Here is a 452,221-nt window from a genome sequence, read left to right as displayed (position 1 = left end):
TCCGGGCTACCGGCCCTCGGACGGCTGCGAACCCGTAGCCCGGGCAAGGCGCGTTGAGCGCCGCCCCCGGGAGCAGAGCGCAGAGTGGCTGAATTTCCCGGAGGCGATGCTTGCGCATCTGTCCGGGCTACCGATCCGCGGGCGGCTGGGAACCCGTAGCCCCGGTAAGGCGCCAGCCGCCACCGGGGAAATAAGCAGAAGCCCCGCTATGACGCCTGCGGTTTGCCATCCCGGCGGGCGAAGCGATTTTCGACGACCGGCAGGCCCAGCTTCTCACGCAGGGTGCCGGTCGGATAGCGATCCCGCATCGCGCCGCTGCGCTGCAGAATCGGCACCACCTGCTCAACGAAGCGGTCGAAGTCCCCCGGCAGCAGCGGGAACATCAGGTTAAAACCGTCGGCGGCGCCGGCGCGCCAGGTTTCCGTCAGCGCGCTGGCGATCTCCTCGGCGCTGCCGATTAGCAGCCAGCTATCGGAGCTTTGCAACAGCAGCTTGCCCAACGCCAGGATCGTCAACCGCGGATCGTAATCACGAATCAGCCTGAGGGCGGTGCGGATCCCATCAAAGGTCTCTTCCTCCGGCAGCGGCGGCAGCGGTTGGTCGACGGGATAAGCGGATAAATCCATGCGCAGATAGGAAGAGAGCAGGTCGATGGCCATCTGGTCGCTCATTAGCTGCTCGTTAAGCCGCTGGCGTTCCTCCTTTTCCGCGTTTGAGTGCACCACCACCGGTAAAACGCCGGCGATGATTTTGAAATGCGCCGGATCCCGGCCGTGGCTGCGCAAACGCTGGTTCATCTCCTCGCGGTAGGCCAGCCCCTCAGCGATAGATTTGATAAACACAAAATGCATATCTGACCAGGCGGCGGCGAGATTTTTACCCGCCTCAGACGAGCCGGCCTGCACCAGGACCGGATGCCCCTGCGGCGGGCGAGGGACGTTCAGCGGCCCGCGCACGCGGAAGAACTCGCCCGCGAAATCAAGATGATGCACCTTACTGGAATCGGCAAACAGCCCGCTGGCTTTGTCATAGCGCACCGCGCCGTCTTCCCACGAGTCCCACAGCTGAGTGACCACATCAATAAACTCACCGGCGCGCTGGTAGCGGCTGCCGTGCTGCGGCAGGTGGTCAAGGCCGAAGTTGGCCGCTTCCTCCTCCAGCCATGAGGTCACGATATTCCAGCTGGCCCGCCCGTTGCTGAGAAAATCAAGGGAGGCGAAATAGCGGGCGAGATTATAGGGCTCGTTATAAGAGGTGGACGCCGTGCCCATCAGGCCGATATGTTCCGTTACCGCCGCCAGCGCCGAGAGAAGAGTGATGGGCTCAAGCCGGGCGTTGGCGTAATGGGTTAAGCCGCTGGGCACCGTGTCCCAGATAGCGATATGGTCGGCGACAAAAATGGCGTCGAGCGTCGCGGCCTCCGCTTTACGGGCCAGATCGACATAGTACTTGAGGCTGAAAATTTCCTTCTCCGGCGCCTGCGGGTGACGCCAGGAAAAGCGGTAGTCACCCTGGGGATTGAAGAAGAAAAGGTTCAGGATCATAGGATTATTTGGCATTTTCTCGGCTCATTTGGAGGTGATGCCTTCCCTGGCATGGCGGCGATCAGTTGCCGTTGAGGTGCGTTTTGACCCACTGCTCGGCCACCGCTGCCGGATCTTTATGCTGCAGATCGACCTGCTGGTTAAGTTCGATCAGCGCGGCGTTGTTCAGCTTGCCGGAGACCTCATTGAGCACTTCGCTGATTTTCGGCGTCAGGCTGGCTTTGCGCACCAGCGGCACCACGTTCTGGCTTGGCTGTTCATGCTTATCATCCTCCAGGACTACCCAATCCTCTTTTGCGAGGTTGCCCTGAGTGGAGACGACCGTGGCGACGTCGATTTTGCCGGAGTTAAGCGCCAGACGGGTCAGCGGCCCGCCCATATCCAGAGATTTCACCGCCTTAAATTCAAGCCCGTAGACGCGCTTAAGGCCCGGCAGGCCCAGGGCGCGCACCGGGAATTCTGGCGGGCCGCCGATAGTCAGCTGATGGGCCACGGGCTGCAGGTCGGAAAGCTTGCTGAGGTGATATTTTTTTGCCGTTTCCGCGCGCACGGCCCAGGCGGTAATGGACGAGGCCGGGGAGGGAGTGAGCAGCGTAAAGTCCGCCGGCAGCGCTTTGGCTAACTCAGCGCTAACGTCGCTCTGGCTGGTGGCCAGCGTTTTGCCGTCATAATAGTTCAGCAGGGCACCGAGATATTCCGGAACAATATCAATTTCGCCGCTCTGCAGCGCCGGAATAATAATCTCGCGATTGCCGAGATTAAGGCGGGTTTTCACCGCAATATCGTTTTTCTTTAGTGCGCTGGCGTAAATATTGGCAAGGATTGAACTTTCGGTGAAATTCGCTCCGCCAATGGTGACGTCCTGCGCCAGGGCGTTAAAACTTAAGCTTAATAATCCCGCGGTGAATACCGAAAGACGCAAGCGGCGACGATGCGCGGAAATGCCAAATAGCTGCTTCATAATACCTCTTTACCTGCAGGTGGTTTTTTGTTGTTGGGGAATTAATTTATTTGCGCGACCGGCGCCGGGACGATGCGCCGGGAGAGTAATGAAAAAAGCAGTTCGCAGCCGATGGCCAGCAGCGATACCACTAGCGAACCGGCAATAACCTGGGGAATATCGCGCTGGCCAAGTCCGTCGATCAGAAAGCGCCCGAGGCCGCCAAGGCCGGCGTAGGCGGCGACGACGGCGGTCGCGATCAGCTGTACCAGCGCGGTCCGCAGGCCGGCGAGTATCAGCGGCGCGGCGAGCGGTATCCGCAGCTGCCACAGGCTCTGGAGCGGCGTCATGCCCAGCGCTTTTGCCGCATCGCACAGCTGACGGTCGGCATGATAAATGCCAACCCAGGCGTTGGTGAGGATCGGCGGAATCGACATCGCCACCAGCGCTGTAAATACCGGAATATCATTAAAGCCAAACACAATAATGCATAACAGGATTAAACCTAAAGAGGGAATGGCGCGACCAATATTAAACAGATTGATAATCACAAACGCGCCCTTGCGCCAGTAGCCGAGAATAATCCCCAGCGGCAGCGCAATCGCCGAGGCAACGACTATGCTGATCAGCACATAATAAAGATGTTCACGTAGACGAAGTAATATTCCCGCATCGCCTGTCCAGTGCTGCGGTTGTAATAACCAGTGAAACGTTGCTTGCAGGATATCCATTAGCGGGCCCACGGCGTTAGCCAATAGCCGACGCGGGCAATCAGCGAATCCAACAGCAGAGATAACACAACGCTGAGCGCCAGGCTGACCGCGATAGGCGTGACAAAGTTCTGGTTAAACCCGGCTAACAGAAGCTGCCCGAGACCGCCCTGGCCAATTAAGGCGGTGACCGTCACCAGTCCGACCAGCGTCACCGAAGCGATGCGTAACCCGGCGAACAGCGAGGGCAGCAGCAGATGCAGCTCTATATCGACAAAACGAAACCAGCGGGTATAGCCCAGCGCGCGCGCCGACTCCAGCACCGTCGCCGGGAGTTTCTCTATTCCGGCGATAACGTTGCGCAGCAGGATCAGCAGCGAGTAGAGCGTCAGGCCAATAATTGAGGTCATCAGCGACAGTCCGGTAAACGGCAGTAAGAGAATAAACAGCGCCAGAGACGGGATAGTGAACAGGATCCCGCACAGGTAGATCAGCGGCTGGGCGGTCGCGGGCCAGCGCAGCGTCAGGCTAATCAATACGCCGGTGAAGAGGGTGCCGAAAAACAGCGAAACGATCACCAGCTGTACATGCTGCCAGAGCAGTTCACCGATCATGATTTTGTTGTCGAGGATCCACAGCCAGTCAATCATAGCGGCGAAGATCCACGCGGCCTTCCAGCACGTTCTGCAGCAGAGCGTGGGAGATGCTGCCCTGATATTCACCGTCGGCATCGACATGAACCACTACGCCGCCGGGGGCATCCAGCAGCGCGCTGTAGGCAAAGCGCAGCGTGTTGATGGCCGCCAGCGGCGCGTCGACCGGCAGCGTCCGGCGCTTAACCGGATCGAACCAGTTCAGCGGACGCCGTTTTTTGTCCAGCACCAGGCGCAGCGGACTGGCGACCGGCGGATGCGGGCTGGCGATGGGGGAGAGGCTCTCATCAATAAGCGGCACATCATGGCGCGGGAGCTGTCCGACCTGAATTCTCCCCAGCCGTTGCAGATTCGGTTCGGGGCCGATAAAGCGGCGCACAAAGTCGCTGGCCGGATGCGACAAAATATGGTCAGGCGTAGCGAACTGCGCCAGCTCGCCGCCCTCCTGGAAGATAGCGATTCTATCGCCAAGGCGAATAGCTTCATTGATATCATGGGTCACCAGGACGATCGTTTTGCGCAGGCGCTGTTGCAGCAACAGCAGCTCGTCCTGCAGGCGCTCGCGAACGACCGGGTCGATAGCGGCAAAAGGTTCGTCCATCAGGAGAACTGGCGGATCGGCGGCCAGCGCTCTGGCGATCGCCACGCGCCCCTGCTGGCCGCCGGAAAGCTGGTGCGGATAGCGGGGCAGGACGTTGCGGTCGAGAGACATCAAATCCACTAATTCGTCGATGCGCGCCTGGATATGCTTTTTGCTCCAGCCGAGAAGGCGCGGAACCGTGGCTATATTTTGCGCGACCGTACGATGTGGAAAGAGGGCGGCGCTTTGCATGACAAAGCCAATTTGGCGGCGCACCTGAATAATATCGGCAGCGGCAAGCTTAACGCCCTGAACGTATACGTCACCGGCATCAGGAACATCCAGCTGATTAATCATCCGCAGTATGGTTGTTTTTCCGCACCCGCTGGGGCCAACGAAAGTGCACAGTTCGCCGCTATTAATCACCAGACTAAGGCCGCGAATAGCCGCATGCGCGCTGCCGGGGTAGGTCTTGCGAATATTATCGAGTTTAATCATAAAGCCGTTGCGCCCTGAATGTTCTTTCATGAAAAGCATGAATAGAGCACAAGCTACAGAGGCGGTGATTAACGAGCAAATATGATATTTGCATTTGCAATGCCGCGATTCGAATTAAAGCGTCGACGTCAATCAGCGTGCGGGAGAGATTCGGTAAAGGGGCTGGCGAGTGGGGCGAGTTAAAACCCGCAGGGACTTATCGCATCGATCCGCTCTCCGCTAACCGGATGCATGAAATGCAGTTCGCTGGCGTGCAGCATCAGGCGCGGCGCCTGTTCTGTTCCCGGAAGTAGCAGACCGCCGTACAGGTCGCAGCCCAGAATAGGGTGACCAAGCTGCTGGCAGTGAATACGCAGCTGGTGGGTGCGGCCGGTTTCCGGCGTCAGCTGGACCCGCGTCACCGGCACGCTATCTTGATAACGCAGGCGCTCAACCACCCGATAGCCGGAGCGGGCTGGCTTGCCGCGGCGCGGGCAAATCGTCATCAGCGGAAACAGCGCCGGATCTTTGGCTATCGGGGCGTCAATGGTACCTTCATCGTCCGCCAGATGCCCGCACAGCAGCGCGCTGTAGACTTTGCTCACCGCACGCTGGCTGAACTGCTGGCAGAGGGCGGCGTTGATGACCTTGTTGCGCGCAATCACCATCAGCCCGGAGGTGCCGAAATCAAGACGATGCGCCAGAGCGCAGCCGGGAAACTGCTGTACCAGCCGATAATGTACCGAGTCGAGATTGCGCGGATTTTTCCCTGACAGACTGAGCAAGCCTGCGGGTTTATCGATCAGCAGCAGATGCTCATCCTGATAGAGTATGTCGATTTCAGCGTGGCACGGCGGGGCGATAAAGGTATCGATAATCGTAGACATCAGGCTGCGCGAATAAGGAGTGGATGCGGATGATAGCGAATTTTCCGCCGCCAGGCGAATTATGCGCTCACGGCGCTCGTCGACTTAATATGCTGCCAGAAACGCTCGGCGGACTGATTAAGCCGCGCGCCGGAGCGATAGATGTAGGCGCCGATGGGCAGCGACAGGCTCGCATCCATAATCGCCAGGCGGCCTTCTTCAAGCTCGCGCTTGATCGAGTACTGCGGCAGCCAACCCACCCCGTCGCCGTTGAGGATCATGCGTTTTAATAGCTCGCTCATGGAGGATACGAAGGTTAACGAGAAGGTAATCTCCGGCTTGCGGTCGATAACCTGGTTCACCTGGCGACCCATATAGCTGTCGTTGGCGTATTTCATCAGCGGCAGCACCCCGCGGTGCAAATTAAAAAGCGGCCTGCCGTGTTTATCGCAGGGGGAGACGAGATGCAGCGCCGAGTCGAATATTTTGTGATTGATAAACGGATAGTTCATCAGCTCTTCATTATAAAACGACAGGATAAAATCACTCTTGCCTTCTTTCAGATTGAACACGGCGTCGTTGACGTTAATCGATTCAACATGAAAAGTTTTATTCTTTCTGTCGGTATAACCGGCGATAATTTCGGGGAGCAATAAAACGGAAAGCGAAGGCGCCGCGTCGATTCTTATTTTCTGAGTCGTGTTGTTCAGCCCTTTAATTCGGCTGATCTGGAAGTCCATATCGTCGAGCATATTACGCGCATAGCCGATAAAAATCTTTCCGCGGTTGGTGAGCTGGAGCGGGTTCGCCGAGCGGTCGAAGATGCTGAAGCCCAGCGAGGCCTCAAGCGCCTGAATCCGGCGGCTGAACGAGGATTGTGATATATTCCGGCTTTTTGCCGCCAGCGTAAAGCTTCTGGACTCCTCAAGGGCAATCACATCGTAAAGCCATTTTACTTCCAGATTCGCCAGCACAGACTCTTTCCCCACCCCTGCAATAATAGCTATGCAATTTTAGCATAACGCATAGAAACTATGCAATTAACATAATTATCTACAGGTGTTAACATTTTTTGCAGAGTTAGCTTATGACTTATTCGTGTAAGCGATATGTCTAAAGTACAGGCGAAACCCTACACGAGCACGATTTTAAATCGCCGGCTCTGGTCTGCTCATCCTGTTTATTTAATTACCCGATGGTTTTTTATTAAAATAAATCCATCCGTTTCACTGACAGGTTGAAATAGCCTAATAGCATCTTATCCAGCCAATAGTTTGTCAGGAGTGCCATGTCACGTATTGAATCAGTAAAAGACGCTCTTCTTTCGCTCGGTATTCAGGAGAGCAGCGAGCTGTTTTATAACCCCGATTACGACTTGCTGATTGCGCATGAAACCAGCCCGGAATTAACCGGCGCGGCGCGCGGCGTCATGACCGAGTCCGGGGCGGTTGCCGTGGATACCGGGATCTTTACCGGGCGCTCGCCGCGCGACAAATATATCGTCAGGGACGAGCTGACGCGTGACACCGTCTGGTGGGCCGATTCCGGCCTGGGCCGCAACGATAATAAGCCGCTGAGCAGCGAAATCTGGGCTGACCTGAAGGCGCTGGTCGCCGGGCAGCTGAGCGGCAAGAAACTGTATGTTGTTGATGCCTGGTGCGGCGCCAGCCCGGCGACGCGCCTCGGCGTCCGCTTTGTCACCGAGGTGGCCTGGCAGGCGCACTTTGTGAAAAACATGTTTATTGCGCCGAGCGCCGAGGAACTGGCGGAATTTACGCCGGACTTCGTTGTCCTCAACGGCGCGGGCTGCACCAACGATAAATGGCAAGAGCAGAGGCTTAACTCCGAGAACTTTGTCGCGTTTAACCTCAGCGAAAAAATTCAGCTGATCGGCGGCACCTGGTACGGCGGCGAGATGAAGAAAGGCCTCTTCTCGGTGATGAACTATCTGCTCCCGCAGCAGGGAATTGCCTCGATGCACTGCTCGGCGAACCGCGGCGAAGCGGGCGACGTGGCGCTGTTCTTCGGCCTTTCCGGCACCGGTAAGACCACGCTTTCCACCGATCCGCTGCGTCAGCTGATCGGCGATGACGAGCACGGCTGGGATGATGACGGCGTGTTCAACTTCGAAGGCGGCTGCTATGCCAAGACCATTAATCTTGACCCGCAGGCCGAGCCGGAAATCTATCGCGCGATTCGCCGTAACGCGCTGCTGGAAAACGTGGTGGTCAGAGCCGATGGCAGCGTGGATTACGCCGACGGCAGTAAGACTGAAAATACCCGCGTCTCTTATCCGTTATCGCATATTGAAAACATCGTGAAACCGGTGTCGCGCGCGGGCCATCCGTCGAAGGTGATTTTCCTCGCCGCCGATGCGTTTGGCGTGCTGCCGCCGGTATCCCGCCTGACGACCGAGCAGATGCAGTATCACTTCCTGTCCGGTTTCACCTCGAAGCTGGCCGGCACCGAGCGCGGCATTACTCAACCGACGCCGACGTTTTCCGCCTGCTACGGCGCGGCGTTCCTGCTGCTGCACCCGACGCAGTACGCCAGCGTTCTGGCGGCCAAAATGGCGGAGGCCGGCGCCGAGGCCTGGCTGGTTAATACCGGCTGGAACGGCGAAGGCAAGCGCCTTTCGCTGCGCGATACGCGCAATATCATCAGCGCGATTTTAAACGGTACCACCGGCGAGCTGCGTGAAGAAACCGTGCCGGTGTTCGGTCTCGCTATCCCGCAAAGCGTGCCCGGCGTCGACAGCGCGCTGCTTGACCCGCGTAGCGGCTGGCCTTCTGCCGACAAATGGCAGGAGAAGGCCGAGAGCCTGGCGCAGCTGTTTATGGATAACTTTAAGCAATACAGCGATACCGACGCCGGGGCCCGGCTGGCGCTAGCCGGCCCGACGCTGGCCAAATCCGCCGTCACGGCATAAGCTATTTTTTCAGCGACAAGCCCGGGCACCCGCCCGGGTTTTTTTATATCCGCAGCGTTCCTGGGCCAGGAACTTGACTCTGCCTGGTTAGCGATTATAAATAAAGGGATGCGGGGTTAAGTATTGGGGCTAAATAACTTCATGGCACAATTGTCATGAGAATTATCCTGGTAACCCTGCGGCAATGCTCTTCCCGCTACGGGGATATGGATAAATAAAGGAATGACTATGAAACTCTGGAGTAAAACGCTGATCGCTTCTGCCGTATGCTTATTTCTTGCCGGCTGTGATGATTCATCAAAAGTGGATGCCAATCTGGATAAAGCTAAAGACAATGCGCAACAAATTAAAGAGGCGGCGTCCGATAAAGCCGAGGCAATTAAGGATCAAGCCGATAAACACATCGACGCGATAAAAAAACAGGCGGCGGACGAGGCCAACAGCCTCAGCAGCCAGGCCTCCAGCATCAAGGCGGAAGCGGATAAAAAAACGGAAGCTATTGCCCAGCAGGCGCAAGCTCAGGCCGATGCCGTTAAGCAGGATGCCCGACAGAAAAGCGATCAAATTGTCCAGGAAGCGGGAAAAATTAAAGACAACGCGATTGTTGACGCGAATAACCTTGCCAGCGATGCCGCGAATAAAACCAAAGAGATTAAAGAGAGTATCGCTCCCGCGAAAAGCGCTGACGATGCGGCTGCGGCTCCCCAGCAATAACTCTGTCATTATCACCCCCTTTTACGACATTATCTTCAGACCTCAGGTTGGCTGAAGATAATGTTGGTAAAAGAGGCCCGCGAACTATCCCCGGCGCTATCGATGATTCACCCAGACGAGCTTTTCGACCGGGAAACCGAGCTCCCGCGCAATGCCGAGATACTCCTGCCTCACGGATTCCGGGATGGTCGGCGTGCGCGACAGGATCCATAAATAGCCGCGATCGGGGCCGCTGACCAGCGCATATTGATACTGGCTATCCAGCGCAATCACGTTGTAGCCGCCGTAAAACGGGCCAAAAAAGGAGACTTTCAGCGCGGCGGTGGTCGGCGCGCCGGTGAAATACGCTTTACCTTCGCTCTCGCTCCATTTCTGTTTCCGCGGATCGTAACCGCGGTTGAGAACGCTGATACCGCCGTCTTTCCGTTGACCGTAGGTCGCGGTAACCCGCTCCAGACCGCGTTCAAAGCGGTTTTCGAGCCGGGCCACCTCATACCATTTCCCCAGATAACGGCTTGCGTCAAAGTTATTTATCGGCTGGACGCCCTTGGGCGGCGTAGGGGATTTACAGGCGACGAGCGTTAATGCGATAGCAACACCCGTCAGAACAGGCCAAATCTTCATGTGAAGTCCTTTTGTGAACGCGGAGAAAATAAGTATAGCGCAAGCGAGCGGGCCTTTATTCACGCCCCAAGGATGCACATTATATTCAGATAATTCTATAACTTCGAATGTGCTCGCTATTTTCCTCGTCCTGCTTTCGTTAAGGCGATTATCACAAAAAGTTGAATATATTTTAGCGGCCCAGGTGCTAACGTTTGAACGTTATTATTCACAACGGGAAAAGATCGTGAAAAAATTATCCAGTTTGATTCTGTTATCTGCAATCTCTGTCGCTCCAGCCGCGTTTAGCGCCCCCGTCGGGACGCTCAGCGTGCATATCCTCAATCAGCAGACGGGGCTGCCTTCGTCGGGTGTGACCGTTACCCTTGAAAAACAGCAGGCGGATAAATGGACGGCGCTCGCGAGCGGCGTCACGGATAACGATGGGCGTATTAAATCGCTGTATCCAGCAGAAGGGGATATGCAGCCGGGGGTTTATAAAGTGACCTTTAAAACCGGCGATGATTTCAGCAAACAGAAGCTGGCGACGTTTTTCCCGGAGATCCCGGTACTGTTTACCGTGACGCGTACCAATGAAAAGCTGCATATTCCGCTGCTGCTCAGCCAGTACGGCTACTCCACCTACAAAGGCAGCTAAGCGCGACGTCTATCCTGAATAAGCAAAAAGCCTGCGCGTAAGCAGGCTTTTATCAGGCGATGGCCGTGCTTAGTGATTCTGCTGGAGGATCCTTAAAAAATCCTCTTTATTGGCAATCAACGACAGCGCTCTGGCGATGACTTCGTCGCTAAAGATCGACGCCACCTCTCTCAGCACATCAATATGCTCACTCTCTTTGGCGATCACGCCAATGGCAATAAACATGACGTTATTTCTGTCCCAGATCACGCCGTCAGGGAACTGATAAATCTCCACCCCCGTTTTGACAATGATGCTGGTGGCTGATTTAGGCAGATGCGGCAACGTAATGCCGTTACCCAAAAAGGTGGAGACCTGGCGCTCTCTTTCGGCAAGAAACGCCACGCAATCTTCGCTGACGTACCCTCTGGACCTGAAGTCCGCGCCAATCATGGCCAGCACTTCCGCTTTATTTTTCGCCCGGCACGACAGATGGAGATTATCCTGCGTAATAGTATCGATCATAATCCGCTTTCCTTGGTGGCCGTATTGAATCCTGCAGTAGATTTATTTGCCGACAGCTCCTCTTCCAACTGCTCCAGCGATTTATTCGATGTTTCTGGCAGCGCCGTTATCACAAAGACAATCGCCAGGTAGTTGATCGCGGCAAAAATCAGGAATACCGGACCTAAACCGAGCTTGGCCTGCAATAATGGGAACAGATAGCTGACGATGGCGTTCATCACCCACATGAAAAATACCGATATGCCCATCGACAGTCCGCGAAACTTCAGCGGGAAAAGCTCCGCCAGCACCACCCAGGTGATAAAGCCCATGGTTCCCTGCATAACGCCAACGAACATCGCGCCGAGCAGCCAGATTGCCGTTGCTTTGATGTCACCGACCAGCGTGTAGTCTACGCCGGCAATGATAAGGTGCAGGGTGGCCATCAGCGCGAAACCATAAATAATGATGGTTTTACGTTTAAAACGGTCAACGAGGAATAGCACGCCAAAGAGCATGCCGCCGACGGAGAACACGCCATTGAGTACGTTGCAGATGAGGGAGGTTCTTTCTGAGAAGCCGGCGCTGCTGAGGATCTCAGTACCATAGTACATGATGACGTTGACCCCGGTGGTTTGCTGCAGCGCCGCCCAAATCACGCCGACCAGCAGGAGTTTGAAAATCCACGGCGTCTGAAGAATGGTGATAAAGGCGTTCTGGGAATGCAGCTTTTTGTCCGCCTCGGCCTTAATCAAGGTGGTGATATCGTTGAACTCTTTGGTTGCACGTTCAAGCGGGCGGATTTGTTTTAATATTTCCAGCGCTTCTTCATGACGGTTTTTACTGATTAGCCAGCGCGGGCTTTCCGGCGACCGCAGCATACCGATAAACAGGCAGATGGCGGGGATCGTCTGCACCATCAGCATATAGCGCCAGACGTCCGGTAGATGGCCCCAGAGAATGCCAATAATGGCGTTGATAGCAAAGGCGGCGAGCTGCCCGATAACAATGGCGACTTCGTTTAAGCCGGTCAGCTTACCGCGCATTTCGGTGGGCGCCACTTCAGAAATAAAGGTGGGCGCGGTGACCGAGGCTCCGCCGACGGCATAGCCGAGGATGAAACGTGAAATAAGCAGTACGGTAATGTCCGGCGCCAGCGCGGACATTAAGGCGCCGATGAAAAAGATGAAGGATAAAAAGAGCAGGTACTTTCTTCTGCCAAAGAAATCCGCGAATTTTCCGCCGAAAACGCTACCTAGCGCGGCGCCGATCAGCAACACGCTCATGACCAGACCTTCTGTGGTCGGGGTCAAGGCCATATATTGTTTCAGTGAGGAAAATGCGCCATTAATAACGCCGGTGTCATAACCGAATAACAGGCCACCGAATGTCGCTACTAAGGTTATTTGGTGTAGTCGCTTTCTCTGCTGTAGGTTCAGATTCATAATAAGAGACATTTTTATACCTTTTGTTTTGATTAACGGCACGAGATAAAAATGTGTCATCCCATCCCAACCACGCTCTGTCTTTTCGCTTTATGAAGCCTGGCTGACATAAAATGGTTTTTTGCCCTGATTGCTCCTATCCAGCGCGATTGCAGCGCGCTAAATAAAACCGGTCAAAGAGGTTTCTTTTTGATGAATGATGAATCATCGGTATACGCGGGGTTTTGTCCTCCGGGATGGGTGAGGTTCAACATGTCCCGGGCAGCGTTGTGGTATGAACGGATGGTATGGCAAGGACCAACATAAACGGTTCTGATAACTCCTGATCTCACTTCCTTCATTGCATCCTCCGGGGTTTGGATTTCTGCTGCACCATCAAGGTGGTCAGGGTGCGTTTAGTGAGAGGGTATTATTACCGCTGCAACTGAAACAAAAGTGCAAACAGATCACATTTTGAAAGTTTTATTTCGCTTTGTCGTTGTGGCTTATCTGTAACATCTATGTGTCTATAAAGGCTGTTTTTATAATTAACTGATATATAAAGTAATTTTTATGATTGATTACCCCCTTTCACAGCGACATCAGGGAAGTGAATTGTTAAAATTATGATATATATCACATTTGTTAACATGCTCGGTTATGGAATTTAAATTTCATTATTGAGTTTATTTTATTTTTTATTCGAAATTTTAAGGGCGCAGCGGTAAGGGAAAAGTTGAACGGATCGCGCCGTCAGCGCGCTTTTTGACGCCGGTGATGGAGGGTAATGATACTTATGGTCAATACCTGGCGGCGGGCCCTCTCTGAGAAATACCATTGAGAAGCGCCAATTATCATTGTGATACGCACGCTCTCTTTTTGATAATCCTCCCGACGATATCATCCGCTTTTTCTGGTTTAACCTGCCGCTATTTTTAGAGGCGCCTCACATAACTCAGCCTGAAATAACCCTTTATTTATAGGTGGCATAGCCATTGCTTTATTCCGTTATCTTTCTTTGTGAGTGGAGACTGAAAAATATGGATACATTGCTGGTTGGCAGTGAGGTGCCCCGCGTCGATGGGCTCGCCAAGGTGACGGGTAAAGCGGTCTACGGCGATGACATTATTATGAACAATATGCTGTATGGCGTCTGTCGCTACGTGGATATACCTGCCGGGCGCATCGACGCGCTCGACCTGTCGGAGGCGGAAAAAGTGCCCGGCGTCGTGCGTATTGCCACCTGGAACGATATTCCCGGCCAGCGCAAGCTGGGGGCGATCGTTCCCGATCATCCGCCGATTATCGACAAGGAGATCGCCTATCGCGGCGACGTGGTTGCCGTGGTGGCGGCGGAAACCTACGAGGCAGCCTGCATCGCGGTCGATAAAATCAAAATCACCTACACCCCGTGGGAGCCAATTACCTCCCCGGAAGAGGCGATGAAGCCCGGGGCGCGCCTTATTCACAGCGAACTCGATAGCAACATCATTAACCGCCACCATACGGCGAAGGGCGATATCGATGCCGGATTCGCCGCCTCCAGCCATATTTTCGAACGCGAGTATGAGGTGGGTTTCCAGGAGCACGGCTATATTGAGCCGGAATCGATTACCGCCTATCTGGATAATAATGAACAGATCATGACCATCGAGGGGTCGATTCAAAACGCTCACCGCACCCGGGCGGTGATTGCCAAATATCTTGACCTGCCCCAGGCGAAGGTGAACATTAAGCGCTCCGTGCTGGGCGGCTCTTTCGGCGGCAAGGATGACATTATTGATAACGTCTCCTGCCGGGCGGCGCTGCTGGTGCACCTGACCGGGCGGCCGGTAAAGATCTCCTATAACCGCGAACAGTCGATGCGCGAAAGCTACAAGCGCCACCCCTATAAGATGAAATACCGCATTGGCGTGGACGACGATGCGCGTATTCAGGCGATTAAAATTGACATTATCGCCGATGGCGGCAGCTACTGCGGCCAGACGGTGTTTGTCACCTGGCGCAGTTCCGTGCAGGCGGCGGGCCCCTACAATATTCCTAACGTGCGCGTCGATCTGGTGGGCGTTTACACCAACAACAACTACACCTCGGCCTACCGCGGCTACGGCGCGCCGCAGGTCATTTTCGCCAACGAATCGCTGATGGATGACGTGGCGGGCGAACTGGGCCTGTCGCCCGTCGAATTCCGTCTGCGCAACATACTTAAGCAGGGCGACACCAGCATGGCCGGGCAGGTCTTCAGCGAGCATACCGTCTCCGCGCAGGAGGTGCTGGAGAAAACGCTGCTCAAGGCGGAATACGAGGCCAAACGCGAGCACTACAAAAAGCTTAACGCGGAAGGCGGACCGATCCGCTACGGGATTGGCTTCGCGCTGAGCCATCGCGGCTGCTCTCTGGGGGCCGAGGGTCTGGATGCGTCCTCGGCGCTGATTCAGGTGAATGCCGACGCCAGCGTCAACATCTCCACCTCGGTATCGGAGAACGGACAGGGGCTGCAGACCACCATGTCGCTGCTGGCGGCGGAAGCCTTTGGGATTGGGCTCGAGCGGGTGATGTTCAGCGAACCGGCCACGGCGATGATCGCCGACGGCGGCTCAACGGTCGCTTCGCGCGGTACCCTGATGGGCGGACAGGCGATTCTGAGCGCGGCGAACAAAATTAAACAACGCATGGCGGAGGCCGTCAGGGAAACGCTGAAAGCGCAGAGCATCGATGATATCGCCTGGCAAAACGGCAAGGTGTTTAACCGCCGCCGCCCGGAGCTGAGCCTCAGCTTCCAGCAGGTGTGCGATATGACCCGGGCTACCGGGGCCAACCTCTCCGCCTACGGCTGGCACGTGGCGCCGAATATTCACTGGGATGAAGAGAAGGGCTGCGGCAGCCCCTATTTCACCTGGGTGTACGGCTGCCAGCTGGCCGACGTGGCGGTGGATATGCGCACCGGCAAAATCACCGTCAATAACGTCGTCGCCACCCACGATGTCGGTAAAGTCATTAACCCGGTTGGTTTTAGCGGCCAGGTTTACGGCGGCGTGCTGCAGGGGATGATCGGTTACGGCATGCTGGAGGATTTCAACACCGAGCACGGGGTGGTGAAATCGGAAAACTTTGATACCTATCTGCTGCCGACTATCAAGGATATGCCGCACATCGATATCATTGCGGTGGAAAACTACGATAAAGCGGGGCCGATGGGGGCGAAAGTTATCGGCGAACCGGTACTGGAGCTCGGCGCTGCGGCCCTCAACAATGCGGTGAGCTTCGCCATCGGGCGGCCTAACCGGACCCTGCCGCTGACCCTCGAGCAGGTTCGCCTGGGTTACAACCTCAAAAAGCCGGAGCGCCAGAGCGAGCAGATGCTGGAGTCTGGCGATAAGAAACAGGTTCATCGCCTCAATACCCTGTCGCTGAGCGTCCCGCAAACCCTGAAGCAGGCCCTGACGCTGATGGCCGGGAAGGGGGCGATGCCCATCGCCGGCGGTACCGATGTGCTGGTGCAGGCCCGGATGCTGTCCGGCGAGGTGCCGCTTGTCAATATCGCCGGGCTGGCGGAGCTGAAGGAGATCTTTGATGTGGAGGGCGGCGTCTCGATTGGCTCCGGCGTCTGCTTTACCGATCTGGTTAAGCATCCGTTGATTCAGCAGCGCTATCCGCTGCTGGTTACCGCCTGTAAAACCGTCGGCTCCCTGCAACTGCGCAATCGGGCGACTATCGGCGGCAACATCGTCAACGCCGCTCCGTGCGCGGATTCTATGCCGCCGCTGATTATTTACGAGGCGGAGGTGGAGCTGCGCAGCGCGCGTGGGACGCGCCGGATGCCGGTCAGCGAATTTGTCATCGGCGGCTATCGCACCCTTCTTGAGCCCGATGAGCTGGTTATCCGCTTTATCCTGCCGGCGCCGACCCAGCAGCCGCTGATCAATCGCTATCTGCAGCTTGGCCGGCGCAATGCGTTGAACATTACGCGCCAGAGCTTGACCGGGCAGTTCATGGTCGATAAGGGCGTGGTTCGCCTGTGCCGTCTGGTGGATGGCGCGCTGCTGGCCAAACCGCAGCGGCTGCTTGAGGTTGAGCAGGCGCTCATCGGCCGGACGCTGGACGCCGCCACCATTGACTACGCGGCCGGCGTGCTTCACGCCAGGGTAGAGAAAGCCATCGGGGGACGCTGGTCAGCGCCTTATAAGGTCCCGGTATTTATCGATATGTTCCGGCAGATGCTGCAGGAAGTCATGACAGAGCAGAAAAAATAAGGAGCCATGAACATGAATCATATTGAGCTAAAAGTGAATGGCATCCGCATTGCCCGCGATGTGAAAGACAATGTCCGCCTGATCGATTTTCTCCGTGAGGAGCTGAAGCTAACCGGCACCAAAGAGGGCTGCTCGGTGGGGGAGTGCGGCGCCTGCACCGTGATTATGGACGGCAAATCTGTCTGCTCCTGCCTGCTGCTGGCCGCCCAGTGCAACGGGGTGGAGGTCACCACCGTCGAAGCGCTGCACCACGATCCGGTCGGTAAAAAACTGCAGAACGCCTTTATTCGTCACGGCGGCGTTCAGTGCGGCTTCTGCACGCCCGGCGTGTTGATGAGCGCCAAGGCGCTGCTGGATACCAACCCGAACCCCAGCGACGATGAGCTGAAAGAGGCGCTGGAGGGCAATATCTGCCGCTGTACGGGATATCAGCCGATCATCACCTCGATTAAAGCGGTGCTGAAATCCTGATCGCCGCAAGCGCCGCCGTCGCCAGTCGACGGCGGCGCTTTTTCGGCTGCAGGAGGAGGATGACAATGAGCAAAAAAGTCGATAAGCAGTGCATTATGCTGGCCGCCGGGCTCTCAAGCCGGATGGGCAAGTGGAAAATGATGCTGCCGTGGGGCAAAGGAACGATTCTGGATAGCGCCCTGGCCAGCGCCCTGGCGTTCTGCGATCGGGTAGTGCTGGTGACGGGGTTTCGCGGTGATGAACTGGCCGCGTGCTATCAGGATCATCCGGGCGTTGAGGTAGTCTTTAACCCGCAATATCAGGACGGCATGTTCTCTTCTGTGCAGTGCGGGGTCAGCCATATTCGCGACTCCCGGTTCTTTCTGGCGCTGGGTGATATGCCGGAGGTGACGCCGGGCGTCTACCGCCGGCTGTGGGACAACCCCGACGCCGAGAGCTGTCTTATTCCCGCCTACGAGCGCGGTAAAGGCCACCCGGTTCTTCTGCCGCAGCGGGCAATCTCGCTGATTCATCGCGCCCCGCAAGGGGCCACCCTACGAGACGTTATCGGTCAGATGGCGGTGCGCGTTATTCCCGTGGCGAGTCAGGGGATTCACTGGGACGTTGATACTCCGCAGCAGTATCTTGAGGTCGCGCGTCGCTGCCGTAAGGATCAGGCCGCTGTCGGTTAGCGTTGGCGAAGGGAATGAGAAGAGACACTATCGCCCTGGGGTGCGCACCGCGGGGCGATATTTTTTACCCCGCGGCGCTGTCGCGCAGACGGGTTTTCAGCTGGTTGTATTGATCAATAACGTACCGTTCGGCGGCTTGGCGATCGGCAATGCGCTCAACGTTAACCGCGCAGTACTTATACTCCGGGGTTTTAGTTATCGGGCTGAGATTCTCGGTGACCAGCTCGTTGCAGGCGCCGATCCACCACTGGTAGGTCATATAGACCGCCCCTTTATTCGGCCTGTCGCTGACCTTCGCCCGTGAAATCACCTTGCCTTTGCGCGAGTTAACCCACACCAGTTCTTCGTCCTCAATGCCGAGCCGTTTGGCGTCGGCGGTGTTGATCTGGATGTATCCCGGTTCGTCCGCCAGTTTGGCCAGCGCCGCGCAGTTGCCGGTCATCGAGCGGCAGGAGTAGTGGCCCACTTCGCGCACCGTGGAGAGCACCAGCGGATACTCGTCGCTCAGCTTATCGATCGGCGCCTGCCATTCACAGGTGAAGAACTGCGCCAGCCCGTTCGGCGTTGAGAAGCGCTCCGCAAACAGATACGAAGTGCCCTGGTCCGCCTCCGACTCGTCGCGGCACGGCCACTGCACGTAGCCCAGCTCTCCCATCTTCTCGTAGGTCGCGCCGAAAAAGTTGGGGCACAGCTGGCGGAGCTCATCCCAGATCTGCTGCGTGTTGTCGTACTTCATCGGATAACCCATGCGGGTGGCGATCTCGCCGATGATCTGCCAGTCGGTCTTCAGATCCCACTTCGGCTCTACCGCCTTGAAAAAACGCTGGAAGCCGCGGTCCGCAGCGGTATAGACGCCCTCATGCTCGCCCCACGATGTCGAGGGCAGAATCACATCGGCCGCCGCGGCGGTTTTGGTCATGAAAATATCCTGGACGATAACCAGTTCCAAATCCTCGAAGGCCTGACGCACGGCGGAAAGCTCGGCGTCGGTCTGCAGCGGATCTTCCCCCATGATATACGCCGCCCGCACTTCACCGCGCGCCACGCGGTGCGGCAGCTCGCTGATGCGGTAGCCGGGGTTCTCCGGCAGGCTCTCGACGCCCCAGGCGTTGGCGAACTTCTCCCGGTTTTCCGGGAATTTCACATACTGATAGCCCGGAAAGGTGTCCGGCAGCGCGCCCATGTCGCAGGCCCCCTGGACGTTGTTCTGGCCGCGTACCGGGTTAACGCCGACGTGCGGTTTCCCCAGGTTGCCGGTGAGGATCGCGAGGCTAGTCAGGGAGCGCACCGTTTCGACGCCCTGCCAGAACTGGGTCACCCCCATTCCCCATAGAATCATGGCGTTTCCGGCGGTGGCGTACAGCCGCGCGCATTCGCGAATCTGCCTGGCGCTGATGCCGGTGATGGCTTCCACCGATTCCGGCGTATAGCTTTCGACGATGTTGCGATACGCGTCGAAGCCTTCGGAACGCCCGGCGACGAAGGATTTATCGTACAGATCCTCTTCGATAATGACGTGCCCGATGGCGTTGAGCAGCGCAATATTGGAGCCGTTTTTCAGGGCAAGGTGCAGATCGGCAATGCGCGCGGTTTCGATTTTACGCGGATCGCAGACGATAATTTTCGCCCCGTTGCGTTTGGCGTTGAGGATATGATTCGCCACGATAGGGTGCGAATCCGCCGGGTTATAGCCGAAAATAAACACCAGATCGGTATTATCGATCTCGGTGATGGCATTACTCATCGCGCCGTTGCCGACCGACTGGTGCAGACCTGCAACCGAAGGGCCGTGTCAGACGCGAGCGCAGCAGTCGACGTTATTGGTACCAATAACGGCGCGCGCGAATTTTTGCATGATGTAGTTGGTTTCATTGCCGGTGGCGCGCGAAGATCCGGTGGTCTGAATCGCGTCCGGCCCATACTTCTCTTTAATGGCGCTCAGACGGGTGGCGACGTAATCGAGCGCCTCATGCCAGGAGACGGATTCTAGCCTGCCGCCGCGTTGGCGGCGGATCATCGGGGTTTTCAAGCGCGGCGTGAGGATCTGGGTATCGTTAATAAAATCCCAGCCGTAGTAGCCCTTCAGGCACAGCGTACCCTGATTGTTTTTTCCCATCGCGGCGTCGGCGCGGGTAATATTTCCCTCCTCTACCGTGAGCTGCATTTTGCAGCCGGAGGCGCAGTAGGGGCAGACGGTCGTTATTCTCTTCATAGCAAGGGTCCTTAACCTTAGAACAGCAGGGCAAAACTAAAGCGGCCGTTCAGGCCCTGGGCGATCCCCTGCTGCACGACGGGGATCGCCAGCAGCAGCAGGGTTAGCAATGCGAACAGGAGTCTGGTGAGCATCATTACCCCTCCTGGGCTTCTTCCGGCTGTCTCTCCTTTTGAACTTTGCGCAGCAGGAGCCACATTCTGACGGTTCTGACGGCCATGTTGCGCGCCGCCGAGCTTGGCGGGGCCGGATCGGGGACCGGCGTTTCGTGGTTAACGCGCAAAGGTACGCTGCCGTTGAGGGTGAGGTTGGCGACGATAGCCGTCAGGGTACCGATCGTAATCCCGCTGTGCAGAAACAGCTGAACCATCGGCGGAAACTGGGTGAATAAGTTGGGCACCAGCACCGGCATCATGCCGAGGCCGAGCGTTAATGCCACCACCATACCGTTATTATTGTTGCGGTAGTTGACCTGCCCCAGGGTACGAATACCGGACACCGCCACCATACCGAACATGACGATGCCCGCGCCGCCGAGGATCGGTTTCGGTATCAGCACCACCAGCGCCGCCATCCTTGAGAACACGCCCATCAGAATCAGAATGATGCCGGAGACCGACACCACAAAACGGCTGCGCACCCCGGTTAAACCGATCAGGCCGACGTTCTGCGCGAACGCGGCGTAGGGAAACAGATTGAAGAAGCCGCAAATAGTGGTCGCGATACCGCAGGTGTTAAGGCCGTTGCGCAGCATCTTCGCGTCCACCTTTTTCCCGACGATATCCCCGGTCGCCATCATCGAGGACATGGTTTCCACCATTACCACCACCATCACCATCGACAGCAGGGCGACGGGAATAATGTGAAACTCAGGTTTGGCGAAGGGCATCAGGGTCGGTAGATGGAGCCAGGGGGTGGCGTGGACGAGGCTAAAGTCGAGAGGCTTAAAGCAGCTCCAGAGTACGGTGCCGATGATAAGACCGATCAGCACCGACGTGTTTTTCACGACGCCGGAGGCAAAGGTGTAAATATTGAGAATAATCACCAGCGTAATCGCCGCCATCAGCAGCGAGAAGGGGGCGCCAAAGCCGCTCATTTCGCTGCTGCCGCCGCCAATCCATCCGCCTGCGACCGGCATAATTGACATGCCGATAAGCGTGACGATGCTGCCCATCACCACCTTGGGAAAGAAGCGGATGAGCTTACTAATCCACGGCGCGCAGCAGAGGATGAATATACCGGACACGATCACCGCCCCGGAAATACCGCCGATCCCGTACTCCTTACCGATCAGCACCATCGGGATTAGCGCCGCGAAGGTGCAGCCCTGGATAAGCGGCAGCCGACAGCCGAGCCACTTACCGACCCCCAGCGACTGCACGATGGTGGCCGCGCCGCAGATAAACAGGTCGGCGCTGATGAGTAAAATAATGTGTTCCGGCGGGAGCCCTACCGCGTTGCCCACCACCAGCGGAACCGCGACGGCGCCGGCGTACATCACCAGCACGTGCTGTAGCCCATAAAGAATCATTTGCGTAACGGGTAAAACTTCATCGACCGGCGCGGTCGAGCTCCCGTTTCGTGAGGCGGAATTGGCGATATCTTTCATGAAGTTGTTATCTCCTGTACGACTTCACTCTGTATAAGCGAGGACAAAGTTGAAGTTACGATTCGAAGGCCGCTGCCTCCCTGAGCCGATACGTTCATCAGCGTGTTGCGCGCACAATGAGGGATATGCGTAAGCTGTGCCAAAAATAAGCGCTGAGGGAATTGATGGGGAATTGTGTGAAATAACTCACGCGAAAAGGGCGGAATATCTTCCAGTCTGAAATTTCCTGCAAGACGCCCCGCGATAAATAAACGCGCGCTATCACATTGAGATAGGCAGAATCTCATTTTGGTATCGCGATCGATACGGTGAATTATCAACATGATTAAACCCGGGTGAAGGAAAACATCATCGCTCCGCGGCAGGGGATATTTATCGAGTCGCTAAGCGGGAATAAAGCCGTTTTTTTGAGGCTGCTCGCAAAAATGAGCTGCATATTAATCGCTTTTAAAAAAGCGTCTGATTATTGCATTGCTCCCCGGTGAGTCCTGGAATAATAAAGGGAAGCAAATGAATAAATTTATCGTTGCCGATTCTGCAAACTGTATTGGCTGCCACGCCTGTGAAGTGGCCTGCGTCACCTCTCATCGCCAGGACTGCTGGCCCCAGCAGCGCAGCGACTTTCTTCCGCGCATCCGCGTGTTCTTCAACCGCAAGGCCAGCAGCGCGACGACCTGCCGCCACTGCAACGACGCCCCCTGCGTCGGCTCGTGCCCGACTCAGGCGCTGAGCGTGGCTAACGACAGCGTTCAGTTTACCGAGGCGCTGTGCATCGGCTGTAAAAACTGCGTCATCGCCTGTCCTTTTGGCGCCATTGAGATGGTGGCCAACGATGACGACGCGCCGCAGCTGGCGCAGAAGTGCGATCTTTGCCGTCAGCACCCGTCCGGCCAGCAGGCCTGCGTAGCCAGCTGTCCAACCCAGGCGCTGCGCCTGATGGATGAAGCCGCCGTTAACCAGCTGCGCACCGCGCGGCAGATCCGCTCCGCGCTGGAAAGACCGCTGGAGAGCGTTCGCGGTGCGAGACGTAACGCGATACTCAATAAACCTCCGCGCGTTGGGGCGAAAAAAGTGCCCGCCGATGACCGCCTGCGGCATTTCGGCGAAATCTATCAGCCGCTGAGCGAGCGCGATGCGGAATATGAGAGCGAACGCTGCCTCTACTGCGCACAGAAGGCGTGGTGCAACTGGACCTGTCCGCTGCATAACCACATTCCCGATTTCATCCGCCTGGTGAACGAAGGCAAGATTATCGAGGCGGCGGAACTGTGCCATCAAAGCAGTTCCCTGCCGGAGATTTGCGGCCGCGTCTGTCCGCAGGACAGGCTGTGCGAAGGGGCCTGCACCTTAAAGAACGAGGGCGGCTCGGTCGCCATTGGCAATCTTGAGCGCTATATCACCGATACCGCGCTGGCGATGGGCTGGCGACCGACCATCGACAACGTGGCCCCGCGCCCGGAGCGGGTGGCGGTGATTGGCGCCGGGCCCGCCGGACTGGGCTGCGCCGATATTCTGGTGCGCGCGGGCGTGCACGTTGACGTCTTCGATCGCCATCCGGAAATCGGCGGCCTGCTGACCTTCGGTATTCCGCCGTTCAAGCTGGATAAAAACGTGCTTGAGAGGCGGCGCGACGTTTTTAGCGCCATGGGCGTCAATTTTCATCTCAACCAGGAGGTGGGACGCGACGTGGCTTTTGCCGATCTGCTGAAAAACTATGACGCCGTTTTCCTCGGCGTGGGCACCTACGGTCTGATGGCCGCCGGTCTGGAGGGAGAGAACGCCCCCGGCGTGATTCAGGCGCTGCCGTTTCTGATTGCCAGCACCCGCGAGGTGATGGGGCTCGAAGAGAGCGCCGAGTATCCGCTGACCGACATCAAGGGGAAACGCGTGGTGGTGCTTGGCGGAGGCGATACGGCGATGGACTGCCTGCGCACCGCCGTTCGTCGCGGGGCCGAGAGCGTAACCTGCGCCTACCGTCGCGATGAGCTAAGCATGCCCGGGTCGAAAAAAGAGGTGGTGAACGCGCGGGAAGAGGGGGTGAAATTTGAGTTTAACGTGCAGCCGCAGCGCATTCAGCTCAACCGTAAGGGGCAGGTCTGCGCGGTGGAGATGATCCGCACGAAGATGGGCGATCCGGGCCCGGACGGCCGCCGCCGGCCGCAGCCGATCCCGGACTCCGGGTTTGAACTTAAAGCCGATGTGCTCATTATGGCGTTTGGCTTTCAGGCTCACGAGATGCCGTGGCTGCGCGGCCACGGCATTAAGCTGGACCGCTGGGGGCAGATAGTCACCGGCGGCAAAGGGCGCGGAACGACGCAAACCAGCCATGACAAAATCTTTGCCGGCGGCGACGCCGTGACCGGCGCGGACCTGGTGGTCACCGCCATAGTCGCCGGGCGGCAGGCGGCCAGCGAGATGTTGGCGCAATTCACGGCCCGGGAGGAGATATGACCCGTTTTATCGTTGCCAGTTCGCAGGCCTGCATCGGCTGCCGGACCTGTGAGGTAGCCTGTGCGCTGGAACACGTGGCGCCGGGGGCGGAGTTTCACCCCCGCCTGAAGGTGATGCGCCTCGACGATCTTAGCGTACCGGTGATGTGTCATCAGTGCGAGAATGCGCCCTGCGTGGGCGCCTGCCCGACCGGGGCGCTGAGCATGGGGGCGGAGAAGGTGGAAGCCGAAGGCGGGCGCTGCATTGGCTGCCAGAGCTGCGCGATCGCCTGCCCGTTTGGGGCGATTGCCATCGAGGTGGCGGCCGGCCTGACGCCGGTTATCGTTAAGTGCGATCTTTGCGGCGCCCGGGAGCGCGGCCCCGCCTGCGTTGACGTCTGCCCGACGGCGGCGCTGAGTATCATGACCGAAGAGCAGCTCAGCGCGCTGCAAAAGCAGCGCAATATCGCCACCGCCGCGCTGCTGTCGCTGTAAACGTTGCGCCCGGCGGCGCGGAAGCCCCCGGGCAATTTCACACGCCCGCGTTCTGTCAGCAAAAAAAACCGGCTTGCCAGGCCGGTTTAGCGTTTTTACGCGGGCTACGCGGGCTACGCGGGGAGCGCGTCCATTCGCGCCCACATTTTTTTCGCCACTTTCTGCGCTTCGCGGAATATCGGCTCGCAGTCGAAGCTGAACTGGCGATCCTCGTAGATCATCACGCCGTTCACCATGACGCTGCGCACGCTGTTTGACCCCAGGCCGAAGGCGATATGCCCGGCGATGTTTTCCGCGATAAGCGGCGTCGGCGCCATATAGTCGCAAAGGGTGAGGTCCGCTTTATAGCCCGCCTCAAGGCGGCCAAAGCGGGCGTTGAAGTTGCGATTCAACAGTTCATTGCCGTTGCTCAGCGCCTTCGCGAAGCTGTCCGGCCACAGCGGCCCGCCGGCGTCGCGGTGTTTAAAGAAGGCAAACTTCATCTCCTCGAACATATCGGAACCGATGCCGTCGGTACCGAGCGCCAGATTGCGGATCTGCGGCAGGCGGTGGTTGTAGCCGACGTGGTTGTTCATATTGGAGCGCGCGTTGTGCACCAGGAAACCGTCCTGCGCATTGAGCAGCTCCACGTCAGCATCGGAGATGTACAGACCGTGAGCAATCAGCGTTTTACTGTTGATAAGGCCGAACTCCGCCAGCCGCGCCAGCAGATCCTTGCCGTAAAGGTGATGGCTGTGAGAGACATCGTAGCGGTCTTCCGCCGCGTGGATATGCAGGCCGCGGCCGGTGGCTTTTAGCGCTTCGCCCAGCATCGCCAGACCTTCATCCGGCACGGTGAACGGCGCATGGGCGCCGATATGGGCCTCGACCAGATAAGGCTGGTCTCCCTTCTCGCGGGCGGCGTCGATCTCTCTGGCGAAACGAATGTTCTCCTCAACGCTGTCGCGCAGCTCGCGGCTGCCAAAGTTGCGGTCGGTGGTTTCGAAGCAGGTCATCCCGCGCAGCCCGATTTTGAGGAAGGCGTTGCGCAACTGGCTCAGGGAGCCCGTGATATAGTGGGGCGACGCATGGTGATCGATAACCGCCGTGCAGCCGCTACGTACGGCCTCCATAGCGCAGATCAGCCCGCTGTAGTAGAGCGACTCTTCATCCAGCGCCCGGTCAAGGCGCCACCACAGGTTTTTCAGCGTGGAGATAAAGTCCGGACTGGGGGCGATATTGGCCTGAATCCCCCGGGAAAGGCCGGAATAAAAGTGATTGTGCGAGCAGACCATGCCGGGCATCACCAGTTGCCCGCGCATCTCTTTCACCTGCGCCTGCGGATAGCGCTGGCACAGGCCGGGGCCGACAGCGAGAATTTTATCATTCTCAATGGCGATATCGACGTTCTCCCACACTTTCGCCGGATAGATCTGCGCGGCGGTGGCATTTTTCAGGATCAGGATACTCATACTTCAACGCCTCCCAGAAGATAGCTTTGGTGCTGATGAATATGGCTTATGATGCGGCACATGGCATCCAACTGGGCCGGTACCTCGTTAAACTGGCCGCGGTCGTTTATTTCCAGCTGCCACGTCTGGTCGTCCTGACGCACTTTGACGCTGGCGCCCGCGACGAAGAAGCCCGGATTGGTGCTGTTGACAAAATCCTGCTCCAGGCTGAACACGGTGATTTTGTCTTTATACGGTTTTCCCTGCCACGGGCAGAACTGAGCGCAGTTGCCGCATTCGTTGCAATAAGCGTCCAGATGCAGGGTCTGGAAGCGATTCTGGAAGCCCGGGACGGCCACGGAAATATTGGCGCGGTTCGGACAGACGTCGACGCACTTGCTGCACACGTAGTTACACTCCAGGCAGCGGCTGGCTTCCTGCTCGACAAAAGCCTCGCGCTGGTTTTTATCCACCAGGGTGACGGCGATGGCGCCTTTGCGCTGGTACACCTTCGCCGGATCGACATTGTTCCAGACTTTGTTTCCGTAGCGGCTGGCGATATTTTCCCGGGCCAGAATCACGTCCGTGGCCCGTCGCGCGTTGCCGATAGCGGAGACGATAGATGAGGGGCCGCGCTGAACGTCGCCGATCAGGAAGACGTTCGGCTTGCTGGTCTCGCCATCGGCGTTGACCACCGGCCAGCCCTGCGGGTCGAGCGGGATCCCCATTGCCGACAGCGCTTCGCCGTCCTGCTGCTCGCCGATGGCGGTAATCAGGGAGTCGACTTTCAGCGTGCGAAGTTCATCGGTTTCTACCGGACGGCGGCGGCCTTTCTCATCCGGCTCGCCCAGCTTCATGACGCGTACGACGAGCGTTCCGTCGGCGTTAAACTGTTCCGGGTTACATAGCCACTCGAAGCCGACGCCGTCGAGCAGCGCCTCATCGTACTCTTCGCGCCAGGCGGGCATCTCCTGCTGAGAACGGCGATAGACGATGGTCGCGCTCTGCACGCCCGGTACGCGCAGCGCCGCGCGGGCGCAGTCCATCGCGGTATTGCCGGCGCCGACCACGGCCACATGTTTGCCCAGATTCAGCTCGGCGCCGCGGTTAAACTGGCGCAGGAACTGCAGCGACTTATGCACGTTCTGGTTGTCGCCGCCCAGCTTCACGCCGCTGTTTTTATCGGTACCGGTGCCGACCAGCACGTAACGAAAACCTTTCGCCTGCAGCTTTTCCACGCTCAGATGCGGATCGCAACCGTATTCAATTTTGACGCCGTGGGCGACGACAAAATCAATATCGTGCTGGATAAGTTCCCCGGGAATGCGGAACTGCGGAATGATATTCTGTACCACGCCCCCGGCGTTGGCTTCACGTTCAAAAACCGTGACCGGATGCCCGGCGCGGGCGAGGAAGTAGCCGGCGGCGAGACCGGCAGGGCCTGCGCCGATCACCGCTACCGGGTGCCGGGAGCCGGATCCCGCGGGCTTATGCCAGCGGCTACGGTACGCGTCCCAGCCTTTCTCCAGCGCCACTTTTTTCAGTTCGCGGATGTTGAGCGCGCTGTCGTAATCCAGCCGCGTACAGTTGTACTGGCACTGGTGATCGCAGATATGGCCAGTGATGGCCGGTAAAGCGTTGCGCTGATAGATCAGCTCCAGCGCGTCGGCGTAGCGATGCTCGCCCAGCAGGCGGATATACTCCGGAATATCCTGCTTGATGGCGCAGGCCGTCACGCAGGGGGCGACGTAGCAGTCCAGCAGCGGCAGCGGCTCGCCAGTATCAATGCGCTCTTCCGGCTTCCACTGTTTCTGGGTGTAGTCCATGCTCACCGCTTTTTCCGCCAGCGCGTTGAGGCGCTCGACATCGATCTGCGTCATGTTCCAGCCGTCGGCTTTCTCCAGCTCGCGCATGCACTCGCTCAGGCGCAGATATCCTCCCGGCTTCAGCAGGTCGGTGGCCATGGTGATAGGGCGAATACCGGTGTCGAAAATCTCGCGAATGTTGAGCTGGCTGGCGCCGCCGGAGTAGGAGATCGGCAGCTTGCCGTCAAACGCCCGCGAGAGCAGGGCGGCCACGTTGATAGAGAGCGGGAACAGCGCGCGCCCGGACATATACATTTCATCCCCGGGCAGCGCCCCCTTGTTGTTGACGGTGCCGAGGGTGTTGGTCAGCTTGACGCCAAAGCCGAGGCTGCGCTCCTTCGCCAGCGCCATCAGGCGCGTCAGCATCTCCAGCGCCCGGTCGATCTTAAGGTCGTGGTCAAACGACGCTTCGCTAAGGCCGATATAGCCGAAGCCGCAGGCGTCGAGGATCTGGCGCACGCGCGGATAGCCGAGCAGGGTCGGATTGAGCTTCACAAAGGTATTGAGATTTTTCTCGGTCAGCATATAGCGGCAGATGGCTTCGATCTCATCCGGCGGGCAGCCGTGCATCGTCGAGAGGGTGACGCCCTGGACCAGCCTGGCCGGTACGCGCTGCGCCAGGTTGTCCAGCCCGTCTTTGCGCGCGCATGTTGGCAGGCTGTCAATAAAGGGTTTATTTTGCAGCCAGCGGTTCAGCGTGTCGCGGTACTGGGCGAATTTAGGATGCGCGGAGGCGTCCATCATGTTGTCGATAAATTCCTGCATCGGCGGCTGCTTAATACCGTCAAGGTTGTAGCCGACGCTCATATTGAAAATAAACGACTTGCTCTCTTTGTTCGTCGCCAGCGGAAAGACCTGCTCCAGCAGATGCAGGGCGAACCAGGCTTTCAGGTACTCATCCCAGGCTTTTTTCAGGGTAAATTCAGTGGACCATTCGGTATTGAAGCACTCATCTTCCGCATCGATACAGGGCTTTTCCAGCTCCAGGCGGTCAAGGATCTGAACGGTTTTCAGCTCTATAAACCGCCCGCCGGTTAGCCAGGCGGTAATAATGTTCTGCGCCAGCTGGGTGTGCGGCCCGGCAGCCGGGCCGAGAGGCGTGGCGCAGCTTTCGCCGAATACGCCGATCGAACGCTGCGCCTGCGGCGAATAAAACTGCTGTTCAGGAATGCCAAAAATAGATCGCTGACTCTGATACTCATCGAAAATGCGCGTTAATAGCTCCTCAAACGGCACGGGACGCATTATATCTCCCATAACCCACTCCTTAGATATCATTGTAAGATCGACATTGCCGGTGGTCATCATCCCGACGGATAACGGAAGAGGAGCAACAATCACACCAGTTATTCAAACCGCGGCGGCGGAATAATTAATTTGTGAACCAGGTCGAAACTCAACGCCGCGGCGTGAATAATTTCATCGTTGGGGAATGAGAACTCAAATCAATACGTTTTTTGAGCGGGTGAGATTTCTCAAAATCAGATCGCAAATATCAGAATGATAATTTACCCGGGCCGCCCGGCGGCGTTTTCAGCGGGCGGCGGAAATTTGGCTCGGCGGTTGACGGAATAATCGGCGCGATAGCCTAATTTCAACGTCGCCAGGGCTAAAAAAATGACCTGATTCACAATTCGCGATAAAAAACGGCGGGGCAGTATAAATATTGCATAGCCATTATCGGTCGCTGCGACGGTATTTTCAACGGAGGGTGAGCTCTCAAACTGAGAAGCCGGGCAATATCGCAGACAATCCCCAAAACCGTAAAAGAAATTGCCTTTGAGGTTGGTATGAATATTTTCGAAGAAGCAGCACGGCTTGAAGAACAGAACCGCCCCTTTGCCCTCGCGCAGATTGTTGAAAGCCGGGGCTCCACCCCCCGACACGCCGCTCAGATGCTGATCCGAGAGGACGGTTCGATTGTGGGGACCATTGGCGGCGGGATGGTAGAGCGTAAAGTTATCGATGCGGCGCAGGCGGCGCTGCGCGAGCGGGAATCGCGAATGTTTCACGGCCGTATGGCGCGCACCGGCAGCGACGCCGTGGGCTCCGACTGCGGCGGCGCGATGTCGGTATACATCAGCGTTCACGGCCTGCGCCCGCGCCTGCTGCTGGTCGGCGCCGGGCACGTTAACCGCGCGGTTGCCCACGCCGCGGCGCTGCTGGATTTTGATATCTGCGTCGGCGATACCTATGCCGCAAGCCTCTGTCCCGACGCTTTCCCCGCTTCGGCGCGGCTGGCGCACGCCGCCAGCTTCACGGACGTGGTGGAGGCGATGGCGGTACGGCCGCAGGATTTCGTGCTGATTGCCACCAACAACCAGGATTGGGAGGCGCTGGACAGGCTGATAACCCAGCCGGTCGCCTGGCTGGGGCTGCTGGCCAGTCGGCGGAAAGTGCAGGCCTTTGTACGCCAGCTGCGGGAGAACGGCGTGCCGGAGGCGGATATCAGCCGCCTGCGGGCGCCGATTGGCTACGACATCGGCGCCGAGACGCCAAACGAGATCGCCATCAGCGTGCTGGCGGAGATCCTGCAGGTGAAAAACGGCGCGCCGGGGGGGCTGATGAACCAGGTGAAACAGGCGGGCCAGCAGGAATATGCCGTGGAGACGGTGGAAATCTGAGGTCCTGCCAGGGGAAATGTTGCCGGGAGGCGCCCGGCAACGCGTAGCTTACTGGCTAATGATGGTGCCGGTTTTCCCTTCGATACCCTCTTTGGCTTTGCTTAACATGGTGATCAGCGCCTGGCGTCCCGGCCGGGAGCGGGCGAAAGCGGCGGCGGCTTCCACTTTCGGCAGCATCGAGCCTTTGGCAAAGTGTCCCTCTGCGATAAAACGTTCGGCATCGCGCAGGGAGAGGTTATCCAGCCACTGTTCGCCAGGTTTACCGAAGTTGATCGCCACCTTTTCCACGGCGGTGAGAATGATCAGCAGGTCGGCGTCGATCGTCTCCGCCAGCTTCGCGCTGGCCCAGTCCTTGTCGATGACCGCGCTGGCGCCGCGCAGATGGTTACCCTCGCGAATCACTGGAATGCCGCCGCCGCCGACGGTGATCACCACGTGGCAGTCATCCATCAGCGCTTTTACCGTTTGTTTCTCGATAATATCGACCGGCTTAGGCGATGCCACGACGCGACGGTAGCCGCGCCCGGCGTCCTCTTTCATGATGTAGCCGTTTTGGCTCAGCTTTTCGGCCTCTTCTTTGCTGAAGAACGAGCCGATGGGCTTGGTCGGATTAAGAAAAGCTTCATCGTTAGCGTCCACTTCCACCTGGGTTATCAGGGTCGCCACTGGAATATCCAGCTGGCGCGACAGCAGCTCTTCGCGAATCGCGTTCTGCAGGTCGTAGCCGATGTAGCCCTGGCTCAACGCCACGCAGACCGACATCGGCAGCATGGGCGTGTGGGCCTCGGTCTTGGCCGCGGCTTCAAAGGCCTGGTTGATCATGCCCACCTGCGGGCCGTTACCGTGAGTCACCACCACCTGATGACCAAGGGCGATAAGATCGACGATCGTCCGCGCGGTGTGCCGTACGGCCTGCATCTGTCCGGCGAGATCGTCGCCCAGCGCATTCCCGCCGAGAGCGAGAACAATTTTTTTACTCATAGCATCCTCTCATTACGTTTCTGTTCCGCTGACGGCCAGGTGAGCGGTGGAAAAGGGTTGTCGGCGTAAAAAACGGCCCTGCCCGGCGGTGCCGCTAAAGGTGCCGTTATCAAAAATCACCCTGCCGTGGGAGAGCGTCTGGCGAATCGCGCCCTGGCAGATAAAGCCCTCATAGGGTGAATAGTCAGCGTTGTCGTGCAGCATGTCGTGGCGAATGGTGGTGGTGCGTTTGGGGTCGATGATCACCACGTCGCCATCGGCGCCGGGCGCCAGCAAGCCCTTCTGCGGCCACAGGCCAAACAGCTTCGCCGGATTGGCGCTGGTGAGCGCCACAAAGCGCTCGGGGGTGATGCGCCCGGTCATGACCCCATGCGAGAACAGCAGCAGCAGGCGGTTTTCCACTCCCGGCAGACCGTTCGGGCAGCGGCTAAAGTCGCCGCCGGAGATCTGCCTGCGCTGCTGTGCTGAGAACGCGCAGTGGTCGGTGGCGACCGTGTCAATGTCGCCATTGCTGATACCACTCCATAGCGCATCGTTGTTGCTGGCGTTGCGCAGAGGAGGGCTGAGCAGATAGTTAAGTGCGTCTTCGCGCTCGTAGCAGCGCTCGTCCAGCAGCAGATACTGCGGACAGGTCTCCACCCACACCGGCTGGCGGCGTCTTCTGGCCAGGCGTAGATATTCCAGACCCAGGGCGTTGGAAAGATGCACGATATACAGCGGCGCGTTACCCGCCAGCTGCGCAAGGTTGATGGTTCGGGCGATGGCTTCCGCCTCGCACTCCAGCGGGCGGCTCAGGGCGTGATAGCGCGGCGCGGTTTTACCGGCGTTGATAAATTCAGCCCGGCGCTGGGCGATGGCGGCATCGTTTTCGGGATGCACGGTAGTCAGCGCGCCGGCGCGCTGGAGGTGGCGCATCGCCTGCAATATCTCATCATCGTTGAGTTTGTACTGGTAGGTCAGATAGAGCTTAAAGCTGCTGATGCCGCTATCCACCATCATCGGAATCTCGTCGAGAATGCCGTGGTTAACGTGCTGGATAACGCCGTGAAAACTGTAGTCGATAACGGCTTTATAGGCGGCGTAGCCGCGATAGACTTCGAACTGGTGGCGTAGATGACAGCCGACGGGCCCGAAGCCCATATGATCAACAATGGTAGTGGTACCGCCGCAGGCCGCGGCCCGGGTGCCGGTAAAGAAATCATCGCAGCTGCGGGCGAGACCCACGTCAATATTGAAATGGGTATGAACGTCGACGCCGCCGGGCATCACGTAGCAGCCCTCGGCGTCAATCACTTCGCAGGGTTGTTCGGCCTCAATTGAATCGGCAAGGCGCTTGACGAGGCCATCTTCGATAAGCAGGTCCTGCTTCACCTGGCCGTCGGCGTTGACGACGAGGCCATTTTTAATCAGTACGCGCATAGAAACCTCAATATGCCGCCGCAGGACGCGGCGGCAGACAGGACGAACGATTACTCCGTGGCCAGCCAGCTCAGCGGGATGGCGGCATACATCGCGGCGCAGGTCACCAGATGCGATTTCCAGGTTTTCTCATTTGGCGCATGCGCTTCCGGCTCTTTCCCTGGCCCAAAGCCGATAACCGGAATGCCGTGGCGGCCCATAATGGAGACGCCGTTGGTGGAGAAGGTCCACTTATCCACCACCGGCGCTTTGCCGAACAGCCCTTCATAGGCGTTGCTCAGGGCGCGGACGGTGAAGTGGTTCTCTTCCACTTTCCAGGTCGGGAAGTAGCATTCGGTCGGGTAGACCAGGCCGGTCCAGGAGGGACGCTCGTAGTTGTACATCGAGACCACCGCGGCGGCTTTTTTCACCGCCGGCAGCGCGCGGATTTCATCCAGCGCGCCTTCCCAGGTTTCGCCCCAGGTCAGACGGCGGTCGATGGAGACGGCGCAGCTATCCGCCACCGCGCAGCGGCTCGGCGAGGTGAAGAAAATCTCGGAAACGGTCAGGGTGCCTTTGCCGAGGAATTCGTCATAGCCCAGCTTCTGCGAAAGCTGCTCCAGCTCGGTCAGGATCGGCGCCATTTTGAAGATGGCGTTATCGCCGCGCTCCGGGGCGGAGCCGTGGCAGCTGACGCCCTGAACCTCCACGCGGATCTCCATACGCCCGCGCTGCCCGCGGTAAATCTGGCAGTCGGTGGGCTCGGTGCTGACCACAAATTCAGGACGTATGCCGGATTGTTCGATGATGTACTGCCAGCACAGGCCGTCGCAATCCTCTTCCTGAACGGTACCGGTGACCAGCATGGTATACTCATCTTCCAGGCCCAGATCTTTAATAATTTTACCGGCGTATACCATGGAGGCCATTCCGCCCTCCTGGTCAGACGCGCCGCGTCCGCCGATCAGCTCATCGGTTTCCATACCTTCGTACGGGTCGAAGTTCCAGTTTTTGATATTGCCAATACCGACGGTATCAATGTGCGCGTCCATCGCCAGCAGACGCGGGCCGTGGCCGATGTAGCCCAGCACGTTGCCCATCGGATCGATTTCAACTTTATCGAAGCCGACTTTTTCCATCTCTTCTTTAATGCGGTGCACCACGCGCTTCTCATCGCTGCTTTCGCTGGGGATAGCGATCATATCGCGCAGGAAACGGGTCATCTCTTTTTCGTACTGTTTTGATTTTTCCAGGATTGCGTTGAACGGAATTTGCTTAGCCATAACGATGTTCTCCAGTTCTGAATACGAGCTTCCCGCACGGCGGGAGGAATTTTGCCAAGTCGGCTACTGCGCCGCCGGATGCCTGCCTTCCCAGACGACTTCGCGATAGTGCTTAACGTCGGTGTCGCCTTCGGTGCTAATCACCAGCACCACGGAGCGGCTGTCCAGCTTGAGCTTGTGCATCAGCGCGTCGCGCTGCGGATGGAAATGAATCGCCGCCAGCAGGCCGAGACCGACAGCGCCGGATTCGCCGGAAATAATGCGCGGATCCTGGCCCGTCGGGTTTCCCAGCACTCGCATGCCGAGGGCGGCGACGGCGTCCTGGCAGGAGACAAACTGCGTGGCGCAGTTGCGCAGCACTTCCCAGCCCAGCGGGTTGGGCTCACCGCAGGCAAGGCCGGCCATAATGGTCGCCATATCGCCGCTGACGTTGACCATCTGGCCCTTCAGCGCAGAGCGGTAGAGACAGTCGGCCAGCTCCGGCTCGACGATAATGGAATGGAGATGCTTTGCGCCGTAGACGTCGGCAAGATAGCCCAGCACGCCGCCGGCCATCGCGCCCACGCCGCCCTGCAGGAGCACGTGCGTAGGGCGGGCGATACCCATTGAGGAGAGCTGTTCTACCGCTTCATCGGCGAGGGTGGCGTAGCCCTGCATAATCCAGGTCGGAATTTTTGTGTAGCCTTCCCAGGCAGTGTCCTGCACCACCTCCCAGCCGTTATTCTGCGCGGTCTGCATGGTAAAGCGGACGGTGTCGTCGTAGTTCATGTCGGTGACGATGCATTCCGCGCCGAGGCGCAGAATGGCGTCAACCCGCTCCTGCGCGGAGCCTTTCGGCATATAGATGACCGCGTTCTGGCCTAACTGGCGGGCCGCCCACGCCACGCCGCGGCCGTGGTTGCCGTCGGTGGTGGTGGCGAAAGTCATCTTCTCTTTGATGCTGGATTTAAGCGTTTCGAAGGAGAGGTCGTTGATATCTAAATCGTATTTTTCACATAGCAGCCGGGCGATGGCGTAAGAGCCGCCGAGCATTTTGAAGGCGTTGAGGCCAAAGCGCCGGGATTCGTCTTTGACGAGGATTTTTTGCACGCCAAACAGGGCGGAAAGTTCGTTCAGCGCCACCAGCGGCGTGGGCTTATAGCCGGTAATCTTTTGATGAAAGCGGCGAGCCTGCTGCGCCTGCTGGCGTGAAAACAGCGGTGAAGTCTCCGCGTTAAAAAAACGGTTTTCGGCAATATCCATTTTCAATGAGAAAGCAGACATACTCGATCCTTATCCTTTGAAGTTCGACAGTCGTGGGGCTGGCCCGTGGGCCAGCCGGGGGATTATTTGATGCGTTTCTGCGCGTCCTTGAGCAGCTGCTCCAGCACCTTGCCCGGGTTCGCGTATTTGCGGCAGACGATCATCGCGGCGATGATGTACGGCTTCCAGCTTGCCTCTTTGTAGGTCGGGATCCGGTACTTCTCGAAGACCCCTTCGGTGACTTCGCCCGCCTCGCAGGAGACGCCGGTGATATCCGCCGGCAGGCAGTGCATGTACAGCGCTTCGCCGTCGCGGGTATGCTTCATCATCTCTTCCGTACAGTGCCAGTCTTTATGCCCGGCGTTCTGTTCCAGGCAGGCTTTCTCCAGCGCCTTCAGCCCTTCGTGGTCGTTAGCGCGCAGCAGTTCGGTGCGTTTTTCCATCACTTTGTACGGCGCCCAGGATTTCGGATAGACGATATCGGCGTCTTTAAAGGCTTCCTCCATGCTGTTGACCTGGCGGAAGCTGCCGCCGGAGGCCTGTGCGTTGTTTTTCGCCACTTCGATAACGTCCGGGATCAGGTCATAGCCTTCCGGGTGGGCGAGGGTGACCTCCATACCGAAGCGGGTCATCAGGCCGATAATGCCCTGCGGTACCGAAAGCGGTTTCCCGTAACTCGGCGAATAGGCCCAGGTCATGGCGATCTTCTTGCCTTTCAGGTTCTCCAGCGAGCCGAAGTGCTCGCGCAGCCAGGCGAGGTCCGCCATGGACTGCGTTGGGTGGTCGATATCGCACTGTAAATTGATCAGCGCCGGACGCTGCGGCAGCACGCCCTGCTTGTGGCCGTCATCCAGCGCCTCGCCGACTTCGCGCATATAGGCGTTGCCCGCGCCAAGGAACATGTCATCACGGATGCCGATGGCGTCGGCGCAGAAGGAGATCATGTTGGCGGTTTCACGCACCGTTTCGCCGTGGGCAATCTGCGATTTTCCCTCATCCAGATCCTGCTGGGCCAGACCTAACAGGTTGAGCGCGGAAGCATAGGAGAAGCGGGTGCGGGTTGAGTTATCGCGAAACACGGAAATGCCCAGGCCGCTGTTAAACACTTTGGTGGCGATATTTTCAGCGCGCAGCGTTTTCAGCGCGGCGGCGACATCCAGCACCTGTTTCAGCTCATCCGGCGTTTGTTCCCAGGTCAGCAGAAAGTCTTTCTCACTGAGATGCGAGTTAAGTTGATTGATATCCTTAATCAGTTCGTTAACAGTTTTCATGTTTCAATCCTGGTCGTAAATGACGGCTTAATGATTGCTGTGCGGTCGGATATGCAGAGTTGCCGAATTAGCGACTGCCAGCGCTGTATTATCACTAACAATAAGCGTGCCAAATTCTCGAGGAGAGGCGGCGGACAGGATTGAACGGTTAGGATTATGCTAAGTCTGTCACGAATTCAGGATAGTATTTGGCGACGGGGAGAGGGGACGTTTTTACTCCCGCCATAAATTTCAGCGTAATGGGCAATTGCTGGCGTCAGGAATAATAGGATTATCATCTGCGCATCGCACCAATATGATAAAAGTCGCCATAAATTTATCATAATGATAAGAAACTGTGATTCCTATTGCATATTTAAGATAAGGTGCCGAGATTAGCCCTATCTATATCAATGCTCCCTGGCAAAGGGAGTGATATCATCTGCAGAACATAAATAAAGCCACCGCGCTCGACGCTCTTCAGGTGCGCAATAATGAGAAGGCCGATATACATGATACCGTCCAAAACACCCTCCATTTTAATGCAAATTCAGCCTACAATTCAGAAGTTTGCACGGATGCTTTCCAGCGTCCTCCAGCTGGAAGTCGAAATTGTCGATAACGAATTATACCGGGTAGCCGGAACCGGGGCTTATAGTAAGCAGATTGGCTATAAATTAAATTCAAACTCGCGGCTTCTTCGCTACATTATTGAAACACAGACCGAAAAAGTCGTCACTCATTCCCGCTTCGACCCCCTTTGCAAAGGCTGTAACAATAAAGATAAATGTGAAGAGAAAGCCTTTCTTGGCACCCCGGTGATGTATCACGACCGCTGCGTCGGCGTTATTAGCCTTGTCGCGCTGACGCGCGAGCAGCAGGAGCGTATTAATGCGAATATCCAGGAGTTTTCTGATTATGTTCGCCATGTATCAACCATATTCGTTTCCCGATTTTTACAGGAACGAGCGGTCGGCGACAATATCCATAAAATATTTTTAACCATGATTGAAAATATGGATCAGGGCGTGCTGGTGGTGGGTAACGATCAAATAGTCAAATTTGCCAATCAGGCCGCGCTGAAAATAATGAGCGTGACGCAGGGACAGGTTATTGGTAAGGCAATCCAGTTTCAGCCGTTGACCTTCGAAGATAATTTCAAGCACGGACATATGCAGCACATTATCTCCTTTGACGATCGCAAGGAGCTCATTATCGGCCAACTGCACGCGGTGCAGGATCAATGGCTATTTTTAATGGCGTTCCATCAGTCGCACTCGACCGCCGATTTTAGCAGCGGGCAGGAAGGGCCGCAGATTGAGGCGATGGTCGGAGAGTGTCGGCCCATGCGGCAGCTTAAAAAGCTGATCAGCCGCGTGGCGCCGAGCCCTTCCAGCGTGATGATTGCCGGCGAGAGCGGCACCGGCAAGGAGGTTGTGGCCCGCGCAATCCACAAGCTCAGCGACCGCCACGCAAAGCCCTTTATCGCGATTAACTGCGCCGCGATACCCGAGCAGCTGTTAGAAAGCGAACTGTTTGGCTACGTGAAGGGGGCGTTTACTGGCGCATCGGCAAACGGTAAGACTGGCCTGATTCAGGCGGCGAATAGCGGGACGCTGTTTCTTGACGAGATTGGTGATATGCCGCTTACGCTACAGGCCAAGCTGCTGCGGGCCATCGAATCGCGGGAGATTCAGCCGGTGGGTGCCAGCCACCCGGTTCAGGTCGATATTCGTATTATTTCCGCGACCAATCAAAATCTTGAACTGTACATCGCGGAAGGAAAGTTTCGCGAGGACCTCTATTACCGTCTGAACGTGATCCCGCTGCGCCTGCCGCCGCTGCGCGAACGGCAGGAGGATATCGAGCTGCTGATTCACTATTTCCTGCATCTGCATACCGGCCGGCTCAACCTCGTTTACCCCGGCGTGGCGCAGGATGTGATCGATTTCCTTAAACGCTACCGCTGGCCGGGCAATATTCGCGAACTCAGCAACCTGATGGAGTACCTGGTCAACGTGGTGCCGTCGGGAGAAATCATCGATATGTCGTTGCTGCCGCCCAATCTGCTGAGCAGCAGCGAGCTGGCGAGTCAGCCGCCGTCTTCTGCTTCCGCGGCAGCGACCCTCGCCCAGGAGGAGAACGTGACGGCGCTGGAAGAGATGGAGCGGCAGATGATCCGCGATGCGCTCTCGCGCTACAGTAATAAAAAACAGGCGGCGGACGAGCTGGGGATTGGTATCGCCACGCTGTATCGCAAAATAAAGAAATATTCGCTGGCGGCGGGCCAGAACTGACGGCAATGGCGGACAATAAAAAAATCCACGCGAGCGCGTGGATTTTATGGATGATGTTACTGCGAAGAAAAGCTTAGACGTTGAACAGGAAGTTCATCACATCGCCATCTTTCACGATGTAGTCTTTACCTTCGGCGCGCATTTTCCCGGCTTCTTTGGCGCCCTGTTCGCCTTTATAGGTAATAAAGTCTTCATAGGCGATGGTCTGCGCGCGGATAAAGCCTTTTTCAAAGTCGGTGTGGATTTTACCCGCGGCCTGCGGGGCAGTGGCGCCGACCGGGATGGTCCATGCGCGGACTTCCTTCACCCCTGCGGTGAAGTAGGTCTGCAGGTTCAGCAGCTCGTAACCGGCGCGGATAACGCGGTTCAGGCCCGGTTCTTCCAGACCCAGCTCGGCCATAAACTCATCGCGGTCGGCATCGTCCAGCTCGGCGATATCGGACTCAACGGCGGCGCAAACGGCGACGACCACCGAACCTTCGGCGGCGGCGATTTCGCGGACTTTATCGAGATAGGGGTTGTTCTCAAAGCCGTCTTCGTTGACGTTGGCGATATACATGGTCGGCTTCAGGGTCAGGAAGCTCAGGTATTTAATCGCCGCTTTGTCTTCTTCGGTCAGGTTTTTCAGCGCACGCAGCATACCGGCGTTTTCCAGCTGCGGCAGGCATTTTTCCAGCGCCGCCAGCTCGGCTTTCGCGTCTTTATCGCCGCCTTTGGCTTTCTTCTGCACGCGGTGGATAGCGCGCTCGCAGGTATCCAGGTCGGAGAGCGCCAGCTCGGTGTTGATAACCTCGATATCGTCAGCCGGATCCACTTTATTGTTAACGTGGATGATGTTGTCGTTTTCGAAACAGCGCACGACGTGGCCGATAGCTTCGGTTTCGCGGATGTTGGTCAGAAACTGGTTGCCCAGACCTTCACCTTTCGACGCGCCTTTTACCAGGCCCGCGATATCGACGAATTCCATCGTGGTCGGCAGAATACGCTGCGGTTTGACGATTTCAGCCAGTTTGTCCAGACGCGGATCGGGCATCGGCACGACACCGGTGTTCGGCTCAATGGTACAGAAGGGGAAGTTGGCCGCTTCAATACCCGCTTTGGTGAGCGCATTGAACAGGGTGGATTTGCCGACGTTGGGCAAACCGACGATACCGCATTTGAATCCCATGATTTAAATCACCTTAATCTTTGGATAATCAACCTGTTATAGTGAACAGATTGCAGAAAAGTAAATAGCTTCGCCTATTATACACGGTGCGTGACAAAAATTCCGCACGCCGACCGGTTATTGCGCTTTAAAAGCGTGTAAACGGTTGGTCGCTTTGGTCAGGCCATCCTTCAGCCACACCTCGGTGCAGCGTGCCGCTTCGTCAACGGCCTCATCAATCAACTTCTGTTCGCTGGCGGGCGGTTTGCCCAACACAAAACCGACAACTTTATTTTTATCGCCCGGATGGCCGATTCCCACGCGTAAGCGGTGAAAGTTCGGGTTATTGCCCAGCTTGCTGATGATGTCTTTCAGGCCATTATGGCCGCCATGACCGCCGCCCAGCTTGAACTTAGCCACGCCTGGCGGTAAATCGAGCTCATCGTGGGCGACGAGGATTTCGTCCGGGTTAATGCGAAAGAAGGTCGCCATCGCGCCGACGGCTTTGCCGCTCAGGTTCATAAAGGTGGTCGGCACCAGCAGGCGGACATCTTCGCCGGCAAGGTTAATCCGCGAGGTGTAGCCGAAGAATTTACTCTCTTCGCGCAGCGGCGCGCGGTGGCGTTCCGCCAGTAAATCCACGTACCAGGCGCCGGCGTTATGTCGGGTCGCTGCGTATTCAGCGCCGGGGTTCGCCAGGCCGACAATCAATTTTATGCTCACTTTTTTATCCTGCTTGGGTCGTTCTCTGGCGCGTAGTGTACTGTCTGCGCGCGCGGTTGACAAAGTTCTGCCAGCGAAGCGCGGCTGATAGAGGTAATAACGGGTTTAAATAATTAGAATTTGATGTTGTTCAGTGGGTTATTTGTAAACTTTTGTGGGCAAGATGTTCGCTTCTGTGATCCTTCACGCAATCGGTATATTGCTCATTGTCTATACTACACCTATAAGATTTGGGGATATTCCCATGCAACCCAAGGTTCCGGAGGTGACATATGAAACGCAGAAACGCTTCGTTACTCGGTAATGTGCTGATGGGGTTGGGGTTGGTCGTCATGGTTGTCGGCGTTGGTTACTCTATTTTAAACCAGCTTCCGCAGCTTGACCTGCCGCAGTTTTTCGCACACGGCGCGATCCTGAGTATCTTTGTCGGCGCGGTACTGTGGCTGGCTGGCGCTCGCGTCGGCGGTCATGAACAGGTTAGCGACAGATACTGGTGGGTTCGCCACTACGACAAACGCTGCCGCCGCGATCAGCATCGCCACAGTTGAGTGAATTCCATACCACCAGCCGTTGTGAACGGCTGGTGCGTTTTAACGCCGTCCGTTCAGGCTGCCCGCTTGTTGTTGTCTCAAATCCTCCTTATCTCTCTTCATCTTTCATCGGCACAGTCTGCCTAATACAATTCCGGTACTGAGCGCTTGACCCTGACGTAACGTCAGGCTGCAGAGTGGCGCCACTGGCCGATGAAAGGAGCAATCATGTTAATTCAGGTGGGAGAACTGGCGAAACGCGCCGGAATAACCGTCCGTACGCTACATCACTATGAACAAACGGGATTGCTAACGCCTTCGGCCAGAAGCGCGGCGGGTTACCGGTTATATAATCTGGCGGCCGTTAAGCGGCTGCATATGATCAAAGCGCTGGCGCAGGCCGGGCTGGAACTCGCCACTATCAAGGACTATCTCGACCGGGACACTTTCTCGCTGTCCGATCTGCTGGTTAAGCAGATAACCACCCTCGACCGGCAGCTACAAACCCTCTCAACGCTGCGCCAGCGCCTGGCGCTGCTGCGCGAAGAGCTGGACAGCGGAGGCGAACCCGACCTGGAGTCCTGGCTACAAACGCTGGAGTTAATGAAAATGTACGATCGCTGGTTTAGTCAACAGGAGTTACAGGTGCTGCCGTTCGCGGAGCAGGATGAGCAGCGCAATCAGATCTGGCTGGAGCTGGTTAGCGAAGCGCAGCAGCTCATGCGCCAATGCTGTCCGGCAGACGCGCCGCAGTCAATGGCGCTGGCAACCCGCTGGATGGAGCAGCTGGAGCAGGATACCGCCGGAAGGCCTGAGTTTCTGACCCGGCTGAATGACATGCACGCCGCCGAGCCGCAGATGCGCGAGCAAACCGGGGTGACCCCGGAGACGATTGATTTTATTACCCGCGCCTTTGCGGAAAGCAAGCTGGCCATCTGGGCGCGCTATCTGAATGCCGAAGAGCTGGCGTTTACGCGGCAGCACTATTTCGATCGCCTGATGGAGTGGCCGGCGCTGGTGGCCGACCTGCATCGGGCCTGTCGTGAAAAGCGGGACCCGGCATCGGCGGAGGGGCAGCAGCTGGCGCAGCGCTGGCTGGCGCTGTTCCAGTCTTATGCGGGAACGGATCCCCACACGCAGCAGAAGTTTCGTTATGCCATGGCGCGGGAGCCGCATTTGATGAAGGGAACCTGGATGACGGCGGAGGTGCTTGGCTGGCTTCAACAGGCGATTGGCGTGATGATGCGGCAGGCGTCAGGGCCTGCCGCCGGGTAATTAAATATCCGCCAGCGCGGCGTTGCGGTCCGGGTAGAAGCTCAGGCGGCCCGGAATCGGTTTAACGCCTGCCCGCGCCAGGGTGCGCAGCGGCTGAAATTCCAGGTTCGACACGCGCAGCTCACAGCCTTCCGGCAGCTTCTTCACGAAACGCTGGAAGGCATCCAGTCCGCCGGCATCCAGCACCGGCACCGCATCCCATTTCAGCACCACGATACGCTTGCCTGCGACCCGCGTTTCCAGATCGGTAAATAATCCTTCCGCGGCGGCGAAAAACAGCGGACCTATGACGCGCAGCACCAGCACATCATCCGGAACCTCAACGTTGACCGGCGCCAGGCGGGTCATCCGCGCGATCCGGCGCATAAACAACAGGGAGGCCAGCACGATGCCGACGCTAATCGCGATGACCATATCAAACAGTACGGTCAGCGACATGCACATCAGCATAACGATAATGTCGTCTTTTGGCGCATAGCGCAGCAGGTTAACGACCTTGTGCGCTTCGCTCATATTCCATGCCACCATCAGCAGCAGCGCCGCCATGGCGGAAAGCGGCAACCAGGAGAGCAGAGGGGCAAGCACCAGCAGCGCCATGATCACCAGCAGCGCGTGGATCACGGCGGAAACCGGCGAGGTCGCCCCGGCGCGGACGTTGGCCGCCGAGCGGGCGATGGCGGCGGTGGCGGTAATGCCGCCGAAGAACGGCGCCACAATATTGCCGAGCCCCTGGCCAATCAACTCGCTGTTGGCCTTGTGTTTGGTGCCGGTCATGCCGTCCAGCACCACGGCGCACAGCAGGGACTCAATCGCCCCGAGCATGGCCATGGAAAACGCCGCCGGCAGCAGCGCCTGCAGCGAGGACCAGCTGAGGGTGAAGTCTGAACCCGGCATATCCCACGGCAGCACCAGCTGCGGCAGCAGCTGCGGAATACCGTTGCCCTGGCTGCCGTCGGCGAGAATATAGTGGAACTGAGAGCCAATGGTGGCGACGTGCCCGCCAAGCAGGTTGACCACGCCCATCACCGCGCAGCCCGCCAGCAGGGCCGGCAGGTGGCCCGGCAGACGAATCCCCAGACGCGGCCAGATAATCAGCGTGCCCAGCGTGACAACGCCGATGGCGGCATCGCCGGGATTAATGGTCGGCAGCGCCATCGCCAGCGCGCCGACTTTCTGCAGATAATGTTCAGGCACGTGCGCCATCTGCAGACCGAGAAAATCTTTAATTTGCATGGTACCGATGGTGATACCGATCCCGGAGGTGAAGCCGAGGGTGACCGATAGCGGAATATACTCAATCAGGCGGCCAAAGCGCGCCAGGCCGAAAAGAATCAGGAAGATCCCCGACATCAAGGTTGCGACCAGCAGTCCGGCAAGCCCGAACTGCTGCGAGACCGGGTAGAGGATCACCACGAAAGCGGCGGTAGGCCCGGAAACGCTAAAGCGCGAGCCGCCGGTTAACGCAATGACGATCCCCGCCACCGCGGAGGTATAGAGACCGTACTGCGGCGCCACCCCGCTGCCAATAGCCAGCGCCATCGCCAGCGGGATAGCGATAATCCCGACGGTAATCCCGGCAATCACATCACGAGTAAACCGCGAAGCGGTATATTTTTCTTTCCAACAAGCGTCGATGAGGGCGCGGAAAGGCATCACATGTGAGGAAAATAATCTGTTCACAATAATGTTTCATCCATGAGCGCATCATCTGTCAACTAAATGGCAGGTGAAGGAGGCATCGGTCATTTCCACGTCATCCTTCGGGATGCCTCTGTGTTGGCTGCGTTCATTTACCCCGATCCCGTACTGCCTGTACGCTGCCGGAGATTCATTCACTTGCCGCCTTGACGCATGCCGAATGATTTTGTGGAAGAATAAAAGGTTCAGAGACAAAAAAACCCGCCGCAGCGGGTTTTTGTGCCGGGCTCGATTAATGTTCGAACATAGCAGAGATAGATTCTTCGTTGCTGATACGACGAATCGCTTCGGCCAGCATACCAGACAGCGTCAGGGTACGGACTTTTTCCAGCGCTTTGATTTCCGGCGTCAGCGGAATGGTATCGCAGACGACGAATTCGTCAATCACTGAGTTCTTGATGTTCTGGATAGCATTGCCGGAGAAGATCGGGTGCGTTGCGTAAGCGAAGACGCGTTTAGCGCCGCGCTCTTTCAGCGCTTCAGCCGCTTTACACAGGGTGCCGCCGGTATCGATCATATCGTCAACCATCACGCAGTCGCGGCCAGCGACGTCGCCGATGATGTGCATCACCTGGGAAACGTTAGCGCGCGGACGGCGTTTGTCGATGATAGCCATATCGGTATCGTTCAGCAGCTTGGCGATAGCGCGAGCGCGAACCACGCCGCCGATGTCCGGAGAAACCACGATAGGGTTGTCCAGGTTCAGCTGCAGCATGTCTTCCAGCAGGATCGGGCTGCCGAATACGTTATCAACCGGAACGTCAAAGAAGCCCTGAATTTGTTCTGCGTGCAGGTCAACGGTCAGAACGCGGTCGACGCCGACGCTGGACAGGAAGTCAGCAACCACTTTCGCGGTGATAGGCACACGAGCAGAACGAACACGACGGTCCTGGCGAGCATAACCGAAGTAAGGGATAACAGCGGTGATACGACCTGCCGAAGCACGACGCAGAGCATCAACCATAACAACCAGTTCCATCAGGTTGTCGTTGGTGGGAGCACAAGTGGACTGGATGATGAAAATATCACCACCGCGTACGTTTTCATTGATTTGTACGCTGACTTCACCGTCGCTAAAACGACCTACGGCGGCGTCGCCAAGAGAAGTGTACAGGCGGTTGGCAATACGTTGTGCTAGTTCCGGGGTGGCGTTACCAGCAAAAAGCTTCATATCAGGCACGAGAAGAACCTCAGGCATGCGTCCAGTGGTGGATGAAATGGGCCAAAAAACTGTGCGGGTGGGCACGATTTCATCCAGGCGGTGTATTAAAGAGCCCGATGCAACGTCTGGAACAGGGTGACGTTGTCACCGTAACTCAGTTTCCCCGGCGTTTTCGCCAAATTTGCAATAATTTAGCAGAACTTAGCGCAGCGCCTGCTTGAGCGGAGAGATGTTAACACCTCGCGCCACGAAGCCATGCAGCCATGCCGGGGCTTTTTCAAGCACCTGACGAGCGGCGGATTCTGTGTCAAATTCAGCAAATACACATGCACCGGTGCCAGTCAGGCGCGACGGCGCATATTCTAACAGCCAGGAAAGCGCCGCATCAACCTCACGAAAACGTTTTCTTGCGATAACCTCGCAATCATTGCCGAATTTACATTTTAATAACGTATTAATTGACCTGGCCGGGGTATCGCGCGGCAGTTGCGGATCGCGAAAAATGATCGGCGTTGGAATGCTGACCCCCGGATGCGCCACCAGATACCATTTTTCCTCCGGTTCGACCGGGGTCAGAATTTCCCCGATGCCTTCGGCAAAGGCCGCATGGCCGCGAACGAACACCGGCACGTCGGCGCCCAGCTGCAGACCCAAAGCCGCCAGCTCATCTTCCGAGAGATTACAGCCCCATAAATGGTTCAGCGCCACCAGAACGGTCGCGGCGTTGGACGAGCCGCCGCCGAGGCCGCCGCCCATCGGCAGCACTTTGTTGATGCTGATATCGGCGCCGCTGCCCGCAGGAAGCGTCCCGGCCTGCGCTGCGGCCTGCATTAATAGCCTGGCCGCGCGGATGATCAGGTTCTCTTCATCCGGCACGCCGTCAACCGGCGTCAGCAGACGCAGCTGGCCGTCGTCGCGCGGCTCAATCGTCAGCGTGTCGCCATAATCCAGAAACTGAAACAGCGTTTGCAGCGTGTGGTAACCGTCGGCGCGCCGCCCGGTAATGTACAAAAACAGGTTCAGCTTTGCGGGAGAGGGCCAGCGGGTCATCATTTCACAATCCAGTTATCCATTTTCAGCTTGATGCGCTGGCTGCCGTCGTTAAGCTCCATATTGGCCGGCAGCGACGGTTTGGTGTCGGAGGTGTAGCCGCCCCAGGTGACATGCCAGGTCTTGCCGTTTTGCGTGTAGTTCAGTTCGCGCAGGCGGTACTGGTCATCAAGCGAGTAGTCGGTGGCGTCGCCAGGCAGGCCAATAATCCACTGGCGCAGGCTATTGAGCGGAATCGGCATACCGGTCAGACGGCCAATCATCTCTTCGGCATCGGTCGCCGTGTAGGTCTGTCCTTTATTGTCAATCAGCTGCACGTTGCCCGGCTGGGCGGTTAACGACAGCTCGGTGCTGCCGAGCGGGTTAGTCAGCAGCAGGCGATAGCGGTCCTGGCCGGTTTGCTGCCAGAAGAAGCGGGCATACACCTTTTGCTCATCCGAGAGATAAGCGAAAGCGCCGCGCGTCTGGAACTGATTAAGATTGCGGACATCTTGCTGGTGCTGACGCCACTGCGGTGAATCCGGGCTTTTACCCGGCCCTTTCGGAGCATTAATCGCACAGGCGGTCAGAACGAGGCTTGCCAGCGGCAACAGGCGGAACAGTCGATTCATAATGATGACAAATCCTTGATGTCTACAGTGAAATGCGGCAAATGAGAGTAACAGCTGGCCGATTTGTGTAGCGGGTTACAATAATAACCATTAATGCTAGCGTTGCCGGGCGGTAGCGTCTACGTTCAAGTTGTCTGAAATCAAAAAATTACCGTTAATGGCTATTACAGATTAGCTATTACTCCAAAAGGGGAGCCTCTCTTTTATTGATTACGCGCATCCTGTATGATGCCTGCAGACTAACCTTAGCAACGCTGGTACTACTCCCTCACAATGACGCTTTTAGCTCTTGGCATTAACCACAAAACAGCTCCTGTAGCGCTGCGAGAACGCGTAACGTTTTCGCCGGATACGCTCGACCAGGCGCTGGAGAGCTTGCTGGCCCAGCCAATGGTGCAGGGCGGGGTGGTGCTGTCGACCTGTAACCGCACGGAACTCTACCTCAGCGTCGAAGAGCAGGATAACCTTCAGGAAGTTCTTATCCGCTGGCTGTGCGATTACCACGGCTTAAATGAAGACGACCTGCGCAAAAGCCTCTACTGGCATCAGGACAACGATGCGGTCAGCCATCTGATGCGCGTCGCCAGCGGTCTTGATTCGCTGGTGCTGGGCGAGCCGCAGATCCTCGGGCAGGTGAAAAAAGCCTTTGCTGATTCCAGTCGCGGACATCTGAACGTCAGCGAGCTGGAGCGCATGTTCCAGAAGTCGTTCTCGGTGGCCAAACGCGTGCGTACCGAAACCGATATCGGCGCCAGCGCGGTCTCCGTGGCGTTTGCCGCCTGTACTCTGGCGCGACAAATCTTTGAATCGCTCTCCAGCGTTACCGTGCTGCTGGTCGGCGCCGGTGAAACCATTGAGCTGGTGGCCCGCCATCTGCGCGAGCATAAGGTGCGCAAAATGGTGATTGCCAACCGCACCCGCGAGCGCGCTCAGGCGTTGGCCGATGAAGTCGGCGCGGAGGTGATCGCCCTGAGCGACATCGATGAGCGGCTTAAAGAAGCGGATATCATTATTAGTTCTACCGCCAGCCCGCTGCCGATTATTGGTAAAGGGATGGTGGAGCGCGCGCTGAAGGCGCGCCGCAACCAGCCGATGCTGCTGGTCGATATCGCCGTTCCGCGCGATGTCGAACCGGAGGTTGGCAAACTGGCGAACGCCTATCTCTACAGCGTGGACGATCTGCAAAACATCATTCAGCACAACCTGGCGCAGCGTAAAGCCGCGGCGGTGCAGGCGGAAACCATTGTTGAGCAGGAAGCCAGCGAATTTATGGCCTGGCTGCGCGCCCAGAGCGCCAGCGAGACTATCCGCGAATATCGCTCCCAGGCCGATCAGGTCCGCGAGGAGCTGACGGCTAAAGCGCTGGCGGCGCTCAATCAGGGCGGCGATGCGCAGGAAATCATGCAGGATCTGGCGCGCAAGCTGACTAACCGCCTGATCCACTCGCCAACCAAATCTCTTCAGCAGGCCGCCCGTGACGGGGATGATGAACGCCTGCATATTCTGCGCAACAGCCTCGGGCTGGAATAGCGCACCTTTCTCTCTTTTTTTAGGACAGGGTGAATTCACGCCTATGAAGCCTTCTATTGTTGCCAAACTGGAAGCCCTTTACGAACGCCATGAGGAAGTTCAGGCGCTACTCGGCGATGCCGCGACCATCGCCGATCAGGATAAGTTTCGCGCGTTATCCCGCGAATACGCGCAGCTGAGCGACGTCGCCCGCTGCTACACCGACTGGCGCCAGCTGCAGGATGATATCGAAGCCGCGCAGATGATGCTCGATGACCCGGAAATGCGCGAAATGGCGCAGGAAGAGCTGCGCGAAGCGAAAGAGAAGGGCGAACAGATGGAGCAGCAGCTGCAGGTTCTGCTGTTGCCCAAAGACCCGGATGACGAGCGTAACGCGTTTGTTGAAGTTCGCGCCGGCACCGGCGGCGATGAAGCGGCGCTGTTCGCGGGCGATCTGTTCCGTATGTACAGCCGTTACGCGGAATCACGCCGCTGGCGCGTGGAAATCATGAGCGCCAACGAAGGCGAACACGGCGGCTTTAAAGAAGTGATCGCCAAAATCAGCGGCGACGGCGTCTATGGGCGACTGAAGTTCGAATCCGGCGGCCATCGCGTGCAGCGCGTACCGGCCACCGAATCCCAGGGGCGTATCCATACCTCCGCCTGCACCGTGGCGGTGATGCCGGAGCTGCCGGAAGCCGAAATGCCGGATATCAGTCCGAGCGATCTGCGCATCGATACCTTCCGCTCCTCCGGTGCGGGCGGTCAGCACGTCAACACCACCGATTCGGCGATCCGTATTACCCACTTGCCGACCGGTATCGTCGTCGAGTGTCAGGACGAACGCTCCCAGCACAAAAACAAAGCGAAAGCGTTGTCGGTGCTTGGCGCGCGCATCCGCGCCGCGGAAGTGTCCCGGCGCCAGCAGGCGGAAGCCTCCGAGCGCCGTAATCTGCTGGGTAGCGGCGATCGCAGCGATCGCAACCGCACCTATAACTATCCGCAGGGCCGCGTGACCGATCATCGCATCAACCTGACGCTTTATCGTCTGGACGAAGCGATGGAAGGCAAACTGGATATGCTGATTGAGCCGATCGTTCAGGAATATCAGGCCGATCAGCTGGCCGCCCTTTCCGAGCAGGAATGATGACTTTTCAGCAGTGGCTGACCCAGGCTATCGCCCGCCTGAGCCAAAGTGAAAGCCCGCGCCGGGATGCCGAAATCCTGCTGGGCCACGTGACCGGCAGAGCGCGGACCTATATCCTCGCCTTTGGCGAAACGGCGCTGACCGCGGCGCAGGCCGCCGAGCTGGAAACGCTGCTGAGCCGTCGCGCCCGGGGCGAACCGGTGGCTCACCTGGTGGGCCAGCGCGAATTCTGGTCGCTGCCGCTGTTCGTCTCTCCCGCGACGCTGATCCCGCGTCCGGATACCGAGTGCCTGGTTGAACAGGCGCTGGCGCGCTTATCCGATGAGCCGTGTCGCATTCTCGATCTCGGCACCGGCACCGGCGCGATCGCCCTGGCGCTGGCCAGCGAACGCCCGGACTGCCGCGTCACCGCCGTCGATGTGATGCCCGATGCGGTCGCGCTGGCCGCGCGTAACGTTGAGCATCTCGCGATCCCTAACGTCAGCGTACTGCAAAGCGACTGGTTTAGCGCGCTCGCCGGACAGCAGTTCGACATCATCGTCAGCAATCCGCCCTATATCGACGAAACCGACCCGCATCTGGCGCAGGGCGATGTCCGCTTTGAGCCGAAAACGGCGCTGGTCGCCGCCGATGGCGGTCTGGCCGATCTGGCGCATATCATCCGCGAAGGCCGCCGCTATCTGGCTGCCGGCGGCGTGATGTTGCTGGAACACGGCTGGACGCAGGGCCAGGCGGTGCGGGAACTCTTTCGCGAGGCGGGTTATGGCAATATTGCCACCTGCCACGATTATGGAGACAACGAGCGCCTGACGCTCGGGCATTATCAGGGAGAGGTATGAATCTGTTTAACGCGGTACTGTATTTGCATATCGCCTGCGTGGTGGTCTCGGTCAGCCTGTTCGTGCTGCGCTACTGGTGGCGCTGGAGCGGGAACCGCCTGCTCGACCAGCGCTGGGTCCGCATTGCGCCGCACTGTAGCGATACGCTGCTGTTTCTCAGCGGCGCTGGATTAATGGCAATAACGCACTATCTGCCGTTTACCGAAGAGGGTACATGGCTGACTGAGAAGCTGTTTGGCGTTATCATTTATATCGCATTGGGATTTATCGCGCTGGGCCGTCGTCGCTCGCGCAGTCAGCAGAGCCGGTTTGTCGCCTTTCTGCTGGCCCTGGTGGTGTTGTTTATCATTATTCAACTCGCCATCACAAGAATACCGTTATTGGGGTAAGGCATGAGGTCGTTAGCTGATTTCGAATTTAATAAAGCGCCGTTATGTGACGGCATGGTCCTCATTTCTGAATTAATCCGCGACGATTTTCCGACGCACTATGTGCAGGATGAGCTGGAGCGGCTGCTGGCCCTGGCGCAGGAGGAGATTGCCTCTTCCTGGGACCAGGAGCGCCAGATAGAGCGTCTGCTGGAGCTGTTCTATCACGACTGGGGCTTCAGCGATTCGCGCGGCGTTTACCGTCTGTCCGATGTGCTCTGGCTTGATAAGGTTCTCAACAACCGCCAGGGCAGCGCGGTGTCGTTAGGCGCAATCCTGCTGTGGATCGCACAGCGTCTGGCGCTGCCGGTGGTACCGGTTATTTTCCCGACCCAGATGCTGCTGCGCGCCGATCCGCAAGAGAGCGAAGAGATGTGGCTCATTAATCCGTTTAACGGCGAAACGCTGAACGAGCATACGCTGGAAGTGTGGCTGAAGGGCAATATTAGCCCGGTCGCCGAGCTGTTTAACGAAGATCTCGACGAAGCCGACAACGCGGAAGTGATCCGCAAGCTGCTCGACACGCTCAAATCGGCGCTGATGGAAGAGCGGCAGATGGAGCTGGCGTTACGCACCAGCGAGGCGCTGCTGCAGTTCAACCCGGAAGATCCGTACGAAATTCGCGATCGCGGGCTGATATACGCCCAGCTCGATTGCGATCACGTGGCGCTGCAGGACCTCAGTTACTTCGTTGAACAGTGCCCGGAGGATCCCATTAGCGAGATGATCCGCGCGCAGATCAACACCATTTCGCATAAACAAATTACATTGCATTAGTCTGAAACCATTCCGGTTACACCCTGATAAGGCGAACTTATGAAACAAAAAGTGGTTAGCATTGGTGATATCAAAGTAGCAAACGACCTGCCATTCGTGCTGTTTGGTGGCATGAACGTGCTGGAATCCCGCGATCTGGCGATGCGTATCTGCGAACACTACGTGACCGTCACGCAGAAGCTGGGCATTCCTTATGTGTTTAAAGCCTCTTTTGATAAAGCTAACCGTTCTTCCATCCACTCCTATCGCGGGCCGGGGCTGGAAGAAGGGATGAAGATTTTCCAGGAGCTGAAGCAGACGTTCGGCGTGAAAATCATCACCGACGTTCACGAAGCCAGCCAGGCTCAGCCGGTGGCTGACGTGGTTGACGTTATTCAACTGCCAGCGTTCCTCGCCCGCCAAACTGACCTGGTTGAAGCGATGGCGAAAACCGGCGCGGTGATCAACGTGAAAAAACCGCAGTTCGTGAGCCCGGGCCAGATGGGCAATATCGTCGATAAATTCATCGAAGGCGGCAATGACAAAGTCATTCTTTGCGATCGCGGCGCGAACTTCGGCTACGACAACCTGGTGGTCGACATGCTGGGCTTCGGGGTGATGAAAAAAGCCTCCAATAACTCACCGGTTATCTTCGACGTTACCCACGCACTGCAGTGCCGCGACCCGTTTGGCGCCGCGTCCGGCGGACGCCGCGCGCAGGTTGCCGAACTGGCGCGCGCCGGGATGGCGGTAGGCATCGCGGGCCTGTTTATTGAAGCGCACCCGGATCCGGAACATGCGAAATGCGACGGTCCATCCGCGCTGCCGCTGGATAAACTGGAGCCGTTCCTCAAGCAGATGAAAGCCATCGACGATCTGGTTAAAGGCTTCGATGAGCTGGATACCAGCAAGTAATCGCGCCTGAAATGACAAAAGCCTGCCCGTTGCAAAACCGGCAGGCTTTTTTTATCTCCCCGGCAGAGGTAGAGGCCGCCGGGGGAGGCTCAGGCAAAAATGGTCATCAGGTAGGCGGCGAACAGCGCCAGGTGCGCCGCGCCGTTCAGCACGTTGGTGCGTCCGGTAGAGAACGAAATCTGGCACAGCAGCAGGGAGGCAACCATCACCACCATTTCCGGTGCCCCAAGGCCAAAGCGTAGTTCGTTACCGGTGAGGAAGGCGATAAGCGTTACCACCGGCACCGTCAGAGAAATGGTGGCCAGCACGGAGCCGAAGAACAGGTTCATCGCCCGCTGGACCTGATTGTTCAGCACCGCTTTCAGCGCGCCAAGGCCTTCCGGAGAGAGGATCAGCAGCGCGACCAGGAAGCCGGTAAAGGCCACGGGGGCGTTCATGCTGGTCAGCAACGTCTCAAGCGGATTGGCGTTCATTTTGGTTACGGCGATCACCGCAACCAGGTGTACCAGCAGCCAGGCGGTGTGCCACTTGCTGCTATGCGCCGACGGTTTGCCGTGGTGCGGGTCATCGTCGTCGCCGTCATCCTCGTGCTCGTAAACAAACAGGCTCTGGTGCGTTTTCGTTTGAATCAGCAGGAATACGCCGTACATGGCGGCGGAAATCAGCGCAACCAGCAGCGCCTGGCCGGTGGTGAAGTTAGCCCCGGGCAGCGCCATCGGGAAGACCAGGACGATAATCGCCAGCGGAAAAAGGGCGATCAGGTACTGTTTAAGGCCGAACAGATTCATATACTGGGTGGCGAATTTGCGCCCGCCCAGCAGTAAAGAAAAACCCACCAGCCCGCCGGTGACAATCATGATGATTGAATAAAGCGTATCGCGCATTAGGGTCGGCGCGGCATCGCCGGTGGCCATTAATGCGGAAATCAGGCTGACTTCGAGAATAACCACTGAAAGGCTTAAAATTAATGAACCGTAGGGTTCGCCAAGGCGGTGCGCCAGAACATCGGCGTGGCGAACAACGCTGAATGCGCTGCTCAGAATCCCGACCAGCGCCAGGATATTAATGGCAACGACCACTGGCAGTGACTGGCTGCTTCCCCAGAAAAACAGCACCGCCAGCGCCAGAACCGGAAAGGCGAGGGAGGTCTCCTTGTGGCGGGTCTTCACCGCCTCATGTGCATCGGTCATGAATTATCTCCAGGTATGCAGGTGTTATAATTATAGATATTGTAAGTTAATAAAATAACAGACATTGCGGGGACTATTTTGTTTTTTTACTTAAATTTACCACTCTGACTCTGTAAAAGTGGTAGATTGCCATAAACTGCGGTTACTATTTTTTTGTATTTATTATTCAGATAATTACTAAAACATCTTTCTCATTTATCTCTCGCCTTGCCAGCCGGTTGATCCTCTACCAGACTCACTATTCACCCTTAAACCGGAGGTTGCCATGCCCTATAGCAACAAAAGTGAATTGCCCGACAGCGTTCAGCACGTTCTGCCCGCGCATGCTCAGGAGATTTACAAAGAAGCCTTTAACAGCGCCTGGGAACAGTATAAGCATAAAGAAGACCGACGCGACGACGCCAGCCGTGAAGAGACCGCGCACAAAGTCGCCTGGGCGGCGGTGAAAAATGAGTACCAAAAAGGCGATGATGATAAGTGGCATAAGAAGAAGTAATCGCTTTTGCTACGACATGTGCTGCCTGAGCCCTTGCCCGCGGCTCGTTCATTGCTTATTGTCAAATAAAGCTGGATAATAATTCGGCAATACTTCACGGATGGCACCAGATCATCGCCGGGAAGCGGGCAGTGGCGGAGGTAGTAGAAAGTGTTAACGCGTGATTTCTTACTGAATGCGGATTGTAAAACAGCGTTTGGCGCTATTGAGGAATCGCTTCTTTGGTCGGCAGAGCAGCGGGCAGCCTCTTTAGCGGCGACCCTGGCCTGTCGTCCGGACGATGGCTCGGTGTGGATCTTTGGCTACGGTTCGCTGATGTGGAACCCGGCGCTGGAGTATCGTGAATCCTGTACCGGTACCCTACCGGGCTGGCACCGCGCGTTTTGCCTGCGGCTCACCGCCGGGCGAGGTAGCGCAACTCAGCCTGGCCGTATGCTGGCGTTAAAAGAGGGCGGGCGTACCACCGGCGTCGCCTATCGTCTGCCTGATGAAACCCTGGAAGAAGAGCTGACCCTGCTGTGGAAGCGGGAGATGATCACCGGCTGCTACCTGCCGACCTGGTGCAAGCTGGATCTGGACGATGGCCGCACCGTCAACGCATTAGTTTTTATTATGGACCCGCGTCATCCGCTGTTCGAGGCGGACACCAGCGCGCAGGTCATTGCGCCGCTGATAGCGCGCGCCAGCGGGCCGCTTGGCACCAACGCTCAGTATCTGTTCTCGCTCGATCAGGAGCTGCGGAAGCTCGGTATGCACGATGCCTGCCTCGACGATTTAGTCGGCAAGGTGCGTCATCTGCTGGGGGAAAGTAGCCAGCCTGGGCTGGCTTAAGAGTACATCGCCCGGGTTTCCCCGGGCGTTTGCTATCAGGCGGGAACGTAGCTTATTGAATGCTCCAGCGACTGGCTGTGGCTGTCGATAAGAACGTTCCAGGTGCCGCTGTAAGGCACGGTCAGATACGCGCTATCTCTGTCCTGTACGCTCAGAATATCCGCATGACTATCGCCAGGCACTTTGGCGCTCATCAGGTGAATATGGCAGCGTTCGGAACAACGCACCACCAACGTATCACCGCCAAACAACGTTAAACTTGCTTTTACCATTGCCATTTAATCTTAACCCCGTTTCTGTCTACAGCATCCTGCCAGCCCATTAACCCGCGTGATATTGTTCACACTTTGCTCTGTGCATAACACCAAAGGGGAGGGAGGCAGATGCTGATTTTGATCAAAAAAAAGAATAAAGATTAAACAAAAATGACGTTGTTCCTGAAAGCTTTCAGCTGGCATTGTTTTCGGTCACCAAACGCCGCCAGCTTGATATTTAATCCCGTTGAACGGGAGATATTTAGAAGGTCAGAACTTTATCCGCCGCCAGCGTCCACTGCGCCAGCTCGACGAGGGTACCAATCTCCACGCCGTCAATCAGCGGCAGCGCGCCGATCCCCCGGCCATCGGCGCAGGTTTTACACAGCCTCACCGGCACGTTTTGCGCGGTGAGGATCTCCAGCATCTGCTGAATGTTGTAGCCTTCCGCAGGCTTCTGGCCGCGCAGGCCGGCGGTCACCGCATCGGACATTAAAAACAGCTTCAGTTCGAGGTCCGACTGCTGCTCGCACAGGGCGATCGCCAGACGCAGGCTATTAAACAGGGATTCGCTGCCGTAGGCGGCACCGTTCGCGATAATCACAATACGTTGCATAAGGACTCCTTCTATAAGGCACGGTTATTGCTTGGCTGAAGTATAAAGCGTTAAGCCGGGAGAGGGGTATGAATAATATGGCGGGCAATACGCCTGAGGTGGTCGACTGGTTTGCGCGCGCGCGTCGCTTACAGAAGCAGCAGCTGCACCAACTGGCGCAGCAGGGGACGCTGGCAGGCCAGATAAGCGCGTTGGTGCATATGCTGCAGTGCGAGCGCGGCGCGTCAAATATCTGGCTGTGCTCGGGCGGCAGACTGTATGCGGCGGAGTGCCGGGCGGGCGCGGCGCTGGTCGATGAGCAGCTCACGCGGTTTTATGCGGCGCTGGAGCCCGCGCGCGACGCCGCCAGTAGCGCGCTATGCTGGCGCATTGCCTGCGCGGTGTGGTATCTGCCCCAGCTTGCGGCGCTGCGTAAACGCGTGCGCGACCGGGAGATTGCCGCCGAAGAGGCCACCGGGCAGTTTAGCCGCATTATCCGCCACTTGTTGAATATCGTACCGCAGCTCAACGACAGCATCGACGATCCGCAAATCGCCGGCCGCATGGTTGCGCTTTACAGCTTTATGCAGGGAAAAGAGCTGGCCGGACAGGAGCGCGCGCTGGGCGCGCTGGGCTTTGCCCGCGGGCAGTTCAGCGATGAGCTGCGTCAGCAGCTGGTGGACCGCATTGACGGCCAGCAGCCCTGTTTCGACAGTTTTCAGGCCCTGGCCCAACCGCCGCAAACCGCCCTGTTCGCTGAACAGTGCCAGGCCAGCCTGGAGATTGAACAGCTACGACGGGTTGCCTGCACCCGTCAGCCGCCGGCGGACGAGGGAGAAACGGCGCTGCGCTGGTTTTGCGCTCAGACTCAGCGCCTCGAACAGCTGCGCGGCGTGGAAGAACTGCTGATCGTTGATCTGCTTAACGCTGCGGACGCGCTGCTCGAGGGCGAAGAGCCGGAGGCTCAGCTACCGCCCGCTGACTGGCAGGAGGACAGTATAGCCCTGCGGCTGGATAAGCAGCTGTTGCCGCTGGTGCGCCAGCAGGCCCATGAGCTACAGCAGCTCTCCGGCCAGCTTGCGTCATTAAAAGATGCGCTTGAAGAGCGCAAGCTGATTGAAAAGGCCAAAAGCGTGCTGATGACCTACCAGGGAATGCAGGAGGAGCAGGCCTGGCAGGCGCTGCGTAAAATGGCGATGGACAAGAATCAGCGCATGGTTGAGATAGCCCGCGCGCTGCTGACGGTAAAGGCGCTATGGCGCGTAACCCCAAAGGAGTAGATGCACAATCAGCGGGCATTTATTGCCAGCCGACGGTGCATTTTTCGCTTTAAACGCGCCCGGGTAGTGAGCCAAAGCGCGTGAAATGGCCTTCGGCAAAACTGGCATTAGCTTTGCATAAGATAAAATGAGTGAATAAAAGGTTTTGGGCAGCGCGCCAATGGCGGCGCGTATGTCCAGGGATAAAGGCGTCCAGCGGTGCGTAAGCACCGCCGGGCGCTTTTTTTTTGCGCGTTTCTGGAGCGGTTATGGGCGATAAGTTTTCGATTTCACGGCGACGTTTATTACAGACGGGGGCGGCGCTGGGCGGCGCGATGCTGCTCCCCGGCATAATGCAGGCGGCGTGGGCGGCTGGGTCGGATAAACCGGAACAGACCACCGTGCGGGTGGGGTTTATTCCGCTAACCGACTGCGCTCCCTTAGCCATTGCCTCCCTGAAGGGGTTCGATAAAAAGTACGGTATCACCCTCGTGCCGAGCAAAGAGGCCAGCTGGGCCGCGGTGCGCGACAAGCTGGTTGCCGGAGAGCTCGACGCCGCGCACATTTTGTACGGCATGCTCTACGGCCTGGAGCTGGGGATCGCCAGTAAACCGCAGGCGATGGCCAACCTGATGACCCTTAACCGCAACGGCCAGGCGATTACGCTCTCCAGCGAGCTGCAGGAACAGGGCGTCACCGACCTGAGCGGGCTGAAAAAACGGATCGGTCAGCACGCGCCGGGCAGCTACACCTTCGCCCACACCTTTCCCACCGGTACCCACGCGATGTGGCTTTACTACTGGCTGGCGAGCGGCGGAATTAACCCATTCGCCGATATTCGCACCGTCGTCGTGCCGCCGCCGCAGATGGTGATGAACATGCGCATCGGCAACATGAGCGGCTTTTGCGTCGGCGAGCCGTGGAACGCGCGCGCCATTAACGATCGTATCGGCTTCACCGCCGCCACTTCTCAGGATATCTGGCCGGAACACCCGGAAAAAATTCTCGGCACCCGCAGCGAATGGGTTACGCGTCATCCCAACACCGCGCGCGCGCTGGTAGCAGCGCTGATGGAGGCCCAGCGCTGGATTGAAGCCTCCGCCGACAACACCCGCGAAACGGCGCGCCTCCTTGCCAGACGCGCGTGGCTGAACACCAAAGAGCAGTACCTCACCGGGCGCATGCTCGGCGAATACGACAACGGTATCGGCCGCCGCTGGCAGGACGCGCATCCGATGCGCTTCTACGAACAGGGGGAAGTGAGTTTTCCGTGGCTCTCGGACGGCATGTGGTTTTTGACCCAGTTCCGCCGTTGGGGATTGCTGAAGTCGGCGCCGGATTATCTGGCGGTGGCCCAGCGCATTAACCGGATTGACGTCTGGAAAGAGGCCGCCCAGGCGGTCGGCGGCATCAGCGCGCCGACGCAGGCGATGCGCAGCAGTACGCTGATCGATGGCAAGGTCTGGAATGGGGTCGATCCGGAAGGCTACGCCCGCAGTTTCGCGATTCAACGTAAGGGGGCATGAGATGAAACACGCATATAAACCGCAACCGCCGGCCAGCGCCGATAAAGCGCCCGGCGAAATTATTACCCTGCCGCCGCTGCAGGTGCGCAAAACCACGCCTCCGCTCAGCCGCTGGCTGCGCGATGTTACCCAACGTCTTCTGCCGCCGCTGCTCGGGCTGGGATTGCTGCTGCTGGGCTGGCAGCTGGCGGCGATGAACAGCAAAGGTTTCCCGACGCCGCTCTCCACGCTGGATTCGGCGCTGACCCTTTTCGCCGACCCGTTTTATCAGGACGGACCGAACGACATGGGCATCGGCTGGAACGTGCTGGCGTCATTGCAGCGGGTGGCGGTGGGGTTTGGCCTCGCCGCGCTGGCGGGAATTCCGCTCGGCTTCCTGATTGGCCGCTCGCTGTTTTTCGCGCGGATGTTTAACCCGCTGATTGCGCTGCTGCGCCCGGTGAGCCCGCTGGCCTGGCTGCCTATTGGCCTGCTGCTGTTCCAGAAAGCGGAACCGGCCTCCAGCTGGACCATTTTTATCTGCTCGATCTGGCCGATGGTGATTAACACCGCCGAGGGCGTGCGGCGCATTCCTGAGGATTACCTCAACGTCGCCCGGGTGCTGCAGCTTTCCGAATGGACGGTGATGCGCAAGATCCTCTTTCCGGCGGTATTGCCGGCGGTGCTGACCGGGGTTCGTCTCTCCATCGGTATCGCCTGGCTGGTGATTGTCGCCGCCGAAATGCTCACCGGCGGCTTAGGGATCGGCTTCTGGATCTGGAACGAGTGGAACAACCTCAACGTCGAAAACATCATCATCGCCATCGCCATTATCGGCGTGGTCGGTCTGCTGCTGGAACAGGGGCTGATGCTGCTCGCCCGCCGTTTTAGCTGGCAGGAAAAATAAGGAGTCGCAGATGAAACCATTAATTCAGGTCCAGGGCGTCAGCCAGCGTTTTAGCACCGCCAGCGGCGAATTCCTCGCATTGCAGAACGTCTCCTTCGACATCTACGAAGGGGAAACCATCAGCCTGATCGGCCACTCCGGCTGCGGTAAATCAACCCTGCTGAATCTGATAGCCGGGATAGCCCTGCCGACGGAGGGCGGCCTGCTGTGCGACAACCGCGAAATCGCCGGGCCGGGGCCGGAACGCGCGGTGGTGTTTCAGAACCACTCCCTGCTGCCGTGGCTGACCTGCTTTGACAACGTGGCGCTGGCGGTGGACCAGGTCTTTCGTCGCAGCATGAGCAAAGGCGAGCGCAAAGAGTGGATTGAGCACAACCTCGAGCGGGTACAGATGGGCCACGCCCTGCACAAGCGTCCGGGGGAGATCTCCGGTGGGATGAAGCAGCGCGTTGGCATTGCCAGGGCGCTGGCGATGAAACCGAAAGTGCTGCTGCTGGATGAACCCTTTGGCGCCCTTGATGCCCTGACGCGGGCGCATTTACAGGACGCGGTGATGCAGATCCAGCAGTCGCTGAATACCACCATCGTCATGATTACCCATGATGTGGATGAGGCGGTGCTGCTTTCCGACCGGGTGCTGATGATGACCAACGGACCGGCGGCGACGGTCGGGGAGATCCTCGACGTCAATCTGCCGCGACCGCGCAATCGCGTGCAGCTGGCGGACGACAGCCGCTATCACCATCTGCGCCAGCAGATCCTGCACTTCCTCTATGAAAAACAGCCGAAAGCGGCATAGGGGGCGGCGATGACGCGGCAACTGGTGATTATCGGCAACGGTATGGCGGCCACGCGCCTGGCGCAGGCGCTGGTGGAGCGGGATGCGCGGCGGTTTAGCATCACCATTATCGGCGATGAACCGCGCCAGGCCTATAACCGCATTCAGCTTTCGCCGGTGCTTGGCGCGGAGAAAACCGCAGGCGCGACGCGACTGCTGCCCGCAGAGTGGTATTCGCAACATAACGTCACGGTACGCGCCGGTGAAACGGTTACCGCGGTGGATATGGCGGCCCGTACGCTGCAGACCACCGCAGGCGAACTTGGCTGGGATGAACTGGTGTTCGCCACGGGGTCGCTGCCGTTTCTACCGCCGCTGCCGGGCATCACGCTGCCGCACGTTTTTGCTTTCCGCACCCTGGCGGACGTCGAAGGCATTCTGGCCATCGACGGCCCGGCGGTGGTCATCGGCGGCGGCGTACTCGGCGTGGAGGCCGCCGCGGCGCTACGTCGTCATGGTGACAGTGTCACTTTACTGCACCGCGGAAGCTGGCTGATGGAGCAGCAGACTGATGCCTTTGTCGGCGAACAGCTGCAAATGCTGCTCGCCGAGCGCGGGATCGGCTGCGTGATGGAGAGCCGTATCGCCGCCATTGATGAACATCAGGTGCTGCTGGAGGACGGCCGCGCGTTTGCCGCCTCGCGGGTAGTACTGGCGACCGGCGTACAGCCGAACAAACGGCTGGCCGAGCGCAGCGGGCTGGCGTGCGGTCGCGGAATTCTCGTCGACCGCCGGCTGGCAACCGCGCAGCCGGGAGTCAGCGCCCTCGGCGAATGCTGTGAAATCGACGGTCAGACCTGGGGGCTGGTGGCGCCGTGCCTGCGCCAGGCGGAGGTGCTGGCGGACCGCCTGTGCGCTATCCCTGGCGAGGATTTCCGCTGGCAGGATAGCGGCACCCGCCTGAAGGTCACCGACATTGAACTGTTCAGCGCCGGCGAGCTGCGGGCCGATGAGCAGGATGACGTTTATACCAGTTGGGATCCGCTGGACCGCCACTACCGTCGCCTGCTGCTGCGCGACGGTAAGCTGCGCGGCGTACTGCTGCTCGGGGATTGCAGCAGCGCCGCGCCCCTCACCGCTCTGCTGGGGGCGTCAGCGCCCGCGCCGGCAGAGTGGCTTTTCGACCCATCTTCAACGATGCAGCCGCGCGCTGTGGGACAAACTACGATGACAAAACCTGTATTAGTGCTGGTCGGACACGGTATGGTCGGCCACCATTTTCTTGAGCAATGCGTCAGCCGTGACCTTCATCAACAGTATCGGATTGTGGTGTTCTGCGAGGAGCGCTATGCCGCCTATGACCGGGTGCATCTGACGGAATATTTCGCCGGACGCAGCGCGGAATCGCTGTCGCTGGTGGAAGGGGATTTTTTCACTCAGCACGGTATTGAGCTGCGCCTGAGCGAATCGGTCGCCAGCATCGACCGCGAAGCGCGGGTGGTGCGCGATGCCTTCGGTCACGAAACCCACTGGGATAAGCTGGTGCTGGCGACGGGCTCTTACCCGTTTGTTCCGCCGGTGCCGGGCCATAATCTTGAGGGCTGTTTTGTTTACCGTACGCTGGACGACCTCGACCAGATTGCCGCCCGCGCCGCAACCGCCCGACGGGGCGTGGTGATCGGCGGCGGCCTGCTCGGGCTGGAAGCGGCCAACGCGTTGAAGCAGCTTGGGCTGGAAACTCACGTTGTCGAGTTTGCGCCGAACCTGATGGCGGTGCAGCTGGACAACGGCGGCGCGGCGATGCTGCGGGAAAAAATCAGCGAGCTGGGCGTCGGAGTGCACACCAGCAAGGCGACGACGGAAATTGTTCGCAATGAGCAGGGGCTGCAGCTGAACTTCGCCGACGGCAGCTCGCTGGCGACGGATATGCTGGTGTTCTCCGCCGGTATTCGCCCGCAGGACGCGCTGGCGCGCAGCGGCGGACTGAGCGTAGGTGAACGCGGCGGGATCTGCATCGACAACCAGTGCCGTACCTCCGACCCGGACGTGCTGGCGATCGGCGAATGCGCCCTGTGGGAGAATAAAATTTATGGCCTGGTGGCGCCAGGCTATCAGATGGCGCGCGCCGCGGCGGCCACTCTGGCGGGCGAGGCGGGCAGCTTTAGCGGCGCGGATATGAGCACTAAGCTGAAGCTGCTGGGCGTTGATGTCGCCTCGTTCGGCGACGCCCAGGGGCGTACCCCGGGCTGTCAGAGCTATCAGTGGACGCACGGGCCGCAGCAGGTCTACAAAAAAATCGTGGTCAGCGCGGATGGCAAAAACCTGCTCGGCGGGGTGCTGGTCGGGGATGCCGGCGACTACGCCACGCTGCTACAGATGATGCTTAACGGGATGGCTTTACCCAAACACCCGGAAAGCCTGATCCTTCCGGCGCTGGAGGGCAGCGCGCCGAAGGCGCTCGGGGTCGCGGCGCTGCCGGACGGCGCGCAGATTTGCTCCTGTCACAACGTCAGCAAAGGCGATATCTGCCAGGCGGTGAGCGGCGGCGCGGGCGACATGGCGGCGATAAAAAGCCGCACCAAAGCGGCGACCGGCTGCGGCGGCTGTAGCGCGCTGGTGAAACAGGTGATGGAGTACCAGCTTGCCGAGCAGGGCGTCGAAGTTAAAAAGGATATCTGCGAGCACTTTCCGTGGTCGCGCCAGGAGATCTATCACCTGGTTCGCGTCAACCATATCCGCACCTTCGAACAGCTGATTGCCCGTTATGGACAGGGCCACGGCTGCGAGGTCTGTAAACCTCTGGTCGCCTCGGTACTGGCCTCCTGCTGGAATGAATATCTGCTGAAGCCGGCGCATCTGCCGCTTCAGGACACCAACGATCGCTACTTCGCCAATATTCAGAAAGACGGCACCTATTCGGTGGTGCCGCGCATGGCGGCGGGAGAGGTGACGCCGGACGGTCTGATTGCGATCGGCCAGATCGCCAAACGCTATCAACTGTACAGTAAAGTGACCGGCGGCCAGCGTATCGACCTGTTCGGCGCGCGCCTGGAGCAGCTCCCGGCAATCTGGCGCGAGCTGGCCGAGGCGGGATTCGAAACCGGCCACGCCTACGGCAAATCCCTGCGGACGGTGAAATCCTGCGTCGGTTCGACCTGGTGCCGCTACGGCGTCCAGGACTCCACCGGCCTGGCGGTCACCCTCGAACATCGCTACAAGGGGCTGCGCGCGCCGCACAAAATAAAAATGGCCGTCTCCGGCTGTACCCGCGAATGCGCGGAAGCCCAGGGGAAAGATATTGGGGTTATCGCCACGGAGAAGGGGTGGAACCTGTACGTTTGCGGCAACGGCGGCATGAAGCCGCGCCATGCCGACCTGTTCGCCAGCGATCTTGATGAAGCCACGCTTATCCGCAGTATTGACCGGCTGCTGATGTTCTATATTCGTACCGCCGATCGCCTGCAGCGCACCAGTACCTGGATGGATAACCTTGAGGGCGGGGTCGACTATCTGCGCGAGATGATCCTCGAAGACAGCCTCGGCATCGGCGAAGAGCTGGAGCAGGAGATGGCGCGGGTGGTCGAGAGCTACCAGTGCGAATGGCAAACCACCCTTAACGATCCGCAGCGGCTGGCGCTGTTCCGCTCCTACGTGAACAGCGATGAGCCGGACGAAACCGTACAGCGGCAAACCCTGCGCGGCCAGCCGCAGCTGGCCCCCTTCGCGGCGCAGGGCGAACCGGCGCTGCCGTCGCGCCCGTGGCAGGCCATTTGCGATCTCGACGCCATTCCGCAGCAGGCGGGGATTGGCGCGCGGCTCGGCGAGCGGCAGATTGCACTGTTCCGCTTTGGCGACCAGGTGTATGCCCTCGATAACCTCGAACCGGGCAGCGAGGCCAACGTTCTGTCGCGCGGTCTGCTTGGCGATGCGGGCGGCGAACCGATCGTGATTTCGCCTCTGTATAAGCAGCGAATCCGCCTGCGCGATGGCCGCCAGTGCGACGGCGGCGAACAGGCGGTGCGCGCCTGGCCGGTCAAAGTGGAGAACGGCAAGGTGTGGGTTGGCAACCAGCAGCTGCTGGCGCGCGCGGAGGCCTCCTGATGACGGAAACCAGAACCACGTGCCCCTATTGCGGGGTTGGCTGCGGGGTTATCGCCAGTAGGGCGCCTCACGGTCAGGTGAGCGTGCGCGGCGATGAGCAGCACCCGGCAAACTTTGGCCGCCTGTGCGTTAAAGGAGCGGCGCTGGGCGAAACCGTCGGCCTGGAGGGACGAATGTTATTCCCGGAAGTCGACGGCGAACGCGCGACCTGGCCGCAGGCGCTGGCGGCGGCAGGTTCGCGCCTGCGGGAGATTATCGATCGGCACGGGCCGCAGGCGGTGGCGTTTTACGCCTCCGGCCAGCTACTCACCGAGGACTATTATGCGGCGAATAAGCTGATGAAGGGGTTTATCGGCGCGGCGAATATCGATACCAATTCGCGGCTGTGCATGTCTTCAGCGGTCACCGGCTACAAACGGGCGCTGGGCGCGGACGTGGTACCGTGCAGCTATGAGGACGTGGAAAACAGCGATCTGGTGGTGCTGGTCGGGTCGAACGCCGCCTGGGCGCATCCGGTGCTTTATCAGCGGCTGGCGCAGGCGAAGCGCGACAATCCTCAGATGCGGGTAGTGGTCATTGATCCGCGTCGGACCGCCACCTGCGATATCGCCGACCGGCATCTGGCGCTGGCCCCCGGCAGCGACGGCGGGCTGTTTGTCGGCCTGCTGAACGCCATTGCCGCCAGCGGCGCCATCAGCGACGATTTTAACGATGCGCAGCGGGCGCTGACCATCGCCCAGGACTGGGACCTCGACAAAGTGGCGCAGTTCTGCGGCCTGCCGCGCCAGCAGATTGCCGATTTCTACCGCGAATTTATCGCCGCCCCGCGCGCCATCACGCTCTATACCATGGGAATCAACCAATCCGCCAGCGGCAGCGATAAATGCAACGCTATCATCAACGTACACCTGGCCTGCGGTAAATACGGGCGTCCGGGCTGCGGGCCGTTTTCGCTGACCGGTCAACCTAACGCCATGGGCGGGCGCGAGGTGGGCGGCCTGGCGACCATGCTGGCGGCGCATATGAACTTTGAACCCGACGATTTACGGCGCCTGGCGCGATTCTGGGGCAGCGAACGTCTGGCGCAAACGCCGGGGCTGACGGCGGTGGAGCTGTTCGCCGCCATTGGCCGCGGCGAGGTAAAAGCGGTATGGATTATGGGCACCAATCCGGTGGTGTCGCTGCCGGACAGCCACGCGGTAAGCGAAGCGCTGGCGCGGTGTCCGCTGGTCATCATCTCCGATGTCGTCGCTGATACCGATACCGGACGCTTCGCCCATATCCGTTTTCCCGCGCTGGCGTGGGGAGAGAAGAGCGGCACGGTGACCAACTCCGAACGGCGGATCTCCCGCCAGCGCGCTTTCATGCCGCCGCCGGGAGAGGCCAGGGCCGACTGGTGGATCGTCGCCCGCGTGGCCGAGGCGCTGGGCTTCGGCTCCGCCTTTGCCTGGCAGCATCCGCACGAGGTGTTCAGCGAACACGCCGCGCTTTCAGGGTATGAAAACGATGGCCAGCGGGCGTTTGATATCGGCGGACTGGCGGATCTCAGCCGCGAAGCGTGGGATGCGCTGGAACCGGTGCGCTGGCCGGTGAGCCGCAGCGAAGCAGCCTGGAGTGTGCATAAGGGCTGGCATCGCGACGGTAAACTGCGGATGGTGCCGGTCGCGCCGCAACCTACCCGGGCGACCACCGATGCGTTCTATCCGCTGATCCTCAACAGCGGGCGGATCCGCGATCAATGGCACACCATGACCCGCACCGGCGCGGTGCCGCGTCTGATGCAGCATATTAACGAGCCGGTGGTGGAGGTCGCGCCGGCGGACGCGCAGCGTTATCACCTGCTGGAAGGTGAACTGGCGCGGGTCCGCTCACCGAAGGGGGTGATGGTCGCAAAAGTGACGATCGGCGACGGGCAACGGCCCGGGTCGCTGTTTGTGCCGATGCACTGGAATAATCAGTTTGCTCGTCAGGGACGGGTGAACAACCTGCTGGCTGCGGTCACCGACCCGCACTCCGGGCAGCCGGAAAGTAAACAGACGGCGGTGGCGATAGCCACCTGGCTTCCTGCGTGGAAAGGCGAGCTTTTTTCGCGCCAGCCGGTTCCGCTGCCCGCTTCGCTGCACTGGCGGCGGCGGGCGGCGCAGGGCATTATCCATCTTTCGCTGGCGGGGGATACCCGCTCCCGCGACTGGCTGGTGGAGTGGTGCCAGCGGCAGGGATGGCAGATGCAGGTAGCCGAGGGCGGCAAGGTCTGGAACCTGCTGGCGTGGCGGGCGGGAGAGCTGATGCTCGGCTGGTGGAGCGACGCCAGCGAGCCGGCTATCGATGCCGACTGGATTCACGCCGCGTTTCGCGTTCCGCCGCAGAACGCCGCCCGGCGCCACGCGTTATTGAGCGGCAGAAAAGGCGGCGTTGAGATGCCGCGCGGGCGTATTATCTGCAGCTGCTTTAGCGTGGGCGAACGGGCGATAGGCGAAGCCATTGCCGGCGGCTGCCGTACGCCCGGCGCGCTGGGGGGAAAACTGAAATGCGGCACCAACTGCGGCTCCTGCATCCCGGAGCTGAAAGCGCTGCTGGCGGCGAAGCTGGCGCAGGCCTGAGATTCAGCATATTCCTGGAATCGTCCGCAGGGCTGCGGGGGAGCGCAAAAAACGATAAACTCATGTTTTGCCGCCACCACTTCGTGAGTAGACGTAACCGATTTGAGCTCTCTGCCGTTCCGCGTAACCCCGCTTTTACCGCTTCTCCTGCTGCTGACAGGCATGCCCGCCCGCGCGCTGCAGGATAACCAGGCGTTCTCTAAGGGGCCTGAGACCTTACCCGACCTCGGCCTCGCGCCGCAGGTGGATGACGACGCAAAGCACTTTGCCGAGATGGCGAAAAAATTTGGCGAAGCCAGTATGAGCGATAACGGGCTGACAACCAGCGAACAGGCGCGAGTATTTGCCATCGGTAAGCTGGGGAACGAGGTCAGCCACCAGTTGGAGAACTGGCTTTCGCCGTGGGGCAACGCCAACGTCGATCTGCTGGTCGACAAAGAGGGCAATTTTACCGGCAGTAAGGGGAGCTGGTTTGTCCCGTTGCAGGATAACGGCGACTACCTTACCTGGAATCAGTACTCGGTCACCCAGCGTGATACGGGTCTGGTCGGCAATATTGGTCTCGGCCAGCGCTGGCGGATGGGCTCCTGGCTGCTGGGCTACAACTCTTTCTACGATAAAGCCCTGGACGATCGCATGGCGCGCGGCAGCGTCGGGGCCGAAGCCTGGGGCGAGTCGCTGCGCCTGTCGGCGAACTACTACCAGCCGCTCGGCAGCTGGCAGCAGGGGAGTAGCCTGACCCAGCAGCAGCGTATGGCGAGCGGCTACGATGTGACCGCCCAGGCGCGGCTGCCGTTTTATCAGCACATTAATACCAGCGTCAGCGTGGAGCAGTATTTTGGCGATAGCGTCGATCTGTTCCATTCGGGTACCGGCTACCACAACCCGGTCGCGGTGTCGGTGGGGCTGAATTACACTCCCGTTCCGCTGGTGACGGTGACGGCTAAGCATAAGCAGGGCGAGAGCGGCGTCAGCCAAAATGATGTCGGGCTGAAGCTGAACTATCGCTTCGGCGTCCCGCTGAAGCAGCAGCTGGCGGCCGATGAAGTCGCCGTTAGCCGATCGCTTCGCGGCAGCCGCTACGACAGCCCGGAACGGGATAACCTGCCGGTCGTTGAATATCGCCAGCGCAAAACGCTGTCGGTTTATCTGGCGACGCCGCCCTGGGATCTTCAGCCGGGGGAGACGGTGCAGCTGAAACTACAGATTCGTAGCCTGCACGGCATTAAGTCGCTGAGCTGGCAGGGGGATACCCAGGCGCTAAGCCTGACCTCGCCGATTGAGGCCAACAGTACGGACGGCTGGACCGTGATTATGCCGCGCTGGAGCAGCGAAGCCGGGGCGAGCAACCGCTGGCATCTTTCGCTGGTGGTGGAGGATAAAACGGGTCAGCGCGTCTCATCCAATGAGATCGCACTGGCGCTGACGGAGCCGTTGGTACACGTACCGGCCGAGGGCGTTTCGTGGCCGCAACAGCCCTAGAATACGCGTTCCTGATGGACCCAAACCGCCGCTTCCACGCGCGATTTTAGCTTCATTTTCTTGAGCATATGCTTAACGTGCACTTTAACGGTGCTTTCGGTGATATCCAGACGGCGGGCAATCATTTTATTCGGCAGGCCCTGGGCAATCAGCTTGAGAATATCGCGCTCGCGCGGGGTCAGTTGGCTGATGTCGCGGTCCGAGGTGGCGCGATTGGCGCGCAGGCTGGCCGCCAGCACCGGGGTTAACGCTTCGCTGAGCACCATTTCGCCCGCCGCCGCCTGCTGCAGCGCTTTCAGGAGATCTTCCGGTTCCATATCCTTCAGCAGATAGCCGTCGGCGCCGCGTTTCAGGGCGGTCACCACATCTTCTTCATGATTAGAGACGCTAAACACCACCACGCGGCCGGAAAGCGACTTCTCGCGCAGCCTGTCGAGGGTTTCCAGACCGTTCATGCCCGGCATATTGAGATCCAGCAGAATTAAATCCGGATCTAAGGCTTCCGCCATCGCAATACCCTGCTCGCCGTTGCTGGCTTCGCCGATCACCTGGATGTCCGGAGCCATGCTGATCAGCTGTTTGACGCCGGTGCGCAGCATGGGATGGTCGTCGATGAGAAGGATGGTTGCCCGTTCCTGTTGACTCATGGAGTTCTCCTTATTGAATTGAAAACGATTTTTCAGGGATAAAAGTAACCACCACTTCGGTTCCGCCGGTTTCCCGCCGCCGGACCTGGCAGTCCCCGCGCAGGCTTTGCGCGCGATCGCGCATGATAATCAAGCCGTAATGGTTGCTGCGTTCCGCGTGGTCCGGCACGCCGCGGCCGTTATCGGCGACCACCAGGCGGACCTGATTCTCCCGCAGCGTCACGCTGACGCTGACCTCCGTGGCGCTTGCGTGCTTCAGCGCGTTGCTGAGCGCCTCGCGGGCGATTTGCAGCAGATGAATGGCCTGGTGCGACGGCACAAAACGCGGCGGCAGTTGGTAATCCAGGCGCACCGCAAAACCGAAGTGGGCGCTGTATTCCTGGCAGCTGGCCTCCAGCGCCGGGCGCAGCCCCGGTTCGGTGAGCTGTAGCCGGAAGGTCGTCAGCAGTTCGCGCAGCTGGGCCCAGGAGGTATTGAGTTCATTACGAATTTGCCCCAGCAGCTGGCGGCTCGCTGCCGGCAGATCGTCGCCCTGCATCTGCAAGCAGCTGACCTGCATTTTCATACAGGAGAGCGACTGGGCGATGGAGTCGTGGAGTTCGCGGGCGATGGTGGCGCGCTCCTCCATGACGATAAGCTGCTGCTGGCGCTCCTGATGCCGATCGAGGGCGAGGGTGCCGGTGAGTTGTTCAACCAGCGTATCCACCAGCTGCTGCTGATCGTGGCTCAGATGGCGACCGGTGGGCAGGGTGGCCAGCAAAATACCGTACTGATTATGGGCGTCCGACAGCCGCCATTTTAAGGTGGTGCCGGTATCTGGCAGCGGCGGCAGGTCGCGCGGGCAGAGGTAGCAGCCTCTGTCGTCGCACTGAATATCGGAGTGGCAGGAAAACTCCTGATGATTGTCTTCATCTTCGAGGTCGTAAACGCGAACTTCAATATCGCGCAGCAGGGTTAACCCCTGCAACCCGTTCAGAACCGGAGAAATGCGCTCGCAGAGCGGCGCGTTCGAGTGCAGACGGCGGTTGGCCTGCCACAGGAAGGCGAGGATCTCGTTTTTCTGCTCCAGGCCCGCGGTTTTTTCCTGCACCCGGCGTTCCAGCACCGAATAGCTCTCCGCCAGCTCTTCAGACATATTGTTCAGCGCCATGCCGAGCGTCGCCATCTCGTTGCGTCCGCTAATCTGCGCGCGCTGGGTAAAATCGCGTCGGCTCACCGCGCGGGCCATACCCAGCAGCTGTTTCCACGGGCGCAACAGGCGCGCGCGCAGCCAGACGATGGTGAACACCAGCAGCAGCGCCATTCCCACAGCCATGATGCGCTGGATCCAGACAACGTGTTTAATCCGCTCTTCGGTGGTGTGATCGAAGGCGGTAACCAGCTGGTCTATACGGTCGACAAACCCGGCGACATCGGTCGCCACCGAGGCCTGATTTTGCGCTTTGCGCATGCCCGGCGCCAGCTCCAGCTGCCAGTAGTGCTGCAGCGCCTGGAGCTGCCGCTGCTGATCGTCATGGCGCGCGGCGTACTGCAGTTCCGGGCTAAAGACGGTTGCCGTCATTTCATCCAGCAGCTTTTCATCGTTTTCGCCCAGCGGTACTGCCGCCAGCAGGCGATAGCTCTGCATGCGCAGCGAACCGGCTTTATTAATGGCGTGCGCGCTGCCCTGGACGCCGTGCACCAGGCGAGAAGAGATCGCCATTCCGGCGACGCCGATGAGGGTAGCCAGCAGAACGATCAGCGCGAGTTGATTCACCAGCGTCAGCGGCGTAAAAAGACGTTTCAACATGGGGTACGAGGCTCCTGACCGGTAAATTATCCGGGAGTGGCGCTTATTCTCGGCCATCCCCCGGAGTATACCCATACCCCTAAAGGATTACCCCTTAATTGTCAGGGCGGGGTGGGCTGGTGGCAGGTGTTCGGGGAATTCCAGCACTGGCGTGAAAAACCACACTTTTTTCCGCAGAAATAGCTACTCACTTCGGGTGATGCGTTTTTTTTCGCCAAATCGGCGCCCACTTTTCCTTTGATTTATATCAACTTACCGCCGCCTGTAACCCATAAGGTAGCCAGGGTTAATACGAATTATCAGAGGTGTCTATGAGTCACTCTTCAATCCCGGAGAAGACTACCCGCTCAGTCATTAGCGACTGGCGTCCCGAAGATCCTGAATTCTGGCAGCAGCGCGGTCATCGCGTCGCCAGCCGCAATCTGTGGATCTCCGTTCCATGTCTTTTGCTGGCATTCTGCGTCTGGATGTTGTTCAGCGCCGTTGCCGTCAACCTGAATAAAGTCGGCTTTCAGTTTACCACCGACCAGTTGTTTATGCTGACCGCGCTTCCGGCGCTGTCCGGCGCGCTGCTGCGCGTGCCGTACGCGTTTATGGTGCCGCTGTTCGGCGGCCGTCGCTGGACCGCGTTCAGCACCGGGATTATGATCGTCCCCTGCGTCTGGTTAGGCTTCGCGGTGCAGGATACCGCTACGCCCTTCAGCGTTTTCGTGATTATTTCTCTGCTGTGCGGCTTTGCGGGGGCGAACTTTGCTTCCAGTATGGCTAACATCAGCTTCTTCTTTCCGAAACAGAAGCAGGGCGGCGCGCTGGGCATCAACGGCGGCCTCGGGAATATGGGCGTCAGCGTAATGCAGCTGGTTGCCCCTCTGGTGGTATCGCTGTCTATTTTCGCCGTCTTTGGCGGAACCGGCAGCGAGCAGCCGGATGGCTCCATGCTGTATCTGGAAAACGCGGCGTGGATCTGGGTGCCGTTCCTGATTATCTTCACCCTGGCGGCGTGGTTCTTTATGAACGACCTGTCGGCGTCGAAGGCCTCGCTGAGCGAGCAGCTACCGGTACTGAAGCGCGCGCATCTGTGGATTATGGCGCTGCTCTATCTTGCCACCTTCGGATCGTTTATCGGCTTCTCTGCGGGCTTCGCCATGCTGTCGAAGACCCAGTTTCCGGATGTGCAGATTCTGCACTATGCCTTCTTCGGGCCGTTTATCGGCGCCCTGGCGCGCTCAACCGGCGGGGCGATCTCCGACCGCCTCGGCGGGACGCGCGTGACGCTGGTGAACTTCGTGGTGATGGCTATCTTCTGCGGCCTGCTATTCCTGACGCTGCCGACCCACGGCGAGGGCGGTAACTTTATCGCCTTCTTCGCGGTATTTATGGTGCTGTTCCTGACCGCCGGTCTGGGCAGCGCGTCGACCTTCCAGATGATCTCGGTTATTTTCCGCAAAATGACCATGGATCGCGTTAAGGCCCAGGGCGGCAGCGAAGCGCAGGCCATGCGTGAAGCGGCGACCGATACGGCGGCGGCGCTGGGCTTTATTTCGGCGATTGGCGCGATTGGCGGGTTCTTTATTCCCAAGGCGTTTGGTATTTCGCTGGATCTGACCGGTTCGCCGGCCGGCGCCATGAAGGTATTCCTGGTGTTCTATATCGCCTGCGTGGTGATTACCTGGGCGGTCTACGGACGTAAGCAGAAATAATATTTCTTTTTGAATTTCTGCAAAGGGCGCAACGATATTTGCGCCCTTTTTATTGGTTATTACTTAGTTACAACATACTAGTGGTTTTGGGGGATATTAAAAGCCGCCTGAAGTCACAAAAAAAATGACTTCAGGCGCGCCTACCCCTTAATACCGTGGGGAATAACAAACCCCGGGTTTCTGCAGGCTTTTTCATTAAATATCTTTATTTATCAATAAAATAATAAATAGAAATAAATACTACTTTGGTGGTAATTCGCGTTTTACCTCGCTTTTATAAGCCCTATGCTCTTGATCGTTATCAATTCTCGCCCTCTTTCATAGCGTTACCTTCGCTGCAAATCCAGCAATGTCGATTTATCAGAGAGCCGTCAGGCTCCACACAGGAGAAACCCGATGAGTAAATTCCTGGACCGGTTTCGCTACTTCAAACAGAAGGGTGAAACCTTTGCCGATGGGCACGGCCAGCTTCTAAAAACCAACCGGGACTGGGAGGATGGATACCGTCAACGTTGGCAGCACGATAAAGTTGTGCGCTCCACCCACGGCGTCAACTGCACCGGCTCGTGCAGCTGGAAGATTTATGTCAAAAATGGTCTCGTCACCTGGGAAACCCAGCAGACTGACTATCCGCGCACCCGTCCGGATATGCCAAACCACGAGCCGCGAGGCTGCCCGCGCGGCGCCAGCTACTCCTGGTACCTCTACAGCGCCAACCGCCTGAAGTATCCGCTGATGCGCAAACGCCTGATGAAGATGTGGCGTGAAGCGAAGGCGCAGCACAGCGATCCGGTTGACGCATGGGCCTCGATTATTGAAGACGCCGACAAAGCGAAAAGCTTCAAGCAAGCGCGCGGTCGCGGCGGTTTCGTGCGTTCATCCTGGCAAGAGGTGAACGAGTTGATTGCCGCCTCGAACGTCTATACCGTCAAAAACTACGGCCCGGACCGCGTGGCGGGCTTCTCGCCCATTCCGGCGATGTCGATGGTCTCCTATGCCTCCGGCGCGCGCTATCTGTCGCTGATCGGCGGCACCTGCCTGAGCTTCTATGACTGGTACTGCGACCTGCCTCCCGCCTCTCCGCAGACCTGGGGCGAGCAGACCGACGTGCCGGAATCCGCCGACTGGTACAACTCCAGCTATATCATTGCCTGGGGATCTAACGTTCCGCAGACCCGTACCCCGGACGCCCACTTCTTTACCGAAGTGCGCTACAAAGGCACCAAAACCGTTGCTATCACCCCTGACTACGCCGAAATCGCCAAGCTTTGCGATCTGTGGCTGGCGCCGAAGCAGGGTACCGATGCGGCGATGGCGCTGGCGATGGGCCACGTGATGCTGCGCGAGTTCCATCTCGATAAACCGAGCCAGTATTTCACCGATTACGTGCGTCGCTACACCGACATGCCGATGCTGGTGATGCTCGAAGAGCGCGATGGCTATTACGCGGCGGGCCGTATGCTGCGCGCGGCGGATCTGGTCGATGCGCTAGGTCAGGAAACGAATCCGGAATGGAAAACCGTCGCTTTTGATGAGAAGGGCGAAATCACCGTACCGAACGGTTCTATCGGCTTTCGCTGGGGCGATAAAGGCAAATGGAACCTTGAACAGCGCGACGGTAAAACCGGCGAAGATGTCGAACTGCGCCTGAGCCTGCTGGGTAGCCATGACGATATCGCCAACGTCGGCTTCCCCTATTTTGGCGGCGAAGGTACCGAGCACTTTAATAAAGTCGAACTGGAAAACGTGCTGCTGCACAAACTGCCGGTCAAACGCCTGCAGAAAGCCGACGGCTCTGGCGTGCTGGTCGCCACCGTGTACGATCTGACCATGGCCAACTACGGTCTGGATCGCGGTCTGGGCGATGAAAACTGCGCCAGCAGCTATGATGACGTGAAAGCGTATACCCCGGCATGGGCGGAGAAAATCACCGGCGTTTCCCGGGCGCATATTATCCGTACCGCGCGCGAGTTCGCCGATAACGCCGATAAGACCCACGGCCGTTCGATGATCATCGTCGGCGCCGGTCTGAACCACTGGTTCCACCTCGATATGAACTATCGCGGCCTTATCAATATGCTGATCTTCTGCGGCTGCGTCGGGCAGAGCGGCGGCGGCTGGGCGCACTACGTGGGCCAGGAAAAACTGCGTCCGCAGACCGGCTGGCAGCCGCTGGCGTTTGCCCTCGACTGGCAGCGTCCGGCGCGTCATATGAACAGCACGTCGTACTTTTATAACCACTCCAGCCAGTGGCGCTATGAAACCGTCACCGCGCAGGAGCTGCTGTCGCCGTTAGCGGATAAATCCCGCTACAGCGGCCACCTGATTGACTTCAACGTGCGCGCTGAACGTATGGGCTGGCTGCCGTCGGCGCCGCAGCTGGGCACCAACCCGCTGCGCATTGCGCAAGAGGCGAAAAAAGCGGGCATGACGCCGGTCGACTACACCGTCAAATCCCTGAAAGAGGGCTCCATTCGCTTTGCCGCTGAGCAGCCGGAAAACGGTAAGAACCATCCGCGCAACCTGTTCATCTGGCGTTCCAACCTGCTGGGCTCTTCCGGTAAGGGCCACGAGTACATGCTGAAGTATCTGCTGGGTACGGAAAACGGTATTCAGGGCAAAGATCTTGGCAAGCAGGGCGGCGTGAAGCCGGAAGAGGTGGAGTGGAAAGACAACGGTCTCGACGGCAAGCTGGATCTGGTGGTGACGCTGGACTTCCGTTTGTCGAGCACCTGCCTCTACTCTGACATCGTGCTGCCGACCGCCACCTGGTATGAAAAAGACGACATGAATACCTCGGATATGCATCCGTTTATTCATCCGCTGTCTGCCGCCGTCGATCCGGCCTGGGAATCGAAAAGCGATTGGGATATCTACAAGGACATCGCGAAGAAATTCTCTGAAGTCTGCGTAGGACACCTGGGCAAAGAGACCGACGTAGTGACGCTGCCCATCCAGCACGACTCCGCCGCCGAACTGGCGCAGCCGCTGGACGTTAAGGACTGGAAAAAGGGCGAATGCGAGCTGATTCCGGGGAAAACCGCGCCGCATATTCTGACCGTCGAACGCGATTATCCGGCGACATACGAACGCTTCACCTCTATCGGCCCGCTGATGGAGAAAATCGGCAACGGCGGTAAAGGTATCGCCTGGAATACCCAGAGCGAGATGGATCTGCTGCGTAAGCTCAACTACACCAAAGCGGACGGTCCGGCCAAAGGTCAGCCGATGCTTAATACCGCAATTGACGCGGCGGAGATGGTGCTGACCCTGGCGCCGGAAACCAACGGTCACGTGGCGGTGAAAGCCTGGGCGGCGCTCAGCGAGTTTACCGGTCGCGACCATACGCATCTGGCGAAGAATAAAGAGGAAGAGAAAATTCGCTTCCGCGATATTCAGGCCCAGCCGCGCAAAATTATCTCCAGCCCGACCTGGTCAGGGCTTGAAGATGAGCACGTTTCCTATAACGCCGGCTACACCAACGTTCATGAGCTGATCCCGTGGCGCACGCTTTCCGGCCGCCAGCAGCTGTATCAGGATCACCAGTGGATGCGCGACTTCGGCGAAAGCCTGCTGGTCTATCGTCCGCCAATCGACACCCGTTCGGTGAAAGCGGTGATGGGTAAGAAATCCAACGGCAACCCGGAAAAAGCGCTGAACTTCCTGACGCCGCACCAGAAGTGGGGGATCCACTCCACCTACAGCGACAACCTGCTGATGCTGACGCTGTCCCGCGGCGGCCCGATTGTGTGGATGAGCGAGGCGGATGCCAAAGATCTGGGGATTGAGGATAACGACTGGATTGAAGTGTTCAACAGCAACGGCGCGCTGACCGCCCGCGCGGTGGTCAGCCAGCGCGTGCCGGCCGGGATGACCATGATGTATCACGCCCAGGAACGTATCGTAAACCTGCCGGGTTCAGAGGTAACCGAGCAGCGCGGCGGGATTCATAACTCCGTGACCCGTATTACGCCGAAGCCGACCCATATGATCGGCGGCTATGCCCAGTTGGCCTACGGCTTTAACTACTACGGCACGGTAGGGTCTAACCGCGATGAGTTCGTGGTGGTACGTAAGATGAAGAATATTAACTGGTTAGATGGCGAAGGTAACGACCAGGTACAGGAGAGCGTAAAATGAAAATTCGTTCACAAGTCGGCATGGTGCTGAATCTCGATAAGTGCATCGGCTGTCATACCTGCTCGGTCACCTGTAAAAACGTCTGGACCAGCCGCGAGGGGATGGAGTACGCGTGGTTTAACAACGTTGAAAGTAAACCGGGCGTCGGTTTCCCGAACGACTGGGAGAATCAGGAAAAGTGGAAGGGCGGCTGGATCCGTAAGATCAACGGCAAGCTGCAGCCGCGCATGGGCAACCGCGCGATGCTGCTAGGTAAAATCTTTGCTAACCCGCATCTGCCGGGCATCGACGATTACTACGAGCCGTTTGACTACGACTACCAGAACCTACACAACGCGCCGGAGGGCAAACATCAGCCGATCGCCCGTCCGCGCTCGCTGATCACCGGCCAGCGGATGGATAAAATCACCAGCGGCCCGAACTGGGAAGAGATTCTGGGCGGCGAGTTCGAGAAACGCGCCAAAGACCAGAACTTCGAGAACATGCAGAAGGCGATGTACGGTCAGTTCGAAAACACCTTTATGATGTATCTGCCGCGCCTGTGCGAGCACTGCCTGAACCCGGCGTGCGTCGCGACCTGCCCGAGCGGCGCCATCTATAAACGTGAAGAAGACGGCATCGTGCTGATCGACCAGGACAAGTGCCGCGGCTGGCGTATGTGCATCACCGGCTGTCCGTACAAGAAAATCTACTTCAACTGGAAGAGCGGCAAATCCGAGAAGTGCATCTTCTGCTACCCGCGTATCGAATCCGGGATGCCGACCGTCTGCTCGGAAACCTGCGTGGGGCGTATTCGCTACCTCGGCGTGCTGCTGTATGACGCGGACGCCATTGAAAATGCCGCCAGCGCGGAGAATGAGAAAGACCTGTATCAGCGTCAGCTGGACGTGTTCCTCAACCCGAACGACCCGAAAGTGATTGAGCAGGCGCTGAAAGACGGCGTGCCGCAGGGCGTTATCGAGGCCGCCCAGCAGTCGCCGGTCTACAAAATGGCGATGGACTGGAGGCTGGCGCTGCCGCTGCATCCGGAATATCGCACGCTGCCGATGGTCTGGTACGTGCCGCCTCTGTCGCCGATTCAGTCAGCCGCCGATGCGGGTGAACTGGGCAGCAACGGCATTCTGCCAGACGTAGAAAGTCTGCGTATTCCGGTGCAGTATCTGGCCAACCTGCTGACCGCTGGCGATACCCAGCCGGTGCTGCTGGCGCTGAAGCGCATGCTGGCGATGCGTCACTTCAAGCGCGCGGAAACGGTGGACGGCGTCGTGGATACCCGGGCGCTGGAAGAGGTTGGACTGACTGAAGCCCAGGCGCAGGAGATGTATCGCTATCTGGCGATCGCCAACTACGAAGACCGTTTCGTGGTGCCGAGCAGCCACCGCGAGCAGGCCCGCGACGCCTTCCCGGAGAAAAGCGGTTGCGGTTTTACCTTCGGCGACGGCTGCCACGGTTCTGACAGCCAGTTCAATCTGTTCAACAGCCGCCGTATCGATGCTATCGACGTCACCAGCAAAACGGAGCCGCACCCATGATTGAACTTGTCATTGTGTCGCGTCTTCTCGAGTACCCTGACGCTGCCTTATGGCAGCATCAGCAGGAGCTGTTTGACGCTATCGCCGCTTCGGAAAAACTGGCGCCGGAGGATGCCCATAAACTGAGCGTTTTCCTGCGCGACCTGACCGCCCAGGACGTGCTGGACGCGCAGTCTCGCTACAGCGAACTGTTCGATCGCGGCCGTGCGACCTCGCTGCTGCTGTTTGAGCACGTGCACGGCGAATCCCGCGATCGTGGCCAGGCGATGGTAGACCTGATGGCGCAGTACGAGCGCCACGGTCTGCAGCTGGACAGCCGCGAACTGCCGGATCATCTCCCGCTGTATCTGGAGTATCTGGCGCAGCTGCCGGAAGCGGAAGCGCGCGGTGGATTGCAGGATATCGCGCCGATACTCGGCCTGCTTAGCGCTCGCTTACAACAACGCGAAAGCGGCTACGCGGCGCTGTTTGAGCTGCTGCTCAAGCTGGCGAACGCGCAGGTCGATAGCCGGAAAGTGGCGGAAAAAATCGCCGATGAAGCCCGCGACGATACGCCGCAGGCGCTGGACGCCGTCTGGGAAGAAGAACAGGTGAAATTCTTTGCCGATCGGGGCTGCGATGATTCGGAGATCGCCGCTCACCAGCGTCGTTTTGCCGGAGCCGTTGCCCCGCAATATTTGAATATCTCTAACGGAGGACAGCAATAATGCACTTCCTGAATATGTTCTTCTTTGACATTTATCCGTACATCGCCGGGACGGTGTTCCTCGTCGGCAGCTGGCTGCGCTACGACTATGGGCAGTACACCTGGCGCGCGGCCTCCAGCCAGATGCTGGACCGTAAAGGGATGAATCTGGCTTCGAACCTGTTTCATATCGGGATTCTCGGGATCTTTGCCGGCCACTTTCTCGGTATGCTGACGCCGCACTGGATGTACGAATCCTTCCTGCCGATCGACGTGAAGCAGAAGATGGCGATGATTGCGGGCGGCGCCTGCGGCGTGATGACGCTGGTGGGCGGCCTGCTGCTGCTCAAGCGTCGTCTGCTGAGCCCGCGCGTTCGCGCCACCACCACCGGCGCGGATATTCTGATCCTCTCCCTGCTGATGGTGCAGTGCGCGCTGGGCCTGCTGACTATTCCATTCTCCGCTCAGCATATGGACGGTAGCGAAATGATGAAGCTGGTGGGCTGGGCGCAGTCGGTGGTGACCTTCCACGGCGGCGCTTCACAGCATCTGGACGGCGTGGCGTTTATTTTCCGCGTGCACCTGGTCTTGGGGATGACGCTGTTTGTGCTGTTCCCGTTCTCCCGTCTGGTGCATATCTGGAGCGCGCCGGTCGAGTACCTGACGCGCAAATACCAGATTGTTCGCGCCCGTCGCTAATTTGCTGTTTTGATACCAACCCCGCCTTGGCGGGGTTTTTTTCGCCCCAGCCCAAGTTGTTGCCTGCCGCAGCCAACAGGATCAGCGCGCCGCCGAACAACTGGATCAGGTTTAGCGAATGGCCAAATACCCGGTTATCGACAACGATCGCCACGACGGGATAGATAAATGACAGCGAGCCGATAATAGGGGTGGGAAGCTTCTGTATCGCGCTGTACAGCAGTTGATACATTACGCCGGTATGCACGATCCCCAGCGTTAATAGCATCACCCATGGGAAAGGAGGCGTGAGCGACGGCATATGCGCCAGCGGTAAAAGCATTACCACGCCGGTGAGCACCTGAATAAAGGCGATATGCTGCGGCGCGAGGGATTTGAGCTTGCGGGTAATTATTGCCGTGAGCGCGTAGAAGAAGGCCGCGCCCAGCGCGAGGCCGATACCGGCGAGCCAGTCGGCGCCACGAGCGCCGGTTAACTCCGTGGAGAGCAAAATGACCACGCCGCCAAAGGCGAGGAACAGCCACCCCCATTTCACCAGGCTGACGCGCTCACCGAAAAGCATCCCCATCAATACCAGCATAAACGGCTGGGTGTTATACACCACGGTAGAAAGACCAATAGAGATCCGTTCATAGGCGGCGAAGAGCAGGAGCCAGTTCACCACTAAGGCCACGCCGCCGAGAATAGCCAGCAGCAGCGTAATGCGGGTGAGTGGGCTAAACGGTTTTCGACTCATCCGAATAAAAATAAACAGTGCAATAGCCCCGATAAGACAGCGCCAGAATACGACTTCGGTCACCGGCAGGCCGGAAAGTAAAACAAACGCGCCAATCGATCCGGAAATTAACATCGCCAGGCTCATTTGCCAGACGCCTTTATGTAAATCACGCATCATCCACCTCCTGATTAATGACGCTATTGTTGAAAATTGCTGTCGGCTTTTACAGGGGTGATATAAGGTTGAAAACGTAAATGGCTTTTTAAAATTAGGTGAAAATGATGGATAACCTTATTGATGATATCGACCGACAAATTTTAGCCTGTCTGGTGGAGGATGCGCGCGTCTCGCTGAAGGTGCTGAGCGGTCATATTGGCCTGACCTCGCCCAGCACGGCGGAGCGTCTGAAAAGGCTTGAGGAGCGCGGGGTGATTCAGGGTTACGGCGCGCGGGTGAATCTTGCGGCGTTAGGCTATACGCTGCAGGCGCTGGTGCGGGTTCGCCCATTGCCTGGGTTGTTACATAAAGTGGATAAGTACATTCAGGCGATGCCGGAGTGCATTGAAAGCGACAAAGTGACCGGCGAGGATTGCTTTGTCATCAGGCTGGTGGTGCGGTCGATAGAGCAGTTGGATACGCTGCTCGATGGCCTGGCGGAGCATGCCCAGTGCAATACCTCTATCGTGAAGAGTTCGCCGGTCAAGCGCCGGCTGCCGCCGATGTAGCCGTGCGTCGCCGGGTGGCGGCAGAGTCTTACCCGGCCTACGACAAGGCAACGACATAACGGGTGGCAATGTATTTTTCAGGGATAATTAAGCTACAGAAGAAATGATGGTGGTGGGGGAAGGATTACTCGTCGCGCTGCGCCTCGCCCTTCGGGTCGTTGCCTGCGGCAACGCTTTCTCGCTTCGCTCGAATCGAACCTTAGTCGAAGCTTCTCATCCTTCCCACATGGGATGAATACGGGGCGCTGAGCGAAGTGTGAATTTAAAACGATATACAAGTGATGGTGGTGGGGGAAGGATTCGAACCTTCGAAGTCGATGACGGCAGATTTACAGTCTGCTCCCTTTGGCCGCTCGGGAACCCCACCAGGGGTAATTTAAATTTTGAGGTCAAGCTGAGAGATGGTGGTGGGGGAAGGATTCGAACCTTCGAAGTCGATGACGGCAGATTTACAGTCTGCTCCCTTTGGCCGCTCGGGAACCCCACCACGGGGTAATGCTTAATACTGGCCTGCTTCCTTATCGGTAAGCGGGGCGCATCATATCAAATGACGCGCCACTGTAAAGTATTCCTTTGATAAAAATAAACTGGTTGCCTGATTTTTATGCGTAAAGACGCAAAGCTAACCAGCTAATTTCATTATCGATTAAAGAATAATCGTCCGGTTACCGTAAACAAATACCCGCTGAGCAAGAACCTGATACAGCGCGCGGCTCAGAACGTTTTTCTCGACGTCGCGTCCAGCGCGCATCATATCTTCCGCAGTGTAGGTATGATCGACGTGAATGACATCCTGCATAATGATTGGACCTTCATCCAGATTATCGTTCACGTAGTGTGCGGTGGCGCCGATGATCTTCACCCCGCGGTCATAAGCCTGGTGATACGGACGCGCGCCGATAAAAGCAGGCAAGAATGAGTGGTGGATATTAATAATTTTATTCGGGAAGCGAGAGACAAACTCGGGGGTCAATACCCGCATGTATTTCGCCAGCACGACGTAATCTGGTTCAAGCGCGGCGATAGCGTCGCCCATCTTTTTATCATGCTCTTCGCGGGTTAACCCCTCATGGCTCACCAGCTGGAAGGGAATATCAAAGCGTTCTACCAGCGAGCGCAGAGTTTCGTGATTGCCGATGACGGCGGCGATTTCTACGTCCAGCCCGCCATAGTTGGCTTTCATCAGCAGATCGCCGAGGCAGTGCGCTTCTTTGGTGACCAGAATGACGACCCGACGGCGTCCTGCCGGGTTGAGCTCACGAATTGAACCTTCCGGCAGCGCGCTGTCGAGGTCAGCCAGGAGAATGGAATCATTGAAAATACCCTCGAGCTCGGTACGCATAAAGAAGCGGCCGGTCCGGTGGTCAACGAACTCATTGTTCTGCACGATGTTAAGTTCGTGCTTGTAGCAGATATTCGTGATACGCGCGATGAGGCCTTTCTGATCAGGGCAAATGGTGCGTAGTACTTTACGTTGTAGTGAATGCATCGCGGGGAAAATCCTGTAGTGTTTGCTATTCCTGCTGCTGGCTTACTGGCCGCAGCATTTTTTAAATTTTTTACCTGAACCGCAAGGGCAGGGATCGTTACGACCGATTAGCGGTCGCGTGCCGTCAATATAATACCACTGTCCGTTTTCTTTTAAGAATCGGGATCGTTCAATAATGGCCCCGGAGCGGTTATCGTCAGCGTAACGAGCGATAAAGCTGACGAAGCCCTCATCGGGGCTCTTGCCTTTATCGGCGGCAAAGACGGTGAGACCATGCCACTGCGTGCGGGTAAAACCGTTTTCAAGGTCAGCGCGAAACTGCTGCGCCTGGCAGGAGGGATGCCAGGTTTTAATCAGATAGTCGGCGTCTTTCATTACAAACGCGCTATAGCGGGAGCGCATCAGCTGTGACGGATCGGGCGCCAGCTGCGCGCCAGCCAGATAACGCTGACAACATGAGCTATACTCCAGAGCGCTGCCACAGGGGCATAATGGCGACAAAACGGCCTCCATGGGTAAAAGAGAGACGGCGCTATGCCGCCAAAGCGCATTATGTTAACTGAGGTATGGCGATGATGCCATGCCCGGAGTGGAAGGATATGTTTCGGCACTAATGAGAAAGCTTAAAATTGGACTGGCGCTAGGGGCTGGCGCCGCTCGGGGATGGTCGCATATCGGCGTGATTAATGCGTTACGGCGGACGGGTATCGACATTGATGTTATCGCAGGGTGCTCAATTGGCTCACTGGTAGGGGCGGCGTACGCCTGCAACCGACTTCCGGCGCTGGAGAAATGGGTCTGCTCCTTTAGCAACTGGGATGTCCTGAAATTAATGGATCTTTCCTGGCAGCGGGGCGGCCTGCTGCGGGGCGAGCGCGTATTTAGCCAATACCGTAAACTCATGCCCGTCAGCGAGATTGAGCGCTGCGAGCGCCGGTTTGCGGCGGTCACCACGAATTTAAGCACCGGTCGCGAACTGTGGTTTACGGAAGGGGATCTGCATCTGGCGATCCGTGCGTCCTGTAGCATGCCTGGCCTGATGGCGCCGGTGATGCATAATGGCTACTGGCTGGTGGATGGCGCGGTGGTGAATCCGGTGCCGGTATCGCTGGCTCGGGCAATGGGCGCAGATATTGTCATTGCCGTTGATTTGCAGCACGATGCGCATCTGATGCAGCAGGATTTGTTATCCATGGAGGTGCCGCATCCGGAGAGCGAAGAAGATTTCTCGTGGCATTCACGGTTGCGTTCTCGCCTGGCGCGTATGACTTCGCGACGGGTGACGAGAGCGCCAACGGCGATGGAAATCATGTCGACGTCTATTCAGGTTCTGGAGAATCGCCTCAAGAGAAACCGCATGGCGGGCGACCCGCCTGATATTCTGATTCAGCCCTTTTGCCCGCAAATCTCCACGCTTGATTTCCATCGGGCTGGCGAAGCTATCGCCGCCGGGCATCTGGCAGTGGAAAAGAAAATGGATGAACTATTACCTTTAGTGCGTACCTCCGTGTAGCGCATTTGATGCATACTTAAGTAAATTCTGACAGGCGGTAGTGTGAATATCATGCCACTATTAAATTATCGTCAGTCAGGGGAGAGATCATGACGCAGCCATTGGCGGGAAAACAGATTCTGATAGTTGAAGACGAACCCGTTTTCCGCTCTCTTATGCACACTTGGTTGGCTTCACTTGGCGCGACCATCGTCCAGGCGGAAGATGGTGTGGATGCGCTGCAAAAAATGGCCGAGTCCAAACCCGATTTGATGATTTGCGATATTTCAATGCCGCGAATGAACGGTCTGCAGCTGGTAGAGCATGTGCGTAACCAGGGCGAGCAGTTGCCGATTCTGATGATTTCAGCGACGGAAAACATGGCGGACATCGCCAAAGCGTTGTGCCTGGGCGTTCAGGATATTCTGCTCAAACCGGTAAAAGATTTCGATCGCCTGAGAGAAACCGTTTATGCCTGCCTCTATCCCAATATGTTTAATTCACGTGTTGAAGAAGAAGAGCGCCTGTTTGAGGACTGGGATGCGCTGGTTAGCGATCCTACCGCGGCGTCAAGGCTGCTACAGGAGCTCCAGCCGCCGGTGCAACAGGAAATGTCACGTTGCCGGATTCACTATCGGCAGCTTGTCTCCGCCGATAAGCCTGGATTAGTGCTGGATATTGCGCCGCTATCAGAAAACGATCTGGCGTTTTATTGTCTGGATGTCACACGAGCAGGTGATAATGGGGTCCTGGCAGCCTTATTGCTGCGCGCGCTGTTCAATGGGTTGCTGCAGGAACAGCTTGCCCATCAGGGTCAGCGTTTACCAGAGATGGGCAGCCTGTTAAAACAGGTTAACCAATTGCTGCGGCAGGCTAATTTACCGGGGCAATTTCCATTATTGGTAGGGTATTACCACAGTGGCTTGAAAAATTTAATTTTAGTCTCTGCGGGTTTGAATGGCACGCTGAATACGGGGGAGCACCAAATTCAGATTAGTAATGGCGTTCCGTTGGGGACATTAGGTAATGCATATCTTAACCAAATTAGTCAACGCTGTGCATCATGGCAGTGCCAAATTTGGGGGGCTGGCGGGCGTTTACGCCTGATGTTGACTACGGAGTGAACAATTGTACTTATTTTTAGGCTCGCGGGATTACCACGCGATCTTTTGTGGTGGTACTATCGCCGGGTTTAATGCGTAAAATTCCTAATTCGAAGATATCTAATCCTTTTCGGAACAGGTTTGTCTGATCAGGCTGATATACTCGATACCATATTATTAACGAGAAGTTTAAAAAACGAACAGTCCAGGAGATTTCAATGGCTGCGCTTAATTCAAAAGTAAGAAAAGCTGTCATCCCGGTTGCGGGATTAGGCACCAGGATGTTGCCCGCTACTAAGGCTATTCCGAAAGAAATGCTGCCGCTGGTAGATAAGCCATTAATTCAATATGTTGTTAACGAATGTATTGCCGCCGGGATTACTGAAATTGTTCTGGTTACGCACTCTTCGAAAAACTCTATCGAAAACCATTTCGATACCAGTTTTGAACTGGAAGCGATGCTGGAAAAACGCGTAAAACGCCAGCTGCTGGAGGAAGTACAATCTATTTGTCCGCCGCACGTAACTATTATGCAAGTGCGTCAGGGGCTGGCTAAAGGTTTGGGTCACGCTGTGCTTTGCGCGCACCCGGTTGTGGGTGATGAGCCGGTCGCGGTCATTTTACCGGACGTTATTCTTGATGAATATGAATCCGATCTGTCTCGCGACAACCTGGCCGAAATGATGGCTCGTTTTGATGAGACCGGCGCAAGCCAGATCATGGTTGAACCGGTTGCTGACGTCACCGCGTACGGCGTTGTCGATTGCAAAGGCCTGGCCCTGCAGCCGGGTGAGAGCGTGCCGATGGTTGGTGTCGTCGAGAAACCGAAAGCGGACGTGGCGCCATCTAATCTGGCGGTTGTCGGCCGCTACGTGCTGAGCGCGGATATTTGGCCGCTTCTGGCAAAAACGCCTCCGGGAGCCGGGGATGAGATTCAGCTGACCGATGCCATCGATATGCTGATCGAAAAAGAAACGGTAGAAGCCTATCATATGAAAGGCAAGAGCCACGACTGCGGTAATAAACTGGGCTATATGCAGGCTTTTGTTGAATATGGCGTACGCCACAAGTCGCTGGGCGAAGAATTTAAAGCCTGGCTGGAAAAAGCCGTAGCGAAGTAATCGTTCGTGACAGAATGCGAAACCGGGAGCGAAATTCGTTTCCCGGTTTTTTTATGCCCGACCGGGACCGGTCCCGAATAACGGATAAAAAAAATCCCGCCGAAGCGGGATTTTTAAACGGATACGATAGCTTATTACAGCAGGAAATCGTCCAGGGATTTACCTTGCTCATCCATCGCTTTCTTGATCACTGCCGGAGTACGACCCTGACCAGTCCAGGTTTTAGTTTCGCCATTCTCGTCAACGTAGCTGTATTTAGCCGGACGTGCAGCGCGCTTGGTTTTCGTTCCTGCTTTAACTGCAGCCATGGTGCTCAGCAGTTCATTAGGATCAATACCGTCTGCAATCAGCATTTCACGGTATTGCTGCAGTTTACGAGTGCGTTCTTCAATTTCCGCAGCCGCAGCGCTTTCTTCTTCACGACGTTCGTTAACGACAACTTCTAATTTTTCCAGCATTTCTTCGAGCGTTTCAAGGGTGCATTCTCTTGCCTGCGCACGAAGAGTACGGATGTTGTTCAAAATTTTAAGTGCTTCGCTCATTGTAGTAATCTCAAACTTATATTGTGGGGTGGTTTGTTGGACTAATAATAGAGCGATAAATTCAGATGTGCAATAGGGGAGAATGTAAGGAAGTCAAAATAACTTGTTATTTGTCTCGGGAATTAATTCATTTAACTTAAATTTTATGTGCGGGTTCACATCTTTTTTGCTTATAGGATGGCGGAAGGCATTAGCTAAAACCCTGAGATAGTATGCTTTTTCCGACGCGCGGTGGGGAAAATTATACTGTGTATGGATAAATATCTTTGTGGGTATTAGCGCAGCAGCGGCGATGATGTTTAATATAAAACACTTGTCCACAGCGGTTATAGCTATCAGAAAATGCTCGATAAGCACAAAAGGGCAATAGTGACGTCAGCGTGGCCGCTTGGGTCGCACCAATAGCAGGCATTACCATTCAATTAAGAGGCTTAATCTTTCGGGTATCCACACCGTGAACATTACCGTCAATACCCACACGGAGAGGGCTGATAGTAGGTGAATATATGATACAATTTTACGGCGAAAAAACACATTGATTGGGGTTACGCGGCCGATGGCACAACTTTATTTCTACTATTCAGCAATGAATGCAGGCAAGTCTACCGCTCTGTTGCAGTCTTCATACAATTACCAGGAGCGAGGGATGCGCACGCTGGTTTATACCGCGGAGATTGATGACCGCTTTGGTTCGGGGAAAGTGAGTTCAAGGATTGGCCTCTCATCGCCCGCGCGGTTGTATAATACTCAGACGGCGTTATTTGCAGACATTGCGGCAGAACATAAGCGTCAGCCGATTCACTGCGTATTAGTTGATGAGAGCCAGTTCCTGACCCGTGAGCAGGTACGCGACCTGTCTGAGGTGGTGGACCAGCTTGATATTCCGGTGTTGTGTTATGGGTTGCGAACAGATTTTCGCGGCGAACTTTTTACGGGCAGCCAATATTTGCTGGCGTGGTCCGATAAGCTGGTTGAATTAAAAACTATCTGTTTCTGCGGTCGTAAGGCGAGTATGGTTTTGCGCCTCGATCAGGAAGGGCGCCCGTACAATGAAGGGGAACAGGTCGTGATTGGCGGTAATGAACGTTATGTCTCGGTATGCCGTAAGCATTATAAAGAGGCGCTGAGCGAAGGTTCTCTGACCGCTGTACAGAACAAACAGCACATTTGCTAACCCTCCCCGCCAAACCCTCTCAGGCGCTTTTACAGCGCCTTTTTTTCCATCGCTAAGCTTAGCGCCTGGATTATACGTTTCGTCTGTCTGAGGCGATTTGTCGGCTGCTGAACGGCGGATAAAAAAAGCCCCATCAAAAGATGGGGCTTCGCGTCACTGACTTTACAGCTGTTGGATTAAGCGGATTTTTTCGCTTTCTTCTCTGCTTTAGCCGGTGCGGCTTCTTTTTTCTCTTCCACACCGCCTTCAACGTAGTTACGTCCGTAGAAGGTATCCAGCAGAATCTGTTTCAGCTCGGCGATCAGCGGGTAGCGCGGGTTTGCGCCGGTGCACTGGTCGTCAAAAGCGTCTTCAGACAGCTTATCAACGTGGGCCAGGAAGTCAGCTTCCTGCACGCCAGCTTCGCGGATAGACTTAGGAATACCCAGTTCAGCTTTAATTTCGTCCAACCAGCCAAGCAGTTTTTCGATTTTCGCTGCGGTGCGGTCACCCGGAGCAGTCAGACCCAGATGGTCAGCGATTTCAGCGTAGCGACGACGAGCCTGCGGACGGTCGTACTGGCTGAAGGCCGTCTGTTTGGTCGGGTTGTCGTTAGCGTTATAACGAATCACGTTGCTGATCAACAGGGCGTTCGCCAGACCGTGAGGAATGTGGAACTGAGAGCCCAGTTTGTGCGCCATTGAGTGACATACGCCCAGGAAGGCGTTCGCAAACGCGATACCGGCGATGGTCGCAGCACTGTGTACACGCTCACGCGCTACCGGGTTTTTAGACCCTTCATGGTAGGACGCCGGCAGGTTTTCTTTCAGCAGCTTAAGCGCCTGCAGAGCCTGACCGTCAGAGAACTCGGAAGCCAGTACGGAAACGTAAGCTTCCAGGGCATGCGTCACGGCATCCAGACCACCGAAAGCACACAGTGACTTCGGCATTTCCATAACCAGGTTGGCGTCAACAATCGCCATGTCCGGAGTCAGCGCATAGTCTGCCAGCGGATATTTCTGACCGGTTGCGTCATCGGTAACCACGGCGAACGGCGTAACTTCAGAACCGGTGCCGGAAGTCGTGGTGATCGCCACCATCTTCGCTTTGACGCCCATTTTCGGGAACTTGTAGATACGTTTACGGATATCCATAAAGCGCAGCGCCAGTTCTTCGAAGTGGGTTTCCGGATGTTCGTACATGACCCACATAATTTTCGCAGCATCCATCGGGGAGCCGCCGCCCAGCGCGATAATCACGTCTGGTTTGAAGGAGTTGGCCAGCTCAGCGCCTTTACGTACGATGGTCAGGGTCGGGTCAGCTTCAACTTCAAAGAAAACTTCCGTTTCTACGCCAGCGGCTTTCAGCACAGAAGTGATCTGGTCTGCATAGCCGTTGTTGAACAGGAAGCGGTCGGTCACGATCAGCGCGCGTTTGTGACCATCAGTAATCACTTCATCCAGCGCGATTGGCAGTGAGCCACGACGGAAGTAGATAGATTTCGGAAGTTTGTGCCACAACATGTTTTCAGCTCGCTTAGCAACGGTTTTCTTGTTGATCAGGTGCTTAGGACCAACGTTTTCCGAGATGGAGTTACCACCCCATGAACCACAACCCAGAGTCAGGGAAGGTGCGAGTTTGAAGTTATACAGGTCACCGATACCACCCTGAGAAGCCGGGGTGTTGATCAGGATACGCGCGGTTTTCATCAACTGGCCGAAGTAAGCAACGCGTTCTGGCTGGTTGTCCTGGTCGGTATACAGGCAGGAGGTGTGGCCGATGCCGCCCATTGCTACCAGTTTTTCAGCTTTATCAACTGCGTCTTCGAAATTCTTCGCACGATACATCGCCAGCGTCGGAGACAGTTTTTCGTGGGCAAACGGTTCGCTTTCATCAACGTCGGTAACTTCACCAATCAGAATTTTGGTGGAAACAGGGACGGTGAAGCCAGCCAGCTCAGCGATTTTATACGCTGGTTGACCAACGATCGCGGCGTTCAGCGCGCCGTTTTTCAGGATGATGTTCTGCACAGCCTTCAGTTCCTGGCCCTGCAGCAGATAGCCGCCGTGGCTGGAGAAACGTTCGCGAACGGCATCGTATACGGAATCAACAACCACAACGGACTGCTCAGAAGCACAAATAACGCCGTTATCGAAGGTTTTTGACATCAGTACGGAAGCGACAGCACGCTTGATATCAGCCGTTTCGTCGATGACAACCGGGGTGTTACCCGCGCCAACGCCGATGGCAGGTTTACCGGAGCTGTACGCCGCTTTAACCATGCCTGGACCGCCGGTCGCGAGGATCAGGTTGATATCCGGGTGGTGCATCAGCGCGTTCGACAGTTCTACGGAAGGCTGGTCAATCCAACCAATCAGATCTTTCGGCGCACCGGCAGCGATCGCAGCCTGCAGGACGATGTCAGCAGCTTTATTGGTTGCATCTTTAGCACGCGGATGCGGAGAGAAGATGATGGCGTTACGCGTCTTCAGGCTGATCAGAGATTTAAAGATCGCAGTTGAAGTCGGGTTAGTGGTTGGGACGATACCGCAGATAATACCAATCGGTTCAGCGATGGTGATCGTACCGAAGGTGTCATCTTCAGACAGGACACCGCAGGTCTTTTCATCTTTATAGGCGTTATAGATGTATTCAGAAGCAAAGTGGTTTTTGATCACTTTATCTTCGACGATACCCATGCCGGATTCGGCAACGGCCATCTTCGCGAGAGGGATTCGAGCATCAGCAGCGGCCAGAGCGGCGGCGCGGAAGATTTTGTCGACTTGTTCTTGAGTGAAACTGGCATATTCACGCTGGGCTTTTTTTACGCGCTCTACGAGTGCGTTAAGTTCAGCGACATTAGTAACAGCCATAATGCTCTCCTGATAATGTTAAACTTTTTTAGTCAATCAGTAGCTCGATTCGACAGTATAGACATTGTGTTAACGGCTTGCATGTAAATGTTAACGTAAAGAATTTTGTGCTTCTGACTTCACCGATTGACTAAAAAAGCTTTGCTTTATTCTTTCAGGTACCGCTGTTTTGCCTCCTCGCTGGATGTAAACAAGGTTACTCACTTCTGGGTACAATTTATGTGATCTAAATCAATAATCAGCCAAGCTGATACCTTTCAGCAGGTCGTTTTTTGACCTGTTTGATCAAGTGTAATGATTAGGTATGCTAATTAAAGGATTAAATAGCATTGCGGAAACAAATAAGTAACATCCGAGCGTAATTATGAGCTTATGCGTCAGCAGAGATGAATTATGCCATCAAACAGCGTATCTTCTCGCGGATATTTTATGCTGGTAACTATCAACAGCCATTTTTAATGATGCTGCGGAGCGCCCTGTGATTCAGTCGATGTTTGATTTTTCAGCTTACTTTAAATTTTTTATTGGATTATTTGCGCTGGTCAACCCGGTAGGCATTATCCCGGTCTTTATTAGCATGACCAGCTACCAGACGGCTGCGGTGCGTAACAAAACCAACCTGACAGCCAACCTGTCGGTGGCCATTATCCTGCTCACGTCGCTATTTTTAGGTGACGCGATTCTGCAGGTCTTCGGGATTTCCATCGATTCATTCCGTATTGCTGGCGGAATTCTGGTCGTCACCATCGCCATGTCGATGATCAGCGGCAAGCTTGGGGAGGATAAACAGAACAAACAAGAAAAATCAGAAACGGCCATTCGCGAAAGTATCGGCGTTGTTCCGCTGGCGCTGCCTCTGATGGCGGGACCCGGCGCCATCAGCTCAACCATTGTCTGGGGAACCCGCTACCATAGCGTCGCCCATTTTGTCGGATTTTCAGTGGCGATTGCTCTTTTTGCGCTGTGCTGCTGGGGGATTTTCCGTATGGCCCCCTGGCTGGTTCGCCTGCTTGGCCAAACCGGCATTAACGTGATTACCCGTATCATGGGGCTGTTGCTGATGGCGCTTGGGATCGAGTTCATCGTTACCGGGATTAAGGCGCTCTTTCCTGGCCTCGTGAATTAACCAGCGTCCGACTCGCGGGACAATCTGTTCCGCGTTTGCTCATTATCGGCAAAACATATTAAAAAAAGTGATTTTCCGCCCTGCAATACGCTTTTCTAATGCTTTGTCATTACTGTTTATTATCAATAGTTTACCCATTCCCCTCGTCACCATCGCGGCTTTTTACCCACATTAATTACTGTTATTTTCTTCACATCATTCTCTGGTGCTTGCCGTCTGATAATCGAAATGATATTAGTAATTTCCCCTATGAAGCAGATGAATGTGCTAAATAATAAGCGATTGTTAAATTTTCGTACAAAAAAGCAGCTGTTCGGCGCGGGATGACGCATAGCGTGAGGGATTTATCACAATCCTTTGATAGTAATAAGATTAATAAACTTGGCCGTGCGAATAAGGGAATAAAACTCCGCCGTCTGCGGGCCACAAAAGAGAATTCGGTAACATATTTGCAAATTGCATTGGCGGACAATAAAGCGTTTTGGTACTTTCCGGCGTGATCTTTGGCGGAATACCTACGCAAATGAGAATTTTTATTATATAGCCCCTCGGGACTAAAATTGCCTCCGGACAGGGGGGTAAGAATCGACGTCAAGGCTGCCGTTTGAGCGGCCGTAATAAATAAGTCGGTGATAGCAAGCAGTACTCTCTGACAGCAGCATAAACTCCTGCACTGTTCAGAATCCAGAAAAGAGAAAACAGGCTGGTTAAATAACCAGTAATTATAATGATTGGAGTAACAAACACATGACCATCATCACGAAAAAAAGCCTGGTAGCCGCAGGAGTACTCTCTGCGTTAATGACCATCAACGCCGCCGTTGCGGCAGATGTACCGGCAGGGGTACAGCTGGCGGACAAACAAACGCTGGTACGTAACAACGGCTCCGAAGTTCAGTCCCTCGATCCGCATAAAATTGAAGGCGTGCCGGAGTCCAATATTAACCGCGATTTGTTTGAAGGGCTGCTGGTAAGCGACCTCGACGGTCATCCGGTCGCGGGCGTTGCGGAAAAATGGGACAACAAAGATTTTAAAGTCTGGACCTTCCATCTACGTAAAGATGCAAAGTGGTCCGACGGCACGCCGGTTACGGCACAAGATTTCGTTTATAGCTGGCAGCGCCTGGCGGATCCGAAAACCGCTTCTCCTTATGCAAGCTATCTGCAGTATGGTCATTTAGCCAATATTGACGACATTATCGCCGGGAAAAAACCAGCGACCGATCTGGGCGTAAAAGCGCTTGACGATCATACCTTTGAAGTGACCCTTAGCGAACCGGTGCCGTACTTCTACAAACTGCTCGTTCACCCATCCGTTTCGCCGGTACCTAAATCCGCCATTGAGAAATTCGGTGACAAATGGACCCAGCCGGCCAATATCGTCAGCAATGGCGCGTATAAATTAAAAGATTGGGTTGTTAACGAACGCATTGTTCTGGAGCGTAATACCAACTACTGGGATAACGCCAAAACCGTGATTAATCAGGTCACCTTCCTGCCGATTTCTTCAGAAGTCACCGACGTTAACCGCTACCGCAGCGGTGAAATCGATATGACCTATAACAACATGCCGATCGAGCTGTTCCAGAAACTGAAAAAAGAGATCCCGAAGGAAGTTCACGTCGATCCGTATCTGTGTACTTATTATTACGAAATCAATAACCAGAAAGCCCCGTTTACCGACGTTCGCGTGCGTACGGCTCTGAAGATGGCGCTGGATCGCGACATTATTGTCAATAAAGTGAAGAACCAGGGCGACCTGCCAGCCTATAGCTACACGCCGCCTTATACCGATGGCATGAAGCTTATTGAGCCCGAGTGGTTCAAGTGGTCGCAGGAAAAACGTAACGAAGAAGCGAAAAAATTGCTGGCCGAAGCGGGCTATAGCGCTGATAAGCCGCTGACCTTCAATCTGCTGTATAACACTTCCGATTTGCACAAAAAACTGGCTATCGCGGTGGCGTCCATCTGGAAGAAAAACCTCGGCGTAAACGTGAAGCTGGAAAACCAGGAATGGAAAACCTTCCTTGATAACCGCCATCAGGGCACCTTTGATATTGCGCGCGCCGGCTGGTGTGCGGACTATAACGAACCGACCTCCTTCCTCAATACGATGCTGAGCGACAGCTCAAACAACACATCACATTATAAGAGCCCGGCTTTCGACAAGATTATCGCTGAAACGCTGAAAACCAGCGACGAAGGGAAACGCGCGGACCTCTATGCGCAATCTGAGCAGCAGCTGGATAAAGACTCCGTCATCGTACCGGTCTTCTATTATGTCAACGCCCGTTTGGTTAAACCGTGGGTAGGTGGCTATACCGGCAAAGACCCGCTGGATAATACCTATACAAGAAATATGTACATTGTGAAGCACTAATGGCAATACGTGGGGCAGGCGTTAACGCTTGCCTCACGGTGTCTTATTTCATCGCACTATTAAAGGCACAGGCCAGAAGGTACGGGCAATGTTAAAATTCATCTTTCGTCGCTGTCTGGAAGCGATTCCGACGCTATTTATTCTTATTACTATCTCTTTCTTCATGATGCGTCTTGCACCGGGAAGCCCTTTTACCGGTGAACGTACGCTGCCGCCGGAAGTCATGGCGAATATTGAAGCAAAATACCATTTAAACGACCCCATCATGACCCAGTACTTCAATTACCTGAAGCAGCTGGCGCACGGTGATTTCGGTCCTTCCTTTAAATATAAAGATTACTCGGTTAACGATCTGGTCGCTTCCAGCTTCCCGGTGTCAGCCAAATTAGGCTTCGCCGCGTTTTTTCTGGCGGTTGTGCTTGGCGTGAGCGCCGGGGTGATTGCGGCTTTGAAGCAAAATACAAAATGGGATTTTGCCGTGATGGGGGTGGCAATGACCGGGGTGGTGATACCGAGTTTCGTGGTCGCGCCGTTACTGGTCATGATATTTGCTATCACCCTGCACTGGCTGCCGGGCGGCGGATGGAACGGCGGGGCGCTGCAATATATGATTTTGCCGATGGTCGCCCTGTCGTTGGCCTATATCGCCAGCATCGCGCGTATTACCCGTGGCTCTATGATCGAAGTTCTCCACTCTAACTTCATTCGCACCGCCCGGGCAAAAGGCTTACCGATGCGGCGCATTATTCTGCGCCACGCATTAAAGCCCGCGCTGCTGCCGGTGCTCTCCTATATGGGGCCCGCCTTTGTCGGCATTATTACCGGCTCAATGGTTATCGAAACCATTTATGGCCTGCCGGGAATCGGTCAACTGTTCGTCAACGGCGCGCTGAACCGCGACTACTCGCTGGTCCTTAGTCTGACCATTCTGGTGGGCGCATTGACCATTCTGTTTAACGCGATTGTTGACGTGCTGTACGCCGTTATCGATCCGAAGATCCGTTACTAACGCTGGGGTTCGCCATGATGTTAAGTAAGAAAAACAACGAGGCGCTGGAAAACTTCAGTGAAAAGCTGGAAGTCGAGGGACGCAGCCTCTGGCAGGACGCTCGCCGCCGCTTTATGCATAACCGCGCTGCCGTCGCCAGCCTGATTGTGCTGGTGATTATTGCGCTGTTTGTCACCATCGCGCCGATGGTATCGCAGTTTTCCTATTACGATACCGATTGGGGCATGATGTCCAGCGCGCCCGATACGGAGTCCGGGCACTACTTTGGTACCGACTCTTCCGGCCGCGACCTGCTGGTGCGGGTGGCGATTGGCGGGCGTATCTCATTAATGGTCGGCGTAGCCGCTGCGCTGGTGGCGGTGATTCTGGGAACGCTTTACGGGTCGCTTTCCGGCTATCTTGGCGGCAAAGTGGATTCGGTAATGATGCGTCTGCTGGAAATCCTCAACTCCTTCCCGTTTATGTTCTTTGTCATCCTGCTGGTGACCTTTTTTGGTCAGAATATCCTGCTGATTTTCGTTGCCATCGGGATGGTTTCCTGGCTGGATATGGCGCGTATCGTTCGCGGCCAGACCCTGAGCCTGAAGCGTAAAGAGTTTATTGAAGCTGCGCAGGTTGGCGGTGTTTCAACGGGCAATATCGTTATCCGCCATATCGTGCCTAACGTGCTTGGCGTGGTCGTGGTGTATGCCTCACTGCTGGTGCCGAGCATGATTTTGTTCGAATCCTTCCTGAGCTTCCTCGGCCTGGGTACCCAGGAGCCGTTAAGCAGCTGGGGCGCGCTGCTCAGCGATGGCGCCAACTCGATGGAAGTTTCGCCGTGGCTACTGCTGTTTCCTGCCGGTTTCCTGGTGGTAACGCTGTTTTGTTTTAACTTTATCGGCGATGGCCTGCGTGATGCCCTCGACCCGAAAGACCGCTAAGGAGCGCCGACATGAGTACGATGGAAACGGCGAAAGCGCCGCAGGCAGCACAACAATCCGGACTGCTTCTGGATGTGAAAGATCTCCGCGTCACCTTTGGTACTCCCGATGGTGATGTGACCGCGGTCAACGATCTCAATTTTAATCTGCGGGCAGGGGAAACCTTAGGCATCGTGGGCGAGTCTGGTTCCGGTAAGTCGCAGACCGCATTTGCGCTGATGGGCCTGCTGGCGGCGAACGGTCGCATCGGCGGTTCTGCGACCTTTAACGGTAAGCAGATCCTCAACCTTCCGGAGCGTGAGCTGAATAAGCTGCGCGCCGAGCAGATCTCAATGATTTTTCAGGACCCGATGACCTCGCTGAATCCGTATATGCGGGTAGGGGAGCAGCTGATGGAAGTCCTGATGCTGCATAAAGCGTTGAGCAAAGCCGAAGCCTTTGAAGAGTCGGTGAAAATGCTGGACGCGGTCAAAATGCCCGAAGCGCGTAAACGGATGAAAATGTATCCGCACGAATTTTCCGGCGGTATGCGCCAGCGCGTGATGATTGCGATGGCGTTGCTGTGCCGGCCTAAGCTGCTGATTGCCGATGAGCCGACAACGGCGCTGGACGTGACCGTACAGGCGCAAATCATGACGCTGCTTAATGAGCTCAAGCGCGAGTTCAATACGGCGATCATTATGATTACCCACGATCTCGGCGTCGTCGCCGGGATCTGCGATAAGGTGCTGGTAATGTACGCCGGGCGTACGATGGAATATGGTCAAGCGCGCGACGTCTTTTATCAACCATCGCACCCTTATTCTATCGGTCTGCTCAATGCGGTGCCGCGGCTGGATGCGGAAGGCGATGCTCTGTTAACGATTCCGGGCAATCCGCCGAACCTGCTGCGGCTGCCGAAGGGCTGTCCGTTCCAGCCGCGCTGTCCGCATGCGATGGAAATTTGCAATAGCGCTCCGCCTCTGGAGGAGTTTGCACCGGGCCGCCTGCGCGCCTGCTTTCAACCGGTGGGGGATTTGCTATGAACGCCGTAACGGAACAAAGAAAAGTCCTGCTCGAAATCGCCGATCTGAAAGTGCACTTTGATATTAAAGACGGTAAACAGTGGTTCTGGCAGCCGTCGAAAACGCTGAAAGCGGTGGATGGCGTAACGCTGCGTCTGTATGAAGGTGAAACCCTGGGCGTGGTCGGCGAGTCCGGATGCGGAAAATCGACCTTCGCGCGCGCGATCATTGGTCTGGTCAAAGCCACCGACGGTAAAGTCGCCTGGCTAGGTAAAGATTTGCTGGGAATGAAGGCCGACGAATGGCGCGACGTGCGCAGCGATATTCAGATGATCTTTCAGGATCCGCTGGCGTCGCTAAACCCGCGCATGACTATCGGGGAAATTATCGCCGAGCCGCTGCGTACCTATCATCCGAAAATGCCGCGTCAGGAAGTTCGCGATCGCGTTAAGGCGATGATGATGAAAGTGGGGCTGCTGCCGAACCTGATTAACCGCTACCCGCATGAGTTCTCCGGCGGCCAGTGTCAGCGCATCGGTATTGCCCGTGCGCTCATTCTTGAGCCGAAGCTCATTATTTGCGATGAGCCGGTTTCGGCGCTGGATGTGTCGATTCAGGCGCAGGTAGTGAATCTGCTGCAGCAGCTGCAGCGTGAAATGGGACTATCGCTGATTTTTATCGCCCACGATCTGGCGGTGGTGAAGCACATTTCTGACCGCGTACTGGTGATGTATCTCGGGCATGCCGTGGAACTGGGCACCTACGATGAGGTGTACCATAATCCGCTGCATCCTTATACCAAAGCGCTGATGTCGGCGGTGCCGGTGCCGGACCCCGATAAAGAGAAGAATAAAACTATCCAACTGCTGGAGGGGGAATTGCCATCGCCGATTAACCCGCCGTCGGGATGCGTATTTCGCACGCGGTGCCCGATTGCCGGGCCGGAGTGCGCTAAGACGCGACCGGTGCTGGAGGGCAGTTTCCGACACGCGGTTTCCTGCCTGAAGGTAGACCCGTTATAATCTCTGGGGCTGACGTAGGTCAGCCCTTTTTTTAGCGAGGTTAACGTGGCTTTTCATATTCATGCCGCTCGTCTGCGGCTGTATCATTTACTCTTCGATCAAAACCGTCGCTCCGGCCGGCATTTTGAGGGATTCTGCGGCCTCTTTGCGCTGCTTAGCGTGCTGGTGATATTTATCGAGTCCGGATTGGGAACGCAATATCATCTGACGGTAGATGAATGGCATGTCTTTGTCTGGCTTGAGCTTATTGTCACCGCGGTTTTTACCTGCGAGTATATTCTGCGCATTATCAGTTGGCCGAATCCGCTAAAGTATATTTTCAGCTTTTGGGGAATTATTGATCTTGCCACTATCTTACCGCTCTACGTAATGTGGCTATGGCCTGAGATCAGTATTGAGTACGTGTTCGCCTGGCGGGCCATGCGCGCGATTCGCGCGCTGCGTATTCTTAAACTGCTGCGTTTTATGCCGTCGCTGAATATTTTCTGGACCGCCATCGTCAGCGCTCGCCACCAGTTGATCCTGTTCTACTCTTTTATTGCCATCGTGATGGTGATTTTTTGGCGCCCTGATGTATCTGGTTGAGGGGCCGCGATATGGGTTTACTACGCTGAATGCGTCGGTTTACTGGGCGATTGTGACGATAACCACGGTGGGATATGGCGACATCACGCCGCATACGCCGCTCGGGCGAATTCTGGCCTCCATCCTTATCTTAATCGGCTACTCAATTATTGCGATTCCCACCGGCTTAATTACCACCCATATGACCACGACCTTTCAGAATCGCCGTACTCAGCGCATATGTTCGAATTGTCAGCATGCAAATCATGAAAAAGACGCCCGCTACTGCAACGCCTGCGGCAGTAAACTACCCGAATAAATAAAAAAGCCTGCTCTGGTTAAACCCGGCAGGCTTATTCTGTATCGTTATTTACTTAAGAAAGATTTTATTCGCGCCACAGGATATGACAGAGCTTGTGGTCTTTTTCACGGCACAGCAGCACGCGCGCAAAAATATCGTTAATCTCGCCGCCATCTTCATCGGCCAGGCCAATGACCACTTCCGCGAAGAAGTCAGGGTTGAGGTTAAAATCGACGTGCTCTTCCCAGTCAGGCGCCGGGTCAAAGAGCTCAGCGCCGCCGCGTTCTTCAAACTGCAGATTGAACAGAATGACATCCGCCGGGTCGAGGTTGTCGACGGCCAGCTCGAGGAAAATGTCGTAAGCCTGTTCAAGCGTTTCATCTTCGGTCAGGCGATTGTTTAAATCCATATCCATGATTGCTACCCATTAAACATCTGATTGGCACGTTTTACAGCAACGGACTGAAGAAGTAAAACAGTCGCTCGGCGATCCGCTGCCACAGCGGACGTTTTAACCATAGCCTGGCGTCCAGCAGGCGCGAGCGGGAGATATAATCATCCTGCACCGCGGCCAGATCGCTGCCAAATCCGGCATCGTCAATCACCAGCGTAATCTCGAAGTTCAACCACAGGCTGCGCATGTCGAGGTTAACGGTGCCCACCAGGCTGAGCTCGCCGTCAACCAGCACGCTCTTGGTATGCAGCAGGCCGCCTTCAAACTGGTAGATCTTCACCCCGGCAGCCAGCAGTTCGGTAAAGAAGGCGCGGCTGGCCCAGCCCACCAGCAGCGAGTCGTTCTTGCGCGGCAGGATGATGCTGACATCGACGCCGCGCTGGGCGGCGGTGCAGATGGCATGCAGAAGATCGTCACTGGGCACAAAGTAGGGAGTCGTCATGATCAAATGCTCTTTGGCCGCGTAGGCGGCAGTGAGCAGAGCCTGATGGATCAAATCTTCCGGAAAGCCCGGGCCCGAGGCGATAGTGTGAATCGTGTGCCCGCTGGCCTCTTCGAACGGCATAATGTTCGCGTCCGGCGGCGGCGGTAAAATACGTTTACCGGTTTCAATCTCCCAGTCGCAGGAGTAGACAATGCCCATGGCTGTCGCTACAGGCCCTTCCATTCGCGCCATCAGATCGATCCACTGGCCAACGCCGGAGTCCTGCTTAAAGAAACGCGGATCAACCAGATTCATACTGCCAGTATAGGCAATATAGTTATCGATCATGACCATTTTACGGTGCTGACGCAGGTCCATACGGCGCAGGAAGACGCGCATCAGGTTGACCTTCAGCGCTTCGACGACTTCAATGCCGGCATTACGCATCATCGCGGCCCAGGGGCTGCGGAAAAAGGCCACGCTCCCGGCGGAGTCGAGCATCAGCCGGCAATGTACACCGCGTCTGGCCGCCGCCATTAATGATTCGGCGACCTGGTCGGCCATGCCGCCAGGCTGCCAGATATAGAACACCATCTCAATATTGTGCCGGGCGAGCTGGATATCGCGGATGAGCGCTTGCATGACGTCATCGGACTCGGTGAGCAGCTGGAGCTGGTTTCCTTTGACGCCACCAATTCCCTGACGGCGTTCGCAGAGTTTGAACAACGATTCGGCGACCGGGCTATTATCATCGGCAAAGATATGCTTGCAGGCTTTGAGATCTTTTAACCACTTGGCCGTCGAGGGCCACATGGCCCGCGCGCGCTCGGCGCGGCGTTTACCCAGATGCAGTTCGCCAAACGAGAGATAGGCGATAATTCCCACCAGCGGAAGAATATAAATGACAAGCAGCCAGGCCATCGCTGACGGGACCGCGCGTCTTTTCATTAATATCCGTAATGTTACACCGGCGATAAGTAGCCAGTAACCAAGTATAACCAGCCAGTTCACCACCGTGTAAAAGGTTGTCATAGATGAAAAATCCTTTTGAATGACTTGATGCCATGAGTTTACGCATCAACATCCATCTGGCAAATAAAAACGCAGCGAAAGCGTTGGTTAGCCAGATTCATCGGTCTATAATGCAGGCTGTTTTCACTCGTAGAGTAGTTGTAATGAAGCGTAGTAGAACGGAAGTAGGGCGCTGGCGCATGCTTCGGCAGGTGAGCCGCCGTAAAGCACGCTGGCTGGAAGGCCAGTCGCGTCGTAATATGCGCATCCTCGCCATCAGAAAAGAGCTGGTTAAGCGGCAACGACACTCTCTGCTGTTCACCTTCTCTGAGTTTTGAGAGTCGAAACAAAAGGCACCGCTCGCGGTGCCTCTGTTTTTTGCCAACATTTGGTTCTTTAGAATACTTTTTTATACGGTTTTACAGATACTTTCTGATAAACCCCTGCGGCGATATACGGATCGTCATTGGCCCATGATTGCGCCGCTTCCAGTGATTCAAATTCCGCAATCACCGTTGAGCCGGTGAAGCCCGCCGCGCCGGGTTCATTACTGTCGACTGCGGGCATTGGGCCGGCGGTCAGTAAACGACCTTCATCATGTAATAATTGCAAACGCGCCAGGTGGGCGGGACGTACCGACGTCCGTTTTTCCAGAGAGTCGGCGATATCTTCAGCGTAGATAACGTAAAGCACGGCATGGCTCCTTATCAATAAATTGGCGAATCACGTTAAGTGAAACCGTCGTTGACTGCAATGCAAAGATGCTCACGATCCCCAGAATGCCACGTCCCGGCGGCTTTTTGTCATAAATCAGGGCAAATTTTGATACAAGCCAACAACCCTAGTTGAATATGATTGCTATTTGCATTTAAAATCGGGGCATCATTTTTCAACAGAAACGACTATGAGCGCAATGACCTTTGATTTACCTCGCCGCTTTCCGTGGCCCACGCTACTGTCTGTGGTTATCCACGGCGGTGTTGTCGCGGCGCTGCTCTATACTTCGGTACATCAGGTTATTGAACGGCCGTCACCCTCACAGCCCATTGAGATTACTATGGTGGCCCCGGCAGATCTGGAACCGCCTCAGGCGGCTCAGCCGGTCGTTGAACCCATCGTTGAACCGGAACCAGAGCCGGAACCGGAAGTGATTCCTGAACCGCCAAAAGAGGTGCCGGTCGTTATCCATAAACCGAAACCTAAACCGAAGCCAAAGCCTAAACCGAAGCCGGAAAAAAAGGTTGAGCAACCGAAGCGTGATGTCAAACCGGCGGAAACGCGCCCGGCCTCGCCGTTTGAAAATACAAATACGGCGCCAGCGCGCACCGCGCCGAGCACCTCAACCGCGAACGCTAAACCGACCGTCACGGCGCCGACCGGACCGCGGGCGTTAAGCCGTGGAGAACCGAGCTATCCTGCTCGTGCGCAGGCGCTGCGCATTGAAGGGAATGTTCGGGTTAAGTTCGACGTCACGGCGGAAGGGCGCGTGGATAACGTGCAGATCCTCTCTGCCCAGCCGGCCAATATGTTTGAGCGTGAAGTGAAAAACGCTTTACGTAAATGGCGCTATGAACCGGGTAAACCAGGAACCGGCATTACCATGACCATTCAGTTCCGCCTGAAAGGCGTACAAATCAGCTAATCCGCATAAGCAAGGCCCCTTACGGGGCCTTATCCATGAACACGTCATCAAGCGCTTTCTGCGCCGTCACCAGATGTTGTCCGCCAAACAGAATTGCGCGATTCAGCAGCGTATAGAGCTGGTAGATGGGTTGCCGCTCAAGAAACCCGGACGGTAGCGGCGAAACGGATTGATAGCCATCATAGATTTGCGGCGGCTGTTCCGGATGCAGCGGGAGCATCGCCAGATCGCATTCGCGATCGCCCCAGTAGCAAGCGGGGTCGAAAATATAGGGTCCGTTTGGCCCAAGCGCGCAGTTACCGGACCATAAATCACCGTGGAGCAGCGACGGCTGCGGCTGATGATTGCTCAACCGCTGCTGAATAATATCAACAAGGCTATCGATATCGCCAAAATGCAGGCCTTTCTCGGCGGCGAGCTCGAGCTGCCAGCCGATGCGCTGTTCGGCAAAGAACGTGGACCAGCGACGCTGCCAGGCGTTCGGCTGGGGAGTCGTGGAAAGGTCATTGTCAAAATCCAGACCAAACTGCGGCTGATCGCTCCATTGATGCAAATGGGCGATTTGCTGGCCTAACAGGAAAGCGTTGTGCGCATCCAGCGGGCGAGGGGGGAGATATTCCATGACCAGAAAACTATAATCACGATCGCTGCCTACGGCAAAAACCTGCGGTACGTTCACGGTTTTACTTCGCGACAGCAGCTCAAGCTGGTCTGCCTCGGCCGTGAAGATGGGTAAAAGCTCACGTTCGTCGCATTTTACGAAGTAATCGCGTCCGCCAAAGCGTAAATGCCAGGCGGCGTGGATCTCTCCACCGGGTAGTTCGTTTCGCAGTTCGATTTCAGCTGCTTCGGTATGCAAATCGCTTAACAAATTGCTGATAGCTTGCCACATGCCGTCTCTCCCCATGTCTTCCAACATTTCATAAGGTTAGCGCATAACCCCGGCGTAAAATTCGAACTGACGCACAACTGAACGTTTTCCGTTGCGTCAATCGCACTTATTGAGCTTTTATCCACTCGCTGAATGTTGACACGGTGACGTCAACGGCTCTTCCCAGCGCGGTTTCGGCCAAACCCGCGCTTAACGCTTTAACTTCATCGGCATTCTGCATGGAAAGCAGGCCGAAGGTATTGGTGCCGAGCTCGTGGACGTTCCCTTCATCATCGTTTAAGACAAGGGTAAACCCGGCGCGAGTGAGATGATTACTGAGTTCGTTAATTTCCGTTAACGTCTCTTCGTGGAAACGAACCGTGACGACCCAGGCGGTAATTTCGCTACTCATTTTTCACCCCGTTGTTATCCATGGCATTTTTAGCATAGACCATCATGCTGATTTGGCGACTCCCTCCGTTTTGCCAGAGGGAGAGAAGGAGATTATAAACCGCGCAGATAATCGTAGATTTTTTGCGTATTTTCCTGCGAGCAAAGGCGGGTGCCCTGATTGATGGTGGCCGCGCTACCCGCCGCGACGCCAAAGCGAACCATATCTTCAAGCGAGGCATTTTCCGCCAGCCTTAAGGTCATCGCGCCAACCATGCTGTCACCGGCGCCGACGGTACTCTGGCTTTTCATCGGCGGCGGTACGACCTGAACGCTACCATCGGCGTCAACACCAAGCGCTCCCTGTGCTCCCAGGGAGACGACGACGCGCTGGACTTTGCCGGAACGAATTAACTCTTGCGCGGCGAGCCGCACATCATCCGGCTGGCTCAGATCCCGCTGGACCAGCGCGCTCAGCTCTTTCTGGTTCGGTTTAACCAGTTCAATATTGCCGACATCAAGCGCTGCGGCGAGAGCATCGCCGGAACTATCAACAATACAGCGCAATCCATGCCGCTGCGCGTTTTTCACCAGCTGCGTCAGGTTTTCGACGCTGATGCCCGGCGGCAGACTGCCGCTAATTACCAGCAGCGAGCCGGGGGCGATAGTGAGAACTTTTTCCTCAATGAGGCGGAGCTCATCCGCAGTTAATGCGGCGCCAGGCATCACGAAACGATATTGCTCGCCGCTGGCGTTCACATGAACGTGAAGATTCTGCCGCGTCCAGTCGTGAGTCTCTACCGTATCGACGGGAACGTGTTCATCAGTCAGCAGCGCTGTCAGGTGTTCACCCGTTGCGCCGCCGACGGGAAAGATAGCCGTGGCGCTGCCGCCAAGAAAAGTGATGGCTCGCGCCACGTTAATACCGCCGCCTCCGGGTTCAAATACGGGGGCGCTACAGCGTAGCTTGCCTTCCGGGTAAATTTGCGGGGTTTGCGTGGCGCTGTCGAGCGAGGGGGCTAACGTGAGCGTATAGATTTTGGTCATCCGGTTTCCTCCATAATACGAATTTAGCTGCTCTGATTTTAAGCATGGCACTTAAAGGAGGTAAGGGGAAGCGACGACTAGCTTATGCCCCGGTACCCCATTTTATCTTTATGAAATAAAAATTGTTTTGCGAAGCGTCTTATACAAAAAACGAAAGAGTAATTGATTGCTAAGTTAATCGTGCTTTTTTATAATTTACTCCCTTTCTTAGGACCGGCTATTAGCGATCCTCGCGAAAGCTCCCGGGACCCTCCTGGTCTCCTTATAGGTTGTACGGACTTAAAATTAAATGAAGCTTTTGAAGACAGTACCCGCAGCGGTGATGCTGGCGGGAGGGCTCTTTGCGTCTGCGTGCGCAATGGCCGATGATTCCGTTTTTACTGTCATGGATGACCCTTCTTCTGCAAAAAAACCTTTCGAAGGTACTGTTAACGCCGGTTATCTGGCGCAGTCCGGCAATACGAAAAGTTCCTCAATGACCGCCGACTCCACGTTGACCTGGTATGGCGATACCACCGCATGGTCGCTGTGGGGAAATGCCAGCAATACGTCGTCAAACGATCAGCGCTCTTCGGAAAAGTACGCGGTGGGCGGACGTAGCCGTTATAACCTGACCGACCAGAATTATCTTTTTGGTCAGGCGAGCTGGCTGACGGATCGTTACAATGGTTATCAGCAGCGTGATGTGTTCACCGCGGGTTATGGTCGTCAGATCATGAACGGCCCGGTACACAGCCTGCGTTTTGAATTTGGTCCTGGCGTACGCTATGACGAGTATACCGATGGTGATAATGATACTCAGCCGTTGGGCTATGCTTCCGGTACCTACGCCTGGCAGATGACCGATAACGCCAAATTTACCCAAGGCGTCTCGGTATTCGGCGCTGAAGATACGACGCTGAACTCTGAAAGTGCGTTAAACGTTGCGATTAACGCGCACTTTGCCCTCAAAGTAGCCTATAACCTGACGTGGAACTCTGAACCGCCGTCATCGGCGCCGGAACATACCGATCGCCGCACCACGCTATCGCTCGGTTATAAAATGTAATATTTTCAGGCCGGATATTCCGGCCTGATTGTTTTAAATTTAGCAATAAGTGGCATTATTATTTTTGGTCTCTTGTTTTGTTTTTTATAAAAAGAAATGGTCTCCATAATTTCCTCATAATTGCTATTTTGCTGACAAATATGCAGTCAATTTGACACGAAAAGATAAATATTGGGTCGGACAAAAATGTGATCTGGATCTATACTGTTCAACACAGGCGGAGATAACGAATCCGTTCTATTATCTGCAACAAATAAGAGAATGACTATCATGAGAAATAGCAAAATCGCACTCGCGGCCGTGATGCTGTGCACGCTGTCTTTTGGCGCATTTGCCGCCGCTCCCGCACCGCAGCCGGGTAATCACGATCGTACGCCAGTGGGCATTGCCAAAGCGACCGATGTCGAAGCGGGCTCCAACATTGCTCCGGGCTCACAATCAACCGGACAGTCAATGAACGACGCGTTTGATGTTCATAAACTTGTCGCCGGCGAATGGTCCTGATATTTAAACACCATTCATAACTTCTCTTTTATTATTTCGTCAAGCAGTAAACCGGGTAATGCTGTACCGGTTTCGCTTTCAGCGTTTGGTGTTAAATCGTCATAATTTATGTGAAATCATAAATATTCTATATGCGTCATATCGCGCTGTCGTCGTTTCTTCCGATCTATCGCTGAAGCAATTATGCAGCGTTTGTTACGCCGCCCCCTTTTTTTTCCATCAACAATAACCATTTAGTCTTATGTGACTTTTATCACGCACTAATGATGTGTAAACTAACCCTCGGTGTTATCAACAGGCGGCTGCAGGTGGGGACGTGTCGGTGAACGAGCGTGCACATATTTTCGCAGAGTGAAGCGGGAACTGGGTCTGAACTTGTTGATAATTATGATTATATTGTTTTGTATGTGCTCTTTCGTGCGGGGCACCACTGCAAATAAGGACATGAAATGCCTGTAATTACGCTTCCTGATGGCAGCCAACGCCATTTTGATCACGCTGTGAGCCCGATGGACGTCGCTCTGGATATTGGCCCCGGTCTGGCGAAAGCCACTATCGCTGGTCGTGTCAACGGCGAGCTGGTTGACGCCTGTGACTTAATTGAAAACGACGCAACGCTCTCTATCATCACCGCGAAAGATGAAGATGGTCTTGAGATTATTCGTCACTCCTGTGCGCACCTTTTGGGGCATGCGATTAAACAGCTGTGGCCAAATACCAAAATGGCGATCGGCCCGGTTGTCGACAATGGTTTCTACTACGATGTCGATCTGGACCATACCCTGACCCAGGAAGATATCGACGCGCTCGAAAAACGTATGCATGAGCTCGCCGAGAAAAACTACGACGTTATTAAGAAGAAAGTCAGCTGGCACGAAGCGCGTGAAACCTTTGTGAAGCGTGGCGAGAGCTATAAAGTCTCTATTCTTGATGAAAACATTGCTCATGATGACAAGCCTGGCTTGTATCATCACGAAGAATATGTCGACATGTGCCGTGGGCCGCATGTGCCGAATATGCGTTTCTGCCATCACTTCAAACTGATGAAGACCGCTGGCGCCTACTGGCGCGGCGATAGCAACAATAAAATGCTGCAGCGCATCTACGGTACCGCCTGGGCAGATAAAAAAGCGCTGAATGCCTATCTGCAGCGCCTGGAAGAAGCCGCTAAGCGCGATCACCGTAAAATTGGTAAGCAGCTCGACCTGTATCATATGCAGGAAGAGGCGCCGGGTATGGTGTTCTGGCATAATGACGGATGGACTATCTTCCGCGAACTGGAAACTTTTGTGCGTTCTAAGCTGAAAGAGTACCAGTATCAGGAAGTTAAAGGCCCGTTTATGATGGACCGTGTGCTGTGGGAAAAAACCGGCCACTGGGACAACTATAAAGATGCGATGTTTACCACTTCTTCCGAGAACCGTGAATACTGCATCAAGCCGATGAACTGCCCGGGTCACGTGCAGATCTTCAACCAGGGCCTGAAATCCTACCGCGATCTGCCATTACGTATGGCTGAATTCGGTAGCTGCCATCGCAATGAGCCGTCAGGCGCGCTGCATGGCCTGATGCGCGTACGCGGGTTTACTCAGGACGATGCCCATATTTTCTGTACTGAAGATCAGGTTCGTGATGAAGTTAACGCCTGTATTCGTATGGTCTACGATATGTACAGCACCTTCGGCTTCGAGAAAATCGTCGTCAAGCTGTCAACTCGCCCGGAAAAACGCATCGGTAGTGATGAGACATGGGATCGTGCTGAAGCGGATCTGGCGGTGGCGCTGGAAGAGAACAATATCCCGTTTGAATATCAACTGGGTGAAGGCGCCTTCTACGGTCCGAAAATTGAATTTACCCTGTATGACTGCCTCGATCGTGCATGGCAGTGCGGTACTGTACAGCTGGACTTCTCCCTGCCGCAGCGTTTAAGCGCCTCCTATGTTGGCGAAAATAACGAACGACAGGTACCGGTAATGATTCACCGTGCGATTCTTGGTTCGCTGGAGCGCTTTATTGGCATCCTGACCGAAGAGTTTGCCGGCTTCTTCCCAAGCTGGCTTGCGCCAGTGCAGGTTGTGATCATGAATATTACTGATTCTCAGGCTGAATACGTTAACGAATTGACGCGTAAACTACAAAATGCGGGCATTCGCGTAAAAGCAGACTTGAGAAATGAGAAGATAGGCTTTAAAATCCGCGAGCACACTTTACGTCGTGTCCCTTACATGTTGGTCTGTGGCGACAAAGAGGTAGAAGCTGGCAAAGTTGCCGTGCGTACCCGTCGTGGCAAAGACTTGGGCAGCCTGGACGTAAATGAAGTTATCGAGAAGCTGCAACAAGAGATTCGCAGCCGCAGTCTAAAACAACTGGAGGAATAAGGTATTAAAGGCGGAAAACGAGTTCAAACGGCACGTCCGAATCGTATCAATGGCGAGATTCGCGCCCTGGAAGTTCGCTTAACAGGTCTGGAAGGCGAAGCTTTGGGTATTGTGAGTCTGAGAGAAGCTATCGAAAAAGCTGAAGAAGCTGGAGTAGATTTAGTTGAAATCAGCCCTAACGCCGAACCGCCAGTTTGTCGTATCATGGACTACGGCAAGTTCCTTTATGAAAAGAGCAAGTCTTCTAAGGAACAGAAGAAAAAGCAAAAAGTTATTCAGGTCAAGGAAATCAAATTCCGACCTGGCACCGATGATGGCGACTACCAGGTAAAACTCCGCAGCCTGGTTCGCTTTCTGGAAGAGGGTGATAAAGCTAAGATCACGCTGCGTTTCCGCGGCCGTGAGATGGCTCACCAGCAGATCGGGATGGAAGTGCTTACCCGCGTCCGTGACGATCTGAGTGAACTGGCAGTAGTCGAATCCTTCCCAACGAAGATCGAAGGCCGCCAGATGATCATGGTGCTCGCTCCTAAGAAGAAACAGTAAGGCCTTCAAGTAGCAATGTCTGTGGAGCCTTTAGGTTCCGCAGCTGTTGTTCGCCTATGTTTCGTTTATTAACAATGCGAAGTGGAAGTTATTAAAATGCCAAAAATTAAGACCGTACGCGGTGCTGCTAAGCGCTTCAAAAAAACCGGTAAAGGTGGTTTTAAGCACAAGCACGCTAACCTGCGTCACATTCTGACCAAAAAAGCTACTAAGCGTAAACGTCACCTGCGTCCGAAAGCCATGGTTTCCAAAGGCGATCTGGGCCTGGTCATCGCGTGCCTGCCGTACGCATAAGTCGTTAACCCTTTTAACTTTTTAATTAGAATAGATACAGGAGAGCACATATGGCTCGCGTAAAACGTGGTGTAGTTGCCCGTGCACGTCACAAGAAAATTTTGAAACAAGCTAAAGGCTACTACGGTGCGCGTTCTCGCGTATACCGCGTTGCCTTCCAGGCTGTTATCAAAGCTGGTCAGTACGCTTATCGTGACCGTCGTCAGAAAAAGCGTCAGTTCCGTCAACTGTGGATTGCGCGTATCAACGCAGCAGCACGTCAGAACGGTATTTCTTACAGCAAATTCATCAACGGCCTGAAAAAAGCCTCTGTTGAAATCGACCGTAAGATCCTGGCTGACATCGCAGTATTCGACAAATTAGCGTTCACCGCGCTGGTCGAAAAAGCGAAAGCAGCTCTGGCATAAGCCAGTTGAAAGAGGGAGCTAGTCTCCCTCTTTTCGTTTCAAGACTATCAATACATTGACTTTTATCCGCGTAAGCATTTCAATATCGGTCTTACGTTTTTTACCAGACAAGGTAATGCAAGCATGAATGCTGCTATTTTCCGCTTCTTTTTTTACTTTAGCACCTGAACTCAGGAGGCTAGCGCGTGAAAGAAGAAACGGAAAACAGCGCCAAAAAGCCTCCCCCTGTGGAGGCTTTTTTTGTATCTGAACTGGCTCGTTCTATTTCAAGCTCCAGACGCGTGGGTTGACCTGAATCATTCGGTCAACTGAAGGAGTACCTACGGTCTGCGGCTCGAAATAGTGAGAGCAAAATAATAACCATAACCGGTGTCTGCACCGACATAATGAGGAAAACCATGTCACATCTCGCAGAGCTGGTTGCCAGTGCGAAGGCAGCCATTAACGAGGCATCAGATGTTGCTGCGCTGGACAACGTCCGCGTGGAATACCTGGGTAAAAAAGGGCTTCTGACCCTTCAGATGACGACCCTGCGCGAGCTGCCTGCTGAAGAGCGCCCGGCAGCCGGCGCGGTTATCAACGAAGCCAAAGAGCAGGTCCAGCAGGCGCTTAACGCGCGTAAGACCGAGCTCGAAAGCGCAGCGCTTAACGCGCGCCTGGCCTCGGAAACCATTGATGTCTCTCTGCCGGGACGTCGTATTGAGAACGGCGGACTGCACCCGGTTACCCGCACCATCGACCGTATCGAAAGTTTCTTCGGTGAGCTCGGCTTTACCGTCGCGACCGGCCCGGAAATCGAAGATGACTACCACAACTTCGATGCGCTGAATATCCCTGGCCACCATCCGGCACGCGCTGACCACGACACTTTCTGGTTCGATGCGACGCGCCTCCTGCGTACGCAAACTTCAGGTGTGCAGATCCGTACCATGGCTAACCAGCAGCCGCCGATCCGCATTATTGCGCCAGGCCGCGTGTATCGTAACGACTACGATCAGACCCACACCCCAATGTTCCATCAGATGGAAGGCCTGATCGTTGATACCAACATCAGCTTTACCAATCTGAAGGGAACGCTGCACGATTTCCTGCGTAACTTCTTTGAAGAAGATCTGCAGATTCGTTTTCGTCCGTCCTATTTCCCGTTCACCGAGCCCTCTGCGGAAGTTGACGTCATGGGCAAAAACGGCAAATGGCTGGAAGTGCTCGGCTGCGGTATGGTGCATCCAAACGTACTGCGCAACGTGGGTATCGATCCGGAAATCTATTCCGGCTTTGCCTTCGGCATGGGCATGGAGCGTCTGACCATGCTGCGCTACGGCGTGACCGACTTACGCGCGTTCTTCGAAAACGATCTGCGTTTCCTCAAACAGTTTAAATAAGGGCAGGACAGAACAATGAAATTCAGTGAACTGTGGTTACGCGAGTGGGTTAACCCAGCTATCGATAGCGAAGCGCTGTCGGAACAGATAACGATGGCCGGGCTTGAGGTTGACGGCGTTGAGCCGGTCGCGGGCAGCTTCAACGGCGTTGTTGTTGGCGAAGTGGTCGAGTGCGCTCAGCACCCTAATGCCGACAAACTGCGCGTGACAAAAATCAACGTCGGCGGCGAACGTCTGCTGGATATCGTCTGCGGCGCGCCGAACTGCCGTCAGGGCCTGAAGGTTGCCGTGGCGACCATCGGCGCCGTCCTGCCGGGCGATTTTAAAATTAAAGCGGCAAAGCTGCGCGGTGAGCCGTCGGAAGGCATGCTGTGCTCCTTCTCCGAACTGGGTATTTCCGACGATCACAGCGGCATTATTGAACTGCCCGCCGATGCGCCGTTGGGTACCGATATCCGTGAATATCTGAAGCTCGACGATAACACTATCGAAATCAGCGTCACGCCGAACCGTGCCGACTGTCTCGGTATTATCGGCGTGGCCCGTGATGTCGCCGTGCTCAACAAGGCGCCGTTGAATGTCCCGGAAATGCCCCCGGTAGCCGCCACCGTCAATGACGTTCTGCCAATCCAGGTCGATGCGCCGGAAGCGTGTCCGCGCTATCTGGGGCGCGTGGTAAAAGGCATTAATGTCAAAGCGCCGACCCCATTATGGATGAAAGAGAAGCTGCGCCGCTGCGGTATTCGCTCCATCGATGCGGTGGTTGACGTGACCAACTACGTCCTGCTCGAGCTGGGCCAGCCGATGCACGCCTTCGATAAAGACCGCATTGAAGGCGGAATTGTCGTGCGTATGGCGCATGAAGGAGAAACCCTGGTCCTGCTGGACGGCTCCGAGGCTAAGCTGGATACCGATACTCTGGTGATTGCTGACCATCAGAAAGCTCTGGCCATGGGGGGAATTTTCGGCGGCGAGCACTCCGGCGTAAACGATGAAACGCAAAACGTTCTGCTGGAATGCGCGTTCTTTAGCCCGCTGTCCATTACCGGGCGCGCCCGCCGTCATGGCCTGCATACCGATGCTTCCCACCGCTACGAGCGCGGCGTGGACTCCTCGTTGCAGTATCAGGCGATGGAGCGTGCGACCCGCCTGCTGATGGATATTTGCGGCGGCGAAGCTGGCCCGATCATTGACGTCACCAACGAAGCGACCCTGCCGAAGCCTGCGACCATCCAGCTTCGCCGCAGCAAGTTGGATCGTCTGATTGGTCACCACGTTGAGGATGCGCAGGTTAGCGATATTCTGCGTCGTCTGGGCTGTGACGTCACCGAAGGCCAGGACGAGTGGCAAGCCGTCGCGCCGAGCTGGCGTTTCGATATTGCCATCGAAGAGGACCTGGTCGAAGAAGTCGCCCGCGTCTATGGTTATAACAATATTCCTGACGAACCGGTGCAAGCGGGCCTGATCATGGGCACCCACCGCGAAGCGGATCTGTCGCTTAAGCGCGTGAAAACGCTGCTCAACGACAAAGGCTATCAGGAAGTGATTACCTACAGCTTCGTTGATCCGAAAGTACAGCAGTGGATCCACCCCGGCGAAGAAGCGCTGATTCTGCCGAGCCCGATCTCCAGCGAAATGTCGGCGATGCGCCTGTCATTGTGGACCGGCCTGTTAGGGACGGTGGTCTACAACCAGAACCGTCAGCAGAGCCGCGTACGCATCTTTGAGAGCGGTTTACGCTTTGTTCCTGATACTCAGGCTCCGCTGGGCATTCGTCAGGATGTGATGCTGGCCGGCGTGATTTGCGGTAACCGTTATGAAGAACACTGGAACCTGGCAAAAGAAACCGTCGATTTCTATGATTTAAAAGGCGATCTGGAGTCGGTCCTCGACCTCACCGGCAAGCTGTCCGACATCGAATTCCGCATCGAAGCCAATAATGCGCTTCATCCGGGTCAGTCGGCGGCGATTTATCTGAAAGGTGAACGTATTGGTTTTATTGGGGTTGTTCATCCTGAGCTGGAACGTAAGCTGGATCTGAACGGTCGCACGTTGGTCTTTGAACTGGAGTGGAGCAAGCTTGCAGACCGCGTGGTGCCTCAGGCGCGTGAAGTTTCTCGCTTCCCGGCGAACCGTCGCGACATCGCCGTCGTTGTGGCAGAAAACGTTCCCGCTGCCGATGTTTTAGCCGAGTGTAAGAAAGTTGGCGTAAATCAGGTAGTTGGCGTAAACTTATTTGACGTGTACCGCGGCAAGGGCGTAGCAGAGGGTTTCAAGAGCCTCGCTATCAGCCTTATCCTCCAGGATACCAGCCGTACACTCGAAGAAGAGGAGATTGCCGCTACCGTCGCCAAATGTGTAGAGGCATTGAAAGAGCGATTCCAGGCATCATTGAGGGATTGAACCTATGGCGCTTACAAAAGCTGAAATGTCAGAATATCTGTTTGATAAGCTTGGGCTTAGCAAGCGGGATGCCAAAGAGCTGGTAGAGTTATTTTTCGAAGAGGTCCGTCGCGCTCTGGAAAACGGAGAGCAGGTAAAACTCTCCGGGTTCGGCAATTTCGATTTGCGAGATAAGAACCAACGCCCGGGCCGTAACCCGAAAACGGGAGAGGATATCCCTATTACAGCCCGGCGAGTGGTGACTTTCAGACCTGGCCAGAAGCTAAAAAGCCGTGTCGAAAATGCGTCACCCAGAGATAAGTAATCTGAACTAACTAAAAAGGCCGCTATGCGGCCTTTTTTCTTTTCCTGGCCGAATACCGTAAAATCAACCACATCCTTTTTCTCGATTCAGAAATCTATGCTGACCTTTGCTCAAATTCAACGGCGCCGGAACCGGCGCTGGCTTGCGGTATTAACGTTGCTGCTGCTGGTCACGTCGACCATCAGCCTGTGCGCCGGCGATCAGTGGATTGGCCCCGGAGAATGGTTTAGCGCCAAAGGTGAGCTGTTTATCTGGCAGATTCGTCTGCCGCGCACCCTGGCCGTCCTGCTGGTGGGGGCCGCGCTGGCGCTGTCCGGGGCGATTATGCAGGCGCTGTTTGAAAATCCGCTGGCGGAGCCTGGGCTGCTAGGGGTATCAAACGGGGCTGGGGTTGGCCTGATAGCTGCCGTCTTGCTGGGAAAAGGCATGCTTCCAGGCTGGGCGCTCGGGCTATGCGCGATTGCTGGCGCGCTGGTTATTACCTTTATTTTACTGCGTTTTGCCCGGCGGCATCTCTCAACCAGTCGCCTGCTGCTGGCGGGGGTCGCGCTCGGCATCATTTGTAGCGCCCTGATGACCTGGGCGGTCTATTTCTCCACCTCTTTCGATCTCCGCCAACTGATGTACTGGATGATGGGCGGCTTTGGCGGCGTGGACTGGCAGCAGCTGTGGCTGATGCTGGCGCTTCTGCCGGTGCTGGCCTGGGTGTGTCTGCAATCGCAGCCGCTCAATCTGTTAGCGCTGGGGGAGGTTTCCGCACGTCAGCTGGGGTTGCCGCTATGGCTATGGCGTAAAGTGCTGGTGGTCGCTACCGGTTGGCTGGTGGGCGTCAGCGTGGCGCTGGCGGGAGCGATTGGCTTTATCGGTCTGGTTATTCCGCATATTTTGCGGCTATGTGGTTTGAGCGATCACCGCGCGCTGCTTCCGGCCTGTCTGTTAGCGGGAGCCAGCGCTCTGCTGGGGGCGGATATCGTCGCGCGTCTGGCGCTCTCGGCGGCGGAATTGCCGATTGGCGTGGTCACCGCCACCCTGGGTGCGCCGGTGTTCATCTGGTTATTATTAAAATCAGGCCGCCCGCAGTGACGGGCGGCCGTAAGCGGTGGCTAATTACCAGCCCTTAATCGCATCGCCTTTGTAGACTTCCGCTGCCTTGTCGGCAACCGCTTGAGTCTGGAAGGCCTCTTTCAGCTCCTGAACCTTTTTGCTGTCTTTATTCTCTTCGCGTGAAACGATGGCGTTGACGTACGGCGAGTCCGGACCTTCCATAAATAAACCATCGCGGGCGGCCGACAGGCCGGCCTGGGCAGAGAAGTTGGTGTTAATAATCGACAGGGCGACATTCGGGTCGTCAAGGGTACGGGTCAGCTGCGGCGTGTCGACTTCGACGATTTTTAGCTGTTTAGGATTGTCGATAATATCCAGCGTTGTAGGCAGATAGCCTGTCCCTTCTTTTAGCTTGATTAAACCTTGCGCCTGCAGCAGCAGCAGGCTGCGACCCAGGGTTGTGGTTTCGTTAGAAATGGAAATCGTCGCGCCGTCAGGCAGTTCGCTGATATTTTTGATTTTCTTCGAGTAGGCGGCGATCGGGAAAACGAAGGTTTTACCGACAATCGCAAACTTATAGCCGCGCTCTTTTGATTGCGCCTCAAGGTAAGGCAGCGTCTGGAAGGCGTTAGCATCGACGTCTTTATTGTTCAGCGCTTCGTTCGGCAGTACGTAATCATTAAATGAGATAACCTCCACGTCGAGGTTATATTTCTCTTTGGCCACCTGTTCTACGACTTTCCAGATAGCCTCATCCGGCCCGGTATTAATGGCGACTTTGATCTTATTATCTTCATCCGGTGAGCAGGCCGCCAGCAGCGCGACGGAGGCCGCAATTAACACCGTGCTAAACATCTTCTTCATCAATAAAACTCTCTTAAATTAACAATTAACGAAATGCTATTACATCCATTCATCACTGTACACTGAATTGCGTGCTCCCGGTGTTGAGATGAATTCATGTTGTGTGGCCTGTTACATCAAGAGACACTCCCGGGGGATTCAAAGTAGAATGACCCGGTCTGAATCCGCTACAGTAGATAGGGATCACCTGAAGCAGAAACCGGTTTATTCACTGAGGGAAGGCTATGCAACACGATATTCTCAATACTGAAGTCACCACCATCGATGGTGAAACCACAACGCTTGCCCCATGGGCGGGCAAAGTGCTGCTGATCGTTAACGTTGCTTCAAAATGCGGCCTGACGCCGCAGTATGAGCAGCTGGAAGCGCTGCAAAAAGCGTTCGAAAGCGAAGGTTTTAGCGTGCTGGGCTTCCCGTGCAACCAGTTCCTGGGGCAGGAGCCGGGCAGCGAAGAAGAGATTAAAACCTTCTGTAGCACCACCTACGGCGTCACTTTCCCGATGTTCAGCAAAATTGACGTCAACGGCGAGCATCGCGCGCCTCTATATCAGAAGCTGGTTGATGCCGCCCCGCAGGCCGTCGCGCCGGAAGGCAGCGGTTTTTATGAGCGCATGGCCAGTAAAGGCAGGGCGCCGCTGTATGTCGATGATATTCTATGGAACTTTGAAAAATTCCTCATTGGCCGGGACGGACAGGTTATCGGTCGTTTCTCACCGGATATGACGCCGGATGACCCCCAACTGGTGGCCGCCATTAAAGGAGCTTTAGCGAAATAATGCCGTTTTTGATGCAGCTACAGGACGTAGAAGAGGCGGGGCGGCTGGCGCCGTTTTCAGCGGATATCCGGCCGGGAGAGATTATTCATCTGGTGGGGCCAAACGGCGCGGGGAAAAGCACGCTGCTGGCGCGTATGGCGGGACTTTCTACCGGACCGGGGCGGGTCAAACTGAATGAACGCCCTCTGAAGGATTGGCCTGCTCAGGAGCTGGCGCGTCATCGGGCCTATTTAAGCCAACACCAGATGCCGCCTTTCGCGATGCCGGTCTGGCATTATCTGTCGCTGCATCTGCATAACGACGCGCAAAACGCCCTGCTGACGGCTATCGCGGAGAAACTGGGCTTAGGCGATAAGCTTGGGCGCCAGGTGAATCACATCTCTGGTGGGGAGTGGCAGCGCGTGCGGCTGGCGGCGGTAATACTGCAGATTCATCGGCAGGCTAATCCGGTCGGGCAATTGCTCTTGCTGGATGAACCAATGAACAGCCTGGACGTGGCGCAGCAGTCCGCGCTCGATCGCGTATTAAATGAGCTCTGCGCATCCGGGGTTGCTATTGTGATGAGCAGCCACGACCTTAATCATACCCTCCGGCATGCCCATCGCGCCTGGCTTATCTGCCGGGGGAAAACCATCGCCTGCGGTAGTACCGCTGAAGTCCTTAACGAAGAAAACTTAACCGCCGCCTACGCCATGGACTTCCAGAGAGTCGAGGTGGCTGGTCATCTTATGCTCGTTCCGTCACAGTAGCACGCAGTCAGCTTGCCAGCGAATTGATAAACAAGCTAAATTATTCTGCTAACAGGATAAGGAACAGAGGATTCGTCTGAGATGCGTTTCTGGCTCGTTTTGTGTGTTGCGTTATTTCTGGCGGGTTGTAGCAGTCACCGGGCGCCGCCGCCAAATCCACGGCTGGCTGATTCGATTACCGTTGTGGCCAACCTGAATGAGCAGTTAAGGAACTGGCGGGGAGCGCCTTATCGCTACGGCGGCATGTCGCCGCGCGGCGTTGATTGCTCCGGGTTTGTGTTAATGACCTTTCGCGATAAGTTCGCGCTGCAGCTACCGCGTGAGACACGCGAGCAGGCGGAGATCGGCACCAAAATTGATAAGAGCGAACTGCTGCCCGGCGATCTGGTCTTTTTCAAGACCGGCTCCGGAGAGAGCGGTCTGCACGTCGGTATTTACGACACGGACAACCAGTTTATCCACGCCTCCACCAGCCAGGGCGTGACGCGCTCATCGCTGGATAATGTCTACTGGCATAAAAAATTCTGGCAGGCGCGAAGGATCTAACGTCAGCCGCCACCGGGCAATGGCAGAAGCGCGCACAATCCCCGTGCGGCTTATTATGGCAATAACCCCGTACTCGCCCCGTGTTAATAATTTGTTGAAAGCACTACACTGAAGGCAGGAGGAACCATGACCCTGTCTTTTACTACCCACTGGCGTGATGAACTGCCGGATTTTTACACTGCTTTAGCCCCCACGCCGCTGGAGAATGCGCGGCTTGTCTGGCACAACGCGCCGCTGGCGCGATCGCTGGGCGTCGCCGAGTCGTTATTTAGCCCGGAGAAGGGCGCTGGCGTATGGGGCGGCGAAACGCTGCTGCCGGGAATGTCGCCGCTGGCGCAGGTCTACAGCGGCCACCAGTTCGGCTCCTGGGCCGGGCAGCTCGGCGACGGGCGCGGCATTCTGCTCGGCGAACAGCAGCTCGCGGACGGTCGTCGCTTTGACTGGCACCTGAAAGGCGCCGGGCTCACTCCCTATTCACGGATGGGGGACGGACGGGCGGTGCTGCGCTCAACGATCCGCGAGGGGCTGGCCTCGGAAGCAATGCATGCGCTGGGCATTCCCACCACTCGCGCGCTGGCGATAGTGGCCAGCGACACCCCGGTATACCGTGAAACCGTTGAACGCGGGGCGATGCTGATGCGGCTGGCGGAAAGCCACGTACGGTTTGGCCATTTTGAGCACTTCTACTACCGCCGCGAGCCGCTCAAAGTGCAGCAGCTGGCGGATTACGTGATCCGTCACCACTGGCCGCATCTGCAAAATGAAGCGGATAAGTACATTGCCTGGTACAGCGACGTGGTCGCCCGAACGGCTGAAATGATTGCCAGCTGGCAAACGGTCGGCTTTGCGCACGGGGTAATGAATACCGATAACATGTCGATCCTCGGCCTGACGATGGACTACGGTCCATACGGTTTCCTTGACGATTTCCAGCCGGGATTTATCTGTAACCATTCCGATTATCAGGGGCGCTATAGCTTTGATAATCAGCCGGCGGTAGGGCTATGGAATCTGCAACGTCTGGCGCAGACGCTGTCGCCGTTTATCAGCGCGGAGTTATTGAACGGCGCGCTGGATAGTTACCAGCACGCGCTGCTCACGGCATATGGCCGCCGCATGCGCGACAAGCTTGGCCTGTTTACCCAGCAAAAAGGGGATAACGAGCTGCTGGACGGTCTGTTTGCCTTAATGGCGCGCGAAGGCAGCGACTATACGCGGACCTTCCGAATGCTCAGCGCCAGCGAGCAAGAGAGCGCCGCTTCGCCGCTACGCGATGAGTTTATCGACCGCGAGACCTTCGATAGCTGGTTTGCCGATTATCGCGCGCGCCTGCGTGATGAACAGGTTGACGATGCGCAAAGGCAGGCGCGGATGCGCAGCGTGAATCCGGCGCTGGTGCTGCGCAACTGGCTGGCGCAGCGGGCAATTGAACTGGCGGAGCAGGGAGATATGAGCGAGCTGGAACGTCTGCATAATGCGCTATCCCAGCCTTTTATCGACAGGACGGATGATTATGTCAATCGTCCTCCTGACTGGGGAAGGCGTCTTGAGGTGAGCTGTTCCAGCTAGTCGTTATTATCCCTGCCTTAATCGGCGGGGATAATTATTTGGTCAGGATCAGCTTACCTGAATGAGTCTGGCGCAGCAGGTAGCGCTGACCGCCGTGTTCAATCACTACCCGTCCCTCGCTGCCTAATAATGTGCGGCTGCTTATCTCTCTGTCCGTCGGAACAGGGTACGGGGCATTGTCTTTAGTTTTTTCTGCTGTGGCAGTGTTATCCATACGCGTCATAGCACTAAAAATAAAAATCAAGGTAACAATGATAATCATTATCAATAATGTTGTTTTTCACGGCAAGCATTATTTATCGAAATAGCCGATTTAGCCGGTGAACGAGCGGACGAGGGCGGGAAATAACCCCGCCGCGGAGACGGCGGGGAGGGGGAACTACAGGCGAGTGGCGGTTGCGGCGGCTAATTCATCCAGCAGCCGTTCGCTATCGTCCCAGCTCAGGCAGGGATCGGTAATCGACTGCCCCCAGGCCAGCGGCTGGCCTGCGACCACCTTCTGCGTGCCTTCCTGAAGGAAACTCTCGGCCATGATCCCGGCGATAGCGGTCGAGCCGGCGCGGATCTGCTGGCAGATATCGGCGCACACCTCCAGCTGACGGCGGTGCTGTTTCTGGCAATTGCCGTGGCTAAAATCCACCACCAGCTGTTCCGGCAGGTCGAACTCAGCCAGCGCTTGACCGGCTGCGGCGATATCGGCAGCGTGGTAATTTGGTTTTTTGCCGCCGCGCATAATGATATGGCCGTACGGATTACCGCTGGTCTGATAGATCGTCATTTGCCCCTGCTTATCCGGCGACAGGAACATATGGCTGGCGCGGGAAGCGCGGATAGCGTCTACGGCGATACGGGTATTGCCATCGGTACCGTTCTTAAAGCCTACCGGGCAAGAGAGCGCCGAGGCCATTTCGCGGTGGATTTGGCTCTCGGTCGTACGCGCGCCAATAGCGCCCCAGCTTATCAAGTCGGCAATAAACTGCCCGGTCACCATATCGAGAAACTCGGTGGCGGTCGGTACGCCCAGTTCATTGACCTGCAGCAGCAGGCTACGCGCTAGCTCGAGGCCGTGATTCACCCGATAGCTGCCGTTGAGGTCGGGGTCGGAGATCAGCCCCTTCCAGCCGACCACCGTGCGCGGCTTCTCAAAATAGGTGCGCATCACGATTTCCAGCTGCGGCTGGTAACGTTCGCGCATGCCCTGCAGGCGGCGCGCATACTCCATCGCCGCATCAATGTCGTGGATGGAACACGGACCGATCACCACCAGCAGGCGACGGTCCTCACCGTTGAGGATTCTCTCAATGCGGCGGCGCGAAGCGGAGACGTGAGCTGCTACTTCGGCAGACACAGGATGCCGTTGCGCCAGTTCCGCGGGCGTTACCAGGCTTTCAATGCGCGCGGTACGCAATTCGTCTGTTTTATTCATTGGGGTCTCAAAAATCTGTTTCTTCCGCGGCGAAAATGCCGGGAAGTGATGCGCATCACGATAAACCAATCCCCGCTTATTGCAAGAGCAGGGCATGATCCTGTATAGGCCACGGGTGATAGCATAAACAAATTTTTAATAATGTACTAGTGTGTTAGTACATTTTGCGGCTTAACCCCATAATATCCATGATTTTGGTGGCGATCTCTTCCACGGAATAGTTGGTACTGTTCAGGCAAGGTATCTTGTTTTTGCGGTAAAGCGCTTCGACTTCGGTCACTTCCATCCGGCACTGACGCATAGAAGCATAGCGGCTGTTTTCGCGTCGCTCTTCGCGGATGGCCGCCAGGCGCTCTGGATTGATCGTTAAGCCGAAGAGCTTGTGCTGTAGCGGCTTGAGGGAGGCCGGAAGAATCAGATTGTCCATATCATCGGCGATAAACGGGTAGTTGGCGGCGCGGATACCGTACTGCATCGCCAGGTACAGGCTGGTAGGGGTTTTTCCGCAGCGCGAAACGCCGAGGAGGATCACCTGGGCCTGGTCGAGGTTACGCAGCGAAATGCCGTCATCGTGGGCAAGGGTATAATCGATAGCGGCGATGCGCGCGTCATATTTGTTGAGGTTGCCCGGCGTCAGGCCGTGGGTTCGGTGAGCGATGGGCGTCGGGTCAAGGCGCAATTCCTGCTGCAGGGGGGCCACCAGCGCCTGAACGATATCCTGACAAAAGCCTTCGCTTTGTATGATGATGTCGCGGATTTCCGGCAGCACGATGGAGTAGAACACCAGCGGTCGAATGCCGGTCTGCTGGAAAATGGCGTCAATTTGCTCCTTCACGGCGCGCGCGCGGCTGATATTTTCGACAAACGGCAGGGTTACGCTGCTGGTGGCGACCGGGAATTGCGACATGACCGCATGACCCAGAACTTCCGCCGTAATAGCGGTACCGTCGGAAATATAAAAGACGTGGCGATCTACAGCACTTTCCATTTTGACCATCCGGTATAATGAGTTTAATTGTCTGAAAGCTGATATTAAATTTAAGCATAACGCTCCAGGCTTTGTCTCATATTTAAAAAATGAAACGCTATTTTTATTTTTAATGAAAAGGTGAGTTCATTTTTCGCAACCGCGTATCTTTTGTATCAAATTTCATCAGATTTCTGAAGAATCATTAGCTTAGCTATATCTGGCAAAGAATCCTAAAAACGAAAAAATAATTTGCTTGAACGATTCACCGTTTCTTTCAGCTGGATAAATATGTCAGGATAAATCTCGTAGTCGATCGTGAATTATTTATCACTGGTATTAAATCACAAAAGGATTGTCTCGATGTCCAACAATGGCTCGTCACCGCTGGTGCTTTGGTATAACCAACTCGGCATGAATGATGTAGACAGGGTTGGGGGCAAAAATGCCTCCCTTGGTGAAATGATTACAAATCTGTCGGGTATGGGCGTTTCCGTACCGAACGGGTTTGCCACCACCGCTGATGCCTTTAATCAGTTTTTGGACCAAAGCGGTGTTAACCAGCGCATTTATGAACTGCTGGATGAAACCGACATTGACGACGTTTCCGCATTAGCGAAAGCGGGCGCACAGATCCGTCAGTGGATCATCGATACGCCGTTCCAGAGCGAACTGGAAAATGCGATTCGTGATGCCTATACCCAGCTCTCCGCCGATGACGCTGAGGCCTCTTTTGCCGTGCGCTCCTCGGCGACGGCGGAAGATATGCCGGATGCTTCCTTCGCCGGTCAGCAAGAGACATTCCTTAACGTGCAGGGCTTTGACGCCGTGCTCGTCGCGGTGAAGCACGTGTTTGCTTCGCTGTTTAACGATCGCGCCATTTCCTACCGCGTGCATCAGGGGTACGATCATCGCGGGGTGGCGCTTTCCGCCGGGGTGCAGAGGATGGTCCGTTCCGATCTGGCCTCGTCCGGCGTGATGTTCTCCATCGATACCGAATCCGGTTTTGACCAGGTGGTGTTTATCACCTCCGCCTGGGGACTCGGCGAAATGGTGGTGCAGGGGGCGGTCAACCCCGATGAGTTCTACGTCCATAAACCGACGCTGGAAGCGGGCCGTCCGGCCATCGTCCGCCGCACCATGGGGTCGAAAAAGATCCGCATGGTTTACGCCCCTACCCAGGAGCACGGCAAGCAGGTGCGTATCGAAGACGTGCCGCAGGCGCAGCGCGACGTTTTCTCGTTGACCGATGCGGAAGTGCAGGAGCTGGCGCAGCAGGCGCTACAAATCGAAAAACACTACAACCGCCCAATGGATATCGAGTGGGCGAAGGATGGTCATACCGGTAAGCTATTTATCGTGCAGGCCCGTCCAGAAACCGTCCGTTCGCGCGGCCAGGTCATGGAGCGTTATACCCTCCATGCGCAAGGACAGATTATTTCGGAAGGGCGCGCTATCGGCCATCGCATCGGCGCGGGTCCGGTAAAGGTCATTCACGATATCAGCGAAATGAACCGCATCGAGCCCGGCGACGTGCTGGTGACCGACATGACCGACCCGGACTGGGAACCGATCATGAAAAAAGCGGCGGCGATCGTCACCAACCGCGGCGGGCGTACCTGTCATGCGGCGATTATCGCGCGTGAGCTGGGGATCCCGGCGGTGGTTGGCTGCGGCAACGCCACCGATCGCATCCAGGAAAACCAGAACGTGACCGTCTCCTGCGCGGAAGGTGATACCGGCTACGTGTATGCCGAAATCCTCGACTTCAGCGTGAAGAGCTCCAGCGTTGGCACGATGCCGGATCTGCCGCTGAAGATCATGATGAACGTCGGCAACCCGGACCGCGCCTTTGACTTTGCCTGCCTGCCGAACGAAGGCGTAGGCCTGGCGCGACTGGAGTTCATCATCAACCGTATGATCGGCGTCCACCCGCGCGCGTTGCTGGAGTTTGACGATCAGGAGCCGGGTTTGCAGAACGAAATCCGCGAGCTGATGAAAGGCTACGACTCGCCGAGAGAGTTTTACGTCGGTCGCCTGACGGAAGGGATCTCGACGCTGGGCGCGGCATTCTTCCCGAAACGAGTGATTGTGCGTCTTTCCGACTTTAAATCTAACGAATACGCCAATCTGGTCGGCGGCGAACGTTATGAGCCGGAAGAGGAGAACCCGATGCTGGGCTTCCGCGGGGCCGGCCGCTATGTGTCCGAAAGCTTCCGCGACTGCTTCGCGTTGGAATGTGAAGCGGTTAAACGGGTGCGTAACGACATGGGGCTGACCAACGTCGAAATCATGGTGCCGTTTGTCCGCACCGTCGCGCAGGCAAAAGCGGTAGTTGAAGAGCTGGAACGCCAGGGCCTCAAGCGCGGCGAAAACGGCCTGAAGCTGATTATGATGTGTGAAATCCCATCGAATGCGCTGCTGGCTGAACAGTTCCTCGAATACTTCGACGGCTTCTCTATCGGATCTAACGATATGACGCAGCTGGCGCTGGGCCTGGACCGTGACTCCGGCGTGGTCTCCGAACTGTTCGATGAGCGTAACGATGCGGTGAAAGCGCTGCTGTCGATGGCCATTCGCGCGGCGAAGAAACAGGGCAAATATGTCGGTATCTGCGGGCAGGGTCCGTCCGACCACGAAGATTTTGCCGCCTGGCTGATGGAAGAGGGGATCGATAGCCTGTCTCTGAACCCGGATACGGTCGTGCAAACCTGGCTCGGCCTGGCGGAATTGAATAAGTAAGTTCGCGCCGGATTCTCGCTAAAAAGACCATCCCCGTCAGCAGTGGCGGGGATTTTTTTTGGGGGGGAGCAGAAAACGGACAAAAAAAAGCCCATCGTGGGAGATGGGCAAAGACTACACACAGCAATTCGTTGTTTCACTCAGGGGATTTCCATGCTTATAAATCAATATGTTGATTTATAACCGTGAGCTAATACTAGGCACTGAGGCTTTTTGCGTCGATCGGATTCCTCTCAATAGTTAAATTAAGGTAAAGAATCTGTGCAGCAAATAGGGTTAGCAGGCAGAGGAATGCGGGATGCGGTGAGAGATAGATTAGTATTTCTTAATATTTTAGATTGTCCCGCTCGATGGCTATCACGGGCGCAATGGGGAAAGGCGGGTTTCCCCGCCTTTTCGCTTACTTCTCCTGCGAGGCTCGCGTATTCAGCTCGCTCAGTTCTTCAAGCACCAGATCGGGGTCTTTCGGCGGCGGCGGCGCTTCGTTAACCCACGCATCGTACAGCCGCCAGGAGACCGCCAGCAGTACCGGACCGATAAACAGTCCTATCATGCCGAACGCCACCAGACCGCCGATAACGCCGGAAAGAATCAGAATCATCGGCAGGTCGGCGCCCATGCGAATCAGCAGCGGACGAATAAAGTTATCCATGGTGCCGACGACGCAGCTCCAGACCAGCAGCACGGTGCCCCAGGTGGTATCGCCGCTCCAGTACAGCCAGATAATTGACGGTACCAGGACCAGCAGGGGTCCCAGCTGTACGAGGCAGGTGAAGATCATCACCACGGTGAGCAGCGCGGCGTAGGGCACGCCGCTGACTGCAAGGCCAATACCGCCAAGCACCGCCTGGGCCAGCGCGGTAACGACCACCCCCAGCGCTACGGCGCGAATCGCCTGTCCAGCGAGGATCACCGCCGCGTCGCCGCGTTTGGACGCCAGGCGGGTGGCAAAATGACGGAAGCCATAGGCGACCTGTTCGCCGCGCCAGTACAGCAGGGCGCTGAACAGCAGCATCAGTCCGCAATAGACCAGCAGCTTGCCGATATGCGCCGCCTGGCCGACAAACCACGTGGTGGTGGTGCCAAGATAGGGGCGAATTTTGACCATAATCGCCGTTCCCCCCATCTCCAGTAAGTTATGCCAGCCGGTATACAGCTTATCGCCGATTAGCGGAACGCTATTTAGCCACGCCAGGTCCGGCGGCGTAAAGTTGCCGCTGGTAATCACTTTTATTAATGGCGTGCTGTTATCGACCAGGCTATTGACCAGCAGCGCAATGGGGATAACGAACAGTAAAAAGAGCAGTAGCGTCATCACCAGCACCGCCAGGGCGCGCTTGCCGAACAGCAGGCGCTGCAGGCGCAAAAGTACCGGCCAGGTGGCGATAACCACGGTACCGGCCCAGGCGAATGACAGGATAAAAGGCTGCACGACCCACAGACAGGAAATAATAATCAGGGACAAAAACAGCACCGACAGCAGAACTTGCGGTATGTCCCGGGGCTGATTGGGGTTAATCATAGTGAAGTTTTACCTTTGCAGTCGCGTCAAAAGGCTGACGCAGCGTAATTCCATGTACTGATAATAATATCAATATGTTCGCGCGCCTGATTTTGCCCTTAATTCTGGCGGGCGCATATGAAAAAAATGTGATAAAAAGTTGAGGGCACTACGCAAACGTTTAATCACTTACAACACAACATAGTCAGGCAGGGTCGAGCGTCATGATCCCACAGATTTCTCAAGCGCCAGGTGTCGTTCAACTGGTGCTGAATTTTTTGCAGGTACTGGAGCAACAAGGTTTTACCGGGGATACCGCCACCAGCTATGCCGACAGGCTAACGATGGCGACTGATAACAGTGTATATCAACTGTTGCCGGATGCGATTATATTCCCTCGTTCCACGGCGGACGTGGCTCTGCTGGCCAGGCTGGCGGCGGAAGAACGTTTTAAATCACTGATCTTTACCCCGCGCGGGGGCGGTACCGGCACCAACGGTCAGGCGCTGAACGCCGGGATCATCGTCGATATGTCCCGCTATATGAACCGCATTATAGAAATCAACCCGGAAGAAGGGTGGGTGCGGGTGGAAGCCGGGGTCATTAAAGACCAGCTTAATCAATTCCTTAAGCCATACGGTTACTTTTTCGCGCCGGAGCTGTCGACCAGCAACCGCGCCACGCTTGGCGGGATGATCAACACCGATGCTTCCGGGCAGGGCTCGCTGGTCTACGGCAAAACGTCCGACCACGTGCTGGGGGTGCGCTCGGTGCTGATCGGCGGCGACATTCTTGATACCCAGCCGATTCCGGTAGCGTTGGCGGAAACGCTAAGCGCTCAGCAGTCGGCTATCGGGCGTATTTACCGCACTGTCTATCAGCGCTGCAAAGCGCAGCGCCAGCTGGTTATCGATAAATTTCCCAAACTCAACCGCTTCCTCACGGGCTACGATCTGCGCCACGTCTTTAATGACGAGATGAGCGAATTCGATCTCACCCGCATTCTGACCGGTTCCGAAGGGACGCTGGCGTTTATCACCGAAGCGCGGCTGGATATCACCCGTTTGCCGAAAGTGCGTCGACTGGTCAACGTGAAGTACGACTCCTTTAACTCCGCGCTGCGTAACGCGCCGTTTATGGTTGAAGCCAGGGCGCTCTCGGTCGAAACCGTCGACTCGAAAGTGCTTAATCTGGCGCGCGAAGATATCGTCTGGCATTCGGTCAGCGAGCTCATTACCGACGTGGCGGATAAAGAGATGCTGGGGCTGAATATCGTCGAATTCGCCGGTGACGACGTCGAGCTGATTGATAGCCAGGTGACGGCGCTGTGCCAGCGTCTGGATGAGTTGATATCGCGCAACGAAGCGGGCGTCATCGGCTGGCAGGTTTGTCACGATCTCGACGGCGTGGAGCGCATCTACGCGATGCGTAAAAAAGCGGTCGGCCTGCTGGGTAATGCCAAAGGGGCCGCCAAGCCGATACCGTTCGCCGAAGATACCTGCGTGCCGCCGGAGCATCTGGCCGACTATATTGCGGAATTTCGCGCGCTGCTCGACGGCCACGGGCTGAGCTACGGCATGTTTGGCCATGTGGATGCCGGCGTGCTGCACGTGCGTCCGGCGCTGGATATGTGCGATCCTCAGCAGGAGATGCTGATGAAGCGGATCTCCGATGACGTCGTAGCGTTAACCGCTAAGTATGGCGGCCTGCTGTGGGGGGAACACGGGAAAGGCTTCCGCGCCGAATATAGTCCGGCGTTCTTTGGCGAAGCGTTATTTGGCGAGTTGCGCAAGATTAAAGCCGCCTTTGACCCGGATAACCGCCTTAACCCGGGTAAAATCTGCCCGCCTGAAGGCGTTGACGCGCCGATGATGAAGGTGGATGCGGTTAAGCGCGGCACATTCGATCGGCAGATTCCCATCGCTGTGCGCAGCTCATGGCGCGGGGCGATGGAGTGTAACGGCAACGGCCTGTGCTTCAACTTTGATGCCAAAAGCCCGATGTGTCCGTCGATGAAGGTCAGCAATCACCGTATCCACTCGCCGAAAGGCCGGGCTACGCTGGTGCGCGAATGGCTGCGGCTGCTGGCGGACCGCGGTATCGACCCCAATCAGCTGGAAAAAGACCTGCCGGAAAAGCGCGCCAGCCTGCGTACCCTGGTGGAACGTACCCGCAATAGCTGGCACGCGCGGAAGGGAGAGTACGATTTCTCTCATGAGGTTAAGGAGGCGATGTCCGGCTGTTTGGCCTGTAAAGCCTGCTCGACCCAATGCCCGATTAAAATTGACGTCCCGGAGTTTCGTTCGCGTTTCCTCCAGCTTTACCACAGCCGCTATTTGCGCCCGGTCCGCGACCATCTGGTGGCGACGGTTGAATCCTACGCGCCGCTGATGGCGCATGCGCCGAAGACCTTTAACTTCTTTATTAACCAGCCGTGGATGCGCAAGCTGTCGGAAAAGCATATCGGTATGGTCGATCTCCCGCTGCTCTCCGTGCCGTCGCTGAAGCAGCAGATGGTTGGCCACCGTTCGGCGAATACCACGCTGGAGCAGTTGGAAGAACTGAGCGCAGAGCAGAAAGCGAAAATGGTGCTGGTAGTTCAGGATCCGTTTACCAGCTACTACGATGCGCAGGTGGTCGCCGATTTTGTTCGCCTGGTTGAGAAGGTGGGCTACCAGCCGGTATTGCTGCCGTTTTCGCCAAACGGTAAGGCGCAGCATATTAAGGGCTTCCTGACGCGATTCGCGCGCACCGCGCAGAAAACCGCCGATTTCCTTAACCGGGTGGCCGAGCTCGGCATGCCGATGGTGGGGGTCGATCCGGCGCTGGTGCTCTGCTACCGCGATGAATATAACCAGGTCCTCGGCGACAAGCGCGGCGATTTCCGCGTCATGCTGGTGCACGAGTGGCTGCCTCAGGCGCTGTCGGAAACCGCGGCCCAGGATAAAGGCGGCGAGTCGTGGTATCTGTTTGGCCACTGTACCGAGGTGACGGCGCTTCCCGCGTCCACCCGGCAGTGGGCGGATATCTTCGCCCGCTTTGGCGCGAAGCTGGAAAACGTTAGCGTGGGCTGCTGCGGCATGGCAGGTACCTACGGTCATGAAGTGAAGAACCACGCCAACTCGCTGGCGATCTACGCGCTCTCGTGGCAGCAGGCGATGGAGCGGTTGCCGCGCAATCGCTGCCTGGTCACCGGCTACTCCTGTCGTAGCCAGGTGAAGCGTATTGAAGGCAGCGGCGTACGCCACCCGCTGCAGGCGCTACTGGAGATTATGGGATGATTTGGAAACGTCACAGCACCCTGGAACAGCTGAACGCGATGGGCGAGGGGAACATGGTCGGTCTGCTGGATATCCGCTTCGAGGCGATAACCGACGACGCCATCATTGCCACCATGCCGGTAGATAGCCGCACCCATCAGCCGTTTGGCTTGCTGCACGGCGGCGCGTCGGTGGTTTTAGCGGAAACGTTAGGTTCGGTCGCGGGCTATCTGTGCAGCGAAGGCGAGCAGAAGGTGGTGGGGCTGGAGGTGAACGCCAACCACATTCGTTCGGTGCGCAGCGGCAGGGTTCGCGGCGTGTGCCGGGCGCTGCACGTTGGCGCCCGTCACCAGGTGTGGCAAATCGAAATCTCTGATCAACAGGGGCGCCTTTGCTGTTCGTCACGGCTAACCACCGCCGTGATCTAAGTTAACCAGGGGGGATTCCCCCCCTTACAGCTTTTGTATCCCCGGAACAACTATCATCGAAACGCCCGGGCGTTTTTACTAAGCCTCATTGCGTTGCCACTTCAACTATTCATACGAAAATTCCTGGTATATCTCCGTTCCGCGCAAGTTTAATAGCCCGCGGCGCGATGCCTACGCGTGCTGCTTATTTGACCGCCACGCTCGCAGGGCGTAGACCATTATCTCTCCGGTGGCAAGTATATAAATATCAAATATAAATTTCTCAAACATCACTAATAATTATGCTAATCTTTTATATACCAGAGATTTACAAGTAACGAGAGGATGGAGTTAGCTATGGGTATCATTTCATGGATCATTTTTGGCCTTATTGCCGGTATTTTAGCCAAGTGGATTATGCCGGGGAAAGACGGCGGCGGATTTATCGTTACCGTAATTCTCGGTGTCATCGGTGCAGTTGTCGGGGGTTGGATTAGTACTTTCTTCGGCTTTGGCCGTGTAGATGGTTTTAATTTCGGCAGCTTTGTCGTGGCGGTGATTGGCGCGCTGGTGGTCCTGTTTATCTACAGAAAGATCAGGAGCTAATTCGCGCTCCGTATCAGCTATGCCATAAAGTGAAGAGGCTGCCGCCATTGTCGGCAGCCTTTTTTAATATCCTGCCAATGCCTGTCCGGGCAATATCGCCTCTCTGAATCCTTGACCCAATATGCGCTCACCGGCCCGGTACGACGTCGGCCGGGGCCTGTTCCTTCATCAATATAAAGATCTGTCCGGCGACGGCGAGGCTCACGGATTTTTCGAGGGAAGAGGTTAATCGAGCAAAACGCTAATAATTAACAATACGACCATACACATCGACATGACATCTGTTTCTATTTCCATAATTCAGTACTACACAGGTTCCCGAACGGTCGCCGTTGCGACATTGCGTTAAAAGATGAAGGAAATTTAGCAGCGCATTCTACATGAGCCAGCCAGCAGTGAATAAATCTTTATTTTTGTGAAACGACAATACTTATAATGAAAACGAATAGAATTCGTTTCATGAATGCATTGGGCTGGCGACCGGATTGAGAGAAGAGCGCATGCTCAATCCTGTTAATCAGTACTTAGCAGGAAGCTTGTTGATTTTTATCAGTTTTCCCTCTTCCATTTCGATGAAGCCGCCGGTTTTTAGATCGGCCAGAATGCGCATAACGCCGCTACGGGAAAGCTGGGTTTTCTCCCGGATATAACGTTCAGCCGTCACGCTGTGCCGATAATCCGCTTCTTCCTCCATTAGCCTGAGCAACTGCTGGCGAATCATCTCGTAGGCCGTTGGCGCCCCCTGGGGCATGACGTTGTGATAGAGGCGGTTATAGACAAACATCAGCTGTTTAGAAAGTAATCCCCATAGCGCCTTCTCTTTAATAATTTCCTCGACGCGATCGGTGGTAAGAACGCCAATCAGGCACGGCGTGACGGTTTTAAAATAATCATTGAAGTAAATGTCTGTCAGGTTAGCGAGGCCGAAAATCGCGGGGCTGCGCGAAGTGGAAAGCATCATATCGTCACTTCTGCGGTATAACGCTATTGTCCCTTCAAGAATGAGATAACACATCCCTTGACCCTTCACCTGAAGGTCAAATCGCTCACCACGCCCTGTACTGTACGGAGTGCAGTATGGCTGTAAATGAGAAATAAACTCCTGTGCGTAAGGTGAGCCGCGAAATGCTTGCTTTGCCGATGACATAGTCAGAAATTCCTGAAGAGGATCGGACTTATTATAACCTTACGCTTATCTCTTGCCACCCCCGCAGTTAATTGCACAATCAGTATTTCCGCGGTAGGTGGTGGATGTCGATCAGTACGCCGCGTTCCATCGTTATGTATTTACCCGTTCTTAGCTCCGCCAGAATGCGCATCACGCCGCTGCGGGAAAGATAGGTTCGGCTTTTGATATAGGCCGCCGCGGTGGTATTTTTCCTGATAGCTTCGGGCTCTTGCATTAATTCAACAAGTTGAAAGCGGATGATATCGTAAGCCGACATTTGCGATATCTGGGCGCAATGTTCATAGACCCGTGATGCGGTATAGATCAGCAGCTTTGAAAAATGCTCCCATAGATTTTGCTGCGCCACCACGCGATTAAAACAGTCCAGCGAAACGGCCGCGATTTCCGATGTTTCCAGAACTCTGACATACAGGCGTTCGGAGGAAAACTGGCTACATACGCCGAGAAGAAAGGGCGATGACTCGGAGTTTAAAACAATACCATCGCCACGACGATGCAAAGCAACGCTGCCGTGGATAAGTAAAAAACACTGCCGAACTTCATTATCGTAATAATGGACGATATCGCCTTTTGATACAATTCGCCTCTCGGCATGCGGCAGAATATTATCGATTAACCTTTCAATGTGCTTAAAGGGTTTTATACTCAGAACCTCAGCAGGCTCATTGCAGAGTTCAGGAATAATTCGCGTATTCATAAGATACCTCACTAACTTATGCGATCGTTTTTTGATCGATGTTGGGAATTATCTTAAAAAACATCATTTCAGGGAATGTTTACGTCAGGTCTATTAATAGACCGATCATGAATTTTCTCTTAACTAATTGATTTAATTGTTTTTGTGTTTTGGTCCAAAAATAGACTGGGAGACGTTTGATTAAGGAGTTCCTTAATTTAATTGTTTTATTTTTGTTAACTTTGAGTCTACGGGTAGACCGCGAAATAGATTGTGTGCTGAAAAATAGTTGTATAAATTTTGTCTCGTCGGCAGGGGTAATCCGGTTTGAATAAAGCGTTTCAGTGGTGAGTGATATACCACTGGTTCCCGGCAATATATTAAAGCAATGGCAAGATGCGGACATTAAGTGTTTTGCCTGAATGTCAATAAAGTAAAACAGGATATGGCGTTATGAAAAAGACAATTGTTATTGCTATGCTTGCAGCAGGTTCTGCATTATCTATGAGTCATGCTTTCGCAGCAGCGGGTACCGTTAATTTTAATGGCAATATTTTGGATGCCGCCTGCGACGTCGATGTCGCGTCTAAAAATCAGGTCGTGGTGTTGGGCGATTATTATAAAACTGAATTCCCGGCAGCCGGTTCCAGAACCGCCGCGACGAAATTCGATATTATTTTGAAAAACTGTCCGGCAACTGTTATCAATGCCAAAGTGCGCTTCGATGGAACCCCCGATTTAAGCAATTCCAGCCTGCTGGCAATTGATTCGTCGGTTCCTGGCGCTGCCACCGGCGTCGCAATTAACCTAATGACGGCGGATAAAGCCGACCTGCCTCTGCACGGCAGCAACGGTTATTCTTATACTCTCAGCAGCACCGCTGATAATACGCTGAATTTTTATGCTCAATATCAATCGACTAATGCGGCGGTGGTCGCCGGTCCAGCTAACTCGGTCGCTAACTTCTCCGTAGTTTATAACTAAGTTTTTTGCAGTAATCAGTAGGGGGCCGGCCCGGCCCCTTTGTTTTAAGAGGTATACAATGCGTTTTATCAGAACATTTGGCCTGGCGATGACAATATTAACGCTGATGCAGGCGAGCGCTATCGCCGGAGTTATTATTGGCGGCACGCGGATCATTTTCGATGGTGCGAAAAAAGAAGCCTCCATCAGCGTTAATAATCCTGACCCGACGCCTTATTTAATTCAATCATGGATAGATGAGCGAGACGGGGGGGCTGGTAAAACGCCTTTTATTATTACGCCTCCGCTGTACCGTCTGGATAGCGGACAAAAAAATATTGAACGAATTGTCGCGACAGGTTCACTGCCTCAAACGCAAGAAAGCTTGTTCTGGGTGAATATTAAAGCAATTCCCTCGGCATCAAAGCAGATGAACTCCCTGCAAATTGCCGTGAAAACACGGATCAAACTGATTTACCGACCCGTCACTCTTCGTGGGTCAACGCCGGAAGAACAGGCGAATAAGCTCACCTGGCAAAGAAGCGGCGATGAACTTCAGGTGAATAACCCAACGCCTTACGTCATTAACTTCAATGAAATTAGCGTGGGCGGGAAAGCGCTGGCGCAGGTGTCGTATGTTTTGCCTGCTTCGACAGCCCGGTTCCCATTGCCGGAGGGGGCCGCCGGTAATGCCCTGACATTTAAAATCATTAATGACTATGGTAGCCCCGGAGCATCACATCAAGCCAACTTGTAACCCCTGAACACATGGCCCGTCCTGCGTTAAATAGGTTAATAGTGATGACAATAAAAAATAATAAATTGCGACCTGCGCGTCTGGCGACGCTTATCGCCTTCGCGTTTACCGGTATTTCACAGGAGCTGTATGCCAGTGATTCGTTTAATACGGCGCTGGTAGAACTGGATAACCCCGGGGTGGGCAAAGCGGATTTATCGGCTTTCGAGTCTGGCTCCCAGGCGCCGGGAACATACCACGTGGATATTATTCTTGATGACCAGCTAATGGATACCCGGGATATTCCATTTGCGATGGCAAAGACCGCTGACGGTAGTGAAGCATTACAGCCCTGTTTGAGCATTGAACTCTTAAAACAGTGGGGCGTGAAAACCGATCTTTTTCCCCAGTTGGCGGTAGAAGAAAGTGATTGCGCCAATCTCCAGGCGATTCCGCAGGCCAGCGCCGATTTTCAGTTTGGCGCCCAGCGGCTGGTCATCAGCATTCCCCAGGCGGCGATCGACCTGCCGGCAAGGGGCTATGTGCCGCCGGAAATGTGGGATGAGGGGATTACTGCGGCCATGCTCAATTACAGCCTGAGCGGAGCAAACAATTGGGCGAAAACGGGTCAAGGCGCCAGCAGCGACAGCCAGTATGCGAACCTGCGTCCGGGTATCAATATCGGGCCGTGGCGTTTTCGCAACTACACCACCTGGTCACGGGAATCCTCCGGCCAGGATAAATGGGATACCGTTTATACCTACGCACAGCGCGCCATTATTCCGCTGAAAGGCCAGCTTACCGTCGGGGACAGCTCCGCGCCTGCCGATGTGTTTGACAGTATGCCGTTTCGCGGCGGCCAGCTGGCGTCAGATGACGATATGTTACCGGATTCTCTTAAGGGCTATGCGCCCGTGGTGCGCGGTATTGCTCGAACCAATGCGCAGGTCGTGGTGCGCCAGAACGGCTATCAGATCTACCAAAGCTACGTTGCGCCGGGGGCGTTTGAGATTAGGGATATGTATCCCACCGGCGGCGCGGGCGACCTCGACGTGACGATTAAAGAAGCCGATGGCAGCGAACAGCACTTCACGCTGCCCTACGCCTCGCTGCCGGTATTGCAGCGGGAAGGGCGCTTAAAATACGCCATCACCGGCGGGCAATATCGCTCCTATAACAGCAGCGTGGATAAGACCCCTTTCGGGCAAGCCACCGCAATTTATGGTCTGCAGCACGGCATTACCCTCTATGGCGGCCTGCAAGAGTCAAGCAAATACCAGTCGCTTGCCTTTGGCGTGGGCAAAAATATGGGAGCGTTAGGCGCTATCTCCGCCGACGTTACTCAGAGCTGGTCAACGCCGGATAAAACGGAAAAATCACAGGGCCAATGCTGGCGAGCGCGTTATAGCAAAAACTTCGCCGGGACCGGGACCCACTTTTCCATTGCGGGCTACCGCTATTCGACCAGCGGCTATTACGGGATGCAGGAAGTCCTCGATTCATATGGCGACAGCAGCGCGCTGCAGGAGCGCAGGCGCAACCGCGCGGAGCTGACGATGAGCCAGACGCTGAGTCGTGAGCTGGGGTCGCTTACCCTCAGCGCGGCGCGGGAAGACTACTGGAATTCCGCCAGGTCGATGGCTTCCTGGAGCGTCGGATACAACAACTACTGGCGCAATATTAGCTACGGCCTGACCTGGACATACAGCAGAAATGGCAGCGCTGCGTCATACGACGGCGGGCGCGGGCGAAACAGCGACCATGACCAGCAGCTGGCGTTTAACGTCAGCGTACCGCTGGAGAAATTCCTCCCGCAAACGTGGGCCAGCTATGGCATGAACGCCAGCAAGAATAACGGAACGACGCACAACATCGGCATCAACGGCGTCGCGCTGGAAAACAACTCGCTGAACTGGAACGTACAGCAGGGTTACGGTACGAATGGCGTGGGTTACATCGGCAATATGAACGGTGACTATAAAGCCACGTACGGCGAAGTGACGGCGGGCTATAGCTACGACAGAAATAGCGAGCGGCTTAATTATGGTCTGCAGGGCGGCGTTATCGCCCACGCCGACGGCATCACGCTTTCTCAACCGCTCGGTGAAACCAACGTCTTAATCAAAGCTCCCGGCGCGTACGGCGTGAATATTCGCAATCAACCCGGCGCGCGCACCGACTACCGGGGATATACGGTGGTCAGCAATATTTCCGTCTATCGGAAAAACGACCTGACGCTCGACCCGCAAAGTATGCCTGATGATGTCGAGCTGGAGATCAACACCGATACGGTCACGCCGACGCGAGGCGCGGTGGTGAGGGCCGATTACCTTGCAAAAGTGGGGCGCCGGGTACTCATGACCTTAACGGACAATAACCACTTTGTGCCGTTTGGCGCCGTGGTGACGCTTGCTGATGGTAATCAAAGCAACTTTATCGTCGGCGATCGCGGCCAGGTTTTTTTAAGCGGAATGCCCGAGCAGGGGGCGATAGTCGCAACATGGGGCCGCCAGTCCAGCCAACAGTGCCGTGCTGATTTCAGCCTGCCGAAACAATCAACCTACGCTGGAATAACCGAAGTTAGCGCCAGTTGTCATCAGGAACGTTAAAAATGAGATTGATTTGTTCTGTTATTTTGCTCGGCTTAATGGCCGGATGGAATAGCGCGCGTGCCGGAACCTGCACGACAATTATCCCGCAGCTCTCCACGCTGTCTGTGGGAACCCTTACCGTACAGCGTGATGCGCCGGTCGGAACGGTTATTTTTTCTCGTAACGCGACGATAACCAGCTCTTATTTAACCGGATGCACCAACCCATTAATGCTTGGGTTTAGCATGCGCTACCTTAGCGCGACGCCGAGTAGCTACGGTAATCATGTTTACGCCACCAATGTCGCGGGGATTGGTATTCGCTTCTCTTCCGGGAATTACTTTGAAAACCCGAGTAATACCTTTTCTTATGAAGCGCAGTCCTCCTACGTGGAGTGGTGGGGCGGAAAAATTGAGCTGGTGGTCACAGGCCAGGTGTCGTCGGGCGCATTAACGCCGGGAACGATCGGCGTGGTGACGCTACAGGGCAGCGACGGCGTCTACCGTGACGGCCTGACCACCAAACTCACCGATGGGACCATTAACGCGCTGGCCTGCAATATCACGACGTCTCAACTGACCTTCCCGATTGGCGATATTTCAGCGGCAACGTTCGGCTCGGCCGTCGGCACCACGCCTGCGGGCGCGCAGAATACGCAGAATCTGGGATTAAGCTGCAGCGCCGGAACCAATATTAATGTATCGCTGAGCGGCGTACAGCATCCGGACGTTGCCGATACCAGCGTCATGGCATTAACGGGGCAGGGCAGCGCCGGGACGGCAAAAGGCGTGGGAGTCCAGCTTTTATATAACGGCGCTCCGTTGGCTATCAATAGCCCGCTGTTATTAAAACGCTCTGCGGGCGGCCAGGAAACGCTGCCGTTGACGGCCCGTTATTACCAGACCTTAACGTCCGTTGAGTCAGGCTCGGCAAACGCGACCGCCACGCTGAATTTGACGTACCAGTAACAGGTGAAAAAATGAAAATACTCCACAAAAAAATGCTTCTTCTGGCTTTTCTGTGCTGGAAAGCGTTTTCTGCCGACAGCGTGAGCGTAGGCGTAACGGGAAATATTGTTGCCTCGCCCTGTATATTTAATGGCGGAAATAGCAACCTCAATGTCAATCTTGGCGATATTCAGGCAACAAATATGGTTACGCCAGGGTCATCCTCCGACCCGGTGGCCTTTAATTTGCTGTTTACCAACTGCCCGGCGGGAACGCGCAGCGTAACGACCTCCTTCACCGGAAACCCGGATCCGGTTGCCGGCCCTGACTATTATATGAATAACGGTACCGCAACAAACGTGGCGATCGCGATGAGCGAGGCGGGCAGCGGCGCGCTAAAGGGGACGGGTTCCAGTATTATGCGCAACATCGCGGCAGACAGAACCGCCACCCTGGCCATGCAGGCCTCGGTTAAATCGATGTCAGGGGGCGCGACGCCCGGCAGCGTGAGTGCCGTTGTGGTCATGACGCTACAGTACAATTAAACCGGCAACCGTGTCAGCGCGACGCCGGTTACGTATTTTTTTATGCAATCGTCGTGACGCTGCGTCGTTCTATTCCCGCCGTTAGTCAGGCCTTTTCGGCCTCATAGCCGGTAAAGCTCCCACTTTTCTACCCGTAATAGGCGACGGTCAGTCTGTTGCCTTCCACGGCGGGTTGTATGCAAGGCAAATCATCTATCTCAAAAATAGGTATTTTCGATGCATATTTTAATTTTCCAGCAACTTCTGCCTTCCACCCCATGAAATACATTATTAATCAAAGTATTGAACAATTTATTCCATCTCCGATATCTCTCCTGTCAGGGTCTATGCTTATAAAAAGAGCCTGATGGGGGAATACCCCTTCTTCGGATGGGTTGAAGTGATAATCATTATCACTAACATAGCGGTATGTCCCGATGGCGTCAACCTATGAGGTAGAGCGATGAATTCACATGCAGGAACTTTCAATCCCGAAGATTTTAGCTGGCGTGGGCTGGTCATGACTCCAGCCGCCGCCGCCCATATTCGCGATCTGGTCCGCAAACAGCCTGATATGCAGGGGCTGCGCCTGGGGGTTAAAACCAGCGGCTGCGCCGGTTTTGGCTACGTTCTCGAATTAATCGCTGAACCGGCGAAAGACGACCTGCTCTTTGAGCGCGACGGCGCGAAGCTATGGGCGCCGCTGCAGGCCATGCCGTTTATTGATGGCACCGAACTCGATTACGTTCGCGAAGGCTTAAATCAAATCTTCAAATTCCATAATCCAAAAGCCCAGCACGAATGCGGCTGCGGCGAAAGTTTTGGCGTTCAGGCGGAGTAACTATGTCTCGTAATACTGAAGCAACCGACGATGTCAAAACCTGGAGCGGCGGGCCACTCAACTATAAAGAAGGCTTTTTCACGCAGCTGCAGACCGATGAGCTGGCGAAAGGCATAAACGAAGAGGTGGTTCGGGCGATTTCCGCGCGCCGCAATGAGCCGGAATGGATGCTGGAGTTTCGTCTGAACGCGTTTAAGGCCTGGCAGGCGATGGAAGAGCCGCACTGGCTGAAGGCGCACTACGACAAGCTGAACTATCAGGATTACAGCTATTACTCGGCGCCCTCCTGCGGCAACTGCGATGACGCCTGCGCCTCTGAGCCTGGCGCTTTGCAGCAGACGGGCTCCAGCGCGTTTTTGACCAATGAAGTTGAAGAGGCGTTCAATCTCCTCGGCGTGCCGGTGCGCGAGGGGCGGGAAGTGGCGGTCGACGCCATTTTTGACTCGGTTTCCGTCGCCACCACCTATCGCGAAAAGCTGGCGGAGCAGGGGATTATCTTCTGTTCGTTCGGCGAGGCGATCCACGAGCACCCGGAACTGGTGCAGAAATACCTCGGCACCGTGGTGCCGGGCAACGACAACTTCTTTGCCGCCCTCAACGCGGCGGTGGCCTCCGACGGGACCTTTATCTATGTTCCTAAAGGCGTACGCTGCCCGATGGAGCTGTCGACCTATTTCCGCATCAACGCGGAAAAAACCGGCCAGTTCGAGCGCACCATTCTGGTCGCCGACGAAGGCAGCTATGTAAGCTACATTGAAGGCTGCTCGGCGCCGGTACGCGATAGCTACCAGCTGCACGCGGCGGTGGTTGAAGTGATCATTCATAAGGACGCCGAGGTGAAGTACTCCACGGTGCAAAACTGGTTCCCCGGCGACAACAACACCGGCGGGATCCTTAACTTCGTCACCAAGCGCGCGCTGTGCGAGGGCGAGAACAGCAAAATGTCGTGGACCCAGTCGGAAACCGGCTCGGCGATCACCTGGAAATATCCAAGCTGTATTCTGCGCGGGGATAACTCCATCGGCGAGTTCTTCTCGGTGGCGCTGACCAGCGGCCATCAGCAGGCGGATACGGGGACCAAGATGATCCATATCGGTAAAAACACCCGCTCGACGATTATCTCGAAGGGGATTTCTGCCGGCCACAGCCAGAACAGCTATCGCGGGCTGGTCAAAATCATGCCCACCGCAACCAACGCGCGCAACTTCACCCAGTGTGATTCGATGCTGATTGGTCCGGACAGCGGGGCGCATACCTTCCCTTATGTGGAATGCCGGAACAACAGCGCGCAGCTGGAGCATGAAGCGACCACGTCGCGGATCGGCGAAGATCAGCTGTTTTACTGCCTGCAGCGCGGCATCAGCGAGGATGATGCGATTTCGATGATCGTCAACGGTTTCTGTAAGGACGTTTTCTCAGAGCTGCCGCTGGAGTTTGCCGTAGAAGCGCAGAAATTACTGGCGATTAGTCTTGAACACAGCGTCGGCTGATAACAAAGGAAATAAGATGTTAAGTATTAAAAATTTGCAGGTCGCCGTCGAAGACAAAGAGATCCTGCGCGGACTGAATCTGGACGTTCGCCCCGGCGAAGTGCACGCCATTATGGGGCCGAACGGCTCCGGGAAAAGTACGCTCTCCGCCACCCTGGCCGGACGCGAAGACTATGAAGTGACCGGCGGTAGCGTGGCGTTTAAAGGCAAAGATCTGCTGGAGCTCGCCCCGGAGGATCGCGCCGGCGAAGGCATCTTTATGGCCTTCCAGTATCCGGTGGAAATTCCCGGCGTCAGCAATCAGTTTTTCCTGCAAACCGCGCTCAACGCCGTGCGCCGCTACCGCGGCCAGGAGCAGCTTGACCGCTTTGACTTCCAGGACCTGATGGAAGAGAAAATTAAGCTGCTGAAGATGCCCGAGGATCTGCTGACCCGTTCGGTTAACGTCGGCTTCTCCGGCGGCGAGAAAAAGCGCAACGATATCCTGCAGATGGCGGTACTGGAACCGGAGCTGTGCATCCTCGACGAGTCCGACTCCGGGCTGGATATCGACGCGCTGAAGATTGTCTCTGACGGCGTTAACGCCCTGCGCGACGGCAAGCGCGCGTTTATTATCGTCACCCACTATCAGCGCATTCTCGACTATATCAAGCCGGATTACGTCCACGTGCTGTACCAGGGGCGGATCGTCAAATCCGGCGACTTTACTCTGGTCAAACAACTGGAGGAGCAGGGCTATGGCTGGCTTACCGAACAGCAGTAACGCGCTGCAGCAGTGGCACCATCTGTTTGAGTCGCAAAGCGGGCAGCGCAGCCCGCAGGCGCATCAGCATCTGCAACAGCTGCTGCGGCTGGGCCTGCCGACGCGTAAAAATGAAAACTGGAAATATACGCCGCTGGACGCGTTACTGAATCAGACCTTTGTCGCCGCTCAGCCGCAGGCGCTGACGGCGGCCCAGCGAGACGCGCAGGCGCTAACGGTGGAGGCATGGCGCCTGGTGTTTGTCGACGGTCAGTTTAGCGACAGCCTGAGCGACGATCTGGCCGCCAGCGGCTATGAAGTGCAGGTGGATAACGAGCGTCAGCATCTGCCTGACGCCGTTCAGCCCGAAGTCTTTCTGCATTTGACCGAAAGCCTGGCAACCACCGTCACCCACATCCGGGTCAGGCGCAACCAGCGCCCGCAAAAACCGCTGCTGATTATGCACCTGACGCGCGGGCTGGCGAGCGATGAAATGAATACCGCCCACTATCGCCATCATCTGGAGCTGGAGAGCGGCGCGCAGGCGACCATAATCGAACACTATCTGAGCCTCAACGACCAGCGCCACTTTACCGGCGCAAGGCTGACGATGACCGTGGCGGATAACGCCCACCTGCAGCATATCAAGCTGGCGTTTGAGAATGCGCAAAGCTACCACTTTGCCCACAACGACCTGGCGCTCGGGCGCGACAGCTCCGCCTTCAGCAGCAGTTTTCTCCTCGGGAGCGCGGTGCTCCGCCACCACACCAGCACGCGGCTGAACGGAGAAAACAGCAACCTGCGGATTAACTCGCTGGCGATGCCGGTCAACGGCGAAGTCTGCGACAGCCGCACCTGGCTCGATCATAAAGTCGGATACTGCAACAGCCGCCAGCTGCATAAAACCATCGTCAACGACAAAGGGCGGGCGGTATTTAACGGCCTGATAAACGTCGCGCCGCATGCGATCAAAACCGATGGCCAGATGACCAACAACAACCTGCTGCTTGGCCGCTTATCGGAAGTGGATACCAAACCGCAGCTGGAGATTTACGCTGATGACGTGAAGTGCAGCCACGGCGCGACCATTGGGCGCATCGATGATGAACAGCTGTTTTATCTGCGCTCGCGCGGCATTACGCAGCAGGCGGCGCAGCAGATGATTCTTTACGCCTTTGCCGCCGAGCTCACCGAAGCGATCGATGATGAGGCGCTCAGGCAGCAGATACTGGCGCGTATCGGCCAGCGTCTGCCGGGAGGTAACCTATGACATTTTCTGTGCAACGCGTGCGCGCGGATTTTCCGCTACTCCACCGCGAGGTGAACGGCCAGCCGCTAGCCTATCTCGATAGCGCCGCCAGCGCGCAGAAGCCGGAAGCGGTAATTAACGCCGAGGCGGGATTTTACCGCCACGGCTATGCGGCGGTGCATCGCGGCATTCATACGCTCAGCGCGGAAGCCACGGCGCGCATGGAGCAGGTGCGCCAGCAGGCGGCGACGTTCCTCAACGCCAGCTCGGCGGAAGAGGTAGTGTTTGTTCGCGGCACTACGGAAGGCATTAACCTCGTGGCCAACAGCTGGGGGAACGCCAACGTCGGCGCCGGCGACAATATCATCGTCAGCGCGATGGAACATCACGCTAATATTGTGCCATGGCAGATGCTGTGCGCCAGAGTAGGCGCGCAGCTGAGGGTGATCCCGCTGAATCAGGACGGTACCCTGCAGCTGGATGCGATCCCCGGCCTGTTTGACGATCGCACCCGCCTGCTGGCCATCACCCAGGTGTCTAACGTGCTGGGAACCGAAAACCCGATCGCCGCCCTGGCCGCTTTAGCCCATCAGCATGGCGCGAAGGTGCTGGTGGACGGCGCGCAGGCGGTCATGCACCATCCGGTTGATGTTCAGGCGCTGGACTGCGATTTTTACGCCTTCTCCGCGCACAAGCTGTATGGCCCCACCGGGATCGGCGTACTCTACGTCAAACAGGACATTTTGCAGGCGATGCCGCCGTGGGAAGGGGGCGGATCGATGATCGCCACCGTCAGCCTGACGGAAGGCACCACCTGGGCAAAAGCGCCGTGGCGCTTCGAGGCGGGAACGCCGAATACCGGCGGCATCATTGGACTGGGCGCGGCGCTGGATTACGTCAGCGCGCTGGGGCTGACGCAAATCGCGGAATATGAACAAACCCTGATGCGCTACGCGCTGCAGGCGCTGGAGAGCGTGGCGGATTTAACCCTGTATGGCCCGCCAAATCGCCTGGGAGTGATTGCCTTTAATCTCGGCAAACATCATGCCTACGATGTCGGCAGCTTCCTGGATAACTACGGCATCGCGGTGCGGACCGGGCACCACTGCGCCATGCCGCTCATGGCGTTCTACGGCGTCCCTGCCATGTGCCGGGCATCGCTGGCGATGTACAATACCACGGAAGAGGTGGACCGGCTGGTAGCGGGCCTGCAGCGGATCCACAAATTATTAAGCTAAAGGAAGTGACTATGGCGGCGTTACCGGACAGAGACAAACTGCTGCGCAACTTTAGCCGTTGCGCGAACTGGGAAGAGAAATATCTCTATATTATTGAACTGGGACAGCGCCTGGCGCCGCTGAGCCCGGAGGAACACAGCGCACAGAACATCATTCAGGGCTGCCAGAGTCAGGTGTGGATCGTGATGGCGCAGGAGCTGGGTGGGGCTATTGCGCTTCGCGGCGACAGCGACGCGGCCATCGTGAAAGGACTTATCGCGGTGGTATTTATCCTTTATGACCAGATGACGGCTAAGGATATCACCGCTTTTGACGTGCGCCCGTGGTTTGAAAAAATGGCCTTGACGCAGCATCTTACCCCCTCGCGCTCGCAAGGACTGGAAGCCATGATCCGCGCAATTCGCGCGAAAGCTGCAAATCTTAGCTAGAATAAAACAGTAGATTTCATTCTGTTATGCACGACGGGAGGCTAGCCTCCCGTCGTGCATAACAGGCCTGGCGTTTTATCAGCGAAAGAAGGAATCTCAGTATGAAACGCGCTTCTCTTATCACCCTGGCTCTTCTGAGCGCCCTCAGCGCGTCACACGCAGCCTGGGCCGTTGATTACCCCCTTCCTCCTGCCAATAGTCGTCTGATTGGTGAGAACCAGTTCTGGACGGTACAGGAGGGCGACCGCAACCTGCAGGCGATTGCCCGTCGTTTTGATACGGCGGCGATGCTGATCCTCGAAGCGAACGATACCATTGCGCCGGTGCAGCCTAAACCGGGTACACAGGTGCTGATACCCTCGCAGATGCTGCTACCGGACGTGCCGCGTGAGGGCATCGTCGTCAACCTGGCAGAACTGCGCCTCTACTACTTCCCGCCGGGAATGAATCAGGTGCAGGTTTATCCCCTGGGGATTGGTCAGCAGGGGCTGGAGACGCCGGAGATGACCACCCGTATCGGGCAGAAAATCCCGAACCCCACCTGGACGCCGACGGCGGGCATCCGCGCCCGCTCGCTGGAGAAGGGGATTAAACTGCCGCCGGTGGTGCCCGCAGGGCCGAATAACCCGCTAGGTCGCTATGCGCTGCGTCTGGCGTACGGCAACGGTGAATATCTTATTCATGGCACCAGCGCGCCGGACAGCGTCGGTCTGCGCGTAAGCTCCGGCTGCATGCGCATGAACGCGGCGGACATCCAGGCGTTATTCAATCAGGTGAAAAGCGGCACCCCGGTGCGGATAATCAACCAGCCGGTCAAATTCGCCGTGGAGCCGGACGGTAAGCGCTATGTTGAAGTTCATCGCCCGCTGACGCCGGATGAGAGCAGCAACGCGCAGACCATGGCCTATACGCTTCCGGCGGAGTTTCATCAGTTTGCGGGGGATAAAGCGGTTGATGAGGCGCAGCTTAAACGCGCGCTGACCAGACGAGCAGGCTATCCGGTGGCGATCTCCGCGGGTGAAAGCGCCGCGTCGGGCCTGTCGGTACAGAATACGCCGCTGGATGAAGCGAAAAGCGTGCAGTAGGCGGGGATGCGGAAGACAAAAAAAATGGCGCACAATGTGCGCCATTTTTATTACACAGATACTATTATTTACGGTATTTAGTAGCTGCGTTGTCCAGACGCTGGTTAGCGCGAGCTGCGTCATCTTTAGCAGCCTGAACGTCGGAACGCATTGCGTTCACGTCGTTGCTCAGCTGGTCAACTTTAGCGTTCAGAGTCTGAACGTCAGAAGACAGCTGATCGATTTTAGCATTGCTGGAGCAACCAGCCAGCAGAGTAGAACCCAGGATTACCGCGCCCAGTACCAGTTTAGTACGATTCATTATTAATACCCTCTAGATTGAGTTAATCTCCATGTAGCGTTACAAGTATTACACAAACTTTTTTGTGATGAGAATATTTTTTTACCTGAATACGCTTATTTTTGATCGTTCGCTCAAAGAAGCATCGAAATCATCACGTAACTTTAAAAAGGCGAGTGAAAACAGCGCGCTTCCATCGGATTCATCTTAGATAATCTCGCGTTAAATAGTAAATTCCGATTTGCATTTTTATTAATAGCGGCTAGTGCCGGAATAAAAAAAAGCGCCCCGAGAGGCGCTTTTAAAGGAAATACTAATTAACCTGTAAATTATTACAGCACGTGCACGGAAGCGGTATTGGTGGTTCCGCTCGGGACTAACGCGCCGGAAACCATAACAACCACGTCGCCTTTACGCGCCAGACCGCTCTGCAGCGCCAGTTCTTTACCCTGGATGTAGAACGCATCGGTAGAGGAGATATCTTCAACCAGCTGCGCCACAACGCCTTTGCTCAGCACCAGCTGACGCGCGGTGGTTTCGTTGGTGGTCAGCGCCAGGATAGTGGCATCCGGGAAGTATTTACGTACGGCGCGCGCGGATTTACCGCCCTGGGTTGCCACAACGATCAGCGGCGCTTCCAGTTTTTCAGCCGTTTCTACCGCACCGCGGCACACCGCTTCGGTGATGCGCAGCTTACGGTTGTCGTTGTTGTACTCAAGACGGCTGGTCATGACGCGGTCGGTACGTTCGCAGATGGTCGCCATGATGGTGACCGCTTCCAGCGGGTATTTACCTTTCGCGGATTCGCCGGACAGCATAACTGCGTCGGTGCCGTCGAGGATGGCGTTGGCCACGTCGCCTGCTTCCGCACGGGTCGGACGCGGGTTTTTGATCATGGAATCCAGCATCTGGGTCGCGGTGATAACGACTTTACGCGCGCGGATACATTTCTCGATCATCATCTTCTGCGCGAAGATAACTTCTTCAACCGGGATTTCAACGCCCAGGTCGCCACGGGCTACCATGATGCCGTCAGAGGCTTCGAGGATTTCGTCGAAGTTGTTCAGGCCTTCCTGGTTTTCGATTTTGGAGATGATCTGGATCTTCTCGCCGCCGTGGGCTTTCAGGTGCTCACGGATTTCAACAACGTCAGAACGCTTACGGATAAAGGATGCCGCAACAAAGTCAACGCCCTGTTCGCAACCGAAGATCAGGTCCTGTTTGTCTTTTTCAGCCAGCGCCGGCAGCGCGATAGATACGCCCGGCAGGTTAACGCCTTTGTTCTCGCCGAGGTCGCCGTTGTTCAGCACTTTACAAACAACTTTGTTGCCTTCGATAGCGGTCACTTCCATACCGATCAGACCATCGTCAACCAGTACCGTGTTGCCAACGCTCAGGTCGCTGGTGAAGCCTTCATAGGTCACCGCAACGATTTCGTTATTACCGACAACGGATTTATCGGTGGTGAAGGTGAAGGTCTGGCCCGCTTTCAGGGAGACGTCGTTGCCGCCTTCCAGCTTAATGGTACGGATTTCCGGACCTTTGGTGTCCAGCAGGATTGCCGCTTTCTTACCGGTTTTACTCATCACATTGCGCAGATTCTGGATGCGCTGACCGTGTTCCGCATAGTCACCGTGAGAGAAGTTCAGACGCATAACGTTCATGCCCGCGTCCAGCATTTTGGTCAACATCTCTTCGGATTCGGTTTTCGGACCGATGGTGCAAACAATTTTGGTCTTTTTCATGACAGTTTAATCTTTAAGTTGTGAAGGATAGGGATGGGGAATCTGACTCCGTGGGCGCACTGCCGCAGAGTTAAACCTGTATTACGAAAGTTGCTATGCCACGCTCTAAGGATAGGTGACAACAAAAGAGCGTGCAGAAGAATGTGTGCTGGCGGTTCAGCCCATGAAAAGAGGCAACGTGTTATGCGTTTAGTCATGCAATCCAATGCGCTGAAACCATTCAATAAGAATTTGTTGGGCATTATACGTTGCCCAATCCAAAAAAGAAAATGAAAACCATGTTTCATTTCTATAGTTACATACTTAACAAAATGCAAACTAATCCTATGCTTATGCGCAACACATTTTTTCATCACCTGACAAGATAAAGAGGGTGGAAACGCGGGTTTATTCACAAGTTTGGCCGGGAAAAGCGGTCTCTGAGGCGAAAACGGCGCGCTGGTTTGCTTTAAGCGGGAAATATATCAATAATGATTTGATTGATAATGAAAATTTGAGAGCGGAATACGATGGGAAACACAGCCAAAGATGAGGCGTTGTATCAGGAAATGTGCCGGGTGGTCGGTAAAGTCGTGCTGGAGATGCGCGACCTGGGCCAGGAGCCGAAGCATATCGTTATCGCCGGCGTGGTGCGTACCGCCCTCGCGAACCCAAAGGTCAAACGTTCCGCCCTGACGCAGGAAGCGATGGAGAAGGTGGTCCACGCACTTTCCGGAAGCTAGCCGCCTCAGGGCACTACCCGCGCGCTTCAGGAAATCACGAAGCGGATCACCGCTTTTACCGCTATATCGCAGTGGTGGGCGACCATGGCCTCATCATCGATCGCCGGCATCGGATCGTCCAGGTACAGGCTACTAAAGGTATAAAAGTTCGACACCTGATAGAAGCTAAAGCTGCTGATCAATCGATGCACATCGCGCGCTTCCAGCCCCGCCTGAAACACGCCTTGTCGCTGACCGCGCTGAAGAATATCTTCCAGAATCGACAGGGCGGTGCGGTTTAGCGGTTTCAGCTGGCCCGAGCTTTTCAGCCACTTCCCGCGCTGCATGTTTTCCATACAGATGACCCGCATATAGTCGGCGTGGGTGGCGTGATAGCGCACGCTCCACTTCACCAGCTGCACCAGCGCCTCGACCGGCGGCACGTTTTCCAGCCCAAGCTGCTGCTCGGTTTCGCGGATCCTTGCGTAGACGTGCTGCAGCACGGCCTGATAAAGCTGCTCTTTGGTCTTGAAGTAATAGACCACCATGCGTTTGGTGGTCTGCGCTTCGGTGGCGATTTGCTCCATCCGCGCCCCCGACAGTCCATGCTCGGCGAAAACGGTAATGGCGGCGGCGAAGATCCGCTCTTTCAGAGACTGCGCTTCATCATGAGCAACGACGGACATAACGGCTCCTTTTCTTGAGATGCAAAAAATACACATATTGATCACAATTTAGCAACCAATCATGGCGCGATTGAACCAAATGATACATATTCAGGTCATTACCTCAGCCAATGACCCGAGGACACTATGTTGCGCTCCATCGCCACCGTCTCGATCTCCGGTACCTTACCCGAAAAGCTCCATGCCATCGCGGCGGCAGGCTATCAGGGCGTCGAAATCTTCGAAAACGATCTGCTCTATTATACCGGTACCCCGGCTGATATCCGCCACCTGGCGGCAGATTTAGGGCTAAAAATCACGCTTTTTCAACCGTTTCGTGATTTTGAAGGCGCCAGCCGCAGCCAGTTCGCCGCCAATATGGAACGCGCCAGGCGCAAATTTGCGCTTATGCATGAGTTGGGCTGCGACACTATGCTGCTGTGCAGCAACGTTCAGCCGGACTGTTCCGCCGACGTCGAGCTGCAGATCGCGGATTTGCGCGCCCTGGCTGAACTGGCGGAGCAGGAACAAATCCGCATCGGCTACGAGGCGCTGGCCTGGGGCACCCACGTCAACCGTTGGCATCAGGCCTGGTCACGGGTCAAAAGCGTCAACAGTCCGGCGCTGGGCATTGTGCTCGATAGCTTCCACGTGCTGGCGCGCGGCGACACGCTGCAGCGGCTAGGGGAAGTACCGCCGGAGAAAATCACCTTTGTGCAGATGGCCGATGCGCCGCTGATGAAAATGGATATTCTGGAGTGGAGCCGGCACTTCCGCTGCTTTCCCGCTCAGGGGCAGCTGCCGCTGGTGGATTTTGCCTGCGATCTTACCCGCTGCGGCTATCGCGGTCCCTGGTCGCTGGAAATTTTCAACGACAGCTTCCGGGCGTCGCCCAACGGCGCGACGGCGAAAGATGGCTATCGCTCGCTGCTGTGGCTGGAAGAGCAGGTCCGTCAGCGGCTACCGGAAAGCCGGGCGCCGCTTTTTGCTCCCGTTGAACTGCCCCTCTACGCCGGGCTGGAGTTTATCGAGTTTGCCGCCGCGCCGGCGCAGGCGGGCGAGCTCGGACAAAGGCTGGCGCAGCTCGGCTTTGCCGAGGAGGGGAGCCATCGCTCAAAACGGGTCTCCCTCTGGCGCAACGGCGGGGCGCGGGTGGTAGTCAACGCCCAGCCGCACAGCTGGGCCGACCATTTTCACCAGCGTCACGGGGTTTCCCTCTGCGCCATGGCGCTGCGCGTCAGTCAGAGCGCGGCGATCGTGGAACGCGCCCGCGCATACGGCTACGCCACCTGGCAGGGCGATGCCGGGCCGAATGAAAGCCCGATCCCGGCGGTTTGCGCGCCGGACGGCAGCCTTATTTATCTGATTGAGGTGGGGGATGACATCTATACCCGCGATTTTCATCTGCGCGCGAACCTCACGCCGCGCGACGATTATCAGGGTATCGATCATCTGGCTCTCGGCATGGAAGCGGACAGCCGCGATAACTGGATCATTTTTTTCCGCAGCGTTTTCGGCTTTATCCTCGAGCATGAACAAACGCTACCCGATCCGTACGGGCTGGTGCGCAGCCTGGCGGTACGCAGTCCGCAGGGCGACATTCGCCTCGCGCTCAATATTTCGCAAAGCCGCGCCACGCAAATTGCCCGTTCGGTCGCCTGTTATCAGGGCGCCGGTTTACAGCACGCGGCGTTTGCCTGCCGCGATTTACCCGCCACGCTCGCCAGCCTGCCGCAGATTGCGGTCGAGGCGCTGCCCATCCCGGCGAACTATTATGACGATCTGCTGGCCCGTTTTGGCGAAGACGCTCAGGTTAACCTTTTGAAGAATCATCAGATTCTTTATGACTGCGATGGAGACGGCGGGGAGTTCCTGCATCTTTATACCCGCCCATTTTCTGCCGGACGCTTTTTCTTTGAATTGACCGAGCGGCGCAACGGTTACGCACTTTATGGTGCTGTAAATGCAGCTGTACGCTTGTCAGCAATGCAGTACACCTAGTAATGTAGCAGATGGTTCACAACCCAACGTCGCAAACACAATAACAACATCCGGCTGTACCCTATGACAGGAAACGACTATGAACTCTTATAGCCATAATCAGACGACGGCGGCCTCCGCGTCCGGCGCGCGGCCTTCCCGGCGGCGTATCGGTATCCTTGCGCTGCTGGCGGTCGGCACCATGATCAACTATCTCGACCGCACGGTGCTGGGTATCGCCGCGCCGCAGCTGACCGCAGAGCTGGGGATTGATGCCGCGATGATGGGCATCGTATTCTCCGCCTTCGCCTGGACCTACGCGCTGGCGCAGATCCCCGGCGGCATCTTCCTTGACCGCTTTGGTAATAAAGTCACCTATTTTCTGGCGCTGACCCTGTGGTCGCTATTCACCCTGTTCCACGGCATGGCGGTTGGCCTGAAAAGTCTGCTGCTGTGCCGCTTTGGCCTCGGCGTCAGCGAAGCACCCTGTTTCCCGGTAAACAGCCGGGTAGTGAGCGCCTGGTTTCCGCAGCAGGAGCGCGCCAAGGCGACGGCGGTCTATACCGTCGGCGAATATCTCGGGCTGGCCTGCTTTGCGCCGCTGCTGTTCTGGATAATGGGCAGCTTCGGCTGGCGAGCGCTGTTTATTAGCGTCGGCGCCGCCGGGGTGTTGTTTGCGCTGGTGTGGTGGCGCTGCTACCGCGAGCCGCATGAGGATAAACATCTCAATCAGCTGGAGCGCGAGCACATTATCAACGGTGGCGGAATGTCCACCGGCGCGGAGCAGCATACCGCCTTTAGCTGGCCGCTGGTTCGCCAGCTGCTGGCTAAACGGCAGATTCTCGGCGCCAGCATCGGGCAGTTCGCCGGTAATACGGTGCTGGTCTTCTTCCTCACCTGGTTCCCGACCTATCTGGCCACCGAGCGCCATATGCCGTGGATCAAAGTCGGCTTCTTCGCCATCATGCCGTTTCTCGCGGCGGCGGGCGGCGTCATGTTCGGCGGCTGGGTCTCGGATAAGCTGCTGAAGGCCACCGGCTCGGCAAACCTCGGGCGTAAGCTGCCGATTATCGCCGGTCTGCTGATGGCGAGCACCATTATCGCCGCCAACTGGCTGACCAGCGATCTGGCGGTGATCCTGGTGATGTCGTTCGCCTTCTTTGGTCAGGGGATGGTTGGACTGGGCTGGACGTTAATCTCCGATATCGCGCCGAAGGGCCTTGGCGGACTGACCGGCGGCCTGTTTAACTTCTGCGCTAACCTTGCCGGGATCCTGACGCCGCTGATTATCGGTTTTATCGTTGCGGCCTCCGGCAACTTCTTTTACGCGCTGATTTATATCGGCGGCGCCGCGCTGCTGGGCGTAGCGGCCTATCTGTTTATTCTCGGCGATGTTAAACGTATCGAACTTTCGCAGTAGCGCAGTAGCGCAGTAGCAAAAGGAGCAGCAAATGGTGATTAGTGGAAATACGCGGCTGATAGCGCATCTTGGCTACCCGACCGCGAAGTTTAAAGCGCCGATGATTTACAACCCGTGGCTGGTTCATCAGCAGGTTGACGCCAAAGTGGTGCCGATGGGCGTGAAGCCTGAGGATTATGCCGCCTTTGTGCCGATGCTGTTTAAGATGACCAATATTATTGGCGCGCTGGTCACCATGCCGCACAAAATCGCCACCTGCGGGCTGGTGCAGCGTCTGAGCCCGACGGCGGCGATAGCGGGGGCGTGCAACGCGATTCGTGCCGAAGCCGACGGTACGCTGAGCGGCGATATGTTTGACGGCGAAGGCTTTGTCCTCGGTATTAAACGTAAAGGTTTCCAGACGCGAGGGGCGCGGGCGCTGGTGGTGGGCAGCGGCGGCGTTGGCTCGGCTATTGCCGCTTCGCTGGCGGCGGCGGGCGTCAGCGCGCTGACGTTGTACGACGTCCGTTCGCAGACGGCTGAAGCGCTGGCCGGGCGTCTGCTTCAGCACTATCCTCGGCTGGATATTACGCTGATGCGGCGCGATCCGCAGGGGCACGATCTGGTGGTCAACGCAACGCCGCTGGGGATGAAAGAGGGCGATCCGCTGCCGTTAGATCCGCAGCGCCTGACGCCGGGCACCTTTGTCGGCGAAGTGGTCATGGCCCAGGAGTTCACCCCGTTACTGCAGGCGGCGCGGGCGGCGGGCTGCCCCATACAGCGCGGCACCGACATGCTGTTTGAGATGATCCCCGCTTACCTTCGTTTCTTCAATCTGCCGGTGGCGACGCCGGAACAGCTGCGCGAGCTGGCGGAAATTCGCTACTGAAGCCGGAACTGCGCCAGGCCTGCCGGAGATATCTGCCAGGCCTGGGTTCCTTTCAGAACCAGCCTATCCGTAAAAAACCTCTTCATCGGACATCCGTTCCTCAATCTGACCGGCGACCTTTTGCAACGAGGCGAGGTACTTTTGCGCCGCCTGGTCGATAGTCATGGCCTGGGCCATATACACCAGGTTCAGGCAGCCGATAACCCGCAGCTGGCGGCGAATGGGGACGGCAATGGAGGCGATTTTCTCCTCCTGCTGCCAGCCGCGAAAGTTTTCACCGTAGCCGTTTTGCCGGGTGCGTTCGAGGATGGCGGCCAGCTTCTCCGGCTCGCGCGCCAGCTGATACTCCGCTTCCGGCCGGGCGGCCAGCATCTCAACGATCGGGCTTCGTTCATGCTCCGGGGCGAAGGCCAGCCAGGTTAATCCGGAGGCGGTCAGCAGCAGCGGCAGGCGGCGGCCGACCATCGCCCGGTGGAAGGAGAGGCGGCTGAAGCGGTGGGTGGTTTCGCGCACGACCATCGCATCGACGTCGAGAGTCGTGATATCGGTAGGCCATAAAACCTCCCGCAACAGCTCGCCAAGCAGCGGCGTGGCGAGGGCAGAAATCCAATGTTCGTCACGAAATCCCTCACTTAACTGACGCACTTTAATCGTCAACCGGAAGCTGTCATCGGAGCGGCTGCGGCGCACATATCCCTCATCCTGTAGCGTTTCCAGTAGCCGCCTGACGGTGGTGCGGTGCAGGCCGCTAAACTCGGCCAGGGTGCCAACCGTCGCGCCTCCGTCGAATTTATTTAACAAATTTAATAACAATAAGCCGCGGCTTAAACCGCGTACAGTTTTGTAATCCGCCGACGCATCTTGGTCCATACTGCCTCAATAAACATCAAATTAAACAATGATGTGCACTTGGTGCACGTTAGGTGATGTTTTGATTGTAGCGCAAATCACCGCCCCTATACTGACCTCACTATAAAAATAAATTCACATTTAGTTAACAAATTACCGCGTTGATTTTTCTGCAATGTTGGTAATGCGTCCGAAGCGTGAGGTTTTGAAAATGACAACATCTAATCCTGATATTCAACCGGCCGTACAGCACACCGCCCAGGTTGCGATTGTCGGCGCCGGTCCGGTGGGCCTGGCGATCGCCAACTACCTCGGGCAAATGGGCGTGAGCGTCCTGCTGATTGAGAAGCTCGAGTCGCTGATCGACTATCCCCGCGCCATCGGTATTGACGATGAGTCGCTGCGGGCAATGCAGGCGGTGGGGCTGGTGGACAAGGTGCTGCCGCATACCACGCCGTGGCACGCGATGCGCTTCATGACGCCGAAAGGGCGCTGCTTTGCCGATATTCAACCGATGACCGACGAGTTTGGCTGGTCGCGGCGTAACGCGTTTATTCAGCCGCAGGTTGATGGGGTGCTGTACGCAGGCCTGAGCCGCTTCCCCAACGTGCGTTGCCTGTTTTCCCGTGAAGTGGAGGCTTTTAGCCAGAATGGTGACAACGTCACGTTAAATCTCAAAGGCAGCGCTGGCGAACATGAAACCGTACGCGCCGACTGGCTGGTGGCCTGCGACGGTGGAGCGAGCCTGATTCGCCGCACGCTCAATATCCCCTTCGAAGGGAAAACCGCGCCGAATCAGTGGATTGTTATCGATATCGCCAACGACCCGCTGGCGACACCGCACGTCTATCTGTGCTGCGATCCGGTGCGCCCGTACGTGTCAGCCGCGCTGCCGCACGGGGTACGGCGCTTTGAATTTATGGTGATGCCCGGCGAAACCGAGGCCCAGCTCAGCGAGCCGCACAACATGCGCCAGCTGCTGAGCAAGGTGCTGCCGGACCCGGACAACGTCGAACCGATCCGCCAGCGCGTCTACACCCATAACGCGCGTATCGCCGAACGCTTTCGCGTCGATCGCGTGCTGCTGGCGGGCGACGCCGCGCACATCATGCCGGTCTGGCAGGGGCAGGGCTATAACAGCGGCATGCGCGACGCCTTTAACCTGGCGTGGAAGCTGGCGCTGGTGGTGAACGGCAAAGCTGGCGAAGCGCTGCTCGACAGCTACCAGCAGGAGCGGCGCGATCACGCCAAAGCGATGATCGACCTGTCGGTGACCGCCGGCAACGTGCTGGCGCCGCCGAAACGCTGGCACGGCGCGGTGCGCGACGGCATTTCGTGGCTGCTCAACTATCTGCCGCCGGTCAAACGCTACTTCCTTGAAATGCGCTTCAAGCCGATGCCGCAGTATCGCGAAGGCGCGCTGCTGGTGGAAGGCGAAGGCAAAACGTCCCCGGTAGGCAAAATGTTTATCCAGCCGAAGGTCACGCTGGAGGACGGTCAGGTGACGCTGCTGGATGAGGTGATTGGCGCGAACTTTGCCATCATCGCCTGGGGCTGCAACCCGCTATGGGGGCTTAACGACGAGCAGATAGCTCGCTGGCGCGCCGTCGGCGTGCGGTTTATCCAGGTGGTGCCGGAGGTGCAGATTCATTGCGATCAGGACAACGTACCCGGCGTCATCCGCCTTGGCGATACGCAAAACCGCCTGAAAAGCTGGTTCGCGCAGCACGATACCGCCATCGCCGTGGTGCGTCCGGACCGCTTTGTCGCCACCGTGGCCATCCCGCAAACCCTGAGCAAAAAGCTCGACGCGCTGGCAAGCAAGATGCGGCTGGCGGTCTCCGCGCAGGCGGCAACGACGATTGAACAGGTGGCCTGATATGAACGCGTATCTTCATTGCCTCTCGCATACCCCGCTGGTGGGCTACGTTGACCCGGAACAGGCGGTGCTGGACGAAGTGAACGGCACCATCGCCGACGCGCGGGCGCGCATTGCCGCCTTCGACCCGGAGCTGGTGGTGCTGTTTGCACCCGATCACTACAACGGCTTTTTCTACGATGTGATGCCGCCGTTTTGTTTAGGCATCGGGGCGACCTCTATCGGCGACTTCAGCAGCGCCAGCGGCGTTTTGCCGGTGCCGACGGCGCTGGCGGAGGCCTGCGCCCACGCGGTGATCAAGGACGGTATCGATCTGGCGGTTTCCTACTGCATGCAGGTGGACCACGGCTTTGCGCAGCCGCTGGAGTTCCTGCTCGGCGGGCTCGACAGGCTGCCGGTTCTGCCGGTGTTTATCAACGGCGTCGCCTCGCCGCTGCCGGGCTTTCAGCGCACCCGCATGCTGGGCGAAGCCATCGGCCGCTTTCTGACCACCCTCAATAAGCGGGTATTAATTCTCGGCTCCGGCGGCCTGTCGCATCAGCCGCCGGTACCGGAGCTGGCGAAGGCCGATGCCCCTATGCGCGACCGGCTGCTGGGCAGCGGCAGGCAGCTGCCGCCGGACGAGCGTGAACTGCGCCAGCAGCGGGTGATTAGCGCGGCGAAACGGTTTATCGAGGACCAGCACTCGCTCTATCCGCTCAACCCGGTCTGGGATAACCGCTTTATGAGCCTGCTGGAGCAGGGGCGGCTGACGGAGCTGGACGCCATCAGTAACGAAGAGCTGTCGGCGATGGCCGGGAAATCAACGCACGAAATTAAAACCTGGGTGGCCGCTTTTGCCGCGCTATCCGCATTTGGCCGCTGGCGCTGCGAAGGCCGCTATTACCGACCAATCCCCGAGTGGATTGCCGGGTTTGGCTCGCTGAGCGCCGCCGCGCAGAACTGAATTAACGGGAGAAGATGATGAGCTACCAACCGCAAACCGAAGCCGCCACCAGCCGTTTCCTCAACGTTGAGGAGAACGGAGAGACATTACGCATCCATTTTAACGACTGCGGGCAGGGGGATGAAACCGTGGTCCTGCTGCACGGTTCAGGTCCTGGCGCCACCGGCTGGGCCAACTTTAGCCGCAATATCGACCCGCTGGTGGAGGCGGGCTACCGGGTCATTTTGCTGGACTGCCCCGGCTGGGGAAAAAGCGATTCAATCGTCAATAGCGGCTCGCGTTCCGACCTGAATGCCCGGGTGCTGAAAAGCGTCGTCGACCAGCTGGATATCAGCAAAGTACATCTGCTGGGCAACTCGATGGGCGGCCACAGCGCGGTGGCTTTCACCCTGACCTGGCCGGAGCGCGTCGGCAAACTGGTGCTGATGGGCGGCGGAACCGGCGGCATGAGCCTGTTTACGCCGATGCCGACGGAAGGCATCAAGCTGCTGAACGGCCTGTACCGTGAGCCGACCATCGAAAACCTGAAAAAGATGATGAACATCTTTGTCTTCGATACCCGCGATTTGACCGACGCGCTGTTTGCAGCGCGCCTCAACAATATGCTGTCGCGCCGGGAGCATCTGGATAACTTCGTCAAAAGCCTGGAAGCCAACCCGAAGCAGTTCCCGGATTTTAGCCCGCATCTCGGCGAAATCCGCGCGCAGACCCTGATCGTCTGGGGGCGTAACGATCGCTTTGTACCGATGGACGCCGGGCTGCGCCTGCTGGCGGGCATTAACGGTTCCGAGCTGCATATCTATCGCGACTGCGGCCACTGGGCCCAGTGGGAGCACGCGGAGAGCTTTAACCAGCTGGTGCTCGATTTTCTGGCGCGTCCCTGAGGAATCCTGATGACAACTTTATCTCTTGAACAACTGGCGCAGCGGCTGCGCGATGCCGAAACGCGCGGCCAGGCCATTGAACCGCTGCGCGATACGCTCGGCGTTGACAACGCGGAAGCGGCCTACGCCATCCAGCGGATGAACGTGCAGCACCACGTGGCAAACGGCCGCCGGGTGGTGGGGCGCAAGGTGGGACTGACCCACCCGAAAGTGCAGCAACAGCTGGGCGTTGACCAGCCGGACTTCGGCACCCTGTTTGCCGATATGTGCTACGGCGATAACGCCGAGGTCCCGTTCTCCCGGGTGCTGCAGCCGAAGGTGGAGGCCGAAATCGCCCTGCTGCTGAAGCGCGATCTGCCGCATGCCGATACCACCTTTGATGAGCTGTACGCCGCCATCGACTGGGTACTGCCGGCGCTGGAAGTGGTCGGCAGCCGTATTCGCGACTGGTCGATTGGCTTCGTCGATACGGTCGCCGATAACGCCTCCTGCGGCGTTTACGTGCTGGGCAGCCCGGCGCGGCGCCCGGACGGGCTGGACCTGAAAAACTGCGCGATGCGCATGACCCGTAACGAGGAAGAGGTCTCCAGCGGGCGGGGCAGCGAATGTCTCGGTCATCCGCTGAACGCGGCGGTGTGGCTGGCGCGCAAAATGGCCAGCCTCGGCGAGCCGCTGCGGGCGGGCGATATCGTGCTCACCGGGGCATTAGGCCCGATGGTGGCGATTAACGCCGGCGATCGTTTTGAAGCCCATATCGATGGGTTAGGTTCAGTGGCGGCAACGTTTGTCGCGCAAGAGGAAGGCAGTCATGAGTAAACGTAAAGTCGCCATTATCGGCTCCGGCAATATCGGCACCGATTTAATGATCAAAATTCTGCGCCACGGGCAGCATCTGGAGATGGCGGTAATGGTCGGCATCGACCCGGAATCCGACGGGCTGGCCCGCGCCCGGCGCATGGGCGTCGCCACCACTCACGAAGGCGTGGGCGGCCTGATGCAGATGGCCGAATTCGCCGATATCGATTTTGTTTTTGATGCCACCAGCGCCGGGGCGCATGTGAAAAACGACGCCGCGCTGCGCGAAGCTAAACCGGGGATCCGGGTGATCGACCTGACCCCGGCGGCCATCGGCCCGTACTGTGTGCCGGTGGTCAACCTCGAGGCCAACCTTGCGGAGGGTAACGTCAATATGGTCACCTGCGGCGGCCAGGCGACGATCCCGATGGTGGCGGCGGTCTCCCGGGTGGCAAAAGTGCACTATGCGGAGATCATCGCCTCGATTGCCAGCAAATCCGCCGGGCCGGGGACGCGCGCCAATATAGATGAGTTCACCGAGACCACCTCGCAGGCCATCGAGAAAGTCGGCGGGGCGGCGAAAGGCAAAGCGATTATCGTGCTGAACCCGGCGGAACCGCCGCTGATGATGCGCGATACCGTTTATGTTCTGAGCGAAGCGGCATCACAGCAGGACATTGCCGCTTCGATCGCCGAGATGGCGGCGGCGGTGCAGGCTTATGTGCCGGGGTATCGCCTGAAGCAGCAGGTGCAGTTTGAGGTGATCCCGGAAGATAAACCGGTAAACCTGCCGGGCGTCGGCCGCTTCTCCGGCCTGAAAACGGCGGTTTACCTTGAGGTCGAAGGGGCGGCGCACTATCTGCCAGCCTACGCGGGCAACCTCGATATTATGACGTCGGCGGCGCTGGCGACGGCGGAGAAAATGGCCCAGGCGATGAACGACGCGGCGGGAGAAGCAGCATGAACGGTAAAAAACTCTATATCTCGGACGTGACCCTACGCGACGGAATGCACGCGATTCGCCATCAGTACTCGCTCGACAATGTGCGCCAGATTGCCCGCGCGCTGGACAGCGCGGGCGTTGATTCGATAGAAGTGGCCCACGGCGACGGGCTGCAGGGCTCCAGCTTTAACTACGGCTTCGGCGCGCACAGCGACCTGGAGTGGATTGAAGCGGCGGCGGAGTCGGTCAGCCAGGCGAAAATCGCCACCTTATTGTTGCCCGGCATTGGCACGCTGCACGATCTGAAAAACGCCTATCAGGCCGGGGCGCGGGTGGTGCGGGTGGCGACCCACTGCACCGAGGCGGATGTCTCGGCGCAGCATATCGCCTTCGCCCGCGAGCTGGGCATGGACACCGTCGGCTTTCTGATGATGAGCCATATGACCGCCCCGGAGCAGCTGGCGCAGCAGGCGCTGAAGATGGAGTCCTACGGCGCGACCTGTATCTACGTGGTCGATTCCGGGGGGGCGATGAATATGCGCGATATCCGCGATCGCTTTCGCGCCCTCAAGGCGGTGCTGAAGCCGGAAACCGCCACCGGGATGCACGCGCACCATAATCTGAGCCTCGGCGTCGCCAACTCGATCGCCGCGGTGGAAGAGGGCTGCGACCGTATCGACGCCAGCCTGGCGGGAATGGGGGCCGGGGCGGGCAACGCGCCGCTGGAGGTGTTTATCGCCGCCGCCGACAAGCTCGGCTGGAATCACGGTACCGATCTGTATGCGCTGATGAACGCCGCCGATGAGCTGGTGCGCCCGCTGCAGGATCGCCCGGTGCGGGTTGACCGCGAAACCCTGGCGCTGGGCTACGCCGGGGTTTACTCCAGCTTTCTGCGCCACAGCGAAGCGGCCGCCGGGCGCTACGGCCTGAGCGCGGTGGATATTCTCGTCGAACTCGGCAAGCGGCGGATGGTGGGCGGTCAGGAAGATATGATCGTCGACGTCGCGCTGGATCTGCTTAAGCGTAAAAAATAAAAGCAACGCGCGGCTGGCAACGTATCAGCCGCCATGCACCTGCTCCGCTTGTCCGGATATCGCAAAGGTACCCTATGACCCAAACAACGACTGCAAGCAATTCGCGCCTGATGGTAACCGTCGGGCTCTGTTTTATGGTGGCCCTGATGGAAGGGCTGGATCTGCAGGCGGCGGGGATTGCCGCCGTGGGCATGGCGCAGGCGTTCGCGCTGGATAAAATGCAGATGGGCTGGATTTTCAGCGCCGGGATCCTCGGCCTGCTGCCCGGCGCGCTGGCGGGCGGCATGCTGGCGGATCGCTACGGCCGCAAGCGTATTCTGCTGGGCTCGGTGCTGCTCTTCGGCCTGTTCTCGATCGCCACCGCGCTGGCGTGGAACTATCCGACGCTGCTGCTGGCGCGACTGCTGACCGGCGTCGGGCTGGGCGCGGCGCTGCCGAATCTGATTGCGCTCACCTCCGAGGCCGCTGGTCCACGCTTTCGCGGCAGGGCGGTCAGCCTGATGTACTGCGGCGTGCCCATTGGCGCGGCGCTGGCGGCGGCGCTGGGCTTTTTCGGCCTCGCCGCCGCCTGGCAAACGGTATTCTGGGTCGGCGGTATCGTTCCGCTGCTGCTGGTGCCGTTGCTGCTGCGCTGGCTGCCTGAATCGCCGGTTTTTCAGCGCAGCGCGCAGGGCGTGCCGCTACGCGCGCTTCTCGCGCCGGGCAACGCTACCGCCACGCTGCTGCTGTGGCTGTGCTACTTCTTCACGCTGCTGGTGGTCTATATGCTGATCAACTGGCTGCCGATGCTGTTAGTCGGCCAGGGATTCAGCGCCAGCGAGGCGGCGGGGGTGATGTTTGTCCTGCAGTTTGGCGCCGCCTGCGGCACGCTGCTGCTGGGGGCGCTGATGGATAAACTCAGCCCGCTATGGATGTCGCTGCTGATCTACAGCGGTATGCTGGCGTCGCTGCTGGCGCTGGGCACCGCGACCTCGCTCGCCGCGATGCTCTTTTCCGGCTTCGTCGCCGGGCTGTTTGCCACCGGCGGGCAGAGCGTGCTTTACGCGCTGGCTCCGCTGTTCTATCGCACCGAAATTCGCGCCACCGGCGTGGGGACGGCGGTGGCGATCGGTCGTCTCGGCGCGATGAGCGGCCCGCTGCTGGCGGGCAAAATGCTGGCGTTGGGCACCGGCACGGTTGGCGTGATGGCAGCTTCCGCGCCCGGCATTTTGCTGGCAGGCGTGGCGGTGTTCTGGCTGATGAACCGCCAAAAGCGCGCCGCGCTGGCCTGAGCATTTTCGCTTAGCCGGGGCAATGATGTCCCGGCACTGAATGTTCACCCCGCTGGGGATGGAGGCAAGTTGTAGCCCGGCTACGCGTAGCGCGAGCCGGGGAGCCGCCTTGCGCATCTCTCCACTTTGGCATACGTTAAATCATCATCCACTGATTCTTCCGGGCATCATGTCTTTTACCTCCCGTTTATTAAGCGATATCCCCGGCATCCGCTACGCCTTCCTCGACATGCATGAAACCGCCGCCTTTCCCTATAGCGAAATGGCGCCGGTTAAACTGGTTCACGGCAATATCGTGCATGAGTATCGCGCGCCGCAGGTGGAGCGACCCCACGCCGATGCGATGTTTACCGCCGTCAGCGGGCAGAAGGTGGGCGTGGTGACCGCCGACTGCCTGCCGCTGCTGATGGCGTCGCGCGACGGGCGCTATGTCTGCAGCGTGCACGCAGGCTGGCGCGGCGCGGCCAGCGGGATTATCGAAAATAGCCTTGCGCTGTTTCAGCGTTATCACGTCGACCCGCAAGATCTGGTGGTGGTGAGCGGGCCGCATATTCATGCCTGCTGCTATGAAGTCACCGGCGACTTCTACCCGGCGCTGCTGGCGATGCCCGCCGGCGAACTGGCGAAACGCCATCGGCAACAGCTTTTCCTGCCCCAGCAGGCGGCGTCCGTGGGACAACAGGCGAAAGCGAGCGGTGACGACAATTTTTGGTTCGATCTGCGGGCCTTTGCGCGTCTCCTGCTGCGCGGGGCGGGCGTGCCGGATGAAAATATGGAGTGGCTGGGGAGCTGTACCTACTGTACGCCCCAACTGCTGGGGTCGTTTCGCCGGCGTACGCATTTTCCGGCGCCGAAGTCATTTCAGTATTCATGGATCATGCGCGAGCCTGATGAGACGAAATGATGTTTGATGATGTGTAACATCGGCGGTCGTTGGCTATCAGACCTCCCGGAAACCACCAGCGATAACAAAGCCGATAGCTCCGCCTACTGGGCGTCGTCGCTGAAGCTGCCGGCTGGACAGGCGAAACCTACTATCAGACAAGCAAAGTGGAACAGCATCCGCTGCAAGCGTTCCCGGCGGGTCTCAAACTACGTGCGGGCGACCATCGCGGTTCGGCCTCCCGCTAACGGAATACGGTTTTTGCGCCTACGGCAAAGGTAATGGACGGCGACAAGCGTCAAGAGCGCTGGGGCATTATTGATACCGCCCCGGAAACCTGGCGGTCAGCGATAACGCCGCAACTTGCCCGGGCTAGCGGATCGTAGATGGCGGTGGGCTTGTAGCCCGGGTAGGCGCTTTGCGCCGCCCCCGGGAGTGAGGGTATTTCCCGGTGGCGATGCTGTGTACCTGCCCAGGCGACCGGATCGCAGATGTCGGTGGACCCGTAGCCCCGCTAAGCGCAGCGCGAGCGGGGGAATTTACAACACCGTAAACCCGTGCGTGCCATCGCGCTTGAGCTGTTCAACCAGGCCGAACTCCCAGTCGAGGTAGGCCTGCATTGCCGCGGGGGAGTTATCGGTGCCTTCATACGGGCGTTGATAGCGATCGCTGCGCGGCGTCGCCAGATGCGTCTCGCCGTGCTCCAGCGCCAGCCCGGCGTCAATCCACGCCAGGGTGCCGCCGCTCAGCAGCCGCACCGGTTTACCGGTTAACGCCGCCACCTCAGGCGCCGCGTAGCGGGCCAGCAGGCTGCTGCCGCAGGTGACAACGTAACGTTCGGCGGAAGGGATAACCTCCAGCGCCTGGCGCAGCTGCGAACGTATTAGCCAGTAAGCGCCGGGAATGTGCCGGGCGACATAGTTGGCGCTGGTGGTGAAATCTAGCACTACGGTCCCCGGTTCTCGCAGCTGTTGCGCCAGCTGCGGCGCAGAGATCTCCTCCACCTGCGAACCCGGCGGTACGCGGCCCGCTGGGGTTCCGCGCTCGCTAAAATCTTCCGCGCGCGCATCGCGCAAGACCGCCACCTCCCAGCCCATCTGCGCCAGCCAGGACGCCGTTATCGGCGCGCGAATCTCGTCATCGGCAACCAGCACAATACGCGCCCCGCGCACGCTGGCGAAATGGTCGGTCTCCTGCACCAGCTGCCCGCCGGGCGCGCTGACGCTCTGCGGCAGATGGCCCGCGTCGTACTCTTCCGGACTCCGGACGTCGAACAGATAGGTGGTGCGTGCGGGCTGCCGCAGCCAGCGCTGGAGGGTGGGGCTACCGATAAAGGCGACTCCGGCGCGCTCCGCTACCTGTCTCACCGTCGCCGCGCGTTCGGCTGAGGCGCGAAAATCGGCGTCGTAGCGCCGCTGCTGGCCGCGCTCAAGGTCAAACCCGGCTAAGGTCCAGCCGATGGTGCCATTGCGTAGCGCATAGACCGGATTGGGCAAACCGGCATTGCGCAGCGACTGCGTGCCGATAATGCTGCGCGTGCGCCCGGCGCAGTTGACGATCACCGTCGCCTGCGATGATGGAACCAGCCCCTCAATGCGCAGCGCCAACTCCCCGCCGGGCACGCTGATGCTGCCGGGAATATTCATGGTTTGATACTCATCGAAACGGCGCGCATCGACCACCACCACCTCCTGTGAGCTATCGAGCAGCGCTTTCACTTCCCCGGCGCTCAGCGAAGGGGTATGCCGCTCGCTCTCCACCAGCTCGCCGAACGCTTTGCTCGGCGAATTGACGTCCTGAAACAGTTCCCCGCCGCTGCGCTGCCAGCCCGACAGGCCGCCTTCCAGCAGGGCGACATCTTCGTAGCCCCAGCTCTGCAGGCGTTCAACGGCCCGCTCCGCCAGGCCTTCGCCGCCGTCATAGACGGTAATCGGCGTCGTCAGGCGCGGTACGCGCCGAAAAATGTCCAGCTCCAGCTTGCTGAGCGGCAGATTGGCGGCAAACAGCGGATGGCAGCGGGCAAAGTCGGCCTCTTCGCGAACATCGATCAGCGCCAGCTCCGCGCCGTCAAGCAGCGCCTGGCGCAGCTGCGCGGCCGGACGATAAGAACAGGTGGGCATATTAATTATCCTTTGAGAGATCCCAGATATTGGGTAAGTGGCGGTTGGAGTAACCGGAGACAAAAGGTTTGACGAGGCCTTCCGGGGTATATACCGCGCGCCTGACGCCGCCGATATTGCCGCCGTAAACGTGGATACTGATCGAGACCCGGTCCGTCAGGGCGTTGCTCACCCGGTGAATATCGCCGTCGCGGGAAGAGACTTTTTCCACTTCGCCGGGGGAGAGGCGTTCGGCAACGCCGCTAATCACCGGCAGGCCGCGCTCGTCCAGGCGGTAGCGCTGATTCTCCTCCGCGCCGCGCAGCATGCCGATGGCGCCCCACACCCGATGGTCGTGAATCGGCGTCGATTGCCCCGGTCCCCAGACGAAGCTGACGATGGAGAAACGCTGTCCGGAGTCAACATGCAGCAGGTACTGCTGATAGTGATGGGGATGCGGCAGGGTGTACTCTTCCGGCAGCCAGTCATCTTTTTTCACCAGCGCGGCCAGGCGCAGAGCTACGGCGTCGAGCAGGGCCGTCTCGTCGGCAAACTCGCGATGCAGGGCATCAAGGTCTTGAATAAACTGGCGTAATTTTTCCATTCGCGGTGCGGTCATGGTCGCTTCCTGTTGTCGGGACTGGTCTTTACGCTAGCAAAGGCGTTAATATAATTAAAATGCAATTTCCGCATATATTAATATGCAAAAATCACATTAAGGACGCTATGCGCATTGACGACATCGACGCACTGCTGGCCACCGTGCAGTTTTCCTCGCTTAACCAGGCCGCGGAATATCTTGGTATTACCCAATCGGCGATTACCCGTCGTCTGCAGCGTCTGGAACACACCCTCGACGTGACGCTGCTGGAGCGTCAGACCCGGCCGCTCACCCTGACCGCCGCCGGGCACCGGGTTTACGAGCAGTGTTTGAGCATCAAGCGGGAGACCAAAAAGCTGTACGGCCTGCTCGACCCCGAAGCGGAGCCGCACGGTATTCTGCGTCTCGGCGTGCCGCAGAGCGTGGCGGAAATAGCCCTGCAGCCGGCGCTGACCGCGCTGCGCCAGCAGTTTCCCGCCCTCCAACCTCAGGTAACCTGCGGCTGGAGCGGTCTGCTGCAAAAGCGCCTCGAGAGCGTCGAGCTGGACGGGGTGCTGGCGATGGGGCCTGAGCAGCAACGCTTTGCCGAAGGCTACGGCGGACGGCTGCTGTGCCCGCTGGATATCGTGGTGATAGCGGCAAAAAGCTGGCGCCTGCACGCCGGGGCGCTGCGCGACTGCGCGGAAAAAGGCTGGGTGCTCAATCCCGACGGCTGCGGCCTGCGGGCGGGGCTGATCCGCGAGCTGCAGTCCCAGGGGCTGCGCTTAGCGCTGAATGTCGAGACCGCGGGCGCCCAGCTGCAAATCAGCCTCGTGGCGCAGGGGCTGGGGCTTGGCCTGGTGCCGCGCGCCGCGCTGGCCGCCAGCCCGTGGCGCGATGACGTCGCCGTGCTGACCCTCGCTGACTTCCAGCCCGCGGTGCATCTGTGGTTGGTTCACGCGCAGAATCTGGCTAATCTGAGCCAGCCGCTGACTTTTTTCGCCGGCAAAGTCGTTCAGCAGCTAAACGTATCTGACTGAAACCTAAATACAATTTTTATTAATGCTTATCTCGCATATTAAGATATGACAAAAATGCATTTTGTTCATTAAGGGCCCGTGTATAGGGTAATGAAAACGCGCCGCCGCGGCGGTCCACTCATTATCCTGCTACAAGGAGTTCTGCATGAGCATTCAGTTTCTCGGCATGATCGGCCACCGCCTGTCGTCGGAAACCATCGCCCCGGTCGGCCCGATTTTTGACCGTGATTACATCGTGCGTTTCGCGCAAACCCACGAGGCTGCCGGGTTTGACCGCCTGCTGGTGGGCCACTGGTCCGATCAACCCGACGGCTTTCTGGTGACCGCGCTGGCGGGGCTGTCGACGCAACATATCGGCTTCCTGCTGGCTCATCGTCCCGGTTTTGTCTCGCCGACCCTCGCCGCGCGTAAGTTCGCCACCCTTGAACATCTGCTGGGCGGCCGCCTGGCGGTACATATCATCAGCGGCGGCAATGACGCCGAGCAGCGCCGCGACGGCGATTATCTCGATCACGACCAGCGCTACGCGCGAACCGATGCCTTCCTTGAGACCGTCCGCAAGGTGTGGACCGCCGAACAGCCGGTGGATATCGCCAACGATTTTTATCAGGCTGAACAGGCGTGGTCGGCGATTCGCCCGCTGCAAAAGCCGCATATTCCCCTCTACTTCGGCGGTTCCTCGGAAGCGGCCATCGCCGTGGCCGGTAAACATGCCAACGTTTTCGCCCTGTGGGGGGAGTCGCTGGCGCAAACCGCGGAAACCATCCAGCGCGTGCGGGCCGAGGCGGCGAAACATCAGCGTGAAATCGGCTTTAGCGTCTCGTTCCGGCCGATTATCGCCGCCAGCGAAGCCGAGGCCTGGGAGAAAGCCGAGCATATCCTGCACGTCGCCACCGAGCGGGCGGCGCAGAGCGGGGGCGGTTTCAAAGCCAAGCCCGACAGCGTCGGGGCGCAGCGTCTGCGGGCCACGGCGGCGCAGGGCAAGGTGGTGGATAAACGCCTGTGGACCGGGATCGCGCAGCTGGTGGGCGGCGGCCATAACTCCACCGCGCTGGTGGGCACCCCGGAACAGGTCGCCGACGCGCTGCTCGACTACTACGACCTCGGCGTGCGCAACTTCCTGATCCGTGGGTTCGATCCGCTCAACGATGCTCAGGAGTACGGTAAGGCCCTGCTGCCGATAACCCGCGAAAAAGCCGCCCTGCGCGCCGTCGCGGAGCGCGCATCGTGACCGGGCAAGCCACCGATGACTGGACGCGGCGGCTGACGGAGATCCGCCAGCTGATGGCGAAGCAGGCGGCCAGCCTTGACGCCTGCGGCGACTTTCCCCGCCACAATATCGCGCATCTGCGCCAGCGCGGCTTTTTGAGCCTCGCCGTGCCGCAGCAGTACGGCGGAGCGGGGGCCGGTTTAGCCGAACTTCAGCAGGCGGTCGCCGCCATCGCCTGGGGCGAACCGGCGACCGCGCTCATTGTTTGCATGCAGTATCTGCATCATCTGCGGCTGGCGGAAAACGCTGGCTGGGCCGAGCCGCTGCGTCAGCGGGTTTTTCACGATGCCGTCGAGCGGGGCGGGCTGATCAACAGCCTGCGGGTGGAGCCGGAGCTCGGCTCACCGGCGCGCGGCGGCCTGCCGCAAACCGTGGCGACCCGCCGCACCGGGGGCTGGCAAATTAACGGTCACAAAATCTATACCACCGGCATTGAGGGGCTGAGCTGGCTGGCCGTCTGGGGACGCAGCGACGACGCTCGTCCACTGGTCGGCACCTGGCTGGTTCCAGCCGACAGCGAGGGCGTCAGCGTGGTGAAAAGCTGGGATCACGCTGGAATGCGGGCAACCGGCAGCCACGAAGTGGTGCTCAACAATGTGCGGGTGGCCGATGAGTACGCGGTGGACGTGTGGGCGGCCGATGCGCCTCCCGCGCCGGACGCCGAGCAGTTTCGTCTGTTTGCCAATCGCCATACGGCGCTGCTGGCGGCGATCTACGACAGCGTGGCGCGCGCGGCCCGCGACTGGCTGGTGACGTGGCTGGGTACGCGTATTCCGGGCAGCCTTGGGCAACCGCTTTCCAGCCTGCCGCGGGTGCAGGAAAAAGTTGGTCAGATGGACGGATGGCTGCTGGTCAACCGCAGCCTGCTGGAAAAGGCCGCGCAGCTGGGCTTTTCCGCCATTGAGGCCAATCTGGCGAAAGTGACGATTACCGACAACGCCATTCAGGCGGTAAACCTGGCGCTGGAGCTGACCGGCAACCATGGCCTGAGCCGGCAAAATCCTCTGGAACGCCACTATCGCAACGTCCTGTGCGGGCGGGTACATACCCCGCAGAACGACAGCGCGTGGCTGGCGGCAGGCAAATACGCTTTTCAAAAATAAGGATAATTCATATGCGCAAACTTCATTTTACCCGTGTAGCCGGGGCGCTGATGCTGCTGGTGCTGAGCGGCTATACGGCGGCCCAGGAGCGAATCACCCTGCGAATCGCCGATCAAAAGGGCGGCATGCGCTCGCAGCTGGAGGCCGCCAACGCCCTGCGGGAGCTCCCCTACGAGATTAAATGGGCCGAGTTTCCGGCCGCCGCGCCGCTGGCGGAAGCGCTTAACGCCGGGGCGGTGGATGCGGGGATTATCGGCGATGCGCCGCTACTGTTCGCGCTGGCTAACGGCGCGCCGGTCAAAGCCATCGCCGTCGATAAAAGCAACCCGGCCGGCACCGCGGTGCTGGTCTCGCCCGACAGCGCATTGAAGAGCGCCGCGGATTTAAAAGGCAAACGCATCGCTACCGGTAAAGGATCGATTGGCCACTTTGTGGCGCTGAAAGCGCTGGAGCAGGCGGGAATTTCGCCGAAAGAGGTGCAGTGGGTGTTTCTCGGCCCGGTGGACGCCAAAGTGGCGCTGCTCAACGGTTCGGTGGACGCCTGGGCGACCTGGGAGCCCTATACCACGCAGCTGGTGAAGACCGCGGAAGGAAAGATTCTGGTCAGCGGTAAAGGGCTACTGCCGGGCAACACCTTCCTGGCGGCAACCGATGATGCCCTGAAAGACCCGCAAAAACGCGCGGCGCTGCAGGATTACCTTACCCGCCTGGCCGGCGCCGAGCGCTGGGCCTACGCCAACCTTGATAGCTACGGTAAAACGCTGGGGGAGATTATTCGTTTCCCGGCGGATATCGCCCGCGCGCAGTTTGCCAATCGCCAGTCGCAGTGGCAGCCTCTGGACGCGCAGACGGTCGCTCAGCAGCAGTCGACGGCGAATTTTTACCTCGCCAACGGACTCATCCGCGCAAAGCTGGACGTGACGCCGACCTTTGATAACGGCTTTAGCGTGCCCGCCGCCCAGGCCCATGCGGAGGTGGCGCCATGATGAAAGCCGCTTTTTCCCGACGTCGTTTCTTACGCTTGACCGGCGGTCTCGCGCTGGCGGGAGCATCCCTGCCGCTTTGGGCTCACGATATGGCGGCCATGGCGAGCGGGGATGAACACCCGGCGCTGCGCCTGGCGCAGCCGTATAAAATCAAGCTGGCGATCAACAAAAGCGCGGTGTGCCTGGCGCCGGTTGCCGTCGCCGAGCAGCAGAAGATCTTCAGTAAATACAATCTCGACGTGGAGTTCGTTAACTTCGGCAACTCGACGGACGTGCTGCTGGAGGCGATTGCCACCGGCAAGGCCGACGCCGGCGTCGGGATGGCGCTGCGCTGGCTGAAGGCGCTGGAGCAGGGCTTCGACGTGAAGCTCACCGCCGGAACCCACGGCGGCTGCCTGAATCTGCTGACGGCGAAAAACTCGCCGTTCGGCGGCCTGGAGAGCCTGAAAGGGCAAACCATCGGCGTCACCGATATGGCCGGGCCAGATAAAAACTTCTTCGCCATCTTGCTCAAGCGCCACGGCATCGACCCGATAAGCGATGTGCAGTGGAAAGTCTATCCGGCGGATCTGCTCAGCGTGGCGCTGGATAAACGCGAAATCGCCGCCATCAGCGGCAGCGAGCCCTTTAGCTATCGCCTGCTGGCAACCGGCAAGTATCAGCTTATCGCCAGCAATATGACCGGCGATTACGCCAACCTGAGCTGCTGCGTACTGGGCGTCAGCGGTAGCCTGGCCCGCGATCATAAACCGGCCGCCGCCGCGCTCACTCAGGCGATTCTTGAGGCGCACAGCTATGCCGCCGCGCACCCGGAAAGCGTGGCGCAATCTTTCCTCGCCCATGCGCTGAATACCAATGAGGCGGAGGTCAGCGGCATTCTCCACGGCCAGGGGCACGGCCATCACGCGGTGGGCGAGGCGTTTGTCAAAGAGCTGACCCAGTACGCCGTGGATCTTCAGCGGGTGCAGGTCATTAAGCCGGGCACCGATCCCCATCAGTTTGCGGAGAGCATTTATGTCAACGTTTTCGCCTGAACGGGCGCTAGCGCGTACGACAAGCGGCAGGCCGCTGTGGACGGAAGGCCTGCTTGCCGCCGCGCTATGGCTGCTGGGGGGCCTGTTTACGCTGGCCTGGCCCGATGCCGGGCGGCGCTGGCCGTTTAGCGAAGGGTGGGCGCTGGCGCAGTTCACCCTCGGCGGCGGGCTCTTGCTGCTGGCGCTGAGCTACCGCTACTGGCGGCAGCGCGGGGCTCGCCTGCAGCATGCCGGAAAGTGGCTGGCGCTGCTGCCGGTACTCTTTGCGCTGTGGGAGGGGCTGACGGCAAAGACGGCCTTTCTGCCGGTGCCGTTTTTCGCACCGCCGCAGGCGCTGATTGAGGTACTGTACGATGACTGGCCGCGCCTGCTCGATAGCCTTCTGCATTCGCTGGGGCTGCTCGGGCTCGGGGTGCTTCTGGGCACCAGCTGCGGCTTTATCAGCGGGCTGGCGATCGGCTGGTCCCAGCGGATCGGCTACTGGGTGCATCCGGTGTTGCGTCTGCTGGGGCCGGTGCCGTCCACCGCGCTGCTGCCGCTGTGCCTGTTTATTTTCCCTTCCAGCTTCGGCGCCAGCGTGTTCCTGATCGCGCTCAGCACCTGGTTCCCGGTGACCGTGCTGACCTGGTCCGGAGTGATCGGCATCGATAAGGCATGGTATGACGTCGCGCGGACCCTGGGCGCCAGCCAGCGCTTCCTGATCCTGCGCGTGGCGATCCCCGCCGCGCTGCCGAACGTCTTTGTCGGCCTGTTTATGGGGCTGGGCGCATCGTTTTCGGTGCTGATCGTCGCCGAAATGGTCGGGGTGAAATCGGGTATTGGCTTTTATCTGCAGTGGGCGCAGGGCTGGGCCGCCTACCCCAATATGTACGCGGCGCTGCTGGTGATGGCGCTGCTCTGCTCCGGCCTGATTAGCGGACTGTTTATGGTCCGCGACCGGCTGCTGAGCTGGCAGCGGGGAGGCATGCAATGGTAACCGCGAACGCAAGACCTCAGGCGGCATCGGCCGGAGCGGCGGTGTCGATAAGCCACCTGCATCATGCTTTTAGCCTTGGCAAACAGATGGTGCCGGTGCTGGAGAATATTAGCCTGCAGCTGCGGCCCGGAGAGAGCGTCGCGCTGCTCGGCCCCTCGGGATGCGGTAAATCCACTCTGCTGCGGCTGCTGGCGGGACTGGAGCCGCAGCAGTCCGGGCAAATTCAGATTGATGAGGCGGCGATGGGCGGACCGGGGCCCGAACGGATACTGGTGTTTCAGGATCCGACCCTTTATCCGTGGCTGACGGTGCGGCAAAACGTGCTGCTGGGGCCGCAGGCCCAGGGGAAAAAGGGGCTTGAGCCCAAGGCCGACGCGCTGATTTCACGCATCGGGCTGCAGGGGTTTAGCGAGGCGTGGCCGCGCCAGCTCTCCGGCGGCATGGCGCAGCGTGCGGCGCTGGCGCGCGCGCTGCTGAACGAACCGCGCCTGCTGCTGCTCGATGAGCCGCTGGGCAAGCTGGATTCGCTTACCCGCATCAGCATGCAGCGGGAGCTGATCGCCCTGTGGCAGCAGCAGGGCTATACCAGCCTGCTGGTCACCCACGATATTGAAGAGGCGCTGCTGCTCTGCGAGCGGGTGCTGGTCATGTCGCCGCGTCCGGGGCGGATTATCGCCGAATTTGCGCTTCCGCTGGCGTTTCCCCGCCATCGCGACAATCCGCTGCTGGTGCAGCATCGGCAGGATATTTTGCGCATTCTGGGACAGGAAGAGGATTGGTAAAGCAACGCGCTAACCGGGGGCTGCTGGACGGCCTGCGTTTGACGGAGCGCCGGGATATTCCCGGGGGCGGCGCGGTAGGGCCGCGCCTTGCCCGGGCTACAGGGAGCGCGCTGATTCTTGCCCGGATGACAAGGAGTGAGGGGGCTGTAGCCCGGATAAGGCGCAGCGCGCCGCGATCCGGGACAGGGATAAGGCTTAAAAATCCATCTTCAGCGTAAACTGCACTTCCCGCGGGTCGCCGATCTGGTTACCGAGGTTGTTGGTGCCGATGGAGGAGGTGTAATAGGTCTTATCAAACAGATTCTTCACGTTAACCTGTAGCGTCACCGGATATTGCAGCTTCATCTTATAGGCCGCAAATACATCCGCCACCGCATAGCCCTGCAGATAATAATCCGCGCCGTTGGTACCGGAACGTTTGCTTACCGCGCGACCGCCGCCGCCCACCGTCAGGGTATTGCTGTCGTAGACGTTATGAATGTCGTAGCTCAGGAACACAGAGCCGGTGTGTTTCGGCACGTTCGGCAGCGGTTTGCCCTTGTAATCCGGATCGTCGGTGACTTTCGCATCGGTATAGCCGTAGCTGGCGATGACGCTCAGGTTATCGGTCAACGATCCGGCCACGTCCACTTCGACGCCGCGGGAGCGCACCTTACCGGCGGTTTTCGCTACGGTTTCATCGCCCACCGATTCGGTATAGAGGACGTTGCGCTTATCAATATCAAACAGCGCGATATTGGCGGTAACGCCGTTGAAGAGCTCGAACTTCGCGCCCAGCTCGTAAGAGGTTGACTCTTCCGGCGGCAGATTGCCGATATAGCTGGCGATGGAGGACTGCGGCATAAACGACTGCGCCACGTTACCAAACAGCGAGACGGACGGCGTCAGCTTATACACCAGGCCCGCTTTCGGCGTCCATTTCTGGTCGCTGCTGTCGGTATTGACGTTAAACGGGCGGCCTTTCCCGGCGTACTGGGTGTAATACTGATAGCGCACCCCGGCAATGGCGATCCACTTATCGCTAAGATAGAGCGCGTCCTGGACGTAGCCCGCATAGCTCTCCTGCTGAGTACGCTGATCGCTATCGGATGCCGAAACGCTGGAGCATTTGTCGAGCGTACCGTAGACCGGGTTATAGATATTAAATCCCTTGACGTTCTTACAGCGGATCATATCGGTACGCAGCAGATCGTAGTTCTCATAAGCCAGGCCGGTGAGGATCTCGTTGTAGAAGCCGCCAATGACCACGTTACCCTGTAAATCCGCCCGCGTAGCGTGCATTTTCTGGGTTGAACCGTGGGTGGCGTCGACGCGGCGGGTCAGGTTGCCGGTCGCCGAATCGTAGGCCATTACCCGGGCCTGATCGTCGTTGTAATGATCCTGGCTGTAGCTGTAGTCGAAGCGGGCGGTCCAGGCGTCGCTGAGCCGGTATTCGGCATTCAGCTGCGCGAGGTCGGAATAACCGTCGGTAATATTAAACGGTTCATCAAAACGCGTTTTGCGATCGACATTCACCGCATGACCGGTGTTCAGATCGAAGATGGTGCCGCGATCGAATGGGGTACTGTAGTTACGGTGCGAATAGGAGACGTTCACCGTTGCCCGCTCGCCGAACCAGGTCAGGGAAGGGTTGATAAAGCTGGTCTTCTGTTTGCCGAAATTACGCCAGTAATCTTCATGCTGATATTCGCCAATCACCCGATACGCCAGCGGCGTCCCGTCGATGGGGCCGGTGACGTCGAACTGCCCGCTACCGCCGCCAAAGCTGGTGGAGGTGGCGGAGACGGAGCCGCCGAAGCTGCGCTCCGGGCGTTTGGTGACGACGTTGATTAATCCGCCGGGGTCGAGAATGCCGTACAGCGTTGAGGCCGGGCCTTTGAGCACTTCAACGCGTTCGGTGGCAGCGGTAAAGCTGCGCGGCAGCACGGTGCGCAGGCCGTTGGTCATGATCGAGCCGTCGCGGTTGGCGCCGAAGCCGCGGCGGCTAAAGGCGTCCTGGGTTCCGCCGAGGGTATTGGTTTGTACCACGTTGGCGACGTTATACAGCGCTTCGTCGAGGTTCGTCGCATGCTGATCCTCGAGCACCTGCTCGCTGACGGTGTTGACCACCTGCGGAATATCCAGCATCGGCATGGTGGTCAGCGTGGCGGTCGAGGTATTGACCGGCTGATAACCGTTGGTAGCGCTCTGTCGTGAACCGTCGGCGACGACCGTCATCGTTTCGTCAGTCGTTTTTTTTGTCTGAGTGGTGCTATTTTCCGCGGCCACTAATCCCGGTGAGGTAAAAAAAATCAGTGAAAAAAGCGCACGCCCTTTTAATGCCGAAAAAGGGACATTTAATGGAATCATTTTTGTGTCTCGTGAACGAACCTCGCCTTTGCGCAGAGGTAAAGCCAATAAAATCATTGCCCTGAAAAAGAAAGCTATCTGTTATTAACGCCAGAAGGCGTGCAGATATGTAATTGAGAATCATTCAATCACGAAGGAATGTAGTAGTAAACGTTATGTAAGATAAAAAAGTGCTGGCGTAAATAATCACGCAATCAGCGCTGAATAAGTAGAGTGGATATAAATTAATTTATTGTTTTTATTGGTTATTAATTCATTTTCTGGAGGTGCGGTTGTCGGTAGTAGACCGCCGTTATCGATGCGGTCGCGGGGTATTGACTACTACATTCATCCGCCGCATGATCAAAAGAGAATGAGATTTATTTTTGTTTGAGTGCGGAACGAGCGGGCCTGGCGCCACGCCGTTGCGGCGCGGGAGCGAGTTATGCCACAGCGGGTGTTGCCTGCAGAGCAGGGGATCGTCCTCGATTCCCTGTCGGCCGGATATGGCCAGACGCTAATTGTCGATAATATTCATCTGACCATCCCCCACGGGAAAATGACGGTACTGGCCGGCGCCAACGGCTCGGGGAAATCGACGCTGCTGTCGACCATCGCCCGGATGCTCAAGCCGCTGGGCGGCTGCGTACGTCTGGACGGCGAGGTGATTCATCAGATGCCGACCCGTGAGGTCTCCCGGCGGCTGGGGATTCTGCCGCAATCGCCGCTAACGCCGGAAGGGTTGACGGTGTTTGAACTGGTTTCCCGCGGGCGCTACCCCTGGCAGGGTCTGATGCGTCAATGGTCCGAGGCCGATGAACGGGCGGTCGAAGAGGCGCTAATGCTCACCGGCACCGCCGAATTTGCCCATCTAGCGGTTGATAGCCTCTCCGGCGGCCAGCGTCAGCGCTGCTGGATCGCGATGGCCCTCGCTCAGCAAACGGCGACAATTCTGCTGGATGAACCCACTACCTGGCTCGATCTGCGCTATCAGGTCGACATTCTCGAACTGCTGCAAACCTTAACCCGCGATCACGGCCGCACGGTGGTCACCGTCCTGCACGATCTGAACTTCGCGGTGAACTACGCCGACCTGCTGGTGTTTCTTAAAAAAGGGCAGATCGCCGGGGTGATTAATGAACAGGAGATCTGTACGCCGGAACTGATCAAAACTGTTTTTGACGTGGACGTGCAGATGTCGCTCAACCCGCAGACCGGCAAGCCCTTTTTTATGCCGTTCCGCGCCCGTGAGGAGAAGGCGTTATGAGCGCCTCCGCGCTACTGCTGCCGCGCCGACAATCCCGGCCCCGGCTGGCGCTGGTACTGCTGAGTTTACTGCTGCTGGGCGGCTCGCTGGTACATCTCGGGCTCGGCGCGCGCTGGATTGCGCCGCAAACGGTGCTTCAGGCGCTGTTTCACTACGATCCGCGCAACTTTGACCACCGCATTATCGTTGATTTACGCCTGGTACGTCTCGCGGCGGCGCTGCTCACCGGCGCGGCGCTCGGCGTGGCGGGGCTGCTGCTGCAAACCGTGATCCGCAATCCGCTGGGCGAGCCGCATATTCTCGGCCTTAACGCTGGCGCTTCGCTGGCGGTGGTGGCGACGTCGGCGCTCGGAATCAGCCTCGGCGGCGTGGCGTTAGCCAGACCGCTCACCGCCGCCTGCGGCGCGGCGCTGCTGTTTGGCGGCGTGATGCTGCTGTCGTCATCCGGGCGCGGTGGCGTGACGCCGCTACGCATTACCCTCTGTGGGGTAGCGCTGTCGGCGTTTGCCTCGGCGGTCACGGCGGCGATTCTGATCCTCGATGAACAAACGCTACTGGCGATGCGTACCTGGCTGGCGGGCGATCTTGCCGGACTGAACTGGCAAACGCTGCGCGCGGCGCTGCTCCCGGCGCTGGCGGGAGTGACGGTCGCGCTGGCCATCGCGCCGCGTCTGAACGTGCTGGCGCTGGGCGATAAGGTCGCGCTGGGGCTGGGGGTGAAGATTGTTCAGACCCGCCTGCTGGGGCTGGCCGCCATTGCGCTATTGTGCGGCTCCGCGGTGGCGGTGGCCGGGCCGATCGGCTTTGTCGGGCTGGTGGTCCCCCACGCGGTGCGTCGGCTGATTAGCGAAGATATTCGCCTGGCGCTGCCGCTGGCCGCCCCGGTTGGCGCCCTGGTGCTGCTGCTGGCGGATATCGCCGCGCGTACCCTGGTCGCGCCCCAGGAGCTGGCAACCGGCGCGATGACCGCGCTGGTGGGGGCGCCGGTATTTATTTTTATCGCCGCGAGGTTTTTTAAATGAAAAGCGCCGCCCGTCGCGCCGGTTTTCGGCCGCTTGCCTGCGGTGGCCGGCATTTTTTGCTGCGGCCCGCGGCGTTAAAAATCGCTGCCGGCATGCTGCTCGTTATCCTGCTGCTGGCGCTGTTTGGCCTGACCCGCGGCAGTTTCCCGATGCCTTCCGGTACCCTGTTTCGCGCGCTGCTGGGCGCGGAAAACGTCGCCGAACAGCCGCGTTTTATCCTGTTTGATATCCGCCTGCCGAGGCTGTTGATGGCGCTGCTGTGCGGGGCGATGCTCGGCCTCGCCGGCGCGGCGATGCAGAGCATTACCCGCAACGGTCTGGCGGACCCCGGGCTTATCGGGGTGAAGGAGGGGGCCAGCATTGTGGTTCTGGCGCTGGTGCTGTTCTTTCCGGCAGTGGGCGTCATCTGGCGGCCGCTGGCGGGGATGCTCGGCGGCGTGCTGGTGGCGCTGCTGGTTCTGGCGCTGGCCCGCGACTGTTCGCGCCCGCGCTTTATTCTCATCGGCATCGGCGTCTCCTGGACGCTGGCGGCGGCGGTCGGCATTTTTATGACCACCGCCGACGTGCGCGATGTACAGACGGCGATGATCTGGCTGGCGGGCAGCCTGCACGCGGCGACCTGGCCGCTGTTGGCCGTCGCTTTCTGCTGGGCGCTACCCGGGGCGATGATCCTTTTTTTGACCGCCAGGGCCGCCGATGCGGCGCTGCTCGGCGACCGCACGGCCATCGGCCTCGGGGTACGTCTGCAGCAGCTCACCCTGCTGCGCTTTTTCGCGCCGGTGCTGCTCACCTCCGCCAGCGTCTCCTGCGTCGGTAGCCTTGGCTTCGTTGGCCTGATGGCGCCGCATATGGCGCGTTTTCTGCTGCGCGGCGGCCAGGTGGCGCTGCTCTGCGGCAGCGCGTTGATCGGCGCGCTGCTGGTGTTAGCCACCGATACCATTGGCCGGCTGGCGTTCGCGCCGCTGCAGATCCCTGCGGGGATCGTGATTGCTTTGGTCGGCTGTCCGTTTTTTATCGTTCTGCTCTGGCGTCGCCGTGACGCCCTGTAAATCAAAAAGGATCGCTATGCGTTGGTTCGTTTCTCTGCTGGTGCTGCTGGCGGGCGTCGCCTCGGCCGCCGATACGCAAATCTTCACCGACGACTTAGGTCGCGCGGTGACCGTTCCGCTGCACCCGCAGCGCATTGTGTCGATGCACGATCTGGATATCACCATTCCCCTGATTGAGCTTGGCGTCCCGCCGGTCGCCAGCCACGGGAGGACGCGTCCGGACGGCAGCCACTTTTTACGCTCCAGCGCACAGCTGACCGGGATTGATTTCGATAACAGCGCGATTCAGTTTATCGGCACGGCGGATATCGACCTCGAAGCGGTGGCCGCCGCGAAACCGGACCTGATTATCACCGAGCCGAGCCGCCACGTCTCGGTGGAGCAGCTGGAGAAGATTGCGCCAACGGTCAGCATCGACCATTTGCAGGGCAGCGCGCCGCGCATCTACCGCAAGCTGGCGCAGCTCACCGGTACCCAGCCGCGGCTCTTAATCCTCGAACGCCGCTATCAGGCGCAGATAGCCCAGCTAAAGGCGATGGTGGATACGCAAAACATCGTTGTCTCGGTGATTCAGGCCAACAACGGCAAGGTGACCGTGCATCACTCCTATCATGCGCTGGGCCGCGTGCTGCGCGATGCCGGATTCCGCTTCCCGCCGCTGATTGACAACATCCCCGAGGGCCAGCGCATTGACGTCAGCGCCGAGCAGCTACCGGAGCTGGATGCCGATTTTGTGTTTGCCACCTGGCGCTCCGATACCGGCGGTAAGCCGCAGGATGAGCTGCGGGCGATGGAGGGCGTGATGCCTGGCTGGTGCGACTTTATGCGCGCCTGCCGTACCGGGCGCTATATTCTGCTGCCGCGCGAGGAGGTTATCTCTAACTCCTACGCCGCGCTGTCGCTGATGGTCGCCCAGGTGCAGTCGCACATCGCCGGGCGTCCTCTACCCGAGGGGCTGAAATGAAAATGGCGGTTAAGAGAGAGAAGGGGCGGGTTGACCTGTTCGGCGAACGTTTTCGCGCCCGCGCGCATCAGCTTTCGCCGCGTCTGCTGGCGGTGGCGAGCTATATCAACGATAACCGGGAAGCGGTGCTGGAGCGCACGGCCATGGAAATCGCGAGCGCGACCAACACCTCGGACGCCACGGTGGTACGCGCCATCCAGGCGCTCGGCTTCGCCGGACTGCGGGAACTGAAGCAGACCATGGAACGCTGGTTTGGCCCATCGGCGACCTCGTCGGAAAAGATGATTTCAACGGTGAGCGCGCTCTCCAGCGATGTCCATTCGAGCATTGATTTTGTCCTTGAGGGGCATCAGCGGGCCTGCGAAGTGCTGTCGCGACCTGACAACCGCGCGGCGGTGGCTCAGGCGGTGGCGCTGCTGACCGGCGCGCGCCAGGTGGGCATTTTCGGGATCGGCGCCTCGGGCATACTGGCGGAATATACCGCCAGGCTACTGAGCCGCATCGGCCTGCCTTCGTACGTGATGAACCGCACCGGCTTTAGCCTCGCCGAGCAGTTGATCGGCCTGCAGCGCGGCGATGTGCTGATTATGATGGGGCAAAAGTCGCCGCACCGGGAGGGGATGACTACCCTGCGCGAGGCCCGGCGCCTGGGGATCCCGACGATCTTGCTGACCCAGGCGCTGGACTCCCGCTTTAGCCAGCAGGCGCAGGTGGTGATTGAGGTGCCGCGCGGCGGCGATAACGGGCGGGTGCCGCTGCACGGGACGGTGCTGGTATGCCTGGAGATGATCGTGCTGTCGGTGGCCTCCACCGCGCCGCAGAAGACGGTGAAATCGATGAAGCGGATCAATGAATTGCATCGGGCCATCGGGAAATCCGGCGGTAAACGAAGCTAAACGGCAGATAATTTACTCTCGGCAAGGTTTCCGGTTGCATGCCATGCTGACTCTGTGTATTTTTATGCAAAATTAATGCATAAAACGGAGTTGTCATGGTTAAGAACTGGATGAAAGCATGCTGCCTGGTCGCGGCGATGATCGGCACCGCCCACGCGGCTCAGCAAACATACGTGGTGGGCTCCGGCGGAACCTATCGCCCGTTTGAGTTTGAGAACAGCCAGAAACAGCTGGAAGGTTTTGATATCGATATCATTAAAGCGATCGCCAAAGCGGAAGGCTTTGATATCAAACTGGTCAATACGCCGTGGGAAGGGATCTTCGCCACCCTGAGCACCGGCGATCGCGACATTATTATCTCCGGGATCACCATCACCGATAAGCGTAAGCAGATGGTGGATTTCTCCGCCCCTTATTTCCCGGCCGAGCAGTCCATTGTCGTGCCGGCGGATTCAAAAGTCACCTCCCTTGAGGCGCTGAAAAGTGAGAAAGTCGGGGTGGTGAACTCCAGCACCGGCGATATCGTGGTCTCCGACGTGCTGGGCAAGAACAGCACCTCGATCAAGCGTTTTGATAATACCCCGCTGATGCTGCAGGAGCTGTTTGAAGACGGCGTCAGCGCGGCGGTTGGCGACGTCGGCGTGGTGAAATACTACATCAAGCAGCACCCGGAGAAGCAGTTCAAGCTGGTGCCGGATGCCAAATTTGAGCGCCAGTATTTCGGTATCGCGGTGGCGAAAGGCAACAGCGAGCTGCAGGCGAAAATCAACGCCGGTTTACAGAAAATCATCGCTGACGGCACCTACGCCAAAATCTATAAAACCTGGTTCGACGACAACGTCCCGACGCTGCCAGCGCAATAATTCGCATATTTGTTTTCATCACGGCTATCGACTCTGGCGATAGCCGTATTTTTTAGGGAAGGGTTATGACGGGATTCCGTTGGGAGATCATTGAGGAGTACGGTCCGCTGTTTATGGACGGTGCCCTGATGACCATTAAATGTACCATTATCTGCGTGATCCTTGGCACCCTGTGGGGGCTGACTCTCGGGCTGGGGCGGATGGCGAAAGCTGAGCACGGGGTATGGAAATACGTTCTGCGTTATCTGGTGCAGTTTCCGGTGCGTTTTTACGTCAGCGCGTTTCGCGGCACGCCGCTGTTCGTGCAAATTATGGTGGTGCACTTCGCGCTGGTGCCGCTGTTTATCAACCCGCGCGACGGTCTGCTGGTGACCAGCGGCATGATGAGCGCCGATTTCGCCCGCGAGCTGCGCTCGAACTATGGCGCGTTTCTCTCCTGTATCGTGGCGATTACGCTGAACGCCGGGGCCTACGTCTCCGAAATATTCCGCGCCGGGATCCAGTCGATCGATAAGGGGCAGATGGAAGCCTCCCGGGCGCTGGGAATGCCGTGGTGGAAAACCATGCGTCAGGTGATTTTGCCGCAGGCGTTTCGCCGCATTCTGCCGCCGCTGGGCAACAACGCCATCGCCATCGTCAAGGACTCCTCGCTGGCGTCGGCCATCGGTCTGGCGGACCTGGCCTACGCCGCGCGCACCGTTTCCGGCGCCTACGCCACCTACTGGGAACCCTACCTGACCATCTCCCTGGTTTACTGGGTCATTACTTTCCTGCTGGCGCAGCTGGTTAACCGTCTGGAAAAGAGGTTTGGCAAAAGTGATTCACATTAACAATCTGCACAAGCGCTTCGGCGATAGCCACGTTCTGCGCGGCATCAGCTGCGATATCAAACCGCAGGAAGTGGTCTGTATTATCGGCCCGTCCGGCTCCGGGAAAAGCACCTTCCTGCGCTGCATGAACGCGCTGGAAACCGTCAGCGAAGGCGAGGTGGAGGTGAACGGCTTTGCCGCCCACGATCGCGCGACCGATCTGAATAAGATGCGGGAAAGCGTCGGCATGGTGTTTCAGCGTTTTAATCTGTTCCCGCACAAAACGGTGCTGGAAAACCTGATTATGGCCCCGATGAACCTGCGCGGCATGGCGCGCGCGGAGGCAGTGCGTCTGGCGGAAGAGCTGCTGGCGAAGGTCGGGCTGAGCGACAAGCGCGACGCCTGGCCCTCCAGCCTCTCCGGCGGGCAGCAGCAGCGGGTGGCCATCGCCCGTGCGCTGGCGATGAAGCCGTCGATTATGCTGTTCGATGAGCCCACCTCGGCGCTCGATCCTGAGCTGGTGGGCGACGTGCTGGAGGTGATGAAAAACCTCGCCAGCGAAGGGATGACCATGGTTATCGTGACCCACGAAATGGGCTTTGCCCGCGAAGTGGCCGACCGGGTTATCTTTATCGACCAGGGCATCATTCAGGAAGAGGGCAAACCGGCGCAGATCTTTAGCGCGCCGACTAACCCGCGCACCGCCGCGTTTTTAAGTAAAGTGCTGTAATCGATAACGACCCCGGCGCGCGGCTGCGCCGCCGGGGAGAAGATCTTGCGCGGGCGATGAGGGCGCTTTCGTTTTGTCGAACCGTGACTGCCCTTAAGCGCTACTGCGCCGCCTCGCTAATATCATCCATCTCTTCTTCGCGCTCGCGTTCGTCCGCCAGCAGCGCTTTTTCGCTTTTACCCAGGCACTGGATCAGCAGGAACAGCGCGCCGCTGACAAACAGCGTCATCAGCAGACCATCATAGCCCGCGACGCTGATTAACAATCCGCTGACTACCGGCCCGGCCACGCTGCCCGCGGACCAAAAGAATCCCAGCAGGGCGTTGATCATAATCAGCTTCTGCCCGGAGAAGGTTTTCCCGGCGCGGACCAGCGACAGGGTATAGAGCGCCCCCGCCGCGGCGCCGAGAAGCAGGCAGCCGACAATCAGCTGGATATGCGACGCCAGCAGAAACGGCAGGGCCAACAGGGCGAGGCAGAAGACCACCGCACAGGTCAGATGTACGCGGCGGATGCCGAAGCGGTCGGCAATCCAGCCCAGCGGCGCCTGGAATACGGCGTCGCCGGTCAATACCACCGTCACCAGCAGCACCGCCGTGACTTCACTTAGCCCTTTATCCATACCGTACAACGGCAGCAGCGCCAGAATGCTGGCATCAAAAAAGGCAAAACAGAATACGCCGGAAGCCAGTACCGGCAAAAAAGCGCCGAGGCTGCGCCAGCTGGCGCGTTCCGCCAGCCGTTCGCGGCTGCCGGAGGGCAGATGGCGGAGCATCAGCAGGCAGGCGAGGGTCACCAGCCCGACGAGCAGCAGCGTCCATGATTGATACGCTTCTCCGGCGGAGATCAGCAGCGGCCCCGCCAGCTGACAGCCGGTAAAGGCGGAGGCATAAATGCCGGTCAGGGTTGCCCGGTTTTTCCCCGCCGCGCCGCCGGTGATCCAGCTTTCGCCAATGACGATAATCACCCCCGACGCCAGGCCGGTAACCAGCCGCGGCAGCAGGAGATGAACCATATCAAACGACAGGCAGGAGGCGATGGTTGCCGCAGCCAGCGCCACCAGACTGACGGAGAGCAGAAGCCCCATCTCAAAGCGTCGGCACAGCGCGGGTGAGAGGAAGGAGGAGATCATCATCCCCGCTGGCGGTAGCGCGGCCAGCAGGCCGACGTAAACGGTATCAATCTGCTGCTGCGCCAGCTCCAGACTGATTAAGGGCACCGTGTATCCGGTGATAAATCCCACTAATGAAGCCGCCATGATCATCGCCAGCGTGGGGGCAAGGCGATTCTGCTCTGGGTTGAACATTTTATTTCCGGTTAAGGAGGTATGAAGAGTGAATTATTCGGTAAAACGCCAGTATAGCTGCATAATAATTAATCGCACGCCTTATGTCACCGTTGATATCACTACAAAAAAGGACGGCGCTGGCGAGGGGGCCGCGTAAAGGCGCGCCGGCGCAGGGTTTGGCGGAAGTTGTCAGCGAGCAGGCGAAAGGATATAACCAATAGGCTGGCGGACTACCTGTAGCCCCAATTTATTGAATAACACACTCGTTCAGCGCTGATGCTGTGCAGGAAAGGAGTATGACATGGCAGTATCCTCTTCACTGATCGCCGAGGCCATTCGCTGGCGACGTGATTTTCATGCTTGCCCTGAGCTGGGGTATCAGGAACAGGAAACCTCGCGTCGGGTGGCTGAACTGCTCGCGTCGTTTGGCCTCCAGGTGCATCGCGGGCTGGCGGGTACCGGCGTGGTCGCGACCCTAGAGAACGGCCCCGGTCCGGTGATTGGCCTGCGGGCCGATATGGACGCGCTGCCGATCGCCGAGCAGAGCGATGTCGGCTATAAATCGCGCAATCCTGGCGTGATGCACGCCTGCGGCCATGATGGTCATAGCGCGATGCTGCTGGCGACAGCGGCGCATCTGGCGCAGACCCGCCGCTTTCGCGGTACCGTGCACTTTGTTTTCCAGCCCGCCGAGGAGAACCTGGGCGGCGCGCGGAAAATGGTAGAGGAGGGGCTGTTTGAGCGCTTCCCGATGGATGCCATTTACGCGCTGCACAACTGGCCGGGTATGCCGCTGGGCCAGGTGGCGATCGGCAGCGGGGCGATGATGGCTTCTCTCGACGCGTTTGAAATTACCCTGACCGGCAAAAGCTGCCATGCGGCGATGCCGGAGCGCGGAGCGGACCCGATTGTCGCCGCGGCGCAGCTGATTATGGCGCTGCAAACCATTCCTTCGCGCCGCCTGTCGCCGCAGGAGTCGACGGTGGTGAGCATTACCCAGATTGCCGGCGGAGAGGCGATCAACGTGCTGCCGGATAAAGTGGTGCTGCGCGGGACCTTCCGCTGCCTGGACAACCAGGTGCGCGCGCGGGTCAGGGGGCTGATTGAGAGCTATGTCGCCGCCCAGCCGCAGGTGTCAGAGGTGGAAGGCGCAATCGCCTGGTATCCCGGTTATCCGGTGACCACTAACCATCCGGCCGAAGCGCAAAAGGTGCGCGAGGTAGCGACCGCGCTGCTGGGGGAGTCGGCGGTGAGCTGGAACGGGAATCCCTCCATGGCCTCGGAAGATTTTGCCTGCATGCTGGAGGCTTGTCCTGGCGCCTATTTTTGGATTGGCGCCGATGGCGAGACGGCGTCAAAGCCGTTGCATAACGCCGGCTATGATTTTAACGATGAGCTGCTCCCTCACGGCGTGGCGCTGTGGACGGCGCTGGTGGAGAAACTGCTGGCGTAAGAGGGCGATCCCGGAGGCGGCGCTGCGCACCTATCCGGGCTATCGGTCCGCAGACGGCACTGAACCTGTAGCCCGGGCAAGGCGCGTTGAGCGCCGCCCCCGGGAACAAAAGTGGCTATGCAGGGAGACGCGCGCATCTCCCTGCGTTGTTTTACACGTTCACCGCCGCTTTCAGGCGGGCTTTCATCTCGCTATAGCTTGTCCAGGCATACTGTTCGGCCCAGCGCTGATCCGCGATAGCCTCCACCTTCACCGCGCAGTATTTGGTTTCCGGCGTTTTCGAGATCGGATCGAGATTATCCTGCGTCAGCTCATTACAGGCGCCAACCCACCACTGATAGGTCATGTACACCGCGCCTTCATTAATGCGATCGCTGATGTCGGCGCGGGTAATCACCTTGCCGCGCCGCGAGCTGACCCACACCAGCTGCTGGTCGGCGATCCCGAGGCGCTGCGCGTCGGCGCGGTTGATTTGCACCCGTCCTGGCTCATCGGCAAGCGACTGCAGAGCCGCGCAGTTGCCGGTCATCGAACGACACGAGTAGTGGCCGACTTCGCGCACGGTACACAGCACCAGCGGATACGCTTCATCCGGCGTCTCGGCAGGCGCCCGCCACGGGGCGGCGAACAGCTGACCTTTACCGGTCGGCGTATCGAAGAGGTTATCTTTATACAGCCACGGAGTACCGGGATGATCCAGCGTCGGGCACGGCCACTGGACGTGGTTCATATCGCCCATTTTCTCGTAAGTGACGCCGTAGAACAGCGGGCAGAGTTCGCGCATTTCGTCCCAGATCTGCTGGTTATTATCGTAATGCATCGGATAGCCCATTTCGCTGGCCAGCAGGCTGATGATTTCCCAGTCGCGCTTAACGTTACCGGTGGCGATAATCGCCTGCTCAAAGCGCTGGAAGCCGCGGTCGGCGCAGGTAAAGACGCCGCCGTGTTCCCCCCAGGAGGTGGCGGGCAGCAGCACATCGGCGATTTCGGCGGTTTTGGTCATAAAGATATCCTGCACCACCACAAAATCGAGCGCCTCAATCCCTTTACGCACCAGACCCAAATCGGCTTCGGTTTGTAGCGGATCTTCACCCATGATGTAGTAGGCTTTGATCTCGCCGGTCAGCGCTTTGTGCGGCACTTCTGTGATCCGGGTACCGACCTGGTCGTCCATGCTCGCCGGATCAATCCCCCAGGCGTTGGCGAATTTGGCGCGAACGCCGGCGTCGGTGACGTCCTGGTAGCCGGGGAACATATTCGGCAGGACGCCCATATCACAGGCGCCCTGGACGTTGTTTTGCCCGCGTACCGGCCCCACGCCGACGTTGGCGCGTCCGAGGTTGCCGGTTAACAGCGCGAGGCTCGCCAGCCCTCTGACAACGTCCACCGCCTGGCCGAACTGGGTGACGCCCATGCCCCACATAATGGTGGCGGAAGGCGCGGCGGCAAACATGCGCATCGCCTGGCGAATTTCAGCGGCCGGGACGCCGACGATGCCTTCGACGGCTTCAGGGGAATAGTCTTTCACCATCTCACGATAGGCATCCAGCCCCTCGGTAAAGCGGTCGACGTAGTCGTGGTTATACAGATCTTCTTCCAGCAGGACGTGAGCGAAGGCGTTGACCAGCGCCATGTTGCTGCCGTTATTGAGCTGCAGATGGCGATCGGCGATGCGGGCGGTTTCGATACGACGCGGGTCGCAGACGATGATTTTTGCCCCGTTTTCGCGGGCCTTAATCACCCGGCGGGCGACGATTGGGTGGGAGTCGGCGCAGTTATAGCCAAAGACCAGCAGGCATTTTGAGTTCTCAATATCGCTAATCGAGTTGCTCATCGCGCCGTTGCCGAGCGCCAGCTGCAGGCCGGCGACCGACGGGCCGTGGCAGACGCGGGCGCAGCAGTCGACGTTATTGGTGTTGAGCACCCCGCGGGCGAACTTCTGCATCACGTAGTTGGTTTCATTGCCGGTACCGCGCGATGAACCGGTCGTCATAATGGCGCGCGGGCCATGCTTCTCCTTTATTTCACGCAGTTTTTTCGCCGTATAGCGGATGGCTTCATCCCAGCTTACCGGGGTGAACTTGCCGCCTTTCTGGTAGCGAATCATCGGCTGCTGCAGACGCGGCGTCAGCAACTGGGTGTCGTTGAGAAAATCCCAGCCGTAATAGCCTTTCAGGCACAGCTGATTTTGGTTGGTAACGCCATCAGCGGCTTCGGCTCGGATAATCTTATTGTTTTCGACGACCAGCTTAAGTTTGCAACCGGCCCCGCAATAAGGGCAAACGCTCGTGATTTTTTTCATCAGTAACAGACCTGTTAACAGAGAATAAACAACAATGGACAGGCCGGGCCCGGCCCGCCCTTGTCAGGGCGTCATGCGCCAGCGTACCGGCAGATGACGGGAGCGTTATGCATAGGATGTGCCAAATTTTAACTTATTGAATTCATTTAGAATAATCGGGAGGTGCAGGCGGGGCGGCGGCGATGTCGACACTAATGACGATGACATGACGCCCGCTCGGGCGTCATCAAGGGACAATCAGGCTAGCTTCTGGCGTAGCTGCGCGAGGGTATCGGCGGGTACTCCTACCTCCTCGGCGGCGGCGCAAATCGCCTGCCAGCTTCCGGCGTCCAGCGGAATGCCCTGCGCCAGACGCTGCCGACGGTTCGCCTCTTCCCACTCCCCCGGCGCCAGAATGGGCGCGTCCGGCTCGTGCGGCGACTGTTTACACCAGTCGATAAACGCTTCGGTCTCGCGCTGCATATCAGGCGCATCGAACGCTTCTGGGCTGAGAATAATGGTGGTCATGCAGTTGAAGATGGCGTCCACGCTGCCCTGCAGCGTCTCCTGATGCGAGGTTTTGCCGCCGGATACCGCGCCGCCGATCGCTTCGCACAGCGTCGCCAGCGCGTAGCCTTTATGTTCGGCAAAGGTCAGCAGCGCCCCCAGCGGCGAGGTCTGCATCACCGCCGGGTCGGTGGTGGGGACGCCGCGAGCGTCGATCAGCGACCCTGCCGGTACCGGAACCCCTTTATGCCAGGCAACGCGGGTTTTACCGAAGGCGATGGCGCTGGTGGCGTAATCCAGCAGCAGCGGCGGATGGCCGACGCGCGGGAACACCACGCACAGCGGGTTGGTGCCGAAGCGGCTGTCTTTCCCACGGAACGGGGCGACCATCACGTTGCCAACGACGTTAACGAAATGGATAGAGATCATTCCGGCGGCCGCGCACTGTTCCGCCCAGTAGCCGATGCGGCCAATATGGTGCGCGTTGCGCAGCGCCACGGCGGCCAAACCGTGCTGTTTTGCCTTCTCAATACCGATCTGCATGGCTTCATGGGCCACCACCTGGCCGAATCCGCCGTTGCCGTCCAGCGTGACCACCGCGCCCGCGTCCTTCATCACGCTGGCGTGGCGGTTGAGCTGGAGATAGCCCTGCGCGTGGGAGCGTACGTAGCTTGGGATCATACCGACGCCGTGGGAATCGTGCCCGGCCAGGTTGGCGGCAATAAGGTGGTCGGCGATAAGCGACGCTTCGGTGGGGGAGCTTCCCATATGGGTGAAAAGGGTTTTAACAAATTGATGCAGATCCGTGGCCTGGAAGCGATGTCCTGTTTGCACTGATTCTCTCCTGTGAATGGGTTGCGGATTATTGTTTTAGCGTGTTTGCATTTCCATGCTGCGCTGAGCAACGGCGAAGATCAAGGTTTTGACTTTTGTATTAAAGGCTTTTCGCTGGCGGTTATTGCTGCGGAGAGGATGGAGACAAATCCTTGAAGCTGGTGATATATAAACCACGCCATGGCGGTCAAGCCCCTGTGTTAGCGGCAGAGTGAGACGCGTTATACCTTTCTTTGCAGGTAAAACGGAGCGTCACTTTTATTATTCTAGTTAATCAAAGCCAAAATTCGGCGAGCCATATATGCAAAAAAACTTAATGTTTTCTTAATATTCCCGCCGCAGAGCGTTAATCGCTTTCGCTTTATCCCGCGAATCTTCCTTTAAATTACGCCAGCGTCACAAAAGCCGTAAAAAAACAAAATCCGGCGTTGCAAGGCTCTGGCGTCCCGCTATATGTTAAAATTACGTTTAATAATTGATACCTAAAGGTTGATTTTATGTATATGAAAATTAGTGGGTTAATGATTTCACTGACGGCAATATTCTCCGGTCAGGTTCTTGCCACAGTCCCTGAGGGCTACCCGGCGGATTATCAAAAAGTGGTGGATGCCGGGATTAAAGAAGGCAAAGTGGTTATCTATTCAACGACCGATACCAAGGCCGCAGGCCCGTTAATTAAAGGCTTTGAGGCGCAATATCCCGGCATTAAAGTTGAATATAACGATATGAACAGTACCGAATTGTACAACCGTTATATCAGCGAACAGGCGGCGGGCGGCGGCAGCGGCGATGTGGTCTGGAGCTCTTCCATGGATACGGCGCTGAAGCTTGCCACCGAATACGCCGAAGAGTACGCCTCGCCGGAGCGGGATAAGCTGCCAAAATGGGCGGTCTGGCAACAAAAAGCTTACGGCACGACCTACGAGCCGGTGGTCTTTATCTATAATAAACGGCTGATCCCGCAGGGTGATGTTCCGGACTCGCATACCGCGCTGGCGAAGCTTATCTCCGCTCAGGCCGATAAATTCAAAGGCAAGGTCACCACGTACGATATTGAAAAATCAGGGCTGGGTTTTATGCTGGCGGTGCAGGACAGCAAAGCCGATGCTAACTACTTTAACGATCTGGCGGGCATTGCGAAAGGCGGCCTGACGGTGCAATCATCCACCGGTACGATGATGGAGCGCGTCTCCTCCGGTGAAAACCTGATTGGCTACAATATTCTCGGTTCCTACGCGGAAGCGCGGGCGAAAACCGACCCTTCGCTTGGCATCTCATATCCGAAAGATTACGTGCTGGTGCTCTCCCGGGTCTCCTTTATTACCGCAGAAGCCGAGCATCTTAATGCGGCGAAGCTGTGGTTTGACTACGTGCTGTCGGAAAAGGGGCAAAGCATCCTCGCGAACCAGGCCGATATTCCCTCCCTGCGCAATGATATCGAAGGTAAAAATGATATTGACGGCATGACCAAAATGCTTGGCAGCGCGCTGAAGCCGATTCCGGTCGATGAAACGCTGCTGGCGTATCTTGAGCCGAAGCAACGTCTGGAATTTATCAAACAGTGGCGTACCGCCGCGGCGAAATAACCCCCCGGCGCTGCGCCTCTTTTCCGGATGCGCAGCCCGCTTAATGCCCGCCAGATTTAAAGGGATCGCTTATGAATGTCTTACGTCGAAAATGGCAGGGTTTGCCGCGCGGTATCATCGTCGTGATGACGGCGCTGGCGATTTATGTCCCGCTGTTGTTTATCGTGGTGCAGAGCTTTCTCTCGGCGCCTTTTTTTGCCCGCTCGAAGTCGTTCAGCCTCGAAGCCTTCGCGTTTATCTTTAGCGACCCGGATTTTTATCTGGCGCTAAAATCCGGTTTTATTCTCGCCTTCGGTCTGGTGGCGATCGCCATCCCCCTCGGCGGGATCCTCGCTTTTTTAATGGTGCGCACCGATTTACCCGGGCGGCGGTTTATTGAGCCGCTGATTCTGGTGCCGATTTTCGTTTCGCCGATGGTGCTGGGCTTTGGTTACGTGGTGGCGGCCGGACCGGTAGGTTTCTTTTCGCAATGGGCGGAACAGCTGATCGGTTTCGTACCGTGGAATATTTACTCAATGTTCAGCATCGTGGTGATTGCCGGACTGACGCACGTTCCGCATGCCTATCTCTATATCTCATCCGCCCTGCGCAGCGTCGGGTCGGACGTGGAGGAGGCCGCGCGCACGGTGGGCGCATCGCCGCTGCAGGTGATGACGGCGGTGAGCTTGCCCATGGTGCGACCGTCGATACTCTACGCCTGCGTGCTGCTGTTTTTCCTTGGTCTGGAAGTGTTTGGCCTGATGTTGGTGCTGGGGGACCCGGAGGGCAACATGGTGCTGGCGACCTATCTTTATAAGCTGACCAACAAGCTCGGCACCCCTTCCTATCACCTGATGGCGGCGGTAGCGGTGGTGCTGATCTGCATCACCATTCCGCTGGTAATGCTCCAGCGCCGCCTGATGCGCACTGCCAACCGCTTTGTCACCATGAAGGGGAAAGCGTCCCAGGCCCGCGCGCTGCCGCTGGGGAAATGGCGCTGGGTCGCCGGGATTGTGGTGGTGGCCTGGCTGACGGTCACTATCGGCGTGCCGCTGCTCGGCGTGGCGCTGCGGGCCTTTATTTCAAACTGGGGCGTAGGCGTTTCGCTATGGGATGAGCTCTCGCTGGCGACGTTCCGTAGCATCTGGCAGCAGCCGAACCTGCTGCGCGCCATCGTTAACTCCATGGCGATTGGCGTGTTCGGCGGCGCGCTGGCGGTGGTCTGCTATCTGTTCGTGGGCATCGCCATGCACCGTAAACCGGATAACGTCACGCGCTTTCTTGACTACAGCGTGCTGGTACCGCGCGCCGTGCCGGGGCTGCTGGCCGGGCTGGCGTTTCTGTGGGTGTTTCTGTTTCTGCCGATGTGGCTCGATCAGTCGCTGAAAAACGGCTGGCTCTCGGCGCTGCCGGTGGCGGACTGGCTGCGCGAGCACCTGATCGTTCAGCTGCGCGCGCTGCGTAATACTATTTTTAGCGTCTGGCTGGCTTATACCGTGGTGTGGATGGCCTACGGCCTGCGGCTGATCTCCTCGACGCTGCTGCAGGTGGCGCCGGAGCTGGAAGAGGCCGCGCGCAGTACCGGCGCATCGCGCGGGCAGATTACCCGTCACGTCACGGTGCCGCTGTCGCGCTACGGCTTAATCGGCTCATGGCTGCTGATGTTTCTTATCTTCGAGCGCGAATACTCAACCGGGGTTTATCTGCTTTCGCCCGGAACCGAAACGATCGGTTCGATGCTGGTCTCGCTGTGGGCGGCGGGGGCTATCGATATTGTCGCCGCGCTCTCCTTCATCAATATCCTGCTGGTGGTCGTGGGGCTGGGTATCGCGCTGCGCTTTGGAGTGAAATTACATGATTGAATTATCGGTAGAAAACCTGCATCTGACCTACGGCGATAATCCGGTGCTTAAGGGCGTGTCCATGGAACTGAAGCGGGGAGAGGTGGTGTCGCTGCTAGGGCCATCGGGCAGCGGAAAAACCACGCTGCTGCGGGCGGTCGCCGGGCTGGAGAAGCCGACCGGCGGCATTATCACCATTGGAAAATCCCGCGTCTATGACGGCAACCCGCGTAGCGAAATTCCGGCCGAGGAGCGCAACCTGGGGCTGGTGTTTCAGTCCTACGCGCTGTGGCCGCATAAAACAGTGTTTGAAAACGTCGCTTACCCGCTGAAGCTGCGTAAGGTTGCCGCCGCGGAGATCAAGCAGCGGGTCCAGACCGTACTTGAACAGCTGGGGCTGGGGCATCTTGGCAATCGCCATCCGCATCAGCTCTCCGGAGGACAGCAGCAGCGCGTGGCCATCGGCAGGGCACTGGTTTACAACCCGCCGGTGATCCTGCTGGATGAACCGCTGTCGAATCTGGACGCCAAGCTGCGGGAAGAAGCGCGGGTCTTTTTGCGCGAGCTGATCGTCAAGCTGGGACTGTCGGCGCTGATGGTCACGCACGATCAGAATGAGGCGATGGCGATTTCCGATCGCATTCTGCTGCTTAATAACGGCGTGATCGAGCAGCAGGGCACCCCGCAGGAGATGTACGGCAGCCCGAAAACGCTGTTTGCCGCCGAGTTTATGGGCAGTAATAATCGCCTGCATGGCACCGTCAGCGCGCTGGAGAACGGTCGGGCGCGCATTGAGGGAGCCAGCTGGGCGCTCTGGGGAATGGCGGGGGAAGGGGTCAGCGTGGGGGAAGAGGCGACGGCGGTGATCCGCGTTGAGCGCCTGCGCATCGCTTCGGCGCCTGAAGAGAACATGCTGGCGTTGCCGCTGTTGACCAGCATGTACCTCGGCGACCGCTGGGAGTATCTGTTTCGCACCGAAGGCGATGATTTCGCCATACGCGCCTACGGCAGCGCGCTGCGCGATGCCGAGCGTTGCCATCTGGCGTTGCCCGTCAGCGACCTGTGGATCTTCCCGAAAGGTTGAGATAAAAAAAGCCCCGGCGGTGAAGCCGGGGCAAACCATGTCAGAGCTTATTTATTATTAGTTAAATACCATGCCGCCATCGATCAGCAGCGATTGGCCGGTCATATAGTTGGAGTCTGGACCGGCGAGATAAGAGACGCAGGCCGCGACGTCTTCCGGCTCGGATAGCCGTCCAAGGGTAATGCGTTTGGCGAACTCCTGGGTTCCGTAACCCAGCGGTTTACCCGCCGCTTCGGAAACCTGGCGGTCAATCTCCGCCCACATTGGGGTTTTGACGATCCCCGGGCAGTAGCCGTTAACGGTAATTCCCAGATGCGCCAGATCGCGGGCGGCGGTTTGCGTCAGGCCGCGCACGGCAAACTTACTGGAGCTATAGACCGCCAGCTCCGGGTTACCTACATGGCCCGCCTGGGAGCAGGCGTTGATGATTTTGCCGCCGTGGCCCTCTTGTTTAAACGCCTCGACCGCGGCCTGGATGCCCCAGATAACGCCTTTGACGTTGATATTGTAGACTTTATCGATCACGTCCTCGCGAATCTCCTCGATTGGCGTGGAGGGCGCAACCCCGGCGTTGTTGACGATCACGTCAAAACCGCCGAGGCCCTTGCGCGCCTGTTCGACGGCGGCAAAAACCTGATCGCGTTGAGACACATCCACCTTCACCGCCAGCGCCCGGCCGCCGCTGCGGTTAATTTCATCAGCGACCGCCTGTGCGGTGGCGTCGTTATAATCGGCGATAGCCACGGCAAAACCATCTTTCACCAGGCGAAGGGCGATAGCTTTACCGATACCCTGGCCCGCGCCGGTGACGAGTGCGACTTTTTTCATTGATAGATTCCTTCTGTAGTGACTCAAAGTATTTGACTGAGATGGAGCGGGCCCATCAGCAGCGGGTTATCGCGGTAATCCACGGGGATGGCCACGACGGCGGGGCCGTCAACGTCCATCGCCGCCCGCAGCGTCGGCTCAAGGGCTTCGGCGCTCTCTACCGCAAACCCTTTGGCGCCGAAGGCTTCGGCATAAACTTTAAAATCCACCGGGCCGAACTCAACGCCGGAGAGCCGCTGGTATTTTTTCTCCTCCTGAATCGCCACCATGTTGTAGCCGTTATCGACCCAGATGATATGCAGGACGTTCGCTTTCAGCCGTACGGCGGTCTCCAGCTCCATGCTGGACTGCAGGAAACCGCCGTCGCCGGAAACGGAAACCACTTTGCGCTGCGGATTGACCAGCCAGGCGCCAATCGCCCACGGCAGCGCCACCCCCATGGTCTGTTGACCGTTGGAAATCATCACCTGACGGGCGCGGAAGCTGTAGAGATAGCGGGCGATCCAGATATGAAAGCTCCCCATATCGACGGTCAGGGTGACATCGCTATTGACGATGTCCTGCATGGCGCGAACGATGCGCAGCGGATGCAGGGCGAACTGGTTCAGCTGCGCGCCGCGGCGGTTGAGGAGCTCCCGCTGATGCTGGCGATCGACCAGGATCTCGGCGGCCTGCGGCGACAGCACCAGCTGGTGGTCGATGCGCTGAGACAGTTTGTTCAGGGTGGCGGCGATATTGCCGACCAGCTCGACGTCCGGGGTATAGTTACGCTCTTCGTAAGCGGGCAGCACGTCGATATGCACCAGCGTAGCGTTACCGTTATTCCACATGGCCGGCTCGTACTCCACCGGACTATAGCCGATGCAGATGACCAGGTCGGCGAGATGCAGGAGTCGATCCCCTGCCTGGTTGTTGAACAGCCCAACCCGCCCGGCGAAGCGAGTAAAGTGGTCCTGATTGACCGCGCCGGCGGCCTGATAGGTGCTGGTTACCGGGATATGGCTTTTTTTCAGTAATTCGCGCAGCGCCGCGCTGTTTTCCGTCTGGCTGGCCATCAGGCCGAGCAGAAATATCGGATTTTTCGCGCCGGCAATCATCTTCGCGACTCGCGCAATGGCTTCGTCCGGCGCCGCGCCGGTCTGCGGCGCATCGCCGGCGGGCAGAACCCTGGCGTGGACCGGCCCGTCGACCACGTCCTGCGGCAGGCTGACGAAGGCGCTGCCGGGGCGTCCCTGCTCGGCTGCGCGAAACGCGTTGGAGACAACCTCCGCCAGCGCTTCCGGCGCGGTGACTTCCACCGAGTATTTGGTCACCGGGCTAAACATCGCCACCGTATCCATACTCTGATGCACCTGTTTGGCCTTATCGGCGCGTTTTACCGCGCCGCCCAGCGCCACCACCGGGTCGCCCTCGCTATTGGCCGTTGCCATCCCGGTAATCAGGTTAGAGCAGCCCGGTCCGGACGTGACCAGCGCGACGCCCGCTTTGCCGGTGATGCGGCCAACCGCGGCGGCCATAAAGGCGGCGTTGGCTTCGTGGCGCACCGGGATAATGCGAATGGAGGAGTCGAGCAGCGAATCGAAGACTTTATCGATTTTGGCCCCCGGAATGCCGAACACCTGGCGTACTCCCTGGGCCTCAAGCTGGCTGACGATGAGGTCGGCGCCGTGCGCCCACTGGCGCGGTTGATGTTGATTATCCACGAGAATCTCCTTAGTTTTCGACTGAGCGAATGGCGGCATCAAGATTGTCTGGATGCAGATCCGCCTGCAGGAAGGCGCTATCGGCAGGAAGGTCAATCATCAATTTGTGGATCTCGCCAAAGGTCAGCACGCCGTGGTCGAGCTGATAATCGAGCAGATGGCCGCCGCCCTGGCGGTCATCGGTGATGAAGTGTTCGTGGTAGCCGGCCACGTTAATGCCCTGCATATGCTGCGGCGTTCTGAACCCAACCAGGACCCCCTCGCGCTGGTTGAAGCGAAAAACCGGCTGGTCGTCGAGTACGTCGGTCATCGCCCGGTAGGGCGGCGTCTGGCGCGGTACCGTGCGGGTATGGGCGTGGCGAAAATGGCCGTTAATACGCAGGGCGCAGAACAGATTGTCCGACGGGATTTGCTGGTCGATGATGTTGTGCAGCTGTTCGCGGCTGACCGGTTTATCGAACGTTTTGCGATACTGCGGCTGAAACCAGGTCATCACCGCGAACGGCGTACGCTGTTCCATACGGGCTTTGCGGGCGCTGCCGTCGGCGCGCAGCTGGTAAACTTCGCTGCTAAACGCGATCAGCTCGCCGTCCAGTTCATTAAAGGTCCCGAGGCCGAAATCACCGTGGGTGAGCAAATCGGCGATGGTCGTATTACCTTCATAAACGCCGCTAAGCAGCGCGCTCATCAGAGAGGTCTGGTAGATGACGCTATCGGGATGTTGCGCGGAAAATCCTCGTAGAGTTTCACACAGGCTCTCTTCACAAGAGCATTCAACAGAATGGTTCATTGCCCACTTCCTCGTTCAACGAATATCAGAAAGGTTAAATAAATGTTGACCCGATTCAGCTCACAGTTCCAATATAGAATCTATGATTGTTTGAGACGTTTTCGATATGGAACTTCGTTATCTGCGCTACTTCGTCGCCGTCGCCGAGGCGCGGCACTTCACTAAAGCGGCAAAAGAACTTGGCATCTCCCAGCCCCCGCTAAGCCAGCAAATTCAAAGGCTTGAAAGAGAAATTGGCACACCGCTTTTCCGCCGTTTAACGCGGGGCGTCGAGCTGACGGAAGCGGGGGAGTCGTTCTATGAGGATGCCTGCCAGATTCTGGCGTTAAGCGACGCGGCGCTGGAAAAAACCAAGGGAATTGCCCGCGGGCTGAACGGTCGCCTCTCGCTGGGCATTACCAGCTCCGACGCTTTTCATCCGCAAATCTTTAGCCTGTTACAGCAATTTCAGCAAAGTTACCCGGGGGTGACGTTACATCAGGTCGAGGGCAATATGGCGACGCTGATGGGGGCGCTTGGCGAAGCGGAGCTGGATATTGCTTTTGTGCGCCTGCCCTGTGAGAGCAGTAAAGCGTTCAATCTGCGGATTATCGATCAAGAACCGATGGTGATTGCCCTGGCGCGTTCGCACCCGCTATCGTCCCACCGCGAGCTGACGCTGGAGCAGTTGACGGACGTGGCGCCGATTCTTTTCCCGCGTGAAGTGGCTCCCGGACTCTACGAACTGGTGTATAACAGCTATCTGCGCGCCGGTATTGATATGCAAAGCGCCTATCAGTCATCGCAAATTTCATCGTCATTGAGCATGGTGGAGGCCGGATTCGGCTTTGCGCTGGTGCCGCAGTCGATGACCTGCATCACGCTGCCCAACGTGAGCTATCATCCGCTGATGGGGACGCCGCTGAAAACCGATATCGCTATCGCCTGGCGGCGCTACGAGCGCTCGCGCACGGTGAAGCGTTTTTTGGCCATGTTTTAACCGGCGGGGTGACGACGACAGGAAATATTTAACGCTTTTTAAAACTGTTTAAGAAAGGTAGACGTTGGCGGCGGTTGGGCCTCGCAGTCCGTTGACTCGACGAAATTCGACGCGGATTCCGGGGCTGATTGTGGTTGGTTCGCCGGGCGATAATGCGGAAATATGAACCTGAACATCTTTACGACCATCGGAGGGGATTATCAGGCCTTTGCCTGTTTTATTATCAAACGCTTTGACAATACCTGTCATTTTTTGGAACAAATAAATACCTTTTAAATATGAAAACCGGCACGACTATACCGTAAGCGCGCGGGAAGTCTATTCAAATCAAAATAAAACCCGCGCAGGCGGGCTTTTTTTGCCAAATGAGTTCGGCGCTGGCTGATTATTGCGCAATCACGCGCGGCAATCGGCATCTGGCAAGGGAATAATTATGCAGCGGATCGTGATGAGGACTGAAAGAGTTTATGGCAGTAGGGGCAAATGAGTTGCGCACCTTTTTGGACTCGGCTGAAGCTGTGTTCTGAGTCCTGAGAGCAGTTAGGGCAGGAGCATTTAACGAGATAATTACGGCGAGTTTTAGCGTCTTTGCGTTCTGACATATGATATTTCCTGATTTAAGAGTGTATGACCATACAGCATTTCGCGGCAAATAGCTCTAACTCATTCTGGGCAGCCAGCGGCGCGGGTGACGAGCGGAAGAGCGCGCAAACGCAGGCCTGGCCAGGTGCGCAAGAGAGGAATTTTCCCCTATTTTTTTGTGATTACCATCACCCTCTAAAATTAAATCGTTTTATATCAATGCATTAAAAGATACGAACTTTGGTTGCCAGAGAACGTTTTTCTCCATTTTTCCCTGATTAGAGGGAAAATAGGCAAAATTTTCTTTCCCGCCTGATATATATTTTAACGGTAGTCGGGCAACGCAAATCATGCTGTTAATGATGCGCTAGTCATATTTTTTAGGCTATTAAACGGAGTTTTGGCGGTTGTTTTATTCGCCAGCTGCGCTGACCATGACAATAAGAGCTCATGACATTTTATATCTGATAATAATTTGAGTGTACCCTATGAAAACCAGAACTAAAGATATTGCTACCCTGGCGGTTCATGCTGGAAATCAATCCGATCCGGTAACTCATGCTATATTTACCCCGATCGTCACGGCCAGCTCATTTATTCAACCTAATCTGTATGAAGGTGGCGATTTTTGTTATTCCCGGGTCTCTAATCCAACGCGTAAAGCTTATGAATCGGCTCTCGCCGAACTGGAAGGCGGCATTTACGCCACCGCCACCGCCTCGGGAATGGCGGCGACCAATATCGTTATGGAGCTCTTACCCAAAGACGCCCATATTATCGCGATGAAAGGCGTCTACGGCGGAACCTGGCGGCTGTTTGAAAAATTAAAAACGCATACCACCGGCGTCACGATTTCTTATATCGATCTGAATGATGAGCAAAGCCTGATAAACACTATTCAGGAAAATACGGCGTTAATCTGGATTGAAACGCCGACGAATCCCTTACTGGAACTGGTCGATATTGCGAAGGTTTGTCGTATTGCCAAAGAACGCGCTATTACTACCTGCGTCGATAATACCTTTGCCAGCGCCTGGAACCATAAGCCGCTTGAAATGGGTGCGGATATGGTCATGCTCTCTACCAGTAAATATGTCGGCGGGCATTCAGATTTAATTGGCGGCGCGGTGATCACTAATAATGAAGCGCTGGCGTCCCGTCTTGATTTCATTAAAACCACACTCGGCTCTATTGCTTCGCCATTCGATGCCTATCTTGCCCTGCGCGGCATGAAAACGCTGGATCTGCGCATGGCGCGTCAGTGCGGCAATGCGCTGCGGGTAGCGCAATATCTGGAAAATCATCCGGCGATAGCCAGCGTCTACTACCCGGGCCTGCCGTCGCATCCGCAGCATCAGCTTTGCAGGCAGCAAATGCGTTCGGGCGGCGCGGTGGTGACCGCGACGCTGAAGGGGGATATCCAGAGCCTGAAACGCTTTATTGGCGGTCTGCACTATTTTGTGCTGGCGGAATCGCTGGGCGGAGTGGAGAGCATGATCAACCATTCGGCTTCCATGTCCCACGGGGCGATGTCAAAAGAGGAGCGGGAAGCCATCGGGGTTTACGACACGACGCTGCGTTTCTCCGTCGGCATCGAACATATCGATGATTTGCTGCAAGACCTGGAGAGCGCTTTCGCCGCTATGGACATCACACAGGATAATCATCATGCATGACTACGGTATCTGGACGATTATTACCCCGCTGGTCACGATTATTCTGGCGATCCTGACCCGCCAGGTGATCCTCTCGCTGCTGACCGGTATTTTTGTCGGCTACGCGGTGATTAACCACAGTATTATTCAGGGGATTGGCGGCACCCTGAACGGGATTATCGAAACCTTTGCCTCCGCCGGTAACGCGCGAACGATTGTGTTTATGGTGATGATCGGCGGCATTATGCGGCTGATCGTGGTGACCGGCGGGGTGCGTAAACTGGTGCAGTTTCTCTCGGAAAAAAACGATTTTGTCACCAATAAAAAATCGGTACAGCTGCTGGCGATGCTGGTGACCTCGTTGATTTTTATCGAGAGCTCGATAAACCAGCTGATCGCCGGCGCTTCGACAAAAAACCTGGCCCGGCGCTATAAAGTCTCGCCGGAAAAGATGTCCTATATTATCCAGACCTCCTGCGTATCGGTCTGCTCGTCGGTGATGATCAACGGCTGGGGGGCGGCGATGATGGGCGTTATCGGGGTGCAGATTGCGCAGGGTTACCTGACCGGCGAGCCTTTTGAAGTCCTGGCAAGCTCGATGATCTGGAACACGATGGCCTGGTTTTCATTAGCCTCGGTGCTGTTTTATATTCTCTCCGGCTGCAGCTGGGGGCCGATGAAAAAGGCGGAGCTAAAGTTTGAAACCGCGCTGATGGAAATCGAGCAAGAGCAGGGGGCAGACGAAGCGGACCCGGTTATCGATCACCCGGCCTGTCACTCGCTGCTCAACTTCTTTATTCCGATTCTTTCCACCGTCTTAATGGTTCCGGTGGTGCTATATATCACCGGCGATGGACAGTTCTCCAAAGGCAGCGGTTCGATGTCGGTCTACTCCGGCGTCATGTTTGGTACCGTCGTCTCTTTTATCTGGTTCCGCGCGCGCGGTATTCTGAACGTTGAGAACTTTTTCAAAGAGCTGTATATCGGCTACGCCAGCATGGTGAAAATTAGCTCAATCATGATCCTGGCTTTCCTGATGGGGCATATTTCAGCGGAACTGAATACCGGGCAGTATATCGCTTCCATTACCTCCGGCGTGATCCCCTCCGGATTCTCGATCGGCTTTATCTTTCTGATTGCTGCGGTCATGTCGCTGGCGACGGGCACCTCATGGGGAACCTTCGCCATTATGATCCCGATCGGCGTTCAGCTGGGGGTCTCATTAGGCATCGATCCGCACTTTATGATTGGCGCCGCGATTTCCGGCTCAATTTTTGGCGATATGACGTCCCCGATCTCCAGCGATGCTATCGTCGCCTCGATGGCGACCAACTGCGACCATATTGAGCATATTCGTACCCAAATGCCCTATGCCCTGGTGACGGGGAGCCTGGCGCTCATGGTTTATTTAATCGTCGGTTTTACTCTTTAATTCATAGGGTTAAGAACGGGTTGCGCCTAAAGTTATTGCTCCAAAAAATGCGCCGCGGTAAATAACGCCAGTGTAGAATATTTCACCCCGCGTTATGCTTCGTTCCCGGCGCTTACCGCCTGATAACGCTTGTGCGCCATAATTTCGATGATTTGCCGGTCGGTGTGCTGCATGGCCCGCCCGGCAATGGCGCAAAGATTAGCAATCGAGTTTTCCACATCGCGATCGACGATGCCGTCGTTGCCGGAAACGACGGAGTTATCCAGCGCCAGCAGAATCGCTTTCCAGGCGGAAGAGATGCTGGTGGAGACCTTCATGGCGCAGCTGCCGGAAGCGCCATCGCAAATGATGCCGCTGACGTCGCCGATCATGTTGTTGATCGCCATGGCGATGGTGTCAAAGCTGCCGTTCATTAACCAGATAATCCCCGCCGCCGCGCCCATCCCGGCGGTGGTGGTGGCGCACAGGGCCGACAGGCGCGGGAGTTTACAATGGATATAGATGGCGACCAGGTGCGAGAGCGCCAGCGCGCGGGCCAGCTGCTGCCGGCTGGCGTTAAGACGTTCGGCGGCCACCACCACCGGCATGGTCGCCGTAATGCCCTGGTTGCCGGAACCGGAGTTAGTCATCGCCGGTAGCGATGCGCCGCCCATCCGGGCATCCGACGCGGCGCTGGTGCGGTAGAGGATCTCGGTAAACATATCGTCGGAAACCAGCCCGTTGTCGACCTGGCGCTTCAGAGTCGGGCCGATATGCAAACCCCACTCCTTAACCAGGCCCTTCTTTGACAGGGCGTCGTTCATCGCGCCCGCCTCGAGAATAAACGCGATCTCGTGCGGCGGAACCTCGCAAACGAAATCATAGATATCGCGCAGTGAGCTGCGGGCAACCAGCGTCAGCGGGTCGACGCCACGATCGCTGGCCGCGCTTTCGTGCTTGATAAACAGGGAGTGGCCCATTTTTTCAATGGCCACGACGTTGGTGTGGTCGCCGATGATGGTCACCGTCGCGTGCTCATCCCCCGCGTAGACCTTAGCGCGAACGTACAGAATCTCATCGCAGGGCTCCTGCAGTACCACGCGCACGGCGCCGGCCTCAAGCAGCGCCCTGGCGGCTTCCATTTCCCGCCGGGTGGCTCTCTTCAGCACCTCGAGCTTCGCCTGCGGATCGCCGGCGATGGCGCCGAGGGCCGCGGCGATAGGCAGGCCGGTCATTCCCGTCCCCGGGATAGTCACGCCCATGCCGTTTTTCATTAAATTCGGCGAAACCGCCGCTTCAATACGCACCACCGCGCCGGAGAGCTGCCGCGCGGCCACGGCGCAGGCGAGGGCGACGGAGACCGGTTCGGTACAGCCCAGCGCGGGTTTGACTTCCTGTTTCAGGGCGTGAATAAAGGCGTTCCATTGAGCATGATTTTCCCGGTATGACATGACTGAGCCTCTGGGTCGGTACAGAAAAATGTCCGTCGAGCGAAGGCGTCCTTTCCCGACGTGGATTTACGCCTGTGGGCCGAGGGAGGGCAGTATGGCCGACAGGGACGATAGTCAGAATATTACCGCACCCGGCAGAGAAAAAAGTTGCAGGTTAAATTTGTAAAATGGCGTATCCGGAGAAAAATTTTCTTTGAAAGACGCGCTGAAGACGCTTTTAAGGCCGACGGGGGGCGGCGAGGCGGGCAAAAAAACCGGCAGGATTGCCGGTTTAGCGGTTAGATCTTACAGGCGTCGCCGCAGTCATCATCGGCAACAATGGCCTGCGCTTTTTTATCGGCATCTTCAAGACGTTCAGCGTTGCGCTCTTGCGCTTCTTCCAGTCCGCAAAAGACCAGGTTATCGAGATCAATTTCCATGCGTTACCCACTTAAGTTCAGTTTTGACCGTGAGCAAGTATAGGCAAAACGGCTGGGGGATGCACCCGGCGCGCGCGCCGGCAGCACAGAGCGGTAAGTGCGGGTAGGTTCTGTTAAAGCAGGAAATAGCCGGCAACCTACCAATAATAATAGTTGAAAGACTATTTCAGAATCTGGCGGCGCTTATTTTAGCGCTGAGCAAATTATTTATTAAACGAATCGACAACGACCGGTAAGTTAAACATTGACTTGTATAAACTATGCTAATATTGGCGGGCTTATGGATGTATCTATGGATTATGGTCAATGGCTTCGACAACCGCAGTAGCCGCTATCAAAGAATGGCGGAAAAATAATAAATTTATTTGTCACGTTAAACTCAACTATAAAAAGGCATTGCGTAAATGCCGCGAGATATCGCTAATCGGAGGGAAATATAAGGAATATCAGACATTATGTGAAAACTACGCTTGCGCGAAATTAACCGGCGCAACCGAGGGGCTGGTTAACTTTGAAGATAAACCCTTCAAAGCCTATTTAAATAAAAAAATGTCAAAAAGAGCGAAACTCAATATTGCTCATGGCGCATTGAATTTTATAGAGAAAACCTTCCGTCCCGAGGCGTTGCCGCAGCTGTACGATATGGCGGCGTTCGGTCGTTCATTAATCGCTATTCCGCTGAAAAACGGTACCTGTATTGATGTGAAGCTTCTGGCATCGCCTTTTCAGGAGGAGGGGGAGCTGATGCTGTTAATGTTCCTCGGCGATAGGCGCGTCTACAGTATCTGTTTTTCCTGTACCGCAGATGGTCAGGCGTGGATTGGCGGGATCCAGGGGGGGAAAGACATTGATAATGAAGAAGTGAAGGCGCTGACCAAAGAGCTTTACGGCATCCGCCCTAAAAACTTAATTATCACGCTGCTGTACGGCTTTTTGTCGCATTTCAATATCAAGGAGATCTATGCGATTGACAGCCATTATCATGTTAAAAGTGAGAGAGTAAAAACCAGTTATTCTGAGCTTTGGCTGGAAATTGGCGGCGAGAAGCATCGTCGCGGCTGGTATAAATTACCGCCGAGCGAGATAAAGAAAAGCCTGGAAGAGGTTAAAAGCAAGCACCGCAGCCAGTTTATCAAGCGAGAAGGCTTGAAAGAGCTGGCACAGCTGGATCTTGCCGCCGCGCTACGCGATATTTGCGTCAAGCGTAACGGCTAATTACCCTCGCTGCGTATTTGCCGGCGGGCGGGGGCTGCCCACCGGCAATATCGGGGTAAACCTGCGCTGATGGACAATAATTTCATAACAGGAAAGCTGAGAAACCTTAAAGCAATGGGCATAGTTAAGAGAGATAAGGCCAATTGTAGAGATCTCCTGGGGGCGCAGATAATATGACGATAAAAACGCAGCTGGCTATTCTTGCCAAAAATGAAAGGATCCGTTTCAGCATTACTGACGCGTCCGTCGTTGTTGCGATTTAAAGACATGCTGCCTCTGAATATTGATGCATCCAGTCAGCGAATCGCCATTCGGCGTTTTAAATAACCGTTGCGCCGTACGGCACCGCGAGCCGTTGCTGTTGCGCTGATTCAACAGTCCCCGTTTCCGGAGGCGGGTTTTCACCAGCGCCATCGTTCAGGGTTTCGGTATTCAGCGAGAGATCGTTTTGCGATGGAGGCTGGGTTAGCTGGGTTTTACTCGCTCGCCATCGCAGGCACGGCTGATATCTCCGGCGCCAGGGAGGCTGAACGTCGGGCGCCACGCGGCCCTGCGGCAGTCGTTATAGCCTGGTATCCGCGCAATTTACTTTTATAAATTAAAAAAATTTAAACATTTCATGCGTGATAGTTTTACATTATTTTTACAAATGAATATAATTCCTTACGTTCTTCGCTCTGTCCGGGAGCGTCCAACCAACATGATATGCGGTCTGTGCTCTTATCTATTCGATAAGGCGCTATTTATATTAGATGTTATGGTTTTTTCGACTGAAGTCGTATGGAATGAACTATGGACGAACGACAAGGTAGCGGGAGAGGGGTTTTCTTCACCGTTTACCGATTACTTTTTGTATTACTCAGCTTTGGCATTGGACTCTTTTTCACTCTCTGGGGGGGCAAACTCCTCTCTCTCGGCGGCAGCGCCTGGTACCTGTTAGCCGGTCTCGCTTATCTGCTCATCGCCGTCGGTTATCTCATCCGCAGCCGCTATGTCCTGCCTTTTGCCATTCTGACTTTCCTGTTGACCCTTTGCTGGGCGCTGTATGAAGTGCAGTTCAGCTACTGGGGCCTGATCCCGCGGCTGGTGGTTCCCGCGCTGATGCTGATGCTGGCCCTGTGGCTGGCGGCGACGCTGCCGATGCGGCCTGCGCGGCGGCGCTACGCCAACTGGAGCGCCTCGGCGATTTTCCTCGTGCTGCTGGCGACCCTGGTATCGGCGTTTTACCCGCACGGCGCCATTCATAACGGCGTAGTCAACGCGAGCGGCGACGCAACGCCGACCCTCGCGTCGAAAAGCGATAACTGGGCGTTTTTCGGTCGCGATGCCTCCGGCACCCGTTTTGCGCCGTACGATGAGATTACCCCGCAAAACGTCAAAAATCTGAAAGTCGCCTGGACGTACCACACCGGCCGCCGTCTTACCGGCGCCGGCATTGGCGTCGATGAAAATACCCCGCTACAAATTGGCGACACGCTCTACTCCTGTACGCCGCTGAACGTTGTCACCGCGCTGGATGCGGATACCGGTAAAGCGCGCTGGCGTTTTGACCCGCACGCAGGTACCGCCGAACACGTCACCTGCCGCGGCGTTGGCTATTACGATGTACAAAGCGATGATTCGCTGAGCGCGGAAGAGAAGGCCAGCCCGGCGCTGCTGCAGTGCCCGCAGCGTATTCTGGTGTCGACCGTCGACGCCCGGTTGATCGCCCTGAACGCCAAAACCGGCGAACCGTGCGACGACTTCGGCGATCACGGTAGCGTCGATCTGAAGCAGGGGATGGACAATACCGAAAACAGCAAGCGATACCACCCGACCTCGACGCCGGTGATTATGGGGCATATTGCGGTTCTCGGCGGCTGGGTGCGCGATATCGTGCACGGCGAACCTTCCGGCGTGGTACGGGCGTTTGACGTACGAAACGGAAACGTGGTGTGGGCGTGGGACGTCGGCCAGCCAGAAAACGTTACCGACCCGGTAAAAGGCCGCGTCTACACCCTTGAAACGCCGAACGTCTGGACGGTGCCGGGCTTTGATAAAGAGCTGAACCTGATTTATCTGCCGACCGGTAACGGTCCGCCGGACTACTGGGGCGGCGATCGCAACGCGGCCAAAGAGAAATACGGTTCTTCCGTGGTGGCGGTGGACGCCAGCACCGGCGAGACGAAGTGGGTCTTCCAGACCGTGCATCATGATATCTGGGATTACGACCTGCCGTCGCAGCCGGTGCTGTTCCATATGAAAAATGAGCGGGGCGAAGAGGTTCCGGTCCTGATCCAGACTACCAAAACCGGGCAAATCTACGTGCTTGACCGGCGCACCGGTAAGCCGGTGACCCGGGTAGAAGAACGGCCCGTCGCCCACGACGGCGCGGAAGGCGAACACCTCTCCGCCACCCAGCCGTTCTCCACCGGTATGCCGCAGCTGGGCGTCGAGCCGCTCACCGAGAAATCCATGTGGGGCGTGACGCCGTTCGATCAGCTGATGTGCCGTATCGATTTCAAAGAATCGACGTATCTGGGGATGTACACGCCGCCGTCAGAGAAGCCGTATATCGAATGGCCGAGCCTGCTGGGCGGCATGAACTGGGGCGGCATCACTATCGATGAGCGTACAGGAACGCTGTTCGTCAACGATATGCGTATGCCGCTGAGAATGTCGCTGGTGCGTAAAGAGGACATGGCGAAATATAAAGTCTCCACCGACGAGGTGCCGGGCTTTATGGGGACCGTGCGTCCGCAAATCGCCGGGCCATACGGCGGCGTGCGGATCGATATTTTGCAGTCGGCGCTGGGCGTCCCCTGTAATACCCCGCCGTTTGGCACCATGAGCGCCATCGATCTCAATACCCGTCAGCTGATGTGGCAGGTACCGATGGGATCGGTGGAGGATACCGGGCCGCTGGGGCTGAAAACGCATATGCATATCCCGCTGGGGATGCCGACGCTGGGCGGCCCGACGTCAACCGCATCCGGCCTGGTGTTCTTCGCCGGAACCCAGGATAACTACCTGCGCGCGCTGGATTCCGCCACAGGTAAAGAGCTGTGGCGCGCCCGTCTACCGGTAGGCGCCGTGGCGGCGCCGCTGATCTATAAATCACCGAAAACCGGTAAAGAGTACGTGGTGATCTCCGCCGGGGGCGCCAGCCACTCGCCGGACGTGGGCGATGATATTATCGCCTTCGCGCTGGAGGAGTAATTAACCCCGATTTGCACTTACGAAGCAGCCGCCCCTTGTGGGCGGCTTTTTTATGGTCTGAAGCCTGGCCGACGCTAAACCGCATGGCAGGCGACGCGGTGGCCGTCGGCGACCTCCCTTAATAGCGGGATCTCGCGCCGGCAGCGGTCGCTGGCCTGCGGACAGCGGGAGGAAAAGCGGCAGCCGGCGGGCGGCCTCGACGGATCGGGTATTTCACCTTGCACCACCGCCAGCGGCTCGCTGTCCGGGTCGAGGGTCGGGACCGCTGCCAGCAGCGCCTGCGTATACGGATGCAAAGGTCGGCTGAATAGCGCATCGCGACCGGCGGTCTCCACCAGCTGGCCGAGGTACATCACCGCCACGTCATCGCACAGATGCTCTACCACGCCGAGGTCGTGGGAGATAAACAAAAACGTCACCCCGTGGTCGTCGCGCAGATCGGAAAACAGATTAATAATCTGCGCCTGAATCGATACATCGAGGGCCGAAATGGGCTCATCGGCAATAATAAAATCCGGGTTTAAGATCAGCGCCCGGGCAATGCCGATGCGCTGGCGCTGGCCGCCGGAAAACTCGTGCGGAAAGCGGTGGTAGTGCTGCGGCGCAAGACCGCAGATGCGCATGACGTCAATGGTTTTGTCATACAGCTCCTCCCGGCGACACAGCTTGTGCTCCAGCATCGCTTCACCGATGGCGTCACCGATGCGTATGCGCGGGTTTAACGAACTGTAGGGATCCTGAAACACCAGCTGGATTTTCGGGCGCAGCACGCGCATTACCCGCGGTGACAGTTCCGAAAGCTCCTGACCGCGAAACTTGACGCTACCGGCGGTCTTCTCATACAGCCCCAGCAGCGTACGGCCAACGGTCGTTTTCCCGCTGCCGGATTCGCCCACCAGGCCAAAAATCGTTCCCCGGCGAATCTTAAAGCTCACGCCATCCACCGCCCGCAGTTCGCCGGTCTGTTGACCGAATAGCCCATCGCGCAGCGGGAAGTGCTTTTTCAGCCCATCCACTTCCATTATGTATTCATGACTCATACCACGGACTCCGCGAGTTCACTGTAAAAGCAGGCCGCCTGTTGGGTTTGACCCACCAGCGGCGGAACGCCCTGGCGGCAGCGTACGGTCGCGTTGGCGCAGCGTTCGGCGAAGGCGCACCCGACGGGCAGGGCGGCGAGATCCGGTACCTGACCGGGGATTGAGTAGAGGCGTCGCCGCCGCTCCCCCGGCACAGGGCGCGAGGCAATCAGCCCCTGGGTATAGGGATGCTGGGGGTTGCGCAGAATGTCGGCAGTCGCGCCCTGCTCGACGATCCGCCCGGCGTACATCACCACCACGTGTTCGGCCATCTGCGCGATAACCCCGAGATCGTGAGTAATCAGCATCATCGCCATCCGGTTGGCCCGCGCCTGGTCGCGCAGCAGTCGCAGGATCTGCGCCTGCACGGTGACGTCCAGCGCGGTCGTCGGCTCATCGGCAATCAGCAGCTTCGGCTGGCAGCTCAGCGCCATGGCGATCATCACCCGCTGCAGCATGCCGCCGGAGAGCTGATGCGGATAGCTGGCCATCAGGCTATCCGCGCGCGCCAGTCCGACATCAGCCAGAAGCTGGATAGCGTGCTGCCATGCGAGCTTCGGCGACTCGCCGCGGTGGCGAATAAGCGGCTCGCACAGCTGCTCGCCGACGGTGAGTACCGGATTAAGGGCGCTCATCGGTTCCTGAAAAATCATCGCCAGCTGATTGCCGCGGAGATCGGCCATATGGGCGTTTTTCAGCCGCAGCAGATCCTGACCCGCGAAAAGGATCTCCCCGCCGTCAATGCGCGCCGCCTGCGGCGGCAGCAGGCCCATTAACGACAGGGCGGTGACGCTTTTACCGCAGCCGGATTCGCCAACCACGCCAACGGTCTGCCCGGCGCGGATAGTGAACGACACCTCCTGCACCGCGCGTACCCGGCTTTTGTCGGCGGCAAACGAGACCGAAAGCTGATTAAAGGTAATTAATGCGCGACTCATTTCAGCCTCTGTTTCATTTTGGGATCCATCGCGTCGCGCAGGCCGTCGCCCAGCACGTTGATGGCAATAACGGTGATAAAAATGGCGATCCCTGGCGGCATCCACAGCCAGGGACGGCGCTGAAAGTCGATCAGGCTGTTGGCGGCGTCCATCATATTGCCCCACGATGGCGTCGGCGGCACAACGCCAAGCCCGAGGTAGCTAAGCGCCGACTCGCTGAGGATGGCGTTAGCCACCGCCATGGTCGCCATCACCACCAGAATCGGTACCGTATTCGGCAGCAGATGACCAAACAGGCGGCGTCGCGCCGACAGCCCCAGTATCTGGGTCGCCAGCATAAAGTCGCGCTCGCGCAGGGAGAGGCACTGTCCGCGCACCAGCCGCGCCAGCTTCGGCCACTCCAGCAGGCTCAGCATAATCACCACCATATAGATGCGTGAGTCCGGCGAGAAATCGAGTTCGGAGAGCATCGCGCCCGCGACAATCAGCAGCGGCAGGCCGGGGATGGTCATCACCAGGTCGGCAAAACGCATGATGAGTTTATCGGTCAGGCCGCCGGCGTAGCCCGACAGCGCGCCGAGCAGATAGCCAAGGGCCACCGACAGCAGCATGGTCAGCAGGCCAATAATCAGTGAAATGCGCCCGGCCAGCAGCAGGCGGGTATAGATATCGCGACCGAGAAAGTCGGTGCCCAGCCAGTGCGCCGCGCCGGGCGGCTTGTTGTTCATCAGGGCGTCGGTGGCGTCGTCTTGCCACGGCGACCACAGTGGTCCCAGGACGCACCAGAGGGCCATAACCGTCAGCAGCAGCAGGCACAGCATCGCCAGCCGGTTGCGGCGCAGCGCCCGCCAGGCCTGACGCCAGGGGGATGGGGTCACCTGGGCCAGCGCCGGGATTTCCGCCTTGCGCAGGCGTCGGTTGGAAGAGAACAGAGAGCTAAGCATCATGACCTCACGCGAATGCGCGGGTCGGCCCACGCGTAGAGCACATCGGCAATCAGGTTGCCAAGAATGGTGAGCACCGCCAGAAACAGGGTGAAGCCCATTAATACCGGGTAGTCGCGGGCGGCCAGCGAATCGATGTGAATATGCCCGGCTCCCGGCCAGTTAAACACTTTTTCGGTGATGATCGCCCCGGAGAACAGTCCCGGAAGCTCGAAGCCGAGCAGGGTGATGATCGGCAGCAGGGCGTTACGCAGGGCGTGCTTGAGGATAACCGTGCGTTCACGCAGCCCTTTGGCGCGGGCGGTGCGGATAAAATCCATTTTCACCACCTCGAGCATGCTGGCGCGAAAATAGCGGGTCAGGCTGCCCGCCTGAAGCATCACCAGCGCCAGTACCGGCAGCGCAAGATGGGCGGCGACCTGCAGCACATACTCCCAGCCGCTGTCGTCGCTGCCGGTATTGGTCATGCCGCCCACCGGCAGCCAGTGCAGATCGACGGCGAACCATTTGATCAGCAGCAGGCAGAGGAAAAAGGTCGGGAACGACATGGCGGCGAAAACCGCGACGCTCACCAGATGATCGAACGCAGAATTGGGCTTCAGCGCCGAGATCACGCCCACCGTCAGGCCAATTCCCCAGTAGAACACTAGCGCCACGCTGGCCAGCAGGAAGGAGTTCCAGATGTACTGGTTGAGCAACTGACTGACCGGGATCTGGTACTGCAGCGAGAACCCCAGATCGCCGCGCAGCAGTTGGCCGAGCCAATGGAGATAGCGGGTGAGCAGCGGCTGATCCAGGCCGTAAATGGCTTTCAGTTCGGCGGCGCGAGCGGCGGTAAGGGTGATATTGCCATCGATAAAATCGCCCGGCGTTTTGGCAAACAGCATAAAAATGATAAAGGAGGCCAGCAGCAGCATCGGCAGCGTTTGCAGCAGCCGTCTCAGGATGAAATTTCTCATGACATTCTCACGTCAGCCGCCGGGAGGCCCGGCGGCTCAGGATTACTTAACGATTTTGACATCCGGCAGGCTGCCGGTCAGGCCGTTGTAGATATCCGGTTTGAAGCCGCTAACCCGGGCGCTGCTCGCCGAGAGAATTTCGCGGTAGCCGAGAAGGATCACCGGCGGGTCCTGCGCCAGCACCTGATACAGCTGGTGGTAGATAGGCTTACGTTTTTCCACATCGAGCACCGAGTTGCCTTCGGTTATCAGCTTATCAACCTGCGGATTGTTATAGCCGGACTCTTTCGCTTCCGCGCTGTAAAAATCCCAGACGCCATCGTGCGGGTCGTTAAGGGTGCTGGTGCTGAACGACGCCAGGTCGTAATTACCCGATTTACGCTGCGCCATCAGGGCGTTGAAATCGACCACCTGCGGTTTTAACAGCACGCCAATCTGCTGCCAGTTCTCTTTGGCGATGGGGATTAGCGCATCGTTGAGCACTTTTTTGCTGACCAGCAGGGTTAACTCGAGGCGTTTGCCCTCTTTAACGCGGATACCGTCCGCGCCCGGTTTCCAGCCGGCTTCGTCAAGCAGCTTTTTCGCCTGCGCCGGGTCGTAGTGATACGGGTTAACCCCGTCGGCGTTGTAAGCCCAGGAGATCGGCGCGATAGGCTCAATCGCCACTTTACCGTAGCCCTGGTAGACCACATCGATCAGCTTCTGGCGGTCAAGGCCGTAAATCAGCGCCTGGCGTACCTTGACGTCCTGTAAGGCCGGGCGGCGGACGTTAAATTCCACCTGGCTGTAGTCGCTGGAGCCGTAGAGGTTGATATTGGCAAAGCCGAGCATTTTTAGCTGTTCGATATCGTCAGGACGCGAGGTAAAGGCGTCGTAGTCGGTTTCGCCCGTCTGGAAGAGCTGGAAATTGGTCGACGGGTTGGTCACGCGATAGATAAAGCGCGGAGTCGGCGGGGTTCTGCGATAAAAATGGCTGTTAGCGTGGAAACGAATCTCTTGGCCGGGGATGTATTTGTCGTAAACGTAAGGACCGTTGCCCAGCGGTTTGCCGTGCAGGGTGCGCAGATAATCGAGATTGCCGCGCTGGTAGCCTTTGCCGTAATAGGCTTTGGAGAGGACCGGGCCGCCAATTTTTGCCAGCGTCGTCGCGCCCGGTTGGGTGGTGGTTACCTGGAGCGTTAAGGGGTCAACCACTTTCAGGCCGCTGACGCTATCGGCTTTGCCCGCCTTGTAGTCCGCGCCGCCGGCGATATTGGCGAGCGTAATATCGGTATCGCCATCGTATTTCGGGTCCAGCAGCACGGTGAGGGTAAAGGCGACATCCTCGGCGGTCAGCGGCGAACCGTCGCTAAAGGTCAGATTGGGACGCAGCTTGATGGTGTAGACCTTGTTATCCGGACTGACCGTCCAGCTTTCGGCGAGGCCCGGCACCAGCTTGCCGTGGCTGTCCCAGTCGATCAGGCGCGAGAAAATGACGTTGGTGACGTTCTCATCCCAGCCGTTGACGAAGAAGTAGGGGTTAAAAATACCCTGCGGCTCGGAGATGCCGGCCACGACGGTATCTTTGCGCAGCTTCGCGGCCGCGGGGATCTGGCTGGCATCGCTGGCCGGGGTGATCCCTTCTTTTAAAATGTCGTCGGCGATGGCGACAGAAGAAAATGCCACCGCGCCGCCGAGCAACGCTATCTTCAGAGCAAGCGCGAACCGCGTTTGTTTGGTTTTTAACCCGTGCAGTAGTCTGGACAAAAGTGCTCCCTCATCAATTGATTGCGTAGAGTATTTACAAATCATGACGAAAGATAAGAGGCGCACCGCGCCCTGTCTAACAACGAAAGGCTATGGCTTATAGCAATTTAGCATTAGCCATAATTTGGCATTAATCTGCCATTTTTGTGCTAAGCGCCAGCATTCTCTGCTGCCGTATCGCCGGAAAGGGTTAAGCGGTCCGCCACCCAGCCGGCATGCTGCTGTAAATGAGGATTTGCCAGCGGCTTCGCCAGGCGTATCCGCAGCTGCCCAATCACCCGTCCCTGAATCTGCTCGCAGCTGCCGTATAACAGGCGGGCATCGGCGCCCAGCAGCGCGGCGATGCGCTGTAAATCCGGTTCCTGCCCGCTGCTGCCGTCAAAATGCAGCGTGACCAACTGCTGGTTTTCGCTCAGCGAGAGTCGTTCTTCCGCGCGGTCATGATGGAGCGTGCCGAGCAGGCTTCGCGTGACAGCATGTCCGGGATGACCAAATACTCGCCACACTTCGCCCTGTTCGATAATTTCTCCGTGCTCAAGCACCGCGACCCGGTCGCAGAGGGTGCGAATAACGTCCATCTCATGGGTGATCAGCACGATGGTCAAACCAAGGCGCTGGTTGATCTCTTTAAGCAGTTTCAGCACCGCATGGGTATTTTCCGGGTCGAGGGCCGATGTGGCTTCGTCGCACAGCAGGATCTCCGGCTGCGTGACCAGCGCGCGGGCGATACCGGTACGTTGCTTCTGGCCGCCGGAAAGCTTGGCCGGCCAGCTGTCGCGCAGGGCGCTGAGGCCGACCAGCGCCAGGATCTCATCAACCCGTTTCTGCCTTTCCGCGCGCGGTACGCCGGCCATTTTCAGCGGCAGCTCAACGTTCTGCGCCACCGTTTTGGTCGCCATTAAATTAAAGTGCTGAAAGATCATCGCGACCCGCCGGCGCAGGTCGCGCAGCTGGCTGCGGGAGTAGTGCCGCGTATGTTCGCCGTGAATGGTAATCTCACCGCTGTCGGCGTTTTCCAGACGGTTGAACAGGCGCAGCAGGGTTGATTTTCCGGCGCCGCTGCGGCCAATAATGCCGAAGATTTCTCCCTGAGCTATCTGCAGATTAATATCCCGCAGCGCCTGCACGCCGTTGGGGTAGGCTTTACTTATCTGGCTCAACTGAATATGCGTTGTGGGGTTGGGTTTTTGCGTCACGATGGCGGCTCTGTTAACGAAATTAAGCGGCAGCCCGCAGGCTGCCGATGAACATCCGGCGATTAAAAACCGGGCAGGATTTTGCCTTTATAGCGGGTGAGAATGAAGCTGCGCACGCGGTCTGAGTTCAGGGCTTTCGCCAGCTTCTGAATGCCGGGATCGTTGATGTTGTCGGGACGCGCCACCAGATACTCGACGTACAGATCGCTACCTTTTTCCACCAGCAGCGCCTTATCGGTATCAATTCCAGCCTCCAGCGCATAGTTGGCGAAGATAAATGCCAGATCGACCTGATTCACCGCCCGCGCCAGCATCGCGCCTTCCAGCTCGCGAATTTTAAAACGGTGCGGATTGGCGGTGATATCTTTGGTCGCCGACTGCGGATCGCGCGGATTTTTCAGGGTAATCAACCCGGCATTGCTGAGCATCACCAGCGCGCGCCCGGTATTCACCGGATCGTTCGGGATGGCAACGGTGGCGCCATCCGGTACCTCTTTGATAGTTTTATATTTGCTCGAATAAGCGCCAAACGGTTCAATATGCACGCCGACCACCGGCAGCAGATGGGTGTGGCGGGTCTGGTTGTAGTTATCGAGGAAAGGGCGGTACTGGTAGTAGTTGGCGTCCAGATTTTTCTCCGCCAGCTGCTGGTTGGGCTGGATAAAGTCGTTGAAGACTTTAATTTTCAAATCGACCCCCTGTTTCGCCAGCTCGGGCTTAACGAACTCCAGAATTTCGGCATGGGGGACCGGCGTTGCGCCCACGGTCAGCGTCTCGTTGGCGCTGGCGGATAAAGCGAAGAGGGCCAGGAGCCCGGCTGCGAGTGTTGTTTTTTTCATTGTCTTATTCCTGAAGCTATTGTTATTTGCGGCTCATCGCCTTCACCAGACGATCGCCGCTCATCTGTACTATCTGCACCAGAGCAATCAGCAGCAGAACGGTTATTACCATCACGTCCGTCTGGAAGCGCTGATAGCCAAAGCGGATGGCCAGGTCACCCAGCCCGCCGCCGCCGATGACCCCCGCCATGGAGGTATAATCGACCAGTAAAATCGCCGTCACGGTCACGGCGGCAATAAGCCCGGCGCGCGACTCCGGCAGCAAGGTGTGCCAGATTAGCTGCCAGGTGTTGCCGCCCATCGACCAGCTGGCCTCCACCAGACCGTGCTCCACCTCGCGCAGCGCGGTCTCAACCAGCCGGGCAAAGAAGGGCGCGCAGCCGACAACCAGCGGCGGAATGGTGCCTTCAACGCCCAGCGAGGTGCCGGTAATCAGCGTCGTCACCGGGATCATCACAATCAATAAAATGATGAAGGGCAGCGAGCGCAGAACGTTGACCCCCAGCGACAGCAGGCGATAGAGGCGCGGAGCATGGAGCAGGCGAGGCTGGCCGCTGAGATAGAGCACAATTCCCAGCGGTAGGCCAATCAGCACGGTAAAGCCCAGCGACCAGCCCAGCATGGTCAAGGTATCGAGGCTGGCCTGCGCCACGTCGCCCCAGTCGATAGCAGCGAAAAAAGCCAGCGCGCCGTTCATCTCAGTTCCAGTCATGGCGTTGTGGAGGAATGCCGTTCAGCACCCAGTTGCCCAGCAGCTGATATTTCCAGCGCACCGGATCGTGCAGGGTGTGGACGCGGCCGTTGCGCCAGTGGCGATCGAGATTGAGGGCGATGCTGGTTGAGCGGGTGCCGCTAAGCTCAAACAGGCGGCTGGCGGCTTCCAGCGCCGCTTCGGTGGTAAAGACCTTGGCGCGCGCCACGGCGATAGACGCCTGAGCAACGTTATCCTCGCTCAGTTCGTATTTATAGCGATCGAGCACTTTACCGGCCCGATCCAGCAGCGCATCGGCGGCGGCCAGCCGGCTGTCAAGCTGGCCAATATGGTAGATAGTCAGCGGGTCTTCGCTGGCCCGCTCCACGCCGGCATCGATCCACGGGCGGGCGAACTGGCTGACAAAGTTCACCGTGTCGTTAAGCGCCGCGCGGGCAATTCCCAGGTCGATAGCGGCGGTGGTGAGCTGGGCAAACGGCCCGGCAAGGGTTGGCGTCGCGTAGGATTTCCACGTCGGGAACAGGTGGAAAGGCTCGACGACAAGATTCTCCGCCAGGACCGTTCCGCTGGCGGTGGTGCGCTGGCCGAGGCAGGCCCAGTCGTCGATGACCGTCAGCCCAGCCGATTCGCGCGGCACAAACGCCAGCTGCGCGTTATTCTCTGCATCGAGCGCCAGAATGCCGACCCAGTGGGCGTAGAGCGAACCGGTGCAGTAGCCTTTTCGACCGGTAATGCGCAGACCGCGTTCGCTGGCCTCCAGGCGAGTGCGGATATCGAGTACCGTCTTGCCGCCGGTTTCAGAAAGGGCATTGGCAAAGCGATAGCCTTGCAGCACCTGATCGAAGAAAAATGCCTGCTGCTCTTCGCTTCCCTGGAGGCGGATATCCTCGAGAAGACAGTAATGGTTCTGGGGAATTTGCCCCAGCGACGGGTCAGCGGCGGAAATAATCGCTATCACCTGGGCCAGCGTGGCGGCGGATACCTCGGCACCGCCCCATTGTCGCGGGACGGTGATACCCCACAGGCCGCTGTTGGAATAGGTGTCGATAATTTCCGCCGGTACGATGCCGCTGCGATCGCGTTGTGCAGCGTCGGGCTGCAGCACCGCGGCAATCTCATGGGCGATAGCGATAGCTTCGTCATCGCTGCGAATAACGTGCGCCTTTGGAAGCTCTCGGGTGTAGTGAATGATTGGTTTATCGTCGGACATAGTCACTTCTCATGGTTAAACAAACGGCATATGCTAAAAATAGCTAATTAAATACTTAATAATTCCTGTGGGTTATATGACAGCTAAAGCAAAGGCTATGCCAGAACGTTTTTGAGATTTAAAAGATTAATAATCAATGAGATGGATTTTTTTCTGGGCTTATGCACTGCTGCAATTGCAACCTGAATTCACCAGGGTGTTGGATTTGCAACAGTGTGGAAATCAGAGGGAGCGCATATCGCCCCGGAAGACCGGGGCAGGATGTGGATGAAAGAGGAAGTGATGCCGTGCTGGTGTAACCGGTTTGTCTAGCGCGAATGCCAGAGGATATCCGGTTCGGCAAACCCCTCTTCGACGCGGGCGAAAAAACGACTGGCGTGCAGGCCGTCGACGAAGGCGTGATTGAATCTGCCCGCAACCGGGATAATGCCGTTTTTTCAGCTTGCCCCAGGTGAGGGCGGGCACCGCCGCGCCAATGTAGTACTCGGCGTGAGTCATGGCGCTGAAATGCAGCCACGGCAGGCAGCTGGCGCAGAAGAAGTTCTCGCCGTTGACGATAAGCGGCGCCGGCGCGGTCCGTTTCGCCGCGTCAATCTTCGGCGTAGCGGCAGCGCTAAAGGCGGCAAAATCGGCGGCGTTATCGCACCAGACCTGGCGAAAACCTTCCTGCGCGGTCATTACCGGCGTCATCACCGCCAATTGGTCATATTCGATAATCTCGTCGTCCAGCAGCCGCTGCTTAAGCTGCGGCACGTCGTTTGCCGCGCGCACCAGCCCGTAGAGCGCCAGCTGGAAAAAAGAGACGCTGCGATCTTTCGCGCATTCGTATAGCCGCTGCGCCTCGACGGGAACGCAGAGATTAAAGCTGGGGTTGGCAAAACCGCGATAAAAATCAAAATGATCTTTTCGCGGCCAGCGTTGTTTGTCGATTATGCGATAGTTGGCCACGGGCCTCTCCTGTTGGCTGACTTTCCTTCACTATGCGACGATTTCAATCAGGTTGCCATCGGGGTCTTTGATCACCGCTTCGTAGTAGCCGTCACCGGTGGTTCGCGGCGGGGAAACCAGTATTCCCTGGGCGTCGGCGCGTTTCGCCAGCCTGTCGACATTTTCCGCGCCGCCAACGCTTATCGCCAGATGCACCCAGCCGGTATGGTTATTATCCGCCGTCAGTGCGACCAGTCCCGGCTTGGTCATCAGCTCAATAGCAATGTTGTCGCCAATCTTGACAAAAAAGGACTCAAAACCGGGGTTGGTTTGGCTGCAGTACTTCTCATTGATCTCGCCGTCGAAGAACGACACCCAAAAACGGGCCTGTTGCTCAAGCTGGCGGGTCCATAGGGCGATGTGGGCAATTTTCATAGCAAACCTCTTGATAGGGTGAGTTGACAGTCAGGGCTGTAATGCACGATCATGCACTTTGTTGCTCGATGAAGATTTAATCAGGAGTTATTTGTGCTCGATTATGCTGCTTTCCCCAAACAACGACAAGCGCTTATTTGCCAGATCCTGCAGGAGAACGGCAGAGTGGTTTGCGCCGAGCTTGCCGACCGCCTTAACGTCTCCGAGCATACTATTCGCCGTGATTTACATGAGCTTAGCCGGGAAGGGTACTGTAAAAAGGTTTACGGCGGCGCGGTGATGACCCTGCCGGAGGCGGGTGATTATAGCGAGCGCAAAGAGAAAAATACGGCGACAAAAAGCAGAATCGCGCAGAAGTGCGCAAAGCTGGTGAAACCCGGCGGCTGCATTTTTATCGATACCGGCACCACCAACCTGGCGATGGCGGAAGCGCTGCCGGCGGAGCTGGCGCTAACGGTGGTCACCAATTCTCCCGAGATCGCTGCCGTCCTGCTCAAGAAACCGCTGTACGATGTGGTGATGCTTGGCGGTCAGATCCAGCGGGCCAGCGGCGGCTGCGTGGGCGCCTCTGCCGTGGCGCAGATTCAGGGCATGCTGTTCGATCAGGGCTTTATCGGCGGCTGCGCTATGGCGCCCGAGTCCGGCCTGACGGGCTTCGACTACGCCGATTGCGAATTTAAAAAAGCGGTGATAAAGCAGTGCAGCGAAATCATCGTCGGCCTCACCTCCGATAAGATCCCGGCGGTGGCGCGCTTTGTGGTGGTCGAAAGCAGCGCCATTGACGTGCTGGTGGTCGAGGAGAACATCAGTCGCGAATATCGCGACGCGTTCAGCGAACACGATATCCGTATTTATACCGTTTAGCGCGGAGGCTTACTTCGACAGCGACGTGGCAATCAGGCGCAGGCCGAGGGCGCCCAGCACCGTGGCGGTGACGATATCGATCTTACGCTTCATGCGCAGGTAGACGCCGCGCGGCCTGGCGGAAGAGAGCACCAGGGCCACCAGCGAATACCAGCTGACGTCGATCACAAAGCTCATCAGCGGCACGATATAGTAAAAGGCCAGCGGGATGCGTTCCGGCAGCAGGGCGGTAAAAATAGAGGCGAACACCAGCGCCGTTTTTGGGTTGCTGAGCTGGGTATACAGGCCATCGCGGAAGGTCTTCAGCAGCGAATGTTCCGCCGCCATGCCGCCTGCCGCAAAATCCATCGGCTGCGCCGCGCCGCGGTAGATTTTATACCCCAGCCATAGCAGATAGAGGCCGCCCGCGACCTTCAGGCCAATAAACATTTCCGGCACCGCCGTCAGAACTTTTTGTAACCCCAGCATGGCCATAATCGAAAAGATGGCGGCGCCCGCGCCGGTGCCCAGCGCGGTGACCAGACCGTGCGTTCTTGAGCGCGCAACGGCGTTGCGGGCAACGTAAATAAAGCTCGGACCGGGGCTAATCACGCCCATAATGAGGACGGCGGCAAGGGCCATCAGGCTGGATAAGAACATAAACGCTCCTGGTTGACGTTGAGCGCTAAAGTCGTATCTGGCTCCGGCTCATGATGGATTTCGCTCTCAAAAAATAAACAATCTTTACCCCGCTGTCACCCAACTTTACGGGGGGACGTTTAATCGCCCGTTCGAATAACGATTCCCATTTCGCGCGTCGGTGATAAACTGACTAAATGTGATCTTTGTCATATCGTCATTAAAACAGAGAAAAGAGACACTGCTATGCAACATATCATTGAGGGCTTCCTCAACTTCCAGAAAGAGATCTTCCCGCAACGTAAAGAGCTCTTCCGCAGCCTGGCCTCCAGCCAGAATCCTAAAGCGCTGTTTATCTCTTGTTCAGATAGCCGCCTGGTGCCGGAGCTGGTGACCCAGCAGGAGCCGGGGCAACTGTTTGTGATCCGTAACGCCGGGAATATCGTGCCCTCTTTCGGTCCTGAGCCGGGCGGGGTTTCCGCAACTATCGAGTACGCCGTCGTTGCCCTGGGCGTGACCGATATCGTCATTTGCGGCCACTCCAACTGCGGCGCGATGAAAGCCATCGCCACCTGCCAGTGCCTGGACCCGATGCCTGCCGTCTCCCACTGGCTGCGCTACTCCGACGCGGCGAAAGCGGTCGTGGAGAAGAAAACCTGGGCCAACGAGACCGATAAAGTCAACGCAATGGTGCAGGAAAACGTCATCGCCCAGTTGAACAATATCAAAACCCACCCGTCGGTTGCCGTCGGCCTGCGCGATAGCACGCTGCGTCTGCACGGCTGGTTCTACGATATTGAAAGCGGCGATATTCGCGCGCTGGATAAAAACAGCAAAACCTTCGTGTCGCTGTCGGAAAACCCTGACGTCTATTTCGAATAAACCTCCCGCAGGGCACGGAAGCCCTCGTTCCCGCCTTATCTGCCATACTCATTACTCCTGCGTAGTCTGTTTTTTTTAAGGGGAAGTCATGATCAAGCTGTGCGCGACCTGCGGCACTTCTTACGACGACGGCGACAACACCCTGAGCCGGTGCCGTATCTGTGAGGATGAACGTCAGTACGTCCCGGCCAGCGGCCAGGCATGGATTGAATTAGAGACTCTGGTTCGCACCCATGTGAATAAGTGGCAGCAGCATTGCGGCGAGCTGTTGAGCATCAAGACGGTACCGAAATTTGCCATCGACCAGCGCGCGTTTCTGCTGCTCACCCCGCAGGGGAATATTCTGTGGGACTGCATCGCCAATCTGGACGCGGCGACAAAAACGCTGATAGCCGCGCTGGGCGGGATAAAAGCGATCGCCATTTCTCATCCTCATTACTACACCACGATGCAGACGTGGGCGGAAGCCTTCGATGCGCGAATCTACCTTCATGCCAGCGATCGCGAATGGATTATGCGCGATAGCCCGGCAATCACGCTGTGGGAAGGGGATGCGCTGGAGATCCTCCCTGCGGTGCGGCTGCTGCGGTTGGGCGGGCATTTCGCCGGTGGGACCGTTCTGCACTGGGCAAAAGATGACGGCATCATGCTGGCGGGCGATATTATCCAGGTGACGCCGGGGGCGCACGCCGTTTCGTTTATGTGGAGCTATCCCAATTTGCTGCCGCTGGCGGCAGCCAGCGTTGAGAAGATCGTTGAGCGTCTGGGCGATACGCCCTTTGAGGCGCTGTACGGCGCCTTCGAGGAGCAGAACGTCACGAAAAATGCCCGGCAGATCGTTTTAGATTCAGCGCAGAAGTATCTCGCCTGCCTGAATACGACGGCGCACCGCTGAGGGCGCGCCGCCTGCGGCTTATACCACGCCGTCACCGCCGTCGGAGCACCACACCTGGCCGGAGGTGAAGGAGCAGGCGTCGGAAGCCAGGGTTACGTACAGCGGCGCAATCTCTACCGGTTGGCCGGGGCGGCCCAGCGGCGTATCGGCGCCGAACTGACGAACTTTCTCATCCGGCTGGCCGCCGCTTGACTGCAGCACTGTCCAGTAGGGGCCGGGGGCGACGGCGTTGACCCGAATGCCCTTCGGCCCCAGCTGTTTGGCCAGCGACTTGGTGAACGCCACCAGGCACGCTTTGGTTTGCGCATAGTCCAGCAGGATGGGGCTTGGCTTAAAGGCCTGGACTGATGAAGTATTAATGATCGCGCTGTGTTCTTTAAGGTGACGCAGGGCGGCTTTAGTGATCCAGAAGGCCGCATAAACGTTGGTTTTGAAGGTGGCGTCAAAGTCGGCGGTGGTTAATTCTTCCAGCGATTCGCAATATTGCTGGCGTCCGGCGTTATTGACCAGAATATCCAGCCCGCCGAGTTCGCTGGCGGCCTGTTCGACCAGGGTTTCGCAGAAGGACTCGTCGCGCACATCTCCCGGAATCGCGACGGCCTGACGTCCTTCGGCCTCAATGAGGGCAATCACGGTTTGCGCATCGGATTCCTCTTCCGGCAGATAGTTGATCGCCACATCGGCGCCCTCTCGGGCGAAGGCGATCGCGACCGCACGGCCAATCCCTGAATCGCCGCCGGTAATCAGGGCGCGTTTACCAGCGAGCCGACCGGAACCGACATAGCTCAGTTCGCCGTGGTCCGGCTGCGGCTTCATCTCTTCGGCAAGACCCGGCGGCGATTGCGGCTGGTCAACAAACGGGGGACGGGGATACTTCGCGGTATTATTAGCGTAATCGCTCATACTGACCTCCTCGTGTTAAAAGAGTAAGCGTAGTTGCCTGGTCAGCCTGCCGTGGAATATCGGGGAATATTTGAACGGCTTCGCTTTTATAATTGTTGCGCTTTTATTCATCTCCGAACGGTAATTTACTGATTGCCAGGAAACTTTTTAAAATGTGAAGCGACGGCAGCGTTGGCCATTTTAGGATTATTCTATGATAAGCCTGACGGTATATTTAGCGCAGATATATTGCTCCGCCTCGCTTATATTTACGCGCTTTGAGAAGGCGTCAAAAATATTTCTCGGATGATTCATAACATGTCCGGCTTGTGAAAATGAACAGCAGCAACCAGACTTATTAAGACAAAAGAACAATACGCTGGAGGTAGTGCTGATGAAAAAATTACTGGCTGTTATTTTCTGTTCGCTGATGGCGCAAGGCGTGTATGCCGCAGATGAAGGCGGATTTAAAAAAGATGCCGCACCGCCGCCGCCGCATAAAATTGATGACGGCTATCGCGGGACTGAAGATGGCCGGATCATGACCGTGCGCCAGGCGCTGGATATGCACGACGGGGCAACCATCTCATTACGCGGCAATCTTATCGAGCAGCACGGCGACGATCGCTACAGCTTTCGCGATAAAACCGACACCATTGCGCTGATTATTCCCGCCGCGGTTTTTGATGGCCGCGAAGTGAAACCCGATCAGATGATCAGCATCAACGGCAGCCTCGATAAAAAAATGACGCCGCCGGTGGTGCGGGTGGACCGGATCCAGAAATAATCGCGTAGCCAGGAGAAATGCATGTCCGTAAAAAATCCAGCCGACCCGGATAAGCGGGGCCGTCATCCGTCGAAAGAGGATCCGCGCGAACAGGGTGAAGTGCCAAGAAAAAGAGATGACAGCGAAGATCATAAAAAAGATCCCTGGCACCCGCAGCCCGGAAAGCGCTAGAACGGCCGCCCGCGAGGGCGGCCCGGGTTAAAGATCGATTGGCGACAAGCGGCGGCGGGAGCGGCTCGCCGGCGCGGATATGGCCTTCGCTATCGCCGCGCCGATTTCCGCGCAGGCGGTGATCCCCTGCACAAAAGGCTGGTCGTGCATCAGCCAGGGGATGGCGGCAAAGGCGATGCGTCCGCGCACCTCGGAGGGCTCCAGTAACGTATAATCGTCTCCGACTTCCGGAATATCTTCGCCGGTCGCCAGCAGTTGCTCCCTTAAGTGCGGAAAGGGCAGGTCTTTATTTTTCAGCGCTTTTTGCCCTCTGGCATCAATAAACACATCAAACGTATAGCGATTTTGTTCGCTGGTAATCACCGTTTTTTCCTCCTCAACCGCCATCTCATAGCCATGCCCTAAGGCGAGAATACTGATGACGCCCGCTTCGCGCAGCGCCAGCAGCCGGCGAATAGACTCCGAAGGAATGGCGGCATAGCAGTCGATAAAGACCCGCGCAAGGCCATTTTTGAAACGCTCCCGGTCATGGTCATTAAGATGAGGGACCATCGCCTGCACGGCTTCATGCAGCCGCAGGATCGCGTAGCGCCAGGGAACCGTGTATCGCGCGCGTTTGTTGCGTTCGACTTCCTCAAGGTTTGCCTGCGCCCAGTTGAACGGGTTGTGCTGCTGGCGCTTTGCGAACCACGCCTCGCTAAAGCTGTCGGCATTCAGGCTGTGAAGGGCGATATTTTCGCTCCATAGGGGGTCGGCAAGCGCGATTTCCTGCGCTACCAGCTCAAAGACGCGATCGAGCAGACCGTCGCTGCCCGCGGCGATGGCGTGTTCCATCGCGCTTTCGCTGACGATGTTCAGCGGCTCCCAGGGAATGGGGCAGTAAAAATCCGCTTCCGGCAGAATGCCGGAGCGCGACATCAGCACGATGCTTAGCGCCTCGCTTGCCTCGTCCAGCCTGAAGGCGAGGGCGTCATCGTCGGACCCGATAAACCAGCCGTGCTGGACGGCGACGGCCATCGCGGCGTCAATCCCGCTGAGCGAGGTGCCCATAATCCCCACCCGGCAGGGGGGAATGCTGGCTTCCATAAGGCCAGACCACGGGCTGGGAAACCAGGTGCGGGTCGACTCTTCTTCATCGGGCCAGACGTGGCCGGTGGCAATCACCGCGAGGTCGAAGGCTTCGGCGACCGGCCCATCCTCGACCCACAGTCTGACCCCTTCTGTGGTCGCCTGCAGGTCGCTGACCCGGCAGGACTCATTGACCTGGATGTGAAAGCCCTGTTCCCTGGCCTCGACGACCAGGCCAAGGAACTGGCCGCGAAAGTATTCGCCCAGCAGGATGCGCGGCAAAAACTGGCGATCGTGCAACGCCTCATAATCGACGCCATAGCGCGCAAGGTGCGTCCGGCTCTGGGCCTTCAGCCAGTCGAGATAGGTGCTCTGCAGAGGCGGGATTTCAATACTGGCGATATTGGCCAGCATCATGCGCGAGTTTTCTTCATCGCTATAGGGCATGCCCACGCCCGCTTCCTCAGCCTGTTCGTAAATGGACACGTCCAGCGGTTCACCGCGTTTAAGGAGTGAAAACAGGGTATAAATCCCGGTTGGACCGGCGCCGATAATGGCAATTTTCTTCATATCACTGACCCGCCGTTGTTGTTATCACATTTGTTGTCGGTGGCCTTCCGCCAGTTGAAAAGCTCCACGATAGATCATTTCCGGGTAACGGAAATCTGGCAGGATAATTGTGGTTCAAAATAAGGAAGAGGGCCAATCGCTGGCGCGCCTCTTCCTTGTCATTAGCCGACGAGGCGCGGTTTTCAGAACCAGGTTTCGAGCTGGGCGCCGAAGAATAGCGTACCCGCGCTATGGTATCCGGCGCTGCCGAAGGTGTCCGTTGCGCAGTAGTTATCCAGCGCGTGGTCCCAGCGCATCCAGGTGGCAAAAAAGCGGATTTTCGGGCGCTCAAAGAAATCCGTCATGCTCTGCAGCAATCTTATCGACTTAATGGGCTGGATAATGTTGATAACACATAGCGAATGGGGATTTTTCCCGCCAGGATTCAGAGGGTTGCTCGTCCCAGTGAAACCGGATGGCACCACCGGGTTTTGTATTCACCTGATATATACCCCCTCCGGTTGCAACCATGGAGGCCAAGTGACGAACCATGAATAACAAGCGGGCTGTACCATTTGCTATTAATCCGGGTTTACCGTGACGAACTTGACATATTAAGCGGGCTTGCTATTCCTTAAACTGGCGCCCCGATAATAAGCGCAACGGCGAGGTGAAGAATGGCGAGTGAAAAAGAGAGGTTGCCCGGGATAAAAGAGAGTGAATTTTTTCTTAATTTTGAATGTGCTGCCCGCAAATATGGCCTCGGGATATTATTAGGGATAATTCTGGCGGCACTGTTGGGGATTTTTTCAGGTGGCTATTTCAGTACGGCTGAAAAAACAAACGCGCCGGGTAATTTAACGGTGACCTATGAGCGCTTTGGCCGTTTACAAACCGAGTTCAGGCTAAAAATTACCGCCCGGCCCCGCGTCGCCGATAAATATATTTTCAGCCTCGGCGGTGATTTTACCTCTTCCTTTGAACCAGGCAGCATCTGGCCCCGGCCGGATCGGATGTACAGCCAGAACGATCGGCTGTTTTTGGTATATAACGATTTGAAAAGCATGAATAATTTTTCTATATGGCTTTACGTTACGCCGACCAGTCCGGGAAAATCGAACCACTCTTTACAGCTAAACGGCGAACCCGAAATCCGCTTCTGGCAATTTATTTACCCTTAGGAGGACGCGATGGAGATGGTCTTGCGAGCGTTAGCGATTTATTTAATTTTGCTGGTGGTATTTAAAATCGCCGGCCGCCGGGCGCTATTACAAATGACCAGCTTTGACCTGATTCTGTTGCTTATTATCAGCGAGGCCACCCAGCAGGCGCTGCTGGGAAACGATTTTTCGGTGACCGGTGCGATGCTGACGATAATGACGCTGGTCGTGGTGGATATGCTTTTCGGATTAATGAAAAAATATACGGCGGGCGCGGAATCAGCGCTCGATGGTTGCCCGGTTATATTGGTCGAAAATGGCGTTCCGTTAATCGATAAGCTGAAAAAAGTGGACGTCTCCTGCGATGATATTTTGGTCGCCGCCCGGCAGAATCAGGGGATTACGGAATTAAGTAAAATCAAATATGCCATACTGGAACGGAATGGCCACATTTCTATTATTCCTGCTGAGAGTTAAAAAGGTCTTTTTATGTCAAATAACCCTTATAACCAGGCGAAAACCACCGGCGAGCTGACCAAACAGGTCGCCAGCGCGCTGATTGACCGTCGTTTACGCTTAACCACCGCGGAGTCTTGCACCGGCGGTAGCCTGGCGGCAGCGCTGTGCGCGGAAGCGGATACGGCCGCATTTTACGATATTGGCTTAATCACCTTTAGCGATCGGGCGAAGCAAAAACTTCTCGGCGTCAACGCATCGACGCTGGAAAAATATAGCGCCGTCAGCCGTCAGACCGTTGAAGAGATGTCGACGGGAGCGCTGGCGCGTTCCGGGGCGGATATCAGCATTGCTATTAGCGGATACGCGGGACCTGACGGCGGCGATGACGGGACGCCTGCGGGCACCGTGTGGTTCGCATGGAACTTTCGCGGCGAAATCGACGCGCATAAGACGCTGTTTTCCGGCGAGTGCCAGGACGTGGTGGAAAAAGCCGTGCGCTATTCGCTGGCGATGCTGATGGAAAAGCTGCCCGGCTGGCAGAGCGCATAACACACCCTTATTGCGGAGGTTTGTATGGCAGTCATGGCGATCACTGGCGGTACTGCGGGAGTCGGCAAAGCAACGGCCCTGCGCTTTGCGCAGGCAGGCTATGACGTCGGCATTATTGCCCGCGATGATCACAGCCTGGAAGCGACGAAACGGGAGCTCCTTCGCTATGGCGTTCGGGTTCATACCGTCGAGGCCGATGTGGCTCATGCCGATGCGCTGCTGGCGGCCGCCGGCGAAATTGAAAATCGGCTCGGGGCGATCGACGTGTGGGTCAATAACGCGATGTGCGCGGTGCTGGCACCTTTCCGGGCGATGACGCACGACGAATTTTTGCGGGTCACGGAGGTCACCTATCTGGGCTACGTCAACGGGACTCGCGCCGCGCTGGAGCTTATGACGCCCCGCGATCGCGGGGTGATTATCCAGGTCGGCTCCGCGCTGGCCTATCGCTCAATTCCGCTACAATCCGCCTACTGCGGGGCGAAGGCTGCGATTCGCGGCTTTACCGATGCGGTTCGCACTGAACTAATGCATGAAAATAGCGGCGTGAGCATTGCTATGGTGCAGATGCCGGGGCTGAATACGCCGCAGTTTGAGTGGGCGCGCAATAAGTTCGCCTGGGCGATGCGCCCGGTGCCGCCGGTATTTCAGCCGGAAGTGGCCGCGCAGGCTATTTTCAACGTCGCGCGCAGGCCCGTACGTGAACTTTGGGTGGGGAGCAGCACGATCCAGTCCATTGTGGGGCAATTTCTTTTCCCCGGCTTGCTTGACCGGCTGATGGTCAAAAAAGCATGGGAAGGGCAAATGACACGCCATTTGAACGCTGATGACCGTCAGGACTACCTCGAACAACCGGTCAGGGGATTACATAAAACCCACGGGCGTTTCTCCTCCGAGGCGAAATATCGCGCCACCGCCATTACCTCCGGTGTGCCGGGAAAAACGCTGCTGGGCGGCGCGGCGGTGGCCGGATTGCTCCTGGCAAGATGGTTGACCTCGCGCAAACACCGCTAACGCAGCGCGCTGCTATTGGTCCAGAACCAGCGGTAACCATACGCGCTAATCTCCAGCTCAACGCGCTTACCGGGGATAAGCGCGTCAGCGTAGGTTTTGTCGGCCAGGCAGGGCGTCCAGACCGCCTCGTCGATCCCTTTCGCGGTAAAGCGCAGCGCTTTTTCACTAAAATTAAGAAAGGTGATGACGCTACGCTCATGGTTATCGTAGCAAATCGCCAGAATCGCCTGCCGATCGGTGCTAATGATACGAAAAGGGGCAACGGCGATTTCCGGGAACTCGGAACGCGTATTGGCGATATCCATTATGCGATGCAGGAGGGAATGGCGGTGCAGCAGTGAATCAGCCACGTTGACTTTCTGATAGCGAAACGGCCCCCGGTCAATCATGGGGGCAACAAAGGTATCGGGGTCGGCTGCGGAGAAGCCGCCGCCGGCTGAACCGGCCCACTGCATCGGCGTACGTACCGCGTACCGCTCTTCGAGCGCCAGATCGTCACCCATGCCGATTTCATCGCCATAACGCATAATCGGTACGCCGGGCAGCGAAAACAGCACGGCGTGACAGAACGCCAGCCGCTGCCGATTGCCGTTTAGCATTGGCGCGAGCCGACGGCGAATGCCGCGCTGATAAACGTTCATCTTTTCATCCGGCGCGAAGGCCTCCAGCACGGTCTGCTTGTTCTTGTTGCCGATACCCTCCAGATCCAGCTCATCATGATTACGCAACCAGTTAGCGAAGCAGCAGGCGTCGGGAGGGACGATGGTTTTCTTTATTGCGTTAATCAGCGGGCGCGCGTTCTGGCTGGCGAGACTGACGTAAAAGTATTTGTTCAACCAGAAGTTAAGCACCATGTTAAGCCGGTTATTATCACCGAAATAGTCGCGGTACTGCTCGACGTCAACGTCAACTTCGCCCAGCAGAATGGCCTGCGGGTTATGCCGCTCGACAAGTCGGCGCAGATGTTCCAGGATCCACAGCCCCCGTTTCTCCTCGCCGCGTCCGGCCTGCTTTGTGAGATGCGCAGCGGCATCCAGACGAAAGCCGGAAACCCCCAGCTTCAGCCAAAAGATAATGATATTTTCGACCTCTTTAATAACGGCAGGCGAGGCCAGGTTGAGATCGGGTTCGTGACGATAAAACATATGGCGAAAATATTGCCCGGCTTCTTCATCCCACGTCCAGATGCTCTCCTCGACGCCGGGAAACATCGGCGGCGTATCGTCATCATCGCTATCCGCCCATAGATAATAGTCGCGAAACGGCGAGCTGCGGCTGCGGCGCGCCCGTTGAAACCACGGATGAGCGTCGGAGGTGTGCTGAATCAGCAGTTCAATAATGACCTGCATCCCTAATTCGCGGGCCTGCTCGATAAAGGCGATGATATCCGCCAGTTGACCAAATCGCGGATCGACCTGCAGGTGGTCGCTGACATCGTAACCTTCGTCCAGAAATGGCGTCAGGTAGAAGGGGGTTATCCAGATTACCGTCGCGCCCATTCGGCGAATATAGCGCAGCTTGGCCGTAATCCCGGCGATGTCGCCGCAGCCATCGCTGTTGAAATCATAAAAGAGGGCGGAATCAATCTGGTAGATAATGGCCCGTGTATGCCAGTCAGCCATAGCGTACCTCAGTGATAGCCTTCATTTCCGGAAACTTTGCCGCGGAATACGTAGTAGCTCCATGCGGTGTATACCAAAATCACCGGAATGATGAGCAGGGTGCCTACCAGCATAAAGAGCTGGCTGGCTGGCGGCGCGGAAGCCTCCCACAGCGTGATATGCGGTGGAATGATATTGGGCCACAAACTGATGCCCAGACCGCTGAAGCCGAGAAAAATGAGCCCAAGCGTCAGGAGGAAAGGACGGGCATGGCTGTTGGGGTTAGCGCTCAGGCGCCAGATCCACAGGCTAAAGACGAGAACCAGAATGGGGACCGGCACAAACCAGTAAAAATTGGGCAGGGTAAACCAGCGTTCAGCAACGGAATGCCAGCCCAGCGGCGTCCAGACGCTGACCACGGCGATGACCGCCAGCAGCGCCAGCAGCGTACGGCGGGTCAGCTCGCGCATACGCTGCTGCAGCGCGCCTTCGCTTTTCATAATCAGCCAGGTCGTGCCAAGCAGCGTATAAGCCACCACCAGCCCTAAGCCGCAGAACAGGCTGAAGGGCGTCAACCAGTCCAGCGCGGAGCCGATGAACCTGCGGTCGGCAACGTCAAAGCCGCTGATGACCGCGCCCACGACGATCCCCTGGCTAAAGGTGGCCAACAACGATCCGCCGACAAACGAGTAATCCCAGAACTTTTGGTGGGAGGGGGTGGCCTTAAAACGAAACTCAAAGGCCACGCCGCGAAAGATCAGACCAATTAGCATGGCAGTAAGGGGAATCGTCAGCGCGTCGGCGATCACGGCGTAGGCCAGCGGAAAGGCGCCGAATAGCCCCGCGCCGCCCAGCACCAGCCAGGTCTCATTGCCGTCCCACACCGGGGCGACGCTGTTCATCATCACGTCACGCTCATTGGCGTTGGGGACAAAGCTGAAGACCATACCGATGCCCAGATCGAAGCCGTCCATCACGATATACATCAGGGTGGCAAACACAATGATGACAAACCAGATCACGGGAATATCGATGCCCATTAGCTTTTCTCCTCTTCAGGCACGGCTTCTGCGGCGGAAAGGGGGCGCGCCGGCGTGCCGGAGGTTGACGACGTTAATTCGCTGACGGGCTGCGGCCCTTTTTTAATCAGCCGGATAATATAGTAATAACCGACGCCGAAGACCGAACAGTACACCGCGATAAAGACCAGCAGGCTGACGATCATTTGCGCTGTGCTATGCAGGGAGACCGCGTCCCGGGTGCGTAAAAAACCATAGATAACCCAGGGCTGGCGGCCCGCTTCGGTCGTGATCCAGCCGGCCAACAGCGCCAGCAGCCCCGCTGGACCCATCGCCAGCGCGGACCACTGAAAGGGGCGGGAGTGATAAAGACGCTGCCGATAGCGCAGCCAGAGGCTCCATATGCCAAGGGCTATCATCAACATGCCCATACCCACCATGATGCGAAACGACCAGAAGACGATAAGGGAGTTTGGCCGATCCTCTTTCGGGAAATCTTTCAGGGCAGGGACCTGTTTATTCAGGCTATGGGTGAGGATCAGGCTGCCAAGCGCCGGGATTTCCAGACCGTATTTGGTGCGCTCTTCCGCCATGTCCGGCACGCCAAACAGCAGCAGCGGGGTGGCTTCGCCGGGTTTATTTTCCCAGTGGCCTTCAATGGCGGCGATTTTTGCCGGCTGATGCTGAAGCGTATTAAGGCCGTGCATATCGCCAACCAACGCCTGGATCGGCGCGACCAGCAGAGCCATCCACATCGCCATTGAGAACATTTTGCGTATCGCCGGCGTATCATTGCCGCGAAGAAGATGCCAGGCGGCGGAGGCGCCGACAAACATCGCGCTGCTGAGAAAAGCGGCGATCGCCATGTGCGACAGGCGATACGGGAAAGAGGGGTTGAAGATAATCGCCAGCCAGTCCTGGGGAATAATGTGACCGTTTTCAATGGTAAAACCCTGCGGCGTCTGCATCCAGCTATTGGACGCGAGGATCCAGAAAGTTGACATCAGCGTGCCCAGCGCCACCATGCAGGTGGTGAAAAAATGCAGTCCTGGGGGGACTTTGTTCCAGCCAAAAAGCATGACGCCCAGGAAGCCCGCTTCGAGGAAAAACGCGGTGAGGACTTCGTAAAGCAGCAGGGGACCGGTAATACTCCCGGCAAACTGAGAGAAACCGCTCCAGTTGGTGCCGAACTGATAGGCCATCACCAGGCCTGAAACCACGCCCATGCCGAAATTAACGGCAAAAATTTTCAGCCAGAAATTATACAGCGAGCGCCAGACGTCGTCTTTTGTCCGCAGCCACATCCCCTCCAGCACCACCAGATAGCTGGCAAGCCCAATGGTAATTGCCGGGAAAAGAATATGAAAAGAGACGGTAAATGCGAACTGCAGCCGTGCCAGATTAAACGCGTCGAGTTCAAACATGATCCGGACCCCATCACATAACAACCCCCCGAACCGAGCAGGGGGGAGTGATTAACAACAGGTGCTGATGATTAAGGCTTTTTCTTACCTTCGCCGAGCTCAGCGCCGGTAAGAGGATCGCCCTCGGGGTCGGATTCGGTCCGTTCCGCCATGGCTTTAACCAGAGCCTTCTGCTCGGCTGTTAACCTGACGCTGACGCTCCCGTCTCCGCCGTCTACTGCAGGCTGCGGATCCGCGACATAGTCGAAGTGCCGATCGCTATTCCAGCTACCGCGTATGTCATCGCCCTCCGACATATTGTAGTAGGTGCTGGCGTATTCGGGGAGTGGCGGTAATTTACCGGGCGGATAGTTGTTTCTGATGGACTGAAGCGCTTTTTCAAAAGAGAGCTGGTGGGCGGCTTCCCGGGTCATCAAAAAGGCCAGCGCATCCTTTACTCCGGGGTCATCAGTGACGTTGATCAGGCGCTCATAGATGATTTTGGCTCGCGCCTCCGCCGCCACGTTGGAGCGTAAATCCGCGGTGGGCTCACCAATGGTGTCAATGTAGGCGGCGGTCCAGGGTACTCCGGCGGAGTTGGTCAGCGGCGTACCTCCACCATATAACAAAGAGGTAATATGGCTGTCGTTACCGTTGGCGGTGAGCGAACGGTACAGGTCGGCTTCGTTTTCGGTTCCCTCTGCAAGGGCACCTTTCGCCCCTTTATTGAGCATGCCAACCAGCGAGCCGATAATTTCAAGGTGGCTCAACTCCTCGGTAGCAATGTCCATCAGCATATCTTTACGACCCGGATCGTCATCGCTCAGACCCTGAGTAAAATAGCGGCATGCGGCGGCCAGCTCACCCTGAGGGCCGCCGAATTGTTCCAGAAGGAGGTTCGCCAGTCCCGGATTTGGCTCCGCGACCCTTACGGTATACTGAAGTTGCTTAACGTGTCGGAACATAGGCTCTTATCCTTATTGCTTATTTTTTAGCTTCGACGCCTTCGGCTTCAGATCGCAGAAGGAACTCCTCCGTCGTTTGCGGAATATGCTTCAGCAGCCAGTCGGCCATTGCCCGCTCCTCTGCCAGAATTGATTCGATGGCCGGGATCGATGCGACGTCGCCAGCTTTATTCGCAGCGGCAAGCAGGGAGGTATAACAAGCGATTTCAAACTGCTCAAAGACATAACCGCTAATTGACCCTTTAACAATTTCATCGGAAGGGAACATGCCGCCAATGGATTGTCCGAAGGCGGCCATTTTGCTCATTGAATCCTTCAGTACCGAACGCGATATATTATTACGGTCGAGAATTTCCTCCAGCACGGTAATTTGGCGTTTGGTTTCAGTTACGTGCTGTTCAATTCTGCTGCGCAGGTCCGGGTAGTTATCGATGCGGCCCGCCATGGATTCCAGCATGGATTCTGCTTGCTTTTCCATTGCATGCGCATCGCGTAGCCAGTCGTGATAATGTTCAAGGTGATTCATAATCAACTCCTTAATATCGGATTATTATCTGGCTATTTATTTTGTGCGTCTTTATTAATATTACCGACCGCCAGGTCAGTTAATTTAAGATCGGTTGATTTTTCTTCTTCTAACGTTTCCGCTAAAAGCTTAACCGCTTTTTTATAACCCAGCTGTTGTGCTAAGGTGGCGAGAGTGCCGTAGCTGGCAATTTCATAATGTTCAACCTTTTGCGCAGCGGCAATTAACGCAGCATCCCGCACTTCATTTTTCTCTGTGCTCTCAATCACTTCGTTAGCTTCTTCAATAAGTCCCTCCATCGCCACGCATTTCATACGCTTAATTTTGATGGCAGGTTCTTGCTCGACAATTTGATCGATACGCTCAATCTGCCCCTGGGTCTCTTCAAGGTGGGCCTTGAACGCGGCGCTGAGCTGTTCGCTTGACGCTGCTCTGGCCAATTTAGCCAGTCCGCGGGTTAATTGTTTTTCAGCGCTGTAAGTATCCGATAAAAGATGAATAAATACGTCTTCTATGCTCTTCATATTCATATGGAAATACCTTTTACACAGGAGAATAACTGCGAGTCCGCAGACCCGCAGGATACTCTTTTATTTACAAGAGAACGAGGCGATTAATAATCAGGAATTATCAGATTTACGTCCGCCACCATGACTATTTTGTCCGCCTTTTTTACCGGCTTCAGATGCACGTTGCGGATCGTTTTTAAAGTTCCCACCGCTGTGCTGACCGCCTTTACGTCCAGCTTCAGATGCTTTATCACGGTCTTCAGCGAAATTACCGGAACCACCACGATGTTCTGCCATATTTTCATACCTCTGTTGAGTTTATGTCAGGAAGATACGATTTAGATACGTATCCGTTGTCGTTCAGGAATTAAATTTAGCTGTTATTTCCGAACAGTCAAACCGGTTACCGGTGATATTTTTTTGAAATATTCTGAATTATGCAGCGGTTACCGTTTCGCTTGTTTTTAATGAATATCAGCATAACGGGTTATGATCTAACGAAAGATTTTTATCCGCGAGGGAATATATCCGTGGCCGCTGCGTTAATAAATGCAGGGCAGGCCCGGCGCAGGGCTTTACGTCACTTTACATAACTGCGAAGAATAACTTAGCGGATACTGAACGTTATTAGCAGACGAGTTGAGAAAAATCAGAAAATAATGAATTTACAGAGAAAGGGTGATTTTCGGATATTTCAATGCGGGAGATAAAACAGGCACCAGATCACGAGGCTGTGAAATGGTGCGTCCGAGTGGACTCGAACCACCGACCCCCACCATGTCAAGGTGGTGCTCTAACCAACTGAGCTACGGACGCATTATGGTGCGTTTAATTGGACTCGAACCAACGACCCCCACCATGTCAAGGTGGTGCTCTAACCAACTGAGCTATAAACGCATTATGGTGCGTTCAATTGGACTCGAACCAACGACCCCCACCATGTCAAGGTGGTGCTCTAACCAACTGAGCTATGAACGCAATGTTGCAGCGGCAACGGGGACGCATATTAGCCGGAGGGAGGGGTTGTGGCAAGAGGCAAACGTCACTTTTCTTCCAGTTTTCTCGCGATCGCAGAAGTTTTACCCATATTGCTGATATTTTACTGATGCAAAAGAATATTTCTTCATCAATAAGCGATAACGGCGCTGAATCAGCGCCGTTGGTTTCGCCGCGGGCTAGCGCGCCGCGCGCTGTAAAATGATGCTGGAAGGCTGACGCTGCAGGAAACGCATACGCAGCATCATCATCACGGCGGCGGAGGTGAGACCAATAATAAACCCGCACCAGAAACCGGCGGGGCCCATGCGCGGCACGACCAGATCGGTCAGGGCCAGCAGGTAGCCGCTCGGCAGACCCAATACCCAGTAGGCGGTAAAGGTAATAAAGAAGATGGAACGCGTGTCTTTATAGCCGCGCAGGATCCCGCTGCCGATCACCTGAACGGAGTCGGAAATCTGGTAGATGGCCGCGAGCAGCATTAGCTGGGACGCCAGGGCCACGACCTCGGGATTGTCGTTATACAGCAGGGCGATTTGCTTACGCATCAGAATGGTGAACACCGCTGTGAAAACGGCCATGCACACCCCAACGCCGACGCCGGTTCTGGCCGAGGTCTGCGCCTCCAGCGTTGAACCCTGCCCGAGACGGAAGCCGACGCGAATGGTCACCGCGGCCGCCAGCGAGAGCGGCAGCACGAACATCAGCGAGCTGAAGTTAAGGGCAATCTGATGCCCGGCCACGTCAACGATCCCCAACGGCGAGACCAGCAGCGCGACGACGGCAAACAGCGTGACTTCGAAAAACAGCGCCAGCGCAATCGGCAGGCCCAGCTGTACCAAACGCTGGATGACGGCGAAATCCGGTTTGCTGAAGCGCTCCTGGAGATGAATATCGCGCATTGAACGCGCGCGGCGCACCCAGAACAGCATGCTGAAAAACATCACCCAGTAAACCGATGCCGTCGCCACACCGCAGCCAATCCCGCCGAGTTCCGGCATACCGAAGTGACCGTAGATAAAAATGTAGTTCACCGGAATGTTGACCAGCAGGCCGATAAATCCCATGACCATTCCCGGCTTGGTTTTCGCCAGCCCTTCACACTGGTTACGGGCAACCTGAAAGAACAGATAGCCGGGCGCCCCCCACAGCAGCGCGCGCAGGTAGCCGACCGCTTTGTCAGCCATCGCCGGGTCGATGTTATGCATTGAGCTGATAATGTAACCGGCGTTCCACAGCACGACCATTACCAGGATGGAGACGAAGCCGGCCAGCCAGAATCCCTGGCGCACCTGATGGGCGATACGCTCGCGGCGACCAGAACCATTCAGCTGGGCAATAACGGGCGTCAGGGCCAGCAGCAGGCCGTGGCCAAAGAGGATCGCCGGTAGCCAGATGGAGGTGCCGATGGCAACGGCCGCCATGTCGGTGGCGCTATAGCCGCCCGCCATCACGGTATCGACAAAGCCCATGGCGGTTTGGGCGACCTGGGCAAGAATAACGGGTATAGCCAGTGCTAATAACTGACGCGCTTCAATAAAATACTTCTGCACGTGAACACCTATATATTGTTGTTATTGGGGGACTAAAAAAGCCGCCATCGAGGGCAGCAAGAAGAAAAAGCAGAGGGATTTGCCAGACTATTGTAGCGAGGATTAGCCATTTAGCCAGTGAAAAAATTCCTCTGCACGTTGTGCGCTGGCAACCTGTTTTGCCAGCTGTTATTGTTCGTCATAGCCTAAAACGGTACTGATACCGTCACGAATTTATACAGGAGCAAAATATGTTTACCGGTATTGTGCAGGGGACCGCCAAAGTGGTGGCTATTGATGAAAAACCCAACTTTCGCACCCACGTTGTGGAGCTGCCTGAGCATATGCTCGCGGGGCTCGAAACGGGCGCTTCGGTAGCGCACAACGGCTGCTGCTTGACGGTCACGGATATCAATGGCCCGCGAGTGAGTTTTGATCTGATGAAAGAGACCTTGCGGATAACCAATCTGGGCGCGATCCGCGAGGGCGACAGCGTCAACGTTGAGCGCGCGGCCAAATTCAGCGATGAAATTGGCGGCCACCTGATGTCAGGTCATATTATGACCACCGCGGAGGTGGTGAAAATTCTGACCTCGGAAAATAATCGCCAGATTTGGTTTAAGGTTCAGGACCCGACGTTGATGAAATATATCCTCTATAAAGGATATATCGGCGTAGATGGGATTAGCCTCACCGTCGGTGAAGTGACGCCAACTCGGTTCTGCGTGCATTTAATTCCGGAAACGCTGCAGCGCACCACGCTTGGGGTGAAAAAGCTGGGCGATCGGGTGAATATTGAAATCGATCCGCAGACGCAGGCGGTCATCGATACCGTTGAGCGCGTGCTGGCGGCGAAAGAAGCAGAAGCGGCGCTGAAAACGACGGCCGAATAATAAAATCCCCCCGCCGAAGCGGGGGATATTTTTAGCGGGCCACGCGCAGGCCGTGTTCGGCCCCGCGAGAAAAAACCACCTGCCACAGTTGGATATCGCGCGCGCGGAAAGCGCCGGCACAGGCATTCAGGTAATAGCTGAACATGCGTTTAAAGCGTTCTGAATAGTTGTCGGCAATATCCGGCCAGCTATTAAGAAAGCGTTCATACCAGGCCATAAGCGTCGTGTCGTAGTCGGCGCCGAAATTATGCCAGTCTTCCATAACAAAATGCGATTCGCTGGCTTCGGCAATATGGCGTACCGACGGCAGACAGCCGTTAGGGAAGATATATTTGTTGATCCAGGGATCAACGCTATGGTCGGTTTTTTTCGAGCCGATGGTATGGAGCAGGAAACGACCGTCGGGCTTCAGATTACGATCGACCACATCAAAATAGGTGGCGTAATTTTTAGGCCCGACGTGTTCGAACATGCCGACTGAAACAATACGATCAAAGCTTTCGTGCAGGTCGCGATAGTCCTGGAGGAGGATGGTGACGTCGAGGTCCGCGCAGCGCTCCTGCGCCATTTTCTGCTGCTCTGCAGAGATGGTAACGCCCACCACGCTGACCTGGTAGTTTTTGGCCATGTAGTAAGCCAGCCCGCCCCAGCCGCAGCCGATATCCAGCACCCGCATACCGGGCTCAAGCTCAAGTTTACGGCAGATCAGATCCAGTTTAGCCTGCTGCGCGTCATCGAGAGTTTCCGCGTCTTTCCAGTACGCGCAGGAATACTGCATATAAGGGTCGAGCATGCGGCTGAACAGATCGTTGCCTAAATCATAATGCTCTTTGCCGACAATCCAGGACCGTTTTTTACTTTGCAGATTGAATAAGCGTGCGCTGGCGATACGCAAGGTATCTTTGAAATGATGGGGAAGCTGATTTTCCAGTCCGGCGCGTAAAACTTTATGGAAAAAAATATCCAGCCGTTCACAATCCCACCAGCCGTCCATATAGCTTTCGCCGAGCCCCAGCGACCCCTCCTGCAAAACGCGCTTAAAAAAGAGCGGGTTTTTAATCCGTAGATCGGAGGGCGCAGGACCATTAATTTCGATGCCCGCACGGCCTAATAATTCAGCTGCAATTCGGTACCAATCATCATTTGGTACACTGACTACTTCTTCTATACACGATGAACTCATAGCTTCTCCATCACGCCCAAGTGATCAGAACCTTAAAACAGCGTAGACGCTTTTTTGGCTTTGTGAGAAATCTCACGGTTAATCCGTGAGGCTGCTATCCGACGTAGAACAGAGGAAGGGAGGTAACCCTTGCCGAAAGGCCTTCCATGGTGAAACGGGATGCATCCTGCTCCCGTTAAATCAATTAATCTTTCTATTTATGTGATGCCGGATCCAGTATAGGCCGCTAAAAACACGCTTTCAACAAAAATATCTTAGCAAGCTAATTACTGGATTCTATAACTATCAGTAGAATAGCTTACGCATGTGACGATTCTGTTGCCGGATGCGCGGCTTTATACTGCATGCGGTAGCCTATGCCGGCCAGCACGATGGAAACCAGCATCACGCTGGTGGTCGTTTGCAGCGGCGTGGCAATCAGCGTGGAGACCAGCAGGCTGGTCAGGAAGCAGAGGCCAAGCTGCAGAGTGTTTTGCAGCGCCGCGGCACGGCCGGTCGCCTGCGGGAATGGCTTCAGGGCCTGCGCGACGACGATAGGATAAATACCGCCGTTCACCACCGCCATGGCGCAGAACGGAATCATCAACCCAACAAGCGTCGCGTTCTCCTGCAGGCCAACCAGCCAGGTGGCGGCGACGCTGACGGCGAAAATCGCCAGCAGCCAGGGAAGAATTTGCTGCCCCTGCCATTTTTGTAGCGCCGCGCGGCAACCATAACCGCCCACCAGAAACGCGATAGTCTGCGGAACATAGCTCAGGCCAATAACGGTCGGACCGTAGCCCATGTCATGGAGGATAAACGGCGAGCCCGTGAGCCAGGCGAAAAAGCTGGCGGAACAGGCGGCGTAGATCAGCACGTTACCGCTATATTCCCGCGAGCGCAGCAGGGCGAGGAAGGTGAGCTTCTGCTGGACGCTGACGATCGGTTTATTCGCTGGCTTCAGGCGCAGGGCCGGCAGCATCAGCAGCAGGGTAATGGCGAACAGAACGGCAAAAATGGCCTGCCATTCGAAGTGGACCAGCAGCCAGCTGCCAAGCAGCGGCGCCAGCGCCGGCGACAAACCAACCAGCGGCATAATGGCGGCGAAAATACGGTTGGTTCTTTGCGCAGGGTAATAATCGGTTACCATTGCCTGCCAGGTCACCGCGGCGGCGCAAACCCCCAGAGCCTGGATAAAGCGCAGCGCCAGCATCAGGCCGGCATCGCGCACCCACAGCATCCCCAGGCAGCCGACAGCAAAGATAGCCAGACCGCTCAGCAGCACCGGCTTACGGCCATAGCGATCGGAAATGGGGCCCCAGAAGAGCTGCCCAAGCGCAAAGCCCGCCAGGAACAGGCTCAGGCTGGCGCTGACTGAGGCGGCGGAAGTATTCAGATCCTGTTGCATGGCGGCGAAAGCCGGAAGATACATATCGGTGGCCAGAAAGCCCAGTACGCTGAGGCCAGCCAGCCAGACTAAAAATCCTTTCCCAGGTTGTTGCATAACATTCTCTTTTTATTGTGCAGGTACGATGGCGCAGAGTGTAGGGAGTGCATTAAGGCTTGTGAAACGCTAATATTTGTCAGATGAGTTCAAAAATTTTGCAGGCAGAAAATGTGGTCTGAATACTCGCTTGAAGTTGTCGATGCTGTCGCCCGAAACGGCAGCTTTAGCGCCGCCGCCCAGGAACTGCACCGCGTACCCTCGGCCGTCAGCTATACCGTACGTCAGCTGGAGGAGTGGCTGGCGGTACCGCTGTTCGAACGCCGCCATCGGGATGTGGAATTAACGCCGGCCGGCGTCTGGTTTTTACAGGAAGGGCGATCTGTTATCAAAAAAATGCAGATCACCCGCCAGCAGTGCCAGCAGATCGCCAACGGCTGGCGCGGGCAGCTCTCCATCGCGGTTGATAACATCGTTAAACCCACGCGTATGCGGCAGATGATCGTTGATTTTTATCGCCATTTTGATGACGTCGAGCTGATCGTCTTTCAGGAGGTGTTCAACGGCGTCTGGGATGCGCTCGCCGACGGTCGCGTGGAATTAGCCATCGGCGCGACGCGCTCCATTCCGGTAGGGGGACGCTACGCCTTCCGCGATATGGGGATGCTGAGCTGGGACTGCGTCGTTGCGAGCCACCATCCGCTGGCAAAAATGGCGGGGCCTTTGAGCGATGACGTGTTGCGCAACTGGCCGTCGCTGGTCAGAGAGGATACGTCACGCTCGCTGCCGAAGCGGACCACGTGGCTGCTCGATAACCAGAAGAGGGTAGTCGTGCCGGACTGGGATGCTTCTGAAACCTGCCTCTCCGCCGGACTGTGCGTCGGTATGGTGCCCGGGCATTTAGCGCGTCCGTGGCTGGATAGCGGCGAATGGACGGCGCTGGAGCTGGAGAACCCCTTCCCGGATGCCGCATGCTGCCTGACGTGGCAGCAAAGCGACGCTTCGCCGGCGCTGCTCTGGTTACTGGATTATCTTGGCGATAGCGAAACGCTAAACCGGGAGTGGCTGCGGGCGCCGGAATAACCGACGCCGCAAGCAGGGCTAACGGCGATAATCGACAAACGGACCATCGGCCACGGAACGGCGCTCGACCAGGCGCGGATGGACTTCAATCGACTGCGAGACTTCACGCTTATTGACGATACGGTCCAGCAGCATATTAAAGGCCGCTTCGCCAAGAGAGTCCTTAGGCTGATGAATGGTGGTCAGTGCCGGGCTAAAGTAGCGGGCGTTGCGCACGTTATCATAACCGATCAGCGAAATATCCTGCGGCACGCGCAGGCCCATTTCATCCGCCGCGCAGATGGCGCCCATCGCCATAATATCCCCGCCGCAGAAGATGGCCGTTGGGCGAGGGTGCTGGGCGAGAATTTGCTGCATGGCGCGGTAGCCGGATTCCGGCTCGAAATCACCCTGTACAATCCAGTTTTCCGGGACGTTAATCTGCGCCTCTTCCATCGCTTTCATAAAACCCGCCAGCCGGCCTGCGCCGGTGTTACGCTCCAGCGGGCCGGGGATCACGCCGATGTCGCGATGGCCGCGTTCAACCAGGTATCGTCCGGCGATATAGCCGCCCTCGAAGGCGTTATCGACGACCGAATCGGTAAAGTCGGCTTTTGCCTCGCCCCAGTCCATCACCACCATCGGGATATGGCGATACTCTTCCAGCATGCTTAACACCGATTCCGGATACTCGGAACACATCACCAGCAGGCCGTCGACGCGTTTCTGCGCCATCATTGACAAATAGGCGCGCTGTTTCTCCGGGTCGTTCCACGCGTTGCCGAGGATCAGGGTGTAGCCCTTCTGGAAACAGCTTTTCTCAACGGCTTCGATAATCTCAGCGAAATAGGCCGCTTCGCTGCTGGTCGCCAGCAGACCAATCGACTTGGTGTGATTGACCTTCAGGCTGCGGGCAACGGCGCTGGGGGAGTAATGCAGCTCTTTTATTGCCGCCCATACCGCATTGCGCGTCTCTTCCGCAACAAAACGGGTTTTGTTAATCACATGTGACACTGTTGTAGTGGAAACGTTTGCGCGCTTCGCTACATCTTTAATAGTTGCCATTACTTCTCACTCCAGACCTTGACCTGATCGTCTGTTTATCGGTACGTAAACGTTTGCCTGTACACACCCTGACGCCAAAATTGAGCATGGCATCACGTCGGGAAAACGACACAGAACGACAGGAAGGGGTCAATGGCCGATACGCTTTCAAATTAGCGTGGGATTTTGTCCGATCTTGGGGCAAAGGGGAAGAGCAAAAATGTGCATCACTCTAAATCTCGGAAGATTTTTACGCTATTCTGTGTAAAAATGAGCAAGCTCACTTTTCATGTGGGGATAATCAGGGGGAAAAATTGATGGATACAAATTTAAAGTTTTCGCTGACAACAACGATTATTGTTTTGGGTTTGATTGTTGCCGCAGGTTTGACCGCAGTACTGCACTAGTTCTGCGATAAGGGAGGGGCCGCTCTCCCTTTTACTCCACCTATTATTATCATTTTCGCAAAAATCTTTTGCCATTTCGTTCACTTTTGTTTTTCTGTGATTGATGTCATGCTTTTGACTTCTGATGAGATGCCGTCGCGGAAGGCGGCCTGATGGAGTCCCTGCATGAAAATCAACTTTCCCCTGCTCGCGCTGGCGATCGGTGCCTTTGGCATCGGCACGACCGAGTTCTCCCCGATGGGGCTATTACCGGTTATCGCTAAAGGCGTTGACGTTTCGATTCCGGCGGCGGGAATGCTGATTAGCGCCTATGCCATCGGCGTAATGGTTGGCGCGCCGCTGATGACGCTGCTGCTCTCCCACCGCGCGCGCAGAAACGCGCTGATCTTTCTGATGGCGATTTTTACCCTCGGCAACGTGCTCTCTTCCATTGCGCCGGATTACACCACGCTGCTGCTGTCGCGGATCATTACCAGCCTTAACCATGGCGCTTTCTTTGGCCTGGGCTCGGTGGTGGCGGCAAGCGTGGTGCCAAAACATAAGCAGGCCAGCGCGGTGGCGACGATGTTTATGGGGCTGACGATCGCCAACATCGGCGGCGTACCCGCAGCAACCTGGCTGGGTGAAACCATCGGCTGGCGAATGTCGTTCCTTGCAACGGCGGGGCTGGGCGTGGTGGCGATAATCGGCCTGTGGTTTTCCTTACCGAAGGGCAGCGCCGGCGAGCGCCCAAATGTGAAGCAGGAGCTTTCGGTGCTGATGCGCCCGCAGGTGCTGTCGGCGCTGCTGACTACCGTGCTGGGGGCAGGGGCGATGTTTACGCTCTATACCTATATTTCCCCGGTTCTGCATACCATTACCAACGCCTCTCCGCTGTTTGTCACCGCGATGCTGGTGCTGATCGGCGTGGGCTTTTCGCTGGGCAACTATCTTGGCGGTAAATTTGCTGACCGCTCCGTTTCCGGGACGCTGAAGGGCTTTCTGCTGCTGCTGATGGTTATCATGCTGGCGATCCCGCTGCTGGCGCAATCGCAGGTGGGCGCGGCAATCAGCATGGTGGTCTGGGGCGCGGCGACCTTTGCGGTGGTGCCGCCTTTGCAGATGCGGGTGATGCGCGTGGCCCACGAAGCGCCGGGGCTGTCGTCGTCGGTCAATATCGGGGCTTTCAACCTTGGAAACGCGCTGGGAGCGGCGGCGGGAGGCGCAGTCATTAGCGGCGGCCTCGGCTATGCGTTTGTCCCGGTGATGGGGGCGATTATCGCGGGCGTTGCGCTGCTGTTGGTGCTGTTCAGCGCGCGGGGGCAGCCGGAAGAGGCGTTCGCCAACCGTTAAGATCGCGTGCTGTGAGAGAATAACCGCAGAAGCCGAAAGGCATCTGCGGTTTGCTTTTATGCTGCCAGGTTAGCGGCAACAAACTTCCAGTTTACCAGCGCCCAGAAGTGTTCCAGATAGTTTGGACGGGCGTTACGGTAGTCGATGTAATAAGCGTGTTCCCAGACATCCACGGTCAGCAGCGGAGTCGCGTCGCTGGTCAGCGGCGTACCCGCGTTGCTGGTGGAGACAATGGCCAGGCTACCGTCGGCGTTTTTCACCAGCCAGGTCCAGCCTGCGCCGAAGTTTTTTGCCGCCGCGTCGGTGAATTTGGCTTTGAAATCAGCGAAGCTGCCGAAGGATTTAGCGATAGCGGCCGCCAGTTCGCCTTGCGGCTCACCGCCGGCGTTTGGCGCGAGGCAGTTCCAGTAGAAGGTGTGATTCCAGACCTGCGCGGCGTTGTTGAAGACGCCGCCATCGGAAGAACGCACGATCTCTTCCAGGGTTTTCCCTTCAAACGCGGTGCCTTTGATCAGGTTATTCAGGTTGGTGACGTAGGCCTGGTGGTGTTTACCGTAGTGGTATTCCAGGGTTTCCGCGGAAATGTGCGGCGCCAGGGCGTCTTTTGCATATGGTAATGCAGGTAATTCGAACGACATTGCTACTCTCCTTTTTATAGTTTGTACGCGCAATAACCATGTATTACGCAGGGTAATAGTAGCAAATTAAAAGATGTGGCAAAAGAGAGAGTTACCCTGCCGCCCAAGCGGCAAGGCATATTTAGCGAATGGTTTTCGGCGTCATAACGCGACGCGCGCCGACGTAGTGGCGTACCCAGTAATCGTCGCTTAATGAGGTGATCTGAATATCGCGGCCGGTGCGCGGAGACTGGATAAATTTGCCGTTGCCAACGTAAACGCCGACGTGATCGGCAGTCCCGCGCCCGCGGGTGCGGAAAAAGACGAGATCCCCGCTCTGCAGCTCGCCGCGATCCACCGGACGGGCGTCGCGCAGGTGATACATCTCATTGGCGGTGCGTGGAATATGGATTTTAACCAGATCTTTATAGGCGTAATAGACCAGGCCGCTACAATCAAACCCGGTGCGCGGGGAAGTACCGCCCCAGCGATAGGGCTTACCAATCTGATCCATCAGCTTTGACATCGCGGTGCTTTGCGCTTTTTGTACCCGCGCCTTATGCGCATCGGCGATAGTCAACTGCGGCTCATCGGCGATGGGTTTGCAGCGGGTTTTATAGCCTTTACGCACCACGCATTTTTTCTGCACGCTCGCCGTTGCCATCTTGCTTTCCGCTATTGACCTTGTCGAGCTGGCGCACAGTTTTTTATAGCCTTTGCGCAGGACGCATTTTTTGGTGACGCTGGCGGTCTGGCGTGACGCGGTTGATTTGCTGCGGCTGGCGGTCGACGTTTTCTTGCTGGGGGTTTTGGCGGTGGTTTTACTTTTGGAATTGACTGCTTTTTTCTTACGCTCCGCGGTCGTGCCCTTGGCCGGATGCGCTTTTGGCGTGGCCGAAGCGTGCGTATGCCCGGAAGCATGCGCCAGCGGCGTAAGTGAAATAGATGTGAAAAGTAATGCACAGAGCGAAATCGCGATTTTATTAAGACGCGCCACTGAGCACTCCTCTGATTAAATTACAGACATATACAGATGCCTGACGATGAATGACAAACCGCATCGATTCTAAAGCATAAAATCGTGGAGAGTTACTACTCTTTTGTATCTAAAGTCTCGTTTGGTTAACATTTGCAAAAAAATGCTTCTGTCAGCGCCCCTGACGCATGAAAAACGCGCAACGCGTTGCCGCGTATAGCAATAAAATGATATTTTTGAGGCAACTTTGGCCGACAGAAGATAAAATGTGGCAAGTGAAAAAAATGTTATTATCGGTCCTGCGTTCAGGGCGCTACAATGACAAATTACTGCCGTAGAGAAGTTTGAGGAAGCACGACAATGAGCACGACTTTAGAAAAAATCCAACATCAAATCGCTGAAAACCCGATCCTGCTGTACATGAAAGGATCACCGAAACTGCCAAGCTGCGGTTTCTCCGCGCAGGCCGTTCAGGCGCTCTCCGCCTGTGGCGAACGTTTTGCCTACGTCGATATCCTGCAAAACCCGGACATCCGCGCAGAGCTGCCGAAATACGCTAACTGGCCAACCTTCCCGCAGCTGTGGGTAGACGGCGAACTGGTCGGCGGCTGCGACATCGTGATTGAAATGTATCAGCGCGGCGAACTGCAGCAGCTGATCAAAGAAACGGCCGCTAAGTATAAAACTGACGAGCCGAAAGCGGAGTAATTCTGCTGCTATTAAAAAAGCGACTTCCGATGAAGTCGCTTTTTTTATCGTTTATTCTTCGGCCACCGGTAATGGCCAGCCGCCGAGACGCTTCCAGCGGTTGACGATTTCGCAGAACAGCTGGGCGGTTTGTTCGGTATCGTATAGCGCGGAGTGCGCCTGGGTACCATCAAACGCCATCCCTGCGGCAATACAGGCTTTCGACAGCACCGTTTGCCCCAGCGCCAGGCCGCTCAGGGCCGCGGTATCAAAGGTGACGAACGGGTGGAACGGATTACGTTTCAGCCCTGCGCGCTCTGCCGCCGCCATGGTAAAGCTGTGATCGAACGTGGCGTTATGCGCAACCATGATCGCGCGGCTGCAGTCGCTCTCTTTCATCCCTTTACGGACCATTTTGAAAATCGCGTGCAGCGCATCGTATTCGCTCACCGCGCCGCGTTCGGGGTCGTGGGGGTTAATACCGTTAAAAGCCAGGGCTTCGGGCTGCAGGTTGGCGCCCTCAAAAGGTTCAACATGAAAATGCAGCGTTTCGTCCGGCATCAGCCAGCCTTCTTCATCCATTTTCAACGTAATAGCGGCGATCTCCAGCAGGGCGTCGGTTTTGGCATTAAATCCGGCGGTTTCAACATCGATTACCACAGGATAAAAACCGCGAAAACGGTCGCACAGACCATTAAGTTGAACGTTCTCGGACATCAGATTCTCTTAGCTGGAAAAAAGTAGCGCGCATTATGGCAAATTTTGCCGCGCCTTGCAGCAGGCAGGGGGATAAAACAGCGGGCACCGCGGGTGCCCGAGCAGATTAATTGCCGAGGCCTTTACCGGCGTCTTTCTCTTCGATCAGTTCGATTTTATAACCATCCGGATCTTCGACGAAGGCGATAACGGTGGTACCGCCTTTCACCGGACCGGCTTCACGCGTCACGTTGCCGCCGTTCTGGCGAATACGCTCGCAGGCTTCCGCCGCGTTTTCAACGCTCAGCGCGATATGGCCATAAGCGCTGCCGAGATCGTACTTATCAACGCCCCAGTTGTAGGTCAGCTCAATCACGGCGGTATCGCTCTCTTCGCCGTAACCCACGAATGCCAGCGAGTACTTATACTCCGTGTTTTCGCTGGTGCGCAGCAGTTTCATGCCCAGCACGTTGGTGTAAAACTCAATCGAACGTTGCAGGTCGCCAACGCGCAGCATGGTGTGAAGTAAGCGCATAATGTCCCCTATGCAGTTTATGTTGATACAGCAGAGCGTTGAGTATAGCGGCGATAACCCGCCGCTATCAATGGAGGGATTACAGGGTCGGGTAATCGGTATAGCCTTCCGCGCCGCCGCCGTAGAAGCTTTCCGGACGCTGTGGATTCAGAGCGGCCTTTTTCTGCAGGCGCGCGACCAGATCCGGGTTGGCAATGTAGTCGCGGCCGAAGGCCACGGCATCGATCAGGCCTTTACCGATCAGATCGTTTGCCTTTTCGACCGTGTAGGCGCCAGCGCCGATAATGGCGCCGGGGAAACGGTCGCGCACTTTCTGACGGAACTCATCGCTGTACGGCTGGCCGCCGGCCCAGTCCGGCTCGGACATATGCAGGTAAGCGATGCCGCGTTTGGCCAGTTCTTCGATCAGATAGAGCGCGTCGGCCTCTTCATTCGCACCGTTATCGACATTCTGGAAGCTGCCAATAGGCGAAACGCGAATACCGATACGGTCGGCGCTCCACTCTTTACTTGCCGCATCAACCACTTCCAGCACCAGGCGCGCGCGGTTTTCCACGCTGCCGCCGTACTGGTCAGTACGGTGGTTGGAAGAGGGGGAAAGGAACTGGTGCAGCAGGTAGCCGTGCGCGGAGTGCAGTTCGACAAGATCAAAACCGGCATCGCGGGCGTTGCCTACCGCCTGACGGAAATCATCAACGATCCCCGGGATCTCATCGGTGTTGAGCGCGCGCGGCATCGAGGTGTCGACGCGAATAGCATGGCCGTTTTCATCGCGCAGCGAGGTACGGGTACCCGCGCTAATGGCCGACGGCGCCACCGGGGCGGCGCCGCCAGGCTGGATGCTGCTGTGCGAAATGCGCCCGGTGTGCCACAGCTGAACGGCAATACGCCCGTTTTCTGCGTGTACGCCGGCGGTGATTTTTTTCCACGCGGCAATCTGTTCCGGGCTGTGCAGACCAGGCGCGCCCGCGTAGCCTTTAGCCTGAGCGGAGATCTGGGTGGCTTCGGAAATAATCAGGCCGGAGCTGGCGCGCTGACGGTAGTATTCACCCATTAGCGGGGTGGGGATATCGCCCGGTTCAATGCTGCGCAGACGCGTCAGCGGAGCCATAAATACGCGGTTGGGCGCGGTTACCGCACCTACTTTCAACGGGGTAAACAACTTTGATTCTGACATAATGACTCCTGAGTAGACCGGTCGTCTTGAAACTGATGAAATAAAAACGCCTGTTAAACGCCAGGCGCAGCAATAATATTTTTAGCGTGGGCAAGGGCGCTTTCCAGCGGCGTCGCGCTACGCGTAATCTTGGCCTGCAGATTCGCCCCCAGCCACAGGGAGTAGAGCACCTGGGAAAGGGTGAACGCGTCGTCGTCAAACTCAAGGCTGCCTTCCTGACGGCCTTTCTCCAGCGCATCGCCCAGCAGGATAATGATTTGGCTGGCGCCTTTATCCATCGCGGCGCGCATATCTTCCGACAGATCGCAGACCTCCGCCGACAGCTTCACCGTCAGACAGCCGCTAATAATGCCCTGCTGGCAAAATTGCGTCAGCGTATGCTGATAATAGGCCAAAAGGCGATCGCGGTAGTTTCCCTGACCGTGGTCAAAATGCTCCACCAGGCGCTGAAGGTATCCGGCGTAATGATGCTCGAGCAGCGCAACGCCAAAGGCTTCTTTTGAGCGAAAATAGTGATAGAAAGAGCCTTTCGGCACTTCCGCTGTTTTCAGCAGTTCACTCAGCCCCATGCCGGTAAATCCCCGATGCATGCAGAGCTGCTCGCCGGTGACCAGGATATGTTCGCGGGTGTTGCATTCACTGTGCTTGTTCATAGCGCCCACTGTAATAGACCGATTGGTCTAATGCAAGTCATAATTAAAAATGCCGCCTGGCGCAGAGGGCGATGAACAAAATTTGCGTACGGCGAATGAAACGTCTTCAATAAAGAAAGAGATGAGCGGCAGGAGAGGCGAAGTGGCTGAACAACTGGAGTTCTTCCCGGTGCAAAGTCCGTGCCGGGGGATTTGTCAGTCTGATGAACGTGGCTACTGCCGGGGGTGCATGCGCAGCCGCGACGAGCGTTTCAACTGGCAGAAAATGAACGATGCGCAAAAGCAGGAGGTTCTGCGTCTGTGTCGCCAGCGGCTGCTGCGCAAATTACGCGCGGCTAAGCAGGATAGTGCGGAAGAACCGCAGCAACCCTCACTGTTTTAAGCATAAAATTGCGTATACTCAGGGCACATTTTTGTTGAGGAAGCTGTTATGGTTCAGCGTATTGCTATGGCTCCGCAGGGGCCGGAATTTTCTCGTTTTGTGATGGGCTACTGGCGTTTGATGGACTGGAATATGTCCGCGAAAGCGCTGGTGAGCTTTGTTGAGCAACACCTGGATCTGGGCGTCACCACTATCGATCACGCCGATATTTACGGCGACTATCGCTGTGAGGCGGCATTTGGCGAAGCGCTAAAGCTGGCTCCGCATCTGCGCAGCCGGATGGAAATCGTCACCAAATGCGGGATAGCCACTAAAGCGCGGGCGGAAAACACCATCGGCCACTATATTACCGACCGCGACCATATCGTTCTCAGCGCCGAACAGTCGCTGCGTAATCTGGCAACCGACCATCTTGATCTGCTGCTAATCCATCGTCCGGACCCGCTGATGGATGCGGATGAAGTCGCGGAGGCGTTCCTTGCCCTCCACCATAGCGGCAAAGTTCGCCACTTCGGCGTATCTAACTTTACTCCCGCCCAGTTTACCCTGCTGCAGTCGCGCCTGCCGTTTACGCTCGCGACCAACCAGGTGGAAATTTCCCCGGTCCATCAGCCGCTGCTGCTGGACGGTACGCTGGATCTGCTTCAGCAGCTGCGTATCCGGCCGATGGCCTGGTCCTGCCTCGGCGGCGGACGTTTATTTAACGATGACAGCTTCCAGCCGCTGCGCGATGAGCTGGCGCGCGTTGCTCAGGAGCTAAATGCGGAGAGCATTGAGCAGGTGGTGTACGCCTGGATCCTGCGTCTGCCATCGCAGCCGTTGCCGATCATCGGCTCAGGCAAAATCGAGCGCGTGCGCTCCGCGGTGGTTGCTGAAAAGCTAAACATGAGCCGCCAGCAGTGGTTTCGCATTCGTAAAGCGGCGTTAGGCTACGACGTTCCGTAAACACCGACACCTCAGCAATGGCCTACACTTAGTAGCGATAGAGCCATTAAGGAGGTGTTATGCAACGATGTATTCTCGCCATACTTACCCTGGCCGCGTGCGCAGGCGCGCAGGCGGCCAGTGAAAGCGTCGATATCAATCTTGTTACCAGCCAGAGCGTCGGTCAGGCTATCGGTAGCGTTAAAATCAGCGAAACCGAGAAAGGTCTGGAGTTTACGCCAGACCTGAAGGCGCTGCCTCCCGGCGAGCACGGCTTCCATATCCACGCCAACGGCAGCTGCCAGCCCGCGATTAAAGGGGGCAAAGCCGTCGCCGCTGGCGCAGCCGGCGGGCACTACGATCCGCAAAAAACCGGAAAGCATGAAGGTCCTGACGGCGCCGGGCATCTCGGCGATCTGCCATTCCTGGTGGTCAACAACGACGGTAAAGCCACCCAGCCGGTGGTGGCACCGCGTTTAAAAACGCTGGATGAGGTGAAAGGCAAGGCGCTGATGATTCACGTGGGGGGCGACAATATGTCCGATAGCCCGCAGCCCCTTGGCGGCGGCGGCGAGCGGTTTGCCTGCGGCGTGATTAAGTAGTTCTTTCCGTCAGGGTTCCGGCAATCGGCGCCTGCTCCAGCTGCGACAGCGCGCACCACAGCCGCCAGATAACCGCCGCCAGCTCTTTGGCCGCCGGCTGGTGGTGGTGATTAAGCGCGTCGCAGATGCGCTGCAGCTCCTGGAGCGTAGAGGCGAGCGGGCGCTGCTGTACCCCGCGCTCGCTCATTACATCCCGCAGCAGGCTGATACATAAATCACGCACCTGCGATAGCGGGTCGGAACGGGTTTCCCACTTGCGCAGCTGCCACACCACGTGGGAACAGTTGAGCAACACCACGCCCCAGCGCAGCAGCCAGCGGCGCGCCAGCGCATCCTGGCTATTGCTGAGCTGGCTAATATGGTGGTAAACCAGCGATTCAAATTCGTGCTCGCTGTGCTGCGGGCGGCGGCTGAGCTGGTCAACAAAGTGACGCCGTAACGCACGGATATGGCGGCGGCTTTTACGCGCGTCCGAACCCGGGCTGATAATGGCGAACGCCAGCCAGGCGAGGCCTACGCCAATGATTTTCCCCAGATTATCGTTAAGAAACGACGCGTAGTCGTAGACCGGCGGGTTGGTGACCGAAATAAACGACCCCATAAAGACAATCAGCTGACCCCATAGTCCGGCGAGCTTAGGCATCTGTAGCTTCAGCAGCTGCATGGTCGTCAGCAGCGGAAACAGGAACAACAGAAACTGCCATAAATCGGTGATCTGCACCATCAGGCCAAACTTCACAACAAAGCTAAAGAGCGAAAGCAGGATCAGGGTGCGCATCAACAGCGTTAAGGACTTAAACGGTGAAGGAGAGACCGAATAGAGGACGCAGCAGATAGCCGCCAGGGTCAGGGCAGCGGCGCAGGCCTGCCACTGGGTGCTAATTCCCCATGCGCCGACCATTACCAGCGCGCAGAAAGTGCGAACGCCGTTCCACAAGGCTTCGGCCTGGTCGGTATGGCGGGCCAGCGCTGGCGCGGAAGGCACGTTAAATTCAGTCACCGCGGTGGCGTTTTCGATGCGCGTGAGCCAGCGGCTGCTCACCAGGTAGAGACGACAAAAGTAGCGCAGACGCTTCCAGAAGGCGATATGCCGGTAATCAGCGTCCGCGGGCGGCGCCAGCGGGGCGATGATGCGGGCGACGCTCAAGGCATCGGCGTTTGTATACGCTAATTCGTTAAGCAGTGACTCCAGAATCTCGCGGGTGCGGGCGGGCGCGGTGGGCCAGTTGAGCAGCATCCGCCGCAGGCTCGAAATCACGCTGGTCATTCGCAGCTGCTGATGCAGCAGATAGTTCAGCAGCGGGTTTTGCCGACGAAAGCGATAGTGGCTCCAGAAGGCCTGGATACGCAGCAAATTCATGGTCAGGATTTGCCCAATCACGCTCTCGTGCGCGGTGCGGATCGCATCGGTGGTTTCCGGCACCCACAGCAGGCTGGCGTGTTCCAGCAGGCGCGCGTGCATATTTTTCAGCGCCGTCAGCAGCGTAGCGCCATCGGACGTGCTCGGTAAAATCATCATCATCAGCCCGCCGCACAAAATACCGACGATAACCTCGCAGACGCGCGACTGGGCGATAGTCCACAGTTCGTTGGCGTCAGTGATATTGATAACCGGAAAAGCGATGATCGCGCAGGTATAGCCCGCGAGCTGGAAAGCGTAGGCGACGTTATTGGTGAACATCGCGCAGGCCCAGGTACAGAGGGCTATCCACGCTGAAATGCTGAAGAGAAACAGCCACGGATCGTTGAGCGTGTGCCCGGCCAGCAGCAGCGCCGCGCAGGCGCCGAGCAGGCTGCCGGCAATACGCCCGAAGCTTTTGCTGATCACGCCGCCGACGGTGGGAAAGCTGACCACCGCGGCGGAGGTCATTGCCCAGTAGGGTTCGTCAAGATTCAGCCAGTAGGCGACGCTCAGCGCCAGGCACATGGCAATCCCGTTGCGCAGGGCATAGCGCCACTGCGGACGGCTGGCCTTAATCCACGGGAGCGCGCGCCACGACAGGGCCTGCAGCTTCATTACTGCGCGCCGATGGCAACGGTACAGGTGGTACCGGAGACCAGGGTGGTATCCGGCGGCAGATGGTCAAACTCAATGCGTACCGGGACGCGCTGAGCAAGGCGGACCCAGGGAATATTCGGTTTAATATTCGCCACTAGCCCGCCGCTGCTCTCCACGCTCTGGTCGACTATCGCGCGTCCGATGCTGCCAACGTGACCCTGTAACTTTTGCTTGCTGCTATAAAGAATAATCTGCGCGCTATCGCCGGGACGAATATGACGCAGTTTCGTTTCTTCAAAATAACCCACCACGTAGAAGGAGTGGCTGTCGACGAGGGCGAAAACCGGGTGGCCAACGGCGGCGTAGTCGCCAACGCGGGTCGAGAGATTGGTGACCCAGCCGTCAACCGGCGCTTTGATTTCCGTCTGCGTGAGCTGCCATTGGGCATGATCGAGCGTGGCCTGCGCCACGCCAACCACCGCCTTAGCGGCTTCGAGGTTGGTCGTCGCGGTATTCAGCGCGGTATTGGCGTTTTCTAAATCTTCTGCTGAGATGAAATTCTGGGAAAGATGACGCCGGCGGTTAGCATCGCTGGCGGCTTTTTTCTGTTCCGCCTGCGCGCGGGCGACTTCTGCTTTGGCTTTAGCGAGCTGCGCGCGGGCGTTGAGCAGGGCAATTTTATACGGCGTGTCGTCGATTCTGAACAGCACCTCTCCGGCCTTCACCAGCTGGTTATCGCGCACGTTTAGCTGCAGGATGCTGCCGGAAACCTGCGGCGTAACGCCAACCTGTTCGGCGCGCACCTTGCCGTCGCGGGTCCACGGGGATTGCGTGTAGTAATTCCAGACCAGCCAGGCGGCAATAATGGCCAGCGCGGCGACCAGCAGCGTGGATAAGTATTTTAGTTTCTTCATGGAATGAACATTACCAGATAGTCAGTAAAACCAGCGCCAGACAGACGGAAAGCGCAAAGAAGGAGAGGTCCATTAACAGGGGATGCCAGATCTCGCCTGCGTACATCCAGTCCCGCAGCTGGTGATGGACAATCAGCCAGATAAAAAAGCCCAGCAGAACCGCTTTAAAGACAGGAGGGAAATAGACAGAAGCGCCGAACACCAGGTCCTGGAGCGACAATCCGGCAGTGTTAAGACTCAGTTTCACAAGCAAAAATCCTTTGCCGTTGCAGGAAGAATGTTCAGGTGATGCGATTATTCACATTGTAAATCATTGTTCTGATTCTAGTGAATCAGGTAATTCATTTGTTTTGGTAATTTAAATGCTGCACACTATTCTAAAATCAGTATAATAACTTAGCAAGCTAATTATAAGGAGATGAAATTGGAATCGCCACTTGGTTCTGATCTGGCACGTTTGGTACGCGTCTGGCGCGCGCTAATCGACCATCGCCTGAAACCTCTGGAGTTAACGCAGACGCACTGGGTCACGCTGCATAACATTCACCAGCTGCCGCCTGAACAGTCGCAGATTCAGCTGGCGAAAGCCATTGGTATTGAGCAGCCGTCGCTGGTTCGCACGCTCGACCAGCTGGAGGAGAAAGGGCTTATTTCTCGCCAGACCTGTGCAAACGATCGGCGGGCAAAACGTATCAAGCTTACGGAAAAGGCCGAGCCTCTGATCAATGAAATGGAAGAGGTTATTGGCAAAACGCGTGATGAGATTCTGGCAGGCGTTTCCAGAGAAGAAGTGGAAACGTTGCTTAATTTAATTCGTAAACTTGAACACAACATCCTCGATCTCCAGGCAAAAGATTGACCTTAACGGGGCCTTGAAGAAACTCAAGGCCTCTTTTTTATCTATTCATGCCAGACCACAACGCGGTTACGACCGCTGTTTTTCGCCTCGTACATCGCGGTATCCGCGCGCTTAACGCACTCTTCTGCCGAAACACGCGTATCCTGCGTCGTGAAAACCCCCATGCTGATAGTCATTCTTTCGGGTAATCCTTCCTGCTTCTCGCTGACGGAGAGGCGGATGCGTTCGGCGACAGCCAGCGCTTCCTTTGCGCCGATATTGACCAGCAGCAGGGCAAACTCTTCCCCGCCGATACGCGCGGCGGCGTCGTCCTGGCGCACGTTGTTCTGCAACACGCTGGCAGCAAATTGGATCACCTTATCGCCCTGCACGTGACCGTAGGTGTCGTTGATGCGCTTGAAGCGATCGAGGTCGCAGACGATCACCGATAGCGGTTGTGAAGCGGAAACCTTCGGCAATCGTTGATTCAGGGTGTCATAAAAATAGCTGCGGTTATACAGCCGGGTCAGGGGATCGCGAATCGAGTTCTGGTAAGAGCGGACGTATCTTTCGTTCGATTCGCGATAGAGCATAAAAACATCGCACAGCAGGACTAAAATCAGAAACAGGGTGCTAAGCGTTTCAAAGAATCGCGCCTGGTTCCAGGCGTGACTGCTATCACCTGCCGTTGAGAGTAGAACCATTAACGTAAATATATAGGCGGTACAAAAAAAGGCCCCGCTGTACCAGAATATATTACGCAATTGAGTCAGGCTAATCAGTAAAATCAGCGTTACTGACCATATGATAATTAATAACCAGCCAATACGATTATGCCACAGCGGCGTAAAAGTGTAGGTCAGATTGTCAAGGAATTCAATACTCAACAGCGGGGAGTTGCTGGAATGAATCCACGATAATATAAGCACTGCGGCAATAAAAACAAAGCAACCTGTCAGTACCGTTCGGTGAATTTTACCTGAGCTAAGGGTGATGTTGCGAAAACGGTATAAAACAATCGATGTTATAAATAAAATGGCCATCATCACGTTGCGGAAAAAATAAAAAATCAGCGCGTCATTTTGGTTAATGGCGCGACCCTGTCCGCAAATCAACCAGTCGGGATAGCTGCCTATCGTTCCCAGCATCAGCATGGCCGAGCAGGCAAAGGCGAAGGTAATCGGAACCAGGTACAGCCGTTTTTTATCGCACAGATATTTCATTCCCATAAAACAGGCAATCATAATATGAAAAGTCATCAGCGAAATCGTCAGTACAGGAAAAAGCATGGATGATGTTGTAGGTATACGATCAATTAACGAGTCGCTGAGGTAATTAAGCGTGGTAATCGCAAGGATACACACGGCAGCGTAAAGAAATATCCGTTGGGGTAAGCTTTTTATATTAGCGCGCATAGTCAACATCCCTGAAAAATGCGAGGGTAAACGACGAGGTTGTCGTAAATGATTTAAATAGTACTCATTGAAGATTACTTGATGGCAGCAGGGGGGATATTGCGCGGGCGCAAAGAGTTGAGGTGCGGCAGGAAAATATAAATATATTTATATCGTTTATTTATGTTGGTAAATGATACATCTTTTATATAAATAAGCGGCCCGTCAGGGCCGCAGGGATAAGGTTTAGCGTGGGGATACCGTAACCTGGCTGCCGCTGCCGGCAATGGCCACGCGCTGGCCAACCGAGAACGGCGTGCTGCCTTGCTTCTGCACCACCATGATGGTATTACCGTCATCTTTGCGGATTTCCAGCTCAACGCCCTGGGTTTTGTTCATCGCACCCTGTACGCCCTGACCGGCTACGCCGCCGGCGACAGCGCCTGCCGCCGTTGCCAGTGAGCGGCCCGTGCCGCCGCCAATGGTGTTACCCAGGAAGCCGCCGAGAACCGCGCCGCCGATGGCGCCGATAGCATTGCTGTCATCTCCGCCCTGAATCTGCACCGCGCGGGTATGGACAATAGTGCCGTAGGTCACGCTCTGGACCTGTTTGGCTTCGGATGCGGAGTAAACATCGCCGGACAGACCGCTGCTGCTGACGCAGCCTGCAAGCGTAAAACCAATCATCGAGACAGCCAAAACACGTAAAATCATTTATGAATCTCCTGTTCACCAAGAAGCGTTCTGTTGAACTTCCTTGTAGCCAATTATATGGCATTTAAGCGTCTGCTGGCATAGCAGATGCAGTGACTATACAAAAAATAATAATCAGAGTCGTCTCAACCTAAACTAAACACAAGTTCTTTACCCTACGAACGACAGCGCTGCTTGTATTGTTAAAAAGTATTATAGCAGCATAGCATTGCCCCCTCGTTTATGGTGGAGTGTGGGGATATACGAGAGTCATGGAATGAAGGAAAGCGTATGAAATCAGGCCGCTTTATCGGCGTAATGTCCGGCACCAGCCTTGATGGTGTTGATGTTGTCCTCGCAGCAATTAATGAAAATATGGTCGCCCAGCAGGCCAGCCTGACCTATCCCATCCCCATTGCTATTAAAGAAGACATTCTGGCCATCTGTCAGGGCCAGCAGCTTACGCTATCGCAGCTGGGGCGGCTTGATACGCGTCTGGGACGGCTGTTTGCCGATGCGGTTCAGGCGTTGATGACGCAGGAAAAGTTACAGGCGGCGGACATTATCGCCATCGGCTGCCATGGCCAAACGGTCTGGCATGAGCCTACGGGCGACGCGCCGCATACCCTACAGATTGGCGACAATAACCAGATTGCCGCGCGTACCGGCGTGACGGTCGTCGGCGACTTTCGTCGTCGCGATATGGCGCTCGGCGGGCAGGGCGCGCCGCTGGTTCCGGCGTTCCACCACGCGCTGCTGGCGCATCCGGTAGAGCGTCGAATGGTTCTTAATATTGGCGGTATCGCCAACCTCTCCCTGCTGGCGCCGGGGGTACCGGTGCGCGGCTACGACACCGGGCCTGGCAACATGCTGATGGACGCGTGGATCTGGCGACAGTGTGGTAAACCCTACGATAAAGACGCGCAGTGGGCCAGCGAGGGTAAAGTGGTGCTGCCGCTGCTGCAGGATATGCTAAGCGATCCGTGGTTTGCGCTACCGGCGCCGAAGAGTACCGGTCGCGAATACTTTAACTACGGCTGGCTATCGCAGCATCTGGCGCGTTATCCGGGGCTTCGCGCCCAGGACGTGCAGACCACCCTGGCGGAGCTGACCGCCGTCAGCATCAGTGAACAGGTGCTGCTCAGCGGGGGATGCGAACGTCTGCTGGTCTGCGGCGGCGGCGCGCGTAATCCGCTGCTGATGGCGCGTCTGGCGGCGCTGCTGCCGGGAACGGAAGTGTCGACCACCGATGAGGCGGGGATCAGCGGTGATGATATGGAGGCGCTGGCTTTCGCATGGCTGGCGTGGCGGACGCTTGCCGGATTACCCGGTAATCTCCCTTCGGTAACCGGCGCGTCGCAGGCTTCCGTGCTTGGCGCGATTTTCCCGGCAAATCCGCCGCAAAATCAGAGTTAACTGAAATCCCCCGCGCCGGTTTCTTCGTAGACTGGACAGCGTTGAGGGAGGGCGTTATGCCTTCCCGGACCGGGAAAGTCGAAGGCAAATTAATGAAAAAAATACTTATTCTTGCGGTACCTTTTATGCTCGCGGGCTGTAGCTACTACAATCAGTTTGTCGAGCGGATGAATACGGACACACTGGAGTACCAGTGCGACCAGAAGCCGTTGACCGTCCATCTTAATCATACTCGCCAGCAGGTCAGCTTTATCTACGATAACCAGCAGCTCAACTTGCAGCAGGGGTTATCCGCATCCGGAGCGCGCTATACCGACGGCGTTTACGTCTTCTGGTCGAAGGGTGATAACGCGACGGTCTATAAACGCGACCGTATCGTGCTGGAAAACTGTCAGCTGCAAACCGCCAAACGTTGAGATTTCGGTCATGGGGGCGCACAATGACGCTACCCTTTGATTATTGTCTCAATTGCCATGTCTGATAACGACGAATTGCAGCAAATCGCGCACCTGCGCCGCGAGTACACCCGTGGCGGCCTGCGTCGCCACGACCTTCCCGCCGAACCTCTGGCGCTATTTGAACGCTGGCTGCGTCAGGCCTGCGATGCGAAGCTCGCCGATCCAACGGCGATGGTGGTCGCCACCGTTGATGAAAACGCCCAGCCTTACCAGCGCATCGTTTTGCTTAAGCACTATGATGAAAAAGGCCTGGTGTTTTACACCAACCTTGGCAGCCGCAAAGCCCACCAGATTGAAAAAAATCCCCGCATCAGCCTGCTGTTCCCATGGCATATGCTGGAGCGCCAGGTGATGGTTATCGGCAAAGCAGAACGCCTTTCAACGCTGGAAGTGGTTAAATATTTCCACAGCCGTCCGCGCGATAGCCAGATTGGCGCCTGGGTGTCGCAGCAGTCCAGCCGTATCTCGGCGCGCGGCATCCTTGAGAGTAAGTTCCTCGAGCTTAAGCAAAAGTTCCAGCAGGGCGAAGTTCCTCTGCCGAGCTTCTGGGGCGGATTCCGCGTCAGCATCGAGCAGATGGAGTTCTGGCAGGGCGGCGAGCATCGTCTGCACGATCGTTTTCTCTACCAGCGGCAAAACGGCGGCTGGCAAATCGACCGACTGGCGCCATAAAGCACGCAAAAATGTTGTGTTAAGCGCTGGTGCATCGTGGCCCGGCGCTTTATTCTATACGCTTCATTTTTCAAGCTGCATCTTTGTTAGCCGCGCCTGTCTGGCTCTGTCGCTTACCTGAGTAAGTTCCCTGGGCTTTTACATGCTTGCCGCCGCGATGCAGCTTGAATAATTTTGCGTAGATGTTTTTTTTCGCGTCTGGCGAAAAGTCGTGTACCGACAGAGGTGCAGTCGTTTATAGATGGAGAATTTGATGGCAAGCAGTAACTTGATTAAACAATTGCAGGAGCGGGGGCTGGTAGCCCAGGTGACGGACGAGGAAGCGTTAGCAGAGCGACTGGCGCAAGGCCCGATCGCGCTCTATTGCGGCTTCGACCCTACCGCCGACAGCTTGCACTTGGGGCATCTTGTTCCATTGTTATGCCTGAAACGCTTCCAGCAGGCTGGCCACAAGCCGGTTGCGCTGGTCGGCGGCGCGACGGGGCTGATTGGCGACCCGAGCTTTAAAGCCGCTGAGCGTAAACTGAATACTGAAGATACCGTGCAGGACTGGGTGGATAAAATCCGCAAACAGGTCGCGCCTTTCCTCGACTTTGATTGCGGGGATAACTCGGCCATTGCCGCGAATAACTACGACTGGTTTGGCAGCATGAACGTGCTGACCTTCCTGCGTGATATCGGCAAGCACTTCTCTGTAAACCAGATGATCAACAAAGAAGCGGTGAAGCAGCGTCTCAACCGCGACGACCAGGGCATCTCTTTTACCGAGTTCTCCTACAACCTGCTGCAGGGTTACGACTTTGCCTGCCTGAACAAGCTGCACGGCGTGGCGCTGCAAATCGGCGGTTCTGACCAGTGGGGCAACATTACCTCCGGTATCGACCTGACCCGTCGTTTGCACCAGAACCAGGTCTTTGGCCTGACCGTACCGCTGATCACCAAAGCCGACGGCACCAAATTTGGTAAAACTGAAGGCGGCGCGGTGTGGCTGGATCCGAAGAAAACCAGCCCGTACAAGTTCTACCAGTTCTGGATCAACACCGCGGATGCTGACGTTTATCGCTTCCTGAAGTTCTTCACCTTTATGGACATGGCTGAAATCAACGCCCTGGAAGAAGAAGACAAAAACAGCGGTAAAGCGCCGCGCGCCCAGTATGTGCTGGCCGAGCAGGTGACCCGTCTGGTGCACGGCGAAGAAGGACTGGTGGCGGCAAAACGCATTACCGAGAGCCTGTTCAACGGTAACCTGAGCGATTTGAGCGAAGCCGATTTCGAGCAGTTAGCGCAGGATGGCGTGCCGATGATCGAAATGGAAAAGGGTGCCGATCTGATGCAGGCGCTGGTGGATTCTGAGCTGCAGCCGTCCCGCGGCCAGGCGCGTAAAACCATCGCCTCCAACGCGGTGACCATTAACGGCGAAAAACAGTCCGACCCGGAATATGTGTTTGTCGATGGCGACCGCCTCTTCGGGCGCTACACCTTACTGCGCCGCGGTAAGAAAAATTACTGTCTGGTCTGCTGGAAGTAATTGCGTAAAGGCAGGGGCGTGGGAAACCGCGCCCCTTATTTTTTGCTCTCAGGTAATCAAGATGAAGAATATCCTCGCCATCCAGTCCCACGTTGTGTTTGGCCATGCGGGCAACAGCGCCGCTGAATTTCCGATGCGCCGCCTTGGCGCCAACGTCTGGCCGCTTAACACCGTACAATTCTCCAACCATACCCAATACGGAAAGTGGACCGGCTGCGTCATGCCGCCGGCGCATTTAACGGAGATTGTGCAGGGGATAGCCGATATTAACCAGCTGCAGCGCTGCGACGCGGTATTAAGCGGATACCTGGGGTCGGCGGAGCAGGGCGAACATATTCTTGGCATCGTGCGTCAGGTGAAAAGCGCCAATCCGGCCGCGAAATATTTCTGTGACCCGGTGATGGGGCATCCTGAAAAGGGCTGCATCGTGGCGCCTGGCGTCGCGGAGTTTCACGTGCGCTATGCGCTGCCGGCGAGCGATATTATTGCGCCAAACCTGGTTGAGCTGGAGATCCTCTGCGGGCACCCGGTGGCAAACGTTAACGAAGCGGTTTTGGCCGCCCGCGAGCTGATTGCTCAGGGGCCGGAAGTGGTGCTGGTGAAGCATCTCTCACGCGCCGGGCTGAGCATGGATCGTTTTGAAATGCTGCTGGTCACCGGGCAAGAGGCCTGGCACATCAGCCGTCCGCTGGTGGATTTTGGCATGCGCCAGCCGGTGGGCGTCGGCGATGTCACCAGCGGGCTGCTGCTGGTTAAGCTGCTGCAGGGCGCGAGTTTGCGCGATGCGCTGGAGCACGTCACCGCCGCGGTGTATGAAATCATGCTGGCGACAAAAAATATGCAGGAGTATGAGCTACAGGTTGTGGCGGCTCAGGATCGTATTGCCCAGCCGGAGCACTACTTCAGCGCCACGCAGCTTTAAGAGGCGTGAGAACAACTTGCCCGACCTGCGTCGGGCAAGGATCGGCGTTACTTCAGCCCTTCAGCCTCGAGGGCGGCGGCTACGGCAGGCCGCGCGGCAACGCGCTTCATCCAGACCGCAATATTGCTATAGCCTGCCATATCCAGCTTCACGGCGTACGCCCAGCGCAGCACGGTGAACAGGTAGCCATCGGCGATAGTGAAACGGTGCCCGTTAATCCACTCTTTATCTTCCAGGCATTCGTTAACGTACTGCATTTTTTTGTCCAGCAGCGCGCGAGCGACAGGTTTGTAATCCTCCGGCGTATCAGGACGAAACAGCGGGGTAAAACCTTTATGCAGTTCCGTCGCCACGTAGTTTAGCCACTCCAGCGTCTGATAGCGCGCGATGCTTCCCACCGGTGCCAGCAGCTGGCGATCCGGCACGCGATCGGCGATATATTGCATAATGGCCACACCTTCCGTCAGCAGCACATCATCGTCCAGCAGCAGCGCCGGCACCTGACCTTTCGGGTTTACCAGCAGATAATCATCCCCGTTTTCGAGACGTTTTTTCATCACGTCAACGCCCTGCAGGGTGAAGTCCAGGCCGCTCTCGCGTAGCGCGATATGCGAAGCAAGAGAACAAGCGCCGGATTTGTAGAACAGTTTCATCGGTAACTCCTCGTGGCTGCGGTTTTCTGTATGTTAGTCCGCCCAGGGGCAAAAAAAAACCGCTAACAGCGCGTTAGCGGTTTAAATTTATGGGTTTTCCCGGGGAGCTTAGGCCGTAGCGGTATCGCGGGCTTTTGCCGTTTTATCATCGTCCTGGGTCATGCGGTTCAGCTTAGGCGCCGTCAGCAGCATCAGGATGGCGATAATGCCGGTGGCGACACCAATATGCAGGAATACGCGACCGTAAACTTCCAGCGACATCAGCGGGTCAGTCACGTTATCCGGCACCGCCATCATGTTCGCGACGTAGCCGCCGATCAGGTTGGCGCCAGCGGTAGTCAGGAACCAGCTGCCCATGATGAAGCCCATCAGACGCTGAGGAACCAGTTGCGCAACCATCGCCAGACCCAGGCCAGAGATCATCAGTTCACCGATACTTTGCAGGCCGTAGCTGATAACCAGCCAACTGACGTTCACGATACCCGCGTCGCTGGCAAACTTAGCGCCCAGCGGCAGTACGAGGAAGGCGCCGGAACAGAGGACCATACCAATAGCAAACTTCATCGGCATCGGCAGGGTATCGCCCATTTTGTTGTAGATAGCGGCCAGAATCGGGCTACCGATAATGATCCAGAATGGGTTCAGCGCCTGGTACTGCTCAGGCTCGAAAGCGATGCCAAGCAGAGAGTGTTCAACGTTGCGAATCGCAAAGAAGTTAAGGGAGGTCGGCATCTGGCTGTACAGAACAAAGAAGATAATCGCCTGCAGCATCAGGATGAACGCGACGATCATTTTGCGCCGCGCGGCGCCCTGCATCGCGAAGGCTTCTTTAGCGAAGATAACGATAATACCCAGCGCAACCACGCCCAGCGCCATACGTGCAACACCCTGGTTGTGCAGCAGCCAGGTTGCAATCGCGATGAGAACCACCACGCCAACGATTGTCGCCAGCAGCTTGCCTACCTGCAGCGGGGCGAAGTCAGGCTTCGAGCCGTACTGTTTAACCCAGCGCTGGCAGAAAGTGAAGTTGACAATGGTGATCACCAGGCCGACAAAGCTCAGGGCGAAAGCGACGCTCCAGCCGAACTTCGCCGCCAGCCACGGCGTGGCCAGCATAGAGAAGAAGGAACCGATGTTGATGGACATATAGTACATGGTAAATGCACCGTCCAGACGCGGGTCGTTCTTTTCATAGCAGGTTGAGAGCAGGGAAGAGGGGTTAGCCTTAAACAGGCCGTTACCGACGGCAATCGTCGCCATACCTATATAGACGATGCCCGCATCGTGCCCGGACCACGCTACCAGGCCATAGCCGATGGCCAGAACAATGGCACCGAGCATAATGACGCGCTTGGTGCCCAGCACCTTGTCGCCCAGCCAGCCGCCAATCGCCACCAGGCCGTAGACCAGGGCGCTAAAGGAGGAGAACAGGGTGATAGAATCCGCTTCTGACATACCCAGCTGTTTAACCAGGTAAACGGCCATGATCCCTTGCAGGCCGTAGAAACCAAAACGCTCCCATAGCTCAATCGAGAAGATGAGATAGAACGATCGTGGTTGTTTGAAAGCGTTCAAGCTGACGCTTTCTGTTGGTTTATTGTTTGCAGTCGACACAAATACCTCTTTTTTTACATCCCATATTAACGGGGGGTGCTCGGGGCGCAATCTTCTCAGACCGCCGCCTTTATAGTTATTCTGGAGGGAAAACGGCAGGTAATGTTCACTATCCTGTCCCTTCAGGCAATAGCTTTGCAATAATCTGTTACACATATTTTGTGCGGAATAATACACCGCATACACAAATGTTATTCAGAGTTAAATTTCAAGCTTTGGTGAATGGGAGCGTTTTTATCTGCCGCAATGGAAAATTTTTCGTATAATGGCGATATGTTCTGCTGAGTGCGCTTGCATCCAGTGATATAGCCCATAATCCTAAAAATTGATGGGTTATTGTGTTGGTATTTAAGTTGAGGGTATTTGAATCAGCAGGTTTGGGTACAATTACGTTAACAATTAACCAACAACAAAATGACCAGGTGATCCTGATCACAAATGTATAGAAATTTTGACTCTAAAAAAAATGAATACCCTGGATGATGATTATATAACCGCATAATCACCCGCAGCCGGGGCAAAACCATGGCGTGAATGTCGATAAAGCCGGGGGAGGCAGAGTCATCTCTTTGGGAGGACAATGACTCTGCGCGTCGTCAGGAATAGACCTTCTCTTTATACTCGCAAAGATCTTCTATCAGGCAGGAGCCGCAGCGCGGTTTACGGGCAATACACGTATAACGACCATGCAGGATTAACCAGTGATGGCAGTCGACTTTAAATTCCGCCGGAACCACCTTTAACAGCTTTTCTTCCACCTGTTCCACGTTTTTACCGGGCGCAAATTGTGTTCGATTACAAACGCGGAAGATATGCGTATCGACGGCGATTGTCGGCCAGCCGAAGGCGGTATTCAGCACCACGTTTGCCGTTTTGCGTCCCACGCCGGGAAGCGCCTCAAGGGCCGCCCGATCTTCCGGAACTTCGCCATTGTGCTGTTCAAGCAGGATCCGGCAGGTCTTGATAACGTTTTCGGCTTTACTGTTAAACAGACCGATGGTTTTGATATACGCCTTCACGCCCTCAACGCCCAGCGCCAGCATGGCTGCTGGCGTATTGGCGACCGGATAGAGTTTTGCCGTGGCTTTGTTGACGCTGACGTCGGTGGCCTGCGCCGAGAGCAGAACGGCGATCAGCAGTTCAAACGGCGAGTTAAAATGCAGCTCCGTGGTGGGGTGCGGGTCGTTATCCCTGAGCCTGGTGAGGATCTCCAGGCGTTTACTCTTATTCATCCTATGCTTTTCCCGTCACATCAGACGGCGCAATGAGATCGGCTTGCGCCGCTTTGGCTTTGCGCTGTTTGCTACGTTCATCGATGAGGTATTTTACCGCCAACATCATGCCGAGGCCAATAAATGCGCCCGGTGGCAGCATCGCCAGCAGGAACGGCGTATCGGTATGGAATACTTCAATGCGCAGAACTTTAGCCCAGCCGCCGAGCAGGCTATCGGCACCGTCAAACAGGGTGCCGTTGCCGAGGATTTCGCGCATCGAACCGAGCACAAACATTGCGCATGTCGCCCCCATCCCGATGGAGAATCCATCCAGCGCCGAGAGCGCCGGGCCTTTTTTCGCCGCAAAGGCTTCCGCGCGGCCAACCACGATACAGTTGGTGACGATCAGCGGGATAAAAATCCCCAGAGACTGATAAAGGCCGAACGCGTAGGCGTTAATCAGCATCTGCACGACGCTCACTACCGACGCGATGATCATCACGTAAATCGGGATACGGATTTCCGCCGGCGTCCAGCGACGCAGGCTGGAAATGGTCAGGTTCGTCAGGGTCAAAACCAGCGTCGTCGCCAGCCCAAGACCGAGAGCGTTGGTGGCGGTAGAAGTCACGGCGAGCAGGGGACACATCCCCAGCAGCTGAACCAGCGCGGAGTTGTTTTTCCACAACCCCTGAACAATAACGTCTTTAACTTCGCTCATGGTCTAGTCTCCACAGGGAGTGAATGCGGAAATCTGCGCGGGCAGCGTTTGGGCGTACAGGCCCGCGCGTTTGACGGCGTTGACCACCGCGCGAGGGGTAATGGTGGCCCCGGTAAACTGGTCGAAATCGCCGCCGTCTTTTTTCACGGCCCAGTGGCTGTCGTCTTGCCCATGGATCGTTTTACCGGCAAAGAGGGTGATCCAGTCGGAAATTCGGAGCTCGATTTTGTCGCCCAGGCCCGGCGTCTCATGATGTTCGGTAACGCGGGTACCCAGCACGGTGCCTTTAAAATCGGCGGCTACCAGCAGCTGAATGGCGCCGGAATAGCCGTCCGGCGCGGTAGCTTCCATCACCGCAGCAACCGGCTTCTCGCCGTCCTGCGCGATCCATACCTTGTGCTGGCCCTTGCCCAGCTCCGGCGCGCTAACCTGATAACAGCTTTTCAGCAAATCGTTATTGTAGAGAGCGGCTGGCATCACCTGGTCGAATAGGGCTTTTTGCTGCTGGGCGGCCTGGTCTTCAATGGTACTTTTGGTCAGCTCGTTAATCGCCGCCGTCAGCCCGGTAGAACCTGCGGCGAAGAGTGCCAGCGTGATACCGTGTTTGCGCATGCTTTGTAACATGTTCGGGTCCTCAGCGGTGGCCGTACGCGCGCGGGCGCGTGTAGTAATCGATCAACGGAACGGTGATATTGGCCAGCAGGACGGCAAAGGCCACGCCATCCGGGTAGCCGCCAAAGCTGCGAATCAACCATACCAGTAATCCCGCCAGCGCGCCGAAGATCAGGCGTCCGCGATTGGTGGTGGAGGCGGTCACCGGGTCCGTCAGGATAAAGAAGGCGCCGAGCATGGTGGCGCCGGAAAGCAGATGCATCTGCGGCGAGGCGAGGCTTTCCGGGGAGAACAGCCATCCCAGGGTGGCGCAAACGGCGAGGCTCAGCAGGAAGCTCAGCGGAATATGCCAGCGGATAGCCTTCTGCCACAGCAGGAACAGACCGCCCGCGAGCCAGGCCACGTTCACCCACTGCCAGCCGAGACCGGCGAGCTCGCCGCCGTAGATTGGATACTGCAGGATCTCGCCAACCGGATGGCCGGCGTGAAGCGACGTTTTAAAGGTATCCAGCGGCGTGGCCTGACTGATACCGTCAATGCCAATTCGCAGGCTATTCATGTCCCCACCGGTCGCCGTATGGCCGGTGAAAATCATCCGCAGCGCGTCGCTAAAACCTGGAACATGGGCGGCTATTTCATGGGGCGGAAGCCAGGAGGTCATCTGCACCGGGAAAGAGATCAGTAGCACCACGTAGCCAATCATTGCCGGGTTAAAAGGATTGTGACCCAGTCCACCGTACAGCTGTTTGGCGATAATCACCGCAAACGCAGTGCCCAACACGACCATCCACCACGGGGCGAAAGGCGGGATACTGACGGCCAGCAGCAGGCCGGTGAGCAGCGCTGAGTTATCGGCGAGGATCGCGGGAATATTTTGTTTGCGCAGTCTAAGGATGGCCGCTTCGGCCCCCCACGCTGTGAGGGCGGCAAGGATAATCTGCAACACGGTACCCCAGCCGAAAAACCAGGTCTGCACCACGATGCCGGGTACCGCGGCGAGCAGCACCAGCAGCATAATCCGCGAAGTCTGGCGCTGATTGTGGGTATAAGGGGAACTTGCGATTCTGAAAACCATTTAATCCTCGTTAACTGCCTGCCGGGATGCTTTCCGGGCCTGAACGCGGGCGATTGCTTCAGCGACTGCCGCTTTGCGGGCGTCGTCATTGGCTGCCGACGGGGGAACTGCTTGTTGCTGTTGTTCTGCTTTGCGCGCTTTCGCTCGGGCGATAGCGGCCTCAACGGCGGCCCTGCGCGGATCGGCGGCTGCCGGTTGTTCGGCGGCGGCATCTACCGCGGGAGCCGTCTGCTGTTCGGCTTTGCGCGCTTTCGCTCGGGCGATAGCGGCCTCAACGGCGGCTTTGCGCGGATCGGCGGCTGCCGGTTGTCCGGCGGCGGCATCTACCGCGGGAGCCGTCTGCTGTTCAGCTTTACGCGCTTTCGCTCGGGCGATCGCGGCTTCAACGGCGGCTTTGCGCGGATCGGCGGCGGCATCTACCGCCGGAGCCGTCTGCTGTTCGGCTTTGCGCGCCCGCGCCTCGGCCTTGCGGGCTTCGCGGGCGGCAATGGCTTCGCTGTTATCCGGTTTGACGCCGGAGAGCACGATAATCGGCTGCGCCGCGTCACGCTGTTTTTCACGCACCCGGGCAAGGGCGGCGTTAATGGCGTCCTGATCTTTCGCCGCAGGCTGGACCGCGGCCTGCTTATGACGTTCCAGACGCGCCGCTTTATCGCGCTCCAGGCGAGCCTGACGCGCCTCAAAGCGAATTTTGGCCTCCGCGGCGCGTTTCTCTTCTTGCGCGATCGCGGAGATCTCGGCTTTCTCCTGGCGGAAGTACTGCACCAGCGGAATATTGCTTGGGCAAACCCAGGCGCAGGCGCCGCACTCAATGCAATCTGCGAGATTATGGCTGGTGGCTTTGTCGTGCTGCTGGCCTTTGCTGAACCAATAAAGCTGCTGCGGCAGAAGATCGGCCGGGCAGGCGTCCGCACAGGCGCTGCAGCGGATGCAGCCTTTTTCCTCTTCCGGCTCGCCCATTTCGCTCGCCGACGGCGCCAGCAGGCAGTTGGTAATTTTCACGACCGGCACGTCGAGCCACGGCAGGGTGAATCCCATCAACGGGCCGCCCATAATCACCATCGGGTCAGCGCTCGGGCAGAAACCGGCATCCTTTAGCAAATGGCTGACCGGGGTGCCGAGGCGCGCCCAGACGTTACCCGGACGCGAGACCGCTTCGCCGGTCAGGGTGACGACGCGCTCCGTCAGCGGCTCGCCGTCGATTACCGCGCGTTTCACCGCATAGGCGGTGCCGACGTTCTGCATCAGCACGCCGATGTCAGAGGAGCGTCCGCCGTGAGGCACCTGCTTGCCGGTGAGGATCTGCGTGAGCTGTTTCGCGCCGCCGGAGGGATATTTGGTGGGGATCACTCGCAGGGAAATACCGTGCGTGTCGGCTAATACCGCGCGCAGCATCGAAATCGCCTGCGGTTTATTATCCTCGATGCCGATCAGGACCTGACCCGGCTGCAGAATATGGGCAAGGATACGAATACCCTCAACGATCTGCGCCGCGCAATCCTGCATCAGACGGTCATCGGCGGTGATGTAGGGCTCGCACTCGGCGGCGTTGATAATGAGTGTGTCGATTTTGTCGCCGCCGCCGCGCAGCTTGGCGCCGGTCGGGAAACCCGCGCCGCCCAGTCCGGCCACGCCAAACTGGTGAATACGCTCAATCAGCGCTTCGCGGGATTTATTCTGATAATCGTACCAGCCATCGCGCTCAATCCAGCGGTCTTCGCCATCGGCATCAATAATGACGCTCATTTCCGCCAGCGCGGAAGGGTGGGCGGTAGAGTGGGGGGCGATGGCCGCCACGATCCCGGATGTTGGGGCATGCACCGGCAACATTCGGCCCCAGCCGCGCGTCAACGGCTGGCCGCGCAGGACGCGATCGCCCGGCTGCACGCACAGCTCACCTTCCGCGCCGATATGCTGCTTTAGCGGGATGACGAAACGCTGCGGCAGCGACACCTGACGCAGCGGGGTACCGTTGGACTGGATTTTCATCTCTGGCGGATGGATGCCGCCGTTGAAGTCCCAGACTTTATCTTTGCGAAAAGCGGAAAATAACTTAAACATGTTGTTCCACGGGAATAATGCGTACCGGGATGGTCTGAAGATCCCATTTCCAGGTTTCTGTCGTCGCCGCCACCGGGCGCAGTTCAATACATTGCGTTGGACAAGGCGCGACGCAGAGATTACAGCCGGTACAGAGATCGCTCATCACCGTATGCATGGCGCGGGTGGCGCCGATGATGGCGTCGACCGGGCAGGCCTGGATGCATTTTGTGCAGCCGATGCAGTTCGCTTCGTCGATCGTCGCCAGCATTCGTGCAGGTTCGGCTTCTTGCGCGTCGCCGTCTGTCGGCTGCGGATCGACGTTCAACAGCTCGGCGATTTTAAGCATTACCGCTTCGCCGCCGGGGGCGCAGCAGTTGATTTTCTCACCCTGGGTCCCGACCGCTTCCGCGTAGGGGCGACAGCCGGGGTAGCCGCACTGGCCGCACTGGCTCTGCGGAAGCAGGGCATCTATTTTTTCCACCACCGGGTCATCTTCTACCGCAAAGCGGCGGGAGGCGTACCCCAGAATTAAGCCGAAAATCAGCCCCAGCAGGCTAATGGCGACCACGGCTATCCAGACAGCGTTCATTACAACTTCACCAAACCACTAAAGCCCATAAAGGCAAGAGACATTAAACCTGCGGTGACCAGCGCAATGGCGTTACCGCGAAACGGCGCCGGCACATCCGCGACCACCAGGCGCTCGCGAATAGAAGCGAAAAGCACCATCACCAGCGAAAAACCGACCGCGGCGGCAAAACCGTACAGCGCCGATTGCAGGAAATTATGCCCAAGGTTAATGTTTAGCAGCGCCACGCCGAGCACCGCGCAGTTGGTGGTGATCAGCGGCAGGAAAATTCCCAGCAGGCGATACAGCGCCGGGCTGGTTTTACGCACGACCATCTCGGTAAACTGCACCACCACGGCGATGACCAGGATAAAGGCCAGCGTGCGCAAATAGACCAGATCCAGTGGGATAAGGATCCAGGTATCAATTAGCCAGGCGCAAATAGAGGCCAGCGTCATCACGAAGGTGGTGGCGAGCCCCATCCCCATAGCGGCTTCCAACTTTTTGGAAACCCCCATAAACGGGCACAGTCCTAGAAACTTCACCAGCACGAAGTTGTTAACAAGGACAGTGCCAACAAAGAGCAGTAAATAATCAGCCATCATTCGACCTGAAATAGAAAAAGCCGTCTATTATCGAATAAATCGATACCGGCGACAACAGGTTAACTGTGTGGTTATTACGGATTCACAAAGGTCCGTTTAACCCGAGCAGAACGCCTGAAATAGGGTGCAAGCAGCGCAGCGGCGAGAAGAGGGAAAAGCAGCTGGCGCAGCGCGAGCGCGTCAGAAATCGGGGAAAAGGCAAAGGCTTTCACCGCCAACAGCAGCGTGATCAGCAGCCAGATGATGTAGTGTTTCGGTACCCCTTTCCGCCGCTTAAAAAAGGCGATGGTCAACCACAGCGTGTAGTACCACATGGCGATAGCAAAAGCTAAGGAAGCAATCCACAGGGCGAGATGTTCGGCACTCATATTGCCCAACAATGTATAAGTCTGGGAAGACATCAAAGCCTTAGCAAAAAACAGCAGCGACAATGAGGCGCTAAGCAGGGCCACCAGGAGCCATGCCAGCGGCGCCAAAAGCCATCCGCCAATACGTTCCACAGAGTCAGAGGACATTATTACTCCCAAATTCAACGCCAGTTATCAATAAAAGCAGGGCGGAAGTATAAGCAACTGGCGTGAATGATGACAGTCTTTATTGCACGTAGCGCCACACGGACTTGGGCACTTCGCCGATGTTGAACAATTTGCCGCCGGAAACCAGCTCCGCCCGGCGATGGTCGGCCGCGCGATACATGTTGACGATCTCTTCGTTATCGGTCAGAGAATAGTTAAGGTGATCAAAAAGTTTTTCCAGACTTTCCAGCGAACTGATTTTACGAAATTTTAATAAGTAGTCCTGAACGGTCATTTTGCGTATCCATTTTATAATCGGAATAAATTAAGTTGAATATACCCATATTGAGTAAACCTGTTCTCAACCGGCAGTTCCTTTTTAAGATAAACTGTATGGAGTTATTTCGGTTGTAAATACCTGTGACAAGAACAGACGATGTTTCCGGCCTGGTAAAAAGAAATTTAGGAGTATTCCAGAACTAAATCAGGCGCCGGAAGGCGCCTGGGAGAGAAGATTAACGCTGTTCGCCTCGGCTGGCAATAACGTTTTGATACCAGAAAAAGCTCTTTTTCCGTTTACGCGCCAGATTTTGCTGGTGATCGACATAAACGAACCCGTACTGTTTTTTATAACCGTTCAGCCAGCTCAGCAGATCAATAAAGGACCAGGGGTAGTAACCGCGCACGTCGGCACCCAGCTCCAGCGCTTTTTCCAGCGCCGTGATATGGCTGCTGAGGTAGTCAATTCGCGGGTCGTCGACGATTTCGCCATTGATAATCGGGTCTACCGCCCCCAGCCCGTTTTCGGTGATATAGATCGGAATATCACCGTAGCGCGCTTTAATCATCATGATCCCGTCGGTTAAGCCCTGAGGCCAAATTTCCCAGCCCCATTCGGTATAGGTGCTTTGCGGGTTGCGCACGAAGTAAAAGAGTCCGTCAACTCCCGGCTCGCCGCCGGTCGCGACTTCAGGAGGCTGCGCCGACACGGTTTCACGACGGTAGTAGTTCAGGCCGATAAAATCACAGCGGTTGTCACGCAGCAGCGCATCGTCACCCGGTTCAAAGGCCGGAACGCCCCACAGCGCCTGAGTTTTCTGCAGCAGCTCCGCAGGATAGCCGCCTTTTAATACCGGATCGTAGAGCCAGTGGGTATGGATAGCGTCCGCCATCTCCGTCGCTTGCTTATCTGCTTCGCTGTCGGTTAATGCAGTGTGCGGCTGCAGCACGTTGACAAACCCTATCTCTCCCGCGACGCCCATTTCACGAAACGCTTTAACCGCCAGCGCATGGGCGATAAAGACGTGGTGGCAGGCCTGAATGGCCCGCGCCGGGTCCCGCACCGCAGGGGGATGAATGCCGTTAATATAACCGTGGCCAATAAAAACGATCGTCTCGTTAAAGGTGGCCCACAGTTTGACGCGAGAGCCAAAGCGTTGATAGCAAAGACGCGCGTACTCAGCGAAGGCTTGCGCCGTACTGCGCGCCTCCCAGCCGCCTTCATCCTGTAGCGCCTGGGGGAGATCCCAGTGGTACAGGGTGATCATCGGTTCAATGTTATGCGCCAGCAGCTCGTCAATCAGGTCGCTGTAGAATTGCACCCCTGCTTCATTCACCTCGCCGCGGCCGGTGGGCAACAGGCGGGGCCAGGAAATAGAGAAGCGATAGCTTTGCAAACCCATTTCCGCCATCAGCGCCACGTCTTCGCGAAAACGATGGTAGTGGTCAACGGCGATGTCACCGGTCGTCCCCTGATAGGTAGTGCCAGGAAGATGGGAATAAGTATCCCAGATAGAAGGGCCTTTGCCGTCGGCATCGTGTCCGCCTTCAACCTGCCAGGCTGCGGTAGCGGCGCCCCATAAAAAGTGTTGCGGAAATCCGGACATGAAAAAACTCCTTATCGATTGATAAAGAGAGTGTAATCAATGCGTGTGCAACTATGCAACCGGTTTCAGAAACCGGTTGCATAGTTGCGAAGCGGGTCACTGTTTATTTCGACAGCGGCTTCGTCTGAACAACATCAACGGAAGGCGGGGACTGGTAGTTATCAATATGATGAGCGATAACTAAAAGCAGGGCCGAAACGCCCAAAACAATCCAGCCAATAAGTTCTACAATACGGTTAAAAACGTTTTCCATAACACTACTGCAAATTGTGAAACCAGACTGAAATGGTACTCAACGACTGAAGTAACGCAAGTGTTACATGATCTTAGCGACGCAAATGGCGTAAAGCTGAGCAACGTTGCGGGTTAAAAGAGTGAGCAAGCCGCGGCATCAACGCGGCCACCATCTTCTCGTTAAGAGGGCAGAAAAATGAGTGACGCTATCCGGGTAGGATTAATCGGTTACGGCTATGCGAGCAAAACCTTTCATGCGCCGCTCATCAGCGGTACGCCGGGGATGACGCTGGCGGCGGTGTCGAGCAGCGATGAAAAGAAAGTGCTGACCGACTGGCCTGCGGTGCAGGTGGTGGCCGCGCCGCAAGCGCTCTTTAGCGATCCCAATATCGACCTGGTGGCGATCCCCACCCCAAACGACACCCATTTCCCGCTGGCCAAAGCCGCGCTGGAAGCGGGCAAGCATGTGGTGGTGGATAAACCTTTTACCGTGACGCTAGCGCAGGCGCGCGAGCTTGAAGCGATTGCCAAAAGCGAGGGGCGCTTGCTTTCGGTGTTTCACAACCGCCGCTGGGACAGCGATTTTCTGACGGTGAAATCGTTGATTAATGAAGGGCTGCTGGGAGAAGTGGTCTATTTTGAGTCACATTTCGACCGCTATCGACCGCAGGTGCGGCAACGCTGGCGCGAGCAGGGCGGGCCGGGCAGCGGCATCTGGTACGATCTTGCCCCGCATCTGCTGGACCAGGTGGTAAATCTCTTCGGACTTCCGGTTAGCATGCAGGTCGATCTGGCGCAATTACGTCCGGGCTCGCAGTCCACTGACTATTTTCACGCGGTATTAACCTGGCCGCAGCGCCGGGTGGTATTACACGGAACCCTGGTGGCCGCCGCGGAAACGGCGCGCTTTATCATCCACGGCTCGCGCGGAAGCTACGTGAAATACGGCCTTGATCCGCAGGAAGAACGGCTGAAAAGCGGCGAGCGCCTGCCGCAGGAGGACTGGGGATACGATATGCGCGACGGGCTGCTGACGCGGGCCGAAGGCGAGGAAATAACCGAAGCGTCGTGGCTGACGCTACCGGGCAACTATCCGGCCTATTATGCCGCCATTCGCGATGCGCTTAACGGGGTCGGCGTTAATCCGGTCCCGGCAAGCCAGGCGATTCAGATAATGGAACTGATTGAGCTGGGGCTGGAGTCGGCCAGGCATCGGGCGACGCTGTCTCTGAATTAGATCGCCCTGACGAAACGAGGCGGTAGCAGAACCCCGCGTTGCCGCGGGGGTAAACATCAAGCCTGCTGTACGCGCTGAATCAGCGCCGCTTTCTCCTGGGCGCTTAAAAAGGCGAGCTCCAGACCATTTTTCTGCGCCTGGCGAATTTGCTCCCGGCTTAAGCCGGCAGCCGGGGCGGCGAAGGTGTATTCGTGGATAATATCGACGCCCTGAACGGCGGGGTCGTCGGTGTTGATACAGGCCAGCACGCCGTGTTCGAGGAACGTTTTCAACGGATGCTCGGCCAGGGATGACACGGTACTGGTCTGAATATTGGATGTCAGACAGGACTCAATACCGATTCGCTGCGCGGCGAGATAATCCATTAGCGCCGGATCCTGCACCGCCTTCACGCCGTGGCCGATACGCTCGGCACCCAGTTCGCGAATCGCCTGCCAGATGCTTTCCGGGCCAGCGGCTTCGCCCGCATGAACGGTGATGCGCCAGCCGGCATCGCGCGCGCGGCGGAAGTGATCCATAAACAGGTTTCCCGGGAAGCCCAGCTCATCCCCGGCGAGGTCGAGGGCGGTGATGCCGTCGCGGTGGGCGAGCAGAGCCTCAAGCTCTTCCTCACAGGCCGCCTCGCCGAAGGTGCGGCTCAGGATGCCGATCAGGCGGGCTTCGACGTTAAAGTCGCGGCTGCCTTCTTTCACTCCGGCGATCACCGCCTCGACAACGCCGGCAACGGGCAACTGGTGAGTCATCGCCATATAGCGTGGAGAGAAACGCAGTTCGACGTAGTGCAGGCCGTTGCGCGCGGCATCTTCGAGGTTTTCATAGGCGACGCGGCGGCAGGCCTCCAGCGAGGCCAGCACTTTTACCCCCCAGTCGAGCTTAGCGAGGAAGCTGACCAGGTTGGGCTCATTGCTGGTGACCTGCACATGAGGACGTAAAGTATCGAGGGTGTCTGCCGGGAGTGCGAGATTAAACTGACGGCCAAGATCGAGAATAGTTTGGGCCCGGATATTGCCATCGAGGTGGCGATGGATGTCGGTTAATGGCAAAGTTAAATCAATCATGGTCGCACTCTTTTTTTAGTTAAAGTGCGCGTCATTGTACATCAGAACGATAAATGGTTTAAAGGGGAGAAAAATACCGAACAATCCAGGGGAAAACGTTGAGAGGAGGGAGGATTACCCTGTCAAATAGAGGAATGACCAAATCGCTCATAGCAAAACGCTATTAATCATAGTCAATCAGTATTTAATTTCGCCCGTGAGATTTTCTATAGTCTCTGGCGCTGATTTTCCTGCAATGAATGGCAGGCAATTTTTAAAAGGACCCTGGGAATATGGTTTTCACGTTAAAAAAAATCGCGGTACCGCTGATTGTCGCAAGTTCACTGCTGCTGGCCGCCTGCAAACCTGGCGAGGACCCCAACCACATCAAGGTGGGCATTAGCGCGGGCGTCGATCAGGAAGTGTGGGCGGTGGCGCAAAAAGTGGCGAAAGAGAAATACAACCTCGACGTTGAGGTGGTGACGTTTAATGATTTCGTTCTGCCTAACGAGGCGCTGAATAACGGCGATCTGGATGCCAATGCTTTCCAGCACAGGCCCTATCTGGACAAACAGATTCAGGAGCGCGGCTATAAGCTGGTTCAGGTTGGCACCACTTTCGTTTATCCGATAGCGGCCTATTCAAAGAAAATCACATCGGTCGCTCAGCTGCCCGATGGCGCGCAGGTGGCGGTCCCCAACGATCCAACTAACCTCGGTCGTTCTCTGCTGTTGTTACAAAAACAGGGGCTGATTACGCTGAAGGACGGCGTGGGTCTGCTGCCCACTTCGCTGGATATTATCAACAATCCGAAAAAGCTAAAAATCGTCGAAATTGAAGCGCCGCAGCTGACCCGCGCGCTGGACGACCAGCAGATAACCATGGCGATCATCAATACCACTTTCTCCAGCCAGGTTGGGCTGTCGCCGTCGCGCAACGGCCTGTTTGTGGAAAGCAAAGATTCGCCTTACGTTAATATCTTTGCCAGCCGTATCGAAAACAAAGACAGCGAGAAGGTGAAAAACCTGGTGAAGGCCTACCAGAGCGATGAGGTCGCCGCGGCGGCTGAACGGCTATACAAAGGCGATGCGGTGAAGGGCTGGTAGAGACGCTCGGCCAACTCTGATCGCGTGCAGTCACGATCATTGCAGCCGGTAGCGACCCACTACCGGCTTTTTTCTGGCTACTTTTGAATCAAATAGCGGATGGTTGGCCCATCCTGCTGAATGTCGAGCACGGTGTAGCCGTGGTTTTTGGCATCCAGCGGGATATTGTTAATCGACTGCGGACAGTCGCTGACCACTTCAAGTATCTCGCCTTTCTTCAGCGAAGGCATGGCTTCCAGCGTGGCGATGGCCGGATAGGGGCAGGGTTCGCCAACCATATCGAGGCGATAATCGGGAACGAAAGTTTTCATGCGCTTTCCTTAACGGTCGAGGCGGCGAGAGATTGACGGCGGAAGAAACGTTTTTCCCAGCCGATCACCAGAACCAGCGCGAGCAGCAGCAGGAGATAGGTCGCCAGCAGGCCGCCGAATGGCCCGAAGGTCGCCAGCAGGTTGATTTTATCCCAGCTTGTGGCCAGCGCCGGGGAGAGCCCGTCCCAGTAGTATGCGAGGATCGTTGAACCGATCACGTTGCCCAGCCCGACCCACCAGTAGTGCACCTGACCCTCCACCGCGCGGTACATCCAGCCGGTTTCGCAGCCGCCCGCCAGGACGATGCCAAAGCCAAACAGCAGGCCGCCGATAACCGCGTTAGGGCCCGCCCACATGATTTTCGGCTCCATACCCAGCTGCACGTAGCTGAAGATGCCAATGGCGCTGGCGGCCATACCGAAGATAATCGCCTTCGCCATATTGGTGCGTCCGGTTATCCACATATCGCGAAAGGCGGAGGTAAAGCAGATCTGCGCCCGTTCGATAAGCAGGCCAAACCCCACGCCAAACAGCAGCGCCAGGCCGAGCTTCGGCTGGTTCGCCGCGGTGAGCAGGCCCCAGGCGATCATGGCGAAAAAGACCACCATCCCGAGACGGAACCGGCGCCGCGCCTGGTCAGGTTTTTGCGTCAGCGGCGACGCCTGCGACACTTTCTGCATTTTTACCGGAATACGAAAGATGGGCAGTAAGGTAAAGCGCGCGCCGAACCAGGTGCCGATAGCAGTAGCGATGGCGAAGAACCAGGCGTGCAGAGAAAACTGCGGGATACCGGTAAAGAACGCGGCCAGATTGCAGCCCATCGCCAGGCGCGCACCGAAACCAGCAATAATTCCCCCGGCGACGGCCTGCAGAATGCGGATCCGGCTGCGAGGGAAGCGCAGCTTCACGTTATTCGCCCACAGCGCGGCGGCGAAACAGCCGCCGAACATGCCGATGATCATCATGCCGTCGATACGGGTGAGCGGGGTGCCCTCGAGATGAATGAGTTTATAGTAGCCCCACTCTTCGCTGTGCACGCCGACGAGCTGCAGTAATTGCCCGCCCCAGCGGGTGAATTCGCCGGTGACGGCCCAGAAAGTGCCGGTAATACCGAAGTAGTAGGTTGAGAGAATACCCGCGGCGATAACGGCGGGTACCGGCGACCAGAATTTAATCAGCCACGCCTGTTTGAACTGTTGCCATGTCATGAAGATGCCTCTGAACTCAGAAGGTATATTACCCGTAGCGGGTTAAAGAGCAGCGATAATACGCGGCTTATTCGCTGAAAACGCTCGATGGGATCAAATTGACCGATAAAGAGAATACAAAAGGCCACACCAGAGTGGCCTTTCACGCCCGCCGATCCGCGGTCAGCTCCCGGTGACGGTTTTGGCGATTAGTTAAAGCCCAGGCGAATAAGATTCAACGGGCAATATAATCCCTGATGGCCGTCTATTTCCACGCAATCGGCGCGACGGATCTGCTCCGCCGTTTTACCCTCGGCGTGGATGGCTTTGATGACGCCCGTCGCGCCGCTGTCGGCCACCATAACCATGCTGCCGGTAGAGATAGCGTTACGGTTACGATCGTAGGTGTTCATTTTTTTCCTCCTGATGAATGCTTTGACGGGAATTAAAAACGGCATTTAAATACACCTTTGCGAAACGGTTTTTTTTTGAGTCTCGTCAAAATATTGGCTAATTATGCCCGGAGGATGGATGAGCGAGCGGGGAGTGGGCAATTAAGCGAAGGCAGCGGCGGTAAATAATCCCGCGATGCCGCGCCGCCGTGTGCTAAATAGATCGTGTACTCCGGCGGCGCGGAAAAATAGCGCGGGATGATGATATTTCCGGCTTAATTTTTTAGCCGCGAAAAACCGGCGGCGATATTGACCTCTGAGCTAGCGGACAGGCCGCTAGCGCGTTGGCGATCGGCGCAACGCGGCGATTAACCCCTGTACGCCTTTTTCCAGCTTCTCGCGCGGACAGCCGGCGTTCAGGCGGACAAAGCCTTTACCCGCTTCGCCGTAGGTATCGCCGGGCATAATGGCGATCTTTTGCTCCTCGATGAGCGCTTTTTGCAGGGCGCGATCGTCAATCGCCAGTGGCCGCAGATCAATCCACGCCAGGTAAGTCGCCTGCGGCGGCTGCCAGTTAAGCTCGGGAAACGCCTGGTTCAGCTCATCGGCGATGTAGCGCATATTCTCCTGCAGATAGCCGCGCAGGGCATCCAGCCAGGCCGCCCCCTCGCGATAGGCGGCGATATGCGCCACCAGCGCCGGCACGGAAGGGGAAGAGAGGCCATCGCGACTCTTCAGAGCGTGCAGATAGCTTTCGCGCGCGGCGGCGTCGTCAATCAGCCCGTATGCGCCGGTAAACGCCGGAATGTTGAAGCTTTTTGAACCGGAGGTAAAGAGCGCCCAGGGGCTGCGCGCCACCTCGCACCACGGGATGTGCTGATGCCCATCCCACGCCATATCCATATGGATCTCGTCGCTGATCGCCTTGACGCCGTGTTTTTCGCACAGCCGCGCCATGGTTTCCAGCTCTTCACGGGTCCAGACCTTGCCGGTGGGGTTATGCGGACTGCATAGCAGCAAAACGGTATTGCGCGGCTCGGCCAGCGCCTGCTCCAGCTGCGCCATATCGCAGCGCCACTGGCCGCTGTCGAGGGTGAGCGGGACGGGGGCGACGCGCCGCTGATTGCCTTCGATAGTTTTATAAAAGGCGTCATAGGCCGGAGCGTGGACCACAATGCCGTCTCCCACTGCCGACCACTGGCGAATCATCTCCGCGACCATATAGATAACCGACGGGCCGTACACCAGCGCTTCGCGATCGATTGAGCTATGAAAACGGCTGGCGAACCAGTGGCTCACCGCGCCGAGGAACTCGTCGTTTTTCCAGCGGCTATAGCCAAAAACGCCGTGTGCCAGGCGTTTGCTGACGGCATCAAGAATGCAGGGGGCGGTGGCGAAATCCATATCGGAGATAGTAAACGGCAGCAGGTCGGCTGCGCCAAAGCGGTCGGCGACGTAATCCCACTGGGTACACCAGGTGCCATGACGGTCGACCGGCGTTGAAAAATCAAACATCTGCACTTCCTTCATTATGAACCCCCTCCCGTAGGGAGGGGGCGGAGCTTATGCCTCGACGGTATTCATCAGGACAGCCATTTCATCTTTTACCGACTGCACCTGCGGGCCAATCACCACCTGCAGGTTGTGCTGGTTGAGCTGCACCACGCCGATGGCGCGATTCGCTTTCAGCGCGGCGCTGTCGACTTTGCTCATGTCGTTAACCGACAGACGCAGGCGGGTGATGCAGTTATCGAGCGAAACGATATTTTCGGCGCCGCCGAGCGCGGCCAGAATCGCCGGAACGTTATAGCCTGATTTTCCGGTCACGCCGGTGACGGCCTTTTCGAAAGCGCTATTAGTTTCAATATCGCGTCCCGGGGTTTTCAGGTTAAAACGGGTGATAGCGAAACGGAAGATGCCGTAGTAAACCGCGAACCAGATAGCCGCGACCACCGGCACCAGATACCACTTGGTGGACAGACCGTGCAGAATGCCGAACACCACAAAGTCGATAACGTTGCCGTCGGTGTTGCCGATAGTCACGCCGAGGATAGCCATCATGGTGAAGCCCAGCCCGGTCAGCAGCGCGTGGATAACGTACAGCACCGGTGCGACGAACAGGAACAAGAACTCCAGCGGTTCCGTGGTACCGCCCACCACGCAGGCGATAACGCCGGAAATCAGCAGTCCCTTAATTTTATGCCGGTTTTCCGGACGCGCGCAGTGGTACATCGCCAGCGCCGCGCCCGGCAGGCCGCCGAGAAATGCCGGCATTTTCCCCTGCGAAAGGAAACGGGTCGCGCTTTCGGAGAAGCCGTGGGTGGTCGGACAGCTGAGCTGGGCCTGGAAAATCGTCAGCGCGCCGCTAACGCTATGGCCGCAAACGTCCATGGTGCCGCCCGCCTCGGTAAAGCGGATCAGCGCCACCAAAATATGGTGCAGGCCGAACGGCAGCAGCAGGCGTTCTCCGGTGCCGAAGATCATCGGTCCGAAATCCCCGGCGCTATTGATGACCTGGCCGAGGGCATTAATTCCCATGGCGAAAACAGGCCAGATCAACGGGATCACCAGACCGACCAGGCCGAGAACCACGGTAGTAATAATTGGAACAAAGCGGGTGCCGCCAAAAAAGGCCAGCGCGTCGGGCAGGCGGATATTGTGAAAACGCTCATGCAGCATCCAGACGATGATCCCGGCGATCACCGCGCCAAGGATCCCGGTATCGATAGACTGAATACCGATAATATTCTGAATGTTATTCGCTTTGAGGACGGCGGCATCGGTGGTCGGCAGAATGCCTTTGGCCGTCAGCCAGAAGTTAACCGCCAGATTCATCACGGCGTAGCCGACAAAACCGGCAAACGCGGCGACGCCCTTGTTTTCCCGGGCCAGGCCCAGCGGAATGGCGATACAAAACATCACCGGCAGAAAGCTGAAGGCAAAAGAGCCGACTTTGCCCATCCAGATGAAAACGGCCTGCAGCAGCGGCACGTCCAGCCACGGCAGGAGCGTCAGGACATCATGGCTGCTCAGAGAGCTGCCGATCCCCAGCATGATCCCGCAAAAGGAGAGCAACGCCACGGGTAACATGAAGGTTTTCCCTAACTGCTGGAAAAACTCCCATAAGGTAATTTTGCTTGCTGTTTTCGCCGTCATAACATGAATCCTGGTTCTTAAAGTTAGCGGTAGGATGAAGCGCAACGGAAAGATAAAACGTTTTACCTAATTTTAGTGCGATAAAAATCACATATTCCGGCGATAATAACGTTTATAAAGAGAGTATCTTGATAAAACGTTTTATCGACAGCCAAAGGGAGCCAGCCTGCAGTTATGGCTATCGCGAAAAAAATCACCATTAATGATGTCGCCCAGGCGGCGGGGGTATCGGTCAGTACGGTATCGCTGGTACTGAGCGGCAAGGGGCGTATTTCCTCGGCCACCGGCGAGCGCGTCAATCACGCTATTGAGCAACTGGGCTTCGTGCGTAACCGTCAGGCGGCGTCTCTGCGCGGCGGGCAGAGCGGGGTGATCGGTCTGATCGTCAGCGACCTATCGAAGCCTTTCTACGCCGAGATGACCGCCGGATTGACCGACGCGCTTGAGTCGCAGGGGCGAATGGTGTTCCTCACTCAGGGGGGACACAGCGGTGAAAAAATGCTTCAGCGTTTTGATACCCTGGTGGCGCAAGGGGTCGACGGCGTAGTGATTGCCGGAGCGATCGACCAGGGAGCGGAGCTGCGCGATCGCGCGGCGCAGGCCGGGATGCCGCTGGTGTTTGCTTCCCGCGCCAGCTATCTCGACGATGTTGACCTGATCCGCCCGGATAATATGCAGGCGGCGCAGATTGTCACCGAACACCTGATCCGCCGCGGCCATCAGCGCATTGCCTGGCTGGGAGGGCAGAGCTCGTCCCTGACGCGCGCCGAACGGGTGGGCGGCTACTGCGCCACCTTACTGAAGTATGGCCTGCCGTTTCATAGCGAGTGGGTGCTCGAATGCGAGTCGAGCCAGAAGCAGGCGGCGGAGGCGATGGCGGCGCTGCTGCGGCAAAACCCGACGATTAGCGCCGTGCTGTGCTACAACAGCGTGATCGCCACCGGGGCGTGGTTTGGGCTGATGCGCGCCGGGCGACAGAGCGGCGAAGCTGGCGTCGAAAGCTATTTTGAACAGCGGATAGCGCTGGCGGCATTTGCGGAACTGCCCGAGGATGCGCTGGACGATCTGCCGCTGACCTGGGTGACGACACCCGCCCGGGAGCTGGGGCAAAGCCTGGCGGAGTGCATTTTACGCCGAATGGAAGAGGGCCAGGGCGCGGCGAGAAACCAGATCATTTCTCCGCGACTGATTACCCGAAAATAGCCCCTGGTAAGGGGCTATTTGTCGTTTACTGCTGCGGCGCTGCGGGTTCAGCGACGGCGGGAAGCGCTAAACCGAACATTCCGGCAAACTCATCCAGCGGCATTTTCTGCCCGTTCAGCGTGACCTGGCCGTCAGCGTACTGCAGGCTTGAGGTGATCGCGTTATCTTCCATGGTCGTGATGCGGAACATCTGGCCCATCGCCGCCAGGCCTTTCACCTGCTGATCCGCAAGCTTAGCGGCGTCGGCGGGCTGATAACCTTCCAGCCCGGCAATCTGGGTCATAAACGCCGTCGCCATATCGACCGGGATCACCAGCTTGCCGTCGAGAGATTTAACGCTACGATCCACTTCATCCGCCAGCGTCTGCGGCGGGGTAGTGGTCAACGACGGGTCTTTCAGCAGAATCGACAGGTTAAGGGTGGTTTCGCCTTTCGCATTGCGCCAGCTCAGCGGCGAAATGGTCAGGGACGGGCTGCCTTTCAGCATCATCGGCAGCGCGCTAAAGAAGGTCTGCGTCAGCGCCTGCTGATAGAGCTCAGGATTCTGCGCCAGCTGCGGATCCGCCATCAGCGCCTGCGCTTCGGCGTTGTATTTTTGACTGAACTGATGGAAGGCTGCGCCGTCAATGTTATCCAGTTTCAGGGTCAGCCGGCCGCTACCGATATCCTGATTTTGCAGCTTCAGGCTGTTGACGGTGTAGTCCAGCTGGCTGTTAATGCCTTTACCGTCGGCAGTCAGCGAGGAGTTACCGTCAATTTTCATCCCTTCGAATAGCGCCAGCTCTTTGCCTTCCACGCCAATCGCCAGTTTGTCCAGCGAGATAGCCTGTTTACCGATACGTTCGTTGAAGCTGGCCATTTCGGTGGAGCCATCGGTTTTCAGATTATTAAAGGTGAGCTGAACTTTCTGGTTGTACTCGTTGACGGCGTTAATCTGCCCGCTACCGGCTTCGCCGCTCAGGCTGAGGGTTTTCCCCTCGCGGTCGGCATTCAGCTGGAACTGCCCGCCGCTAAACGTCACTTTCTCATCGCCTTTCGCGTAATCAAGCGGGTTGAGCACGATAGCGGATTGGTTGTCGCCGCTATAAGCGATACGGGTATCAATGGTGAACGGCGTTTCGCCTTTAGCGATGTCGAACAACGCCTTGCTGGCGTCGTTATTGGTCAGCGTGGTTTTGACGGACGCCATCGCCGGAGCGAGGTTAAAGGATTTCAGCGAAGCCAGCGGGAAAGGACCGTGATCGACGACTTCATCAAACACCAGCGATTGCCCGGCGGCGAGCCAGCGGGGCTCTTTGCCGGCAATGGGCTTCAGCACCAGCTGTAAATGGCTGCGGAACAGTCCGCGCTGATAGCCCTGATATGTCAGCTCCACGCCAGCCTGCGGCGCGCTGCTTTGCAGCTGCGCATTAGCCTGCTGCACCATATCGGCAATGCGGCTTTCCAGCTGCTTCCCCGTATACCACGCGCCGCCAGACCAGACGACGCCCAGCGCGATGATAACTCCTGCTGCGACCAGCGATTTTTTCATAGCATTTGTCCATAAATGAAACCAGGCGGATCGGGCCGCCTGGTTGTGTTGTCATGATGGGTGAAAGTCTAGCAACTGTGGCTAAAAAGTTCAGTAACTTACTGGAGCTTATTAAACACGCGCGCGACGCGGCCATAGCCGCTGACCTGCACCGGAGATTCATTACAGCCGATAAACGCGGATTCACCCGGCTTCAGCGTCAGGCTGTGCTTGTCTTTGGTGATGACCGCTTCGCCCTCGACGCAGAACAGGATCGCCGCGCTATCCTGGGCGATGGTTGACGCTTGCGCCGACAGGTCGTGCAGAGAGAAGGCAAAATCATCAACCGGGATCGGGAAGTCCAGCTCCGCGCCGCGGCTGACCGGCTGGGTCAGCAGCTCGCCCGCAGGTTTGGGCGTAAATTTGACGTTCGCCACCAGTTCCGGAATATCGATGTACTTCGGCGTCAGACCCGCGCGGAGCACGTTGTCCGAGTTGGCCATCACCTCCAGCGCCACGCCCCGCAGGTAGGCGTGCGGCGTTTCCGCAAACAGGAACATCGCCTCGCCGGGATTCAGTTTGACCACGTTGAGCAGCAGCGGAGAGAAGAGTCCGCTATCGTCCGGGTAGAACTCGGCGATCAGGCGGATAGTCTGCCAGGGCTCACCCTGCTCGCTGTCCAGCGCCGCCTGCAGCACGCGCAGGGCGTGCGCTTTTTCTTCGCCCTTCATATTCAGCAGGCTGGCAAACAGCTGGCTCAGATGCTCGCCGTTCGGCTGCGCGAGGAATTGCGCAATTGCCGGATGGGCATCGGCGACCGGCTGCAGCAGATTGACGATATCGGAAAACTCACGGAAGGCGTTCATGGCGAGGAACGGCGTTAAGGCGAAAACCAGCTCAGGCTTGTGGTTCGGATCTTTATAGTTACGTTCGGCGGCATCAAGCGGGATCCCGGCGGCGTTCTCTTTGGCAAAACCGATTTCCGAGGCCTGCTTGTTCGGATGCACCTGGATAGAGAGCGGCTGCGCGGCGCACAGGACTTTGAACAGGAACGGCAGTTCGCCGAAACGCCCGGCGACTTTCTCGCCAAGCAGGGTCGCTTTATCGCTGTCGATCGCGTCGCGCAGAGAACGCGGAGTTCCGCTATTGTCCAGAATCTGCGAGCTGCTCTTCGGATGCGCGCCCATCCACAGCTCCGCCATCGGCAGGTTGTTCGGATTAGCAATCCCATAAAGTTCGGTTAAGGCGGTATGGCTTCCCCAGGCGTAGTTTTGCACTGAGTTAATGAGCTTTTGCATTCTCAATCCCTGTTTCCACTTAATAGTCATGGCACTATTAAACCAGCAATCGACCGATAAGCAACCGGCGCGAAGAAAAAGTCGTCCTTGTCTCAGTTTTTGTTAAAAAATTGTGTAAAATCGATCGACTCGCTTTTCCACGGGCAAATGGAGTGTCTGCCTGAAATATAATCAGCTAAGCAGTAAGTGAGAGCACAATGTCGAATAAACCGTTTGTATATCAGGATCCTTTTCCACTGAAAAAGGACGATACCGAGTATTACCTCCTCAGCAGTGATTACGTCTCCGTCGCCGAATTCGCCGGCCAGGAAGTGCTGAAAGTTGAACCTCAGGCGCTAACTTTACTGGCACAACACGCTTTCCACGACGCCTCCTTTATGCTTCGCCCGGCGCATCAGCAGCAGGTCGCCGATATTCTCAACGACCCGGAAGCCAGCGAAAACGATAAGTACGTGGCGCTACAGTTCCTGCGTAACTCGGATATTGCCGCTAAAGGCGTGCTGCCGACCTGCCAGGATACCGGCACGGCGATTATTACCGGCAAGAAAGGCCAGCGCGTGTGGACCGGCGGCGGCGATGAAGCCGCGCTGGCGCAGGGCGTTTATAACACCTATATCCAGGATAACCTGCGCTATTCGCAGAACGCGCCGCTGGATATGTATAAAGAGGTCAACACAGGCACTAACCTGCCTGCGCAAATCGACCTCTACGCTACCGACGGCGAGGAGTACAAATTTCTCTGCATCGCCAAGGGTGGCGGCTCGGCGAATAAAACCTATCTGTACCAGGAAACCAAAGCATTAATTACGCCGGCGAAGCTGAAAAACTACCTCGTCGAGAAGATGCGCACCCTGGGAACCGCCGCCTGCCCGCCGTACCATATTGCGTTCGTCATTGGCGGCACTTCGGCGGAGTCCACCCTGAAAACCGTTAAGCTGGCCTCAACCAAGTATTACGACGGCCTGCCGACCGAAGGCAACGAGCACGGTCAGGCCTTCCGCGATATTCAGCTGGAGCAGGAACTGCTGGCGGAGGCGCAAAACCTCGGTCTTGGGGCGCAGTTCGGCGGCAAATACTTCGCCCACGATATCCGCGTTATCCGCCTGCCGCGCCACGGCGCGTCGTGCCCGGTGGGCATGGGCGTCTCCTGCTCGGCGGATCGTAATATCAAAGCCAAAATCAACCGCGAAGGGATCTGGCTGGAGAAACTGGAGAGCAACCCGGGCAAGTATATTCCCGAACATCTGCGTCAGGCCGGTGAGGGCGAGGCGGTCAAGGTCAACCTCAACCAGCCGATGAGCGATATTCTGGCGCTGCTGTCGCAGTACCCGGTGTCAACGCGTCTATCGCTGAGCGGTACGATTATCGTGGCCCGCGATATTGCTCACGCGAAGCTGAAAGAGCTTATCGATAGCGGTGAAGAACTGCCGCAGTACGTCAAAGATCACCCGATCTACTACGCGGGTCCGGCGAAAACGCCTGACGGTTACGCTTCCGGCTCTCTTGGTCCCACCACCGCTGGCCGTATGGACTCCTACGTCGATTTACTGCAATCCCACGGCGCAAGCATGGTGATGCTGGCCAAAGGCAACCGCAGCCAGCAGGTCACCGACGCCTGCCATAAGCACGGCGGTTTCTACCTCGGCAGCATCGGCGGTCCGGCGGCGGTACTGGCGCAGCAGAGTATCCGTAGCCTGGAGTGCGTGGCGTATCCGGAGCTGGGGATGGAAGCTATCTGGAAAATCGAAGTGGAAAACTTCCCGGCGTTTATCCTCGTGGATGACAAGGGCAACGATTTCTTCCAGCAAATCCAAAGCTCGCAGTGCGCCCGCTGCGTGAAATAATCCCAGCCGCCCTTCGGGGCGGTTTTTTTATGCCGCTTAGCGGCACGAACGACTAAAACAACATATAAATCTGACCCATACTTTACGCTTTAAGCAGGTGAGCTTTGTCGCGATTTCGCACTTTGAATCCAAGGAGACAGTCATGACAACGTATCGCAGTGAAAAAGACTCAATGGGCGCCATCGACGTGCCTGCTGACAAGCTATGGGGCGCGCAAACCCAGCGCTCGCTGGAACATTTCCGCATTTCGACGGAAAAAATGCCGGTCGAGCTTATCCACGCGCTGGCGCTGACCAAGCGCGCGGCGGCGAAGGTGAATAACGATCTCGGCCTGCTGGCCGCGGAGAAAGCGCAGGCGATTATTCAGGCCGCGGATGAAGTGCTGGCAGGCCAACATCCGGACGCCTTTCCGCTGGCTATCTGGCAAACCGGCTCCGGCACGCAAAGCAATATGAATATGAATGAGGTGCTGGCCAACCGCGCGAGTGAGCTGCTGGGCGGGGCGCGCGGGATGGAGCGTAAGGTGCACCCGAACGATGATGTCAACAAGAGCCAGAGCTCTAACGACGTTTTCCCGACGGCGATGCACGTGGCGGCGATAATTGCCCTGCGGGAGAAGCTGATTCCGCAGCTCAACGTGCTAAAGCAGACCCTGAACGATAAAGCCGTTGCCTTCAGCGACATCGTCAAAATCGGCCGCACCCACCTGCAGGACGCCACGCCGCTGACCCTCGGCCAGGAGATCTCCGGCTGGGTAGCGATGCTGGAGCATAATTTAAAACATATCGACCATAGCCTGCCGCATCTGGCGGAGCTGGCGCTGGGCGGGACGGCGGTGGGAACCGGGCTCAACACTCATCCGCAATACGCGGTACGCGTCGCCGCCGAGCTCGCGGCCTTAAGCGGCCAGCCGTTTGTCACCGCGCCGAATAAATTTGAAGCGCTGGCGACCGTGGATGCCCTGGTGCACGCCCACGGGGCGCTGAAAGGCCTGGCCGCCTCGCTGATGAAAATCGCCAACGATGTACGCTGGCTGGCTTCCGGCCCGCGCTGCGGGATTGGCGAAATTGCGATCCCGGAAAATGAACCGGGATCGTCGATTATGCCCGGCAAAGTCAACCCGACCCAGTGCGAAGCCCTGACTATGCTGTGCTGCCAGGTGATGGGTAACGATGTCGCGGTAAATATTGGCGGCGCATCGGGCAACTTTGAGCTCAACGTCTACCGCCCGCTGGTGATCCACAACTTCCTGCAATCGGTGCGGCTGCTGGCGGAGGGGATGGCGAGCTTTAACGAGCACTGCGCGGTGGGGATTGAACCGAATCGTGAACGCATCAGCCAGCTGCTCAATGAGTCGCTGATGCTGGTCACCGCGCTGAACACCCATATTGGCTATGACAAAGCGGCGGAAATTGCCAAAAAAGCGCACAAAGAGGGGTTGACCCTGAAGGCATCCGCGCTGGCCCTCGGCTACCTGACGGAGGACGAGTTTGACCGGTGGGTTCGCCCGCAAGAGATGGTGGGCAGTCTGCCTACTCGTTAGCCAGCCACAGGTGCAGCCGCGGGATCAGAAGCCTGAGCGACTGCGCCTGCGGTTTATAGCGATACTGTACGTTCTCGGCGTCATAGTTCAGTAACTCACCGAGGTCCGGCACGCTGACCCCCTTCGTGCCGGATATCAGCGCAATCATCGGTCCCGGACAGGCGTATTGCACCTGTTTTTGTTCGCCGCTGTACCAGACCCGGGCGATGGGCTGCACTTTCACCGGCCGCTTTATCTTCAGCTTTGCCCGCTGCGGCAGGGCGGCAATATCCTGATACTCTCGCTCCAGCTTGCTTTGCCACTGCTCGCGCGTCCACGGCGGCACCGCTCGCGGCGACTGCAGGCTTTTTTCCAGCTGCATCAGCACCCGATCACGGGTAAGGTTTTTAATCACGTGCTTATTGGCCCAGCCAAAGCGAATGGTGCTCGGATCGAGCAGCGGGGTCAGGGTACGGTAGGCGCTAAGCGTGATAAGCCCCGGCAGGTGGCGATGGACCCACTCAAACCGTGCGGCGGCAGGCAGGCCGGAATCGACGGTAATAATCTTCTCAAAGGTTGCTTTGAGGGCGTTGATATGGGCAATTTTGCCTGCCAGCTCAGCCTGTTGGTTGGCGTCAGTTTGCAGGCAAATCGCGCCGGGCAAGCGCACGGCGGCCTTACTGCTGCGGGTTTCCGACTGCTGCTGGATAAACAGATGGCTGTAGTGCCTGAGCGCCATCTCCAGCGCGGTTTTGCCGGTATGCTGAACCACATTGATGCTGTCGAGCGGCTGGTGTTCCGCATCCTTGCTTACCGGCGGCAGCTCAAAGACGCGGGCGGCCAGCAGGCGGCATTGGCTCAGGGACTGTTTCAGCTCTTGCAGTTCGCGCTCGAGCTGGCGAAAGGTGCCGTTCAGACGTTCAACGAGGTCATAGCTGGCCATATTTTCCACCTTAGTTACAACATGCTTGACGTTTTTTTAACTATAGCAGACCTCAGCATCTGCGCAAAGGCTCATCAGGCGGAGGTAAAACTCGGCAACTGATGATACACCGGCCAGCTAAAGCAAAAACAGGCTCCGCCCAGCGCGCTCTCTTCGCAATGGACTTCCCCGGCCATAGCCTGGGCGATACTGTGAACGATAGCTAAACCGAGGCCACAGCCGCCGGTGGCGCGATCGCGGCTGGGGTCGAGGCGTACGAAAGGCTCGAAAACTCTCTCGCGCTCAGCAGGCGCGATACCGGGACCATCATCTTCGACCCGCAGCGTCGCCCGCGAACCCTGCAGCGTCAGGCCGACCTGAATTCGCCGATTGCTGTAGCGCAGGGCGTTGTTCACCAGATTATCCAGCACCCGTTCCATCAGGCGCATATCCAGCGCGCCGTAATTGCCGGCCAAAATGTCGCCTGGCGCGACTTCGCGCTGGGGATTAACCGTTTGAATATCTTCCACATGATCGCGGATCCACGCCGGGAAATCGGGGGTCGTCAGCTTCAGTTCGTTCTGCGGACGGTCAAGCCGCGCGTAGGTCAGCAGCTCTTCAATCAGCGCTTCCAGCTGGCCGATGTCGCGGTTCAACGCCAGAGATTCGGCTTCGGTGAGGTTCTCGCTCATCTCGAGACGATAGCGCAGACGCACCAGCGGGGTTCGCAGCTCATGGGCGATACCATCGATCAGCTGTTTTTTGCTGGCGATAAGCGCGTTGATATTATCGGCCATCTGATTAAACGCCACGCCCAGCCGTTCGAAGCTGGACATGCTGTCGAAATGAATGCGTTCGCTAAGATGTCCGTCGCCGAAGCGCTGGGCGGCGGTCTCAATACGCAGCATGTCCTGCCAGTGCGGACGCATCCAGATAAATACCGGGAAGGCCAGCGAGATGGCGATAAAAGCCATCAGGGCCAGATCGAGCAGGCGCATCTCGTGCAAAAAATAGAGATAGGGCACCGGGCCGACGGAAAGCACGTAGTGGCTGCGCGGGATGCGCTGGATAAAGGTGTACTGATCGTCGAGAGCGACGATATCCCCGGCGCGCAGATGCTGCATCGAGTTCTCCGACAGCTTGAATTTGCTGATGGGTTCGATATGCAGATCGAAAGAGAGATTGAGATCCAGCTCTTTAAGCGTTTTGCTCCAGTCGCGCGGCGGGATCTCCCGCAGCTCGCTGCGCATCAGATACAGCGAGCTTTTCATTAAATCGTCCAGAGACTGACGCCCGGCGCGTTCGGCGGTGAATTTGTACACCAGGCCAACCATCATAGTCATCACCAGGAAGCAGACGAACAGCAGCAGGTAAAACTGCACAAACAGCTTTTTCATTAAATCTCACTTAAAAAAGGTTAAATGCCTTTCTCATACCCTCAGAGGCATCATGAGGGCATTTTCCCCGGCAGAAACTTCGTGAAAACCCCTTTCTGCATTTTCATCCGCCGCTGGATTCGCTATGAAAGCAGGGTTCGCACCGGCTGACAACATCCGCTCTGCATAAGTTATGCGGCGGGCAGTCGACACACCCGGCAATCTTGATCGCGCACACTCGAGGAGACCATAGCAAGCGAGTGCTGACGCCGTCGCGTAAGCTTGTCAAAAAACCATTATAAGAAAGTGGTTATAGGTGAGGAGGGTTCAACTTGATATAACACCTTTTCTCATCTCTGCTGGAGGTTATATGGCAATTTCGGCTAGAAACCAGCTGGCTGGTACGGTTAGCGCGACTGAACGTGGGGCATTTTGGTCAGCAAGAACCTTGCGTAACCGCCGATGCGTCCGATCATTTGCTTCGAAAACGGCGATGCCCTACAGGGGGTTCCTTTCCGTCGCTGCGTTTCTGGCGCGGGACCATGCTGCAAAATCTGCAGAAACCATTGGCCTGGCATAGAAATAGCCCTGAACCTCATCGCAGCCGAGGCTTCGCAAGATCTCGACCGTTTTGCGATCCTCGACGCCTTCGGCCAGGACGATGTAATCGAGCTGCTTGAGAAGCTTGATAACGTTACGCACAATAATGCGGCTGGCTTTTTCGTCGACAATATGACTCACAATAGACCGGTCGAGTTTGATGATGTCCAGGGGCATTTGCCGCAGGTAATTAATGTTGCTGTATCCCGAACCAAAGTCATCCAGAGAAATTTTAAATCCACGTTTTTTAAGCATGTTCAACCCGTTAAGCGCGGCCGGACTTTCAAGCATCTTCTCGGTTTCCAGACACTCCAATCCCAGCAGCGCCGGCTCAAGAGACGCATTCCGCAGTTTCTGTTCAAGCTCCTCAGCGAAATCGGGCCGAGAAAAGTCACTGGCGGCCAGATTAATTGACACCGGCAGAGTCAGTCCCTGGTCCCGCCACTCGCTCAGCTGCGCGATAGTGCGATCGATAACCCAGGCCGTGAGCTCACGCATCAGGCTGGTCTTTTCGACCAGCGGGATAAATTCGCCGGGCAGGACTTCGCCGTTTGTCGGATGCTTCCATCTGACCAGCGCTTCAGCACCCGTCACGCGCCCGGTCGCCAGCGAGATTTTCGGCTGATAGACCAGATATAAGCCCTGGTTTCCCTGCAGCGTTTGTCTGAGTTCGGTCAGCAGGCTGAAATCCCTCTTTTTGCGGGTATCCAGGGCGTCATTATAGGTGGTAAAACGGAGCCCCTGGCTTATCGCCTCATGCAAAGCGCTCACCGCACGACGCAGAATTTCATTCGGCGTCAGGGTGCTGTCGCACAGCCCGGAGTCACCCATGTGAATATCCAAATCCAGGGGAACTTCAGGGCCAATCCTGGCCTGGGTTCCCTGAAGGTTTTGTGCAATGTTTTCCAGCGACAGAGCCGTTGGCTCAGGCGTTAAAAAAGCAAATCGTCCGACCGCCACGGCGTAAAGCTGGCCCGCGAGAGGCAGACGTGCCTGCAGCTGAGCGGTCATGTCGCGAAGTAAGTTTTCTACGGCAATCATCCCCAATGAGCGGGCCATCTCGTAGGCAAAGGGCATATCAATGCAGTCAATGATGACCAGCCGGAAGGCGCTCACCGCCGACACCTCAATGTCCTTCAGCAGGCGCTGACGATTGGGTAATAGCGTGACGACGTCGGTATAGCCTACCGAGTGCCAGGAGGCTAAGAAGTCCGATACCAGCTCGGCCAGCGTGTTAAAGATAGCGACCTGCTCGTCGGAAAGTTCCCTGGGTTGCGTATCCAGGATACTCAAGGTACCCACGGCCACCCCATCCCGGGTTGTCAGCGGGCATCCCGCATAAAAACGAATGAACGGCGCTTCTCTGACGGCGCGATCGCGCTGAAAAACCGGGTGCTGATGCGTATCACGACAAATGAACGTTTTACCCTGTTTCAAGGTCTGTTCGCAAAATGCGTCGCCCAGGCGGGTTTCCGTGGCGGCGATATTCTGAGCGGATTTGATATATAGCTTTTCATCATCCAGCACCGAGACAAAACTCATCGGCATTTTCAGCAACTGGCAGACCAGATGCGTATACTTCTTTAATGCTTCGTCCCGTCCCTCGTCGGGATTTTTTAACAGGTCAATCGCCGCGCGTCTTTTACTTTCATCGTTGCTGAGATCGCTCAACATTTAAATACCCCCGTACAGTAGATATTTCGGTCATCCCAACCCACTGATGGTGTGAAGCTCTATACTCACGGCGGGTATCGATAGTGGCACAATCGCCATGGTTACCACCACATTAGAATGTTTTGCGCCGATCGGTTCCGGATTCGCCAGTTTTGCATTAAGCGCAACGCTTGTTTTAAGAATAGTTAATCATTAACAGGAGGGTGCAGTGACTGTGGCGACTTAACCCGCACTCACAGCTGACCCGTGAATTAATTGTCCCAGGCGTGGGGGGCGAACAGATAGCCTTTATTGCGTACCGTTTTGATGCGATAGGGCTCGGTCGCATTGTCGAGAAGCTTTTTGCGCAGCCGCGAAATGGCAACGTCGACGCTGCGGTCCATACCATCGTAGCTGACGCCGCGCAGGTTTTTTAATAACGCGTCGCGATCCATAATTTGTCCGGCGTGCGTCGCCAGCTCCCACAGCAGATCGAAATCCGCGGTGGATAACGCGACGCTTTCGCCGCTGAGCATGACCTGGCGATTGACCGGATCGATGCTCAGGGAGCCAAAGGTGATGGCTTTATGCGGGGTGAGGGAGGAGGGGACGCTACCTTCCGGCACGGCGACGTGCTGACGCAAATGCAGGCGCAGGCGGGCTAACAGCACCGCGGGCGGCGTGGTTTTCAGGATATAATCGCTGGCGCCCATTTCGAGAGAGAGAATATGGTTCATATCGCTGTCCAGCGAAGTGAGCAGGACGATGGGGCCCTGCCATTGGCCGCGCAAATCGCGGCACAGCGTCATACCGTCTTTACCCGGCAGCATGATATCCAGCAGCACCAGATCGGGCTTTTCGCGCGCGATAACCTCTTCCGCCCGGTCGCCGCGCGGTTCTACCACCACGTCCATATCGTGTTTGCCAAGGTAGGCGGCAATCAGTGCGCCGACCTCGGCATCGTCCTCAACGAAAACAATTTTATTCATATTGTGTATGCTTGTACTCATCTATCATCGTTTGAATCGCTTTGCCAGAATCGCGGCTGAGACGGCGCATGAGGCATCATAAGGTCAGCAGCCCATTCATCGCTATCGCCATTGTAAACCATTCGGGCATTAATATGAGCTATGTATTGGTGACGAAATTCGCTATGCTTCCCGGACTTGTGGTTCAGAGCTATGCTTTCACGTGACCAGACAATGATTGCGTTAATGACGAAAGTTCTGCGTATTATGGTCATGGGGTGCGGCAGAAGGTGGGCAGCGTCTGTCAGAACAGCCTCTGCCCGTAGAGAAATAGGCTGAGCTTGAGTCAGGGGAGAGCCTTATTCTGGCCTCTTTTGCCTCGCACCGTAGGGGCACAAGGCGAATTTGCAGAGACTTCTTCGATGGCAGATGAGCAACATAGGATTCTCATTGCCCGGACAATCGATATACCGGGCAAACGTTGACCACAGGATTTCCGTATAGGGGAAAGCGTGAATAACCTGTAAATCGCCGGGCTCGCCGTTAATGAGCACTTCATTTTGAGTGATGTTAATAACCGAACCAGTGTTCAAAAAATAATCACCATTATACCATATGATTAATTTGAGATTTTTAGCACTTGCCGCAACTGAAAATCCTGTTCCGGTTACAGGACATACAAGGCTATTTTCAATATTCCACTGCATGCTTAATGCGCTCCAGTAATTTATGAGCATTTTCGCGTTGATGTATATAGTTTGATAAGGTTTAAGGGGCTTTTTATTGTGCCTGAAGCGGGTCCAAACATGGAGGTTCCTTTAGCTGACGCTGACTTAGTTTAATATAGAATAATTGCACTTACATGAGTGTCTAATACTGATATTGATAATAGCAACAAGTAAAAGATTCGAAAAACCGACCGGAGATGAACTAATAAGCTGCATTGTTGGTTGTGAATAGAATAAAATTCCGCGCTGGATATCAAGATTAGATCGAAAGATCGTAAAATCATATAATTACGATCATATCTACTACGCTGCATGTCATTAATGGCAAAGTATGCTTCTTTATGAAATCGGTTTTATTTTGATATAAATCAATATAACGGACTTTATTCTGCTGTTTTTCTAAAAAGTGTCTACGCGCGCTTATTGCTAATGAGTGCAGAAATAATAGATTTAAAGTCATCAGTTATGCTAAAAACCGCCTATATCAATTAACCGTTTTCAGGCTATTTTATCAGTATTGATTTGCATCACTTACTGCGGATTAATGGTGCGAGTAAACCGATGAGATTATTGAGTTAACATCTGCTAAATATCATTCAGGCGTTCATGTTGCGCTTTAAAATATGTGTAAACCCTTAAAGGTGATGTGCAGGAAAAATATACCGTGGTATAACATCAAAAATAACGATATAAAAAATGTTATACGTATAACCAAGTAATTAGAGCATGCAGATGCTTTTCGCAGTAAAAACAAATGCGTTTGTGCAAAAGATGTTCAAAATAGGGTTAATTGATTTCAAATAGCACGGTCTTTGTCAGGGGATATCATCACCTGCCATAACCACCGTTATGGAGTAGTCAAATAGGTCTTTCGCCTGTTCAGTCTGCTCGCCGCTTTTGCGCATTTATAAATTCCCGCGCTTCCGTTATGCTGCGAATACATGTTGTTTAAATGTTAAGGCAAAAGGAATGGGGCTGTTGATAAAAGCGCTGCTCGGGGCACTGGTTGTCGTCCTGATCGGCGTGCTGTCCAAAACGAAAAATTACTATATCGCCGGGTTAATTCCGCTTTTTCCCACTTTCGCCCTGATTGCGCACTACATCGTCGCCAGCGAGCGGGGTATCGAAGCGCTACGCACCACCATCGTCTTTGGGATGTGGTCTATCATTCCGTACTTTATCTACTTGCTTTCGCTATGGTATTTCACCGGCGTTATGCGCCTGCCGTTTGCCCTGGCAGGCGCAGTGGTGTGCTGGAGCTTATGCGCGTGGCTACTCATTATTGGCTGGAGCCGTTTCCACTAGCGCAGATGGCGGCCGCCGTCGACGGCAAATGAGCGCCCGGTCACGTAGCTACTGCTGAACAGGTATTCAGTCAGGTCAATGATCTCTTTTTCGCCTGGGGCGATTTTCATCAGCGATTTATCGAGCGCCTGCCTGCGGTACTCCGCGTCATCCCCTTCATTAAATAAAATCAGCGAGGGGGCGATGGCGTTAACCTTAATTTCCGGCGCCAGCTTGCGGGCGAACGAGCGGCTCATATTATCCAGCGCCGCTTTGCTGGCGGCGTAGGCGATATGTTTGTCGCTGCCGCGCTCCACGACGTAGTCGGTGATATGGATAATATCACTGGCGGCATGACCGTGGCCGCGCAGCAGGCTCTCCAGGGCATGGTTGAGCAGGTAGGGGGCGTTGACGTGAATTTGCATCATGCTGGCGAGCACCGTGGTTAACGGGATCCCGGGCTTTTCCGCCATCCAGCCGCTGGCGTTATGAATGATGGCGCGCAGACCGCCGCTGGCGTGCGCTTCCACCTCTGCGGCGAACGCCAGAATGCTTTCATCCGTGCTGAAATCCGCGTGTAGGCAAACGGCTCCCGCTTCACGCAGCGCGTCGATGGCCGGATACCAGGTGCGATAGCTGATGATAACGGGCTGCTGGCGGGCCACAAAATGGCGGGCCAGGGCGAGGCCGATGCGACGGCCCCCGCCGGTAATCAGGATCGGGCGAGGCTGGATGTCAGCCATGGAGATCTCCTTTGAGTTCAGCGGCAGGGTAACCGCTTACCCTACCAACATCCACGTTGCCGGTACGGCGGCAACCAGCAAAAAACCAATTAATGCCAGGTCACGGCGTTTGAGCGGGCGATCGTGCTGGTGTGTACGACGGGCATACAGGAAAACCAGAAGACCCGGAGCGTAAAGTATCACCGACAACAATAAATGCACAGGGCCGGACGCATATAATAACCATAAGCCATAAATGCAGGCGCCGACACCGACCGCCTTGTGCAGCGGGCGCCGGGCAATCTTCAGCAGAAAGGCGCCGACGAGAAAGTAGGGGACCAGGATCATCTCTGAGGCGATGGTTAGCAGCGTGCTGTAATCTGAGCCGGTAAGCCAAATCAACACCAGCGAAGCCTGTACGCTGATATTGGTGAGCCACAGCGAAGACGACGGCGCGTTGTTTTTATTGGTTCGGGCAAACAGGCGCGGGAATGCTTTATGCGTCGCTGCCAGATAGGGCACCTCCGCCGCCATAATCGTCCAGCTCAGATACGCGCCGCAGACGGAGATAATCAGCCCGGCAGCGATCACAATTTCGCCCCAGGAGCCCATCATGTTGACCATCAGGCCGGCCATTGACGGGTTGCGGATTTCCGCCAGTTCGCTACGCGGCACAACCCCTAACGAGAGAAGCGTCACCAGCAAATAGACCGCCAGCGCGGAGAGTACCGCCAGCAGCGTCGCGCGCCCGACATCCTGTTTATTACGCGCGCGGGCGGAAACCACGACCGCGCCTTCGACGCCGATAAACACCCACAGGGTGATCAGCATGGTGTTTTTCACCTGCTCCCATACCGGTACGCCCAGCGCCAGGCCGCTAAAATCGAGGCGAAATGTCTCCATACGAAACGCCATAGCGGCCAGCGCGATAAACGCCCCGAGAGGCAGCAGCTTGGCCAGCGTCGCGGCCAGGTTGATACCGGCCGCCGTTTGAACGCCGCGCAGAACCAGGAAATGGACAATCCACAGCAGGACCGAGGCGCCGATGATGGATTGCCAGGTATTGCCATCGCCGAACAGGCGCAGTTCGGGCGTATCGGTAAAGAAGCTGAGCGCCGAGAAGACGATAACCAGGTAGGAGACGTTGGCGACAACCGCGCACAGCCAGTAGCCCCAGGCGGAGCAGAAGCCAATCAGCTCGCCGAAACCTTCCCGGGCGTAGGTGAAAATACCGCCGTCGAGGTCGGGGCGAATCCGCGTGAGCAGCAGCATGGCAAAGGCGAGGAACAGGATCCCCACGCCGGTGATGCCCCAGCCGATAAGCAGCGCGGAAGGGCTGGCAACGGCTGCCATGTTCTGCGGCAGACTGAATACACCCGCCCCCAGCATCGAGCTAAGTACCAGCGCGGTCAGGGCGCTAAGGCCCAGTTTCTTTTCCATTGCATTCCCGAGGTGATAATCATCAAGCTAAGAATATTTATTTGGCGAAATCGCATAAAAATGGAGGATTGCGCTAAGGCGCGGGATTTTACGGAGTGTTTTGTATGCATGCAATGGAGAGAAATGAAAAAAAGAAAAAAGGCGACTAATCGCCGCCTTTTTGTTCAGCTCAGCTACCGTTATTTATACAGGTCGGCGCTGATGGTGATGTTGCCGCCTCGTTCCTGCCACTGACGGGTAATGTGGTAGTACTTCGCGCCTTTCTTCGCGGCGCGCTTAGCCGTCTGGTAGGAGATTTCCGTCATGTTACCGTAGTTACCGGTGAACTTGATGCTGTCGTAAGGAACCATCTGCGCGGCGGTGATTTTATTCACTTCCTCGACCCTGGTGCCGTCCGGCAGCGTGACGGTGTAACGCCCGCCTTTAGACGATTGCGTTTCAAAGAAACGGCCTACGCCGGTGCCGGAACCGACCGCTGCGGTCGTTGCCACGCCAGGAATTTCAACTTTCTTAGCAGCTTCTCCGCCTTCGGCCAGCGCTGCGCGACCGGCTTCTGAATCTGCCGGGATCGCATCCGGGCTTTGCAGAACGCGTTTTTTGGCATCCGCTTTGTAGATATAGGCGGTGATGCGCTGGTTGCCGCCCTGGTTGGCATCAACCTGGCGTACGATAAAGAAAGAGGCTGCGCCCTTGGCTTTCGCGGCTTTGGTAATGGCGTCGTTGACTTCCGGCTGGCTGCGGTAGAAGCCCTGTACGGTGACGGTATCAAACGGCTCCAGCTCAACGGCCTGATCCTTCGGTAATTCCATTATGCCGTTGATAATGCGGTTTTTTGGCGCGTCGGCCTGCGGGGCATTTTCTTTATAAAAATCGGCCGTTACGCGCAGGTTGCCGCCGCTGCCAAAATCGGAGGTGTCGACAACATAAAAGGAAGCTGCGCCTTCTTTGTCCGCTTTACGGGAAACTGCCTGCACCGCATCGCCAATGGCGTTAAAACGACCGGTCACCACAACGCGATCGTAGGGCTTCAGCGCTGCCGCCTGCTCCGGAGTCAGCTCGGTCGCTGCATGGGCAGACAACGCGGTGGTAGCCAGAAGAGCAGACGCCAGGAGTGAGTTCTTAAGCTTCATAAAAATAATCCTTTGCCTTGCGCAAACCATGTACGGGTATTGTTGTTGACTGAAAACATTTGATTATTGCATTTATCGTGAGTGACTGTCTGCGTCAATTTTCACTTGCCGCTCTAAACGTATACTGCAGAAATATAACATTTTTCGATATGTTGAAAAAACAGCCGCTTGACCAGCAAAATCGATAATCGATATCACTTTCATAAGTTAACATAATGTTAACACGCTGATCCAGACGGCGATAAATGGTGAATTAACCCTTCTGCCAAGCGGATTATCAGGCGCTGGCATAAAAATAAGGTAAATATTGCTGCCTGACACGGTAAGCCGGGCGTTTTACCAATAAAATCAAAATTTCTGTTTTATTGCTGTAGATCACAATCGGTATTTTCAGTAGGTTATAAAAAGTTTGTTACTGTTTTATTTTTTCAGACATATGTTGGGGGGCGCGTTCATCCGCCTTTGCGACGGTCGCTTGTAAGAAAAGTAAACCATCATCAAAAACCGATGGAAGGGAAAACTATGCGTATTGGTGTACCAAAAGAGAGACTCGCCCAGGAAACCCGGGCCGCCGCCACGCCGAAAACGGTGGAGCAGCTGCTTAAGCTTGGGTTCAGCGTCGCGGTAGAAAGCGGTGCCGGTAAGTTGGCCAGTTTCGACGATGAAGCCTTCGTTCAGGCTGGAGCGGAGATCGTGAGCGGTGATGACGTATGGCAGTCTGACGTCATTCTGAAAGTGAACGCGCCCGATGACGATGAAATCCTGCTGCTTAATCCCGGCACGACGCTTATCAGCTTTATCTGGCCGGCGCAAAACCCGCAGCTGATGGAAAAACTGGCGGCGCGCAACATCAACGTGATGGCGATGGATTCGGTGCCGCGTATTTCGCGCGCGCAGTCGCTGGATGCGTTAAGTTCGATGGCTAACATCGCCGGCTACCGCGCGATCGTGGAAGCCGCCCACGAGTTTGGCCGCTTCTTCACCGGGCAGATCACCGCGGCAGGTAAGGTTCCGCCCGCGAAGGTGATGGTGATCGGCGCCGGGGTTGCTGGTCTGGCGGCCATCGGCGCGGCCAATAGCCTCGGGGCAATCGTCCGCGCGTTTGATACCCGTCCGGAAGTGAAAGAACAGGTGCAGAGTATGGGCGCCGAGTTCCTTGAGCTGGATTTTAAAGAGGAAGCGGGCAGCGGCGACGGCTATGCCAAAGTCATGTCTGAAGCCTTTATTAAAGCCGAGATGGCGCTCTTTGCCGCCCAGGCGAAAGATGTCGACATCATCGTCACCACCGCGCTGATTCCGGGTAAACCGGCGCCGAAGCTGATTACCCGCGAAATGGTCGACTCCATGAAGCCCGGCAGCGTGGTGGTTGATCTGGCGTCGCAAAACGGCGGCAACTGTGAATACACCGTGCCGGGTCAGGTAGTCACCACCGCCAACGGCGTGAAGATTATCGGTTATACCGATCTCCCTGGCCGTCTGCCAACGCAGTCTTCGCAGCTGTACGGTACCAATCTGGTCAACCTGCTCAAGCTGCTGTGCAAAGAGAAAGACGGCAATGTCGTTATCGATTTTGATGATGTCGTTATCCGCGGCGTTACCGTGGTTCGCGAAGGTGAAATCACCTGGCCCGCGCCACCCATTCAGGTATCTGCTCAGCCGCAGGCGGCAGCGAAAAAGGTTGAAGCGCCAAAAGCAGAGGCGAAACCGAGCTCGCCGCTGCGCAAGTATGCGCTGATGGCGCTGGCGATTATTCTGTTTGGCTGGCTGGCCAGCGTGGCGCCAAAAGAGTTCCTCGGCCACTTTACCGTCTTTGCGCTCTCCTGCGTGGTCGGTTACTACGTCGTCTGGAACGTATCCCACGCGCTGCATACGCCGCTGATGTCGGTCACTAACGCCATTTCCGGCATTATTGTGGTCGGGGCATTGTTACAGATAGGCCACGGCGGCTGGGTCAGCTTCCTGAGCTTTATCGCGGTGCTGATCGCCAGCATTAATATTTTTGGTGGTTTCACCGTCACTCAGCGCATGCTGAAAATGTTCCGCAAAGGATAAGGGGTAACAAATGTCTGGTGGATTAGTTACAGCTGCATACATTGTTGCCGCGATTCTATTTATTTTTAGCCTGGCGGGGCTTTCCAAACACGAAACCTCGCAACAGGGCAACTACTACGGTATTGCCGGGATGGCGATTGCCCTGGTGGCGACCATCCTGGGGCCGGACAGCAGCAACGTCGCGTGGATCCTGCTGGCGATGGTTATCGGCGGCGCTATCGGTATTCGTCTGGCGAAGAAAGTTGAAATGACCGAAATGCCGGAGCTGGTGGCGATTCTGCACAGCTTCGTGGGCCTGGCGGCGGTGCTGGTAGGCTTTAACAGCTATCTGCAGCATGAAACAGGGATGGAACAGATTCTGGTCAATATTCATCTGACCGAAGTGTTCCTCGGCATCTTCATCGGTGCGGTGACCTTCACCGGCTCCGTCGTGGCGTTTGGCAAACTGTGCGGCAAGATGTCTTCAAAACCGCTGATGCTGCCGAACCGTCATAAGCTGAACCTGGCGGCGCTGGTGGTTTCTTTCCTGCTGCTGATCGTTTTCGTACGTACCGACAGCATCGGCATGCAGGTACTGTGCCTGCTGGTGATGACCGTTATTGCCCTGGCGTTTGGCTGGCACCTGGTGGCCTCCATCGGCGGCGCGGATATGCCGGTCGTGGTGTCAATGCTGAACTCCTACTCCGGTTGGGCGGCGGCAGCAGCGGGCTTTATGCTCAGCAACGACCTGCTTATCGTAACTGGCGCGCTGGTAGGTTCTTCCGGTGCGATTCTGTCGTACATCATGTGTAAGGCGATGAACCGTTCGTTCTTCAGCGTGATTGCCGGTGGCTTTGGTTCTGACGGCACGGCCTCCACGGCGGATGAAGAAGTGGGCGAGCACCGTGAAATCAGCGCCGAAGAAACCGCAGAGATGCTGAAAGGTTCGCAGTCGGTGATCATCACCCCGGGCTACGGCATGGCGGTGGCGCAGGCCCAGTATCCGGTCGCGGAAATCACCGAGCGACTGCGCGCGCGCGGAATCAAAGTACGTTTCGGTATTCACCCGGTTGCCGGGCGTCTGCCGGGCCATATGAACGTACTGCTGGCGGAAGCGAAAGTCCCGTATGACATCGTGCTGGAGATGGATGAGATCAACGATGATTTCTCCGATACCGACACCGTGCTGGTGATCGGCGCTAACGACACCGTTAACCCGGCCGCGCAGGACGATCCGGGCAGCCCGATCGCCGGTATGCCGGTGCTGGAAGTGTGGAAAGCGCAGAATGTGATTGTATTTAAGCGTTCGATGAACACTGGCTACGCCGGCGTACAGAACCCGCTGTTCTTTAAAGAGAACACCCACATGCTGTTTGGCGATGCCAAAGCCAGCGTCGATGCGATTCTGAAAGCACTGTAGAGCCTGGTCTTTTAAAACCTGTGCTTCTTAAGCCGTCTCCTGTGAGACGGCTTTTTTATATAGGTTATCAAGTGATTATTTGCTCATAAAACAATCAGGTGAGAGTGTTATAATAGGCCTGTTTTTCACTCAAACTGAGGATATTATGGATACCGAGTTAACCCCCACGCAACTGGCCATCGAATTTCTGCGCCGTGACCCCGCTGCTTTAACCCCCGCGCAGTATCTGAAAAAGCTGAAACTACTGGAACTTGAGTTTGCTGACTTAATGGCGCTTTCGTCCATGGAGCTGAAAGAAGAGATCGATCACGCCTGGCGTTTAGGTATCCACTAACGTTTTCGTTACCGATAAAGCGATAGAAGATAAGGGCCGGGCGGCCCTTTATTTTGTTTATAAAATGCAAAAAAATCCCCCGCGCGGGCGGGGGATGAAGTTTTTTACTCTTACTGAAGGCGAGTGACTAATCGTCTTCTTCGTCGTCCAGCTCAACCGGCGTCTGGTATTGATCCGGCTTCAGCGCCAGCAGGTCGCAGCGCAGGTGGTCAATCACCTGCTCGGCGGTATTGCCGAGGAAGGCCGCCGATAGGCCGGTACGACCCACGGTGCCCAGCACCACGATGCCCGCCTGCAGATGTTCAGACAGATCGGGGATCACCTCTTCAGGAAGACCTTTTTCAACGTGGGTGCGGCCTTCATCGATGCCGAATTTCTGCCGCAGCGCTTTCATGGCCAGCAAATGCTGACCGCGAATGGCGTCGTTATAAACGCTGGGGTCAAAATCAGGGAGCTCAATCGCGATATTGATGGGCGTGACGGGATAGGCGCCCACCAGATGGACCTCGGTATGGTTAACCTGTTCCGCCAGCTCAATCGCTTCGCGTACCAGCTTTTCATTGAGCGCGTTGTGGTAGTTCTCTTCGCTGGCGAGATTGACCGCCACCAGCGCTTTACCCCCTTCCGGCCACGGCTGATCTTTGACCATCCATACCGGGCACGGGCATTTGCGCAGCAGGTGCCAGTCCGTTGGGGTGAAAATCACCGCTTCCAGCTTGTCGTGCTGGTGCGCCATTTTCAGCACTAAATCATGCTTGTCGCTAATGATTTCCTGGATAATGGCTTCGAAGGGACGATTGTGCCACACCACTTTGATATCAATGGGCACGCCGGATTCTATATAAAATTTTGCCTGCTCGCGGATCCAGGCGGTACGCTGGCCGATGACGCCCTGGCGCATGGCCGTGCGTTCGTCAGGAGACAGCAGGGTGGTCATTTCATAAGAAAAATCATAGATCGGCAAAAAGGCTTTGATGCGTCCACCAATCCGTTGGTGCAGATACACCGCGCGCCGCAATGCAGGCTGGTCGTCCTGATTGGGGTCGATTACTACCAGCATGTTCTGATACTTCGCCATACAGGGTCTCCTTACAACTGTAACTACAGTTTGTCCTTAAAAAGATAACCTATATGGATGAAATGAAACAGGGGAGGAGCCTGGCCAGATCAACAAATTAGAAAAAAATTCGCGATCCGGCCGGATACAGAGGGACTATCAGGCGACGTTGCGGGCCTGGCCAGCAAGCTGCGCCAGCAGGTCGCTGTTTTCAATGGTGATATATTTACCTTTAACCGCCAGCATACCGCTTTTCTGGAAACGCCCCAGCAGGCGGCTGATGGTTTCCACCGTCAGGCCCAGATAGTTGCCGATATCGCCACGGGTCATGGTGAGGCGGAACTCACGCGGAGAGAAGCCGCGCTGCGCAAAACGGCGGGACAGGTTGTAGATAAAGGCCGCCAGGCGCTCCTCTGCGTTCTTTTTGGAAAGCAGCAGGATCATATCCTGATCGCCTTTAATCTCGCCGCTCATCAGACGCATCATCTGCTGACGCAGATTCGGCATCTTACCGGAGAGATCGTCCAACGTTTCAAAAGGAATCTCGCAGACCATTGAGGTTTCCAGCGCCTGGGCAAAGCTTGGGTGGTGGCCGGTGCCGATGGCGTCAAAGCCGACCAGATCGCCCGCCAGATGAAAACCGGTGATTTGCTCATCGCCCTGTTCGGTGATGGTGTAGCTTTTAATGGTGCCAGAACGAATTGCATACAGCGATTTCAGCTCATCACCGGCTTTGAACAAGGTTTGTCCTTTCTGGATAGGCTTTTTCCGCTCGATAATGTTATCAAGCTGATCAAGCTCATGCTCGTTCAGAGTAAAAGGGATGCAAAGCTGGCTAATGCTGCAATCCTGGCAATGGATTGCACAACCGCCAGACTGAATGCGTCGTATAATTCGCTTTTCCGGGATCATAAGTCTGCTCAGGCTTTAATTGATATTGGTCAATTTTAACATCTTTTTGGTGAGCAGGTAAGTCTCGAACCCCTGAAACACGTAATATTAAAAGGGTAAATCAGTTACCTGATTTATCCAATTGATTATAATAGGTTTATCTGGCGAGAAATGATTGTAAAATTACCGGAAGATTCCAAAAAAGGCACTTACAGTCAAAGGAGCAGATAGCCTTCGTGGCGCAACAGCCACTCTTTACGCTGCACGCCGCCGGCATAACCGGTCATGGTACCGTTACGCCCGATCACGCGATGGCAGGGCACCACAATACTGACCGGATTTGAGCCGTTAGCGGCACCCACGGCGCGCGCGGCGCCCGGACGCCCCAGCGTCTCCGCGAGCTGACCGTAGTGCATGACCTGGCCGCAGGGGATGGTGCGCAGCGCTTGCCAGACCTGCCGCTGAAACGGCGTGCCGCCGGTGGCGGTCGGTAAGGTGTCGATAATGGCGAGATCCCCGGCGAAGTAATCGCTGAGCTTACTGCTCAGCCCTCCCGGGTTACTGGAATCAACGCGTTCGTAGCCTTCACTCCAATAATGGATATCCAGCAGTTGCTCCATGCGGTCGCGGTGCTGATCCCACTCAACGGCCCGCAGGTTGAACTGCTCATCACAAATTACCCACAGCGGCCCCAGCGGGGTGTCAATTTTATCCTGCAACAGCGTCAGCATCGGTAATCCTTCATCGCGGTTATATTGGCAGGGCATCACCATACCACGACGCGAGGTTAGCAAACTATACCCCGAAAAGGTCAACAAACCGGGCCAGCATGGACTATTAATTATGGAGTGGGGTAGCGATGTTTATTTTTGTATTCACTCGCAGGCGCGGCGGCAAAGCGATTTTGCTACCTTCAACCGGCGGCGAATTCAGCGGTAAGCATCCGACGCCGCAGATAAACAGACTGGCTTTTCTTGAGTCAATGATTTCCCGGCGTTGCTGTGCGGGTTCTTACCAACAAAGGTGGTGATATGCAATATATGATGACTGGCGTTGTAATCGTGATTATCAGCGGCTTAGTGATTCATCTGGTCTCTTTGGCGATTGAAGGGTTGTATAAAAAGATCAGTAACCGAACGACATGGCGTTAACGGTTTCATGGCCTTCCCTGGCCGGTGGCGACATTATGGTAATCGTGGATAAATACCCGGCCCGATAGGCAGCCCCACCAGATACCAGCCCACCAGCAACAGTAGCCAGACGGCCAGGAATATTAACGGATAAGGCAAGACCAGCGAGTAGTAGGTTCCCAGTTTAGCCTCGGGCCGGTAGCGCTGTAAGAAGCCGAGAAACAGCGGCACAAACGGCGATACCGGCGCCAGCGGCAGCACCGATGAATCGGCGATACGGAACAGAATCTGCGCAAATGCCGGGTGAAAGCCCAGCAGCATAAACATCGGCACGAAAATCGGCGCCAGAATCGACCAGATTGCCGAGCCGCTGGCGATAAACATGCACAAAAAGGCGGATAGCAGCGCGAGGCCGACAAACGCCGGTACGCCGTTCATTCCCGCGCTCTCCAGCAGATCCGTCAAGCCGACGGCCATAAATTTCCCCATGTTGCTCCAGTTAAACATGGCGACGAACTGGGCCAGCGGGAAGACCATCACGATAAAGCCTGCCATCTCCTTCATCGGCTCAATCATCAGCTGCGGCAGATCGGCCTGACGGCGAATTTTGCCGGTGGCAATGCCGTAAGCCAGTGAAACGACAAAGAAGAAAAAGATAATGAGCGGGACGATCCCTTTTATAAACGGCGAAGGCATCACGGTATGCTTGATGGGATCGCGCAGGATACCGTTTTCCGGTATGACCATCAGCGCGATAACCGCCACGAATAACAGCGCGGCCACACCGGCCACGCGCAGGCCGAAGCGCTGTTCAGCCGTCAACGTCTGCAGCGTTTCATCGCTGCCGCCTTGCCACTGACCTAATCGCGGTTCCACCAGTTTATCGGTAATCAATCCGCCAACCAGCGTGAGAACGATCACCGAGGTTGCCATAAAATACCAGTTATCAATCACGCTGACGTGGAGCGAGGCGTCAAGGGTTTTGGCTGCTTCGGTGCTGATGCCGGAGAGCAGGACATCGGTGGTGACGATGAGCAGATTGGCCGTGAAGCCGCAGCCGACGCCGGCGATGGCCGCCAGCAGCCCGGCAACCGGGTGGCGGCCGACGGCGAGAAACATCAGGGCGCCCAGCGGCGGCATAATCACCAGCGCGGCATCGGAGGAGATGTGGCTGAAGAAGGCGATAAACAGCACCATATAGCTGGCGTAACGGGCGCTAACGTGCGATGACATTTTCACCATCAGCGAAGGCAGCAGGCCCACGCGTTCCGCAAATCCGGCCCCCAGCACCAGCGCCAGAATGGCCCCCAGCGGCGCGAAACCGCTGAAGTTCTTAATGACGTTCGGCAAAAACCAGTGCAACCCTTCGACGCTAAGCAAATTTTTCACCACCACTCGCGAGCCGTCGGTGGGGTTCTGTACGCCAACGTTCAGCGCCGACAGGATGGCGGTGGCGACCATCAACGCCACAATCAGGTAGATAAACAGTAAAAACGGATGCGGGACCTTGTTACCTATTTTTTCAACCCAGCCATAGAGCTTACCGCTGGGGGAAGGCGAGGGTATGGATGACATACTCATGGGCGTTCCTCAGTTGTCGTTGTTGTGTTGGTTGTCTCTTGACCCCAGGGCGTGTCAGCCATTTTTTTTTGGCGATGACCGCGTTGCTGTACTCCGTCCAAAGGGCTTTTATTATTTTAAAATCGAAGGCTTGACGTCCTGCGGGATGGGGCACCGGTAGGGCCTTTCGGCTAAGACCTGCGCCAGTTCCCGCCGGCTGACTGTCAGTAACGGTCTGTCGCTGAACAAACGAATGGCCGTTGCCGCCAGTATTTTCCCGGCCAGAAGCATCCCTTTGTGAGCGATGGAGGTTCTGCCCTGGCTCACCAGTTGCCAGCTATGCAGCGGCGTCCCGACGGCAAAGCAGGGGCTGAAGCATTGGGCTACGGGAGCTTTCCAGCTTACGTCGCCGACGTCGGTAGAGCCCGCAAGGATGTTATCGGTAGCCGACCAGGGCGCCACTTCATCGATCAGGATCGTCTCGCGGTGGCGGCGGGCGAACGCTTTCCCTTCTTCGTCACCGGTGCCGGCAATGTTTTTCAGGCTGTTATTGATATCGTTCGCGCTCAGGGTGGCGCGAATTTCGGCGGCGAAAGCCCGCTCTTCCTCGCTCCAGTGCGGCGTGCCGTAATGGCATACCGCCTGATACATCGCCGCTTCCAGCGTGCGGTTGGGGAGATAGCTGGAACAGGCCTTTTCGAAGCGGCAGCTAACGCTGGTCTCGGTCATCAACGCGGCGCCCTGGGCGATTTTTTCGATCCGGGCGAAGATTTGCTGGGCGTCGGCCATTTCCGGGGCGCGAATGAGATACAGCACTTCCGCCTGCGCCTGGACAACGTTAGGAGAGACGCCGCCGGTATCGGTGATGGCGTAGTGCACCCGCGCCTTTTCGATAATATGTTCGTTAAGGAAGTTGCTGCCGGTGGTCATCAGCGTCACGGCATCCAGCGCGCTGCGGCCCAAATGCGGCGAGTTCGCCGCGTGCGCCGCGGTGCCGGTAAACCGCCATGCCGCCTGAATGTTGGCAAGGGTGCTGGTGCTGAACATCCCGGCCCAGGCTTCCGGGTGCCAGGTCAGGGCGGCATCGACGTCGTCGAATAATCCCTCGCGAACCATAAAGGTCTTGCCGGAGCCGCCTTCCTCACCGGGACAACCGTAGAAGCGCAGGGTGCCGGTGCCGCCGTGCTGCTGCAGCCAGTTCCTGGCGGCGACCGCGGCGGCGAACGCCGCCGTACCGAGCAGATTATGCCCGCACCCGTGGCCGTTTTCCCCCGGCGTTGGAGACGCGGGCGCTGCGCAGTGAGCCTGCTGGCTGAGCCCCGCCAGGGCGTCAAATTCGCCGAGCAGGGCAATCACCGGCTGGCCTGCGCCGAAGCTGGCGATAAAGGCGTTGGGGATCCCGCCGGCATTGCGGGTCAATTGAAAACCTTCCGCTTCCAGCGCATCGGCCAAACGCGCGGCGGACCAGAACTCCTGGAAGCGGGTTTCCGGATGATCCCAGATATCATCGGCAATGGCGCAAAAATCGTTGCGCCGCCCCTCAATAACGTCATCGACAAATTGATAAACCTGTTCCATTACACACCTCGCTGCCAGGGAAAGTTCAGGGCGATGCGCGCTAACGTGGCGACGGCCTGGGTCATCACGCTTTCGTCGAAATCGAATTTTTCGTTGTGGTGGCCGGCGCTCAGTTCGGTGCCGAAAATCATGTATGAAGCGAGACCGCCGCGTTCCTGGACCCGGGCCATCATCAGGGTGGCATCCTCGGAGCCCGCCGGGGCAGCGATACGATCGACGGCCTGTTTAACGCCTGGGACCTGGGCCGTCTGCTGGCGCAGATAGTCCACCCACGCCGGCGACGGGGCGCTGGAGGTGGCTGCGCCCATCAGGTGCAGCTGGTAGCTGGCTTCATACATCGTCGCCGCGCCGGCGATCGCCTGTTTGGCCCGCTCAAAGACGTACTGGTTAATAGCGTCGGTTTCGCCCCGGGTTTCGACTTTTAATAGCGCGGAGGAGGGAACCACGTTACGCCCGGTACCGGCCTGCATGACGCCGACGTTAACCCTTGACACCCCGGCGCTGTGCGGCGCGATGGCATGCAGGGCAAGGGCGGCCTGGGCCGCTGCCAGCAGCGCATTACGTCCATCTTCAGGTTTACCGCCAGCGTGGGCGGCGACGCCGCTGAACTGCACATCGAATTTGGTGGTGGCCATAAAGTTATCGCCACCGCAAACGACGGTGCCGGCAGGGACGCCGGTACCGATATGAATGGCGGTGAAGTAGTCCACGTCATCAAGTACGCCCGCAGCCACCATGGCGCGCGCGCCGCGGGTACCTTCTTCAGCCGGCTGGAAAATCAGCTTGATCGTCCCGTTGAGCTGCACGGCATATTCCTTGAGCACGTGCGCCAGCCCCAGGCCGATTGCGGTATGACCGTCGTGGCCGCAGGCATGCATCATGCCTTCGTTGCAGGAGGCAAAACGATCGCGATGCGGACGGTGGCTATCGTCATGCTGCTCGTTGAGATCGAGCGCATCCATATCGACGCGAAACGCCAGCGTCGGCCCCGCCCGCCCGGTGTCGAGCGTCGCCACTACCCCGGCGAAGCCCCCTTCAAACGCCGGCAGCCAGCGCTCCGGCGCACCCTGCGCGCGGGCGCGCTGGAACGCCTGCGCCAGGGTCTCTTCATCAGGCAGGCCCATACGGCTATCGGCATCGATAACGTCGCGACCCAGCGCCAGTTGATAACCCAGATCGTCAAGTATCTCCGCCACTTTGCTGGCGGTGCGGAACTCCAGCCAGCCGGATTCCGCATGCAGGTGAAAATCGCGACGCCATTCGGTCATTTTTGGCGCCAGCTGGTTGATGAAATCATAAAGTTGCGGCATAACCTTTCCTGTCATAATCAAAAACTGTGATGGTGTTCACGAAGTGATAGCTTTTGCTTATCACTGCCGTATTTCATGCGCTCTCATCCTTAACCTGCCACAGCACGATCGATTACAGTAGATGTCATTTTCTTCTGTCTGATAAACACTGGTTATCACTTGCGATATGTCATTTCAGATCAAATTTCATCACATTCGCGCCTTCGTTGAGGTTGCGCGTGAAGGGAGCATTCGTGGCGCCAGCCGGGCGTTGGCGATTTCGCAGCCGGCGTTGACCAAAGCGATCAAAGAGCTGGAAGAGGGCCTCTCCGCGCAGCTGTTTGTGCGCCGTAGCCAGGGGGTGGCGCTGACTGAAAACGGCGAAAGCTTTTATCAACATGCGAGCCTGATCCTCGAAGAGCTGCGGGCGGCGCAGGATGAATTGCTGCAGCGTCAGGGCGAGCAGGCGGGGCAGATTAATATCGGTCTTGGCGCCAGCGTAGCGCGCTCGCTGATGCCGTCGGTCATTTGCCGCTTTCACCAGCAGCATCCGCTGGTGAAGGTGCGGATTATGGAAGGACAACTGCTGGCGATGATTAATGAACTGCGCCAGGGTGAGCTGGATTTCACCATCAATACTTACTATCCCGGCCCGTACGATCATGAATTCAGTTTTGAAAAGCTATTTGAGAAACCCTTCGCGGTATTCGCCCGCGCCGGTCACCCGGCGGCAAAAGCCACTTCACTGACGGCATTGCTCGATCGCCACTGGACGATGCCGACGCCGCGCGGCAGCTACTTCAAACAGCTGCAGGAGATGTTTAACCAGGCCGGACTGGCGCCAAAGGTGGATATCGTTTGCGAGACCTTCTCTTCGTGTATTAGCCTGGTGGTGAAAAGTGATTTTCTCAGCATTTTGCCGGTCGAACTTGGCAATGACCCGATGATGGCGGATAAGCTGGTGATGATCCCCATTCGCGAAGCGTTACCCAAAGCCACCTATTATCTGATTCAGCGCCGCGATACGCGGCAGACGCCCTTAACGGCGTCATTAATCACGCTGTTTCGTCGTCAAAGCCGTCAACTGTTTCCCTGATCGCGTCGACGCCCGATTTACCGGCGGAGGGTGTTAAACGCGTTGAGGGGTAAGCGCGAGGCGGCTATAGTAACTTCCCGGTTGTAGCTGGAGGAGCGCGCATGAACCTTGACGACAAATCCCTATTTCTTGGCGCCATGGAGGACGTTCAGCCTCTGAAACGTCATAACGACGTTCACTGGCATCCCGAGCGCAAGACCCGCGCCGTGCAGCGGGTTGACACCCTGCAGCTTGATAACTTCCTGACCACCGGCTATCTCGATATCGTGCCGCTGGCAACCGCCCTGGAATTCAAGCGCGAAGGCCTGCAAAGCGGCGTGCTGGAGAAACTCCGGCGCGGCAAGTACGGCCAGCAGGCAAGCCTCAATCTGCTGCGCCAGCCGGTCGAAAAGTGCCGACAAATGCTGTTTGCTTTTGTGGTTCAGGCGCGAAAGGAGGGGCTGCGCAATGTGCTGATCGTTCATGGCAAAGGGCGCGACGATAACGCCCACGCCAATATTATTCGCAGCTACCTGGCGCGCTGGCTGGTGGAACTCCCGGAAGTCCAGGCGTTCTGCGCAGCGTTACCGCACCACGGCGGCAGCGGCGCCTGCTACGTGGCGCTGCGTAAATCGGCGGAGGCTAAGCAGGAAAACTGGGAGCGCCACGCTAAACATAGCCGCTAGCGCATCAGCAGCGTCAGTTCCCGGGCTGCTTTTTGTAGCTCGGGTAACACCCGCGCCAGCATCTCTTGCGCGGAAACCTGTCCGGCATGCACGCCGACGTTAAGCGCCGCCTGAATCTGCCCCTGGGGATTAAACAGCGGCACCGCCAGCGAGCGCAGCCCCATCTCCAGCTCCTGATCGTTAAGCGCGTACCCCTGCTGATGGACGCGTTTAAGCTCGGCGCGCAGCTTCGCGACGGAATCGACGGTTTGCGGGGTATAGCGAATCATGGTGACCCGGCCCAGCATATCGTTCAGCTTCTCCTCCGGCTGATAGCTCAGCAGTACGCGCCCCATCGAGGTCGCCCAGGCGGGCAGACGGCTGCCGATATCGAGATCGATGGTCATAATGCGCGAGCTGGATGCGCGAGCGATATAAAGAATATCGTCGCCGTCGAGAGTGGCGATTGAGCAAGACTCATTGAGCATTTCGCTTAAATGCTTCAGCACCGGCTGCGCCGAGCGCGCCAGCGGCGTGGAGGCCAGCCACGCGTGGCCCAGCGCCAGAATTTTCGGCCGCAGCTGGAAATTTTTACCATCTTCGGCGTACACAAAGCCCAGTTTGCTCAGCGTATACAGGCAGCGGCGCACCGCCGCGCGCGGAATGCCGGTCTTTTGGCTGATTTGCGAAATAGAGAGCAGCGGGCGCTGCGGCGTAAACGCCTGGATCACCTCCAGCCCGCGCGCCAGCGAAGCCATAAAGTTCGGATCGCCCTTAAACGGATCGCTATCGCCCGTCAGTAAATCGTCTGGATGTTTCTCCATGCTCTTCTCCATATTTGCCGCCGATCACATTCTTTCGCTAAACATACATGATGTTCGATTATCGCACCATATTTCGATTATCGCCCTTGACCGACATCGTTAAGCGGGTCACATTTTGTGCGAACAACGAATAAAAGTGCGATTACCGCACATACAGGAGCGACCTGATGATTGATAAAAGCGTGTCGACGCTACGTGATGCCATCGCTGGGATCCACGACGGAGCGACCATAATGATTGGCGGTTTTGGCCCCGCCGGGCAGCCGACGTACCTGATAGATGCCCTGATAGAACAGGGGGCCCGCGATTTAACCATTATCAACAATAATGCGGGCAACGGCGAAGTTGGCCTGGCGGCGCTGCTGAAGGCCGGGCGGGTGCGCAAAATGATCTGCTCGTTCCCGCGTCAGGTCGACTCGCAGATTTTCGACGATCTCTATCGCCGCGGCAAAGTCGAGCTGGAGCTGGTTCCGCAGGGGAACCTCGCCGCGCGTATTCAGGCGGCAGGGGCTGGCCTCGGCGCGGTTTTCACTCCAACCGGCTACGGTACGCCGCTGGCGGAAGGGAAAGAGACTCGCGAGATCGACGGGCATCACTATGTGCTCGAATATCCTATCAAGGCCGACTTTGCGTTGATCAAAGCCCATCAAGGCGACCGCTGGGGAAACCTGGTATACCGCAAGGCGGCGCGCAACTTCGGCCCGATTATGGCGACCGCCGCGAAAACCACTATCGTGGAAGTCTCGCAGCTGGTGCCCCTCGGTAGCCTTGACCCAGAGAGCATCATTACCCCGGGCATTTTTGTTCAGCGCGTCTTCTCCCTGGAAAACCTGATTGCCGCTAAAAGCGCCTGAGGACCCCATTATGCAAAAACTGACTCGCGATGATATGGCCCAGCGCGTGGCTCGCGATATACCTGAAGGCGCTTACGTCAATCTGAGGATCGGCTTGCCTACCCGCATTGCTAACTATCTTCCCGCTGATAAAGAAATCTTTCTGCACAGCGAAAATGGCCTGCTGGGGATGGGGCCGAAACCGCTGCCGGGGGAAGAGGACCCGGAGCTGATTAACGCCGGAAAAGAGTATGTGACTTTGCTTGAGGGGGGCTGCTATTTCCACCACGGCGACTCCTTCGCCATGATGCGCGGCGGCCATCTCGATATCTGCGTGCTCGGCGCCTATCAGGTTTCCGCCAGCGGCGATCTGGCGAACTGGAGCACCGGCGCGCCCGACGCGATTCCGGCGGTTGGCGGGGCGATGGATCTGGCCATTGGCGCTCGTCAGGTCTTCGTGATGATGGATCACCTGACCCGCGACGGGGAATGCAAGCTGGTAGAGCACTGCACCTATCCGCTGACCGGCGTTGGCTGCGTCAGCCGGATTTACACCGACCTGGCGGTTATCGATATCAGCGAAAGCGGCCCGGTGGTGCGGGAAATCTTCAACGGCCTCTCTTTTGAGGAACTGCAGCGCATCACTCCGGTGGCGCTGACTTTTGCACAACTGGCGGAAAGCGCGTAAGGAACCTATGATGAATCAGGCATTTATCTGTGATGCGGTGCGCACGCCGTTCGGCCGCTTTGGCGGTACCCTGGCCACCCTGCGCGCCGACGATCTGGCGGCGCTGCCGCTGAAAGCGCTGCTGGAACGCAACCCGGGACTCGATCCGGCGCGTATTGATGATGTGATTTACGGCTGCGCCAACCAGGCGGGGGAAGATAACCGCAACGTCGCGCGTATGGCGCTGCTGCTGGCCGGACTGCCGGAAAGCGTACCGGGCAGTACCGTTAACCGCCTGTGCGGTTCCAGCCTTGATGCGATCGGCATCGCAGCGCGCGCGATTAAAAGCGGCGAAACTCAACTGATGATCGCCGGCGGCGTGGAGAGCATGTCGCGGGCGCCATTTGTGATGGGCAAGGCCGAAAGCGCCTTTAGCCGCACGATGCGGATGGAAGATACCACCATCGGCTGGCGCTTCATTAACCCGCAGATGAAAGCGCTGTACGGCGTGGATTCGATGCCGGAAACGGCGGAAAACGTGGCGGACGATTTCGCCATTTCGCGGGCGGATCAGGATGCGTTTGCGCTGCGTAGCCAGCTGCGTACGGCGGCGGCGCAGGAGGCGGGGCGTTTTGCCGACGAGCTGATCGCCGTCTCGGTGCCGCAGCGCAAGGGCGAACCGCTGCTCTTTAGCCGCGATGAGCATCCGCGCACCACCACGGCGGAAGCGCTGGCCAGGCTTCGCGGCGTGGTTCGCCCCGACGGTACGGTGACGGCGGGTAACGCCTCCGGGGTTAACGACGGCGCCTGTGCGCTGCTGCTCGCCAGCGAGCAGGCGCTGGCCGCCAATGATTTACAGCCGCTGGCGCGCGTAGTGGGCGTCGCGACGGCAGGCGTTGCGCCGCGAATTATGGGATTTGGCCCGGCGCCGGCGGTACGTAAGGTGCTGGCGCAAACCGGGCTAACGCTTGGGCAGATGGACGTCATTGAACTGAATGAAGCCTTTGCCGCTCAGGCGCTGGCGGTGACGCGCGATCTGGGCCTGCCCGACGATGCGGCGTACGTCAACCCTAACGGCGGCGCGATTGCCCTCGGGCATCCGCTGGGGGCTTCCGGCGGTCGTCTGGCAATGACCGCAGCGTATCAGCTGCGCCGTACCGGCGGGCGCTATGCGCTGTGCACCATGTGTATCGGCGTCGGTCAGGGGATCGCGCTGATTATTGAACGCGTTTAAGGAGCCACAATGAGTTTGTTGACCCCGATGATGCGCACCAGTCCGCTGACCGCCTGGTTCAGCGACGCGCAGCGGGTGCAGGGGATGCTGGATTTTGAAGCCGCGCTGGCGCGCGCCCAGGTCGAATGCGGCCTGGTGCCGCAGGCGGCCCTGACCCCGATTCTTGAGACTTGCCGGCACGAAAACATCGATTTTGCCGCGCTGGGGCAGGCCGCCGCCAGCGCGGGAAATCTGGCGATCCCGCTGGTCAAACAGCTGACCGCGCGGGTCAGGGAACGGGATGAAGCGGCGGCGCGCTACCTTCACTGGGGGGCGACCAGCCAGGACGCTATCGATACCGGCTTTATCCTGCAGCTGCGCGGGGCGCTGGCGGAAACGGAGTCCCTGCTGCAGCGTCTGCTCGACGCGTTGGCCAGCCAGGCACAGCGATATCAGGATACGGTGATGCCGGGCCGGACCTGGATGCAGCACGCGCTACCGGTGACCTTTGGCCTTAAGCTTGCCGGGACGCTGGATGCGCTGCTGCGCTGGCAGACTCGCCTGCGGGAGATGCGCTCGCGGGTGCTGGCCCTGCAGTTTGGCGGCGCAGCGGGTACCCTGGACTCCCTTAAAACCCAGGCGCCGCAGGTCGCCATCGCGCTGGCGAAAACCCTCGACCTGCAGCTGCCGGACACACCCTGGCACAGTCAGCGTGACCGGCTGCTGGAGGTGGGAGCGTGGTACGCGGGGGTCTGCGGCACGCTGGGTAAATTCGCCAATGATTTTTCGCTGCTGATGCAAAGCGAAGTGGCGGAAGTGGCGGAGCCGGTCGCTGAAGGGCGCGGCGGGTCGTCCACCATGCCGCACAAACGCAATCCCATCGCCTGCGCCGCTATTTTGACCGCCGCCCAGCGTACGCCGGGGCTGGTGGCGACGCTATATACCGGGCAGATCCAGCAGCATGAGCGGGCGCTGGGCGGCTGGCAGGCGGAGTGGGAAACGCTGCCGGAGCTGATGACCCTCGTCGGCGGCGCGCTGGCGCAGAGCGAAGCGCTGGTGCGCGATATGCAGGTCTTCCCGCCTAAAATGCGCGCCGACCTTGAGATCACCCATGGCCTGATTATGGCGGAGGCCGTGACCCTGGCGCTGGCGGAGTTTATCGGCAAAGCCGATGCTCATCATCGCATTGAGGCGCTGTGTCGTCAGGCGCTGGATACGTCATGTTCGCTGCAGAGCGTACTGGAAAACGATCCGCAGGTCAGTGAACATCTCTCCGCCGACCGCTTAACCCAACTGCTGGATCCGACGACGGCGACCGGCAGCGCGGCACTCTTCGTGCGCCAGGTTGTGGCGCGCTATAAGGAACAACTTCATGAATGTTGATTATCAGATTGATGGGCCGCAAGACGCGCCGGTCATCGTGCTCTCCAACTCGCTGGGCACCACCCGGGCGATGTGGCAGCCGCAGCTTGAGGCGTTGACGCAGCATTTTCGCGTGCTGCGCTACGATACCCACGGTCATGGCGCCACGCGTAAAAACGGTAAAGTGACGCTGGCGCAGCTCGGCGAAGATGTGGTTGCGCTACTCGATCATCTTAATATTGCCAAAGCCTGGTTTTGCGGAATTTCTATGGGCGGTCTGACCGGTCTGTGGCTGGGACGCTTTGCTCCGGAACGTTTTTACGGGCTGGTCGTCGCCAACACCGCCGCGCGTATTGGCGACCAGGCAAGCTGGCTGTCGCGCGCCCGCGCGGTGCGTCAGGAAGGTATGGATGTTGTCGCCGCAGGCGCGGCGGATCGCTGGTTTACCCACGCGTTTCGTCAGAAGACGCCGGAAGTGGTGGCCGCGCTCTGTCACCAGTTGACCCATATCGATGCGGAAGGCTATGCGGCCTGCTGTGAAGCGCTGGCCGCCGCCGATCTGCGCGCAGAAGTCGCGCAGATCCCGATTCCGGTGCTGATTGTCGCCGGGGAAAGTGACCCTGTCACAACGGTGGCGGATGCCGATTTTCTGCATCAGCAGATCCCGGTCTCTGAAGTGGTTGTACTGGCGGCATCGCATCTATCGAATATCGAAGCGCCGAAAGCGTTTAGCTCGGCGCTGCTGGGTTTTGTTCAGGGGGAAAAGCATGGACGATAAGCAGCGTTATCAGCGGGGAATGGAGGTACGGCGCAAGGTGCTCGGCGATGCCCATGTCGATAAGACGCTGCAAAAGCTGACGCCGCTGAATGAAGAGTTCCAGGATTTCATTACCCGCTACGCCTGGGGAGAGACCTGGACCCGGCCGGGGCTCGATCACCATACTCGCAGCATGATCACCATCGCCATGCTGATCGCCCTGAACCGCGAAGCTGAGCTAAAAATGCACCTGCGCGCGGCGTTTAACAACGGCGTCACCCGCGATGAGCTAAAAGAGCTGATTATGCACTCCGCGCTCTACTGCGGCCTGCCCGCCGCCAACGCCACGATGCACCTGGCGCAGCAGGTATTTGATGAGATGGATGCTGTTTAGCCGCCACCCGGCAGGTTTGTCGCTCATCTCAGGCCGTCATGCGACGGCCTTCGACAGTGACCCGCCGCCAGGGGCGGTTAATATCACCCTCTTTGCTGTGAACAGCCCGCGCACTGCTTATTCTGGATCTGTTGGAAGAAGTCATTGCCTTTGTCATCCACGAGGATAAACGCCGGGAAGTTTTCCACTTCGATTTTCCAGATGGCTTCCATCCCCAGTTCAGGATAGGCCACGCACTCCAGGCTCTTGATGCTCTGCTGCGCCAGCACCGCCGCCGGGCCGCCGATGCTGCCGAGGTAAAAACCGCCGTGCTTATGGCAGGCGTCGGTGACCTGCTGGCTGCGGTTGCCTTTGGCCAGCATCACCATGCTTGCGCCGTGGGATTGCAGCAAATCGACGTAAGAGTCCATGCGGCCAGCGGTGGTGGGGCCAAGGGAGCCGGACGCATAGCCTTCCGGGGTTTTCGCCGGACCCGCGTAGTAGATCGGGTGATCTTTGACGTACTGCGGCAGTTCCTCACCGTTATCGATAAGTTCCTTCAGCTTCGCATGGGCGATATCGCGGGCCACAATAATGGTGCCGTTGAGGGTCAGACGCGTCGAGACCGGGTGGGCGGAAAGCTGGGCCAGAATCTCGCTCATCGGCTGATTAAGATTGATGCTGACGACCCTGCCTTCACCCTGCTGGCGCAGGTGTTCAGGGATATACTGTCCCGGGTTGCTCTCCAGTTTCTCAATCCAGATACCGTGGCGGTTGATTTTGGCTTTGATATTGCGATCCGCCGAGCAGGAGACGCCCATGCCCACCGGGCACGACGCGCCGTGGCGCGGCAGGCGGATGACGCGGATATCGTGCGCGAAGTATTTGCCGCCGAACTGCGCCCCAAGACCGAGGTTTTGCGCCTCCGCCAGCAGTTCCTGCTCCAGCTGAATATCGCGGAAGGCCTGACCGTGCTCGTTACCTTCGGTCGGCAGTTCGTCGTAATAGTGGGTAGAGGCCAGCTTAACCGTTTTCAGGGTGGACTCCGCCGAAGTGCCGCCAATGACGAACGCGATATGGTACGGCGGGCAGGCGGCGGTTCCCAGGGTGCGCATCTTCTCGACGAGGTAGTTTTTCAGCTTCGCCGGCGTAATTAATGCTTTGGTTTCCTGGTACAGATAGGTTTTATTCGCCGAGCCGCCGCCCTTGGCGATGCAGAGGAATTTGTACTCCTCGCCGTCGGTAGCGTAGAGGTCGATTTGCGCAGGCAGGTTAGTGCCGGTGTTGACCTCTTTATACATATCCAGCGGCGCATTCTGCGAATAGCGCAGGTTGTCCTCGGTATAGGTGTTATAGACGCCGCGGGCGAGGGCCGCTTCATCGCCGCCGCCGGTCCACACGCGCTGGCCTTTCTTGCCCATAATAATCGCCGTGCCGGTATCCTGGCAGGTGGGCAGCACGCCTTTGGCGGCGATGTCAGAATTGCGCAGGAACTGCAGCGCCACATACTTATCGTTATCGCTGGCTTCAGGGTCGAGAAGGATCTGCGCGACCTGTTTCTGGTGGGACACGCGCAGCATAAACGCCGCATCGTGGAAAGCCTGCTGCGCCAGCAGGGTAAGGGCCTGAGGGTCTACTTTGAGGATCTCCTGGCCTTCGAATTCGGCGATGGAGACGTGCTCTTTGCTTAGCAGATAGTATTCAGTCTTATCTTTTGCCAGCGGAAACGCTTCCTGATAGACAAACGGTTTAGTCGACATTGCTTTGCTCCCTAAGAGTAAAACCGCCGGGGTTCAGCCCGACGGTTATGAATCAGAACATCATGGACATCCACGGATAGCCAATCAGCAGCAGGGCGGCCAGGAAGATGGCGCCGAAAATCGTGCCGAGACGCCAGTAGTCTTTGGTCGGCAGATAGCCGCTGCCGTAGTAAATTGGGCTGGGGCCGGTGCCGTAAGGGGTGATGATCCCCATCACGCCGAGCGAAGTCACCATCAGCAGCACGAAGACCTGCATATTCATCCCCGGAATGGTGGAGGCGATAGTCAGCATCGCCGGCAGCAGTGCGGTGGTGTGCGCGGTGGTGCTGGCAAACAGATAGTGCAGCAGGTAGAACGCCAGCAGCAGGACGACGGTCGCGACGCCCGGGGAGATACCGCTCATCAGCGCGCCGCCCTCTTTACCCAGCCAGGCGATAAAACCGGTGGAGGAGAGGCCGTCGGCCAGCGCCACCAGAGTGGCGAACCAGGCAAAGGTATTCCACGCCGCTTTGTTGCTGGTGATATCGTTCCACGAGAGCACGCCGGTCCACAGCATCAGCACGATAACCAGCAGGGCGGCCAGCGCTGGTTCAATCCATTCGGCGGCGAAGATCCACATCATCAGCGCGAAGCAGACGAAGACCAGCAGCAGGATTTCATTGCGCGACAGGCGGCCCAGTTTTTCCAGCTCGCGGGCGGCCCACAGCGGCACTTCATCGTTGACCTTTACTTCCGGCGGGTAGAACCAGTAGGCCAGCAGCGGCATCGTCAGAATCAGCAGGATACCCAGCGGCAGGAAGGCGATAAACCAGGTGCCCCAGGAGATATTAATGCCGACGATGCTTTTCACCAGCGCCAGCGCCAGCAGGTTCGGCGCGAGCGCAGAGAGAAACATCGAACTGGTGATACAGGCGGCGGTGATCGCCACCCACATCAGGTAGGAGCCGATGCGGCGCGCGCTTGGGTCGTTAGGTTTAGAGCCGTACAGCGGCGGCAGGTTAGCGATAATCGGGTAGATGGTCCCGCCGCTGCGCGCGGTATTGGACGGCGTGAACGGCGCCAGCAGCAGGTCGGCGAAGGTAATGGCGTAGCCCAGCGTCAGGCTGCGGCGGCCGAGATATTTCACCAGAATCAGCGCCAGACGGCGGCCAAACTGGGTTTTATCGTAGCCGGCGGCAAACATGAAAGCACCGAAGATAAGCCATACGGTGGAGTTACCGAAACCGCTCACCGCCCATTTGAAGGAGGCGCCGGCAAGCTTAAAGTTCGGCGCGGCCAGCTGTTCAGGGCTAAAGAGTAGCCATTGGCTGCACAGGGCGATGACCACGACGCCGGTAATACCAATCACCGCGCCGGGCAGCGGTTCGAAGATCAGACCGACGATCACGCCGACGAAAATGGCAAAGTAGTGCCAGGCGTAAGGGGGGAGCCCTTCAGGCACCGGGACGAATAAGAGTAAAACGGCAACGATAATGGGCATCGCCATCATCAGCAGACGTTTATAAGCAGCATTTTTTGCTGCACCGGCAGGCGGTATGGTTGTCTGTTTCTCTTTCATAATGAGTATCTGCAAGTAGTTAAAAATAAGTTTTTGTCACCGGCTAACCGTCCGATTTCTTTAGTTTCGAAAGTTTCTTTAATTATTAATTGTCGGTTGTGGTTATTGCGCTGACCGTTATTTAACGCAGTTTACTGAGCGCTAAATTAAAATATTTGGTTATTTATATATTGCGCTTTCATGCGCCGTTGCAATTGATTGAGATCAAGAAAAGCGGGTTGTCAGACACTTTTTTATTATTGCGGATAACCCTGTTTAGTGAGGTGTTAATTTGTGGGGAATATGACTAAATGTTAAATTTTAATTGATTTGCATAATGAGTTTTAATTTTATCTATTTGAATTGTAATATTTTTATTTTCTTTTGCTTGAGCTGGATGTGTTAACAATGGTTTCCGATTTGTTATCGTTTATCTCTGTTGTGTGAATAAAATATTTTTAATTAATAATACAAAGGAGGTAGTGATGTTATTGCTGGTATTAAATAGTTTTTTAACTAACGTAATTACTTTAGTAACTAAAAATAGCGTTATATTATTGGCATGACTTAAGGGATTACTAAATACAAGTATAAATAATTCCGTCACCCAATTCTGAATTTTCAATATTTAAAATCTGGAGCGTCATGATGACCAGTAACCAACGAATTTTACACCCTTTTACTTTACCGAACGGCACCGAGCTAAAAAACCGCCTGTTGATGGCGCCGATGACCACCTGCACCGGTTATTTTGACGGTACCGTGACCAGTGAACTGGTGGAGTACTACCGCGCTCGCGCCGGCAGCATCGGCGCCATTATCGTTGAATGCTGCTTTATCGATGATTACGGTCTGGCGTTCCCCGGCGCTATCGGTATCGATAATGATGAGAAAGTGGCCGGTCTGGCGAAAATCGCCGCGGCGATCAAGGCCGAAGGCTCAAAAGCGATTCTGCAGATCTACCACGGCGGCCGGATGGTCGACCCGCAGCTTATCGGCGGACGCCAGCCGGTCGCTCCGAGCGCAATCGCCGCGCCGCGCGATGGCGCAGCCACGCCGCGTGCTCTGAGCGGGGAAGAAGTTGAAGGTATGATCGCGAAGTTTGGCGAAGGCGTACGCCGCGCCATTCAGGCCGGTTTTGACGGCGTCGAAATTCACGGCGCGAACACCTATCTGATCCAGCAGTTTTATTCACCAAACTCTAACCAGCGCGACGACGAGTGGGGCGGCAGCCGCGATAATCGCGCCAGGTTCCCGCTGGCGGTGCTCGACATCACCCACAAAATGGCCCGCCAGTACGCCGACGACGCCTTTATTATCGGCTACCGTTTCTCCCCGGAAGAGATGGAAGTCCCCGGCATCCGTTTTGCTGACACCATGTACCTGCTGGAAAAACTGGCCGCCCGCGGCGTGGGCTATCTCCACTTCTCGGTTGGCGCCACGCTGCGCCCCTCTATCGTGGATACCAGCGATCCCACGCCGCTGATTGAAAAATACTGCGCCATGCGCTCTGAAACCCTGGCGCAAGTGCCGGTGATGGGCGTGGGCGGCGTGGTTAACGCGGCCGATGCCGGGCAGGGGCTGGATCACGGCTACGACCTGATGGCGGTGGGCCGCGCCTGTATCGCGTATCCTGACTGGACCGCGCGCATTGCCGCCGGCGAAGAGCTGGAACTATTTATTGACAGCACCCAGCGCGAAGCGCTGAACATTCCGGAACCGCTGTGGCGCTTCTCGCTGGTGGAGGCGATGATCCGCGATATGAGCATGGGCGACGCCAAATTCAAACCGGGGATGTTCGTCGAAACCGTTCAGGACGACGCCAACGAACTGGTGATCAACGTCAGCCTGGAAAACGACCGCATCGCCGATATCGCCCTGGCGGCGAGCCCGGTACAGACCGTCGAGTTCACCACCAGCTTTGAAGAGATCCGCGAGCGGATCCTCAGCGCCAACACCCCGCACGTGGATGCGATTTCCGGCGCGACCAGCCAGAGCGAAGCGGTGAAAAAGGCGGTTTCCAAAGCGATGCTGAAGTCCAGTAAAGCGCTGGCCGCCGAAGAGGGCGCGGGCGATGCGGCGCCGAAAAGCTACGATGTGGTGGTGGTCGGCAGCGGCGGAGCCGGTCTGGCGGCGGCGATCCAGGCGCACGATGAAGGCGCGAGCGTTCTGATCGTTGAAAAAATGCCGACCATCGGCGGCAACACCATCAAAGCCTCTGCCGGGATGAATGCCGCAGAAACCCGCTTCCAGCGCGTAAAAGGCATCGAGGACAGCAAAGAGCTGTTCTACCAGGAAACGCTGAAAGGCGGCAAAAACAAAAACGATCCGCAGCTGCTGCGCCGCTTCGTGGAGAATGCGCCGGAAGCCATTGAGTGGCTGGCGCGTCGCGGCATTATGCTTAACGATATCACCACCACCGGCGGGATGAGCATCGACCGTACCCACCGTCCGCGCGACGGGTCGGCGGTCGGCGGCTACCTGATCAGCGGCCTGGTGCGTAATATCACCAAACGCGGTATCGATGTCCTGCTGGATACGTCGGTGGAAGAGATCCTGATGAGCGGCGATGAGGTCAGCGGCGTGCGCCTGCTCACCGATGAAAACGAATCGGTTGTGGTACAGACGAAGAGCATTGTGGTGGCCACCGGCGGCTTCAGCGCCAACAGCGCGATGGTGGTGAAATACCGCCCGGATCTGGCGGGTTTTGTGACCACCAACCATAAAGGGGCCACCGGCGGCGGTATCGCGCTGCTTGAACGCATCGGCGCGGGCACCGTGGATATGGGCGAAATCCAGATCCACCCGACCGTCGAGCAGCAAACCTCGTATCTGATTTCCGAATCGATTCGCGGCGGCGGGGCGATTCTGGTGAACCCGCAGGGCAACCGCTTCTTCAACGAAATGGAGACCCGCGATAAGGTCTCCGCCGCGATTATCGCGCTGCCTGAACACTTCGCGTATATCGTCTTTGACGAGCACGTGCGGGCGAAAAACAAAGCCGCCGACGAGTACATCGCCAAAGGTTTCGTCACCAGCGCCAGCTCGCCGCGCCAGCTGGCGGAGAAACTGGGGATGGATTACCATGCTTTCCTCAATACGCTGGAGCGCTACAACGGCTTCGTTGAAAAACAGCATGACGATGACTTTGGCCGTACCACCGCGCTGCGCGCGCCGATCAATGAAGGCCCTTACCATGCGATTCGTATCGCCCCGGGGGTTCACCACACGATGGGCGGCGTGACCGTTAACACCGATACCGCGGTGCTAAACGCCGGTCATCAGGTGATTGCGGGCGCTTTTGCCGCGGGCGAAGTGGTGGGCGGCATTCACGGCGGTAACCGCATCGGCGGCAACGCGGTGGCCGATATCATTATCTTCGGGACCCTCGCGGGCCATCAGGCGGCGAAACGCGCCAGAAGTTAAGCGTCAGCGACCCCCGCCGGGCTGGCAAATTGACGGCCCGGCTTCTTATCTCTCTGAGGAGGGCGATATGTCCGACAACCGCGTCTACAGCTACTCCGCCGTACTGATGGGGTCGCCCATTCTCCTCAAGCTCTACGTTCACGATGAACCGCTCGCCTCCCGCGTCTTTCAGCTGATTAAAGGCTATGAAGATCTTTTCACCGTTAACCGCGCGCAGTCCCAGGTGATGGATATCAACCATGCCGCCGGGCGGCATCCGGTGACGGTGAGCCGCCCGGTGTATGCGCTGATTAAATGCGCCAAAGCCGCTAGCATGGTACGGGACAGCGCCTTTAACCTGGCGATCGGTCCGCTGGTGAAGCTGTGGCGCATCGGCTTCCAGGGGCAGAGCGTGCCCGCCGCACAGGACATTGCCGCTCGCCTGACGTTAACGCGTCCGCAGGATATAATCCTCGATGACGCCGCCGGCAGCGTCTATCTTGCCCGCGCGGGAATGGAGATTGACCTGGGGGCCATCGCGAAAGGCTATATCGCCGACCGGGTGCGCGATTATTTGCGGCAACAGGGCGTGAGCGCCGCGCTGATTAATCTCGGCGGCAACGTCCACACGCTGGGCGAATGGTCTATCGGGTTGAAAAAACCGTACTCGGCGGCGGATGCGCTGATTGGCAGCATTGCGGTGGCGGGGCAATCGGTGGTGACCTCGGGCATTTACGAACGCTACTTTGAGCAGGACGGCAAACGCTGGCACCATATTCTCGACCCGCGCAGCGGCTACCCGCTGGATAACGAGCTGGAAAGCGTAACGATTATTTCCGCCGACTCGCTGGACGGCGATATCTGGACCACCCTGATCTACGGCCTCGGCGTAGAGAAGGGATGCGCGGCGCTGCGCCAGCGCGAGGATATCGAAGCGATTTTCGTCACCAAAAACCGCGACGTTATCCTCTCTTCACAGCGCCATTTCCGCTTTCAACTGCTGGATGACGGCTACCGGCTTACTGGCTGTACTGCTTAAGCAGGCCGTACTGCTCGGCTATCAGGTGGTAGCGATACACCGGGCGTCCGGTGGCGCCATAGTGAATGCTGGTATAAAGAATGTTAATTTGCGCCAGCCAAATCAGGTATTTACGGCATGATACCCGGGATATATTTACCGCTGCCGCCAGCTCGTCGGTGGAGAACTCCACATCCGGATGGGCATCAATCCACTGACAGAGGGTACGCAGCGTCTGCGGCGTCAGGCCTTTTGGTAACTTGCGCGAATCGGCGGCTTCCGGCACGCCGCCGTGGAGCAGCCGGTCGACGTCCGCTTGTTCATAATAGGGTTGACCGGTCATCAACTTGCGTTTTTCGCGCCAGGCGGTCAGCGCCTCTTCAAAACGCGGAAACTGGAAGGGTTTGATCAGATAGTCCACCACGCCGTAGCGCATGGAAGCCTGAACCGTCGCGGCGTCGGCGGCAGAGGTAATCATTATCACGTCGATAGCCCGCCCGGAAGCGCGAATGGCGGGCAGCAGATCGAGACCGCTATCCTGCTGCATGTAGACATCCAGCAGCACCAGATCGATCTCCAGATCCTTGTCGTTAACCATCTCCCTGGCTTTACTCAGCGTCGACGCCGTGCCGCTGCAGCGGAAGCCGCTGACTCGCCCCACGTACAGGCGGTTCAGTTCGGCAACCATGGCATCATCGTCAACAATTAATACATTTATCACGCACTTTTCCTTTTACTGTCCCACGGGAGATGAACGAAAAATTGGGTAAACACGCCGGGTTCGGATTCTACGGCCAGCGATCCGCCGAGTTCGCGAAGCTGCTGGCTGGCGAGAAACAGCCCGACGCCGCGGTTTTCGCCTTTAGTCGAGAAGCCCTTATTAAAAATATCATCGATAAAGGCTTCCGGGATACCGGGACCATCATCGCTGACTTCGCCGCTTAGCCAGCCGTTCTGATAGTGCAGCAGCAGGCTGACCTCGCCTTCGGCCTGCCCGCTCATGGCATCCAGCGCGTTCTCGATTAAATTGCCCAGCACCGTCACCAGCACGGTGATCTGTTTTTCATTCGGGCAGTCGGGCACCAGGCTCTCTTCGGCGAGGGTGAGGGTAAAACCCCGCTCCTTAGCGCGCTGAATTTTGCCGATCAAAAAGCCGGCCACCACCGGTGATTTAATCCGGTGCTGGATTTCGCCGATATCCGCCTGATAGGTGTGGGCGGTCTGCAGCACGTACTCCTCCAGCTTGTCGTAGCTTTTCATATTCAACAGGCCGAGAATCACGTGCAGCTTATTCATAAATTCATGCGACGTGGTGCGCAGGGCATCGACATAGTTCACCATCCCGTCGAGCCGCTGCAGCAGCTGGCTAACTTCGGTTTTGTCACGAAAGGTGCTGATCGCGCCGACCACGTCATCCTCGTCGCGAACGGGAACCGTGTTGCTGATCAGCAGCAGACCGTTGCACCCCAGCTCGCGATCGTAAATCGGCTCGCCGGTTTGCAGAACCTCCTGCAAATCCGCCAGCAGCGGCGTTTGCGCGATGTCGCTATCGGGGCCGCTGAACAGGATATCGCGCGCGGCGGGGTTAATCAGCGTCACCTGGCCGTCGGCGTCCACTGCCACCACGCCCTCTTTTAAAGAGTGCAGCATCGCCTGGCGCTGCTGGAACTGCGTTGAGATCTCCTGCGGCTCGAGGCCCAGCAGAACACGCTTCAGGCCGCGGACCAGGCTCCAGGTGCCGACGGCGCACACAACCGCGCTGAACAGCACGGTCAGGATCACGTCCCAGCGGCTGGCGGCGATCTGCGTATCCACTTTGCTCAGCGAAATGCCAATCGCCACCACGCCGATTTGCCGGCGGCTGTCGTCAAACACCGGGGTGAAGACCCGCAGCGCCGGAGCTAGCACGCCGTGGTTGACGGCGACGTTCTCCTTGCCCGCCAGCGTGGGCCGGATGTCCTCGCCGATAAAGGGTTTGCCGATAATCTGGCTATTGGGATGCGAGTAGCGAATACCGTCCATATTGGTGACGACGGCAAACAGCAGGCCATTGCGTCTGGCGACGGCCAGCGCCAGCGGCTGGATAATACCGCTCTCCGGCGGCAGCGTCAGGCCGCGCTTGACTTCCGGGGCGTCGGCCAGCGTCCGCGCCACCGCCAGCGCCGTATCTTTGACGCCGTCGCGGGTTGCGCCGCTAATCTGCATAAACCACAGGGCATAGACCAGAATCAGTACTGAACCGATGACGCTGCCGATCATTAAGGTCACGGCGGTGCTCAGCTTCATACTCATTGCGCGTTTACGCGCGGGCGATGCCGGCTGCGCGAATTCATTCATACCCACCCCAGGACAAAACGTTTAGACAGGTATTATCGCTGAACCAGCACCTTTCATAAAGCCGTGTAATAAAAGCAAAATCAGCCTGACCGCCAAGCAGGCGGTCGCTATCTGCCGCCGACGGCCAGCAGATAGTCGATAAACGTCCGCAGCGGCGATGCCATTTGCCTACGGCTGGGGTAGTAAACGTAAAAACCGGGGAAAGCCGGGGTCCACTCTTTTAATCGCTGAACCAGCTGGCCCGTCGCCAGCCAGGGATCAACCTGATGGGCAAACTGATACGCAACGCCTGCGCCTGCGAGCGCCAATGGCGTCAGCATGGCCGGCTCATCGACCACGATGGGGCCTTTGACCGCAATCTCGCAGCTTTCGCCGTCGCGCTGAAACTCCCAGCGATACACGCTGGCGTCGCTTGGCCTTCGATAGGTCAGGCAGGGATGCTGCAGCAAATCCTGCGGTTTATGAAGCTGCGGCGCCTGCGCCAGGTAGCGCGGCGAGGCGACGACTTTCATTTCGAGGTCACCGCTCAGCCTGACGGCAACCATATCCTGATGGAGCTTTTCACCGAGACGAATTCCGGCATCGAAACCTGCCGAAACGATATCGACCAAAGCGTCATCAGTGACGATATCCAGCTCAATTTTGGGGTAGCGCTGCATAAAGCCGCCCAGTACCGGCGCCAGATAATGAATCGCGGCGATGCGCGAAACATTGAGGCGCAGGCGGCCCGCAGGCGCGCTGGCCGTCTGGGCATCGGTCACCGCGTCCTGGAAAGCCGCCAGCGCAGGGGCCAGCCGCTGCATCATGCGTTTACCGGCCTCGCTCGGCGCGACGCTGCGCGTGGTTCGGTGTAATAAACGTACGCCGATGCGCTCCTCAAGTCGGCGGACGGTTGCGCTTAAGGTGGAGGTCGTAACGCCGAGGTGCGCCGCCGCCCGGGTAAAGCTGCCTTGCTCAACGACCATCGCGAAGGCTTTTAATTCCGCAAAATCACTTCCCCGCATTATGGCGATTTCCCCAAACAGTCTTGTTGATAATAGGCATATTATCAAATAGTCCCTCGCTGGTTACCATCCTGATGAATATCATTTAACGGACAGGGGAAACGACGATGGCGAGATTTAGCGCAAAAAGAGTTCTTATCACCGGCGCGACCAGCGGGATCGGGCTTGCCGGAGCACAGCGTATCGATCGCGAAGGCGGTTGGGTGATTGCTACCGGGCGCGATCCCCGGCGGCTGGCGCTGCTACGCCGACAGCTCTCGGATCGGGCCAGGGTCATCGACAACGATGCCAGCGATCCCCTGACCGGCGCGGCGCTGGCCAAGGAAATTCACGCCTCCGGCGGGCTTGATGGTCTGTGGCTCAATGCTGGATATGCCGCCGTTGGGGAGCTATCGCAGATTGATGCCGCGGCCTTTGATCACATGATGGCGACCAACGTGCGCGGGCCGGTTCTTCAGATGGCGGCGCTCGCCGGGAAGCTTAATCCGGGGGCCTCGGTGGTGGTGACGGCATCCACTTCCGCTTATGAGGGGGCCGCGGCGGCGAGCCTCTATTCGGCGACAAAAGGGGCGCTGATTTCATTAACCCGCTGCTGGGCATCGGCGTTAGGGGAAAAAAATATCCGCGTCAACGCCCTGGTTCCCGGTCCGATTGATACCGATTTTCGTCATTTTATGCGCGATGAGGCGCGCCGCGAGTTTGAAGCCTCGGTGGTCAGTCGCCTGGCGCTTCACCGTCAGGGGACGGCGGCTGAAGCGGCTGAAGTGGCGCTGTTTCTGCTTTCCGACGCGGCGTCATTCGTCAGCGGAGGCCAGTACGCCGTTGATGGCGGGCTGACCCTGCGCTAATTCATCCTTGACGTCTTAGCTTAACCTCGTCGCGCCTGTGGTTGGATAACGACCAATCGGCAGCTGAATGGCTTCAGGGAGGCGAAAACTGTGACTCCGGTGGCGGTAAAGCGCGTCGCTTAAGCTTTACACTGCCATTAATAGCCATGGTCAATGAAAGGGTTTGCCTCAGGCCTGCGCTTTCGTCCCAGAAGGTTCTTTCGCGTTTAAATGGAGGTTTTTATGAGCAGTAAGCCAACCGCTTCAATGATGGAACGACGCCACCCTGAAACCACCCATATTGATAGTCTTGCCACCCTCGATATGCTGACGCTGCTGCACAAGGATGATAAGCGGATTGCCGATGCCATTGAGGCCTGTTTGCCGGCGATCGCGCGCCTGATTGATAACGCGACGGCGACGCTCAGCCGAGGAGGGCGGCTGGTGATTGTGGGGGCCGGGGCATCGGGCCATGCCGCCGTGCAGGCGGTGAGTGAATTTACCCCGGAGGGAAAACATTCGCTGGTCGGGCTGATTGCCGGCGGGCCGACCGCCGCCCGCCAGGAGCGGGACGCCGCGGCGAATAACTACAACCTTGGGGCTTTTGAACTTCAGGCGCTGCAGTTCAGCAACCAGGATATGCTGCTGGCGCTGACGGTCAGCGGTAAAACGCCATGGGTCTGGGGCGCGATGCGCCACGCCTGGTCGCTGGGCGCGCCGATTGCGGTTGTGACGCAGCAGGCCGCGAGCGAAGCCGCGCAGCTGGCGGATATCATCATCGCCCCGCAAACCGGGCCGGAGGCGGTGGCGGGCTTTGGTAATCCGAAAGCGCAAATCGCGCAGCGGCAGATCCTTAACATGCTGACCACCGGGCTGGCGATTCGCGCGGGACGGGTATATCAAAATCTGCGGGTCGATCTGCAGGCCAGTACCCCGCACGAGGCCGAGCGGCAGATAGCCATCGTGATGGCGGCGACGGCGTGCTCGCGCAGCGAGGCCAAAGCCGCGCTGGCCAGCTGCAATCAGCACTGCCGGACGGCGATATTCATGTTACTCAGCGGGCTGGATGCCTGGCAGGCGCGCGAGCTGCTGGCAGAGCATAACGACCATCTGCGGATTGCGCTGCGCGCGGCGCAGACGGTCGCCTGAATGAACGCACCCGGCGCGTATTCGCGCCGGGTGATAATTTAATTCGCCTATAGCGCTGGCGTTATTCCCCACCTTTTATCCTTTTATTTTTTTTATTCCTGCGCGGGTAAATCGCTATTGCTTTCCCTATTCTCCATGTCGGCGTTGTTTTTACTTTTTTAAGTTAAAAAACCAGGTTAATGGTAATTAGCTATGTGTGCGAAAGTGTAAATGATATTTTAAAATAAAGTAAAAGTGCGTTAATATGTCCGCTCTTATTACACTTGTGCTATGTGATATTTCTATTATGCCTGCAATTAAAAATACGATTATATCTATGACCGCATTAGCGATGTTCGTCAGTACGGCGACTTTCGCAAATGACGATACCTCGAAAAAAACCGATTTCCTGCTGATTGGCGGCGGCATTATGAGCGCGTCGCTGGGGACCTGGCTGCATGAACTCCAGCCGGACTGGAAGCAGGTCATGGTTGAGAAGCTGGATGGCGTCGCGCTGGAGTCCTCTAACGGCTGGAACAACGCCGGTACCGGACACTCGGCGAATATGGAGCTGAACTATACGCCGGAACGCCCGGACGGCACCATCGACGTCAGCAAAGCGCTGGATATTAACGAACAGTTTATGATCTCCCGCCAGTTCTGGACGGCGCAGGTCAAACGCGGCATTTTGCACGATCCGCACTCCTTTATTAACTCCACCCCGCACATGAGTTTCGTCTGGGGAGATAACGTCGATTATCTGCAAAAACGCTACGCTGCGCTGCAGCAGACTACGTTATTCCAGGGGATGAAATTCTCTACCGACCACGCGCAAATAAAAGAGTGGGCGCCGCTGGTGATGGAAGGGCGCGATCCGCAGCAGCGCGTTGCGGCGACCTGGACCCCGGTGGGTACCGACGTTAACTATGGGGAAATAACCCGCCAGCTGATCGGTAGCCTGAAGAAAAATAACAACTTCACGCTGCAAACTTCTTCAGAAGTCACCGATTTTAAACGCAACGCCGATAATTCCTGGCACGTCACGATTAAAAACGTGAATAGCGGCGAGGAGCAGGCGATCGATGCGAAATATGTATTTATCGGCGCCGGCGGCGGCGCGCTGAAATTACTGCAAAAAACAGGTATTCCGGAAGCGGATAATTACGCCGGCTTCCCGGTAGGCGGTTCCTTCCTGATGACCGAAAACCCGGCGGTGACCAAAGCGCACCAGCAAAAAGTTTACGGTCAGGCCTCGGTGGGCGCGCCGCCGATGTCGGTTCCGCACCTTGATGCCCGTTTCCTCGACGGCAAGCGCGTGGTGCTGTTTGGGCCATTCGCCACTTTCTCGACCAAATTCCTGAAAAACGGTTCGTTCCTCGACCTGCTGAGCACCACCACCACCGATAACGTGCTGCCGATGACCCACGTGGGTCTGGACAACTTCGATCTGGTGAAATACCTCATCAGCCAGGTGATGCTGAGCGACGACGATCGTTTTGCGGCGCTGAAAGAGTATTACCCAAGCGCGCGTAAAGAGGACTGGAAGCTGATTCAGGCCGGTCAGCGCGTACAGATCATCAAAAAAGACGCAGAGAAGGGCGGCGTGCTGAAGCTGGGCACCGAAGTGGTGGTCGACGAGCAGAAAACCATCTCCGCGCTGCTGGGCGCTTCGCCGGGGGCTTCTACCGCCGCGCCGATTACCCTGAACGTGATTAAGCAGATGTTCCCTGAGCAGTTTAATTCGGCGGAATGGCAGCGCCGTATTCACGATATCGTACCGAGCTACGGTCAGAAGCTGAACGGCAACGTCGCGCTGACCCAGCAGGTTTGGGATGACACCGCGGCTGCGCTGCAGCTGACCAAACCGCCGGTAATTGAGATGAACGCCACCGCGCCGGTGATGACCGCCAAACCGGCAGAGCCGAAGGCGGAAACGTCGCCGCAGCACGATATGGCGCTGTAAGCCCGCGCCGTTGACATTGCCCGGTGGCGGCTGATGCCTCACCGGGCCCACGGGCCTCCCTTCGCCGTCCCGGCGAAAACGATACATTGTCATTATCCCTCTCCTCGCGCTGATATCCCCCTTCCGGCTAATCCTTCATTCGTTAATTGCGGTTATACTGTCTTGAAATTACGAAAGAAAATGCAGGTGAAGACCGAAATGCGGAGCGCAGGGCAATGAAAGACGACATTAATCAGGACATCACCTTCCGCAAGCTGTCGGTATTTATGATGTTTATGGCTAAGGGCAATATCGCCAGAACCGCTGAAGCTATGCAGCTGAGCGGCGTTAGCGTTCACCGGGCGCTGCATACCCTGGAAGAGGGCGTCGGCTGTCCGCTGTTTATTCATAAAGGGCGCAATCTGCTGCCGCTGCCGGCGGCGTGGACGCTGCTGGAGTACTGCCAGGATGTGATGAGCCTGATGACCCGCGGGCTGGAGGCGACGCGCAAAGTAGCCGGCGTCGGGCAGGGGCGGCTGCGGATCGGTACGCTGTACTCGCTGACCCTTGAAACCGTGCCGCGCATTATTATGGGCATGAAGCTGCGTCGTCCGGAACTGGAGCTGGATCTCACCATGGGCTCCAATCAGATGCTGCTGGATATGCTCGAAGATGACGCGCTCGATGCGATCCTGATCGCCACCAATGAAGGTGAATTCAATAATTCGGCGTTTGATGTGGTCCCGCTGTTTGAGGATGATATCTTCCTCGCCGCTCCGGCGACGGAGCAGCTCGATACCACCGCCCCCGCCGAGCTACGCGATTACGCCAGGCGTAAGTTCGTTTCGCTGGCGGAAGGTTTCGCCACCTATGCCGGATTTCAGGACGCTTTTCAGGTGGCCGGATTTGAGCCTGAAATCGTCACCCGAGTGAATGATATCTTTTCGATGATTAGCCTGGTGCAGGCGGGGGTAGGCTTTGCCCTGCTGCCGGGCCGCATGAAAAAGGTCTATGAAAACGATGTTCAGCTGCTGAAGCTGGCGGAGCCGTATCAGATGCGCCAGCTGATCTCCATTGTCTACTCGCACCATCGCGAGCGCGACGCCGACCTGCTGGCGCTGGCGGCTGAAGGGCGGATGTACGCCCGCAGCCTCAGCCGTTAAGCCGGTTCGCAAGGTGACGGGCGACGTCGATACCGCTGCGCTCCAGCGAAATGCACTCTCCCTGCCAGCCCGCCTGGCGGGTGAGGCAGGTCAGCACGCCGCCGGGGGGCATCTCGATCGCCAGCCGCGCGTCCCGTTCATCGGCGGCGATCGTGGCCTCCTGCCAGCGCACGGTTCGCGCCATATTCAGCGCCAGATCGTCGGCTATTCGCAACGGGTCCCATAACACGCGCGCCGTGGAGCCGCTCAGATACGCGCAGCGCGGTCGTTGCAGCGTGACGTCAGAGAAGGCTTTTGCCAGCTTAGCCGCCGGTTCATTCAGCAGCGCGCAGTGGGAAGGGACGCTAACCGCCAGCCGCTGAGCTTTACTGGCCCCAGCCGCCAGCGCCAGCTGGGCCACGCGCGCCATCTCGTCGTCGCGTCCGGCAATCACAATCTGCGTTTCAGCGTTAAGGTTGGCGATATAGAGGTCGCTGTCGGCAATCAGCTGTTCCACGCGGTCGAGCGTCAGGCCCATAATGGCGGTGAGCCCGTAGCCGTGGGGATAAGCCTGCTCCATTAAATCGCCGCGTAGCGCCACCAGCCGCAGGGCGTCGCTAAACGCCAGCGCATCGGCAATCACCGCCGCCGGGAAAGCCCCAATCGACAGGCCGCTGACCATGTCCGGATTCACTCCGTGACGCCGCAGTTCTCGCGCCCAGGCGACGCCTGCGATCAGCAGGCACAGCTGCACCGCGCGCGTGTGTTTTAACGCGGCGGCGCTATCTAAATGGTCTACTTCTTCGCCGAGCACGGTCCGCGCTTCGGCGAGAATATTCTGGCGGTCGGGAAGGTCGGCCAGCATATCCGGCCGCTGGTTTCCCTGACCGGGAAAGGTAAAGAGAATTTTCATGCTTCCTCCCTGTTCCACGGCGACGCGGTCAGGCGCGCGCCGCGGGACGTTTTCAGCAGGACGCGGTCATCGCGCAGCCACTCATTTAGCGCAAACGCCCCGACGGGCGTTTCGACCTGGGTATCCGCCCGGCACGGCAGCTGCGCGACGCGGGACTGCCAGGCGAGCAGCGCCTCGCGGGGAAGCGGCAGCGGCGCGCGGATCAGCAGATCGAGATCGCTGGCGGCGTGCAGCACGGGAATTTCGGTGGTCAGCGCGTAGCCGGTACCGCCGGTAATGCCCCAGCGCCACGGCCAGGGATGTAAGGTCAGTGATATCGCCGCCTGAACCGGCGGCTGAGAGACAAACGGCGAGCGCAGGAGCAGCTGGCGGTCGGCGAGGGCTTCCGGGCTGACGGTACGGACGATATTTTCCCTCAGTACCCAGCCTGCGGCCCGCTGCTCGCGTTTCATACCCCGTACGCCCACCGGAACGCGGGCGTCGGCGTCAACGTCGCGTCGTACCACCACCGGCAGGCTAATACGCCAGTGCTGTGCGACCCAGGGCTCCTCAATCGCCTCCAGCGCGGCGGCATTATTCAACCAGATTAAATCGTGAGGACGCGGCGTTAATGACATCGTTAGATCCCTGACGTTAAAGTGATAAACAGCGGCAGCGACAGGATACACAGAACCGAGCTTAACAGCAGCACCGCTTCCGCATCCGGCGACTGCACGCCAAAGCGGTTGCCGAAGACCACGCCGAAGAAACCGGCCGCGAGGGCAATCATCAGAATCGCGGTAATGGCGATTGAACCGTGCAGCCCCAGCAGCATCACCAGACCCCAGGCGATAAACGGCTGCACCAGCAGTTTAACCACGGTAGAGGTGGCAATCAGCGTATTGAGCTGCAGCTTGCGCGCTGACAGGATTACCCCGGTGAGGAACAGCGCCGCGGCGGTCGCCGCCAGGCCCAGCGGCTTGATAGCGGCCAGCAGCAGATCCGGCATTTTGATACCGATCGCCGAGAGCACAACCCCCAGCAGCGGACCCCAGACAATCGGTTTTTTCACCGAACGCCACATCAGTACCGGCAGCATCGCCAGCGTCGAACCGCTGTTCTCTCCGGCGGCGAGCGCTTTTTCACGCTCCAGAATCAGCAGGCAGAACGGCGTCATCAGTACCGAGCCGCAGGCGATGGAAACGGCCACGGAGAGGGAGGTTGACGCGCCTTCGCCGAGCACGCTGCCCAGAATCGGCAGGCCAAGGGCGGCGTAGTTCGGCAGCGCGACGGTCAGGGTTAGCACGGCGGCATCCTGCGGCGAGCGCTTGAAGACGCGGGTGGCGAGGAAGTAGATGGCCGCATAGGTAATCCACATCGCTCCGGTGAGCACCAGCACCAGCGGCGATTGCGCGACAATACCGCTCCACGGCGTTTGCACCGTGGCGCTAAACAGCGTCGCGGGCAGGGCGAAATCCATTACGAAAATGTTGAGTAACGAGACGTTTTTGTTGTCGACCATTTTGGCCTTACCGGCCCAGAAGCCCAGCAGCATAATGACAAAAATCGGCGCGAGGGCATGAATAATCACATAAGTCATAAATCACCTGTTAATAAAATAGAGTACTGGCGCGATTGTTATAATTTCTAAAAGCGGTCTCTTCCTGAGGCACGCTATCGGTGCCTCAGGCGGCCGCTTCCGGCAGGTTTTCTTCTACTTAGGGACTGACTACCAGCTGGCGCGCATGCGATCGCGCACCTGTTGGGAACTACGGCGGTTCGCCGCGCCAAGGCGGCACTTCAGCGAGGCATCCCGGCGGGCGTCAGCGATGGCGTCGCGCAAGGTGTCGGTGACCAGCGTCAGATCGCGGGCGTCCGGCGCGTCAGGATTGCTGATATCCAGCAGGGCGGAGAGCAGGCCGAGCGTCGCGTAGTTGCTGACGTCATAGGCCATCGGCGGAATGGTGGCCGCCAGTTTCTCCAGCGCCTCAACGCTACGTAGCGTGATACGCGCGGCGGATTCTTTGCCCATGGCGTGCACCAGTACGCCGGCGTCGTTAAAGGCGATCAGGCGATTGGCCTGGTAGCCGTGGGCCAGAAACGCCCCGGACATCGCTTTGCCGACAATCAGGCCAATCACCGGATGCCCGGCAAGACGCGCCTTCGCATACGCGCCCGCCGCGCTGGCCAGCGCCTGATGAATACCAAAGGCTTCTTCACGACGGCCGTAGGCCTGGCTGGGTACATCAATGACCGCAATAATCGGGCGCTTTACCGTTTTATCCGCATCGGCGTCGATGGTTTCGTTGACCACTTTCGCCAGCGTCCAGCCTTCAAGCAGGCCGACTTCGCCGTTGGCGGCGCGCGGGTAATGGTTGTTAGCATCCGGCACCACGGCGATAAAGCGCGCGGTTTCCCCGTTAAAATCGGCGTCGGCAACCTGCACCGAGGGGCACAGACCGGTCATTAGTGGGGCGTTCGGCGCCAGCTGGTTTAGCCATAGAGCGGCGCGATGAGTGAACTGGCTCATTATTTCTCCTCCCGGGCGAATAGCCGTTTGATCTGCGCGGTGTCCGCCTGCTGGCGGGTATCGAAGTGGGTCAAACGGGTCAGGAAATCCTCATATTTGTCGCTGCGATGCCGGGCGGGAACGCCTTTGGCTATCGCCTCGTTCATTGCGGCTTTCACCGCGTTAACGCCGTCGCCGACCAGGGCATCCACCAGGCCGCTGGCGTAGCGAATTTCGCCGCCGGTCATGCTCCAGATAAACGGACGGTCGCGGGAGTCGTACTCTTCAATCCCCGCCTCCTGTTCGATAACCTGCGGTCCGTTGAGCCCCAATCGCGCTTCGCGGGTGACAATCAGGTAACTGCACAGCGCCGCGGCGATGGACATCCCGCCGAAGCAGCCAACGGTACCGGCGACAATGCCGACCACCGGGGTATAACGGCGCAGGTCGACAATCGCGGCATGAATATCGGCGATGGCGGCAAGCCCCAGGTTGGCCTCCTGCAGGCGCACGCCGCCGGTTTCCAGGCACAGCACCGCCTGGGTAGGAATACCGTTGCGGTTATCTTCCGCCGCCAGCTCAAGGGCGGCGGCCATTTTCGCGCCGGAGACTTCGCCCATGCTGCCGCCCTGGAAGGTGCCTTCGATGGCGATAACCACCGCCGGCTGGCCGTTAATGGTGCCTTTCGCAACCACCATGCCGTCGTCAGACTGCGGGACGATGCCCTGCGCGCCCAGCCACGGCGACATGATGCCTTCGAACGGGTCCAGCAGTTCGCGATAGCTGCCGTCATCCAGCAGGAAACGGGCGCGTTCGCGGGCGCGGAGTTCAATAAAGCTGCGATCGTTACGCATGAGCCACCTCCTCAAATACCTGTTCAATGCGGATCCGCGCGACGCCGGGGGTGGCGCCAAAGTCGTGGATCACCAGATCTCCGCCGGGCAGACCGTTAATCAGGCTCAGCCGTTCGAACAGCGCGCTCCAGCGCGCCTGGCTGTTGTCCACGGAGGTGGTGATCTCCACATTGAGCGTATTGCTCTGCCCGGCGGTATAGAGCACTTCCATATCGCCGGAGCCTACTACGCCTGCCAGCGCTTTGCCGCTGAGGGCGCGGTTGGCAGGGAATGACAATTTAATCTGTTCCATAACATCCTCTGAATGCGTTAAGCGGAAACCCGGTCGAGAAACAGGGTGGCGGCAAGCAGGTCCGCCGCGCCACCCGGCGAGGCGTTCTGCGCCAGCATCTGCGCATCAAGGCGCGCCAGCGCGGCCCGACCCTGAGCGGTCGCGCATCCTCCGGCGGCCAGCACCTCGCCTGCGCCTTGCTGCATTGCCTCAAGACCCGCCATTCCGGCGCGGGAGAGCACGCAGGTATCGCTAAGCGAGGTCATAATCGCCATCAGCGCGTCAAGACGGGCCTGCTCCTCTCTGGCCCCCTCGGCCCGGCTGCGCAAGAGCTGCGGCAGCGCCAGGGTGGTGATGTGCGGAAAAGCGCGCTGCGCTTCTTCCCGCGCGCCCGGAACCTGCCAGCGGCGGCTGGCGCGCAGGCCTTTACTAAAGGTCTTCGGCGCGCCGGCGTCCGGCAGACGGGCGAGGGCGGCGGCGGTTTCCGTAATCTTCTGTGCATGACTTTCTCCCCCTAGCATCGCCGTCGCGCTCACCAGCAGGCCCAGCGCCCAGATAGCGCCGCGGTGGGTATTGACCCCCGAGGTCGCCTGCATCATCTGCGCTTCGCCTTCGCGGCCCAGACGGCCGACGGTTTCGCGCAGGGCGATGTCCGCTGGCCGCCGCCAGCTCTGCTGTGCCAGCGCATGAAACGTTGGCTGCAGGCTACGGGCGGAGCGCTCCATCAGCGCCAGGTTCAGGTCCTGATGCGCGCCGTTGCCGCGACTGTCGACCAGACCCGGTTTGGGGCTGAGTCGCGCTTCGTCAACCAGGCAGGCGCTGGCGGTCTGGGCCAGCCAGCGGGCGCGGGTTTCGGCAATTTGGGGAGAGAGTTTTTTCATTACCAGCTCCGGAATTTTGCCGGTGGGTTGTAAAGCCCGTCGGACCACTCAACCAGGTCGGCTACGCTGCCGGCGGCGAGCAGGGAGCGGGTGGCGTCGCTGCGGCGGATACCGATATCTTCCGGATAGACGACTTTGCCGCTTTGGCGCAGTTCGGCCACGCGTTTGGCGTCCACGCCGAGGCCGATGTCGGTGATCCCCGCTACCGCTGCGACCATTGCCCGGCGCTCTTCGAGACTTTCCGCGCGGTAGAGGTAAGCGATACCTTCTTCGGTCAGCACGTGGGTGACGTCATCGCCGTAAATCATTACCGGCGCCAGCGGCATGCCGGAGGTTTTGGCCACCTCTACGGCGTCGAGTTTTTCCACGAAGGTCGGTTTCACGCCCGCCTGGAAGGTTTCCACCATTTGCACGACCAGCTTTTTACCGCGCTGCATCGGGTCCGGTTCGGTAATCATGTTGAGCCATGCCGGGGTGGCGTGGCGGCGACCGTGCGGGTCGTGGCCCATATTCGGCGCGCCGCCGAAGCCGGAAAGACGACCACGGGTGACGGTAGAGGAGTTGGCATAGCCATCCACCTGGAGGGTTGAGCCGATAAACATATCCACCGCATACTGCCCCGCCAGCTGGCAGAACGCGCGGTTGGAACGCATGGAGCCGTCGGCGCCGGTAAAGAAGATATCCGGGCGCGCGCGAATGTACTCTTCCATCCCCAGTTCGCCGCCGAAGCAGTGCACGCTCTCGACCCAACCGCTTTCAATGGCCGGAATAAGGGTCGGATGCGGGTTCAGCGTCCAGTGTTTACAGATCTTACCTTTCAGGCCGAGCTGTTCGCCGTAGGTCGGTAGCAGCAGTTCGATGGCGGCGGTGTTAAAGCCGATCCCGTGGTTGAGGGATTGCACCTGATGCTCGGCGTAGATGCCTTTAATCGCCATCATCGCCATCAGGATATGTTCCTGCTTAATCAGGCGCGGGTCGCGGGTAAACAGCGGCTCGATAAAAAACGGTTTATCGGCGACAACGATATAGTCGATCCACGAACCGGGGATATCCACGCGCGGCAGATCGCACTCGTCATCAACCAGTTCGTTGACCTGCGCAATGACGATGCCGTCGTGGAACGCGGCGGCTTCCACCAGCGCCGGAGTGTCTTCGGTGCTCGGCCCGGTGTAGAGGTTGCCCTTGCGGTCGGCTTTATAACCGGCGATCAGCGCGACGTTCGGCGACAGGTCGACGTACAGACGAGAGTAAAGCTCGATATAGGTGTGAATCGCGCCGATTTCCAGCAGGCCATCTTCCAGCAGCTGCGAAATGCGCAGACTTTGGGTGCCGGAGAAGGAGAAATCGAGCTTGCGGGCGATGCCTTTTTCGAAAAGGTCCAGGTGCTCGCTGCGCCCGACGCTCGGCATAATCATATGCAGGTCGTGAATTTTTTGCGGGTTAACCTCCGCCAGCATCCGTGAGAGGAAATCTGCCTGTTTCTGGTTGTTGCCTTCCAGTACCACCCGGTCGCCGGGGGCCAGCAGATGTTCCAGTACGGCAACCAGCTGGTCAGTGGGGATCACTTTGCCCGAGATTTTCGCCTCGGCCAGTCGCCGCTGTTTTTCCGTACGGCGACGGTTCCAGACTCGCCCCGTCGTTTGTTCGGCATTCATTATTAACCTCCTGATTCGACAAATCGTTTTGATTGCCCTGGTGTGGGAGTAAGTGTGCGTCCCGAGGTGGCGGGCATCAATTAAGGCCGATGGCGAATCGTTAGCGTAAGAGTAATGATTGGCGGGGCAGAGATGTGATGACGATCAATAATGATTGCGAATGATTGGTCTACGAGTGGGGGACGTACCGGGTTGAGGCATTGACGCGGCTTCCCGGCTCGCACTGCGTTTAGCCGGGCTACAGGTTAAAGGTCGTCTGCGGGCCGAGAGCCCGGACAGATGCGTAGCATCGCCTCCGGGAAATTCAGCCACTTCGCGCTTTGCTCCCGGGGGCGGCGCAAAGCGCCTGCCCGGGCTACAGGTTAAAGGTCGTCTGCGGGCCGGTAGCCCGGACAGATGCGCCAGCATCGCCTCCGGGGGAACTGCGAGCAATCTCGTTAGTTTTTACTTAAATCACTCAGCAGGAAGGCGATGCTTTGCCCGGCCACCGTCTGTTCGAGGGCGATTTTGACAATAATCGTCAGCGGTACCGAGAGCAGCATCCCCACCGGCCCCAGCAGCCAGCCCCAGAAAATTAATGACAGGAAGACCACCAGCGTCGATAGCCCCAGCCCGCGGCCCATAATGCGCGGTTCAAGGATATTGCCGAACACCAGGTTGATCGCCAGATAGCCCGCCAGCACCACCAGCGCCTCATACAGACCGCCAAATACCAGCACCTGCAAAATCGGCGGGATGGCCGCGAGAACCGAACCGATATTGGGAATGTAGTTGAGCGCAAAAGCCAGCAGTCCCCACATAAAGGCAAAGCGGACGTCCAGCAGCACCAGCATTCCCCAGACCACCAGCCCGGTCACCAGGCTGATGGCGGTTTTGAGCACCAGATAGTGAGAGACGCTATCCAGCGCGCGCTGAATCGCGCCCATTCCCTCCACCGGCCGCGACATCAGCTGCTGCAGCTTCGCGGGAAGCTGCGGTACTTCCAGTAGCATAAACACCACCGTCAGCAGCAGCAGGAAGATAGAGGACATCGCGTTGGAAAGCTGGGTAAGCAGCCCGGTTACCAGGGTCATCACCGCGTTGGGGTCTATATATTTATTCAGCTCCACCACCGACACAGTAAAGCCGAAGCGCTGCAGCCACGGCGCGACGGTCTGCATCGGTTCATAGAGATAGTTGCGATACTGCGGCAGGGTGCGCGCAAGCTCGTTAAGCGAGGTGCCGAGCGAGGCCAGCAGCACCACGGCCAGCAGGACAATCACCCCGACCAGGAGCGAAATCGCCAGTACCCGCGGCACCCGGCAGCGCACCATCAGCTGAACCAGCGGGTTAATCACCACCGCCAGAAAGATCGCCAGCACAAAAGGCACGATAATATCCGCCGCGAAGCGGATGCCTGTAAGGATGATAACCAGCATGCCGAGCATGATGACTATTTTTAAGCCGTTAAGCGTGATGATGGGTTTGGCCATACCGCTCCCTGCGCGAGAAAAAATGGGGTCTAATAGGAGTCATTGTAGACGTTGGCAAAGTCGGCGTCTCAACGCGTCGCCTCAGTTAAAATGAAAAAAACCGACCCATTAATAAATAATGACTGGAACGATATCATAATGGCGTTTGCTATCGGAAAAAACTAATCCAAATCAAATAGCAGAGGTAAAGAACTGCAAAGTCTTTGAGTTAAATGTAGTGTTATGGTACAAATCTGCGTGTGTATAACTACAGAGGACAATTTTCATCCGCAAATGATGAGAAGCAATACCGCGGATAATTGTAATTTTATGGACAATCAGTTCAGGATGTATATTTCGCTTCACCCTGCAGTCTCCCACTCCAACTCCCGCTTCCTCGGCGAGCAGCACTGGCGCTCGGCGCTTTAGTCTTCTTCTCTCTGCCTGAGCTGGCGCGCTGCGCACGGCTAAAATAACGTCAGAATTTTTCCGGTTTACTTCGCTGTAAGCCGTAATGGATTATATTCTCAAGCAGGAGAAGGGATCATGTTTTATTGGATTTTATTAGCTTTAGCAATCGTTGCTGAAATTACCGGCACTTTGTCGATGAAATGGGCAAGCGTAAGCGGCGGCCACACTGGTTTTATTTTAATGCTGGTGATGATTGCGCTTTCCTATATTTTCCTGGCTTTCGCCGTGAAAAAAATCGCCCTCGGCGTGGCCTATGCCCTATGGGAAGGGATCGGCATTTTACTGATCACGATTTTCAGCGTTCTGCTGTTTGATGAAACGCTGTCGACGATAAAAATTGCCGGTCTGGTCACCCTGGTCGCCGGGATTGTATTGATTAAATCGGGAACGCAGAAAACGGTGAAACCGGGCAAGGAGAAAACTCATGCAACAGTTTGAGTGGGTCCATGCCGCCTGGCTGGCGCTGGCTATCGCGCTGGAAATTATGGCCAACGTTTTTCTTAAGTTTTCCGACGGTTTTCGACGTAAGTTCTATGGCCTTATGTCGCTGGCGGCGGTTCTTGGCGCCTTCAGCGCGCTTTCGCAGGCGGTCAAAGGGATTGACCTGTCGGTGGCCTATGCGCTGTGGGGCGGTTTCGGCATCGCGGCGACCATTGCCGCCGGCTGGGTGCTGTTTGGCCAGCGTCTGAATCATAAAGGCTGGGCCGGCCTGCTCCTGCTGGTGGTCGGCATGGTGTTAATTAAACTCGCCTGATATGATGCCGCCTGTGGATGCGGGCGGCAAATTCTGCTCTCTGTATTACTCTTAAAAAAGAGCCAGTTCGGCGTATTTCGCTACCGGCCGACATGAGGGCAGAACATGATCCATTTGCCAGGCTGGCGCAATATTCCCTCCGCCAGAACGCTTTCCATCATGATTGTCCTCGCCGGGATTGGCTTAATCGTGTCCATTATTTCGCTCCTCTACCTCAGCCAGCACCTGATCGGCCTGAAAGCAAACGAAATTGATAAGCATCGTTCCGTGTTATCGGTGGATGGCGCGGTGCAAACCTCGGTGAATCGCGTGCTGTCGCTGGTAATGGATAACGCTATCTGGGACGATGCGGTGCATCAGACCTATACCGACCGGCTCGATCCGCAATGGCTCTATAACTCCTGGGGTTCCGGCTTTAAGATCAATAACCTTTATGACGGCACTTTCGTGCTCGACCAGCACTATCGCGTGCTGTGGGGATCGTTTCGCAGTGAGAGCTTTACCGAACAGGATACCCAATTTCTCGGCAACGGTTTTCATTCGCTCATCTCGCAGCATGCCGCCGCCCTGCGCAGCGGCAAAAGCGCTTATGCCGGCATCACCCGAACCCGCGCCGGTATCGCCTTTATTGCCATTGGCCTGATTCGCCCGACGACAGGACGGCTGCAGGTTTATGATGATACGCGTCGCTATCTGGTGATCACCCGTCATATTAACCCGCAAATGCTTGAGCGGCTGGGCGATACGTTTCAGATCCGCAACCTCCACGTCACGCCAGGCGGTGGCGAATACAGTATCCCGCTCCGCACCCAGTCCGGGGAAATCGTTGGCTATCTGAGCTGGCAGCCGGGACTTCCCGGCGCTGAAGCCGCGCGGGCGGCATCAAACAATATTCGGCTGATCGCCGTCGTGGCAGCGGGGCTGATCCTGCTGTTTATTCTCTTCAGCTGCCTCGGGCTTTACAAGCTGGCGCGCGGCGAAAAGCTGGCGCGCAATATTGCCATGACCGACTGGCTGAGCCGCTTGCCAAACCGGCGGGCGCTGATCGAACGTCTTAATCAGGTATGCGAAAACGCGCAGTACCAGACGCAAAGCGTGGTGTTTATCGATCTCGACGGCTTTAAGGATGTTAACGATAACTACGGCCACGATGTAGGCGATGCGTTGATTATTCATATTGCTAAAGAGCTTCGGCAGCGCGTGCCTCCCGAAGGGATGCTGGCGCGAATGGGCGGCGACGAGTTTGCGATGACCGTAAGCGGCGAACAGGCGGTAAATCAGGCGTTGGCCTTTGCCTGGGCGGTGCTGGAACTGTTAAAAGCCCCCGTTATCCTCAACGAACGAAAAATTTATATCAGCGCCAGCATCGGCATCGCCAGCGGCGTCCCGGCGAGCTGTTCCAGCACCGAGCTTTTTCGCCGCGCCGATATTGCCATGTACCACTCGAAAAAAACCGGTAAAGGGCGCACCACCTGGTATGACGAAGCGCTCAGCGACGCGCGGCAGTATCAGCTGAATATCGAAAACGGCATCCGCCAGGGGCTGGAGAACGAAGAGTTTGATGTCTGGTACCAGCCGATCGTCAACGCCGATACGCTGGTTATGGAGGGCGTGGAAGCGCTGCTGCGCTGGCCGCGACGTCCGCAGGGGGCGCTGCCGCCGGACACGTTTATCGGTATTGCCGAAAGTAGCGGTTTGATCTACGCGCTTGGTCAGTTTGTTCTGCAACGCGCCTGTAGCGAGCTGCAGCCTTTAGACGATTTGCTGCTGTCGGTGAATATCTCTCCGGCGCAGTTCCGCGACCCGGAGTTTGAGTCGCGGGTGGTGCAGGTGCTGGGCCGCTGCCATTTCCCGGCCCGTCGGTTACAGCTTGAGGTTACGGAGAGCTACGTTCTGGAGAATCCCGAGCGTGCGCGGGCGGCGATTGAAAATTTAAGGTCGCTGGGGATCGCTGTGGCGCTCGATGATTTTGGCACCGGCTACTCCAGCATCGGCTATTTACGCAGCTTTAGCTTCGACAGTCTCAAAATCGATAAATCACTGGCCGGGCTGGTGGATGTGGATACCCAGGCGGCGGAGCTGGTGCGCGGTACCGTGCGCATTGCCGGGGCGTTGGGGATTACGGTTGTGGCGGAAGGCGTTGAAAATCAGCAACAGCTGGCGCTGCTGCGACGGGCGGGATGCGACAAATTGCAGGGCTTCTTCTTCAGCGAGCCGATGCCCGTCGCATCGTTATTGCAGCTGCGCCAGCAGCAAGGCTGACCGCTTACTGGGCGGCCAGCGCCTCAAGCTTATCGCGAAAGCCGGTCACCGAGATGGCGCGGTTGTCCGCCCGCCAGCGATCTTTTGCCCCCGGCGCCGAACTCTGTACCGCGATCACCTGCCAGCCGTCGTCGGTTTTCAGCAGCAGCGGCGAGCCGCTATCGCCGGGTAGCGTATCGCATTGATGGGAGAGCACCGATGTTTGCGCCCAGCCGGTGACCACGCAATCTTCGTGGGTGTAGAGATTATCCAGATGATCTTCCGGATAGCCTGACTGAGTCACTTTTCGTTCTGCGGTCTTGAGCGCCGCGGTCAGATCGGCTTTGCTGCCGCTAAAAATCGGCACCGGCGTAATACCGGAAGGGGCGTAGCGCAGCACGATCAGGCCAAAATCCCACGGCGCCGCGGCGCTGGGAACTATCCAGCCATCGCCGTCGGCCTTAAGCCGTTTGCCCAGCGAAGGGTCCACGCGGCCTTCAATACCGTGAATTTCGTACACCCAGCCACCTTTGCGCGAGATAAAGCGCAGCGCGACGGGTTTATCCGGCTTGCCTTTGGGCGGCGTCAGCAGGCAGTGACCGGCGGTGAGCGCCAGGTTGGGGGCGATCAGCGTCGCGGTACAGAGATTACCGCTGGCGGTTTCCAGTTGCCCAATCGCATCCCAGGGATCGTCCGTGGGGTTGCTGACCGGTTTTCGGTCGTCATGACCAAAAAACAGCGTCTTAATATCTTTTGCACTCATGCCATCATCATCGGCCTGGACCAGCGCTGGAAACAGGGAAATGGAACACAGTAATAACAGGACGTCTCTACGCATATCACTCTCTGGGGAGATAATTATGTCTATTGAAAGTAGCAGCAGATTTAAGTTTATGAAAGTTAAGAATAATTTTAATTAAGCCAGACGGCGGGCGGAATCAGCTAAAATCGCCAGTCGCTTACGGATGAATGGTGTGAATTCAATATGTTAACACCATTTTCCTGCGGCGTTATTTCCGCAGAAAAGGGCAACGGAAGCAACAGAAATCGTGTATCCGAACGTACAACCAGCGGGTAGCGATAAAATGATTCCCGCTTCAGCTTTTTCTCAAGTCCCTAATGACTAAACAGCGCCAATATTGCGGGAAAAAAGAGATTTCTTTGCAGGATAAGCGCACTTCTTTACCTGTTTATCAATTACTTTCAAAGCGAAACATTTTCTCACCGTAAACGTTGTTATTGCTACCACCTTGTTGAGCAAACAGAGATGTTATCCCGGCGATGATATCTGCAATATCAAACACCCGATATACGGGAGGATTTATGTCTAAGCAAGGTATTCGCGCATTAGTTTACGTTTCGCTGGTGTCAGCAATGATTTGGGGCGCCACGGGCTATCTGCTGGTGACGGCGGTTCACGTACTGTAATCCGGGGCCGCGCCCTGGCGGATAACGTCAGCGGAGAGCGGACCGGGAATATGCTGGTTTAAAAAACGCTGCAATAGGGCGATCGGCTGCGGGCTGAGCGTATTTTTCGGCCAGACAAAATAGTAGCCTTCGCCGGTGGCTATCGTGGTAGAGAAGGGCAAGGCCAGCAGTCCCGCGCGGATCGCGGGCAGATTAGGCAATCCCAAAGATATTCTCTTTTTTGCCGTTTTTTTCCGCAGTTTATTCATCTCACCAACAGTTTCGGCTGCAGTCTGGGGGTATTGACGGCGGTGTGGGTGCCGATCGATCTGAGCGTGCTTTCGCTTTTCATTCTGGCGGTTCGTCGTTGGTTAACGGCGCGTTGCGCCAAACGCTTGACGAGGGTCTCGGCGCTTTTTCTGCTGCTTCTGGCGATCTATGGGTTGGGATATAACGTGTGGCAGCTACATCTTTAGTAAAGGAAAAAACGGCTGGCGACCAGCGCGCAGATAATCAGCAGGATCAGGATGAGCTCAAAACGATAGCGCCGCAGCATGGTGCTCTCCAGAAAAAAACGGCGCTGAAGACAGCGCCGATATCATATCACACAACTTAACCCGGGAGATTAAGCAGCCGGTTGTGCAGCTGGTTTAGCGGTATGATGTTTAGTGGTTTTGTGGTGTTTTTTAGCTGCCTGCGCTTTCTGAGCTACAGGTTTAGCAGCGGCTTTTTTGTGTTTCTTAGCGGCCTGGGCTTTCTGGGCGGCAGCCGGTTTAGCTTCCGCTTTTTTGTGCTTTTTAGCGGCCTGGGCTTTCTGGGTTACAGCTGGTTTAGCTGCGGCTTTTTTGTGCTTTTTAGCCGCCTGCGCTTTCTGCTCAGCAGCCGGTTTGGCAGCGGCGGTATGGTGTTTTTTATGGTGGGTCGCTTTAGCGGTGGTGCTGTGAGTTGCAGCAGCCGGCGCCGGAGTTGTGGTGGTGGCAGCATCGGCAGCGAAAGCAACAGAAGACAGACCCATAGCAGCGGCAACGACCAGAGCTAATACTTTTTTCATTCTGATATCCTCGGAAAGGTTTCTTGTTTCAACCCCACTGCGGGGCCGTTGAAAGAACTATATGCTTGTCTTATCGAGGTTTCCGTGAGTGTTTGGTATCGGCGTGTAACCGTATGTACAACGTGCTGCGGCCAAGGTGGAACACGGCGTCGGGAGCGGGGCCCGACGCCGGTGATTTACAGATAACGCGAGGTAAGGTGCTGGCGGAAATAGGCGCTGTTAAGGTCTTCTCCGGTAGCATGCTGAATCAGCTGCGAGGTGGTAAAACGGCTACCGTGCTGCCAGATATTTTGCCGCAGCCAGTCAAACAGGGCGCTGAAGTTACCGTTGGCGATATCGCTTTCCAGCTGCGGTAGCGCCCGTCTGGCGGAAGCCATCAGCTGAGCGGCGTACATCGCGCCAAGCGTATAGGAAGGGAAATAGCCAAAACCGCCGTCGGTCCAGTGGATATCCTGCATACAGCCGTCGCGGTAGTTGCCGGTGGTGGAAAGTCCCAGCCAGTGCTGCATTTTTTCGTCCCACAGTGCCGGAATATCATCGACCTCGATGTCGCCATCAATCAGCGCGCGTTCAATTTCATAGCGCAGAATGACGTGTGCCGGATAGCTCACCTCATCCGCGTCGACGCGGATAAAGCCCGGCTTGACGCGCTGATTCCAGGCGATGAAGTTTTCGCGGCTAAAGGCCGGCTGTTCGCCAAAGTACTGGCGTACCGTTGGCAGCAGGCGCTGCAGAAAGGCGTCGCTGCGGCCAAGCTGCATCTCGAAAAACAGGCTTTGCGACTCATGGATCGCCGTAGAACGGGCGAGGGCAATGGGCTGATCGAGCCAGTTACGCGGCAGATTTTGTTCATAGCGCGCGTGGCCGGTTTCGTGAATCACGCCAAACAGCGCGCTGAGCAGGTCGTTTTCGTTGTAGCGCGTGGTGATACGCACATCCTCGGGGACGCCGCCGCAGAACGGGTGGGCGCTGATATCCAGGCGTCCGCCGTCAAAATCAAATCCCAGCACGCGCATCGCTTCCAGTCCCAGCTCGCGCTGGTCGGTAATCGGAAACGGCCCCTGAGGTTCGATGAGCGGCGTCTGTGCCTGCTTCTCAACCGCTTTTTCCAGCAGCGAAGGAAGCCAGGATTTCAGGTCCGCGAACAGCACGTCCAGACGGGCGCTGGTCATATCCGGTTCAAAAATATCCAGCAGAGCGTCATAGCGGGAGCCGCCTTTCGCCGCCGCGCGAATCTGCGCCTCCTCGCGGCTCAGTTTGACGACTTCACGCAGGTTCTCGGCAAAACCCTGCCAGTCGTTCGCCGGACGCTGGCTGCGCCAGGCGTGCTCGCAGCGGCTACCCGCCAGCGATTTCGCTTCCACCAGGCTTTCCGGCAGCAGCGCCGCCTGTTGGTACTGGCGAGTCATTTCGCGCAGGTTTGCCTGTTCCACATCATTTAGCTCTTCCTGAAGCGCGTTCTGTAGCCATTCACCCACTTTCTTGTCGGTGAGGATCTGATGCTGCAAAACGCCGAGCTCGGCGAGCGCTGCGCCGCGGGCCGCGCTGCCGCCGGGCGGCATCATGGCGAACATATCCCAGCCGGCGATGGCCGAGAGATGCGAGAAGCGGGAGAGTCGCTGAAAGGTGCGGGTAAGCTGATGATAATTTTTGTTTTCGGTCATGTTTACACTCTGACGGTGGCAAGTGAACAAAAGAGGTTTTCGTTGGCCTCTACACTATCGTGATACGCCGATGGGGTCGAGGGATGCGGGGCGTTCCGCCACAAATCTCCTGAGGCAATCGGACATCGCCGCCCGCATCGGCTCGCCGGCCATTAGCATAATGTAGGGATTAATCGATTGCGTATTTTATGTTTGGCTCGAAATAATCCGGATGTGCGTAAAGTAACAGACGCTTTCTCTGAACCGCGGCTAAACTTAATGCAGGCACAGCCCGCCTATGCGAGGTGAATTATGAATCCGTTTACCTGGCTGTTTATTGCTCTGCTTTCTATCGATGCCGTTAGAGAGGTGTTAGGAATGTCGTCGGTACTGGGGATGTGGTGAATAGCGTGGCCCGCGACAGGCCACGTTAACCCGCGTTATTTCAGCCGTTTATGCAAACACGCGCCGGTGAGCAGCGCCGCCAGCAGCATCAGCGCGATAAACCCGCCGACGCCGTTCCAACCGTAGTGATGCCAGAACACGCCGCCTAACGTCCCCGCCATGCTGGAACCCAGATAGTAGCTAAACAAATAGAGCGATGACGCCTGACCGCGGGCGCGACGGGCGCGCGGGCCGATCCAACTGCTGGCTACCGAGTGTGCCGCGAAGAAGCCCGCGGAGAACAGCAGCATGCCGATAAAAATTAGCCATAGCGACGAGAACAGGGTCAGCAGCAGGCCGCCGAGCATTACCGCCGTGGAGAACAGCAGTACCGGGCCGCGACCGTAGCGAACGGTCATCGCCCCGGCTTTCGGCGAACTCCAGGTTCCGGTCAAATAGGCCACCGACAGCAGGCCAACCACCGCCTGGCTGAGCGACCACGGTGAGAGCATCAGACGATAGCCGATATAGTTAAACAGCGTTACGAATGCCCCCATTAATAAGAAACCTTCAAGAAACAGCAGCGGCAGTCCGCGATCGCGCCAGTGCAGGCGGAAGTTGATCAGCAGCGATTTTGGCCGCAGCGACGTTGGACGGAAGTGGCGCGACGCCGGCAGGATGCGCCAGAACATCAGCGCGGCTGCGAGGGCGAAGCCGCTAATGACCGCCAGCGCGATACGCCAGCCGAAGAAATCGGTGAATACCCCGGTCAGCAGACGGCCGCTCATGCCGCCAATCGAGTTTCCGCTGATATACAGCCCCATTGAGAACGCCACGACGCTGGGGTGGATCTCTTCGCTCAGATAGGTCATGCCGACCGCCGCCACGCCGCTCAACGACAGGCCGATCAGGGCGCGCATAATCAGGATCCCATGCCAGCTGGACATCATCGTCGACAGCAGGGAGCAGCAGGAAGCCAGCACCAGCGCGGTCACCATCACCTGTTTGCGGCCGATGGCGTCGGATAGCGGACCGGTAAACAGCAGGCCGACCGCCAGCATCGCCGTGGAAATCGACAGCGAGATACTGCTGCTGGCCGGCGAGACGCCGAATTCGCTGGAGAGCACCGGCAGAATCGGCTGAACACAATAGAGCAGCGCAAAGGTCGCCAGTCCGGCGGAAAAGAGGGCGAGGGTGACGCGAATAAATTGCGGGGTACCGCGTTTGATAAACTGGTTTGGCTGAGGAGCGATAATGTCGCTGACGTCGTTTGCCGGGACGGTGTCAGCGGTAGTTGTACGACTCACGGAAAAATCCTTGGTGATAAACAGAGAGTTGAGCGACCGCAATGGCCACTTATTCAGAGTAGGAAAATGTAAATATTCTGTCTAATATATTAATAATCTCAAATAAGACGTTTTAGATATGAATATTGAACTACGTCATCTGCGCTATTTTATTGCCGTGGCGGAAGAGCTCCATTTTGGCCACGCGGCGGCGCGGTTAAATATCTCTCAGCCGCCGCTTAGCCAGCAGATTCAAATCCTTGAGCAGCAAATTGGCGCACGTCTGTTTGCCCGGACGAACCGCAGCGTCAGCCTGACGGAAGCCGGGAGGCAGTTTCTCGCCGATAGCCGGCAGATCCTCTCCCAGGTGGACGATGCCGCCGCGCGGGCAGCCCGTCTTCATCACGGCGAAACCGGCGAACTGCGCATTGGTTTTACCTCCTCGGCCCCCTTTATTAAGGCGGTATCGGACACGCTATCGACCTTCCGACGCCGCTATCCCGATGTGCATATTCAGACGCGGGAAACCAACACGCGCGAGCAGATTGTGCCGCTGAACGAGGGGGCGCTGGATCTGGGGCTGATGCGTAATACCCAACTGCCGGAAACCCTGGTCTGGGAAAGAGTGCTGCGCGAACCGCTGCTGGCGATGGTGCCGCGCGATCATCCGCTGGCGAGCCAGCCGCGCGTCAGCCTGCGGGAACTGGCGCGGGAGCCGTTTGTGTTTTTCGATCCCCATGTCGGTACCGGGCTGTATGACGATATTCTCGGCCTGCTGCGCCGCTACGATCTGACGCCAACGATCGCCCAGGAAGTGGGGGAAGCGATGACGATTATCGGCCTGGTTGCCGCCGGGCTTGGGGTGTCGATTTTGCCGGCGTCGTTCAGACGGGTTCAGCTATCGGAAATGTGCTGGCTGCCCATCGAAGAGCAGGATGCGGTATCGGAAATGTGGCTGGTGTGGTCGAAACATCGTGAACAGGGGCAGGCGGCCCGGCGTTTTCGCGAATCGCTGCTTGCCAGCGCCACGTGAGTTATTTAGGACAAATAACGGCTAAAAATGTGCGGTAAATCACAAGGCTAAGCAAAAATTTGACGATTACCGTTGAAGTGCTTCACCATAGCCGTCAGTTTATTTCGAAGCGCGAAAATAAAGGGAGTCAACGGTGGTAGCGGACAGTCAGCCAGGCCATATCGATCAAATTAAGCAGACCAACGCGGGCGCGGTTTATCGCCTCATTGATCAGCTTGGCCCGGTGTCGCGCATCGACCTCTCGCGCTTCGCGCAGCTGGCGCCTGCCAGCATCACCAAGATCGTCCGTGAAATGCTGGAAGCGCATCTGGTCCAGGAGACGGAAATCCAGGAGCCGGGTAGCCGGGGAAGGCCTGCCGTTGGCCTAATGGTGGAAACAGAAGCCTGGCACTATCTCTCTATCCGCATCAGCCGCGGCGAGCTCCACCTCGCGCTGCGGGATTTAAGCAGCGCGCTGGTGGTGGAAGAGCAGCTTGAACTGGCGTTACAGCACGTTCAGCCTTTTGCGACCCGGCTACTCGATCATGTTGACCAGTTCTTTATTCGTCACCAAAAGAAGCTGGAGCGATTAACCGCCATCGCCGTCACCATGCCGGGGATCATCGACACCGAGCACGGTATCATCCACCGGATGCCTTTTTATGAAGACGTTAAGGATATGCCGCTGGGCGAGATCTTAGCCAACCATACCGGCGTATCGGTCTATATTCAGCACGATATCAGCGCCTGGACCATGGCCGAATCGCTGTTTGGCGCCTCGAGAGGCGCGCGGGATGTCATTCAGGTGGTGATAGACCATAACGTCGGCGCGGGGGTGATCACCGACGGCCGTCTATTGCACGCGGGCAGCAGTAGCCTGGTCGAGATCGGCCACACCCAGGTCGACCCGTATGGGAAACGCTGCTATTGCGGCAACCATGGCTGTCTGGAAACGATCGCCAGCGTGGAGAGCGTGCTGGAGCTGGCGCAGATCCGCATGGCGAAGTCGATGAGCTCGATGCTGCACCAGCAGCCGCTGAGCGTTGAATGGCTATGTCAGGCCGCGCTGCAGGGGGATTTGCTGGCGCGGGACATTATCAGCGGCGTCGGGAACCACGTCGGGCGGATTCTGGCGATTATGGTTAACCTTTTTAACCCGCAAAAAATTCTTATCGGCTCCCCCTTCAACCTGGCCGCGGATATTCTGTTTCCGGCAATATCTGATTGTATTCGACAACAATCGTTACCAGCCTATAGCCGACATATTGCCGTGGAAAGCACCCAGTTTTCTAACCGGGGAACGATGGCTGGCGCGGCCCTGGTTAAGGATGCCCTCTATAACGGATCGTTGCTGATACGACTGTTACAGGGTTAACATTTTTTCATATTCACACCAAAAATTGCGCTATCTCAAGCTGGCTTCCGGCGGCATCGCGTAGACTTTTTCCACAGTTGATTATTTCTCTCCCGTATATTTCATCAACATAACTGTGGGGTTAGTGATGTTTAAGCGTTTCTTCATAACAGGTACTGACACTGCCGTCGGCAAGACGGTGGTTTCCCGTGCGCTGTTGCAGGCACTGGCTGCCTGCGGCAAAAGCGTCGCCGGATACAAGCCTGTGGCGAAGGGCAGTAAAGAGACGCCGGACGGACTGCGGAACAAAGATGCGCTGGTCTTACAGAGCGTGTCATCGCTGGTGTTACCGTATGAAGCTGTCAATCCCATCGCGTTAAGCGAAGATGAAAGCAGCGTGGCGCACAGTTGTCCGATCAACTACGGCCTGCTGTCGGATGGCCTCCAGCGGCTCAGCGGCCAGGTTGAGCATGTAGTGGTTGAAGGTACCGGCGGCTGGCGCAGCCTGATGAACGACCTGCGTCCGCTTTCGGAATGGGTAGTGCAGGAACAGCTGCCGGTGCTCATGGTGGTGGGGATTCAGGAAGGCTGTATCAACCACGCCCTGCTGACCGCGCAGGCGATTGCTAACGACGGCCTGCCGCTTATCGGCTGGGTGGCCAACCGCATTAATCCGGGCCTGGCGCATTATGCTGAAATCATCGACGTGCTGAGCAAAAAGCTGCCGGCCCCGCTTATCGGTGAACTGCCTTACTTGCCGCGCGCGGAACAGCGCGAACTAAGCCAGTATATCGACTTATCGATGCTCGGCGAGATGATGGCGGTAGATAGAATCTCGGCGTAGCGTCCGCGATAGCACCGATGCCAGCACGCTGGCAATCAGTAAACCGGGCAGTAAAACGTACTGTCCGGTCATTTCACAAATCATCAGCGTTGACATAATCGGCGCATGGGTGGTGGCCGCCAGAAACGCCGCCATACCGGTTAAGCCAATCACTATTGCGATCGCCTGGCCATCAGGCAGCCACAGCCCGGTCAGGCTGGCGAACAGCATACCGATCCCCAGCCCAATAAATAGCGTTGGCGTAAATACGCCGCCCGGCGCCCCGGAGCCGCTGCTGGCGAGTACCGCAAGCAGCTTGCAGACAAACACCGTAAGTATTGCGCTGAACAGCGGCGGTGACAGGAGATAGCTCTGGACAACGCTATAGCCATTCCCCCAGACGGCTGGCGCGATCAGCGACAGCAGACCGACAATGAGACCGCCGAGCGCCAGCTGCCAGGGGGGCGACAGGCGCAGCCGGACAAAGCAGCCATGGCTATAGCCCATCAGCCAGATAAACAGCGGCCCGCAAAGCCCGGCCAGCAGAGCCGTCGCCAGCATCAGCGCATAGTGCGTCGCGCGCAGGGTTTCGTGCAATTCAACGTGATACAGCGGGGCCGAACCGCCGTTCAGCAGATTGGTCAGCAGCAGGGCGACCACCGCGGCAATCACGACCGGGCCTAGCGACGCCAGCATCAGGGTGCCGAATAAGATCTCGGCGATAAACAGGCTTCCGGCCAGCGGAGCGTGGTAGGCGCTGGCCATCCCGGCGGCGGCGCCGCAGGCTACCCACAGCTTCCACTCGTCTTTGGGCGTAAAGCAGCGGGCGAACAGCGACGCGGCCAGCGCGGCCAGCAGGATCATCGCTCCCTCGCGGCCTATGGCGCTGCCGGTGGTCACCACCAGCAGGGAAGCCAGCGATTTTACCAGGCTGGCGGGCGTATCAAACACGCCGTCGCCGGTCTCGAGGGCTTCCATATAGTCGGTTGGCGCATGGGGTCGTGCACTGGTGCGCCGCTGCCAGAGCCAGAGCAGGGCGCCAGCCGCAAAACCGCCGAGCGCGGGCGTCAATAACCGACGCCATCCGGCCATCGACTCGGCGGCGTTGACCAGGCTTCCGCTGTCATTGCTCAGAAACAGGCTTTCCAGACCGGCCATCGCGTGGCGAAACAGGGCAACCGCGAGCGCGGCGAAGACGCCGACCAGCATGGCAATCAGCAGGCGGCGAAACATAACCTGAATATCAGGATAAGCGTGAAGACGATGCATCAGCGAATACGATTAGCGGGGGACATGGCTTATTTTTACCGGGTATAAGCATAGACGCAAAAGCGATAAGTGCGAAAACGGCAGGAAGTGACGTTGTCACCGATAGGCTATGCCCGCCGGGCGGGCATAGCGTCAGGGGTTAACGGTAGAGCGGTTTATCGGCGACCGCGCAGGGGAGCTGCGCCTGCCAGCGCGCCAGCGTCTCTTGCGCCAGCTGGCCCAGAGCCTGATAAAAAGGATTTTCCGCCCCGGCGATAAACACGCTCAGAAAGCGCCCCGACCACGGGAGAAGATGCCAGGCCAGCAGCTGGTTAAATGCCTCATCCTGAGCGGATTCACAAAGCCAGGCCGCCAGCAGAAGCAGCGTCCCGAAGTGGTCTTCCGGCTCGGCTCGGCGCTCAGACAGGCTGATGCCGGTTGCCCGCATCCACTCGCGCAGCGCCAGCGTCGAGTCGCCGAACAGCACGCTTTCTTTGTCCAGCCAGACGGAGCCCCACGGCGGCGCGGGCAGCGCCCACGGGCCGATAAACAGCCGCTGCCAGGCTTCCGCCAGCGGTTCATCGCTTGCGATAGCGAACTGTGCCGCCAGGCCGTCCGCGACCGGCCAGGGCCACTGACTCTGCCAGCTGCCGTCGCGCAGGGCCGCGATTAGCGGAGCCACCTGCTCGCTATCCGGAGCAAAAGAAAACAGCGCGCCCAGCGTACGGGCGCTGAGTGCGACGGCGTCGCGGTCTTGCGCTTGCATCATACCTATTCCTTAACAGCAGAGGGTGCCGCGGCACCCGTTGATTAACCAGCAATCGCCGTACCGACGGTCATATGTAGGCCATAAAACAGGCCGCGACCGATAAACTCGCCGAGTAATACCAGGATCAGTCCGAGCAGCAGGCTGGCGATGCGCGGGTTTTTCTTTCTTGCCAGCGGGCAGATCCAGCAGCCAAGGCCCAGCGTCAAAAATACTAAACGCAGGATTTGTAGCCAGCCGTAGTTTGGCAGCAGGGCGCTGGCCTGCTGCACGGAGCTGCGGATCTCCGCCAGTTCGCTGTTCTGCAAAATGACCACCGCCAGGCTTGCCAGCAGCGCAAGGACGCTCATCGACGCGAAGACGGTGCCGTTAAAAGGCACGTTGGCTACCCGCAGCAGCAGGGCGGCGAAAAGCGGCCCGCACAGCACCATCGTCAGAAAGAAGGCGGCGGTGGTGTAGGCATTATACCAGGTCGGCACGGTATCAATTTGATAGACCAGGGTCATCTCAAGGACGAACAGGCAGCCGAGCAGCATGGTGAGCAGGAGCCAGGCTTTGGCCAGCATATTCGGCATTTTGCCGAGTATCGTCAGCAGCCACCAGAAACCCCCCACGGCGAAAAACAGCGCGCCGCTGGCAATTTCGTTACTTAACGCCGATGCGCCTACCCGGTTAAGCGAGTTAAACGCCCGCAGCGGCGAGCCGAGGTGGATGATTGACGCCAGAAAGCCAATCCCCATCACCAGCCAGATAAAAAACATGCCGCGCACCAGGCGCTGGCGGGCTTCGGAGTTGTTATTCAGCGAAAGCCAGCCCAGCCCGCTGACGATAATCGCCCCTGCAACGCTTTGCCCCAGCACCGTAAACAGCACCAGCGGCCATTCATGCCATCCATTTCCCACGTTACACCTCCTTCGGGTTGGCCAGATAGCCGGTGGTATCACCCGTCGGACGGCTGTTGGCGTTAGGTTTAATCACAATGCTCGGTTTAGTGAAGTGCGCGGACGGCAGCGGCGCGACGGCGGCAAGCTGGCCGTGCTTTTCGCGCAGCTCTTCGATGGGGCCAAAGTCGAGCGCCCGCAGCGGACAGGATTCGACGCAAATCGGTTTTTTACCGTCAGCAACCCGGTCGTAGCAGCCGTCGCATTTGGTCATGTGGCCTTTCGCCGCGTTGTACTGCGGCGCGCCGTACGGGCAGGCCATATGGCAGTAGCGACAGCCGATGCATACCTCTTCGTTCACCACCACAAAGCCATCATCGCGCTTATGCATGGCGCCGCTGGGGCACACTTTAGTACAGGCCGGGTCTTCGCAGTGGTTGCAGGCAATGGAAAGGTAATAGGCGAAAACGTTTTGATTCCACACGCCGTTATCTTCCTGCCAGTCGCCGCCCGCATATTCGTAAATGCGGTGAAAGCTGACGTCAGGCGTTAAGTTTTTATAATCCTTACAGGCCAGCTCGCAGGTCTTACAGCCGGTGCAGCGGGCGGAATCGATAAAAAATCCATACTGAGCGCTCATGGTTTACTCCTTAAACCTTCTCGATTTCGACCAGATTGGTGTGCTGGGGATTGCCTTTCGCCAGCGGCGAAGGACGATGCGTCGTGAGAGTATTGATACAGGAGCCGCGATCGATGCGATCGCCGTTCATATTGGCGTCATGCCAGGCGCCCTGGCCCATCGCCGATACGCCGGGCATGATGCGCGGGGTCACCTTAGCCGGAATGCGCAGTTCGCCGCGGGCGTTGAATACGCGCACCATATCGCCATTTTTAATCCCGCGCTTCTCGGCATCCAGCGGGTTAAGCCATACCTCCTGGCGGCAGGCGGCCTGTAACACATCGATGTTGCCGTAGCTGGAGTGGGTGCGCGCCTTATAGTGGAAGCCGAACATTTGCAGCGGGAATTTCTCGCGCAGCGGGTCGTCCCAGCCTTCGAAAGTCGACGCGTATACCGGTAATGGACTGATGGTTTCGTCCTTTTCCAACTGCCATTTGCCGGCGATATCCGCCAGACGGCTGGAGTAGATCTCGATTTTACCCGATGGGGTTTTTAGCGGGTTGGCGACAGGGTCTTTGCGGAAGTCGCGATAGGCGACAAAGTGGCCGTTGGGGTCTTTACGCTTATAAATCCCCATCTTTTTCAGTTCGTCGTAGCTCGGTAGCGCCGGGTCTTTCGCCAGCATTTTCGCGTACAGATGCTGCAGCCACTGCTCCTGGGTACGGCCTTCGGTAAACTTCTGGTGGATATCATCGCCAAGGCGCTTTGCGACTTCGCTGAGGATCCAATAGATCGGCTTGCGCTCAAATTTAGCGGAGGTGACCGGCTGAATAAAGATGAGATAGCCCATATTGCCGGCGTAGTCGTTGGGAATAATATCTTCCTGCTCGACGGTCATCAGGTCCGGCAGCAGAATATCGGCGTATTTGGCCGATGAGGTCATAAAGTTGTCGATAACCACGATCGTTTCGCACTTGCTTTCATCCTGCAGGATATCGTGGGTTTTATTGATATCAGAGTGCTGGTTGATGATGGTGTTGCCGGCGTAGTTCCAGATGAATTTAATCGGCACGTCCAGCTTCTCTTTGCCGCGCACGCCGTCGCGGGTCGCGGTCATTTCTGCGCCGCGATCGATGGCATCGGTCCAACTGAAGCAGGAGATCTGCGTTTTCACCGGGTTTTCCGGCAGCGGCATGCGTTCGATGGTAATGGTGTAAGTTGACTCGCGCGCGCCGCTGTTGCCGCCGTTAATCCCCACGTTACCGGTCAAAATAGGCAGCATGGCGATCGCCCGGGAGGTCAGTTCGCCATTAGCCTGACGCTGCGGTCCCCACCCCTGGCAGATGTAGGCCGGTTTTGCGGCGCCAATTTCGCGCGCAAGCTTAATGATGCGATCCGCCGGAATGCCGGTGATGCGTGACGCCCACTGGGGCGTTTTGGCGGTAGCATCGTCGCCCTGGCCGAGAATATACGCTTTGTAGTGTCCGTTGGCCGGGGCCCCTTCCGGCAGCGTTTTCTCGTCGTAGCCGACGCAGTAGGTATCAAGGAACGGCTGGTCGACCAGGTTTTCGTCGATCAAAACCCAGGCGATACCGGCCACCAGCGCCGCATCCGTACCCGGGCGAATCGGGATCCATTCGTCCTCGCGCCCGGCGGCGGTGTCGGTATAGCGCGGATCGATAACGATCATCCGAGCATTAGAGCGCTCGCGCGCCTGTTCGAGATAGTAGGTGATCCCGCCGCCGCTCATGCGCGTTTCCGCCGGGTTATTGCCGAACATCACCACCAGTTTGCTGTTTTCAATATCGGAGGTGCTGTTGCCGTCATTGCTGCCGTAGGTATAGGGCATCGCGCAGGAAATCTGCGCCGTACTATAGGTACCGTAGTGGCTTAAAAAACCGCCGTAGCAGTTCATCAGACGCGCCACCAGCGAGGCGTAAGGGGAGGAGCGGGTGATATTGCCGCCGACAATCCCGGAAGAGTAGTTAATGTAGACCGCTTCGTTGCCGTATTTTGCCACCACGTTTTTCAGGCTGGCGGCGATGGCGTCCAGCGCCTCGTCCCAGCTGATACGTTCGAACTTGCCTTCCCCGCGTTTGCCGACGCGTTTCATCGGGTAGTTGAGGCGGTCGGGGTGGTTAATACGACGACGAATAGAACGCCCGCGCAGGCAGGCGCGCACCTGGTGATCGCCATAGCTGTCCGTGCCGGTATTGTCGGTTTCGACCCAGACCACTTCGTCATCGCGAACGTGTGAACGCAGCGCGCAGCGGCTGCCGCAGTTGACCGAACAGGCGCCCCAGACGATCCGTTCCTCGCCGTGGGTCGCTTCTTGTACAGCGGCGGCGGCGCGGCGCAGGCTGAAAGGCAGGGATAAACCGCCGGCCGCGAGAGCCAGCGAGCCGAGGGCGGATGATTTAATTAGCGTTCGACGGCTAAGGCCGCCGGTATGTTCCTGGTTAGACATAGCTCACTCCATGATTTTGTTATAATGGCGTAATGCCAACGCCTGCGTAAGGTCGGCGTGGAGAGTGAGGGATCATACTTAAAATGGAGTAGAGAGATCTTATCCCTGGTCAACCGAGGGATAAGACTTCTCCAGTCATGCGGCGAGGTTACTGCGCGCCGCTGTCGCGGGTGTAGATGATTTTAAAGGTATCGTTGGCGCAGTGGCCGACAACCTGCGCGCCGGGCTGATCGGGCTGGTCGTTCGGGACAATGGTCAGGCTGAAGCCCGATTCCGGGACGCCGTTGTTGATGATTTTCTGCTGAATATCGCTTTTTACCCGCTCGCAGGAATCCGGCGCCGCGAAAGCAGCTGTCGAACCCAGTAGCAGAGCCGTACATAGCCAGGGTGATAGTTTCATCATAAACTCCTTATTAACGTTATCCAAAGTTAAGCATAGCAGAAGTGGTGTAAACAATTGTATTTGCTAATATGATTGCACTATGCACAAAAGGAATCGCGCGTGAAAAAACGGTTTTTGCTGCTGTTGGCAGTTGGGGCGCTTAGCGCCTGTGATGAAAAGGGCGCGCCGCAGGCCTTCACCCCGGAAATGGCCAGCTTTTCTAACGAATTTGAGTTCGATCCGCTGCGCGGGCCGGTAAAAGCGTTTAGCCAGACGCTGTATGACGAACATGACCAGGTGGTGAAGTGGGTCAAAGGGCGTTTGTCCAGTGAAGGGTGCTTCGACCTGCTGGCGTTTGAGGATCTGGAGAACAAAACCGGCGCGGCGCTGGTGCTGGACGCGAACTACTACCTGGATGCGCAAAGCCACGAAAAGCGCCTGCGTGTGCAGGGCAAATGCCAGCTGGCGGAAATGCCCTCGGCGGGCGTGTCGTGGGAAACCGATGAGCACGGGTTCGTCGTCACCGCTCGCGGTAAAGAAAGCACCGCGACATACCGCTACGACAGAGAAGGCTACCCGCTGGGCAAAACGACGACCGCCAAAGGGGAACGCTTTACGGTGGCCTCAACGCCATCATCCGATCCGCGCAAAAAAATGGACTACACCGCAGTGAGCACCTTCAATGACCGCACGCTGGGCAACGTCAGCCAGACCTGCGATTACGACCGCCACGACAACCCGGTAAGCTGTGAGCTTCAGGTGGTTGACGATAGCGTGCAGCCTTCGCTAACCCGGCACTACACCATCAAAAGCACCATTGAATATTATTGAGCCGTAGGTTTCAGCAGCGTCTGTCCCGGCGTTTTATGCTCGGCCAGGTATTGGTGCTGAAACAGGCACATACGGATGGTATTGCGGTATTCGCCGTTAATAAAGAATTCATGAATCAGCTCGCCTTCTACCATAAAGCCGAGCTTGCGGTAGATGTGGATCGCTTTTTCATTTTCTTTATCGACGATGAGGTACAGCTTATACAGGTTGAGCACCATAAAACCGTAGTCCATCGCCAGCTTTGCGGCGCGGGTGGCCAGGCCTTTTCCCTGATAATCAGGCGAGATAATAATCTGAAACTCGGCGCGGCGGTGCACATGGTTGATTTCAACCAGTTCCACCAGTCCGGCCTTTTCACCAGCGCATTCAATGACAAAGCGGCGTTCGCTCTGATCGTGAATGTGTTTGTCGTACAGGTCGGACAGTTCGACAAAGGCTTCATAGGGTTCTTCAAACCAGTAACGCATAACGCTGGCATTGTTGTCGAGCTGGTGGACAAAGCGTAGGTCTTCGCGCTCGAGCGGACGGAGTTTGACGTGAGATGCGTCAGTCATGGAAATACCTGTGAGTGATTGCGGAGCTTTATAGGTTGTGGCGCCCGCGGGCGCCATACATTACGGGGTAATGGTGCGTCCGGTGCGGCGGTCAAGGCAGCGCAGGGTGTTAGGTTCCCAGTAGGCGTTGACGTTCGCGCTCTTCTGGCAGTTATCCTGGGCGTCAAAAGCCACGTCGGCTTTATCCCACTCTTTTTCAGCGCGGGTGTTGACCTTCTGGCGTAAAGAGCGGGTGTCGTTCCACTGCTCTTTTTCCATTGCGGCCTGCTGGCGGCTCTGGGCGCTGTCGCCGGACTCAATCACCAGCTTGTCGGTTTTGGCAAATGACGAGGCGGTAAAGACCATCGCGCTCAGCGCCAGCAGAGCGGTCAGGCACCAGCGTTTATTCAGTGTTGTGTTCATCACGATTTCCTTTAAGTGATTCCCTCGGACTAAGTTTACTACATCTCCTTTCGACGGCATACCCGACAAAACGGAGTAAACGACGGCCATTATTGCGTAGAATGCGTTAACGCTTGCTCAACTCACGACGCTTTATATGTTAAAAACGACGCTGCTTTTCTTTGCCACCGCGCTGTGCGAAATCATTGGCTGCTATCTTCCCTGGCTATGGTTAAAACGCGGGGCCACGCCGTTGCTATTGATTCCGGCCGCCGCTGCGCTGGCGCTTTTGTCTGGCTACTGAGCCTGCACCCGGAGGCAAGCGGACGGGTGTATGCCGCTTACGGTGGGGTATATGTCTGCACCGCGCTGCTGTGGCTGCGCTTTATCGATGGCGTCAAACTCAGCCACTATGATTGGGCCGGCGCGCTGGTTGCGCTGTGCGGCATGCTGATTATTGTAGCCGGCTGGGGACGCGCATAGACCTTTTTTACTGCATGGCGTCGGGATAGGCGGCGCCAGCACACCCCTGTGCGGTAAGGCATTCGCGTTCACGTTCTCTGTTTATTCCTCCTTTCTGTCCGGCGCGATAGTGTGATCTGTCGCGTCTTTTTCGATCGTTATACTTGTATGGTAGTAGGTCTGATGGTTTAATTTTACCCACTAACCGCATAGAAGTAAGGAATGAGAAATGAAGATCGTTGCCGCTGAAGTTTTCGTCACCTGTCCGGGGCGCAACTTCGTCACCCTTAAAGTCACCACCGATGACGGTATTGTCGGTCTGGGTGACGCGACGCTAAATGGTCGCGAGCTGTCCGTCGCATCCTATCTGCGGGATCACCTCTGTCCGCAACTGATTGGTCGCGATGCGCATCGCATTGAGGATATCTGGCAGTTTTTCTACAAGGGCGCCTACTGGCGTCGTGGTCCGGTTACGATGTCGGCGATTTCCGCCATCGATATGGCGCTCTGGGATATTAAGGCGAAAGCCGCAGGCATGCCGCTATACCAACTGCTGGGCGGGGCTTCGCGGGAAGGGGTGATGGTTTACTGCCACACCACGGGTCACTCCATCGATGAAGTCCTGGACGACTACGCTCGTCATAAAGAGATGGGGTTTAAAGCGATTCGCGTGCAGTGCGGCGTGCCGGGGATGAAGACCACCTACGGGATGGCGAAAGGTAAGGGCCAGGCCTACGAACCGGCAACCAAAGGTCAATGGCCGGAAGAGCAGCTGTGGTCTACCGAGAAGTATCTCGATTTTACGCCACAGCTGTTTGCCGCCGTACGCGAAAAATTTGGCTTTAACGAGCATCTGCTGCATGACATGCATCACCGCCTGACGCCGATTGAAGCGGCGCGTTTTGGCAAGAGTATCGAAGATTACCGCCTGTTCTGGATGGAGGATCCGACCCCGGCGGAGAATCAGGAGTGCTTCCGGTTAATTCGCCAGCATACCGTCACGCCGATTGCCGTCGGCGAAGTCTTCAACAGCATTTGGGACTGTAAACAGCTGATTGAAGAGCAGCTGATCGACTATATCCGCACCACCATTACCCACGCGGGCGGGATTACGGGGATGCGTCGGATCGCCGATTTTGCCTCGCTTTATCAGGTACGCACCGGCTCGCACGGGCCGTCCGATCTGTCTCCAGTCTGCATGGCGGCCGCGCTGCATTTCGACCTGTGGGTGCCGAATTTTGGCGTCCAGGAATATATGGGCTATTCCGAACAGATGCTGGAAGTCTTCCCGCACAGCTGGACGTTTGATAACGGCTATATGCATCCGGGGGAAAAGCCGGGGCTGGGCATCGAGTTTGATGAAAAACTGGCCGCGAAATATCCCTATGAACCGGCTTATCTGCCGGTCGCGCGTCTGGAAGACGGTACGCTGTGGAACTGGTAAAAAAGGAAGCCAAAATGAAAAGTATTGTGATTCGTCAGCCCAATGAACTGGTGATTGAAGAGCGGCCGATCCCGCAGCCTGCCGCGGGCGAAGTGCGGGTAAAAATTAAGCTGGCGGGAATATGCGGTTCCGATAGCCATATTTATCGCGGGCACAATCCGTTTGCCAAATACCCGCGCGTCATTGGCCATGAATTTTTTGGCGTCATTGACGCCATCGGTGAAGGGGTGACCGACAAAGCCGTCGGCCAGCGGGTTAGCGTTGATCCGGTCATTAGCTGCGGTCATTGCTACCCTTGCTCGGTGGGCAAGCCGAACGTCTGTACCTCGCTGGTGGTGCTCGGTGTGCATCGCGACGGCGGCTTCAGCGAGTACGCGGTGGTGCCGGCGAAAAATGCCTGGCAGGTTCCGGACAACGTTTCGGACAGCCACGCGGTGATGATTGAGCCCTTTACCATCGCGGCTAACGTGACCGGGCACGTTTCGCCTACCGACCAGGATATCGCGCTGGTCTACGGCGCCGGGCCGATGGGCCTGACGACGATTCAGGTGCTGAAGCGGGTGTATCGCGTTAAGCAGGTTATCGTTGTCGATCGCATTGATGAACGCCTGCAGATGGCGCAGCGTAACGGCGCGGACTGGGTGATTAACAACAGCGATGAGCCTCTGGCGGAAACGCTGAAGGCGAAGGGGATACTGCCGACGCTGATTATCGATGCCGCCTGTCATCCCGCAATTCTCCAGGAGGCGGTCAACCTGGCCTCCCCGGCAGCGAGAATTGTATTGATGGGATTCTCCACGGAACCTTCCCAGGTTGCGCAGCAGGGGATTACCGGGAAAGAGCTTTCTATTTTCTCCTCGCGTCTTAACGCCAATAAATTCCCGGTCGTCATCAAGTGGCTGGAACAAGGTTTAATTAATCCGGAGGAGTTGATTACTCACCAATTTGCGTATCAACAGGTTATCGATGCGCTGGAGCTTTTTGAAAATGACAGGAAACGGTGCTGTAAGGTTTTATTAACCTTCAGCTAATAACAACAGGTGCGGACTCTGTATTCTACAATTAGAGATAATCATTATGACTACCGTAAAAAATGAGAGAACCACTTCCGATCTCATTCGTGCAGCCGTATCTGGTTGGTTAGGCACTGCACTGGAGTTTATGGATTTCCAGGTTTATAGATTACAACGATATGAATTTAAATAACTTTATCCAGTTTTGAAAATATCATGGGGCATCAGTGGGGCAAATGAGCTCAGTTTCGAGTTCAGTATTGCGATCTGTGCGTCATTACTTTCATTCATCCATTTACCGTAAACCTGAAAAAGCATCTGAGCATCAGCATGGCCCATTTGGGATGCGATAAAAGACGGGTTCGCCCCAGCGGTCAGGGACCAGCATGCATATGTATGCCTTGTCTGATAAGATTTCCGGTGCCGGATTCCAGCTCTCTTAATCGCGGTATCCCAGGTCTGTCTTATCGAGTCGACAGTGAAGTGTTCACCATGCCGTAATGTCCTGGCTGTAACGCTGGGCAGAAAAACAAAGGTGCATTTTTGCGTGTCAGTACGGCCATACTCACGCAGTTTCACTTTTACTGAATGCTCCCTTCCAAGCCTTGTTAATTCTGCCTGGCTTCTTAGCGCCTGAATCGCCGGTTCAATTAAGTGGATTACCCGGTTTGTTCCCGCCTGGGTTTTCGGCACGGTAAACTCGCCTTTGGCAAAATTCCTCCTGATCATCATCGTACCGGCTTTCAGGTCTATATCCTCCCATGACAGCCCGCAAAGCTCACCCGGGCGGATGCCTGTATAAACAGCTACTGACATCATGTTTTTCGTCTGCGTGTGCCGGCAAGCATCAATAAGCCGAAGAAACTCTTCTCTTGATAGCGGGTCCGGTTTTACTCGTTCCTCGCGAAGAGGCGATATACCTTTAAAGGGGTTTTCTTCGATATAGCCATTTTCCAGCCCAAACTGAAAAATGGCGAACAGGTTCGTCATGTAGTTGTTGACTGTTACCGCCGATCGTCCTGGTTCTTTAACCTCATACTGTGGCCGTGGTAAATGATGCCCGGTCAGGAGTTCTTTGCGGATTTCCAGCAATTTCTCTTTGTTGACTGCTGATGCCAGTATGTTGTTTCCAGCCACTGCCAGGACGTTTTTAATGATTGTCCGATAGGTATTAATGGAGGTGCCAGCAACCTCCGTTTCTTTCAGCGCCAGGAAGCGATCGGCCAGCTCTTTCAGAGTGAGATTCTGGGTAGCCTCCCCGAACTTGGAGAGATTTAATGAGTCCGGGAACTGCTCAGCGTAATTAAAATTACCGGTTTTAATTGCATAGCAGATAGATGTTCTCAGCTCTCCAGCTGTTTTTCTGTTTTTGGGGGTGTCAGGCACCCCCAGACTTTCACGCACTCTGAACCCCTTGTAGATAAACCAGATCCGCAGCGTTCCGCCATGGTTCTCCACTCCTGTTGGGTATTTCATAACGATTCCTCGTTGGCTAATGGTCAGAGTATTTAATCAGTTTTCTTTCGGTTTCGCAGAAGTCTTCCGGCTTGGTTTTGCTGGTCGTTGGCTGGCGATCCAGCGATCAATGGCCTTTATGTTGTAGAAGCAGGGGCTGTTATCAAATGGCTCCCCGTCAGCGGAAACATGCTTGTATTCGCGCCCCTCCAGAAAACTCTTCTTCCTGGCATTTTTTAAAGTGCCTTCTTTCAACCCCTTCAGTGCCATTATTTGCTCTTCCGAAACCCACTCGCCGGGGTCTGCGATGATGTAAGTTTTATTCATTGCTTGGTTCATAATCACACTCCCGGTTACGCCACCCGCTGGGCGCGCAGTTTCTTAATGTGCTCGCTCTGTTCCAGTTCGGCGCGTATCTGGTGCGCCTCTTCGCGAGAGAGCGGTTCAAAGTCATTCTGAAATCTGTCCATGCTTGCCGTGTTGATCCGACCATGGCACCAGTAGCGAATCGTCTTATCATCACTGCTATGAATCAGCACTGGCCATCCGTGGCAGTCGGCGTAAATCTGGCCGCGCTGTATCAGCTTGAACACACATCACCTCCGATGTTTTCCTCGAACTTCACTCTCTATGGTCATATCCAGCCGGCGCTCTGCCAGCTCGTTGGCCTGATCGATGAGTTCTGCGCTCATGCTGCACCACCTTGAACGCGCTTGAACTCGATAACCCAAACCCAGGGGTTGGCTTGCCAGTTTTCGGCGCCATAGATGGATTCCCACAGGCTTCTGAATGAGGACCGATACAGTTGATTCATTTCTACGTAGTGGGGCATGTCCTCGGTCCAAAATTGGAAAAACTCATCAATTGCCGCGTAATTCCTTGCGACTACTGTCTGGTCCCATACCTCGGTATGAACGCCCTCGCTTTGTGCGTCCTCTTCGCTGATAGCGTTCAGTCTCTCGACCCGTACGTCGGTGATTTCCAGCAGAATGCGGCAGGCCCAGCGCGGCATGTGAATAGATGGTCGCCAGCTGCAATGCAGTTCATCATCTGCATCGTAAAACTCTGGCGCTGGCACTCCATCAGCCTTGTAAACGCAGAATTCGGGCTTCTCAAACGGAGTGGGGTCTTTGCAATAGCTATCCATTAGGTCGTAGTCGAACAGCGGCCCCTGAAACGTCTCGCGTACCCAGATACGGTCGCCGACGGCGCCGAACGGGCATGGGTGCCAGAAGTCGCAAGCATGCTCTGCATCTTCGCTCCACGGCCATTTGCTACCGTCTTCGCGCTCACCAATTTCAGTGAACCGAGTCTGTTTCCATTTGATAGGCCGCCGGGTCTGCGTCTTCCGGCCGTCGAGCAGCGCCCGCACCATTTCCCCGTTAAAAATCATTCCATGTTCTTTCATGATTCCACTCCGTAGCGGCCTTGCATGCGGCCAATAACACTGACAAATTTGACTAAGCTGACGCCCATCGGCTTAACCTTCTCGTAGTGCTTGCGAAGGATGGGGGGGCATACAGCGTTCCACTTCGGTTTAGGCTTTACGCTCATCGCTTTGGTTATCTCTTCTGCGCAGCGACGAGCCTGGGCGCGGAGAGCATTTTCTTTTTCTTCAGGCGTCATGCAGCCTCCGTCTTCACAACGTCGATGGCGCAGCCAGGGATCAGCTCAACGGAAGCGGTGGCGCATTGGTTTCCCCAATGGCTCCAGCCTGGCGCTGCGCTGCGACTGAACAGCTCAATCCGCGGCACGTCGCCGTAGAGCAGTTCCAGGCGGTGCCGAACTTCCCACGGTTTCTCGCTGTGCGCTCCGAGCGGGCTGTAGACCACCTGCTTAATGCCGGCGTGCTTGCGCTCCAGCCCGGCGCCGCGGGTGGCGATCAGTACGTCTTCAGTATTGGCGCGGGTGTGGTTGCCACCGTTCATGCGTGTCTCGGCATTCAGCAGGTCGAGGAAGTCGTAAAAGTCGGCGACCTCTCCCTCTGCCAGAGCCTTGGTAATGCGCAGCTCGGCCAATTGATTCAGCTTCACCCAGGTGAAGCCCTTCATCGTGCGCACCGTAAAACCCCAGGCTTCGGCTAACTCGATCGCCTCCTGGTTGTGGGTGCCCGTGTACCACATTGCCAGCACCGCGTTTTCGGCAGCCAGTTCCCACACAGGCAGACGCTTCAGGTCGATGAGTCGCATCGTCGAGTAGTGGTCCACTGCGGCGCCGTTGCTGATTGTGTTCCCATAAGCCCATGGCGGATCGGCGTAAATCAGAGAGTATTTTCTGCTCATGCTTCACCGCCAGAATTTGGCTTCCATGTAAACTCAGGAGCGATAATCACATCCATGCAGGTTCCGCTATCGTTGTATTGTTCGAGCATTTCAAGAGTGTCAGCGTCAGTCTGGGTATCCCCGTAACTACCAACAATGCAGAGCAATTCAACAGGCGCCCCGAGGTTTTGCAGGGCAATAGTTAACTGCTTTGCTAATGCCATTTTCATCGCTTCGTTACTCATGCCACCACCTTCTTGCTGTTCATCAGCTCAGCCAGACGCTGAGCCTTTAATGGGTTTTTGATAACGTCGCCGCTTGGGGCGATCCATCCCCGGCGATTGATGGAATAGGGCAGAGTGGCACTGCCAACGGTGATACCGTCGTGGTGATGTTTCATTCTTCCCCCCGTGGGATTCGATAAATTTCCCCACCAATTAGCCCGTCACCCCATTTCTCTACAGAGAGGTAGGGGATCACCTGCTCAAGTTCAGGCGCTGAAATGAACACCTCGCGCATCTCAAGAGCCGGCGCCCATCCTTCGTAATAAGGATCGTGATAGTTGAGAGTTATTCCGGCTGTATGACCAAGAGCACCCTTTGCTGTCTGCCAGCGGTGAAACGCTGTGATGTTGTTACGCGCGTCCTTGCGCAGGATGGACAGGATTGATTCAGCTGTTACTTTCATGGCTGCCACCTGCACTTTCAGAGCTTCCTAACGCCTGCTTTATCTCCCTGCGCCGGATGCCAGTTACCTCATGGCATTTGCTTTGATGTTCGGAAAATCCGTCCAGAGCGAACCATGCTTCGCTGTATTTTTGAGTTATGACTTCCGGGTTGTTTTCACTCTCGATTTCCCGGCAGAACTCCGCGAGAATATCGTCAGCTTCCTCCATGGTTATCGACGGTTTTACTGGCTGAAACTGTTCGCTGTTTGTTTCTACCGCTGGCTTATACTGTTCACTGCTTGAAACCGCCGATGGAAGAGCCCATGCAGGCAGAGCAGGCGGCTTCCAGTAAAAAGCGCTTAACTCTTTAGTTCGTGCGTAAGTAAAACCTTCTGCTTTTTCGCCTGATATGGTTGCGAATCCTACGTCCAGATCGTAGAGATACCTGCCTATTCCCCACTGAACAGCAGCGCGCTTCATAGCGCTTGAGCGTCCGCCTTTTACAGCCTCAACCTGCGTGTTTTCGGATGCGTCCCACTTGGTGATCCACTCCCCATCGACCTTTATGGAAATTCCGCATTCGACGCCGCCATTGTTTGGGATATCGCGGTACTCATTACGCCAGCCAGCCTTTCCGCAAACCTCATCAAGGCGTTTCATGATTGCCCGGTTTGTGACATAGGCCAGGACCTTTGCCCAAATTGACGATCCGCTTTTCCCTGCCTGCTGAATACGCCACTCGATATCCTTATGCGGGAATGGGGCGTCAAGTAGCTCAAGATTCATTGAAAATTCCCCGCGAATTCATCCCAGCTGATAACCGGGTTCTGCCGTTCCGCAGAAAGGTTTACTGGTTCGTCATCGTCGAAATCACGTTCGCCGATCGCATCGCTCATCAGCTGAATGAATTCGTCGTCATTCCATTTTTCCGCCGCGCTCATGCTGCTTTCTCCCGATGAGTAATGACGTAGCCATGCTCCGCCAGACATTCGATCACCACGTCCCAATCCAGTTGCATGAGGACTTCACGACTGTTAACCGTCCCCGACAACACCACGTCTTCCAGCTCGACGGTTAACGTGTTATGCGGGCCTACAGATGTGCGCATGTCTGTGCATTCACATTTGATGTTCATAAGCACCTCAGTAACTGATACCGGTATGAGGAATGCGGCCGTCTTTAACCGCGGTGAGCACCTCGATAGCCTGATCCCGGGTAAGGCTGGTATTGGCCATCAGAGCTTTAACAACCTCTACACCTACGGCCTTGCGGTGCTTAACGTCGGCTTCGCGGCGTGCCTGCTCATCGGCTTTACGTTTCTCTTCAGCCAGACGGGCCTGTTCACGCTGCTCTGCCTCTCGGCGGATGCGGTCGGCTTCTTCCTGAGCCTTGCGGCGCTCAGCATCGATAGCGGCCTGTTTGTCAGCCTCTGCTTTCTGCTCAGCTGCAATTCGGTCTCGCTCTGCCCGTTGCTGCGCTTCAATGCGCTCACGCTCTGCGCGCTCTTTGGCTGCTCTTTCCTCAGCCTCGCGGCGCGCTGATGCTTCCATTTCCGCGCGGTGTTTCTCCTCCGCTTCACGTTTGGCTTTCTCTTCCGCCTGACGCTTAATCTCTTCTTCGCGGGCAATGCGCTGGCGTTCGGCTTCGGCTGCTTTATCTGCGCGTTCGCGGTCAATATCTTTATCCATCAGCAGGGCCATTTCGTGGTCCGCTTCGAACTTGGCCGCCAACTCCTGATCAAACTTGATGTTCATTTCCAGCGCTTCGGCGTGCATCGCGTTCATGGCTTCTTCGGCCTTAATGCGTTCCTGCTCGGCTTCCCATTCGGTCAGTGGCCGGCGCACTTCATCTTTCAGCGCATCGAGACGTTCGCGGACAACGCGGCGGCTTTCGTCAATCTGCTTTGGCAGAGCCTTCAGCTCAGCGACAAGGTCTTTACCTGCGTTGTCGATGTAAGTTTTAGAGCGCGCAACCTTGTGAGCCATGGATGCGATAGCGTCGCGGCCTTTTTTGGTGGTCACGTCAGGCACCAGACTGCGAGCCTCTTTTTCGATTAGTTCGATAAGTGGGTCGAGCTGGTCGTTATTGGTGAAAACCGCCATCGCGTTCTTTTTCTCGATGACGACTAAATCCGTTATTTCGCTCATGGTTTCCCCTGAAATTTGGTTGTAAGAATCCTCGGCGCGATGAAAGCCGCCTGATAGCTCAGTTAAATTCGTGCGCTGATATGCGCGGTTAATGCGTCCCGGCTGGTACCAGGTTCGGCTCGATATTGCGTGATGCGTATGGCCGGCGAATGTGGCGCAGATTGCCCTGCGGTTCATGCCAGTAGCTTCCGTCGCGATAGTCGAAGCTGACCAGCCAGGCGGCGCCGGTGCGGCGATTGCGCATCATCACGGCGCGTCCGTTGTTAGGAATTGAGTTAGCCATTGAACACCCCCGTAACGTGCAGAATTTTGATAATCGCCGCCGCCCAGATAACGCCGCAGACCAGCAGGCAGTAAATCAGTGAACGAATGCCTTGTTTGCTCATTTTCCACCCCAGCATGCGAAGCTAAAAAAAAGGACTGCAACCAAAAACGGAACGACCTTTAACCAAAAATTACGCCATGCAGGCTTGTCTTCTTCGCGGATCATCTCTTCACCTTTGCCTTATCGCGGCTAACGGGACGTTTTGACTTCACCCCGGCGTTGCCGGTGTTGTTTGGATGAGTTAATTTAAAACCATAGTTGTTTTGCAGTCAACAACAATAGTTGTTTAAATGGCTGGAATGGTTTTATTTGGTTGTTTTTATTGGTTATTTATTTTTGTAAAGCGTGCTGGTAAGCTCAAAAAAACGCCAAAGAGGGTAGCGCCATGTCGAATGAGGATGAGTTTTTCGCAGAGATGCACCCGCAGATTGCGCAGATTATCGGGATAGCGGTTATGCAACTGCTGGTTGAGAAGCGCGAGCCCTCAAGAGAGGCGCTGATAGAGATGATTCAGGTGTTGTGGCAGGGAGACCAGGCAGATCTGGCTGTGGAGCTGGCACTGGATGTGCTGATGCTGCGGAAAGAGTAGGGTAATATATTCAAAAAAAGCAGGAGGCCGCATGAGACCGCCAATCACAAAGGAAGAAGTCGAGTTACTGATGCAGGATATGGAGATGCTTGCAGAGCATAAGTTGGTAGGAATGGAGGCGTTCGAGGCGCTGAGATTGCTGGAGATGCGCAGACAGACCGGAAAGCTGGAGGCTATAAAGCGCTTGATATCTTTTGGGAAGGAGTAGCCTAAAAAAATCCCCTCTTTCGGGAGGGGGGATAAGAAGGTGGAAATCTATCTATGTTTAGAGCCACCATCATAGATCAAAGCTAATAAAAAGTAACCCGGCGCGGAGGCCGGGCTACTTATGCTGATTTGGCGATGCTTTCTGTTGGTTTTGGGGTGCGGGTTGTTGATTTTGTTGCTGCGCTGGCATCTGAATAATCAAGGGTGAGGGATTATCATCAGGCTTAGCTGGGGAGTCCTTAAATGAGGAGATAATCCCAGGCAAGGCGACAATCACAGCGATAATTACGCTAAAAATTGCCAGTCGCGTAGATATACCTGACTGGATTCCGCTAATGGCTGTGTTCAGGCCAGTTATCTGGCCCTGGATGCCATCAAACTTACCAGTTATTGCTTTCATTTCTCCATCTACACTATCCATTTTACCGTCAATTTTTGAAGAGATAGAGTTAATTGCGGAGGAGAGATTTGCGAACTGGACATTGGTGTTTTCTCTGGCCAAGGCCATGTCTGCTCGAATTGAAGAGGCTATTGATTCCATTTCCGCTTTATTGGCGGACAGCCTTGCTTCAAGTTCTTCTCTGCTAATCCTATCCACTTCTCGCTCCGGAGTATGCGACGTTATGAAGTGATCTTGCACCTTCTCTGAGGAATTATCAAATTCAGCATCGAAATCCGAGCCACCAATAACTTTCAGCCTCCTTAGGCTATTTGGTCTCGCGCTTTGATTCTCTTGATTTTTTGATTCTTTATCGTCACTCATAATTTATCAACAGTGAAAAATGACTCGTTTTTATGGAGCACGGTTTTTGTCGAATCGTTGGCGTGTAAGACGCCAGTCACACTATACAGCCCCTTACCAGGGAGGCGCATTTCGTTTAGAGTAATGACAACCTGTCCACTGGCACCCGTCACCATGTTGCTGTCTTTAGTATCAATGTTAACAGAAACAGATTCCTGAGTGCCGTCAGGAAGTTGAAACTCCTGCCCCTCTTTAATAAATAAATGAGCTGGTATAACAAACAGTCCGAGTTGATAGCGAGTATTTGGCTTCAAACCTACCATTCCCACCCGGAAATTTATCGAAAACTGAGTGGGGAAGTTCACGCACTCAAAATTAAGCTTTGGCTGTGTCTGGTCCTCACTATCTGAAAAAGGAGTTATAAACGATATTCTTTCTAGGTTAACTTGCATAATTCCTCCGGCCTAGCTACCCATGCTTCCTGTACGTCTGCAACACGCCGACGATCAACAAACACGTTTTCATTCACCAGGCGTCACATAGCCACCAAAGACAAACCAGGCCATAAATGCTACTGCGACGATGAATACGACCACAGGGAAAACTATCCCGATTTTCATAATCAATCCCTCATTTACCCATGCTTCCTGTACGTCTGCGGCATGCTGCCGATCACCTTGCCGAACACGAACACCCGGTTCATCTCGTCTTTTTCGATCGGGTCCCAGGCTGCATAGCTCTTGTTATCTGAGATAACCAGCAGCTTGTCCTTCATCTTCTGCAGGCGCTTGACGTGAGCAGTGTCGTCGTACAGGAAGGCGTATATCCCGTCGCCGTCGAAGCTCTTAACGCTGATGTCGACGAACAGCAGATCACCCGGCTCAATCGTCCCAGACATGCTGTCGCCCCGGACGTTGATGATCCGGATGTTCTCAGCCTTGCGCCCATCGAACATGTGGCGCGCTTCCGCTGGCGCATATTCAACGGAGTGGAGAATCTCCACGAACTCCTGATTCACAATGCCCGGGCCAGCACTGACGGCCAGATCCAAAATGTCGACCCTGAACACATCATGATTCATATGTGATGGCTTCTTATCATCTTCACCATCATCTCTCATGGCGCCAGTTCCCGAAGAAAGCCACTCAGGCCTCACCCTTAAAGCCTTGGCTATATCGAGCAATTTTGTGGTCTGAGCAGCCCTTCCAGTTTCAATCTTCTGGATCGCAGCCTGACTAACCCCAACAGCATCTCCCAGAGTCTTCTGGGTCATGTCGGCAGCCTTTCTGGCTTCTCTTAATCGTTCTGCAAGTGTCGTTTTCATCTTCTCAATTTACAACCATGGTTTTATAGCGGCAAGCGAAAATGGTTGTTGACTAAATACAACTAAGGTTTTATTCTTTGTTTGTATTTACTACGGAGGTTGTCATGAACCCAACCATTAAAACCGCAATTAATATTGTCGGCTCTCAGAAAAAGCTTGGTGAAGCCTGCGATGTTTCTCAGCAGGCGGTTTACAAGTGGCTCCACAACAAGGCAAAGGTTTCGCCTGAACATGTAAACAGCATCGTAAATGCAACTAATGGGGAGGTTCAGGCGCATCAAATTAGACCAGACCTTCCAAAGCTGTTCCCTTCTCCGAAGGGCGTTCCGGCCGCCTAACCAGCGGCCCTTCAAACACCACCAGAGGAAGTATCACAAATGGAGAGTTCAACGACACGCAACAAAGTGGAGGCTCGCAGGATAGAAAGCTGGTTACACAGCCAGATAGCTGAACTGGGAACCACAACTATCGCCAAAGTGGCCGGAGTGAATAAGTCGACGGTGAGTCGCTGGCGGGAAAGCCTACTGCCGAACATGTCGCTGCTGCTGGCCATCCTGATTTCTAACAGGCCGGGAGAGAAAGGTGATTTTGAAGCATGAGTGGGAACAGAAAGGCGAAAGCCGCAGTGCGGTAACACTAACGGCTTTCAGGTGCAAAAACGAAGAGGTAATTGCGAGGTAATTATGCCTGGTAAATCTGTAAGAGTAAACAATCCGGAGGTAGCACGTGAGCATGTCACTTATGGCGAAAGCAATGGGGGTCAAAGTGGGAAACTCACTGCGTAAGCTCGTTCTTATCAAGCTGGCCGACAACGCCAATGACAAGGGCGAATGCTGGCCTTCTTATCAACACATTGCCGATCAGTGCGAATGCAGCAAATCCGCTGTTCGCAACCATATTGATGCGCTTGAGGATATGGGGCTGCTCAAGCGTGAAAATCGCGTTGGGGTCAACAACGGGAAAGGTAATACATCCAACGTGTATTATCTGAACCTTGATGCCACCCCTATGCCACCAAAAAGCACAGGGGTATGCCATGAAATAGCACCCCCTATGCCATCTGATGGCACACCCCCTATGCCACCAGATGGCACCAGAACCAGTCACTCTTTTGAACCAGTCACTGAACCAGACTCTCTCTCTGCGCGAGGGCAGTTTATCAGCGAGGCTGCAAAGCGACGGATCGGGATTTCACCCAACGGGGAGATACCTTTCCCTCCTGCCTTCAAGCCATCGGCAGATCACATTGCGATTGCCTCGGGGAAAGGGATCAACATTGAAACCGAGTTGCTGAACTTTCGTGATTATCACCAGGCACGCGGCACAAAGCTGATCGACTGGAACTCGGCATTCCGGGTATGGCTCAGGAACGCGAGAGTTAATCCGCTTTCCGGGCGCCAGAGAAGCGAACCTGATTCCCCACACTGGAACAGCCCTGAAGGCTGGAAGGACTTCATATGACCGCACAGCTTATGACCGCGATCAGCAATCGCGATGGTGATGCGCTGGCCAGAATGGCTGCAGGGCGTACGGAGCCACAGCGGCTTCTCGATTTCGAAGCTGAAAGGCTGGTTGACTCTCTGTTCCGTCAGCTGAAGCAGATCTTCCCGGCATCTACCCAGACTAACCTGCGGACCGACGCCGAAGAGAAGACAGCGAAGCGCCAGTGGATTGCCGCTTTTGCCGAAAACGGAATCCGCACCCGCGAACAGCTATCCGCCGGCGTGCGCCATGCGAGAGCCAGTGAGTCGCCGTTCTGGCCATCGCCGGGGCAGTTCATCAAGTGGTGCAAGGACAGCGGCACTGTGCTCGGCGTGACTCTTGTCGACGTGATGAACGAGTTCCACCGCTACAGCCGTGAGAAGGGGCTGCATACCGGCGGTGCTGAGCGCTTCCCGTGGTCTCACCCTGTTATGTACTGAACCGCCCCGGTTTTTTTGGAGAGTGTTTAGTCCGGAAGCTCAGGCTGCCAGATCATTATTTGTACTGGTAGCATAATAAGCTTTTTCGGCTTCTACCGGCGGTATGTGTCCTAGCCGTTCCAGTAACCTTCGATTGTTGAACCAGTCCACCCACGCCAGTGTCGCAAGCTCCACTTCCGTGTGGTTTTTCCAGCTTTTACGGTGGATCACTTCCGCTTTGTAAAGGCCATTGATACTCTCGGCCAGGGCATTATCGTAAGAGTCGCCTGTACTGCCTGTCGACGCCAACAGCTCCGCCTCCTGCAGCCGCTGGGTGTACGCCAGTGACACGTATTGGGAGCCCTTGTCCGAGTGATGGATTGTACCTGAGGGGCGACGTGCCCACAGAGCTTGTTCCAGAGCATCCAGCACGAACCTTGCTTCCATCGACGATGAGACCCGCCAGCCAACGATCGTGCCTGCGAACACATCGATGATGAACGCCACATAGGCGAAGCCATGCCAGGTGCTAACGTACGTAAAATCTGCACACCAAAGCTGATTGGGACGTTCTGCCACAAACTGGCGGTTTACCAGATCCGCTGCTGCCGCTGTTTTACGACCGATCGTGGTCTTGATGACTTTGCCACGGAGTACGCCCCGAAGACCTATTATTTTCATCAGGCGTTCAACAGTACACCGGGCGACGCTAAAGCCCTCGCGGAGCAACTGACGCCAGACTTTTCGTGCCCCATAGACACTGTAATTTTCTCCGTAAACGCGTTTTATCTCCTGGATGATTTGAGCATCGCACTTTTCTCGTTGGCTACATTTCTCAGGATGTAGCTGGCGTTGCTGATGCCAGTAATATGTCGACGGGGCAATATCCAGTTCGCGACATACCGGCCCGACCCCGTGTGTACCACTCAGACGCTGCATAAGTGGCATTATTTTTTCCAGTGGCGGTCGAGCTCCGCCTGAGCAAAATAAGCTGAGGCCTGGCGCAATATATCATTGCTGCGGCGTAGCTCCCGATTTTCACGCTCCAGTTCTTTTAAACGCTGGCGCTCATTGGTGCTCAGTCCACCATCATCAGTGCTGACGGGGCTGACACCACCACGGACATCATTTTTATGCTGACGCAACCAGACTCGTAGGGTGTCGTAATGGCACCCGATTTTTGACGATATGGCACGAATGGCATCCGGCTCAGAGTCATACTCATCACGGTGTTCCAACAACATTCTGACAGCGCGCTCACGCAGTTCAGGGGGATAGCGTTTGGCGGATTGTGATTTCATTTTGGGTCTCCTTTCACTGAGAGTTTAGTCTCCAAGAAACCCGGTACGGTTCAGTACTGGGTTGTTACCGATACCCGGCGAGCAATGTACCAGCGCCAGCTCAGCGAGGCAGAAACCGAGAAATATGCCGCTAAAAAACTGGAAGACTGGGCGCTGAAAGTCGCCGCCGGAGAAAAAATACCGTCGCCGGTACTGGCTCTGGAGAACAACCAGGAAGTGATCCCCACAAATCACGCCAGCAGGCAGCAGGGTTTTCACCCGGAAGGTAAAAGCTTCGGCTGCATGCCTGGCGCTGCATCACTCGGCGCGCTAACCCCGGCTCAGTGGCTGCGGGACGAATACCTGATTGGCAAAGAAAAAGGGCTGATTCAATGAAACGTATATCCGGTACTCAAATCGTCATCAATTTTATCGGCAGCAATCCTGGTTGCACTTTTTCAGAGATACGCACCGGAACAGGCTTGCATTCTTCTGTCGTGAACTCTGCCATTTGGGCAACGTTTAACGATGGCCGGGTTTTGCGAGCAGGTGAGCGCAAAGGCTATCGCTACACCCTTGCTGAGCAGACAACCGTAACCGAAAGCACGTCGGCTGATTTTCAGTTTAGCAATCATCATTGCGGCGCCAACAAGCTGACCAACCTTTTTAACCAGTGCCTGGCGGGAGTAAGAAAATGAACATCTCAACAGTAAACGAGCTCATTCAGTCGCTGGAGAGTGCGGGCGAGCTGTCAATCAAAGAGCAGAAGTATCTGGACATTATGCGCTGGGCGGTGGGTGTTGCTGGCGAGCGTGATGCGGCGCTTAATGCAGAGCGTGTATGGGAAAAGACCATGATGGAAGCTTGCGGCGAGGATGGCCCTGCGTCGGTAGCCAGCGAAATTCGAGCGCTGCAGGTTCTCCGGGATACGAGAATTCAGGCGCTTAATTCTCAGGTTGAGCAGCTGGCTGCGGAGAATGCACGATATTCGATGTCTGCAGGTCATGCCGACCAGAGGATGGCTGAATCTCGCGCTGTGCGCTCTGCTCTCGGCTTTAAGCCAGATGCAGACGATGTTTCCCCATCCGATCTGGTGGAGGCAATAAACCAAATCGTGGCGGAGTTATGCGTCATTCGTACTGCTCACCCTCAACCTCTTGGACCAGCAATGGACGCTGCGATCGATGCATTTAATGCGGAGGAAATGCCAGAGACTGGGATGCTAAACTCTTACTTCATCCTCCGTGAAAGCATCCGCATCAAAACCCCCTCCACCGATCGCATCGTAGCCGGGATTAAGGCTGATGGGGTGAAGGAGTTTTCCGCGCATCTTGTGTCAATGGAATGTCATCTAGAGGCCGAGTGGGCGAAGTCTTTCGTTTTGGAGGTGTTAAATGTCAAAGGTCGCTGATTTTGTGAAACGCATGGAGAAGCAAGGTCGCCAGTTTGAAGTTAACGGTAACTTTGTTGTTATCTCGCCGACCAATGGACTTGCAATGTCCGACCTGATGGAGATGCAAAACCTAAATAAAAAAGGCGAACTTGCGGATTATATTTCCAAGCAGCTGCGCGAGGGGGCCAAATGAGCATCATCGACGATTCACATCTGACCGATGAGGTTGTTAACAGCGCCTTTGAAGGCACAAACTTCGGGCGGGATGATTTCCGTACCATCCTGGCTGAGACAGTGCTTAAGCGTGCCTCAGGCTATCACTCTGGCTGGACGGCGACAACCATCTGCACTCGCCTCAAGCTGCTGGGCAAGCAGGAGCGGCCAACAAAGTTAGGCCTGACGTTCGCCTTTCACCACTACTACCGCCAGAGCGTCCGCGATGCGCTGATGCCAAAGCAGGAGCCTTCAGCATGAACAAATTTACAGCATTGCCAGTCGAGCGCGACCAATACGGTTACTGGACTCATCAGCTATACGATGAATTTTGCGATGGCCGGGAGTTTATTTCATCTGATGAGTTCAATACCTGGCTTGATAAAAACGGACTCGCATGGAAGGTGGTTTACCGTGATGAAGATGACGTAGACCCGAATATCGATGGTTACGACATCTCTCAATGGCAACCGGAACCGCCTGCCGGTGAGGGCTGGTTTGTAGGCTCCATTCACGACACTGAAGATGGTGCGGTATGCATCTGGTTGCGTAGCGCTGAAGGCGGTGCCGAATGACTGATATCACCGAACTGGCGCAGAGAGTCGAACGCATAATTTCAGATATGAGACTGAAACACGGCGATAAAGATACGTATGCGCCAGTCATGAAATGGGATGAATTCCTCGCGCTGGTAGAGGCGCTGGAGAAGGCGCAGACAAAATCGGTTGAGCAGGGGCGTACTTCCTGTGAGTTGTTCGACGAGGTTACTACTCTGCGCCAGCGCATCGCCGAGCTGGAGCAGCAAAACAGTATCGCGAATGAAAAGGTTACTGAGCTGTCTCGCCTGGTACAGCACAATATTTCGCGGGCCGAGGACGCTGAACGCAGAGCGGAGAGGATTTCAAAATCATCGTCACTTTCACATCCCGGATTGCTTCATGCAACCAACGAGCTTGTGCTCATATTTAGCCACGCCTTAGCGGACAAGCTGTATGCAGCCCAGGAAAAATATAATCATGGGACAAGCTGGCGTAATAACGACTGGCAAGAAGCCTGTCAGCGAGATTTCCAGAAACATATAGCCAAAGGAGACCCCAGGGATGTAGCGGCATATTGCGCCTTCATGTGGTGGCACGGCTGGAGCACTAAGCCTGCTGAAGGCCTGGAATCCCGCACCGTCACCGTGAAGCTGCCGGACTACCGGAACACTTACAAAGGCCCCTTCGCTGATGAAGTTGAGCATCAAGTGCGCTTGGCGCTTGAGTTGTTCTCGTCTGCCGCTGGCATCAAGGTTGAGGTTGAGTGATGGCGCTGACCAAAAAACAGCGCGCAGAGCTACGCATGAAGTTTGGCGGGCGTTGCGCTTACTGCGGCTGTGAGCTTGGCGATAAATGGCACGCTGACCACGTCGAGGCGGTGCGAAGAAATATCAGTAACGGCTACGCAATGGACAGACCAGAAAACGATACGGTCAACAATATGGTTCCGGCATGCATCCCCTGCAACCTGTTCAAAATGTGCAGCACCGTTGAGGATTTTCGCAATCGCATTGCAACTCAGGTTGATGTGACTCGCAGGGCATCAAGAAGCTACCGCACAGCTGAATCATTCGGCCTGGTTCAACCAACTAACGCGCCGGTAGTGTTCTGGTTTGAAAAATATCAGGCAGAAGGAGTCAACAAATGACCAAATCGACCATAACCAGAGAGCAGGTTATCGCACTCATTGCAGGGCACTCTTACGATAGCGCGTTAGTTGATGCTTTTGAACATCTGCTGGCCGCAATGGACAGCGAGCTGGTGGCGTACATGTACGATGGTGAAGATGGAAGGGAGTACAACGGGCATAACGAATTTTCCGGTGGCGGGAAAGGTATCCCGCTCTATCTCCACGCGCAGCCAGAGCCGGTAGTGCCGGAGGAAATGAACTTTTCCGCCGCCTGCAACTTTGTGCAAATTAACGGGATGGCGAAGGAGGACCGAGTAACTCTCGCAATGAGAGTATGGAACGCCTGCCGCGCCGCCATGCTGCAGGGTGCCGAAAATGCCGAGTCGCGCTGCGGCAACTCTCCGGTAATTCCAGAGGGGTACGTGATGGTGCCGAAGGAGCCTACAAAAGAGATGATTGATGCCGGGTGGCTGCACTTCATGGGCACCAAGAACCCCTCATCAAAAGGCACGTACAAAGCCATGCTCGCAGCCGCCCCGCAGGAGGTGAAAGGTGAATAAGGCCGAATTGATTCAGAAGATATCGGCGCTCGCCACTGAATGCCACACGTTGGCCTGTGAGCTTGATATTGGTGTTGAGCGAACCGAAATGTTCGAAATCTACGGCGTGCTGCACAACCTCGGTCGCCGCGGGTACGCCAGCCAGGTCGGGCAGCGAATGAATCCTCTGCTCACATCCTGCGATGACGACGACGATGATGATTGGGACGAGGATGACGACTGATGCCTAAATCCCCCGCAGAACGCAAATCCTCCAGTTAAAATCAAACCCCTCTCCGGAGGGGTTTTTCTCGTATATGCTCATTTTGCTTTTATCCCCGGGAAGGGCGATAATTACCTGGTCAGTCTGGACAACTGACAACTTTACCCCGGCGCCAAGTGGGGACACATGGCGCACAAAACCTTAAAGCAATTCCTGTCACCGATGGCACACGCCACTGGCGATTTTCTGCATTCAGCGTTTGACCTCTTTGGAGGTGAAGCGTGAACATCCCTCAATGCGGCATTAAGCTGCACAGCGGCAATTTCAACGCTATAGGCCAGATTCTTCAGGAGCATCTCTCTGAAGGCAAATGTCTGCGTCTGCAGGTCAAAGAGTGGCGCGAAAAACGCAGCCTGAGCCAGAACGCACTCAGTCACATGTGGTACACGGAAATCAGCGAATATCTGATTAACTCCGGACGTACCGACGCAACTCCTGAGTGGGTTAAGCGGAACCTAAAAAAGACCTACCTCGGCTGCGAAGAGGTGACATACACCGACTTCATCACCGGTGAGAAAACCACAACGTGGGAACCCCGGCACACCTCCGATCTTGATACCGGAGAGATGCATATCTTCCTGTGCAAGGTCGAAGCATGGTGCGCTCAGTTTGGCCTGGCGCTGACTATCCCAAGCGGTTGCGAGTACCAGCAGCTGCGCGATAAGCAGGAGGCCTGATGCCCACTCCTCTTTCCCGCATCATCAGCAATGAAATATTCCGCGTTCCGGCGCGCCGCAAACGTAAGCCATCGGTTAAACCGTCTGATATCCCGACACTGAAAGACTATACCGCCCGTCTGGTCGATAAGAAGTGGCTACGCCTGAGGGCAAGGAGGCCACATGCGTAAACCAGCTCGTCGTAAATGCGCCCACTGCCGCGAATGGTTCCATCCTACCCGGGAAGGGCAGGTGGTATGCAGTTTTGAATGCGCCAGCGCGATCGGCAAAAAACAGACAGCAAAAGCCCGGGAAGCGGCGAAAGCCAGGGCTGTGAAGCGCCTGCGCGAATCCGAGAAAGAGGGGCGCCAGCGTCGCCGAGCTAAGCGTGAGTCATTCAAGACAAAGGCCCAGTGGGATAAAGAGGCTCAGTCTGCCTTTAACCGGTACATTCGCATTCGTGACGAAGGTAAGTCCTGCGTCAGCTGCGGAAGCCCGCTTATCGGCAAGAGCAACTACCTGACCGGCAGCGCTATTGACGCCAGTCATTACCGTTCCCGGGGCGCAGCGTCGCACCTGAAATTCAACGTCTTCAACGTCCACTCCGCCTGCACCCGCTGCAACCGGCAGTTAAGCGGAAATGCCGTTGAATACCGCATTCACCTGATTGAGCGCATTGGCCTGGATCGCGTAGAGCGCCTTGAGGCTGATAACGAGCCGCGCCGGTTCGATATTCCCTACCTGCAGCGCATCAAATCCATATTCACCCGCAGAGCCCGCGCGTTGGAGAAGCGCCGCGCCCGCCATCAGGAGGCCGCATGAGCCGTGACGTTATCGAACGCATCCGCGACCGCTGGCAAAAGCTCCGCCTCTGCCGGCACCGCGGCACCGTACTGGTTGACTACCGCATACTGAGAAATTTCGTTCGCATCTATCAGACCCCGGGAGAGACAGCATGACAGCTCAATACTTGGAATTTGTTCGCCAGCAGCTGATAGTGGCCACCGCCGATCTGAGCGGCGCGACGAAAGGGCAACTGGTAGCCTTTGCAGAAAACGCGCAATTCACCGCTACGGCGCGCAGCCGGGGAAGGAAGAAAGTTTATAGCGAGGTCAAACAACGCATGGTTAATCCGGATGGGCCGCCGATGAGCGGCAATCAGTCACGCGCTAAGGGTTCATCGATCGCTCTCGTTCTGCCCGTTGAGTATTCGACGGCAAGCTGGCGCCGGGCTCTGCTGTCGCTGGAAGAGCATCAGAAAGCGTGGCTGCTCTGGAACTACAGCGACAATATCCGCTGGGAGCACCAGGAGACGATCACTCGTTGGGCGTGGGAGCAATTCAGCCAGCAGTTGGCCGGCGTGCGCATTGCAAAGAAAACAGTTGATCGCCTGCGGCAGCTTATCTGGCTGGCAGCGCAGGACGTCAAAGCCGAACTGGCAGGCCGGGAGACTTATGAATACCAAAAGCTTGCTTCCCTGGTCGGCGTGACCCCGAAGAACTGGTCAGAAACGTTTACGGAGCGGTGGGAGGAGATGAAAACCACCTTGCGGCGCCTTGATAGCGATGCCCTGTTGCAGGTTACGCGATCACGTTCACAACAAAAGGCGACAAATTTAGATGTAAGTCTTGCAAAACTGGATTGAAACGCATATATTTCATGTAAATCTGATATCGTCGCCATAGCTTCGATTGTCGACACACAAAGAATTCAAGCCCGAGGTTAACGCCTTGGGCTTTTTGCTTTCCGGCGACACGACAGGGGTATTCGCGAGATGCATTGCATCAGTACCCCTGTCACATCGTCGTAGAGCATTGAAACGAGTTTCATCAGATGTTAAATTTTTGGTGTGGTGAATCCCCCTATGCGGAGGGGCATTGCCAGTCTGATATGTTTTTTTGCGCATTGCGAGTCGTCTGTGGACTGGCGGCGACTTACCGGGAGGCACCCGGCACCACACCTAATAAAAAATGATGATAGCTGTAAGGCCCACTTCGGTGGGCTTTTTCTTTGGGCAAAAAAAAGCCCGCATGGTTTCATGCAGGCAAGGCAGTTACATTTAGATTTTGTCCCGGTATATGTTTTTTTGTCCGGAAGTCGAAAGATACTGTCTCGAATACATTTTGTAAATAACGGATTCAAATCACAAGGCCATGCATTTGCATGGCTTTTTTATTATCAGGTCCCGCAGGAATCATCATCGACATGCTTCGTTGTTAAATCCAGCCTGACGGGCCTGACCCTTTTCAAACACACAGCTTCCCGATCTTTAATCGGAGGCGGTAACTATGGCTAAACGTATGCAAGACAAAGAGAGCATTGCCGGGATGTCCTGGCTGGTTCTGCTGATGATTGCTTGCTGGGGTGGACTTGTCCGCTACCTGATAGATGTGAAGCAGAGCAAGGCAACATGGAGCTTGATCAATGCTCTTGCCCAAATGGTGGTTTCAGGGTTTACCGGCGTTATTGCTGGTCTGGTGAGCATTGAAAGCGGATTGAGCATTTACATGATACTGGCCACTTCCGGAATTAGCGGGGCAATGGGTTCTGTTGCTTTGACCTATTTCTGGGAGCGCATTACCGGAGTTAAGGCGCCATGACAGCAGATCAGATTATTGAGGGCATCCTCGGTAAAGAAGGGGGTTACGTAAATAACCCGAATGATAAAGGCGGCCCAACGCGCTGGGGTATCACGCAGACTACCGCCCGCGCATATGGCTATAGCGGCGATATGAAGGCGTTACCACGGGATACAGCCAAAGCAATTTATCTGTCGCAATACTGGACAGAACCGAAGTTTGACTGCATCGCCGAGTTGTCGCCAGCCATTGCGCAGGAGTTATGTGATACAGGCGTGAACATGGGGCCGCGTGTCGCCAGTACATTCCTGCAGCGCTGGTTAACGGCGTTGAATATGCAGGGCAAGCTATATCCGGATCTGAAGACGGACGGCGCGATCGGCAATATCACCATCGCCGCCCTGAAAAGTTACCTGGCAGTTCGCGGCAAAGATGGCGAAACCACATTACTGAAAGCGCTGAATTGCAGCCAGGGTGCTCGCTATCTGGAGCTAGCCGAAGCGAGGCCAGCAAACGAGGCGTTCCTGTACGGCTGGGTTAAAGAGCGGGTGAGCCTATGAAGATGATTATTTTCGCTCTGCTGGCGCTGGTGGCCTTGCTCGTTCTGTTGTTACTGCGCAAATATACCCGGCTGGAGTTCGTTGGGCATGCCCCATTGCTGCTTAAAACATGGTCTGTCCGCCTGGGCGCTGCCGGCGCGTTGGTCGGTGTATGGGCTCAATCATTCCCGGATGCTGCTCTTCATGCCTGGGCAATGCTGCCGCCGGATATCAAAGGTATTCTGCCGCCCAACGTTGTGGCGATGATTAGCCCCGCACTGGTAGTTCTCGCCATCCTTTCTCAGTACGTCAGACAGCCAAAGCTGAAAGAAAAAGCCGATGAGCAGCAGGAGCCGCAATGAGCCTTGAATTTATCAGTGGACTGGTGGTCGTCCTGCTTGGCTTAATCGCTGGCGCATTCGGCATTGGCCATGCACGTGGAACCAGTAAAGCAGAGTCCAAAGCCAATCAGCAGCGTATCGAAGCGAACACCGCCGCCAGCGTTGCCGCAGCAGAACGGAAAGAGAAAGCCACCAGAGAGGCCAGCAATGTACAGCAGACTGTTAGCCATATGCCTGATGACGATGTTGATCGCGAGCTGCGCGAACAATTTACCCGCCCCGGTGGTAGTTGATACCGCGTGCAGCTGGGTGCGGATCATCTACCTGACTGACCACGATATAGACGTGATGGATAAACAGACGAAGCGCGACATTCTGGCGCACAACAAATCAGTGCAGGCGAACTGTCTGACGAAACCTACTAATAATAGGTAAATTCATGCTTGCTGATTGGCGGTTAACACGCTAGTTGTTCGTGATAAAATTCCTGGGGTGATGTTTTCTTAAAGGAATTCGTGATATGGACGTGCTAATTGACAGTGCCCTCGAAGGCTATTTTTTTCTCTTACTCGATATGTGGCCAGTTTTGATTGTTGCTTTCGCAGGGTTGGCCATCTCATTTTATGGCGTTTTAATGCGTAGAACTGCGGTCACCTTCATTCTACTTGCAGCGATAATAGGAACTGCAGGTTCGATTTATGCTTAATTCAGACTGCAGACAATATGCACCAAGTCAACTGCCAGAAAGGTAAGTGACATTAGTCAAAGTTAAATGAGATTCGTCTTAATTGCCTTAGTGCCTGGGCGTAGATTGAAGATGCTGCAATCAGCAGCATCACTCTGGGATATAACAATGGGACAGTATTATTACGTTAATAAAAATGCGCAGTTTAATGGCGATCACGAAGTACATGTGAGTTCATGCACTCGGTTGCCAGAAGAGAAAAACAGGCTGTATCTGGGGATTTTTGAAACTTGCTCTCCGGCAGTGAGAGAAGCCAAGAAAACCTACTCGCAATCAAATGGCTGTTATTACTGCTGTTATGCGTGTCATACGTCCTGACAACTAGCATGAATCAAACCAAGGTCGCCAGTGGCGGCCTTTTTTATTACCAGAAGCAGGAGAAGAAGCATGTTAACAGTAAAAGTGATGTCGCCTGGTGGCGGTGAAGAAATTCATTGTGGACTGAGCGTTGGCTTCAACCCCAACCAGCAGAGTATTGCCGTATCGGGAATGGACCAGAACGTATTCCTGAAGCAGGGAGAAGTGGCCTACGTGATGAACGCAAACGGCAAGACCATTTCACGTTACGAACACCTGGAACGACAGTAGGCATTACAGAAGCTCTTCAGCGAAGGGCTTCGATAATGCTTACCCGACAAGAAGCATAGATCTGGTGTCGACCAAAGAGGTGATCCACATCTTGACGGCTCGCAAAGACGAGAAGTGACTGAGCAACTCTGAGAAGAAGTGGCAATGTCGCGTTTATAAACTTCTGCAAATGGTGCCGGTAAAGTGCCATTGACAGAGTTTTATGTAAGTTTCATGAGTTACCGGTTAAACAATTCCCCGGTAAGTATCCGAACAACCCAGAGGAATGTTCTGTATGGCTGAAGTTGAAGACCGCCGACCATTCCCTCCCGTCAACTTCATTGGCGAAAACTGGCTACCGTATACGCGGATTATCCCGGCTACTGAAATCGGAGAGTGGGTAAATCAGCACATACTCTCTGATGAAGGCCGGCTCCATAATCCTGACCACGAACACCTCGCTAATGCACTCGCTGACGCTGATATCTCGTTTATGTGGGCGTCAGGTGCATTCACCAAAAGTGGCCGCATTGTGCTTGGTCAGTGTGAGCAGGTAATGATGCGCGCCGGCGGCTGGCAGAAGTCTCGCATGGAACAGCAGATGCATGAATGGTTCGCCCGCATACCGAAGTTCATCATAACCCTGGCTGCCGACTACTGCGAGCAATGCAACGACGTCGAATTCTGCGCACTGGTTGAGCATGAGCTTTACCACATCGCACAGGCAACCGATGACTTTGGCGCGCCGAAGTTCAACAAAGAGACCGGGATGCCGGTTCTGAAGCTTCGCGGCCATGACGTCGAAGAGTTCGTTGGTGTGGTCCGGCGTTACGGCGCCAGCAAAGACGTGCAGGAAATGGTAGATGCGGCGAACAGGCCAGCGGAGGTTGCTCATATCGATGTTGCCAGGGCTTGCGGGACGTGCATGCTGAAACTGGCTTAATAATTGGACTGTACTGGACGGATGGTGAAACATGGCTGCACTAAAACCAGAAGTGAAAGCCTACATCATTCAGATGCTTGCGTGCTATGACACACCCTCACAGGTGGTCGATGCTGTCCAGAAAGACTTTGGTATCGCCATCACCCGGCAGCAGGTCGAAACTCACGACCCGACAAAGGTCAGCGGTAAGACTCTCGCCAAAAAATGGGTCGACATGTTCAACGCCACCCGCGACCGCTTCCTCAATGAAATTTCCGACATCCCAATCGCCAATAAGGCCTACCGTTTGCGCGTCCTGCAGCGAATGTCGACGAATGCCGAGAACATGAAGAACATCGGCATGACCGCGCAGCTGCTGGAGCAGGCGGCGAAAGAGGTCGGCGAAGCATATACCAACAGGCAGAAAGTGGAGCACACCGGCGCAAATGGTGGCCCGATAGAATCGACCACCCTGACGAAGGACGAATACAAGAAAGCTCGACAGGAGATGCTGGAGGATGACGACTGTTGAGCAGCGGAACTTTGCCCGCAAGATAGAGTGTGAAGAGGACGGGCTCTACTACTCCCGCTATTTCTTTAAGCAGCGTACCGGCGGCAAGATGATCATCGCGCCGCACCACCTGGCGATACAGCGCGCGCTCGACCAGGTTATTAGTGGCGAGATTACGCGGCTGGTTATCAACGTTCCGCCAGGCTACACCAAGACGGAGCTGGCAACCATCAACATGATGGGCCGGGGGTTAGCGCTGAATAAGCGCGCCCGTTTCATGCACCTGTCCTACTCGCACAATCTGGCACTTCTGAACTCGTCAACTGCTCGCGGTATGATTAAGTCAAAGCTCTATCAGGCAATGTGGCCGATGGAGTTGCGCGACGATGCCGACAGTAAGGCGATGTGGTGGAACGAGCACGGCGGCGGAGTTTATGCGTCGTCTGCCGCAGGGCAGGTTACAGGATTTCGAGCCGGACATATGGAGCCGGGATGGCAGGGCGCGCTGATCATTGATGACCCCGTTAAACCTGACGATGCTTATTCAGATATCGTTCGTAACGGAGTCAACAACCGCTTTAACGAGACAATCAAATCACGACTGGCGATCGAAACTACGCCGATAATCGTGATTATGCAGCGTATCCACTACCACGATCTGAGCGGCTATCTGTTGCGTGGAGGGAGTGGCGAAAAATGGCATCACCTGAATCTGCCGGTGATTATCGACAATAGCCAGCCATACGCTGCACAGTACCCAGAAAACACCCACGCTATACCGATTGACCACGGGCTGCCCGATGGCTGGCTATGGCCGTTTAAGCATAACGAATCGCACCGCGTATCTCTGTTCTCTCACAGACGCACTGCCGAAGCGCAGTATATGCAGAAGCCACGCAGGTTTAATGCTGAAGGAGCCCTGTGGACAGAGGTGATGATCAGCGCGGCTCGCGATCTGCAAATTCATCACGATAAGGTTCGAACAGTTGTCGCCATTGACCCACAGGCAACTAATAGCGACGAAAGCGATGAAACTGGGATTGTTGTTGCCAGTTCATATGGTGCCGGTGACAAAAAACAGTTCTCTGTGGATGGAGATTACAGCGGCAAATATTCACCTGCTGGGTGGGCCAAGAAAGCCATATCGGCTTATGAGCAGCACGAAGCTGACGCGATAGTCATTGAAACGAACCAGGGCGGCGATATGGCGGAGGAGACGCTCCGCAACGCCGGGTTTAAAGGTCGCATCATCCGTGTCCATGCCAGTAAAGGGAAATATGCTCGAGCTGAACCAATCTCTGCGCTATACGAACAGGGGCGCGTGGCAAATCACGGCAATCTCTACGTGTTGGAGAACCAGTTGATGGAATACATCCCCGCCACCGCGAAGAAATCACCTGACCGCCTCGACGCGATGGTTTACGCACTGACTGAACTGAATGGATCGCAGCCTATGGGGATGATGATTCCGAAACGTCTTCGCTAACCAACGGACAAACCATGACTGACAAATTAACTCTCGCCGTCAACCATGCGTTGAACGATGCGCTGATGGCGCGTGCCCGTATGGGGATGCTGAACCCCACGATGGGGCTTGATAATAAACGCGGCTCTGCGTGGTGTGAATATGGCTTTCCCGAGCAGATCACTTACGACAATCTCTATTCCCTGTACCGGCGCGGTGGTATCGCTCATGGTGCGGTAGAAAAGCTCGTCGGTAAATGCTGGCAGACTAACCCGGAAATTATCGAGGGCGACGACGCCGACGAAACCGAAGATGAAACCGCATGGGAAAGGAAGGCGAAACAGGTATTCACTAACCGGTTCTGGCGCTCGTTTGCTGAGGCAGATCGCCGCCGTTTGGTAGGCAAGTATGCCGGCATTCTGCTGCACGTTCGCGACAACCAGGACTGGAATCTACCGGTAACAAGAGGGCGCGGGCTTGAGAAAATAACCGTTGCCTGGGCTGGCTCTCTCACCGTGGGCGAATGGGATACCGGCCTTAATTCGAAGACCTACGGTCTGCCCAAGATGTGGCAGTACACGGAAAGGCTGCCTAACGGTGCGAGCCGCCGCGTCAATATCCACCCTGACAGGGTATTCATCCTTGGTGACTATACCGATGATGCGATCGGCTTCCTTGAGCCATCCTATAACGCCTTTGTCAGCCTGGAAAAAGTTGAAGGTGGTTCTGGTGAGTCGTTCCTGAAGAACGCAGCGCGCCAGTTAGCGCTCAGCTTCGATAAAGACATCGACTTTGGCAGCCTCGCGTCGATGTACAACGTCAGCGTTGACGAATTGCAGGACAGGTTTAACGAAGCCGCGCGCGAGATGAACCGTGGGAATGACGTGCTGCTTTCCCTGCAAGGAGCGAGCGTAACATCTCTGGTGTCGCCGGTTTCCGATCCGTCACCAACCTATGACGTTAACCTGCAAACGGCCGCCGCCGGGGTAGATATCCCGACGCGAATTCTTGTTGGCAACCAGCAGGCAGAACGGTCGAGCACTGAAGACCAGAAATATTTCAATTCTCGCTGCCAGGCGCGCCGGGTAGATCTCTCATTCGAGATAGAGGACTTCTGCGACAAGCTTATTGACCTGAAGATAATCGACTCTGTGAGCCAGAAAGCTGTTATTTGGGATGATCTAAACGAGCAGAGCGGTGCTGAAAAACTCGCTAACGCCAAAGTAATGGGCGAGGTTAACCAGACCATGCAGGGTAGTGGCGAAAATCCTGCGTTTACCCGCGAAGAGATTCGCACGGCCGCCGGTTACGAAAATGACGACGAAGAGCCGTTAGGAGAAGAGGATGGTAGCGAAGAAGACGAAGCCGCCGATTCTACCGCGTAACTATCAGGACCCGACCGGAGCCGATGCGCTGGAACGCCGGGCAATTAAAGACTTCGCCAGGCGGATGAATAAGATTGGCAAAGCGTACAAATCAGCACTCGACAAAATACCTTCCTCCCTCGCAATAAACGCCAGGTACGAATACCAGCTAAACCCAACATTACTCTCCATCATCCTGAATGATGCCAGTTATCTGGTAGATCAGGTGCTGCTGGATGGTAATGAGTACGACCTGTGGTTTTACGAGTATGTCGATTTGGCGTCAGAGAAAGGTACAGGACAGTCATTCTACAACCTTAGCCAGCAGTCGCCGGTGTATGCCGCCGGGCGTGAATCACTGGCCTCCATCCTCGCAAGTGACCCATACCAGCAGCGCATGGCTCTGGTACATGCGCGTGTGTTTGAGGAAATGAAAGGCTTGAGTGCAGAAGTGAAGCGCGATATGGCGCGAGTGCTGACCGATGGTGTTGGCCGTGGGCTTAACCCGAGAGAGGTGGCTCGGAACCTGACCGAGCAGGTGGGCATAGAGAAAAGGCGGGCCAACCGCATAGCGCGCACAGAAGTCACCACGGCGCTACGGCGGGCCAAATGGGACGAGGACGACGAAGCTCAGCAACTCTACGGCCTGAAAACCCGACTGCTTCACATTTCTGCGCTGTCTCCGACAACTCGCCGGAATCATGCCGCTCGGCATGCTCATCTCTACACAAATGAAGAGGTTCGAGAATGGTACGCGAAGGATGCGAATTCCATAAATTGCAAGTGCAGCCAACAGTCTGTGCTCGTTGATGACAGCGGTAACCCGGTGTATCCGGACGTCATCACCAAACTTAAACAGGAATATAAAACGATGCAGGCGCGCGGTTATGCCTGGTCTAAGGGGTAACTCATGCCTATTCAGGTAAACATCACTACCCGGGTGAACAGCCAGTCGATCCGTCGAGAAACCTACAACGGTCGCGACCACCTGGTGCTTCCCAGCTACACGCTGCCAGCCAACGTTGTTATGAATGGTGGGCTCTATTCCGCTTCAGAAATTGATGCTCACTATAAGGGGCTTGAAGGCACCCTGGCACCGCTCGGTCATCCGCAGGTTAACGGCCAGTTTGTATCCGCTTTCTCCCCTGAGGGGATTAATGCCGGTCACATCGGGGCGTGGAACCGCAACGTTAAGAAGTCCGGTAATCGCATCTACCTGGAAAAGTGGGTTGATGTCGCCCGCGCTGAGGAATCAGAGGGTGGGCGTGAATTGCTTGAACGAGTCGAAGCCATTGAGCGCGGCGAAGACGTCCCACCCATTCACACCAGTGTGGCGGCATTCCTCGATCAACTTGAACCAAATGAACAGCAGCGCGCTACCGGAGCCGAGTGGGTAGCGAAGATCCACAGCATGGACCATGACGCGATTCTCCTACACGAGGTAGGGGCCGCCACCCCTGAGCAGGGTGTTGGCCTGATGGTTAACGCTGACATGGCGCAGCCGCTGAAAGCAAACTCTGGTGCGCTGGTAGGTGAATCTTACCGGGAGCGCGAGCAGCGCCTTGATCGGGCAGCCAAAGCCAAGTTTGCGCCGGGATCAGATGAATACGCATGGATTGCAGACTTCACTGATTCTCAGGCGGTGGTTATCCGCAACGGCGGCAAGGCTGAGGTTTACGGCTATTCCACTGAGGGTGGGAAAATCACCTTTGACGACACAGGAACTGCAGTGCAGCGGCAGGAGTCGTGGGTCGCCGTCGTTGCTAACAAGTTCAAATCATTATTTACACCGCAGGAACAGCCTGCAACAAACCACCAAACGGAGGGCGACATGCCTTTAACCAAAGAAGAACTGGAACAAATCGGCAGCATGATTGGCCAGGCTGTTGCGACCAATACCGAAAAGGCGCTGAAGCCTCTGACGGATAAAGTTGACGCGCTGCAGGTCAACCAGGACAAACTCTCGGAAGCTCTGACCGCCAACTCCCGCGCTGAAGAGAAAACCAAGCGTGATGCAGTGGCGAAGGTTCACGGTGAGATCGTTGCGAATGCGCTGACAGGTGAAGCGCTTGAAGCGATGTACAAATCGCTGGGTGAAGCTGCAGTTCTCGGTACTAACGCAGGTCAGCAGCATAAAACAACCGGCGCGCCGACCGCTGAAGAACATTTCAAATAAGGAGCCGCAATAATGGCACGTTATCGTCGCATTAATATCGACGGTCAGTCTCTGTACAAGACCGAAACCCGAACTACTGCCGCTGCGTTGCTTCCTGGTACCGCCGCAACCATTAACTCATCTGGAAAGTTTGCGCAGGCCACCGCGCTAACCGGCCGCCTGTACATCATTGATGTCGGTTACCACCAGGGCCTGAACATCACTGAAGCAATCCCGTCCGGGGACTCCGCAGTAGGCAACTACGTAGAAGAAGGCCGCGAACTTGCTCTGCGCTGCTTGCCGGGTGCGTATAAGAAAGATAGCCCGATCAAGCTCGGCACCGCTGGTCAATTCACCCTTGCGACATCTGACACTGACTCGGTGATCGGCTATAGCCAGGACGAATACACCATCGCTGCAAGTACCACCGATTACATCCGCGTGCGTATGCGCGTTGGTACCGTTGCCGCTGGCGCATAACAAAAGGATAACCAGATATGTATTTCTCCAAAGAGACGCTGGCGACTAACTCCCGCCTTGTTGGTCACTGGAACGAGCTGTGGGCTAACCGCAATATGTGGAACCTGCAGAACGATTCCATTATTGCGGCTAACCGCGCGATTATGACGCCGGAAATGTTGGCCTGTAACGCAGTAGGCGGGTTTACTCGCGACTTCTGGGCTGAGATTGACCGTCAAGTGCTGCAGCTGCGCGATCAGGAAGTAGGGATTGAAATCGTTAACGACCTGATCGGTGTGCAGACTGTCCTTTCTGTCGGCAAAACTGCGAAACTGTATAACGTTGTCGGCGATATCGCTGATGATGTTTCTGTCAGCATTGACGGCCAGGCGCCGTTCTCCTTCGACCACACTGAATACGCCAGCGATGGTGACCCGATCCCGGTATTCACCGCGGGTTACGGCGTTAACTGGCGCCATGCAGCTGGCATGAACTCGGTCGGCATTGACCTGGTTCTGGATTCGCAGATGGCGAAGATGCGCAAATTCAACCAGAAGCGCGTTAACTACTACCTGAACGGAGACGCCAACATTCAGGTGCAGTCCTACCCGGCGCAAGGTATCAAGAACCACCGCAACACCAAAAAGCTTAACCTGGGCTCTGGTGCGGGCGGCGCAAACCTTGACCTGACCACCGCAACCATGACTCAGTTGTTTGAGTTCTTCGGTAAAGGTGCGTTCGGCACTCTGGCCCGCGCTAACAAAGTTGCAGCGTACGACGTGATGTGGGTATCCCCGGAAATCTGGGCGAACCTCGCGCAGCCGTATGTCGTCAACGGTGTAGTCAGCGGAACCGTCCTGCAGGCTGTCCTGCCGTTCGCGCCGGTTCGTGAAGTCCGTCCTACCTTCGCCCTCAGCGGAAACGAGTTCATCGCATATGTGCGCCGTCAGGACGTCATTTCCCCGCTGGTTGGCATGGCCGTTGGCGTTGTTCCGCTGCCTCGTCCACTGCCGAACGTTAACTACAACTTCCAGATTATGTCTGCTGAAGGGCTGCAAATCACCGCAGACGAGCAGGGCCTGTCTGGCGTTGTCTACGGCGCTAACCTGGCGTAAGGGGATGGCATGGCTAAGTACCAGGTCATTAAGCCGTGGCATGGCGTAAGCGCTGGTCAGGTGGTTGAAATGGAGTGGTTGCACCCTTCATTAAAGCCACACGTAATGCTGATTAGTGAAGGGGATTTAACCCCCGCGACGCCAGAGGCCAAAACAAGCCGGAAGCGTAAAGCAGAAAGCGAAGAAGAATAGCCGCGAAAGCGGTTTTTTTACGCCCTGTGAAAACGGGGCTTAATTCTCACGGAGTCGATAATGGTCACTCTCGAACAGGCTAAGGAATCCCTCAGCGGGCAGGGCATCGAGATCCCCGACTTTGTCCTGCAGGCGTTCATTGACCAGGCAAACAGCATTCAGGAATGTCTCGATGCGCATTATCCAACATCAACTGCGTTGCTCATTCAGCTTTACTTGCTGGCTCTAATGGGGCTAGGGAGTGGAGATAAGTACATTTCCAGCCAGACAGCGCCCAGCGGAGCGTCTCGCTCTTTCCGGTACCAGTCATTTTCAGACCGATGGAAGGCCTCTGTAAACCTCCTTCGCGGCCTGGATAAATACGGATGCGCTGCCGGCTTGATTCCTGCCGACCCTACGGCGACGCCTGCTTTTGCGGGGATTTGGATCGGCAAAGGCGGCTGCATGTGCGGGAGTAAGTGATGGTGTGGATTTCAGTTCAGCAACGGCTGCCGCGGAGGTTCTCCCGGGTGTGGGTGATGACCGACACGGGCGAGCAAACGACGGCGTACGTGAAAAGCGACGGGGAGTGGTTCATTAACTGCGCCCGCATACGGGCCACAGGCGCCGCTGTGCTGCGATGGAGGGAATAGCTTTGAGCTCAGTTGCGAATTGGAGTTACACCGCGACAGCGACAATCTGGCGGCGCATACGCGATGCTGACGGTAGCGATGCCGACGGCGGAGGTCAGCCGTACGGGTGGGAAGCGCCGATCGCTATCCTCTGCGACTACCAGGGCGGCCTCTCTGCAAAAATCGGTGACATTGGCCAGGAAATCGTGGTTAAAAACACGATATGGAGCGAGTACGCAACGGCGCGGGAGGGAGACTATATCCTTATTGGCGCGTCTGCAGTTGCAGCGCCACCGGATGAGGCTGACGAAATACGCCAGATTGTCCGGTTCGCCGATACGTTCGAACGGGTCGCTGATGACTACGCAATCATTACACAGGTGTGATTATGGGCGCTAAAGTACGCGGCATCCGACAGGCTAAGGCCAATCTCGACCGCATCATTAAGGACGTGCAGGGGCGTAAAGTAGTGCGCGCGTTGCAGTCGGCGATGCTCATCGGTAGCGCACAAGCGGCGCTCTACACCCCGATCGACACGTCGACGCTTATCAATAGCCAGTTCCGGGAAATCACCGCGAACGGCGTGCGGGTTACCGGGCGCGTTGGCTACACGGCGTCTTATGCGGTGTTTGTTCACGACCCTGAAGTGAAGCAAAACTTCCGGCGCGCGACTGCGCAGAAAGAGTTCTTAACGAAGGGCTTCGAGGACACCCGCAGCCAGATTGATGCGGCGGTTAAAAAGGAGCTTTCGCTATGACACCTCCCATGTACATGCGCCTTAAAGACCTGTTTCTGGCTGAAGGCCTGACGGCGGACTTTAAGGTGCAATGGCGGCAATGGCGCGATACCGGGAAGGCAGCCGATCAGTTCATCGTGTTCCGGCCTTCCGGCGGCACCGACATCATCTACGACCTCGGCGGCGACTGGTATGTGATGGTCGACGTTGTTTCCTCGAAAACTAATCCAGATGCTGCTGACGCCGCGGTGAATGCCATCGTTGAATACGTCAGTGCGCAATCTGGTGCTGATGACTGCGTCGGCGCGTTGCGGCTTGTCGGCAATGTCCCGGCGGCTATACCAACCGAAGAGGGCAGGCTAGTTACCAGGCTGCTCATCTCCTGCACATACGGCGAATAATCGCCAGAATCCCCCATCAGGCTGCCATATGGCGGCCTTTTTTAATTGAGAGGCATACATGCAAGGCTGCGCTAATGATACCGGCAAGCTGATTGGGAAGGCGGCCGTGCTCCGCATGGCTATGGGCTGTGCGGATACGGTCCCTGCGCTTTCTGAATGGAAACGCCTGGGGGCGTTAACCACGAAAGGTTTCGACTACTCCATGAATACCGTCACCTCTGAGGCTGACGATACGAAAGGATTGGTTGAGAACCTGGTCAACAACATGGATCTCACCATCTCCGGGGAAGGTGAGTTCCGCAAAAAAGATAAAACGACTGAAATCGGCGCCATCGCTATCTCGAAATATATTTTCGATGAAGTGCAGGCTGGCCGCCAGCCGACGATCTGGGTTCGCTTCGACTTTACTGGCGAAGACGCCGGCACCTACATCATGGGGTATTTCAGCACCACTTCATGGTCTGGTGACTTCGGTACTTCCGACATCTCGACCTTCTCCGGTGAGTGGAAAGTTGCCGACGCGGACACCGTCGTATTTGAAGTCGCTCCGCCGGCGCTGGCATTCACCACGAACCTGACGGCGACTAAATCCATTGCTACTGGCTCCGCTCTTAACATGCAGGTGGTCGTTGAAGGCGGCACGTCTCCATACACCTACGTGTGGAAAAAAGACGGTTCCGTCGTCAGCGGTCAAACCACGGCTACGTTTAACAAAGCGAGCGCCGTATCTGGTGACGCCGGGGTTTATACCTGTGAGGTCACCGATTCCTCAGCGACACCGGTCAAAATCACCTCGGTGGCGTGCACGGTCACGATCAGCTAACCACGTCGTGAATAGTACAAAGGGCGTTCTGCGCCCTTGATACTGTTTATGGAGCGACTATGACCCCGATTAAAGAATTAGGCGAATGCGTTATCGGTACCGGTGATCGGGAATTCTTTTTCCGGCCGTCGTTTCGCAACATGGCACGCATTGGAGAGCCGGAGGAGATTGTTCAGGCGTTCTATGACCTGTGCAATGATGAGGCGACGCCATTCGTGCGGCGCGTATCTGAGGCCTATATCCGCGATGAGTACAGCCGAATTCCTGATTGCGTCCTGCGGTTTATGCAAAGCGGGCTCCTGTCACGCAAAGCGATCATGGCTGCTCACACGGTACTGACAGCATGTTGTGACGATGATATCGGCGATTTGGTTGGATGGATGAAGCCGGGGAAATCACGCAAGCGTGGCTTTGTCTGGCGCCCGGGCAGCATGCCGCCGGAGAATATGGTCATCGTCGCGCAAAACCTGATGGTGCACGGCATCGTCGGCAAAGCGAAGGTGCGCAAGCTGCAGCGTTACGAAACGAACGAGACAACCGCAGAATTCCGCGCAGCCGACTACATCATGGCGGCCCGTAACCATTTCGGCATAAGCCGGGAAGAGGCTGAGAACCTCACGATGACAGAGTTCGCAATGATGATTAACGCCAAATACCCAAATCAGAACGGCTTCACGCGCGAAGAGTACGACACGGTCATGGACGAAGACGAGCGCCGCTGGCAGACGATGATGGAAAGACAGGCAAATAAGCAATCAAGGAATTAGCAATTCGTGCTATTGAAAAATTTTTTTTCACTCATCCAGGTTCACCATAGTTAATCACATCTCATCATAGTTAATGATAGATAACTTAGCGTAAATGGATGAAATTTATGACCTATTTACATGAGCGACGGCAGGCGCTTTAATGGCTCCAGCAGCCGCTCTTTAACAATTAGTTGGGGATTTTACTTTTCGTGATCCAGGTATCCCATACGCCTACCAAGTATTGCTGCAAGTCTTCTTGCGTGCTCTTCACCTTCGCGCAGGATTTCTGCTGTGAACGGATCTTTTTTCGCAAGAGCGTTTAAGAATATCTCTTTTTCTTCAGGCGTAGAGGTTGCATTAAAAGCAGCCTGAGTTGAGTCGAAGTCAACCAGATCGCTTTCAGAAATAGCCTTATCGGTATCAAGCGCTTCTTGAAGTATCTGAACGATCTCTGAGTTCATTGACCTGCCGTTAGCCTTAGCGCGTTCAGCTATTGCTTCACGCATTCCTGAGGGCAGCCTTACGTTAAACCTGTCCATTTCTTGGCTAGGGAATCTGCTCATAAGTCCTCAAATTTGCAATTTTGACGACAAACAATAGCACCAACTTGACATTGTTTTAAATGGTGCTAAATTGGTTGTAGAACCAAGTTGACACCATAGAAGGAGATAGTAGATGCAAGACGTACTCTATACCGGCCGTAAAAATGATAGCTTCCAGCTACGCCTGCCTGAGCGAATGAAGGAGGATATCCGGCGCTTAGCTGAGATGGACGGGATTTCGATTAATTCGGCGATTGTGCAGCGCTTAGCAAAAAGCCTGCGTGAGGAGCGCGTGAATGGTCAGTAAAAACAGCGAAGCCCGGAAGTGCGCTAACACTAACCGGGCTTCTATCGAAAATAACCGCGAAGGAAATATCGACATGAACAGTGTACAGAACAAAGAGCTAAGTTTCCACAATGTCACATTGGTGCCAGCTCCTGTTTCGGATGGTATTTGGCTGACATCGACAGATATCGCGAAAGCGCTCGGATATGCATCGCCAAAGAGTGTAACGAACATTTATTCCCGAAATTCAGATGAGTTCACAAGCAGCATGTCAATGGTCATCAAAATGATGACCAACGGAATAAACAATAACTTACGTGAAAAATCGGTCCGTGTGTTCTCTCTACGTGGTTGCCATCTAATCGCGATGTTTGCCACTACCGATAAGGCGAAAGAGTTCCGCCGCTGGGTGCTGGATGTTCTGGATCGGGAAGTGGCGCATTCGCCGATTGCGAAGCAGTTTACTGACGATGAACTTTCATCCCTTGCCTGGCTGTGGCGAGCGAGTGACATCATGCTGACAGCCTGTGAGAGCGTTACTCCATTACTTAAGGTAGCCGAGCATCGACAGGCCGGGCACTTTCACACGATCGGCCAGGAGTTGCCACGGACAATCAACAAGGCCAAGGAGATCATTAAGCGCGAGACAGCGCATATCGAATTTCACCCATGGAAGGATGATAACTGGAGCAGGGTATTGCCTCACCTGCGTCGGGAAATGTTGCAATGATGCACAAAGAAAAGCCGGTAGTTACGAGCTACCGGCTATCCATAAATCTGTCATAAGGGTCCAACCAATGACTTCATTTAATTTAGCAGTTCATGAACCAAATGTCGATCCCCAGCCGTTGCCGGTGATTGAATGGAAGGGTTTGCGTGTTGTTACGACTGAAACGCTGGCCGCAGGTTATGGTTCGGATGAGGCTAACATTAGAAAAAACCTTTCGCGCAACGCCAGCCGCTTCATTGAGGGCATTCACATCTTCACCATCAAAGGCCAAGAGTTGAAGGATTTGCGAGTGACTAATAGTCACGCACAAATTTCGAGCAAAGCCCGCTCTGTTGTTTTATGGACCGAGAAGGGCGCCGCCCGCATGTCTAAGATTGTCGATACCGATGAAGCTTGGTCATTCTTCGAGCGATTGGAGGATTCATATTTCAGACCAGGCCAATCTTTTGGCGTCCCATTGACCTACGAAGCAGCTCTCGAAGATCTTCTGTTGAAGGTGAAAGAGAATCGCATTATTGCTGAGCAGCGTGATAGAGCTGTAAAGGAAAAGCTATGGATTTCAGAGAAAAGGGAAGCTACCGCGATGGCTACAGCGTCTGCGGAAAAGCGCAAAGCTAACGCACTAGCAGCGAAACTTGGCGAGTGTAAAAAGCATGCGACTATCAAGGCTGTGCAGCGCGCTACAGGAAAGCCTTTTAGCCACTGGCCTATGAAAAAATGGTGCGCCGCAAATGGAATGGTACCGAAGGACGTTCCAGATGAAACGTATGGCACCGTTAAGTCTTGGCCGGCAGAAGCCTGGAAAGCGGTGAATGATGTTGACCTTCGCAAACTGTTTTAACCCGAAGCATTAATTAGTGCTTTGGCTTCCAAACCCGCTTAACTGCGGGTTTTGTCGTTACCGCTAGATGGTGAAAAAATGAATAATAAAATAAACGGCATTGTGGATGTAGGTGAAAAACAAGAGAGTTCAACCCCAGGCGAGCCCGCGGAGCTTGGTGGTATAGGGGCCGATATTAAATCCATGGAAAATAGGATTGTTGACAAAATGGACGAAAATCAGAAGTGGCTGGTTGGCCTTTTGGTATCGGCAATACTGGTGCCTTTGTTCATCGCGTTGGTTACTAAGTAGCGCTGCGGCGGGTTTTGTCGTATCGCTTCCCCTCTGCTACGATTGCCGCATCATTTACTGATGGGGATAGGGATATGAGCGAACAAGAACAGTTACAGCGCCTGGGTGAAGAAATCGCCAGGGCATATTTACGGCACCTAAAAGAAACAACCGGCGGCGACACGGTGACTTATGACGGAGTTACCAAGACCGTTGTTTTTGAAAATCTGGTCTTCGGGTTGGTTGGGGTGGCTCATACCAATGCGAGAAAGCATCCTGATGATCCTGTTTTGAAGGACCCGCACAAGCATTTATCACAGATGATTAACCTCTTCTCGCGCCCATACACGCTAACCGATTTCGGTCTGCGCGTTATAGAAATGATGAATGAGAAGTCTATTCATAAAGAGCGCGGGGTAGCGATGTGAGGCGGCTAATCATTATCGGGCTACTTTTCTTGTCACACTTTTGTTATGCAAAATCTGATACTCAGATCATTAATGATGCAAAAGAGGCAGTAAGAAAAGAGCTATCTCAGAAGTATAAGCCGGGAGACTGCGAAAGATGGCGATTACTTGAGGCTAGCGGTAAAGCCAGAAGTGGATCTGCTGTCATTATTTGTGACAGTAATTTCAACCCATTGTTAGGACTGGATTTCTCAGAGATAAAGGTTTTCAGGAATGAAAACTCAAACGCTGTCTGTGGTATTGTCTCGGGACATACCGATATAAGTAAAATTGGAGGTCGGTTCGTTTATACAGATGGTGATGCAGGGCATGTTTTCATTAAGAAATCAAAAGAGCCTGCTTTCTTATCTGATAAGAGCGAGAGCGGTCGCAATATGTTGAAGTTACTGGATCAACAATTAAAAATTGAGTCCAGAAGCTGCGGCTAATGCAGAGTACGTAATTGGCAAATAATTACGAAACTTTCGTAGACAACACAAACCTCGCTCCGGCGGGGTTTTTTATTGCCCGGAGAAAGGTATGGCTGAAGGTGAAAATCTTGGCGGAGTATACATTGAGATTGAGGCCGATGTTGCAAAATTGCTTACTGGTCAGCAGCAGGCGAATAAAGCCCTAGATAACATTGGCGATAATGCACAAAAAACATCAGGGCAATTCAAAAAGCTTGATACGCAACTTAATGCTACCTCGAAAGTGATGTCTTCAGGGTTGAAGGGAGGCGTTCAGCAGGCAGGTTATCAGATCCAGGACTTCATCGTTCAGGTCCAAGGTGGTCAATCTGCATTGGTAGCATTTAGTCAGCAAGGGTCGCAGCTGGCTGGGGCATTCGGGCCGGGTGGTGCTATCGTCGGGGCGCTAATCGCGCTTGGAACTGTTGTTGCAGGGACTTTAATTTCTTCTCTTAATGGTGGCAAAAGTGCAATGGATGCGCTTAAAGATGCCGCCGAGAGGATGAATGATGTTATCTCTATTTCTACTCAGGGTATCGCTGCACTTTCAGACAAATACGCAAACCTTGCTAGAGTGAATGCTACCGCTGCAACATTACTCAGAAATCAGGCTGCGATTGAATACAATCAGGCAATTTCAAAGATACCTAAAGCCATCGGTGATGCCGCTGACTCCTTCCTTTCATTTGGCGATAAAGCTATTTCAGCTTTTGGTGGTGGTTATGCATCAATTGACGGATTCAACGATCGGCTTAAGTCGCTAAATATCACGACAGATGATTACAAATCTGCGATGAATCAGGCGTATGGCGCGGGACAGGCGTTCTCGGCAACAGCCAATAGCATCGGCAATACTGTCGGTGCCGTAGCCTCTAGATTGGGTATTTCTGAAGAGGCGGCGTTTGGTCTTACTAAGCAACTCGCCGATCTAAGCGATAACCCATCACCTCAGGCTCTGCAGACTTTAGCGTTAAGAATTGGCGATATGATTTCGTCATCAAAAAACGCCAAGCCGGAGTTAGTAGAGCTTTACAACAAGATAGTAGACCTTTCCACCGGAGCATCTCAGGCGGCCTTTAACTTTGAAATGTTGAAGAAGTCCACTGATAACCTAACCGCCGGGCAAAAAAGCTTAATTCAGCAGTCCGAGAGGAATCTGGCGCTCTCTAAACTACAAGGTGCCGCAAGGGCAAAATTAGCGGCTCAATATGCAGCTGAGGACGCGGGATTCTCGAAAGACGATCCGCACACCAAGCGAATGATGGATGATGCTGCCGCGACTTACACCAATCTCGATTCGCATAAGAAGCTGACAGCGGAGCAGAAGAAAGGTGAGAGTCAGGCAGAGAGAAATGCAAAAGTTGTTGAAGAGTACAGCCAGAAAGCGAAATTGGCCGCCGATTCGACAAGCGAACTCTCGCGCGAACAGGCAATACTGGCAGCAAAACAGAAGTTAACGAACGCCACACCACAACAGGTTGCTCAAGTTGAACGTGATGCGGCGGCTGCATGGGATACGGCGAACGCCCTTAAAGCCCAGGCCGCTGCACAAAAGCTCCTCCCTGAAACAAGAGAGAACGCCTCTTATCAGCAGGATATGAAGGATCTTAAAACTGCTCTTGATGGGAAAAGGATAACCCAGCAGCAATATGACCAAACCAGTGAGCAGTTAGAGGCTCAGCACCAGGCCAACCTTGCCAAAATACGCTCGCAGAAGGTGGTTAACCCAACCCAGCAGGCACTTGCCGAAGTTGACCCGGTGCAGCAGTTGGCCAACCAGCACGCGCAGGAGCTGGCGCTGATTCAGCAGTTTGAGCAGCAGGGCGTTTTGGCCCATCAGAACGCGCTGGCCCTCAAAAACGCAGCCGACACGCAGTACGAGCAGCAGAGGACCGCAGCTCAATGGGAAATCCTCAGCCAGCAAAGCCTCGGCTATAACATGCTGACGAGTGCGGTGGATGCCTTTAGCGGGAATGCATCAAACGCCATTACTGGGCTACTAACCGGCACAATGTCAGCACAGGAGGCTATGAGTTCCCTCAGCAACACCATTCTGAACAGTGTGATTAACAGCATCGTCCAGGTAGGTGTGGAGATGCTGAAAAACTTTATCATCGGGCAGACAATCGGGGCTGCATCCACTGCAAATGGGTTGATACAGGCAGCGCTGCTGACAAACGCATGGACTCCAGCAGCTTACGCTGCATCAGTGGCAACTGGCGGAGCTGCTGCCAAGGTCGGTGCTGTTGCCTATGGTTCTGGGCTGGCAACATCAATGGCTCTGGGTAACGTTGCTGGCGGCCGTAAGAACGGAGGTCCGGTTACTGCAGGAAATGTTTACCCAGTAGGTGAGGGAGATTTACCTGAGTTCATGCAGACCCGTAAGGGATTATTCATGATACCTGGCGATAACGGCACTGTGTTTAGCAACAAAGACGTTACTGGCGGTATGCCACGTATCAAGAAGCCCTCGACGGGTAGTGAATATCAAAGCCAGAGCAGCGGCAGCAGCGATTCAACAGGTTCGCAATCGTCGAAGCCAATAGAAATCAACTTCCAGTTCTATGACCAGACGACAGGCGGGCAGCATTCATTTGAGGCGCAGGCTATGCAGGAAGGTAATGTGGTGACGGTTGATGCGTTCTTAAATGATCTTGACCGTGGCGGCCCGATGACATCTGGCATCAAAGACAGGTTCGGGCTTTCTGTAAAAGCTAACGGCGCTTACTAAACCAAACCCGCTCCGGCGGGTTTTTTAATGGAGTAGATAAATGGAAGATAAAAAATTGCTGGCATCCATATCGGTCGACACCAGCGAGGCTCAATCGCAACTTGATAGCCTAATCTCCTTACTTGAGCTTAAATTTGGTTCCCTTCAGTCTGTCCCTGAGCGTATCTACGAGGAAATCCTTGCCGTGGCGAAAGACATCGTTTTTGCTGATAGCCCTTCCGCAGGATGCACAGGACTCGACATTGTCTATGGTGTGCGGTTCGGCGCTAAATATGAATTGCTCACTGCCGCAATCAGGGCAGGAGAGTTTGACTCTGAATTTCTCTGACATATACCCCATCCTTTCTCTGTGTGAAAAACACACAGTAACAGTGGTACACATTTAGCAACATCCTGATATTCGATCAGTGCCGCAGCCGCGGCTTTTTTTATGCCCGGAGGAAACGTGGCAACAGTTTCATACCCGGATATGCTGCCGCTTCCTCAGCGCGCAGATCAGAACATGACGCAGGATACAGCCTGGCAGACGACGCAGACGGCAGTCGGTCCATTGATAATCACCCCGATCACCACGGACCTTAAGGCGACATGGTCGCTGCAGTGGAAATTCACGCTGCAGCAGGCCGAGCGATTTAAGTCGTGGCTCCGCTCACCGACGTACTGCGACCGTGGCCGTAACTGGTTCCAGATGCGGATTGATCTCGGCGATACGCAGGGCGTGCAGCTGCAGACGCTGCATTTCATCAGCATGCCGGTACAGACCAGCAAGAACGGCAATATCGTCACCTGGACCGCCAGCGTCATCTGTAACGGTATCGAGGACATCACCGAGGACTACGACGACTGGATCGTCGAGGCGCCAGAGAACTACGGCTACTGGCTGGATTACCTGGTTACTGCTGTTATGCCGAGGGCTGATTAATGCCGACTTTACGAGAGTGGAAAGAGCGCAGGCCGGCGAGCGATATCAAACAGACGGTGGAATTTTACCATCCGGCCTTTGGTTATTACCGGGTAGTCAATAACCTGTTCAGGCAGGCGACGTTTGGCGGAAACTCGTTCGAGCCAGCGCGATTCAGCGTGACCGAGCCGGCGCAGGACGGAACGGCGGTCATATCCATGACGATCACTTTTGTCGCCGCGACTGAGCATGTCCGGCAGACACTGAAAAGCTGGCGCGGGGCGGCGCGCATGACGCCGATAAAGTGCCTGTATCAGCAGTGGAATGCGATCGGTGACGCATCATCGCTGAAAGACTGGACGCTTTACGTGAACGACATTTCCGCCGACGCCAGTAACGTCACCGTGACCGCCGGAAAGACCAATCCGCTGACGCTGGCCAACTCCATAATCTACACCACGAAAGACTATCCAGGGCTGATCACCGTATGACGCAAGATGAATTTATCGGGCTTGTTAACGGCAAGCCCTGGGCTAACCGCGCCAGCAGTTTTGAGCAGATGGACTGCTGGGGCCTAGTGGTTCTCTATTACCGCCATGTGCTTGGCCTGGAGTTACATCACATCGCTGGTTACGAATCGGGCGCGGATTTCATCACCTGCTACGAACAGGAGCACGCCCACTGGCGGATTGTGCCGGTGGCGGCCACCGGATGCATCGCCGTTTTTTACCGCGGCGACGTGCCGGCGCATATCGGTGTGATGACCAGTCCGGTTAAGTGCCTGCATGCCCGCGGCGAATTCGGCTTCGTACGCTGCGACAGCCCGCTGGCATTACTGAAGGTTTACAGCAAAGTGGAGTACATGGTGCATGGTTCGATATGAATTGCAGCGACTGCCCGGCGCGCCGCTGCAGCGGGGAACGGTAGATGCCGGCACCACTCTGATGAGCCTCCTGGATTCTCTTCAGTTGCACCGAGATGTGGTCGTTAAACTGAATGGCCGCGCGCTGCCGGACGACTACGATATCAGTCGGCCACTGAGTGCTGGTGACGTCGTGGCGGTGTTCGACCAGCCGGAGGGCGGAGTCGGAAAACTGGTCACCACAATATTGCGTCCGGTATCAAAAATTCTGTCCGGTGCGCTGAAGGTATTCGGCCTGTCAAACAAACCCAGCGCTTCGGTATCGGTGGCTACAGGCGAATCCCCTAACAACGACTTAACCGGCCAGACGAACCGCGCGCGGCTCTACAAGGGGCGCCCAAACATTTACGGCCAGTGCCGCGTGTTTCCCGATTTGATTCAGGAAGCGCTGTTTGAGTTCGTCGACAATAACAAGCAGCTTACAGAATGGTTTGAGGTTGGTTACGGGCGGTACACCATTTCCTCGATCCGCTACTCAGAATCGAATCTCGGCAGCCTGGCGGGAGCGAGTTCTGCGATTTATAACCCGGGTGATGTGATCGGCACGATTGAAGTCGGCTATCAATTCGATGACGTCGATAACGAGACAGTCCCCGGCCTGAACGAAAGCCAGGACTTCCCGGCCCAGACCGCCACCACGACGGCGCCGACATCGGTGGCAATCGAGAGTAATCAGTTAAAGGCTGTCGTGCTGTCGAACGATGACAACTTTGCCTACTTCGCTGCGCTGGCGGTACCGCATCCTGTGTCATTCGTCATCAACGCCACCTGGAACGACGGTGGCACAAGCGTCACACGGAACGTCACCGGCGCCGGGAATATCATCTCCTCTGAGAGCTTTATTGGCGACGACACGCTTTCGTACACGACGTTTTATATCGGCGAACTCTCGGGAGAAATTACGTCTCTGCCGGGCAATGCAGTCATCAACCCGACGCTGTTCACGCTGAATGACCAGACCCCGCTGGTTATCGGGCCTTCAGTGTCGCCGATCGTCTCGACGCAGGTCTGGGTGCATGTGCTGGTTCAACTCGGCGCGACCGCCGGCACAACGCAGTACAGGATTAAGTTCTGGCAGGTCGATGACGATAACAATCAGGTGCCGGGCACATCCGAGCAACACGATTATTTCTTCGATAACGATTTCCAGGTGACGACCCGATATTTCCGGACAACGCATAAATTCACTCCGGCTGCCGGGGCGGGGCGTTATGCGGTGACAATCGAGCGACTCGACAACAGCAACGATGCCAACGTCGTGACGCTGATGGCGATCCACGCGGTGAACGTGCGGGAAAACGTCGTTTATCCGGAAGACACGATTGCCCGCATCACGATAAAGGGGCCGAACGACAGCAACTCAAACCGCGAGCAGAAGTACAACATGCTGGCGCAGCGGCATACCATTAGCTACGACCGGACGACCGGCGCGGTCGATTACACGCTGCGGCCGAGTCGTTCGTTTGCCGACGCTATCCTGCATGAGTGGGTGGTTGTCGGTAAGCAGGACGTAACAAGCCTGGATGTAGTCGCACTCTACGCAATCGCTGATTCTCTCTCAGAGGCTCAGCTTGGGTATTTCGATTACACCTTCTCGGATGAGAAACAGCCGTTGGGTGAGCGCATAGCGACGATCGCCAATGTGGCCCGCGTTGATGGCAATAATATTGGCGATGTGCTGACGTTCTGGCGCGATGAGAAAGTGACAAATCCGGATGCGGTTTTTGCGCGCTCAAACATGTTCTGGGACGAGTACAAAGTCGCCTGGCAAATGTCTCTCCCCGGCGGTTATGACGGCGTAGCGCTGGATTACGTTGACCCATTGACGAACAAGAAAGCGTACATCTACCTGCAGATCGACAGCAGCGGCATCACCGAGGTAGAGGATGCCACGGTTAACGCGATGCAGATCAGTCTGGATGGTTGCCGCAATCCTGCTCAAGCGACTGACCGGGCCTGGCTTGAGGCGAGAAAAATCCTCTACTCACGCCTGACCATGACGGTGAAAGTGCTGGAGGAAACGCAGGTAGTGCGAGGTACGGTGGTTCAGTGTCCGGACCTGTACGACAACGCGCAGCAGACCGGCTACATCACAGGTCGTACTGGCGATGTGTTCTCGACGTCAGAGCGTATCGATTTTTCTCTCGGCGATATGTGGGCGGTGATGACCGATAGTCTGGGAAATTATCGCGGCCGCTGGCGAGCCTATCCGGTAAGCGGCAAGGCCAAGGCATTTCAGGCTGCAGCCGATACCTTCGATTTGAACATATATGACCGCAGTACGGTGCAAAACCCCAGCCGGTATTTCATCGCTACCGACTCGGAACTGAACTCCACAATATGGCGCGTTGATAGTGCTAAACCCAACGGTGACGATACTCAAACACTTTCCCTGACTGAGTATTCCGACTCGATTTATCCGTAACACGCAGCAGTAATCACCAACCTTAGCGCACACCATCAGATTCAATTCTGAGGGCTTCGTGCGCCTTTTATAGGGCGACATGCACAATGGCAGAAGTACCGTTACCAACTCCAACCGACAACCAGGTGCCCAGTACGGATATCCGGGACGCAGTTTATGCCGGCGCCATGCTGGATAAGGTTGTCACCAGTACAGAGCAGAAATATATAGATCGCCTCGGCGGTGAACATTACACCGTCGACGGTATTAAGGCGGAAGGGGATAAAGTCGTTGAAGAAACTCGGCAGAACCTAATCCCCCTCAGTCGCCAGTACATGACGTTAGCGGCGGCGCAAGCAGATATCGCTAATATTCCTGATGGGACGACCACGTATTACCGCAGCCCAGATGACAGCGCGCTTGCTATTGAGGTAATGAATACAGGCGGCACACTAACAGCCACCGGCAGGAAGATGCCATCGCAAGAATCTGTTGATGTTATTGATGAGAAGATAGATGAAACTAACGCCAGAACTGGAGGCTTACAGACTCAGAAAGAGTCTGTTTATCCACTTGAGGTAGTCGATAAAGTAGGAAAGACGCCTTTATTTGTTGATAATGATGGGGCTGTTAATGCTCCTGGAGGTATCGTCACAAAATCACTGTCTGGCGTATCTTCCATTTCAGTAGATAGCATGTCATCAGATAGTATCAGCGCTGGTTCAGTAACCCCCGATAAGTTGATAGCTCATTCAGATAACGGTTATGCATTCCCGGTTGTCGATCAGCAGGGGCGAGTTCTATGGTACTGGTCTCACGAAAATGGTCGACCTGTTTACCTTGGCGAGCCATTACATAACCACCGAGGTCCACTTAATGGAGATATTTTTGCTATAGGCGATTCAATAACGGCGTATGGGGTTTCCTGGTCGGGAGCAAATGCCAGTGGTACGTCCTATGCGCCATGTTTAAACGATCAGTCATGGCATGAATGGGCTTCATTATTTACTAACGGTAAGATAATGCTGACTGGTGTTTCAGCAACAGGAGGCTACACAGTAACCCAGGTTAAAAATACTCATCTTCCCAACGCTATTGCCGCGAATCCGACATTCTGCGTAGTCATGTGTGGGCGTAACGACATAGTGCAGGGGATTAATCTGGATACTGTAACTATCCCTGCATTCAAAAGTATTTTTCTGCAATTGCGTCAGGCCGGGATTATTCCGGTTATTTGTACGATGTCAGCTCAGGGAAATAGCAATAACAATACACAGCGCGTTGCGGAACACAAACTAAATGCCTGGTTGCGAGCATATGCAAACAAATATTCTACGCCACTTGTAGACCTCCATCGTTATACCGTCGACCCATTGACCGGTGACTGGCTCTCTGGTTATAACCAGGATTTTTCACACCCTAACGGTGCTGGGGCTAAAGCGATGGGCCAAGCGCTGGCTGACGCACTGTCGGACTGGATTGCGCCAGTATGGCCACCAAGAGCTGATGAGCAGTTAGCGGCAGGGTTAACGCAAAACCTCATTACCAACGCCCTGTTTCTGACTAATGACGGAACAAACCCTTCAGACTGGACAATCACCACAGCCGGAACTGCAACGATAACGACAGATTCAGCAGTTAAGGGGAGCGTCTGGAACCTTGCCAGCCAGGAGGCATATCTCACGGTAAGTGCCACTGCTGGGCAGAAAATGCTATTTGGCTTTTTTGTCAAAACTGGTAGTCAGTTTGACTGCTATGTCCTTTCTGGAAGTTCATCATCAACAACTAATCTCGCAGGAATCAGGAACTGGAAGACGAATATAACTGAGTTTTCTTATTTTAGTTACGAATTTACTGTTCCATCCGGGGTGACGCAACTGACGGTAAAAATTAAAGCGGCAGCAGCACCTTGCTCAGTTGCTCAAATTGCACTCATAAAATTGACGGAGATATAAGATGCGCATTATCCTGGATACGATTATTGACAACGACGAACTCCCTTTTATCGAGCCAGCAATGCAGCTCATAAGGCCATCATCACTGGCTGTTTTTGATATGCAGTCATTGAGAGATATTAGCGGTAAATCATCGCTCGAATTTTCTGGCACCTTCAATAGCCAGGGTGCGGCTGTTGATGCTTCAACATTTCTTAATACGAATGTCGCTGAAGTGGACGACATGACACTGATTTATTGCTGGAATCTGTCTGTAGTGGGAACAAATCAATTGGGGCTGGGTAACAGAACGCCCGCTTCAGTCCCGTTTAGCGGCATATCTCTTTCAAAGCAGGATGCTACGACAGCCCTTTACGTATCCACCGGACTGTCTTCACCAGCAAGTGTGACTGTTGGCGGCAACTTTCTTGGTGCCTGGACTGTTCAGGCAATTACGGTATCCGCCAGCCAGGCGCAGAGGATCACTAAAAGTGGAACTGTTACCCAGTCCGCCATTACATCCCGCGCAAAATCATCCATTCCATTGTATATAAATGGCATTCCTGCTGACATCAGTTCCCCTGTATCAACTGGTGGCATTGGTACTGTAGGATTTTTCTGTGCATACAATGAAATACTTAGTGCAACTGATGCCATGAACTATATGGGGATCATTTCAAGCATTATGGCCGCGCGAGGTGTAAGCGTTTAGAGAAGCGCAACGGCTGCCATGAAAACTGACAGCCGTTGAATCATGCGCACTACTTCTGGTGCCACCAACTCCATTCAGCCTGCAGCCAAATGATGAGCATCACGCAACTGGATATGAACATGACATCAGGCCATTTTGTGAATCCAGTCGTTATAGACAAAAAGGATACGAGCGCAGCTAATCGCACTAGTGTTTTATGTTTCATATAGTTGCGCTGGGCGGTTAGGGATGGTTGCCCCTATGCTGAGGGCATTAACAATTCATATCAAATTGGTTTCATAGATCAATTTTAAGAATTCGATCGTTTAAAACGATCAATTGTTAAAACCGTTTCCTATCATTACTCTATGGATTTCGTAGAAATTGATCTTCACACTCTGATTTGGCTGTGTTTATACTGTATATATAAACAGTATTTGTGAGGACGTAGCATGCTCAGACAATCAGACATCAACAACGCCTTTCGTGAATCGATTCTTCGCAACTCGAAGGGCTACCAGTACCTGCACACCAGGGATTTCGTGTCTTCGCTGCAGCAGCGCGGCATCCACTTCTCAGAGTCCGAGGCAAATCGCTGGATAGAGCGCTATCAGTCGTGCTTTGCTGACAAAACGCCGGATCACACAGAAAACAGGCTGTGGATTCTCCGCAACATGGGGAGGGTGATGTAATGACTGCCAGCTATTTTCCTTCTCCTGCTGCTGATTACATAGAGCAGAGGCTTACTGTCACGGCTGCGTGCAACATCAGCGCTAACTCTCAGGTTATAGAGACAGACCGCGGCTATGTCGTTCTCGATTTATCGCTGAAGGTGACGCAAGGAAGCGTCCTTCTTATCCGCCTGGCTGGCGAACTGCAGTTTGCAAAATTGATGGGCAGCTCTTTTATCACAGCCGAAGGCGAGAGCATCGAAGGTGAGGCGCTGGAAGATGTTGAAGTGTTGGGGGTCGCTACATTCGCTATCAACGACCTGAGGCAGGATGATTGCCCCACTATATAAACCCCGTCATAAACTAATTAAAGGCCGCACAATTGCGGCTTTTTTATTTTTGGAGGATTCATGGCTCTGAGATTACTGGCAAATAACAATGCTAAAAGCGTCCTCGCGTCAGGAATTAGCGCGTCTGCGACTGTTATTACAGTGAGTAGCGGTACAGGTGGATTATTTCCTCAACCCGTATCGGGTCAAAGCTATTTCAAATTAACCATTGTTGATGCCGCAACCAAATCAATTACGGAAATAATGCACGTCACTTCGGTATCAGGTGACGTTATGACCGTGCAGCGAGGTCAGGAAGGGACCACGGCAAGAGTCTGGTCAACGAATGATATTGTGGCAAATATGTTGACCGCGGGGTCTTTCCTTTCCTGCCTGCAGATTTCTAATAATTTTTCTGAAATAGCAGATGAAGGAAGTGAAGCAGTAAGACAGGCGCTATTAAATCTCGGCTCGTCAGATGGCACGATTAATGGTCGCCTTATGGGAGCTCCGCGCGTTGTTATGAGTACCGGCTCGTTCACAAAAACACCTGGCGCAACAAAATGGAAGATTAGAATTTTGGGGGCCGGTGGCGGTAGCTCTGCTGCGCCAGCGACCGGTGCTGGTCAGGTTTCGATAAGCAATGGCGGCGGGGCTGGCGCATACGCCGAGGGAATTTATGACGTATCCGCATTAACCTCAGTAATGATCACTATCGGTCAGGGCGGGAAAGGTGGGACTGCATCCTCTCTTTATGGGGAAGATGGCGGGACCAGCTCCGTAGGAACACTGATTTCCGCTCCCGGCGGCAAAGCGGGCCTGCCTGCAGGTCCGGCTAATCCTCCATTTCAGCCAGTGGCGAACACAAACTCGAACAGCCCTACCGGATGGAATATTGTCGGGATAAGTGGGCCGGGCTCTGAATGTGCATCAGCTATTTCAACTGAATATGCAATCGCGTCGCGTGGTGCAAATAGTCAACTTGGCGTAGGGGGCTCCATTCCGGCCATAAACAATCCGGCTAATAATGGCGGTGGTTATGGCGGCGGCGCGTCTGGATGTTCCAACGGTCCTTCAAGGCCGGTGAATCCTGGTGCTGATGGTCAGAATGGGATCGTTATTATCGAGGAATTGGCTTAATGGGGCATGGATGGGGCATAAATTATCCCTGGTTACGCAATGCTTATGCGTGCTCAGTTGATTTCAAACCCACAACACATTGAAAAATCCCCGGTTACATCGGGCTATTACATGGTTAGTTAAAATAGCCCGCTAATTTATGGATTTCCAGCTCTATTCCCTCGGGGCGGCGCTGGTTTTCCATGAAATATTTTTCCCGGAACAATCCGCCGCGATGGCCTTGATTCTGGCAATGGGAACCTACGGCGCGGGATATATCGCGCGAATCGTCGGCGCCTTTATTTTTGGTAAAATGGGCGACAGTATTGGGCGCAAAAAGGTCCTGTTTATTACCATCACCATGATGGGGATCTGTACGACCCTCATTGGCGTACTGCCAACCTATGCTCAGGTCGGTATTTTAGCGCCGGTGTTGCTTGTAACCTTACGTATTATTCAGGGGCTTGGCGCAGGCGCAGAAATATCAGGCGCCGGTACCATGCTGGCGGAATATGCGCCGAAAGGTAAGCGCGGGATTATCTCTTCGCTGGTGGCGATGGGCACCAACTGCGGCACCTTAAGCGCCACGGCTATCTGGGCGGTCATGTTCTTCGTGCTCGATCGCGAGCAGCTCGTCGCGTGGGGATGGCGAATCCCGTTCCTGGCCAGCGCAGTGGTGATGATTTTTGCCATCTGGCTGCGTCTTAATCTGAAAGAGAGCCCGGTCTTTGAGCAGGTTAGCGAAGACAGCGGCCTACAGAATGAGATGGCAACGCAGGAAGGGACCTTTAGCGCCATGCTAAAAAGTAAATCCTTCTGGCTGGCGACGGGTCTGCGCTTCGGACAGGCCGGAAATTCAGGGTTATTGCAAACGTTCCTCGCGGGCTATCTGGTGCAAACCTTACTGTTTGATAAGGCAATTCCTACCGATGCGTTAATGATCAGCTCTGTTATTGGCTTTATTACCATTCCATTCCTCGGATGGCTGTCAGATAAGGTGGGGCGTCGCATACCGTATATTATCGTCAATATTTCAGCCATTATTCTGGCCTGGCCAATGCTGTCGATTATTGTGGATAAGAGCTACAGCGCGAGCACTATTATGGCGTCATTGATCGTCATTCATAATATTGCGGTGTTAGGGCTGTTTGCGCTGGAAAATATCACCATGGCGGAAATGTTCGGTTCGCGTAACCGCTTTACCCGCATGGCAATTTCAAAAGAGGCGGGTGGCCTCGTCGCCGTAGGATTTGGCCCGGTGCTGGCCGGTATTTTCTGCAATATGACCGGTTCATGGATGCCGATTGTGATTATGCTGGTGTGCTATTCCATTATTGGCTTAATTTCCGCGATCCTGATGCCTGAAGTCCGCGACCGCGATCTGAGCCTGCTGAATGATGCCGCAGACTGCGCGCCAAAGCCTAAAAGTGTCCGCAGCGGGCAATATATTTAAAACGCATCAAGTCCGCACCCTAAGATGATAGCCGTAAACAGGAAACTGCCGGGCTTTTAGCCCGGCAGTTTTACCTCTTTTGCCAGCGGTTATTGCGAAAATCTAGCCATCCAGCTTCTTGTATGGTAGTTGATGAATATCAAAGATGTCATACCAATTGCGTGAGATGGTTTATATCCACCCCCTCCGTGGGAAATCAGAAATCATAACTATGAGAGCCATCATGGAAAATATGCTTTTAACAGCTAACGCCACGCTGCCGGCATACGATCGCAACCGCCTTATTCCGCGTATCGTTCATTTGGGCTTTGGCGCATTTCACCGCGCTCACCAGGCCGTATACGCCGATATTCTGGCGACAGAACACGGCAGCGACTGGGGCTATACCGAAGTGAACCTGATCGGCGGCGAGCAGCAGATCGCCGATCTCCAGAAGCAGGATTTACTTTATACCGTCGCTGAAATGTCAGCGGATGCCTGGACCGCCCGCGTGGTTGGCGTGGTCAAGCAGGCGATGCACGCCCAGGTCGATGGTCTGGAGAGCGTGCTGGCAAAAATGTGCGAGCCGCAGGTCGCGATTGTGTCATTGACCATTACCGAAAAAGGCTACTGCCACTCTCCGGCCAGCGGTGAGCTGCAGTTGGATCACCCGCTGATTGCGGCCGATTTACAAAATCCCCGGCAACCGAAATCCGCGCCCGGCGTCGTAGTCGAAGCCCTGGCTCGACGCAAAGCGGCAGGGCTGCCGGCCTTCAGCGTGATGTCCTGCGACAATATGCCGGAAAATGGCCACGTCATGCGTAATGTCATCTGCGCCTATGCTCGCGCCGTTGATGCTGATTTGGCCGAATGGATTACGCGCAACGTCACGTTCCCCTCGACTATGGTTGACCGTATCGTTCCGGCAGTGACTGCCGATACGCTGGATAAAATTGCACAGCTCACCGGCGTGCGTGACCCGGCAGCAGTCGCCTGCGAGCCGTTTCGCCAGTGGGTCATCGAAGACAACTTTGTCGCCGGGCGTCCGCAGTGGGAAAAAGCCGGCGCCGAGCTGGTGTCGGACGTGCTGCCGTTTGAAGAGATGAAGCTGCGCATGCTTAACGGCAGCCACTCTTTTCTGGCTTATCTGGGGTATCTGGCTGGCTATCAGCATATTAATGATTGCATGCAGGACGCAAACTATCGCCGCGCCGCGCATACGCTGATGCTGGCTGAACAGGCGCCGACGCTGAGCGTGAAGGGTGTGGATTTGGCACGCTATGCCGGGCTTCTGATCGAGCGCTATAGCAATCCGGCGCTCAAACATCGTACCTGGCAGATCGCCATGGACGGCAGTCAGAAACTGCCGCAGCGGATGCTGGATTCGATTCGCTGGCACCTGGCGGATGGCGGCGACTTTCCTCTGCTGGCGATGGGCGTCGCGGGCTGGATGCGCTATGTGAGCGGGGTGGATGACCAGGGGCAGGCGATTGAAATCTCCGATCCTATGCTGCCGGTGATTACGCAAACCGTTCAGAACAGCGAAGACGGCGAAGAACGCGTACGGGCGCTGCTGGGTATTGAGGCTATTTTTGGTTTGAGCCTGCCCAAGGAGAGCCGTTTCGTCAACGCGGTGGTTCGCGCTTATTTATCGCTGCAAGCGCACGGCGCAAAAGCTACCGTAGCGGCCTGGGCTCAGGCAAATTAATCTATTTCGCCCGCGTGCCGCCGATCCCGGCGGCTCTGCCATCGCGCTTTATCAGTGGGCGCTTTTCCCGCCTGAAAATATTTCCCGTCTGGAATAAACTTTGATCCAGATCGTTGAATATACATAACTTTATCTAACAACAGTTAAGTATAAATAAGTGGAATTTATTTTAATCAATTAAATATTTATCTGAGTGATTATTCGTTCTCCTGCCGCAGTAAATATGTCATGATGAGTTAACTTACTAAGTTTCCTCAGAAAAAAAAGGAGAACGGACTATGTACAAAAAAATTTTGCTACCCGTAGACGTTTTTGAAATGGATTTAAGCGATAAGGCGGTTCGCCATGCCGAGTTTTTAGCATCAGCGGATGAAGGGGAAATTACGCTGCTCAACGTTCTGCCGAACAGCAGCCGCTCGATTTTACGCGGTTTTGCCGCCGATATCCGTAAGTTTGAAGCCTATATGCGCGAAGAGTCAGAGAAAAAGATGAAGACCCTATCCCGTCTGTTCTCGATACCCGCCGGGCGGATTCATTCCAGAGTGGTATTTGGCAACGTGCGCGATGAAATCCTGGCCATGAGCAGCAATGAGGAATTTGACGTTATTGTTATTGGTTCCCGTAAACCGGGTATATCAACTCATCTTCTTGGTTCAAACGCGGAGTCGATTTTACGTCACGCCAAAATACCGGTTCTGGTGGTCAGATAGTCCGCATAATAAACCCAGAGCGGCAGACGGTATATTCTGCCGCGACGCATTTTATTCCTCGCTAAACCAGTCGCTATTTTCCTGACGTACCAGCAGCACGGATTCGCTAATTTCTTGCAGATGTAAGCTCATCGCTTTTTCCACCGCGTCCGGGTCACGGGCGACCAGCGGCTGGAAAATATCGTAATGCTGACGCAGCATCATATCGGGAGGAGTCACATGATCGAGGCTCATATAGCGCACCCGGTCGATGGTAGCTTTAATATTTTCGACGGTATCCCAGGCTAACTGGCAGTCGGCGATTTGCGAGAGCTTCTGGTGAAATTCGTCATCCAGCTGGAAAAAATCGGTTAACTGCTGGCGTTCGACCGCCGTACGCTGCTGATTTAGATTTTGCTCAAGCTGGTAGAGCTGTTCATCGTTCACCATCCCGGCGGCGCGCCGCACCACGGCGCATTCAATGGCCTGGCGGACAAAACAGCCGTTGCGCACCTGCGAGAGAGAGATCTTATTCACGTAGCTCCCGCGCTGCGGGCGGATCTGGATCAAACCGTTCTCGGCCAGTTTAATAAAGGCTTCGCGAACCGGTTGACGAGAAACATCAAAGCGCACGGAGACTTCCTTCTCCGAAAGCGGGGTGCCTGGCGGGATCAGACAATGGACGATATCCCGACGAAGGATACGATAAATTTGCTGATTGACGGGCTGTGTCGGATTCAGTTGTGCTTCTGCGGCCATGGATAATTACTTTTTTATGAGGTATTTGCGCTATTTTACGTGTTTTTTCTCTTTCAGCCCAGACCCGGCCTGCTGGCCGGGTCACAGAGCTTAGCCCTGGCGGTGAACGTTCAGCCCGGCAAAAGTTTGGCTGACCGGCATGAGTTCCAGGGTGTTGATGTTGACGTGTTTTGGCAGGGTCGCGACCCACCAGACCGCTTCGGTCACGTCCTCCGGCGTCAGGGCCTGGGTATTTTCGTAAGCTTTCTCGGCTTTAGCGTCATCGCCTTTAAAGCGCACGTTGGAGAATTCGGTGCCGCCAACCAGGCCGGGTTCAATATCGGTCACGCGAAGGGCGGTGCCGTGAAGGTCGGTACGAAGATTGAGGCTGAACTGGCGCACAAAAGCTTTGGTCGCACCGTAGACGTTACCGCCGGCATAAGGCCAGGCGCCGGCGACCGAACCAATATTGATAATATGGCCGCGGTTACGTTCAACCATCCCCGGCAGGACGGCGCGGGTCATATAAACCAGCCCTTTATTATTGGTATCAATCATGTCTTCCCAGTCTTCAAGGCTGGCTTTATGCGCGGGCTCAAGACCCAGCGCCAGTCCGGCGTTATTGACCAGAATATCAATCGCCTGCCACTCGGCGGGCAGCCCGGCGATCGTCTCTTCAATGGCTGCGCGATTGCGTACGTCCAGTTGGGCGGTATAAAGGTTGTCGCCCAGCTCATCTTTCAACGTTTTCAGGCGCTCTTCGCGGCGCCCGGTGGCAATCACTTTGTGACCGTTAGCGATAAAACGGCGAGTAATACTTTCCCCAAAACCCGCTGTTGCTCCGGTAACCAGAATAATCATCTTACTGTTCCTCAACGCTTTTTGTGTCTTCATACCATAGCACGCGATCCCGGTGGCGGGTAATGGAAATCATCGGGCAAAGGAGGCCGATCGCGGCGGTTAACAGAGTAATCATTGCGGTCAATCAATGAGTTGCCTAATCTTACAGAATAATCGTATTCAGGAGATGAAGATGTCGGAGAACAATCCTTTTTTCAGCGTCAGCCTGCTGCCTTATCAGGCGCCGCGTTTCGATGTGATTGACGTGAGTCATTACCGTCCGGCCTTCGACGAGGGCGTTCGCCGCCAGCGCGCGGAGATTGCCGCCATCGTTAATCACCCCCAGCCGGCTGATTTTGCCAACACGCTGGAGGCCCTGGAGCAGAGCGGCCAGCTGCTGGCGCGGGTGACGAACGTCTTTTTCGCGATGGCGGGAGCGGAGACCAACCCGACCATTCAGGCGCTTGATGAGCAGTTTTCCGCCGAGCTGGCGGAACTGGCGAATGATATCTGGCTTAACGATGCGCTTTTTCAGCGGGTGAAGCGAGTGTGGGAGCAGCGGGATTCGCTCTCTCTGGATAGCGAATCCCGGCGTTTGCTGGAGGTGACCTGGCAACGTTTTACCCTTGCGGGCGCGATGCTTGAGGATGAGCAAAAAGCGGCGCTTCGCGCGCTGAATACCGAAGCGGCAGCGTTGCAAAGCCAGTTTCAGCAGCGCCTGCTGGCGGCGGTAAAATCTGGCGGTCTGGTGGTGGAGAATGTCCATCAGCTCGCGGGACTTAGCGACGAAGAGATAAGCGCAGCGGCAGAGGCCGCGCAGGATAAGGGATTAAGCGGTCGCTGGCTGCTGCCTTTACTCAATACCACCCAGCAGCCCGCGCTGCTCTCGCTGCAGGAGAGGCAGACGCGAGAGAACTTGTTTGCGGCCGGTTGGACGCGCAATCAGAAGGGCGATGCGAATGATACCCGCGAGCTGGTGCTGCGGCTGGCGGAAATTCGCGCGCGTAAAGCGCAGCTGCTGGGCGCGGACGACTTTGCCAGTTGGTCAATGGCCGATCAGATGGCGGGAGCGCCGGGGGAGGCGTTTGCCTTTATGCGACGAATCGCTCCGGCGGCAAGGGCGCGGGCCGAGCAGGAGCTGGCGGATATCCAGCAGGTTATTGATAATGAAGGGGGCGATTTCCGCGCGGCGGCCTGGGACTGGCTCTATTACGCCGAGCAGGTGCGCAGGGCGAAATTTGCCATCGATGAAGCGCAGTTAAAACCCTATTTTGCCCTCGACCGCGTCCTGCGCGATGGCGTGTTCTGGACGGCGACACAGTTGTTCGGTATTCGCTTTATCGAACGATTCGATATTCCGGTTTATCACCCTGACGTACAGGTATGGGAAATTATCGACGCTAACGGCGAGGGGATCGCGCTGTTCTACGGCGACTACTTCTCGCGGGATAGTAAAAGCGGCGGGGCATGGATGGGCGTGTTTGTCGAACAATCGACCCTGCGAGCGCAGCATCCGGTTATCTACAACGTCTGTAACTATCAGAAACCCAAAGCCGGACACAGCGCGCTGCTTTCCTGGGATGAGGTCATCACTTTATTCCACGAATTTGGTCATACCCTGCACGGCCTGTTTGCCAGCCAGAAGTATGCCAGCCTGTCAGGAACCAATACCCCGCGCGATTTTGTGGAGTTTCCTTCGCAAATTTATGAACATTGGGCCAGCGAGCCGCAGGTGTTTGCCCACTATGCGCGGCATCATCAAACCGGGGAAGCTATGCCGGAAGCGCTGCGCGACAGCATGTTCCGCGCGGCGAAGTTTAATAAAGGCTACGATATGAGCGAACTGCTCGCGGCGGCGCTGCTGGATATGCGCTGGCACAGCGTGACGGTGGATAAGCTACCCGAGGACGTGGATGCGTTTGAAGCCGCGGCCCTGCACGCGGAGAGTATGGATCTTGCCGCGGTACCGCCACGCTATCGCAGCAGCTACTTCTCGCATATTTTCGGCGGCGGCTACGCCGCGGGTTATTACGCCTATCTGTGGACGCAGATGCTGGCGGATGACGGCTACCAGTGGTTCGTTGAGCAGGGTGGTTTAACTCGTGAAAACGGCCAGCGCTTCCGCGAAGCGATTTTGTCTCGCGGCAATAGTACTGATTTAGCAGAACTTTATCGCCAGTGGCGCGGACACGATCCGCAGATTGAGCCGATGCTGGAAAACCGCGGGCTGAGTTAGTCGCGCGTTTTAACGAGTAGAAGAAGACCGGGCGCAGCGCCCGGTTTTTTTGTCTTTTTTCCCGAAAAGGAATGCTCAGACTCGTCAGGATTTGCGAGGTTACTCTGCAGCAGTGTCCGGGCATGCCCGGCACGCATTTGCATTTTTCACTGCGGGTGAGGTTGCTCACCTGCGAACCGTATGCAAGAGCTGCAGGTGAGCAATTTGCTATGGAGGCAGTACCATAGCAGCGAAATTTTATCCTCGCGCTGCGGGCAAAACCATTAAACAGTTAAGCGCTGAGAATATTTAGGACTTACCTTACTTATGACATCAAGGCGTTACGCCTGCCATCAAGATTGGCAGAAGGAACCTGGAGTAGGGAAGCGTTCGCCCCCTCAACTCGGCAAAACCTCTGTTTTGCGGGACAGCCGTTAAGAGCGGATGGTTCAATATGATTTCTGCGCTAACGTTTCGCGAAAAGTGCAAAAATAGCCAATCGAGGCGGTGAGACAAAGCATATAACCGAATGATTCGCAGCCTTCCTCTACGACGTTTTTTACCACCCGAACGTAACCGCCATCGAGAATGGCCAGCCATAAGGCTTGCATGCCGAAGAGTCGGGAGAAGACCAGAATAGCCAACAGGCCGCTGATTAATAGGCCGTACCAGGGGGTACGAGTATATTGTGCTAGCTGGTGCAGGGTCTGACGATAATGAATAACTGGATGAATTAAGGCTAAAAGAGCTGCAATCAGCGCAAACCATACCCAGCTACCGTGAGCAATGAGATCAAAAAGGGCGTCCAGTTCGCGAATTAGCATGGCAAGGAAAAAACCGCCAACCAGAATATTACAGTAGCGCATAGCTTTATACCGCCTGGCAAGCAGGAAATGAATAAATACGATGGCTGTTAAAACGGACTCCTGCACAATTTCGGTCAGTGATAGTTCCGAAATATTATAATCCCAAAAGTATATATCGACCCACAGGCTAAGTACCACAAATGCGCTGGCGCAAGCCGCACCAAGAAAGGAGAGTAAGCTTTTAAATATAGTCATCAACATCACCAAATTTGTTTTTGGCTACGAGGATAAATGATGCGAATCTAAATGCTGTTCACTTTGTGCTGTATAATAACCCTGGTTTTAACACATGATGCGAATTAGCTTATTCTGAGGAATTTAATTTACGGAGATAGAGCGATCGCGCGCAGGAGCGTATATAAATATTGCGTTTAGCTCAGCGCTGCAATTAATTTCGCCTCCTGGGTTTTGGCGCTACCGGTTAGCCACCGCCCGGCGGAGATATGGGGCAGATGTTGAAAACGGGTGGGTCATAAGTCTCAAACCGGGCGCGGAGCCCGGTTTGGTTCACTGTATGTTGTTACACTTTAAGCAGTTTTACCGTGGCCTCAATATCAATCTCATCTTCCGAGAAAATGAGGGTGCTCCCCTGGAAGGTGGTGATAGCCAGCTTTTTCACCGAGCGCATTTCGCCGGGCTTCGCGGCGGATTTTGGCCTGATATTTCCCATCAACAGGCCCACGGAGAGTACCGCATTCTCTTTATCAATGCGGGCATCGGCGGGCTCTTCCTCGCTGTATACCAGGAAAGATTTGATCGACGTAAGCTTAATCCGCTCGCCTGCAATATAGATATATTTGCTTTCCGGCAGGACTTTCACCGCGTAAGCTGACAAACCCTTGTTATTCGTGGTGGGTTCGAACGTAACAGCCGCATCTTTTTTAATCAGTTCAGGGTTGGCAACTTTAATCACATGAAAATAGCGATTATCGCCGTTTTCATCTTTGATAAATCCAAAACCTTTATCTTTAAACCATGTTGTGATCGTTCCGTTCATCGCCGTTACCGCCTGGTTAATCGTTTATCTACTCAATTTTTGCCGCGGGCAGCGTAAAGCACAATGCCCGCATAGACTACGCCTGAATCTCCGGTCTGCGGAGGCCCGCGTTGCTTACCACATCAAATCATCGGGAACTTTAAAATCAGCATACGGATCGTCTTCGTCCTGCTCTTCCGCACTCAGCGCGCTGTTTAAAACAATGCTGCTGGCGTCGCGCTGGGCGATTTTATCCGCTACGCTCGCCGGGATAATCGCGTATTGGCTCTCACCGTCATTATCACCAGCCAGACGGGCAATGGCGAGACGACCGCTAATCAGCTGCGCCTGGGTCAGTTTATCCACGGCGATTTTTTTAATAAAGTTGTTATCCGTGAAGTTAAAATCAATATTGCCTTTGGATATATCGATTTTATTCATTTCAATAAGCTGCTTAACCTGCGCTTTATACTCTTTCGATAGCGCGGCCTGCTTTTGTTGCTCGCTAAGCTGCTTATCTCGCTCAAGCTGCGCTTTTTTATTCTCTTCCACCGCCTCTCTGGCTTCACGGGCCTGAACGCGGGATTTTTTCGCCGTCCTCTGAACTTTGGCCATTTTTTTGCTGGTCACGAGTCCGGCTTTTAGCATCTGCTCTTGTAAGGTGAGTTTTGTCATCTTGGTATCTGAATCCGCTGAATAATGAGTGAGATTATACCTGCAAATGTCGGGTATGTACCATGCGGTATGGTTTGCTTGTTATGAAGTGCATAAAAATTCTCTTTTTTTGCTATTTATTTGCTATAAATGCACTTTGCGTAATTGATTATGGAGATTGGTGATGATTGTCAGAACCTGGCACGGCTGTGTTCCCGTGGCGTTTGGCGATGCGTTTGCGCTTCATCTGCAGGCGACAGGCGTGCAACATTCTCGGGGCATCACCGGCAACGCGGGGGCGTTTGTCAGGCGGGAAACGCAGGGGGAGTGGGAACATTTTTTTCTGGCCACGTACTGGAATAATCTGGATGCCGTCATCGCCTTTGCCGGTGAAGACTATCACGTGGCGGTAACCTATGCGGATGATGAGCGGTATCAGCTGCTCTCCGACCCGTACGTTTTTCAGTTTGAGGTTGCTGACGTTGTGGCGATCTGAGTTGGCTTATGCATAAGGGTGTGCTTGAGGTTCAAAAATTAAGGCCCAAAGGGCCTTATAGGTTATTTCCTTCCCGCCAGCAAGCCAATCACCAGCCCGATGGCGCCGGCCGCCAGCAGCCCGGTTAGGGGATTTTCCCTGACGCGCTCAGAGACCTCTGAAACGGCATCCGAAGCCTGAGCGGCGTATTTCCGGGCCGCGCCTTTTAGCTGATGTTTCGGCGAATCAACCGCATCACCAAATTGCTGCTGGGCTTCCCCGGCAAATTCATTCACTTTATTACCGACTTTGTCGGCCAGATTCTGCGCGTCGTTTTCATAATCTTGTGATGACATGGGAGTCTCCTTTCGTTTGACTTATTTAAGTCTAGTGGCTGACAGGCGAAGTACCAATGCTCAGCCTGCGGTATAGCCCACTCCAGGAATTTTCTACAACGTTTGGGATATAAACCAGGCTGCTGTTTCGACCTCAGAAGCGCTAAGTTGATTGCGCAAAAACCTGGCCAGAATGAGTAGCAGCCCCATTATTTCAATTGATTAAGTTAATTCCTGGCGATAAGATCCGCAAACGCCGTTGCGGGAAAGGTGGCTATTCATAAATAAGAACTATTGATATTCACAATTCCTCTTTTTTCCTTCATCATTTGTCAGCTTTTGCTACTAATAATCAGCGCTTAGCGCAGCATAAGAAAGAAATTTTTTAACTCAAGGCCGGTATGAACTATAAGAATGTACTGAAGAACGCGATATGGCTTGCTCCCCTGGCGATCCTGAGTCTGCAAACGCCTGCGTGGGCCGCAGATGCCAGCAAAACGGCGACCTGCCGGACGGCGCCGCCTGCGGTGGACAAAGACGGTGTGCCGTTACCGCCCGTTGTGGGCAAAGAGGGCGCTCAGCCGGTCTCTGCTAAAGACAAGTCCGGCCACAGCGGCTCAACGGCCAACTGCCAGCCCAAGGCCATCGACAATTAATCATTGACCTCAACCCGGGAGGGACATGGTGCACCCGTTAATTAAGGTGATGCTGGTTGGAGGGAAGGGCGACGGCCTGATGGTTAGCGTTGCCGATAACGCGACGGAGGTTTCCGTGACCCCTGCGCAGTACGGTGCGAAATCCGGCCAGCCGCTGAGCTACAGGATCGTGTCGCAAACCATTGATGATGAATGCTATTTTTTTGGCGTTTTCAACGAGAGCCATGAGGATACGGACAAACTCAAACGCGTGGCGCTAACCCGCGGTATGAAAAAATTCTTCAGTTGAGCCGGTGCCGGGCGGCGATCTGTCGTCCGGTCGGATCATATTTCGTTTTTCTTGTGCCTCCGACACCGTAGCGCAAAACGCTTTTCTCAGTTTCGGGAATCTATGATTAACCATATCCGGATAAAAAATTTCAGATCGGTCAGGGATATTGAGCTGGAACTCGGGGCGCTGAATATCGTCTTTGGCCCCAACGGCTGCGGTAAATCCAATATCTACAAAGCCATCCACCTGTTAACCGCCTGCGCCGACGGGAAGTTCTCCGGCTATATCAGCGATGAGGGCGGTCTGGAAAATATCATGTGGTCCGGGCCGAGCGCGCCGACCGACCGCTTTCCGCGACGGTTGCAGATTGGCTGTCTGACCGATGAGTTTGACTACCAGCTGCAGGTGGGTTTTCCGGAAAAACTGCCTTATCCCACCCAGTTTCAGCTGGATCCGATCGTTAAAGAGGAGTCGATCTGGCTGGCGGGATTTTCCCGACGCCCGTCATCGCGCGTGCTGGAGCGTAAAAATCAGGCCGCGTTCCTGGTCGACGTCAACGGGGAGCGCAGCACCTTTACCGACGCGATTTACGAGAACGAATCGATTTTTGGCCAGTTGGGCGAGCCGCATCGCTTTCCGGAAGTCTCGCGGGTCAGGGAAACCATGCGCCGCTGGCGCTTTTATCACGAATTCAATATCGGCAGGCTCTCGCCGCTGCGCCATCCGACGGTCGGCTATCGCTCGCCGGTGCTCGACAGCGATGGACACAACCTCGCCGCCGCCTTTCAGACCATCGTGGAAATCGGCGCCGAAGAGCTGCTGCATGAGATCCTCGGCGAAGCCTTTCCGGAGTGCACCTTCTACTGTGAAAACGAAAACTCGCGTTTCTCGGTAAAGATGCGCCGCAACGGCGTCTGGCGGCCTTTACTGGCGGCGGAGATGTCCGACGGCACCCTGCGCTTCCTGTGCCTGGCGGTGGCGTTGTTGAGCCCGCGTCCTCCGGCATTTCTGGCCATTAACGAGCCGGAAAACAGCCTGCATCGCCAGATGTTTCCCGCGCTGGCCCGGCTCATTGTCGAAGCTTCGCGCTATAGCCAAATCTGGTTGACCAGCCACTCCGCCGAGCTGGCGGAGCTAATTTCGTCCATGGCGCAAGCACGACTTTACGGGCTGGAAAATCGCGACGGGGAAACGCGGATCGCCGACTAGCGGCACGGGCCTAATCCGGCCCGGAAACGAATCGCCGCCGGAGGCTTTCCGGCGGCCTGGTGTTATGCCGTGGCCGGCAGCAGCGTTTTGCTGCCTTTCAGGGTAAACAGCGAAATAACGGTAAAGCTCAGGGTGATACAGCCCAGGATCAGATAAGCCTGATGGAAGCCGACGGTGTCATACATCCGTCCTACCCACGCCGAGAGCACCACGCCTGAAAGCTGCTTCGATAAATTAAAGCCGATCAGGAACAGCGTCGCCGAGAGTTTTGGGTTAAATGCCGAGGAGATATATTTAAAGGTGCCGACCAGCAGGAACGGGATCTCAAACATATGCAGCATTTTTAATATAATGACTTCCACCGCCGAGGTGGCGAAAGACGAGCCTAAAATTCGCACTGACATAATCAACCCGGCAATTAACAGGGCATTCTTGGCGCCAATTCGGTTAATAATCGCCGGCGCGCAGAACATGATCAGCGCATTGAGTAATTCCCCACCGGTGGTCACGAAGCCAAAGACTTCGGTGCCGCGCTGTGGGCTGGAGAAGAAGCCTTTAAAAAAGTTGGCGAACTGCTGGTCGAAAACGTCATAGACGCTGGCGACGCCAACCACGTATATAATAAAGCCCCAGAAGCGCGGCATCCGCAAAAGCTCGGCGGCGGTACGCATTGAGAAGGCCTGACGGTTGGCGCCCAGGGCGTCAATAACCTCAGCGCTATTGCTGCTCTCCGGTTTTGAGACCCACAGCAGCACGCCGAGGATCAGCGCGAAACCGGAGGCGATCCAGAAGGTAATATTGGGGTCGATACTAAACAAAATACCGGTGATGGAGGCGCACAGCGCCCAGCCGACGCAGCCTGAGACGCGCACTTTACCGTATTCAAAACGGTTGGCGCGGCTGACGCGTTCAATATAGGCTTCTACCGCCCCGGAGCCGCTGGAGAAAACGATCCCCAGATATACACCGCCCACCAGCGCGCCCGCGATGATATTCATCTGCAGCAATGGCGAGAAAACAAAAATAAAGAAGGGGGCAAACAGGATTAATAAAATCGTAATCGTCCACAGCAGATGCTTGCGCAGGCCGAGCTTATCGGAAATCAGGCCAAATACCGGCTGGAAAATGATGGCGAATAGCGAAATGCAGGAGAATACGATCCCTGTCTCGGTTTTGGTTAAATGGTTAACTTCCGCCAGCCACACCGGAAAAAAAGGAAAGTAGGCTGACATAATGAAATAGTAAAAGAAAAAGAACAGCATGAAATAAATAAAGTTATGCCGTTCTCGTGGCGCGAGTTCAGAGAGTTTCATTGTGAATATTCCATATTATTATGCCTGTCAGGTTGGGGGCTTTCGCCCCCGATTATTATTGGAAGTGAATCGTTAACTGATACTGCCATTGTCTTTCAAGCAGCAGCCACTGTTGCAGCACGCTGGGTGTCCAGGAGTCGTCGCCGCCGATGCCCATGTGTTGAGCATCGAGCGCAATCCAGACGCCTTTTTCTGGCTTCATCCGGTGCCAGTGGTCGGTCTCCATTAACTGCGCGGTGCTATAGGGCTGGACGGAGAAGTGGAAATCGCCCCCTACGTGCCAGCGCCCCCAGTCCAGCGCCTTGCTATCGCAGCGCAGGCCGTTTTCCGTCGGGAAAATGTAAGGGGTGGTCATCTCTTCCAGCGGCAGCTGCCAGCGGGAGAAACAGGCGCTGGTGCGGCGGTCCGGATAGTTCTCGTGCGGGCCGTAGCCCAGCCAGCTGACCGGCTGCTGCTGGTCGGGAACCTGGAACGTCAGCCCGATGCGCGGCAGCGGCGGCAGGGTGCCGGCGCGTTCGCCATCGACCGCCAGATGCAGCTTGCCTTCGCTATCAAACGTCATCCGCCAGTGGCTGACAATCACCACTTCGTCGCCGCGCAGATAGTGCCAGCGGCTATCGATAACCACTTCATGGGCCAGACGCTGCGCGTCGCACGCTACGCAGCGGGCGCTGAGGCCGTACAGCCCGGCGCTTTTCCAGCGTTCGACCCAGGCGTTGGGGTCGATACGCTCCACTTCACTGACGCCAATATCGTTATCCAGCGGCGCGCGCACAAACTGATCGCGCAGCGGCGTCAGCAGCTGTTCCACGCCGTCCACCTGCCAGCGGGTTAACAGGCCGCTTTCCCGGTCGACCGTCCACTGCTGCGCGCCGCTGCGCACCGTCCAGGCGGCGTCGCTGCCGTCCAGCGCTGGCGCCGTGCCGGTAGGGGCAGGGCGACGCAGCGCCAGCGGGGCGGCGATCGGGAACTGCTGCCAGGCGACGCGATGCCCGGCGTCGGACCAGGCGGTGGCCTGCGGCTGGACGACCTCCAGCGTTAGCCATATCTCTTCGGCGCCGGCGGGCAGCGCCAGCGCCTCGCACAGCGTCAGCTCGCTCTGGCCTTCAGGGCTAAGCTCAAGCTTCACTTGCCCCTCGGCAAAGGTTTCTCCGGCGGCCTGAACCTGCCAGCGCAGCTCTTCGTTATCGGTGGCGCGGAACAGATATTCGCTGCTGACGCCGATCCGCAGCGGGGATTGCGCGAGCAGGGCAAACTGGAAGTACTGCTGCGCGTGTTTGGCCTCAATTAATGAAGGGTGCGGGCGACGGTCGGGGAAAACCAGTCCGTTCATACAGAACTGGCGATCGTTCGGTTTATCGCCAAAATCACCGCCGTAGGCATAGCCAACGCTGCCGTCGTCGAAGGTTTTGCTGATGGCCTGATCCGCCCAGTCCCAGATAAACCCGCCCTGCAGGCGCGGATAGTCGCGAAAGGCCTGCCAGTAATCGGCAAAGTTGCCGAGGCTGTTGCCCATCGCGTGGGCGTATTCGCAGAGGATCAGCGGTCGCTGCTCGCCCGGCAGACTGATCCACTTTTTGATCCCCCATTTTGGCACCGTCGGAATCAGCTGGTCGCGTTCAACGCGGGCGTACATCGGGCAGATAATATCGGTGGTGGTGCTGTCGGCGCCGCCGCCTTCGTACTGCACCGGGCGGGAGGGGTCGTTGCGCTTCAGCCAGTGATACATCGCTTCATGGTTGCCGCCGCCGCCGGATTCATTTCCCAGCGACCAGATAATAATCGACGGGTGGTTGCGGTTGCTTTGCAGCATGCGGCTGACGCGGGCGCTGAAGGCCGGGAGCCAGGCCGGATCGTCGGAAAGACGATTCATCGGCACCATGCCGTGGGTTTCAATATTGGCTTCGTCAACGACGTACAGGCCATAGCGGTTGCACAGCTCATACCAGCGCGGAGCGTTTGGATAGTGCGAGCAGCGCACGGCGTTGAAGTTGTTCTGCTTCATCAGCAGAATATCCTGCACCATGTCCTCTTCGGTCACCACCTGGCCGCGCTGGTGGTGATGCTCGTGGCGGTTGACGCCGCGGATCAGCAGCGGTTTGCCGTTCAGCAGCAGCAGGCCGTTTTTGATTTCAACGCGGCGAAAGCCGATATCCCAGGCTTCCGCCTCGATCGTTTCATCGCCGCGCCACAGGGAGACGACTGCCCGATAGCAGTTTGGCGTTTCCGCGCTCCACAGCGCCGGTTTTTCTACCGGCAGACGAATCGCCGCGCGTTCGGCATAGTTGCCGCGCTCATCGATAATCGGCGAACCCGGCGGCTGGCGGTGGCTGGCGACCAGACGATCCTCATCCCACAGCTCAACCTTCACCGTCAGCTCTTCCAACTGCGCGACCGGCGCGGCAACGCTTACGTTCACCAGCAGTTCGGCATCGCGGTAAAGCGCATCGAGCTGCGGCGTGAGCTGAACGTCGCTGAGGTGCAGGGTCGGTTTGTTCAGCAGCCAGACCGAGCGAAAGATCCCGCTCATGCGCCACATGTCCTGATCTTCAAGCCAGGTTCCCGCGCTCCAGCGCATCACCATGACGCAGATGCGGTTATCGCCGGGCTGAAGGAATGGCGAGAGATCGAAGGCCGCGGGCAGGCGACTGTCCTGCGAGTAGCCGACCCATTCACCGTTGCACCACAGATGAAAAGCTGAATTAACGCCGTCGAAGATTATCTGCGTCTGGCCGTTGGCCTGCCAGTCCTCATCAACGCTGAACGTCAGCGAGTAGCAGCCGGTCGGGTTCTCCTCAGGCACGCGCGGCGGCGTAGTATCGATTGGATAGCGAACGTTGGTGTAGATTGGGGCGTCGTAGCCTTCCATCTGCCAGTTTGATGGCACCGGCGTACTGCGGCTGTCCGGCAGATCGTCTTCCAGCCAGCGGGCATCCACCGCAAACGGGCTGCGGGCCAGGGAAAACTGCCACTGGCCGTCAAGCCGGCGACGAGACGCCGAAGGCCGGTTTTCCCGCGCCGCGTCGGGATCGCGCCAGCTGGCGAACGTCGGGTGGGCCGGTAAACGGTTGAGATGGGTAATGGTCTGGTTTTGCCAGTCTTCGCGGACGAGAACCTGATGAAATGTCGCTCCTGCGGCGGAGATTGAGTCGTGTTGTTGCATACGCATACCTGACGGATAAGTGAGAAAAATGTCATTCGCTAGACAATGTAAATTTGTTATCAGTTATTTTCGTCAGAGCCGCAATAATGGCGAAAATGAAACCCACCGGCGATCACGAAAAGCTGGGAAAAGGGCTGATTTTTGTCGTCCTTTAAACATAAAATGTTAGCGGGCGACATTGAGGGTTCAAAATAGGGAAGGAGCGCGCTATGCAGCGTCGATCGGCAACGCTAGAAGATGTGGCCCGCGAGGCCGGGGTATCCCAGCAGACGGTCTCCCGGGTGCTGAATAATCCGGACGTGGTGTCTGAAAAAACCCGCGATAAAGTGATCCGCGCGATGCAGGCGCTGCGCTATGTGCCGAACCGTTCTGCGCAGCTGCTGGCGGGTAAATCCGCGCCGTCGATTGGGCTGATTACCGCCTCGCTAACGCTGCACGCGCCTTCGCAAATCGCCGCGGCGGTGAAAAGCTATGCGGGTTTGCATCAGCTTGAAGTTTCCATTGCGATGCCGGTGCAGATCGATTATCCGTCGCTGCAGGCCAGGCTCAATGAGTTTCGCGCCCAGCATATTCGCGGCGCGATTATCAGCCTGCCGCTGGAAAGCAGTCTCGCGGAGCGGCTGGTGGCGGAGAATCCCGATATTGCCTGTCTGTTTCTTGACGTCTCGCCGGAGGCCGACGTTTGCAGCGTGCGTTTCGATCACCGCGACGGCTGCGGCGCCTGCGTGCGTCATCTCTGGGACGCCGGGCACCGCGAGTTCGGCCTGCTCGCCGGGCCGGAAAGCTCGATCTCCGCGCGCATGCGCCTGAGCAGCTGGCGCGAGGCGCTGCACCGGCTGGGGGTCAGTAATGCGGTGACGGTATTTGGCGACTGGAGTGCCGCCAGTGGCTGGCACAAAACTTTTGAGCTGCTGCATCACCATCCGCGCATCAGCGCCATCGTGGTGGCTAACGATCAGATGGCGCTTGGTGTACTGAGCGCGCTGGCGCAGCTTAACCGCACCGGCAGCCAGGCTATCTCGGTCACCGGCTATGACGACACGGCGGATAGCCTCTATTTCCAGCCGCCGCTGACCACCGTCGCCCAGGATTTTAATGTTCTCGGGAAGCGGGCGGTAGAGCTGCTCATCCAGCTCATGGCCGCTCCGCAGATAAAAATTCGCGAGCTGCTGCCGACGCGCCTGATTATCCGTCATTCCACCTGGCCCTATGCGGGAGATGAGGAGAGGGAGAAAGGCGAGCTCATTGCGCAGCTCAAAGCGCTGGTGGAAAAGCTGTAAGCAACGGGCCGTTTAGCTTTCATTGATGTTGCGTGTGATAGCTTATTCAACAAACGTACTCAGGAGATTTATCCCCTGAACGTAAAAATGCAAAACACAATCTATCCATGCAAGCATTTATTCACCGCCAGTCACATGGCGGTTTTTTTTGGCCTTTTTTTGCCAACGGGAAATGACGTTATTTTATTTAATTCTGCTGGTTGCGCGTTAAATCGGCTGGGTAAAGCATAAATACGCTGTTTTGTCGCCCGCGTGTCAAAAAGTTTCCCGGGGCTATAGTTTCTGCCCCAGCATAAAATGCTGTAGCGCATGAAGCGACAGAATGCTCTTCTTTTAGCACCATTCGGCTATGCTGAAAGCCAATAGCGGCGAGTAAAGGCAAGGTCATGATGATATTAAAAGGAAAAGAGCACGTTGACTCGGTTGACTGGCTGACGGTGGCGGAGACCATCGCCGCCGCAGGGCTTAATCAGCGGGACGTTGCGCTGGTTGAACGCGCGTTTCGCCATAGTACCTTTTGCTGGTTCGGCTATGAAAACGGTCAGCTCATTGCCGTTGCCCGGGCAATTAGCGACCTGACCTGGTGCAGCTATCTGGCGGATGTCGCGGTGCACCCGCGCTGCCAGGGTAAGGGATACGGCCAGCAACTGATGCGGGCGGTCAGCGATGAGCTGCGGCCGTACGGCAAAACCTTTATCTACTCGGTGGTGGATAAAATAGATTTCTATCGCCGTTTCGGTTTTGAAATGCTGGCGACGGGCATGGTTTGCGCCAGCGAAGAGACGATAGCGCGTATGCGGGAACAGGGATTTGTTGGCTAGCAAATACCGCTTAAAAAAATGCATATACCAAACCTGAGTCGGCTATAGCCGGCCCAGTTAATGATGACAGATAGCCTGGGTTAAAAGGGTAAACTGTGTTACACAGTCTCATTCTCCTGGCAAACATCTGGATGGGATTATGCTGACCACTCTGATTTACAGAAGTCAGATGCATTTAACACAAGAAACCGATCTCATACTGCTGGTTGAAAAAGCGAATGCTGAGAACGCAGCACGCGGGATTACGGGCATACTTCTTTTAAAAGATAATGTTTACCTTCAGATACTTGAGGGCGATGAGTGCGTGCTTGAGCAGCTATTCAGCAAGATCAAGCAAGACGAACGCCACTCTCAGGTTGTTGAGCTGATGCGTGATTACGCGCCGCGCCGGCGCTTTGAAAACGTAGGGATGATGTTTTTTGACCTGAATAAACTGCAAACCGCTGACGTCCTGAGAAAGGTGCGTCAGCTTAGCCAGCTGAAAGGTTATCTTTCCACCGAAGAGCGCGTTTATAAATTTATCCATACTTTTATCAGTCAAAAAAGCGTTGCCGCGCCGTCACCCTTTTTACGGCCTGACAAATGGTCGCTTCATTCGCGTAAACATACATTTCATGTGCCGCAAGAATCGTTTTTTGCCGGTCAATGCTGTCAGTTTGCTTTCCAGCCCATTATCGAGCCGTTGGCCGGGAATATCACTTCGCTTGAAGCGCTTATTCGTGATAAAGAGGGCGGCAGTCCTGCTAATTTCTTTGCCTCGATTCCGCAAGAGCAACGTTATGAAGTTGATCTCAAAGCGAAATCAGTTGCCTTTGCCCTGGCGAAAGAAATCAATATTGGCGACCATAAAATATCCATTAATATCCTTCCGATGTCGCTGGTTGTTATTCCTGACGCCATTGAATACCTGTTGCAGGAAATAAAAAAACAGGGGCTGGTACCCGAACAGGTGATCGTGGAGGTGACGGAAGATGAAATGATCTCCGGTTTTAGCCAGTTCAGCAGCGCGATAAAAAAACTGCGCGTCTCTGGTATGGGGCTGGCAATTGATGATTTTGGCGCCGGTTATGCTGGACTCTCGTTGTTGACAAAAATTCAGCCTGATAAAGTTAAAATCGATCGCGAGATTATTACCGACATCCATCAGAGCGGCCCTAAACAGGCGGTGGTAAGATCGATCATCAACTGCTGCCGTGAACTTGAGATTGCCGTGGTTGCTGAAGGCATAGAGCGGATAGAGGAGTGGTGCTGGCTCGAATCTGCGGGTATCAAACGTTTCCAGGGCTTTTTATTTGCCATGCCGAAAGTCAACGGCGTCGGTGACATACGCTGGCCTGTGAAAAAAAGTGAAGTCTGATATGCCTTAATATACTGAGCGGTTTGCCTCCAGCAGCAGCGCAGGCGAGTAGAAATGGAGTATTCAACCTGGATCATCCCTGTTTTCTGAAGCTGAACGGTATTTGCTGAACCGGCCAAGCGTTGATGATGGCCGGTAAGCTCATGCCTAACTGCAAGCTATGCCTATTCTCAATCTATAACAAACTGACCTTTGTTAATCATCGAGCCCGTCATGACTGATTTCATCTTCGTGGGTGTTTATCAACTGCGTGAGCGCTATTTGTTCCTGAAACTTGGTCAGAAGCAGTTCTGCGTCCGTCTTCAGAACGTCTTCAGATGATTCCAGTACTGAATTTATCGCTTTCGTTACGCTGCTAACTAATTCCGCGACGCCGCCTTCCTTGCCAATAGCAAGCATCAGAGCGCTAATGAGCAAAGACTGCGCCTCGACCTGGGCAGCAAGCTGCTTACTTTCGGCATCCATGGCAGAAATTTTAGCAATTATGCTGAGAATGACATTATTCATTGTATCCCTCAAATCAATCAATTAGAGCGGGTTGTTGATGGCTATATTCGACGTTGACAGTCCGAAATAACCATAGAACATAAATATGCCAGAAAAAATATCAGTAGCGATAGTCAGGTTTTAGACATCACCAAAATAAAGCATGAAAACGCGCCGCTCCCTCTTCCATTTTTCCTCCAACGATCGCGCCCGACAGCGCGCAAGAGAGCATGAAGAGAGCGGTTGTTGACAAGAAAGACGGCAGACTTGAAGTTGTGTTAAGCCCGGCCGACCTCTGATGTTTCTTGCTTCAGCATCAACGCGTAGCGGGCGAAGCGGAAAATTTTAGGATGGTTGGCCGGGAGGATAAACGCGTTTGCAAGAGCGGCTATCTCTGTCCATCAAGCTGCGGCATGGTCTGACGCCCGACCATGAATATGGCTCATGTTGTAATGAAATTAACTCGCTTTTACTCATCTAATGACTCTGGCATAACATGCTGTATTCGATATAGATAATATGAAGATGAAGACCGCTTATGGAAGCGTGCGCCAGCCTGCAACCATCAGAAAGGACTGCGGTTTTTCTCTCAGAACTTAGGATGCACATCTGCGATGAATCAACAATTTACCTATACTATTAAACGCACTTTGTTTGATGAAAACTATAACCCCTCTGAAAATACGCGTATTACAACCAACTTTGCTAATTTAGCCAGAGGGGAAAATCGCCGGGAGAATCTGCGCAACACGTTAGCCATGATAAACAACCGTTTCAACAACCTGGCGCATTGGGATAATCCCAAAGGCGATCGCTACGCGGTTGAGCTGGAAATTATTTCAGCCGAAATGAAGATCAACGCCACCGGCGATACTTTTCCGGTGATTGAAATATTGCAAACCGGCATTATTGACAAAAATACGGATAAACGCATTGACGGTATTGTCGGCAATAATTTCTCCTCGTACGTTCGCGATTACGACTTTAGCGTAGTGTTGTTAGAACATAATAAAGGGCGAGCAGGTTTTAGCATTCCCGAGGGGTTTGGCGATTTACACGGCAATATATTTAAAGATTTCGTCAATTCAGCGCAGTACAAGGCCAATTTCAAAAAAACACCGGTCATCTGCCTTAGCGTCTCCAGCAAAGACACCTATCACCAGACCGGAAATCAACACCCGGTGTTGGGCCTCGAATACCGGCCTACCGCCTCATCGTTGACTGAGCAATATTTTGGCAAAATGGGCCTGCAGGTTCGTTATTTTATGCCGAAAAACAGCGTCGCGCCTCTGGCATTTTATTTTTCGGGGGATTTGCTGAGCGATTATACGAGTCTTGAGCTGATTAGCACCATCAGCACGATGGAGACTTTCCAGAAGATATACCGCCCGGAGATTTACAATGCGAACTCTGCTGCAGGACTCTGCTACCAGCCCGATCTGCATCATCAGGACCATTCGTTAACAAAAATTGTTTACGACCGTGAAGAGCGCAGCCAGCTGGCGGTAGAGCAGGGGAAGTATACCGAAGAGCATTTTATTAAACCGTATAAAAATATTCTGCAGCAATGGTCTGCTCATTACGCTCTTTAAGACATCGCATAGATAAGGTTATCGATAATGAAAAAATTATTACCAACTTCAACGGCTGGCAGCTTACCGAAACCCTCCTGGCTTGCTGAGCCGGAGAAACTGTGGTCTGCCTGGAAATTACACGATCAGGAATTAATCGACGGCAAAAAAGATGCGCTGAGTTTGTCCTTATTCGACCAACTGCGCGCCGGTATCGATATTGTCAGCGATGGCGAGCAAACGCGTCAGCATTTTGTCACCACGTTTATCGAGCATCTCAGCGGCGTTGATTTTGAAAAACGCGAAGTCGTTAAAATCCGCAATCGCTACGACGCGAGCGTACCAACCGTGGTAGGGGCCGTTGAGCGACAAAAACCGGTATTCGTTGAAGATGCGCGTTTTTTGCGTCAGCTGACCAAACAACCGATTAAATGGGCGCTGCCGGGTCCCATGACCATGATTGATACGCTTTATGACGCTCATTATAAAAGCCGCGAAAAACTGGCCTGGGAATTTGCGAAGATACTTAACCAGGAAGCCAAAGAGCTGGAGGCCGCCGGCGTCGACATTATTCAGTTTGATGAGCCAGCCTTTAATGTGTTTTTTGATGAGGTCAATGATTGGGGCATCGCGGCGTTAGAAAGAGCGATCGAAGGGCTTAAATGCGAAACCGCGGTCCATATCTGCTATGGATACGGCATCAAGGCCAATACCGACTGGAAAAAAACGTTGGGAACCGAGTGGCGCCAATATGAAGAAGCGTTCCCTAAGCTGCAAACATCCAACATCGATATTATCTCACTGGAGTGCCATAACTCGCGGGTGCCTATGGATCTGCTCGAGCTGATTCGCGGTAAAAAAGTCATGGTTGGAGCCATAGATGTGGCAACCAATACCATTGAAACGCCGGAAGAGGTGGCCGCGACTTTACGCAAAGCGCTCCAGTTTGTGGAAGCTGATAAACTCTATCCGTCAACCAACTGCGGCATGGCGCCGTTATCTCGCCGGGTTGCTGCAGGTAAACTGCAGGCGTTAAGCGCCGGGGCGGAGATTATCCGCAGGGAGCTCCAGGGAAAATAGCCCGCTGGCAAAGGGCAGGAAAGCATCGCCGTTGCTGGCAGATGTCTAGCGAATGCAACAGCGGCAGCGGCGCTGCTGCTGGCTCTGCTTTAATATCTCACGGAGCGGTTATCGGCAGGGAAATACTCATACGCAGCGTCGCTAGTTACTTAAAATATTTATCCAGTGGATCGTAATGGCGGTATTTTCTAAAGAAAAAAAGCCAGTAGATAAAGCCCAGAATAGCGCCCAGCCCGGCAAACTGCAGATAAAGCGTTTTACGCCGGACAAGCAGGTCGACAAATGAATACGCGCTTTTCCACATATCAATAATGCCACCGTTTATCACCAGATCTGTAAACAGCGCAAGCGCCGGCAGGGCAACGGCGTACGCGGCCATAAGGTATAAAAGGGCCGCAATCCTCATTTTGGTATTGATGTGCATGTGCCGTTCCTTGTCCGAGTTTTTAAAGCATAACATAGCTCATCAAGAACCAGCCTGCGATCGGCATTAGCCGATGCGGACACGATCGTTGGCTCCGAAAGGACCATTTGGATATGAAATCCAGATGGTCCTTACTGCCTGCTGCTAGTGATTATGATCTCTGAGAAACACGGTTAATACATCCTTAGGCGGGGTCACGCCACATTCAGAAAGCAACCAACCGACAGCGCCGCGATGATACGTACCATGAAAAAGTACATGATTGAGCATATCCAGTGCTTTCATTTCACCCTTCCCGCCATCGACAAAGCGGAATTCTATACTATGCGAAAAATCAACGGCGCTCATGGTGCTCACATATTGAATATTCCAGTCTGTACATTCGGTCATCTTTGACAAAAGTTCATCAGCAGACGGTGTCTCTGGCGTATTAAGCGCTGTGTAACCGTGTTTTTGCCCGCTAATGTTAGCCCTGAAAATCATATCCACCACATAAATATGATTCATGAGCCTGAGCATAAGATGGTGTTTATGGGCATAAACCGAGGTATCAACACGTTTTATTGCTTGTAACGTTTCTGCGTCTATCCATTGCTTATACTTAAATAACGTAACTACCTGATCCGCACCCATATATCGCCTCCGTTTTACATTAAACCATCATATCAGCAACATATGCAGAGGGAAATCTTCTCATCCTGACAGGCAGCGCCCTGCAGTAGAAATTATGTCATTCCTTTGAATCAGCCTGTCGTTTTTCCTGCGAATGCAATACGGCTGCTTTTTGTCACCTCGTTTTTTCATTCAAACTCGCTATCAACAAATAAAGATAACCCAACCATGTGCCCTGGCGGCGTGAAAAATCCGCTGCTTGTCGCATGCATAAGATCTATCGAGCAATACTTTGTATTTAAGGTGAAGGTTAATTTCACATCATGGAGGCTGAATTTTCGGCGCAAATATCGAATAAATGTGAAAATCAAATGGACATCAGATTACAAATCATTACATTTGATTTCACAACATTTCAGAAAACGGAGTTTTTGATGTCGTGTGTGTCATTTCCCAGGTATGGGATTCTGCTGGGCAGCCTCACTGCAACAGCCCTCCCGGCAGCGCCCCTGAGTCCTGCGGACCAGAATGCCATTGAGCAACAACAAAAGGCATTGCTGGAACAGACGCAACAGCAGCGCGATATGCTCCGCCATTCCACATCCGCGCCCTCTCTCCCGGAAGCACCCCCTTCAGAACCAGACGGTCAGTGTTTTCAGCTCCGGTATATCCGGCTGGAGAACGTCACAGTGCTCCCGCGCTCTGCCGTGCGAAAACTGACGACCATCCCGGAACAGGGCTGTATGACGCTCCCGGATATCCGGGAGCGGGTGCGGGATGTCACCCAGGACTACCTTTCCCGGGGATTCATCACTTCACGCGCCTGGCTACCGGAACAGGATATTTCCGGAGGAACGCTGGTCATTGCCGTCACAGAAGGGAAGGTGGAAGCCGTCACGCTGGAGGGGCATGAGGAAAATGCCATCAGGATGGCTTTTCCCCGGGCGGAGGGCCGGGTACTCAATCTCCGTGACGCTGAACAGGGTCTGGAGCAGCTTAACCGCCTGAACTCACGTCCACTGACCGTAGATATTCTGCCGGGGATGCGACATTAGGCGGCAAATGGTTTGGTACTGCTAATCTTAACCAGTCGGACCTGGTCAATACCGCCAGAAAAGAATATCGGCGAACCGCTACATCGTCCGCAGCCTCCATTCAGGCTGGCAGAAATGCTTATCTCAATACCACTCATCTGACTAATAACGAAAGTCTTATAAAAGCAAATCAAGATCTGATTCTCACTGGAAAAACGTTTAATCATATCAGTGGAATCACCGGTACCAGGGATACCTGGTCCTCCTATAATACGGCGTATCGTCCATCTAATACTGCGTCACCTGCGGTTCCTGAAAGTCAGTTAACTATTGCCGGGAAACAAAATAAAACTTATACGTTCCAGAAAACAGGCGAGATCAATAGCTGGAAAAATCCGACGATCTCTCCAGCAATACTTTCTGCCGGCGGTAATCTGGTGGCGGATTTTTCTGAACGTATTGAGAGTAAAGAGCCCTACGTCACGAACGTTCAGTATTCGGAAGTGATGGCCCGACCGGACACGATGACAGCCAGAAATATCCTGCTGCGCGCCGGAAGCATTGTTACCACCGATGTGATGAAGGCCTCAGGGGATATTACCTTACAGTCAGACCGTGGCACAAAAATGGCGCTGGCGCTGATGACGGCCGGAAAGGATATCTCGGTTCTGGCGGGCGTAAGTGTTGAATCCTGGCAGAGTGAGCTCAAAGGACAGAACATTACCCTGGTCAGTCGCGGCGGTGATGTCACCTCTCATACCAGCGAGTGGCCCAACTTTTTCCATTCTGACGGGCTACGCTGGCTGGGAAGCCTGGAGGCTTCACGTGATTTATCACTCACCGCAGGTGGTAATATTCTGCTCAGGAACACGCGTTTTCCTGTCCTGAGCCAGAATATTTCTCTGGTTGCCAATGGGGATATCACGTTTGATAAAAATGACGCCATGCTGTGGCACGGGCGACCTGGTGCAGTCCTGACCTACGCCCGCAAGCAGGAGCTGTTTAACCGGATGTTACCGGGAGAGCCGCTGCGTGCTTCGGGTGATATCACCCTGAGCGGCCGGCGTCTGTCTCTGTATGGTGCAGGGCTCGAAGCCGGCGGGAATATCAGCCTCTCATCGGCTGCCAATACTGACCTGAACATGCGGAGCCTGAGTGACCTCTACAGTGAGTTTTTTCCGGACAGCCGGATACCTGAATTACGCAGCAACCTGAAAGCAGGAAGTAATCTGCTCATCAGCTCAGCGGCAGATATCGGCGTGCAGGGCGCTCATATTGTCGCCGGGAAAACCGCGACGCTGCAGGCAGGGAAACTTCTCTGGCTGGGTGCATACGGATATGGCGTAACGGACAGCAGTAATGACAATAACAGGGATGAACTCAACGTACTGACCCGCCTGCACGGTGCGAAAAGCCTGACTCTGGCGGCAAACGGGGGTATCCAGGCTGACGGCAGTACGCTGACCTCTGACGGTAACATCACGCTGACATCCGGCGGGAATATGCAGTTTCAGTCCGCCCGGGGGACGGTATACCGTGAGTCCGGGAACAGCTGGACGGAAAGCGTTAGCCAGACAGGCGTCACGCTGAATTCAGGTGGAGCACTGACGGTTATCTCGGGTGGCAGCATTCTTTTTCAGGCATCGCGTTTACTGGCAAAGGGGGCGATGGATGTTGCAGCAAAAGGTGGCTGGCTCTATGCCCAGGCGATGGAAGAGTTCAGTCATTACGAACGTCAAACTACGAAGAGAAAGTGGTGGGGTAAAAAAACCACCGTCAAACAAACGAAACATACCACCACCAACCGGGTGACGGAGTTTATTGCGGGAGGCAATCTCAGCCTGCTGAGTCGCGATGACAGTACCTATGAAGCCAGTAAAATCGAGGCAAAAAAGAACGCCACGCTGACCAGTACCAACGGCAAAGTTAATTTCCTGGCCGTGAAAAACACCACTTTCGAGCAGACTGTCAGCACCTCGAAAGGCTTCTATATCAGGCAGGCAAATAAAGGCTACAGCGAAGGTAAATGGGTGCTTCCGTCTATTCATGCTGGCGGAAAATTGACGGTCAACGCGGCCAGCGGCATCAGTGCCGATATCAAAGCGAAAAATGGTCAGGCTTTGCAGGGCGCGATTACTGCTCTGGCGGCGTTACCCGGTACAGAGTGGCTGAAGGGACTGAATTCACGCAGCGATGTTCAGTGGAATACGGTTAAAGATGCTTACGACAGCTGGAATTATAAAAGTCAGAGCCTGAATCCGGCAGTGGCGGCAGTAATCGCTATCGCAGCAGCTGCGGCCACCGCAGGCAGTTCACTGGCGGCGACAGTTGCATCTTCAGTAACTTCCACCGTGGGTGGTGGCGCAGTAACGACCGGCGCGGTTACAGCCGGGATGTCTTCGCTGGCTGCACAGGCCGCCGTGGCACTGGTGGAAAATCAGGGAAATCTGTCAAAAACGCTGTCGGCGCTGGGAAGCAGCAGTTCGGTCAAATCGCTGGCCACCTCTATGGTTATCGGGGGCGCGCTGGCGGGCTTTGATAAGGTCATGAATATTGATGTTCCGCCCGACAAGGCCCAGTTACCGGCGCTGGTCAAAAACGAGGGATGGGGAAAAATCGTCCAGCGCGTGGCCGGCCAGTCGGTTATCAGCTCAAGCCTGAACACAGCCATCAATGGCGGCAGTTTTAAGGATAACCTGACTAATGCCCTGCTGGCGAATATTGGCAACCAGATTAATGCCGAAGGGGCCGGGCTGATTGGCGATAACGGCGAGATACTGGGCGTGCCGGGTAAATCGCTGAGCCATGCGGTGGTCGCGGGTATCAGCGCTGAAATTGGTCGTGGTGACGGGAAAGGGGCCGCTGCCGGAGCGTTAGCGGCGGAGCTGGCAGCAATTACCCTCGGTGAAATATTCGTTGAACCCGCTACGCGGAATAATCAGATTCAGTCTGCCGGTAGGATTATTGGAGCAATCACAGGGGCTGCTGTAACAAACTCATCCGGCGGCGCCAATAGTGGGGCTAATGCCGCAGAAAGCGTCCTGCGATATAATTTTTTGATGCACGATGAGCCTGCAAGGATGGCGAAAAAGCTGGCTGACTGTAAAGGGAGCGGCGGTTGTGAAGCTGGTGTGCGCAAGGAAATGGCACAATTGTCAGCCAAAAATGAGAAACAGTTTGAAAGCTGCAGGGCTGCTGGTAATGGTGACTGTATTAATGAAATGCTGGCCGGAATAGCTGGCGCAAGTGGTTACAGAGAGCTGGGGATCCAGATTGGATTTGACATCGCCGGACAGTATCAGCAGATGGGGGAAAATGCATATGACCGATTCGATACCTGCGGATGGACTGCTGGCACGGGTTGCGGATTAAAGTTATGGGGTAAGGATGCTCTGGCTGATGCTGCGATGTGGGCCGCAGGTTGGGGCGCTGGTAAGGTTGTAGCCCCCGCTATCGGGAAATATCTTACTGAAGTCGGCATTCTGTCACAAAAAGGTGTTCCCGCGTACATAAAAAGTACACAAGTTGGTTTAGGGCAACCAGCAAAGGTTGATTATTACAAAAAATTGATGAAAGATGGGACATTTAAATTTGATAAAGACGAATTTATCGTTGCTGGGTTTAGAGATTCAAAAGGGATATATTATGTGTCAGAGGGAAACCATCGCATGGTAGCGGCAATTGAGCTATATAATGAGACAGGGAGTACAAAATATATAGAAGGTCTGATAAAAAATGGTCGCTGGAATTATGATGCTAATTATTCAGGTAGTAAGTTCCGGATTCCGATGAGAAAATAATTTTTTCTCCATGGCCTCCGAGGAGGCCATGGAGAGGTGGAGAGCAAAATGGATAAAAGTGAAGTCTATTTAGATATGCTTTTTTGGTCGTTGCCTCATATAAGGAATATAGCAACGCATAACCCTCTAGCCAGGCTTAAAGACAGGTCTACCTATTATGAGTCAGAACTTGTTTGCCAATTTCACTTATTGCTCAAGTATAAAAGTTTTACTAAAAATGATATAAGTTTTTTAAATTCCCGGGCTAGATGGTATTATGAAAACTGTGACAAAAATAAGAGTATTCTTTATCCTTCTCAGGTGAAAAGGATTTCTTTGTTATTTGCTATGGTTCCCGAAGAAATGAAAGGGTTGCTTGAATGGAATGGCCCTTGCTGTTAGACGTTTTAAGTGTTTAATGCTAAAGATTGTTTAGGCTCTCAGGGGTGAAGCAATTAGAGTGTAATTCAAGTGTGAAGGCATAGGAAGTATGGAAAAAAAAGACGTATACCTTGAGATTTACCAGAGTTCTATACAACAAATAAATCGTGTTGCAACCAAGAGTGGGTTATTAAAATGTTTAGATAAATCAATATATTATGAGGCCCAGCTTATTCATAAGTTTTCTTTTTTACTTAAGAATGAGTATTTTAATGATATGGACATTGATTTTTTAAATTGGGGGGCGAAGAACTACTATGAAATGTGTGATGTGAAAAAGAGCGTACTTTATAACGAGCAGTTGCAACGACTTTCAATGCTCTTCTCTCTTGTTCCGGAAGAAATGCGGCATAAACTTGAGTGGGATGGGCCAGTAATAAGATAGGATTCATATATACCGTAATGATAACAATTAAGTTAGTACCCAACGCTGATGGAAAGATCGTCTTGAGTCAGGGTCTACAGGAAAAGGACGGATATGAGTTTCGTAGAGAAATAACGACGCAAGCCAAAAAAGGAACGCCCCCAGGTGCATCAGCAGCAGGGGGCGTTTACGGGTGGGGATTATCGTCGTTCATCAGTCATCCCATTTGTGGCTTAGATACGCGGCAAGAAATCCAAAGAACAGAATGATTCCCAGAACTGCCATAAATACATGCATATTTCCCAGCATGATTAACCTCCATAAGCTTTGCTATGCGCTATATTGTCCTCATTGAACAGGTTTACGGTTGTTGGATACATCTTAGCCCGACTAGTCTAAACAAATGCTTAACAAATTGCCCGGCGTGACTATTCTGGCGATAAATCACATTACGTTTTTGTCCACCATTATCTTCTTTCTGTACTGCAACGGGCTAAGATCAAACTGCTGGCGAAAGTGGTGGCGCAGGGTGCTGGCGTTAGAAAAACCGCAAAGCTCGGCAATCTGTTCAACGCTCAGCCGGCTGTGGGTTAAATGCTGCGTGGCGCGCTGCAGGCGCTCGTCAAGCAGCCAGCGGGCAGGGGTTTTGCCGGTGGCGTCTTCGAAACGGCGCAAAAACGTCCTGGGGCCCATGCCAGCTCTTGCCGCCAGAGATGCCACGGTGTGGCTAGCGGCGAGATTCTGATGTAGAAAATCAAATAATTGCCCCAGCCGCAGACTCTCCCGCGCTTTAGCCACCGGGCGAACAATCTGCTGCGCCTGCCCGCCGTCGCGATGGGGGGAAACCACCAGGCGTCGGGCGACAAGATTCGCCGCGTCGAGGCCAAAGTCCTCGCGCACCAGGTGCAAACATAAATCGATACCCGCGGCGCTGCCTGCCGAGGTCATTACGCCTTCTGCGCTGACGTACAGCACGTCATCGACCACTTCAATCTGCGGAAACCGCGCCCGCAGCTGGTCGGTATAGCGCCAGTGGGTGGTCGCCTGGCGGCCGTTCAGCAACCCGGCGGCGGCCAGAACGAAAACCCCGGAACAGATAGAAATGATCCGGCAGCCTCGCGCATGGGCGGCGACCAGCGCTTCGCACAGCCGCGGCGGCACGGGGGAGTCGATACCGCGCCAGCCCGGCACCACGATGGTGTCCGCTTCGCCTAACAGCGCCATGCCGCCGTCGGTCATCAGCCGAATCCCGCCGGTCGCCCGCAGCTCGCCTTCGTCGACGGCGGCCACGGCAAAACGATACCAGCGCTCGCCCATCTCAGGGCGCGGCAGGCCAAAGATCTCGACGGCGACGCCAAATTCAAAGGTACACAGGCCATCGTAGGCCAGAGCAACAACCCGATGATGTGACAACGTCACGGATGGAATTGTCATGATTTCAGCGTTTTCAGTCATGGTTCTCGGCAGATGTCGCGCAGGCGGTTAATTAAAGTAGTGGTATCACAGACAAGGAGAAGATGCCATGAGTGTTGTAACCGCGATTGCCCCCGCCAGTTCTACCGACGCTGCCGCCTGGTTTCGTCATAAGCTAAGCCTCGAGACCGACTGCGCCGATGTCTACAGCGCGATGCGCGAAGGAGATGTGGATTTTGTTCTGCTACATGTCGTCGGCAGTGAGGAAACCTTTGCCCGTCGCCACCTCCCGGGTGCTCTGCATTTACCGCACCGGCAGATTGATGAAGCCAGAATGGCGCAATGGCCTCAGGAGACGCTGTTTGTGGTCTACTGCGCCGGGCCGCACTGCAACGGGGCGGACGTCGCCGCCATGAAGCTGGCGCTACTGGGGCGTCCGGTCAAAATGATGCTCGGTGGCCTGACCGGCTGGGAAGATGAAGGCTTGCCCTTCGCAAAATGAATTTATTTCATGTGCCATGAAATATTGTCGTTTGCCGATGAATCCTTAGCATGCCAGTATCTGGACATATAGCCATCCAGAAGTCTAAAAATTCAAATAATGAACTATCACGGTGGGCAACTAACCTTGCCCGCCGCTAAGGAGACACCATGCAACGTCATCAGGCCCCGTTCCGCGCAGATATCGTCGGCAGCTTTTTACGTCCGGACGCCATCAAACAGGCCCGCCAGCAGCTGGCCGCAGGCGCTATTGACGCGCAGCAGCTGCGGCAGATAGAAAATGAGGCGATTCGCCATCTGGTGCAGCAGCAGTGCGAGTGCGGGCTGCACGTGGTGACCGACGGTGAGTTTCGCCGCGCGTGGTGGCACTTTGATTTCTTTGACGGTTTACAGGGCGTTGAGCGCTACGATTCAGAAAAAGGTATCCAGTTCAACGGGGTACAGACCAAAGCGCACGGGGTTCGCGTCACCGGTAAACTGGCCTTCGGCGATCACCCGATGCTGGAAGATTTTCGCTATCTGAAGAGCGTCAGCGGCAGCGCGCAGCCGAAAATGACCATTCCCAGCCCGAGCGTGCTTCACTTCCGCGGCGGGCGCAAAGATATCGACGCGACGGTATATCCGGACCTCGCCGACTATTTCGATGACCTGGCGACCACCTGGCGCGACGCCATTCGCGCCTTCTACGATGCGGGCTGCCGCTATTTACAGCTCGATGACACCGTCTGGGCCTACCTGTGCTCTGATGAACAGCGTCAGCAGGTTCGCGATCGCGGCGAAGATCCGGATGAACTGGCGCGCATTTATGCCCGCGTCCTGAATAAGGCACTGGAAGGGAAGCCGGAGGATCTGACCGTTGGCCTGCACGTGTGTCGCGGTAACTTCCGCTCGACCTGGATCTCCGAGGGCGGCTACGAGCCGGTAGCCGAAGTGCTGTTCGGCGGCGTTAACATCGACGCGTTTTTCCTCGAATATGATAACGACCGCTCCGGCGACTTCGCGCCGCTGCGCTATATTCGTCCCGGCCATCAGCAGGTGGTGCTGGGGCTGATCACCACTAAAAACGGCGAGCTGGAAAACCCGGAAGGCGTGAAGGCTCGCCTGCGGGAAGCGGCGCAGTACGTCCCGCTGGCGCAGATCTGCCTCAGCCCGCAGTGCGGCTTTGCCTCCACCGAAGAGGGGAATTCCCTGACGGAAGCCCAGCAGTGGGACAAAGTCCGCCTGGTTACCGGCATCGCCGCACAGGTCTGGTAATCTCTTCATAGCGCAGCGTTGCACTATTTTAAGGCAACGCGGCGCACTCCCTTTTATTTCCCCCATATTCCGCCGCGCTTTCAGGCTATTTCGCAACCTGGCATTGTTTTTGCCTTATCACTTCCAGTTAGTCGTTAATTCATTTTTTGTCTTTGCGCTATTCAGGAGTGACACACATGCAGCGTCGTACATTATTAAAAGCTTTTGCTCTCTCCGCCTCTGTTATCAGCATGGGCTTCTCCCTGCAGGTTTATGCCGCCGACACCATTAAAGTCGGCATTATGCACTCGCTTTCCGGGACGATGGCGATTTCTGAAACCCCGCTGAAAGATGTTGCCCTGATGGCTATCGACGACATCAACGCCAAAGGCGGCGTGCTGGGTAAAAAACTGGAACCTGTCGTGGTGGACCCGGCGTCAAACTGGCCGCTGTTCGCCGAAAAAGCGCGGCAGCTGCTGACCCAGGATAAGGTGGCGGCGGTGTTCGGCTGCTGGACCTCCGTATCGCGTAAATCGGTTCTGCCGGTGTTTGAAGAGCTGAACGGTCTGCTCTTCTACCCGGTACAGTACGAAGGCGAAGAGATGTCGCCGAACGTGTTCTACACCGGCGCGGCGCCAAACCAGCAGGCAATTCCGGCGGTGGAATACCTGCTGAGCGAAGACGGCGGTGGGGCGAAACGCTTCTTCCTGCTGGGTACCGACTACGTCTATCCGCGCACCACCAACAAAATTCTCCGCGCTTTCCTGCATGCCAAAGGGATTCAGGATAAAGATATCGAAGAA

At 56.3% G+C, this 452,221-nt stretch carries 439 protein-coding genes, 5 tRNA genes, 2 other RNA genes, 12 pseudogenes and 2 other annotated features (1 of these 460 only partly in view); of the genes and pseudogenes, 250 read left to right on the top strand and 208 right to left on the bottom strand.

Annotated elements, in window-relative coordinates; translation table 11 throughout:
* Positions 1-206: 206 nt before the first annotated feature.
* The 7 genes from BWI76_RS17640 to BWI76_RS17610 all read right to left on the bottom strand — a co-directional run bounded on the left by BWI76_RS17640 (position 207) and on the right by BWI76_RS17610 (position 6,744).
* Positions 207-1,544 (bottom strand): LLM class flavin-dependent oxidoreductase, encoded by a 1,338-nt coding sequence (locus tag BWI76_RS17640; RefSeq protein ID WP_151387080.1) that lies wholly within the window; start codon positions 1,542-1,544, stop codon positions 207-209.
* 61 nt (positions 1,545-1,605) lie between these two features.
* Positions 1,606-2,505, bottom strand: a complete 900-nt coding sequence (locus tag BWI76_RS17635) for an ABC transporter substrate-binding protein (RefSeq protein WP_004133633.1) — start codon at positions 2,503-2,505, stop codon at positions 1,606-1,608.
* A 41-nt stretch (positions 2,506-2,546) separates the two neighbouring features.
* The gene (locus BWI76_RS17630; protein WP_004133632.1) at positions 2,547-3,215 is read right to left on the bottom strand and encodes an ABC transporter permease; all 669 of its coding nucleotides are present in this window, start codon (positions 3,213-3,215) and stop codon (positions 2,547-2,549) included.
* Positions 3,215-3,844: an ABC transporter permease gene (locus BWI76_RS17625; protein ID WP_004133630.1), complete on the bottom strand. Its 630-nt coding sequence runs from the start codon at positions 3,842-3,844 to the stop codon at positions 3,215-3,217. The genes BWI76_RS17630 and BWI76_RS17625 overlap by 1 nt, the downstream gene beginning before the upstream one ends.
* Positions 3,837-4,925, bottom strand: a complete 1,089-nt coding sequence (locus tag BWI76_RS17620; protein WP_064371842.1) for an ABC transporter ATP-binding protein — start codon at positions 4,923-4,925, stop codon at positions 3,837-3,839. The genes BWI76_RS17625 and BWI76_RS17620 overlap by 8 nt, the downstream gene beginning before the upstream one ends.
* 179 nt (positions 4,926-5,104) lie before the next feature.
* Entirely contained in the window at positions 5,105-5,791 is a 687-nt protein-coding gene (locus BWI76_RS17615) for an RluA family pseudouridine synthase (RefSeq protein WP_004133628.1), read from the bottom strand.
* A 59-nt stretch (positions 5,792-5,850) separates the two neighbouring features.
* Positions 5,851-6,744: a LysR substrate-binding domain-containing protein gene (locus BWI76_RS17610; RefSeq protein ID WP_004133627.1), complete on the bottom strand. Its 894-nt coding sequence runs from the start codon at positions 6,742-6,744 to the stop codon at positions 5,851-5,853.
* A gap of 314 nt (positions 6,745-7,058) precedes the next feature.
* Between BWI76_RS17610 and pckA the strand changes: the two genes are divergently transcribed.
* Together pckA and BWI76_RS17600 are read left to right on the top strand one after the other, a co-directional pair.
* Positions 7,059-8,699, top strand: a complete 1,641-nt coding sequence (gene pckA / locus BWI76_RS17605) for a phosphoenolpyruvate carboxykinase (ATP) (RefSeq protein ID WP_004133626.1) — start codon at positions 7,059-7,061, stop codon at positions 8,697-8,699.
* 228 nt (positions 8,700-8,927) lie between these two features.
* Positions 8,928-9,413: a hypothetical protein gene (locus tag BWI76_RS17600; RefSeq protein WP_064371825.1), complete on the top strand. Its 486-nt coding sequence runs from the start codon at positions 8,928-8,930 to the stop codon at positions 9,411-9,413.
* A gap of 96 nt (positions 9,414-9,509) precedes the next feature.
* On the opposite strand, the gene BWI76_RS17595 is transcribed toward BWI76_RS17600, so the two are convergent.
* The gene (locus BWI76_RS17595) at positions 9,510-10,037 is read right to left on the bottom strand and encodes a lipocalin family protein (protein WP_004133622.1); all 528 of its coding nucleotides are present in this window, start codon (positions 10,035-10,037) and stop codon (positions 9,510-9,512) included.
* Positions 10,038-10,263: 226 nt separating this feature from the next.
* Here BWI76_RS17595 and uraH point away from each other — a divergent pair, with 226 nt between their 5' ends.
* On the top strand, positions 10,264-10,674 hold the full coding sequence (gene uraH, locus BWI76_RS17590) for a hydroxyisourate hydrolase (RefSeq protein ID WP_024357847.1): 411 nt from the start codon (positions 10,264-10,266) through the stop codon (positions 10,672-10,674).
* A 69-nt stretch (positions 10,675-10,743) separates the two neighbouring features.
* Here the strand turns inward: uraH and BWI76_RS17585 are convergent, their stop codons facing one another.
* Complete coding sequence (locus BWI76_RS17585; RefSeq protein ID WP_004133620.1) at positions 10,744-11,178, bottom strand: PTS sugar transporter subunit IIA; 435 nt, start codon at positions 11,176-11,178, stop codon at positions 10,744-10,746.
* Complete coding sequence (locus tag BWI76_RS17580; RefSeq protein WP_004133618.1) at positions 11,175-12,614, bottom strand: sugar porter family MFS transporter; 1,440 nt, start codon at positions 12,612-12,614, stop codon at positions 11,175-11,177. Before BWI76_RS17580 ends, BWI76_RS17585 begins: the two co-directional genes overlap by 4 nt.
* A gap of 1,007 nt (positions 12,615-13,621) precedes the next feature.
* On the opposite strand from BWI76_RS17580, the gene BWI76_RS17575 reads away from it, so the two are divergent.
* The 3 genes from BWI76_RS17575 (at position 13,622) to BWI76_RS17565 (ending at position 17,976) form a co-directional block, all read left to right on the top strand.
* Positions 13,622-16,834, top strand: a complete 3,213-nt coding sequence (locus BWI76_RS17575; protein ID WP_004133617.1) for a molybdopterin cofactor-binding domain-containing protein — start codon at positions 13,622-13,624, stop codon at positions 16,832-16,834.
* A gap of 12 nt (positions 16,835-16,846) precedes the next feature.
* On the top strand, positions 16,847-17,305 hold the full coding sequence (locus tag BWI76_RS17570; RefSeq protein ID WP_004133322.1) for a (2Fe-2S)-binding protein: 459 nt from the start codon (positions 16,847-16,849) through the stop codon (positions 17,303-17,305).
* A 65-nt stretch (positions 17,306-17,370) separates the two neighbouring features.
* Positions 17,371-17,976, top strand: a complete 606-nt coding sequence (locus BWI76_RS17565) for an NTP transferase domain-containing protein (RefSeq protein WP_004133616.1) — start codon at positions 17,371-17,373, stop codon at positions 17,974-17,976.
* 64 nt (positions 17,977-18,040) lie between these two features.
* Here BWI76_RS17565 and fdhF (BWI76_RS17560) read toward each other — a convergent pair whose 3' ends face one another.
* Both fdhF (BWI76_RS17560) and BWI76_RS17555 read right to left on the bottom strand, forming a co-directional pair.
* Positions 18,041-20,188: a formate dehydrogenase subunit alpha gene (gene fdhF, locus BWI76_RS17560; protein WP_077253451.1), complete on the bottom strand. Its 2,148-nt coding sequence runs from the start codon at positions 20,186-20,188 to the stop codon at positions 18,041-18,043.
* A gap of 136 nt (positions 20,189-20,324) precedes the next feature.
* Complete coding sequence (locus BWI76_RS17555; RefSeq protein WP_004133613.1) at positions 20,325-21,797, bottom strand: nucleobase:cation symporter-2 family protein; 1,473 nt, start codon at positions 21,795-21,797, stop codon at positions 20,325-20,327.
* Between the two features lie 510 nt (positions 21,798-22,307).
* On the opposite strand from BWI76_RS17555, the gene ygfT reads away from it, so the two are divergent.
* Together ygfT and BWI76_RS17545 are read left to right on the top strand one after the other, a co-directional pair.
* On the top strand, positions 22,308-24,248 hold the full coding sequence (ygfT, locus tag BWI76_RS17550; protein WP_049088162.1) for a formate-dependent uric acid utilization protein YgfT: 1,941 nt from the start codon (positions 22,308-22,310) through the stop codon (positions 24,246-24,248).
* Entirely contained in the window at positions 24,245-24,721 is a 477-nt protein-coding gene (locus BWI76_RS17545) for a 4Fe-4S dicluster domain-containing protein (RefSeq protein WP_004133330.1), read from the top strand. The genes ygfT and BWI76_RS17545 overlap by 4 nt, the downstream gene beginning before the upstream one ends.
* A 113-nt stretch (positions 24,722-24,834) precedes the next feature.
* Here the strand turns inward: BWI76_RS17545 and ssnA are convergent, their stop codons facing one another.
* Together ssnA and ygfK are read right to left on the bottom strand one after the other, a co-directional pair.
* Entirely contained in the window at positions 24,835-26,166 is a 1,332-nt protein-coding gene (ssnA, locus tag BWI76_RS17540; RefSeq protein ID WP_171016422.1) for a putative aminohydrolase SsnA, read from the bottom strand.
* A 2-nt stretch (positions 26,167-26,168) separates the two neighbouring features.
* Entirely contained in the window at positions 26,169-29,273 is a 3,105-nt protein-coding gene (gene ygfK / locus BWI76_RS17535) for a putative selenate reductase subunit YgfK (RefSeq protein WP_049088163.1), read from the bottom strand.
* A gap of 533 nt (positions 29,274-29,806) precedes the next feature.
* Here ygfK and BWI76_RS17525 point away from each other — a divergent pair.
* Positions 29,807-30,583, top strand: a pseudogene (locus tag BWI76_RS17525) (XdhC family protein); the annotation flags it as partial.
* A gap of 105 nt (positions 30,584-30,688) precedes the next feature.
* Here the strand turns inward: BWI76_RS17525 and arcC are convergent.
* The 5 genes from arcC to ygeW form a co-directional block, all read right to left on the bottom strand.
* Positions 30,689-31,621 (bottom strand): carbamate kinase, encoded by a 933-nt coding sequence (gene arcC, locus BWI76_RS17520; protein ID WP_004133343.1) that lies wholly within the window; start codon positions 31,619-31,621, stop codon positions 30,689-30,691.
* Positions 31,622-31,633: 12 nt separating this feature from the next.
* Entirely contained in the window at positions 31,634-33,040 is a 1,407-nt protein-coding gene (gene hydA / locus BWI76_RS17515) for a dihydropyrimidinase (protein WP_024357854.1), read from the bottom strand.
* Between the two features lie 50 nt (positions 33,041-33,090).
* Positions 33,091-34,302, bottom strand: coding sequence for a YgeY family selenium metabolism-linked hydrolase (locus tag BWI76_RS17510; protein ID WP_004133348.1), 1,212 nt, complete (start codon positions 34,300-34,302; stop codon positions 33,091-33,093).
* A gap of 63 nt (positions 34,303-34,365) precedes the next feature.
* Positions 34,366-35,565, bottom strand: coding sequence for a diaminopropionate ammonia-lyase (gene dpaL, locus BWI76_RS17505; protein WP_004133350.1), 1,200 nt, complete (start codon positions 35,563-35,565; stop codon positions 34,366-34,368).
* Positions 35,566-35,627: 62 nt separating this feature from the next.
* The gene (ygeW, locus tag BWI76_RS17500; protein ID WP_004133351.1) at positions 35,628-36,815 is read right to left on the bottom strand and encodes a knotted carbamoyltransferase YgeW; all 1,188 of its coding nucleotides are present in this window, start codon (positions 36,813-36,815) and stop codon (positions 35,628-35,630) included.
* Between the two features lie 491 nt (positions 36,816-37,306).
* Here ygeW and BWI76_RS17490 point away from each other — a divergent pair, with 491 nt between their 5' ends.
* On the top strand, positions 37,307-39,091 hold the full coding sequence (locus tag BWI76_RS17490) for a sigma 54-interacting transcriptional regulator (RefSeq protein WP_049130499.1): 1,785 nt from the start codon (positions 37,307-37,309) through the stop codon (positions 39,089-39,091).
* A gap of 73 nt (positions 39,092-39,164) precedes the next feature.
* Here BWI76_RS17490 and ychF read toward each other — a convergent pair whose 3' ends face one another.
* Complete coding sequence (gene ychF, locus BWI76_RS17485) at positions 39,165-40,259, bottom strand: redox-regulated ATPase YchF (protein ID WP_004133353.1); 1,095 nt, start codon at positions 40,257-40,259, stop codon at positions 39,165-39,167.
* Between the two features lie 117 nt (positions 40,260-40,376).
* Entirely contained in the window at positions 40,377-40,961 is a 585-nt protein-coding gene (gene pth, locus BWI76_RS17480) for an aminoacyl-tRNA hydrolase (RefSeq protein WP_004121831.1), read from the bottom strand.
* 272 nt (positions 40,962-41,233) lie between these two features.
* Between pth and ychH the strand changes: the two genes are divergently transcribed.
* Complete coding sequence (ychH, locus tag BWI76_RS17475; RefSeq protein WP_004121828.1) at positions 41,234-41,509, top strand: stress-induced protein YchH; 276 nt, start codon at positions 41,234-41,236, stop codon at positions 41,507-41,509.
* A gap of 210 nt (positions 41,510-41,719) precedes the next feature.
* Complete coding sequence (locus BWI76_RS17470; RefSeq protein ID WP_004133355.1) at positions 41,720-42,766, top strand: MerR family transcriptional regulator; 1,047 nt, start codon at positions 41,720-41,722, stop codon at positions 42,764-42,766.
* Here the strand turns inward: BWI76_RS17470 and dauA are convergent, their stop codons facing one another.
* The 4 genes from dauA to lolB form a co-directional block, all read right to left on the bottom strand.
* Positions 42,767-44,446, bottom strand: a complete 1,680-nt coding sequence (gene dauA / locus BWI76_RS17465) for a C4-dicarboxylic acid transporter DauA (protein ID WP_029669642.1) — start codon at positions 44,444-44,446, stop codon at positions 42,767-42,769.
* 250 nt (positions 44,447-44,696) lie between these two features.
* Positions 44,697-45,644, bottom strand: a complete 948-nt coding sequence (gene prs / locus BWI76_RS17460; RefSeq protein ID WP_004103157.1) for a ribose-phosphate diphosphokinase — start codon at positions 45,642-45,644, stop codon at positions 44,697-44,699.
* A 183-nt stretch (positions 45,645-45,827) separates the two neighbouring features.
* The gene (gene ispE, locus BWI76_RS17450) at positions 45,828-46,676 is read right to left on the bottom strand and encodes a 4-(cytidine 5'-diphospho)-2-C-methyl-D-erythritol kinase (protein ID WP_162685334.1); all 849 of its coding nucleotides are present in this window, start codon (positions 46,674-46,676) and stop codon (positions 45,828-45,830) included.
* Positions 46,676-47,287, bottom strand: coding sequence for a lipoprotein insertase outer membrane protein LolB (lolB, locus tag BWI76_RS17445; RefSeq protein ID WP_004133358.1), 612 nt, complete (start codon positions 47,285-47,287; stop codon positions 46,676-46,678). The genes ispE and lolB overlap by 1 nt, the downstream gene beginning before the upstream one ends.
* 273 nt (positions 47,288-47,560) lie before the next feature.
* Here lolB and hemA point away from each other — a divergent pair, with 273 nt between their 5' ends.
* The 6 genes from hemA to kdsA are packed head-to-tail and all read left to right on the top strand — an operon-like array spanning position 47,561 to position 52,881.
* Positions 47,561-48,817 carry a glutamyl-tRNA reductase gene (gene hemA, locus BWI76_RS17440; RefSeq protein ID WP_004121817.1) on the top strand — a complete coding sequence of 419 codons (1,257 nt, stop codon included), beginning with the start codon at positions 47,561-47,563 and terminating at the stop codon, positions 48,815-48,817.
* 43 nt (positions 48,818-48,860) lie between these two features.
* Positions 48,861-49,943, top strand: coding sequence for a peptide chain release factor 1 (gene prfA, locus BWI76_RS17435; protein ID WP_004133359.1), 1,083 nt, complete (start codon positions 48,861-48,863; stop codon positions 49,941-49,943).
* Positions 49,943-50,782: a peptide chain release factor N(5)-glutamine methyltransferase gene (prmC, locus tag BWI76_RS17430; protein WP_004133362.1), complete on the top strand. Its 840-nt coding sequence runs from the start codon at positions 49,943-49,945 to the stop codon at positions 50,780-50,782. The genes prfA and prmC overlap by 1 nt, the downstream gene beginning before the upstream one ends.
* Positions 50,779-51,171, top strand: a complete 393-nt coding sequence (gene sirB2 / locus BWI76_RS17425; RefSeq protein ID WP_004133364.1) for an invasion regulator SirB2 — start codon at positions 50,779-50,781, stop codon at positions 51,169-51,171. Before prmC ends, sirB2 begins: the two co-directional genes overlap by 4 nt.
* A gap of 3 nt (positions 51,172-51,174) precedes the next feature.
* Entirely contained in the window at positions 51,175-51,987 is an 813-nt protein-coding gene (gene sirB1 / locus BWI76_RS17420) for an invasion regulator SirB1 (protein WP_024357862.1), read from the top strand.
* A 39-nt stretch (positions 51,988-52,026) separates the two neighbouring features.
* Entirely contained in the window at positions 52,027-52,881 is an 855-nt protein-coding gene (kdsA, locus tag BWI76_RS17415) for a 3-deoxy-8-phosphooctulonate synthase (RefSeq protein ID WP_004133369.1), read from the top strand.
* A gap of 89 nt (positions 52,882-52,970) precedes the next feature.
* Here the strand turns inward: kdsA and chaA are convergent, their stop codons facing one another.
* Positions 52,971-54,071, bottom strand: a complete 1,101-nt coding sequence (gene chaA / locus BWI76_RS17410; protein ID WP_024357863.1) for a sodium-potassium/proton antiporter ChaA — start codon at positions 54,069-54,071, stop codon at positions 52,971-52,973.
* Between the two features lie 265 nt (positions 54,072-54,336).
* Here chaA and chaB point away from each other — a divergent pair, with 265 nt between their 5' ends.
* Both chaB and BWI76_RS17400 read left to right on the top strand, forming a co-directional pair.
* Positions 54,337-54,567, top strand: a complete 231-nt coding sequence (gene chaB / locus BWI76_RS17405) for a putative cation transport regulator ChaB (RefSeq protein WP_004133373.1) — start codon at positions 54,337-54,339, stop codon at positions 54,565-54,567.
* A 150-nt stretch (positions 54,568-54,717) separates the two neighbouring features.
* Complete coding sequence (locus BWI76_RS17400) at positions 54,718-55,398, top strand: gamma-glutamylcyclotransferase (protein ID WP_004121796.1); 681 nt, start codon at positions 54,718-54,720, stop codon at positions 55,396-55,398.
* A gap of 35 nt (positions 55,399-55,433) precedes the next feature.
* Here BWI76_RS17400 and BWI76_RS17395 read toward each other — a convergent pair whose 3' ends face one another.
* Together BWI76_RS17395 and BWI76_RS17390 are read right to left on the bottom strand one after the other, a co-directional pair.
* Positions 55,434-55,676: a DUF1883 domain-containing protein gene (locus BWI76_RS17395; RefSeq protein ID WP_002910387.1), complete on the bottom strand. Its 243-nt coding sequence runs from the start codon at positions 55,674-55,676 to the stop codon at positions 55,434-55,436.
* A gap of 238 nt (positions 55,677-55,914) precedes the next feature.
* Entirely contained in the window at positions 55,915-56,268 is a 354-nt protein-coding gene (locus BWI76_RS17390) for a DsrE/DsrF/TusD sulfur relay family protein (protein WP_004133377.1), read from the bottom strand.
* Positions 56,269-56,336: 68 nt separating this feature from the next.
* Between BWI76_RS17390 and nasR the strand changes: the two genes are divergently transcribed.
* From nasR to BWI76_RS17355, 7 genes are all read left to right on the top strand, one after another.
* Positions 56,337-57,527, top strand: a complete 1,191-nt coding sequence (nasR, locus tag BWI76_RS17385) for a nitrate regulatory protein NasR (protein WP_004133379.1) — start codon at positions 56,337-56,339, stop codon at positions 57,525-57,527.
* Between the two features lie 248 nt (positions 57,528-57,775).
* Positions 57,776-59,032: a CmpA/NrtA family ABC transporter substrate-binding protein gene (locus BWI76_RS17380; protein WP_004133381.1), complete on the top strand. Its 1,257-nt coding sequence runs from the start codon at positions 57,776-57,778 to the stop codon at positions 59,030-59,032.
* A 1-nt stretch (position 59,033) separates the two neighbouring features.
* Positions 59,034-59,918: a nitrate ABC transporter permease gene (ntrB, locus tag BWI76_RS17375; protein ID WP_064371823.1), complete on the top strand. Its 885-nt coding sequence runs from the start codon at positions 59,034-59,036 to the stop codon at positions 59,916-59,918.
* A 10-nt stretch (positions 59,919-59,928) separates the two neighbouring features.
* The gene (locus BWI76_RS17370) at positions 59,929-60,717 is read left to right on the top strand and encodes an ABC transporter ATP-binding protein (protein ID WP_004133385.1); all 789 of its coding nucleotides are present in this window, start codon (positions 59,929-59,931) and stop codon (positions 60,715-60,717) included.
* 9 nt (positions 60,718-60,726) lie between these two features.
* Positions 60,727-64,797: a nitrite reductase large subunit NirB gene (gene nirB, locus BWI76_RS17365; protein ID WP_074168750.1), complete on the top strand. Its 4,071-nt coding sequence runs from the start codon at positions 60,727-60,729 to the stop codon at positions 64,795-64,797.
* Positions 64,797-67,397 (top strand): nitrate reductase, encoded by a 2,601-nt coding sequence (locus BWI76_RS17360; RefSeq protein ID WP_004132994.1) that lies wholly within the window; start codon positions 64,797-64,799, stop codon positions 67,395-67,397. Before nirB ends, BWI76_RS17360 begins: the two co-directional genes overlap by 1 nt.
* 162 nt (positions 67,398-67,559) lie before the next feature.
* Complete coding sequence (locus BWI76_RS17355; protein WP_145977454.1) at positions 67,560-68,879, top strand: YchO/YchP family invasin; 1,320 nt, start codon at positions 67,560-67,562, stop codon at positions 68,877-68,879.
* Here BWI76_RS17355 and narL read toward each other — a convergent pair.
* A complete protein-coding gene (gene narL / locus BWI76_RS17350; protein WP_004132998.1) occupies positions 68,876-69,526 on the bottom strand; it encodes a two-component system response regulator NarL in 651 nt (216 codons plus the stop codon). The two genes, BWI76_RS17355 and narL, sit on opposite strands and share 4 nt — an antisense overlap.
* Positions 69,527-69,536: 10 nt before the next feature.
* Positions 69,537-71,315 carry a nitrate/nitrite two-component system sensor histidine kinase NarX gene (gene narX / locus BWI76_RS17345; protein WP_004133000.1) on the bottom strand — a complete coding sequence of 593 codons (1,779 nt, stop codon included), beginning with the start codon at positions 71,313-71,315 and terminating at the stop codon, positions 69,537-69,539.
* A 311-nt stretch (positions 71,316-71,626) separates the two neighbouring features.
* Between narX and BWI76_RS17340 the strand changes: the two genes are divergently transcribed.
* The 5 genes from BWI76_RS17340 (at position 71,627) to narI (ending at position 80,071) form a co-directional block, all read left to right on the top strand.
* The gene (locus BWI76_RS17340; protein WP_004133002.1) at positions 71,627-73,015 is read left to right on the top strand and encodes a NarK family nitrate/nitrite MFS transporter; all 1,389 of its coding nucleotides are present in this window, start codon (positions 71,627-71,629) and stop codon (positions 73,013-73,015) included.
* A 396-nt stretch (positions 73,016-73,411) separates the two neighbouring features.
* Positions 73,412-77,155: a nitrate reductase subunit alpha gene (locus BWI76_RS17335; protein ID WP_064371822.1), complete on the top strand. Its 3,744-nt coding sequence runs from the start codon at positions 73,412-73,414 to the stop codon at positions 77,153-77,155.
* Positions 77,152-78,687 carry a nitrate reductase subunit beta gene (gene narH / locus BWI76_RS17330; RefSeq protein WP_064371821.1) on the top strand — a complete coding sequence of 512 codons (1,536 nt, stop codon included), beginning with the start codon at positions 77,152-77,154 and terminating at the stop codon, positions 78,685-78,687. Before BWI76_RS17335 ends, narH begins: the two co-directional genes overlap by 4 nt.
* Entirely contained in the window at positions 78,684-79,394 is a 711-nt protein-coding gene (narJ, locus tag BWI76_RS17325; protein ID WP_004133005.1) for a nitrate reductase molybdenum cofactor assembly chaperone, read from the top strand. Before narH ends, narJ begins: the two co-directional genes overlap by 4 nt.
* Positions 79,394-80,071 carry a respiratory nitrate reductase subunit gamma gene (narI, locus tag BWI76_RS17320; RefSeq protein ID WP_004121739.1) on the top strand — a complete coding sequence of 226 codons (678 nt, stop codon included), beginning with the start codon at positions 79,394-79,396 and terminating at the stop codon, positions 80,069-80,071. The genes narJ and narI overlap by 1 nt, the downstream gene beginning before the upstream one ends.
* Here narI and BWI76_RS17315 read toward each other — a convergent pair.
* Positions 80,068-80,963 (bottom strand): annotated as a pseudogene (locus BWI76_RS17315) (DMT family transporter). The gene narI and the pseudogene BWI76_RS17315 sit on opposite strands and share 4 nt — an antisense overlap.
* A 107-nt stretch (positions 80,964-81,070) precedes the next feature.
* On the opposite strand from BWI76_RS17315, the gene BWI76_RS17310 reads away from it, so the two are divergent.
* On the top strand, positions 81,071-81,514 hold the full coding sequence (locus BWI76_RS17310; protein WP_004133011.1) for an Lrp/AsnC family transcriptional regulator: 444 nt from the start codon (positions 81,071-81,073) through the stop codon (positions 81,512-81,514).
* 107 nt (positions 81,515-81,621) lie between these two features.
* Here BWI76_RS17310 and BWI76_RS17305 read toward each other — a convergent pair.
* The 5 genes from BWI76_RS17305 to BWI76_RS17285 form a co-directional block, all read right to left on the bottom strand.
* Positions 81,622-81,752: non-coding RNA, RtT sRNA (locus BWI76_RS17305), on the bottom strand.
* A gap of 44 nt (positions 81,753-81,796) precedes the next feature.
* A tRNA-Tyr gene (locus tag BWI76_RS17300) sits at positions 81,797-81,881 on the bottom strand.
* Positions 81,882-81,916: 35 nt separating this feature from the next.
* Positions 81,917-82,001, bottom strand: a tRNA-Tyr gene (locus BWI76_RS17295).
* A 159-nt stretch (positions 82,002-82,160) separates the two neighbouring features.
* Entirely contained in the window at positions 82,161-83,003 is an 843-nt protein-coding gene (purU, locus tag BWI76_RS17290) for a formyltetrahydrofolate deformylase (RefSeq protein ID WP_024357873.1), read from the bottom strand.
* A 42-nt stretch (positions 83,004-83,045) separates the two neighbouring features.
* A complete protein-coding gene (locus tag BWI76_RS17285) occupies positions 83,046-83,504 on the bottom strand; it encodes a YchJ family protein (RefSeq protein WP_004132203.1) in 459 nt (152 codons plus the stop codon).
* A 112-nt stretch (positions 83,505-83,616) separates the two neighbouring features.
* Between BWI76_RS17285 and rssA the strand changes: the two genes are divergently transcribed.
* From rssA to galU, 3 genes are all read left to right on the top strand, one after another.
* Positions 83,617-84,516 carry a patatin-like phospholipase RssA gene (rssA, locus tag BWI76_RS17280; protein WP_024357874.1) on the top strand — a complete coding sequence of 300 codons (900 nt, stop codon included), beginning with the start codon at positions 83,617-83,619 and terminating at the stop codon, positions 84,514-84,516.
* Between the two features lie 89 nt (positions 84,517-84,605).
* Positions 84,606-85,619, top strand: a complete 1,014-nt coding sequence (rssB, locus tag BWI76_RS17275) for a two-component system response regulator RssB (RefSeq protein WP_064371820.1) — start codon at positions 84,606-84,608, stop codon at positions 85,617-85,619.
* Positions 85,620-85,816: 197 nt separating this feature from the next.
* Entirely contained in the window at positions 85,817-86,719 is a 903-nt protein-coding gene (gene galU / locus BWI76_RS17270; protein WP_004121722.1) for a UTP--glucose-1-phosphate uridylyltransferase GalU, read from the top strand.
* 134 nt (positions 86,720-86,853) lie between these two features.
* On the opposite strand, the gene hns is transcribed toward galU, so the two are convergent.
* Entirely contained in the window at positions 86,854-87,261 is a 408-nt protein-coding gene (gene hns / locus BWI76_RS17265) for a histone-like nucleoid-structuring protein H-NS (protein WP_004121719.1), read from the bottom strand.
* 556 nt (positions 87,262-87,817) lie between these two features.
* On the opposite strand from hns, the gene tdk reads away from it, so the two are divergent.
* On the top strand, positions 87,818-88,435 hold the full coding sequence (tdk, locus tag BWI76_RS17255; RefSeq protein ID WP_004132199.1) for a thymidine kinase: 618 nt from the start codon (positions 87,818-87,820) through the stop codon (positions 88,433-88,435).
* Positions 88,436-88,611: 176 nt separating this feature from the next.
* On the opposite strand, the gene adhE is transcribed toward tdk, so the two are convergent.
* Positions 88,612-91,287, bottom strand: a complete 2,676-nt coding sequence (gene adhE / locus BWI76_RS17250) for a bifunctional acetaldehyde-CoA/alcohol dehydrogenase (protein ID WP_004132197.1) — start codon at positions 91,285-91,287, stop codon at positions 88,612-88,614.
* Between the two features lie 478 nt (positions 91,288-91,765).
* Between adhE and BWI76_RS17245 the strand changes: the two genes are divergently transcribed.
* The 7 genes and pseudogenes from BWI76_RS17245 to BWI76_RS17215 all read left to right on the top strand — a co-directional run bounded on the left by BWI76_RS17245 (position 91,766) and on the right by BWI76_RS17215 (position 99,633).
* Positions 91,766-92,413: a YchE family NAAT transporter gene (locus BWI76_RS17245; protein ID WP_004132196.1), complete on the top strand. Its 648-nt coding sequence runs from the start codon at positions 91,766-91,768 to the stop codon at positions 92,411-92,413.
* Positions 92,414-93,160: 747 nt separating this feature from the next.
* Entirely contained in the window at positions 93,161-94,792 is a 1,632-nt protein-coding gene (gene oppA / locus BWI76_RS17240; RefSeq protein WP_004134042.1) for an oligopeptide ABC transporter substrate-binding protein OppA, read from the top strand.
* A gap of 88 nt (positions 94,793-94,880) precedes the next feature.
* Positions 94,881-95,801: an oligopeptide ABC transporter permease OppB gene (oppB, locus tag BWI76_RS17235; RefSeq protein WP_004121700.1), complete on the top strand. Its 921-nt coding sequence runs from the start codon at positions 94,881-94,883 to the stop codon at positions 95,799-95,801.
* 14 nt (positions 95,802-95,815) lie between these two features.
* A complete protein-coding gene (gene oppC, locus BWI76_RS17230) occupies positions 95,816-96,724 on the top strand; it encodes an oligopeptide ABC transporter permease OppC (protein ID WP_049085441.1) in 909 nt (302 codons plus the stop codon).
* Positions 96,725-96,735: 11 nt separating this feature from the next.
* Positions 96,736-97,749 carry an ABC transporter ATP-binding protein gene (locus BWI76_RS17225; protein WP_024357876.1) on the top strand — a complete coding sequence of 338 codons (1,014 nt, stop codon included), beginning with the start codon at positions 96,736-96,738 and terminating at the stop codon, positions 97,747-97,749.
* Positions 97,746-98,750, top strand: a complete 1,005-nt coding sequence (oppF, locus tag BWI76_RS17220) for a murein tripeptide/oligopeptide ABC transporter ATP-binding protein OppF (RefSeq protein ID WP_004121693.1) — start codon at positions 97,746-97,748, stop codon at positions 98,748-98,750. The genes BWI76_RS17225 and oppF overlap by 4 nt, the downstream gene beginning before the upstream one ends.
* Before the next feature lie 45 nt (positions 98,751-98,795).
* Positions 98,796-99,633: pseudogene (locus BWI76_RS17215) on the top strand (ion transporter).
* A gap of 67 nt (positions 99,634-99,700) precedes the next feature.
* Here the strand turns inward: BWI76_RS17215 and BWI76_RS17210 are convergent.
* Both BWI76_RS17210 and cls read right to left on the bottom strand, forming a co-directional pair.
* Positions 99,701-100,030 carry an HI1450 family dsDNA-mimic protein gene (locus tag BWI76_RS17210; protein WP_004134047.1) on the bottom strand — a complete coding sequence of 110 codons (330 nt, stop codon included), beginning with the start codon at positions 100,028-100,030 and terminating at the stop codon, positions 99,701-99,703.
* A gap of 34 nt (positions 100,031-100,064) precedes the next feature.
* Positions 100,065-101,525, bottom strand: a complete 1,461-nt coding sequence (gene cls, locus BWI76_RS17205; protein WP_004134054.1) for a cardiolipin synthase — start codon at positions 101,523-101,525, stop codon at positions 100,065-100,067.
* Positions 101,526-101,668: 143 nt separating this feature from the next.
* Here cls and BWI76_RS28175 point away from each other — a divergent pair, with 143 nt between their 5' ends.
* Positions 101,669-101,842: a YciY family protein gene (locus tag BWI76_RS28175; RefSeq protein WP_004121687.1), complete on the top strand. Its 174-nt coding sequence runs from the start codon at positions 101,669-101,671 to the stop codon at positions 101,840-101,842.
* A 58-nt stretch (positions 101,843-101,900) separates the two neighbouring features.
* On the opposite strand, the gene BWI76_RS17195 is transcribed toward BWI76_RS28175, so the two are convergent.
* Entirely contained in the window at positions 101,901-102,197 is a 297-nt protein-coding gene (locus BWI76_RS17195) for a YciI family protein (protein ID WP_004103089.1), read from the bottom strand.
* Between the two features lie 220 nt (positions 102,198-102,417).
* Here BWI76_RS17195 and tonB point away from each other — a divergent pair, with 220 nt between their 5' ends.
* Positions 102,418-103,146 (top strand): TonB system transport protein TonB, encoded by a 729-nt coding sequence (tonB, locus tag BWI76_RS17190; RefSeq protein WP_196406253.1) that lies wholly within the window; start codon positions 102,418-102,420, stop codon positions 103,144-103,146.
* Positions 103,147-103,165: 19 nt separating this feature from the next.
* Here the strand turns inward: tonB and BWI76_RS17185 are convergent, their stop codons facing one another.
* The 3 genes from BWI76_RS17185 to pfkB all read right to left on the bottom strand — a co-directional run bounded on the left by BWI76_RS17185 (position 103,166) and on the right by pfkB (position 105,454).
* Positions 103,166-104,038, bottom strand: a complete 873-nt coding sequence (locus BWI76_RS17185) for a fructosamine kinase family protein (protein WP_024357879.1) — start codon at positions 104,036-104,038, stop codon at positions 103,166-103,168.
* Between the two features lie 106 nt (positions 104,039-104,144).
* A complete protein-coding gene (gene ghoS, locus BWI76_RS17180; RefSeq protein WP_004134059.1) occupies positions 104,145-104,429 on the bottom strand; it encodes a type V toxin-antitoxin system endoribonuclease antitoxin GhoS in 285 nt (94 codons plus the stop codon).
* Positions 104,430-104,521: 92 nt separating this feature from the next.
* Entirely contained in the window at positions 104,522-105,454 is a 933-nt protein-coding gene (pfkB, locus tag BWI76_RS17175) for a 6-phosphofructokinase II (RefSeq protein WP_024357880.1), read from the bottom strand.
* 289 nt (positions 105,455-105,743) lie between these two features.
* Between pfkB and BWI76_RS17170 the strand changes: the two genes are divergently transcribed.
* The 11 genes from BWI76_RS17170 (at position 105,744) to btuC (ending at position 115,803) form a co-directional block, all read left to right on the top strand.
* Positions 105,744-106,502 carry a YdiY family protein gene (locus BWI76_RS17170; RefSeq protein ID WP_004121674.1) on the top strand — a complete coding sequence of 253 codons (759 nt, stop codon included), beginning with the start codon at positions 105,744-105,746 and terminating at the stop codon, positions 106,500-106,502.
* Between the two features lie 270 nt (positions 106,503-106,772).
* The gene (locus tag BWI76_RS17165; RefSeq protein WP_004134060.1) at positions 106,773-107,006 is read left to right on the top strand and encodes a hypothetical protein; all 234 of its coding nucleotides are present in this window, start codon (positions 106,773-106,775) and stop codon (positions 107,004-107,006) included.
* A 449-nt stretch (positions 107,007-107,455) separates the two neighbouring features.
* Positions 107,456-109,384, top strand: a complete 1,929-nt coding sequence (gene thrS / locus BWI76_RS17150; RefSeq protein ID WP_024357882.1) for a threonine--tRNA ligase — start codon at positions 107,456-107,458, stop codon at positions 109,382-109,384.
* Positions 109,385-109,387: 3 nt separating this feature from the next.
* On the top strand, positions 109,388-109,930 hold the full coding sequence (gene infC, locus BWI76_RS17145) for a translation initiation factor IF-3 (protein ID WP_071830666.1): 543 nt from the start codon (positions 109,388-109,390) through the stop codon (positions 109,928-109,930).
* 96 nt (positions 109,931-110,026) lie between these two features.
* Positions 110,027-110,224 (top strand): 50S ribosomal protein L35, encoded by a 198-nt coding sequence (gene rpmI, locus BWI76_RS17140; RefSeq protein ID WP_001124225.1) that lies wholly within the window; start codon positions 110,027-110,029, stop codon positions 110,222-110,224.
* Between the two features lie 50 nt (positions 110,225-110,274).
* Positions 110,275-110,631: a 50S ribosomal protein L20 gene (rplT, locus tag BWI76_RS17135; RefSeq protein WP_004102963.1), complete on the top strand. Its 357-nt coding sequence runs from the start codon at positions 110,275-110,277 to the stop codon at positions 110,629-110,631.
* A 118-nt stretch (positions 110,632-110,749) separates the two neighbouring features.
* Positions 110,750-110,875: a sequence feature (Phe leader region), on the top strand.
* Positions 110,755-110,799, top strand: a complete 45-nt coding sequence (gene pheM / locus BWI76_RS28170) for a pheST operon leader peptide PheM (RefSeq protein WP_001386830.1) — start codon at positions 110,755-110,757, stop codon at positions 110,797-110,799. (Overlaps the previous feature by 45 nt.)
* A gap of 154 nt (positions 110,876-111,029) precedes the next feature.
* Positions 111,030-112,013, top strand: a complete 984-nt coding sequence (gene pheS, locus BWI76_RS17125) for a phenylalanine--tRNA ligase subunit alpha (RefSeq protein ID WP_004134066.1) — start codon at positions 111,030-111,032, stop codon at positions 112,011-112,013.
* 15 nt (positions 112,014-112,028) lie between these two features.
* The gene (pheT, locus tag BWI76_RS17120) at positions 112,029-114,416 is read left to right on the top strand and encodes a phenylalanine--tRNA ligase subunit beta (RefSeq protein ID WP_004134068.1); all 2,388 of its coding nucleotides are present in this window, start codon (positions 112,029-112,031) and stop codon (positions 114,414-114,416) included.
* A 4-nt stretch (positions 114,417-114,420) separates the two neighbouring features.
* Positions 114,421-114,720 (top strand): integration host factor subunit alpha, encoded by a 300-nt coding sequence (ihfA, locus tag BWI76_RS17115; protein WP_004102960.1) that lies wholly within the window; start codon positions 114,421-114,423, stop codon positions 114,718-114,720.
* A 96-nt stretch (positions 114,721-114,816) separates the two neighbouring features.
* Positions 114,817-115,803: a vitamin B12 ABC transporter permease BtuC gene (btuC, locus tag BWI76_RS17110; protein ID WP_004134071.1), complete on the top strand. Its 987-nt coding sequence runs from the start codon at positions 114,817-114,819 to the stop codon at positions 115,801-115,803.
* A gap of 24 nt (positions 115,804-115,827) precedes the next feature.
* Here btuC and BWI76_RS17105 read toward each other — a convergent pair whose 3' ends face one another.
* Positions 115,828-116,628, bottom strand: a complete 801-nt coding sequence (locus tag BWI76_RS17105; protein ID WP_004119129.1) for a MetQ/NlpA family ABC transporter substrate-binding protein — start codon at positions 116,626-116,628, stop codon at positions 115,828-115,830.
* A 224-nt stretch (positions 116,629-116,852) separates the two neighbouring features.
* On the opposite strand from BWI76_RS17105, the gene BWI76_RS17100 reads away from it, so the two are divergent.
* From BWI76_RS17100 to selO, 4 genes are all read left to right on the top strand, one after another.
* Positions 116,853-117,404, top strand: a complete 552-nt coding sequence (locus tag BWI76_RS17100) for a glutathione peroxidase (RefSeq protein ID WP_004134072.1) — start codon at positions 116,853-116,855, stop codon at positions 117,402-117,404.
* Entirely contained in the window at positions 117,404-118,153 is a 750-nt protein-coding gene (gene btuD, locus BWI76_RS17095) for a vitamin B12 ABC transporter ATP-binding protein BtuD (RefSeq protein WP_049088741.1), read from the top strand. Before BWI76_RS17100 ends, btuD begins: the two co-directional genes overlap by 1 nt.
* Before the next feature lie 81 nt (positions 118,154-118,234).
* Positions 118,235-118,699: an NlpC/P60 family protein gene (locus BWI76_RS17090; protein ID WP_004134084.1), complete on the top strand. Its 465-nt coding sequence runs from the start codon at positions 118,235-118,237 to the stop codon at positions 118,697-118,699.
* A 126-nt stretch (positions 118,700-118,825) separates the two neighbouring features.
* Positions 118,826-120,268 (top strand): protein adenylyltransferase SelO, encoded by a 1,443-nt coding sequence (gene selO / locus BWI76_RS17085; RefSeq protein ID WP_024357887.1) that lies wholly within the window; start codon positions 118,826-118,828, stop codon positions 120,266-120,268.
* A 34-nt stretch (positions 120,269-120,302) separates the two neighbouring features.
* Here selO and hemP read toward each other — a convergent pair whose 3' ends face one another.
* From hemP to BWI76_RS17070, 3 genes are all read right to left on the bottom strand, one after another.
* The gene (gene hemP, locus BWI76_RS17080) at positions 120,303-120,482 is read right to left on the bottom strand and encodes a hemin uptake protein HemP (protein WP_162685329.1); all 180 of its coding nucleotides are present in this window, start codon (positions 120,480-120,482) and stop codon (positions 120,303-120,305) included.
* A gap of 165 nt (positions 120,483-120,647) precedes the next feature.
* Complete coding sequence (gene aroH, locus BWI76_RS17075; RefSeq protein WP_024357889.1) at positions 120,648-121,694, bottom strand: 3-deoxy-7-phosphoheptulonate synthase AroH; 1,047 nt, start codon at positions 121,692-121,694, stop codon at positions 120,648-120,650.
* A gap of 154 nt (positions 121,695-121,848) precedes the next feature.
* Positions 121,849-122,682: a pyruvate, water dikinase regulatory protein gene (locus BWI76_RS17070; protein WP_064371819.1), complete on the bottom strand. Its 834-nt coding sequence runs from the start codon at positions 122,680-122,682 to the stop codon at positions 121,849-121,851.
* A gap of 342 nt (positions 122,683-123,024) precedes the next feature.
* On the opposite strand from BWI76_RS17070, the gene ppsA reads away from it, so the two are divergent.
* Positions 123,025-125,403, top strand: coding sequence for a phosphoenolpyruvate synthase (gene ppsA / locus BWI76_RS17065; protein WP_049088739.1), 2,379 nt, complete (start codon positions 123,025-123,027; stop codon positions 125,401-125,403).
* 79 nt (positions 125,404-125,482) lie between these two features.
* Here the strand turns inward: ppsA and rprA are convergent.
* An RNA gene (gene rprA, locus BWI76_RS17060) (antisense sRNA RprA) lies at positions 125,483-125,590 on the bottom strand.
* Positions 125,591-125,803: 213 nt separating this feature from the next.
* A complete protein-coding gene (ydiK, locus tag BWI76_RS17055; RefSeq protein ID WP_064342833.1) occupies positions 125,804-126,925 on the bottom strand; it encodes an AI-2E family transporter YdiK in 1,122 nt (373 codons plus the stop codon).
* Between the two features lie 203 nt (positions 126,926-127,128).
* Between ydiK and BWI76_RS17050 the strand changes: the two genes are divergently transcribed.
* From BWI76_RS17050 to BWI76_RS17040, 3 genes are all read left to right on the top strand, one after another.
* On the top strand, positions 127,129-130,185 hold the full coding sequence (locus BWI76_RS17050) for an FAD-binding and (Fe-S)-binding domain-containing protein (RefSeq protein WP_024357892.1): 3,057 nt from the start codon (positions 127,129-127,131) through the stop codon (positions 130,183-130,185).
* The gene (menI, locus tag BWI76_RS17045) at positions 130,182-130,592 is read left to right on the top strand and encodes a 1,4-dihydroxy-2-naphthoyl-CoA hydrolase (protein WP_004132130.1); all 411 of its coding nucleotides are present in this window, start codon (positions 130,182-130,184) and stop codon (positions 130,590-130,592) included. The genes BWI76_RS17050 and menI overlap by 4 nt, the downstream gene beginning before the upstream one ends.
* A gap of 336 nt (positions 130,593-130,928) precedes the next feature.
* Positions 130,929-131,177, top strand: a complete 249-nt coding sequence (locus BWI76_RS17040) for a GlsB/YeaQ/YmgE family stress response membrane protein (RefSeq protein ID WP_004102935.1) — start codon at positions 130,929-130,931, stop codon at positions 131,175-131,177.
* Between the two features lie 517 nt (positions 131,178-131,694).
* On the opposite strand, the gene BWI76_RS17035 is transcribed toward BWI76_RS17040, so the two are convergent.
* Complete coding sequence (locus BWI76_RS17035) at positions 131,695-132,324, bottom strand: helix-turn-helix domain-containing protein (protein WP_004132907.1); 630 nt, start codon at positions 132,322-132,324, stop codon at positions 131,695-131,697.
* 79 nt (positions 132,325-132,403) lie between these two features.
* Positions 132,404-133,063, bottom strand: a complete 660-nt coding sequence (locus tag BWI76_RS17030) for a winged helix-turn-helix transcriptional regulator (RefSeq protein WP_004132909.1) — start codon at positions 133,061-133,063, stop codon at positions 132,404-132,406.
* A gap of 432 nt (positions 133,064-133,495) precedes the next feature.
* Between BWI76_RS17030 and BWI76_RS17025 the strand changes: the two genes are divergently transcribed.
* The 12 genes from BWI76_RS17025 to ldtE all read left to right on the top strand — a co-directional run bounded on the left by BWI76_RS17025 (position 133,496) and on the right by ldtE (position 145,876).
* The gene (locus tag BWI76_RS17025) at positions 133,496-134,026 is read left to right on the top strand and encodes a fimbrial protein (RefSeq protein ID WP_004132911.1); all 531 of its coding nucleotides are present in this window, start codon (positions 133,496-133,498) and stop codon (positions 134,024-134,026) included.
* A 58-nt stretch (positions 134,027-134,084) separates the two neighbouring features.
* Positions 134,085-134,762 (top strand): molecular chaperone, encoded by a 678-nt coding sequence (locus BWI76_RS17020; RefSeq protein WP_004132913.1) that lies wholly within the window; start codon positions 134,085-134,087, stop codon positions 134,760-134,762.
* Positions 134,763-134,806: 44 nt separating this feature from the next.
* Positions 134,807-137,350 (top strand): fimbria/pilus outer membrane usher protein, encoded by a 2,544-nt coding sequence (locus BWI76_RS17015; protein WP_064371818.1) that lies wholly within the window; start codon positions 134,807-134,809, stop codon positions 137,348-137,350.
* A 2-nt stretch (positions 137,351-137,352) separates the two neighbouring features.
* Entirely contained in the window at positions 137,353-138,300 is a 948-nt protein-coding gene (locus tag BWI76_RS17010; RefSeq protein WP_024357896.1) for a fimbrial protein, read from the top strand.
* An 11-nt stretch (positions 138,301-138,311) separates the two neighbouring features.
* On the top strand, positions 138,312-138,824 hold the full coding sequence (locus tag BWI76_RS17005; protein WP_004132415.1) for a fimbrial protein: 513 nt from the start codon (positions 138,312-138,314) through the stop codon (positions 138,822-138,824).
* Between the two features lie 442 nt (positions 138,825-139,266).
* Positions 139,267-139,644 (top strand): Fe-S cluster assembly scaffold SufA, encoded by a 378-nt coding sequence (gene sufA, locus BWI76_RS17000; RefSeq protein ID WP_004119171.1) that lies wholly within the window; start codon positions 139,267-139,269, stop codon positions 139,642-139,644.
* Between the two features lie 2 nt (positions 139,645-139,646).
* Positions 139,647-141,134 (top strand): Fe-S cluster assembly protein SufB, encoded by a 1,488-nt coding sequence (gene sufB / locus BWI76_RS16995; protein WP_024357897.1) that lies wholly within the window; start codon positions 139,647-139,649, stop codon positions 141,132-141,134.
* 16 nt (positions 141,135-141,150) lie between these two features.
* Positions 141,151-141,897: a Fe-S cluster assembly ATPase SufC gene (gene sufC, locus BWI76_RS16990; RefSeq protein ID WP_004132414.1), complete on the top strand. Its 747-nt coding sequence runs from the start codon at positions 141,151-141,153 to the stop codon at positions 141,895-141,897.
* Positions 141,872-143,146 carry a Fe-S cluster assembly protein SufD gene (gene sufD, locus BWI76_RS16985; protein WP_064371817.1) on the top strand — a complete coding sequence of 425 codons (1,275 nt, stop codon included), beginning with the start codon at positions 141,872-141,874 and terminating at the stop codon, positions 143,144-143,146. Before sufC ends, sufD begins: the two co-directional genes overlap by 26 nt.
* Complete coding sequence (gene sufS, locus BWI76_RS16980; protein ID WP_064342828.1) at positions 143,143-144,363, top strand: cysteine desulfurase SufS; 1,221 nt, start codon at positions 143,143-143,145, stop codon at positions 144,361-144,363. Before sufD ends, sufS begins: the two co-directional genes overlap by 4 nt.
* Before the next feature lie 11 nt (positions 144,364-144,374).
* Positions 144,375-144,791: a cysteine desulfuration protein SufE gene (gene sufE, locus BWI76_RS16975; protein ID WP_064371816.1), complete on the top strand. Its 417-nt coding sequence runs from the start codon at positions 144,375-144,377 to the stop codon at positions 144,789-144,791.
* A gap of 101 nt (positions 144,792-144,892) precedes the next feature.
* The gene (gene ldtE / locus BWI76_RS16970) at positions 144,893-145,876 is read left to right on the top strand and encodes a L,D-transpeptidase LdtE (RefSeq protein ID WP_049086017.1); all 984 of its coding nucleotides are present in this window, start codon (positions 144,893-144,895) and stop codon (positions 145,874-145,876) included.
* A 64-nt stretch (positions 145,877-145,940) separates the two neighbouring features.
* Here ldtE and lpp read toward each other — a convergent pair whose 3' ends face one another.
* Both lpp and pykF read right to left on the bottom strand, forming a co-directional pair.
* Positions 145,941-146,177: a murein lipoprotein Lpp gene (lpp, locus tag BWI76_RS16965; RefSeq protein WP_003029373.1), complete on the bottom strand. Its 237-nt coding sequence runs from the start codon at positions 146,175-146,177 to the stop codon at positions 145,941-145,943.
* A 311-nt stretch (positions 146,178-146,488) separates the two neighbouring features.
* Complete coding sequence (gene pykF, locus BWI76_RS16960; RefSeq protein WP_004119183.1) at positions 146,489-147,901, bottom strand: pyruvate kinase PykF; 1,413 nt, start codon at positions 147,899-147,901, stop codon at positions 146,489-146,491.
* A gap of 509 nt (positions 147,902-148,410) precedes the next feature.
* Between pykF and fumD the strand changes: the two genes are divergently transcribed.
* Positions 148,411-148,623: a fumarate hydratase FumD gene (fumD, locus tag BWI76_RS16955; protein WP_004132406.1), complete on the top strand. Its 213-nt coding sequence runs from the start codon at positions 148,411-148,413 to the stop codon at positions 148,621-148,623.
* Positions 148,624-148,649: 26 nt separating this feature from the next.
* On the opposite strand, the gene BWI76_RS16950 is transcribed toward fumD, so the two are convergent.
* On the bottom strand, positions 148,650-149,288 hold the full coding sequence (locus tag BWI76_RS16950) for a TetR/AcrR family transcriptional regulator (RefSeq protein WP_004132404.1): 639 nt from the start codon (positions 149,286-149,288) through the stop codon (positions 148,650-148,652).
* Between the two features lie 126 nt (positions 149,289-149,414).
* On the opposite strand from BWI76_RS16950, the gene BWI76_RS16945 reads away from it, so the two are divergent.
* The 3 genes from BWI76_RS16945 to BWI76_RS16935 all read left to right on the top strand — a co-directional run bounded on the left by BWI76_RS16945 (position 149,415) and on the right by BWI76_RS16935 (position 153,535).
* Positions 149,415-151,268: a bifunctional sugar phosphate isomerase/epimerase/4-hydroxyphenylpyruvate dioxygenase family protein gene (locus BWI76_RS16945; protein WP_049086015.1), complete on the top strand. Its 1,854-nt coding sequence runs from the start codon at positions 149,415-149,417 to the stop codon at positions 151,266-151,268.
* Positions 151,269-151,347: 79 nt separating this feature from the next.
* Complete coding sequence (locus BWI76_RS16940; protein WP_024357903.1) at positions 151,348-152,667, top strand: MFS transporter; 1,320 nt, start codon at positions 151,348-151,350, stop codon at positions 152,665-152,667.
* A 31-nt stretch (positions 152,668-152,698) separates the two neighbouring features.
* Entirely contained in the window at positions 152,699-153,535 is an 837-nt protein-coding gene (locus BWI76_RS16935; RefSeq protein ID WP_024357904.1) for a shikimate dehydrogenase family protein, read from the top strand.
* 63 nt (positions 153,536-153,598) lie between these two features.
* Here the strand turns inward: BWI76_RS16935 and BWI76_RS16930 are convergent, their stop codons facing one another.
* Complete coding sequence (locus BWI76_RS16930) at positions 153,599-154,405, bottom strand: DNA-binding transcriptional regulator (protein ID WP_049088730.1); 807 nt, start codon at positions 154,403-154,405, stop codon at positions 153,599-153,601.
* 190 nt (positions 154,406-154,595) lie between these two features.
* On the opposite strand from BWI76_RS16930, the gene BWI76_RS16925 reads away from it, so the two are divergent.
* From BWI76_RS16925 to BWI76_RS28570, 9 genes and pseudogenes are all read left to right on the top strand, one after another.
* Entirely contained in the window at positions 154,596-156,263 is a 1,668-nt protein-coding gene (locus BWI76_RS16925; protein ID WP_049099399.1) for a bifunctional 3-(3-hydroxy-phenyl)propionate/3-hydroxycinnamic acid hydroxylase, read from the top strand.
* 1 nt (position 156,264) lies between these two features.
* On the top strand, positions 156,265-157,209 hold the full coding sequence (mhpB, locus tag BWI76_RS16920) for a 2,3-dihydroxyphenylpropionate/2,3-dihydroxicinnamic acid 1,2-dioxygenase (protein ID WP_004132396.1): 945 nt from the start codon (positions 156,265-156,267) through the stop codon (positions 157,207-157,209).
* A 17-nt stretch (positions 157,210-157,226) separates the two neighbouring features.
* Entirely contained in the window at positions 157,227-158,093 is an 867-nt protein-coding gene (gene mhpC / locus BWI76_RS16915; RefSeq protein WP_004132394.1) for a 2-hydroxy-6-oxonona-2,4-dienedioate hydrolase, read from the top strand.
* A 9-nt stretch (positions 158,094-158,102) separates the two neighbouring features.
* The gene (mhpD, locus tag BWI76_RS16910) at positions 158,103-158,909 is read left to right on the top strand and encodes a 2-keto-4-pentenoate hydratase (protein WP_064371814.1); all 807 of its coding nucleotides are present in this window, start codon (positions 158,103-158,105) and stop codon (positions 158,907-158,909) included.
* The gene (mhpF, locus tag BWI76_RS16905) at positions 158,902-159,852 is read left to right on the top strand and encodes an acetaldehyde dehydrogenase (protein ID WP_064371813.1); all 951 of its coding nucleotides are present in this window, start codon (positions 158,902-158,904) and stop codon (positions 159,850-159,852) included. The genes mhpD and mhpF overlap by 8 nt, the downstream gene beginning before the upstream one ends.
* Positions 159,849-160,865 carry a 4-hydroxy-2-oxovalerate aldolase gene (gene mhpE, locus BWI76_RS16900; RefSeq protein ID WP_024357910.1) on the top strand — a complete coding sequence of 339 codons (1,017 nt, stop codon included), beginning with the start codon at positions 159,849-159,851 and terminating at the stop codon, positions 160,863-160,865. Before mhpF ends, mhpE begins: the two co-directional genes overlap by 4 nt.
* Before the next feature lie 74 nt (positions 160,866-160,939).
* On the top strand, positions 160,940-162,136 hold the full coding sequence (gene mhpT / locus BWI76_RS16895) for a 3-(3-hydroxy-phenyl)propionate transporter MhpT (RefSeq protein WP_004132387.1): 1,197 nt from the start codon (positions 160,940-160,942) through the stop codon (positions 162,134-162,136).
* A gap of 169 nt (positions 162,137-162,305) precedes the next feature.
* Entirely contained in the window at positions 162,306-163,040 is a 735-nt protein-coding gene (locus BWI76_RS16890; protein ID WP_049088726.1) for a polyphenol oxidase family protein, read from the top strand.
* Between the two features lie 6 nt (positions 163,041-163,046).
* Positions 163,047-163,299, top strand: a pseudogene (locus BWI76_RS28570) (hypothetical protein); the annotation flags it as partial.
* A gap of 259 nt (positions 163,300-163,558) precedes the next feature.
* Here the strand turns inward: BWI76_RS28570 and BWI76_RS16880 are convergent.
* Entirely contained in the window at positions 163,559-165,139 is a 1,581-nt protein-coding gene (locus tag BWI76_RS16880) for a rhodanese homology domain-containing protein (RefSeq protein WP_004139945.1), read from the bottom strand.
* Between the two features lies 1 nt (position 165,140).
* The gene (locus BWI76_RS16875) at positions 165,141-165,737 is read right to left on the bottom strand and encodes a putative type I cysteine dioxygenase (RefSeq protein ID WP_004139947.1); all 597 of its coding nucleotides are present in this window, start codon (positions 165,735-165,737) and stop codon (positions 165,141-165,143) included.
* A 107-nt stretch (positions 165,738-165,844) separates the two neighbouring features.
* Here BWI76_RS16875 and BWI76_RS16870 point away from each other — a divergent pair, with 107 nt between their 5' ends.
* The 7 genes and pseudogenes from BWI76_RS16870 to BWI76_RS16840 all read left to right on the top strand — a co-directional run bounded on the left by BWI76_RS16870 (position 165,845) and on the right by BWI76_RS16840 (position 172,889).
* A complete protein-coding gene (locus BWI76_RS16870) occupies positions 165,845-166,738 on the top strand; it encodes a LysR family transcriptional regulator (RefSeq protein ID WP_004139949.1) in 894 nt (297 codons plus the stop codon).
* Positions 166,739-166,883: 145 nt separating this feature from the next.
* A pseudogene (locus BWI76_RS16865) lies at positions 166,884-167,988 on the top strand (LLM class flavin-dependent oxidoreductase).
* A 34-nt stretch (positions 167,989-168,022) separates the two neighbouring features.
* On the top strand, positions 168,023-169,111 hold the full coding sequence (locus BWI76_RS16860; protein ID WP_064371840.1) for an acyl-CoA dehydrogenase family protein: 1,089 nt from the start codon (positions 168,023-168,025) through the stop codon (positions 169,109-169,111).
* An 11-nt stretch (positions 169,112-169,122) separates the two neighbouring features.
* Positions 169,123-170,097 (top strand): ABC transporter substrate-binding protein, encoded by a 975-nt coding sequence (locus BWI76_RS16855; protein ID WP_004139953.1) that lies wholly within the window; start codon positions 169,123-169,125, stop codon positions 170,095-170,097.
* Complete coding sequence (locus tag BWI76_RS16850; protein ID WP_004139957.1) at positions 170,094-171,131, top strand: ABC transporter substrate-binding protein; 1,038 nt, start codon at positions 170,094-170,096, stop codon at positions 171,129-171,131. The genes BWI76_RS16855 and BWI76_RS16850 overlap by 4 nt, the downstream gene beginning before the upstream one ends.
* Entirely contained in the window at positions 171,112-172,107 is a 996-nt protein-coding gene (locus tag BWI76_RS16845; protein WP_004139961.1) for an ABC transporter permease, read from the top strand. The genes BWI76_RS16850 and BWI76_RS16845 overlap by 20 nt, the downstream gene beginning before the upstream one ends.
* Positions 172,101-172,889: an ABC transporter ATP-binding protein gene (locus tag BWI76_RS16840; RefSeq protein ID WP_004139963.1), complete on the top strand. Its 789-nt coding sequence runs from the start codon at positions 172,101-172,103 to the stop codon at positions 172,887-172,889. Before BWI76_RS16845 ends, BWI76_RS16840 begins: the two co-directional genes overlap by 7 nt.
* 195 nt (positions 172,890-173,084) lie before the next feature.
* Here the strand turns inward: BWI76_RS16840 and BWI76_RS16835 are convergent, their stop codons facing one another.
* On the bottom strand, positions 173,085-175,106 hold the full coding sequence (locus tag BWI76_RS16835) for a TonB-dependent siderophore receptor (protein ID WP_102136239.1): 2,022 nt from the start codon (positions 175,104-175,106) through the stop codon (positions 173,085-173,087).
* 556 nt (positions 175,107-175,662) lie between these two features.
* Here BWI76_RS16835 and BWI76_RS16830 point away from each other — a divergent pair.
* The 8 genes and pseudogenes from BWI76_RS16830 (at position 175,663) to BWI76_RS16795 (ending at position 182,817) form a co-directional block, all read left to right on the top strand.
* On the top strand, positions 175,663-176,484 hold the full coding sequence (locus tag BWI76_RS16830; RefSeq protein WP_049088721.1) for an ABC transporter ATP-binding protein: 822 nt from the start codon (positions 175,663-175,665) through the stop codon (positions 176,482-176,484).
* The gene (locus tag BWI76_RS16825; RefSeq protein ID WP_024357920.1) at positions 176,481-177,506 is read left to right on the top strand and encodes a FecCD family ABC transporter permease; all 1,026 of its coding nucleotides are present in this window, start codon (positions 176,481-176,483) and stop codon (positions 177,504-177,506) included. Before BWI76_RS16830 ends, BWI76_RS16825 begins: the two co-directional genes overlap by 4 nt.
* Complete coding sequence (locus BWI76_RS16820) at positions 177,503-178,555, top strand: FecCD family ABC transporter permease (RefSeq protein ID WP_064371812.1); 1,053 nt, start codon at positions 177,503-177,505, stop codon at positions 178,553-178,555. Before BWI76_RS16825 ends, BWI76_RS16820 begins: the two co-directional genes overlap by 4 nt.
* A pseudogene (locus BWI76_RS16815) lies at positions 178,546-179,519 on the top strand (ABC transporter substrate-binding protein); the annotation flags it as partial. The gene BWI76_RS16820 and the pseudogene BWI76_RS16815, both read left to right, overlap by 10 nt.
* Positions 179,516-180,415 carry a MurR/RpiR family transcriptional regulator gene (locus BWI76_RS16810; RefSeq protein ID WP_004139584.1) on the top strand — a complete coding sequence of 300 codons (900 nt, stop codon included), beginning with the start codon at positions 179,516-179,518 and terminating at the stop codon, positions 180,413-180,415. The pseudogene BWI76_RS16815 and the gene BWI76_RS16810, both read left to right, overlap by 4 nt.
* 95 nt (positions 180,416-180,510) lie before the next feature.
* Entirely contained in the window at positions 180,511-181,278 is a 768-nt protein-coding gene (locus BWI76_RS16805) for a basic amino acid ABC transporter substrate-binding protein (protein WP_004139585.1), read from the top strand.
* A 65-nt stretch (positions 181,279-181,343) separates the two neighbouring features.
* The gene (locus BWI76_RS16800) at positions 181,344-182,108 is read left to right on the top strand and encodes an amino acid ABC transporter permease (protein ID WP_004113535.1); all 765 of its coding nucleotides are present in this window, start codon (positions 181,344-181,346) and stop codon (positions 182,106-182,108) included.
* Positions 182,095-182,817 (top strand): amino acid ABC transporter ATP-binding protein, encoded by a 723-nt coding sequence (locus BWI76_RS16795; protein ID WP_024357923.1) that lies wholly within the window; start codon positions 182,095-182,097, stop codon positions 182,815-182,817. The genes BWI76_RS16800 and BWI76_RS16795 overlap by 14 nt, the downstream gene beginning before the upstream one ends.
* Before the next feature lie 100 nt (positions 182,818-182,917).
* Here BWI76_RS16795 and BWI76_RS16790 read toward each other — a convergent pair whose 3' ends face one another.
* Positions 182,918-184,123 (bottom strand): MFS transporter, encoded by a 1,206-nt coding sequence (locus tag BWI76_RS16790; RefSeq protein ID WP_004139588.1) that lies wholly within the window; start codon positions 184,121-184,123, stop codon positions 182,918-182,920.
* Between the two features lie 283 nt (positions 184,124-184,406).
* Here BWI76_RS16790 and BWI76_RS16785 point away from each other — a divergent pair, with 283 nt between their 5' ends.
* The gene (locus tag BWI76_RS16785; RefSeq protein ID WP_064342815.1) at positions 184,407-185,558 is read left to right on the top strand and encodes a M20 aminoacylase family protein; all 1,152 of its coding nucleotides are present in this window, start codon (positions 184,407-184,409) and stop codon (positions 185,556-185,558) included.
* A 151-nt stretch (positions 185,559-185,709) separates the two neighbouring features.
* Here the strand turns inward: BWI76_RS16785 and fdhF (BWI76_RS16780) are convergent, their stop codons facing one another.
* Both fdhF (BWI76_RS16780) and BWI76_RS16775 read right to left on the bottom strand, forming a co-directional pair.
* Complete coding sequence (gene fdhF, locus BWI76_RS16780) at positions 185,710-187,860, bottom strand: formate dehydrogenase subunit alpha (protein WP_024357925.1); 2,151 nt, start codon at positions 187,858-187,860, stop codon at positions 185,710-185,712.
* A gap of 237 nt (positions 187,861-188,097) precedes the next feature.
* Positions 188,098-189,180 carry a malate/lactate/ureidoglycolate dehydrogenase gene (locus tag BWI76_RS16775; protein ID WP_049087086.1) on the bottom strand — a complete coding sequence of 361 codons (1,083 nt, stop codon included), beginning with the start codon at positions 189,178-189,180 and terminating at the stop codon, positions 188,098-188,100.
* A gap of 497 nt (positions 189,181-189,677) precedes the next feature.
* Here BWI76_RS16775 and BWI76_RS16770 point away from each other — a divergent pair, with 497 nt between their 5' ends.
* The 3 genes from BWI76_RS16770 (at position 189,678) to BWI76_RS16760 (ending at position 193,670) form a co-directional block, all read left to right on the top strand.
* Positions 189,678-190,766, top strand: coding sequence for an ABC transporter substrate-binding protein (locus BWI76_RS16770; protein WP_004136699.1), 1,089 nt, complete (start codon positions 189,678-189,680; stop codon positions 190,764-190,766).
* Between the two features lie 71 nt (positions 190,767-190,837).
* Entirely contained in the window at positions 190,838-192,607 is a 1,770-nt protein-coding gene (locus BWI76_RS16765) for an ABC transporter permease (protein WP_049099218.1), read from the top strand.
* Positions 192,600-193,670, top strand: a complete 1,071-nt coding sequence (locus tag BWI76_RS16760) for an ABC transporter ATP-binding protein (protein ID WP_049085105.1) — start codon at positions 192,600-192,602, stop codon at positions 193,668-193,670. Before BWI76_RS16765 ends, BWI76_RS16760 begins: the two co-directional genes overlap by 8 nt.
* Positions 193,671-193,727: 57 nt before the next feature.
* Here the strand turns inward: BWI76_RS16760 and BWI76_RS16755 are convergent, their stop codons facing one another.
* Genes BWI76_RS16755 through budA form a run of 3 tightly spaced genes read right to left on the bottom strand, consistent with a single transcriptional unit; the run spans position 193,728 to position 196,991 of the window.
* A complete protein-coding gene (locus BWI76_RS16755) occupies positions 193,728-194,498 on the bottom strand; it encodes a (S)-acetoin forming diacetyl reductase (RefSeq protein WP_049085106.1) in 771 nt (256 codons plus the stop codon).
* A 23-nt stretch (positions 194,499-194,521) separates the two neighbouring features.
* On the bottom strand, positions 194,522-196,240 hold the full coding sequence (alsS, locus tag BWI76_RS16750; RefSeq protein WP_262422015.1) for an acetolactate synthase AlsS: 1,719 nt from the start codon (positions 196,238-196,240) through the stop codon (positions 194,522-194,524).
* Positions 196,212-196,991 carry an acetolactate decarboxylase gene (gene budA / locus BWI76_RS16745; RefSeq protein WP_004136703.1) on the bottom strand — a complete coding sequence of 260 codons (780 nt, stop codon included), beginning with the start codon at positions 196,989-196,991 and terminating at the stop codon, positions 196,212-196,214. The genes alsS and budA overlap by 29 nt, the downstream gene beginning before the upstream one ends.
* Before the next feature lie 106 nt (positions 196,992-197,097).
* Here budA and BWI76_RS16740 point away from each other — a divergent pair, with 106 nt between their 5' ends.
* The gene (locus tag BWI76_RS16740) at positions 197,098-197,970 is read left to right on the top strand and encodes a LysR family transcriptional regulator (protein ID WP_024357944.1); all 873 of its coding nucleotides are present in this window, start codon (positions 197,098-197,100) and stop codon (positions 197,968-197,970) included.
* Positions 197,971-198,018: 48 nt separating this feature from the next.
* Here the strand turns inward: BWI76_RS16740 and cspF are convergent, their stop codons facing one another.
* Both cspF and BWI76_RS28565 read right to left on the bottom strand, forming a co-directional pair.
* Positions 198,019-198,231 (bottom strand): cold shock-like protein CspF, encoded by a 213-nt coding sequence (gene cspF, locus BWI76_RS16735; protein ID WP_004136705.1) that lies wholly within the window; start codon positions 198,229-198,231, stop codon positions 198,019-198,021.
* 170 nt (positions 198,232-198,401) lie between these two features.
* Positions 198,402-198,572: a YnfU family zinc-binding protein gene (locus BWI76_RS28565; RefSeq protein WP_216356110.1), complete on the bottom strand. Its 171-nt coding sequence runs from the start codon at positions 198,570-198,572 to the stop codon at positions 198,402-198,404.
* A gap of 468 nt (positions 198,573-199,040) precedes the next feature.
* Between BWI76_RS28565 and BWI76_RS16730 the strand changes: the two genes are divergently transcribed.
* Both BWI76_RS16730 and BWI76_RS16725 read left to right on the top strand, forming a co-directional pair.
* Positions 199,041-200,228 carry a trans-sulfuration enzyme family protein gene (locus BWI76_RS16730; protein ID WP_004136707.1) on the top strand — a complete coding sequence of 396 codons (1,188 nt, stop codon included), beginning with the start codon at positions 199,041-199,043 and terminating at the stop codon, positions 200,226-200,228.
* Complete coding sequence (locus tag BWI76_RS16725) at positions 200,221-201,639, top strand: Na+/H+ antiporter NhaC family protein (protein WP_004136708.1); 1,419 nt, start codon at positions 200,221-200,223, stop codon at positions 201,637-201,639. The genes BWI76_RS16730 and BWI76_RS16725 overlap by 8 nt, the downstream gene beginning before the upstream one ends.
* 92 nt (positions 201,640-201,731) lie before the next feature.
* Here BWI76_RS16725 and BWI76_RS16720 read toward each other — a convergent pair whose 3' ends face one another.
* Together BWI76_RS16720 and BWI76_RS28165 are read right to left on the bottom strand one after the other, a co-directional pair.
* Positions 201,732-203,069, bottom strand: a complete 1,338-nt coding sequence (locus tag BWI76_RS16720) for a serine dehydratase subunit alpha family protein (RefSeq protein WP_004136709.1) — start codon at positions 203,067-203,069, stop codon at positions 201,732-201,734.
* 278 nt (positions 203,070-203,347) lie between these two features.
* Positions 203,348-203,488: a hypothetical protein gene (locus BWI76_RS28165; protein ID WP_004136710.1), complete on the bottom strand. Its 141-nt coding sequence runs from the start codon at positions 203,486-203,488 to the stop codon at positions 203,348-203,350.
* Between the two features lie 306 nt (positions 203,489-203,794).
* On the opposite strand from BWI76_RS28165, the gene BWI76_RS16715 reads away from it, so the two are divergent.
* Together BWI76_RS16715 and BWI76_RS16705 are read left to right on the top strand one after the other, a co-directional pair.
* A complete protein-coding gene (locus BWI76_RS16715) occupies positions 203,795-204,703 on the top strand; it encodes a DUF535 family protein (RefSeq protein WP_004136711.1) in 909 nt (302 codons plus the stop codon).
* Positions 204,704-205,495: 792 nt separating this feature from the next.
* Positions 205,496-207,901 carry a membrane-bound PQQ-dependent dehydrogenase, glucose/quinate/shikimate family gene (locus tag BWI76_RS16705; RefSeq protein ID WP_049088711.1) on the top strand — a complete coding sequence of 802 codons (2,406 nt, stop codon included), beginning with the start codon at positions 205,496-205,498 and terminating at the stop codon, positions 207,899-207,901.
* 74 nt (positions 207,902-207,975) lie between these two features.
* Here BWI76_RS16705 and BWI76_RS16700 read toward each other — a convergent pair whose 3' ends face one another.
* From BWI76_RS16700 to BWI76_RS16650, 11 genes and pseudogenes are all read right to left on the bottom strand, one after another.
* Positions 207,976-208,941 carry an ABC transporter ATP-binding protein gene (locus BWI76_RS16700; RefSeq protein ID WP_004136712.1) on the bottom strand — a complete coding sequence of 322 codons (966 nt, stop codon included), beginning with the start codon at positions 208,939-208,941 and terminating at the stop codon, positions 207,976-207,978.
* The gene (locus tag BWI76_RS16695; protein ID WP_004136713.1) at positions 208,938-209,918 is read right to left on the bottom strand and encodes an ABC transporter ATP-binding protein; all 981 of its coding nucleotides are present in this window, start codon (positions 209,916-209,918) and stop codon (positions 208,938-208,940) included. Before BWI76_RS16695 ends, BWI76_RS16700 begins: the two co-directional genes overlap by 4 nt.
* Complete coding sequence (opp4C, locus tag BWI76_RS16690) at positions 209,915-210,862, bottom strand: oligopeptide ABC transporter permease (protein WP_004136714.1); 948 nt, start codon at positions 210,860-210,862, stop codon at positions 209,915-209,917. Before opp4C ends, BWI76_RS16695 begins: the two co-directional genes overlap by 4 nt.
* Positions 210,862-211,821, bottom strand: coding sequence for an ABC transporter permease (locus tag BWI76_RS16685; protein WP_004136715.1), 960 nt, complete (start codon positions 211,819-211,821; stop codon positions 210,862-210,864). The genes opp4C and BWI76_RS16685 overlap by 1 nt, the downstream gene beginning before the upstream one ends.
* Positions 211,822-211,863: 42 nt before the next feature.
* Complete coding sequence (locus BWI76_RS16680; protein WP_049088707.1) at positions 211,864-213,567, bottom strand: ABC transporter substrate-binding protein; 1,704 nt, start codon at positions 213,565-213,567, stop codon at positions 211,864-211,866.
* A 149-nt stretch (positions 213,568-213,716) separates the two neighbouring features.
* Positions 213,717-214,763 carry a methionine ABC transporter ATP-binding protein gene (locus BWI76_RS16675; RefSeq protein WP_049088706.1) on the bottom strand — a complete coding sequence of 349 codons (1,047 nt, stop codon included), beginning with the start codon at positions 214,761-214,763 and terminating at the stop codon, positions 213,717-213,719.
* 62 nt (positions 214,764-214,825) lie between these two features.
* Positions 214,826-215,602 (bottom strand): MetQ/NlpA family ABC transporter substrate-binding protein, encoded by a 777-nt coding sequence (locus BWI76_RS16670; protein WP_004136719.1) that lies wholly within the window; start codon positions 215,600-215,602, stop codon positions 214,826-214,828.
* Positions 215,603-215,624: 22 nt separating this feature from the next.
* Positions 215,625-216,299, bottom strand: a complete 675-nt coding sequence (locus BWI76_RS16665) for a methionine ABC transporter permease (protein WP_004136721.1) — start codon at positions 216,297-216,299, stop codon at positions 215,625-215,627.
* Position 216,300: 1 nt separating this feature from the next.
* Positions 216,301-217,524, bottom strand: a complete 1,224-nt coding sequence (locus tag BWI76_RS16660) for an SfnB family sulfur acquisition oxidoreductase (RefSeq protein WP_004136723.1) — start codon at positions 217,522-217,524, stop codon at positions 216,301-216,303.
* Between the two features lie 308 nt (positions 217,525-217,832).
* Positions 217,833-218,472 (bottom strand): annotated as a pseudogene (locus BWI76_RS16655) (CatA-like O-acetyltransferase, family 1).
* 30 nt (positions 218,473-218,502) lie between these two features.
* Positions 218,503-218,886: a VOC family protein gene (locus tag BWI76_RS16650; RefSeq protein ID WP_004136727.1), complete on the bottom strand. Its 384-nt coding sequence runs from the start codon at positions 218,884-218,886 to the stop codon at positions 218,503-218,505.
* 93 nt (positions 218,887-218,979) lie between these two features.
* Between BWI76_RS16650 and BWI76_RS16645 the strand changes: the two genes are divergently transcribed.
* A complete protein-coding gene (locus BWI76_RS16645; RefSeq protein ID WP_004136729.1) occupies positions 218,980-219,750 on the top strand; it encodes a DeoR/GlpR family DNA-binding transcription regulator in 771 nt (256 codons plus the stop codon).
* A 9-nt stretch (positions 219,751-219,759) separates the two neighbouring features.
* Here the strand turns inward: BWI76_RS16645 and BWI76_RS16640 are convergent, their stop codons facing one another.
* Positions 219,760-220,389 (bottom strand): LysE family translocator, encoded by a 630-nt coding sequence (locus BWI76_RS16640; RefSeq protein ID WP_024357954.1) that lies wholly within the window; start codon positions 220,387-220,389, stop codon positions 219,760-219,762.
* 225 nt (positions 220,390-220,614) lie between these two features.
* Here BWI76_RS16640 and BWI76_RS16635 point away from each other — a divergent pair, with 225 nt between their 5' ends.
* Entirely contained in the window at positions 220,615-221,250 is a 636-nt protein-coding gene (locus BWI76_RS16635; protein ID WP_004136733.1) for a carbonic anhydrase, read from the top strand.
* 88 nt (positions 221,251-221,338) lie between these two features.
* Positions 221,339-222,145 (top strand): MBL fold metallo-hydrolase, encoded by an 807-nt coding sequence (locus tag BWI76_RS16630; RefSeq protein ID WP_004136735.1) that lies wholly within the window; start codon positions 221,339-221,341, stop codon positions 222,143-222,145.
* Positions 222,146-222,163: 18 nt separating this feature from the next.
* Here the strand turns inward: BWI76_RS16630 and BWI76_RS16625 are convergent, their stop codons facing one another.
* Positions 222,164-223,048 (bottom strand): SDR family oxidoreductase, encoded by an 885-nt coding sequence (locus tag BWI76_RS16625; protein WP_004136738.1) that lies wholly within the window; start codon positions 223,046-223,048, stop codon positions 222,164-222,166.
* A gap of 373 nt (positions 223,049-223,421) precedes the next feature.
* On the opposite strand from BWI76_RS16625, the gene BWI76_RS16620 reads away from it, so the two are divergent.
* Both BWI76_RS16620 and BWI76_RS28360 read left to right on the top strand, forming a co-directional pair.
* A complete protein-coding gene (locus BWI76_RS16620; RefSeq protein WP_004136740.1) occupies positions 223,422-223,814 on the top strand; it encodes a YdeI family stress tolerance OB fold protein in 393 nt (130 codons plus the stop codon).
* Positions 223,815-223,835: 21 nt separating this feature from the next.
* Positions 223,836-223,985, top strand: a complete 150-nt coding sequence (locus tag BWI76_RS28360; RefSeq protein WP_165775015.1) for a hypothetical protein — start codon at positions 223,836-223,838, stop codon at positions 223,983-223,985.
* A 27-nt stretch (positions 223,986-224,012) separates the two neighbouring features.
* Here BWI76_RS28360 and BWI76_RS16615 read toward each other — a convergent pair whose 3' ends face one another.
* Positions 224,013-225,623, bottom strand: a complete 1,611-nt coding sequence (locus BWI76_RS16615; protein ID WP_064371809.1) for an FAD-NAD(P)-binding protein — start codon at positions 225,621-225,623, stop codon at positions 224,013-224,015.
* 182 nt (positions 225,624-225,805) lie between these two features.
* Positions 225,806-225,967, bottom strand: a complete 162-nt coding sequence (locus BWI76_RS16610; RefSeq protein WP_004136744.1) for a carbohydrate porin — start codon at positions 225,965-225,967, stop codon at positions 225,806-225,808.
* A 312-nt stretch (positions 225,968-226,279) separates the two neighbouring features.
* Here BWI76_RS16610 and BWI76_RS16605 point away from each other — a divergent pair, with 312 nt between their 5' ends.
* The 4 genes from BWI76_RS16605 to BWI76_RS16590 are packed head-to-tail and all read left to right on the top strand — an operon-like array spanning position 226,280 to position 228,784.
* Entirely contained in the window at positions 226,280-226,783 is a 504-nt protein-coding gene (locus tag BWI76_RS16605) for a hypothetical protein (protein WP_049085510.1), read from the top strand.
* 9 nt (positions 226,784-226,792) lie between these two features.
* A complete protein-coding gene (locus tag BWI76_RS16600) occupies positions 226,793-227,239 on the top strand; it encodes a DUF421 domain-containing protein (RefSeq protein ID WP_004136748.1) in 447 nt (148 codons plus the stop codon).
* 12 nt (positions 227,240-227,251) lie between these two features.
* Entirely contained in the window at positions 227,252-227,770 is a 519-nt protein-coding gene (locus BWI76_RS16595; protein WP_004136749.1) for a 2-oxo-tetronate isomerase, read from the top strand.
* Between the two features lie 24 nt (positions 227,771-227,794).
* Positions 227,795-228,784, top strand: coding sequence for an SDR family oxidoreductase (locus BWI76_RS16590; RefSeq protein WP_024357959.1), 990 nt, complete (start codon positions 227,795-227,797; stop codon positions 228,782-228,784).
* Here the strand turns inward: BWI76_RS16590 and BWI76_RS16585 are convergent.
* The 11 genes from BWI76_RS16585 to mdtK all read right to left on the bottom strand — a co-directional run bounded on the left by BWI76_RS16585 (position 228,781) and on the right by mdtK (position 237,356).
* The gene (locus tag BWI76_RS16585; RefSeq protein ID WP_004136754.1) at positions 228,781-230,406 is read right to left on the bottom strand and encodes an alpha-amylase family protein; all 1,626 of its coding nucleotides are present in this window, start codon (positions 230,404-230,406) and stop codon (positions 228,781-228,783) included. The genes BWI76_RS16590 and BWI76_RS16585 overlap by 4 nt on opposite strands.
* 8 nt (positions 230,407-230,414) lie before the next feature.
* Positions 230,415-231,425: a cytochrome d ubiquinol oxidase subunit II gene (gene cydB, locus BWI76_RS16580; protein WP_024357961.1), complete on the bottom strand. Its 1,011-nt coding sequence runs from the start codon at positions 231,423-231,425 to the stop codon at positions 230,415-230,417.
* The gene (locus tag BWI76_RS16575) at positions 231,425-232,828 is read right to left on the bottom strand and encodes a cytochrome ubiquinol oxidase subunit I (protein WP_004136758.1); all 1,404 of its coding nucleotides are present in this window, start codon (positions 232,826-232,828) and stop codon (positions 231,425-231,427) included. The genes cydB and BWI76_RS16575 overlap by 1 nt, the downstream gene beginning before the upstream one ends.
* Before the next feature lie 71 nt (positions 232,829-232,899).
* Entirely contained in the window at positions 232,900-233,772 is an 873-nt protein-coding gene (locus BWI76_RS16570; RefSeq protein WP_004136760.1) for a manganese catalase family protein, read from the bottom strand.
* Positions 233,773-233,791: 19 nt separating this feature from the next.
* Positions 233,792-234,298, bottom strand: coding sequence for a ferritin-like domain-containing protein (locus BWI76_RS16565; protein ID WP_004136762.1), 507 nt, complete (start codon positions 234,296-234,298; stop codon positions 233,792-233,794).
* A gap of 32 nt (positions 234,299-234,330) precedes the next feature.
* Positions 234,331-234,828 (bottom strand): ferritin-like domain-containing protein, encoded by a 498-nt coding sequence (locus BWI76_RS16560; protein ID WP_004136765.1) that lies wholly within the window; start codon positions 234,826-234,828, stop codon positions 234,331-234,333.
* 90 nt (positions 234,829-234,918) lie between these two features.
* Positions 234,919-235,104, bottom strand: a complete 186-nt coding sequence (locus BWI76_RS16555) for a general stress protein (protein WP_004136767.1) — start codon at positions 235,102-235,104, stop codon at positions 234,919-234,921.
* 442 nt (positions 235,105-235,546) lie between these two features.
* Positions 235,547-235,623: transfer RNA gene (locus BWI76_RS16550), tRNA-Val, on the bottom strand.
* Between the two features lie 4 nt (positions 235,624-235,627).
* Positions 235,628-235,704: transfer RNA gene (locus BWI76_RS16545), tRNA-Val, on the bottom strand.
* A gap of 4 nt (positions 235,705-235,708) precedes the next feature.
* Positions 235,709-235,785, bottom strand: a tRNA-Val gene (locus tag BWI76_RS16540).
* 197 nt (positions 235,786-235,982) lie between these two features.
* Positions 235,983-237,356: an MdtK family multidrug efflux MATE transporter gene (gene mdtK, locus BWI76_RS16535; protein WP_024357964.1), complete on the bottom strand. Its 1,374-nt coding sequence runs from the start codon at positions 237,354-237,356 to the stop codon at positions 235,983-235,985.
* A gap of 230 nt (positions 237,357-237,586) precedes the next feature.
* Here mdtK and BWI76_RS16530 point away from each other — a divergent pair, with 230 nt between their 5' ends.
* Entirely contained in the window at positions 237,587-238,228 is a 642-nt protein-coding gene (locus tag BWI76_RS16530; RefSeq protein ID WP_049086300.1) for a riboflavin synthase subunit alpha, read from the top strand.
* A 31-nt stretch (positions 238,229-238,259) separates the two neighbouring features.
* On the opposite strand, the gene cfa is transcribed toward BWI76_RS16530, so the two are convergent.
* A complete protein-coding gene (cfa, locus tag BWI76_RS16525) occupies positions 238,260-239,411 on the bottom strand; it encodes a cyclopropane fatty acyl phospholipid synthase (RefSeq protein WP_004136772.1) in 1,152 nt (383 codons plus the stop codon).
* Positions 239,412-239,709: 298 nt separating this feature from the next.
* Positions 239,710-240,894, bottom strand: a complete 1,185-nt coding sequence (gene punC, locus BWI76_RS16520; RefSeq protein WP_024357966.1) for a purine nucleoside transporter PunC — start codon at positions 240,892-240,894, stop codon at positions 239,710-239,712.
* A 111-nt stretch (positions 240,895-241,005) separates the two neighbouring features.
* Between punC and punR the strand changes: the two genes are divergently transcribed.
* Positions 241,006-241,917, top strand: coding sequence for a DNA-binding transcriptional activator PunR (gene punR, locus BWI76_RS16515; RefSeq protein WP_004119464.1), 912 nt, complete (start codon positions 241,006-241,008; stop codon positions 241,915-241,917).
* An 18-nt stretch (positions 241,918-241,935) separates the two neighbouring features.
* On the opposite strand, the gene purR is transcribed toward punR, so the two are convergent.
* Complete coding sequence (purR, locus tag BWI76_RS16510) at positions 241,936-242,961, bottom strand: HTH-type transcriptional repressor PurR (protein ID WP_004119465.1); 1,026 nt, start codon at positions 242,959-242,961, stop codon at positions 241,936-241,938.
* Positions 242,962-243,257: 296 nt separating this feature from the next.
* Here purR and BWI76_RS28160 point away from each other — a divergent pair, with 296 nt between their 5' ends.
* Together BWI76_RS28160 and BWI76_RS16505 are read left to right on the top strand one after the other, a co-directional pair.
* Positions 243,258-243,347, top strand: coding sequence for a YnhF family membrane protein (locus BWI76_RS28160; RefSeq protein ID WP_049082851.1), 90 nt, complete (start codon positions 243,258-243,260; stop codon positions 243,345-243,347).
* Positions 243,348-243,512: 165 nt separating this feature from the next.
* Entirely contained in the window at positions 243,513-244,679 is a 1,167-nt protein-coding gene (locus tag BWI76_RS16505) for an MFS transporter (RefSeq protein ID WP_064371808.1), read from the top strand.
* A gap of 56 nt (positions 244,680-244,735) precedes the next feature.
* On the opposite strand, the gene sodB is transcribed toward BWI76_RS16505, so the two are convergent.
* Both sodB and BWI76_RS16495 read right to left on the bottom strand, forming a co-directional pair.
* On the bottom strand, positions 244,736-245,317 hold the full coding sequence (gene sodB / locus BWI76_RS16500; RefSeq protein WP_004119467.1) for a superoxide dismutase [Fe]: 582 nt from the start codon (positions 245,315-245,317) through the stop codon (positions 244,736-244,738).
* A 121-nt stretch (positions 245,318-245,438) separates the two neighbouring features.
* Positions 245,439-246,293 (bottom strand): C40 family peptidase, encoded by an 855-nt coding sequence (locus BWI76_RS16495; protein ID WP_084402799.1) that lies wholly within the window; start codon positions 246,291-246,293, stop codon positions 245,439-245,441.
* A gap of 339 nt (positions 246,294-246,632) precedes the next feature.
* Between BWI76_RS16495 and grxD the strand changes: the two genes are divergently transcribed.
* Positions 246,633-246,980 carry a monothiol glutaredoxin 4 gene (gene grxD / locus BWI76_RS16490; RefSeq protein WP_004119469.1) on the top strand — a complete coding sequence of 116 codons (348 nt, stop codon included), beginning with the start codon at positions 246,633-246,635 and terminating at the stop codon, positions 246,978-246,980.
* Positions 246,981-247,031: 51 nt separating this feature from the next.
* On the opposite strand, the gene rnt is transcribed toward grxD, so the two are convergent.
* The 4 genes from rnt to BWI76_RS16470 all read right to left on the bottom strand — a co-directional run bounded on the left by rnt (position 247,032) and on the right by BWI76_RS16470 (position 250,020).
* A complete protein-coding gene (gene rnt / locus BWI76_RS16485) occupies positions 247,032-247,676 on the bottom strand; it encodes a ribonuclease T (RefSeq protein WP_004136784.1) in 645 nt (214 codons plus the stop codon).
* 106 nt (positions 247,677-247,782) lie between these two features.
* Entirely contained in the window at positions 247,783-248,190 is a 408-nt protein-coding gene (gloA, locus tag BWI76_RS16480; protein WP_004119471.1) for a lactoylglutathione lyase, read from the bottom strand.
* A 79-nt stretch (positions 248,191-248,269) separates the two neighbouring features.
* On the bottom strand, positions 248,270-249,367 hold the full coding sequence (locus BWI76_RS16475) for an alkene reductase (protein WP_024357970.1): 1,098 nt from the start codon (positions 249,365-249,367) through the stop codon (positions 248,270-248,272).
* Positions 249,368-249,420: 53 nt separating this feature from the next.
* The gene (locus BWI76_RS16470; protein ID WP_004136786.1) at positions 249,421-250,020 is read right to left on the bottom strand and encodes a TetR/AcrR family transcriptional regulator; all 600 of its coding nucleotides are present in this window, start codon (positions 250,018-250,020) and stop codon (positions 249,421-249,423) included.
* Between the two features lie 121 nt (positions 250,021-250,141).
* Here BWI76_RS16470 and BWI76_RS16465 point away from each other — a divergent pair, with 121 nt between their 5' ends.
* From BWI76_RS16465 to sodC, 3 genes are read left to right on the top strand one after another with little or no spacing between them, the layout of a single operon-like run.
* Positions 250,142-250,402, top strand: coding sequence for a DUF1289 domain-containing protein (locus tag BWI76_RS16465; RefSeq protein ID WP_165909784.1), 261 nt, complete (start codon positions 250,142-250,144; stop codon positions 250,400-250,402).
* A gap of 48 nt (positions 250,403-250,450) precedes the next feature.
* Positions 250,451-251,347 carry an aldo/keto reductase gene (locus BWI76_RS16460; RefSeq protein WP_064371806.1) on the top strand — a complete coding sequence of 299 codons (897 nt, stop codon included), beginning with the start codon at positions 250,451-250,453 and terminating at the stop codon, positions 251,345-251,347.
* Positions 251,348-251,406: 59 nt separating this feature from the next.
* Positions 251,407-251,928 (top strand): superoxide dismutase [Cu-Zn] SodC, encoded by a 522-nt coding sequence (sodC, locus tag BWI76_RS16455; protein WP_064371805.1) that lies wholly within the window; start codon positions 251,407-251,409, stop codon positions 251,926-251,928.
* On the opposite strand, the gene BWI76_RS16450 is transcribed toward sodC, so the two are convergent.
* The 3 genes from BWI76_RS16450 to BWI76_RS16440 are packed head-to-tail and all read right to left on the bottom strand — an operon-like array spanning position 251,921 to position 255,088.
* Entirely contained in the window at positions 251,921-253,945 is a 2,025-nt protein-coding gene (locus BWI76_RS16450) for an FUSC family protein (RefSeq protein ID WP_004136794.1), read from the bottom strand. The two genes, sodC and BWI76_RS16450, sit on opposite strands and share 8 nt — an antisense overlap.
* Positions 253,945-254,841, bottom strand: coding sequence for an HlyD family secretion protein (locus BWI76_RS16445; protein ID WP_004136796.1), 897 nt, complete (start codon positions 254,839-254,841; stop codon positions 253,945-253,947). Before BWI76_RS16445 ends, BWI76_RS16450 begins: the two co-directional genes overlap by 1 nt.
* A 10-nt stretch (positions 254,842-254,851) precedes the next feature.
* Positions 254,852-255,088 (bottom strand): DUF1656 domain-containing protein, encoded by a 237-nt coding sequence (locus BWI76_RS16440; RefSeq protein ID WP_004136799.1) that lies wholly within the window; start codon positions 255,086-255,088, stop codon positions 254,852-254,854.
* 171 nt (positions 255,089-255,259) lie between these two features.
* Here BWI76_RS16440 and slyA point away from each other — a divergent pair, with 171 nt between their 5' ends.
* Complete coding sequence (gene slyA / locus BWI76_RS16435; RefSeq protein ID WP_029669661.1) at positions 255,260-255,700, top strand: transcriptional regulator SlyA; 441 nt, start codon at positions 255,260-255,262, stop codon at positions 255,698-255,700.
* Between the two features lie 41 nt (positions 255,701-255,741).
* Here slyA and BWI76_RS16430 read toward each other — a convergent pair whose 3' ends face one another.
* Positions 255,742-257,094 (bottom strand): GGDEF domain-containing protein, encoded by a 1,353-nt coding sequence (locus BWI76_RS16430; protein ID WP_064371804.1) that lies wholly within the window; start codon positions 257,092-257,094, stop codon positions 255,742-255,744.
* A gap of 225 nt (positions 257,095-257,319) precedes the next feature.
* Positions 257,320-257,787 (bottom strand): outer membrane lipoprotein SlyB, encoded by a 468-nt coding sequence (slyB, locus tag BWI76_RS16425; protein WP_004851450.1) that lies wholly within the window; start codon positions 257,785-257,787, stop codon positions 257,320-257,322.
* 270 nt (positions 257,788-258,057) lie between these two features.
* Here slyB and anmK point away from each other — a divergent pair, with 270 nt between their 5' ends.
* The 5 genes from anmK (at position 258,058) to pdxY (ending at position 262,762) form a co-directional block, all read left to right on the top strand.
* The gene (gene anmK, locus BWI76_RS16420) at positions 258,058-259,182 is read left to right on the top strand and encodes an anhydro-N-acetylmuramic acid kinase (protein WP_004136807.1); all 1,125 of its coding nucleotides are present in this window, start codon (positions 258,058-258,060) and stop codon (positions 259,180-259,182) included.
* Positions 259,183-259,274: 92 nt separating this feature from the next.
* Positions 259,275-259,598 carry a C-type lysozyme inhibitor gene (gene mliC, locus BWI76_RS16415; RefSeq protein ID WP_004136809.1) on the top strand — a complete coding sequence of 108 codons (324 nt, stop codon included), beginning with the start codon at positions 259,275-259,277 and terminating at the stop codon, positions 259,596-259,598.
* Positions 259,599-259,655: 57 nt separating this feature from the next.
* Entirely contained in the window at positions 259,656-260,312 is a 657-nt protein-coding gene (gene pdxH, locus BWI76_RS16410; protein ID WP_004119519.1) for a pyridoxamine 5'-phosphate oxidase, read from the top strand.
* Positions 260,313-260,565: 253 nt separating this feature from the next.
* Entirely contained in the window at positions 260,566-261,840 is a 1,275-nt protein-coding gene (gene tyrS, locus BWI76_RS16405; RefSeq protein WP_004136811.1) for a tyrosine--tRNA ligase, read from the top strand.
* A 61-nt stretch (positions 261,841-261,901) separates the two neighbouring features.
* Positions 261,902-262,762, top strand: a complete 861-nt coding sequence (gene pdxY, locus BWI76_RS16400; RefSeq protein ID WP_004136812.1) for a pyridoxal kinase PdxY — start codon at positions 261,902-261,904, stop codon at positions 262,760-262,762.
* Between the two features lie 47 nt (positions 262,763-262,809).
* Here pdxY and gstA read toward each other — a convergent pair whose 3' ends face one another.
* The 13 genes from gstA to blr all read right to left on the bottom strand — a co-directional run bounded on the left by gstA (position 262,810) and on the right by blr (position 274,518).
* On the bottom strand, positions 262,810-263,415 hold the full coding sequence (gene gstA / locus BWI76_RS16395; protein WP_004136813.1) for a glutathione transferase GstA: 606 nt from the start codon (positions 263,413-263,415) through the stop codon (positions 262,810-262,812).
* Positions 263,416-263,523: 108 nt separating this feature from the next.
* Positions 263,524-265,029 (bottom strand): dipeptide/tripeptide permease DtpA, encoded by a 1,506-nt coding sequence (gene dtpA, locus BWI76_RS16390; RefSeq protein ID WP_024357981.1) that lies wholly within the window; start codon positions 265,027-265,029, stop codon positions 263,524-263,526.
* 596 nt (positions 265,030-265,625) lie between these two features.
* Positions 265,626-266,261 (bottom strand): endonuclease III, encoded by a 636-nt coding sequence (gene nth, locus BWI76_RS16385; RefSeq protein WP_004132317.1) that lies wholly within the window; start codon positions 266,259-266,261, stop codon positions 265,626-265,628.
* 1 nt (position 266,262) lies between these two features.
* A complete protein-coding gene (locus BWI76_RS16380; RefSeq protein ID WP_004132319.1) occupies positions 266,263-266,961 on the bottom strand; it encodes an electron transport complex subunit E in 699 nt (232 codons plus the stop codon).
* Positions 266,962-266,964: 3 nt separating this feature from the next.
* Entirely contained in the window at positions 266,965-267,585 is a 621-nt protein-coding gene (gene rsxG / locus BWI76_RS16375; RefSeq protein ID WP_004132321.1) for an electron transport complex subunit RsxG, read from the bottom strand.
* A gap of 10 nt (positions 267,586-267,595) precedes the next feature.
* Positions 267,596-268,648: an electron transport complex subunit RsxD gene (rsxD, locus tag BWI76_RS16370; protein ID WP_024357983.1), complete on the bottom strand. Its 1,053-nt coding sequence runs from the start codon at positions 268,646-268,648 to the stop codon at positions 267,596-267,598.
* A complete protein-coding gene (rsxC, locus tag BWI76_RS16365) occupies positions 268,649-270,709 on the bottom strand; it encodes an electron transport complex subunit RsxC (RefSeq protein WP_064371803.1) in 2,061 nt (686 codons plus the stop codon).
* Positions 270,702-271,280, bottom strand: coding sequence for an electron transport complex subunit RsxB (gene rsxB / locus BWI76_RS16360; RefSeq protein WP_024357985.1), 579 nt, complete (start codon positions 271,278-271,280; stop codon positions 270,702-270,704). Before rsxB ends, rsxC begins: the two co-directional genes overlap by 8 nt.
* Positions 271,280-271,861: an electron transport complex subunit RsxA gene (gene rsxA, locus BWI76_RS16355; protein WP_004102633.1), complete on the bottom strand. Its 582-nt coding sequence runs from the start codon at positions 271,859-271,861 to the stop codon at positions 271,280-271,282. Before rsxA ends, rsxB begins: the two co-directional genes overlap by 1 nt.
* Before the next feature lie 77 nt (positions 271,862-271,938).
* Positions 271,939-272,379 (bottom strand): DUF2569 domain-containing protein, encoded by a 441-nt coding sequence (locus BWI76_RS16350; RefSeq protein WP_024357986.1) that lies wholly within the window; start codon positions 272,377-272,379, stop codon positions 271,939-271,941.
* Between the two features lie 79 nt (positions 272,380-272,458).
* Positions 272,459-272,674, bottom strand: coding sequence for a transcription modulator YdgT (gene ydgT, locus BWI76_RS16345; protein WP_004134363.1), 216 nt, complete (start codon positions 272,672-272,674; stop codon positions 272,459-272,461).
* 220 nt (positions 272,675-272,894) lie between these two features.
* Positions 272,895-274,265, bottom strand: coding sequence for a GH1 family beta-glucosidase (locus BWI76_RS16340; RefSeq protein ID WP_049085943.1), 1,371 nt, complete (start codon positions 274,263-274,265; stop codon positions 272,895-272,897).
* 103 nt (positions 274,266-274,368) lie between these two features.
* Complete coding sequence (gene blr, locus BWI76_RS16335) at positions 274,369-274,518, bottom strand: division septum protein Blr (protein ID WP_004119556.1); 150 nt, start codon at positions 274,516-274,518, stop codon at positions 274,369-274,371.
* Positions 274,519-274,695: 177 nt separating this feature from the next.
* Between blr and BWI76_RS16330 the strand changes: the two genes are divergently transcribed.
* Entirely contained in the window at positions 274,696-275,736 is a 1,041-nt protein-coding gene (locus tag BWI76_RS16330; protein WP_064371802.1) for an oxidoreductase, read from the top strand.
* Between the two features lie 56 nt (positions 275,737-275,792).
* Here the strand turns inward: BWI76_RS16330 and add are convergent, their stop codons facing one another.
* On the bottom strand, positions 275,793-276,794 hold the full coding sequence (gene add, locus BWI76_RS16325; RefSeq protein ID WP_049103492.1) for an adenosine deaminase: 1,002 nt from the start codon (positions 276,792-276,794) through the stop codon (positions 275,793-275,795).
* A gap of 272 nt (positions 276,795-277,066) precedes the next feature.
* Here add and metQ point away from each other — a divergent pair, with 272 nt between their 5' ends.
* A complete protein-coding gene (gene metQ, locus BWI76_RS16320) occupies positions 277,067-277,879 on the top strand; it encodes a methionine ABC transporter substrate-binding lipoprotein MetQ (protein WP_024357990.1) in 813 nt (270 codons plus the stop codon).
* A gap of 77 nt (positions 277,880-277,956) precedes the next feature.
* On the opposite strand, the gene yedF is transcribed toward metQ, so the two are convergent.
* The 5 genes from yedF to malX form a co-directional block, all read right to left on the bottom strand.
* The gene (yedF, locus tag BWI76_RS16315) at positions 277,957-278,190 is read right to left on the bottom strand and encodes a sulfurtransferase-like selenium metabolism protein YedF (RefSeq protein WP_004134369.1); all 234 of its coding nucleotides are present in this window, start codon (positions 278,188-278,190) and stop codon (positions 277,957-277,959) included.
* Positions 278,187-279,398, bottom strand: coding sequence for a selenium metabolism membrane protein YedE/FdhT (yedE, locus tag BWI76_RS16310; protein WP_004134371.1), 1,212 nt, complete (start codon positions 279,396-279,398; stop codon positions 278,187-278,189). Before yedE ends, yedF begins: the two co-directional genes overlap by 4 nt.
* A 188-nt stretch (positions 279,399-279,586) precedes the next feature.
* Positions 279,587-279,790: a putative selenium delivery protein YdfZ gene (gene ydfZ / locus BWI76_RS16305; protein WP_004134374.1), complete on the bottom strand. Its 204-nt coding sequence runs from the start codon at positions 279,788-279,790 to the stop codon at positions 279,587-279,589.
* Between the two features lie 315 nt (positions 279,791-280,105).
* Positions 280,106-281,284, bottom strand: a complete 1,179-nt coding sequence (locus tag BWI76_RS16300; protein ID WP_049086486.1) for a MalY/PatB family protein — start codon at positions 281,282-281,284, stop codon at positions 280,106-280,108.
* Between the two features lie 48 nt (positions 281,285-281,332).
* On the bottom strand, positions 281,333-282,925 hold the full coding sequence (malX, locus tag BWI76_RS16295; protein WP_004134377.1) for a maltose/glucose-specific PTS transporter subunit IIBC: 1,593 nt from the start codon (positions 282,923-282,925) through the stop codon (positions 281,333-281,335).
* Positions 282,926-283,099: 174 nt separating this feature from the next.
* Between malX and BWI76_RS16290 the strand changes: the two genes are divergently transcribed.
* A complete protein-coding gene (locus BWI76_RS16290) occupies positions 283,100-284,128 on the top strand; it encodes a Mal regulon transcriptional regulator MalI (protein WP_024357992.1) in 1,029 nt (342 codons plus the stop codon).
* A gap of 25 nt (positions 284,129-284,153) precedes the next feature.
* Here BWI76_RS16290 and BWI76_RS16285 read toward each other — a convergent pair whose 3' ends face one another.
* Complete coding sequence (locus BWI76_RS16285; protein WP_004134383.1) at positions 284,154-285,659, bottom strand: YdgA family protein; 1,506 nt, start codon at positions 285,657-285,659, stop codon at positions 284,154-284,156.
* A gap of 98 nt (positions 285,660-285,757) precedes the next feature.
* A complete protein-coding gene (gene manA / locus BWI76_RS16280; RefSeq protein ID WP_064371801.1) occupies positions 285,758-286,936 on the bottom strand; it encodes a mannose-6-phosphate isomerase in 1,179 nt (392 codons plus the stop codon).
* Positions 286,937-287,133: 197 nt separating this feature from the next.
* On the opposite strand from manA, the gene fumA (BWI76_RS16275) reads away from it, so the two are divergent.
* Both fumA (BWI76_RS16275) and fumC read left to right on the top strand, forming a co-directional pair.
* Positions 287,134-288,780 (top strand): class I fumarate hydratase FumA, encoded by a 1,647-nt coding sequence (gene fumA / locus BWI76_RS16275; protein ID WP_004134385.1) that lies wholly within the window; start codon positions 287,134-287,136, stop codon positions 288,778-288,780.
* Positions 288,781-288,922: 142 nt separating this feature from the next.
* Positions 288,923-290,323, top strand: coding sequence for a class II fumarate hydratase (fumC, locus tag BWI76_RS16270; protein WP_082237086.1), 1,401 nt, complete (start codon positions 288,923-288,925; stop codon positions 290,321-290,323).
* Here the strand turns inward: fumC and tus are convergent.
* From tus to iraM, 5 genes are all read right to left on the bottom strand, one after another.
* Entirely contained in the window at positions 290,313-291,245 is a 933-nt protein-coding gene (gene tus / locus BWI76_RS16265; RefSeq protein WP_004134391.1) for a DNA replication terminus site-binding protein, read from the bottom strand. The genes fumC and tus overlap by 11 nt on opposite strands.
* 74 nt (positions 291,246-291,319) lie before the next feature.
* On the bottom strand, positions 291,320-292,621 hold the full coding sequence (rstB, locus tag BWI76_RS16260) for a two-component system sensor histidine kinase RstB (protein ID WP_024357998.1): 1,302 nt from the start codon (positions 292,619-292,621) through the stop codon (positions 291,320-291,322).
* Between the two features lie 477 nt (positions 292,622-293,098).
* On the bottom strand, positions 293,099-294,874 hold the full coding sequence (locus BWI76_RS16255; protein ID WP_064371798.1) for a GGDEF domain-containing phosphodiesterase: 1,776 nt from the start codon (positions 294,872-294,874) through the stop codon (positions 293,099-293,101).
* A 251-nt stretch (positions 294,875-295,125) separates the two neighbouring features.
* Positions 295,126-295,842 carry a two-component system response regulator RstA gene (gene rstA / locus BWI76_RS16250; RefSeq protein WP_004134406.1) on the bottom strand — a complete coding sequence of 239 codons (717 nt, stop codon included), beginning with the start codon at positions 295,840-295,842 and terminating at the stop codon, positions 295,126-295,128.
* Positions 295,843-296,180: 338 nt separating this feature from the next.
* Complete coding sequence (gene iraM / locus BWI76_RS16240) at positions 296,181-296,528, bottom strand: anti-adapter protein IraM (protein ID WP_004134408.1); 348 nt, start codon at positions 296,526-296,528, stop codon at positions 296,181-296,183.
* A 990-nt stretch (positions 296,529-297,518) separates the two neighbouring features.
* Between iraM and BWI76_RS16235 the strand changes: the two genes are divergently transcribed.
* Entirely contained in the window at positions 297,519-297,854 is a 336-nt protein-coding gene (locus BWI76_RS16235) for a GlpM family protein (protein WP_004119621.1), read from the top strand.
* On the opposite strand, the gene folM is transcribed toward BWI76_RS16235, so the two are convergent.
* The 3 genes from folM to ydgH all read right to left on the bottom strand — a co-directional run bounded on the left by folM (position 297,851) and on the right by ydgH (position 301,125).
* A complete protein-coding gene (gene folM, locus BWI76_RS16230; protein WP_004134410.1) occupies positions 297,851-298,576 on the bottom strand; it encodes a dihydromonapterin reductase in 726 nt (241 codons plus the stop codon). The two genes, BWI76_RS16235 and folM, sit on opposite strands and share 4 nt — an antisense overlap.
* Positions 298,577-298,612: 36 nt before the next feature.
* Positions 298,613-299,995: an amino acid permease gene (locus BWI76_RS16225; protein WP_004134411.1), complete on the bottom strand. Its 1,383-nt coding sequence runs from the start codon at positions 299,993-299,995 to the stop codon at positions 298,613-298,615.
* Positions 299,996-300,174: 179 nt separating this feature from the next.
* Positions 300,175-301,125 carry a DUF1471 family protein YdgH gene (ydgH, locus tag BWI76_RS16215; RefSeq protein ID WP_004134413.1) on the bottom strand — a complete coding sequence of 317 codons (951 nt, stop codon included), beginning with the start codon at positions 301,123-301,125 and terminating at the stop codon, positions 300,175-300,177.
* A 522-nt stretch (positions 301,126-301,647) separates the two neighbouring features.
* Here ydgH and pntA point away from each other — a divergent pair.
* The 3 genes from pntA (at position 301,648) to BWI76_RS16195 (ending at position 304,910) form a co-directional block, all read left to right on the top strand.
* Positions 301,648-303,177 carry a Re/Si-specific NAD(P)(+) transhydrogenase subunit alpha gene (pntA, locus tag BWI76_RS16205; RefSeq protein ID WP_004119626.1) on the top strand — a complete coding sequence of 510 codons (1,530 nt, stop codon included), beginning with the start codon at positions 301,648-301,650 and terminating at the stop codon, positions 303,175-303,177.
* A 10-nt stretch (positions 303,178-303,187) separates the two neighbouring features.
* Positions 303,188-304,576, top strand: coding sequence for a Re/Si-specific NAD(P)(+) transhydrogenase subunit beta (gene pntB, locus BWI76_RS16200; RefSeq protein ID WP_004134414.1), 1,389 nt, complete (start codon positions 303,188-303,190; stop codon positions 304,574-304,576).
* Between the two features lie 145 nt (positions 304,577-304,721).
* Positions 304,722-304,910 carry a YdiH family protein gene (locus BWI76_RS16195; protein WP_004102581.1) on the top strand — a complete coding sequence of 63 codons (189 nt, stop codon included), beginning with the start codon at positions 304,722-304,724 and terminating at the stop codon, positions 304,908-304,910.
* 127 nt (positions 304,911-305,037) lie between these two features.
* Here the strand turns inward: BWI76_RS16195 and uspE are convergent, their stop codons facing one another.
* The 6 genes from uspE to BWI76_RS16165 form a co-directional block, all read right to left on the bottom strand.
* Complete coding sequence (gene uspE, locus BWI76_RS16190; protein ID WP_024358004.1) at positions 305,038-305,988, bottom strand: universal stress protein UspE; 951 nt, start codon at positions 305,986-305,988, stop codon at positions 305,038-305,040.
* A gap of 138 nt (positions 305,989-306,126) precedes the next feature.
* Positions 306,127-306,879 (bottom strand): fumarate/nitrate reduction transcriptional regulator Fnr, encoded by a 753-nt coding sequence (fnr, locus tag BWI76_RS16185; RefSeq protein ID WP_004102577.1) that lies wholly within the window; start codon positions 306,877-306,879, stop codon positions 306,127-306,129.
* A 194-nt stretch (positions 306,880-307,073) separates the two neighbouring features.
* Complete coding sequence (ogt, locus tag BWI76_RS16180) at positions 307,074-307,589, bottom strand: methylated-DNA--[protein]-cysteine S-methyltransferase (protein ID WP_004135560.1); 516 nt, start codon at positions 307,587-307,589, stop codon at positions 307,074-307,076.
* 453 nt (positions 307,590-308,042) lie between these two features.
* Positions 308,043-309,569, bottom strand: coding sequence for a p-aminobenzoyl-glutamate transporter (abgT, locus tag BWI76_RS16175; protein ID WP_049130185.1), 1,527 nt, complete (start codon positions 309,567-309,569; stop codon positions 308,043-308,045).
* A gap of 111 nt (positions 309,570-309,680) precedes the next feature.
* On the bottom strand, positions 309,681-311,126 hold the full coding sequence (locus BWI76_RS16170; RefSeq protein ID WP_064371797.1) for a M20 family metallopeptidase: 1,446 nt from the start codon (positions 311,124-311,126) through the stop codon (positions 309,681-309,683).
* Positions 311,126-312,436: a M20 family metallo-hydrolase gene (locus tag BWI76_RS16165; RefSeq protein ID WP_064371796.1), complete on the bottom strand. Its 1,311-nt coding sequence runs from the start codon at positions 312,434-312,436 to the stop codon at positions 311,126-311,128. The genes BWI76_RS16170 and BWI76_RS16165 overlap by 1 nt, the downstream gene beginning before the upstream one ends.
* 166 nt (positions 312,437-312,602) lie before the next feature.
* Here BWI76_RS16165 and BWI76_RS16160 point away from each other — a divergent pair, with 166 nt between their 5' ends.
* Together BWI76_RS16160 and smrA are read left to right on the top strand one after the other, a co-directional pair.
* Positions 312,603-313,511 (top strand): LysR family transcriptional regulator, encoded by a 909-nt coding sequence (locus BWI76_RS16160; RefSeq protein WP_004135566.1) that lies wholly within the window; start codon positions 312,603-312,605, stop codon positions 313,509-313,511.
* A 101-nt stretch (positions 313,512-313,612) separates the two neighbouring features.
* Positions 313,613-314,176 (top strand): DNA endonuclease SmrA, encoded by a 564-nt coding sequence (gene smrA, locus BWI76_RS16155; protein WP_004135568.1) that lies wholly within the window; start codon positions 313,613-313,615, stop codon positions 314,174-314,176.
* On the opposite strand, the gene BWI76_RS16150 is transcribed toward smrA, so the two are convergent.
* On the bottom strand, positions 314,173-314,979 hold the full coding sequence (locus tag BWI76_RS16150) for an IclR family transcriptional regulator C-terminal domain-containing protein (RefSeq protein WP_004135569.1): 807 nt from the start codon (positions 314,977-314,979) through the stop codon (positions 314,173-314,175). The genes smrA and BWI76_RS16150 overlap by 4 nt on opposite strands.
* Before the next feature lie 167 nt (positions 314,980-315,146).
* On the opposite strand from BWI76_RS16150, the gene BWI76_RS16145 reads away from it, so the two are divergent.
* From BWI76_RS16145 to pcaC, 6 genes are read left to right on the top strand one after another with little or no spacing between them, the layout of a single operon-like run.
* A complete protein-coding gene (locus tag BWI76_RS16145) occupies positions 315,147-315,833 on the top strand; it encodes a 3-oxoacid CoA-transferase subunit A (RefSeq protein WP_064371795.1) in 687 nt (228 codons plus the stop codon).
* Positions 315,834-315,843: 10 nt separating this feature from the next.
* Positions 315,844-316,500 carry a 3-oxoacid CoA-transferase subunit B gene (locus BWI76_RS16140; protein ID WP_084402796.1) on the top strand — a complete coding sequence of 219 codons (657 nt, stop codon included), beginning with the start codon at positions 315,844-315,846 and terminating at the stop codon, positions 316,498-316,500.
* A 10-nt stretch (positions 316,501-316,510) separates the two neighbouring features.
* The gene (gene pcaF, locus BWI76_RS16135) at positions 316,511-317,713 is read left to right on the top strand and encodes a 3-oxoadipyl-CoA thiolase (RefSeq protein WP_004135572.1); all 1,203 of its coding nucleotides are present in this window, start codon (positions 316,511-316,513) and stop codon (positions 317,711-317,713) included.
* Between the two features lie 9 nt (positions 317,714-317,722).
* Positions 317,723-319,075, top strand: coding sequence for a 3-carboxy-cis,cis-muconate cycloisomerase (locus BWI76_RS16130; protein WP_064371793.1), 1,353 nt, complete (start codon positions 317,723-317,725; stop codon positions 319,073-319,075).
* Positions 319,065-319,832 carry a 3-oxoadipate enol-lactonase gene (gene pcaD / locus BWI76_RS16125; RefSeq protein WP_064371792.1) on the top strand — a complete coding sequence of 256 codons (768 nt, stop codon included), beginning with the start codon at positions 319,065-319,067 and terminating at the stop codon, positions 319,830-319,832. Before BWI76_RS16130 ends, pcaD begins: the two co-directional genes overlap by 11 nt.
* Entirely contained in the window at positions 319,822-320,205 is a 384-nt protein-coding gene (pcaC, locus tag BWI76_RS16120; RefSeq protein ID WP_004135574.1) for a 4-carboxymuconolactone decarboxylase, read from the top strand. The genes pcaD and pcaC overlap by 11 nt, the downstream gene beginning before the upstream one ends.
* 83 nt (positions 320,206-320,288) lie before the next feature.
* Here pcaC and fumA (BWI76_RS16115) read toward each other — a convergent pair whose 3' ends face one another.
* Positions 320,289-321,944 carry a class I fumarate hydratase FumA gene (gene fumA, locus BWI76_RS16115; RefSeq protein ID WP_064342768.1) on the bottom strand — a complete coding sequence of 552 codons (1,656 nt, stop codon included), beginning with the start codon at positions 321,942-321,944 and terminating at the stop codon, positions 320,289-320,291.
* 52 nt (positions 321,945-321,996) lie between these two features.
* The gene (locus BWI76_RS16110; protein ID WP_004135580.1) at positions 321,997-323,502 is read right to left on the bottom strand and encodes an anion permease; all 1,506 of its coding nucleotides are present in this window, start codon (positions 323,500-323,502) and stop codon (positions 321,997-321,999) included.
* Positions 323,503-324,129: 627 nt separating this feature from the next.
* On the opposite strand from BWI76_RS16110, the gene BWI76_RS16100 reads away from it, so the two are divergent.
* Together BWI76_RS16100 and BWI76_RS16095 are read left to right on the top strand one after the other, a co-directional pair.
* The gene (locus BWI76_RS16100; protein WP_004135582.1) at positions 324,130-326,907 is read left to right on the top strand and encodes a flavocytochrome c; all 2,778 of its coding nucleotides are present in this window, start codon (positions 324,130-324,132) and stop codon (positions 326,905-326,907) included.
* A gap of 67 nt (positions 326,908-326,974) precedes the next feature.
* Positions 326,975-327,925, top strand: a complete 951-nt coding sequence (locus BWI76_RS16095; RefSeq protein ID WP_064371791.1) for an FAD:protein FMN transferase — start codon at positions 326,975-326,977, stop codon at positions 327,923-327,925.
* Here BWI76_RS16095 and dcuR read toward each other — a convergent pair.
* The 3 genes from dcuR to BWI76_RS16080 all read right to left on the bottom strand — a co-directional run bounded on the left by dcuR (position 327,906) and on the right by BWI76_RS16080 (position 331,245).
* Positions 327,906-328,625, bottom strand: coding sequence for a two-component system response regulator DcuR (dcuR, locus tag BWI76_RS16090; protein WP_004119659.1), 720 nt, complete (start codon positions 328,623-328,625; stop codon positions 327,906-327,908). The genes BWI76_RS16095 and dcuR overlap by 20 nt on opposite strands.
* Positions 328,622-330,241 (bottom strand): sensor histidine kinase, encoded by a 1,620-nt coding sequence (locus tag BWI76_RS16085; protein ID WP_049086138.1) that lies wholly within the window; start codon positions 330,239-330,241, stop codon positions 328,622-328,624. The genes dcuR and BWI76_RS16085 overlap by 4 nt, the downstream gene beginning before the upstream one ends.
* A gap of 107 nt (positions 330,242-330,348) precedes the next feature.
* On the bottom strand, positions 330,349-331,245 hold the full coding sequence (locus BWI76_RS16080; protein ID WP_064371790.1) for a LysR family transcriptional regulator: 897 nt from the start codon (positions 331,243-331,245) through the stop codon (positions 330,349-330,351).
* A gap of 107 nt (positions 331,246-331,352) precedes the next feature.
* On the opposite strand from BWI76_RS16080, the gene BWI76_RS16075 reads away from it, so the two are divergent.
* The 4 genes from BWI76_RS16075 to BWI76_RS16060 all read left to right on the top strand — a co-directional run bounded on the left by BWI76_RS16075 (position 331,353) and on the right by BWI76_RS16060 (position 336,305).
* Positions 331,353-332,093, top strand: a complete 741-nt coding sequence (locus tag BWI76_RS16075; protein ID WP_064371789.1) for an SDR family oxidoreductase — start codon at positions 331,353-331,355, stop codon at positions 332,091-332,093.
* 222 nt (positions 332,094-332,315) lie between these two features.
* Positions 332,316-333,221 (top strand): N-acetylmuramic acid 6-phosphate etherase, encoded by a 906-nt coding sequence (locus tag BWI76_RS16070; protein WP_004135589.1) that lies wholly within the window; start codon positions 332,316-332,318, stop codon positions 333,219-333,221.
* 286 nt (positions 333,222-333,507) lie between these two features.
* Positions 333,508-335,163 (top strand): malate dehydrogenase (quinone), encoded by a 1,656-nt coding sequence (gene mqo / locus BWI76_RS16065; protein WP_004135591.1) that lies wholly within the window; start codon positions 333,508-333,510, stop codon positions 335,161-335,163.
* A gap of 215 nt (positions 335,164-335,378) precedes the next feature.
* Complete coding sequence (locus BWI76_RS16060; protein ID WP_004135593.1) at positions 335,379-336,305, top strand: LysR substrate-binding domain-containing protein; 927 nt, start codon at positions 335,379-335,381, stop codon at positions 336,303-336,305.
* On the opposite strand, the gene mdcH is transcribed toward BWI76_RS16060, so the two are convergent.
* From mdcH to BWI76_RS16015, 9 genes are all read right to left on the bottom strand, one after another.
* Positions 336,295-337,197 (bottom strand): malonate decarboxylase subunit epsilon, encoded by a 903-nt coding sequence (gene mdcH, locus BWI76_RS16055; protein ID WP_064371788.1) that lies wholly within the window; start codon positions 337,195-337,197, stop codon positions 336,295-336,297. The genes BWI76_RS16060 and mdcH overlap by 11 nt on opposite strands.
* Entirely contained in the window at positions 337,194-337,814 is a 621-nt protein-coding gene (locus BWI76_RS16050; RefSeq protein WP_004135597.1) for a malonate decarboxylase holo-ACP synthase, read from the bottom strand. The genes mdcH and BWI76_RS16050 overlap by 4 nt, the downstream gene beginning before the upstream one ends.
* Positions 337,815-337,816: 2 nt before the next feature.
* Complete coding sequence (locus tag BWI76_RS16045) at positions 337,817-338,776, bottom strand: AEC family transporter (protein ID WP_024358025.1); 960 nt, start codon at positions 338,774-338,776, stop codon at positions 337,817-337,819.
* A 129-nt stretch (positions 338,777-338,905) separates the two neighbouring features.
* Entirely contained in the window at positions 338,906-339,706 is an 801-nt protein-coding gene (gene mdcE / locus BWI76_RS16040) for a biotin-independent malonate decarboxylase subunit gamma (RefSeq protein WP_064371787.1), read from the bottom strand.
* Positions 339,706-340,539, bottom strand: coding sequence for a biotin-independent malonate decarboxylase subunit beta (locus BWI76_RS16035; RefSeq protein WP_004135604.1), 834 nt, complete (start codon positions 340,537-340,539; stop codon positions 339,706-339,708). The genes mdcE and BWI76_RS16035 overlap by 1 nt, the downstream gene beginning before the upstream one ends.
* Positions 340,532-340,831 (bottom strand): malonate decarboxylase acyl carrier protein, encoded by a 300-nt coding sequence (gene mdcC, locus BWI76_RS16030; protein ID WP_004135606.1) that lies wholly within the window; start codon positions 340,829-340,831, stop codon positions 340,532-340,534. The genes BWI76_RS16035 and mdcC overlap by 8 nt, the downstream gene beginning before the upstream one ends.
* 17 nt (positions 340,832-340,848) lie before the next feature.
* On the bottom strand, positions 340,849-341,691 hold the full coding sequence (locus BWI76_RS16025; protein WP_064371786.1) for a triphosphoribosyl-dephospho-CoA synthase: 843 nt from the start codon (positions 341,689-341,691) through the stop codon (positions 340,849-340,851).
* Positions 341,691-343,346 carry a malonate decarboxylase subunit alpha gene (gene mdcA / locus BWI76_RS16020; protein ID WP_004135607.1) on the bottom strand — a complete coding sequence of 552 codons (1,656 nt, stop codon included), beginning with the start codon at positions 343,344-343,346 and terminating at the stop codon, positions 341,691-341,693. The genes BWI76_RS16025 and mdcA overlap by 1 nt, the downstream gene beginning before the upstream one ends.
* A gap of 437 nt (positions 343,347-343,783) precedes the next feature.
* Positions 343,784-344,818, bottom strand: coding sequence for an AI-2E family transporter (locus BWI76_RS16015; protein WP_004135610.1), 1,035 nt, complete (start codon positions 344,816-344,818; stop codon positions 343,784-343,786).
* A 525-nt stretch (positions 344,819-345,343) separates the two neighbouring features.
* On the opposite strand from BWI76_RS16015, the gene mdtJ reads away from it, so the two are divergent.
* From mdtJ to BWI76_RS15995, 3 genes are all read left to right on the top strand, one after another.
* On the top strand, positions 345,344-345,706 hold the full coding sequence (gene mdtJ, locus BWI76_RS16005; RefSeq protein WP_004135616.1) for a multidrug/spermidine efflux SMR transporter subunit MdtJ: 363 nt from the start codon (positions 345,344-345,346) through the stop codon (positions 345,704-345,706).
* Positions 345,693-346,022, top strand: a complete 330-nt coding sequence (gene mdtI, locus BWI76_RS16000) for a multidrug/spermidine efflux SMR transporter subunit MdtI (RefSeq protein WP_004119685.1) — start codon at positions 345,693-345,695, stop codon at positions 346,020-346,022. Before mdtJ ends, mdtI begins: the two co-directional genes overlap by 14 nt.
* A 105-nt stretch (positions 346,023-346,127) precedes the next feature.
* Entirely contained in the window at positions 346,128-348,284 is a 2,157-nt protein-coding gene (locus BWI76_RS15995; RefSeq protein ID WP_004135617.1) for a putative bifunctional diguanylate cyclase/phosphodiesterase, read from the top strand.
* A 4-nt stretch (positions 348,285-348,288) separates the two neighbouring features.
* On the opposite strand, the gene BWI76_RS15990 is transcribed toward BWI76_RS15995, so the two are convergent.
* The 4 genes from BWI76_RS15990 to BWI76_RS15970 form a co-directional block, all read right to left on the bottom strand.
* Positions 348,289-349,101: a trypsin-like serine peptidase gene (locus BWI76_RS15990; RefSeq protein WP_004135618.1), complete on the bottom strand. Its 813-nt coding sequence runs from the start codon at positions 349,099-349,101 to the stop codon at positions 348,289-348,291.
* Between the two features lie 577 nt (positions 349,102-349,678).
* The gene (locus BWI76_RS15985; protein WP_004135619.1) at positions 349,679-349,897 is read right to left on the bottom strand and encodes a hypothetical protein; all 219 of its coding nucleotides are present in this window, start codon (positions 349,895-349,897) and stop codon (positions 349,679-349,681) included.
* Between the two features lie 398 nt (positions 349,898-350,295).
* The gene (gene asr, locus BWI76_RS15975) at positions 350,296-350,721 is read right to left on the bottom strand and encodes an acid resistance repetitive basic protein Asr (RefSeq protein ID WP_004135622.1); all 426 of its coding nucleotides are present in this window, start codon (positions 350,719-350,721) and stop codon (positions 350,296-350,298) included.
* A gap of 176 nt (positions 350,722-350,897) precedes the next feature.
* A complete protein-coding gene (locus tag BWI76_RS15970) occupies positions 350,898-352,385 on the bottom strand; it encodes a carboxypeptidase M32 (RefSeq protein WP_004135623.1) in 1,488 nt (495 codons plus the stop codon).
* A 291-nt stretch (positions 352,386-352,676) separates the two neighbouring features.
* Between BWI76_RS15970 and BWI76_RS28560 the strand changes: the two genes are divergently transcribed.
* Complete coding sequence (locus tag BWI76_RS28560; protein ID WP_004119695.1) at positions 352,677-352,769, top strand: KPN_01571 family protein; 93 nt, start codon at positions 352,677-352,679, stop codon at positions 352,767-352,769.
* 35 nt (positions 352,770-352,804) lie between these two features.
* Here BWI76_RS28560 and BWI76_RS15965 read toward each other — a convergent pair whose 3' ends face one another.
* Complete coding sequence (locus BWI76_RS15965) at positions 352,805-354,055, bottom strand: MFS transporter (protein WP_004135626.1); 1,251 nt, start codon at positions 354,053-354,055, stop codon at positions 352,805-352,807.
* Between the two features lie 118 nt (positions 354,056-354,173).
* On the opposite strand from BWI76_RS15965, the gene BWI76_RS15960 reads away from it, so the two are divergent.
* The 3 genes from BWI76_RS15960 (at position 354,174) to bioD (ending at position 357,244) form a co-directional block, all read left to right on the top strand.
* Positions 354,174-355,067, top strand: a complete 894-nt coding sequence (locus tag BWI76_RS15960; protein WP_004135628.1) for a LysR family transcriptional regulator — start codon at positions 354,174-354,176, stop codon at positions 355,065-355,067.
* Positions 355,068-355,200: 133 nt separating this feature from the next.
* Positions 355,201-356,421 (top strand): sugar metabolism global transcriptional regulator Mlc, encoded by a 1,221-nt coding sequence (gene mlc / locus BWI76_RS15955; RefSeq protein WP_004135633.1) that lies wholly within the window; start codon positions 355,201-355,203, stop codon positions 356,419-356,421.
* Positions 356,422-356,548: 127 nt separating this feature from the next.
* The gene (gene bioD / locus BWI76_RS15950; protein ID WP_004119700.1) at positions 356,549-357,244 is read left to right on the top strand and encodes a dethiobiotin synthase; all 696 of its coding nucleotides are present in this window, start codon (positions 356,549-356,551) and stop codon (positions 357,242-357,244) included.
* On the opposite strand, the gene clcB is transcribed toward bioD, so the two are convergent.
* The 6 genes from clcB to BWI76_RS15920 form a co-directional block, all read right to left on the bottom strand.
* Positions 357,197-358,492 (bottom strand): voltage-gated ClC-type chloride channel ClcB, encoded by a 1,296-nt coding sequence (gene clcB, locus BWI76_RS15945; RefSeq protein WP_024358033.1) that lies wholly within the window; start codon positions 358,490-358,492, stop codon positions 357,197-357,199. The two genes, bioD and clcB, sit on opposite strands and share 48 nt — an antisense overlap.
* Positions 358,493-358,631: 139 nt before the next feature.
* Complete coding sequence (dmsD, locus tag BWI76_RS15940; RefSeq protein ID WP_004135636.1) at positions 358,632-359,240, bottom strand: Tat proofreading chaperone DmsD; 609 nt, start codon at positions 359,238-359,240, stop codon at positions 358,632-358,634.
* Positions 359,241-359,281: 41 nt separating this feature from the next.
* Positions 359,282-360,139 carry a DmsC/YnfH family molybdoenzyme membrane anchor subunit gene (locus tag BWI76_RS15935; protein WP_004135637.1) on the bottom strand — a complete coding sequence of 286 codons (858 nt, stop codon included), beginning with the start codon at positions 360,137-360,139 and terminating at the stop codon, positions 359,282-359,284.
* A 1-nt stretch (position 360,140) separates the two neighbouring features.
* Complete coding sequence (locus BWI76_RS15930; protein WP_004135638.1) at positions 360,141-360,758, bottom strand: DMSO/selenate family reductase complex B subunit; 618 nt, start codon at positions 360,756-360,758, stop codon at positions 360,141-360,143.
* 10 nt (positions 360,759-360,768) lie between these two features.
* Positions 360,769-363,204 (bottom strand): selenate/tellurate reductase subunit YnfE, encoded by a 2,436-nt coding sequence (gene ynfE / locus BWI76_RS15925; protein ID WP_024358035.1) that lies wholly within the window; start codon positions 363,202-363,204, stop codon positions 360,769-360,771.
* Positions 363,205-363,352: 148 nt separating this feature from the next.
* Positions 363,353-363,604 carry a DUF1161 domain-containing protein gene (locus tag BWI76_RS15920; protein WP_004135639.1) on the bottom strand — a complete coding sequence of 84 codons (252 nt, stop codon included), beginning with the start codon at positions 363,602-363,604 and terminating at the stop codon, positions 363,353-363,355.
* Positions 363,605-363,706: 102 nt separating this feature from the next.
* Here BWI76_RS15920 and BWI76_RS15915 point away from each other — a divergent pair, with 102 nt between their 5' ends.
* The gene (locus BWI76_RS15915; RefSeq protein WP_004135640.1) at positions 363,707-364,417 is read left to right on the top strand and encodes a YnfC family lipoprotein; all 711 of its coding nucleotides are present in this window, start codon (positions 363,707-363,709) and stop codon (positions 364,415-364,417) included.
* Here the strand turns inward: BWI76_RS15915 and speG are convergent.
* Together speG and BWI76_RS15905 are read right to left on the bottom strand one after the other, a co-directional pair.
* On the bottom strand, positions 364,411-364,971 hold the full coding sequence (gene speG, locus BWI76_RS15910) for a spermidine N1-acetyltransferase (protein ID WP_024358037.1): 561 nt from the start codon (positions 364,969-364,971) through the stop codon (positions 364,411-364,413). The genes BWI76_RS15915 and speG overlap by 7 nt on opposite strands.
* A 60-nt stretch (positions 364,972-365,031) precedes the next feature.
* Positions 365,032-365,373, bottom strand: coding sequence for a DUF1283 family protein (locus BWI76_RS15905; protein WP_004135642.1), 342 nt, complete (start codon positions 365,371-365,373; stop codon positions 365,032-365,034).
* A gap of 136 nt (positions 365,374-365,509) precedes the next feature.
* On the opposite strand from BWI76_RS15905, the pseudogene BWI76_RS15900 reads away from it, so the two are divergent.
* From BWI76_RS15900 to BWI76_RS15890, 3 genes and pseudogenes are all read left to right on the top strand, one after another.
* A pseudogene (locus tag BWI76_RS15900) lies at positions 365,510-365,835 on the top strand (YnfA family protein).
* 208 nt (positions 365,836-366,043) lie between these two features.
* Positions 366,044-367,258 carry a starvation-sensing protein RspA gene (rspA, locus tag BWI76_RS15895; RefSeq protein ID WP_004119717.1) on the top strand — a complete coding sequence of 405 codons (1,215 nt, stop codon included), beginning with the start codon at positions 366,044-366,046 and terminating at the stop codon, positions 367,256-367,258.
* A gap of 14 nt (positions 367,259-367,272) precedes the next feature.
* The gene (locus BWI76_RS15890) at positions 367,273-368,289 is read left to right on the top strand and encodes a Zn-dependent oxidoreductase (protein ID WP_024358039.1); all 1,017 of its coding nucleotides are present in this window, start codon (positions 367,273-367,275) and stop codon (positions 368,287-368,289) included.
* A gap of 177 nt (positions 368,290-368,466) precedes the next feature.
* Here BWI76_RS15890 and BWI76_RS15885 read toward each other — a convergent pair whose 3' ends face one another.
* The 15 genes from BWI76_RS15885 to BWI76_RS28345 all read right to left on the bottom strand — a co-directional run bounded on the left by BWI76_RS15885 (position 368,467) and on the right by BWI76_RS28345 (position 375,202).
* On the bottom strand, positions 368,467-369,747 hold the full coding sequence (locus tag BWI76_RS15885) for an Arm DNA-binding domain-containing protein (RefSeq protein WP_004135648.1): 1,281 nt from the start codon (positions 369,745-369,747) through the stop codon (positions 368,467-368,469).
* A 36-nt stretch (positions 369,748-369,783) separates the two neighbouring features.
* On the bottom strand, positions 369,784-370,053 hold the full coding sequence (locus tag BWI76_RS15880; RefSeq protein ID WP_047685368.1) for an excisionase family protein: 270 nt from the start codon (positions 370,051-370,053) through the stop codon (positions 369,784-369,786).
* Between the two features lie 26 nt (positions 370,054-370,079).
* Positions 370,080-370,319 (bottom strand): DUF4222 domain-containing protein, encoded by a 240-nt coding sequence (locus BWI76_RS15875; protein WP_004135650.1) that lies wholly within the window; start codon positions 370,317-370,319, stop codon positions 370,080-370,082.
* Between the two features lie 95 nt (positions 370,320-370,414).
* On the bottom strand, positions 370,415-371,134 hold the full coding sequence (locus BWI76_RS15870; RefSeq protein ID WP_004135651.1) for a hypothetical protein: 720 nt from the start codon (positions 371,132-371,134) through the stop codon (positions 370,415-370,417).
* Positions 371,131-371,352, bottom strand: a complete 222-nt coding sequence (locus tag BWI76_RS15865) for a hypothetical protein (RefSeq protein ID WP_004135656.1) — start codon at positions 371,350-371,352, stop codon at positions 371,131-371,133. The genes BWI76_RS15870 and BWI76_RS15865 overlap by 4 nt, the downstream gene beginning before the upstream one ends.
* A complete protein-coding gene (locus BWI76_RS15860; RefSeq protein ID WP_004135664.1) occupies positions 371,349-372,008 on the bottom strand; it encodes an MT-A70 family methyltransferase in 660 nt (219 codons plus the stop codon). The genes BWI76_RS15865 and BWI76_RS15860 overlap by 4 nt, the downstream gene beginning before the upstream one ends.
* A complete protein-coding gene (locus BWI76_RS15855; RefSeq protein ID WP_004135665.1) occupies positions 372,005-372,232 on the bottom strand; it encodes a hypothetical protein in 228 nt (75 codons plus the stop codon). The genes BWI76_RS15860 and BWI76_RS15855 overlap by 4 nt, the downstream gene beginning before the upstream one ends.
* The gene (locus BWI76_RS15850) at positions 372,229-372,387 is read right to left on the bottom strand and encodes a DUF1317 family protein (RefSeq protein WP_004135666.1); all 159 of its coding nucleotides are present in this window, start codon (positions 372,385-372,387) and stop codon (positions 372,229-372,231) included. The genes BWI76_RS15855 and BWI76_RS15850 overlap by 4 nt, the downstream gene beginning before the upstream one ends.
* Positions 372,384-372,674 carry a hypothetical protein gene (locus tag BWI76_RS15845; protein WP_004135667.1) on the bottom strand — a complete coding sequence of 97 codons (291 nt, stop codon included), beginning with the start codon at positions 372,672-372,674 and terminating at the stop codon, positions 372,384-372,386. Before BWI76_RS15845 ends, BWI76_RS15850 begins: the two co-directional genes overlap by 4 nt.
* Positions 372,658-373,440, bottom strand: a complete 783-nt coding sequence (locus BWI76_RS15840) for a Rad52/Rad22 family DNA repair protein (RefSeq protein WP_004135668.1) — start codon at positions 373,438-373,440, stop codon at positions 372,658-372,660. Before BWI76_RS15840 ends, BWI76_RS15845 begins: the two co-directional genes overlap by 17 nt.
* Positions 373,437-373,595, bottom strand: a complete 159-nt coding sequence (locus BWI76_RS28350; protein ID WP_004135669.1) for a hypothetical protein — start codon at positions 373,593-373,595, stop codon at positions 373,437-373,439. The genes BWI76_RS15840 and BWI76_RS28350 overlap by 4 nt, the downstream gene beginning before the upstream one ends.
* Complete coding sequence (locus BWI76_RS15835; protein WP_012542637.1) at positions 373,592-373,762, bottom strand: hypothetical protein; 171 nt, start codon at positions 373,760-373,762, stop codon at positions 373,592-373,594. The genes BWI76_RS28350 and BWI76_RS15835 overlap by 4 nt, the downstream gene beginning before the upstream one ends.
* A 34-nt stretch (positions 373,763-373,796) precedes the next feature.
* Entirely contained in the window at positions 373,797-374,801 is a 1,005-nt protein-coding gene (locus tag BWI76_RS15830; RefSeq protein WP_004135672.1) for a hypothetical protein, read from the bottom strand.
* Positions 374,802-374,889: 88 nt separating this feature from the next.
* The gene (locus BWI76_RS15825) at positions 374,890-375,084 is read right to left on the bottom strand and encodes a hypothetical protein (RefSeq protein ID WP_004135674.1); all 195 of its coding nucleotides are present in this window, start codon (positions 375,082-375,084) and stop codon (positions 374,890-374,892) included.
* Positions 375,077-375,202: a hypothetical protein gene (locus BWI76_RS28345; RefSeq protein ID WP_074185988.1), complete on the bottom strand. Its 126-nt coding sequence runs from the start codon at positions 375,200-375,202 to the stop codon at positions 375,077-375,079. The genes BWI76_RS15825 and BWI76_RS28345 overlap by 8 nt, the downstream gene beginning before the upstream one ends.
* A 309-nt stretch (positions 375,203-375,511) precedes the next feature.
* Between BWI76_RS28345 and BWI76_RS15820 the strand changes: the two genes are divergently transcribed.
* Positions 375,512-375,715: a hypothetical protein gene (locus tag BWI76_RS15820; RefSeq protein WP_004135679.1), complete on the top strand. Its 204-nt coding sequence runs from the start codon at positions 375,512-375,514 to the stop codon at positions 375,713-375,715.
* Between the two features lie 31 nt (positions 375,716-375,746).
* Positions 375,747-375,923, top strand: coding sequence for a hypothetical protein (locus tag BWI76_RS28340; RefSeq protein WP_004135681.1), 177 nt, complete (start codon positions 375,747-375,749; stop codon positions 375,921-375,923).
* Between the two features lie 114 nt (positions 375,924-376,037).
* On the opposite strand, the gene BWI76_RS15815 is transcribed toward BWI76_RS28340, so the two are convergent.
* From BWI76_RS15815 to BWI76_RS28550, 5 genes and pseudogenes are all read right to left on the bottom strand, one after another.
* On the bottom strand, positions 376,038-376,685 hold the full coding sequence (locus BWI76_RS15815) for a hypothetical protein (protein ID WP_004135683.1): 648 nt from the start codon (positions 376,683-376,685) through the stop codon (positions 376,038-376,040).
* Positions 376,682-377,116 carry a hypothetical protein gene (locus tag BWI76_RS15810; RefSeq protein WP_049088944.1) on the bottom strand — a complete coding sequence of 145 codons (435 nt, stop codon included), beginning with the start codon at positions 377,114-377,116 and terminating at the stop codon, positions 376,682-376,684. The genes BWI76_RS15815 and BWI76_RS15810 overlap by 4 nt, the downstream gene beginning before the upstream one ends.
* A 69-nt stretch (positions 377,117-377,185) precedes the next feature.
* Entirely contained in the window at positions 377,186-377,284 is a 99-nt protein-coding gene (locus BWI76_RS28150; protein WP_049088945.1) for a YoaK family small membrane protein, read from the bottom strand.
* Between the two features lie 14 nt (positions 377,285-377,298).
* A complete protein-coding gene (locus BWI76_RS28555; RefSeq protein WP_224378430.1) occupies positions 377,299-377,745 on the bottom strand; it encodes a helix-turn-helix transcriptional regulator in 447 nt (148 codons plus the stop codon).
* A gap of 69 nt (positions 377,746-377,814) precedes the next feature.
* Positions 377,815-377,988 (bottom strand): annotated as a pseudogene (locus BWI76_RS28550) (helix-turn-helix transcriptional regulator); the annotation flags it as partial.
* A 104-nt stretch (positions 377,989-378,092) separates the two neighbouring features.
* Here BWI76_RS28550 and BWI76_RS15800 point away from each other — a divergent pair.
* The 4 genes and pseudogenes from BWI76_RS15800 to BWI76_RS15785 all read left to right on the top strand — a co-directional run.
* A complete protein-coding gene (locus BWI76_RS15800; protein ID WP_004178811.1) occupies positions 378,093-378,326 on the top strand; it encodes a transcriptional regulator in 234 nt (77 codons plus the stop codon).
* A gap of 39 nt (positions 378,327-378,365) precedes the next feature.
* Positions 378,366-378,587: a CII family transcriptional regulator gene (locus BWI76_RS15795; protein WP_004139615.1), complete on the top strand. Its 222-nt coding sequence runs from the start codon at positions 378,366-378,368 to the stop codon at positions 378,585-378,587.
* Between the two features lie 133 nt (positions 378,588-378,720).
* Positions 378,721-379,449: a helix-turn-helix domain-containing protein gene (locus BWI76_RS15790; RefSeq protein WP_004139613.1), complete on the top strand. Its 729-nt coding sequence runs from the start codon at positions 378,721-378,723 to the stop codon at positions 379,447-379,449.
* A pseudogene (locus BWI76_RS15785) lies at positions 379,446-379,907 on the top strand (replication protein P); the annotation flags it as partial. The gene BWI76_RS15790 and the pseudogene BWI76_RS15785, both read left to right, overlap by 4 nt.
* A gap of 42 nt (positions 379,908-379,949) precedes the next feature.
* On the opposite strand, the gene BWI76_RS15780 reads toward BWI76_RS15785, so the two are convergent.
* A protein-coding gene (locus BWI76_RS15780) for an IS3 family transposase (protein WP_177916616.1) occupies positions 379,950-381,190 on the bottom strand; the annotation gives its coding sequence in 2 pieces (ribosomal slippage) (positions 379,950-380,875 and positions 380,875-381,190; 1,242 coding nt in all).
* Positions 380,766-380,882 (bottom strand) — a sequence feature (AL1L pseudoknot). (Overlaps the previous gene by 117 nt.)
* 57 nt (positions 381,191-381,247) lie before the next feature.
* Here BWI76_RS15780 and BWI76_RS15775 point away from each other — a divergent pair.
* The 37 genes and pseudogenes from BWI76_RS15775 to BWI76_RS15590 all read left to right on the top strand — a co-directional run.
* A pseudogene (locus BWI76_RS15775) lies at positions 381,248-381,565 on the top strand (replication protein P); the annotation flags it as partial.
* Entirely contained in the window at positions 381,562-381,867 is a 306-nt protein-coding gene (locus BWI76_RS15770; protein ID WP_004136158.1) for a hypothetical protein, read from the top strand. The pseudogene BWI76_RS15775 and the gene BWI76_RS15770, both read left to right, overlap by 4 nt.
* Positions 381,864-382,580 carry a hypothetical protein gene (locus tag BWI76_RS15765; protein ID WP_004136159.1) on the top strand — a complete coding sequence of 239 codons (717 nt, stop codon included), beginning with the start codon at positions 381,864-381,866 and terminating at the stop codon, positions 382,578-382,580. The genes BWI76_RS15770 and BWI76_RS15765 overlap by 4 nt, the downstream gene beginning before the upstream one ends.
* Positions 382,564-382,755 (top strand): hypothetical protein, encoded by a 192-nt coding sequence (locus tag BWI76_RS15760; RefSeq protein ID WP_004136160.1) that lies wholly within the window; start codon positions 382,564-382,566, stop codon positions 382,753-382,755. Before BWI76_RS15765 ends, BWI76_RS15760 begins: the two co-directional genes overlap by 17 nt.
* Positions 382,752-383,036, top strand: coding sequence for a hypothetical protein (locus BWI76_RS15755; RefSeq protein ID WP_004136161.1), 285 nt, complete (start codon positions 382,752-382,754; stop codon positions 383,034-383,036). Before BWI76_RS15760 ends, BWI76_RS15755 begins: the two co-directional genes overlap by 4 nt.
* Positions 383,033-383,350, top strand: a complete 318-nt coding sequence (locus tag BWI76_RS15750; protein ID WP_004136162.1) for a hypothetical protein — start codon at positions 383,033-383,035, stop codon at positions 383,348-383,350. Before BWI76_RS15755 ends, BWI76_RS15750 begins: the two co-directional genes overlap by 4 nt.
* Positions 383,347-384,081 carry a hypothetical protein gene (locus BWI76_RS15745; protein ID WP_004136164.1) on the top strand — a complete coding sequence of 245 codons (735 nt, stop codon included), beginning with the start codon at positions 383,347-383,349 and terminating at the stop codon, positions 384,079-384,081. Before BWI76_RS15750 ends, BWI76_RS15745 begins: the two co-directional genes overlap by 4 nt.
* Positions 384,081-384,461, top strand: coding sequence for an HNH endonuclease (locus tag BWI76_RS15740; protein ID WP_004136167.1), 381 nt, complete (start codon positions 384,081-384,083; stop codon positions 384,459-384,461). Before BWI76_RS15745 ends, BWI76_RS15740 begins: the two co-directional genes overlap by 1 nt.
* Entirely contained in the window at positions 384,458-385,003 is a 546-nt protein-coding gene (locus BWI76_RS28545) for a hypothetical protein (protein WP_004136169.1), read from the top strand. Before BWI76_RS15740 ends, BWI76_RS28545 begins: the two co-directional genes overlap by 4 nt.
* Complete coding sequence (locus BWI76_RS15730) at positions 384,996-385,226, top strand: hypothetical protein (protein WP_004136171.1); 231 nt, start codon at positions 384,996-384,998, stop codon at positions 385,224-385,226. Before BWI76_RS28545 ends, BWI76_RS15730 begins: the two co-directional genes overlap by 8 nt.
* Before the next feature lie 260 nt (positions 385,227-385,486).
* A complete protein-coding gene (locus BWI76_RS15725; RefSeq protein WP_004136173.1) occupies positions 385,487-385,942 on the top strand; it encodes a YbcN family protein in 456 nt (151 codons plus the stop codon).
* Positions 385,942-386,112 (top strand): NinE family protein, encoded by a 171-nt coding sequence (locus BWI76_RS15720; RefSeq protein WP_004136179.1) that lies wholly within the window; start codon positions 385,942-385,944, stop codon positions 386,110-386,112. Before BWI76_RS15725 ends, BWI76_RS15720 begins: the two co-directional genes overlap by 1 nt.
* Positions 386,105-386,743, top strand: coding sequence for a recombination protein NinG (locus tag BWI76_RS15715; protein ID WP_004136181.1), 639 nt, complete (start codon positions 386,105-386,107; stop codon positions 386,741-386,743). Before BWI76_RS15720 ends, BWI76_RS15715 begins: the two co-directional genes overlap by 8 nt.
* On the top strand, positions 386,740-386,880 hold the full coding sequence (locus BWI76_RS28140) for a YlcG family protein (RefSeq protein WP_004136182.1): 141 nt from the start codon (positions 386,740-386,742) through the stop codon (positions 386,878-386,880). Before BWI76_RS15715 ends, BWI76_RS28140 begins: the two co-directional genes overlap by 4 nt.
* Positions 386,877-387,566, top strand: coding sequence for a bacteriophage antitermination protein Q (locus tag BWI76_RS15710; protein ID WP_004136184.1), 690 nt, complete (start codon positions 386,877-386,879; stop codon positions 387,564-387,566). Before BWI76_RS28140 ends, BWI76_RS15710 begins: the two co-directional genes overlap by 4 nt.
* 655 nt (positions 387,567-388,221) lie before the next feature.
* Entirely contained in the window at positions 388,222-388,521 is a 300-nt protein-coding gene (locus BWI76_RS15705) for a phage holin family protein (protein WP_139153343.1), read from the top strand.
* Positions 388,518-389,060, top strand: a complete 543-nt coding sequence (locus BWI76_RS15700) for a glycoside hydrolase family 108 protein (RefSeq protein ID WP_004136189.1) — start codon at positions 388,518-388,520, stop codon at positions 389,058-389,060. Before BWI76_RS15705 ends, BWI76_RS15700 begins: the two co-directional genes overlap by 4 nt.
* Positions 389,057-389,401, top strand: a complete 345-nt coding sequence (locus BWI76_RS15695; protein ID WP_004136191.1) for a hypothetical protein — start codon at positions 389,057-389,059, stop codon at positions 389,399-389,401. Before BWI76_RS15700 ends, BWI76_RS15695 begins: the two co-directional genes overlap by 4 nt.
* Positions 389,398-389,673 (top strand): hypothetical protein, encoded by a 276-nt coding sequence (locus tag BWI76_RS15690; protein WP_004136193.1) that lies wholly within the window; start codon positions 389,398-389,400, stop codon positions 389,671-389,673. Before BWI76_RS15695 ends, BWI76_RS15690 begins: the two co-directional genes overlap by 4 nt.
* Positions 389,624-389,815, top strand: a complete 192-nt coding sequence (locus BWI76_RS28540; RefSeq protein WP_074168745.1) for a hypothetical protein — start codon at positions 389,624-389,626, stop codon at positions 389,813-389,815. Before BWI76_RS15690 ends, BWI76_RS28540 begins: the two co-directional genes overlap by 50 nt.
* A gap of 85 nt (positions 389,816-389,900) precedes the next feature.
* The gene (locus BWI76_RS15680; RefSeq protein WP_004136197.1) at positions 389,901-390,086 is read left to right on the top strand and encodes a hypothetical protein; all 186 of its coding nucleotides are present in this window, start codon (positions 389,901-389,903) and stop codon (positions 390,084-390,086) included.
* A 426-nt stretch (positions 390,087-390,512) separates the two neighbouring features.
* Entirely contained in the window at positions 390,513-390,713 is a 201-nt protein-coding gene (locus BWI76_RS15670) for a hypothetical protein (RefSeq protein ID WP_004136199.1), read from the top strand.
* Positions 390,714-390,987: 274 nt separating this feature from the next.
* Positions 390,988-391,635, top strand: a complete 648-nt coding sequence (locus BWI76_RS15665) for a putative metallopeptidase (protein WP_004136201.1) — start codon at positions 390,988-390,990, stop codon at positions 391,633-391,635.
* A gap of 31 nt (positions 391,636-391,666) precedes the next feature.
* Entirely contained in the window at positions 391,667-392,146 is a 480-nt protein-coding gene (locus tag BWI76_RS15660) for a DUF2280 domain-containing protein (protein ID WP_004136202.1), read from the top strand.
* Positions 392,133-393,611, top strand: a complete 1,479-nt coding sequence (locus BWI76_RS15655; RefSeq protein ID WP_004136203.1) for a hypothetical protein — start codon at positions 392,133-392,135, stop codon at positions 393,609-393,611. Before BWI76_RS15660 ends, BWI76_RS15655 begins: the two co-directional genes overlap by 14 nt.
* Before the next feature lie 14 nt (positions 393,612-393,625).
* Complete coding sequence (locus BWI76_RS15650; RefSeq protein WP_004136205.1) at positions 393,626-394,975, top strand: anti-CBASS protein Acb1 family protein; 1,350 nt, start codon at positions 393,626-393,628, stop codon at positions 394,973-394,975.
* A complete protein-coding gene (locus tag BWI76_RS15645) occupies positions 394,935-395,861 on the top strand; it encodes a phage minor head protein (protein WP_004136206.1) in 927 nt (308 codons plus the stop codon). Before BWI76_RS15650 ends, BWI76_RS15645 begins: the two co-directional genes overlap by 41 nt.
* 3 nt (positions 395,862-395,864) lie before the next feature.
* Complete coding sequence (locus BWI76_RS15640) at positions 395,865-397,130, top strand: hypothetical protein (RefSeq protein ID WP_004136207.1); 1,266 nt, start codon at positions 395,865-395,867, stop codon at positions 397,128-397,130.
* 12 nt (positions 397,131-397,142) lie between these two features.
* Positions 397,143-397,589 (top strand): hypothetical protein, encoded by a 447-nt coding sequence (locus BWI76_RS15635; RefSeq protein WP_004136208.1) that lies wholly within the window; start codon positions 397,143-397,145, stop codon positions 397,587-397,589.
* Between the two features lie 17 nt (positions 397,590-397,606).
* Positions 397,607-398,683 (top strand): major capsid protein, encoded by a 1,077-nt coding sequence (locus tag BWI76_RS15630; protein WP_004136209.1) that lies wholly within the window; start codon positions 397,607-397,609, stop codon positions 398,681-398,683.
* 9 nt (positions 398,684-398,692) lie between these two features.
* Positions 398,693-398,875, top strand: coding sequence for a hypothetical protein (locus BWI76_RS15625; protein WP_004136210.1), 183 nt, complete (start codon positions 398,693-398,695; stop codon positions 398,873-398,875).
* A gap of 60 nt (positions 398,876-398,935) precedes the next feature.
* Positions 398,936-399,337 carry a hypothetical protein gene (locus tag BWI76_RS15620; RefSeq protein WP_004136211.1) on the top strand — a complete coding sequence of 134 codons (402 nt, stop codon included), beginning with the start codon at positions 398,936-398,938 and terminating at the stop codon, positions 399,335-399,337.
* A gap of 172 nt (positions 399,338-399,509) precedes the next feature.
* The gene (locus BWI76_RS15610) at positions 399,510-399,872 is read left to right on the top strand and encodes a hypothetical protein (RefSeq protein WP_064371839.1); all 363 of its coding nucleotides are present in this window, start codon (positions 399,510-399,512) and stop codon (positions 399,870-399,872) included.
* Positions 399,873-399,874: 2 nt separating this feature from the next.
* Positions 399,875-400,243 (top strand): hypothetical protein, encoded by a 369-nt coding sequence (locus BWI76_RS15605; RefSeq protein WP_004136216.1) that lies wholly within the window; start codon positions 399,875-399,877, stop codon positions 400,241-400,243.
* Entirely contained in the window at positions 400,240-400,623 is a 384-nt protein-coding gene (locus BWI76_RS15600) for a hypothetical protein (protein WP_004136217.1), read from the top strand. Before BWI76_RS15605 ends, BWI76_RS15600 begins: the two co-directional genes overlap by 4 nt.
* Positions 400,624-400,681: 58 nt before the next feature.
* Complete coding sequence (locus BWI76_RS15595; RefSeq protein WP_004136219.1) at positions 400,682-401,446, top strand: immunoglobulin domain-containing protein; 765 nt, start codon at positions 400,682-400,684, stop codon at positions 401,444-401,446.
* 59 nt (positions 401,447-401,505) lie between these two features.
* Positions 401,506-402,213, top strand: coding sequence for a DUF6246 family protein (locus BWI76_RS15590; RefSeq protein ID WP_004136221.1), 708 nt, complete (start codon positions 401,506-401,508; stop codon positions 402,211-402,213).
* Positions 402,214-402,395: 182 nt separating this feature from the next.
* Here the strand turns inward: BWI76_RS15590 and BWI76_RS15585 are convergent, their stop codons facing one another.
* Positions 402,396-402,758, bottom strand: a complete 363-nt coding sequence (locus BWI76_RS15585; RefSeq protein WP_064371783.1) for an Arc family DNA-binding protein — start codon at positions 402,756-402,758, stop codon at positions 402,396-402,398.
* 112 nt (positions 402,759-402,870) lie between these two features.
* Between BWI76_RS15585 and BWI76_RS15580 the strand changes: the two genes are divergently transcribed.
* From BWI76_RS15580 to BWI76_RS15550, 7 genes are all read left to right on the top strand, one after another.
* Positions 402,871-403,044: an Arc family DNA-binding protein gene (locus BWI76_RS15580; protein ID WP_004136225.1), complete on the top strand. Its 174-nt coding sequence runs from the start codon at positions 402,871-402,873 to the stop codon at positions 403,042-403,044.
* A complete protein-coding gene (locus BWI76_RS15575) occupies positions 403,034-403,753 on the top strand; it encodes a P22AR C-terminal domain-containing protein (RefSeq protein ID WP_004136228.1) in 720 nt (239 codons plus the stop codon). Before BWI76_RS15580 ends, BWI76_RS15575 begins: the two co-directional genes overlap by 11 nt.
* A 67-nt stretch (positions 403,754-403,820) precedes the next feature.
* Positions 403,821-404,594 carry an ORF6N domain-containing protein gene (locus tag BWI76_RS15570; RefSeq protein ID WP_004136230.1) on the top strand — a complete coding sequence of 258 codons (774 nt, stop codon included), beginning with the start codon at positions 403,821-403,823 and terminating at the stop codon, positions 404,592-404,594.
* A gap of 78 nt (positions 404,595-404,672) precedes the next feature.
* Positions 404,673-404,885 (top strand): hypothetical protein, encoded by a 213-nt coding sequence (locus BWI76_RS15565; RefSeq protein ID WP_004136232.1) that lies wholly within the window; start codon positions 404,673-404,675, stop codon positions 404,883-404,885.
* Positions 404,886-404,959: 74 nt separating this feature from the next.
* Positions 404,960-405,292 carry a hypothetical protein gene (locus BWI76_RS15560; protein WP_004136234.1) on the top strand — a complete coding sequence of 111 codons (333 nt, stop codon included), beginning with the start codon at positions 404,960-404,962 and terminating at the stop codon, positions 405,290-405,292.
* Positions 405,289-405,759 carry a hypothetical protein gene (locus tag BWI76_RS15555; RefSeq protein ID WP_004136236.1) on the top strand — a complete coding sequence of 157 codons (471 nt, stop codon included), beginning with the start codon at positions 405,289-405,291 and terminating at the stop codon, positions 405,757-405,759. The genes BWI76_RS15560 and BWI76_RS15555 overlap by 4 nt, the downstream gene beginning before the upstream one ends.
* A gap of 91 nt (positions 405,760-405,850) precedes the next feature.
* On the top strand, positions 405,851-408,511 hold the full coding sequence (locus BWI76_RS15550; protein WP_004136238.1) for a hypothetical protein: 2,661 nt from the start codon (positions 405,851-405,853) through the stop codon (positions 408,509-408,511).
* 118 nt (positions 408,512-408,629) lie between these two features.
* Here BWI76_RS15550 and BWI76_RS28785 read toward each other — a convergent pair whose 3' ends face one another.
* Positions 408,630-408,842: an ECs_2282 family putative zinc-binding protein gene (locus BWI76_RS28785; protein WP_411816196.1), complete on the bottom strand. Its 213-nt coding sequence runs from the start codon at positions 408,840-408,842 to the stop codon at positions 408,630-408,632.
* A 114-nt stretch (positions 408,843-408,956) separates the two neighbouring features.
* Here BWI76_RS28785 and BWI76_RS15540 point away from each other — a divergent pair, with 114 nt between their 5' ends.
* From BWI76_RS15540 to BWI76_RS15485, 12 genes and pseudogenes are all read left to right on the top strand, one after another.
* Positions 408,957-409,433, top strand: a complete 477-nt coding sequence (locus BWI76_RS15540; protein ID WP_064371782.1) for a hypothetical protein — start codon at positions 408,957-408,959, stop codon at positions 409,431-409,433.
* Positions 409,433-409,903, top strand: coding sequence for a hypothetical protein (locus tag BWI76_RS15535; protein ID WP_004136244.1), 471 nt, complete (start codon positions 409,433-409,435; stop codon positions 409,901-409,903). Before BWI76_RS15540 ends, BWI76_RS15535 begins: the two co-directional genes overlap by 1 nt.
* Positions 409,900-410,295, top strand: a complete 396-nt coding sequence (locus tag BWI76_RS15530; protein ID WP_004136246.1) for an NlpC/P60 family protein — start codon at positions 409,900-409,902, stop codon at positions 410,293-410,295. The genes BWI76_RS15535 and BWI76_RS15530 overlap by 4 nt, the downstream gene beginning before the upstream one ends.
* Positions 410,282-412,759: a MoaD/ThiS family protein gene (locus tag BWI76_RS15525; RefSeq protein ID WP_004136248.1), complete on the top strand. Its 2,478-nt coding sequence runs from the start codon at positions 410,282-410,284 to the stop codon at positions 412,757-412,759. The genes BWI76_RS15530 and BWI76_RS15525 overlap by 14 nt, the downstream gene beginning before the upstream one ends.
* Positions 412,760-412,845: 86 nt before the next feature.
* A complete protein-coding gene (locus tag BWI76_RS15520; protein ID WP_004136257.1) occupies positions 412,846-414,693 on the top strand; it encodes an SGNH/GDSL hydrolase family protein in 1,848 nt (615 codons plus the stop codon).
* A gap of 1 nt (position 414,694) precedes the next feature.
* On the top strand, positions 414,695-415,384 hold the full coding sequence (locus BWI76_RS15515) for a hypothetical protein (protein WP_004136259.1): 690 nt from the start codon (positions 414,695-414,697) through the stop codon (positions 415,382-415,384).
* A gap of 431 nt (positions 415,385-415,815) precedes the next feature.
* A complete protein-coding gene (locus tag BWI76_RS15510) occupies positions 415,816-416,055 on the top strand; it encodes a hypothetical protein (protein WP_004133778.1) in 240 nt (79 codons plus the stop codon).
* Positions 416,055-416,384: a hypothetical protein gene (locus tag BWI76_RS15505; protein ID WP_004133780.1), complete on the top strand. Its 330-nt coding sequence runs from the start codon at positions 416,055-416,057 to the stop codon at positions 416,382-416,384. Before BWI76_RS15510 ends, BWI76_RS15505 begins: the two co-directional genes overlap by 1 nt.
* Positions 416,385-416,444: 60 nt before the next feature.
* Positions 416,445-417,503, top strand: a complete 1,059-nt coding sequence (locus BWI76_RS15500; RefSeq protein WP_074168744.1) for a hypothetical protein — start codon at positions 416,445-416,447, stop codon at positions 417,501-417,503.
* A 136-nt stretch (positions 417,504-417,639) separates the two neighbouring features.
* A pseudogene (locus tag BWI76_RS15495) lies at positions 417,640-418,935 on the top strand (MFS transporter); the annotation flags it as partial.
* Between the two features lie 223 nt (positions 418,936-419,158).
* Entirely contained in the window at positions 419,159-420,622 is a 1,464-nt protein-coding gene (locus tag BWI76_RS15490; protein ID WP_004136260.1) for a mannitol dehydrogenase family protein, read from the top strand.
* Between the two features lie 278 nt (positions 420,623-420,900).
* Complete coding sequence (locus tag BWI76_RS15485) at positions 420,901-421,332, top strand: universal stress protein (RefSeq protein ID WP_004136261.1); 432 nt, start codon at positions 420,901-420,903, stop codon at positions 421,330-421,332.
* A gap of 51 nt (positions 421,333-421,383) precedes the next feature.
* Here the strand turns inward: BWI76_RS15485 and BWI76_RS15480 are convergent, their stop codons facing one another.
* Both BWI76_RS15480 and ydfG read right to left on the bottom strand, forming a co-directional pair.
* Positions 421,384-422,070, bottom strand: coding sequence for a GntR family transcriptional regulator (locus BWI76_RS15480; protein WP_004136262.1), 687 nt, complete (start codon positions 422,068-422,070; stop codon positions 421,384-421,386).
* A 90-nt stretch (positions 422,071-422,160) separates the two neighbouring features.
* Complete coding sequence (gene ydfG, locus BWI76_RS15475; RefSeq protein ID WP_004119732.1) at positions 422,161-422,910, bottom strand: bifunctional NADP-dependent 3-hydroxy acid dehydrogenase/3-hydroxypropionate dehydrogenase YdfG; 750 nt, start codon at positions 422,908-422,910, stop codon at positions 422,161-422,163.
* Positions 422,911-423,082: 172 nt separating this feature from the next.
* On the opposite strand from ydfG, the gene dcp reads away from it, so the two are divergent.
* Positions 423,083-425,125: a peptidyl-dipeptidase Dcp gene (dcp, locus tag BWI76_RS15470; protein WP_004136263.1), complete on the top strand. Its 2,043-nt coding sequence runs from the start codon at positions 423,083-423,085 to the stop codon at positions 425,123-425,125.
* A gap of 428 nt (positions 425,126-425,553) precedes the next feature.
* Here the strand turns inward: dcp and BWI76_RS15465 are convergent, their stop codons facing one another.
* The 3 genes from BWI76_RS15465 to BWI76_RS15455 all read right to left on the bottom strand — a co-directional run bounded on the left by BWI76_RS15465 (position 425,554) and on the right by BWI76_RS15455 (position 427,621).
* Positions 425,554-426,165, bottom strand: coding sequence for a hypothetical protein (locus BWI76_RS15465; RefSeq protein WP_004136264.1), 612 nt, complete (start codon positions 426,163-426,165; stop codon positions 425,554-425,556).
* A gap of 325 nt (positions 426,166-426,490) precedes the next feature.
* Positions 426,491-426,967 carry a cold-shock protein gene (locus BWI76_RS15460; protein ID WP_004136265.1) on the bottom strand — a complete coding sequence of 159 codons (477 nt, stop codon included), beginning with the start codon at positions 426,965-426,967 and terminating at the stop codon, positions 426,491-426,493.
* A 114-nt stretch (positions 426,968-427,081) separates the two neighbouring features.
* A complete protein-coding gene (locus BWI76_RS15455; RefSeq protein WP_004136266.1) occupies positions 427,082-427,621 on the bottom strand; it encodes a DUF2058 domain-containing protein in 540 nt (179 codons plus the stop codon).
* 163 nt (positions 427,622-427,784) lie between these two features.
* Here BWI76_RS15455 and BWI76_RS15450 point away from each other — a divergent pair, with 163 nt between their 5' ends.
* Complete coding sequence (locus BWI76_RS15450) at positions 427,785-428,096, top strand: hypothetical protein (protein ID WP_004136267.1); 312 nt, start codon at positions 427,785-427,787, stop codon at positions 428,094-428,096.
* 62 nt (positions 428,097-428,158) lie between these two features.
* Here BWI76_RS15450 and BWI76_RS15445 read toward each other — a convergent pair whose 3' ends face one another.
* Positions 428,159-428,431 carry a DUF883 family protein gene (locus BWI76_RS15445; RefSeq protein ID WP_004136268.1) on the bottom strand — a complete coding sequence of 91 codons (273 nt, stop codon included), beginning with the start codon at positions 428,429-428,431 and terminating at the stop codon, positions 428,159-428,161.
* A 380-nt stretch (positions 428,432-428,811) separates the two neighbouring features.
* Here BWI76_RS15445 and BWI76_RS15440 point away from each other — a divergent pair, with 380 nt between their 5' ends.
* From BWI76_RS15440 to BWI76_RS15430, 3 genes are all read left to right on the top strand, one after another.
* The gene (locus BWI76_RS15440; RefSeq protein WP_004136271.1) at positions 428,812-429,066 is read left to right on the top strand and encodes a hypothetical protein; all 255 of its coding nucleotides are present in this window, start codon (positions 428,812-428,814) and stop codon (positions 429,064-429,066) included.
* 28 nt (positions 429,067-429,094) lie between these two features.
* Positions 429,095-429,355 carry a hypothetical protein gene (locus tag BWI76_RS15435; RefSeq protein WP_004136273.1) on the top strand — a complete coding sequence of 87 codons (261 nt, stop codon included), beginning with the start codon at positions 429,095-429,097 and terminating at the stop codon, positions 429,353-429,355.
* A gap of 102 nt (positions 429,356-429,457) precedes the next feature.
* Positions 429,458-430,546, top strand: coding sequence for an AAA family ATPase (locus tag BWI76_RS15430; RefSeq protein WP_004119778.1), 1,089 nt, complete (start codon positions 429,458-429,460; stop codon positions 430,544-430,546).
* 62 nt (positions 430,547-430,608) lie between these two features.
* On the opposite strand, the gene BWI76_RS15425 is transcribed toward BWI76_RS15430, so the two are convergent.
* Both BWI76_RS15425 and BWI76_RS15420 read right to left on the bottom strand, forming a co-directional pair.
* Positions 430,609-431,859, bottom strand: coding sequence for an MFS transporter (locus tag BWI76_RS15425; RefSeq protein WP_004136277.1), 1,251 nt, complete (start codon positions 431,857-431,859; stop codon positions 430,609-430,611).
* Positions 431,860-431,914: 55 nt separating this feature from the next.
* Complete coding sequence (locus BWI76_RS15420; protein ID WP_049131965.1) at positions 431,915-435,022, bottom strand: beta-galactosidase; 3,108 nt, start codon at positions 435,020-435,022, stop codon at positions 431,915-431,917.
* A 209-nt stretch (positions 435,023-435,231) separates the two neighbouring features.
* Here BWI76_RS15420 and BWI76_RS15415 point away from each other — a divergent pair, with 209 nt between their 5' ends.
* The 3 genes from BWI76_RS15415 to BWI76_RS15405 all read left to right on the top strand — a co-directional run bounded on the left by BWI76_RS15415 (position 435,232) and on the right by BWI76_RS15405 (position 438,480).
* The gene (locus tag BWI76_RS15415; protein ID WP_049131964.1) at positions 435,232-436,302 is read left to right on the top strand and encodes a LacI family DNA-binding transcriptional regulator; all 1,071 of its coding nucleotides are present in this window, start codon (positions 435,232-435,234) and stop codon (positions 436,300-436,302) included.
* 386 nt (positions 436,303-436,688) lie between these two features.
* Complete coding sequence (locus tag BWI76_RS15410) at positions 436,689-437,123, top strand: GNAT family N-acetyltransferase (protein WP_004136283.1); 435 nt, start codon at positions 436,689-436,691, stop codon at positions 437,121-437,123.
* Between the two features lie 139 nt (positions 437,124-437,262).
* Complete coding sequence (locus BWI76_RS15405) at positions 437,263-438,480, top strand: diguanylate phosphodiesterase (RefSeq protein WP_004136285.1); 1,218 nt, start codon at positions 437,263-437,265, stop codon at positions 438,478-438,480.
* A gap of 195 nt (positions 438,481-438,675) precedes the next feature.
* Here BWI76_RS15405 and iraP read toward each other — a convergent pair whose 3' ends face one another.
* Positions 438,676-438,987 carry an anti-adapter protein IraP gene (gene iraP / locus BWI76_RS15400; RefSeq protein WP_004136287.1) on the bottom strand — a complete coding sequence of 104 codons (312 nt, stop codon included), beginning with the start codon at positions 438,985-438,987 and terminating at the stop codon, positions 438,676-438,678.
* Between the two features lie 593 nt (positions 438,988-439,580).
* On the opposite strand from iraP, the gene BWI76_RS15395 reads away from it, so the two are divergent.
* Together BWI76_RS15395 and BWI76_RS15390 are read left to right on the top strand one after the other, a co-directional pair.
* On the top strand, positions 439,581-440,558 hold the full coding sequence (locus BWI76_RS15395) for a DUF1852 domain-containing protein (RefSeq protein ID WP_049131963.1): 978 nt from the start codon (positions 439,581-439,583) through the stop codon (positions 440,556-440,558).
* 27 nt (positions 440,559-440,585) lie between these two features.
* The gene (locus BWI76_RS15390) at positions 440,586-441,617 is read left to right on the top strand and encodes a methionine synthase (RefSeq protein WP_004136288.1); all 1,032 of its coding nucleotides are present in this window, start codon (positions 440,586-440,588) and stop codon (positions 441,615-441,617) included.
* 145 nt (positions 441,618-441,762) lie between these two features.
* On the opposite strand, the gene BWI76_RS15385 is transcribed toward BWI76_RS15390, so the two are convergent.
* Entirely contained in the window at positions 441,763-442,041 is a 279-nt protein-coding gene (locus tag BWI76_RS15385; RefSeq protein WP_004136290.1) for a hypothetical protein, read from the bottom strand.
* Between the two features lie 144 nt (positions 442,042-442,185).
* Positions 442,186-442,674, bottom strand: a complete 489-nt coding sequence (locus BWI76_RS15380) for a DinB family protein (protein WP_004136292.1) — start codon at positions 442,672-442,674, stop codon at positions 442,186-442,188.
* 302 nt (positions 442,675-442,976) lie between these two features.
* Between BWI76_RS15380 and BWI76_RS15375 the strand changes: the two genes are divergently transcribed.
* From BWI76_RS15375 to BWI76_RS15360, 4 genes are all read left to right on the top strand, one after another.
* Positions 442,977-443,708 (top strand): POTRA domain-containing protein, encoded by a 732-nt coding sequence (locus BWI76_RS15375; RefSeq protein WP_004136294.1) that lies wholly within the window; start codon positions 442,977-442,979, stop codon positions 443,706-443,708.
* 416 nt (positions 443,709-444,124) lie between these two features.
* A complete protein-coding gene (locus BWI76_RS15370; protein ID WP_004136295.1) occupies positions 444,125-447,487 on the top strand; it encodes a DUF637 domain-containing protein in 3,363 nt (1,120 codons plus the stop codon).
* Positions 447,488-447,535: 48 nt separating this feature from the next.
* Positions 447,536-447,868, top strand: coding sequence for a hypothetical protein (locus BWI76_RS15365; RefSeq protein WP_074168743.1), 333 nt, complete (start codon positions 447,536-447,538; stop codon positions 447,866-447,868).
* Between the two features lie 88 nt (positions 447,869-447,956).
* Positions 447,957-448,292: a hypothetical protein gene (locus BWI76_RS15360; RefSeq protein WP_004136297.1), complete on the top strand. Its 336-nt coding sequence runs from the start codon at positions 447,957-447,959 to the stop codon at positions 448,290-448,292.
* Positions 448,293-448,484: 192 nt separating this feature from the next.
* Here the strand turns inward: BWI76_RS15360 and mgtS are convergent, their stop codons facing one another.
* Positions 448,485-448,580, bottom strand: coding sequence for a protein MgtS (gene mgtS / locus BWI76_RS28135; protein WP_004136299.1), 96 nt, complete (start codon positions 448,578-448,580; stop codon positions 448,485-448,487).
* 135 nt (positions 448,581-448,715) lie between these two features.
* Positions 448,716-449,726, bottom strand: coding sequence for a transcriptional regulator FtrA (gene ftrA / locus BWI76_RS15355; protein WP_064371780.1), 1,011 nt, complete (start codon positions 449,724-449,726; stop codon positions 448,716-448,718).
* A 67-nt stretch (positions 449,727-449,793) separates the two neighbouring features.
* Between ftrA and BWI76_RS15350 the strand changes: the two genes are divergently transcribed.
* The 3 genes from BWI76_RS15350 to urtA form a co-directional block, all read left to right on the top strand.
* Positions 449,794-450,186, top strand: coding sequence for a rhodanese-like domain-containing protein (locus BWI76_RS15350; protein WP_004136302.1), 393 nt, complete (start codon positions 449,794-449,796; stop codon positions 450,184-450,186).
* Between the two features lie 149 nt (positions 450,187-450,335).
* Complete coding sequence (locus BWI76_RS15345; RefSeq protein ID WP_004136304.1) at positions 450,336-451,439, top strand: cobalamin-independent methionine synthase II family protein; 1,104 nt, start codon at positions 450,336-450,338, stop codon at positions 451,437-451,439.
* A 176-nt stretch (positions 451,440-451,615) separates the two neighbouring features.
* A protein-coding gene (gene urtA, locus BWI76_RS15340; RefSeq protein WP_004136305.1) for an urea ABC transporter substrate-binding protein crosses the window boundary here: on the top strand, positions 451,616-452,221 show its beginning. The gene runs 666 nt beyond the window's last position; only the first 606 of its 1,272 coding nucleotides appear in the window; the start codon lies at positions 451,616-451,618; its stop codon lies off the right edge, out of view.

The sequence above is a fragment of the Klebsiella sp. M5al genome (assembly GCF_002090195.1).
Classification (GTDB): domain Bacteria; phylum Pseudomonadota; class Gammaproteobacteria; order Enterobacterales; family Enterobacteriaceae; genus Klebsiella; species Klebsiella grimontii.
This window is presented reverse-complemented; position numbering and strand designations above follow the sequence as displayed.

What these genes read in the sequence shown, in the direction of transcription:
- BWI76_RS16160 (WP_004135566.1), top strand. Translation starts at nt 312,603, where the DNA reads ATGTCATTTCAGATCAAATTTCATCACATTCGCGCCTTCGTTGAGGTT.
- ppsA (WP_049088739.1), top strand. Translation starts at nt 123,025, where the DNA reads ATGTCCAACAATGGCTCGTCACCGCTGGTGCTTTGGTATAACCAACTC.
- BWI76_RS15810 (WP_049088944.1), bottom strand. Translation starts at nt 377,116, where the DNA reads ATGCAAGTTAACCTAGAAAGAATATCGTTTATAACTCCTTTTTCAGAT.
- ogt (WP_004135560.1), bottom strand. Translation starts at nt 307,589, where the DNA reads ATGCTGACGCTGTTGCAGGATAAAATTGACACCCCGCTGGGGCCGCTG.
- kdsA (WP_004133369.1), top strand. Translation starts at nt 52,027, where the DNA reads ATGAAACAAAAAGTGGTTAGCATTGGTGATATCAAAGTAGCAAACGAC.
- BWI76_RS16555 (WP_004136767.1), bottom strand. Translation starts at nt 235,104, where the DNA reads ATGGCAGAACATCGTGGTGGTTCCGGTAATTTCGCTGAAGACCGTGAT.
- rplT (WP_004102963.1), top strand. Translation starts at nt 110,275, where the DNA reads ATGGCTCGCGTAAAACGTGGTGTAGTTGCCCGTGCACGTCACAAGAAA.
- BWI76_RS15745 (WP_004136164.1), top strand. Translation starts at nt 383,347, where the DNA reads ATGACTGATATCACCGAACTGGCGCAGAGAGTCGAACGCATAATTTCA.
- ygfT (WP_049088162.1), top strand. Translation starts at nt 22,308, where the DNA reads ATGAATAAATTTATCGTTGCCGATTCTGCAAACTGTATTGGCTGCCAC.
- rsxD (WP_024357983.1), bottom strand. Translation starts at nt 268,648, where the DNA reads ATGGTTTTCAGAATCGCAAGTTCCCCTTATACCCACAATCAGCGCCAG.
- mhpB (WP_004132396.1), top strand. Translation starts at nt 156,265, where the DNA reads ATGAACGCGTATCTTCATTGCCTCTCGCATACCCCGCTGGTGGGCTAC.
- BWI76_RS15790 (WP_004139613.1), top strand. Translation starts at nt 378,721, where the DNA reads ATGTCACTTATGGCGAAAGCAATGGGGGTCAAAGTGGGAAACTCACTG.
- BWI76_RS16820 (WP_064371812.1), top strand. Translation starts at nt 177,503, where the DNA reads ATGAAAAGCGCCGCCCGTCGCGCCGGTTTTCGGCCGCTTGCCTGCGGT.
- BWI76_RS16560 (WP_004136765.1), bottom strand. Translation starts at nt 234,828, where the DNA reads ATGAATATGAAGAGCATAGAAGACGTATTTATTCATCTTTTATCGGAT.
- BWI76_RS16765 (WP_049099218.1), top strand. Translation starts at nt 190,838, where the DNA reads ATGAATGTCTTACGTCGAAAATGGCAGGGTTTGCCGCGCGGTATCATC.
- BWI76_RS16165 (WP_064371796.1), bottom strand. Translation starts at nt 312,436, where the DNA reads ATGCCGCAACTTTATGATTTCATCAACCAGCTGGCGCCAAAAATGACC.
- BWI76_RS16925 (WP_049099399.1), top strand. Translation starts at nt 154,596, where the DNA reads ATGACAACATCTAATCCTGATATTCAACCGGCCGTACAGCACACCGCC.
- malX (WP_004134377.1), bottom strand. Translation starts at nt 282,925, where the DNA reads ATGACGGCGAAAACAGCAAGCAAAATTACCTTATGGGAGTTTTTCCAG.
- pcaF (WP_004135572.1), top strand. Translation starts at nt 316,511, where the DNA reads ATGAATCAGGCATTTATCTGTGATGCGGTGCGCACGCCGTTCGGCCGC.
- BWI76_RS15520 (WP_004136257.1), top strand. Translation starts at nt 412,846, where the DNA reads ATGGCAGAAGTACCGTTACCAACTCCAACCGACAACCAGGTGCCCAGT.
- BWI76_RS16585 (WP_004136754.1), bottom strand. Translation starts at nt 230,406, where the DNA reads ATGGCTGACTGGCATACACGGGCCATTATCTACCAGATTGATTCCGCC.
- adhE (WP_004132197.1), bottom strand. Translation starts at nt 91,287, where the DNA reads ATGGCTGTTACTAATGTCGCTGAACTTAACGCACTCGTAGAGCGCGTA.
- BWI76_RS28340 (WP_004135681.1), top strand. Translation starts at nt 375,747, where the DNA reads ATGAGACCGCCAATCACAAAGGAAGAAGTCGAGTTACTGATGCAGGAT.
- hydA (WP_024357854.1), bottom strand. Translation starts at nt 33,040, where the DNA reads ATGCGCGTACTGATTAAAAATGGCCTCGTCGTCAACGCCGACGGCCAG.
- folM (WP_004134410.1), bottom strand. Translation starts at nt 298,576, where the DNA reads ATGGCTGACATCCAGCCTCGCCCGATCCTGATTACCGGCGGGGGCCGT.
- BWI76_RS15905 (WP_004135642.1), bottom strand. Translation starts at nt 365,373, where the DNA reads ATGAACACAACACTGAATAAACGCTGGTGCCTGACCGCTCTGCTGGCG.
- aroH (WP_024357889.1), bottom strand. Translation starts at nt 121,694, where the DNA reads ATGAATAAAACAGACGAATTGCGTACCGCGCGCATTGAAAGCCTGGTA.
- BWI76_RS15490 (WP_004136260.1), top strand. Translation starts at nt 419,159, where the DNA reads ATGGAAAATATGCTTTTAACAGCTAACGCCACGCTGCCGGCATACGAT.
- tus (WP_004134391.1), bottom strand. Translation starts at nt 291,245, where the DNA reads ATGGCCAGCTATGACCTCGTTGAACGTCTGAACGGCACCTTTCGCCAG.
- selO (WP_024357887.1), top strand. Translation starts at nt 118,826, where the DNA reads ATGACCCTGTCTTTTACTACCCACTGGCGTGATGAACTGCCGGATTTT.
- BWI76_RS15865 (WP_004135656.1), bottom strand. Translation starts at nt 371,352, where the DNA reads ATGACGCCTGAAGAAAAAGAAAATGCTCTCCGCGCCCAGGCTCGTCGC.
- BWI76_RS16760 (WP_049085105.1), top strand. Translation starts at nt 192,600, where the DNA reads ATGATTGAATTATCGGTAGAAAACCTGCATCTGACCTACGGCGATAAT.
- BWI76_RS16110 (WP_004135580.1), bottom strand. Translation starts at nt 323,502, where the DNA reads ATGAAAGAGAAACAGACAACCATACCGCCTGCCGGTGCAGCAAAAAAT.
- BWI76_RS15705 (WP_139153343.1), top strand. Translation starts at nt 388,222, where the DNA reads ATGCAAGACAAAGAGAGCATTGCCGGGATGTCCTGGCTGGTTCTGCTG.
- BWI76_RS16770 (WP_004136699.1), top strand. Translation starts at nt 189,678, where the DNA reads ATGTATATGAAAATTAGTGGGTTAATGATTTCACTGACGGCAATATTC.
- BWI76_RS28540 (WP_074168745.1), top strand. Translation starts at nt 389,624, where the DNA reads ATGTTGATCGCGAGCTGCGCGAACAATTTACCCGCCCCGGTGGTAGTT.
- BWI76_RS16800 (WP_004113535.1), top strand. Translation starts at nt 181,344, where the DNA reads ATGACGGGATTCCGTTGGGAGATCATTGAGGAGTACGGTCCGCTGTTT.
- mhpD (WP_064371814.1), top strand. Translation starts at nt 158,103, where the DNA reads ATGACAACTTTATCTCTTGAACAACTGGCGCAGCGGCTGCGCGATGCC.
- BWI76_RS15665 (WP_004136201.1), top strand. Translation starts at nt 390,988, where the DNA reads ATGGCTGAAGTTGAAGACCGCCGACCATTCCCTCCCGTCAACTTCATT.
- BWI76_RS15420 (WP_049131965.1), bottom strand. Translation starts at nt 435,022, where the DNA reads ATGCAACAACACGACTCAATCTCCGCCGCAGGAGCGACATTTCATCAG.
- BWI76_RS15825 (WP_004135674.1), bottom strand. Translation starts at nt 375,084, where the DNA reads ATGGCTAACTCAATTCCTAACAACGGACGCGCCGTGATGATGCGCAAT.
- BWI76_RS17010 (WP_024357896.1), top strand. Translation starts at nt 137,353, where the DNA reads ATGAGATTGATTTGTTCTGTTATTTTGCTCGGCTTAATGGCCGGATGG.
- BWI76_RS15630 (WP_004136209.1), top strand. Translation starts at nt 397,607, where the DNA reads ATGTATTTCTCCAAAGAGACGCTGGCGACTAACTCCCGCCTTGTTGGT.
- BWI76_RS16100 (WP_004135582.1), top strand. Translation starts at nt 324,130, where the DNA reads ATGACCAGTAACCAACGAATTTTACACCCTTTTACTTTACCGAACGGC.
- BWI76_RS16450 (WP_004136794.1), bottom strand. Translation starts at nt 253,945, where the DNA reads ATGAAGCTGCAGGCCCTGTCGTGGCGCGCGCTCCCGTGGATTAAGGCC.
- BWI76_RS16650 (WP_004136727.1), bottom strand. Translation starts at nt 218,886, where the DNA reads ATGAAAATTGCCCACATCGCCCTATGGACCCGCCAGCTTGAGCAACAG.
- BWI76_RS16460 (WP_064371806.1), top strand. Translation starts at nt 250,451, where the DNA reads ATGGTTCAGCGTATTGCTATGGCTCCGCAGGGGCCGGAATTTTCTCGT.
- BWI76_RS16945 (WP_049086015.1), top strand. Translation starts at nt 149,415, where the DNA reads ATGTTGCGCTCCATCGCCACCGTCTCGATCTCCGGTACCTTACCCGAA.
- prfA (WP_004133359.1), top strand. Translation starts at nt 48,861, where the DNA reads ATGAAGCCTTCTATTGTTGCCAAACTGGAAGCCCTTTACGAACGCCAT.
- BWI76_RS28345 (WP_074185988.1), bottom strand. Translation starts at nt 375,202, where the DNA reads ATGCTGGGGTGGAAAATGAGCAAACAAGGCATTCGTTCACTGATTTAC.
- BWI76_RS15920 (WP_004135639.1), bottom strand. Translation starts at nt 363,604, where the DNA reads ATGAAACTATCACCCTGGCTATGTACGGCTCTGCTACTGGGTTCGACA.
- BWI76_RS16465 (WP_165909784.1), top strand. Translation starts at nt 250,142, where the DNA reads ATGAGCGGCAGGAGAGGCGAAGTGGCTGAACAACTGGAGTTCTTCCCG.
- BWI76_RS16300 (WP_049086486.1), bottom strand. Translation starts at nt 281,284, where the DNA reads ATGTTTGATTTTTCAACGCCGGTCGACCGTCATGGCACCTGGTGTACC.
- BWI76_RS16850 (WP_004139957.1), top strand. Translation starts at nt 170,094, where the DNA reads ATGATGAAAGCCGCTTTTTCCCGACGTCGTTTCTTACGCTTGACCGGC.
- rssA (WP_024357874.1), top strand. Translation starts at nt 83,617, where the DNA reads ATGAGAAAGCTTAAAATTGGACTGGCGCTAGGGGCTGGCGCCGCTCGG.
- oppF (WP_004121693.1), top strand. Translation starts at nt 97,746, where the DNA reads ATGAACGCCGTAACGGAACAAAGAAAAGTCCTGCTCGAAATCGCCGAT.
- ftrA (WP_064371780.1), bottom strand. Translation starts at nt 449,726, where the DNA reads ATGACTGAAAACGCTGAAATCATGACAATTCCATCCGTGACGTTGTCA.
- mhpF (WP_064371813.1), top strand. Translation starts at nt 158,902, where the DNA reads ATGAGTAAACGTAAAGTCGCCATTATCGGCTCCGGCAATATCGGCACC.
- BWI76_RS15990 (WP_004135618.1), bottom strand. Translation starts at nt 349,101, where the DNA reads ATGCGTAGAGACGTCCTGTTATTACTGTGTTCCATTTCCCTGTTTCCA.
- BWI76_RS15635 (WP_004136208.1), top strand. Translation starts at nt 397,143, where the DNA reads ATGGCACGTTATCGTCGCATTAATATCGACGGTCAGTCTCTGTACAAG.
- BWI76_RS16805 (WP_004139585.1), top strand. Translation starts at nt 180,511, where the DNA reads ATGGTTAAGAACTGGATGAAAGCATGCTGCCTGGTCGCGGCGATGATC.
- BWI76_RS17380 (WP_004133381.1), top strand. Translation starts at nt 57,776, where the DNA reads ATGGGCGATAAGTTTTCGATTTCACGGCGACGTTTATTACAGACGGGG.
- BWI76_RS16860 (WP_064371840.1), top strand. Translation starts at nt 168,023, where the DNA reads ATGGCGAAGCAGGCGGCCAGCCTTGACGCCTGCGGCGACTTTCCCCGC.
- BWI76_RS16505 (WP_064371808.1), top strand. Translation starts at nt 243,513, where the DNA reads ATGAAAATCAACTTTCCCCTGCTCGCGCTGGCGATCGGTGCCTTTGGC.
- oppA (WP_004134042.1), top strand. Translation starts at nt 93,161, where the DNA reads ATGACCATCATCACGAAAAAAAGCCTGGTAGCCGCAGGAGTACTCTCT.
- tonB (WP_196406253.1), top strand. Translation starts at nt 102,418, where the DNA reads ATGACCTTTGATTTACCTCGCCGCTTTCCGTGGCCCACGCTACTGTCT.
- BWI76_RS16575 (WP_004136758.1), bottom strand. Translation starts at nt 232,828, where the DNA reads ATGTTTGAACTCGACGCGTTTAATCTGGCACGGCTGCAGTTCGCATTT.
- nth (WP_004132317.1), bottom strand. Translation starts at nt 266,261, where the DNA reads ATGAATAAGAGTAAACGCCTGGAGATCCTCACCAGGCTCAGGGATAAC.
- BWI76_RS16660 (WP_004136723.1), bottom strand. Translation starts at nt 217,524, where the DNA reads ATGTCCGACGATAAACCAATCATTCACTACACCCGAGAGCTTCCAAAG.
- BWI76_RS16835 (WP_102136239.1), bottom strand. Translation starts at nt 175,106, where the DNA reads ATGACGGTCGTCGCCGACGGTTCACGACAGAGCGCTACCAACGGTTAT.
- BWI76_RS15605 (WP_004136216.1), top strand. Translation starts at nt 399,875, where the DNA reads ATGGGCGCTAAAGTACGCGGCATCCGACAGGCTAAGGCCAATCTCGAC.
- BWI76_RS15500 (WP_074168744.1), top strand. Translation starts at nt 416,445, where the DNA reads ATGGCTCTGAGATTACTGGCAAATAACAATGCTAAAAGCGTCCTCGCG.
- BWI76_RS17030 (WP_004132909.1), bottom strand. Translation starts at nt 133,063, where the DNA reads ATGAATACGCGAATTATTCCTGAACTCTGCAATGAGCCTGCTGAGGTT.
- BWI76_RS15485 (WP_004136261.1), top strand. Translation starts at nt 420,901, where the DNA reads ATGTACAAAAAAATTTTGCTACCCGTAGACGTTTTTGAAATGGATTTA.
- BWI76_RS16870 (WP_004139949.1), top strand. Translation starts at nt 165,845, where the DNA reads ATGCGCATTGACGACATCGACGCACTGCTGGCCACCGTGCAGTTTTCC.
- BWI76_RS15505 (WP_004133780.1), top strand. Translation starts at nt 416,055, where the DNA reads ATGACTGCCAGCTATTTTCCTTCTCCTGCTGCTGATTACATAGAGCAG.
- metQ (WP_024357990.1), top strand. Translation starts at nt 277,067, where the DNA reads ATGGTTTTCACGTTAAAAAAAATCGCGGTACCGCTGATTGTCGCAAGT.
- asr (WP_004135622.1), bottom strand. Translation starts at nt 350,721, where the DNA reads ATGAAAAAAGTATTAGCTCTGGTCGTTGCCGCTGCTATGGGTCTGTCT.
- grxD (WP_004119469.1), top strand. Translation starts at nt 246,633, where the DNA reads ATGAGCACGACTTTAGAAAAAATCCAACATCAAATCGCTGAAAACCCG.
- BWI76_RS17170 (WP_004121674.1), top strand. Translation starts at nt 105,744, where the DNA reads ATGAAGCTTTTGAAGACAGTACCCGCAGCGGTGATGCTGGCGGGAGGG.
- mqo (WP_004135591.1), top strand. Translation starts at nt 333,508, where the DNA reads ATGCCTGCAATTAAAAATACGATTATATCTATGACCGCATTAGCGATG.
- BWI76_RS17620 (WP_064371842.1), bottom strand. Translation starts at nt 4,925, where the DNA reads ATGATTAAACTCGATAATATTCGCAAGACCTACCCCGGCAGCGCGCAT.
- BWI76_RS17015 (WP_064371818.1), top strand. Translation starts at nt 134,807, where the DNA reads ATGACAATAAAAAATAATAAATTGCGACCTGCGCGTCTGGCGACGCTT.
- BWI76_RS15480 (WP_004136262.1), bottom strand. Translation starts at nt 422,070, where the DNA reads ATGGCCGCAGAAGCACAACTGAATCCGACACAGCCCGTCAATCAGCAA.
- bioD (WP_004119700.1), top strand. Translation starts at nt 356,549, where the DNA reads ATGTTTAAGCGTTTCTTCATAACAGGTACTGACACTGCCGTCGGCAAG.
- rsxA (WP_004102633.1), bottom strand. Translation starts at nt 271,861, where the DNA reads ATGGCTGATTATTTACTGCTCTTTGTTGGCACTGTCCTTGTTAACAAC.
- ydfZ (WP_004134374.1), bottom strand. Translation starts at nt 279,790, where the DNA reads ATGAACACCTACGATCGTAACCGTAACGCTATCTCTACCGGCAGCATG.
- oppC (WP_049085441.1), top strand. Translation starts at nt 95,816, where the DNA reads ATGATGTTAAGTAAGAAAAACAACGAGGCGCTGGAAAACTTCAGTGAA.
- BWI76_RS15650 (WP_004136205.1), top strand. Translation starts at nt 393,626, where the DNA reads ATGACTGACAAATTAACTCTCGCCGTCAACCATGCGTTGAACGATGCG.
- pfkB (WP_024357880.1), bottom strand. Translation starts at nt 105,454, where the DNA reads ATGACCAAAATCTATACGCTCACGTTAGCCCCCTCGCTCGACAGCGCC.
- ychH (WP_004121828.1), top strand. Translation starts at nt 41,234, where the DNA reads ATGAAACGCAGAAACGCTTCGTTACTCGGTAATGTGCTGATGGGGTTG.
- BWI76_RS16935 (WP_024357904.1), top strand. Translation starts at nt 152,699, where the DNA reads ATGGTGATTAGTGGAAATACGCGGCTGATAGCGCATCTTGGCTACCCG.
- narL (WP_004132998.1), bottom strand. Translation starts at nt 69,526, where the DNA reads ATGAGTCAACAGGAACGGGCAACCATCCTTCTCATCGACGACCATCCC.
- BWI76_RS15835 (WP_012542637.1), bottom strand. Translation starts at nt 373,762, where the DNA reads ATGCGCACATCTGTAGGCCCGCATAACACGTTAACCGTCGAGCTGGAA.
- BWI76_RS15890 (WP_024358039.1), top strand. Translation starts at nt 367,273, where the DNA reads ATGAAAAGTATTGTGATTCGTCAGCCCAATGAACTGGTGATTGAAGAG.
- BWI76_RS16785 (WP_064342815.1), top strand. Translation starts at nt 184,407, where the DNA reads ATGGCAGTATCCTCTTCACTGATCGCCGAGGCCATTCGCTGGCGACGT.
- BWI76_RS16665 (WP_004136721.1), bottom strand. Translation starts at nt 216,299, where the DNA reads ATGAACGGCGCGCTGGCTTTTTTCGCTGCTATCGACTGGGGCGACGTG.
- BWI76_RS17640 (WP_151387080.1), bottom strand. Translation starts at nt 1,544, where the DNA reads ATGATCCTGAACCTTTTCTTCTTCAATCCCCAGGGTGACTACCGCTTT.
- BWI76_RS28350 (WP_004135669.1), bottom strand. Translation starts at nt 373,595, where the DNA reads ATGAGCGCGGCGGAAAAATGGAATGACGACGAATTCATTCAGCTGATG.
- BWI76_RS15660 (WP_004136202.1), top strand. Translation starts at nt 391,667, where the DNA reads ATGGCTGCACTAAAACCAGAAGTGAAAGCCTACATCATTCAGATGCTT.
- ispE (WP_162685334.1), bottom strand. Translation starts at nt 46,676, where the DNA reads ATGACCCGCTGGCCCTCTCCCGCAAAGCTGAACCTGTTTTTGTACATT.
- BWI76_RS15970 (WP_004135623.1), bottom strand. Translation starts at nt 352,385, where the DNA reads ATGACCGAAAACAAAAATTATCATCAGCTTACCCGCACCTTTCAGCGA.
- BWI76_RS16430 (WP_064371804.1), bottom strand. Translation starts at nt 257,094, where the DNA reads ATGCGCGCTAATATAAAAAGCTTACCCCAACGGATATTTCTTTACGCT.
- budA (WP_004136703.1), bottom strand. Translation starts at nt 196,991, where the DNA reads ATGAACCATTCTGTTGAATGCTCTTGTGAAGAGAGCCTGTGTGAAACT.
- BWI76_RS15590 (WP_004136221.1), top strand. Translation starts at nt 401,506, where the DNA reads ATGACCCCGATTAAAGAATTAGGCGAATGCGTTATCGGTACCGGTGAT.
- BWI76_RS16825 (WP_024357920.1), top strand. Translation starts at nt 176,481, where the DNA reads ATGAGCGCCTCCGCGCTACTGCTGCCGCGCCGACAATCCCGGCCCCGG.
- BWI76_RS16035 (WP_004135604.1), bottom strand. Translation starts at nt 340,539, where the DNA reads ATGCGTAACGATCGCAGCTTTATTGAACTCCGCGCCCGCGAACGCGCC.
- BWI76_RS15695 (WP_004136191.1), top strand. Translation starts at nt 389,057, where the DNA reads ATGAAGATGATTATTTTCGCTCTGCTGGCGCTGGTGGCCTTGCTCGTT.
- rnt (WP_004136784.1), bottom strand. Translation starts at nt 247,676, where the DNA reads ATGTCCGAGAACGTTCAACTTAATGGTCTGTGCGACCGTTTTCGCGGT.
- sufB (WP_024357897.1), top strand. Translation starts at nt 139,647, where the DNA reads ATGTCTCGTAATACTGAAGCAACCGACGATGTCAAAACCTGGAGCGGC.
- menI (WP_004132130.1), top strand. Translation starts at nt 130,182, where the DNA reads ATGATTTGGAAACGTCACAGCACCCTGGAACAGCTGAACGCGATGGGC.
- rstA (WP_004134406.1), bottom strand. Translation starts at nt 295,842, where the DNA reads ATGAATAAAATTGTTTTCGTTGAGGACGATGCCGAGGTCGGCGCACTG.
- gloA (WP_004119471.1), bottom strand. Translation starts at nt 248,190, where the DNA reads ATGCGCTTACTTCACACCATGCTGCGCGTTGGCGACCTGCAACGTTCG.
- BWI76_RS15410 (WP_004136283.1), top strand. Translation starts at nt 436,689, where the DNA reads ATGATGATATTAAAAGGAAAAGAGCACGTTGACTCGGTTGACTGGCTG.
- BWI76_RS16940 (WP_024357903.1), top strand. Translation starts at nt 151,348, where the DNA reads ATGAACTCTTATAGCCATAATCAGACGACGGCGGCCTCCGCGTCCGGC.
- BWI76_RS15530 (WP_004136246.1), top strand. Translation starts at nt 409,900, where the DNA reads ATGACGCAAGATGAATTTATCGGGCTTGTTAACGGCAAGCCCTGGGCT.
- BWI76_RS15840 (WP_004135668.1), bottom strand. Translation starts at nt 373,440, where the DNA reads ATGAATCTTGAGCTACTTGACGCCCCATTCCCGCATAAGGATATCGAG.
- BWI76_RS16725 (WP_004136708.1), top strand. Translation starts at nt 200,221, where the DNA reads ATGCATGACTACGGTATCTGGACGATTATTACCCCGCTGGTCACGATT.
- BWI76_RS16285 (WP_004134383.1), bottom strand. Translation starts at nt 285,659, where the DNA reads ATGAAAAAATCGCTGGTCGCAGCAGGAGTTATCATCGCGCTGGGCGTC.
- blr (WP_004119556.1), bottom strand. Translation starts at nt 274,518, where the DNA reads ATGGAAAACGTTTTTAACCGTATTGTAGAACTTATTGGCTGGATTGTT.
- sirB1 (WP_024357862.1), top strand. Translation starts at nt 51,175, where the DNA reads ATGAGGTCGTTAGCTGATTTCGAATTTAATAAAGCGCCGTTATGTGAC.
- purU (WP_024357873.1), bottom strand. Translation starts at nt 83,003, where the DNA reads ATGCATTCACTACAACGTAAAGTACTACGCACCATTTGCCCTGATCAG.
- mhpC (WP_004132394.1), top strand. Translation starts at nt 157,227, where the DNA reads ATGAGCTACCAACCGCAAACCGAAGCCGCCACCAGCCGTTTCCTCAAC.
- fumD (WP_004132406.1), top strand. Translation starts at nt 148,411, where the DNA reads ATGGGAAACACAGCCAAAGATGAGGCGTTGTATCAGGAAATGTGCCGG.
- BWI76_RS17545 (WP_004133330.1), top strand. Translation starts at nt 24,245, where the DNA reads ATGACCCGTTTTATCGTTGCCAGTTCGCAGGCCTGCATCGGCTGCCGG.
- cydB (WP_024357961.1), bottom strand. Translation starts at nt 231,425, where the DNA reads ATGGGCATCGATATTCCCGTGATCTGGTTTGTCATCATTGTGTTTGCC.
- BWI76_RS16140 (WP_084402796.1), top strand. Translation starts at nt 315,844, where the DNA reads ATGCAAAAACTGACTCGCGATGATATGGCCCAGCGCGTGGCTCGCGAT.
- BWI76_RS16475 (WP_024357970.1), bottom strand. Translation starts at nt 249,367, where the DNA reads ATGTCAGAATCAAAGTTGTTTACCCCGTTGAAAGTAGGTGCGGTAACC.
- BWI76_RS15625 (WP_004136210.1), top strand. Translation starts at nt 398,693, where the DNA reads ATGGCTAAGTACCAGGTCATTAAGCCGTGGCATGGCGTAAGCGCTGGT.
- rspA (WP_004119717.1), top strand. Translation starts at nt 366,044, where the DNA reads ATGAAGATCGTTGCCGCTGAAGTTTTCGTCACCTGTCCGGGGCGCAAC.
- BWI76_RS16380 (WP_004132319.1), bottom strand. Translation starts at nt 266,961, where the DNA reads ATGAGCGAAGTTAAAGACGTTATTGTTCAGGGGTTGTGGAAAAACAAC.
- ntrB (WP_064371823.1), top strand. Translation starts at nt 59,034, where the DNA reads ATGAAACACGCATATAAACCGCAACCGCCGGCCAGCGCCGATAAAGCG.
- BWI76_RS15770 (WP_004136158.1), top strand. Translation starts at nt 381,562, where the DNA reads ATGAAACGTATATCCGGTACTCAAATCGTCATCAATTTTATCGGCAGC.
- BWI76_RS15510 (WP_004133778.1), top strand. Translation starts at nt 415,816, where the DNA reads ATGCTCAGACAATCAGACATCAACAACGCCTTTCGTGAATCGATTCTT.
- BWI76_RS16060 (WP_004135593.1), top strand. Translation starts at nt 335,379, where the DNA reads ATGAAAGACGACATTAATCAGGACATCACCTTCCGCAAGCTGTCGGTA.
- BWI76_RS15455 (WP_004136266.1), bottom strand. Translation starts at nt 427,621, where the DNA reads ATGACAAAACTCACCTTACAAGAGCAGATGCTAAAAGCCGGACTCGTG.
- BWI76_RS16340 (WP_049085943.1), bottom strand. Translation starts at nt 274,265, where the DNA reads ATGTCCGGATTTCCGCAACACTTTTTATGGGGCGCCGCTACCGCAGCC.
- mdtI (WP_004119685.1), top strand. Translation starts at nt 345,693, where the DNA reads ATGCAACAGTTTGAGTGGGTCCATGCCGCCTGGCTGGCGCTGGCTATC.
- mdcA (WP_004135607.1), bottom strand. Translation starts at nt 343,346, where the DNA reads ATGAATGCCGAACAAACGACGGGGCGAGTCTGGAACCGTCGCCGTACG.
- BWI76_RS17570 (WP_004133322.1), top strand. Translation starts at nt 16,847, where the DNA reads ATGAATCATATTGAGCTAAAAGTGAATGGCATCCGCATTGCCCGCGAT.
- cfa (WP_004136772.1), bottom strand. Translation starts at nt 239,411, where the DNA reads ATGAGTTCATCGTGTATAGAAGAAGTAGTCAGTGTACCAAATGATGAT.
- BWI76_RS17040 (WP_004102935.1), top strand. Translation starts at nt 130,929, where the DNA reads ATGGGTATCATTTCATGGATCATTTTTGGCCTTATTGCCGGTATTTTA.
- BWI76_RS15395 (WP_049131963.1), top strand. Translation starts at nt 439,581, where the DNA reads ATGAATCAACAATTTACCTATACTATTAAACGCACTTTGTTTGATGAA.
- dmsD (WP_004135636.1), bottom strand. Translation starts at nt 359,240, where the DNA reads ATGATGCAAGCGCAAGACCGCGACGCCGTCGCACTCAGCGCCCGTACG.
- BWI76_RS28160 (WP_049082851.1), top strand. Translation starts at nt 243,258, where the DNA reads ATGGATACAAATTTAAAGTTTTCGCTGACAACAACGATTATTGTTTTG.
- pckA (WP_004133626.1), top strand. Translation starts at nt 7,059, where the DNA reads ATGTCACGTATTGAATCAGTAAAAGACGCTCTTCTTTCGCTCGGTATT.
- BWI76_RS15440 (WP_004136271.1), top strand. Translation starts at nt 428,812, where the DNA reads ATGAACTATAAGAATGTACTGAAGAACGCGATATGGCTTGCTCCCCTG.
- ldtE (WP_049086017.1), top strand. Translation starts at nt 144,893, where the DNA reads ATGAAACGCGCTTCTCTTATCACCCTGGCTCTTCTGAGCGCCCTCAGC.
- iraM (WP_004134408.1), bottom strand. Translation starts at nt 296,528, where the DNA reads ATGCAGTGGAATATTGAAAATAGCCTTGTATGTCCTGTAACCGGAACA.
- ygeW (WP_004133351.1), bottom strand. Translation starts at nt 36,815, where the DNA reads ATGAAAACTGTTAACGAACTGATTAAGGATATCAATCAACTTAACTCG.
- BWI76_RS15680 (WP_004136197.1), top strand. Translation starts at nt 389,901, where the DNA reads ATGGACGTGCTAATTGACAGTGCCCTCGAAGGCTATTTTTTTCTCTTA.
- iraP (WP_004136287.1), bottom strand. Translation starts at nt 438,987, where the DNA reads ATGAATAATGTCATTCTCAGCATAATTGCTAAAATTTCTGCCATGGAT.
- BWI76_RS15460 (WP_004136265.1), bottom strand. Translation starts at nt 426,967, where the DNA reads ATGAACGGAACGATCACAACATGGTTTAAAGATAAAGGTTTTGGATTT.
- BWI76_RS16620 (WP_004136740.1), top strand. Translation starts at nt 223,422, where the DNA reads ATGAAAAAATTACTGGCTGTTATTTTCTGTTCGCTGATGGCGCAAGGC.
- BWI76_RS15465 (WP_004136264.1), bottom strand. Translation starts at nt 426,165, where the DNA reads ATGACTATATTTAAAAGCTTACTCTCCTTTCTTGGTGCGGCTTGCGCC.
- tdk (WP_004132199.1), top strand. Translation starts at nt 87,818, where the DNA reads ATGGCACAACTTTATTTCTACTATTCAGCAATGAATGCAGGCAAGTCT.
- BWI76_RS16875 (WP_004139947.1), bottom strand. Translation starts at nt 165,737, where the DNA reads ATGACCGCACCGCGAATGGAAAAATTACGCCAGTTTATTCAAGACCTT.
- clcB (WP_024358033.1), bottom strand. Translation starts at nt 358,492, where the DNA reads ATGCATCGTCTTCACGCTTATCCTGATATTCAGGTTATGTTTCGCCGC.
- BWI76_RS17165 (WP_004134060.1), top strand. Translation starts at nt 106,773, where the DNA reads ATGAGAAATAGCAAAATCGCACTCGCGGCCGTGATGCTGTGCACGCTG.
- BWI76_RS15765 (WP_004136159.1), top strand. Translation starts at nt 381,864, where the DNA reads ATGAACATCTCAACAGTAAACGAGCTCATTCAGTCGCTGGAGAGTGCG.
- BWI76_RS17630 (WP_004133632.1), bottom strand. Translation starts at nt 3,215, where the DNA reads ATGGATATCCTGCAAGCAACGTTTCACTGGTTATTACAACCGCAGCAC.
- rsxG (WP_004132321.1), bottom strand. Translation starts at nt 267,585, where the DNA reads ATGTTACAAAGCATGCGCAAACACGGTATCACGCTGGCACTCTTCGCC.
- BWI76_RS16705 (WP_049088711.1), top strand. Translation starts at nt 205,496, where the DNA reads ATGGACGAACGACAAGGTAGCGGGAGAGGGGTTTTCTTCACCGTTTAC.
- hemP (WP_162685329.1), bottom strand. Translation starts at nt 120,482, where the DNA reads ATGGATAACACTGCCACAGCAGAAAAAACTAAAGACAATGCCCCGTAC.
- BWI76_RS15740 (WP_004136167.1), top strand. Translation starts at nt 384,081, where the DNA reads ATGGCGCTGACCAAAAAACAGCGCGCAGAGCTACGCATGAAGTTTGGC.
- BWI76_RS16845 (WP_004139961.1), top strand. Translation starts at nt 171,112, where the DNA reads ATGTCAACGTTTTCGCCTGAACGGGCGCTAGCGCGTACGACAAGCGGC.
- BWI76_RS15570 (WP_004136230.1), top strand. Translation starts at nt 403,821, where the DNA reads ATGACTTCATTTAATTTAGCAGTTCATGAACCAAATGTCGATCCCCAG.
- BWI76_RS16640 (WP_024357954.1), bottom strand. Translation starts at nt 220,389, where the DNA reads ATGTTCTTATCCAGCCTGATGGCCCTTGCCGCCGTCCTCATTATGGGC.
- BWI76_RS16565 (WP_004136762.1), bottom strand. Translation starts at nt 234,298, where the DNA reads ATGAATCACCTTGAACATTATCACGACTGGCTACGCGATGCGCATGCA.
- BWI76_RS16730 (WP_004136707.1), top strand. Translation starts at nt 199,041, where the DNA reads ATGAAAACCAGAACTAAAGATATTGCTACCCTGGCGGTTCATGCTGGA.
- BWI76_RS17470 (WP_004133355.1), top strand. Translation starts at nt 41,720, where the DNA reads ATGTTAATTCAGGTGGGAGAACTGGCGAAACGCGCCGGAATAACCGTC.
- BWI76_RS16025 (WP_064371786.1), bottom strand. Translation starts at nt 341,691, where the DNA reads ATGAAAAAACTCTCTCCCCAAATTGCCGAAACCCGCGCCCGCTGGCTG.
- BWI76_RS16595 (WP_004136749.1), top strand. Translation starts at nt 227,252, where the DNA reads ATGTCAAATAACCCTTATAACCAGGCGAAAACCACCGGCGAGCTGACC.
- uspE (WP_024358004.1), bottom strand. Translation starts at nt 305,988, where the DNA reads ATGGCGAAGTATCAGAACATGCTGGTAGTAATCGACCCCAATCAGGAC.
- BWI76_RS15930 (WP_004135638.1), bottom strand. Translation starts at nt 360,758, where the DNA reads ATGAGCGCTCAGTATGGATTTTTTATCGATTCCGCCCGCTGCACCGGC.
- BWI76_RS16570 (WP_004136760.1), bottom strand. Translation starts at nt 233,772, where the DNA reads ATGTTCCGACACGTTAAGCAACTTCAGTATACCGTAAGGGTCGCGGAG.
- BWI76_RS15600 (WP_004136217.1), top strand. Translation starts at nt 400,240, where the DNA reads ATGACACCTCCCATGTACATGCGCCTTAAAGACCTGTTTCTGGCTGAA.
- BWI76_RS16610 (WP_004136744.1), bottom strand. Translation starts at nt 225,967, where the DNA reads ATGACGGATTTCTTTGAGCGCCCGAAAATCCGCTTTTTTGCCACCTGG.
- BWI76_RS17185 (WP_024357879.1), bottom strand. Translation starts at nt 104,038, where the DNA reads ATGTGGCAAGCTATCAGCAATTTGTTAAGCGATTTGCATACCGAAGCA.
- ydgT (WP_004134363.1), bottom strand. Translation starts at nt 272,674, where the DNA reads ATGACCGTTCAGGACTACTTATTAAAATTTCGTAAAATCAGTTCGCTG.
- rpmI (WP_001124225.1), top strand. Translation starts at nt 110,027, where the DNA reads ATGCCAAAAATTAAGACCGTACGCGGTGCTGCTAAGCGCTTCAAAAAA.
- BWI76_RS15700 (WP_004136189.1), top strand. Translation starts at nt 388,518, where the DNA reads ATGACAGCAGATCAGATTATTGAGGGCATCCTCGGTAAAGAAGGGGGT.
- dcp (WP_004136263.1), top strand. Translation starts at nt 423,083, where the DNA reads ATGTCGGAGAACAATCCTTTTTTCAGCGTCAGCCTGCTGCCTTATCAG.
- BWI76_RS16880 (WP_004139945.1), bottom strand. Translation starts at nt 165,139, where the DNA reads ATGCCCACCTGTTCTTATCGTCCGGCCGCGCAGCTGCGCCAGGCGCTG.
- BWI76_RS16700 (WP_004136712.1), bottom strand. Translation starts at nt 208,941, where the DNA reads ATGAGTCATGAATACATAATGGAAGTGGATGGGCTGAAAAAGCACTTC.
- yedF (WP_004134369.1), bottom strand. Translation starts at nt 278,190, where the DNA reads ATGAAAACTTTCGTTCCCGATTATCGCCTCGATATGGTTGGCGAACCC.
- rsxB (WP_024357985.1), bottom strand. Translation starts at nt 271,280, where the DNA reads ATGAACGCTGTCTGGATAGCCGTGGTCGCCATTAGCCTGCTGGGGCTG.
- BWI76_RS15380 (WP_004136292.1), bottom strand. Translation starts at nt 442,674, where the DNA reads ATGGGTGCGGATCAGGTAGTTACGTTATTTAAGTATAAGCAATGGATA.
- BWI76_RS17615 (WP_004133628.1), bottom strand. Translation starts at nt 5,791, where the DNA reads ATGTCTACGATTATCGATACCTTTATCGCCCCGCCGTGCCACGCTGAA.
- BWI76_RS16890 (WP_049088726.1), top strand. Translation starts at nt 162,306, where the DNA reads ATGTCTTTTACCTCCCGTTTATTAAGCGATATCCCCGGCATCCGCTAC.
- mgtS (WP_004136299.1), bottom strand. Translation starts at nt 448,580, where the DNA reads ATGCTGGGAAATATGCATGTATTTATGGCAGTTCTGGGAATCATTCTG.
- pcaD (WP_064371792.1), top strand. Translation starts at nt 319,065, where the DNA reads ATGAATGTTGATTATCAGATTGATGGGCCGCAAGACGCGCCGGTCATC.
- BWI76_RS15855 (WP_004135665.1), bottom strand. Translation starts at nt 372,232, where the DNA reads ATGAGTAACGAAGCGATGAAAATGGCATTAGCAAAGCAGTTAACTATT.
- ghoS (WP_004134059.1), bottom strand. Translation starts at nt 104,429, where the DNA reads ATGAGTAGCGAAATTACCGCCTGGGTCGTCACGGTTCGTTTCCACGAA.
- ychF (WP_004133353.1), bottom strand. Translation starts at nt 40,259, where the DNA reads ATGGGATTCAAATGCGGTATCGTCGGTTTGCCCAACGTCGGCAAATCC.
- BWI76_RS16095 (WP_064371791.1), top strand. Translation starts at nt 326,975, where the DNA reads ATGTCCGACAACCGCGTCTACAGCTACTCCGCCGTACTGATGGGGTCG.
- BWI76_RS17625 (WP_004133630.1), bottom strand. Translation starts at nt 3,844, where the DNA reads ATGATTGACTGGCTGTGGATCCTCGACAACAAAATCATGATCGGTGAA.
- BWI76_RS17100 (WP_004134072.1), top strand. Translation starts at nt 116,853, where the DNA reads ATGCAACACGATATTCTCAATACTGAAGTCACCACCATCGATGGTGAA.
- slyA (WP_029669661.1), top strand. Translation starts at nt 255,260, where the DNA reads ATGAAATTGGAATCGCCACTTGGTTCTGATCTGGCACGTTTGGTACGC.
- ygfK (WP_049088163.1), bottom strand. Translation starts at nt 29,273, where the DNA reads ATGGGAGATATAATGCGTCCCGTGCCGTTTGAGGAGCTATTAACGCGC.
- BWI76_RS15830 (WP_004135672.1), bottom strand. Translation starts at nt 374,801, where the DNA reads ATGAGCGAAATAACGGATTTAGTCGTCATCGAGAAAAAGAACGCGATG.
- BWI76_RS17310 (WP_004133011.1), top strand. Translation starts at nt 81,071, where the DNA reads ATGGATAACCTTATTGATGATATCGACCGACAAATTTTAGCCTGTCTG.
- BWI76_RS16840 (WP_004139963.1), top strand. Translation starts at nt 172,101, where the DNA reads ATGGTAACCGCGAACGCAAGACCTCAGGCGGCATCGGCCGGAGCGGCG.
- rsxC (WP_064371803.1), bottom strand. Translation starts at nt 270,709, where the DNA reads ATGTTTAAGTTATTTTCCGCTTTTCGCAAAGATAAAGTCTGGGACTTC.
- BWI76_RS16470 (WP_004136786.1), bottom strand. Translation starts at nt 250,020, where the DNA reads ATGAACAAGCACAGTGAATGCAACACCCGCGAACATATCCTGGTCACC.
- BWI76_RS15450 (WP_004136267.1), top strand. Translation starts at nt 427,785, where the DNA reads ATGATTGTCAGAACCTGGCACGGCTGTGTTCCCGTGGCGTTTGGCGAT.
- BWI76_RS15515 (WP_004136259.1), top strand. Translation starts at nt 414,695, where the DNA reads ATGCGCATTATCCTGGATACGATTATTGACAACGACGAACTCCCTTTT.
- fumA (WP_004134385.1), top strand. Translation starts at nt 287,134, where the DNA reads ATGTCGAATAAACCGTTTGTATATCAGGATCCTTTTCCACTGAAAAAG.
- BWI76_RS15425 (WP_004136277.1), bottom strand. Translation starts at nt 431,859, where the DNA reads ATGAAACTCTCTGAACTCGCGCCACGAGAACGGCATAACTTTATTTAT.
- BWI76_RS16830 (WP_049088721.1), top strand. Translation starts at nt 175,663, where the DNA reads ATGCCACAGCGGGTGTTGCCTGCAGAGCAGGGGATCGTCCTCGATTCC.
- BWI76_RS15720 (WP_004136179.1), top strand. Translation starts at nt 385,942, where the DNA reads ATGCCCACTCCTCTTTCCCGCATCATCAGCAATGAAATATTCCGCGTT.
- BWI76_RS17390 (WP_004133377.1), bottom strand. Translation starts at nt 56,268, where the DNA reads ATGCAACGTATTGTGATTATCGCGAACGGTGCCGCCTACGGCAGCGAA.
- BWI76_RS17025 (WP_004132911.1), top strand. Translation starts at nt 133,496, where the DNA reads ATGAAAAAGACAATTGTTATTGCTATGCTTGCAGCAGGTTCTGCATTA.
- BWI76_RS17360 (WP_004132994.1), top strand. Translation starts at nt 64,797, where the DNA reads ATGACGGAAACCAGAACCACGTGCCCCTATTGCGGGGTTGGCTGCGGG.
- BWI76_RS16630 (WP_004136735.1), top strand. Translation starts at nt 221,339, where the DNA reads ATGATCAAGCTGTGCGCGACCTGCGGCACTTCTTACGACGACGGCGAC.
- BWI76_RS15415 (WP_049131964.1), top strand. Translation starts at nt 435,232, where the DNA reads ATGCAGCGTCGATCGGCAACGCTAGAAGATGTGGCCCGCGAGGCCGGG.
- lpp (WP_003029373.1), bottom strand. Translation starts at nt 146,177, where the DNA reads ATGAATCGTACTAAACTGGTACTGGGCGCGGTAATCCTGGGTTCTACT.
- BWI76_RS15360 (WP_004136297.1), top strand. Translation starts at nt 447,957, where the DNA reads ATGGAAAAAAAAGACGTATACCTTGAGATTTACCAGAGTTCTATACAA.
- BWI76_RS16170 (WP_064371797.1), bottom strand. Translation starts at nt 311,126, where the DNA reads ATGGAACAGGTTTATCAATTTGTCGATGACGTTATTGAGGGGCGGCGC.
- BWI76_RS15595 (WP_004136219.1), top strand. Translation starts at nt 400,682, where the DNA reads ATGCAAGGCTGCGCTAATGATACCGGCAAGCTGATTGGGAAGGCGGCC.
- narJ (WP_004133005.1), top strand. Translation starts at nt 78,684, where the DNA reads ATGATTGAACTTGTCATTGTGTCGCGTCTTCTCGAGTACCCTGACGCT.
- sufA (WP_004119171.1), top strand. Translation starts at nt 139,267, where the DNA reads ATGAATTCACATGCAGGAACTTTCAATCCCGAAGATTTTAGCTGGCGT.
- BWI76_RS16085 (WP_049086138.1), bottom strand. Translation starts at nt 330,241, where the DNA reads ATGAATGAATTCGCGCAGCCGGCATCGCCCGCGCGTAAACGCGCAATG.
- BWI76_RS16530 (WP_049086300.1), top strand. Translation starts at nt 237,587, where the DNA reads ATGTTTACCGGTATTGTGCAGGGGACCGCCAAAGTGGTGGCTATTGAT.
- lolB (WP_004133358.1), bottom strand. Translation starts at nt 47,287, where the DNA reads ATGAATCGACTGTTCCGCCTGTTGCCGCTGGCAAGCCTCGTTCTGACC.
- ydiK (WP_064342833.1), bottom strand. Translation starts at nt 126,925, where the DNA reads ATGATTAACCCCAATCAGCCCCGGGACATACCGCAAGTTCTGCTGTCG.
- BWI76_RS17585 (WP_004133620.1), bottom strand. Translation starts at nt 11,178, where the DNA reads ATGATCGATACTATTACGCAGGATAATCTCCATCTGTCGTGCCGGGCG.
- narI (WP_004121739.1), top strand. Translation starts at nt 79,394, where the DNA reads ATGCACTTCCTGAATATGTTCTTCTTTGACATTTATCCGTACATCGCC.
- BWI76_RS17595 (WP_004133622.1), bottom strand. Translation starts at nt 10,037, where the DNA reads ATGAAGATTTGGCCTGTTCTGACGGGTGTTGCTATCGCATTAACGCTC.
- BWI76_RS16255 (WP_064371798.1), bottom strand. Translation starts at nt 294,874, where the DNA reads ATGTTGAGCGATCTCAGCAACGATGAAAGTAAAAGACGCGCGGCGATT.
- BWI76_RS28560 (WP_004119695.1), top strand. Translation starts at nt 352,677, where the DNA reads ATGAATCCGTTTACCTGGCTGTTTATTGCTCTGCTTTCTATCGATGCC.
- pntB (WP_004134414.1), top strand. Translation starts at nt 303,188, where the DNA reads ATGTCTGGTGGATTAGTTACAGCTGCATACATTGTTGCCGCGATTCTA.
- BWI76_RS28545 (WP_004136169.1), top strand. Translation starts at nt 384,458, where the DNA reads ATGACCAAATCGACCATAACCAGAGAGCAGGTTATCGCACTCATTGCA.
- prmC (WP_004133362.1), top strand. Translation starts at nt 49,943, where the DNA reads ATGACTTTTCAGCAGTGGCTGACCCAGGCTATCGCCCGCCTGAGCCAA.
- pdxY (WP_004136812.1), top strand. Translation starts at nt 261,902, where the DNA reads ATGAAGAATATCCTCGCCATCCAGTCCCACGTTGTGTTTGGCCATGCG.
- BWI76_RS28785 (WP_411816196.1), bottom strand. Translation starts at nt 408,842, where the DNA reads ATGTCAGAGAAATTCAGAGTCAAACTCTCCTGCCCTGATTGCGGCAGT.
- btuC (WP_004134071.1), top strand. Translation starts at nt 114,817, where the DNA reads ATGCTGACCTTTGCTCAAATTCAACGGCGCCGGAACCGGCGCTGGCTT.
- ydfG (WP_004119732.1), bottom strand. Translation starts at nt 422,910, where the DNA reads ATGATTATTCTGGTTACCGGAGCAACAGCGGGTTTTGGGGAAAGTATT.
- chaB (WP_004133373.1), top strand. Translation starts at nt 54,337, where the DNA reads ATGCCCTATAGCAACAAAAGTGAATTGCCCGACAGCGTTCAGCACGTT.
- BWI76_RS17555 (WP_004133613.1), bottom strand. Translation starts at nt 21,797, where the DNA reads ATGAAAGATATCGCCAATTCCGCCTCACGAAACGGGAGCTCGACCGCG.
- BWI76_RS16015 (WP_004135610.1), bottom strand. Translation starts at nt 344,818, where the DNA reads ATGGCCAAACCCATCATCACGCTTAACGGCTTAAAAATAGTCATCATG.
- BWI76_RS17565 (WP_004133616.1), top strand. Translation starts at nt 17,371, where the DNA reads ATGAGCAAAAAAGTCGATAAGCAGTGCATTATGCTGGCCGCCGGGCTC.
- pcaC (WP_004135574.1), top strand. Translation starts at nt 319,822, where the DNA reads ATGGACGATAAGCAGCGTTATCAGCGGGGAATGGAGGTACGGCGCAAG.
- hns (WP_004121719.1), bottom strand. Translation starts at nt 87,261, where the DNA reads ATGAGCGAAGCACTTAAAATTTTGAACAACATCCGTACTCTTCGTGCG.
- BWI76_RS15845 (WP_004135667.1), bottom strand. Translation starts at nt 372,674, where the DNA reads ATGAAAGTAACAGCTGAATCAATCCTGTCCATCCTGCGCAAGGACGCG.
- BWI76_RS17335 (WP_064371822.1), top strand. Translation starts at nt 73,412, where the DNA reads ATGAGTAAATTCCTGGACCGGTTTCGCTACTTCAAACAGAAGGGTGAA.
- BWI76_RS15860 (WP_004135664.1), bottom strand. Translation starts at nt 372,008, where the DNA reads ATGAGCAGAAAATACTCTCTGATTTACGCCGATCCGCCATGGGCTTAT.
- BWI76_RS17580 (WP_004133618.1), bottom strand. Translation starts at nt 12,614, where the DNA reads ATGTCTCTTATTATGAATCTGAACCTACAGCAGAGAAAGCGACTACAC.
- BWI76_RS15760 (WP_004136160.1), top strand. Translation starts at nt 382,564, where the DNA reads ATGTCAAAGGTCGCTGATTTTGTGAAACGCATGGAGAAGCAAGGTCGC.
- sodB (WP_004119467.1), bottom strand. Translation starts at nt 245,317, where the DNA reads ATGTCGTTCGAATTACCTGCATTACCATATGCAAAAGACGCCCTGGCG.
- BWI76_RS15345 (WP_004136304.1), top strand. Translation starts at nt 450,336, where the DNA reads ATGCAACGTCATCAGGCCCCGTTCCGCGCAGATATCGTCGGCAGCTTT.
- pheS (WP_004134066.1), top strand. Translation starts at nt 111,030, where the DNA reads ATGTCACATCTCGCAGAGCTGGTTGCCAGTGCGAAGGCAGCCATTAAC.
- BWI76_RS28175 (WP_004121687.1), top strand. Translation starts at nt 101,669, where the DNA reads ATGAAGCGTAGTAGAACGGAAGTAGGGCGCTGGCGCATGCTTCGGCAG.
- BWI76_RS17395 (WP_002910387.1), bottom strand. Translation starts at nt 55,676, where the DNA reads ATGGCAATGGTAAAAGCAAGTTTAACGTTGTTTGGCGGTGATACGTTG.
- BWI76_RS16225 (WP_004134411.1), bottom strand. Translation starts at nt 299,995, where the DNA reads ATGGAAAAGAAACTGGGCCTTAGCGCCCTGACCGCGCTGGTACTTAGC.
- BWI76_RS28140 (WP_004136182.1), top strand. Translation starts at nt 386,740, where the DNA reads ATGAGCCGTGACGTTATCGAACGCATCCGCGACCGCTGGCAAAAGCTC.
- pykF (WP_004119183.1), bottom strand. Translation starts at nt 147,901, where the DNA reads ATGAAAAAGACCAAAATTGTTTGCACCATCGGTCCGAAAACCGAATCC.
- BWI76_RS15755 (WP_004136161.1), top strand. Translation starts at nt 382,752, where the DNA reads ATGAGCATCATCGACGATTCACATCTGACCGATGAGGTTGTTAACAGC.
- BWI76_RS16290 (WP_024357992.1), top strand. Translation starts at nt 283,100, where the DNA reads ATGGCTATCGCGAAAAAAATCACCATTAATGATGTCGCCCAGGCGGCG.
- BWI76_RS15820 (WP_004135679.1), top strand. Translation starts at nt 375,512, where the DNA reads ATGTCGAATGAGGATGAGTTTTTCGCAGAGATGCACCCGCAGATTGCG.
- BWI76_RS15430 (WP_004119778.1), top strand. Translation starts at nt 429,458, where the DNA reads ATGATTAACCATATCCGGATAAAAAATTTCAGATCGGTCAGGGATATT.
- BWI76_RS16350 (WP_024357986.1), bottom strand. Translation starts at nt 272,379, where the DNA reads ATGTCCTCTGACTCTGTGGAACGTATTGGCGGATGGCTTTTGGCGCCG.
- BWI76_RS15365 (WP_074168743.1), top strand. Translation starts at nt 447,536, where the DNA reads ATGGATAAAAGTGAAGTCTATTTAGATATGCTTTTTTGGTCGTTGCCT.
- nirB (WP_074168750.1), top strand. Translation starts at nt 60,727, where the DNA reads ATGACGCGGCAACTGGTGATTATCGGCAACGGTATGGCGGCCACGCGC.
- BWI76_RS16445 (WP_004136796.1), bottom strand. Translation starts at nt 254,841, where the DNA reads ATGAAGAAACTAAAATACTTATCCACGCTGCTGGTCGCCGCGCTGGCC.
- BWI76_RS16590 (WP_024357959.1), top strand. Translation starts at nt 227,795, where the DNA reads ATGGCAGTCATGGCGATCACTGGCGGTACTGCGGGAGTCGGCAAAGCA.
- cls (WP_004134054.1), bottom strand. Translation starts at nt 101,525, where the DNA reads ATGACAACCTTTTACACGGTGGTGAACTGGCTGGTTATACTTGGTTAC.
- add (WP_049103492.1), bottom strand. Translation starts at nt 276,794, where the DNA reads ATGATTGATTTAACTTTGCCATTAACCGACATCCATCGCCACCTCGAT.
- mdtJ (WP_004135616.1), top strand. Translation starts at nt 345,344, where the DNA reads ATGTTTTATTGGATTTTATTAGCTTTAGCAATCGTTGCTGAAATTACC.
- BWI76_RS17510 (WP_004133348.1), bottom strand. Translation starts at nt 34,302, where the DNA reads ATGGCTAAGCAAATTCCGTTCAACGCAATCCTGGAAAAATCAAAACAG.
- BWI76_RS16130 (WP_064371793.1), top strand. Translation starts at nt 317,723, where the DNA reads ATGAGTTTGTTGACCCCGATGATGCGCACCAGTCCGCTGACCGCCTGG.
- BWI76_RS15350 (WP_004136302.1), top strand. Translation starts at nt 449,794, where the DNA reads ATGAGTGTTGTAACCGCGATTGCCCCCGCCAGTTCTACCGACGCTGCC.
- BWI76_RS15445 (WP_004136268.1), bottom strand. Translation starts at nt 428,431, where the DNA reads ATGTCATCACAAGATTATGAAAACGACGCGCAGAATCTGGCCGACAAA.
- BWI76_RS15565 (WP_004136232.1), top strand. Translation starts at nt 404,673, where the DNA reads ATGAATAATAAAATAAACGGCATTGTGGATGTAGGTGAAAAACAAGAG.
- BWI76_RS16685 (WP_004136715.1), bottom strand. Translation starts at nt 211,821, where the DNA reads ATGAGAAATTTCATCCTGAGACGGCTGCTGCAAACGCTGCCGATGCTG.
- BWI76_RS15405 (WP_004136285.1), top strand. Translation starts at nt 437,263, where the DNA reads ATGCTGACCACTCTGATTTACAGAAGTCAGATGCATTTAACACAAGAA.
- BWI76_RS17355 (WP_145977454.1), top strand. Translation starts at nt 67,560, where the DNA reads ATGCCCGCCCGCGCGCTGCAGGATAACCAGGCGTTCTCTAAGGGGCCT.
- BWI76_RS15655 (WP_004136203.1), top strand. Translation starts at nt 392,133, where the DNA reads ATGACGACTGTTGAGCAGCGGAACTTTGCCCGCAAGATAGAGTGTGAA.
- BWI76_RS16635 (WP_004136733.1), top strand. Translation starts at nt 220,615, where the DNA reads ATGCAACATATCATTGAGGGCTTCCTCAACTTCCAGAAAGAGATCTTC.
- BWI76_RS16950 (WP_004132404.1), bottom strand. Translation starts at nt 149,288, where the DNA reads ATGTCCGTCGTTGCTCATGATGAAGCGCAGTCTCTGAAAGAGCGGATC.
- BWI76_RS15550 (WP_004136238.1), top strand. Translation starts at nt 405,851, where the DNA reads ATGGCTGAAGGTGAAAATCTTGGCGGAGTATACATTGAGATTGAGGCC.
- btuD (WP_049088741.1), top strand. Translation starts at nt 117,404, where the DNA reads ATGCCGTTTTTGATGCAGCTACAGGACGTAGAAGAGGCGGGGCGGCTG.
- BWI76_RS15885 (WP_004135648.1), bottom strand. Translation starts at nt 369,747, where the DNA reads ATGAAATACCCAACAGGAGTGGAGAACCATGGCGGAACGCTGCGGATC.
- BWI76_RS17635 (WP_004133633.1), bottom strand. Translation starts at nt 2,505, where the DNA reads ATGAAGCAGCTATTTGGCATTTCCGCGCATCGTCGCCGCTTGCGTCTT.
- BWI76_RS16810 (WP_004139584.1), top strand. Translation starts at nt 179,516, where the DNA reads ATGAAAATGGCGGTTAAGAGAGAGAAGGGGCGGGTTGACCTGTTCGGC.
- BWI76_RS15620 (WP_004136211.1), top strand. Translation starts at nt 398,936, where the DNA reads ATGGTCACTCTCGAACAGGCTAAGGAATCCCTCAGCGGGCAGGGCATC.
- BWI76_RS16755 (WP_049085106.1), bottom strand. Translation starts at nt 194,498, where the DNA reads ATGAAAAAAGTCGCACTCGTCACCGGCGCGGGCCAGGGTATCGGTAAA.
- hemA (WP_004121817.1), top strand. Translation starts at nt 47,561, where the DNA reads ATGACGCTTTTAGCTCTTGGCATTAACCACAAAACAGCTCCTGTAGCG.
- BWI76_RS15385 (WP_004136290.1), bottom strand. Translation starts at nt 442,041, where the DNA reads ATGCACATCAATACCAAAATGAGGATTGCGGCCCTTTTATACCTTATG.
- fumA (WP_064342768.1), bottom strand. Translation starts at nt 321,944, where the DNA reads ATGTCGACTAAACCGTTTGTCTATCAGGAAGCGTTTCCGCTGGCAAAA.
- mdcC (WP_004135606.1), bottom strand. Translation starts at nt 340,831, where the DNA reads ATGGAACAGATTAAATTGTCATTCCCTGCCAACCGCGCCCTCAGCGGC.
- mdcH (WP_064371788.1), bottom strand. Translation starts at nt 337,197, where the DNA reads ATGAAAATTCTCTTTACCTTTCCCGGTCAGGGAAACCAGCGGCCGGAT.
- BWI76_RS16195 (WP_004102581.1), top strand. Translation starts at nt 304,722, where the DNA reads ATGGATACCGAGTTAACCCCCACGCAACTGGCCATCGAATTTCTGCGC.
- BWI76_RS16615 (WP_064371809.1), bottom strand. Translation starts at nt 225,623, where the DNA reads ATGAAGAAAATTGCCATTATCGGCGCCGGTCCAACCGGGATTTATACC.
- BWI76_RS16075 (WP_064371789.1), top strand. Translation starts at nt 331,353, where the DNA reads ATGGCGAGATTTAGCGCAAAAAGAGTTCTTATCACCGGCGCGACCAGC.
- BWI76_RS15795 (WP_004139615.1), top strand. Translation starts at nt 378,366, where the DNA reads ATGGAGAGTTCAACGACACGCAACAAAGTGGAGGCTCGCAGGATAGAA.
- abgT (WP_049130185.1), bottom strand. Translation starts at nt 309,569, where the DNA reads ATGAGTATGTCATCCATACCCTCGCCTTCCCCCAGCGGTAAGCTCTAT.
- BWI76_RS15870 (WP_004135651.1), bottom strand. Translation starts at nt 371,134, where the DNA reads ATGAAAGAACATGGAATGATTTTTAACGGGGAAATGGTGCGGGCGCTG.
- sufC (WP_004132414.1), top strand. Translation starts at nt 141,151, where the DNA reads ATGTTAAGTATTAAAAATTTGCAGGTCGCCGTCGAAGACAAAGAGATC.
- ydgH (WP_004134413.1), bottom strand. Translation starts at nt 301,125, where the DNA reads ATGAAGCTTAAGAACTCACTCCTGGCGTCTGCTCTTCTGGCTACCACC.
- BWI76_RS17575 (WP_004133617.1), top strand. Translation starts at nt 13,622, where the DNA reads ATGGATACATTGCTGGTTGGCAGTGAGGTGCCCCGCGTCGATGGGCTC.
- BWI76_RS15535 (WP_004136244.1), top strand. Translation starts at nt 409,433, where the DNA reads ATGCCGACTTTACGAGAGTGGAAAGAGCGCAGGCCGGCGAGCGATATC.
- sufS (WP_064342828.1), top strand. Translation starts at nt 143,143, where the DNA reads ATGACATTTTCTGTGCAACGCGTGCGCGCGGATTTTCCGCTACTCCAC.
- BWI76_RS15580 (WP_004136225.1), top strand. Translation starts at nt 402,871, where the DNA reads ATGCAAGACGTACTCTATACCGGCCGTAAAAATGATAGCTTCCAGCTA.
- BWI76_RS16740 (WP_024357944.1), top strand. Translation starts at nt 197,098, where the DNA reads ATGGAACTTCGTTATCTGCGCTACTTCGTCGCCGTCGCCGAGGCGCGG.
- mhpT (WP_004132387.1), top strand. Translation starts at nt 160,940, where the DNA reads ATGACCCAAACAACGACTGCAAGCAATTCGCGCCTGATGGTAACCGTC.
- BWI76_RS16080 (WP_064371790.1), bottom strand. Translation starts at nt 331,245, where the DNA reads ATGCGGGGAAGTGATTTTGCGGAATTAAAAGCCTTCGCGATGGTCGTT.
- BWI76_RS16070 (WP_004135589.1), top strand. Translation starts at nt 332,316, where the DNA reads ATGAGCAGTAAGCCAACCGCTTCAATGATGGAACGACGCCACCCTGAA.
- BWI76_RS16145 (WP_064371795.1), top strand. Translation starts at nt 315,147, where the DNA reads ATGATTGATAAAAGCGTGTCGACGCTACGTGATGCCATCGCTGGGATC.
- BWI76_RS15575 (WP_004136228.1), top strand. Translation starts at nt 403,034, where the DNA reads ATGGTCAGTAAAAACAGCGAAGCCCGGAAGTGCGCTAACACTAACCGG.
- sufD (WP_064371817.1), top strand. Translation starts at nt 141,872, where the DNA reads ATGGCTGGCTTACCGAACAGCAGTAACGCGCTGCAGCAGTGGCACCAT.
- BWI76_RS28150 (WP_049088945.1), bottom strand. Translation starts at nt 377,284, where the DNA reads ATGAAAATCGGGATAGTTTTCCCTGTGGTCGTATTCATCGTCGCAGTA.
- mdcE (WP_064371787.1), bottom strand. Translation starts at nt 339,706, where the DNA reads ATGAGCCAGTTCACTCATCGCGCCGCTCTATGGCTAAACCAGCTGGCG.
- pntA (WP_004119626.1), top strand. Translation starts at nt 301,648, where the DNA reads ATGCGTATTGGTGTACCAAAAGAGAGACTCGCCCAGGAAACCCGGGCC.
- galU (WP_004121722.1), top strand. Translation starts at nt 85,817, where the DNA reads ATGGCTGCGCTTAATTCAAAAGTAAGAAAAGCTGTCATCCCGGTTGCG.
- BWI76_RS16600 (WP_004136748.1), top strand. Translation starts at nt 226,793, where the DNA reads ATGGAGATGGTCTTGCGAGCGTTAGCGATTTATTTAATTTTGCTGGTG.
- sirB2 (WP_004133364.1), top strand. Translation starts at nt 50,779, where the DNA reads ATGAATCTGTTTAACGCGGTACTGTATTTGCATATCGCCTGCGTGGTG.
- rstB (WP_024357998.1), bottom strand. Translation starts at nt 292,621, where the DNA reads ATGAAAAAGCTGTTTGTGCAGTTTTACCTGCTGCTGTTCGTCTGCTTC.
- anmK (WP_004136807.1), top strand. Translation starts at nt 258,058, where the DNA reads ATGAAATCAGGCCGCTTTATCGGCGTAATGTCCGGCACCAGCCTTGAT.
- BWI76_RS28360 (WP_165775015.1), top strand. Translation starts at nt 223,836, where the DNA reads ATGTCCGTAAAAAATCCAGCCGACCCGGATAAGCGGGGCCGTCATCCG.
- BWI76_RS17210 (WP_004134047.1), bottom strand. Translation starts at nt 100,030, where the DNA reads ATGGATATGGATTTAAACAATCGCCTGACCGAAGATGAAACGCTTGAA.
- BWI76_RS16930 (WP_049088730.1), bottom strand. Translation starts at nt 154,405, where the DNA reads ATGGACCAAGATGCGTCGGCGGATTACAAAACTGTACGCGGTTTAAGC.
- BWI76_RS15525 (WP_004136248.1), top strand. Translation starts at nt 410,282, where the DNA reads ATGGTTCGATATGAATTGCAGCGACTGCCCGGCGCGCCGCTGCAGCGG.
- fnr (WP_004102577.1), bottom strand. Translation starts at nt 306,879, where the DNA reads ATGATCCCGGAAAAGCGAATTATACGACGCATTCAGTCTGGCGGTTGT.
- BWI76_RS15645 (WP_004136206.1), top strand. Translation starts at nt 394,935, where the DNA reads ATGGTAGCGAAGAAGACGAAGCCGCCGATTCTACCGCGTAACTATCAG.
- BWI76_RS15880 (WP_047685368.1), bottom strand. Translation starts at nt 370,053, where the DNA reads ATGAATAAAACTTACATCATCGCAGACCCCGGCGAGTGGGTTTCGGAA.
- BWI76_RS16625 (WP_004136738.1), bottom strand. Translation starts at nt 223,048, where the DNA reads ATGAGCGATTACGCTAATAATACCGCGAAGTATCCCCGTCCCCCGTTT.
- ihfA (WP_004102960.1), top strand. Translation starts at nt 114,421, where the DNA reads ATGGCGCTTACAAAAGCTGAAATGTCAGAATATCTGTTTGATAAGCTT.
- BWI76_RS15800 (WP_004178811.1), top strand. Translation starts at nt 378,093, where the DNA reads ATGAACCCAACCATTAAAACCGCAATTAATATTGTCGGCTCTCAGAAA.
- BWI76_RS28555 (WP_224378430.1), bottom strand. Translation starts at nt 377,745, where the DNA reads ATGAATCATGATGTGTTCAGGGTCGACATTTTGGATCTGGCCGTCAGT.
- BWI76_RS16235 (WP_004119621.1), top strand. Translation starts at nt 297,519, where the DNA reads ATGGGGCTGTTGATAAAAGCGCTGCTCGGGGCACTGGTTGTCGTCCTG.
- BWI76_RS16150 (WP_004135569.1), bottom strand. Translation starts at nt 314,979, where the DNA reads ATGGAGAAACATCCAGACGATTTACTGACGGGCGATAGCGATCCGTTT.
- fdhF (WP_024357925.1), bottom strand. Translation starts at nt 187,860, where the DNA reads ATGAAAAAAATCACGAGCGTTTGCCCTTATTGCGGGGCCGGTTGCAAA.
- BWI76_RS16790 (WP_004139588.1), bottom strand. Translation starts at nt 184,123, where the DNA reads ATGTTCAACCCAGAGCAGAATCGCCTTGCCCCCACGCTGGCGATGATC.
- BWI76_RS16670 (WP_004136719.1), bottom strand. Translation starts at nt 215,602, where the DNA reads ATGAAAAAAACAACACTCGCAGCCGGGCTCCTGGCCCTCTTCGCTTTA.
- BWI76_RS17020 (WP_004132913.1), top strand. Translation starts at nt 134,085, where the DNA reads ATGCGTTTTATCAGAACATTTGGCCTGGCGATGACAATATTAACGCTG.
- tyrS (WP_004136811.1), top strand. Translation starts at nt 260,566, where the DNA reads ATGGCAAGCAGTAACTTGATTAAACAATTGCAGGAGCGGGGGCTGGTA.
- BWI76_RS15815 (WP_004135683.1), bottom strand. Translation starts at nt 376,685, where the DNA reads ATGAGTGACGATAAAGAATCAAAAAATCAAGAGAATCAAAGCGCGAGA.
- BWI76_RS16715 (WP_004136711.1), top strand. Translation starts at nt 203,795, where the DNA reads ATGGCTTCGACAACCGCAGTAGCCGCTATCAAAGAATGGCGGAAAAAT.
- gstA (WP_004136813.1), bottom strand. Translation starts at nt 263,415, where the DNA reads ATGAAACTGTTCTACAAATCCGGCGCTTGTTCTCTTGCTTCGCATATC.
- smrA (WP_004135568.1), top strand. Translation starts at nt 313,613, where the DNA reads ATGAACCTTGACGACAAATCCCTATTTCTTGGCGCCATGGAGGACGTT.
- punR (WP_004119464.1), top strand. Translation starts at nt 241,006, where the DNA reads ATGTGGTCTGAATACTCGCTTGAAGTTGTCGATGCTGTCGCCCGAAAC.
- BWI76_RS15560 (WP_004136234.1), top strand. Translation starts at nt 404,960, where the DNA reads ATGAGCGAACAAGAACAGTTACAGCGCCTGGGTGAAGAAATCGCCAGG.
- slyB (WP_004851450.1), bottom strand. Translation starts at nt 257,787, where the DNA reads ATGATTTTACGTGTTTTGGCTGTCTCGATGATTGGTTTTACGCTTGCA.
- thrS (WP_024357882.1), top strand. Translation starts at nt 107,456, where the DNA reads ATGCCTGTAATTACGCTTCCTGATGGCAGCCAACGCCATTTTGATCAC.
- alsS (WP_262422015.1), bottom strand. Translation starts at nt 196,240, where the DNA reads ATGCCGCCATTCGCTCAGTCGAAAACTAAGGAGATTCTCGTGGATAAT.
- purR (WP_004119465.1), bottom strand. Translation starts at nt 242,961, where the DNA reads ATGGCAACTATTAAAGATGTAGCGAAGCGCGCAAACGTTTCCACTACA.
- nasR (WP_004133379.1), top strand. Translation starts at nt 56,337, where the DNA reads ATGAATAATATGGCGGGCAATACGCCTGAGGTGGTCGACTGGTTTGCG.
- BWI76_RS16045 (WP_024358025.1), bottom strand. Translation starts at nt 338,776, where the DNA reads ATGACTTATGTGATTATTCATGCCCTCGCGCCGATTTTTGTCATTATG.
- BWI76_RS17070 (WP_064371819.1), bottom strand. Translation starts at nt 122,682, where the DNA reads ATGGAAAGTGCTGTAGATCGCCACGTCTTTTATATTTCCGACGGTACC.
- pheT (WP_004134068.1), top strand. Translation starts at nt 112,029, where the DNA reads ATGAAATTCAGTGAACTGTGGTTACGCGAGTGGGTTAACCCAGCTATC.
- sodC (WP_064371805.1), top strand. Translation starts at nt 251,407, where the DNA reads ATGCAACGATGTATTCTCGCCATACTTACCCTGGCCGCGTGCGCAGGC.
- BWI76_RS15690 (WP_004136193.1), top strand. Translation starts at nt 389,398, where the DNA reads ATGAGCCTTGAATTTATCAGTGGACTGGTGGTCGTCCTGCTTGGCTTA.
- opp4C (WP_004136714.1), bottom strand. Translation starts at nt 210,862, where the DNA reads ATGCTTAGCTCTCTGTTCTCTTCCAACCGACGCCTGCGCAAGGCGGAA.
- dpaL (WP_004133350.1), bottom strand. Translation starts at nt 35,565, where the DNA reads ATGTCTGCTTTCTCATTGAAAATGGATATTGCCGAAAACCGTTTTTTT.
- oppB (WP_004121700.1), top strand. Translation starts at nt 94,881, where the DNA reads ATGTTAAAATTCATCTTTCGTCGCTGTCTGGAAGCGATTCCGACGCTA.
- BWI76_RS15375 (WP_004136294.1), top strand. Translation starts at nt 442,977, where the DNA reads ATGGAGGCTGAATTTTCGGCGCAAATATCGAATAAATGTGAAAATCAA.
- BWI76_RS17225 (WP_024357876.1), top strand. Translation starts at nt 96,736, where the DNA reads ATGAGTACGATGGAAACGGCGAAAGCGCCGCAGGCAGCACAACAATCC.
- pdxH (WP_004119519.1), top strand. Translation starts at nt 259,656, where the DNA reads ATGTCTGATAACGACGAATTGCAGCAAATCGCGCACCTGCGCCGCGAG.
- BWI76_RS15715 (WP_004136181.1), top strand. Translation starts at nt 386,105, where the DNA reads ATGCGTAAACCAGCTCGTCGTAAATGCGCCCACTGCCGCGAATGGTTC.
- BWI76_RS16050 (WP_004135597.1), bottom strand. Translation starts at nt 337,814, where the DNA reads ATGTCATTAACGCCGCGTCCTCACGATTTAATCTGGTTGAATAATGCC.
- chaA (WP_024357863.1), bottom strand. Translation starts at nt 54,071, where the DNA reads ATGACCGATGCACATGAGGCGGTGAAGACCCGCCACAAGGAGACCTCC.
- BWI76_RS17050 (WP_024357892.1), top strand. Translation starts at nt 127,129, where the DNA reads ATGATCCCACAGATTTCTCAAGCGCCAGGTGTCGTTCAACTGGTGCTG.
- BWI76_RS16855 (WP_004139953.1), top strand. Translation starts at nt 169,123, where the DNA reads ATGCGCAAACTTCATTTTACCCGTGTAGCCGGGGCGCTGATGCTGCTG.
- narX (WP_004133000.1), bottom strand. Translation starts at nt 71,315, where the DNA reads ATGTTGAAACGTCTTTTTACGCCGCTGACGCTGGTGAATCAACTCGCG.
- BWI76_RS17490 (WP_049130499.1), top strand. Translation starts at nt 37,307, where the DNA reads ATGATACCGTCCAAAACACCCTCCATTTTAATGCAAATTCAGCCTACA.
- punC (WP_024357966.1), bottom strand. Translation starts at nt 240,894, where the DNA reads ATGCAACAACCTGGGAAAGGATTTTTAGTCTGGCTGGCTGGCCTCAGC.
- sufE (WP_064371816.1), top strand. Translation starts at nt 144,375, where the DNA reads ATGGCGGCGTTACCGGACAGAGACAAACTGCTGCGCAACTTTAGCCGT.
- BWI76_RS15710 (WP_004136184.1), top strand. Translation starts at nt 386,877, where the DNA reads ATGACAGCTCAATACTTGGAATTTGTTCGCCAGCAGCTGATAGTGGCC.
- BWI76_RS16695 (WP_004136713.1), bottom strand. Translation starts at nt 209,918, where the DNA reads ATGAGTCGCGCATTAATTACCTTTAATCAGCTTTCGGTCTCGTTTGCC.
- arcC (WP_004133343.1), bottom strand. Translation starts at nt 31,621, where the DNA reads ATGAGTAAAAAAATTGTTCTCGCTCTCGGCGGGAATGCGCTGGGCGAC.
- manA (WP_064371801.1), bottom strand. Translation starts at nt 286,936, where the DNA reads ATGCAAAAGCTCATTAACTCAGTGCAAAACTACGCCTGGGGAAGCCAT.
- yedE (WP_004134371.1), bottom strand. Translation starts at nt 279,398, where the DNA reads ATGACATGGCAACAGTTCAAACAGGCGTGGCTGATTAAATTCTGGTCG.
- BWI76_RS17105 (WP_004119129.1), bottom strand. Translation starts at nt 116,628, where the DNA reads ATGAAGAAGATGTTTAGCACGGTGTTAATTGCGGCCTCCGTCGCGCTG.
- BWI76_RS15960 (WP_004135628.1), top strand. Translation starts at nt 354,174, where the DNA reads ATGAATATTGAACTACGTCATCTGCGCTATTTTATTGCCGTGGCGGAA.
- BWI76_RS15390 (WP_004136288.1), top strand. Translation starts at nt 440,586, where the DNA reads ATGAAAAAATTATTACCAACTTCAACGGCTGGCAGCTTACCGAAACCC.
- BWI76_RS17035 (WP_004132907.1), bottom strand. Translation starts at nt 132,324, where the DNA reads ATGTCATCGGCAAAGCAAGCATTTCGCGGCTCACCTTACGCACAGGAG.
- BWI76_RS17340 (WP_004133002.1), top strand. Translation starts at nt 71,627, where the DNA reads ATGAGTCACTCTTCAATCCCGGAGAAGACTACCCGCTCAGTCATTAGC.
- mliC (WP_004136809.1), top strand. Translation starts at nt 259,275, where the DNA reads ATGAAAAAAATACTTATTCTTGCGGTACCTTTTATGCTCGCGGGCTGT.
- mhpE (WP_024357910.1), top strand. Translation starts at nt 159,849, where the DNA reads ATGAACGGTAAAAAACTCTATATCTCGGACGTGACCCTACGCGACGGA.
- BWI76_RS16605 (WP_049085510.1), top strand. Translation starts at nt 226,280, where the DNA reads ATGGCGAGTGAAAAAGAGAGGTTGCCCGGGATAAAAGAGAGTGAATTT.
- BWI76_RS28165 (WP_004136710.1), bottom strand. Translation starts at nt 203,488, where the DNA reads ATGGAAATTGATCTCGATAACCTGGTCTTTTGCGGACTGGAAGAAGCG.
- BWI76_RS15640 (WP_004136207.1), top strand. Translation starts at nt 395,865, where the DNA reads ATGCCTATTCAGGTAAACATCACTACCCGGGTGAACAGCCAGTCGATC.
- BWI76_RS28565 (WP_216356110.1), bottom strand. Translation starts at nt 198,572, where the DNA reads ATGTCAGAACGCAAAGACGCTAAAACTCGCCGTAATTATCTCGTTAAA.
- BWI76_RS17370 (WP_004133385.1), top strand. Translation starts at nt 59,929, where the DNA reads ATGAAACCATTAATTCAGGTCCAGGGCGTCAGCCAGCGTTTTAGCACC.
- fumC (WP_082237086.1), top strand. Translation starts at nt 288,923, where the DNA reads ATGACAACGTATCGCAGTGAAAAAGACTCAATGGGCGCCATCGACGTG.
- BWI76_RS15850 (WP_004135666.1), bottom strand. Translation starts at nt 372,387, where the DNA reads ATGAAACATCACCACGACGGTATCACCGTTGGCAGTGCCACTCTGCCC.
- BWI76_RS17090 (WP_004134084.1), top strand. Translation starts at nt 118,235, where the DNA reads ATGCGTTTCTGGCTCGTTTTGTGTGTTGCGTTATTTCTGGCGGGTTGT.
- BWI76_RS17600 (WP_064371825.1), top strand. Translation starts at nt 8,928, where the DNA reads ATGAAACTCTGGAGTAAAACGCTGATCGCTTCTGCCGTATGCTTATTT.
- BWI76_RS16330 (WP_064371802.1), top strand. Translation starts at nt 274,696, where the DNA reads ATGAGTGACGCTATCCGGGTAGGATTAATCGGTTACGGCTATGCGAGC.
- BWI76_RS17005 (WP_004132415.1), top strand. Translation starts at nt 138,312, where the DNA reads ATGAAAATACTCCACAAAAAAATGCTTCTTCTGGCTTTTCTGTGCTGG.
- speG (WP_024358037.1), bottom strand. Translation starts at nt 364,971, where the DNA reads ATGACTGACGCATCTCACGTCAAACTCCGTCCGCTCGAGCGCGAAGAC.
- BWI76_RS15750 (WP_004136162.1), top strand. Translation starts at nt 383,033, where the DNA reads ATGAACAAATTTACAGCATTGCCAGTCGAGCGCGACCAATACGGTTAC.
- ynfE (WP_024358035.1), bottom strand. Translation starts at nt 363,204, where the DNA reads ATGTCTAACCAGGAACATACCGGCGGCCTTAGCCGTCGAACGCTAATT.
- BWI76_RS16720 (WP_004136709.1), bottom strand. Translation starts at nt 203,069, where the DNA reads ATGTCATACCGGGAAAATCATGCTCAATGGAACGCCTTTATTCACGCC.
- BWI76_RS15995 (WP_004135617.1), top strand. Translation starts at nt 346,128, where the DNA reads ATGATCCATTTGCCAGGCTGGCGCAATATTCCCTCCGCCAGAACGCTT.
- narH (WP_064371821.1), top strand. Translation starts at nt 77,152, where the DNA reads ATGAAAATTCGTTCACAAGTCGGCATGGTGCTGAATCTCGATAAGTGC.
- BWI76_RS15585 (WP_064371783.1), bottom strand. Translation starts at nt 402,758, where the DNA reads ATGAGCAGATTCCCTAGCCAAGAAATGGACAGGTTTAACGTAAGGCTG.
- rssB (WP_064371820.1), top strand. Translation starts at nt 84,606, where the DNA reads ATGACGCAGCCATTGGCGGGAAAACAGATTCTGATAGTTGAAGACGAA.
- BWI76_RS15670 (WP_004136199.1), top strand. Translation starts at nt 390,513, where the DNA reads ATGTTAACAGTAAAAGTGATGTCGCCTGGTGGCGGTGAAGAAATTCAT.